The sequence below is a fragment of the Novosphingobium sp. PhB55 genome, assembly GCF_004368805.1.
GTDB lineage: Bacteria > Pseudomonadota > Alphaproteobacteria > Sphingomonadales > Sphingomonadaceae > Novosphingobium.
In genome coordinates, this window is sequence record NZ_SODQ01000007.1 from 1 (window position 1) to 446,085 (window position 446,085).

Annotated in this window: 436 protein-coding genes, 9 tRNA genes and 1 riboswitch (1 of these 446 only partly in view); of the genes, 253 read left to right on the plus strand and 192 right to left on the minus strand. The window is 65.7% G+C overall.

Annotated features, from left to right (window positions below; translation table 11 throughout):
* The coding region (mobQ, locus tag EDF57_RS17435; protein WP_166675308.1) for a MobQ family relaxase at positions 1–1,337 on the minus strand (1,337 nt) is incomplete at its 3' end.
* Positions 1,338–1,508: 171 nt separating this feature from the next.
* Here mobQ and EDF57_RS17440 point away from each other — a divergent pair.
* From EDF57_RS17440 to EDF57_RS17455, 4 genes are all read left to right on the plus strand, one after another.
* Positions 1,509–1,847 (plus strand): conjugal transfer protein TraD, encoded by a 339-nt coding sequence (locus tag EDF57_RS17440; protein WP_134095201.1) that lies wholly within the window; start codon positions 1,509–1,511, stop codon positions 1,845–1,847.
* A gap of 16 nt (positions 1,848–1,863) precedes the next feature.
* The gene (locus EDF57_RS17445) at positions 1,864–2,088 is read left to right on the plus strand and encodes a conjugal transfer protein TraD (protein ID WP_134095202.1); all 225 of its coding nucleotides are present in this window, start codon (positions 1,864–1,866) and stop codon (positions 2,086–2,088) included.
* 653 nt (positions 2,089–2,741) lie between these two features.
* On the plus strand, positions 2,742–3,329 hold the full coding sequence (locus tag EDF57_RS17450; RefSeq protein WP_243841129.1) for a hypothetical protein: 588 nt from the start codon (positions 2,742–2,744) through the stop codon (positions 3,327–3,329).
* Positions 3,330–3,660: 331 nt separating this feature from the next.
* Entirely contained in the window at positions 3,661–3,879 is a 219-nt protein-coding gene (locus tag EDF57_RS17455; RefSeq protein ID WP_134095203.1) for an AlpA family transcriptional regulator, read from the plus strand.
* Between the two features lie 63 nt (positions 3,880–3,942).
* Here the strand turns inward: EDF57_RS17455 and EDF57_RS17460 are convergent, their stop codons facing one another.
* The 7 genes from EDF57_RS17460 to EDF57_RS17490 all read right to left on the minus strand — a co-directional run bounded on the left by EDF57_RS17460 (position 3,943) and on the right by EDF57_RS17490 (position 11,216).
* Positions 3,943–4,227 (minus strand): sigma factor-like helix-turn-helix DNA-binding protein, encoded by a 285-nt coding sequence (locus EDF57_RS17460; RefSeq protein WP_134095204.1) that lies wholly within the window; start codon positions 4,225–4,227, stop codon positions 3,943–3,945.
* The gene (locus tag EDF57_RS17465) at positions 4,224–5,111 is read right to left on the minus strand and encodes a zincin-like metallopeptidase domain-containing protein (RefSeq protein ID WP_134095205.1); all 888 of its coding nucleotides are present in this window, start codon (positions 5,109–5,111) and stop codon (positions 4,224–4,226) included. The genes EDF57_RS17460 and EDF57_RS17465 overlap by 4 nt, the downstream gene beginning before the upstream one ends.
* A gap of 373 nt (positions 5,112–5,484) precedes the next feature.
* Positions 5,485–6,750 (minus strand): integrase arm-type DNA-binding domain-containing protein, encoded by a 1,266-nt coding sequence (locus tag EDF57_RS17470; protein WP_134095206.1) that lies wholly within the window; start codon positions 6,748–6,750, stop codon positions 5,485–5,487.
* Between the two features lie 212 nt (positions 6,751–6,962).
* Positions 6,963–7,038: transfer RNA gene (locus EDF57_RS17475), tRNA-Thr, on the minus strand.
* Between the two features lie 93 nt (positions 7,039–7,131).
* Positions 7,132–8,892 carry a DUF885 domain-containing protein gene (locus tag EDF57_RS17480; protein WP_134095207.1) on the minus strand — a complete coding sequence of 587 codons (1,761 nt, stop codon included), beginning with the start codon at positions 8,890–8,892 and terminating at the stop codon, positions 7,132–7,134.
* A 69-nt stretch (positions 8,893–8,961) separates the two neighbouring features.
* Positions 8,962–9,825 carry a hypothetical protein gene (locus EDF57_RS17485; RefSeq protein WP_134095430.1) on the minus strand — a complete coding sequence of 288 codons (864 nt, stop codon included), beginning with the start codon at positions 9,823–9,825 and terminating at the stop codon, positions 8,962–8,964.
* A 65-nt stretch (positions 9,826–9,890) separates the two neighbouring features.
* A complete protein-coding gene (locus EDF57_RS17490) occupies positions 9,891–11,216 on the minus strand; it encodes a replication-associated recombination protein A (protein ID WP_134095208.1) in 1,326 nt (441 codons plus the stop codon).
* A 90-nt stretch (positions 11,217–11,306) separates the two neighbouring features.
* On the opposite strand from EDF57_RS17490, the gene EDF57_RS17495 reads away from it, so the two are divergent.
* Positions 11,307–11,744: a hypothetical protein gene (locus EDF57_RS17495; protein ID WP_134095209.1), complete on the plus strand. Its 438-nt coding sequence runs from the start codon at positions 11,307–11,309 to the stop codon at positions 11,742–11,744.
* Between the two features lie 64 nt (positions 11,745–11,808).
* Here the strand turns inward: EDF57_RS17495 and EDF57_RS17500 are convergent, their stop codons facing one another.
* From EDF57_RS17500 to EDF57_RS17510, 3 genes are all read right to left on the minus strand, one after another.
* Positions 11,809–12,960, minus strand: a complete 1,152-nt coding sequence (locus tag EDF57_RS17500; RefSeq protein WP_132264966.1) for a glycosyltransferase family 1 protein — start codon at positions 12,958–12,960, stop codon at positions 11,809–11,811.
* A gap of 212 nt (positions 12,961–13,172) precedes the next feature.
* Positions 13,173–13,688 carry a hypothetical protein gene (locus tag EDF57_RS17505; RefSeq protein WP_134095210.1) on the minus strand — a complete coding sequence of 172 codons (516 nt, stop codon included), beginning with the start codon at positions 13,686–13,688 and terminating at the stop codon, positions 13,173–13,175.
* Positions 13,689–13,951: 263 nt separating this feature from the next.
* Complete coding sequence (locus EDF57_RS17510; RefSeq protein WP_132264970.1) at positions 13,952–14,335, minus strand: hypothetical protein; 384 nt, start codon at positions 14,333–14,335, stop codon at positions 13,952–13,954.
* Between the two features lie 276 nt (positions 14,336–14,611).
* Here EDF57_RS17510 and EDF57_RS17515 point away from each other — a divergent pair, with 276 nt between their 5' ends.
* Positions 14,612–15,487 carry a porin family protein gene (locus EDF57_RS17515; RefSeq protein WP_132264972.1) on the plus strand — a complete coding sequence of 292 codons (876 nt, stop codon included), beginning with the start codon at positions 14,612–14,614 and terminating at the stop codon, positions 15,485–15,487.
* A 142-nt stretch (positions 15,488–15,629) separates the two neighbouring features.
* On the opposite strand, the gene typA is transcribed toward EDF57_RS17515, so the two are convergent.
* On the minus strand, positions 15,630–17,459 hold the full coding sequence (gene typA / locus EDF57_RS17520) for a translational GTPase TypA (protein WP_134095211.1): 1,830 nt from the start codon (positions 17,457–17,459) through the stop codon (positions 15,630–15,632).
* Between the two features lie 566 nt (positions 17,460–18,025).
* On the opposite strand from typA, the gene EDF57_RS17525 reads away from it, so the two are divergent.
* Entirely contained in the window at positions 18,026–18,490 is a 465-nt protein-coding gene (locus EDF57_RS17525; RefSeq protein ID WP_132264976.1) for a DUF805 domain-containing protein, read from the plus strand.
* Positions 18,491–18,511: 21 nt separating this feature from the next.
* Here the strand turns inward: EDF57_RS17525 and EDF57_RS17530 are convergent, their stop codons facing one another.
* On the minus strand, positions 18,512–21,052 hold the full coding sequence (locus EDF57_RS17530) for an FtsX-like permease family protein (protein WP_134095212.1): 2,541 nt from the start codon (positions 21,050–21,052) through the stop codon (positions 18,512–18,514).
* Entirely contained in the window at positions 21,045–21,782 is a 738-nt protein-coding gene (locus tag EDF57_RS17535; RefSeq protein ID WP_132265349.1) for an ABC transporter ATP-binding protein, read from the minus strand. The genes EDF57_RS17530 and EDF57_RS17535 overlap by 8 nt, the downstream gene beginning before the upstream one ends.
* 37 nt (positions 21,783–21,819) lie before the next feature.
* Between EDF57_RS17535 and EDF57_RS17540 the strand changes: the two genes are divergently transcribed.
* Positions 21,820–22,530: an arylesterase gene (locus tag EDF57_RS17540; RefSeq protein WP_208324896.1), complete on the plus strand. Its 711-nt coding sequence runs from the start codon at positions 21,820–21,822 to the stop codon at positions 22,528–22,530.
* A 28-nt stretch (positions 22,531–22,558) separates the two neighbouring features.
* Here EDF57_RS17540 and recF read toward each other — a convergent pair whose 3' ends face one another.
* Complete coding sequence (gene recF, locus EDF57_RS17545; protein ID WP_134095213.1) at positions 22,559–23,662, minus strand: DNA replication/repair protein RecF; 1,104 nt, start codon at positions 23,660–23,662, stop codon at positions 22,559–22,561.
* A gap of 67 nt (positions 23,663–23,729) precedes the next feature.
* Positions 23,730–24,584: a queuosine precursor transporter gene (locus EDF57_RS17550; protein ID WP_134095214.1), complete on the minus strand. Its 855-nt coding sequence runs from the start codon at positions 24,582–24,584 to the stop codon at positions 23,730–23,732.
* Between the two features lie 99 nt (positions 24,585–24,683).
* Here EDF57_RS17550 and EDF57_RS17555 point away from each other — a divergent pair.
* From EDF57_RS17555 to EDF57_RS17570, 4 genes are all read left to right on the plus strand, one after another.
* Positions 24,684–24,760: transfer RNA gene (locus EDF57_RS17555), tRNA-Arg, on the plus strand.
* A gap of 129 nt (positions 24,761–24,889) precedes the next feature.
* Positions 24,890–25,882 carry a bile acid:sodium symporter family protein gene (locus EDF57_RS17560; RefSeq protein WP_134095215.1) on the plus strand — a complete coding sequence of 331 codons (993 nt, stop codon included), beginning with the start codon at positions 24,890–24,892 and terminating at the stop codon, positions 25,880–25,882.
* Between the two features lie 44 nt (positions 25,883–25,926).
* Positions 25,927–26,256, plus strand: a complete 330-nt coding sequence (locus tag EDF57_RS17565; RefSeq protein ID WP_243841130.1) for a PilZ domain-containing protein — start codon at positions 25,927–25,929, stop codon at positions 26,254–26,256.
* A gap of 188 nt (positions 26,257–26,444) precedes the next feature.
* Entirely contained in the window at positions 26,445–27,713 is a 1,269-nt protein-coding gene (locus tag EDF57_RS17570; RefSeq protein ID WP_134095216.1) for an MFS transporter, read from the plus strand.
* Between the two features lie 34 nt (positions 27,714–27,747).
* On the opposite strand, the gene EDF57_RS17575 is transcribed toward EDF57_RS17570, so the two are convergent.
* From EDF57_RS17575 to EDF57_RS17605, 8 genes are all read right to left on the minus strand, one after another.
* Complete coding sequence (locus EDF57_RS17575; protein ID WP_134095217.1) at positions 27,748–28,542, minus strand: NUDIX domain-containing protein; 795 nt, start codon at positions 28,540–28,542, stop codon at positions 27,748–27,750.
* Between the two features lie 384 nt (positions 28,543–28,926).
* The gene (grxD, locus tag EDF57_RS17580) at positions 28,927–29,256 is read right to left on the minus strand and encodes a Grx4 family monothiol glutaredoxin (protein WP_132265026.1); all 330 of its coding nucleotides are present in this window, start codon (positions 29,254–29,256) and stop codon (positions 28,927–28,929) included.
* 117 nt (positions 29,257–29,373) lie between these two features.
* Complete coding sequence (locus EDF57_RS17585) at positions 29,374–29,607, minus strand: BolA family transcriptional regulator (RefSeq protein ID WP_132265028.1); 234 nt, start codon at positions 29,605–29,607, stop codon at positions 29,374–29,376.
* Positions 29,608–29,689: 82 nt separating this feature from the next.
* The gene (locus EDF57_RS17590; RefSeq protein WP_134095218.1) at positions 29,690–30,007 is read right to left on the minus strand and encodes a DUF1476 domain-containing protein; all 318 of its coding nucleotides are present in this window, start codon (positions 30,005–30,007) and stop codon (positions 29,690–29,692) included.
* 108 nt (positions 30,008–30,115) lie between these two features.
* A complete protein-coding gene (leuD, locus tag EDF57_RS17595) occupies positions 30,116–30,715 on the minus strand; it encodes a 3-isopropylmalate dehydratase small subunit (protein WP_132265032.1) in 600 nt (199 codons plus the stop codon).
* Positions 30,715–30,879, minus strand: a complete 165-nt coding sequence (locus EDF57_RS25555; RefSeq protein ID WP_165921371.1) for a hypothetical protein — start codon at positions 30,877–30,879, stop codon at positions 30,715–30,717. The genes leuD and EDF57_RS25555 overlap by 1 nt, the downstream gene beginning before the upstream one ends.
* Before the next feature lie 7 nt (positions 30,880–30,886).
* Positions 30,887–32,320: a 3-isopropylmalate dehydratase large subunit gene (leuC, locus tag EDF57_RS17600; RefSeq protein ID WP_132265034.1), complete on the minus strand. Its 1,434-nt coding sequence runs from the start codon at positions 32,318–32,320 to the stop codon at positions 30,887–30,889.
* A gap of 126 nt (positions 32,321–32,446) precedes the next feature.
* Positions 32,447–32,821: a hypothetical protein gene (locus EDF57_RS17605; RefSeq protein ID WP_132265036.1), complete on the minus strand. Its 375-nt coding sequence runs from the start codon at positions 32,819–32,821 to the stop codon at positions 32,447–32,449.
* 335 nt (positions 32,822–33,156) lie between these two features.
* Here EDF57_RS17605 and EDF57_RS17610 point away from each other — a divergent pair, with 335 nt between their 5' ends.
* A complete protein-coding gene (locus EDF57_RS17610; protein ID WP_132265038.1) occupies positions 33,157–33,672 on the plus strand; it encodes a sterol desaturase family protein in 516 nt (171 codons plus the stop codon).
* 46 nt (positions 33,673–33,718) lie between these two features.
* Here EDF57_RS17610 and EDF57_RS17615 read toward each other — a convergent pair whose 3' ends face one another.
* Entirely contained in the window at positions 33,719–34,078 is a 360-nt protein-coding gene (locus EDF57_RS17615) for a YbaN family protein (protein ID WP_132265040.1), read from the minus strand.
* A complete protein-coding gene (locus EDF57_RS17620) occupies positions 34,075–34,506 on the minus strand; it encodes a SufE family protein (RefSeq protein ID WP_132265355.1) in 432 nt (143 codons plus the stop codon). Before EDF57_RS17620 ends, EDF57_RS17615 begins: the two co-directional genes overlap by 4 nt.
* A gap of 78 nt (positions 34,507–34,584) precedes the next feature.
* On the opposite strand from EDF57_RS17620, the gene EDF57_RS17625 reads away from it, so the two are divergent.
* Complete coding sequence (locus tag EDF57_RS17625; RefSeq protein WP_134095219.1) at positions 34,585–36,633, plus strand: NAD(+) synthase; 2,049 nt, start codon at positions 34,585–34,587, stop codon at positions 36,631–36,633.
* 41 nt (positions 36,634–36,674) lie between these two features.
* Here EDF57_RS17625 and EDF57_RS17630 read toward each other — a convergent pair whose 3' ends face one another.
* The 7 genes from EDF57_RS17630 to EDF57_RS17660 all read right to left on the minus strand — a co-directional run bounded on the left by EDF57_RS17630 (position 36,675) and on the right by EDF57_RS17660 (position 39,545).
* Positions 36,675–36,914 carry a hypothetical protein gene (locus tag EDF57_RS17630; RefSeq protein WP_134095220.1) on the minus strand — a complete coding sequence of 80 codons (240 nt, stop codon included), beginning with the start codon at positions 36,912–36,914 and terminating at the stop codon, positions 36,675–36,677.
* Positions 36,911–37,249 (minus strand): hypothetical protein, encoded by a 339-nt coding sequence (locus EDF57_RS17635; RefSeq protein WP_134095221.1) that lies wholly within the window; start codon positions 37,247–37,249, stop codon positions 36,911–36,913. Before EDF57_RS17635 ends, EDF57_RS17630 begins: the two co-directional genes overlap by 4 nt.
* Before the next feature lie 16 nt (positions 37,250–37,265).
* Complete coding sequence (locus EDF57_RS17640; RefSeq protein ID WP_132265048.1) at positions 37,266–37,550, minus strand: hypothetical protein; 285 nt, start codon at positions 37,548–37,550, stop codon at positions 37,266–37,268.
* Positions 37,547–37,831: a hypothetical protein gene (locus tag EDF57_RS17645; protein WP_132265050.1), complete on the minus strand. Its 285-nt coding sequence runs from the start codon at positions 37,829–37,831 to the stop codon at positions 37,547–37,549. The genes EDF57_RS17640 and EDF57_RS17645 overlap by 4 nt, the downstream gene beginning before the upstream one ends.
* A gap of 41 nt (positions 37,832–37,872) precedes the next feature.
* Entirely contained in the window at positions 37,873–38,283 is a 411-nt protein-coding gene (locus EDF57_RS17650) for a PspC domain-containing protein (RefSeq protein ID WP_134095222.1), read from the minus strand.
* A 156-nt stretch (positions 38,284–38,439) separates the two neighbouring features.
* The gene (pspA, locus tag EDF57_RS17655; protein WP_243841131.1) at positions 38,440–39,339 is read right to left on the minus strand and encodes a phage shock protein PspA; all 900 of its coding nucleotides are present in this window, start codon (positions 39,337–39,339) and stop codon (positions 38,440–38,442) included.
* Positions 39,336–39,545 (minus strand): hypothetical protein, encoded by a 210-nt coding sequence (locus EDF57_RS17660; protein ID WP_132265054.1) that lies wholly within the window; start codon positions 39,543–39,545, stop codon positions 39,336–39,338. The genes pspA and EDF57_RS17660 overlap by 4 nt, the downstream gene beginning before the upstream one ends.
* 159 nt (positions 39,546–39,704) lie before the next feature.
* Between EDF57_RS17660 and pspF the strand changes: the two genes are divergently transcribed.
* From pspF to EDF57_RS17710, 10 genes are all read left to right on the plus strand, one after another.
* Entirely contained in the window at positions 39,705–40,787 is a 1,083-nt protein-coding gene (pspF, locus tag EDF57_RS17665; RefSeq protein WP_134095223.1) for a phage shock protein operon transcriptional activator, read from the plus strand.
* A 93-nt stretch (positions 40,788–40,880) separates the two neighbouring features.
* Entirely contained in the window at positions 40,881–41,417 is a 537-nt protein-coding gene (locus EDF57_RS17670; protein WP_132265058.1) for a LuxR C-terminal-related transcriptional regulator, read from the plus strand.
* A gap of 113 nt (positions 41,418–41,530) precedes the next feature.
* On the plus strand, positions 41,531–41,830 hold the full coding sequence (locus EDF57_RS17675; RefSeq protein WP_132265359.1) for a hypothetical protein: 300 nt from the start codon (positions 41,531–41,533) through the stop codon (positions 41,828–41,830).
* A 30-nt stretch (positions 41,831–41,860) separates the two neighbouring features.
* Positions 41,861–42,364, plus strand: a complete 504-nt coding sequence (locus EDF57_RS17680; RefSeq protein ID WP_134095224.1) for a hypothetical protein — start codon at positions 41,861–41,863, stop codon at positions 42,362–42,364.
* 29 nt (positions 42,365–42,393) lie between these two features.
* A complete protein-coding gene (locus EDF57_RS17685; RefSeq protein WP_243654166.1) occupies positions 42,394–42,711 on the plus strand; it encodes a JAB domain-containing protein in 318 nt (105 codons plus the stop codon).
* Between the two features lie 353 nt (positions 42,712–43,064).
* Entirely contained in the window at positions 43,065–43,625 is a 561-nt protein-coding gene (rimP, locus tag EDF57_RS17690) for a ribosome maturation protein RimP (RefSeq protein WP_132265064.1), read from the plus strand.
* 3 nt (positions 43,626–43,628) lie between these two features.
* Positions 43,629–45,248, plus strand: a complete 1,620-nt coding sequence (gene nusA, locus EDF57_RS17695) for a transcription termination factor NusA (protein WP_134095225.1) — start codon at positions 43,629–43,631, stop codon at positions 45,246–45,248.
* Complete coding sequence (locus EDF57_RS17700; protein ID WP_132265068.1) at positions 45,229–45,957, plus strand: DUF448 domain-containing protein; 729 nt, start codon at positions 45,229–45,231, stop codon at positions 45,955–45,957. The genes nusA and EDF57_RS17700 overlap by 20 nt, the downstream gene beginning before the upstream one ends.
* Before the next feature lie 23 nt (positions 45,958–45,980).
* Positions 45,981–48,848, plus strand: coding sequence for a translation initiation factor IF-2 (gene infB, locus EDF57_RS17705; protein WP_134095226.1), 2,868 nt, complete (start codon positions 45,981–45,983; stop codon positions 48,846–48,848).
* Positions 48,849–49,068: 220 nt separating this feature from the next.
* Entirely contained in the window at positions 49,069–49,599 is a 531-nt protein-coding gene (locus tag EDF57_RS17710) for a DUF1697 domain-containing protein (protein WP_132265072.1), read from the plus strand.
* 68 nt (positions 49,600–49,667) lie between these two features.
* Here the strand turns inward: EDF57_RS17710 and EDF57_RS17715 are convergent, their stop codons facing one another.
* On the minus strand, positions 49,668–50,003 hold the full coding sequence (locus tag EDF57_RS17715) for an RcnB family protein (protein ID WP_132265074.1): 336 nt from the start codon (positions 50,001–50,003) through the stop codon (positions 49,668–49,670).
* Between the two features lie 109 nt (positions 50,004–50,112).
* Between EDF57_RS17715 and rbfA the strand changes: the two genes are divergently transcribed.
* On the plus strand, positions 50,113–50,505 hold the full coding sequence (gene rbfA, locus EDF57_RS17720) for a 30S ribosome-binding factor RbfA (protein WP_132265076.1): 393 nt from the start codon (positions 50,113–50,115) through the stop codon (positions 50,503–50,505).
* Between the two features lie 9 nt (positions 50,506–50,514).
* Here rbfA and EDF57_RS17725 read toward each other — a convergent pair whose 3' ends face one another.
* Positions 50,515–52,116 (minus strand): DUF1963 domain-containing protein, encoded by a 1,602-nt coding sequence (locus tag EDF57_RS17725; RefSeq protein WP_134095227.1) that lies wholly within the window; start codon positions 52,114–52,116, stop codon positions 50,515–50,517.
* 244 nt (positions 52,117–52,360) lie between these two features.
* On the opposite strand from EDF57_RS17725, the gene EDF57_RS17730 reads away from it, so the two are divergent.
* The 5 genes from EDF57_RS17730 (at position 52,361) to pnp (ending at position 57,587) form a co-directional block, all read left to right on the plus strand.
* Complete coding sequence (locus EDF57_RS17730) at positions 52,361–52,951, plus strand: thymidine kinase (RefSeq protein ID WP_132265080.1); 591 nt, start codon at positions 52,361–52,363, stop codon at positions 52,949–52,951.
* Positions 52,952–53,079: 128 nt separating this feature from the next.
* Entirely contained in the window at positions 53,080–53,766 is a 687-nt protein-coding gene (locus tag EDF57_RS17735) for a site-2 protease family protein (protein WP_132265082.1), read from the plus strand.
* Positions 53,767–53,820: 54 nt separating this feature from the next.
* Positions 53,821–54,753, plus strand: a complete 933-nt coding sequence (gene truB, locus EDF57_RS17740; protein WP_134095228.1) for a tRNA pseudouridine(55) synthase TruB — start codon at positions 53,821–53,823, stop codon at positions 54,751–54,753.
* A gap of 6 nt (positions 54,754–54,759) precedes the next feature.
* Positions 54,760–55,029, plus strand: coding sequence for a 30S ribosomal protein S15 (gene rpsO, locus EDF57_RS17745; RefSeq protein WP_132265086.1), 270 nt, complete (start codon positions 54,760–54,762; stop codon positions 55,027–55,029).
* 230 nt (positions 55,030–55,259) lie between these two features.
* Positions 55,260–57,587, plus strand: a complete 2,328-nt coding sequence (pnp, locus tag EDF57_RS17750; protein ID WP_132265088.1) for a polyribonucleotide nucleotidyltransferase — start codon at positions 55,260–55,262, stop codon at positions 57,585–57,587.
* A 254-nt stretch (positions 57,588–57,841) separates the two neighbouring features.
* Here pnp and EDF57_RS17755 read toward each other — a convergent pair whose 3' ends face one another.
* The 3 genes from EDF57_RS17755 to EDF57_RS17765 form a co-directional block, all read right to left on the minus strand.
* Complete coding sequence (locus tag EDF57_RS17755; RefSeq protein ID WP_166675309.1) at positions 57,842–59,083, minus strand: sensor domain-containing diguanylate cyclase; 1,242 nt, start codon at positions 59,081–59,083, stop codon at positions 57,842–57,844.
* Between the two features lie 283 nt (positions 59,084–59,366).
* Positions 59,367–59,440 (minus strand) — tRNA-Cys (locus tag EDF57_RS17760).
* A 72-nt stretch (positions 59,441–59,512) separates the two neighbouring features.
* A complete protein-coding gene (locus EDF57_RS17765; protein ID WP_134095230.1) occupies positions 59,513–60,928 on the minus strand; it encodes an RNB domain-containing ribonuclease in 1,416 nt (471 codons plus the stop codon).
* A gap of 148 nt (positions 60,929–61,076) precedes the next feature.
* On the opposite strand from EDF57_RS17765, the gene EDF57_RS17770 reads away from it, so the two are divergent.
* On the plus strand, positions 61,077–61,613 hold the full coding sequence (locus tag EDF57_RS17770) for a molybdenum cofactor guanylyltransferase (RefSeq protein ID WP_134095231.1): 537 nt from the start codon (positions 61,077–61,079) through the stop codon (positions 61,611–61,613).
* Between the two features lie 27 nt (positions 61,614–61,640).
* Here EDF57_RS17770 and EDF57_RS17775 read toward each other — a convergent pair whose 3' ends face one another.
* Both EDF57_RS17775 and EDF57_RS17780 read right to left on the minus strand, forming a co-directional pair.
* Positions 61,641–62,330, minus strand: a complete 690-nt coding sequence (locus tag EDF57_RS17775) for a winged helix-turn-helix domain-containing protein (RefSeq protein ID WP_243841132.1) — start codon at positions 62,328–62,330, stop codon at positions 61,641–61,643.
* A 196-nt stretch (positions 62,331–62,526) separates the two neighbouring features.
* Positions 62,527–63,726 carry an LL-diaminopimelate aminotransferase gene (locus EDF57_RS17780; RefSeq protein WP_134095232.1) on the minus strand — a complete coding sequence of 400 codons (1,200 nt, stop codon included), beginning with the start codon at positions 63,724–63,726 and terminating at the stop codon, positions 62,527–62,529.
* A gap of 228 nt (positions 63,727–63,954) precedes the next feature.
* Between EDF57_RS17780 and EDF57_RS17785 the strand changes: the two genes are divergently transcribed.
* From EDF57_RS17785 to clpS, 3 genes are all read left to right on the plus strand, one after another.
* Entirely contained in the window at positions 63,955–65,859 is a 1,905-nt protein-coding gene (locus tag EDF57_RS17785) for an alpha/beta fold hydrolase (protein ID WP_134095233.1), read from the plus strand.
* 474 nt (positions 65,860–66,333) lie between these two features.
* Complete coding sequence (locus tag EDF57_RS17790) at positions 66,334–67,431, plus strand: phasin family protein (protein ID WP_134095234.1); 1,098 nt, start codon at positions 66,334–66,336, stop codon at positions 67,429–67,431.
* Between the two features lie 206 nt (positions 67,432–67,637).
* On the plus strand, positions 67,638–68,054 hold the full coding sequence (gene clpS, locus EDF57_RS17795; protein ID WP_243841133.1) for an ATP-dependent Clp protease adapter ClpS: 417 nt from the start codon (positions 67,638–67,640) through the stop codon (positions 68,052–68,054).
* 138 nt (positions 68,055–68,192) lie between these two features.
* Here clpS and EDF57_RS17800 read toward each other — a convergent pair whose 3' ends face one another.
* Complete coding sequence (locus EDF57_RS17800; RefSeq protein WP_132265102.1) at positions 68,193–68,759, minus strand: hypothetical protein; 567 nt, start codon at positions 68,757–68,759, stop codon at positions 68,193–68,195.
* A 296-nt stretch (positions 68,760–69,055) separates the two neighbouring features.
* Here EDF57_RS17800 and lptF point away from each other — a divergent pair, with 296 nt between their 5' ends.
* Positions 69,056–70,282, plus strand: a complete 1,227-nt coding sequence (lptF, locus tag EDF57_RS17805; RefSeq protein ID WP_132265104.1) for an LPS export ABC transporter permease LptF — start codon at positions 69,056–69,058, stop codon at positions 70,280–70,282.
* Between the two features lies 1 nt (position 70,283).
* Positions 70,284–71,381 (plus strand): LPS export ABC transporter permease LptG, encoded by a 1,098-nt coding sequence (lptG, locus tag EDF57_RS17810; protein ID WP_134095235.1) that lies wholly within the window; start codon positions 70,284–70,286, stop codon positions 71,379–71,381.
* A 93-nt stretch (positions 71,382–71,474) separates the two neighbouring features.
* Here lptG and EDF57_RS17815 read toward each other — a convergent pair whose 3' ends face one another.
* Positions 71,475–72,581 (minus strand): fatty acid desaturase, encoded by a 1,107-nt coding sequence (locus EDF57_RS17815; protein ID WP_134095434.1) that lies wholly within the window; start codon positions 72,579–72,581, stop codon positions 71,475–71,477.
* 147 nt (positions 72,582–72,728) lie between these two features.
* Here EDF57_RS17815 and EDF57_RS17820 point away from each other — a divergent pair, with 147 nt between their 5' ends.
* A complete protein-coding gene (locus tag EDF57_RS17820; protein ID WP_132265107.1) occupies positions 72,729–73,895 on the plus strand; it encodes a GNAT family N-acetyltransferase in 1,167 nt (388 codons plus the stop codon).
* 101 nt (positions 73,896–73,996) lie between these two features.
* Here EDF57_RS17820 and EDF57_RS17825 read toward each other — a convergent pair whose 3' ends face one another.
* Complete coding sequence (locus tag EDF57_RS17825; protein ID WP_134095236.1) at positions 73,997–74,335, minus strand: hypothetical protein; 339 nt, start codon at positions 74,333–74,335, stop codon at positions 73,997–73,999.
* Positions 74,332–75,015: a lipoyl(octanoyl) transferase LipB gene (gene lipB / locus EDF57_RS17830; RefSeq protein WP_132265110.1), complete on the minus strand. Its 684-nt coding sequence runs from the start codon at positions 75,013–75,015 to the stop codon at positions 74,332–74,334. The genes EDF57_RS17825 and lipB overlap by 4 nt, the downstream gene beginning before the upstream one ends.
* 105 nt (positions 75,016–75,120) lie before the next feature.
* Here lipB and EDF57_RS17835 point away from each other — a divergent pair, with 105 nt between their 5' ends.
* Positions 75,121–75,933: a hypothetical protein gene (locus EDF57_RS17835; protein WP_134095237.1), complete on the plus strand. Its 813-nt coding sequence runs from the start codon at positions 75,121–75,123 to the stop codon at positions 75,931–75,933.
* 147 nt (positions 75,934–76,080) lie between these two features.
* Here the strand turns inward: EDF57_RS17835 and EDF57_RS17840 are convergent, their stop codons facing one another.
* The 5 genes from EDF57_RS17840 to EDF57_RS17860 form a co-directional block, all read right to left on the minus strand.
* Positions 76,081–76,713 carry a methyltransferase domain-containing protein gene (locus EDF57_RS17840; RefSeq protein ID WP_132265114.1) on the minus strand — a complete coding sequence of 211 codons (633 nt, stop codon included), beginning with the start codon at positions 76,711–76,713 and terminating at the stop codon, positions 76,081–76,083.
* A gap of 102 nt (positions 76,714–76,815) precedes the next feature.
* Entirely contained in the window at positions 76,816–77,160 is a 345-nt protein-coding gene (gene arsC / locus EDF57_RS17845; RefSeq protein ID WP_132265116.1) for an arsenate reductase (glutaredoxin), read from the minus strand.
* Positions 77,157–77,741, minus strand: a complete 585-nt coding sequence (locus tag EDF57_RS17850; protein WP_132265117.1) for a (2Fe-2S)-binding protein — start codon at positions 77,739–77,741, stop codon at positions 77,157–77,159. Before EDF57_RS17850 ends, arsC begins: the two co-directional genes overlap by 4 nt.
* A 111-nt stretch (positions 77,742–77,852) precedes the next feature.
* On the minus strand, positions 77,853–79,814 hold the full coding sequence (locus EDF57_RS17855; RefSeq protein ID WP_134095435.1) for a TonB-dependent receptor: 1,962 nt from the start codon (positions 79,812–79,814) through the stop codon (positions 77,853–77,855).
* A gap of 67 nt (positions 79,815–79,881) precedes the next feature.
* On the minus strand, positions 79,882–80,574 hold the full coding sequence (locus tag EDF57_RS17860; protein WP_134095238.1) for a fumarylacetoacetate hydrolase family protein: 693 nt from the start codon (positions 80,572–80,574) through the stop codon (positions 79,882–79,884).
* Positions 80,575–80,729: 155 nt separating this feature from the next.
* Here EDF57_RS17860 and EDF57_RS17865 point away from each other — a divergent pair, with 155 nt between their 5' ends.
* Positions 80,730–81,239: a YqgE/AlgH family protein gene (locus EDF57_RS17865; RefSeq protein ID WP_208324903.1), complete on the plus strand. Its 510-nt coding sequence runs from the start codon at positions 80,730–80,732 to the stop codon at positions 81,237–81,239.
* Between the two features lie 38 nt (positions 81,240–81,277).
* On the opposite strand, the gene EDF57_RS17870 is transcribed toward EDF57_RS17865, so the two are convergent.
* From EDF57_RS17870 to phaZ, 5 genes are all read right to left on the minus strand, one after another.
* Positions 81,278–81,892, minus strand: a complete 615-nt coding sequence (locus tag EDF57_RS17870) for an NTP transferase domain-containing protein (RefSeq protein WP_243841134.1) — start codon at positions 81,890–81,892, stop codon at positions 81,278–81,280.
* Entirely contained in the window at positions 81,889–82,884 is a 996-nt protein-coding gene (locus EDF57_RS17875; RefSeq protein WP_132265125.1) for an XdhC family protein, read from the minus strand. The genes EDF57_RS17870 and EDF57_RS17875 overlap by 4 nt, the downstream gene beginning before the upstream one ends.
* Before the next feature lie 18 nt (positions 82,885–82,902).
* Entirely contained in the window at positions 82,903–83,517 is a 615-nt protein-coding gene (locus tag EDF57_RS17880) for a TetR/AcrR family transcriptional regulator (protein WP_132265127.1), read from the minus strand.
* A gap of 91 nt (positions 83,518–83,608) precedes the next feature.
* Positions 83,609–84,154 (minus strand): murein L,D-transpeptidase catalytic domain-containing protein, encoded by a 546-nt coding sequence (locus tag EDF57_RS17885; protein ID WP_243654168.1) that lies wholly within the window; start codon positions 84,152–84,154, stop codon positions 83,609–83,611.
* A 384-nt stretch (positions 84,155–84,538) separates the two neighbouring features.
* A complete protein-coding gene (gene phaZ / locus EDF57_RS17890; protein WP_134095240.1) occupies positions 84,539–85,783 on the minus strand; it encodes a polyhydroxyalkanoate depolymerase in 1,245 nt (414 codons plus the stop codon).
* A 272-nt stretch (positions 85,784–86,055) separates the two neighbouring features.
* Between phaZ and EDF57_RS17895 the strand changes: the two genes are divergently transcribed.
* The 8 genes from EDF57_RS17895 to ribA all read left to right on the plus strand — a co-directional run bounded on the left by EDF57_RS17895 (position 86,056) and on the right by ribA (position 95,469).
* Entirely contained in the window at positions 86,056–87,954 is a 1,899-nt protein-coding gene (locus EDF57_RS17895; protein ID WP_132265131.1) for an ABC transporter transmembrane domain-containing protein, read from the plus strand.
* Between the two features lie 129 nt (positions 87,955–88,083).
* The gene (locus EDF57_RS17900; protein WP_134095241.1) at positions 88,084–90,231 is read left to right on the plus strand and encodes a M13 family metallopeptidase; all 2,148 of its coding nucleotides are present in this window, start codon (positions 88,084–88,086) and stop codon (positions 90,229–90,231) included.
* A 183-nt stretch (positions 90,232–90,414) separates the two neighbouring features.
* On the plus strand, positions 90,415–91,227 hold the full coding sequence (locus EDF57_RS17905) for an undecaprenyl-diphosphate phosphatase (RefSeq protein WP_132265135.1): 813 nt from the start codon (positions 90,415–90,417) through the stop codon (positions 91,225–91,227).
* A gap of 15 nt (positions 91,228–91,242) precedes the next feature.
* Positions 91,243–92,049: a polyphosphate kinase 2 gene (gene ppk2 / locus EDF57_RS17910; protein ID WP_134095242.1), complete on the plus strand. Its 807-nt coding sequence runs from the start codon at positions 91,243–91,245 to the stop codon at positions 92,047–92,049.
* Between the two features lie 144 nt (positions 92,050–92,193).
* Positions 92,194–92,361, plus strand: a complete 168-nt coding sequence (gene rpmG / locus EDF57_RS17915) for a 50S ribosomal protein L33 (protein WP_039391223.1) — start codon at positions 92,194–92,196, stop codon at positions 92,359–92,361.
* A 60-nt stretch (positions 92,362–92,421) separates the two neighbouring features.
* Complete coding sequence (locus tag EDF57_RS17920; RefSeq protein WP_134095243.1) at positions 92,422–93,093, plus strand: outer membrane lipoprotein carrier protein LolA; 672 nt, start codon at positions 92,422–92,424, stop codon at positions 93,091–93,093.
* A gap of 490 nt (positions 93,094–93,583) precedes the next feature.
* Positions 93,584–94,372, plus strand: a complete 789-nt coding sequence (xth, locus tag EDF57_RS17925; protein WP_132265141.1) for an exodeoxyribonuclease III — start codon at positions 93,584–93,586, stop codon at positions 94,370–94,372.
* Positions 94,373–94,419: 47 nt separating this feature from the next.
* Positions 94,420–95,469 carry a GTP cyclohydrolase II gene (ribA, locus tag EDF57_RS17930; protein WP_243841135.1) on the plus strand — a complete coding sequence of 350 codons (1,050 nt, stop codon included), beginning with the start codon at positions 94,420–94,422 and terminating at the stop codon, positions 95,467–95,469.
* Between the two features lie 159 nt (positions 95,470–95,628).
* Here ribA and EDF57_RS17935 read toward each other — a convergent pair whose 3' ends face one another.
* The 4 genes from EDF57_RS17935 to EDF57_RS17950 all read right to left on the minus strand — a co-directional run bounded on the left by EDF57_RS17935 (position 95,629) and on the right by EDF57_RS17950 (position 98,401).
* A complete protein-coding gene (locus EDF57_RS17935; RefSeq protein ID WP_134095244.1) occupies positions 95,629–96,585 on the minus strand; it encodes a right-handed parallel beta-helix repeat-containing protein in 957 nt (318 codons plus the stop codon).
* A 76-nt stretch (positions 96,586–96,661) separates the two neighbouring features.
* A complete protein-coding gene (locus EDF57_RS17940; protein ID WP_134095245.1) occupies positions 96,662–97,258 on the minus strand; it encodes a hypothetical protein in 597 nt (198 codons plus the stop codon).
* A complete protein-coding gene (locus tag EDF57_RS17945) occupies positions 97,255–97,476 on the minus strand; it encodes a toxin-antitoxin system HicB family antitoxin (protein WP_132265147.1) in 222 nt (73 codons plus the stop codon). The genes EDF57_RS17940 and EDF57_RS17945 overlap by 4 nt, the downstream gene beginning before the upstream one ends.
* A 13-nt stretch (positions 97,477–97,489) precedes the next feature.
* Positions 97,490–98,401, minus strand: a complete 912-nt coding sequence (locus tag EDF57_RS17950; RefSeq protein ID WP_132265149.1) for an SPFH domain-containing protein — start codon at positions 98,399–98,401, stop codon at positions 97,490–97,492.
* Positions 98,402–98,678: 277 nt separating this feature from the next.
* On the opposite strand from EDF57_RS17950, the gene EDF57_RS17955 reads away from it, so the two are divergent.
* The 5 genes from EDF57_RS17955 to EDF57_RS25560 all read left to right on the plus strand — a co-directional run bounded on the left by EDF57_RS17955 (position 98,679) and on the right by EDF57_RS25560 (position 101,228).
* Positions 98,679–98,864 carry a DUF465 domain-containing protein gene (locus EDF57_RS17955; RefSeq protein WP_132265151.1) on the plus strand — a complete coding sequence of 62 codons (186 nt, stop codon included), beginning with the start codon at positions 98,679–98,681 and terminating at the stop codon, positions 98,862–98,864.
* An 84-nt stretch (positions 98,865–98,948) separates the two neighbouring features.
* Positions 98,949–99,926, plus strand: coding sequence for a TerC family protein (locus tag EDF57_RS17960; RefSeq protein WP_134095246.1), 978 nt, complete (start codon positions 98,949–98,951; stop codon positions 99,924–99,926).
* Positions 99,927–100,046: 120 nt separating this feature from the next.
* On the plus strand, positions 100,047–100,595 hold the full coding sequence (locus EDF57_RS17965) for a pseudouridine synthase (RefSeq protein WP_134095247.1): 549 nt from the start codon (positions 100,047–100,049) through the stop codon (positions 100,593–100,595).
* A gap of 180 nt (positions 100,596–100,775) precedes the next feature.
* Positions 100,776–101,045, plus strand: a complete 270-nt coding sequence (gene infA / locus EDF57_RS17970; RefSeq protein WP_132265156.1) for a translation initiation factor IF-1 — start codon at positions 100,776–100,778, stop codon at positions 101,043–101,045.
* A gap of 33 nt (positions 101,046–101,078) precedes the next feature.
* Positions 101,079–101,228: a hypothetical protein gene (locus EDF57_RS25560; RefSeq protein WP_165921373.1), complete on the plus strand. Its 150-nt coding sequence runs from the start codon at positions 101,079–101,081 to the stop codon at positions 101,226–101,228.
* Positions 101,229–101,545: 317 nt separating this feature from the next.
* On the opposite strand, the gene EDF57_RS25565 is transcribed toward EDF57_RS25560, so the two are convergent.
* The 8 genes from EDF57_RS25565 to EDF57_RS18000 form a co-directional block, all read right to left on the minus strand.
* Positions 101,546–101,716: a hypothetical protein gene (locus tag EDF57_RS25565; RefSeq protein WP_165921374.1), complete on the minus strand. Its 171-nt coding sequence runs from the start codon at positions 101,714–101,716 to the stop codon at positions 101,546–101,548.
* 95 nt (positions 101,717–101,811) lie between these two features.
* A complete protein-coding gene (locus EDF57_RS17975) occupies positions 101,812–102,018 on the minus strand; it encodes a cold-shock protein (RefSeq protein ID WP_132265158.1) in 207 nt (68 codons plus the stop codon).
* Positions 102,019–102,087: 69 nt separating this feature from the next.
* Complete coding sequence (locus tag EDF57_RS25570) at positions 102,088–102,252, minus strand: hypothetical protein (RefSeq protein WP_166675310.1); 165 nt, start codon at positions 102,250–102,252, stop codon at positions 102,088–102,090.
* A gap of 62 nt (positions 102,253–102,314) precedes the next feature.
* Positions 102,315–103,301, minus strand: coding sequence for a quinolinate synthase NadA (gene nadA / locus EDF57_RS17980; protein WP_134095248.1), 987 nt, complete (start codon positions 103,299–103,301; stop codon positions 102,315–102,317).
* A 126-nt stretch (positions 103,302–103,427) separates the two neighbouring features.
* Positions 103,428–104,141 carry a hypothetical protein gene (locus EDF57_RS17985; protein ID WP_134095249.1) on the minus strand — a complete coding sequence of 238 codons (714 nt, stop codon included), beginning with the start codon at positions 104,139–104,141 and terminating at the stop codon, positions 103,428–103,430.
* Between the two features lie 75 nt (positions 104,142–104,216).
* Positions 104,217–105,104, minus strand: a complete 888-nt coding sequence (locus tag EDF57_RS17990) for an MBL fold metallo-hydrolase (RefSeq protein WP_134095250.1) — start codon at positions 105,102–105,104, stop codon at positions 104,217–104,219.
* Between the two features lie 77 nt (positions 105,105–105,181).
* Positions 105,182–105,676, minus strand: a complete 495-nt coding sequence (locus EDF57_RS17995; protein WP_134095251.1) for a DUF1465 family protein — start codon at positions 105,674–105,676, stop codon at positions 105,182–105,184.
* A gap of 193 nt (positions 105,677–105,869) precedes the next feature.
* Positions 105,870–106,067 (minus strand): DUF465 domain-containing protein, encoded by a 198-nt coding sequence (locus EDF57_RS18000; RefSeq protein WP_132265168.1) that lies wholly within the window; start codon positions 106,065–106,067, stop codon positions 105,870–105,872.
* Between the two features lie 224 nt (positions 106,068–106,291).
* On the opposite strand from EDF57_RS18000, the gene EDF57_RS18005 reads away from it, so the two are divergent.
* From EDF57_RS18005 to EDF57_RS18035, 7 genes are all read left to right on the plus strand, one after another.
* Entirely contained in the window at positions 106,292–106,447 is a 156-nt protein-coding gene (locus EDF57_RS18005) for a DUF465 domain-containing protein (RefSeq protein WP_132265170.1), read from the plus strand.
* A 235-nt stretch (positions 106,448–106,682) separates the two neighbouring features.
* Positions 106,683–108,959 (plus strand): phosphoenolpyruvate--protein phosphotransferase, encoded by a 2,277-nt coding sequence (gene ptsP, locus EDF57_RS18010; RefSeq protein ID WP_132265172.1) that lies wholly within the window; start codon positions 106,683–106,685, stop codon positions 108,957–108,959.
* Positions 108,960–109,162: 203 nt separating this feature from the next.
* A complete protein-coding gene (locus tag EDF57_RS18015; RefSeq protein WP_134095252.1) occupies positions 109,163–110,077 on the plus strand; it encodes a helix-turn-helix domain-containing protein in 915 nt (304 codons plus the stop codon).
* A 144-nt stretch (positions 110,078–110,221) separates the two neighbouring features.
* Complete coding sequence (locus EDF57_RS18020; RefSeq protein WP_243841136.1) at positions 110,222–111,190, plus strand: hypothetical protein; 969 nt, start codon at positions 110,222–110,224, stop codon at positions 111,188–111,190.
* A complete protein-coding gene (gene tilS / locus EDF57_RS18025) occupies positions 111,171–112,169 on the plus strand; it encodes a tRNA lysidine(34) synthetase TilS (RefSeq protein ID WP_243841137.1) in 999 nt (332 codons plus the stop codon). Before EDF57_RS18020 ends, tilS begins: the two co-directional genes overlap by 20 nt.
* Positions 112,170–112,283: 114 nt before the next feature.
* Positions 112,284–113,936, plus strand: coding sequence for an NAD(P)/FAD-dependent oxidoreductase (locus tag EDF57_RS18030; RefSeq protein WP_134095254.1), 1,653 nt, complete (start codon positions 112,284–112,286; stop codon positions 113,934–113,936).
* A gap of 88 nt (positions 113,937–114,024) precedes the next feature.
* Positions 114,025–115,215: an NAD(P)/FAD-dependent oxidoreductase gene (locus tag EDF57_RS18035; RefSeq protein ID WP_134095255.1), complete on the plus strand. Its 1,191-nt coding sequence runs from the start codon at positions 114,025–114,027 to the stop codon at positions 115,213–115,215.
* Positions 115,216–115,268: 53 nt separating this feature from the next.
* Here the strand turns inward: EDF57_RS18035 and EDF57_RS18040 are convergent, their stop codons facing one another.
* From EDF57_RS18040 to EDF57_RS18055, 4 genes are all read right to left on the minus strand, one after another.
* The gene (locus tag EDF57_RS18040; protein WP_134095256.1) at positions 115,269–116,996 is read right to left on the minus strand and encodes a hypothetical protein; all 1,728 of its coding nucleotides are present in this window, start codon (positions 116,994–116,996) and stop codon (positions 115,269–115,271) included.
* Positions 116,993–118,711, minus strand: coding sequence for a molecular chaperone HscC (locus EDF57_RS18045; protein ID WP_134095257.1), 1,719 nt, complete (start codon positions 118,709–118,711; stop codon positions 116,993–116,995). The genes EDF57_RS18040 and EDF57_RS18045 overlap by 4 nt, the downstream gene beginning before the upstream one ends.
* A 199-nt stretch (positions 118,712–118,910) precedes the next feature.
* On the minus strand, positions 118,911–120,071 hold the full coding sequence (locus EDF57_RS18050) for a LacI family DNA-binding transcriptional regulator (RefSeq protein WP_243841138.1): 1,161 nt from the start codon (positions 120,069–120,071) through the stop codon (positions 118,911–118,913).
* Positions 120,072–120,093: 22 nt separating this feature from the next.
* Positions 120,094–121,473 carry an MFS transporter gene (locus EDF57_RS18055; RefSeq protein ID WP_134095258.1) on the minus strand — a complete coding sequence of 460 codons (1,380 nt, stop codon included), beginning with the start codon at positions 121,471–121,473 and terminating at the stop codon, positions 120,094–120,096.
* Between the two features lie 220 nt (positions 121,474–121,693).
* Here EDF57_RS18055 and EDF57_RS18060 point away from each other — a divergent pair, with 220 nt between their 5' ends.
* Positions 121,694–122,818: a glycoside hydrolase family 68 protein gene (locus tag EDF57_RS18060; RefSeq protein ID WP_134095259.1), complete on the plus strand. Its 1,125-nt coding sequence runs from the start codon at positions 121,694–121,696 to the stop codon at positions 122,816–122,818.
* 286 nt (positions 122,819–123,104) lie between these two features.
* A complete protein-coding gene (locus EDF57_RS18065) occupies positions 123,105–127,835 on the plus strand; it encodes an NAD-glutamate dehydrogenase domain-containing protein (protein WP_134095260.1) in 4,731 nt (1,576 codons plus the stop codon).
* 328 nt (positions 127,836–128,163) lie between these two features.
* On the opposite strand, the gene EDF57_RS18070 is transcribed toward EDF57_RS18065, so the two are convergent.
* A complete protein-coding gene (locus tag EDF57_RS18070; RefSeq protein WP_132265189.1) occupies positions 128,164–128,625 on the minus strand; it encodes an Lrp/AsnC family transcriptional regulator in 462 nt (153 codons plus the stop codon).
* 107 nt (positions 128,626–128,732) lie between these two features.
* Between EDF57_RS18070 and phhA the strand changes: the two genes are divergently transcribed.
* From phhA to maiA, 4 genes are all read left to right on the plus strand, one after another.
* The gene (phhA, locus tag EDF57_RS18075; protein ID WP_132265191.1) at positions 128,733–129,590 is read left to right on the plus strand and encodes a phenylalanine 4-monooxygenase; all 858 of its coding nucleotides are present in this window, start codon (positions 128,733–128,735) and stop codon (positions 129,588–129,590) included.
* On the plus strand, positions 129,587–130,729 hold the full coding sequence (gene hppD / locus EDF57_RS18080; RefSeq protein ID WP_134095261.1) for a 4-hydroxyphenylpyruvate dioxygenase: 1,143 nt from the start codon (positions 129,587–129,589) through the stop codon (positions 130,727–130,729). The genes phhA and hppD overlap by 4 nt, the downstream gene beginning before the upstream one ends.
* A gap of 106 nt (positions 130,730–130,835) precedes the next feature.
* Positions 130,836–131,396 carry a VOC family protein gene (locus EDF57_RS18085; protein WP_132265373.1) on the plus strand — a complete coding sequence of 187 codons (561 nt, stop codon included), beginning with the start codon at positions 130,836–130,838 and terminating at the stop codon, positions 131,394–131,396.
* Positions 131,393–132,040 (plus strand): maleylacetoacetate isomerase, encoded by a 648-nt coding sequence (gene maiA, locus EDF57_RS18090; protein WP_134095440.1) that lies wholly within the window; start codon positions 131,393–131,395, stop codon positions 132,038–132,040. Before EDF57_RS18085 ends, maiA begins: the two co-directional genes overlap by 4 nt.
* Before the next feature lie 86 nt (positions 132,041–132,126).
* Here the strand turns inward: maiA and EDF57_RS18095 are convergent, their stop codons facing one another.
* The 6 genes from EDF57_RS18095 to EDF57_RS18120 all read right to left on the minus strand — a co-directional run bounded on the left by EDF57_RS18095 (position 132,127) and on the right by EDF57_RS18120 (position 137,884).
* Positions 132,127–132,327, minus strand: coding sequence for a hypothetical protein (locus tag EDF57_RS18095; protein ID WP_054439302.1), 201 nt, complete (start codon positions 132,325–132,327; stop codon positions 132,127–132,129).
* A gap of 71 nt (positions 132,328–132,398) precedes the next feature.
* Positions 132,399–133,100: an HAD family phosphatase gene (locus EDF57_RS18100; RefSeq protein ID WP_134095262.1), complete on the minus strand. Its 702-nt coding sequence runs from the start codon at positions 133,098–133,100 to the stop codon at positions 132,399–132,401.
* A 104-nt stretch (positions 133,101–133,204) separates the two neighbouring features.
* Complete coding sequence (locus EDF57_RS18105; protein ID WP_132265200.1) at positions 133,205–134,224, minus strand: arginine N-succinyltransferase; 1,020 nt, start codon at positions 134,222–134,224, stop codon at positions 133,205–133,207.
* Positions 134,221–135,429 carry a hydrolase gene (locus tag EDF57_RS18110; protein ID WP_134095263.1) on the minus strand — a complete coding sequence of 403 codons (1,209 nt, stop codon included), beginning with the start codon at positions 135,427–135,429 and terminating at the stop codon, positions 134,221–134,223. The genes EDF57_RS18105 and EDF57_RS18110 overlap by 4 nt, the downstream gene beginning before the upstream one ends.
* Positions 135,426–136,856 carry a succinylglutamate-semialdehyde dehydrogenase gene (astD, locus tag EDF57_RS18115; protein ID WP_134095264.1) on the minus strand — a complete coding sequence of 477 codons (1,431 nt, stop codon included), beginning with the start codon at positions 136,854–136,856 and terminating at the stop codon, positions 135,426–135,428. The genes EDF57_RS18110 and astD overlap by 4 nt, the downstream gene beginning before the upstream one ends.
* On the minus strand, positions 136,853–137,884 hold the full coding sequence (locus tag EDF57_RS18120; protein WP_134095441.1) for a DUF1338 family protein: 1,032 nt from the start codon (positions 137,882–137,884) through the stop codon (positions 136,853–136,855). Before EDF57_RS18120 ends, astD begins: the two co-directional genes overlap by 4 nt.
* 311 nt (positions 137,885–138,195) lie before the next feature.
* Here EDF57_RS18120 and EDF57_RS18125 point away from each other — a divergent pair, with 311 nt between their 5' ends.
* Positions 138,196–140,583, plus strand: coding sequence for a glycosyltransferase family 4 protein (locus tag EDF57_RS18125; RefSeq protein ID WP_243841139.1), 2,388 nt, complete (start codon positions 138,196–138,198; stop codon positions 140,581–140,583).
* The gene (locus EDF57_RS18130; protein ID WP_132265208.1) at positions 140,555–141,865 is read left to right on the plus strand and encodes a glycoside hydrolase family 130 protein; all 1,311 of its coding nucleotides are present in this window, start codon (positions 140,555–140,557) and stop codon (positions 141,863–141,865) included. Before EDF57_RS18125 ends, EDF57_RS18130 begins: the two co-directional genes overlap by 29 nt.
* Before the next feature lie 5 nt (positions 141,866–141,870).
* On the opposite strand, the gene EDF57_RS18135 is transcribed toward EDF57_RS18130, so the two are convergent.
* The 6 genes from EDF57_RS18135 to zwf form a co-directional block, all read right to left on the minus strand.
* Positions 141,871–143,007: a DUF2279 domain-containing protein gene (locus EDF57_RS18135; RefSeq protein ID WP_134095265.1), complete on the minus strand. Its 1,137-nt coding sequence runs from the start codon at positions 143,005–143,007 to the stop codon at positions 141,871–141,873.
* Between the two features lie 162 nt (positions 143,008–143,169).
* Positions 143,170–145,956, minus strand: a complete 2,787-nt coding sequence (locus tag EDF57_RS18140; RefSeq protein ID WP_134095266.1) for a phosphoenolpyruvate carboxylase — start codon at positions 145,954–145,956, stop codon at positions 143,170–143,172.
* Positions 145,953–146,579, minus strand: coding sequence for a bifunctional 4-hydroxy-2-oxoglutarate aldolase/2-dehydro-3-deoxy-phosphogluconate aldolase (eda, locus tag EDF57_RS18145; protein WP_134095267.1), 627 nt, complete (start codon positions 146,577–146,579; stop codon positions 145,953–145,955). The genes EDF57_RS18140 and eda overlap by 4 nt, the downstream gene beginning before the upstream one ends.
* Positions 146,576–147,580, minus strand: a complete 1,005-nt coding sequence (locus tag EDF57_RS18150) for a glucokinase (RefSeq protein ID WP_134095268.1) — start codon at positions 147,578–147,580, stop codon at positions 146,576–146,578. Before EDF57_RS18150 ends, eda begins: the two co-directional genes overlap by 4 nt.
* Entirely contained in the window at positions 147,577–149,391 is a 1,815-nt protein-coding gene (edd, locus tag EDF57_RS18155; protein ID WP_134095269.1) for a phosphogluconate dehydratase, read from the minus strand. Before edd ends, EDF57_RS18150 begins: the two co-directional genes overlap by 4 nt.
* Before the next feature lie 248 nt (positions 149,392–149,639).
* Positions 149,640–151,097 (minus strand): glucose-6-phosphate dehydrogenase, encoded by a 1,458-nt coding sequence (zwf, locus tag EDF57_RS18160; protein ID WP_279388319.1) that lies wholly within the window; start codon positions 151,095–151,097, stop codon positions 149,640–149,642.
* Between the two features lie 385 nt (positions 151,098–151,482).
* On the opposite strand from zwf, the gene EDF57_RS18165 reads away from it, so the two are divergent.
* Complete coding sequence (locus EDF57_RS18165) at positions 151,483–152,481, plus strand: ATP-binding protein (RefSeq protein ID WP_132265220.1); 999 nt, start codon at positions 151,483–151,485, stop codon at positions 152,479–152,481.
* A 63-nt stretch (positions 152,482–152,544) separates the two neighbouring features.
* Here the strand turns inward: EDF57_RS18165 and EDF57_RS18170 are convergent, their stop codons facing one another.
* Complete coding sequence (locus tag EDF57_RS18170; RefSeq protein ID WP_314464674.1) at positions 152,545–154,011, minus strand: porin; 1,467 nt, start codon at positions 154,009–154,011, stop codon at positions 152,545–152,547.
* A 593-nt stretch (positions 154,012–154,604) separates the two neighbouring features.
* On the opposite strand from EDF57_RS18170, the gene EDF57_RS18175 reads away from it, so the two are divergent.
* The 8 genes from EDF57_RS18175 (at position 154,605) to EDF57_RS18210 (ending at position 162,375) form a co-directional block, all read left to right on the plus strand.
* Positions 154,605–155,648 carry a substrate-binding domain-containing protein gene (locus tag EDF57_RS18175; RefSeq protein ID WP_132265222.1) on the plus strand — a complete coding sequence of 348 codons (1,044 nt, stop codon included), beginning with the start codon at positions 154,605–154,607 and terminating at the stop codon, positions 155,646–155,648.
* Positions 155,649–155,685: 37 nt separating this feature from the next.
* A complete protein-coding gene (pstC, locus tag EDF57_RS18180; protein WP_132265224.1) occupies positions 155,686–157,059 on the plus strand; it encodes a phosphate ABC transporter permease subunit PstC in 1,374 nt (457 codons plus the stop codon).
* The gene (gene pstA / locus EDF57_RS18185) at positions 157,052–157,984 is read left to right on the plus strand and encodes a phosphate ABC transporter permease PstA (RefSeq protein WP_134095270.1); all 933 of its coding nucleotides are present in this window, start codon (positions 157,052–157,054) and stop codon (positions 157,982–157,984) included. The genes pstC and pstA overlap by 8 nt, the downstream gene beginning before the upstream one ends.
* Positions 157,985–157,988: 4 nt before the next feature.
* A complete protein-coding gene (pstB, locus tag EDF57_RS18190) occupies positions 157,989–158,750 on the plus strand; it encodes a phosphate ABC transporter ATP-binding protein PstB (protein ID WP_132265227.1) in 762 nt (253 codons plus the stop codon).
* Between the two features lie 128 nt (positions 158,751–158,878).
* A complete protein-coding gene (gene phoU, locus EDF57_RS18195) occupies positions 158,879–159,574 on the plus strand; it encodes a phosphate signaling complex protein PhoU (protein ID WP_132265229.1) in 696 nt (231 codons plus the stop codon).
* A complete protein-coding gene (phoB, locus tag EDF57_RS18200) occupies positions 159,571–160,257 on the plus strand; it encodes a phosphate regulon transcriptional regulator PhoB (protein WP_086490131.1) in 687 nt (228 codons plus the stop codon). The genes phoU and phoB overlap by 4 nt, the downstream gene beginning before the upstream one ends.
* A 277-nt stretch (positions 160,258–160,534) precedes the next feature.
* Positions 160,535–161,554, plus strand: coding sequence for an LLM class flavin-dependent oxidoreductase (locus tag EDF57_RS18205; RefSeq protein ID WP_134095271.1), 1,020 nt, complete (start codon positions 160,535–160,537; stop codon positions 161,552–161,554).
* A gap of 8 nt (positions 161,555–161,562) precedes the next feature.
* Positions 161,563–162,375 carry an IclR family transcriptional regulator gene (locus EDF57_RS18210; protein ID WP_134095272.1) on the plus strand — a complete coding sequence of 271 codons (813 nt, stop codon included), beginning with the start codon at positions 161,563–161,565 and terminating at the stop codon, positions 162,373–162,375.
* Positions 162,376–162,438: 63 nt separating this feature from the next.
* Here the strand turns inward: EDF57_RS18210 and EDF57_RS18215 are convergent, their stop codons facing one another.
* A complete protein-coding gene (locus EDF57_RS18215) occupies positions 162,439–163,509 on the minus strand; it encodes a glycosyltransferase family 1 protein (protein WP_132265235.1) in 1,071 nt (356 codons plus the stop codon).
* Entirely contained in the window at positions 163,506–164,435 is a 930-nt protein-coding gene (locus EDF57_RS18220; RefSeq protein ID WP_134095273.1) for a UDP-2,3-diacylglucosamine diphosphatase, read from the minus strand. Before EDF57_RS18220 ends, EDF57_RS18215 begins: the two co-directional genes overlap by 4 nt.
* Positions 164,436–164,655: 220 nt before the next feature.
* On the opposite strand from EDF57_RS18220, the gene EDF57_RS18225 reads away from it, so the two are divergent.
* On the plus strand, positions 164,656–165,330 hold the full coding sequence (locus tag EDF57_RS18225; protein ID WP_132265239.1) for a response regulator transcription factor: 675 nt from the start codon (positions 164,656–164,658) through the stop codon (positions 165,328–165,330).
* A gap of 174 nt (positions 165,331–165,504) precedes the next feature.
* Here the strand turns inward: EDF57_RS18225 and EDF57_RS18230 are convergent, their stop codons facing one another.
* The 4 genes from EDF57_RS18230 to EDF57_RS18245 form a co-directional block, all read right to left on the minus strand.
* Positions 165,505–165,894 carry a hypothetical protein gene (locus EDF57_RS18230; protein WP_132265240.1) on the minus strand — a complete coding sequence of 130 codons (390 nt, stop codon included), beginning with the start codon at positions 165,892–165,894 and terminating at the stop codon, positions 165,505–165,507.
* 527 nt (positions 165,895–166,421) lie between these two features.
* Entirely contained in the window at positions 166,422–167,012 is a 591-nt protein-coding gene (locus EDF57_RS18235) for a TMEM165/GDT1 family protein (RefSeq protein ID WP_243654110.1), read from the minus strand.
* A gap of 36 nt (positions 167,013–167,048) precedes the next feature.
* Positions 167,049–167,232: riboswitch (yybP-ykoY riboswitch) on the minus strand.
* Between the two features lie 154 nt (positions 167,233–167,386).
* The gene (locus EDF57_RS18240) at positions 167,387–170,095 is read right to left on the minus strand and encodes a TonB-dependent receptor (protein ID WP_132263972.1); all 2,709 of its coding nucleotides are present in this window, start codon (positions 170,093–170,095) and stop codon (positions 167,387–167,389) included.
* A 98-nt stretch (positions 170,096–170,193) separates the two neighbouring features.
* Positions 170,194–171,789, minus strand: coding sequence for a hypothetical protein (locus tag EDF57_RS18245; protein ID WP_134095274.1), 1,596 nt, complete (start codon positions 171,787–171,789; stop codon positions 170,194–170,196).
* 297 nt (positions 171,790–172,086) lie between these two features.
* Here EDF57_RS18245 and EDF57_RS18250 point away from each other — a divergent pair, with 297 nt between their 5' ends.
* From EDF57_RS18250 to virB11, 8 genes are all read left to right on the plus strand, one after another.
* Positions 172,087–172,461, plus strand: coding sequence for a hypothetical protein (locus tag EDF57_RS18250; RefSeq protein ID WP_132263969.1), 375 nt, complete (start codon positions 172,087–172,089; stop codon positions 172,459–172,461).
* A gap of 252 nt (positions 172,462–172,713) precedes the next feature.
* A complete protein-coding gene (locus EDF57_RS18255; RefSeq protein WP_134095275.1) occupies positions 172,714–173,067 on the plus strand; it encodes a TrbC/VirB2 family protein in 354 nt (117 codons plus the stop codon).
* Positions 173,068–173,095: 28 nt separating this feature from the next.
* Entirely contained in the window at positions 173,096–173,377 is a 282-nt protein-coding gene (locus EDF57_RS18260; protein ID WP_021233609.1) for a VirB3 family type IV secretion system protein, read from the plus strand.
* Positions 173,378–173,408: 31 nt separating this feature from the next.
* Positions 173,409–175,838, plus strand: coding sequence for a VirB4 family type IV secretion/conjugal transfer ATPase (locus EDF57_RS18265; RefSeq protein ID WP_134095276.1), 2,430 nt, complete (start codon positions 173,409–173,411; stop codon positions 175,836–175,838).
* 5 nt (positions 175,839–175,843) lie between these two features.
* Positions 175,844–177,187 (plus strand): type IV secretion system protein, encoded by a 1,344-nt coding sequence (locus tag EDF57_RS18270; protein WP_134095277.1) that lies wholly within the window; start codon positions 175,844–175,846, stop codon positions 177,185–177,187.
* A complete protein-coding gene (locus tag EDF57_RS18275; RefSeq protein WP_132263962.1) occupies positions 177,184–178,062 on the plus strand; it encodes a TrbG/VirB9 family P-type conjugative transfer protein in 879 nt (292 codons plus the stop codon). The genes EDF57_RS18270 and EDF57_RS18275 overlap by 4 nt, the downstream gene beginning before the upstream one ends.
* Before the next feature lie 3 nt (positions 178,063–178,065).
* Positions 178,066–179,145, plus strand: a complete 1,080-nt coding sequence (locus tag EDF57_RS18280) for a TrbI/VirB10 family protein (protein WP_134095278.1) — start codon at positions 178,066–178,068, stop codon at positions 179,143–179,145.
* 18 nt (positions 179,146–179,163) lie between these two features.
* Complete coding sequence (gene virB11, locus EDF57_RS18285; protein ID WP_132263958.1) at positions 179,164–180,234, plus strand: P-type DNA transfer ATPase VirB11; 1,071 nt, start codon at positions 179,164–179,166, stop codon at positions 180,232–180,234.
* 125 nt (positions 180,235–180,359) lie between these two features.
* Here virB11 and EDF57_RS18290 read toward each other — a convergent pair whose 3' ends face one another.
* On the minus strand, positions 180,360–181,856 hold the full coding sequence (locus tag EDF57_RS18290; RefSeq protein WP_134095279.1) for a Ppx/GppA family phosphatase: 1,497 nt from the start codon (positions 181,854–181,856) through the stop codon (positions 180,360–180,362).
* Positions 181,857–181,903: 47 nt separating this feature from the next.
* Positions 181,904–184,072, minus strand: coding sequence for an RNA degradosome polyphosphate kinase (locus EDF57_RS18295; protein WP_166675312.1), 2,169 nt, complete (start codon positions 184,070–184,072; stop codon positions 181,904–181,906).
* 145 nt (positions 184,073–184,217) lie between these two features.
* On the opposite strand from EDF57_RS18295, the gene EDF57_RS18300 reads away from it, so the two are divergent.
* A complete protein-coding gene (locus tag EDF57_RS18300) occupies positions 184,218–184,499 on the plus strand; it encodes a DUF1294 domain-containing protein (protein WP_134095281.1) in 282 nt (93 codons plus the stop codon).
* A 3-nt stretch (positions 184,500–184,502) separates the two neighbouring features.
* Here the strand turns inward: EDF57_RS18300 and EDF57_RS18305 are convergent, their stop codons facing one another.
* From EDF57_RS18305 to EDF57_RS18325, 5 genes are all read right to left on the minus strand, one after another.
* Positions 184,503–186,080: a carboxylesterase family protein gene (locus EDF57_RS18305; protein ID WP_134095282.1), complete on the minus strand. Its 1,578-nt coding sequence runs from the start codon at positions 186,078–186,080 to the stop codon at positions 184,503–184,505.
* 75 nt (positions 186,081–186,155) lie between these two features.
* Positions 186,156–187,166: a sugar kinase gene (locus EDF57_RS18310; protein ID WP_134095283.1), complete on the minus strand. Its 1,011-nt coding sequence runs from the start codon at positions 187,164–187,166 to the stop codon at positions 186,156–186,158.
* Between the two features lie 14 nt (positions 187,167–187,180).
* The gene (gene kduD / locus EDF57_RS18315; RefSeq protein WP_134095284.1) at positions 187,181–187,951 is read right to left on the minus strand and encodes a 2-dehydro-3-deoxy-D-gluconate 5-dehydrogenase KduD; all 771 of its coding nucleotides are present in this window, start codon (positions 187,949–187,951) and stop codon (positions 187,181–187,183) included.
* A 211-nt stretch (positions 187,952–188,162) separates the two neighbouring features.
* On the minus strand, positions 188,163–188,999 hold the full coding sequence (gene kduI, locus EDF57_RS18320; protein ID WP_132263944.1) for a 5-dehydro-4-deoxy-D-glucuronate isomerase: 837 nt from the start codon (positions 188,997–188,999) through the stop codon (positions 188,163–188,165).
* A gap of 171 nt (positions 189,000–189,170) precedes the next feature.
* Positions 189,171–190,205 (minus strand): LacI family DNA-binding transcriptional regulator, encoded by a 1,035-nt coding sequence (locus EDF57_RS18325; RefSeq protein ID WP_132263942.1) that lies wholly within the window; start codon positions 190,203–190,205, stop codon positions 189,171–189,173.
* 280 nt (positions 190,206–190,485) lie between these two features.
* Between EDF57_RS18325 and EDF57_RS18330 the strand changes: the two genes are divergently transcribed.
* Both EDF57_RS18330 and EDF57_RS18335 read left to right on the plus strand, forming a co-directional pair.
* Positions 190,486–191,289 carry a 2-keto-4-pentenoate hydratase gene (locus EDF57_RS18330; protein WP_134095285.1) on the plus strand — a complete coding sequence of 268 codons (804 nt, stop codon included), beginning with the start codon at positions 190,486–190,488 and terminating at the stop codon, positions 191,287–191,289.
* Between the two features lie 55 nt (positions 191,290–191,344).
* Positions 191,345–192,700, plus strand: coding sequence for an MFS transporter (locus EDF57_RS18335; RefSeq protein ID WP_134095286.1), 1,356 nt, complete (start codon positions 191,345–191,347; stop codon positions 192,698–192,700).
* Between the two features lie 69 nt (positions 192,701–192,769).
* On the opposite strand, the gene EDF57_RS18340 is transcribed toward EDF57_RS18335, so the two are convergent.
* Entirely contained in the window at positions 192,770–194,077 is a 1,308-nt protein-coding gene (locus EDF57_RS18340; protein ID WP_134095287.1) for a cytochrome P450, read from the minus strand.
* A 178-nt stretch (positions 194,078–194,255) separates the two neighbouring features.
* Between EDF57_RS18340 and EDF57_RS18345 the strand changes: the two genes are divergently transcribed.
* Positions 194,256–195,524, plus strand: a complete 1,269-nt coding sequence (locus tag EDF57_RS18345; protein ID WP_132263934.1) for an amidohydrolase family protein — start codon at positions 194,256–194,258, stop codon at positions 195,522–195,524.
* A gap of 370 nt (positions 195,525–195,894) precedes the next feature.
* Here the strand turns inward: EDF57_RS18345 and EDF57_RS18350 are convergent, their stop codons facing one another.
* A complete protein-coding gene (locus EDF57_RS18350; RefSeq protein ID WP_132263930.1) occupies positions 195,895–196,617 on the minus strand; it encodes an extensin family protein in 723 nt (240 codons plus the stop codon).
* 272 nt (positions 196,618–196,889) lie between these two features.
* Between EDF57_RS18350 and EDF57_RS18355 the strand changes: the two genes are divergently transcribed.
* Together EDF57_RS18355 and serA are read left to right on the plus strand one after the other, a co-directional pair.
* A complete protein-coding gene (locus EDF57_RS18355) occupies positions 196,890–198,023 on the plus strand; it encodes a phosphoserine transaminase (protein WP_132263928.1) in 1,134 nt (377 codons plus the stop codon).
* A 130-nt stretch (positions 198,024–198,153) separates the two neighbouring features.
* The gene (gene serA / locus EDF57_RS18360; protein ID WP_132263926.1) at positions 198,154–199,740 is read left to right on the plus strand and encodes a phosphoglycerate dehydrogenase; all 1,587 of its coding nucleotides are present in this window, start codon (positions 198,154–198,156) and stop codon (positions 199,738–199,740) included.
* A 78-nt stretch (positions 199,741–199,818) separates the two neighbouring features.
* Here serA and EDF57_RS18365 read toward each other — a convergent pair whose 3' ends face one another.
* On the minus strand, positions 199,819–200,577 hold the full coding sequence (locus tag EDF57_RS18365) for an EF-hand domain-containing protein (RefSeq protein WP_132263924.1): 759 nt from the start codon (positions 200,575–200,577) through the stop codon (positions 199,819–199,821).
* A 287-nt stretch (positions 200,578–200,864) separates the two neighbouring features.
* Between EDF57_RS18365 and EDF57_RS18370 the strand changes: the two genes are divergently transcribed.
* The 4 genes from EDF57_RS18370 to EDF57_RS18385 all read left to right on the plus strand — a co-directional run bounded on the left by EDF57_RS18370 (position 200,865) and on the right by EDF57_RS18385 (position 205,219).
* The gene (locus tag EDF57_RS18370) at positions 200,865–202,016 is read left to right on the plus strand and encodes an ATP phosphoribosyltransferase regulatory subunit (protein ID WP_132263922.1); all 1,152 of its coding nucleotides are present in this window, start codon (positions 200,865–200,867) and stop codon (positions 202,014–202,016) included.
* 166 nt (positions 202,017–202,182) lie between these two features.
* A complete protein-coding gene (locus EDF57_RS18375) occupies positions 202,183–203,472 on the plus strand; it encodes an adenylosuccinate synthase (protein ID WP_132263920.1) in 1,290 nt (429 codons plus the stop codon).
* 4 nt (positions 203,473–203,476) lie between these two features.
* Positions 203,477–203,971 carry a L,D-transpeptidase family protein gene (locus EDF57_RS18380; protein ID WP_134095288.1) on the plus strand — a complete coding sequence of 165 codons (495 nt, stop codon included), beginning with the start codon at positions 203,477–203,479 and terminating at the stop codon, positions 203,969–203,971.
* Between the two features lie 264 nt (positions 203,972–204,235).
* Positions 204,236–205,219 carry a sensor domain-containing diguanylate cyclase gene (locus tag EDF57_RS18385; protein WP_134095289.1) on the plus strand — a complete coding sequence of 328 codons (984 nt, stop codon included), beginning with the start codon at positions 204,236–204,238 and terminating at the stop codon, positions 205,217–205,219.
* Positions 205,220–205,285: 66 nt separating this feature from the next.
* Here the strand turns inward: EDF57_RS18385 and EDF57_RS18390 are convergent, their stop codons facing one another.
* Positions 205,286–206,074 (minus strand): class III extradiol ring-cleavage dioxygenase, encoded by a 789-nt coding sequence (locus tag EDF57_RS18390; protein WP_132263915.1) that lies wholly within the window; start codon positions 206,072–206,074, stop codon positions 205,286–205,288.
* Positions 206,075–206,102: 28 nt separating this feature from the next.
* Positions 206,103–206,507, minus strand: a complete 405-nt coding sequence (locus tag EDF57_RS18395; RefSeq protein ID WP_134095290.1) for a DoxX family protein — start codon at positions 206,505–206,507, stop codon at positions 206,103–206,105.
* Between the two features lie 91 nt (positions 206,508–206,598).
* Between EDF57_RS18395 and EDF57_RS18400 the strand changes: the two genes are divergently transcribed.
* Positions 206,599–207,504 (plus strand): LysR family transcriptional regulator, encoded by a 906-nt coding sequence (locus tag EDF57_RS18400; protein WP_132263911.1) that lies wholly within the window; start codon positions 206,599–206,601, stop codon positions 207,502–207,504.
* A 21-nt stretch (positions 207,505–207,525) separates the two neighbouring features.
* Here the strand turns inward: EDF57_RS18400 and EDF57_RS18405 are convergent, their stop codons facing one another.
* Positions 207,526–207,717, minus strand: coding sequence for a DUF1674 domain-containing protein (locus tag EDF57_RS18405; protein ID WP_134095291.1), 192 nt, complete (start codon positions 207,715–207,717; stop codon positions 207,526–207,528).
* Positions 207,718–207,771: 54 nt separating this feature from the next.
* Between EDF57_RS18405 and EDF57_RS18410 the strand changes: the two genes are divergently transcribed.
* On the plus strand, positions 207,772–209,001 hold the full coding sequence (locus EDF57_RS18410; RefSeq protein WP_134095292.1) for an RsmB/NOP family class I SAM-dependent RNA methyltransferase: 1,230 nt from the start codon (positions 207,772–207,774) through the stop codon (positions 208,999–209,001).
* 181 nt (positions 209,002–209,182) lie between these two features.
* Here EDF57_RS18410 and EDF57_RS18415 read toward each other — a convergent pair whose 3' ends face one another.
* Both EDF57_RS18415 and msrA read right to left on the minus strand, forming a co-directional pair.
* Positions 209,183–210,259 (minus strand): choice-of-anchor A family protein, encoded by a 1,077-nt coding sequence (locus tag EDF57_RS18415; RefSeq protein WP_134095293.1) that lies wholly within the window; start codon positions 210,257–210,259, stop codon positions 209,183–209,185.
* A 291-nt stretch (positions 210,260–210,550) separates the two neighbouring features.
* Positions 210,551–211,096: a peptide-methionine (S)-S-oxide reductase MsrA gene (msrA, locus tag EDF57_RS18420; RefSeq protein ID WP_132263904.1), complete on the minus strand. Its 546-nt coding sequence runs from the start codon at positions 211,094–211,096 to the stop codon at positions 210,551–210,553.
* A 116-nt stretch (positions 211,097–211,212) separates the two neighbouring features.
* Here msrA and EDF57_RS18425 point away from each other — a divergent pair, with 116 nt between their 5' ends.
* The 4 genes from EDF57_RS18425 (at position 211,213) to EDF57_RS18440 (ending at position 213,619) form a co-directional block, all read left to right on the plus strand.
* Entirely contained in the window at positions 211,213–212,073 is an 861-nt protein-coding gene (locus EDF57_RS18425) for a class I SAM-dependent methyltransferase (RefSeq protein ID WP_132263902.1), read from the plus strand.
* A gap of 14 nt (positions 212,074–212,087) precedes the next feature.
* The gene (gene aguB / locus EDF57_RS18430; RefSeq protein WP_134095294.1) at positions 212,088–212,951 is read left to right on the plus strand and encodes an N-carbamoylputrescine amidase; all 864 of its coding nucleotides are present in this window, start codon (positions 212,088–212,090) and stop codon (positions 212,949–212,951) included.
* A gap of 41 nt (positions 212,952–212,992) precedes the next feature.
* A complete protein-coding gene (folK, locus tag EDF57_RS18435) occupies positions 212,993–213,502 on the plus strand; it encodes a 2-amino-4-hydroxy-6-hydroxymethyldihydropteridine diphosphokinase (RefSeq protein WP_134095295.1) in 510 nt (169 codons plus the stop codon).
* Positions 213,503–213,543: 41 nt separating this feature from the next.
* Positions 213,544–213,619 (plus strand) — tRNA-Lys (locus tag EDF57_RS18440).
* Between the two features lie 107 nt (positions 213,620–213,726).
* Here EDF57_RS18440 and EDF57_RS18445 read toward each other — a convergent pair.
* The 3 genes from EDF57_RS18445 to EDF57_RS18455 all read right to left on the minus strand — a co-directional run bounded on the left by EDF57_RS18445 (position 213,727) and on the right by EDF57_RS18455 (position 215,432).
* On the minus strand, positions 213,727–214,035 hold the full coding sequence (locus tag EDF57_RS18445; RefSeq protein WP_134095296.1) for a hypothetical protein: 309 nt from the start codon (positions 214,033–214,035) through the stop codon (positions 213,727–213,729).
* Positions 214,035–214,286, minus strand: a complete 252-nt coding sequence (locus EDF57_RS18450; protein ID WP_134095297.1) for a hypothetical protein — start codon at positions 214,284–214,286, stop codon at positions 214,035–214,037. Before EDF57_RS18450 ends, EDF57_RS18445 begins: the two co-directional genes overlap by 1 nt.
* 396 nt (positions 214,287–214,682) lie before the next feature.
* Complete coding sequence (locus EDF57_RS18455; protein ID WP_134095298.1) at positions 214,683–215,432, minus strand: hypothetical protein; 750 nt, start codon at positions 215,430–215,432, stop codon at positions 214,683–214,685.
* A gap of 201 nt (positions 215,433–215,633) precedes the next feature.
* Between EDF57_RS18455 and EDF57_RS18460 the strand changes: the two genes are divergently transcribed.
* Positions 215,634–216,275, plus strand: coding sequence for a ParA family protein (locus EDF57_RS18460; RefSeq protein WP_134095299.1), 642 nt, complete (start codon positions 215,634–215,636; stop codon positions 216,273–216,275).
* Between the two features lie 59 nt (positions 216,276–216,334).
* Positions 216,335–216,496 carry a hypothetical protein gene (locus EDF57_RS25575; protein ID WP_166675313.1) on the plus strand — a complete coding sequence of 54 codons (162 nt, stop codon included), beginning with the start codon at positions 216,335–216,337 and terminating at the stop codon, positions 216,494–216,496.
* Positions 216,497–216,597: 101 nt separating this feature from the next.
* Here EDF57_RS25575 and EDF57_RS26050 read toward each other — a convergent pair whose 3' ends face one another.
* The 3 genes from EDF57_RS26050 to EDF57_RS18475 form a co-directional block, all read right to left on the minus strand.
* Positions 216,598–216,948: a helix-turn-helix domain-containing protein gene (locus tag EDF57_RS26050; protein WP_243841140.1), complete on the minus strand. Its 351-nt coding sequence runs from the start codon at positions 216,946–216,948 to the stop codon at positions 216,598–216,600.
* A 101-nt stretch (positions 216,949–217,049) separates the two neighbouring features.
* Positions 217,050–218,195 (minus strand): site-specific integrase, encoded by a 1,146-nt coding sequence (locus EDF57_RS18470; RefSeq protein WP_134095300.1) that lies wholly within the window; start codon positions 218,193–218,195, stop codon positions 217,050–217,052.
* A 305-nt stretch (positions 218,196–218,500) separates the two neighbouring features.
* On the minus strand, positions 218,501–218,938 hold the full coding sequence (locus EDF57_RS18475) for a hypothetical protein (RefSeq protein WP_134095301.1): 438 nt from the start codon (positions 218,936–218,938) through the stop codon (positions 218,501–218,503).
* A gap of 512 nt (positions 218,939–219,450) precedes the next feature.
* On the opposite strand from EDF57_RS18475, the gene EDF57_RS18480 reads away from it, so the two are divergent.
* Positions 219,451–221,112 (plus strand): DUF5906 domain-containing protein, encoded by a 1,662-nt coding sequence (locus tag EDF57_RS18480; protein ID WP_134095302.1) that lies wholly within the window; start codon positions 219,451–219,453, stop codon positions 221,110–221,112.
* A gap of 119 nt (positions 221,113–221,231) precedes the next feature.
* Entirely contained in the window at positions 221,232–222,485 is a 1,254-nt protein-coding gene (locus tag EDF57_RS18485; RefSeq protein ID WP_134095303.1) for a hypothetical protein, read from the plus strand.
* A 186-nt stretch (positions 222,486–222,671) separates the two neighbouring features.
* Here EDF57_RS18485 and EDF57_RS18490 read toward each other — a convergent pair whose 3' ends face one another.
* From EDF57_RS18490 to EDF57_RS18505, 4 genes are read right to left on the minus strand one after another with little or no spacing between them, the layout of a single operon-like run.
* On the minus strand, positions 222,672–222,992 hold the full coding sequence (locus EDF57_RS18490; protein WP_134095304.1) for a hypothetical protein: 321 nt from the start codon (positions 222,990–222,992) through the stop codon (positions 222,672–222,674).
* A 3-nt stretch (positions 222,993–222,995) separates the two neighbouring features.
* Positions 222,996–224,723, minus strand: coding sequence for a restriction endonuclease subunit S (locus EDF57_RS18495; RefSeq protein WP_134095305.1), 1,728 nt, complete (start codon positions 224,721–224,723; stop codon positions 222,996–222,998).
* A complete protein-coding gene (locus tag EDF57_RS18500; RefSeq protein WP_134095306.1) occupies positions 224,720–226,177 on the minus strand; it encodes a class I SAM-dependent DNA methyltransferase in 1,458 nt (485 codons plus the stop codon). Before EDF57_RS18500 ends, EDF57_RS18495 begins: the two co-directional genes overlap by 4 nt.
* Positions 226,178–226,180: 3 nt before the next feature.
* Entirely contained in the window at positions 226,181–228,634 is a 2,454-nt protein-coding gene (locus EDF57_RS18505) for a DEAD/DEAH box helicase family protein (protein WP_134095307.1), read from the minus strand.
* A gap of 246 nt (positions 228,635–228,880) precedes the next feature.
* On the opposite strand from EDF57_RS18505, the gene EDF57_RS18510 reads away from it, so the two are divergent.
* Both EDF57_RS18510 and EDF57_RS18515 read left to right on the plus strand, forming a co-directional pair.
* Positions 228,881–229,783, plus strand: a complete 903-nt coding sequence (locus EDF57_RS18510; protein WP_166675314.1) for an SHOCT domain-containing protein — start codon at positions 228,881–228,883, stop codon at positions 229,781–229,783.
* A gap of 547 nt (positions 229,784–230,330) precedes the next feature.
* Positions 230,331–230,639 carry a hypothetical protein gene (locus EDF57_RS18515; protein WP_132263874.1) on the plus strand — a complete coding sequence of 103 codons (309 nt, stop codon included), beginning with the start codon at positions 230,331–230,333 and terminating at the stop codon, positions 230,637–230,639.
* Positions 230,640–230,987: 348 nt separating this feature from the next.
* Here the strand turns inward: EDF57_RS18515 and EDF57_RS18520 are convergent, their stop codons facing one another.
* Positions 230,988–231,287 (minus strand): YdaS family helix-turn-helix protein, encoded by a 300-nt coding sequence (locus EDF57_RS18520; protein WP_132263872.1) that lies wholly within the window; start codon positions 231,285–231,287, stop codon positions 230,988–230,990.
* Positions 231,288–231,338: 51 nt separating this feature from the next.
* Positions 231,339–232,304, minus strand: a complete 966-nt coding sequence (locus EDF57_RS18525; RefSeq protein WP_134095309.1) for an EamA family transporter — start codon at positions 232,302–232,304, stop codon at positions 231,339–231,341.
* 100 nt (positions 232,305–232,404) lie between these two features.
* Here EDF57_RS18525 and EDF57_RS18530 point away from each other — a divergent pair, with 100 nt between their 5' ends.
* Both EDF57_RS18530 and EDF57_RS18535 read left to right on the plus strand, forming a co-directional pair.
* A complete protein-coding gene (locus EDF57_RS18530; protein ID WP_132263869.1) occupies positions 232,405–232,863 on the plus strand; it encodes an Lrp/AsnC family transcriptional regulator in 459 nt (152 codons plus the stop codon).
* A gap of 120 nt (positions 232,864–232,983) precedes the next feature.
* Entirely contained in the window at positions 232,984–233,436 is a 453-nt protein-coding gene (locus EDF57_RS18535; protein WP_132263867.1) for a Rap1a/Tai family immunity protein, read from the plus strand.
* Positions 233,437–233,443: 7 nt separating this feature from the next.
* Here EDF57_RS18535 and EDF57_RS18540 read toward each other — a convergent pair whose 3' ends face one another.
* The gene (locus tag EDF57_RS18540; protein WP_134095310.1) at positions 233,444–234,613 is read right to left on the minus strand and encodes an acyltransferase; all 1,170 of its coding nucleotides are present in this window, start codon (positions 234,611–234,613) and stop codon (positions 233,444–233,446) included.
* A gap of 7 nt (positions 234,614–234,620) precedes the next feature.
* Complete coding sequence (locus tag EDF57_RS18545; RefSeq protein WP_134095311.1) at positions 234,621–235,703, minus strand: hypothetical protein; 1,083 nt, start codon at positions 235,701–235,703, stop codon at positions 234,621–234,623.
* A gap of 373 nt (positions 235,704–236,076) precedes the next feature.
* On the opposite strand from EDF57_RS18545, the gene EDF57_RS18550 reads away from it, so the two are divergent.
* Together EDF57_RS18550 and EDF57_RS18555 are read left to right on the plus strand one after the other, a co-directional pair.
* Positions 236,077–237,165 (plus strand): NAD-dependent epimerase/dehydratase family protein, encoded by a 1,089-nt coding sequence (locus tag EDF57_RS18550; RefSeq protein ID WP_134095312.1) that lies wholly within the window; start codon positions 236,077–236,079, stop codon positions 237,163–237,165.
* Complete coding sequence (locus EDF57_RS18555; protein WP_166675315.1) at positions 237,162–237,629, plus strand: GtrA family protein; 468 nt, start codon at positions 237,162–237,164, stop codon at positions 237,627–237,629. The genes EDF57_RS18550 and EDF57_RS18555 overlap by 4 nt, the downstream gene beginning before the upstream one ends.
* Here EDF57_RS18555 and EDF57_RS18560 read toward each other — a convergent pair.
* The 7 genes from EDF57_RS18560 to EDF57_RS18590 form a co-directional block, all read right to left on the minus strand.
* Positions 237,583–238,563 (minus strand): glycosyltransferase family 2 protein, encoded by a 981-nt coding sequence (locus EDF57_RS18560; RefSeq protein WP_132263859.1) that lies wholly within the window; start codon positions 238,561–238,563, stop codon positions 237,583–237,585. The two genes, EDF57_RS18555 and EDF57_RS18560, sit on opposite strands and share 47 nt — an antisense overlap.
* A 4-nt stretch (positions 238,564–238,567) precedes the next feature.
* Positions 238,568–239,524 carry an NAD(P)-dependent oxidoreductase gene (locus EDF57_RS18565; protein ID WP_134095314.1) on the minus strand — a complete coding sequence of 319 codons (957 nt, stop codon included), beginning with the start codon at positions 239,522–239,524 and terminating at the stop codon, positions 238,568–238,570.
* Between the two features lie 98 nt (positions 239,525–239,622).
* Positions 239,623–240,894, minus strand: coding sequence for a class I SAM-dependent methyltransferase (locus EDF57_RS18570; RefSeq protein WP_243654109.1), 1,272 nt, complete (start codon positions 240,892–240,894; stop codon positions 239,623–239,625).
* On the minus strand, positions 240,887–242,107 hold the full coding sequence (locus EDF57_RS18575; protein ID WP_134095315.1) for an aminotransferase class I/II-fold pyridoxal phosphate-dependent enzyme: 1,221 nt from the start codon (positions 242,105–242,107) through the stop codon (positions 240,887–240,889). The genes EDF57_RS18570 and EDF57_RS18575 overlap by 8 nt, the downstream gene beginning before the upstream one ends.
* Complete coding sequence (gene rfbG, locus EDF57_RS18580; RefSeq protein WP_208324897.1) at positions 242,098–243,255, minus strand: CDP-glucose 4,6-dehydratase; 1,158 nt, start codon at positions 243,253–243,255, stop codon at positions 242,098–242,100. The genes EDF57_RS18575 and rfbG overlap by 10 nt, the downstream gene beginning before the upstream one ends.
* Positions 243,248–244,084, minus strand: coding sequence for a glucose-1-phosphate cytidylyltransferase (rfbF, locus tag EDF57_RS18585; protein WP_132263855.1), 837 nt, complete (start codon positions 244,082–244,084; stop codon positions 243,248–243,250). The genes rfbG and rfbF overlap by 8 nt, the downstream gene beginning before the upstream one ends.
* A gap of 222 nt (positions 244,085–244,306) precedes the next feature.
* Complete coding sequence (locus EDF57_RS18590) at positions 244,307–246,076, minus strand: hypothetical protein (protein WP_134095316.1); 1,770 nt, start codon at positions 246,074–246,076, stop codon at positions 244,307–244,309.
* 385 nt (positions 246,077–246,461) lie between these two features.
* Between EDF57_RS18590 and EDF57_RS18595 the strand changes: the two genes are divergently transcribed.
* The 3 genes from EDF57_RS18595 to EDF57_RS18605 are packed head-to-tail and all read left to right on the plus strand — an operon-like array spanning position 246,462 to position 249,325.
* Positions 246,462–247,595, plus strand: coding sequence for a glycosyltransferase family 4 protein (locus tag EDF57_RS18595; protein WP_134095317.1), 1,134 nt, complete (start codon positions 246,462–246,464; stop codon positions 247,593–247,595).
* Between the two features lie 28 nt (positions 247,596–247,623).
* Positions 247,624–248,667, plus strand: a complete 1,044-nt coding sequence (locus tag EDF57_RS18600) for an ATP-grasp domain-containing protein (protein WP_134095318.1) — start codon at positions 247,624–247,626, stop codon at positions 248,665–248,667.
* Positions 248,660–249,325 carry an HAD family hydrolase gene (locus EDF57_RS18605; RefSeq protein ID WP_134095319.1) on the plus strand — a complete coding sequence of 222 codons (666 nt, stop codon included), beginning with the start codon at positions 248,660–248,662 and terminating at the stop codon, positions 249,323–249,325. Before EDF57_RS18600 ends, EDF57_RS18605 begins: the two co-directional genes overlap by 8 nt.
* 91 nt (positions 249,326–249,416) lie before the next feature.
* Here the strand turns inward: EDF57_RS18605 and EDF57_RS18610 are convergent, their stop codons facing one another.
* The 5 genes from EDF57_RS18610 to EDF57_RS18630 all read right to left on the minus strand — a co-directional run bounded on the left by EDF57_RS18610 (position 249,417) and on the right by EDF57_RS18630 (position 256,571).
* On the minus strand, positions 249,417–249,986 hold the full coding sequence (locus EDF57_RS18610; RefSeq protein ID WP_243654107.1) for a sugar transferase: 570 nt from the start codon (positions 249,984–249,986) through the stop codon (positions 249,417–249,419).
* 14 nt (positions 249,987–250,000) lie between these two features.
* Positions 250,001–252,370 (minus strand): polysaccharide biosynthesis tyrosine autokinase, encoded by a 2,370-nt coding sequence (locus tag EDF57_RS18615; protein WP_134095320.1) that lies wholly within the window; start codon positions 252,368–252,370, stop codon positions 250,001–250,003.
* A 180-nt stretch (positions 252,371–252,550) separates the two neighbouring features.
* The gene (locus EDF57_RS18620) at positions 252,551–253,738 is read right to left on the minus strand and encodes a glycosyltransferase (RefSeq protein WP_165921341.1); all 1,188 of its coding nucleotides are present in this window, start codon (positions 253,736–253,738) and stop codon (positions 252,551–252,553) included.
* The gene (locus EDF57_RS18625) at positions 253,735–255,177 is read right to left on the minus strand and encodes a lipopolysaccharide biosynthesis protein (RefSeq protein WP_132263841.1); all 1,443 of its coding nucleotides are present in this window, start codon (positions 255,175–255,177) and stop codon (positions 253,735–253,737) included. Before EDF57_RS18625 ends, EDF57_RS18620 begins: the two co-directional genes overlap by 4 nt.
* Positions 255,174–256,571: a hypothetical protein gene (locus EDF57_RS18630; protein ID WP_134095322.1), complete on the minus strand. Its 1,398-nt coding sequence runs from the start codon at positions 256,569–256,571 to the stop codon at positions 255,174–255,176. The genes EDF57_RS18625 and EDF57_RS18630 overlap by 4 nt, the downstream gene beginning before the upstream one ends.
* A 263-nt stretch (positions 256,572–256,834) precedes the next feature.
* On the opposite strand from EDF57_RS18630, the gene EDF57_RS18635 reads away from it, so the two are divergent.
* The 4 genes from EDF57_RS18635 (at position 256,835) to EDF57_RS18650 (ending at position 261,611) form a co-directional block, all read left to right on the plus strand.
* On the plus strand, positions 256,835–258,187 hold the full coding sequence (locus tag EDF57_RS18635; RefSeq protein ID WP_132263838.1) for a pectate lyase: 1,353 nt from the start codon (positions 256,835–256,837) through the stop codon (positions 258,185–258,187).
* Complete coding sequence (locus tag EDF57_RS18640) at positions 258,184–259,440, plus strand: glycosyltransferase family 4 protein (RefSeq protein ID WP_243841142.1); 1,257 nt, start codon at positions 258,184–258,186, stop codon at positions 259,438–259,440. Before EDF57_RS18635 ends, EDF57_RS18640 begins: the two co-directional genes overlap by 4 nt.
* Before the next feature lie 328 nt (positions 259,441–259,768).
* Positions 259,769–260,374, plus strand: coding sequence for a polysaccharide biosynthesis/export family protein (locus tag EDF57_RS25580; RefSeq protein ID WP_132263836.1), 606 nt, complete (start codon positions 259,769–259,771; stop codon positions 260,372–260,374).
* 4 nt (positions 260,375–260,378) lie between these two features.
* Positions 260,379–261,611, plus strand: a complete 1,233-nt coding sequence (locus tag EDF57_RS18650; protein WP_134095324.1) for an outer membrane beta-barrel protein — start codon at positions 260,379–260,381, stop codon at positions 261,609–261,611.
* 40 nt (positions 261,612–261,651) lie between these two features.
* On the opposite strand, the gene EDF57_RS18655 is transcribed toward EDF57_RS18650, so the two are convergent.
* The gene (locus EDF57_RS18655) at positions 261,652–262,278 is read right to left on the minus strand and encodes a hypothetical protein (protein ID WP_243654105.1); all 627 of its coding nucleotides are present in this window, start codon (positions 262,276–262,278) and stop codon (positions 261,652–261,654) included.
* A gap of 586 nt (positions 262,279–262,864) precedes the next feature.
* Between EDF57_RS18655 and EDF57_RS18660 the strand changes: the two genes are divergently transcribed.
* From EDF57_RS18660 to tuf, 6 genes are all read left to right on the plus strand, one after another.
* Complete coding sequence (locus tag EDF57_RS18660; RefSeq protein WP_134095325.1) at positions 262,865–263,224, plus strand: hypothetical protein; 360 nt, start codon at positions 262,865–262,867, stop codon at positions 263,222–263,224.
* Positions 263,225–263,483: 259 nt separating this feature from the next.
* Positions 263,484–263,882 (plus strand): MafI family immunity protein, encoded by a 399-nt coding sequence (locus EDF57_RS18665; protein WP_166675316.1) that lies wholly within the window; start codon positions 263,484–263,486, stop codon positions 263,880–263,882.
* A gap of 680 nt (positions 263,883–264,562) precedes the next feature.
* Positions 264,563–264,934 carry a 30S ribosomal protein S12 gene (gene rpsL / locus EDF57_RS18670; RefSeq protein ID WP_007682177.1) on the plus strand — a complete coding sequence of 124 codons (372 nt, stop codon included), beginning with the start codon at positions 264,563–264,565 and terminating at the stop codon, positions 264,932–264,934.
* 92 nt (positions 264,935–265,026) lie between these two features.
* A complete protein-coding gene (gene rpsG, locus EDF57_RS18675; protein ID WP_132263829.1) occupies positions 265,027–265,497 on the plus strand; it encodes a 30S ribosomal protein S7 in 471 nt (156 codons plus the stop codon).
* A gap of 127 nt (positions 265,498–265,624) precedes the next feature.
* Entirely contained in the window at positions 265,625–267,709 is a 2,085-nt protein-coding gene (gene fusA, locus EDF57_RS18680) for an elongation factor G (protein ID WP_134095327.1), read from the plus strand.
* 90 nt (positions 267,710–267,799) lie between these two features.
* Positions 267,800–268,990: an elongation factor Tu gene (gene tuf / locus EDF57_RS18685; RefSeq protein ID WP_132263826.1), complete on the plus strand. Its 1,191-nt coding sequence runs from the start codon at positions 267,800–267,802 to the stop codon at positions 268,988–268,990.
* A gap of 115 nt (positions 268,991–269,105) precedes the next feature.
* On the opposite strand, the gene EDF57_RS18690 is transcribed toward tuf, so the two are convergent.
* Complete coding sequence (locus EDF57_RS18690) at positions 269,106–269,606, minus strand: hypothetical protein (protein ID WP_134095328.1); 501 nt, start codon at positions 269,604–269,606, stop codon at positions 269,106–269,108.
* A 212-nt stretch (positions 269,607–269,818) separates the two neighbouring features.
* On the opposite strand from EDF57_RS18690, the gene rpsJ reads away from it, so the two are divergent.
* The 30 genes from rpsJ to EDF57_RS18840 all read left to right on the plus strand — a co-directional run bounded on the left by rpsJ (position 269,819) and on the right by EDF57_RS18840 (position 289,578).
* Positions 269,819–270,130 (plus strand): 30S ribosomal protein S10, encoded by a 312-nt coding sequence (gene rpsJ / locus EDF57_RS18695; protein WP_007011873.1) that lies wholly within the window; start codon positions 269,819–269,821, stop codon positions 270,128–270,130.
* Between the two features lie 341 nt (positions 270,131–270,471).
* Positions 270,472–271,227 carry a 50S ribosomal protein L3 gene (gene rplC / locus EDF57_RS18700; RefSeq protein ID WP_132263823.1) on the plus strand — a complete coding sequence of 252 codons (756 nt, stop codon included), beginning with the start codon at positions 270,472–270,474 and terminating at the stop codon, positions 271,225–271,227.
* A gap of 2 nt (positions 271,228–271,229) precedes the next feature.
* Positions 271,230–271,856 (plus strand): 50S ribosomal protein L4, encoded by a 627-nt coding sequence (gene rplD, locus EDF57_RS18705; RefSeq protein ID WP_132263821.1) that lies wholly within the window; start codon positions 271,230–271,232, stop codon positions 271,854–271,856.
* Complete coding sequence (locus EDF57_RS18710; protein WP_086490055.1) at positions 271,849–272,160, plus strand: 50S ribosomal protein L23; 312 nt, start codon at positions 271,849–271,851, stop codon at positions 272,158–272,160. Before rplD ends, EDF57_RS18710 begins: the two co-directional genes overlap by 8 nt.
* 4 nt (positions 272,161–272,164) lie before the next feature.
* The gene (gene rplB, locus EDF57_RS18715; protein WP_132263819.1) at positions 272,165–273,001 is read left to right on the plus strand and encodes a 50S ribosomal protein L2; all 837 of its coding nucleotides are present in this window, start codon (positions 272,165–272,167) and stop codon (positions 272,999–273,001) included.
* Between the two features lie 6 nt (positions 273,002–273,007).
* Positions 273,008–273,286, plus strand: coding sequence for a 30S ribosomal protein S19 (gene rpsS, locus EDF57_RS18720; RefSeq protein WP_054440312.1), 279 nt, complete (start codon positions 273,008–273,010; stop codon positions 273,284–273,286).
* The gene (rplV, locus tag EDF57_RS18725) at positions 273,286–273,663 is read left to right on the plus strand and encodes a 50S ribosomal protein L22 (RefSeq protein ID WP_132263817.1); all 378 of its coding nucleotides are present in this window, start codon (positions 273,286–273,288) and stop codon (positions 273,661–273,663) included. Before rpsS ends, rplV begins: the two co-directional genes overlap by 1 nt.
* Positions 273,664–273,666: 3 nt before the next feature.
* Positions 273,667–274,377, plus strand: coding sequence for a 30S ribosomal protein S3 (rpsC, locus tag EDF57_RS18730; protein ID WP_132263815.1), 711 nt, complete (start codon positions 273,667–273,669; stop codon positions 274,375–274,377).
* Between the two features lie 5 nt (positions 274,378–274,382).
* Entirely contained in the window at positions 274,383–274,817 is a 435-nt protein-coding gene (gene rplP / locus EDF57_RS18735; RefSeq protein ID WP_021233439.1) for a 50S ribosomal protein L16, read from the plus strand.
* Between the two features lie 12 nt (positions 274,818–274,829).
* Positions 274,830–275,030 carry a 50S ribosomal protein L29 gene (gene rpmC / locus EDF57_RS18740; protein WP_132263813.1) on the plus strand — a complete coding sequence of 67 codons (201 nt, stop codon included), beginning with the start codon at positions 274,830–274,832 and terminating at the stop codon, positions 275,028–275,030.
* Positions 275,031–275,042: 12 nt separating this feature from the next.
* Positions 275,043–275,312: a 30S ribosomal protein S17 gene (gene rpsQ / locus EDF57_RS18745; protein ID WP_021233437.1), complete on the plus strand. Its 270-nt coding sequence runs from the start codon at positions 275,043–275,045 to the stop codon at positions 275,310–275,312.
* A gap of 161 nt (positions 275,313–275,473) precedes the next feature.
* A complete protein-coding gene (gene rplN, locus EDF57_RS18750) occupies positions 275,474–275,842 on the plus strand; it encodes a 50S ribosomal protein L14 (protein ID WP_054440322.1) in 369 nt (122 codons plus the stop codon).
* Positions 275,842–276,159, plus strand: coding sequence for a 50S ribosomal protein L24 (rplX, locus tag EDF57_RS18755; protein WP_054440323.1), 318 nt, complete (start codon positions 275,842–275,844; stop codon positions 276,157–276,159). The genes rplN and rplX overlap by 1 nt, the downstream gene beginning before the upstream one ends.
* Complete coding sequence (gene rplE, locus EDF57_RS18760; RefSeq protein ID WP_021233434.1) at positions 276,152–276,733, plus strand: 50S ribosomal protein L5; 582 nt, start codon at positions 276,152–276,154, stop codon at positions 276,731–276,733. The genes rplX and rplE overlap by 8 nt, the downstream gene beginning before the upstream one ends.
* Before the next feature lie 29 nt (positions 276,734–276,762).
* The gene (gene rpsN, locus EDF57_RS18765; protein ID WP_134095329.1) at positions 276,763–277,068 is read left to right on the plus strand and encodes a 30S ribosomal protein S14; all 306 of its coding nucleotides are present in this window, start codon (positions 276,763–276,765) and stop codon (positions 277,066–277,068) included.
* A 12-nt stretch (positions 277,069–277,080) separates the two neighbouring features.
* Positions 277,081–277,476: a 30S ribosomal protein S8 gene (gene rpsH / locus EDF57_RS18770; RefSeq protein WP_132263809.1), complete on the plus strand. Its 396-nt coding sequence runs from the start codon at positions 277,081–277,083 to the stop codon at positions 277,474–277,476.
* Positions 277,476–278,009: a 50S ribosomal protein L6 gene (rplF, locus tag EDF57_RS18775; protein ID WP_132263808.1), complete on the plus strand. Its 534-nt coding sequence runs from the start codon at positions 277,476–277,478 to the stop codon at positions 278,007–278,009. The genes rpsH and rplF overlap by 1 nt, the downstream gene beginning before the upstream one ends.
* Positions 278,009–278,347 carry a 50S ribosomal protein L18 gene (rplR, locus tag EDF57_RS18780; protein WP_086490045.1) on the plus strand — a complete coding sequence of 113 codons (339 nt, stop codon included), beginning with the start codon at positions 278,009–278,011 and terminating at the stop codon, positions 278,345–278,347. Before rplF ends, rplR begins: the two co-directional genes overlap by 1 nt.
* A 2-nt stretch (positions 278,348–278,349) precedes the next feature.
* On the plus strand, positions 278,350–279,060 hold the full coding sequence (rpsE, locus tag EDF57_RS18785) for a 30S ribosomal protein S5 (protein WP_132263806.1): 711 nt from the start codon (positions 278,350–278,352) through the stop codon (positions 279,058–279,060).
* Positions 279,061–279,065: 5 nt separating this feature from the next.
* A complete protein-coding gene (rpmD, locus tag EDF57_RS18790; RefSeq protein ID WP_132263804.1) occupies positions 279,066–279,242 on the plus strand; it encodes a 50S ribosomal protein L30 in 177 nt (58 codons plus the stop codon).
* A gap of 309 nt (positions 279,243–279,551) precedes the next feature.
* Positions 279,552–280,820 carry a hypothetical protein gene (locus EDF57_RS18795; protein WP_166675317.1) on the plus strand — a complete coding sequence of 423 codons (1,269 nt, stop codon included), beginning with the start codon at positions 279,552–279,554 and terminating at the stop codon, positions 280,818–280,820.
* Between the two features lie 99 nt (positions 280,821–280,919).
* A complete protein-coding gene (rplO, locus tag EDF57_RS18800; protein ID WP_134095331.1) occupies positions 280,920–281,399 on the plus strand; it encodes a 50S ribosomal protein L15 in 480 nt (159 codons plus the stop codon).
* A 248-nt stretch (positions 281,400–281,647) separates the two neighbouring features.
* A complete protein-coding gene (gene secY / locus EDF57_RS18805) occupies positions 281,648–283,015 on the plus strand; it encodes a preprotein translocase subunit SecY (protein ID WP_132263799.1) in 1,368 nt (455 codons plus the stop codon).
* 32 nt (positions 283,016–283,047) lie between these two features.
* On the plus strand, positions 283,048–283,695 hold the full coding sequence (locus tag EDF57_RS18810; RefSeq protein ID WP_134095332.1) for an adenylate kinase: 648 nt from the start codon (positions 283,048–283,050) through the stop codon (positions 283,693–283,695).
* A 457-nt stretch (positions 283,696–284,152) separates the two neighbouring features.
* Complete coding sequence (rpsM, locus tag EDF57_RS18815; RefSeq protein WP_132263796.1) at positions 284,153–284,521, plus strand: 30S ribosomal protein S13; 369 nt, start codon at positions 284,153–284,155, stop codon at positions 284,519–284,521.
* A 66-nt stretch (positions 284,522–284,587) separates the two neighbouring features.
* On the plus strand, positions 284,588–284,977 hold the full coding sequence (gene rpsK / locus EDF57_RS18820; protein ID WP_132263794.1) for a 30S ribosomal protein S11: 390 nt from the start codon (positions 284,588–284,590) through the stop codon (positions 284,975–284,977).
* Positions 284,978–285,082: 105 nt separating this feature from the next.
* Entirely contained in the window at positions 285,083–286,150 is a 1,068-nt protein-coding gene (locus EDF57_RS18825; RefSeq protein ID WP_134095333.1) for a DNA-directed RNA polymerase subunit alpha, read from the plus strand.
* Between the two features lie 219 nt (positions 286,151–286,369).
* Entirely contained in the window at positions 286,370–286,792 is a 423-nt protein-coding gene (gene rplQ / locus EDF57_RS18830) for a 50S ribosomal protein L17 (RefSeq protein ID WP_132263790.1), read from the plus strand.
* Between the two features lie 160 nt (positions 286,793–286,952).
* Positions 286,953–289,076 (plus strand): prolyl oligopeptidase family serine peptidase, encoded by a 2,124-nt coding sequence (locus EDF57_RS18835; RefSeq protein WP_134095334.1) that lies wholly within the window; start codon positions 286,953–286,955, stop codon positions 289,074–289,076.
* A 163-nt stretch (positions 289,077–289,239) separates the two neighbouring features.
* Positions 289,240–289,578, plus strand: a complete 339-nt coding sequence (locus EDF57_RS18840) for a hypothetical protein (protein ID WP_134095335.1) — start codon at positions 289,240–289,242, stop codon at positions 289,576–289,578.
* A gap of 27 nt (positions 289,579–289,605) precedes the next feature.
* Here EDF57_RS18840 and EDF57_RS18845 read toward each other — a convergent pair whose 3' ends face one another.
* Positions 289,606–290,238, minus strand: coding sequence for a trimeric intracellular cation channel family protein (locus tag EDF57_RS18845; protein ID WP_134095336.1), 633 nt, complete (start codon positions 290,236–290,238; stop codon positions 289,606–289,608).
* Positions 290,239–290,365: 127 nt separating this feature from the next.
* Here EDF57_RS18845 and EDF57_RS18850 point away from each other — a divergent pair, with 127 nt between their 5' ends.
* Together EDF57_RS18850 and ligA are read left to right on the plus strand one after the other, a co-directional pair.
* Positions 290,366–291,706 carry a cytochrome P450 gene (locus tag EDF57_RS18850; RefSeq protein WP_134095337.1) on the plus strand — a complete coding sequence of 447 codons (1,341 nt, stop codon included), beginning with the start codon at positions 290,366–290,368 and terminating at the stop codon, positions 291,704–291,706.
* A gap of 48 nt (positions 291,707–291,754) precedes the next feature.
* Positions 291,755–293,890, plus strand: a complete 2,136-nt coding sequence (gene ligA / locus EDF57_RS18855) for an NAD-dependent DNA ligase LigA (RefSeq protein WP_134095338.1) — start codon at positions 291,755–291,757, stop codon at positions 293,888–293,890.
* Between the two features lie 86 nt (positions 293,891–293,976).
* Here the strand turns inward: ligA and EDF57_RS18860 are convergent, their stop codons facing one another.
* The 3 genes from EDF57_RS18860 to bla all read right to left on the minus strand — a co-directional run bounded on the left by EDF57_RS18860 (position 293,977) and on the right by bla (position 296,449).
* Entirely contained in the window at positions 293,977–294,279 is a 303-nt protein-coding gene (locus EDF57_RS18860) for a DUF1153 domain-containing protein (protein WP_132263779.1), read from the minus strand.
* 314 nt (positions 294,280–294,593) lie between these two features.
* On the minus strand, positions 294,594–295,496 hold the full coding sequence (locus EDF57_RS18865; RefSeq protein ID WP_134095339.1) for a 50S ribosomal protein L11 methyltransferase: 903 nt from the start codon (positions 295,494–295,496) through the stop codon (positions 294,594–294,596).
* The gene (gene bla, locus EDF57_RS18870; protein WP_134095340.1) at positions 295,493–296,449 is read right to left on the minus strand and encodes a subclass B3 metallo-beta-lactamase; all 957 of its coding nucleotides are present in this window, start codon (positions 296,447–296,449) and stop codon (positions 295,493–295,495) included. The genes EDF57_RS18865 and bla overlap by 4 nt, the downstream gene beginning before the upstream one ends.
* Positions 296,450–296,681: 232 nt before the next feature.
* On the opposite strand from bla, the gene sdhC reads away from it, so the two are divergent.
* From sdhC to EDF57_RS18900, 6 genes are all read left to right on the plus strand, one after another.
* Complete coding sequence (gene sdhC / locus EDF57_RS18875) at positions 296,682–297,077, plus strand: succinate dehydrogenase, cytochrome b556 subunit (protein ID WP_132263774.1); 396 nt, start codon at positions 296,682–296,684, stop codon at positions 297,075–297,077.
* Positions 297,078–297,089: 12 nt separating this feature from the next.
* Positions 297,090–297,473 carry a succinate dehydrogenase, hydrophobic membrane anchor protein gene (gene sdhD / locus EDF57_RS18880; RefSeq protein WP_132263773.1) on the plus strand — a complete coding sequence of 128 codons (384 nt, stop codon included), beginning with the start codon at positions 297,090–297,092 and terminating at the stop codon, positions 297,471–297,473.
* Positions 297,473–299,281, plus strand: coding sequence for a succinate dehydrogenase flavoprotein subunit (gene sdhA, locus EDF57_RS18885; protein WP_134095341.1), 1,809 nt, complete (start codon positions 297,473–297,475; stop codon positions 299,279–299,281). Before sdhD ends, sdhA begins: the two co-directional genes overlap by 1 nt.
* Before the next feature lie 147 nt (positions 299,282–299,428).
* A complete protein-coding gene (locus EDF57_RS18890; protein WP_134095342.1) occupies positions 299,429–300,022 on the plus strand; it encodes a DUF308 domain-containing protein in 594 nt (197 codons plus the stop codon).
* Positions 300,023–300,075: 53 nt separating this feature from the next.
* Positions 300,076–300,474 (plus strand): BlaI/MecI/CopY family transcriptional regulator, encoded by a 399-nt coding sequence (locus tag EDF57_RS18895; protein ID WP_134095343.1) that lies wholly within the window; start codon positions 300,076–300,078, stop codon positions 300,472–300,474.
* Positions 300,471–302,180 (plus strand): M56 family metallopeptidase, encoded by a 1,710-nt coding sequence (locus EDF57_RS18900; RefSeq protein WP_134095344.1) that lies wholly within the window; start codon positions 300,471–300,473, stop codon positions 302,178–302,180. The genes EDF57_RS18895 and EDF57_RS18900 overlap by 4 nt, the downstream gene beginning before the upstream one ends.
* 58 nt (positions 302,181–302,238) lie before the next feature.
* On the opposite strand, the gene EDF57_RS18905 is transcribed toward EDF57_RS18900, so the two are convergent.
* Together EDF57_RS18905 and EDF57_RS18910 are read right to left on the minus strand one after the other, a co-directional pair.
* Complete coding sequence (locus tag EDF57_RS18905) at positions 302,239–302,877, minus strand: hypothetical protein (RefSeq protein ID WP_243841143.1); 639 nt, start codon at positions 302,875–302,877, stop codon at positions 302,239–302,241.
* A 73-nt stretch (positions 302,878–302,950) separates the two neighbouring features.
* Entirely contained in the window at positions 302,951–303,814 is an 864-nt protein-coding gene (locus EDF57_RS18910) for a neutral zinc metallopeptidase (protein ID WP_134095345.1), read from the minus strand.
* A 210-nt stretch (positions 303,815–304,024) separates the two neighbouring features.
* Here EDF57_RS18910 and EDF57_RS18915 point away from each other — a divergent pair, with 210 nt between their 5' ends.
* From EDF57_RS18915 to EDF57_RS18930, 4 genes are all read left to right on the plus strand, one after another.
* A complete protein-coding gene (locus EDF57_RS18915; RefSeq protein WP_134095346.1) occupies positions 304,025–305,584 on the plus strand; it encodes a M28 family peptidase in 1,560 nt (519 codons plus the stop codon).
* Positions 305,585–305,694: 110 nt separating this feature from the next.
* Positions 305,695–307,152, plus strand: coding sequence for an IMP dehydrogenase (guaB, locus tag EDF57_RS18920; RefSeq protein ID WP_132263761.1), 1,458 nt, complete (start codon positions 305,695–305,697; stop codon positions 307,150–307,152).
* Positions 307,153–307,174: 22 nt separating this feature from the next.
* Positions 307,175–308,347, plus strand: coding sequence for an RsmB/NOP family class I SAM-dependent RNA methyltransferase (locus EDF57_RS18925; protein ID WP_134095347.1), 1,173 nt, complete (start codon positions 307,175–307,177; stop codon positions 308,345–308,347).
* Between the two features lie 13 nt (positions 308,348–308,360).
* Entirely contained in the window at positions 308,361–308,903 is a 543-nt protein-coding gene (locus EDF57_RS18930) for a tetratricopeptide repeat protein (RefSeq protein WP_132263758.1), read from the plus strand.
* Positions 308,904–308,960: 57 nt separating this feature from the next.
* On the opposite strand, the gene EDF57_RS18935 is transcribed toward EDF57_RS18930, so the two are convergent.
* Entirely contained in the window at positions 308,961–309,443 is a 483-nt protein-coding gene (locus EDF57_RS18935; protein WP_134095448.1) for an RNA pyrophosphohydrolase, read from the minus strand.
* Between the two features lie 293 nt (positions 309,444–309,736).
* Here EDF57_RS18935 and EDF57_RS18940 point away from each other — a divergent pair, with 293 nt between their 5' ends.
* The gene (locus tag EDF57_RS18940; RefSeq protein WP_134095348.1) at positions 309,737–311,719 is read left to right on the plus strand and encodes a 2-oxoacid:acceptor oxidoreductase subunit alpha; all 1,983 of its coding nucleotides are present in this window, start codon (positions 309,737–309,739) and stop codon (positions 311,717–311,719) included.
* Positions 311,720–311,742: 23 nt separating this feature from the next.
* Positions 311,743–312,756, plus strand: a complete 1,014-nt coding sequence (locus tag EDF57_RS18945) for a 2-oxoacid:ferredoxin oxidoreductase subunit beta (RefSeq protein WP_132263755.1) — start codon at positions 311,743–311,745, stop codon at positions 312,754–312,756.
* Positions 312,757–312,766: 10 nt separating this feature from the next.
* Here the strand turns inward: EDF57_RS18945 and EDF57_RS18950 are convergent, their stop codons facing one another.
* Positions 312,767–313,483: a phosphatase PAP2 family protein gene (locus EDF57_RS18950; RefSeq protein ID WP_134095349.1), complete on the minus strand. Its 717-nt coding sequence runs from the start codon at positions 313,481–313,483 to the stop codon at positions 312,767–312,769.
* Between the two features lie 41 nt (positions 313,484–313,524).
* Here EDF57_RS18950 and EDF57_RS18955 point away from each other — a divergent pair, with 41 nt between their 5' ends.
* Positions 313,525–314,901, plus strand: coding sequence for a deoxyribodipyrimidine photo-lyase (locus EDF57_RS18955; protein ID WP_134095449.1), 1,377 nt, complete (start codon positions 313,525–313,527; stop codon positions 314,899–314,901).
* Between the two features lie 53 nt (positions 314,902–314,954).
* Positions 314,955–316,259 (plus strand): cyclopropane-fatty-acyl-phospholipid synthase family protein, encoded by a 1,305-nt coding sequence (locus EDF57_RS18960; RefSeq protein ID WP_134095350.1) that lies wholly within the window; start codon positions 314,955–314,957, stop codon positions 316,257–316,259.
* 8 nt (positions 316,260–316,267) lie between these two features.
* Here EDF57_RS18960 and EDF57_RS18965 read toward each other — a convergent pair whose 3' ends face one another.
* From EDF57_RS18965 to purF, 3 genes are all read right to left on the minus strand, one after another.
* The gene (locus EDF57_RS18965; RefSeq protein WP_132263750.1) at positions 316,268–316,606 is read right to left on the minus strand and encodes a PilZ domain-containing protein; all 339 of its coding nucleotides are present in this window, start codon (positions 316,604–316,606) and stop codon (positions 316,268–316,270) included.
* Positions 316,607–316,698: 92 nt separating this feature from the next.
* Entirely contained in the window at positions 316,699–317,430 is a 732-nt protein-coding gene (locus EDF57_RS18970) for an SDR family NAD(P)-dependent oxidoreductase (protein WP_134095351.1), read from the minus strand.
* Positions 317,427–318,875 carry an amidophosphoribosyltransferase gene (purF, locus tag EDF57_RS18975; RefSeq protein WP_132263746.1) on the minus strand — a complete coding sequence of 483 codons (1,449 nt, stop codon included), beginning with the start codon at positions 318,873–318,875 and terminating at the stop codon, positions 317,427–317,429. Before purF ends, EDF57_RS18970 begins: the two co-directional genes overlap by 4 nt.
* A gap of 308 nt (positions 318,876–319,183) precedes the next feature.
* Here purF and EDF57_RS18980 point away from each other — a divergent pair, with 308 nt between their 5' ends.
* From EDF57_RS18980 to EDF57_RS18995, 4 genes are all read left to right on the plus strand, one after another.
* On the plus strand, positions 319,184–320,425 hold the full coding sequence (locus tag EDF57_RS18980; protein WP_134095352.1) for a lipoprotein-releasing ABC transporter permease subunit: 1,242 nt from the start codon (positions 319,184–319,186) through the stop codon (positions 320,423–320,425).
* On the plus strand, positions 320,418–321,116 hold the full coding sequence (locus EDF57_RS18985; protein ID WP_134095353.1) for an ABC transporter ATP-binding protein: 699 nt from the start codon (positions 320,418–320,420) through the stop codon (positions 321,114–321,116). The genes EDF57_RS18980 and EDF57_RS18985 overlap by 8 nt, the downstream gene beginning before the upstream one ends.
* 84 nt (positions 321,117–321,200) lie before the next feature.
* Positions 321,201–321,485 carry a hypothetical protein gene (locus tag EDF57_RS18990; protein WP_132263740.1) on the plus strand — a complete coding sequence of 95 codons (285 nt, stop codon included), beginning with the start codon at positions 321,201–321,203 and terminating at the stop codon, positions 321,483–321,485.
* On the plus strand, positions 321,469–321,966 hold the full coding sequence (locus tag EDF57_RS18995) for a glutathione peroxidase (RefSeq protein WP_134095354.1): 498 nt from the start codon (positions 321,469–321,471) through the stop codon (positions 321,964–321,966). Before EDF57_RS18990 ends, EDF57_RS18995 begins: the two co-directional genes overlap by 17 nt.
* 34 nt (positions 321,967–322,000) lie before the next feature.
* Here EDF57_RS18995 and EDF57_RS26235 read toward each other — a convergent pair whose 3' ends face one another.
* The gene (locus EDF57_RS26235; RefSeq protein WP_279587447.1) at positions 322,001–322,750 is read right to left on the minus strand and encodes an RcnB family protein; all 750 of its coding nucleotides are present in this window, start codon (positions 322,748–322,750) and stop codon (positions 322,001–322,003) included.
* Positions 322,751–323,059: 309 nt separating this feature from the next.
* Here EDF57_RS26235 and dnaE point away from each other — a divergent pair, with 309 nt between their 5' ends.
* Positions 323,060–326,659 carry a DNA polymerase III subunit alpha gene (dnaE, locus tag EDF57_RS19005; RefSeq protein WP_134095355.1) on the plus strand — a complete coding sequence of 1,200 codons (3,600 nt, stop codon included), beginning with the start codon at positions 323,060–323,062 and terminating at the stop codon, positions 326,657–326,659.
* Positions 326,660–326,793: 134 nt separating this feature from the next.
* Positions 326,794–328,428, plus strand: a complete 1,635-nt coding sequence (locus EDF57_RS19010; protein WP_134095356.1) for a long-chain fatty acid--CoA ligase — start codon at positions 326,794–326,796, stop codon at positions 328,426–328,428.
* A 17-nt stretch (positions 328,429–328,445) separates the two neighbouring features.
* On the opposite strand, the gene EDF57_RS19015 is transcribed toward EDF57_RS19010, so the two are convergent.
* The 3 genes from EDF57_RS19015 to EDF57_RS19025 all read right to left on the minus strand — a co-directional run bounded on the left by EDF57_RS19015 (position 328,446) and on the right by EDF57_RS19025 (position 330,456).
* Positions 328,446–328,736, minus strand: a complete 291-nt coding sequence (locus EDF57_RS19015) for a hypothetical protein (protein ID WP_132263733.1) — start codon at positions 328,734–328,736, stop codon at positions 328,446–328,448.
* Between the two features lie 69 nt (positions 328,737–328,805).
* Entirely contained in the window at positions 328,806–329,111 is a 306-nt protein-coding gene (locus EDF57_RS25585; protein WP_166675307.1) for a hypothetical protein, read from the minus strand.
* Between the two features lie 262 nt (positions 329,112–329,373).
* Positions 329,374–330,456, minus strand: a complete 1,083-nt coding sequence (locus EDF57_RS19025) for a PA0069 family radical SAM protein (RefSeq protein WP_134095358.1) — start codon at positions 330,454–330,456, stop codon at positions 329,374–329,376.
* 104 nt (positions 330,457–330,560) lie between these two features.
* On the opposite strand from EDF57_RS19025, the gene EDF57_RS19030 reads away from it, so the two are divergent.
* Positions 330,561–331,148: a TetR/AcrR family transcriptional regulator gene (locus EDF57_RS19030; protein ID WP_134095359.1), complete on the plus strand. Its 588-nt coding sequence runs from the start codon at positions 330,561–330,563 to the stop codon at positions 331,146–331,148.
* Between the two features lie 125 nt (positions 331,149–331,273).
* Positions 331,274–332,119 (plus strand): TauD/TfdA family dioxygenase, encoded by an 846-nt coding sequence (locus EDF57_RS19035; RefSeq protein ID WP_134095360.1) that lies wholly within the window; start codon positions 331,274–331,276, stop codon positions 332,117–332,119.
* Between the two features lie 118 nt (positions 332,120–332,237).
* Here the strand turns inward: EDF57_RS19035 and EDF57_RS19040 are convergent, their stop codons facing one another.
* The 3 genes from EDF57_RS19040 to EDF57_RS19050 all read right to left on the minus strand — a co-directional run bounded on the left by EDF57_RS19040 (position 332,238) and on the right by EDF57_RS19050 (position 334,284).
* Positions 332,238–333,461 carry an NADP-dependent isocitrate dehydrogenase gene (locus EDF57_RS19040; protein WP_132263724.1) on the minus strand — a complete coding sequence of 408 codons (1,224 nt, stop codon included), beginning with the start codon at positions 333,459–333,461 and terminating at the stop codon, positions 332,238–332,240.
* 237 nt (positions 333,462–333,698) lie between these two features.
* Positions 333,699–333,773: transfer RNA gene (locus EDF57_RS19045), tRNA-Val, on the minus strand.
* 136 nt (positions 333,774–333,909) lie between these two features.
* Positions 333,910–334,284 (minus strand): response regulator, encoded by a 375-nt coding sequence (locus EDF57_RS19050; RefSeq protein WP_134095451.1) that lies wholly within the window; start codon positions 334,282–334,284, stop codon positions 333,910–333,912.
* A gap of 177 nt (positions 334,285–334,461) precedes the next feature.
* Here EDF57_RS19050 and EDF57_RS19055 point away from each other — a divergent pair, with 177 nt between their 5' ends.
* Complete coding sequence (locus tag EDF57_RS19055) at positions 334,462–335,412, plus strand: N-formylglutamate amidohydrolase (RefSeq protein ID WP_134095361.1); 951 nt, start codon at positions 334,462–334,464, stop codon at positions 335,410–335,412.
* Positions 335,413–335,755: 343 nt separating this feature from the next.
* Here the strand turns inward: EDF57_RS19055 and EDF57_RS19060 are convergent, their stop codons facing one another.
* Together EDF57_RS19060 and EDF57_RS19065 are read right to left on the minus strand one after the other, a co-directional pair.
* On the minus strand, positions 335,756–336,526 hold the full coding sequence (locus EDF57_RS19060) for a SapC family protein (protein WP_132263719.1): 771 nt from the start codon (positions 336,524–336,526) through the stop codon (positions 335,756–335,758).
* A 140-nt stretch (positions 336,527–336,666) separates the two neighbouring features.
* Positions 336,667–338,088, minus strand: coding sequence for an FAD-binding oxidoreductase (locus EDF57_RS19065; RefSeq protein ID WP_134095362.1), 1,422 nt, complete (start codon positions 338,086–338,088; stop codon positions 336,667–336,669).
* Between the two features lie 167 nt (positions 338,089–338,255).
* Between EDF57_RS19065 and EDF57_RS19070 the strand changes: the two genes are divergently transcribed.
* The 3 genes from EDF57_RS19070 to EDF57_RS19080 all read left to right on the plus strand — a co-directional run bounded on the left by EDF57_RS19070 (position 338,256) and on the right by EDF57_RS19080 (position 342,163).
* Positions 338,256–338,864 carry a hypothetical protein gene (locus EDF57_RS19070; protein ID WP_132263716.1) on the plus strand — a complete coding sequence of 203 codons (609 nt, stop codon included), beginning with the start codon at positions 338,256–338,258 and terminating at the stop codon, positions 338,862–338,864.
* Between the two features lie 247 nt (positions 338,865–339,111).
* A complete protein-coding gene (locus EDF57_RS19075) occupies positions 339,112–340,548 on the plus strand; it encodes a DEAD/DEAH box helicase (RefSeq protein WP_134095363.1) in 1,437 nt (478 codons plus the stop codon).
* A 181-nt stretch (positions 340,549–340,729) separates the two neighbouring features.
* A complete protein-coding gene (locus tag EDF57_RS19080; protein ID WP_134095364.1) occupies positions 340,730–342,163 on the plus strand; it encodes a carboxylesterase family protein in 1,434 nt (477 codons plus the stop codon).
* A gap of 30 nt (positions 342,164–342,193) precedes the next feature.
* Here EDF57_RS19080 and EDF57_RS19085 read toward each other — a convergent pair whose 3' ends face one another.
* Positions 342,194–344,494 carry a UvrD-helicase domain-containing protein gene (locus EDF57_RS19085; protein ID WP_208324898.1) on the minus strand — a complete coding sequence of 767 codons (2,301 nt, stop codon included), beginning with the start codon at positions 344,492–344,494 and terminating at the stop codon, positions 342,194–342,196.
* A gap of 134 nt (positions 344,495–344,628) precedes the next feature.
* Between EDF57_RS19085 and EDF57_RS19090 the strand changes: the two genes are divergently transcribed.
* The gene (locus tag EDF57_RS19090) at positions 344,629–345,306 is read left to right on the plus strand and encodes a hypothetical protein (RefSeq protein WP_134095365.1); all 678 of its coding nucleotides are present in this window, start codon (positions 344,629–344,631) and stop codon (positions 345,304–345,306) included.
* Positions 345,307–345,351: 45 nt separating this feature from the next.
* On the opposite strand, the gene rsmD is transcribed toward EDF57_RS19090, so the two are convergent.
* Positions 345,352–345,909, minus strand: coding sequence for a 16S rRNA (guanine(966)-N(2))-methyltransferase RsmD (rsmD, locus tag EDF57_RS19095; protein ID WP_243841144.1), 558 nt, complete (start codon positions 345,907–345,909; stop codon positions 345,352–345,354).
* Positions 345,910–345,935: 26 nt separating this feature from the next.
* The gene (locus EDF57_RS19100) at positions 345,936–347,411 is read right to left on the minus strand and encodes a pseudouridine synthase (protein WP_134095366.1); all 1,476 of its coding nucleotides are present in this window, start codon (positions 347,409–347,411) and stop codon (positions 345,936–345,938) included.
* Positions 347,412–347,521: 110 nt separating this feature from the next.
* On the opposite strand from EDF57_RS19100, the gene EDF57_RS19105 reads away from it, so the two are divergent.
* Positions 347,522–349,204 (plus strand): MFS transporter, encoded by a 1,683-nt coding sequence (locus EDF57_RS19105; RefSeq protein WP_134095367.1) that lies wholly within the window; start codon positions 347,522–347,524, stop codon positions 349,202–349,204.
* Positions 349,205–349,207: 3 nt separating this feature from the next.
* Here EDF57_RS19105 and EDF57_RS19110 read toward each other — a convergent pair whose 3' ends face one another.
* The 3 genes from EDF57_RS19110 to trpB all read right to left on the minus strand — a co-directional run bounded on the left by EDF57_RS19110 (position 349,208) and on the right by trpB (position 352,630).
* Positions 349,208–350,503, minus strand: coding sequence for a folylpolyglutamate synthase/dihydrofolate synthase family protein (locus EDF57_RS19110; RefSeq protein WP_134095368.1), 1,296 nt, complete (start codon positions 350,501–350,503; stop codon positions 349,208–349,210).
* Positions 350,504–350,606: 103 nt separating this feature from the next.
* Entirely contained in the window at positions 350,607–351,386 is a 780-nt protein-coding gene (gene trpA / locus EDF57_RS19115; protein WP_134095369.1) for a tryptophan synthase subunit alpha, read from the minus strand.
* Between the two features lie 2 nt (positions 351,387–351,388).
* Positions 351,389–352,630 carry a tryptophan synthase subunit beta gene (gene trpB / locus EDF57_RS19120; RefSeq protein ID WP_134095370.1) on the minus strand — a complete coding sequence of 414 codons (1,242 nt, stop codon included), beginning with the start codon at positions 352,628–352,630 and terminating at the stop codon, positions 351,389–351,391.
* Between the two features lie 244 nt (positions 352,631–352,874).
* Between trpB and EDF57_RS19125 the strand changes: the two genes are divergently transcribed.
* The gene (locus tag EDF57_RS19125) at positions 352,875–353,342 is read left to right on the plus strand and encodes an outer membrane beta-barrel protein (RefSeq protein WP_134095371.1); all 468 of its coding nucleotides are present in this window, start codon (positions 352,875–352,877) and stop codon (positions 353,340–353,342) included.
* Between the two features lie 180 nt (positions 353,343–353,522).
* Here the strand turns inward: EDF57_RS19125 and EDF57_RS19130 are convergent, their stop codons facing one another.
* Positions 353,523–354,164, minus strand: coding sequence for a phosphoribosylanthranilate isomerase (locus EDF57_RS19130; protein WP_134095372.1), 642 nt, complete (start codon positions 354,162–354,164; stop codon positions 353,523–353,525).
* 85 nt (positions 354,165–354,249) lie between these two features.
* Between EDF57_RS19130 and EDF57_RS19135 the strand changes: the two genes are divergently transcribed.
* Positions 354,250–354,648 carry a DUF4019 domain-containing protein gene (locus tag EDF57_RS19135; protein ID WP_243841145.1) on the plus strand — a complete coding sequence of 133 codons (399 nt, stop codon included), beginning with the start codon at positions 354,250–354,252 and terminating at the stop codon, positions 354,646–354,648.
* A 22-nt stretch (positions 354,649–354,670) separates the two neighbouring features.
* Here the strand turns inward: EDF57_RS19135 and EDF57_RS19140 are convergent, their stop codons facing one another.
* The 4 genes from EDF57_RS19140 to purB all read right to left on the minus strand — a co-directional run bounded on the left by EDF57_RS19140 (position 354,671) and on the right by purB (position 358,142).
* Positions 354,671–355,429, minus strand: a complete 759-nt coding sequence (locus tag EDF57_RS19140) for an SIMPL domain-containing protein (RefSeq protein WP_134095374.1) — start codon at positions 355,427–355,429, stop codon at positions 354,671–354,673.
* Positions 355,430–355,695: 266 nt separating this feature from the next.
* Complete coding sequence (pyrF, locus tag EDF57_RS19145) at positions 355,696–356,373, minus strand: orotidine-5'-phosphate decarboxylase (RefSeq protein WP_132263693.1); 678 nt, start codon at positions 356,371–356,373, stop codon at positions 355,696–355,698.
* A 4-nt stretch (positions 356,374–356,377) separates the two neighbouring features.
* Positions 356,378–356,737, minus strand: a complete 360-nt coding sequence (locus tag EDF57_RS19150) for a LapA family protein (protein ID WP_134095375.1) — start codon at positions 356,735–356,737, stop codon at positions 356,378–356,380.
* 91 nt (positions 356,738–356,828) lie between these two features.
* Complete coding sequence (gene purB / locus EDF57_RS19155) at positions 356,829–358,142, minus strand: adenylosuccinate lyase (protein ID WP_134095376.1); 1,314 nt, start codon at positions 358,140–358,142, stop codon at positions 356,829–356,831.
* A 369-nt stretch (positions 358,143–358,511) separates the two neighbouring features.
* Here purB and EDF57_RS19160 point away from each other — a divergent pair, with 369 nt between their 5' ends.
* Positions 358,512–359,597, plus strand: coding sequence for an alpha/beta hydrolase (locus EDF57_RS19160; RefSeq protein ID WP_166675318.1), 1,086 nt, complete (start codon positions 358,512–358,514; stop codon positions 359,595–359,597).
* A 21-nt stretch (positions 359,598–359,618) separates the two neighbouring features.
* On the opposite strand, the gene EDF57_RS19165 is transcribed toward EDF57_RS19160, so the two are convergent.
* From EDF57_RS19165 to radC, 3 genes are all read right to left on the minus strand, one after another.
* Positions 359,619–360,731, minus strand: a complete 1,113-nt coding sequence (locus EDF57_RS19165) for an endonuclease/exonuclease/phosphatase family protein (protein ID WP_134095378.1) — start codon at positions 360,729–360,731, stop codon at positions 359,619–359,621.
* 150 nt (positions 360,732–360,881) lie between these two features.
* Positions 360,882–361,634, minus strand: coding sequence for an NRDE family protein (locus tag EDF57_RS19170; protein ID WP_134095379.1), 753 nt, complete (start codon positions 361,632–361,634; stop codon positions 360,882–360,884).
* A 1-nt stretch (position 361,635) separates the two neighbouring features.
* Complete coding sequence (gene radC, locus EDF57_RS19175; RefSeq protein WP_134095380.1) at positions 361,636–362,397, minus strand: DNA repair protein RadC; 762 nt, start codon at positions 362,395–362,397, stop codon at positions 361,636–361,638.
* Between the two features lie 44 nt (positions 362,398–362,441).
* Here radC and EDF57_RS19180 point away from each other — a divergent pair, with 44 nt between their 5' ends.
* The 10 genes from EDF57_RS19180 to purT all read left to right on the plus strand — a co-directional run bounded on the left by EDF57_RS19180 (position 362,442) and on the right by purT (position 372,217).
* Positions 362,442–365,672, plus strand: coding sequence for a YdbH domain-containing protein (locus tag EDF57_RS19180; RefSeq protein WP_243841146.1), 3,231 nt, complete (start codon positions 362,442–362,444; stop codon positions 365,670–365,672).
* Positions 365,669–365,956, plus strand: coding sequence for a YnbE family lipoprotein (locus EDF57_RS19185; RefSeq protein WP_134095381.1), 288 nt, complete (start codon positions 365,669–365,671; stop codon positions 365,954–365,956). The genes EDF57_RS19180 and EDF57_RS19185 overlap by 4 nt, the downstream gene beginning before the upstream one ends.
* On the plus strand, positions 365,956–366,351 hold the full coding sequence (locus tag EDF57_RS19190; protein ID WP_134095382.1) for a YdbL family protein: 396 nt from the start codon (positions 365,956–365,958) through the stop codon (positions 366,349–366,351). The genes EDF57_RS19185 and EDF57_RS19190 overlap by 1 nt, the downstream gene beginning before the upstream one ends.
* Before the next feature lie 409 nt (positions 366,352–366,760).
* Complete coding sequence (locus EDF57_RS19195) at positions 366,761–367,081, plus strand: AtpZ/AtpI family protein (protein WP_134095383.1); 321 nt, start codon at positions 366,761–366,763, stop codon at positions 367,079–367,081.
* A gap of 53 nt (positions 367,082–367,134) precedes the next feature.
* The gene (locus EDF57_RS19200; protein ID WP_021233351.1) at positions 367,135–367,920 is read left to right on the plus strand and encodes a F0F1 ATP synthase subunit A; all 786 of its coding nucleotides are present in this window, start codon (positions 367,135–367,137) and stop codon (positions 367,918–367,920) included.
* 40 nt (positions 367,921–367,960) lie between these two features.
* Positions 367,961–368,185: a F0F1 ATP synthase subunit C gene (locus EDF57_RS19205; RefSeq protein WP_007013775.1), complete on the plus strand. Its 225-nt coding sequence runs from the start codon at positions 367,961–367,963 to the stop codon at positions 368,183–368,185.
* Positions 368,186–368,283: 98 nt separating this feature from the next.
* Positions 368,284–368,778 carry an ATPase gene (locus EDF57_RS19210; RefSeq protein WP_132263664.1) on the plus strand — a complete coding sequence of 165 codons (495 nt, stop codon included), beginning with the start codon at positions 368,284–368,286 and terminating at the stop codon, positions 368,776–368,778.
* Positions 368,771–369,379: a hypothetical protein gene (locus tag EDF57_RS19215; RefSeq protein ID WP_207912823.1), complete on the plus strand. Its 609-nt coding sequence runs from the start codon at positions 368,771–368,773 to the stop codon at positions 369,377–369,379. Before EDF57_RS19210 ends, EDF57_RS19215 begins: the two co-directional genes overlap by 8 nt.
* Positions 369,380–369,660: 281 nt before the next feature.
* Positions 369,661–371,019 (plus strand): magnesium transporter, encoded by a 1,359-nt coding sequence (mgtE, locus tag EDF57_RS19220; protein WP_134095384.1) that lies wholly within the window; start codon positions 369,661–369,663, stop codon positions 371,017–371,019.
* 31 nt (positions 371,020–371,050) lie between these two features.
* On the plus strand, positions 371,051–372,217 hold the full coding sequence (gene purT, locus EDF57_RS19225; protein ID WP_134095385.1) for a formate-dependent phosphoribosylglycinamide formyltransferase: 1,167 nt from the start codon (positions 371,051–371,053) through the stop codon (positions 372,215–372,217).
* A gap of 44 nt (positions 372,218–372,261) precedes the next feature.
* Here the strand turns inward: purT and gloB are convergent, their stop codons facing one another.
* Together gloB and rpsA are read right to left on the minus strand one after the other, a co-directional pair.
* Complete coding sequence (gene gloB, locus EDF57_RS19230; protein ID WP_134095386.1) at positions 372,262–373,032, minus strand: hydroxyacylglutathione hydrolase; 771 nt, start codon at positions 373,030–373,032, stop codon at positions 372,262–372,264.
* 164 nt (positions 373,033–373,196) lie between these two features.
* Positions 373,197–374,909: a 30S ribosomal protein S1 gene (gene rpsA / locus EDF57_RS19235; protein WP_132263657.1), complete on the minus strand. Its 1,713-nt coding sequence runs from the start codon at positions 374,907–374,909 to the stop codon at positions 373,197–373,199.
* A gap of 413 nt (positions 374,910–375,322) precedes the next feature.
* On the opposite strand from rpsA, the gene EDF57_RS19240 reads away from it, so the two are divergent.
* Positions 375,323–376,066 carry an aspartyl/asparaginyl beta-hydroxylase domain-containing protein gene (locus tag EDF57_RS19240; protein ID WP_243841147.1) on the plus strand — a complete coding sequence of 248 codons (744 nt, stop codon included), beginning with the start codon at positions 375,323–375,325 and terminating at the stop codon, positions 376,064–376,066.
* A 27-nt stretch (positions 376,067–376,093) separates the two neighbouring features.
* Here EDF57_RS19240 and EDF57_RS19245 read toward each other — a convergent pair whose 3' ends face one another.
* The 3 genes from EDF57_RS19245 to aroA all read right to left on the minus strand — a co-directional run bounded on the left by EDF57_RS19245 (position 376,094) and on the right by aroA (position 378,485).
* Positions 376,094–376,729, minus strand: coding sequence for a d(CMP) kinase (locus EDF57_RS19245; RefSeq protein ID WP_132263654.1), 636 nt, complete (start codon positions 376,727–376,729; stop codon positions 376,094–376,096).
* Between the two features lie 73 nt (positions 376,730–376,802).
* On the minus strand, positions 376,803–377,096 hold the full coding sequence (locus tag EDF57_RS19250) for a permease (protein WP_134095388.1): 294 nt from the start codon (positions 377,094–377,096) through the stop codon (positions 376,803–376,805).
* 66 nt (positions 377,097–377,162) lie between these two features.
* Positions 377,163–378,485 carry a 3-phosphoshikimate 1-carboxyvinyltransferase gene (aroA, locus tag EDF57_RS19255; RefSeq protein ID WP_134095455.1) on the minus strand — a complete coding sequence of 441 codons (1,323 nt, stop codon included), beginning with the start codon at positions 378,483–378,485 and terminating at the stop codon, positions 377,163–377,165.
* Between the two features lie 204 nt (positions 378,486–378,689).
* Between aroA and EDF57_RS19260 the strand changes: the two genes are divergently transcribed.
* The 5 genes from EDF57_RS19260 (at position 378,690) to rimM (ending at position 382,088) form a co-directional block, all read left to right on the plus strand.
* Positions 378,690–379,010, plus strand: coding sequence for a TIGR02300 family protein (locus EDF57_RS19260; protein ID WP_132263650.1), 321 nt, complete (start codon positions 378,690–378,692; stop codon positions 379,008–379,010).
* Positions 379,011–379,389: 379 nt separating this feature from the next.
* Positions 379,390–379,465 (plus strand) — tRNA-Ala (locus tag EDF57_RS19265).
* Positions 379,466–379,655: 190 nt separating this feature from the next.
* Complete coding sequence (gene ffh / locus EDF57_RS19270; protein ID WP_134095389.1) at positions 379,656–381,101, plus strand: signal recognition particle protein; 1,446 nt, start codon at positions 379,656–379,658, stop codon at positions 381,099–381,101.
* Between the two features lie 30 nt (positions 381,102–381,131).
* Positions 381,132–381,560: a 30S ribosomal protein S16 gene (gene rpsP, locus EDF57_RS19275; protein ID WP_132263646.1), complete on the plus strand. Its 429-nt coding sequence runs from the start codon at positions 381,132–381,134 to the stop codon at positions 381,558–381,560.
* An 18-nt stretch (positions 381,561–381,578) separates the two neighbouring features.
* Positions 381,579–382,088, plus strand: coding sequence for a ribosome maturation factor RimM (gene rimM, locus EDF57_RS19280; RefSeq protein WP_134095390.1), 510 nt, complete (start codon positions 381,579–381,581; stop codon positions 382,086–382,088).
* Between the two features lie 63 nt (positions 382,089–382,151).
* On the opposite strand, the gene EDF57_RS19285 is transcribed toward rimM, so the two are convergent.
* Positions 382,152–382,451, minus strand: coding sequence for a hypothetical protein (locus EDF57_RS19285; protein WP_134095391.1), 300 nt, complete (start codon positions 382,449–382,451; stop codon positions 382,152–382,154).
* 68 nt (positions 382,452–382,519) lie between these two features.
* Here EDF57_RS19285 and EDF57_RS19290 point away from each other — a divergent pair, with 68 nt between their 5' ends.
* The 4 genes from EDF57_RS19290 to EDF57_RS19305 all read left to right on the plus strand — a co-directional run bounded on the left by EDF57_RS19290 (position 382,520) and on the right by EDF57_RS19305 (position 385,315).
* Entirely contained in the window at positions 382,520–383,470 is a 951-nt protein-coding gene (locus EDF57_RS19290) for a LysR substrate-binding domain-containing protein (protein ID WP_243841148.1), read from the plus strand.
* Positions 383,471–383,531: 61 nt separating this feature from the next.
* Positions 383,532–384,278, plus strand: coding sequence for a tRNA (guanosine(37)-N1)-methyltransferase TrmD (gene trmD / locus EDF57_RS19295; RefSeq protein ID WP_134095392.1), 747 nt, complete (start codon positions 383,532–383,534; stop codon positions 384,276–384,278).
* Positions 384,275–384,643 carry a 50S ribosomal protein L19 gene (gene rplS / locus EDF57_RS19300; protein WP_132263638.1) on the plus strand — a complete coding sequence of 123 codons (369 nt, stop codon included), beginning with the start codon at positions 384,275–384,277 and terminating at the stop codon, positions 384,641–384,643. Before trmD ends, rplS begins: the two co-directional genes overlap by 4 nt.
* 399 nt (positions 384,644–385,042) lie before the next feature.
* Complete coding sequence (locus tag EDF57_RS19305; protein WP_132263636.1) at positions 385,043–385,315, plus strand: HU family DNA-binding protein; 273 nt, start codon at positions 385,043–385,045, stop codon at positions 385,313–385,315.
* A 159-nt stretch (positions 385,316–385,474) separates the two neighbouring features.
* Here EDF57_RS19305 and EDF57_RS19310 read toward each other — a convergent pair whose 3' ends face one another.
* Positions 385,475–386,308 (minus strand): hypothetical protein, encoded by an 834-nt coding sequence (locus tag EDF57_RS19310; RefSeq protein ID WP_134095393.1) that lies wholly within the window; start codon positions 386,306–386,308, stop codon positions 385,475–385,477.
* Between the two features lie 28 nt (positions 386,309–386,336).
* Positions 386,337–387,161: an RNA methyltransferase gene (locus EDF57_RS19315; RefSeq protein WP_134095394.1), complete on the minus strand. Its 825-nt coding sequence runs from the start codon at positions 387,159–387,161 to the stop codon at positions 386,337–386,339.
* 163 nt (positions 387,162–387,324) lie between these two features.
* On the opposite strand from EDF57_RS19315, the gene EDF57_RS19320 reads away from it, so the two are divergent.
* The 4 genes from EDF57_RS19320 to EDF57_RS19335 all read left to right on the plus strand — a co-directional run bounded on the left by EDF57_RS19320 (position 387,325) and on the right by EDF57_RS19335 (position 390,111).
* A tRNA-Tyr gene (locus tag EDF57_RS19320) sits at positions 387,325–387,410 on the plus strand.
* A 205-nt stretch (positions 387,411–387,615) separates the two neighbouring features.
* The gene (locus EDF57_RS19325; protein ID WP_132263631.1) at positions 387,616–388,365 is read left to right on the plus strand and encodes a phosphatidylserine decarboxylase; all 750 of its coding nucleotides are present in this window, start codon (positions 387,616–387,618) and stop codon (positions 388,363–388,365) included.
* 83 nt (positions 388,366–388,448) lie between these two features.
* Positions 388,449–389,258: a phosphatidylcholine/phosphatidylserine synthase gene (locus tag EDF57_RS19330; RefSeq protein ID WP_134095457.1), complete on the plus strand. Its 810-nt coding sequence runs from the start codon at positions 388,449–388,451 to the stop codon at positions 389,256–389,258.
* A gap of 310 nt (positions 389,259–389,568) precedes the next feature.
* Positions 389,569–390,111 carry a hypothetical protein gene (locus tag EDF57_RS19335; protein WP_134095395.1) on the plus strand — a complete coding sequence of 181 codons (543 nt, stop codon included), beginning with the start codon at positions 389,569–389,571 and terminating at the stop codon, positions 390,109–390,111.
* A gap of 15 nt (positions 390,112–390,126) precedes the next feature.
* On the opposite strand, the gene EDF57_RS19340 is transcribed toward EDF57_RS19335, so the two are convergent.
* Entirely contained in the window at positions 390,127–390,396 is a 270-nt protein-coding gene (locus EDF57_RS19340; RefSeq protein WP_134095396.1) for a hypothetical protein, read from the minus strand.
* A gap of 395 nt (positions 390,397–390,791) precedes the next feature.
* On the opposite strand from EDF57_RS19340, the gene rpsB reads away from it, so the two are divergent.
* Complete coding sequence (gene rpsB / locus EDF57_RS19345) at positions 390,792–391,547, plus strand: 30S ribosomal protein S2 (RefSeq protein WP_132263625.1); 756 nt, start codon at positions 390,792–390,794, stop codon at positions 391,545–391,547.
* A gap of 201 nt (positions 391,548–391,748) precedes the next feature.
* Positions 391,749–392,672 carry a translation elongation factor Ts gene (gene tsf, locus EDF57_RS19350; RefSeq protein WP_132263623.1) on the plus strand — a complete coding sequence of 308 codons (924 nt, stop codon included), beginning with the start codon at positions 391,749–391,751 and terminating at the stop codon, positions 392,670–392,672.
* Positions 392,673–392,748: 76 nt separating this feature from the next.
* Here the strand turns inward: tsf and EDF57_RS19355 are convergent, their stop codons facing one another.
* Complete coding sequence (locus EDF57_RS19355) at positions 392,749–393,357, minus strand: NAD(P)-dependent oxidoreductase (RefSeq protein ID WP_134095397.1); 609 nt, start codon at positions 393,355–393,357, stop codon at positions 392,749–392,751.
* Between the two features lie 55 nt (positions 393,358–393,412).
* Between EDF57_RS19355 and EDF57_RS19360 the strand changes: the two genes are divergently transcribed.
* The 12 genes from EDF57_RS19360 (at position 393,413) to rpmE (ending at position 404,798) form a co-directional block, all read left to right on the plus strand.
* Positions 393,413–393,844: a helix-turn-helix domain-containing protein gene (locus EDF57_RS19360; RefSeq protein WP_134095398.1), complete on the plus strand. Its 432-nt coding sequence runs from the start codon at positions 393,413–393,415 to the stop codon at positions 393,842–393,844.
* 69 nt (positions 393,845–393,913) lie between these two features.
* Positions 393,914–395,101 (plus strand): heparan-alpha-glucosaminide N-acetyltransferase domain-containing protein, encoded by a 1,188-nt coding sequence (locus EDF57_RS19365; protein WP_134095399.1) that lies wholly within the window; start codon positions 393,914–393,916, stop codon positions 395,099–395,101.
* 117 nt (positions 395,102–395,218) lie between these two features.
* Positions 395,219–395,941, plus strand: a complete 723-nt coding sequence (pyrH, locus tag EDF57_RS19370; protein WP_132263615.1) for a UMP kinase — start codon at positions 395,219–395,221, stop codon at positions 395,939–395,941.
* 3 nt (positions 395,942–395,944) lie between these two features.
* Complete coding sequence (gene frr / locus EDF57_RS19375; protein ID WP_132263613.1) at positions 395,945–396,502, plus strand: ribosome recycling factor; 558 nt, start codon at positions 395,945–395,947, stop codon at positions 396,500–396,502.
* Positions 396,503–396,530: 28 nt separating this feature from the next.
* Positions 396,531–397,226, plus strand: a complete 696-nt coding sequence (uppS, locus tag EDF57_RS19380; RefSeq protein WP_134095400.1) for a polyprenyl diphosphate synthase — start codon at positions 396,531–396,533, stop codon at positions 397,224–397,226.
* The gene (locus EDF57_RS19385) at positions 397,213–397,986 is read left to right on the plus strand and encodes a phosphatidate cytidylyltransferase (RefSeq protein ID WP_132263609.1); all 774 of its coding nucleotides are present in this window, start codon (positions 397,213–397,215) and stop codon (positions 397,984–397,986) included. Before uppS ends, EDF57_RS19385 begins: the two co-directional genes overlap by 14 nt.
* A 5-nt stretch (positions 397,987–397,991) precedes the next feature.
* Complete coding sequence (locus EDF57_RS19390; RefSeq protein ID WP_132264193.1) at positions 397,992–399,143, plus strand: 1-deoxy-D-xylulose-5-phosphate reductoisomerase; 1,152 nt, start codon at positions 397,992–397,994, stop codon at positions 399,141–399,143.
* 30 nt (positions 399,144–399,173) lie between these two features.
* Positions 399,174–400,559, plus strand: a complete 1,386-nt coding sequence (gene rseP, locus EDF57_RS19395; RefSeq protein ID WP_134095401.1) for an RIP metalloprotease RseP — start codon at positions 399,174–399,176, stop codon at positions 400,557–400,559.
* A 172-nt stretch (positions 400,560–400,731) separates the two neighbouring features.
* Positions 400,732–403,374, plus strand: coding sequence for an outer membrane protein assembly factor BamA (bamA, locus tag EDF57_RS19400; RefSeq protein ID WP_243841149.1), 2,643 nt, complete (start codon positions 400,732–400,734; stop codon positions 403,372–403,374).
* Positions 403,374–403,979: an OmpH family outer membrane protein gene (locus EDF57_RS19405; protein WP_132263603.1), complete on the plus strand. Its 606-nt coding sequence runs from the start codon at positions 403,374–403,376 to the stop codon at positions 403,977–403,979. The genes bamA and EDF57_RS19405 overlap by 1 nt, the downstream gene beginning before the upstream one ends.
* Before the next feature lie 20 nt (positions 403,980–403,999).
* The gene (fabZ, locus tag EDF57_RS19410; protein ID WP_132263601.1) at positions 404,000–404,452 is read left to right on the plus strand and encodes a 3-hydroxyacyl-ACP dehydratase FabZ; all 453 of its coding nucleotides are present in this window, start codon (positions 404,000–404,002) and stop codon (positions 404,450–404,452) included.
* Positions 404,453–404,570: 118 nt separating this feature from the next.
* The gene (gene rpmE, locus EDF57_RS19415) at positions 404,571–404,798 is read left to right on the plus strand and encodes a 50S ribosomal protein L31 (protein ID WP_021235635.1); all 228 of its coding nucleotides are present in this window, start codon (positions 404,571–404,573) and stop codon (positions 404,796–404,798) included.
* 107 nt (positions 404,799–404,905) lie between these two features.
* On the opposite strand, the gene EDF57_RS19420 is transcribed toward rpmE, so the two are convergent.
* On the minus strand, positions 404,906–405,256 hold the full coding sequence (locus tag EDF57_RS19420) for a PilZ domain-containing protein (RefSeq protein WP_134095403.1): 351 nt from the start codon (positions 405,254–405,256) through the stop codon (positions 404,906–404,908).
* Between the two features lie 158 nt (positions 405,257–405,414).
* On the opposite strand from EDF57_RS19420, the gene EDF57_RS19425 reads away from it, so the two are divergent.
* Entirely contained in the window at positions 405,415–405,972 is a 558-nt protein-coding gene (locus tag EDF57_RS19425) for a superoxide dismutase family protein (protein WP_132263596.1), read from the plus strand.
* Between the two features lie 39 nt (positions 405,973–406,011).
* On the opposite strand, the gene EDF57_RS19430 is transcribed toward EDF57_RS19425, so the two are convergent.
* Positions 406,012–406,644, minus strand: a complete 633-nt coding sequence (locus tag EDF57_RS19430; protein WP_134095404.1) for a 2OG-Fe(II) oxygenase — start codon at positions 406,642–406,644, stop codon at positions 406,012–406,014.
* A 178-nt stretch (positions 406,645–406,822) separates the two neighbouring features.
* Between EDF57_RS19430 and EDF57_RS19435 the strand changes: the two genes are divergently transcribed.
* From EDF57_RS19435 to EDF57_RS19475, 10 genes are all read left to right on the plus strand, one after another.
* Positions 406,823–406,899 (plus strand) — tRNA-His (locus EDF57_RS19435).
* A gap of 107 nt (positions 406,900–407,006) precedes the next feature.
* Positions 407,007–407,735: a heme ABC transporter permease CcmC gene (ccmC, locus tag EDF57_RS19440; RefSeq protein WP_132263592.1), complete on the plus strand. Its 729-nt coding sequence runs from the start codon at positions 407,007–407,009 to the stop codon at positions 407,733–407,735.
* A gap of 25 nt (positions 407,736–407,760) precedes the next feature.
* Positions 407,761–407,901 (plus strand): hypothetical protein, encoded by a 141-nt coding sequence (locus EDF57_RS25590; RefSeq protein ID WP_165921337.1) that lies wholly within the window; start codon positions 407,761–407,763, stop codon positions 407,899–407,901.
* Positions 407,902–407,903: 2 nt separating this feature from the next.
* Positions 407,904–408,383, plus strand: coding sequence for a cytochrome c maturation protein CcmE (gene ccmE / locus EDF57_RS19445; protein ID WP_134095405.1), 480 nt, complete (start codon positions 407,904–407,906; stop codon positions 408,381–408,383).
* 10 nt (positions 408,384–408,393) lie between these two features.
* Positions 408,394–410,373 (plus strand): heme lyase CcmF/NrfE family subunit, encoded by a 1,980-nt coding sequence (locus EDF57_RS19450; protein WP_134095406.1) that lies wholly within the window; start codon positions 408,394–408,396, stop codon positions 410,371–410,373.
* Positions 410,370–410,924 (plus strand): DsbE family thiol:disulfide interchange protein, encoded by a 555-nt coding sequence (locus tag EDF57_RS19455; protein ID WP_134095407.1) that lies wholly within the window; start codon positions 410,370–410,372, stop codon positions 410,922–410,924. Before EDF57_RS19450 ends, EDF57_RS19455 begins: the two co-directional genes overlap by 4 nt.
* A 44-nt stretch (positions 410,925–410,968) precedes the next feature.
* Complete coding sequence (locus tag EDF57_RS19460) at positions 410,969–411,358, plus strand: cytochrome c-type biogenesis protein (protein WP_243841153.1); 390 nt, start codon at positions 410,969–410,971, stop codon at positions 411,356–411,358.
* Positions 411,355–412,146: a tetratricopeptide repeat protein gene (locus EDF57_RS19465; RefSeq protein WP_134095409.1), complete on the plus strand. Its 792-nt coding sequence runs from the start codon at positions 411,355–411,357 to the stop codon at positions 412,144–412,146. The genes EDF57_RS19460 and EDF57_RS19465 overlap by 4 nt, the downstream gene beginning before the upstream one ends.
* A 105-nt stretch (positions 412,147–412,251) precedes the next feature.
* Entirely contained in the window at positions 412,252–414,210 is a 1,959-nt protein-coding gene (locus EDF57_RS19470) for a potassium transporter Kup (protein ID WP_132263582.1), read from the plus strand.
* Between the two features lie 111 nt (positions 414,211–414,321).
* Entirely contained in the window at positions 414,322–415,167 is an 846-nt protein-coding gene (locus tag EDF57_RS19475) for a hypothetical protein (RefSeq protein WP_134095410.1), read from the plus strand.
* A gap of 42 nt (positions 415,168–415,209) precedes the next feature.
* Here EDF57_RS19475 and EDF57_RS19480 read toward each other — a convergent pair whose 3' ends face one another.
* The 6 genes from EDF57_RS19480 to EDF57_RS19505 all read right to left on the minus strand — a co-directional run bounded on the left by EDF57_RS19480 (position 415,210) and on the right by EDF57_RS19505 (position 421,710).
* A complete protein-coding gene (locus EDF57_RS19480) occupies positions 415,210–415,863 on the minus strand; it encodes an inner membrane-spanning protein YciB (RefSeq protein WP_132263578.1) in 654 nt (217 codons plus the stop codon).
* Positions 415,863–416,804, minus strand: coding sequence for a signal recognition particle-docking protein FtsY (ftsY, locus tag EDF57_RS19485; protein ID WP_132263576.1), 942 nt, complete (start codon positions 416,802–416,804; stop codon positions 415,863–415,865). The genes EDF57_RS19480 and ftsY overlap by 1 nt, the downstream gene beginning before the upstream one ends.
* Positions 416,801–418,018: a MiaB/RimO family radical SAM methylthiotransferase gene (locus EDF57_RS19490; RefSeq protein WP_132263574.1), complete on the minus strand. Its 1,218-nt coding sequence runs from the start codon at positions 418,016–418,018 to the stop codon at positions 416,801–416,803. Before EDF57_RS19490 ends, ftsY begins: the two co-directional genes overlap by 4 nt.
* Entirely contained in the window at positions 418,015–418,833 is an 819-nt protein-coding gene (dapF, locus tag EDF57_RS19495) for a diaminopimelate epimerase (protein ID WP_132263572.1), read from the minus strand. The genes EDF57_RS19490 and dapF overlap by 4 nt, the downstream gene beginning before the upstream one ends.
* Before the next feature lie 59 nt (positions 418,834–418,892).
* Entirely contained in the window at positions 418,893–420,662 is a 1,770-nt protein-coding gene (locus EDF57_RS19500) for an EAL domain-containing protein (RefSeq protein WP_243841150.1), read from the minus strand.
* 112 nt (positions 420,663–420,774) lie between these two features.
* Positions 420,775–421,710 (minus strand): 2-oxoglutarate and iron-dependent oxygenase domain-containing protein, encoded by a 936-nt coding sequence (locus tag EDF57_RS19505; protein WP_134095411.1) that lies wholly within the window; start codon positions 421,708–421,710, stop codon positions 420,775–420,777.
* 155 nt (positions 421,711–421,865) lie between these two features.
* Between EDF57_RS19505 and EDF57_RS19510 the strand changes: the two genes are divergently transcribed.
* From EDF57_RS19510 to EDF57_RS26240, 3 genes are all read left to right on the plus strand, one after another.
* Positions 421,866–422,279: an EVE domain-containing protein gene (locus tag EDF57_RS19510; protein ID WP_132263568.1), complete on the plus strand. Its 414-nt coding sequence runs from the start codon at positions 421,866–421,868 to the stop codon at positions 422,277–422,279.
* Positions 422,280–422,409: 130 nt separating this feature from the next.
* Complete coding sequence (locus EDF57_RS19515; protein WP_132263566.1) at positions 422,410–422,592, plus strand: CsbD family protein; 183 nt, start codon at positions 422,410–422,412, stop codon at positions 422,590–422,592.
* A gap of 307 nt (positions 422,593–422,899) precedes the next feature.
* Positions 422,900–423,034 (plus strand): hypothetical protein, encoded by a 135-nt coding sequence (locus tag EDF57_RS26240; protein ID WP_279587448.1) that lies wholly within the window; start codon positions 422,900–422,902, stop codon positions 423,032–423,034.
* Between the two features lie 27 nt (positions 423,035–423,061).
* Here the strand turns inward: EDF57_RS26240 and EDF57_RS19525 are convergent, their stop codons facing one another.
* Positions 423,062–424,375: an MFS transporter gene (locus EDF57_RS19525; protein WP_134095413.1), complete on the minus strand. Its 1,314-nt coding sequence runs from the start codon at positions 424,373–424,375 to the stop codon at positions 423,062–423,064.
* 255 nt (positions 424,376–424,630) lie between these two features.
* On the opposite strand from EDF57_RS19525, the gene pgsA reads away from it, so the two are divergent.
* Both pgsA and EDF57_RS19535 read left to right on the plus strand, forming a co-directional pair.
* On the plus strand, positions 424,631–425,224 hold the full coding sequence (gene pgsA / locus EDF57_RS19530; RefSeq protein WP_132263560.1) for a CDP-diacylglycerol--glycerol-3-phosphate 3-phosphatidyltransferase: 594 nt from the start codon (positions 424,631–424,633) through the stop codon (positions 425,222–425,224).
* A gap of 252 nt (positions 425,225–425,476) precedes the next feature.
* Complete coding sequence (locus tag EDF57_RS19535; protein WP_134095459.1) at positions 425,477–426,607, plus strand: MFS transporter; 1,131 nt, start codon at positions 425,477–425,479, stop codon at positions 426,605–426,607.
* A gap of 36 nt (positions 426,608–426,643) precedes the next feature.
* On the opposite strand, the gene EDF57_RS19540 is transcribed toward EDF57_RS19535, so the two are convergent.
* From EDF57_RS19540 to EDF57_RS25830, 3 genes are all read right to left on the minus strand, one after another.
* Positions 426,644–427,540, minus strand: coding sequence for a hydrogen peroxide-inducible genes activator (locus EDF57_RS19540; protein ID WP_132263558.1), 897 nt, complete (start codon positions 427,538–427,540; stop codon positions 426,644–426,646).
* Between the two features lie 126 nt (positions 427,541–427,666).
* Positions 427,667–428,890 (minus strand): ribonuclease D, encoded by a 1,224-nt coding sequence (rnd, locus tag EDF57_RS19545; RefSeq protein ID WP_134095414.1) that lies wholly within the window; start codon positions 428,888–428,890, stop codon positions 427,667–427,669.
* An 81-nt stretch (positions 428,891–428,971) separates the two neighbouring features.
* The gene (locus tag EDF57_RS25830) at positions 428,972–429,928 is read right to left on the minus strand and encodes a hypothetical protein (RefSeq protein ID WP_208324899.1); all 957 of its coding nucleotides are present in this window, start codon (positions 429,926–429,928) and stop codon (positions 428,972–428,974) included.
* Positions 429,929–430,161: 233 nt separating this feature from the next.
* Here EDF57_RS25830 and aspS point away from each other — a divergent pair, with 233 nt between their 5' ends.
* The 4 genes from aspS (at position 430,162) to mltG (ending at position 434,856) form a co-directional block, all read left to right on the plus strand.
* Positions 430,162–431,946, plus strand: coding sequence for an aspartate--tRNA ligase (aspS, locus tag EDF57_RS19555; RefSeq protein ID WP_134095460.1), 1,785 nt, complete (start codon positions 430,162–430,164; stop codon positions 431,944–431,946).
* 233 nt (positions 431,947–432,179) lie between these two features.
* Positions 432,180–432,416, plus strand: coding sequence for an acyl carrier protein (locus EDF57_RS19560; protein WP_007013838.1), 237 nt, complete (start codon positions 432,180–432,182; stop codon positions 432,414–432,416).
* A 186-nt stretch (positions 432,417–432,602) separates the two neighbouring features.
* The gene (gene fabF, locus EDF57_RS19565; RefSeq protein ID WP_132263552.1) at positions 432,603–433,862 is read left to right on the plus strand and encodes a beta-ketoacyl-ACP synthase II; all 1,260 of its coding nucleotides are present in this window, start codon (positions 432,603–432,605) and stop codon (positions 433,860–433,862) included.
* A gap of 19 nt (positions 433,863–433,881) precedes the next feature.
* Positions 433,882–434,856 (plus strand): endolytic transglycosylase MltG, encoded by a 975-nt coding sequence (gene mltG, locus EDF57_RS19570; protein WP_134095415.1) that lies wholly within the window; start codon positions 433,882–433,884, stop codon positions 434,854–434,856.
* An 11-nt stretch (positions 434,857–434,867) separates the two neighbouring features.
* On the opposite strand, the gene EDF57_RS19575 is transcribed toward mltG, so the two are convergent.
* On the minus strand, positions 434,868–435,278 hold the full coding sequence (locus EDF57_RS19575) for a sugar transporter (RefSeq protein ID WP_132263548.1): 411 nt from the start codon (positions 435,276–435,278) through the stop codon (positions 434,868–434,870).
* Between the two features lie 107 nt (positions 435,279–435,385).
* Here EDF57_RS19575 and EDF57_RS19580 point away from each other — a divergent pair, with 107 nt between their 5' ends.
* The 5 genes from EDF57_RS19580 (at position 435,386) to EDF57_RS19600 (ending at position 440,025) form a co-directional block, all read left to right on the plus strand.
* On the plus strand, positions 435,386–435,928 hold the full coding sequence (locus EDF57_RS19580) for a 2'-5' RNA ligase family protein (protein WP_134095416.1): 543 nt from the start codon (positions 435,386–435,388) through the stop codon (positions 435,926–435,928).
* A 108-nt stretch (positions 435,929–436,036) separates the two neighbouring features.
* Positions 436,037–436,113: transfer RNA gene (locus tag EDF57_RS19585), tRNA-Met, on the plus strand.
* A gap of 201 nt (positions 436,114–436,314) precedes the next feature.
* Positions 436,315–437,688 (plus strand): integrase arm-type DNA-binding domain-containing protein, encoded by a 1,374-nt coding sequence (locus EDF57_RS19590; protein WP_134095417.1) that lies wholly within the window; start codon positions 436,315–436,317, stop codon positions 437,686–437,688.
* 298 nt (positions 437,689–437,986) lie between these two features.
* Entirely contained in the window at positions 437,987–438,988 is a 1,002-nt protein-coding gene (locus tag EDF57_RS19595) for a LacI family DNA-binding transcriptional regulator (protein WP_134095418.1), read from the plus strand.
* Positions 438,989–439,020: 32 nt separating this feature from the next.
* Positions 439,021–440,025 carry a LacI family DNA-binding transcriptional regulator gene (locus EDF57_RS19600; protein WP_166675320.1) on the plus strand — a complete coding sequence of 335 codons (1,005 nt, stop codon included), beginning with the start codon at positions 439,021–439,023 and terminating at the stop codon, positions 440,023–440,025.
* A 6-nt stretch (positions 440,026–440,031) separates the two neighbouring features.
* On the opposite strand, the gene EDF57_RS19605 is transcribed toward EDF57_RS19600, so the two are convergent.
* Both EDF57_RS19605 and EDF57_RS19610 read right to left on the minus strand, forming a co-directional pair.
* Positions 440,032–441,048, minus strand: coding sequence for an MBL fold metallo-hydrolase (locus EDF57_RS19605; protein WP_134095420.1), 1,017 nt, complete (start codon positions 441,046–441,048; stop codon positions 440,032–440,034).
* The gene (locus EDF57_RS19610) at positions 441,041–441,661 is read right to left on the minus strand and encodes a hypothetical protein (protein ID WP_134095421.1); all 621 of its coding nucleotides are present in this window, start codon (positions 441,659–441,661) and stop codon (positions 441,041–441,043) included. Before EDF57_RS19610 ends, EDF57_RS19605 begins: the two co-directional genes overlap by 8 nt.
* Before the next feature lie 200 nt (positions 441,662–441,861).
* On the opposite strand from EDF57_RS19610, the gene EDF57_RS19615 reads away from it, so the two are divergent.
* The 3 genes from EDF57_RS19615 to EDF57_RS19625 all read left to right on the plus strand — a co-directional run.
* Complete coding sequence (locus EDF57_RS19615) at positions 441,862–444,231, plus strand: TonB-dependent receptor (protein WP_134095422.1); 2,370 nt, start codon at positions 441,862–441,864, stop codon at positions 444,229–444,231.
* Between the two features lie 199 nt (positions 444,232–444,430).
* A complete protein-coding gene (locus tag EDF57_RS19620) occupies positions 444,431–445,291 on the plus strand; it encodes an MBL fold metallo-hydrolase (protein ID WP_166675321.1) in 861 nt (286 codons plus the stop codon).
* A 66-nt stretch (positions 445,292–445,357) separates the two neighbouring features.
* On the plus strand, positions 445,358–446,085 hold the beginning of the coding sequence (locus EDF57_RS19625) for a sulfatase (protein ID WP_279587449.1). 766 nt of this gene lie beyond the right edge of the window; only the first 728 of its 1,494 coding nucleotides appear in the window; the start codon lies at positions 445,358–445,360; the stop codon falls past the right edge of the window.

Here is a 446,085-nt window from a genome sequence, read left to right on the forward strand (position 1 = left end):
CCGACCATCCCGGCCTCGTCGATCACCAGCACCGAACGATCGGTCAGCAGCTCGCGATCCTGCGCCCATTGGCGTTCCATACTGGCGATGGTGCGGCTGCCAATGCCCGAACCGCTTTCGAGGTTCTCGGCGGCAATCCCGGAGAGCGCCGCACCGCGAACTTCATACCCTGCCGAGCGCCAGGCATCATGGGCAACACCCAGCATCGCGCTCTTACCGGTGCCGGCATAGCCGATCACCGAAGAGAGGCCCCGGCTATGGGTCACATGCTCAAGCGCCCCGTACTGCTCGGCCGAGAGCACTAGCCCCCTCGCCTCGGCACGGGCCAATGCCTTTTCCTGCACGGCACGGCTGACACCATGGCGGCGTTCGGCATCGAGCTTGATGGTGGCCTTCTCGAGCCGCTTCTCGGTCTCGATCATCGAGCGCGACGTGAAGCGATCCTCGCCGCGTCCATCCTTGCCCAGCGCGATCAGTTCCGGCGAGGCGCGCACCGCGCCGAGCACCTGATCGAACTGCTCCTTGCCGTCGCTGTGCCGGTGCACGAACCTGGCGAGGTCGCGGGTGGTGAACGTCGCTTGGCTGTGGGCGATGGCATCGAGCGCGATTGCCGGGTTGGCGAGGATCCTCTCGCCATTGGCCCGGGCAATCGCATGATGCTCTTCGAGCCGCTCGCTTTCGAGCCCCTGCCCCACCATCCGCGAGGCGGCCGGACCGATCTTGTGCTGGGGCTCCAGCTCGATGCCCTGGGCTTCCAGGGAACGGTGATCGATCCGCGCGTCGATATCGAGTTCGGCAAGCCGCTGGTTGACGTGATCGGCCCAGGCTTCACGCCAATGGGTGAGAAGTTCGGTGCGGTTCCAATCGCGCACCTTGGGGCCGAAACCTTCTTCGGTCACTTCGCGCATGCCGAGCATCACATGGGCATGGGGCTTGGGCTGTCCGTCCTCGCCGATATCCCAGTGCACATTGAGATCGGCGACCATGCCCCGCGACACGAACTCTTGGGTAACGAAGTCACGGGTCAAACGAATGCCTTCGGCCTGGTCGAGCTCACGGGGAATGGCGAACTCGACCTCGCGGCACAGCTGGGCGTCCTTGCGCTTCTCGGCCGCCTCGACATCGTTCCACAGACGCTCGCGGTCGAGCCATTGTTCCGGCGCGTTCTCGGGGAGCAGAATCTCCGAGTGGACGACGCCCGCCTTGTTCGAAAAGTCATGATCGCGCCCGAGCCGCTCATCGTGCAGCCGCGAAGCGGAACGATAGGCGGCGGCGGCCACCGCCGAGGAGCCGGTGGCGCGGGAAATGACTTTGGCCGAGAAATGGTAGATCGCCATGACGGCGATCCATTTACACTTCAAGCAGCACGTCGGCACGACGTATAAGCGCGCCCTCGAACGATTTTATCGCACTCGGGAACGCGAAATCCCAGAAGATTTCACGCTATTGTTTGGGCCTGAGACTCCCGATAGCTGAACCGTCCGCCTCGATCAACGAAAGGACGGACAATGCGTAAGCCCCGTGACTATGACGCCGAACTCAAGGCACTCACCGACAAGGCGCGGCAACTCAAAACGCGTAAAGTAAGCCAGCTTGGAGAACTGGTGAACGCGACAGGCGCCGATGCCCTATCCGCCGAAGTCCTGGCCGGCGCCTTGCTCGATGCCGCCACCACCACCGACGCGGCCAGAAAGGAGGCATGGCGGGGGCGAGGCGCCGCGTTCTTTTCAGGGCAAGGCAAAGGCGCTCGCACAGGAACTGGCAGCGAGGATCGCAGCAACTTGGGCAGCGCTGCGGCGGAACCAGGCAGCGCGCAATTGCCACTTGGCGAGCCGGGCGCGGCATGATGCCCGCACTTGGCAAGTGACGCGGCGCGAACGCACCCGCCAGCTCATCGAGCTCGGCGGGCTTGTCGCGAGAGCCGAGCTGGTCGAGCTGACCGGGGATGACCGCGCGGTGATCCTCGGTCTGCTGGTCGAAGCGGCGGCCAGGCTGCGCGGCAACGATCGCGAGCAAGCGCTGACGCTGTGGCGGCAGCGCGGCGTGCGGGCGTTCGCTCAAGAACCAGCTGGCGTGGATCGAGATTGAGCTAGCGATAGTCAAAAATCGGCAGGGACGGTTTTGTTGTTCTGCGTCCACCACGGACGGATGAAATGGACGAGACTGGCCTCGCAAAATTGTGCTATACAGTCGGTGCGCGGACGACTCCGTGGCGAAGAGTGGAACCCCGGCGGCGAGTTCCATCAGGCCGCCTTTTCACAGTCCTGCCGGGTTGGAGCGTCCGCGCACCTTTGGCCTTGTCTCCCACTGCACGGCGGATTGCTCGTACGCCTGCTCCGCATGGCGGGCGGTGTCCATTTCGTGATCGCATAACGCCTTGACGTTGTGGACGTGGGCAGCGCCGGGCTTGTTGCCTCTCCTCTACGGCTTTCCAGCCTTGATCTCCAATCGCTCCGCGCAGCCTTGGCGTAAGGATTCCCGTCTGTTATCCTGCCAAGGCGCTGCGCAAAGGGCAGCGCCGGGACTGGTAATCCCGCTGACCAACGCAAACTCGGAAAACACAGTTTTCCGGGGTGCCGTCGCGTATGTCCAAACCTTCGGGTGAAAGGCGGCGGCGCATGCGGTCAGCATGTTACCAGCTCCGGCGGCTCCCGCGCGTTAGCGTGCGGGAGTTCGGGACTGGTCCGCAAGTTGTCCTGAGCCTTCCGCCAACCCGCCTTGATGCGGACCCGGAGGTGCCAATGGACGTTCAAGTTCCTGCTGCTTCACCCGATCAGATCGCCGCTGTGTCTGCGGCGCTGAAATCCTTGCCCAACGACAATTCCGCGCTCGCTGCGCTCTGGAAAATCTACGGCGCCGAGCCGGTGCGATTGCTGCGCACCCAGCAGGGCCGCAGCCTCAGCCGCGAACGGGTCAAACGGGCGGAAGGCTTCATGGGCGGGCTCGCCCCTGACGCGCCGTTCGACTGGCACTATTTCCTCTACACGTCGGGGATCGTCGTGCAGCTGGCGCTGTCCTCGCACCTGCTCGATGTCGGGTTTCCGGATAGCTGGTGTGCGCGCCACATCAGCCTCAATATCGACCGGTCGCTGGCCTACGCCAATGTCACCGGCTTCGGCTACGATTGCCCCGAGACCGCGCGACTGGTGCAGGTGCTCTCGCCGTACTGGAAATGGAACCGCCACCGCCCCGGCGACAGCAATCTGCTCGACGATGGCGGCTTCACGCCCGACGAGGTTCGCGCGCTCTTAACCGCGCTGGTCGATCACGTCCGCCATGTGACCGGCCATGCCCGGCCCCGACCCCGGCAGCGAGCGGTGCAAGACTGATCGGGCGCCCGCAGCAGCCATGCTGCGGGACCGCCGAGCGGCCATAGTCCGCCAGCTTAGCGGGCGATTCGCTCGCCGATGATGGCAGTGCTCCCTGTCAGCCGTCTGCATTGAGACGGCGTGAGACCGATCCGCGGGCCGCAAGCTCCCGGCGGCCATATTTTTTTGGTGTCCGTAGAGTGCCGCCAATGTCCGCTACGGTGCACCGAGCGGAATCTCGCGCGTTCTTGGCCGTTTAGCGCCGTTTGATGCCCTTGCGTCGGGCTCGGTTTAGCCCAATCTTGCTCATGGCCGGCCAGTCCACCTCACGAATAGGAAAGGACAACGCCAGATGGATATGAAGCCCCTCGATCGTTTTCTGCGCCTCAATACCGTGCTCGAACGCACGGGCCTGTCCCGTGCAACCCTCTACCGCAAGATCCAGACTGGAACCTTCCCGAAGCAGGTCCGGATAGCCGAACGCTGCTGCGGGTGGCGCGAAAGCGCCGTGACCGAATGGATGAAAAATCCCATCTCGTACCTCGTCGAAGATTACCCGCCGCAGGCCTGAACAGTCGTCGCGCCGGAAGGCAAGGCCGGGGCGCGCCCGCTTTGGCGGGCGCGCCCCGATCCCTTACCAGCCCTTGCGTTCCTGCCGGCCCCGCGACCGCACGATCAAGCCGATGGCTCGCCCGAATTCGATCTCCACCCGGCGAACGCTGATGCCAAGTTGCGCGGCGATCTCTTCGTAGCTCATGTCCTCGAACCGGATCAGATGGAACACGGCACGCGGGAGCCAAGGAAGCGAGCGTAGCGCCCGGGCCAGCCGGCGCAGTTCCGGCTGCTCGTACTCGGGGAAGGCATCACGCAGGAAGGCTTCGCGGATGCGCTGCTCCAGCAGGTAGATGTGCCAGATCATGCCGCGCCCTCCCCGAATGCGAGGAGGAAATCGGCGCCCTTGCTGGCAGCACTGGCCGCCCGGAAAATCGCCTTCTCATCGGCGCGCATGGCCTCGATCCACGAGCCAATGTAATCGCTATGCCGCACGGTGGGCTGGATGCCGAGCGATGCGCAGGCGAAAGCCGAGGTCAATTCGGCAATAAGCTCTTCTTTTGCGTACGAAACTGAGCCGTACTTGCCGGTCTGGTCGCGGTCCAATCGGCCCTTGCCGCCGACCCAATGACCCAGTTCGTGCAGGACCGTCCGGAACCAATTTATCGGCTCGTGGAAAGCGGCCTGCGGGGGCACCTGCACATAGTCCTGCCTGGGGGCATAGAACGCCTCGTCGCCGCCGATCCGGAAGTCCGCACCCGTGGCCGCGATGATCCGATCCACCTCGGCAATCGCCAAGACCGGATCGGGCACGCCCGGTTCTTCGGCATAGCGCTCGGGCAGACCTTCGATCTGATCGAGGTTGAAGACGACGAACCGCTTCAGGAAGGCAATCGTCCGAACCTCACGATCCTCGCACCGCGCCTGCTCCGCCTCGTTCCTCGGCGTGAAGCGATCCGCGTAGCAGATGACCGTGCCCTTCTCACCCCGCCGGACATGCCCACCTGCGGCCAAGGCCTGCTTGTACGTGAGCCAGCGCTGCGACGCGAACCGGCGTTCCACCGCCTCGCACCACAGGATGAGAATATTAATTCCAGAGTAAACCCGTCCGGAAACGGCGTTGTGCGGCATCAGACACGGACACCGCGCACTGTCCCAGGGCTGCACCCAGGGAAGCCTGCCCTCCTCCAGCTCGGCAATGATCCGGGAAGTGACCTCCCCATAGAGGCTCTGACGATCGGTCCTGTTCATTTCTCCTGTTCCTTTCCTCAACCGCCATTGACCGGCGCCGGGGTGGCGGGGGGCGGCAGGAGCGGACCAAAAGCCTCGCCTGAAATGGCGGGGTGCACCCGAAGGGCCGAAATGGAATGGAGGACCTGGGCCCCGCCCAGGTTGCGGCTCGCCATGGCGGGGCTAGGGGGCCGTGACGCCCCCCGTCACCCTGGAGCCGAGGCACACGCCGACGCGCCGCAGGCGCGGCGACCGCTGACGGGATGCGGACAGCGTCCCGCCCGGGCCGCTCAAGGCGGGACGGAACGCGTCATGCGATCGTGACGGCTATGCCGACGAGACGCCGAAGGTGGCTCGGCCGAAGCGTCAGCGGAGGTAGAGCGCGGTCAGGCCCTCAGGCCTGGGATGCCTCCTCCAGTTCGCCTGTCTCAGCGGCCAGTCGAAAGTCCAAGTTCGGGGCAACGTTACCACCCCTGGCCTTTTCCCGAAGCGCGTCGAGATGATCGCTCCACCATTGATGCATGGCTGTTCGCTCCTCCCAGTAGCGCCCCCGATTATAGATGCCGCGAACAGCATTGGCATCCATATGCGCTAACGAACGCTCGATGGCGTCTGGGCTCCAATGTCCGCTTTCATTCAGCAATGTCGACGCGGTGGTTCTGAGTCCATGGGCGGTAAGCTCGCGGGTACCGTAACCCATACGCCGAAACGCCGCATTGATGGTGTTTTCGCTCATCGTCTTGCGCGAAGTGTGCCGCGCGGGAAAAGCATATCCTTCGGGCCCCGTCAGCTCATACAGTTGGAGCAAATAGGCAATCACCTGCCGCGACAGCGGCACTTGATGCGGACGCCTCATCTTCATGCGCTCGGCCGGGATGGTCCAGACAGCCGTCTCAAGATTGAACTCGGACCAATTGGCCTTTCGAAGCTCGCCAGGCCGAGCCATGACATGTGGAGCAATCTGCATGGCAAGACGCGTGACAATGCCGCCGCGATAGCCGTCGATGTCACGAAGCAGCTTGCCGACCTGATCTGGTTCGAGCAGCGCCGCGTGATGCTTCACTTTGGGCGTAAGGAGAGCGCCCCTCAGTATGAACGTCGGGTCATTCTCGCCGCGCCCCGTCGCGACTGCATATCTGAAAACCCGGCTGGCGAAGGAACGGCAACGCTGCGCTGTCTCCCGCTTGCCCTTGGCCTCGATCGCTTTGAACACGGCGAGCAATTCGAGCGGTTTGATTTCCGTGATCGGCCGCGAGCCAATCGGCTTCATATGCGACAGAAGCCAATTCGTCTTGACCGTCGTCGCTTCGGCCCGCTCCTCCGCCACCATCTTGTCGATGAATTCCTTGGCGATGTCATCGAAGGTATTGGCCGACTTGTAAGCGGCAACCAGCTTATTGATCTTGCGCGCCGCAAGCGGATCTTCGCCGGCTTCGAGCAGCGCACGCGCGTCATCGACCTTCCTCCGTGCGCCAGCCAGACCAACGTCGGGATAACGCCCTAAGGCAAGCCTCTTCTGCTTGCCCGCAAAGCGGTATTTGAAGCGCCACAGCTTCGAGCCATTCGGGTGGATTTCCAGGTAAAGCCCCCGGCTATCCGAGCACTGATAGATTTTCTCCGCAGGCAGCAACTGGCGAACTTGAACATCGGTGAGCGACACGGGCGATTCTCCTCGACAAGTCGAAGCGCGACGTTGCGGTTCCAATGGGCCACCTGTTTGGTTCCTGCCGACGAGGCCATCATTGCACCTCGTGGCACCATTTCGTTCAGGATGCCCTGGAATTGCCTGACACACTCCGAGACCAACGATGCCGAAAAATGGCAGAAATCAGGGATTTTGTCGAGGATTTGGGATGTCTTGGGAGGAGTAAATGGTGCCGGCTACAGGATTCGAACCCGTGGCCCCCTGATTACAAATCAGGTGCTCTACCAACTGAGCTAAGCCGGCCCGGCGCATCGGCATGAGTGATGCGCGCGACAAGTCCGGCGCCCTTACCGCGAGGGAGGGGCGCCGGTCCAGTTGCTTTTATGAAATATCCGCTCAGAAAATCGCGTGGGGCGCATCTTCCTGCATCATCGCCTGGCGCACGAGGGGGATCGGCGGGCCGCCGTGGCTCAGGAACTGGTCGTGGAACGGCTTCCAGGCCGCGCGGCCACCGCGCGAGGCGGTCCAGTCGTCGCGCAGCTTGCGGATCATCAGCTTGCCCAGCGTATAGTTGAGATAGGCCGGATCGTAAGTGCCGCGCGCGGCCTGCTGCTCGGCGGTGCCTTCGTCCTGATAGCACTCGTCCATGAACATGCGCTTGGACTGTTCCTGCGTCATGCCGCGCGCGTGGAGACCGATGGCCGAGAGGTAGCGGCAGTTGCGCAGCAGCGCGTTCGACAGCTGGCCGACGTGAACGCCGGCATCGCCCTTGCCCAGGCCCGCGTCCCACATCATTTCCTCGGCATAGTGCGCCCAGCCTTCGGCATAGGCGTAGCCCACCCAGAGGCGGCCCACCCAGGAGGGCGAGCGGTTCGAGTGGAGGAATTGCAGGAAGTGGCCGGGCATGACTTCGTGCACCGAAGTGAACAGCAGGTCATTCTTGCCGGGGATATAGTCCTGTTGCATCTGCTGCGACCAGGAAGGGTCCGGCGGCGAGATATAGTAAACCGAGGAGATGCCCTTCTCCAGCGGCCCGGCGGGATCGATATAGGCCGAGTTCTGGCGGTTGTAGGGCGGGCTTTCCTCCACCAGCGCCTGTTCGGTGCCGGGGATCGTGGCGATATCGTGCTGGCGCACGAAAGCGGTCAGTTCCGGGATCTGCAGGCGCGCGGCGGCGACGGGGCCGCCTTCCGGCTTGTCGGCGCGCATCTTGTCAAAGCAGGCCTGGATGTCCTTGCCGGGGGCATATTCGGCGCAGGCGGCCTTGAGCAGGTCCTGGTTGCGCTTGAGATCGGCGCGGCCCACGGCTTCCAACTCGCTGAGCGGGGCATCGACGGCCTCGGTGGCGGCGAGCATGCGCGAGAAGCGTTCGGCGCCCATCGCGAAGTCCTGGGTGGGCGTGGCCTTGCCGAGCCAGTCGGAAAGGTCCTGCATGGCCTTGGCCGCGCTTTCCGAGCTGGCCTTGAACTCGGCCTGGAGCGCGGCGTCCTTCACATCGGCAAAAGCGGTGCGGGCGTCGCCGCGGTAATATTCCGCAAAGCCCGAGAAGCCCGCAGTGCCGAGCTTGATGAAGCTGGCGGGCATCGCCGTCTTCAGGTTGCCGCGGATCTGCGCGGCGGCGGTGGGCACGGCCTTGAAGAAGGCGATCATGGCCTTCATGCGCGTCGGCTTGTCGGCATAGGCGCGGCTGACGTAGACGTTCGGGTCGAGGCCGTTCTCGATGTAGAAGCCGGGATTGTTGTGCGGCTTGTCGGCGTCTTCCAGCCAGAACAGCTGGCCCTTGGCGACTTGCACCAGGTAGTCGCGTTCGAAGCGGTCTTCGGCGGAAAGGCTGGCGAAGGCGCCGGCATCGGCGATCACCTTCTTCAGGAATGCCCCGCGCGCCTTGAGCCCGGCGGGGCTCCAGTCGGGCAGCTTGCCGTCGAACTGGTGCGCGCCCTGATAGACCGCGAAGGAGGGATCCTGCGCCATCCAGCTCTCTATCGTCCGGTTCACGAAGCTCTTCCACGGCGTGGCCGGCTTGCCGAGCGCGACTGATACCGGGGTGGCGGCGGGAGCGGATGGGGGAGCGGATTTGGGCGCGGGGGCCGCATTCGAGACGTGTGCTCCCAGACCGAGAGCAAGGCAGGCGATCCCCGCCAGCAGTGCATGTTTCATAGCCGAACTGTCCCTGTCAGTCATGTTGGAGGCCGGTTGTTCACGGCCCCGATGGGGACAGGTTCTGGGCTAAGGCGCGCCGAAGGTCCAGCCCTCGGTCCTGGCCAGTTCCGGTGTGAGATCAAGGGGTTTCCACAGGTCTTCGCGCGGGGCCGCCGTGCGCAGCCAGGCCGCGGTGAGGAGGGCATCCGCGCTGTGATCGTCGATCGGGCCGGTTCCCCCTGTCGGCGGCGAACCCAGTGCGGCGAGCGCGGTATCGAGCGCGGCATGGTCGGTCATTTTCGCCCGCCCGGCAGAGCGGCCCGCCGCGACGGCGGCAAGCGTGGTGTAGATCTCGGTCACGACCGAGCCGGATACGGGGAGGGGATCGATCGGCCAGACCGGAACCGCGCCGCGCAGGCGGTGCAGCAGGCGCATGCCGGTGAGGCTGGACTTGCCGACTTGCGCGGCGCCCACGAGGTTGAAGTTGGAATAGGGTCTGCACCCGGCGCGGGCCTGCGCCTGTTCGGTCACGCGCAGGCGTCCGCGGCGGTGGCCCGCGCCGGGAAGGTGGAAGCGCAGGCCTTCCCGGCCTCCGTGACGCCGGAAGTAGGCACTGATTTCGGGATGGTCGACGAAGCTGGCCGCGGCCAGATGGGCGTCTTCGGTGCAGACCCTATCGATCAGTGCCCAGAGCGCGCGGGCGTCCTTTGGACTGGCCGGCCAATCGGGGAAGAAAGCCCCGGCATCGGCGAAAGGCAGCGAGATGCCGAGGTCCAGCCCCACCAGCGTGTCCTGCGGCAAGTCGTCCCGCAGCAGGTGCAGCACCGCCTCACGCGACCAGTGGCGATGATCCGCAGGGTGCAACAGCCGCGGCGCGCCCTCCAGCCCGCAGAGGGCGACGGCGATGCCCTTCTGGCGCGGGCCGAGGGCGCCGGACCAGTCGATGGCCATGAAGTGCCGGAAACGCGCCGGGGCGCCGGACAAGTGACGGGGCAAGGCCTAGACCCGTTCGTCCATCAGGTCTGCCCCTGCCGCTCGGCCCGCTTGCGGTCCCACCATTCGAGGCGCTTGCGAATCTCGCGTTCGAAGCCGCGCTCGACCGGCTCGTAGAAGCGTTGCGGCTCCATGTCCTCGGGCCAGTAGTCGTCGCCGGAGAAGCCGTCCGGCGCATTGTGGTCGTAGGCGTAGTCCTTGCCGTAGCCGATGTCCTTCATCAGCTTGGTCGGCGCATTGAGGATATTGGCCGGCGGCATCAGCGAACCTGTCTCGCGCGCGGACCGGGCCGCGGCCTTCCAGGCCACATAGGCGGCATTCGATTTCGGCGCGGTGGCGACATAGAGGCAGGCCTGCGCGATCGCCAGTTCGCCTTCGGGCGAGCCGAGGAACTCATAAGCCTGCTTGGCGGCCAGGCACTGCGCGAGGGCCTGCGGATCCGCCAGGCCGATATCCTCGCTGGCCATGCGGACGAGGCGGCGCAGCAGGAACAGCGGCTCCTCGCCGGCGGTCATCATGCGCGCCAGATAGTAGAGCGCGGCCTGAGGGTCCGATCCGCGCACCGCCTTGTGAAGCGCCGAAATCAGGTTGTAGTGCCCGTCGCGGTCCTTGTCGTAGACGGCCACGCGCCGCTGCAGGAACTGGCCGAGCCCGGCCGGATCGAGCGGCTCCGGGATCTGCGCGGCGTAGAGTGTCTCGGCCTGGTTGAGCAGGAAACGCCCGTCGCCGTCGGCAGAGGCGACCAGGGCCGCGCGGGCGTCGTCATCGAGGGGCAGCGGGCCTTCCAGCGCCTCGGCCTTGTCGAGCAGCGTGTTCAGCGGCTCCGGCCCGAGGCGGTGCAGGATCAGCACCTGGGCGCGGCTGAGCAGGGCGGCGTTGAGCGCGAAGCTGGGATTCTCCGTCGTCGCGCCGACCAGGGTGACGGTGCCGCGCTCCACGAAGGGCAGGAAGCCGTCCTGCTGGGCGCGGTTGAACCGGTGGATCTCGTCCACGAACAACAAGGTCCGCTGGCCGGCGCGGGCGGCCAGGTCGGCCTCGGCGAAAGCCTTCTTGAGGTCGGCCACGCCCGAAAACACCGCCGAGACCGCCGTGAAGCGCATACCCACCGCATCGGCCAGCAGCCGCGCGGTGCTGGTCTTGCCCGTGCCGGGGGGACCCCAGAGGATCATCGAGGAAAGCCGCCCCGCCGCCACCATGCGGCCGATCGGGCCTTCCGGCCCGGTGAGGTGCTCCTGTCCGACCACGTCCTCCAGCGTGCGCGGGCGGAGACGATCGGCAAGCGGGGCATCCTCCCGCGGGGTGTCGGGCGTGGGGGACGGGGGAAGGTCGTCGGCAAAAAGGTCGGCCATGGGACCTATCTAGCCATTGTCCCGCAGAATTGCATCGTCTGGCCGAGGCGCGTATCCTTGCGGGCTTGAAGCAGGCAGGGAGGCACAGCGATGATCGGAACCTTGCGCGTCAGGGCCCCGCGCCACCTGTGGATCGTCGGCGTGCTGACGCTGGTGTGGAACGCCTTCGGTTGCACCGATTTTTCCATGACGGTGACGCGTAATCCCGCATGGATGGCGCCGCTTTCCCCCGAGATGATCGACTGGCTGGACGCTGCGCCGAGCTGGACCGTGGCGACCTGGGCGCTGGGGGTCTGGGGCGGACTGGCGGGATCGCTGCTGCTGCTCCTGCGCTCGCGCTGGGCGGTGGCGGCGTTCACGATTTCGCTGCTGGGGCTGGCGGTGAACCAGATCTATCCCTTCGTCTCCCGGACGCCCGCCATGCTGACCAGCCCTGCCAGCATCGGCATTACCCTGGCGATCTGGGCGATCGCGGTGTTCCTGCTCTGGTACGCGATCCGGCTGCGCCGGAGCGGCGTGCTGCGCTGATGGGCGAGCGGGAAGAGGCTGAGCGGAAAGAGGCCGAGCGGGAAGAGGCTGGCCGGGGACGCGCTCAGCGGCGCAGGCGCTGGCGCACGAGGCGCAAGTAGGTATCGGCCACGTCCTGGTTGATGCGGTCCCAGCTGAAATCGAGCGCCCGGTTTTCGCCTGCCAGGCCGTTGCTGGCGCGCAGGGCCGGGTCTTCGATATAGGCCTTCAGCGCTTCGGCGAACTGGTGGATGGCGCCCGGCGGGATCAGCCTGCCCGAGACATGGTCGTCGACCAGACTCTGGCTGCCGGTGGCCGCGGCCGCCACCACCGGGAGGCGGCAGGCCATGGCCTCCAGCGTGACATTGCCGAACGTCTCGGTGACGGAGGGGTTGAACAGCACGTCCATGCTCGCGACCGCGCGGGCGAGGCCCTCGCCTTGCTGGAAGCCGACGAAGGCCGCCTGCGGCAGGCGGGCCTGGAACCATTCGCGCGCTGGACCCTCGCCCACGACGAGGACCCGGTGAGCGACATTGCGGCGGCGCAGGTCGTCCAGCGTGTCGGAGAAGACGTCGAGGCCCTTTTCCATGACCAGGCGCCCCAGGAAGCCGACGACCACTTCATGGTCCGCGATGCCCTGTGCGCGGCGCCAGGCCAGGTCCCGGCGTTCGGGATGGAAGATGTCGCGGTCGACGCCGCGCGACCAGATCGAGACGTCGTAGTTCATGCGCTGTTCGCGCAGGAGCTGGGCCATCGATTCCGAAGGGGCGACCAGGGCGTCGCAGCGGCGATAGAAGCGGCGGAGCATCGCCTCCACCACCGGTTCGCCCCAGGCCATGTTGTAATAGCGCAAGTAGGTTTCGAACCGGGTGTGGACCGAGGCGAGTACCGGCAGGTTGCGCGCACGCGCCCAGGACACGGCCTGATGGCCCACGGGGTCGGGCGAGGATACGTGGACGACATTCGGCGCGAAGGCCTTCAGGTCGCGCCGCGCCTTGAACGAGATGGCCAGCGGAACGCGGTATTCGGGGCGGTTGGGGATCGGCAGCGAATGAATGCCGATCAGGTCTCCGGTCGGCTCGAACGCGGGCTTCTTCACCACTGGCGCATAGACGCGCACTTGGGCGCCCTGGCGCAGCAGATAGCCGACGAGGCGGTTCAACGCCTGGTTGGCGCCGTCTCGGACATAGTTGTAGTTGCCCGAAAACAGGGCAATGCGCAGGTCGGCGGTTTCCATGGTGGGCAGCCCCATAGCGTTCCCCGCCGAGATTGGCGAGTGGGCTTCACAGATGCCGCGCCGTTCCTGAGGAAAACCGCTGCTTCGGCGCGCCGGATAAGCGCAGATGGCCGACAAACGGTCTTCTGCGCCGAAGGCTGGATGCCGCCGGACTGCGGTTGGGCAGTCCGGCGGCATCCCCTGGTGGATGGTCCCGTCTTCGGGGTCAGCCCTTAGCGACGCCAGTCACGGCGGTGGTCGTCGCGCCGGTGGTCGTCGCGGCGGTAATCGTCATGGCGGCGATCGCCGCGCCAGCCGTCACGGCCGCGGTCCCACCGGTTGCGGTCGTCGCGCCAGCCACGGCGGTCGTCGCGCCACGCATGGCGGCCATCGCGCCAGCGGTCACGGCCGCCCCAGCGCTCGCGATAGTAGGGCGCATAGTACCGGTCATAGTAGCGATCGCGGTAGTAGCGGTTCGGCGCGCCCTGGTAATAGTAGTAGTAACCGGGCCGGTCGCGCACGGTGACGTAGCGGCGGGAGCCGTAATAACCGCGATCGTAGTAGCGGCCGTCGTCGCGGTCTGCGAGCGCGGCGCCGAGCGCCAGGCCGATCACGCCTGCACCGATGGCGATGGCGGCATCGTTACCGCCCCGGTCGTAGTAGTCCCGCGCCATGGCAGGCGCGGATGCCGTGAGGGCCGATGCGGCCAGAGCCGTCGCCAGCCCCAGGGACTTCCAGTTCAGTTTCATCTTATCGCACTCCTATCCGGGCCAACCAAGTTACGGCGGAATCGGCGGGCATGTCGGACCCCGAGATTTCGCCCTGGCCAGTGAACTTCGCGTGAACTTGACGTCACATGCGACGAGCCGCGCGGCGCCGTCGCCATGATGCTGCCGCCGAAACAAGGACGCCCGGCCGTAGGGGTGGCCGGGCGTCTCGGTTTCCCGATTTCCCGGGGCCAGGCGGAGAGGGGTTTATCCGCGAGGCCCCGATCGTCGGGGGCTTTCAGCGATCAGTAGCCGCGGCGGTAGTCGCCGCGATCGTGGTCGTAGCCGCGGCGATAGTCGCCGCGCTGGTAACGGTCGTAGTCGTCGCGGCTGTGGCGGCCGCCATTGCCGTCCCAGTACCAGCCGTCGCGGTACTGCCAGTTGCTGCTATAGGCCGGACCGTAAGAGTAGCCGCTGTTGTAGTAGCGATCGTCGTTGCGATAGCGGTCGTTGTTGCTGCTGGAAGCGATGATCGCGCCCAGGGCCACGCCGATAACGCCGGCGCCGATGGCGACTGCGGCGGTATTGTCATTGTGGCGATAGTGGTCGCGGGCCATGGCCGGGGTTGCCGTGGCGAAGGCGGTGGCAGCGAGGGCAGTGGCAAGCGTGGCGTTGCGGAAGAATGTCATTGTACGAAACTCCTTGCTGGGCAGGGGCTCCGGTGGGGCCGGGGTCTCGTCCCTTGTTGAGTTTCTTCTACGCCTGCCTGGCTGAACCGCATCGAAGCGACATCGGCAGATTCCGTTCAGGTTTGTACGACTTTGTATGAATCGATCGGAACGCCTCCGCGCCATTTGCTCGGCCCATCGGAAAGCGCTCCTCACTTCATCGCAGAAAAGGAAACAAAAACGGCAGCTTGGACTTCGGGGAGGGCCAAGTACGAAATTTGACAGGGAAATTACCAAATGAACACTGCCCGCCTCCTCTCGTCGGCGATCGGCCTCGCGGTCGCCGTCGCGGCCTTCCCGGCCATGGCGCAGGACAGCGATGCTCCCATCGCCACCGACACCCCCGCTCGCGACAGCCACTTCGACGGCCCCTATGTTCAGGCCTTCGGCGGCCTTTCCACCCGCGGCAACGATGGCGGCGACAGCCTGCGCTTCGATACGGACGGAGACGGCCGCTACGACAACACCGTGAACACCGCAGCCGGCGCCAATGCCTTCAGCCCCGGCTTCTGCAACGGCCGCGCCCTGGGCGCCACGCCGGACGGTGGCTGCCGCAGCGACAAGGACGGCGCCGAATACGGCGTGCGCTTCGGCTACGACAAGCGCATGGGCAATAACTTCGTGCTCGGCGGTCTCGTCGAAGGCGTGAAGAGCGACGCCAAGGACGCGACCTCGGGCTACAGCACCACGCCTGCCAGCTACACGATCCAGCGCAAGCTGGACTACGGCCTTTCGGCCCGCGTCCGCGCCGGCTATACCCCGGGCGGCGGCGCGCTGTTCTATGTGACCGGCGGCGGCGGCGTGGCCAAGCTGGACCACAGCTTCCTCACCACCAACACCGCCAATTCCTTCGACCCCCAGCGCAACAACAAGCTGGTCTGGGGCTGGCAGGCCGGCGGCGGCGGCGAGATCATGGTGGCCCGCAACGTCAGCCTCGGCCTCGAGTATCTCTACAACCGCTACAACGACAACAAGTACAACGTGGAAGTCGGACCCGGCACTGCGCCGGCGACCAACCCGTTCCTGATCGATTCGGGTTCGACCAACATCAAGGGTTCGAACAAGGACTTCTCGTATCACTCGCTGCGCGCGACGGTGGGCTTCCAGTTCTGACCGCGCATCCTTGAGATTGCCCGAGATTGGGAGAGGGCCGGCACAAGGCCCCACATAAAGAAAGGGCGGCAACCGCGAGGTTGCCGCCCTTTCCATGTTCGTCTCAAGAGAGCCTGAACTGCGGCGCCGAGGCGCCGAGGGATCAGGAATCCTTCTTGCGGCTCTGCTTCTTGCGCTCGTTCGGGTCGAGGAAGGCCTTGCGCAGACGGATCGACTGCGGGGTCACTTCGACCATTTCGTCGTCGTCGATGTAGGCGATCGCCTGCTCCAGCGTCATCACGCGGGGCGGGGTGAGGCGGATGGCGTCGTCCTTGCCGGTCGAACGGAAGTTCGTCAGCTGCTTCGACTTCATCGGGTTCACTTCGAGATCGTCGGGCTTGGCGTTTTCGCCGATGATCATGCCCTCGTAGATCTTTTCCTGCGGCTTCACGAACAGGATGCCGCGATCTTCAAGGCTGTTCAGCGCGTAGCCGACGGCTTCACCGGTGCCGTTCGAGATCAGCACGCCGTTCTGGCGGCCTTCGATCGGACCCTTGTGGCTGTCGTACTTCTCGAACAGGCGGTTCATGATGCCGGTGCCGCGGGTGTCCGAAAGGAACTCGCCGTGGTAGCCGATCAGGCCGCGCGAAGGGGCCGAGAAGGTGATGCGGGTCTTGCCGGCGCCCGAAGGACGCATGTCGGTAAGCTCGGCCTTGCGGCGCTGCATCTTCTCCACGACGGTGCCCGAGAACTCGTCGTCCACGTCGATCACGACGGTTTCGTACGGTTCGGTGCGGCCACCCTTCTCGTCCTTGCCGAACAGCACGCGCGGGCGGCTGATGCCCAGCTCGAAGCCTTCGCGGCGCATCGTTTCGATCACGACGCCCAGCTGAAGTTCGCCGCGACCGGCGACTTCGAAGCTGTCGCGGTCTGCCGATTCGGTGACGCGGATGGCAACGTTGGTTTCCGCTTCGCGCATCAGGCGGTCGCGGATCATGCGGCTGGTGACCTTGTCGCCTTCACGGCCCGCGAGCGGCGAGTCGTTGACGGCAAAGCGCATCGCCAGGGTCGGCGGATCGATCGGCTGGGCCTGGATCGCCTCGGTGACCGAAGGATCGGCGATGGTGTTCGACACGGTGGCCTTTTCGAGGCCGGCCAGCGCGATGATGTCACCGGCGCGGGCTTCTTCCACGGGCACGCGGTCGAGGCCGCGGAACGACAGCACCTTGGTGGCGCGGCCGACTTCGATGACCTTGCCGTCCATGTCGATGGCGCGGATCGGGTCGTTGACCTTCAGCTTGCCGGACTGGACGCGGCCGGTGAGGACGCGGCCCATGAAGTTGTCACGGTCGAGCAGGGTGGCGAGGAACGAGAACGGCGCGTCCTGGTCGAGGTCGGGCGCGGGAACGTGCTCGACGATCTTTTCGAACAGCGGCGTCAGGTCGCCTTCGCGGGCGTCCGGATCGTAGCCGGCGTAGCCGTTACGGCCCGACGCGTAGAGGGTCGGGAAGTCGAGTTGCTCGTCATTGGCGTCGAGGCTGACGAAGAGGTCGAACACTTCGTCCAGCACTTCGGCGTGACGGCCATCGGGACGGTCGATCTTGTTGACGACCACGATCGGCTTCAGGCCGAGGCCCAAAGCCTTGCCGGTGACGAACTTGGTCTGCGGCATGGCGCCTTCAGAGCTGTCCACCAGCAGGACGACGCCGTCGACCATCGAGAGGATGCGTTCGACTTCGGCGCCGAAGTCGGCGTGGCCGGGGGTGTCGACGATGTTGATGCGGTAGCCGTTCCACTCGATCGAAGTCGGCTTCGCGAGAATCGTGATCCCGCGCTCCTTTTCGAGGTCGTTCGAGTCCATGGCGCGCTCTTCGATGCGCTGGTTGTCGCGGAAGGTACCGGACTGGCGGAAGAGCTGGTCGACAAGAGTGGTCTTGCCGTGGTCGACGTGCGCGATAATCGCGATATTGCGCAAGGGAAGCGGGGCGGACATGCAGTGCCTATCGGTTCGAGGAGTTGGCCAGCGGCGCATGCTGCACCGCAAAATTGGCGCGCCATTAGCCGATCTATGCAAATCCGGCAAGCACGGAGCGGCCCTGCGCAATTGTTGCGCCTGTGTCACAATCGAACGGGAAGCGGAGGATCAGCCGCATGAGTGATTGTTTTGCCCGCTTTATCCTTTTAGGGTCGGCTTCGTAATCAGGGTGAGACGGTGACCGAAAAGAGCACCGCCGCCGGGAGAGGAATGCCGAAGGCTCCCCAGCAAGGGCGGCTTCGCCAGACCGACGATAAGGAATCCAGCTGCGCCTCTACGGGCGCGGCGGCGCGTTACCGGCACACAGCCGGAGCGTGACAAGGCGAACCCGCGCGGCAGGGAGGAGACGCAAGGGAACGCAAACTCAGCCAGGGGCGCCGGGTCTTGCCCGAGCGCCCCTTTTCCTTTGGCGTTCCTTGACCGCAGCGGCTGTTCGCAGGGCCTGCCATGCGCGGCTTGCCGTCCCGAAGCGGGCGTCTATAGTGCAAGTCCTTGAACACGCTGTCGAACCTGAGGGGGAAAACATGTTCGAATACATGATCATGCCATTCAAGCGTTATGCCGACTTTTCGGGCCGTTCGCTTCGCATCGAATACTGGGGCTTCGCCTTGCTCAATTTCATCGTCTTCGCGGTGATTTTCGGCATCTCGATGGGGCTCGGCCTGTCCTTGGGCGCTTTCCAGCAGATCGAGCAGGGCGGCGATCCCTCGTTGCTGTTCGGCACCGGATTTTTCGTCCTGATCGGCCTGGCCGGTCTCTACAGCCTTGCGGTCTTCATTCCGAGCATCGCCGTTGCCGTGCGCCGATTCCACGACCGTGACATGAGCGGCTGGTGGTATCTCGGCTTCATCGTGCTGGGGCTGATTCCCTTTGTGGGCTGGATCGCGACCATCGCTTCTTTCGTAATCACCTGCCTGCCCGGCACGCCCGGTCCCAACCGTTTCGGCATGGATCCCCGCGATCCCACCGGCGCTGAAGTCTTCGCCTGAGGCGGCGCCGGTCGTCCGGCGCTAAAGCTCCCTCAGGGCCCGTGCCGGTTTCGCTCGCAACAGCGGCAGCGAGCCGGCCAGGGCGAAAGTCAGGATCACGATCAGGCCGGCGCCCAGCACCATCAGGATGCGCGGCCAGTCCGGCAGCCAGTCGAACTCGAAGAGCTTGACGATCACTGCCCAGGCCATGGCGCTGCCCGCGGCCAGTGCCACAAGCGCCAGCACGGCGGCGATCAGGCCGTATTCGGCAAGCTGGAGCAGCAGGAGCTGGCCCCGGCTGGCGCCCAGCACGCGCAGGATCACGTTGTCATAGGTCCGGCTGGCGCGCGCCGCGGCGATGGCGCCGAACAGCACGGCCAGCCCGGCCAGCACCGCCACCGAAGCGGCCGCGAGGATGGCCAGGGTCATCTGGTCCAGCAGTCCGCGCGCATCGCGCAGCAGGGTGCCGGTTTCGATCACCGAGCTGGACGGGAACGCACGGGCCAGCCGTGGCAGCAGCCCGCGCGTGGAATGGCCCGGCGGCACTTCGATCGTCGCGGCCAGGTTGTGCGGCGCCCCCGCCAGAGTGTTGGGCGAGAAGACCAGCACGAAATTGAAGCCCAGGGTGTCCCAGTCGATCCGGCGCAGTGCGGCCACCCGCGCGGTCCGCTCGACACCGAGCACGCCCACCGTCACATAGTCCCCCACCTTCAGCCCCACGGTCTGGGCAAATTTCTCGTCGAGCGACACGAGCGGCTCGCCGCGGTGGATCTCGGGCCACCACCGGCCGGACGTGACGGTGCTGCCTTCAGGCACGCCGACCGAATAGGTCAGGCCCCGCTCGCCCTTCAGCGCCCAGGCGTCCTCGGGGATTTCCTTCAGGTCGGACACGCGCGTCATGTGGTCCCGCGGTCCATAGGCGAGGATCCGGCCGCGCAAGTTTGGAACCATCTTCACAACCGCGCCGGGAACCTGCTGCGCGACGATGTCCTGGAATGCTCCGGCTTTGTCTTTGGGCACGTCGAGCACGAAGAAGTCTGGCGCGCGGGCGGGCACGGTCTTGCGGATATTGGCGTCGAGGCTGGTCTGGACGGCGGCGATCAGAACGAATGCGGAGAGGCCGAAGCCGAGGGCGGTCACCAGGGCGCCGGTCTGGGCGCCGGGGCGATAGAGGTTGGCGAGACCGGCGCGCAGCATCGGGTCGCGCGGCCTGGGCAGGTGCGCGGCGGCCCGGCGAATGCCCAGGCCGATCAGTGCGAGCAGGCCGAGCATGAGCGCGGCGCCGCCGAGGAAGCCCAGCGTCACCAGCGGCTGCGCGGCATTGAGCAGGGCGAGGGCGACGATGGCGGCGAGTCCCAGTCCGACGGGGAGCAACCAGGTCCGGCGCGGAGCCATGAGCGGCGAGACTTGCGCGCGCATCAGCGCCATGGCGGGGAAGCTGCGTGCACGGGCCAGCGGCGGCGCGGCGAAGACGAGCGCGACCAGCAGGCCGTAGCCTGTCGCTGTCAGCAGGGCCGCAGGAGAGACGGTGAAGCCCGTGTCGACAGGCAGGAGCGCGCCGAGAGAGCGCGCCAGCAACGGGGTTACCAGCACGCCTGCCAGCAATCCGGCCAGGCTGCCGACCAGCGCCGCCGCGCCGACTTGCAGGAGGTAGATGCGGGCAATGTCGCGGCTCGTCGCGCCCAGCACCTTGAGCGTGGCGATCGAGGCGCGCCGCGCTTCGAGATAGGATGACACGCCGCCGCCGATGCCGATGCCGGCGATGACGAGCGCGGCCAGACCGACAAGCGCGAGGAACTGGCCCATGCGGCTGACGAAACGCTGGGTGGAAGGCGAAGCGGCCTTGCGGGTGCGGGTGTCGAAGGCATCGTCGCCGAAACGCTTCTTCAGTGCATCGACCACGGCGTCCGGGTCGCGCATCGCATCCGCGAACCGGACGCGCGTGGCGCTGCGGTACATGGCGCCGGGGTCGGTCAGCCCGGCGCGCGAGGGCAGGTCGAGCGCGGAGATCGCGGTGTCGCCCAGCGCGAAGCCTTCCGAAAGCTTCTCCGGGTCGCTGGCGATCACGCCGCCCACCCGCTGCTCCACGCCGCCGATCGAGACGCTGTCGCCCCGGCTTACGCCCAGGCGCGCGGCGGTTCCTTCCGAAAGCCAGACCGATCCGGCAGGCGGTGCGCCGACCTTGCGGCCGTCCTGGAGTTCGAGCCGCCCATAGAGCGGCCATTTTGCGTCGACGGCCTTCAGCGCGACCGGGGCCGTGAGATCGCCCTTGCGGGCTATGGCCTGAAGGCGAAAGCCCGGCGAGACCTGGCCGTAGCGGGAAAGCGCATTCAGTTCCTTGTCCGAAAGGCTGCGCTGCCAGGTCTTCAGCTCGATATCGCCGCCCAGCACTTCGCGGCCGCGCGTCGTCAGTTCGCGCTCGATCGAGCCGGTGAGAGTGCCGATCGCCGCGATCGCGCCGACCCCCAGGAACAGGCAGACGAGCAGCAGCCGCAGGCCCTTGAACCGCGCCGAAAGGTCGCGGCGGGCGAGGGTCCAGGCGGTGCGCCAGGGCAGGGTCGGCGCGGAGGCGGGGTCAGGCAAGACCAGCGCTCGCGCCTTGCGCCCGGAACCGGTCGCTGGCGATCCGGCCGTCCGCCAGCGTCACCACGCGTTCGCAATGGTCGGCAAGGCTTTCGTCATGAGTGATGATGAGCAGGGTGGCGCCTGCTTCCGCGCGGCGGGCGAAGAGCAGGTCGACGATGGTGGCGCCGGTGGCGGCATCGAGATTGCCGGTCGGCTCATCCGCGAAGACGAGCGAAGGGCGCGGCGCCAGCGCGCGGGCAATGGCCACGCGCTGCTGCTCGCCGCCGGAAAGCTGGGCCGGATAGTGTGACAGGCGGTGCCCCAGCCCGACCGCGGCAAGTTCCGCTTCGGCGCGTTCGCGGGCATTGTCCATCCCGGCGAGTTCCAGCGGCGTCGCCACGTTTTCAAGCGCCGTCATCGTCGGCAGGAGATGGAAGGCCTGGAGCACGACGCCGATCCGGCCGCGCCGGGCGCGGGCGAGGGCGTCCTCATCCATGGCCGAAAAGTCCTGCCCCGCCACGCTCAGCGCACCGCTGCTGGCACGCTCCAGCCCGGAAAGCACCGACATCAGCGAAGACTTGCCCGAACCGGACGGGCCAAGCAGCGCCAGGGTCTGTCCTTGCGGCACGGAAAGGTCGATGCCCTTCAGGATTTCGACGGCGCTGTCGCCGCTGCCGAGGGTCAGGCGCAGGTCCTGCGCAAGAATTGAGGGGGCGGGGGGCTGGGAAGGATTGCTCACCGGTCCCATATGGGTGGGCAAAGCCCCGTAGTTCAAGGAGAAAGCCTTGCGCGTTCACGCGAAAGCCCTGCTCGTCCCTTCGCTCTTGCTGCCATTCCTGCTCGGCGCCTGCGACAAGGCCGCGCCGCCCGCGCCTGACCGGACGCAGAGCGCCGTCGATGCGCCGCCGCCGATTCCGGCCATGGGCCCGGAGCGGCCGATCCTCGCCTTCGGGGATTCGCTGCTGGCAGGCTATGGCCTGGACGACGGCGAAAGCTACCCGGACCGGCTGGAACAGGCGCTGCGCGTGCGGGGCGTCAACGCGAAGATCGCCAATGCCGGGGTTTCCGGCGATACCACCGCGGCGGGTCTGGAACGGCTCAATTTCACGCTGGAAAGCCAGTCTCCCAAGCCGGAGCTGGCCATCGTCAGCCTGGGCGGCAACGACATGCTGCGCTCGCTGCCCCCGGCGGAGACGCGCAGGAACCTCGAGGAAATCCTGAAGCGCCTGAAGGGCGACAATATCCGCGTGGTGCTGCTTGGCATGATGGCGGCGCCCAATCTGGGCAAGGACTATGCCGCGACCTTCAACCCGATCTATCCGCAACTAGCGCAGAAATACGGGGCGACGCTGGTGCCGTTCTTTCTCCAGCCGGTGATCGACAAGCCGGACCTGATGCAGAAGGACCACGTCCATCCCACTGCGCTGGGCATCGATGCCATCGTCAGCGCGACGGTGGACGACGTGGTGGATGCCTTGCCGAAGCAGGGCGGCTGACGATACCCGCAGCGCAAGGGGCGGGGGGCTATCCCAGCCGGTGCACCGCGCCCGAACGCACTTCCCAGACGGCGGCCTCGCCGGCGATGGCGTCGAAGGGGGCGAGTTCGGTACCGGTCAGCCAGACTTGCGCCGAGCCCGCGCGCAGGCGGTCGAACAGGGCTTCGCGGCGCACGGGATCGAGATGGGCGGCGACTTCGTCCAGCAGCAGCAGACGGGGACGCTGTTCGGCCCCGGTTTCCAGCAGCTGCGAATGGGCCAGCGTAATCGCGATCAGCATCGCTTTCTGCTCACCGGTCGAGCATTCGGCGGCGGCCTGGCCCTTGCCCGGCCCTTTGCCGGCCATGGTCACCAGGATCTCGTCGCGATGCGGGCCGGTCAGAGTGCGCTGCGCGGCGCGTTCGCGGGCGCGGCCTTCGCGCAGGGCACGGGCGAGGCCCTCGGAAGAGATCGGTCCACCCGGCTGATAGGCCAGCGAAGGACGCGCGAAAGGCGAATCGGGCAGGGCGGCAAGAGTCTGCTCCAGTCGCTCGACCAGTTCGGCGCGGGCGGCGGCGACCATCGATCCGGATTCCGCCAGTTGCAGCTCGATTGCGTCCAGCCAGCGCGGATCGGGCGGCATGTCGTCCGAGAGCAGGCGATTGCGTTCGCGCAGCGCGTTTTCCAGCCGGGTGGCATGGCTGGCGTGGTCCGGCCGCACGGCGAGCACCAGCCGGTCGAGGAAACGCCGCCGGGCGCCGGCCCCTTCCACGAAAAGCCGGTCCATGGCCGGGGTCAGCCAGCCGATCGACATCCATTCCGCCAGGCGCACGGCCGGGGCTTCGGCGCCGTTGATCTGGACCAGGCGGCGGCCGGGACGCTCAGGCAGGACGCCGGTTCCCAGCTGCACCGGCTCCTCGTCCGCCACGAGCAGGGCCGCGCTCACCGCGAAGCCGCCGTCGAAATCCTGCCCCGGCATGTCGGCAAGCCCGGCACGGCGCAGACCGCGGCCAGGCGAAAGCAGCGAGATCGCCTCCAGCACATTGGTCTTGCCTGCGCCGTTCTCCCCCACCAGCAGGTTGAACTGCGCCGTGCCTTCCACCGCGGTCTCGCGGTGGTTGCGGAAACGGGACAGGAGGATGCGATCGAGCATGGTCGCCGGCGGGCCTACCGGCGCGGGCCGGTCATGCCAAGCGGGAGGCGCGGTTTATTCGGAGCCTTTATTCGGCGTGTCCCGCCGCCCTGCGGGTCTTGGCGAAAGGAGAGAAGTCCACGTTGCTGTCGAACACATCCACGCCTTCGCGCCGTTTCAGCCAGCCGACGACCAGGTACGTCACCGGGGTGAGCACCACTTCCCAGCCGGTCTTGATCAGCCACTGGGTCAGCGCGAGCAAGGCGATCGAGTGCGGGGTGAAGCCGGCCACGCCGAGGAAGGCGAGGGGGTAGAACAGCGCGCTGTCCACGCCTTCGCCGAAGATCGTCGAGCCGATCGTGCGGGTCCAGAGATGCTTGCCCTGGGTCATGACCTTCATGCGCGCCAGGACGAAGGAATTCACGAACTCCCCGGCCCAGAAGGCGCAGACGGAGGCGAAGACGATGCGCGGGGTCTGGCCGAAGATCGCGTAGTAGGCCGCCTGGTTCGGTGCGGTCACCTGCTTGCCGGCGACGGTGTAAGTTGCAGAGGCGAGCGCCCAATCCGGGCTGGCAGGAATTTCCACCACGACCACGCTCATCACCACCATGAACAGCAGCGCGAAAAAGCCCGCCCAGATGCAGCGGCGGGCATTGGCATAGCCGTAGACCTCCGTCAGCACGTCGCCGATGATGTAGGAGACCGGGAAGAACAGCACGCCCGCGCCGAACGTGACCGGGCCGATGACGGGGAAGGAGACTTCCGCCTGCTTGGCTGCGCCGATCAGGTTGGAGAGCAGCAGGATGACCACGAAAGCCACCAGCATATAGTCGAAATAGCGGAAATGACGCCGCGCACCGGCCATCCCGTCGATACGCGAGAGGCCCGCATCGGAAAATGCGGGGCTGGAAGAGGCTGGGCTGGAAAGGTCTGCTTCGCTCATCGGCTGTGCGTAACCTGCCGCCGCAACGGGGCAAAGCACAAGTTGCGTCCATAGCGCGGTTTGCCTCTGCGGCGAACCGCGCTATGGGGAGCGCGACGCGCGCCCGTAGCTCAGCTGGATAGAGCACGAGCCTTCTAAGCTTGGGGTCACAGGTTCGAACCCTGTCGGGCGCGCCAATTCCTCCCTCTTCACGCATGCCTTGCCGGGGTCACGCCGGTGCCAGGGGAGCGTTCTCAAGTTTTTGTGCGTCCACGGCGCACTCCGGGGGCTTTTGCCGCGCGGCCTGCCGCCCTAGAGAGGGCGGCATGAACCGCCTTCTCGCCCGCCTGAACCTCGACCCCTATCTTCTCATGCTGCTTGCGACCGTGGGCCTGGCCTCGGTACTGCCGGCGCGCGGCATCTGGGCGGGCATTGCCGGCGGCGTTGCCGACGCGGCCATCGCGCTGCTGTTCTTCCTGCACGGCGCCAAGCTTTCGCGGGAAGCGATCCTCGACGGCGCGCGGGCGTGGAAGCTGCACCTGACCGTGGCGAGCCTGACGTTCGTGATCTTCCCGCTGCTGGGTCTGGGCATCCGGGCCATTCCCGGCCTGGAGCCTTCCCTGGCGACCGGCGTGCTGTTCCTGACGTTGCTGCCCTCCACCGTGCAGTCCTCGATCGCCTTCACGGCCATTGCGGGCGGGAATGTGGCGGCGGCCGTGTGCAGCGCCTCGTTCTCGAACCTGGCGGGCATCTTCATCACGCCGGTGCTGACGGCGCTGCTTATCACCGGCAAGGCGCAAGGTTTCTCCACCGACCCGATCGTCTCGATCTCGCTGCAGCTCCTTCTTCCCTTCGTGGCAGGACACTTGCTGCGGCCGTGGATCGGCGGCTTCGTGCAGCGGCACAAGAAGATGCTGGGCTACACCGATCGCGGCTCGATCCTGCTGGTGGTCTATACCGCTTTCGGCGCCGCGGTGCTCGACGGGCTGTGGCAGAAGGTGACGCTGGGCGAACTGGCCCTGATCGCGCTGCTGTCGCTGGCCCTGCTCGCCGCGATCATGGTGATCGGCAACCTGCTGGGCCGGATGCTGGGCTTTTCGCACGAGGACCGGGTGGTGATCCTGTTCTGCGGCTCCAAGAAGAGCCTGGCCACCGGCGTTCCGCTTGCGGGCGTGCTGTTCCCGGCCGCCCAGGTCGGCGCGATCATCCTGCCGCTGATGTTCTTCCACCAGATCCAGCTCATGGTCTGCGCCGTGCTCGCCCGGAGACTGGCGGCGCAAGGGCAGGAAGAAAAGCGCGGCGTCGAGGCTCCGGCCTGAGGCGATTTAAGGGTTGATCAACCGGTTTGCGTCATAACCGGATGATGAACCGCCCCTTCCTGCAGCGCCGATCCACACGACAGCCGATCTCGCTGGCAGCACAATGCCGCACTGCCAATGGCTTGCGTGACGAAGGCGAGATTTCGGACATCACGGCAGAGGGCTGCTGCGTGGCGACGACGGGGCTGCTTTTCCGCGTGGGCATGCGCGTGGTGATTCGTCCGCAGGCGCTGGAAGGGCTGACCGGCATCATCCGCTGGATCAGCGGAGACTGCGCCGGCGTCGAGTTCGACCGGCCGCTCCACGGGCCGGTGGTGGACCATCTGGTGCGCCTGCACGCCACTTTCACGCCGGAGTGGCGCGCCGTCGGCTAGCCGCCCCTCTTACCCTCGCCGCCCCTTTCCGACTGTCTCCCTTCAAACGGGCAGGCCATCACCTTTTCGCCGGGGCGGTATTTCCCGGCGGCGCGGCCAATCTCCTCGCCAGCGTCCCGCACCCACGTATCCTCCCGGCAAAGACATGCGCGGCGAAAAGCCGGCACTTCGCCATCCGGGAGAGAACCATGGCCCATGCAGCCGGCAACACGCCGGATATTCCCAACCACCCCAAGGCCGTCCGAATGGGCGTGATCGCGGGGGTTTCGCATAATCTGGTGATCGGCACCGTGATGGGGTCCTTCGGCATCCTGCTGGCGTCGGTCGAGCAGCGCCTGGGCGTCAGCGCAGAGGCGGCGGCGGCGGGGATTCCGCTGGTCCTGGTCGGCTCGTCGATACTGGCGCCTTTCGTGGGCGTGCTGATCGCGAAAGTCTCGCTGCGGCTGCTCCTGCTGGTGGGCGCCCTGCTGACGGTGGGCGGCTATCTGCTGCTGGCCTTCACGCAGAGCTATGCGCTCTACCTCGTCGCCTACGGTCTGTTCTTCGGCCCCGCCCTGAGCCTGGCCGGATCGGTGGGCCCGGCCACCCTGGTGACGCGCTGGTTCCATCGCAATCGCGGACTGGCGCTGGGCGTGGTGCACTTGCCGGTGGTGATCGCGATCATGCCCTGGCTGCTCCACGAGACGCTCGACGGCGTGTCGCCCACCACCATCTACCTTGCGATCGGACTGGTGGCCGCAGCGGTCATGATCCCGCTCAGCCTGATGACCATCGACCATCCTCCCAGCGGGGAGACCGCCGCGCCCGCGGCCGGCAGCCGGCGCACGTCGGACGGCTCGCTCAGCGTGGCGCAGCTCCTTGCCAGGCCGCGCTTCTGGGCGCTGTGCCTCGCGGGAATCGCCAGCATGACGAGTTCGGTGATGCTGGGTTCGCTGCTGGTGCCCATGGGCGAATCCTGGGGCTTCACCCGGGCCGAGTCCGCGCAGCTCCAGTCGATCATGTCGCTGGCCGGGATCGCCGGATCGGTGATGTTCGGCTGGATTGCCGACAAGCTGGGCGGCGGTCGCTCTCTGGCGCTGATCGGCTTCGATTGCGCCCTGCTGTGGCTGGTCCTGCTGCTGCACCCGCCCTTTGCCATGACCGCGGTGGTGGTGGCGCTGATCGGCATGCACGGCGTGGGCGCGATCCCGACGCTGGGCCGCGGCTTGTCAGACAGCTTCGGCCAGGCCAGCTACAGCCGGGGCTTCGGGCTCAACACGCTGATCGGGCTGCCGTTCATCGCTTCGGCGGTGATCGGTTCGGCCAAGGCCTTCACGCTTACCGGCAGCTACGATGCCGCGATCAAGGGCATGGTGGTGTTCTTCGCACTCGCGGTCGCTTTCGGGCTCTACGGAGCGACCGGCCCGAAAGTCGAAGGCCCGCGCGCCTCGCTGGAACCCGAGCCGGAGCTGGCCTGAGCCTGCCTGAACCCGGCCTCTGGCCGATCGCGGATCAGCCGCGGTCGGCAGCGGCCTTGAGTTGCCCGCGCACCGGATAGCCGTGGCCGTCGGGGATCATCAGCCATTCCTCGCCCTCGATCGTCTCGATCCGGGGGTGGATGCGCTCCACGGGATGGCGCCGGATATCGGCCAGCGCGTCCGCGTGACTGGCAAAGCGGGCAAGGCGCTCCAGGTTGCGGCGGGTGGGAAAGATCACCGCGATCTCGCCCCGCGCAGTCATGTCCAGCGCCTGCGCCGCGCTCGTCCAGAACAGGCGGGTATTCTCCGTGGCATCGACCGTGACGTCCACCGCGCCGGTGCCGAGGTCGGTGACGAAGAAGCGCGTGTCGAAGCCCTTGTCCCACGGCGGACACCAGTGCGCGTAGAGCACGAGGCGTTCGGGGGCGAGGTCCCAGCCGAAATGTTCCAGCACCGGCGCCAGCGTGCCGCGTTCCAGCAGGAGCAGGCGGCCCTGAGCGGCTTCCTCGGCACTGACGGGCCGGTGCGTGGCGACCATCAACCCGGTCTCCTCCAGGGTTTCGCGAATGGCGGCGATGCGGGCGGAGGCGAGTTCGATGGGTTCTGAGGGCAGGAGCGCGGCGGCCAGTTCGCGGTCGGCCGGGTCGACGCGGCCGCCGGGAAACACCGCGGCACCTCCGGCGAAGCGCATTTCGCGGGCGCGCTGGACCATCAGCAGTTCCGGTGGGCCGCCGTCGGCCGCGTTGCGGAAGATCACCAGGGTCGCTGCCGGCACCACTTTGGGGCCATCCGCCGGCATCGGATCGTTGCTGGGAGCATAGAGAGTCATGCCCGCGAGTTTGCGTGCCCTAGGCGGGGAGGCAAGCGGAATTGTCATGCCAGCCTTGCGCGACGATCCGGCTGCAAACTGTCGGGCGGCTTTACACTTGCAGGGTTCCTGGAAGGCGCGGGTGCATGGCCATTGGCGGAAAACCGGGAGATTTGCCATTTGGCACGGCTCATGCTTATAGGATAACGTACCCTCGAGTAGTCTCGAACGAGACGGGGCCGAATGTCTCCCGGCCCCGTCTCCCCGAGCCCTCCACCCCCCGAAATCGCCCCTCCGAAGTTTGCACGCCCCAGGCGGGGTGCATCTGCATCTGCGAAGGGAGGGCGCGCACGAAAAAGCGCCCGGAGTTGCCCCCGGGCGCCTTGGCATTCGATCGATCCGGGATCAGCCCTGGGTGGCGAGGCCGGTATCGATGAAGAGCTGGTGCAGTTCGCCAGCCTCGTACATTTCCATCATGATGTCGCTGCCGCCGACGAATTCGCCCTTTACGTAGAGCTGCGGGATCGTCGGCCATTCCGAATAGGCCTTGATGCCCTGGCGGATGTCCATGTCCTGCAGCACGTCGACGCTCTCGTAAGGCGCGCCGAGCTGTTCGAGGATGGCGATCGCGCGGCTGGAAAAGCCGCACTGCGGGAACAGCGGGGTGCCCTTCATGAACAGGACGATGTCGTTGTTCTTTACAATCTCGTCGATGCGCGCGTTGACGTCGGACATTTCAATAAACCTTCAGACTAGACCATGAACGTATCATGTTCTGCGTTTCTTTTGTTCGCCGCATTTTCCGGGCCGTCGGGTGATTTCACCTGACTTGAAAATGCTCCGATGCCGGCTTCAGTTGGGGACGGCGGTGGTGAGTTGCAAGGCGTGGAGCACGCCGCCCATGCGGCCGCCAAGGGCTTCGTAGACCATCTTGTGCTGGGCCACGCGGGGCTTGCCCGCGAAAGCGGCGCTGGTGACGCGCGCGGCATAATGGTCGCCGTCACCGGCAAGATCCGTGATCTCGACCGATGCGTCGGGCAGGGCGGTGCGGATCATGGCTTCGATTTCGCTGGCGGACATGGCCATGGCCTGGTTCCTTTCGTTCGGCTCTTGGCCGGGGCATCTTCAGGCCGGACCGGAATGTCCGGCGCGGCCCGAAAACGACTGTTCAGCCCAGGAAGGCGCGGCGCGCCTCGACCTGCTTGGCTTCGAGTGCGGTGCGGATTTCGTTTTCGGACGCGTCCACACCGGCAGCAATGAGATCGCCCAGCAGCTTGCGGACCACGTCCTCGTCGCCGGCTTCCTCGAAGTCGGCCTGGACGACGGCCTTGGCGTAAGCCTCGGTCTCGGCGGAAGAAAGCCCCATGCGCACGGCGGCCCATTCGCCCAGCAGGCGGTTGCGGCGCGCCTGGATGCGGAACTGGGTGTCTGCGTCATGCACGAACTTGGCCTCTTCGGCGCGTTCGCGGTCCTGGAAACTCGTCATCGGATAACCTCGATCTAGGGCTTATCCTGCCGATAGGGCGCGAAGCGGGTCGGGGCAATGGCGATTTGCGATGCGTCGTCCCGGACCGGGTCCGGGACGACAGCCGGTTCAGGCGCTCGCCGGAGTCTTCGCCAGGAACGGCAGGTCGCTGCGCGCCCTGGCCTCGTGGGCCGAGATGGCATCGCCCTGCGCCATGGTCAGGCCGACTTCGTCGAGCCCGCCCAGCAGGCAGTGCTTGCGGAACGGGTCGATCTCGAAACCGTAGCGATCCTGGAAGCGCGTGGTTACGGTCTGGGTTTCCAGGTCGATGTCGATCGGATCGGTCTGCGCCACTTCCATCAGCCGGTCGATCGCCGCCTGCGGCAGCGCCACGGTGAGGATGCCGTTCTTGAAGGCATTGCCCGAGAAGATGTCCGAGAAGCTCGGCGCGATCACGCAGGTCACGCCCATGTCGAGCAGCGCCCAGGCGGCATGTTCGCGGCTGGAGCCGCAACCGAAGTTGTCGCCCGCGATCAGGATCGGCGCGCCTGCGAACTCGGGGTCCGCAAAGACGTTGTCCGGTTCCTTCTTCACCGCCTCGAACGCGCCCTTGCCAAGGCCTTCGCGGGTGATGGTCTTGAGCCAGTGGGCCGGGATGATGACGTCGGTGTCGACGTTCTTGCGGCCGAACGGGATGGCCCGTCCGGCGACGTGGGAAATGGCCTGCATCAGTCGGTCTCGGGCGCCTGTTCGGGGTGCAGCGGCTTTTCGTTCGCGCGGGCCTTGCGGCGCTTCACGAAGAGCAGGGCCGCGGCGATCGCGGCCGAGCCGATGGCGGCACCGGCTGCCAGAGCGGCGCGGCCGGCGAGGTTGTTTTCGGAATCGTTGGACATGTCGTTCTTATCCTACCAGTTCGCGCACGTCGGTGAGCTTGCCGGTCACCGCGGCGGCGGCGGCCATGGCCGGGCTCATCAGGTGGGTACGGCTGCCGGGGCCCTGGCGGCCGGTGAAGTTGCGGTTGCTGGTCGAGGCGCAGCGTTCGCCTGCCGGCACCTTGTCGGGGTTCATGGCGAGGCAGGCCGAGCAGCCCGGTTCGCGCCATTCCAGGCCCGCTTCGATGATGATCCTGTCGAGCCCTTCGGCCTCGGCCTGGGCCTTCACCAGGCCCGAGCCGGGGACGACGATCGCCCACTTCACGTTGTCTGCCTTGTGGCGGCCCTTGAGCACGGCGGCGGCGGCGCGGATATCCTCGATGCGGCTGTTGGTGCACGAGCCGATGAAGACGTTCTGCACTTCCACTTCGGTGAGGCGGGTGCCGGGGGTGAGGCCCATGTAGTCGAGGCTGACCTTCACCGCGTCACGCTTGGAGGCGTCGGCGAAGTCTTCCGGCGCGGGAACGACGCCGCCGATGGCCGACGTGTCCTCGGGGCTGGTGCCCCAGGTGACGGTCGGCTGGATATCCTCGGCGCGGATCGAGACGGTCTTGTCGAACGTCGCGCCTTCGTCGGTCGCCAGGTTCTTCCACCAGGCCAGGGCCTTGTCCCAGTCATCGCCCTGCGGGGCGTAGGGGCGGCCTTCGACATAAGCGAACGTGGTCTCGTCCGGAGCGATCAGGCCGGCGCGGGCGCCGCCCTCGATCGCCATGTTGCAGACGGTCAGGCGGCCTTCGACGGACATTTCCTCAAAGACGTTGCCGCGGAATTCGATCACGTAGCCGGTGCCGCCGGCCGTGCCGATCACGCCGATGATGTGGAGCACCACGTCCTTGGGGGTGATGCCCGCGCCCAGCTTGCCGTCGACGCGGACTTCGAAGCTCTTCGACTGCTTGAGCAGCAGGGTCTGCGTGGCGAGGACATGTTCGACCTCGCTGGTGCCGATGCCGAAGGCCAGCGCGCCGATGCCGCCGTGGCAGGCCGTGTGGCTGTCACCGCAGACGATGGTGGCGCCGGGGAGCGAGAAGCCCTGCTCGGGTCCGACGACGTGGACGATGCCCTGTTCGGCATCGGTGGCGTCGATATAGCGAATGCCGAATTCCGGCGCATTTCTCTTGAGCGCGGCCAGCTGCTGCGCGCTTTCGGGGTCGGCGATGGGCAACACATGCCCCTGCGCATCCTTGCGCGCGGTGGTCGGCAGGTTGTGGTCGGGAACCGCAAGGGTAAGATCGGGGCGCCGCACCGGGCGGCCGGCCACGCGTAGGCTTTCGAAGGCCTGCGGGCTCGTCACTTCGTGGACGAGGTGCCGGTCGATATAGATGAGGCTGGTTCCGTCGTCTCGCGTGTCGACGACGTGGGCGTCCCAGATCTTCTGGTAGAGGGTGCGCGGTTTCGTGGTCATGGTGAAAGCGCGATTAGGCCCGCCCGCCCCGCAATTCAAGGGGAACGGGCGTGCCTTTTCGCGCAACATTATTCGCTAAGCGGTCAACCGGGGCTTCTCGCCCCGGCTGCCTGTGCGTCGCGGTCCTCAGCGGCGGTGGCCGTTGCGGTCGTTGCGTTCGGCATGGAGCGCAGCGTGGACGCGGTCGATCCGGCCCTGCAGGGTCTGCATCTCGCGCGGGCTCAGGCCGCCGCGGGCGTAAGTCGAATGGAGGCGCTGGATCTGGACCGCGTCGTTGCGCAGGCCGGTGGCTTCACGCTGGCTGATCGTGCGGCGGGCGGCAGCGCGGTCGATCTCGCCGCGCAGTCCGGCGATGTCCGAGCGGATCTTGGCTTCGCGATTGGGCGTGATGCGCGCGGCTTCGCGGTGCGGCGCGGCCGCTTCGGCAATGCCCGGCGCGACGGCCGAGAAACCCAGGGCCGCGACAAGGGCGGGAGCGATGAAACGGGTGATCTTGCGCATGGGACTTTCCTTCTTTTTCCGGGATTTGTTCCGTGCATTCAGATTTAAAAGTCTCAACATGAACGGCAGAAGACTCACCGGTCACAGTCCTGTCGGCATTTGTAACTAAGTGTCGCAGCCACGAGACTGTAGACGGCCTCTGCGACCCGACGGGAGAGGCCGCCTGAAAGATAAGGAATGCAGGGCAGCCGTACCGGCCCCGCGCCGCTGCGGCTGCATCTGCATTCCAAACTTTTCTCTCCTGGCTGCCCGCCGCGCGGCACATTCCGCCGAAACCGTCATTTGACCATCCTCGGCACCTGACAACGCGCAGCCAAGCGACTAGAACGGGGATCATGTCGTTTCTCTCCGCAGCCCTGATCGTGCTCGCTTCTGCCGCAGCGATGGAATTCGTCGCCTGGGCGAGCCATAAGTACATCATGCATGGGTTCGGCTGGGCCTGGCACCGCGACCATCACGAGCCGCACGACAACCTCCTCGAAAGGAACGATCTCTACGCGCTGGTCGGCGCGGCGATCAGCATTTCGATGTTTGCGCTGGGTTCGCCGCTGGTCATGGGTGCCGGGGCATGGGCGCCGGGAACCTGGATCGGGCTGGGCGTACTGCTCTATGGCGTGATCTATACGCTGATCCACGACGGCCTCGTCCATCAGCGCTATTTCCGATGGGTGCCCAAGCGGGGCTATGCCAAGCGGCTGGTCCAGGCGCACAAGCTGCACCATGCGACCATCGGCAAAGAGGGCGGGGTGAGCTTCGGCTTCGTGATCGCGCGCGATCCGGCCGTGCTGAAGCAGGAACTGCGCCGCCAGCGCCAGCAGGGAATCGCCGTGCTGCGGGACGCGGTGGAGTAGCGCTGCGAGCCCTTCTTCCCGGATCAAGTCCGGGGCGACGTCGTGGCTATTCCGCGCGCGTCCAGATCCAGGGGCCGATCACCAGCAGCACTCCGGCCGGGATCAGCACCCAGGGCCAGCCCACCGTGAACCAGGTGAAGGGAATCGAAGCGCTCATCGCCAGGATCGCGGAGACCTTGCCCTTGCGGCTGATCGCGCGCCGGTCGCGCCAATCGCGCAAGTGGCGACCGTGGGTAGGGTGGTTGTAGAGCCGCTCGGCCCATTCGGGATGGCTCTTGCCGAAGCACCAGGCCGCCAGCAGGTAGAACACCACCGTAGGCATGACCGGGAGGAAGATGCCGATCGTTCCGAGCGCGACGAAGAACAGCCCCGCTGCCATCCAGAGCGGGCGGCTGGCCTTCTTCAAGTCGTGCTGCCTGCGTTCTGTCCGGAGGCGTAGCGGGCGGCCGTCTCGCGGATCAGCGCGATCATGTTCGGCACGCCCTGCGTCCGGTTGGACGAGAGCTGGTTCTTGAGGTCGAACGGCGCCAGGGCGGCCGCGATGTCGGTTTCGGCGACTTCGGCGGCGGGGCGGTCCTGCACGGCGGCGATCACCAGCGAGACGATGCCCTTGGTGATTGCCGCATTGCTGTCCGCCAGGAAGTGCAGCGTGCCGTCCTCCCGCGCCATCGGATAGACCCAGACGCTGGCCGAGCAGCCGCGCACCTTGGTGGCGTCCGTCTTCAGCGCGTCGGGCATGGGATCGAGTTCGGCGCCAAGGCCGATCAGCAGGCGATAGCGTTCATCGCCTTCGGAAAACTCGTATTCTTCGCGGATGTCGTCGAGGCTGCGCATCTCTCGCCATTTAAGCGCGGCACGGGGGAGGGCAAGGGGAAGTTGCCTCACGTCGCGGTTCCTGTCAGGGATTTGCCCATGAGTGCACATCCTTTCTACGCCATGCACGAACACGGCTTCGTGCGCGTCGCCGCCTCCACGCCCAAGGTCCGCACTGCCGATGTCGCCTTCAATCGCGATGCCGTGCTGGCGGAGGCGCAGCGCGCGCATGAGGCGCATGTCGACCTGGTGGTCTTCCCGGAACTTTGCATCTCCTCCTACGCGATCGACGACCTGCACTTGCAGGGCGCGATGATCGAGGCGGTGGAAGCGGCCGTGGCGGAGATCGTGCGGGCAAGCGCCGATCTCTCCCCTGTGCTGCTGGTCGGCGCGGCGCTGTCCCACAAGGGGCGGCTTTATAACTGCGCGCTCGCCATCGCGCATGGGCGGCTGCTGGGCGTGGTGCCCAAGTCCTACCTGCCCAATTACCGCGAGTTCTACGAAAAGCGCTGGTTCGCCAGCGGCAAGACGATCAAGGGCCAGACCATCCGCGTGAACGGGCAGGACGTGCCCTTCGGCGTCGATCTCGTCTTCGCGTCCGAAGTGCTGCCGAACTTCCGCTTCGCCGTGGAGATCTGCGAGGATATCTGGGCCGCCACCCCGCCAAGCTCGCTGGGTGCGCTCGCCGGAGCGACGATCCTGTGCAACCTCTCCGCCTCCAACATCGTGATCGGCAAGTCGGACGAACGGCATCTGCTCTGCCGCTCGCAGTCCGCCCGCGCGACGGCGGCCTACATCTATTCCGCTGCCGGGCATGGCGAGAGCACGACCGACCTGGCGTGGGACGGGCAGGGCATCGTCTACGAACTGGGCGACCTGCTGGCAGAGAGCGAGCGCTTCTCGCTGGAAGCGGAACTCTGCATCGCCGATGTCGATGTCGACCGCATCATGATGGACCGCATCCGCGTCCCCACGTTCAACGACGCGGGTGAAGTGGCAGGCCGGCCGGACGAGACCTTCCGCACCGTGCCGTTCCGCCATGCCCCGGCGGGCGGCGATATCGGCCTGATCCGTCCGGTCTCGCGCTTCCCCTTCGTGCCCTCGCGCGCCGACAAGCTCGATGCCGACTGCTACGAGGCGTTCAACATCCAGGTGGGCGGGTTGATGCGCCGCATCGAGGCGACGGGCGCCAGGTCGATGGTCATCGGCATCTCTGGCGGGCTCGATTCGACTCACGCGCTGATCGTTGCCGCGCGCGCCTGCGACCGGCTGGGCCTGCCGCGCACGTTCATTCGCGGCTACACGATGCCCGGTTTCGCCACCAGCGAGGGCACCAAGTCCAATGCCTGGACGCTGATGAAGGCCGTGGGCATCCACGCCGAAGAGATCGACATCCGCCCGGCCGCCACGACGATGCTCAAGGATATCGGCCATGCCTTCTCGAATGGCGAGCCGGTCTACGATGTGACGTTCGAGAACGTGCAGGCGGGCCTGCGCACCGATTACCTGTTCCGCCTGGCCAATCAGAACGACGGCTTCGTGATCGGCACCGGCGACCTCTCCGAACTGGCGCTGGGCTGGTGCACGTACGGCGTCGGCGACCAGATGAGCCATTACACGGTCAACGCCGGCGTGCCCAAGACGCTGATCCAATACCTGATCCGCTGGTGCGCCACCACCGACCAGTTCGGCGCAGAGACCGAAGAGGTGCTACTGGCGATTCTCGGCACCGAAATTTCGCCCGAACTCGTGCCTGCCGGGGCGGACGGCGCGATCCAGAGCACCGAGGCGAAGATCGGGCCTTACGAACTCAACGACTTCTTCCTGCACCACATCGTCCGCTTCGGGCAGAAGCCGTCGAAAGTGGCGTTCCTGGCGCTCCACGCCTGGCGTGAAGCGGCGGCGGGCACCTGGCCTGCGGGCTTCCCGGACGATCGCAAGAACGCGTACGACCTTGCCACGATCCGTTCCTGGCTGGAGAAGTTCCTGCGCCGCTTCTTCGCGTTCAGCCAGTTCAAGCGCTCCGCCGTGCCGAACGGGCCGAAGGTGTCCTCCGGCGGTGCGCTGTCTCCGCGCGGAGACTGGCGCGCGCCGTCCGATGCCAGCGCGGCGGTGTGGCTGGCGGAACTGGATGCGAAGGTGCCGTAATAGAAGGCGTCGTCCCGGCCTTGATCCGGGACGACGTCATCTCAATCCCGCAGCGACTCGATTTCGCGTGCGAGATCCTTTTCGCGGCGCTCGTCGGTGGCGATGCGTTCGAGCACGGCGATGCGCTTGCGCAATTTCTCGACTTCGGCTTCCAGTTCGTGTTCGCGCTCGCCATGGCCGTCCAGTCGGAAGCCCGGCTTTTCTCCGCGCAGTTTCTGGGCACGGAGCCAGGTTACCGCGGCGATCGCGAAGATGACGACTACGGCAGTCCAGAAGCTCATTGGGTCACCTCGCGGCGGGCATCGTGGCGAGCCTCTCGCAGGCTCTCGATCTGACGGGCTACATCATAACCCTGATCCGTGACAATCCGCTCGACGCTGGCGAGGCGGTCCTTGATCGCGCCGATCTCTGCGCGAAGCTGGGCGTTTTCCTGGGTGATCAACTGGACGCGGGCCTGGGCCTCGCCATTGTCCCGGGGATAGACGGCCTTGCCCCAGGAATTCTCCAGCGGATAGCCGTGGCGCATGCGCAGCCAGTTGTTGAAGATCCAGCCGCCGATGCCCAGCGCCGTGGCGGCGACCAGCAGGGGCGAGAGCATTTCGAGAATGTGGTCCATGTTCGTCGGCCCCCCGTCAGTTCGCGCGCGGCTCGCCATCCGGCGCGCGCAGCGATTCGATCTGGCGCGCGGTGTCCCAGGCGCCGTCGGTGATGATGGTTTCCAGCACGCGCAGGCGGTTCTCGATCGCGGCATTGGGGGCGGCGTGGCGGGCGGCCTTTTCGGCCGTTTGCCCCGCCGCGATCTCCAGCTTGCGTTCGAGGAAGGCGAGGCGGCGTTTGTAGGCCCCGGCCAGGATCGCCGCTATCGCGACCATCCCGCCCATGAAGGTGGCCAGCCCGACGAAGTCCCCGAAGCTCATTGCCGGGTCGCCTTGTCAGTGGGGGCCTTTTCGGTTTCGCGCACGTCGCGCAGGGCCTCGATCTGGAGCGCGGTATCGTAGCCGCCGTCAGTGATGATGCGTTCCAGCACCCGCACGCGCTCTTCCAGCTCGCGGGAGTGGGAGGCGTATTGCGCGGCCTTTTCGGCGGTGGCCGTCACCTGCAGTTCGGCCATGCGGCGCTGGTGCCGGGTCCAGATCGCGAAGCCCGCAATCATGAACGGGGCCAGCGGGATGAGGAGGGCGAGAGTGTGAGAATCCATCTTGGGCTAATCCCTGTTACCCGGTGTTGGCAGCCTGCGTATCAGCGCAGGCTGTCGATTTCGGCGGCGAGGCGCGAATTGCTGCTGGTGTAGTGCGCTTCCATCTCGGCGACGCGGCGGTCGATGTCCGAAAGTTCGCTGCGCAGGCGACCAGAACGGTTCGGTGCCGAGCGCATCAGGTTGTGTCCGAAGCCCTGGCGATTTCGGCGGCGTTCCATGCGGCGCAGCAGGCGCTCTTCCTCGTCTTCGCTGTAAAGGCTCATCGGCCGCTTGTCCGCCATGAGGGCGACGGCGATGTAGATCGGGATCGTCACGAAGGAGACGAAGAAGGTCAGCAGCACGGCTGCGATGCGAATCCAGAGCGTGTCGACGCCGGTATAGTCCGCAATGCCGGAGCAGACGCCGGCCAGCTTGGCGTTCGACTTGTCGAGATAGAATTGTCCGCGTGACACTGGTTGTTCCCTTTCCCTCGGGCTGCCCGGCGTGGATCCGGGCTTGCCCGTTATGACAGTGGTCGGGTCGGCAGACCCGGGTTCCCGGTCATGGCCCTTCGCGGGCGGCATGTACGTTTCGGCAAGACACCTGCCGGGATGTCAGGTGTGCCGCTGTCATTCCGGCGTCGACAGGCCTGCGGTCGGCTGGCCTGCGGTCGATTGGCCATTCCCCATCGCGCGCTTCATCTCGGCGAGTTCGGCGTCGATCGTATCGCCGTCCTGCAAGGCGGCGATTTCCTCGGCGAGCGTCGGCTGGCGGCTGTCGCCCAGGCTCATCGCCTCGGCACGGCCTTCGGCATAATCGACGCGCCGCTCGAGCTGGTCGAAGCGCACCAGGGCCTCGTCCACGCGCTCGCTCGACAGCAAGGTCCGCAGTTTGACGCGATTCTCGGCGCTCTGCAAGCGAGCGGCGATCGAGGATTGGCGGCTGCGGGCCTCGCGCAGGCGGTTCTGCAGCTTTTCGATGTCCTCCTCGTAGGCGCGCAGGGCATCGTCGAGCACGGCGATCTCGGCACGAAGCTGCTCGGCCATGTCGCCGGCCTTCTTCTTTTCGAGCAGGGCGGCGCGGGCCAGGTCCTCGCGGTCCTTGCTGAGCGCGAGCTGGGCCTTGTCGCCCCAGTCGTGCTGAAGCTGGTCCAGCTTGCCGACATGGCGGCGCAGTTCCTTCTGGTCGGCAATGGTGCGCGCGCTGCTGGTACGCACTTCGACGAGGGTTTCCTCCATCTCCAGGATGATGAGGCGGATCATCTTCCCGGGGTCTTCGGCCTTGTCCAACATGTCGTTGAAGTTGGCGGCGATGATGTCGCGGGTGCGGGAGAAGATACCCATCCTGGCGGTTCCTTTGATCGAGGTGGGATTGAACTTGCGGGCCTGGCTGAAGCGCGGCTCCCGGAAGAAGGAGCCTTCGCCCGAACCGGAGGCGGTGTCGAACGGGCGGGCGCGCCTTTCCTGAAAGCGAGGAGCGTCCTGCTCCGATGCTTGCAGGATTTCGATTTCCGCGTCGAGCCTGCTCACTGCAGCGGTGCTCCGCAAACGGGAGCGGCATGGGCCGGCGGGGCGATGCGGTCGCTCATGGCGAAGAGGTTCAGCGTGCCCATGGCGAGCACGGCAGCGATGATCGCCCAGTCGAGCTTGCTGCGTTCCCGCCCATTGGCCTGGAAGCCGGCCGGCTGCTTGCTCGGGTGGCTGCTGGCAACGATGCTGGCGTTCTGGAAGGACATCCTGGTGTTCCTCTGTCGGATCTCGTGAATTTGCCCATGTCACTGCAAGGGGCGTGCCAAACTCGAAAACATGCGGTTTTCTGTGATTTCAGACGCTTGGTGGGGGAGGGTGCAAAAGATGAATTGCCAATGAATGGTGAAATTCGCTAAGAGTTGGGAATGGAGCGAGACGTTCAGTTCATCGGTCAATCCACCGCCTTCCTCGACGCGGTGGAGCGCGCTAGTCGGGCTGCGGCGGTGCGGCGTCCGGTGCTGGTCATCGGCGAGCGCGGGACCGGCAAGGAGCTGATCGCCCAGCGGCTCCATCACCTCTCGCCGCGCTGGGGCGAGCCGCTGATCACCATGAACTGCGCCGCCTTGCCGGAAACACTGATCGAAGCGGAGCTGTTCGGGCACGAGGCCGGGGCTTTCACCGGCGCGGTGCGGGCAAGGGCCGGCCGGTTCGAGGAAGCGGATCGGGGGACGCTGTTCCTCGACGAGCTGGGCACTCTGTCGATGGCTGCGCAGGAGCGGCTGCTTCGGGCCATCGAATATGGCGAGATCGCGCGAATCGGTGCCTCGCGCCCGGTGCAGGTCGACGTGCGCGTGGTTGCCGCCACCAATGCCGACCTGCCGCGCATGGCCGAGCAAGGCACGTTCCGCGCCGACCTGCTCGATCGCCTGAGTTTCGAGGTCATCAACCTGCCGCCGCTGCGGGCGCGGGAAGGCGATGTCTACGAACTGGCCGACTACTACGGGCGGCGCATGGCGAGCGAGCTGGAGTGGGATACCTGGCCCGGTTTCTCGCCGCGGGCCATGGCGGTGCTGGAGGCGCATGACTGGCCGGGCAATGTGCGCGAGCTGCGGAACGTGACGGAGCGCGCAGTCTACCGCTGGGCGAACGAGCACGCGCCGATCGCCGAAATCGTCTTCGATCCTTTCGAGAACCCCTGGATGCCCGCCGCCGCTGCCGAGCCTTCCCCCGCGCCGATTCCGGTGGCCGCCGTCCCGGCAAGGCCGGCGCCGGCTGCGCCCGTGGAAGCGGGCGCCGGGCTGCGGGCTTCGGTCGAGGCTTACGAACGCGGGCTATTGGTCGAGGCGCTCGACCGGCATCGCTGGAACCAGCGCCGCGCGGCGTCGGCTATGGGATTGTCCTATGACCAGTTGCGCCATTGCATGAAGAAGCACCGTCTGTCGGAAGGCGGACAGGCGCCCTCCGCGCCGCCATCGGCCCAGTCACGGCCGCGAAATCTCGGTGAATAACAAGCATTAAGCGGCCGTTTAGGAAAGTCTGTCTGCCGTTTTGCTTTAATTTTCCCTAGTGGGATTTGCCGTTATAGTGCACGGAAGGCGCGAATGAGGGCCGATGTGCAAGAGATAACCGACATTTCCGAAGCAACAGGGTTGTTGGAAAACTTGACGTCCAAGCAGGTCGAAGTTCTCGACCTGCTGCTGATGCACCGTACCACCAAGGAAATCGCCCGCGAAATCGGCATCGCGCCGAACACGGTGGACCAGCGCATCAATGCCGTGCGCGATAAGTGGGGAACCCTCAACCGCAAGGATACGGCGCGCCTTTATGGGCAGCTCGTGGAGCTATGTGGCAAATCCACATATGGCTTTTCCCGTATCGACGCGGGGTCGGGAGAGGGGGATGAGAGCGATCAGGATCTGACGGCGGATCCGGTCTTCGTCCTCTCCGATGCACGGCCCATGGCACGGCATCCCGATTGGTTCGATGCCCGGGTTGCCGAGCCGGCAGGCCTGGAGGCATTCGATGCAAGGTTCGGAAGGGCGGGGCGCGTAGGGGCGGTTTTCTTGCTGGCGTTGATCATGGCGGTGACCCTTGCGGCCACCCTGGCGATCGCCGAAGCTCTGGAAAAACTGCTTTAGCGGCGCGCTGGTCCACCGATCCGGCCCACCGATCCGGTGGTCTTCTTGCCGGATGCCTTCGATCTCGGAATTCCCCGTGGGAGGCGACGAATATGACACCGGATATTGTCGGAATGCGGATCACCCGGAGCATCCAGTCGGTCGAGAACGACATGGATGAGCTTCTCGCCAAGGCCAGCGAACTCATGGCGGAAATCGCTCGCGGCCGCCTTGCGATCGTCGATAACGCCCATAGCACCCAGCGCCCGATGGCGCGCGTTGCAGCCATGCAGCGCAGCCTGATCGAGGCCCGCTCCGAACTGGTGCGTGCGCATAGCGACTTGTCGAAGCTGGCAGAGACGATGGATATTCCGGTCCGCTGCCCGGACAAGGCCGAAGGCGAGCATCAGCCGCTCGCCGAAATCGCGGCCTGATCGGGGACTCGTTCGAAATGGGGAGTGTCCTTGGGAAACTCTGAACAGCTTGCTTTCTTCCTGCTGCTGGTCGTCGCCGTGGCGCTGGCCTTCTGGCAGGGCGGCGCGCCCGAACGGTGGGGCGCCGCGATCATCCTGGCGATGGTCCTGCTGCAAGTCGGCGGAGAAAGCCTGCTGCCCAGTCGTTTCAGGAGCGTGGATCCCACGTCGCTGCTGACGGATGCCGTGGGAACGGCCGGTTTCGGCTATCTCGCGCTCCAGGCCCGAAGGATTTGGCCGCTATGGGCAACCTCGTTGCAGTTGTTGAGCCTCAGCGCGCATTTCGCACGATGGGCGGACATCGGAATTCCGCCAACGGTCTACGCCGTGATGCGGGGGACGCCCACGTTCCTGGCGCTTTCGGCGATAGCGATCGGTACGATCCTGCATGTCTGGCGCAAGCAGCGGCTTGGCAACGATCCCTCGTGGCAGGACTGGTCCCGGGTTGCAGTCGCATCCGGCCGCTCTCGCGAAGTCTCCTCGAAACGCTGGTAACCCACCTGGGCTGCCTTCGCCGCGAGGTGATGCTTGAACTGCCTTTCGATGCCGAAGGGCGGCTGGTGGGACAAGTGGCCTGCACGACAGGCTGCGAGGCCACGATCAGGGCCGGCTCCCGGTCGCTTTTGCAACGTGTGCTGGAGCATCGGGCCGTCGGCCTGGTGCTGGTGCACAACCACCCTTCCGGCGATCCGCTGCCCAGCCGGGCGGACGTGATCGCCACGCGCCGGCTCTCCGCCTTGTGCGAGACCGCGCGAATCGAGCTCCACGACCACCTCGTGGTCGGAGGACGCAGCGCGGTCTCCATGCGACGGGCCGGGCTGATGAGTCGCGCCGTGACGTGACTCCCAACTTACCGGCGGGCGGCCCTCCCCCCGCTGGACGCAGGCCGGGCGAGCCCCCCCCACCCGAACACTCGCCCGGCCTGCACTTTTTAATCGACCTTCCGATCGGCAAGAACGGGCGTCCGTCCGTTTTCAAGCGGCACCGGCCCACGCCCCGGCAATGCCTTGGCCCGATGCCCCGGACATCGGTTTCGCCCGACCGGCAGGCCGGAATCCTCTCTCTTGCTTTTTACCGGCGATGCGCTTATCTGCGCCTCATCCCGACATTGGTGACACAAGGTTCGGGCTGGCGCCGGAAGGGGCCGGCGCGAAACTGCGTTGCCGAACAGCACGATTTTTACCGGAGATACGGCTTGGCCGACATTGCACGCATTACCGAAGTCATCGAGCCTGAGGTCAACGCCCTCGGTTTCGACCTGGTGCGCGTGCGAATCTTCGGCAAGAGCGAAGTGGGCGACGATGAGATCGCCCTGCAGATCATGGCCGAGAACCCGGCCACCGGCCAGCTCGTGCTGGATGACTGCGTGAAGCTTTCGCACCGCATCTCCGATCGCATGGACGCGCTGGAAGAAGCCGGCGAAACGCTGATCGAGGAAGCCTATCGCCTCGAAGTCAGCTCGCCCGGCATCGATCGTCCGCTGACCCGCCCGAAGGATTACGCCAACTGGGCCGGGCACGAAGTGAAGGTAAGCCTGACCGCACCCGTGGAAGGCAACCGCAAGGGGCTGACCGGTGACCTGGTCGGCATCGACGGCGATCAGATCACGATCGACGACAAGAAGTCCGGCCGGGTGACTTTCCCACTCGGCGACATTCATTCCGCAAGGCTGGTCCTCACGGACAAGCTGATCGCAGCAACCCGCCCGCTGGATGACAGCGGGGCCGACGAGATTGTCGAGGAACAGGAAGACTAAGCCATGGCCAGTGCGATTTCCGCCAACCGCGCCGAGCTGCTCGCGATCGCGAACTCCGTCGCTTCGGAGAAGATGATCGACAAGTCGATCGTCATCGAGGCGATGGAAGAAGCCATCCAGAAGTCAGCCCGCAACCGTTACGGTGCGGAAAACGACATTCGCGCGAAGCTCGATCCGCGCACCGGCGACCTGCGTCTGTGGCGCGTCGTCGAAGTGGTCGAAGAAGTCGAGGACTACTTCAAGCAGGTGGACCTCAAGCAGGCCGACAAGCTTCAGAAGGGCGCGGCCCTGGGTGACTTCATCGTCGACCCGCTGCCCCCGGTGGACCTCGGCCGCATCGACGCGCAGTCGGCCAAGCAGGTGATCTTCCAGAAGGTCCGCGATGCCGAGCGTGACCGCCAGTACGAAGAATTCAAGGACCGCGCCGGCGAAGTCATCACCGGCGTGATCAAGTCGGTCGAATTCGGCCACGTCATCGTCAATCTCGGCCGCGCCGAAGGCGTGATCCGCCGCGACCAGCAGATCCCCCGCGAAGCCGCCCGCGTCGGCGAGCGCGTTCGCGCGCTGGTCATGCGTGTCGAGCGCCAGAACCGTGGGCCGCAGATCTTCCTTTCCCGCGCGCACCCGGACTTCATGAAGAAGCTCTTCGCGCAGGAAGTGCCCGAAATCTACGACGGCGTGATCGAGATCAAGGCCGCCGCCCGTGACCCGGGTTCGCGCGCCAAGATCGGCGTGATCAGCCACGATCACTCGATCGACCCGGTCGGCGCCTGCGTCGGCATGAAGGGCAGCCGCGTTCAGGCCGTCGTGCAGGAACTGCAGGGCGAAAAGATCGACATCATCCCCTGGAGCGAAGACACCGCGACTTTCGTGGTCAACGCCCTCCAGCCTGCGACCGTCAGCCGCGTCGTCATCGACGAGGAAGAAAGCCGCATCGAAGTCGTCGTGCCCGATGACCAGCTTTCGCTGGCGATCGGCCGCCGCGGCCAGAACGTGCGCCTTGCCTCGCAGCTGACTGCCTCGCAGATCGACATCATGACCGAGGCCGAGGCTTCGGAGAAGCGCCAGAAGGAATTCACCGAGCGCTCGAAGATGTTCGAGGAAGAGCTCGACGTGGACGAGACCCTTTCGCAGCTGCTGGTGGCCGAAGGCTTCAGCGAGCTTGAGGAAGTCGCCTACATCGACCTCAACGAACTGGCCGCCATCGAAGGCTTCGACGAAGAGCTCGGCCAGGAACTTCAGAGCCGTGCCCAGGAAGCGCTCGAGCGCCGCGAAGAAGCCTCGCGCGAGGAACGCCGCGGTCTCGGTGTCGAGGACGCCCTGGCCGAACTGCCGCACCTCACCGAGGCGATGCTGGTGGTTCTCGGCAAGGCCGGCATCAAGACGCTCGACGACCTGGCGGATCTCGCCACCGACGAGCTGATCGCCAAGAAGCGCTCCGAGCAGCGCCGCCGCGACGGTTCGGTGAACCGCCGTGCGCGTGACGAAGACAAGGGCGGCGTGCTCGGCGAGTACGGCCTGAACGAAGAACAGGGTAACGAAATCATCATGGCAGCCCGCGCTCACTGGTTCGACGAAGAACCGCAACCCGAGGAGGCCGCCGATGCGGAATCCTCGCAATGAGCGCGTAAGCTCCGACATCGACGGCGCCGGGCCGGAGAGGAAATGCATCCTCTCCGGGGAGGTCGGTGCGCGTGAAGACTACATCCGTCTGGCGATCTCGCCGGACGGACTCGTTCTTCCCGACATCCACGCGCGTGCCCCCGGGCGCGGCGCGTGGATCGGCGTTTCTCGTGACACTCTTGAAAATTCGCTCGAGAAGGGCAAATTAAAGGGAGCGATGGCGCGCGCCTATAAAGGTGCCGCGCTCACGATCCCGGAAGACCTCGCCGAACGGATAGAACAGGCGCTGATCCGCGCACTGACTCACCGGCTGGGCCTCGAACTGAAATCGGGCAAGTTACTTATGGGCTCCGACCGTATCGCGCAGAACGCGCGAGAGGGCCGGGTCACATGGCTTGCCCATGCCGCCGATGCGAGCGAAGACGGCTCGCGCAAGCTCGACCAGGCCTGGAGAGTCGGGAGCGAGGCGGAAGGAAGCGGTCTCAAGGGCACACGCTTGCCTCTGGACCGAGAGACGCTGTCTGTGGCATTGGGCCGCGACAACGTCGTTCACTTGGCGCTGAATGATCGTGGCGCGGCTCAACGAGTCGCTTCGCTGCTGCAGCGCCTTCTGCATTTCCAGGGGCAGCCCCGCACCGAGACGGACGGGGACGGTATGGATGGTAGCAACGGGCCGGCACGCAGCGCCGCGCCCGAGGCGACGAATTGAGACTGAAGGGCACGACGAGAGATATGAGCGAGACCGACAACAAACCGACCCTGGGCCGCAAGCCATTGGGGCTTAAGCGTTCCGTGGAAGCGGGTGAGGTCAAGCAGACCTTCAGCCACGGCCGCACCAACAAGGTGGTGGTCGAGGTGAAGCGCCGCAAGGTGCTCGGCAAGCCGGGCTCCGAAGGCGCTGTCGAGGCCGCTCCCGCGCCCCAGGCTCCCGCCCCGGCTCCGCAGGCCGCTGCCCCGGCCCCGTCGGCTCCCCAGCCCGCACCGCAGCGGGCTGCGCCGCCGCCGGCCGCGCCCCGCAAGCCGATTCCGTCGAACGAGACGCCGCAGGAGCGCGTCGCCCGTCTTCAGCGTGAGGCCGAGGAAGCCCGACTCGCCTCGCTTGAGGAATCGAACCGCCGCGAGCACGAGGAAAAGGTGCGCGCGATGGAAGAAGAAAAGCGCCGCGCCGAAGAAAACCGCGCCCAGGAAAGCAAGCGCGCCGAAGAGGAAGCTGCCAAGGCTCGCGAAGCCGAGGCTGTCCAGAACGCTCCGGCCCAGAACGCTCCGGCCCAGGATACTGTGGCTCCCGTGCAGGAAGCGCCTGCCGAGACGCCTGCCGCTGCCGAACCGGCTGCGCCTGCCGCCGAAGCGTCGGCTCCAGAAGCTGCCGCGCCTGCCGCCAAGGCGCCTGAAGCTGCTGCGAAGCCGGCTGCTGCCGCGCCCGTGGCCGCTCCGGCTCCCGCGCCGCGCCGCTTCACCCCGGTTGCACGTCCTCAGCCCCGCAAGCCCGAGGCTCCGGCCGCCGCCGCCGGCAACGCTGCCGCAGGCAACGCCGCCGCTGGCAATGCCGGTAATGCAGCTGCCGCAACCACCGGCAATGCCGGCCCCGCCAGCAGCGGCACTGCCGCCGCACCGAAGGGTCCGGCCGCGGCCAAGAAGGGCGCTCCGCCGCCGCCGCCGCGCAGCACGCCGGATCGCGACCGCAAGGGCGGCGACCGTCGCCAGTCGGGCAAGCTCACGGTCAACCGTGCGCTCAACGACGACGAGGGCGCCCGCGCCCGTTCGCTCGCCGCGCTCAAGCGCGCCCGCGAGAAGGAACGTCGTGCCCACTTCGGCGGCCAGTCGCAGCAGCGCGAGAAGCAGGTCCGCGACGTGATCGTCCCCGAGGCGATCACCGTTCAGGAACTCGCCAACCGCATGGCCGAAAAGGGCGCCGACCTGGTGAAGGCGATGTTCAAGATGGGCATGATGGTCACCGTCAACCAGACGATCGACCAGGATACCGCTGAACTGCTCGTCACCGAATTCGGCCACAACATCCAGCGCGTGTCCGAAAGCGATGTCGACATCGACACCTCCATCGACGTCGATGCCGAAGAGACGCTGAAGCCGCGTCCCCCGGTCGTCGCCATCATGGGCCACGTCGACCACGGCAAGACCTCGCTGCTCGACGCGCTTCGCGGCACCGACGTGGTGCGCGGCGAAGCCGGCGGCATCACGCAGCACATGGGCGCGTACCAGATCAAGACCAAGGGCGGTGACCTCGTCACCTTCCTCGACACGCCTGGTCACGCCGCCTTCACCCAGATGCGTATGCGCGGTGCGAACGTCACCGACATCGTGATCCTGGTGGTCGCTGCCGACGACGGCATCATGCCGCAGACGATCGAGGCCATCAATCACACCAAGGCCGCGGGCGTGCCGATGATCGTGGCCATCAACAAGATGGACAAGCACGAGGCCAATCCGCAGAAGGTGCGCGAGCGCCTGCTGGAGCACGAAGTCATCGTCGAGGCCATGTCGGGCGATGTCCAGGACGTGGAAGTCTCGGCCAAGACCGGCGCGGGTCTCGACGATCTGATCGAGAAGATCCTGCTCCAGGCCGAACTGATGGAACTGAAGGCCAACCCCGACCGCGAGGCCGAGGCGACCGTGATCGAAGCCAAGCTCGACAAGGGCAAGGGTCCGCTCGCGACCGTGCTGGTCAACCGCGGCACCCTGAAGGTCGGCGACATCTTCGTCGTCGGCACCGAGAGCGGCCGCGTGCGCGCCATGCTCGACGACAAGGGACGCCAGGTGAAGGTCGCTCCGCCTTCGATGCCGGTGGAAGTCCTCGGTATCGGCGGCGTGCCGATGGCCGGTGACCTGCTCAGCGTCGTGGACAGCGAACAGCGTGCCCGCGAGGTTTCGGCCTACCGTCAGGAACAGGCGACTGCCAAGCGCACCGCCATGGCGCCGGCCAGCATCGACACGATGTTCTCGGCGCTTGCCGCCAAGCAGAACGTCATCGAGTACCCGGTCGTGGTCAAGGCGGACGTGCAGGGTTCGGTCGAGGCGATCAACGCCGCGCTCCATGCCCTCTCGAACGACGAGATCAAGGTGCGCATCCTGCACTCGGGCGTCGGTGCCATCACCGAGACCGACGTGGCCCTGGCTTCGGCCTCGGGCGCGCCGATCGTGGGCTTCAACGTCCGCCCGAACGCCAAGGCGCGCGAGCAGATCGAGAAGACCAAGACCCCGATGATGTACTACGACGTCATCTACGAACTGACCGCCGAGGTCGCGAAGCAGATGGCCGGCATCTGGGGTCCGGAGCGCATCGAAACCGTGGTCGGCCGCGCCGAAGTCAAGCAGGTCTTCCCGGCCGGCAAGCGCGACAAGGCCGCCGGTCTGCTGGTCGTCGAAGGCTTCATCCGCAAGGGTCTCAGCGCGCGTCTTACCCGCAACGATGTCATCGTTTCGGCAACGACGATCTCCTCGCTGCGCCGCTTCAAGGACGACGTGGACGAAGTCCGCGCCGGTCTGGAGTGCGGTGTGGTCCTGGCCGACACCAACGACATCAAGGCGGGCGACCACCTCGAAGTCTTCGAAGTCAGCCACCGCGAACGTACCGTCGGCTGATATCTGCCGGTTTCGGTTGAAAGACCATGAAACGGCCATCGTCGGGGAAACCCGGCGGTGGCCGTTGCCGTTTGTGCCGCCTGGCCGGACGACGGCGCCCTGCGGCGACGGATGGCCGCTCGCGGGATGACTTGCAGCCTCTCCGCGGCTCGTGCAGGTGAGGAAGCGCCGGGCAGACATGCCCCGCAGCCATTCAGCTTATGGAATCGATGACCCTGCCATGACCCGCTATTGCGCCTTTTTCGAGTCCCTGATCGTGGGCGGCGATCGTCTGTCGATGGCGGACTTGCGCTACGCCTTCGCGCGCGAGGAACTGGAGAATGCCGAAACGGTGATCTCCAGCGGCAATGTCCTGTTCGATTACGAGGACCGTCCGACCGAGGGTCTGGAAGACCTCCTGGCCTACCTGATGCGCGATCGCTTCGACATGGGCGCCTTCGTCGCGGTGCGCAGTCGCGCGGAGATCCGCGCGGCCGTGGAGGAAAACCCGTTCGTGGGCAGCGAGGACACCTTCGTCCATAGCGTGCTGCTGGAGCGGCAACCGACCAAGCAGCAGTTCGGCCGCCTCGTGGGCGACCACGGCAGCATCGGCGCCGAGCGACTGGCGCTGGGCGATCGCTGCCTTTTCGTGGATTTCGGCGGGCCGATGAGCGAAAGTCCGCTGACGATGGCCTTCATCGAAAAGCGCCTCGGCAGCCGGGGTGCGGCGCGCAATGTGCGAACGCTGGCGCGGATCGTCGCGAAGATGTGATGCGCAAAGGGCGCCGCGCTCCGCCAAGCGTGACGCCCCATTGGCCGGTTTCTTCTATCCGGGAGGGATCAGCGGAACATGCCGCTCGTCACGGCGGCAACGATGCCGCTGGTGATGCCGACGAGCAGCAGGTCATTGCCCGAACGCACGTAGTGATAGCCGCGCGGCGGGGCCTTCACATTGCGGTACTTGCGGTAGTCCACGGCCTGGTAGTGCGTGGCGCGGCTCTGGTCGAACTTCTCGCCCTTGCGGAACTGGTGCGGGCTCTTGTCGGCATGGCCGTTACCCGAATGAGAAGTGTCCGCATGCGAAGAGGTGTGGCGGTCCGGCGCAGCCATGGCCGGTGCGGCGACGGTGGGGGCGACGAGCGCCGCAGCAAGCAGGGTGGCGGTGAACTTGTGCATTTCCGGTTCCTCGAAATGGTGGTTTCACAGGGCTAAACCACACAAATGAGCCTTGGAGCCGTAATCAATTGTTGCAAATTGTCGTCGTCCGCCCACATGGAACAAAGCCATGGTACGCCAGCAAGTCACATCCGAACAGCACTCCGTCCGCCTCCTCAAGGTGGGTGAGCAGGTGCGCCACGTCCTTTCCGAGATCCTCACGCGCCAGCAGGTTCACGACGATACGCTGAGCACGCATTCGGTCTCCGTCACCGAAGTGCGCATGACGCCGGACCTGCGCATCGCCACCGTCTTCGTGAAGCCCCTGCTCGGCGAACATGAGGAAATCGTGCTGAAGGCGCTGCAGACGCATACCGCGTTCTTCCAGCGCGAAGTGGCGCAGCGGCTGAAGCTGAAGTTTGCCGCCAAGATCCGTTTCCGCACCGATGATACTTTCGAAGAGGCGAGCCGGATCGACGCGTTGCTCAACGATCCGCGGGTCAAGCGCGACCTCGAGGACTGATCCGCCCGGTCAGCCGGGTTCGAACGTCAGCGAAACCCGGTCCCATCGGCGCCGCGCCAGATCGGGCGGGCTGATCCAGAACTGGTAGAGCCCCGAGGCTCTCGCCGTATCGCCTCCCGACTCTCCTCCCGATTCTCGCCAATGCCATCCCATCATGTCGTCGCTGGCGAGCTGCAGCAGCAGGATCTCGCCCCGATGGTCGTCGCGCGCCGCACGGTGGCAGCCGCCGGGGCCGAAGACTTCGTGCTGGTGGGCATTGGCGAGCCGGTAGCCGGCATTGATCCGCGCGAGTTCCGCATCGGACACTTGCGCCAGAGCTTCCGGCGGCCCTGAAACCATCGCCCGCAGCGAGAATGCGGAGAGTTCCGCCATCGTCGCCGGCGCGCGGTTCCGCACGAGGTCGGCGCAATCACGAGCCACATGGGCCAGGACATCCTGAAGCACGGCGAATTCGTCGTGGGTCAGCGGCGTCCAGGGATCCCGCTCGCTGGTGAAGCCGTCCATGGCCTGCGTGACTTGCGCGAGCGCGGCCTGCTGCTCACATGTGGCGTGGAGTTTCGCGTCCTCCCGGTCGAAGGCGCGCTGGGCGGCTTCCAGGCGCAGCGACGTCGTGCCCGGATCGGCGCCCAGCAGTTCGACATCCTCGCGCGCGTCGGCGGTCCTGTCGGTACGTCTGTCCACCAGACGCGAGGCTTCGTTCAGGGCGGCATGGAAACGCGCGGCCAGGTGGATCGCGCCATGCCACCAGACCCGCTCCACCGGCTCGCGCACGGTCAGCGGCCCGTCGCGCAAGGGATAGCGCATGGCGAGCCACTCGGTCATCGCCTGCTCGACGGCTTGCTCGTTGCCGAGTTCGTGCCGGTCGCGCAGCTCTTCGGGCAGCGGGACGGCAACGGCTTCCACCGGCCAGAAGGGGTAGAACGCGTCATCCGGGGCCTGGTCCGCCGCGGCCAGTGACAGGCCGCCCTCGCTGCCTGCGGGAGGATCGGTGAACTCGTGCGCTCCGGCCGGGACCGGCACGACGGCGCCGGTCCCAACGAAGAAAGCCAGGGAGCCGGACTTCGGCAGCGGCGTCTCCGGGCAGGCGGCGGCGATCTCGGCCAGGTCGATCTGCGCGGCGAAAGGCAGCGCCGCACCGCCGCTGCCGCGCGGCCAGGGAATGCCGGCCAGCTTCGGCAGGCCGCCGAACCAGCTGGCATCGCCGAACCAGTCCCGCGATCGCGACCGGGCCTTGCGGATCAGCACGACCGGGCGGGGCAGGGGCGTTTCGGGGGCGAACATGTCGGGTTCGCCCGTCGCCTGTTCGACGCTCAACGGGTCCGCGGTCAACGGCTCGGGCCGCCAGACCGGGCCGGGGAGCGCCTTGAGCGCCGGCGTTCGGGGCCAGAGCAGCAGAATCGGCGCGCAGAGCAGGGCGCCCAGCACCAGCGGGGCAGCGATGGCGCCGCCGCGTCCCAAAGCGGCGACCAGCGCCGCGGCGGCGCTATCGAACAGGGCGGCGGTCTGTCGGGAGGAGGCGGCGACGTGCGGGGCGAAGGGGGCATCGACGACATATCCGGCCGCCGCTCCGGCCAGCGCGATGATCACGACCAAGGCGATCCATCTCTTCATGCCCAACTCCCTGCCTAGAACTTCGGGCCTCTCGAACTTCGGGGCCTCTCTGACTTCGGGGCCTGTCTAACTTCGGGGCTGTCTAACTCCAGCTCAGCCTGTTTCCGGCCCTGCCGAGACTCCAGATGCCCGGACGCCGGTTTCGGCTGATGGGATTAGATAACGGCAGGGGCTTTCATTCAAGCGGGGACAATCGCGAGGGACGCCGTGCGGGCGGCCGAGGGGCATGTTATCCCCAACTCCGATGGCTAAACTCTATTTCTACTATGCCAGCATGAATGCCGGCAAATCGGCGACTTTGCTTCAGGCCAACTTCAACTATCACGAGCGCGGCATGCGCACGATGTTGTGGACTGCGGCGATAGACGACCGCAGCGAGTCCCGCGGCGGTGACCATGCGATCGAAAGCCGCATCGGCCTGCACGCATCGGCGCACCGTTTCCTGCCCGATACCGACCTCGTCTCGCAAGTGAGAGCGGCCCATTCGGTGGAGCCGCTGTCCTGCGTTCTGGTAGACGAAGCGCAGTTCCTCACCCCGGCGCAGGCCTGGCAATGCGCCCATGTTGCCGACCGGGAAAACATCCCCGTGCTCTGCTACGGCTTGCGCACCGATTTTCGTGGGGAGCTGTTTCCCGGGTCCGCTGTCCTGCTGGGCATTGCCGATGCCCTGATCGAGCTGAAGGCGGTGTGCCACTGCGGCCGCAAGGCGACGATGAACTTGCGTGTCGATGCCGCCGGAGCGGCGGTGCATGAAGGGGCGCAGACGGAAATCGGCGGGAACGATCGCTATGTCGCGCTCTGCCGCAAGCATTTCGGCGAAGCCATGGCCCGGTGATGCCGGGGCCCCGAATTGGCCGGGCGAGATGGCCTGCACAATGCCCTTGGGTGGATTTTCGTAGCGGCATCCGCCTCGCCCGGTCCTGATCCATTGCAGGCGGGGGCGCTCGCCCCTAGATCAGCGCCATGAACCAGACCCTGCTGCAGGCCGCGGCGCTCATCATCCCCCTCATCATCGCCATCGTCTTCCACGAGGTGGCGCACGGATGGACTGCTCTCGCGCTCGGCGATCCGACCGCGCAGGAGCAACGGCGGCTGTCGCTCAACCCGCTGCGGCACGTCGACCCCATGGGTACGATCGCGCTGCCGGGGTTTCTGGCGCTGACCGGGCTGCCGATCTTCGGTTGGGCCAAGCCGGTGCCGGTCAACCGCTGGCGGCTCAACGATCCGCGCCGGGGCATGATGGTGGTCGCCGCCGCCGGACCGGGCACCAACCTGGTGCTCGCCGCTGTCGGCGCTTTGCTGCTGGGGCTGCTGGTGCGCTTTGCCGGGAACGCCGAAGGCGCCGGACTGACCTTTGCGGCGATGAACCTCAACAACTTCATCACCATCAACGTCTTCCTGGCCCTGTTCAACTTGCTGCCGATCCCGCCGTTCGACGGATCGCACATCGTCGAGGGCCTGTTGCCGCGCGCCGCAGCGGCGCAATACGAGCGGTTCCGGCCTTACGGTTTCCCGCTGCTGATCGTGCTCCTGCTGGTGGTGCCCTACTTCTTCCCGCAATGGGGCGTGGTGCGGCGCCTGGTCCTGCCGCCGGTGATCTGGGCGACCGATCACTATTACGCGCTGGCGCAGTTCGTGGCCGGGGCCTGAGCACCCGGCCGTCCGGGCGTTGACAAACCGGCCTCGCGGGCCTTGGGGGATGCGATGAATTCCACCGTTCCTCCCCGCCCGGCCCCTCATGGCTGGATCGTCCTCGACAAGCCGCTCGGCCTTGGCTCCACCCAGGCCGTCGCCGCCGTGAAGCGCAACTTGCGCGAGGCGGGTTACGGCAAGAAAGTGAAGGTCGGGCATGGCGGCACGCTGGACCCACTGGCTACCGGTGTGCTGCCGATAGCGCTGGGCGAGGCGACCAAGCTGGCCGGACGCATGCTCGATGCCAGCAAGAGCTACCTCTTCACCGTGCGCTTCGGCTCGGAAACGGACACGCTCGACCTCGAAGGCAAAGTGATCGCGACCAGCGACGTGCGCCCGGACCAAGCCGAAGTCGAAGGCGTGCTGGCGCAGTTCACCGGCCCCATCGAGCAGGTGCCGCCGATCTATTCCGCCCTGAAAGTGGATGGCGAGCGCGCCTACGACCTCGCCCGCGCCGGGCAGGAGGTGGAGATGAAGACGCGCGCGGTCACCGTGTTCGAGCTGCGCCTGGACCGATTCGATGCGGAGGAAGGGGCAACCCTGCTCGCCCACGTCTCCAAGGGCACCTACATCCGTTCCCTGGCGCGGGACATCGCCAGGGCCCTTGGAACCTGCGGAACCGTGACCCTTTTGCGCCGCGTGAAGGCCGGCCCGTTCGACCTGTCCCAAGCGATTTCGCTGGACAAATTGAACGAAATCGGCAAGGGCGCGACGCTTGAACAGATACTCTTGCCACTGGAGGTGGGGCTGGACGACATCCCGGCCATCGACCTCGGTTCGGAGCAGGCAAGGGCGGTCCGACAGGGCCGCGTTCTGACCGAACTGCCCCACGATGACGGGCTCTACTGGGCGCGGGAGGGAACCATTCCCGTCGCGCTCGTGGAGCTTTTGAGCGGAGAAGTCCGCGTTGTCAGGGGGTTCAACCTATCGGATGTCGCGGAGTAAAGTACTATGTCGGTTACCGCTGAAAAGAAGCAGGACATCATTTCGGACAACGCACGCGTCGCTGGCGACACGGGCAGCCCGGAAGTTCAGGTCGCGATCCTCACCGAGCGTATCCGCAACCTGACCGAGCACTTCAAGGCTCACCACAAGGACAACCACTCGCGTCGCGGTCTGCTGGCCATGGTCAACAAGCGCCGCTCGCTGCTCGACTACCTTAAGAAGAAGGATGTCGCGCGGTACAACTCGCTGATCCAGAAGCTGGGTCTGCGTAAGTAAGAACTAACGGGAAGCGGCCCCTAGCGGGCCGCTTCTTGCATTAGAGCGTCTTCCAATCGGGTGGGATCACCTGATGACCCGGAAAACGCGGTAAAACAAAACCAAGGGTCCGTCCGCAATTCGGCGGCAGACCCAGGAGCCCCGAAACGGCTCCACACCGGACCGGGACGGCATACCCGGCAGTAAACCCCGCTGTTGCAATAGGGCCGGCGGGCTGAGGAAAACCTCTTATGTTCGACGTCAAAACCGTAAGCATGGAGTGGGGCGGCAAGACGCTCACTCTCGAAACCGGCCGCGTGGCCCGTCAGGCCGACGGCGCCGTCCTTGCCACCTACGGCGAAACGGTCGTGCTCTGCGCGGTGACCGCCGCCAAGTCGGTGAAGGAAGGCCAGGACTTCTTCCCGCTGACCGTACACTACCAGGAAAAGTTTTCGTCCGCAGGACGCATCCCGGGTGGCTTCTTCAAGCGTGAACGCGGCGCCACCGAAAAGGAAACGCTGACCAGCCGCCTGATCGATCGCCCGGTCCGCCCGCTGTTCCCCGAAGGTTTCTACAACGAAATCAACGTCATCTGCCAGGTCCTGAGCTATGACGGCGAAACCGAGGCCGACATCGTTGCGATGATCGCCGCTTCGGCCGCGCTCACCATCTCGGGCGTGCCCTTCATGGGCCCGATCGGCGCCTGCCGCGTCGGCTTCGTCGACGGCGAATACACGCTGAACCCGAAGCAGAACGCTGCTCTCGAAGACGGCCGCCTCGATCTCGTCGTCGCCGCCACCGGCAACGCCGTGATGATGGTGGAATCGGAAGCCAAGGAACTGACCGAGGAAGAGATGCTCGGCGCCGTCATGTTCGCGCATGACGAATGCCGCAAGGTCGTCAACCTCGTGATCGACCTGGCCGAGCAGGCCGCCAAGGAACCTTGGGAAATCGACCTGTCGGACAACACGGCCGACATCAAGGCGAAGCTCAAGAAGGCCGTCGGCAAGGACGTGACCGCTGCCTACAAGCTGACCGACAAGTCGGCCCGCTCGAACGCGCTGAACGCCGCCCGCGCCAAGGCCAAGGAAGCTTTCTCCGGCGAGACCCCGCAGCTTCAGATGGTCGCCATCAAGACCATGAAGAAGCTGGAAGCGGAAATCGTGCGCGGCGCCATCCTCAAGGACGGCAAGCGTATCGACGGCCGCAAGCTCGACCAGGTCCGCCCGATCGAATCGATGGTCGGCTTCCTGCCCCGTACCCACGGTTCGGCGCTGTTCACCCGCGGTGAAACGCAGGCGATCTGCACCACCACGCTGGGCACCAAGGACGCCGAACAGATGATCGACGGCCTCGAAGGCCTGTCGTACTCGTCGTTCATGCTGCACTACAACTTCCCGCCCTACTCGGTCGGCGAAGTGGGCCGCTTCGGCGCTCCGGGCCGCCGCGAGATCGGCCACGGCAAGCTGGCATGGCGCGCGCTGCACCCCGTGCTGCCCGCCAAGGAAGACTTCCCCTACACCATCCGCATCCTGTCGGACATCACCGAGTCGAACGGCTCGTCCTCGATGGCGACGATCTGCGGTGGCTGCCTTTCCATGATGGACGCGGGCGTTCCCGTGATCCGTCCGGTTTCGGGCATCGCCATGGGCCTGATCCTGGAAGGCGAAGACTTCGCCGTTCTCTCGGACATCCTGGGCGACGAGGATCACCTCGGCGACATGGACTTCAAGGTGGCTGGCACCGAACTCGGCATCACCACGATGCAGATGGACATCAAGATCGCCGGCATCACCAAGGAAATCATGGGCAAGGCGCTCGAGCAGGCCAAGGCCGGCCGCGCGCACATCCTGGGTGAAATGACCAAGGCCCTCGGTTCGGCTCGCACCGAACTCTCGGCCCACGCTCCGCGCATCGAGACGATCCAGATCGACAAGTCGAAGATCCGTGACGTCATCGGCACCGGCGGCAAGGTCATCCGCGAGATCGTCGCTGAAACCGGCGCCAAGGTCGACATCGACGATGAAGGCGTGATCAAGATCTCGTCGTCCGACATCGCCCAGATCGAGGCCGCCAAGAAGTGGATCCTCGGCATCGTCGAGGAAGCGGAAGTCGGCAAGATCTACGACGGCAAGGTCGTCAACATCGTGGACTTCGGCGCTTTCGTGAACTTCATGGGCGGCAAGGACGGTCTCGTCCACGTCTCCGAAATGAAGAACGAGCGTGTCGAAAAGCCGACCGACGTCGTCAAGGAAGGCCAGCTCGTCAAGGTCAAGGTCCTCGAGATCGACCCGCGCGGCAAGGTTCGCCTGTCGATGCGCGTCGTCGACCAGGAAACCGGCGCCGAGCTGGAAGACACCCGTCCGGCCCGCGAACCGCGCGAACCGCGCGGCGATCGTGGTCCCCGTGACGATCGTGGCGGCGACCGTCGCGGCCCGCGCCGTGATGGCGGCCGTGGCGGCAACGATCGTGGTCCGCGCGGCGAAGGCCGTGGCGATCGCGGTCCCCGCGGTCCGCGTGACGGCGGCAACGGCGGCGGCGATCCCGACCACCTGCCGGCCTTCCTCAAGGAAGACTGATCGGCTCGGGTCTCGCGACCTGAACGAAAAGAAGAAGGGGCCGCAGCGATGCGGCCCCTTTTTTCGTGCGGTCTATGATCCGGTGCGGGGGTGAGACGGCGGGCTGCCATGGATCGGCATGGCGCCTTCCTCGTTCTTGTAGGGCCTCGTTCCCGTCAGGCCTCGCCATGTGCAGGCGCGACGAAACCATCCCGCGCGGCCAGACGCGACGTCGGATGGCAATGACCGGAAGCTGGAAGGCTGTCCCGCTCGTCCTAGCGTCCGGCAGCGGTGAGCAGCGGCATGGCCTTGTCGTCGCTGCGGGCACGGCGCGGGGCGGTGACCACGCGGTTCTTGCCGGACTGTTTCGCGGCATAGAGCGCGCTGTCCGCCATCGCCACCACGTCGCCCGCGCCGGTCGCGGTCTCGGGCACCGTGGCGATGCCGAAGGAGGCGCTGACCGGGGTGCCGTGCGCAGCCGAGAGCGCTTCGATCCGCTGGCGCAGCAGTTCGGCCTTGGCCGCGGCATGGTCGAGGCTGCACTTGGGCATGATGACCAGAAGCTCCTCGCCGCCATAGCGCGCGATCACGTCGGAAGGGCGCAGGGTTTCCACCAGCTGGCCTGCCACATCGCACAGCACGGCATCGCCCTTGGCGTGGCCGTGATCGTCGTTGAGGCGCTTGAAGTTGTCGAGGTCGATCATCAGCACCGAGATCGGCGTGCCGGTGCGCTGGGCCAGATTGATGTAGCGCTCCAGCGCGTCTTCCATGTAGCGCCGGTTGTAGAGCCCGGTCAGCGGATCGCGCAGGGACTGGGTGCGCAGCTTCTCGCGCAGGGCGATGTTGGACAGGGCCAGCGACATCGAATCCGCCAGGGCGCGGACCACCCGGGTCACGTCCAGCAGTCTTGCCGAGGCATCTTCCGCCTCGCTGGCGATGACGAGCAAGCCGAACACCTGCCCGCGCGCCATCATCGGGACTTCGATGGTGGAAGCGCCGCCGATCGCGTGCTGGCAGCAGAGCGATCCTCCCAGCCTGTCGTTGACATGGGGCTTGCCGCGCTTGAGCGCCCAGCAGCTCCCCGGGAACAGCGTGGCGGGCGGCGCGAAACCATCCTTCCGGCTCCATGACCGCGCGAGGTCGAGCCGGTCGCGCGAATTGTTGAAGACATAGAGTGCACCGTCGAATTCCGGCAGCAGGCGTTCCGCGCTGGCCATCAGCACGGCACCGGCGTCCTCGTGGTCGTCTGCGGCCTGAAGCATGTCCGCCATGGCGAAGAGTTCTTCGACTTGCGCGCGGGCGGCGCCCGTCTGGGCAACCAGTGTGAGATGCCCGTCGAGTTCGGCCACCGCGCGGCGTCCGTAACGGATGCCGACGCCCAGCGTGAACAGCGCCGTTGCCGCTGCCATCCCCGCCAGGATGCGGGCGGTCGTGCCCTCTGCCAGAACGCTGGACACCGCGCAGACGGCGCAGCAGGCCTGAACGGCATGGACCGACAGACGCCGTGCTGCTGTCATCGCCTTGTTCGGCGAAAGTATACTATCGCGCTTCTGCATCCGCACCCTGCTTCGTCGAAACGCGCAAGCTAACGCGTGACGACTAAGGAAGCGTAACAAACACCATTAAGATGGCGTTATTGCCCATTAACTTGAAGTAATTACGTGGAAAAACCGGCAATGCGATCCGGTACGCCCCGGCAGCGTTCCCGCAACATGCGCAAGGACGCCCGCCTTGCCGCAGCAAGTGGTGAAAAGTGCGGGATCTGGGAAGATGCTGCGCCTGGATAACCAGGGAGCAAGATGGAGGCCCGAGCCGGAATCGAACCGGCGTGCAAGGATTTGCAGTCCTCTGCGTCACCACTCCGCCATCGGGCCATCCGTGTGGAGAACCGCGCCCCTAACAACGGATCGGGACTAGCGCAACGCCCATTTTCCGATCCGGCGAATTTAATCGACAAGTTCGAATGACAAGGCGCCCTCGGCCGGGTCGGCGCGGACGAGACGCAGGGTGACCGGGCTTCCGGGAAGCACATCGGTGGCGGGGGCAGGGGGGATGGAGATCGAGGCGATCACCGGCAGTTCGCAAAGCTGCACTTGCGCCTTCTTGTCCCGCACATCGGTGATCACGGCCGGGAAAGCGGTGCCTTCCTGGCCATGAAGCATGGTCGCTTCGGCCAGATCGATCACCGAGCGGTCGACCTGGGCATCGCGGGAAGCGGCCCGGGCCATGACGCGGGGGATCTCCGGGAAGGCGGAAAGCACCGCTTCGGGCACGGCCTCGCCCTGTGCAAGGGCCAGCACGGTGCGCAGGACGTAGCGGTCGGCCAGGCGGCGCAGCGGGGCCGTGGCATGGGCGTAGGGCGCGGCCACGGCGGCGTGCCATGGCAGTTCCGCCTGATCGGCCCTGGATGGGTCGTAAGGGCGATAGCTCGCGCCGGAGCCCGAGCGGCGGATCGCCAGCATGAATGCCGCTTCGGCGGGCCTGCGCGGATCGAGCCGCCGCTGGAACTGCGCGAGCGGCATGGTGGCCGGCCATTCCAGCCGCAGGGCCAGGGCCGTCGCCCGCAGGCGTTCCTCGGCCCTGGCATCGGGCATGGCCATGACGCGGAACAGCCCGGTCTGCGCGTTGAGCATGGTTTGCGCCACCGCGAGATTGGCGGCGAGCGACAGGGCGGCATTACGGCGTTCGGAGGGGAGCTGCGGACGGAAGCCGAGCGAGAAACGACCTGCCGCGTCCCGTTCCACGACCTGCTCGGGCGGATCGACGCGCTGGGCGCCGCGGCGGTCCTCGGCCCGCTCGATCCGGCGGGCGATCTCCAGGAAGCCGTCCGGAAGATCCTCGTCCCTGACCGTCTCGTAGGCGAGCTTGGCCTGGCTGCGGATCACGGCGCGCTCCACGCCGTCGAGGCGCGAGAGGCCCGCCGGGTCGATGCGGACACTGAGAACGACCGCGGGGCGATCGACGTTCGGCAGCAGGCTGGCGCCGCCTTCCGACAGGACGGGCGGATAGAGGCTGGCCTTGCCGCCTGGCAGATAGCTCGTCGTCCCCCGGCGCCAGGCTTCCTTGTCCAGCGGATCGTCGTCGGCCACGAACCAGGCGACATCGGCAATGGCATAGTGCAGCAGCCAGTCCGCTCCGCTCGCCTCGATGGTGAACGCCTGGTCGAGATCGGTCGAGCTTGCGGGGTCGAGCGTCAGGAAGGGCAAGGCAGTGCGGTCGGCATGGCGCTCCGGCGGGCGCCTGACGGCCTTCTCGGCGGCATCGAGCACTTCGGGCGGAAAGGCTTCGGGGATGGCGAAGCGGGTGCGCAGACGGGCGAGGCCCTGGTCCAGCAGGCGATCGGGATCGACAAGCGTCTTCATCGGGCGGATTGGAGGGCAGGTCGCCGCGAATTGCAAGCGGCGCGGCCCTCCGCCATCATCCCCGCGAAACGACCGCTTGCCTGAGGGTAGCGGAACGCGTCCAGGCGAGGATCGTTAGTCATTCCCGATTGTTCGAAAAGGTCACAGCATGATTCTCGGAGCCGTTCTTGCCGGTGGACTGTCCAGCCGGTTCGGAAGCGACAAGGCCCTGGCCGAATTCGGCGGGCATACGTTGATTTCGCTGGCGGTGGACGCGCTCTCGGGCTGGTCCGAGAAAGTTGTGGTGGTCGGGCGGGAAACCGCGCCGGCGCCCACCCTTCCCGACTGGCCGCGGCCGGGCATGGGGCCGCTGGGCGGATTGGCGGCCGCGCTGCATGCCGCCCTCGACGAAGGCTATGACACGGTGCTGACTTGCGGCGTCGATGCGGTGCTGCTGCCGGATGACCTGCCGGGCCTGCTGGGACCGGCACCGGCCTGTCTGGCGCAGCAGCCGGTGATCGGTATCTGGCCCAGTTCGGCCGCGACGGCGCTGGAGGCGCTCCTCCACAGCGATGAGAGCCATTCGGTGCGCCGCTTCGCCGAAAGCCTGGGCGCGCGTCTGGTGGAGATCCCGGCGCTGGTCGCCAATGTGAACACCCCCGGCGATCTGGCCGCGCTCGCGGGCAGGCACCCGGCCCGCGACTAGCGGAACCGGGGCCGGTTCGGGGAGGGGCTAGTGCGCCAGAGAGGCGTTACGGCCATCCCCCGGGCGGGGGGCCGAGGAGTCGGCGGTGAGCAGGGTACGGTCCGCCAGCGGCACGTCGTCCGGCATGTGGAGGCGATAGCCGCCGGTGGGCGAGGTCTCGATGATCCCGGCAAGCCCCACGAAGGCCAGCTTGCGGCGCAGGCGCGACATATGAACAGCCACGCTGTTGGTTTCGGGCACAAAGCCCATCCGCCAGACATCGTAGATGAGCGCCTGCTTGCTGACGAACTGATCGATGGAATCCGCCAGGCGCCAGATCAGCGCGAATTCGCGCGGATTGAGATTGAGCGGCTTGCCATCGCCGAACGCCTCGCGCGAAAGCAGGTCCAGCGTCAGGCGTCCGACGCGGCGGGTGCGGGGCAGCCAGTCGGTGAACTGCGCGAGGCGACTGGCGCGTGCACCGAGTTCCTCGATCCCGATCCGCTCGGTAACGACGTCTCCGAATCCGATCTGCAGCAGCGACGTGCGATCCTGCGCCTCGCCCACGCCGGCCACCAGGACGCAGCGCCGCGCTTCTGACGGCAGGAAGGACAGGACCTGCATCCACCCCACGCTGTCGAGATCGGCAGCGTCGATCAGGCCGACGCAGTTCGTGGCCGGCACGCCTTCCGGATCGAGGATCCAGCCGCAGCGTTGCAGGTCAAGCCGTTCGGACATCTTCTCGGGTGCCAGCCATCGAAACCGTGGTGCGTGGCACTCGCTCTTTCCCAGATAGGTCATTCCCCCCCCAATCTGTTTCGCCAGTGGTGAAAACATGGCCTATATACTGGGACATCCCCCCTAGGGGACAACACCTAAATTCTTACACCCCGGCTATGAAATGTCTGTAATAGCCCGCCTGCAAGCCTGAATTTTACCCCGCAGGCGTATTCACGCCCTTGGAAACGAGGAAGCGCTTGATGTTACGGGCGGCCTGACGAAGGCGCTGTTCGTTCTCCACCATGGCGATGCGCACGTAGCCTTCGCCGTCCTCGCCGTAGCCCACGCCCGGTGCCACCGCGACTTCGGCTTCGGTCAGCAGCTGCTTCGAGAATTCCAGGCTGCCCATTTCCTTCAGCGCCGGCGGCAGAGGCGCCCAGGCGAACATCGAGGCCTTGGGGCTGGGAATGTCCCAACCGGCGCGGCCGAAGGCTTCCACCATCACGTCGCGGCGCTTCTGATAGAGCGCGCGGTTCTTCTCGACGATGTCCTGCGGGCCGTTGAGCGCAGCACAGGCCGCGGCCTGGATCGGCGTGAAGGCGCCGTAGTCGAGGTAGGACTTCACGCGCTTCAGCGCCGCGATCAGCTTGGCATTGCCCACCGCGAAGCCGACGCGCCAGCCGGCCATCGAGAACGTCTTCGACATCGAGGTGAATTCCACCGCCACATCCTTGGCGCCCGGCACTTCGAGGATCGAGCGCGTGGGGTTGCCGTCGAAATAGAGTTCCGAATAGGCCAGGTCGGACAGGATCCAGACCTTGTTCTCCTTCGCCCAGGCGACGAGGCGCTCGTAGAAGGCCAGGTCCACCGTCTCGGCCGTGGGGTTCGAGGGGTAGTTGACGATCAGGATCGAGGGGCGCGGCACCGTGAAGGCCATCGCGCGGTCCAGCGATTCCCAATAGCGTTCGTCCGGCGTGGTCGGCACCGAGCGGATCGTCGCGCCGGCGATGATGAAGCCGAAGGTGTGGATCGGGTAGCTGGGGTTGGGCGCCAGCACCACATCGCCCGGCGCGGTGATCGCGGTGGCGAGGCTGGCAAGCCCTTCCTTCGAACCCATGGTCATCACCACTTCGGTCTCGGGATCGAGATCGACGTTGAAGCGGCGGCCGTAGTAGTTGGCCTGGGCGCGGCGGATGCCGGGAATGCCGGAGGAGGCCGAATAGCCGTGGGCGTCTTCCTTGCGGGCCACTTCGCACAGCTTGTCGATGACGTGTGCGGGCGGCGGCAGGTCGGGATTGCCCATACCGAGGTCGATGATGTCCCTACCCGCCTGGCGTGCCGCATGACGCATCGCGTTGACTTCGGCGATAACGTAGGGCGGCAGTCGCTTGATGCGGTAGAACTCGTCTTCCATGACCTCTGTGAATCCATAAAACACGCGGCGAAAGTGCCGCGCGGGTTCCTGTAGGGGAATAAAGCCCGAGCGCAAATGGCCGATGCGCAATTGTGAGAGGCGCGCGCGGTGGAATGCGCAACTTTTGTCTGGTTGGCGATTGCCCGGGCAGTCGATAGGAACGAGGCATTAGGAAAAGGGAGCGGGGATTCGTCCGGCTCCTCTACACGCAGCGGAGTTGCACTGCCCATGGCGACCGATGCCACCGAACTGTTCACCGAAATGTTCCGCAACCAGTCCCAGCAGGCCATGGGCCAGACCATGGAGCGGATCACGGGCCTGTTCGGCCAGTTCGTTCCCGGGAAAGGGTCTCCCGAGGCGGAAAGCGCGGTGCAATGGGCGCAGATCGCCAGCCGGATGCACACGATCTGGACCGAGTATCAGGTCGAGCAACTCGGCAAGACCCAGGAGAGCCCGCCGCACTATGCCGATCCGATGAAATGGATCGCCACGGGCGAAGGGGTCATGCGGCAATTGCCTTTCGCCAGTCCCGAAGTGCAGCAGCGGCTGTGGAACGGGATTTCCGCCCTGATCAACACGGTGCTGGGGCAGTATGGCCTGGGCCCCCAGGCCGGCCTGCAGGCCGCTGCCGGCGATCCTTCCGAGGCCGGACCGCAGCTGCCGCTGCGCGACCGCCGCTTCGCCGATCCCGAGTGGCGCCGTCAGCCGTTCTTCGCGGTGCTGCATCAGGTCTATCTGCTGCTCTCGGCCGAGATCATGGGCCTGGCCGAAGCGACCGAGGGGCTGGAACCCGCGAAGAAAGCGCAGCTTCTGTTCGCCACGCGCGCCATCGTCGATGCGCTAAGTCCGGCGAATTTCCCGCTCACCAACCCGGTGGCGCTGGAAGCGGCGAACCGCACCCGCGGGGAAAGCCTGGTCCGCGGCTTCGAGAACCTGCTCGACGACATGCGCAAGGGCCAGCTCACGCACACCCGCCCCGGCGCCTTCGTGCTGGGCGAGAACATCGCCGTGACGCCGGGCAAGGTGGTGTTCGAAACGCCGCTCTATCAGCTCATCCAGTACACGCCGACCACCGACAAGGTGCTGGCCACGCCGCTGCTCATCTTCCCGCCCTGGATCAACCGTTTCTACATCCTCGACCTCAACGCCAAGAAGAGCTTCGTGCGCTGGGCCGTGGAGCAGGGGCTGACGGTGTTCATGGTCTCGTGGAAGTCCGCCGATGCCTCCATGGCCGACATCGTGTGGGACGATTACATCGCCGCGCAGATCGAGGCGATCGACGCGGTTCGTGCGCGGCTGAACGTGCCTTCCGTGCATACCATCGGCTACTGCGTCGCGGGAACGACGCTGGCGGCCACGCTCGCCGTGCTCGCGCGCAAGGGCGAGGCGGACAAAGTCGCCAGCTCCACCTTCTTCACGGCCCAGGTCGATTTCGAGGAAGCCGGAGACCTCAAGAACTTCGTCGACGACCAGCAGATCGAGACGCTCGGCAAGCTCTCTCCCGAGGGTTATCTCGACGGGCGCTACCTCGCGGCGACGTTCAACGTCCTGCGCGGCAACGACCTGATCTGGAGCTACGTCGAGAAGAACTACCTCAAGGGCGAGGACTATCCGGCCTTCGACCTGCTCCACTGGAACGGCGACGTCACCAACCTGCCTGCGCACTGGCATCGCGCCTACTTGCGCGATCTCTACCGCGACAACCGGCTGGTCGTGGCGGATTCCATGCACGCTTGCGGCGTGCCGATCGACCTGCACCGGATCGCCACGCCGGTCTACATCCAGGCCGGGCGCGAAGATCACATCGCGCCGCCGCAGAGTGTGTGGAAGCTCACGCATTATCTGGCCGGGCCATGGACGTTCCTGCTGGCCGGTTCCGGGCACATTGCCGGCGTCGTCAACCCGCCCAGCTCGAACAAGTATCAGTACTGGGTCAACGACGCCCGGCCCGACAGTCTCGATGCTTTCGTGGACGGTGCCCAGGAGCATGCGGGAAGCTGGTGGCCGCATTGGGCGGAATGGATCCGCAAGCTCGACGCTGCCGAAGTGGCGGCGCGGGGCAAGCGGCGGCCCGGCGGCCGCGGCGACAAGGTGATCGAGGACGCCCCCGGCCGCTACGTCGCCATGCGTTGAACCCGGCAATACTTGCGCCGAAAATCTGTCTCCGGATCGGTGGTTTCCAAACGGCCGATCCGGACATGACGCCGGCCATGGAGGGCCTGTGTCCGCAGCCGGTGCGAGGCGCCGGTGATTTCGCGACTGCCGCAAGAAGGGCAGGCGCCTTCAGGTTTTTCCGTATTTTCCGGAACTTCCGCAAGCGCTAAGGCGTTGGGGGAAATGGGCGCTACCTCTTTCGGGAAGGATGGCCGTCACGGCGCGCAAGCCTTGGTTTGCGGCAGGAGGAGCGCTTGCTCGCTTATGTTGCAGTGCAACATAAGCCCGTTGACTTCGCTTTTGCAAACCCATATTGTGCATCGCAGCAAAGACGAATTCCGAATCGCAGACGGGTGGGGATGAACTGAACGCGGAACGACAACGTCCGCTCGTCCCCCTGCCCAGCCTGCGATCCGCCCGAGACACGATTGCCAGCAGAAAGCAGGAAGTCACATGGCCGGCCAGGAAGAAACGAAGGACGAAGCGCTCGCTGAAAAGGCCTATGAGGCTGCAGCGGCGAAAACCCCGGTTGCACCCCTCAAGGCTGCCGACGCGAAGGCGGACGACGCGGCTGAAAAGGCCTCCGATTCCAAGCCCGCCGTCGCTGCGGCCAAGCCGCTTCCCGGCCTGCCGCAGCCTGTGAAGGCTTCGGCGCCGGCTGCCCCGGCTCCCCTATCCAAGCCGGCCCCGATTTCCACGCCGACGGCCAAGCCGGCTGCCGGCAAGTCGATCAAGCCCAAGGTCGCTCAGTCGGCGATCAAGCCGGCGATCAAGTCAGCTCCGGCCGCCAAGGCTCCGGAGGTCAAGGCGCCCGTGGTCAAGACCGCCGCGCCCAAGGCCGCCGCACCGAAGGCCAGCGTAGCCAAGGCGCCTGTCCCGGCCGCCAAGCCGCCGGTGATGGCCAAGCCCGCTCCGGCTGCGAAGGCAGCCAAGCCGGTGCCGGCCAAGAAAGTTGTTCCAGCTTCTTCCGTCTCGGCCAAGGCTGCCACGGCGAAGCCGGTCATCGATGTTGCCACGCCTGCCGCGGCAGCCATGAAGGCGGCAGAAAAGATCGCCGACCCGAAGACGAATACGTTTGCAGGACTGTTTAATCCCTTCATCCTCGAGGAAAAAACGATGGACATTAGCGCTAACTTCGCCGGTTTCCAGGGTGCCGTGACCGAAGCCCAGGCCAAGGCCAAGGCCGCTTTCGAAAAGAGCTCGGTTGCATTCGGCGAAGCCGGCGATTTCGCCAAGGGCAACGTGGAAGCGGTTCTCGAATCGGGCAAGATCCTTGCCGAGGGCCTTCAGGGCTTCGGTTCGGAAATGGTGACCGAAGGCCGTACCGCCTTCGAAACCTTCACCGGTGACATCAAGGAACTCGCAGCGGCCAAGTCGCCGACCGACTTCTTCAAGCTCCAGGGCGACATCATGCGCAAGAACTTCGACAGCGCTGTCGCTTACGGTTCGAAGAACAGCGAAGCCGCTCTCAAGCTCTTCAGCGACACGATGGCGCCGATTTCCGGCCGCGTCAGCGTTGCTGTCGAGAAGGCCCGTCACGTCGCGGCCTGAGCCGCACCGGACGGTCCTGACGGACTTTCCTGACGTCTAGCAGACGGCCGGGTGGATCTCCCACCCGGCCGTTTTGCCGTGGCCGGGACCTGTTGCGTCCTCAAAACTACCCCCGATCTGGACAGGGCATCTTGTTTCCAGGCGCTGCAATACGATATTCTGTCATCATGCTATCTCTCGCTGCCGATTCCAGACTGCCCCGTCCCATGCTCGCTCGAAGCGCATATCCGTGCCTGTCGCAGGCTCCGGATGCTTCCATCCGTGCGGCTGACGACCAGGATTCCGACGATGGGGGCAATAATGGCAACGACGGCGGAACCGATGGCGACGACCAGCTCGGGGTCGCCACCAAGACCCGTGCCAAGCCCAAGAAGCCCAGCCAGTTCAAGGTGCTGATGCTCAACGACGACTATACGCCGATGGAGTTCGTCGTTCTCGTGCTCAAGCGCTTCTTCCATATGGATCTGGAGCAGGCGACGCGCGTGATGCTGCACGTCCACCAGAAGGGCGTCGGCGTCTGCGGGATTTTCCCTTATGAAATCGCGGAAACCAAGGTGAACCAGGTGATGGACTTCGCCCGGCAGAACCAGCACCCGCTGCAGTGCACGCTCGAAAAGGCCTGAACGCTAGCAGATGATCGAGGCTGCCATCGCGGCCCGCACTGCCAAAGGCCTGGACCCGAGCCTCGGCCAATGCGCGATCTCCAGATCGCACCAGGCCCATAGGGTCGAACTCGATGGCAGCGGCCGTGAATTCGCGCCTCAGCGCTGAATTTCAGGCTCTTTCGCCCGCTCGTCTTTCCCGTTCACGGCCTCGCCAAGCCGGATGGCTTGCGCGATGGCTTGCAGCTGTGCGGAAACCAGCGCCGCGGCGATGGAATGGGCGGTCGCTTCGGTCCTGATGCCCAGTTGAGGCACCGTCACACTTGCCCAGTCATGCAAGGGGCTGAGAGTCTCGACCTCATAAGTGACGCCGCGCGGCAGCAGAGTGACCGCGGCGCGTCCGCAAATCCCGTCGTTCAGCAATTGCGTGGCCCGCTCTTCGCGCGCCTGCCAGCAGCAGGCATCGATCGCGCGACCCCAGCGGCCAAGGACCAGCAGTGCCTCGCGCACGATCCTGGGGGCTTCGCCGCGCGTGGCGGCGCGGGCGCGACGGGCGAAGCTCAGCAATTCCCGTTCGAGCAGCGGATCTGCGAAATCGGCGATATTCCGGCAGGCAGCCAGCAGCGCCTGCGCATCAGGTTCTTCCAAGAGGGCAATCTTCTTCGAGGGAGCCAGGGTTTTCGGGGGGCCGAGGCTTCTTTCGGGGGGAGGGTCCGGCGCCCGCATTCGGTGTTCGCGCCATGTGACCGTCTTTCGCCATGCAGGACGCGGCGCCGGGAAGGCAATGGGTGCACGGCGCATGTAACTGTGACATAGGGTGAAACGGCGGCGGTCCCTCAGCCTGGGCCTCCGGTCATTCCCGCACCTTTCGGCGCGGCCCGGCTCCGGCTGGTCGTTTTGCCGGGGATGACTTTCGCGCAAGGTGGAACCCGGCAAGACAATTCGCTTTGCCCCTAGGCGCCAAGCCGTTAAGGGCTTGTGGAGCACGGTTTTATGACGACGCCCCCGGTGAACCTTTCAGCGTGAAATTCCTCAGCGCCATCGATCGCTACATCTTTCGCCTCGTGCTGATGCCGATGCTCGGCATCTTCGTGCTCGCGGCATCCCTGCTCGTGCTCGACAAGATGCTGCGGCTCTTCGACTTCGTGGCTACGGAGGGCGGGCCGATCGGCGTCGTCTTCAAGATGCTGGCCAATCTCCTGCCGGAATACGCCAGCCTGGCGATTCCGCTGGGCCTGATGCTGGGAATCCTGCTCGCCTTCCGCAAGCTGGCCACCTCCAGCGAGCTGGACGTCATGCGCGCCGTGGGGCTCAGCTACACGCGGCTCCTGCGCGTGCCTTATATCCTGGCGATCCTGCTGGCGGGGCTGAATTTCGCGATCGTCGGCTATCTCCAGCCGCTGGCGCGCTACTATTACGAGGAACTCAACTACGAGCTGAAATCGGGTGCGCTCGGCGCCTCGATCAAGGTCGGGGAGTTCACCTCGCTCAAGGACCGCATCGCCCTGCGCGTGGACGAAAGCCGCGACAACGGCCGCAGTCTGATCGGCATTTTCGCGCGCGTCGCAAACGAGAAGGGGCAGGTGCTGTCCATTTCCGCGCGGCAGGGGCAGTTCCTTGCGCTCAAGGGCGCGCCGGACACGATCATCCTGCGACTCGACCAGGGCCAGATCATCCAGGACATGCCGGGCAAGCAGCCCCGCGTGTTGTCCTTCACGCGGCATGACCTGCCCATCGAGCTTCCGCAGATCGAGAAGTTCCGCAAGCGCGGCGGCACCGAGCGCGAATATCTGCTGCCCGAACTCGCGAACCTGGGCTGGAACAAGAACCTGCCCAAGGAAGAGCGCATTTCGAGCCAGGCGAATTTCAATTACCGCATGGTCGAAGTCATCATGATGCTGCTGCTGCCGCTGATGGCGGTGGCGCTGGCGATCCCGCCCAAGCGGTCGACTTCGGCGCTGGGCCTGTTCGTCTCGATCGTCATGGTCGTCGCCTATCACAAGGTGAACCAGTACGCGGCCGACGTGGCCTCGCTCGGCAAGATGAACCCGATTCTCGGCCTGTGGGGACCTTTCTTCGTCTTCGCCGCGCTGATTCTCTGGATGTACTGGCGCGTCGCCTACGTTCCGGGCGGTCAGGCAATCGGCTGGCTGGAGAAGGGCGCAGAGATCGTCGTGAAGCGTTTCAAGTCGCTGCTCAAGCGCAGCAAGCGCGGGCCGCTCCTGCCCGAACCGGCGGACCCTTCCTGAGATGCAGTTCGAATTCTTCCCTTCGCGCACGCTGACCTGGTATCTCGCGCGGCTGTTCATCACGCGCATCCTGGCGGTGTTGCTGATGCTGGTCCTCGTGCTCCAGATGCTCGATCTGCTGGGCGAAAGCGGCGACATCCTCGCCTATTCCGGCAATGGCCAGGAGCAGCTGCTCTACTACGTGACCTTGCGCGTGCCGCAGCTGATCGCGCGGTTCCTGCCCTATTCGGTGCTGCTGGCGACGATCATCACTCTCGCCACGCTGAACCAGAACAGCGAAGTCATCTCGATGAAGGCCGCGGGGCTTTCGGCGCATCAGGTGCTGGCGCCGCTGATCCTGACGGCGCTGGCGATCTCGCTGGCCAGCCTGGCCTTCAACGAGCGTGTCGTCACCCGGTCCACCGCCACCCTCAATGCCTGGCAGGCGGTGAAATACGGGCCGATCCCCAAGGACCCCGGCGTCAAGGCCAACCTCTACCTGGCGGACGGTCGGGACCTGCTGTTGGCCTCCAGCCTGGAGGGCCAGAACGACCGCATGGTGCTACGCGGGGTGACCTATTACCGCCGCGATGCCAACGGGATCATCGTCGAGCAACTGCGGACCGACCGCGCGGCCTTCGCCAATCCGGGCTGGCGCTTCGAGAATGCCACCCGATTCGACGTGGCGACCACGAGCACCACCAAGCTGGTATCCGCCACGGTCGCTCCCGGGATCACGCCGGCGAAGATCATGATCTCGAACGTCGATGCCGATTCGGAGAACCTGTTCCAGCTTTCATCCTCGATCGAGGCGATGAAAGTGGCTGGGCGGCGTACCAGCGAACTGGAGGCGGCATGGTGGCACAAGCTCTCCGGGCCGTTCTCCTCGATGCTGATGCCGCTGCTGGGCGCGGTTGCGGCCTTCGGCCTGGCGCGTTCAGGCCAGCTTCTGATTCGCGCCGTGATCGGCATGGCGCTGGGCTTCGCCTACTTCGTGCTCGACAATGCGGCGCTGGCGATGGGCAATTTCGGCGGTTATCCGCCGCTGGTCGCGGCCTGGGCGCCTTTCGTGCTCTTCGCCCTCATCGGCGAGACGGTGCTGATCCGCACCGAGGAATAGACCTCGGGATCCGCGATCCGCTCTTCCGGACAAACGAAAAAGGGCCCGCGTTTCCGCGGGCCCTTTTTCGTTGTCGAATTGTCGTGGGCGCCGTCAGCGGCTCCGCATGGTGCTTTCGATCAGGCGGCCGACCAGCGGCAGGAGGCCGGGGTAGTTGGCCTTGGCATATGTCGAATCGGTGCCGAGATGCCGGGCAAGGCGGCGGTGAGCCTCTGCCAGCGAGTGATAGGGCACTGAGGGCAGCAGGTGGTGCAGCGCGTGGTAGCGCAGGCCCACGGGGGCCCAAAGCTCCGAGAAGCGGGCCGGCGGGGGCACGTTCACCGAATCGAGGTACTGCGCCGTCACCGTCATGGCGTCGCCGTCGTTCTCCCAGAGGTGAGCGACGAGGGTGCGGACCTGGTTGAGGAAGGCGGTGAGCGAAACCACGCAGAGCGCGATCAGCAGGGGCCGCCAGCCATAGGCATAGCTCGCCGCGAGCACCGAGATCGCCCAGACCGAGCAGCCCAGTTCCTGCCAGAACACCATGCGGGCGAAAGCGCCTTCGGGCGGACGGCGGCTGAACTGGGGGTTGATGGCCAGCGCCGAGGCGCGGCCCCATACGAGCTTGCGCAGCGGCGGGATCACGGCGCCGAGCGGTATCAGCACGGCCGAGCGAATCAGCAGGGCCACCGGCAGCAGGATCGCGGTGAGCGCGAAGACCGGCAGGCTCCATGGCTTCATGAGCGCCAGGGGCAGGTATTCCGGGTCTTCCACCGTGCCGTAGCGGGTGCGGGTGTGGTGGATCGTGTGAACCCCCTCATACATCAGCGAAGGGATCAGCATGGGAATGCCGACCAGCACGTTCCAGGCGAAGCGGAAGCCGGGCAGGGCGTCGCGGTGGATATGGGTCAGTTCGTGGATGAACAGCAGCGCGCGATAGAGCGCCAGGGCCGAAAGCAGGCCGAAAGCCACGCTGGCCCAGACGCCGTCGACGAGAATCGCGGCCGCCAGCGCGGCATAGCCGACCGCGGCCGAGGCCAGCATGTCCGGCCAATAGATTTCCGGACGGGCGTGCGAGATGTCGCGCGTCAGTTCCACCGCGGCGCGCAGCATCGCCTTGTCGTCGGGAATGTCCGACGAACGCGGGCGAGCCGCTTCTCTGGCGAAAGCGGCCGGACGGGTCGCCGAGGGCGACAGATCGATGGCTTCCTGGGCAGTCATACTCTTCAAGTCCAAAGTCCCCGGGCATAAACGGCCCGCTGCGTGTGTTGTGGGCGGCCCTGCCACGCGGTCCGGCTTGACAAGGTGCCGGGACCGACCGCAGGTCGCGATCCAGCAATTCCCATAAAGCGGAACAAAGGCAGGATCGTGGCCAAAGCCGAACTAGTCATCACACCCGTGTCCAGCAAGGCCGACAGGAGCGCCTTTGTCGATTACGCTTATCGGCACAATGCGTCAGATCAAAACTGGGTGCCGAACTTGCGCTCGGAAGAGATCTCCAAGTTCACCCCGGGCAAGAATCCCTTCTGGGACCATGCCCGCGGCCAGCTTTTCCTCGCCAAGCGGGGCGATCTCATCGTCGGGCGCATATCGGCCCACATCGATGAACTGGCGCTGAAACAGCCGGCGGAGCAGGGCATGGGTCCCGGCACCGGCAACTGGGGCGCGATCGAGGCCGAGGACGAAGACGTCGCCAGGGCCCTTATCGCCGCGGCCGAACAGTGGCTTCGCGAAGAAGGCATGACCCGCGTCCTGGCGCCGATGAACCTTTCGGTCTGGGAAGAGCCGGGCCTGCAGGTCAGCGGATTCGACCATGCGCCGATGGTGATGATGGCGCACCACGATTCGGCCTATCAGCCGTGGATCGAGGGTGCCGGATACGACCGGGTGAAGACGCTCTACACCTACGATATCGACGTGCGGAAGGAATATCCGCCGCTGATCCAGCGCATCATTTCCTCGGGCGAGAAGAACGCCAAGATCCGCATCCGCGAGGTCGATCCCAAGCGGTTCGACGAGGAAGCGGCGCTGATCTGCGACATCCTCAACGATGCCTGGTCGGACAACTGGGGCTTCGTGCCCTTCACCGACCGCGAGATCGAATATACCGGCAAGGCCCTGAAGCCGCTGGTCCATCCCGAACTGATCCGCATCGCCGAATATGAAGGTGAGCCGGTGGCCTTCATGATGACCTGGCCGGACCTCAACCAGGCGCAGAAGCGTTTCAACGGACCGAAGGGCAAGCCGTCGATCCTGGGACTGATTCGCCTGCTGCTCTGGCTGCGCAAGCCCAAACCGGCCGACATGCGCGTGCCGCTGATGGGCGTGCGCAAGAAGCTGCAGTCCTCGCGTCTCGCCAGCCAGCTGGCTTTCATGATGATCGAATATATCCGCCGTGCGGCCGTCAGCAAGTTCGGCGCCAGGCGCGGCGAGATCGGCTGGGTGCTGGAGGACAACCAGGGCATGGTGGCCATTGCCGGCGCCATCGACAGCAAGATGAACCGCGAATACGCGATCTACGAAAAGGCGCTCTGAGCGGCGCGAGCGGCGCGAGCGGCGCGAGCGGCCCCGGGGGGGGGTGTTCGGGCGGGAGCGATCCGGGCCGCGACTTCGGTCGCGCCCGGATCCTGCCCCGGTCAGGGTTGCGGGGAAGGCTGCGCGGCTGCGGCCTCGACATCCGCTGCGGCCGCCGCGGCGGCATCGGCAGCGGTGTCTTCCGGCAGTGCCGCCTCGCTGGCACTGCTGCTGGTCGCGGACCGGCCGCTGCGCGTTTCGGCCACCGGCGCTGCCATCGGCGATTGCGAGCGGACCGTATCGTACGGCAGCATGTCGTCACTCACCGAGCGCGGCAGGATCTTCGCGCCGGTAGCCGCATTCTGGGCCGGAGCCTCTTCCTTCTTGCAGGCGCCGAGCGACAGGCAGGCGGAAGCGGCGAGCAGCAGGGTCAGCCTGGTGGCGTGGCGGGCCGGGGTCATGCGGGCTTCTCCGGGGGGCAGGGGCGGTCGAGCGCCGCAAGAAAGGCAGGGGCGCGGGCGATCAGCGCCTCGTCCCAGGTTTCGAATTCGACCTGGCGGCCAAGGCGGGCGAGGCTGGTGACGCCGAATTCCTCGATCCCGCAAGGTACGATGCCGGTGAAATGCGCGAGGTCCGGCCGGATGTTCACGGCGAATCCGTGCATCGTCACCCATTTGCGGATGCGCACGCCGATGGCGCCGATCTTCGCTTCGCGGCCGTCGACATCCTGGGTCCAGATGCCGATGCGGCCTTCGCTGCGGAAGCTGTCGACACCGAAATCCTGGAGCGTGTCGATCACCCAGCCTTCGAGGCCATGGACGAAGCCGCGCGCATCGCGTGCCCGCTTGCGCAAGTCCAGCAGGACATAGGCAACGCGCTGGCCCGGCCCATGGTACGTGTAGCGCCCGCCGCGTCCGGCCTCCACCACTTCGAAGCGGGGATCCAGCAATTCGCCGGCCACCGCGCTGGTGCCGGCGGTATAGACGGGGGGATGTTCGAGGAGCCAGATCAGTTCGCGCGCCTCTCCGGCGGCGATGGCAGCATTGCGCTCGGTCATTTCCTCGAGCGCGGCGCGGTAGGGCACCGGTTCGGCGCTGACGCGCAGTTCGATATCACCCGGAAGCGTGGAGGGAACAGTCATGCCGCGTTGCGTGGCGTCATTCCCTGCGGTTATCAAGTCACTTTGAGGGTCGTCTTTCACTTCGGCTCTCACTTGGCCCCTCATTTGGCGGCATCAGGAGCAGTTATGAAGTTCGACAGCAACAGGGCCTGGAGCCAGGCGTCCCAGGCGGTCTCCGCGAACAGGGAGGTTGTCCTGGCGCTGGCGGGGGTGTTCTTCCTGCTGCCGCAGCTGGTTTTTGCGATCTTCTTTCCGCAGCCGGACATGGGCACCGGCATGAACGAGCAGCAGGTCATGGCGGCGGTGAAAAGCTATTACAGCTCGATCCTGCCGATCATGATTCCCATCGCCCTGCTTCAGGCGCTGGGCACATTGTCGCTGCTCTGCCTGCTGGACACCGACCGGCGGCCCACCGTGGGGGAAGCCATCCGGGCGGGCGTGAAGGGGCTGGTGCCCTATCTGGTCGCGCAGATCGTGATCGGCCTGGCGCTGGGGCTGTTCGCCCTGGTCGTCGCCGGAGGCCTCGGCGCGGCGGGCGGCGCGATCGGCGCCACCATCGGCCTCTTCCTCGCGCTGGTGCTGGGTCTCGTCATCTTCGTGCGCTTTTCGGTGACGGCGCCGGTCGTGGCCGTGGAGAAGACGCTCAACCCGATCTTTGCCCTGGGCCGGTCGTGGACTCTCACCAAGGGCAATACGGCGCGGCTCCTGGGCTTCTATGCGTTGCTGATGCTGGCGATGATCGTGCTGATGATCTTCGGCAATATCCTGACCCTGCCGGTCACGCTGCTGGCCCCCGGAGAAGTGGTGCGGGTGGTTGCGGCCATTGTCGAATCGATCATGGCGACGATCATGGCGCTCTATTTCGTGGCGGTTGTGGCGCAGGTCCATCGCCAGCTGGCGGGCAGGGGCGAGGAAAGCCCGGCGCGGCCTTTCGAATAGGATCGCCAAGCGAATCGCGCCGGGTCTGGGGCCATCCGGCCCTGGCGCGTTCGGACTCCCGGCGGATCGGGGTGCACAACGAAAAAGGCCGGCGCTGGGCGCCGGCCTTTTTCATACAGGGAGACGTGAGAAGGCGTCAGCGCCTGCTCAATCCTCGTCCTTCCAGCCCCAGAACAGGAAGCAGGGCGGAACGTTGATCGGCTCCATGCCGTTGTCGATCCGCTTGAAGTGGCGCGCCATGAATTCGCGCGCCTTGGGCGTGAACTGGTAGACCAGGAACGCGCCGCCCTTGCGAATGACGCGGTAGGTGGCGGAAGCGATCGCCGGGCCGACGCCGTCGGGCAGCGTCGAGAACGGGAGGCCGGACAGGACATAGTCCGCCTTGTCGTGGCCATGGGCACGCACGATGTCCTCGACATCGGCCGCCGAGCCGAGCACCGCGATGAAGCGGCTGTCGGTGATGGTGCGGCGCAGATAGTCGATGAACAGCGGGTTGGTGTCGATCACGATCAGCTGGCCGTCGCGACCCAGGCGGTCGAGCACCGGGCGGCAGAACGTGCCGACTCCGGGGCCGTATTCGACGAAGAGCTTGCAATTGGCCCAGTCCACCGGGCCAAGCATGCGATTGATCGTGAAGCGCGAGGACGGAACGATCGAACCGACCATCACGGGATTGCGCAGGAAGCCTTCGATGAACACGCCCCAGGGTCCAAGGCTATGTTTGATCTTCCGCTTGATCCGCTGGGGCAGCGCCTCTCGGGCAAGCTCGGTACTGGTCATGCTGGAGGAAGCTCTCGCTTTTGTTGTCGTCCGGCGAAGGGCGATTCGGTGACAGATCGAGGCCGACAATGCAAGCGAGCGTCGGCCAATGTTACGTGGGGATTACAGAATCTCGTGGACCTTTTCCTGAGGACGACAAAGCCTGGCGCCTCTTTCGGTTTCCACGAGGGGACGTTCGATCAGCGCCGGCTCGGCGGCCATGGCCGCCAGGACGGTGGCATCGTCGGCATCGGGAAGGCCGCGCTCGGCCGCATCGGTGCCGCGCAGGCGCAGGCCCTGCTGCGGCGTGATGCCGGCATCGCGGTAGAGTTGCGCCAGCTTTTCCGCCGAGGGCGGGGTCTTGAGATATTCGATCACCGCGACCTCGACGCCCGGCGTTTCCTCAAGGACGGCCAGGGTCTTGCGCGAAGTGCCGCATTTCGGGTTGTGCCAGATGGTTGCCTTCACGGGCGCTTCTCCTGTTGTGCCTGGGATGTCGGTGTGGACGCCGGTTTCAGGGGCGCCATGGCCGGAACCGCCCGCGCGGCATCCCGCGGGGCGATGCCCGGAGCCGGGGCGGCGCTGATGGTTTCCTCGCGCCGCATGACCCGGCCGGCGCGCTGGACGGCGGCGACCAGGCGCGGATAGACGCCGCACCGGCAGAGATTGGGGAGCGCCTCGCGAATCTCCGTCTCGCTGGGATTGGCATTGCGGGCGAGCAGCGCGGCGCCGCCGATGACGATGCCGGGCGTGCAGAACCCGCACTGGATCGCCTGTTCGGCGACCATGGCCTGCTGCATCGGGTGCGAGCGGTCGGCCGAAAGCCCTTCGATGGTGGTGACGAAGCGCCCCTCGCACTCGCCCAGTGTCACCAGGCAGGCGCGCAAGGCGCCGCCATCGACCAGGACCGTGCAGGCGCCGCAGTCGCCCACGCCGCAGCCATATTTCGTGCCGGTCAGATTCGCTCCGTCGCGCAGCGCCCAAAGAAGCGGGGTCTGCGGGTCCATGGCGATTTCGACCGGGTGATCGTTGACGGTCAGGCGCGGCATCCGGCCTCCTTATGCGTGCAGGCGCCGCTGCGCCAGTGCGCGCCGTGCGACGGGCCGGTGCTCATGCACGGCCTGTCGTGCCGATTGCGAATCGCGCCGCACCGATCGCCCTCAACGAAGCGCCACGCGCAGACCGGCCCAGAACGTGCGCGGGGTGCCAAGATCGATCGAGCCGTCCTGGTTGCGGGTGACGATGGTCTCGTCCGTCAGGTTCTCGGCGCGCAGGACGACGGAGACGGGACCGGCCACAGGCAATTGCACATAGCCGTCCAGCGTGGTCGCGGCCGGAAGCACGTATGTTTCCAAATCGTCCTCGTACTGGGCGCCGACATGGCGCAGCGTCGCCGCCAGGCGCCAGCCCTCGCGCGGGAGCCAGGCGAGCGTGGCGCTGGCGGCGAATTTCGGGGTCTGGGCGGGCCGCAGGCCGTCGAGATCGGGATCGTCCGCCCTGACCTTGGCGTCGGTCCAGGCCAGCGAACCGTCGAAACGCACCGTGCCGAGGTCCAGCGCCGCGCTGGCTTCCAGCCCGCGTGCCTGGACCGCGTTCACGTTCTGCCGCTCGCGCGTGTTGGTGGCCACGGTGACGTTGGCGACGGCGTCCTTCACCTTGTTGTCGAAGGCGGTGAGCGACAGGGTCAGCGCCGCAAGCGGCTGGATGTCGATCCCCGCTTCATAACCGCGCAGGCGTTCGGGCTTGAGAGCCGCATTGGCCTCGGTGGTGACCGGGAAGACCACGAACGGGCGGTAGAGTTCGTTGAGCGTGGGCAGGCGCATGCCGGTATAGGCCGCGGCGCGCAGGCTCACGGCCTTGCCGGCGTGCCAGACCAGACCGGCGCGGCCGTTGCCCATCCAGCCGGAGCGATCCGCATAGGAATCGTTCTCGGTCACGGCGCCGGTGGGGCTGACCGAGCGGTAGAACCCGTTGCGGATCGTCCAGCGGTCGGCGCGGCCACCCGCGGTGAGCACGAGCTTGCCCAGGGTCCAGTCGTCCTCCGCATAGAAGCCGAGGTCGGACTGGTTGCCGCCGGCGCGGCGCACCGCCGTGAAGGCGCCGCTGGCGTTATAAGGCAGTTCCAGCAGCTTGCCCTCGGTCAGGCGCAAGTCGCTGCCGATTCGCAGGACGTGATTCTCGCCCACCGGCGGGCGCAGTTCGGCCTTGCCGCCGATGGCCGTGGTGGGGGTGCGATGTTGGTCGAGCGTCTTGCGATAGGTGCTCGAACTGATGACCACGTTCGAGAAGTCCTGCGCCTGAACGTAGCCGATCACGTCGAACTGCCACGCGCCCCGGCCGACCAGCCGCAGCGAGGCCTGCTGGCCGTCCGAGGTGGAATCCGCCCCCTTGAAGCGGAGCGTACGCGCATCGCCATAGGCCAGCGCGGCGGCCTGCAGTTCCACCGTATCGCTCATCGGCGCGACGGCGCGGAGCGAGGCGGACCAGCTATCATAGGCGGCGCGGGCGGAAGCGGGGACGCGCTGGTCCCGGGGTGTGGTCCAGAAGCCTTCGCCCCGGTCCCACTGCACGCTGGCGACGAGGAAGCCTGCGCCCAGTTTCGGTGCGACCGTGGCCGAAGCCTGGGTCTCGCCGCGATCGTTGACGAGCGCCGAGCCCTGGAACATGCCGATCTGGTCGGGACCCGCACTGGTCATCTCGATGGTGCCCGCCACCGCGCCCGATCCGAAGGCGCCCGATCCGCCGCCGCGCGTCACCCGGATCGCGGAGAGCCGCTCGGGTGCGATGGCGCTGAAGGGAATATAGCCGAAGAACGGGTTCGCGATCGGTACGCCGTCCAGCAGCACGAGCGTGCGGCTGGAGGCATTGCCGCCCAGCGCGCGCAGCGTGGCGCCTTGCGAGGAGGGATTGGCTGAGCGGCTGTCCGAGCGGCGGAACTGCGCGAAACCGGCGACCGCGTTCAGCACGTCCTCGATCCGGCCCGACGCGCTGGAAATCACCGCGTCGCGCTCGATCGTCTCGACATCGTAGGCCGGGGTGGCCGGCCCCGATTCGAGGCCGTGTCCGGTGACGACGATCGGTGTGCCGGGCGTCTGGCCGGCGTCGGCGGCCTCTTCGGCCATGGCGGGGGCGGTGAACAGGACGGCGCAGCCCGCCAGCCATGCGGCGCGGTGGTGAGGACGGGTCACGTCAGGCGGGATCGATCGCGAGCACGACCGGCTCCAGTCCCTCGACGCGGCCTTCCAGCCGGTCGCCCGGCGCGACGGGGCCGACGCCGGCAGGGGTGCCGGTGTAGATGAGGTCGCCGGGGGCGAGGTGATAGAGGCGGGAGAGGTCGGCGATCAGCTCGGGCAGGCTCCAGATCATCTCGGAGAGCGGGGCTTCCTGCTTCGTCTCGCCGTTCTTCGCGAGCGAGATGCGCTGCTCGCCCGGCTGGCCGAAGGCTTCGGCGCGGGTGATCGGGCCGATGACGGCGCCGTTCTCGAAGTCCTTGCCGGTGTCCCAGGGATAGCCCTTGGCCTTGGCGGCGTTCTGGAGGTCGCGCCGGGTCATGTCGAGGCCGCAGGCATAGCCGTAGACCAGGTCCATGGCCTGTTCGGCCGCCAGTTCGAAGCCATGGCCGCCGATGGCGACGACGAGTTCCATCTCGTAATGGCAGTCCTGCGTGCCGGGCGGATAGGCGATGGCCGTGCCGGAATGGCAAAGCGCGGCCGGGGTCTTGGTGAACCAGATCGGCGCCTCGCGGTCCACGGCATTGCCGAGTTCGCGCGCATGGGCGGCGTAGTTGCGGCCGACGCAGAAGATGCGGCGCACCGGGTAGCGGGCTTCTTCCCCGAGAACGGGGACGGCGGGGACTTCGGGCAGTTCGAACAGCAGGCTCACTCGCGATTTCCTCCCTTGCTTGGCGGCGAGGCATAAAGCGCGATTCCCGCCGGGAAAAGTGCAAGCGGCTTGCCGTCCCCTGCGAAGGGCTTACATTTGCCCCCGTGACCGAGAAACAATTCCTTGCCGGGCGACTCCTTCTGGCGATGCCGGGCATGTTCGATCCCCGCTTCGACCACAGCGTGAGCGTACTTTGCGTGCATGACGAGAACGGCGCACTGGGCATCGGCATCGGCCGGCTGCGCGAAGGCGTCCGCTTCCACGAAATCCTCGACGAGCTGGGCATCGACCCTGGCGTCGCGCCGGATTGCGAAGTGCACGAGGGCGGGCCGGTGGAGCCGGGGCGCGGGTTCATTCTTCATTCCACCGAATGGGGCGGCAGCGATACGATCGAGGTGCATCCGCTCTGCGCCTTGTCGGCCTCGATGGATGTGCTGCGCGCGATCGCCGAGGGGCGGGGGCCGGAGCGCTGGCTGATGTCCCTGGGCTATGCCGGCTGGGCGCCGGGCCAGCTCGAAGGCGAGATGCGGCAGCACGGCTGGTATGCGGCCGATCCGCATCCGGAGATCCTGTTCGATACCGCGGTGGATCACCGCTGGACCGCGACCTGGCGGGCCGAGGGTATCGATCCCGCGCTGCTGTCGAGCCAGACCGGCAGCGCCTGAGCATGGGATGGCGCGGCCTGATCCGCGCCGTTCCCGTGTCAGGTGCCGGGTGAGGGCTTGACCGGCCGGCTCGTCAGCGCCGAAAGATCTTCCGGGCGATCGATGTCGAGATGGATCGCGGCATCGTCGCTCTCCACGAACACCACATCGTCGAGTCCAAGCCGCAACCGGTCCCGCAGCAACCGGCCAGCGCCCTGATCGCCCGTAAGCGCGGCGATTTTGGGAAACAGGCGGGAAGACAGCAGCGCCGGATGACCGGGCCGACCGCCGTGACGGGGCAGGGCGGCAATGCCTCCTCCGATCGCCGATGCCAGCTGCGATGCCGTGCCGTGAGGCACGCGCGGCATGTCGCCCAGGAACACGAAGACCTGCTCGGCCTCGTCCAGCGCGGCGATTCCCGCCTTCAGCGATTCGGACAGCGCGTGGCTGTCGATCCGCAGCACTTCCACCGGCGGTCCTTCCGGCCAGGCGCCGCAGTCCAGCCCCGGCCGCGCCACGACGAGGACGCGGGCCACCGGCGCGGCGCGGGCGGCGCGGATGGCGTGGAACAGCAGCGGCTCGCCATCGAGCGGGGCCGAGAGTTTGTCGCCGCCGAACCGGCGCGAGGCCCCGGCGGCCAGCACCAGTGCCGCCAAAGTGTCGGGGCGCTTCACGCGCGTTCGTGGGCGGGGTTCAGCGCCTGCATGATTTCCGCGACGATCCCGGTGGCCACTTCCCAGGGCGATTTGCCGAGCCCGGCGACGCCTGGCGAAAGGTTCAGCCTTGCCAGTTCCCCGGGCGTTGCGCCTGCCGCTTCCAGCGCGGCCAGACGCGCCCCGGCGCGGGACCTGGCGCCGATCATGCCCACATAGCCGGCCCCGCCCCGGAGCGCAGCAAGGCAGCCGCCGAGGTCGTGATGATCCTCGTGCGTGGCGCCGAGATAAGCGGTCCAGCGGTCCACCCCAAGCTCGGCCAGTGCCGCTGCCGGCTCGGTGCGCAGATAGCGGGAGACCGCGAAGGGCGGCGGTTCGTGCGGGCCGTCCGGGCGCAGAAGGATCGTCTCGAACTGGGAAAGCGCGGCCAGTTGCGCCGCGGCCAGGGCGCCGGGGTCGCCGCCGGAGACGATCAGCCGGCGCGGCGGATCGTAGCGGCGCGCCAGCGAGAACGGGGCCTCGTGCAAATCGAGCAGGGGGCCGCGGTCCGGCGTGACCTGCTGCGTCTTGCCGTCGCTGTGCCAGCGGCAGGCGCTGCGCGCTTCGGCATGGTGCAGCACATCGCCGGCCGCGGCCGAGTCCGGCGCGAGCCGCTCGACCAGGACGTGGAGTGCGCCGCCGCAGCGCAGGCGAATGTCGATCCAGGGGCTGCCCGCTCCGTAGTGGAGGTGCCGGGGCATGCCGTCCGCCAGCACATGCGCGGCATGGCTGGCGACATCGCCTTCGATGCAGTCTCCCGAGAAATAGCCGCTGGCGGCGATCGCCTCTTCCGGTCCGCCCGGCTCAACGAACAGCATCTGCGCGCCGGGACCGCGCGGGGCGCTGCCTTCAACTTTGTAAAGCGTGGCGAGGGCGGCCGGGCGGCCGCGGCGGCGGGCTTCCGCCAGCGGCGCGCGGATATCGTCCACCCAGCCGAAGAGCGGCCAGTCCGCGCCTTCGATCTCGCCGCTCATGGGATCATCCCAATATCGTCATTCTGCTGCCGCCGCCGGGCGCGCCCGTGTTTCGACATGGTCGCCGACCAGCGGGGCGATGACCAGCCTGTGCAGGATGCGGCCGACATCCGCGGCGCTCTGGTCCTGGCCCTTGGTGAGCCACCAGGCGAGAATGTCTATGGTGGAGCCGGTGCCGTGCACCACGCCCAGGTCCTGCGGCAGCCAGTCGGCCGGGCGGGCCACGCCTTCGATCAGGCCGCGCGCCTGGCGAATGAATTCGTCGCGCACGATGGCCGCCGCGCCGCCGCCCAGGAGGGCAGACCACAGCGCCTTGTGCTCGCCGACGTAAGTGCAGAGCGCCAAGGTGGATTCGTAGCTGTTGGCATTGTGAAGGAGCGGGATGGAGAGCGCCAGCAGACCGGCGATCTCCTCGGAGGCGACATCGCCCAGCAGCGCTTCCTTGGTGGGGTAGTGCCGGAAGAAAGTGGCGTAACCGGTTCCCGCCCGCGCCGAAATCTCGCGGATGGTGATCTGGTCGAAGGCCTTTTCCTCCAGCAGGCACAGCATGGCTGCGTTGAGCGCCTTGCGTGAGCGCACCTGCCGCGCATCGGTGGGCGCGTCTTTCCTGAATCCCGCGAGATTTCCGTCCATGAACGACCCGTAACACCCTGCCTCAAGGGTGTCTAATCCACCGCACCCGACTTCGGTATGGCGGATTTCGGCATGCCGTGATGAACGGGATTCAGTATTCGCCGATTCGGTCCGCGAAGAGCAGGCGGCCGCCCGAAAGGTGCCAGAGCGCCTCATTGAAGTCGGTATTGCTCATGGCGAAGCAGCCCTCGCTGCGGCCGAGCTTGCCCCATTTCTCGATCATGGCGGCATCGACGTACCAGGCCGGATGCATCACGATCGCGCGTTCCAGCGCCATCGAGTTGTCGTTGTCCAGCCCCTTGAGGCGGATCGAGGTGCCGTACTTGCCCGAATACCACTCGCAAGTGAGGAAGGCCCCGCGCGAGGTGGCTTCGGAGCCGGGCATGTTGGAAAAGCTCTGCAGCCAGCCGCTGTGCATCGGGTCCGACCCGCGGCCATGGGCAAGCAGGAACGAGCGCACGGTGCCCGCCTCGATATTGGCGAAATGAAGACGCGGCTTCCAGGAGGGCTGGGCGAAATCGGCGATGCCGACCAGGTCATGGCGCCAGATCTGCGTGCCAAGGCGCTGCACCTGGCGGGATGCCACGTCCAGCACGCGGCGCTGGTAGGGCGTAAGGGCGCTCGGCACCGCGCCCATGCCGATCGGAGCTGCTCCTGCAGGGCCGATTTGCACTCCGGCAGGACCGATCTGTCCTGTCGCTGTTCCTACCAGATTTTCTGCTGCCAGCACACGCGATGGCAATGCAAGGCTTGCGCCTGCCACCAACCCGCCCATGAGGACAGCACGCCGACCCAACGTCTGTTCCATACCGGTAAGTTAACCTAATCGCGGGGAACTTTCCAGCGCGATTGTCGGATCGGTTCCCGCCAGGGGTGCGGGTTGCCGCAAGCGCCAACCGCCTTGTCGTTAAGGACGATTCGCGCTGTGGATAGGGCGGGGAACCGAAGTCGCCCGCCCTTCAAACGTTTTGAACGGGTTCGCGAACCAGCCCTGAAAGCGGGCCCGCGAACCCGCGATTCGTCAGGCTGCGGTCTTGGCCGGCTTGCGCGCGTGCTGGCGCATCCAGTCTTCCAGCACCGGGGCGATGCGGGTGCGCCACTTGCTGCCGTTGAAGATGCCGTAGTGGCCGACATTCTCGGCCAGCAGGTACTTCTTGCTGTCATCGGGCAGGTGCGTCGCCAGCTTGAGCGCGGCCTTGGTCTGGCCGATGCCGGAAATGTCGTCGCGCTCACCCTCGACGGCCAGCAGCGCCGTGTCGCGGATCGCCGAAGGATCGATCCGCTCGCCGCGATGGACGAATTCGCCCTTCGGCAGCGAGTGCTTCTGGAAGACGTGCTCGATGGTCTGGAGGTAGTAGTCGGCGGTCATGTCGCAGACCGAGCGATATTCGTCGTAGAAGGCCTTGGTGGATGCCGCGCCTTCGCCGTCGCCGGAAACCAGGTGCTTGAACATGCCGTAATGGCTCATCATGTGGTTGCCGAGGTTCATGGCCATGAACCCGGCGAGTTGCAGGAAGCCCGGATAGACCCGGCGCCCGGCGCCCGGATAGTTCAGCGGGACGGTGGCGATGACGTTGTTCTCGAACCACGAGAGCGGCTGCTGCATCGCCACGTCGTTGACGCTGGTGGGCGCCTCGCGGGTGTCGACCGGGCCGCCCATCATGGTGAGCGTGGCGGGGCGGCAGGGATGCTCCTGCTTGCCCATGATCGCCGCGGCCGCGAAAGCCGGGACGGAGGGCTGGCATACGGCGAGCATGTGCGCGCCGGGGCCGATGTGTTCGAGGAAGCCGATCACATAGTCGATATAGTCGTCCAGATCGAAGCGGCCGGCATCGGCCGGCACCAGCTTCGCGTCGGCCCAATCGGTGATGTAGACCTCGCAGCTTTCCAGCATGCGGGCGACGGTGCCGCGCAGCAGGGTGGCGAAGTGGCCGCTCATCGGCGCGACCACCAGCAGCTTCGGCGCGTCCTTGGCCAGTCCGGGGTGCGTGAAGCGGATCAGGTCGCCGAAGGGGCGGCGCAGCACGATCGATTCGGTGACGGGGTAGGACTTGCCGCCCGTGGTCACGTTCTCGATGTCGAAGGCCGGCTTTCCGCGCGGGGCGGCGGCATGGGCGAAGACGTCCAGCGCCGAGGCCATGACCGGGCCGAATCCGAAATAGCCCATCGGCAGGGCGGGGTTCGAGAGAAGTTCGGCACCTACCGAAGCCCAGGCGGCGGCCCCGCTCAGCATGGTGCGCTGCAATTCGTAGGCGTTGTAAAGCAAAGTGCGTCTCCCGGACGGCGAAGCGACCCCGGCCATCCTGCGTGGTTATCAACGCCATTTGATACCGAATCGTTGCTTGTGCAATGCGGCATAAACGAAATCGCGCGCAGCCAGGTGGCCCAGCGCGGCGATCATGCTGATCGTAAAGGCGCATTTCATACACCTTTTCCTCAAGCCGGGGACGCGATAAGAGCCCGTTCGACCATTCCGGCACCTGCCGGTCCGAAAACGCTCCGGTGGGGACGTTTTCCAAGGAAAAGTTAAGGGCGCGCATGGATGCCAATGCGGGGCAGGCACGGCCGCCCGAGAACGAGAACGCTGCAACGGGCCAGGCGACCCCCGCCGCAGGGGCCGGCAGCGCCGAAGCGCGCGGTCCGGAAGCAGGCAAGCGCCCGCGCAGCCTGGGCGCATTGCGCATGGTCTGGCGCGAACTGTTCCACTACCCCGGCCGCATGGCCGTGGCCGGGCTTTCGCTGCTGACCACGGCCACTTCGACTCTCGCGATCCCTTACGGTTTCCGCCAGATCGTCGACCAGGGTTTCGCGGAAGGCGCGGATCCGGCGGCGATCCGCTGGTGGTTCATCATGCTGCTGGGCGTGGTGATCGTGCTTTCCGTGGCGACGGCGGTGCGCTTCTACAGCGTCTCCTGGCTAGGCGAGCGCGTCGTGGCCGACGTGCGCCTGCGCGTGCAGCGCCATCTGCTGACGCTCTCGCCCAGTTTCTTCGAGGAAAACAGCCCCAAGGAAATCGCCTCCCGCATGACGGCCGATACCGCCATCGTCGAGACGGTGGTGAGCACCACGGTCTCGGTGGCGCTGCGCAATGCGATCATGGCAGCAGGCGGAGTGGCCTATCTCTTCGTACTGGCCCCGCACCTGACGCTGGGCCTGGTCGTCGCGATCCCGGTGGTGATCCTGCCGATTGCCGCCTTCGGCCGCCGCCTTCGCGCCGTTGCCCGGCAGAGCCAGGACCGCGTGGCCGATATCGGCGCCACCACCAGCGAAGTCTTCGGCGCCTTGCGCGTGGTCCAGGCCTTCAACCAGGAAGGGCGCGAGATGGAGCGCTTTTCCGGCGCGGTCGAACGCACGTTCGAAACCGGCAAGCGCCGCATCGCCTTGCGCGCGGTGATGACGGCGGTGATCATGTTCCTGATCTTCGGTTCGATCACCGTCATCATGTGGCGGGGCGCGATCGGCGTGGCCGAGGGGTCGATCACCGGCGGCACGATCGCCGCCTTCGTGGTGACGGCGGGCATCGTCGCCGGCGCTTTCGGCTCGCTCACCGAAGTCTACGGAGACCTCGTGCGCGGGGCCGGGGCGGCCAGCCGCCTGGCCGAGCTGCTGAGCGAACATCCCACGATCTCGGCGCCCGCGCGTCCGCTGACGCTGCCTTCGCCCGGCCGCGGCAAGCTCGCCTTCGAGCGCGTGACTTTCCGCTACCCCTCGCGCCCGGAAATGGCGGCGCTGCACGATTTCACCCTGTCGATCGAGCCGGGCGAGACCGTGGCCATCGTCGGCCCTTCGGGCGCCGGCAAGTCGACGCTGTTCCAGTTGGCCGAGCGGTTCTATGATCCTCAGAGCGGGGCCATCAAGATCGACGGCGTGCCGCTGACTTCGGCCGATCCCTCGGAGATCCGCCAGCGGATCGCGCTGGTGCCGCAGGAAGGCGTGCTCTTCGCGGCCTCCGCGCGGGACAACTTGCGCTATGGCAACTGGCAGGCCGACGATGCGGCCATCTGGCAGGCGGCCGGCGCCGCCAATGCGGAAGGCTTCCTGCGCGAGCTGCCGCAAGGGCTGGACACTTTCCTGGGAGAAGACGGCGCGCGCCTCTCCGGCGGGCAGCGCCAGCGCATCGCCATTGCCCGCGCGCTCCTGCGCGATGCGCCGATCCTGCTGCTGGACGAGGCGACCAGCGCGCTCGATGCCGAAAGCGAGCGGCTGGTGCAGGATGCGCTCGAACGCCTGATGGAGCACCGCACCACCCTGGTGATCGCGCATCGCCTGGCCACGGTGCGCAAGGCCGACCGGATCGTGGTGATGGACGGCGGGCGCATTGCCGAGCAGGGCACGCACGAGAGCCTCAGCCAGGCCGGCGGGCTCTATGCCCGGCTGGCGTCGCTCCAGTTCGATTCCGACGCAGTGGCCGCTTTCTCCCGTTCGACGAACGGCTGACTCACCCCGACGAACTGCATTTCAGGGCTGGCATTGCCGAATATGGCAATTATGTTGCGCCATCATCGGTGGGCCGTTCCGGCCTGTCGCCAGACCGTTCGTGTCATGCAATTCAGAAAGGGTGGGACCATGACCCGCATTCTCGGCCGGGTGCTCGCTTCGACGGCGCTCGCTACCGCACTCAGCTTTTCCGCCATGCCGGCCCTGGCCGATGCACCGGCCTCCTCGGATCCGATGCAGATCGATCCGGCGAAGATGGACTGGGGCAAGTCCGGCATCCAGACCCAGTGGCAGGACCCTGCCGCCAAGGCCGGCGCGGACTTCGACAAGTTCGTGAACGGCAAGTGGGAAGCCGCCGTCGTGCTGCCGGCAGACCGCACCAACTGGGGCTCGTTCACGGCGCTGCGCGACCTTTCGGAACAGCGCGTGCACGGCATCATGGACGGCCTGATCGCCTCGAAGCCCGCCGCCGGCACCGATGCCGCCCGTGTCGAGGCAGCCTATGCCGCCTTCATGGACGTGGATGCCATCAACAAGGCCGGCCTCGCCCCCGCGCAGCCTTATCTTGAGCGCATCTTCGCCGCCAAGACGCCTGACGACCTGATGAAGATCTTCGCGGCGCCCGGCTATGCCTCGCCGCTCGGCGCCTATGTGACCGCCGATGCCAAGCAGAGCGACGTCAATGCCTTCGAAGTCGGTGTCGGCAGCCTCGGCCTGCCCGACCGCGACTACTACCTGAAGAACGACGCCCGCTCGCAGGACTTGCGCGCGAAGTACCTTGATTACCTGACCTTCGTGCTCGGCAAGGCCGGTTATGCCGACGCCGGATCGGCCGCGAAATCGGTGCTCGCGCTCGAAACCCGCCTGGCGAAGGCCCAGTGGGACCGCGCTGCCAGCCGCGACCCGGACCTCACTTACAACAAGCTGACGGTCGCCGAGTTCGAAGCGCTCGCCGCGCCTGGCCTGATGCGCACTTTCGTCGAGACCATGGGCGCCGGCAAGGCTGCCTATATCATCGTCGACCAGATGCCGCCGACGGCCGAAGAGCTGAAGGCCGCCCGCATCGATCCCGCCAAGGCGCAGACGCTGTTCGGCGGCGGCGTGCCGGAAGTGGGCAAGCTGATCTCCGAAGTGCCGGTGGCCACCTGGCAGGCCTGGCTCGCCGCGCATTTCCTGCGCAGCAATGCCTCGGTCCTGCCCACCGACATCGATGACGCCACTTTCGCCTTCTACGGCAAGACCATGAGCGGCCAGCCCGAGCAGCGGGCTCGCTGGAAGCGCGGCGTTGCGGCGGTGGAAGGCATGGCCGGCGAACTGGTCGGCAAGATCTACGCCGAAAAGTACTATCCGCCCGAAGCGCAGGCGGCGATGACCGACCTCGTCTCCAACTTGCGCAAGGCCATGGCGGTGAACCTCCAGAGCCTCGCGTGGATGGGCCCGGAAACGCGCAAGGAGGCCGAAGCCAAGCTCAACGCCTTCACGCCCAAGATCGGCGCCCCGGCGAAGTTCAAGGAATACGAAGGCCTGACCTTCTCGGCCACCGATCCGCTCGGCAACGCCATCGCTGCGGGTTCGTGGGAGAACGACGACCAGATGAAGCGCATCGGCCAGCCGGTCGACAAGACCGAATGGTTCATGCTGCCCGAGACGGTCAACGCCTACTACAACCCGCCCTATAACGAGATCGTGTTCCCGGCCGCCATTCTCCAGCCGCCGTTCTTCAACGTCTCGGCCGACCCTGCGGTCAACTATGGCGGCATCGGCGCGGTGATCGGCCACGAAATGGGCCACGGCTTCGACGACCAGGGCGCCAAGTCCGACGGCACCGGCAACCTTCGCGACTGGTGGACCCCGGCCGACAAGGCCAACTTCCAGAAGCTGCAGGACAAGCTGGAAGCCCAGTACAACAGCTTCTGCCCGTTCGACGAGGGCAAGACCTGCGTCAACGGCAAGCTGACCATGGGCGAGAACATCGGCGATCTCGGCGGCCTCAGCCTCGCCTACCGCGCCTACAAGCTTTCGCTGAACGGCAAGGAAGCCCCGGTGATCGACGGCCTGACCGGCGACCAGCGCTTCTTCATGGCCTGGGCGCAGGTATGGCGCAGCAAGTACCGCGAGGAATCGGTACGCCAGCAGCTCATCACCGACCCGCATTCGCCCGCCCATTACCGCATCAACGGCATCGTTCGTAACTTCGACGAATGGTACAAGGCCTTCGGCGTGAAGCCCGGCGACGCTCTTTACCTCCCGCCCGCCGAGCGCGTGCGCATCTGGTAAGGAAACTGTAAGAAAACAGGGCTCGGTCGGATAGCGACCGGGCCCTGAATTCTTCTGGCGAACTTCGCCGTGCGCTGCATTTGGTCCAAAACGCGCCAAACCGTATTTTCTGAACGACTATAGGTACTAGAGAGCCGCGCAGCGGGTTGACTTGGCCGGTGCGTCCGGCATGACCTGCGGCCCATGAGCCTCACCCTTACCGCGATCCTCCTCGGCATTGTCGAGGGCCTCACCGAGTTCCTGCCCGTCTCCTCGACCGGCCATCTCATCCTCGCCACCCGCCTGTTCGGCTATGACGCCTCGCAGTGGGCGACGTTCAACATCGTCATCCAGCTCGGCGCGATCCTGGCGGTCATCGTCCAGTTCTGGCGCACGTTCTGGGCCGTGGGCATGGGCCTGCTCAAGCTCAATCCCAACTCGATCCGTTTCGTGCGCAACGTGCTGCTGGCGTTCATTCCCTCGGCCGTGCTGGGCCTGCTGCTCAATAATTACATCGAGGGACTGCTGGGCGAACCTGCCGTGGTCGCCTGGGCGCTTATCATCGGCGGCATCGCCATCCTGGGGATCGAGAAAGTGGCCAAGCCCGGTCCGCTGACCGGCGTTTCCGAGCTTCCCGCCATCAAGTGCATCGGCGTAGGCTTTGCGCAGTGCCTGGCGATGGTTCCGGGCGTCAGCCGTTCGGGCGCGACGATCATGGGCGCGCTGTCGATGGGTATCGAGCGCCGCACGGCGGCCGAATTCAGCTTCTTCCTTGCCGTGCCCACGATGGTCGGCGCGACGACGCTGGAACTGCTCAAGCACCACGAGGAGCTGATGGCCGGCACCGGCCCGGTGGGCTGGGGAGAGATCGGCGTCGGCTTCGTCGTCTCGTTCGTGGTGGCCCTGGTGGTCATCAAGGCCTTCATGGCTTTCGTGAGCCGCTCGGGCTTTGCACCGTTCGCCTGGTATCGTATCGTGGCGGGCGCACTCGCACTCTTCCTGCTTTCGCGGGTCTGATCAGGGATTTACGCCATGGCCGAGGACGATCACAAGAAACTCGGCCAGAAACTGGGGCGCAAGGACTACGAAAGGCAGCTTGAGCCGATGCTGGAGGAGCTGGTGGGCATGGCCCGCTGGGCCTCCGCCACCGGCGCCCGCATCGTCGTCCTGTTCGAGGGACGCGATACGGCGGGCAAGGGCGGGGCGATCAAGGCCGTCGGTGGCCAGCTCAATCCGCGCCAGTGCCGCACCGTGGCGCTCACCGCGCCCAGCGAGCGCGAACAGGGCCAGTGGTACTTCCAGCGCTATGTCGAGCATCTGCCCACCCGCGGCGAGATCGTGCTGTTCGACCGCAGCTGGTACAACCGCGCCGGCGTGGAAAAGGTCATGGGCTTCGCCACCGGCTCCGAAGTGAAGCGCTTCCTCAAGCAGGTCCCGGTGTTCGAGCGCATGCTCGTCGACGATGGCATCCTGTTGTTCAAGTACTGGCTGTCCTGCGACCAGGAGAAGCAGGAGGAGCGACTCCACGAACGTCTCGACGACCCGCTGAAGCGCTGGAAGCTCTCGCCGATCGACGTCGCCGCGCGCGAAAAGTACGAGGAATACACCAAGGCGCGCGAGGCGATGCTCAAGGCCACGCACAAGAAGCACGCGCCGTGGACGGTGGTGGACTTCAACGACCAGCGAATCGGCCGCCTCACCCTCGTGCGCGACCTGCTGGACCGGCTGCCGGACACCAAGGTCGAGCCGCAGACGATCAAGATGCCGAAACTGAATCACGCGCCGTACAACGAGAAATTCGGCGTTCTGAAGCCGATCGAGCCGTTCGACACGGAGTGAATCAAGCCTCTTCCGCTTGACTTTTGCCTGTCACTATCGCATGGGCCGCAACCTTGAGGGGCGGCGCTCGATTGCCGCCCTGAAATTTTTCAACGGAACGCCGGCCGGCCAGGGCGGCTGAAACGAGAGATACAGGAAACCGCCATGGCGAAGCCCGCAACCGTCAAGATCCGTCTTGTCTCGACCGCCGACACCGGCTTCTTCTACGTCACGAAGAAGAACCCGCGCAACACGACCGAGAAGATGAACTTCCGCAAGTACGATCCCGTCGTGCGCAAGCACGTCGAGTTCAAGGAAGCCAAGATCAAGTAAGGTTCTTCGGAACCTTACAATTCAGGGGCGGTTCAAGCCTGCAAACCCAATGGGAGCATTATGAACCGCACCTTCAAGATCTTTCGCTCTTGCGTAGGCGCGGCCAGCCAGGTTTTTCTTGGCGCGGCCGCGTTTTCCGTTCCTGCCCTCCTTCCGGCGACGCCCGCGCTCGCGGCCCCGTCCGCCGATGCGGCGCAGTTGAGCCAGGCCGTCGAAGCGCTGCGCGCGATCTCGACGATGAAGGCCAACTTCGTCCAGACCGACCGTAACGGCCAGAGCTTGACCGGCGAACTGACGCTCATGCGTCCCGGCAAGATCCGCTTCCAGTACGAGAAAAGCGCCCAGATGCTGATCGTCAGCGATGGCAAGGCGCTGACCATGATCGACTACTCGGTGAAGCAGGTGCAGCGCTGGCCGATCAGCAACAGCCCGCTCGGCGCGCTGCTCGATCCCAAGCGCGATGTCGCCAAGTACGGTTCGGTCAAGCAGACCGGCAATCCCAATGTCGTCAGCATCGAGGTCCGCGATCGTTCGCATCCCGAATATGGCGTGATCACCCTGATCTTCACCCGCAAGGCGTCCGCGCCCGGCGGGCTTGAGCTGACCTATTGGGTCTCGCTCGATTCGCAGAACAAGCGCACCACGATCTCGCTGTCGAATCAGCGCTACGGCGTTCCGGTCTCCGACAACGATTTCCGCTGGAACGATCCGCGTCCCCGCAACCGCCGATAGTTCTCGTCGATAAGGGGGAACGCTTGGTCGCGAGTTGCCCGCTGGCTGCGACGGAATGCGACACTTTTCTGAATTCCGTTCACTTGGCAGCAAGCCAACAGCGCCTAGATTGAAATGGTCAGAGCGGCTCGAGGCGGGTTTCCCCCCTGTTGCCCACGCCTCCACAAGGGTCCTCTGATTTAGCGTGACGAACGCTTACATGAACCCTCGGTCCTCTGCCCCCGGACCGAGGGTTTTTGTTTTTCGGGCTGCCTTTTCCGCCCGGCGGGGCTGCGCCAAGAATTACTGGGCGCCACCGCTCTGCGCTTCCGGTGCTCACGGCCATTAAGGCCGCTGCGCTCCGGTTCTCGATCGGCAGCATTCTCGCTCCCGCCGGACGAAAAAATCAGCCCGAAAAAGCGACGCAATTTTCTCTTTCGATGGAAGGCGGCAGCAGTGTTTTCGCTGGCGCCTCTGGCAATTGCGGGGCGCCATGCCTAAAGCCTGCGGCATGAAGATTGCCACCTGGAACATCAATTCGGTCCGCCTTCGCATCGATCAGGTCGAGCGGTTTCTGACCGAACAGTCGCCCGACGTGCTCTGCCTTCAGGAGATCAAGGTCGCCGAGCATCTCTTCCCGCACGATATGTTCGAGCGACTCGGCTATACCCACCGCGCGATCCACGGGCAGAAGGGCTACCACGGCGTGGCCACCGTCAGCCGCGTGCCGTTCACCGAGTTCAGCCGCTACGACTGGCAGGACAACGGAGAGGCGCGCCATGTGGGCGTGGAGCTTCAGGGCGCCGGGCAGGGCATGATCCTGGAGAACGTCTACATCCCCGCCGGCGGCGACATCGCCGACCGCGAGGTGAACCTGAAGTTCGGCCAGAAGCTGGACTTCCTCGAACGCATGACGCGCTGGGCCGACAAAGTGGACCGGCCGACGCTGATCGTGGGCGACTTCAACATCGCCCCGCTCGAATCGGACGTCTACAACCACAAGGCGCTGCTCAAGGTCGTCAGCCACACGCCGATCGAGGTGGAGACACTGGCGCGCTTCCGCGATGCCCATGGCTGGGTCGACCTCGGCCGTGAATTCATTCCCGCGCCCGAGCGCAACTATTCCTGGTGGTCCTACCGCAGCTACTGGCGCCAGAAGGACCAGGGCCGCCGGCTCGATCACATGTGGGCCTCACCCGACCTGGCGAAGCAGGCCCGCGCGCACAGCTTCGTCGAGGAAACGCGCCGCTGGGAGCAGCCGAGCGACCACGTCCCGCTGATCACCGAGTTCGAACTCTGAGCGCCGACGCACCCGGGAAGGCGCTGCCTTCCGCAGGTGCCCGCCGCGTGGCGCTGGCGCTCGATGCGCTGCGCCATGGCTGGCCGGTGCGGATGGGGCCGGAAGGCGAGGGAAGCGGCGCCGTCCTGCTTCCCGCCGAGACCGGCTTCGCGCCGGGTTTCACGGCGCCGCGCATGCTGATCTCCGCTGCCCGCGCTGTCACGCTCAAACTGGCCAACCAGCGCGAAGCGGCCGTGCCCGAGGCGCCGGTGCTGATCCGCGCGGCAGAGCCCTTCGATCTCGAGACCGCCCGCGCCGTGGCCGACCCCGCGCTTGACCTTGCGCATCCCATGAAGGGGCCGTTCGCGGCCGAGCACATCGGCGACATGGACATGGCGCGAACCGCCATGGAGCTGGCGCGACTCGCCGGCATCCTGCCCGCCTTCCTCGTGGCGCCCGACATCGGGGGGGAAGCGCAGACGGTTGCTCCCGCCGACCTGGCCGAGTGGAAGGACACCAGCCGCCTGGTGGTGGCCTCGCGCGCGCGCCTGCCGGTGGCGGCCTGCGAAGAGGCGGAGATCGTCGCATTCCGCGCGCTGGATGACCTGCGCGAGCATGTCGCCTTGGTGATCGGTACCCAGGACGGCGACCGGGCACCGCTGGTGCGGCTCCACTCGGAATGCCTGACCGGCGACATTCTCGGTAGCCTCAAGTGCGATTGCGGCCCGCAGCTGGACGCCGCGCTGCGCGCCATGGCCGAGGAAACGAAGCAGGGTGGTTGGGGCGTGCTGCTCTATCTGCGGCAGGAAGGCCGCGGCATCGGCCTCGTCAACAAGCTGCGGGCCTATAGCCTGCAGGACCTCGGCTACGACACGGTGGACGCCAACAACCGCCTGGGCCTGCCCACGGAGGCGCGCGATTTCCCGGTGGCGGCCCGGATGCTCGAACTGCTGGGCGTCTCGGCGATCCGGCTCATGACCAACAACCCGGCCAAAGTCGCGGCGCTGGAAGGTGTGGGCGTTGAGGTGGTGGAGCGCGTACCGCACCAGCTGCCGCCGAACCCGCACAATGCCCGCTACCTCGACACCAAGCGGGACCGGACCGGGCATATATTGTAAGCGTCCGGAGCGCGCGCTCGGTTACCTGACATGGCCCCGGCCTGACTTCCGGTCAGCAAACGGAACCCGGGCCAGCGGCCCGCACCACCCGACACGCTCGTAATTACGGATCGAGGCGCGCGCTTGTCCCCCCGGTCGCCGGTCCAGCGCAAATGGCGTTCAGCGCTTCTCGAACCCGGCGATTCCCGTGCCCAGGGTGTTGCGGCCGATCTTCAGCGGCTCGCCGGACCAGTCCGCCACGAAGGCGCTGTTGCGGTCGATGCCGGGCGCGAAACGGGCATTGTTTCCTTCCACCGCCAGCCCCGCCGAAGGGTGGCTGCGGTGCTCCGCGGCTACGGCGATGAAGGCGGAGTAGTTCTCCTTGTCGCGCCCCTGCACGAACCAGTTGCCGGCAATGCGCCCGGTGGCGCCTTCGGGAAGGTCGATCATGTAATTGGTCGCGCGGCCGGCGGAATCGTCGAAGCTGGAATCCGTGATCTCGACGTGCGCCGCGCGGCTCTTGACATAGTGGCCGCCGGTTCCCGCCTCGAAGCGGCTGCGGGTGATCGTGAGCGCGCCGTAATTGCCGATATAGACCGCGTGCGCGCAGCCTGAGCCTTCGCAGGTCCCGAGGCGGGTGAACGTCGACTTGTCGATACGGATCGAACCCTGGGGATCCTCGCCGCTGAGCAGGCCCTGTTCGCTGTCGCGGAACCAGGCCTGCGACACCGAGAGGTCGCCGTGTTCGAGCCGCACGCCCGCGCCGTTCTTGTCGGGCACGCGGATATTGGCGAAGACCATGCCCTCGATCCGGGCAGCGCGCCCGCGCAGCACCAGCGCCGCCTTGTCTTCGCAGGCCTTGCCGTCGAGCACGGACTGGCCGGGGACCTGGGCCTGGTACGTGATCTCGCCCTTGCTCTGCACCGCGCAGTCGGAAAAGCGCAGCGAGGCGAAGCGGATCGTGCCGCTGCCGTCGCCGATGGCATCGACCGCGTCCTGCAGGCGGGTGAAGCCGCGCCCGGTTTCCGCCACCGTATAAGGCGCATTGTCGGCAGCCTGCCCGAACGAGACGGCGGCGGGAGCGGCCGCGAGCAAGGGGATGCCAAAGGCGAGGGCGAGTCGGGCGGAACGGTTCATGCGGGAGGTCTAGCGTCTTCGCGGGGCAACGCAGGCGCCCGTTTCGCTGCGTCCCACAGCGGGACAAGCCCCGGTGCTATCGTTGCCCCGGTCCGCGCTTGCCCCGGCGGGGTGGTTTCGGCAGCGCCTTCAGGTCGATCATCTCGCTGCGACTGAGGATCCAGAACACCATGACCGCCGACCAGAACAGCACGATCAGCGAAAAGCCGATCCCGATCGGCAGGACGCTTTCCGGAAAGCGCAGGAGCAGCCAGGCCAGGCAGAGGCTCATCGGCAGGAGGGGAATCGTCCAGGCGGCGAGTGCGAACCATCCGGCCCGGCCGCGCGGCTGGCAGGTGAATTTCAAGCCGCTTCGATAACACAGGAACAGCGTGTCCTGGTCGGATGTCCTCGCCGCCTCCGCCAGGCTGGCCTCGGCCGTGGCTGCAGCCGCCCTGCGGCGCGTATGCCGGTGCGACACGACCAGAAAGACGGCAGTGGCCGCCAGAAACAGCGCGAAGGCCAGAGGCCGGCTGCCAGCCGAACCGGAATGCATGAGCACTTTCGTCCCCGCCAGCGCCCCGAAATAGGCGGCCAGCAACAGCCAGCCCTGCCAGGCGATTGGCAGGCCGACTCCGATACCGAAGCGCTTGGGTGCGAACCAGGCGCCGTCGTCGAGCGATTCGTGCATCATGCCTCGTCCTCCGTTTCTTCCGTCGCCGTGGGCGGGCGTCCCCGGCGTGCGGGCTCGCTGACATCCACTTTGAGACCGCGCCGGGAAAGCGCCTCGCGCAGGAGTACTTCGACCTGGGCGTTGACCGAGCGGAAATCGGCCGCGGCGCAGCGTTCCAGCGCTTCGTGAAGCGCTGGATCCAGCCGCAGGGCGAACGCTTTCTTGCCGGGACTCGCCATCCGCCCGGTCGCCTTACTGGTAGAGCGTGCCGGTATTGACGACCGGCTGGGTGTCGCGCTCGCCGCAGAGCACGACCATCAGGTTCGAGACCATGGCGGCGCGGCGCTCGTCGTCGAGTTCGACCACGTTCTTTTCCGAGAGCTGCGAAAGCGCCATCTCGACCATCGAGACCGCGCCTTCCACCAGCTTGCGCCGCGCGCCGATCACGGCTTCGGCCTGCTGGCGGCGCAGCATGGCGCCGGCGATCTCGGGCGCGTAGGCCAGGTGGGTGAGGCCGCATTCGTCCACCGTGATGCCGGCCACGCGCAGGCGTTCGATCAGTTCGGCGCGCAGTTCCGCGTTCACTTCGGCATGGCTGCCGCGCAGGGTGATCTCGGCATCCTCGACATCGTCATAGGCATAGCGCGAGCCGATCGAACGCACGGCGGCCTCGATCTGCACGTTCACGAAGGCCTTGTAGTCGTCCACGTCGTAAAGCGCCTGGGCCGTGTCGGCGACGCGCCAGACCACATTGGTGGCGATCTCGATCGGATTGCCGCGCAAGTCGTTAACCTTGAGCTTTTCGGACACGACATTGTTGGCGCGCACGGAGATCTTGCGCTTGGCCATCCACGGCCAGACCCAGCGCAGCCCCGCAACCCGGTCCGTGCCGCGATAGGAGCCGAACAGGGTGATGGCCGCCGCCTGATTCGGCTGGATCATGTAGAAGCCCGCGGCGATCAGCACTTCGGCGGCGATGGCCGGGACGATGAAGGCGAAGATACCCAGGACTCCGCCCGGTGACGGGTCGATGCCGGCCAGCGAGAACAGCGCCAGCAGGATCGCGGCCATGATCCCCAGGAAGATCAGCAGCATGAAGTAGCCGTTCATGCTGGAGCCTGTGGATTCCCTGGAGGAATTCATCGGAAGGTGCGACTCGGCCATCGGGCGTGTCCTTGTTTAAAGTGATATCACATTAATATCAAAGGCGCACAATTGGTCAAGCAGGGTTGAAAATCGCACGGGCGGCGTCTATGTCGGGATTGCGGGCCGGGCCCCTCTGGCGCGGCGTTCTTGTCCTGGAACGCCTCGTGATGTCGGACCGCATCGGGTGAAACCGATGCAGGTTCCAGGGGCTCAATCCAGCCCGTACAGCTCAGGCAACAGGATACCTGTCAGGCTCACCCGATCGAACCCATTTCCGTTCGATAGGGATTTTACGATGACCGACATTATGTTCCGTATGCTCGAGCGACACCAGAAGCTCGACGCCCTGCTGCGCCTCGCGCAGGGCAGACGCTCTCCCGATCCTTTCGAGATCGCGAAGCTGAAGAGACTGAAACAGGAGTTCAGGGGCAGACTCGCGCGGTTGCTACTCCCCCCAGCAACCGTTGCAGGCAGTCTGTAACCCTCGCGCCGGCGCGTTTCCCCCCATTTTCGCGCCGGCGCTTCCTGTTTTGCCCAGGTTTGGGCCGCGTTTCGGGAGTGTCCCGTGGATTTTCTCTTCTATGACCTGCTGGGTACGCCGGCGTGGTTCTGGCTGGCATTCGCCGGCCTCGTTTTCGTATTGACCGCCTTCGACCTCGGCTTCCTGCACAAGGAGGACCGGGAAATGGGCATTGGCGAATCGCTGAGGCTCTCGGTGTTCTACATCGCCATCGCCATGGCTTTCGGCGGCTGGGTGTGGTGGGCCAAGGGTTCCGAGGACGGCATCGCCTACTTCACCGGCTATTTCATCGAGAAGGCGCTTTCGATCGACAACGTCTTCGTGATCTCGATGATCTTCGGTTTCTTCGCGATCGCGCCCAAGTACCAGTACCGTGCCTTGCTCTGGGGCATCATGGCGGTGATCGTGCTGCGCGGCCTGATGATCGCGGGCGGCGTGGCGCTCGTTTCCCAGGCGCACTGGGTGATGTATATCTTCGCGGCTTTCCTGGTCTTCACCGGCGTGAAGATGCTCTTTGCCAAGGAGCAGGACCCGGATATCGGCAACAACCCGGCGATCCGCTGGATCTCGCGCCACATGCGCGTGACCAAGGCGCATCACGGCGAGCACTTCTTCGTCCGCGAGCACAATGCGGCGGGCAGGCTCGTCTGGGCCGCGACGCCGCTGTTCCTGGCGCTGGTGGTGATCAACCTGGCGGACCTGGTGTTCGCGGTGGATTCGGTGCCGGCGATCTTCTCGATCACCACCGATACCTTCATCGTCTACACGTCCAACATCATGGCGATCCTGGGCCTGCGCGCGCTCTATTTTGCGCTGGCGGCGATGGTGCACCGCTTCCACTACCTGAAGTATGCGCTGGCCCTGGTGCTGGTGTTCATCGGGGCGAAGATCCTGGTTGCCGACTTCGTGCTGGGCGGGGCCAAGTTCCCGCCGCTCATCAGCCTGGGCGTGACACTGGCGCTGATCGCGGGCGGCGTGGGCTGGTCCTTGTGGAAGACACGCGGCGAACTGCCGAGCGCCTAGTCCGGATGGTCGGATTCCCGCCGGCCGCCGTCGGCCGCATGGTCGGCGGGGCCGGTTGGGGGGCGGGGCAGGGTGCCTTTTGCGAAGGACTCCGGTCCCGCTCGCTGCTAGAGCGCCGCGATGGCCCGCCTCATTCTCTTCAACAAGCCTTATGATGTCTTGTCGCAGTTCACCGATGCCCGATCGCCCACGCCGCGCGCGACGCTGTCGGACTTCATCGACGTGCCGGGCGTCTATCCCGCCGGGCGGCTCGACCGCGACAGCGAGGGGCTGATGCTGCTGACCGACGACGGCCGGCTCCAGTCGCGAATCTCCGATCCGCGCTTCAAGATCACCAAGACGTACCTGGCGCAAGTCGAAGGCGAGCCCGATGAGGCCGCGATCGCGGCGCTGTGCAAGGGCGTGATCCTGAACGACGGTCCGACTCGGCCCGCGCGGGCGCGCCGTATCGACGCGCCGCAGCTCTGGCCGCGCAATCCGCCGGTCCGGTTCCGCAAGACGGTGCCGGACTGCTGGATCGAACTGACCATCGCGGAAGGCCGCAACCGCCAGGTTCGGCGCATGACCGCCGCGATCGGCCATCCCACGCTGCGCCTCGTGCGGGACAGGGTGGGGGACTGGGCGCTTGACGGCCTGGCGCCGGGCGAGTGGCGCGAAGTCACCATTTGACGGTTGGTGTTGCAATTTCGCCGATATAGTCTATATCGGCCGAGCTACGTCGCCTGCGACGGGAACTTGCGGCTGCATTCCGGCAGCCACTCCTCCCCTTTACAGCTGCCTGGCCCTCAAGGCCGAAGCGTGCTTCGCGCGCGGCAGACTTGGGGCAACCCTTTTTTCGGACAGGATGCATTGGCCAAGGAAGAACTGCTGACCATGGAGGGTTTCATCGAAGAAATCCTTCCCGACGGACGTTTCGCTGTGGTGCTCGACAATGAGCATCGCATTATCGCTTACACCGCGGGCAAGATGCGCAAGTTTCGCATCCGCTCGGTCGTGGGCGATCGCGTGCACGTTGAAATGACGCCCTACGATCTGACCAAGGGTCGGATCGTGTTCCGCGAACGTACGCCTGGTCAGACCGGCGGCCCGCCGAAACGGCGCAGCAATTTCAAAAGATGACAGATGCGGCAGTGAGCCGCGAACAAGGAATACATGAACTACCATAAAGCGGACGCATTTGATCGCGTCCAATCCGTACCCCACCGCTTCTCGCTTCCTACCGTCGGTTTCCGGCGTGACGTGGAACCGGGAGCGCTCTCCAGGCAGGACCTGCGGCGCCTCGTCGCCGCCATGGTGGACTGACACCGCCCGACCTGGAACACAGGAAAAAACCCCCGCAGGCCGAAGCCTTCGGGGGTTTTTCATGTCTGGGGGGGATTCATGTCTGGGGCAGGCTTGCGGGCAGGGGAGAGAACCGGCTCCGCGGTTGCAGGCCGAGGCAAGGCTGTTGGATTCGTTTGTGCGGGTTTCCGCGCGAATCCTGCAGAGAGGCGGACGCGCAAGGGCGCGAACCGATATTGCCTGCCGCTTTCGAAGTGCGTTCGCTTCGAAGCGTGTCCAATCGACAGAGCTGGCACCGCCTGCCGAACCTAGCGCGATGGCGCTGTCAGGTCGGCCGGTCAGAACGCGGGTTTGCGCCCTTCCTCTATGCGTCGGATCTGGTCGGACATGGCGCGCCAGGCGGCTTCGGAGCGAAGCTCGCGATCGCGCACATTGGCGAGTTTCGCGATGGAGGCGGCCTCGGCCGCTTCCTGGGCGCGCGATTCGCAGAAGTCACGGGTAAATGCCATCTGCTTGCTCGCTATGTATCGGCGCCTTGGGGCAAGGCGCCGGGAAGAAGCGCGCGGCGGCGGACCGAAGCCCGGCCGCCGCGCACCTCTGAAAATCAGGCCGACTTCAGGTTGACAGCCGATGCCTTGCCATTGCGGCCGACTTCGACGTCATACGAGAGGCGCTGTTCCTTCTCGAGGGTGTGCATGCCGGCGTTCTGAACGGCCGAGATGTGGACGAAGCTGTCCTGGCCGCCGTCTTCCGGAGCGATGAAACCGTAGCCCTTGTCGGTATTGAAGAATTTCACGGTGCCGATCGGCATATTAGGTTCCTTTCAAGAAACGAATTTTGGATCCTGCGAAATTGCGGGATCCGGTCGTGCGTCAGTTCGTCAATTGAAAGGAAATCGTCCCAACCCGTTCTTGCGCGGAAAAATTTCCGAACCAGAACGAAGATTGGCGACACCCGTCGCAAATTCGACATCAGCCACGCCGATATAACACGCTCCGTTGCGAATACCTAACGGCAACGGGATGGAGGCGCGAAACGGCGGCATTGCGCCATTGCCGGGGCTATGGCGGCAGTGTGCAATCGTGAACAGTCGGGGGTCGGGCGCGCTCAGCGCGTGCCCAGATCACCCTTGCCCACGGTTCCGCTCGCCATGTCCAGCATGCGGTCGAGGCTCTTCTTGGCATCGAGGCGCAGCTGCTCCTCGATCTCGATCCGCGGCTCCAGGTCGCGCAGGGCGACGTAGAGCTTCTCCATGGTGTTGAGCGCCATGTAAGGGCAGATGTTGCAGTTGCAGTTCCCGTCCGCCCCCGGCGCGCCGATGAAGGTCTTGTTCGGGATCGCCAACTGCATCTGGTGGATGATGTGCGGCTCGGTGGCGACGATCAGCGTGTCGGCATCCGTGGTCTTGGCATATTGCAGGATGCCGCTGGTCGAACCGACATAGTCCGCATGATCGACGATATGCGGCGGGCATTCCGGGTGCGCGGCGATCGGCGCGGCGGGATGCTGGGCCTTGAGCTTCAGCAGCTCGGTTTCCGAGAACGCCTCGTGCACGATGCAGACGCCGGGCCAGAGCAGCATCTCGCGGCCGAACTTGCGGCTGAGATAGCCGCCCAGGTGGCGGTCCGGGCCGAAGATGATCTTCTGGTCGGCAGGGATTTGCTGGAGGATCGTCTCGGCGCTGGAACTGGTGACGATGATGTCGGACAGTGCCTTCACCTCGGTCGAGCAGTTGATGTAAGTGAGCGCGATGTGATCGGGATGCGCCTCGCGGAAAGCCTTGAACTTTTCGGGCGGGCAGGAATCTTCCAGGCTGCAGCCGGCTTCGACGTCGGGCAGGACCACGATCTTGTTGGGCGAGAGGATCTTGGCGGTTTCCGCCATGAACTTCACACCGCAGAAGGCGATCACTTCGGCGTCGGTCTCGGCGGCCTTGCGGCTGAGTTCCAGGCTGTCGCCCACGAAGTCGGCAATGTCCTGGAGTTCCGGGCGCTGGTAATAATGCGCGAGGATGACCGCATTGCGTTCCTTGCGCAGCCGCTCGATTTCGGCGCGCACGTCGATACCGGAAAGGTCGGCGGGCATTACGGTCATGGTGTCCCTCTGTCTGGTCGCTCCGGCGTTTTACCGGCCTTCCCCGTCTGGGGTTGGCCGGCTGCCGGGATTTGGGGCCTATCTAGGGACGCTTGCGGCAATGCCCAAGGAAAATATGCGCCGGGTTCAGGCGGCCGAGGCCCTTGTCGCCAGATCGATCCACCAGGGCGTGATCGCCAGCAATTCGGTCAGGGCATGGGTGAGCAGCAGGGCGATCGTCGCGGCGATGGTGGCGGGGTGGGCATGGCCGATGGTGCGCCGGTCATGGCGCAGGATCAGCGCGGCGAAGCCCAGCTGAACCACCAGCGACACCCATTCGCCCCAGGGCATGATCAGCGGCATCGGCAGCACCCGGCCCAGCGCCGGGTCGGTCAGCAGGATCGTCGAGCCCAGCATCAGCCGGCGGTGCCAGTCCGGTTGGCGGCGGTGGGACACCGCCAGCGCCACCAGCAGCGCGAAGAACGCCGCGCCGATGTGCACGGTGGCCAGGAAGTAGGCGGGCGTGAAGAACGGCGGCTGGGCGTGGGCGCGCAGGGCGGTGATGCAGAGCGCGCTCACCGAGACGACCATGAGCGGCACCATGACCGCGCTCGCCCAGCCGAGCCGGCGGTGGATCGCCAGTCCGCCCCGTCCGGCCAGCAAGGACTGGGTCACCAGCAGCCCCAGCCATGTCAGCATGATCAGGCCGTGCAGGTGCATGACGAGCGGCGCGCCGCGATAGTCGACGAAGCCCCGCATTGCGAATTGTCCGAAAGCGAAGACGATGAACAGCGAAAGGCCGATCGCCATCTTCTGCCAGAACGATAGCGCGCCAAGGCGGGCCAAAGGCAATGTTGCCATGAAAAATCCCCTCACCCCATGAGTGGGGCGGGGTATACTCTTCATCGCCAAGTAGAGATACAGTAATTCGGTAAATTACTGTTCCGTAAGGGCCAGTGACCAATCGTCATCATGCCGCGTTACCAGGCTTCTTCTTTCCAGATCAAGAAGATGAGCCAATACCGATCGGCCCGCGGCGGGCCAGAGCCGATTGTCCACGCCTTTGTACATTTGCGGCACCATAGCGGCCACGGTGCCATGGCCTGCCTCGATCTGCTTCAGGATCTGGCGTTCGCGCTGGCGGCGGTGGCCGATCATGCCGCGCACCAGCTGGCGCGGTTTCTCGACCGCGGGGCCGTGGGCCGGGAAATAGACGCTGTCCTGTTCGCGCTCGTAGAGTTTCTGCAGGCTGGCGAGATAGTCCGTCATGTCGCCGTCCGGCGGGGAGACGACGCTGGTGGACCAGCCCATGACGTGGTCGCCGGTGAACATCGCCCCGGTTTCGGGCAAGGCGAAGCAGACGTGGTTGGAGGTGTGGCCGGGCGTGGCGACGGCTTCGAGCGTCCAGCCGTCTCCGCCGATCGTCTCGCCGTCTTGCAGCACGCGGTCGGGGCGGTAGTCGGGATCGAAGGCGGCATCCGCGCGGGGGCCGTCGTCCTCCAGCGTCAGTGCCGCGCAGCCGACCACCGGCGCGCCGGTCAGGGCCTGCAGAGGGGCCGCGGCGGGCGAATGGTCGCGGTGGGTATGAGTGCAGCAGATCGCGGCGATTCGCGCTTTGCCGACCGCGCTCAGGATCGCGGCGATATGCTCGTCCTCGGCCGGGCCAGGATCGATCACCGCCACGTCCGCGCCGTCTCCGACGATGTAGGTCTGCGTGCCGGTATACGTGAACGGCGAGGGGTTGCGGGCCAGCACCCGGCGGACGAGCGGCGCGATCCGCTCGGCTTCGGCATAAGGCTTGTCGATGTCTTTCAGCGCATCCATTCGGCCGATATGGGCATTCGCGAGGGGCCTGTCGAGCACGGCCTTCCAGGCAGGCGCGCGCGCGGAGCCTCTGTGCTTCAGCTCGCCAGTCGCCGCTCGATCCGTTCGCGCAGGCGTTCGATCGCGCTTGGCTGCACGTCGTCGCGCAGGCGCCAGCGGCCGTCGATCCGGAGCAGGCGGTCGTAGAAGCGCTGCGTCGTTTCCACCAGGTCGACGATCTCCGGTTGCAGGCGGGCGAGCTGCGCGACTTCCGAATGGCGCAGGAGCGGCGAAAGACGGCCATTGCGGCGAAGCTGGAACTGGCTGATCTCGCCCATGATAAAGGCGCGCTGGTTCAGCAGCCAGGCGATCGCATGCATCATGCGCGTGGTCGTGCGCAGGCCCTCGCTCGACAGGGCGATACGCTCCGGCTCGTCACTCGTTTCCAGCGCCTCGCTCAAACCTGCTTCCGCTGCTGCTTCCCGCGGCGGGCCGGGCAGGGCGAACGCCTCGCGCACCTCGTCCGCGAGCAGAAGCGCCTCGCAATAGAGCGCCTCGACGATGCGCGGGTTTATGGTCGCGGAGTTGGGCATGCGCTGCCCATATTTCTTACCGGCGAGTCCGCGGCAACTGCCCTTAAGGCATTTTCCGAAACGAATCCGGTGCTTGTCCCCTATCGGTACGTTTTACGCGGACGTGCGGTCAGGCAAAAGCGGGGGTGCCGCAAGCTCGCCGCGGATGTGACGAGCGCACCCGGCACCGTGAAGCACCATCCTGCGCAAGAAATCAGGCGATGATATCGGGGATCAGGAAGTCCTGGATCACCGCGATCTGATCCTTGAGTTTCAATTTGCGCTTTTTCAGGCGCGCGATCTGCAGCTGGTCGCCGGCGCCGGGCACGGTGAGCGCATCGATAGCCGCATCGAGATCGCGGTGCTCGATCTTGAGGATTTCGAGGCGCTTGCGCATTTCCTCTTCGGTCACGCCAGGATTTCCTACTCTCGAATGACAGTCTGCGGATGCGAAATTCACATGCCCCGCTCGACGCAGCAGGCACGCGATTCACCGATATGAACCATTCGCGGTCTTCGCAAGATGGGCAGGATGTGGTTCCATCCGTTTTGCGCCGGATTGCCCATGCCGAGTCGCCAAGAGAGGTCGCAGGCAAAGGGGCCGGCCCACCCCCCGAACAAAGAGGAGAACCGTCCATGGATAGTTCGCACGTCAGCGCTTTGCAGCTCAAGCATGCCGGAATTGAAAGGCAGATTCATGACGAATTGTGCCGTCCGATACCTGACGCAGCCATGATCCAGGCCCTCAAGAAGCGGAAGCTCAGGATCAAGGAAGAAATCTCTCGTCACTGACCTGTCGCTGACTGGGTCAGTACCAGAGCAGCCATCCCCCGTGGCGATCCCTCGGTCTCCCTTGCATCGAGGCCGATTTCCCGGGCGGTGAAGCCGCTCCCTCAGGCGCCCTCGGTGCGGTAACGTGCCGGGGGCCGCCTTGGAGGTATCCGCATTTCGCGCGGACGTTTTTCCCGACACATCTTTTCACAACGGCCGCGTTTCCAAAGCGCTCGCTTTGGGTTACTCGGGTTTCATGACCAGCGGAGCCGTAGAAGCAGCACGAACCATCCTCACCCGCCTCCACGAGGTCATGGCGTCGCGAAATCACGCCCAGGCCAAGTTGAATACGGTGGTCGAAGTGATCGGCGAATGCCTCGATAGCGAGGTCTGCTCGATCTATCTCCTGCGCGAAGGCATGCTGGAACTGTTCGCGACGCGCGGGCTGGCGCAGGAAGCCGTCCACGTCACCCGCATGGCGGTGGGCGAGGGCCTTGTCGGCAGCATCGCCGACCGGATCGAGACGCTGAACCTGGCCGAAGCGGCCGCCCATCCTGACTTCTCCTATCGCCCGGAAACCGGCGAAGACCGCTTCCACTCCTTTGCGGGCGTGCCGATCGTGCGCCGGGAGCGGGCCGCCGGCGTGCTCTGCGTCCAGCATGTCGAGCCGCGCCGCTATGAGGAAGTGGAGATCGAGGCGCTGCAGACGGTGGCCATGGTCCTGTCCGAACTCATCACCAATGCCGACCTGATCGACGAAGTGGACGTCCATGCCCTGGGCGCCGCGCAGACCGGGCCGGAGCAGCTTCGCGGTCTGACGCTGGTGAAGGGCCTGGCCTCGGGCCAGGCGGTCTATCACCAGCCGCGCGTCAATATCGAGCATATCGTCGCGGAAGACACCGAGGCCGAGCGCCAGCGCGTGATCCATGCCTTCGACAAGATGCGCGAGCAGATCGACCGCATGGCCAGCCAGGCCGAATTCGGCATGGGCGGAGAGCACGAGGAAGTGCTCGAAACCTACCGCATGTTCGCTTACGACGAAGGCTGGACCCGCCGCATCAACGAGGCGATCGATTCCGGCCTCACCGCCGAAGCCGCCATCGAACGCGTGCAGCAGCGCACCCGCATGCGCATGCGCCAGATCGACGATCCCCTGCTGGCGGATCGCATGCACGACCTGGAGGATCTGGCCAACCGGCTGCTCAGGATCGTCTCCGGCCAGATGGGCACGGCGGCCTCGCTGGGGCTGCGCAACGATGCGATCCTGATCGCCCGCAACCTCGGCCCGGCGGAATTGCTGGAATACGACAAGCGCCGCCTCAAGGGCGTGATCCTGGAGGAAGGCTCGCTCACCAGCCATGTCGTCATCGTGGCGCGGGCGATGGGCATTCCGGTGCTCGGGCGCGTGCGCGGTCTGCGCGGCGTGGTGCGCGAAGGCGACCAGCTCCTGCTCGATGCCGACCAGGCCACGGCGATGGTGCGCCCGCCGGCCGGCGTGATCGAGGCTTTCGAAGCGCGTTTCGCCAAGAGCCGTCAGCGCCAGGCCGCCTATGCCGCCCTGCGCGAAGTGCAGCCGACCACGCTGGACGGCACCCGCATCCAGGTCATGATCAATGCCGGCCTGCGCGACGACATCGCCAACCTCAGCATGACCGGGGCGGACGGCATCGGCTTGTTCCGCACCGAATTCCAGTTCCTGGTCTCCGCCACGCTCCCTTCGCGCGAACGCCAGACCCGCCTCTACCGCGACATCATGGAAGCCGCGGGCGACAAGCCGGTGAAGTTCCGCACGGTCGACATCGGCGGCGACAAGACCTTGCCCTACTTGCGTCACGACGACGGCGAGGGTGAGGAAAACCCGGCGATGGGCTGGCGCGCCCTGCGCGTCGCTCTCGAGCGCGAGGGCCTGCTCAAGGTGCAGGCGCGCGCGCTGCTGGAAGCGGCGGGCGGGCGCACGCTTCACGTCATGTTCCCGCTGGTGGCCGAGCCCTGGGAGTTCGACCAGGCCAAGGCGGTCTTCGAAAAGCAGTTCGCATTCCTGCGCAGCCAGAAGAAGCTTCTTCCAGAAGCGATCCACTACGGGATCATGCTGGAAGTCCCGGCCTTGGCCGAGCAGCTCGACCTGCTGGCGCCGAAGATCTCGTTCCTGTCGATCGGCACAAACGACCTGACCCAGTTCCTCTTCGCGGCGGACCGGGCCAATCCCAAGCTGGCCGAGCGCTACGACTGGGTGAGCCCGGCGATCCTGCGCTTCCTGCGCCGGGTCATCCGCAGCGTCGATGGCCACAATGTCGAGATCGCCGTCTGCGGCGAGATGGGCGGGCGCCGGCTGGAGGCGCTGGCGCTGCTCGGCCTGGGTATTCGCCGCCTGTCGATCACGCCCGCCTCGGTGGGGCCGACCAAGGATCTGGTCGGCCAGGTCGACTTGCGCGAAATCGGTGCCGCCATGGACCAGTGGCTGGCCCATCCGCCTGCGGACATGCGCGCCGCGCTGACCGCCTGGGCGGCCGAACGCGACATTGCAGTGGATTGATCCCCGTGTTTTCGGGGATCGGGCGTTTCAGCCCCGGCGCCCCGATTGACATAAAGCAGACTTGCGCGGATGTTACTCGCCGTGCACGGGGTCGCATCCGCCGCAAAGTATTCGAGTTATCTGCCTTGTCGTGATTGACTTTGGATTCTCGCGCGGTTTGGTGGATTCCCGTCAGGTTCAGTTACCATCCCTTCGGGAGCGGAATGGAAAACGTTGAAAATCAGGGGCCGTCCGAAGGTTTGGCCAATGCTGCGGCCGGAAGTTCTTCGTCCACGGTCGGTGCGACCTTGCGCCGGGCGCGTGAAGCTGCAGGGCTGAGCCTCGCGCAGATCGCCGTCCAGACGAGAATTGCCGAGCGCCATCTCTCCGCCATCGAGGAAGACCGACTGGGTGACCTTGCCGCGCGCACCTATGCGGTGGGCTTCTCGCGGACTTATGCCCGGGCATTGGGGCTGGACGAAAAGGCGATCGCCGAACAAGTGCGCCGCCAGCTCGATGCCGAGGGTGCGCGCGAACCGGTGGTGGTCCCGCATTTCGAGCCGGGCGATCCCGCCCGCGTTCCGTCGCTGCGCCTTGCCTGGGTTGCCGCGGCCGGCGCGATCGTGGTGATCGCGGTGCTGCTGGTGTTCTGGAGCAACTACCTCTCGCCGGAGGGCAAGCTGCCCGATCTCACGTCCGATACGCCCAGCGCCGCGCCCAGTGCCGCGGCGCCGCAGGCTCCGGCGCCCGCGCCGCAGCCGACGAACGGCCCGGTCGTGTTGACGGCCACGGTCGACGGCGTCTGGCTGCGCGTCACGGATACCACCGGCAAGCTGGTGGAAAAGACCCTGAAGCAGAACGAGAGCTGGACGGTGCCCCAGGGCGCGCAGGCGCCGCAGCTTCGGCTCGGCAGGCCGGACGGTCTGGCGATCACGGTCGGCGGCAAGGCCATCGCGCCGCTCGCCACCAAGCCGATGGTCATGTCCGGCGTTTCGCTGGTTCCGGCGGACCTGCTGGCGCGGGGCCAATCGGGGGCAGGCGCGTCTGCGCCCTCGGGAGCACCCGCTCCGGCAGCGCCCGCGACGGTCCCCACGGCCGGGGCTTCGGCTCCGGCGCCGCTTTCCACCACTTCCAACTGAGCCTGCCTCGACAAGGAGGCAGCGTTTGCGGCAATTCCGCCCGCAAGGCATTTCTGGTTAACACGCGGTTCCGTTTCTCCTGTCCATGGCGTCCCGGAACCCGAGAGGGCGCACGGCGCGCCCTGGCACGGAGTAGACTTGGCGATGAACCGTTTTTCCATGGAAGTGCGCCGGATGCGGCTGGCCGCAACGGCTGTCGTGGCCCTGGCGCTGGTCGGTGCGAGCATGCCGGCCCAGGCGCAGGACAATACCGGTGCCCGCCTGAACAAGGTGGAATCCGAAGTGCGCGCGCTGCAGCGCAAGGTTTTCCCGGGCGGTGACGGCAAGTTTTTCGAGCCCGAAATCAAGCCGGCCACGCCGACGCCCACGCCGGTTCCCGGCCAGCCCGCCTCGACGCCGATCAGCGATATGCTGCTGCGCATCGATGCCGTGGAAGGCCAGCTTCGCCAGCTGACCTCGCAAGTCGAGCAGAACACCAACCGCATCAACCAGCTTGAGGCCCGCCTGGCGGCGAGCGCTCCGGCGGCGCCGATGCCCGGTGCCATGGCGCCGGAGCAGGGCCAGCAACCCGGATCGTTCTCGCCGTCTCCCGGCAAGGCACCGACGCCCGGCGCGACCCCGGCGCCCACGGCAACGCCCGTCGCCGCCACGCCCGCGCGGCCGGCCGGACCGTCGAATTCGCGGATCGAGGCCGTTCGCGCCATCGTCAAGCCGCAGACCGCCGATGCCGCGGATGACGAATACAGCTATGGCTACCGCCTGTGGGAAGCGAAGTTCTACCCCGAGGCGCAGCAGCAGCTGAAGCTCTACCTAGAGAAGTATCCCAAGCACGCCCGTTCGAGCTGGGGCCGCAACTTGCTTGGCCGCGCTTATCTGGACGATGGCAATCCGCTGGAGGCGGCCAAGTGGTTCGTCCAGAACTACCAGACCGACAAGCGCGGCGATCGCGCGCCGGACAGCCTGCTGTACCTCGCGGTGTCGATGAAGCAGCTCAAGGACAACAAGCGGGCCTGCATCGCGCTGGCCGAATTCAGCGAAACTTATGCCAGCGAGGCCGCCGGCCGCCTCAAGGGCACTTACGATTCCACGCGCAGTGGACTGGGCTGCGCCTGATCCCGAGCTGACGCCCGCGCCCGAAGCCGTCGAACGGTTCCGGGCAGGGCTGTCGGCGCTCTGGCCCGAAGGCGTCGACGCGCCGGAGGCCCGGCTCGCCGTGGCGGTGTCGGGCGGGCCTGACAGCACGGCGCTGCTCCTGCTGGCCCAGGCGGCCCTGCCGGGGCGGGTGGAGGCAGCCACCGTCGATCATGGCCTTCGCCCCGAAAGCGGGCAGGAGGCGGACGATGTCGCCGCGCTCTGCCTCCGCCTGGGTGTCCCGCATGAAACGCTGAAGGTGTCGCTGGCGCCCGGCAATGTCCAGGCCGAGGCCCGCGCGGCGCGCTATGCGGCGCTGGCGGAGTGGATCGAGCGGCGCGGCCTTGCGGCCCTCTCTACCGCCCACCATGCCGACGACCAGGCCGAAACCCTGCTCATGCGCCTCAACCGCGCCAGCGGCGTGGCCGGGCTGGCCGGCGCGCGCAGCCGCGGCCATGTGCCGCTGACGGCGATACCACTGCTGCGCCCGGTGCTGGACTGGCGGCGCAGCGCGCTTGCCGAAGTCGTCGCGGGGATCGGTACGGTGCAGGACCCGAGCAATGCCAACGACCGTTTCGACCGCGTGCGGATCCGCAAGGCGCTGGCCGGGGCCGACTGGCTGGACGTGGCTGCGATCGCGCGCAGCGCCGAACATCTCGCCGAAGCCGATGCCGCGCTGGACTGGATGGCGGCGCTCGAATGGCGCTCCTGCGTGAGCAAGGAGCCGATGGGCCTGCGCTATCGTCCCCAGGCTCCGCGTGCCGTTGCGCTGCGGGTGCTGGCGCGCTGCATCACCGAACTCGGCGGCGAGGAACCGCGCGGCAGCGCCGTGGCGCGCCTGCTGGAAAGCCTGCGCGAGGGACGCCCTGCCTCGATCGGCGATCTCGTGGTTCGCCCCAATGCCGGGGGCTGGAGTTTCGCCCGCGCGCCGGTTCGCGCGGCCCGCAAGACCAGGCCCTAGCCTCCCGGCCCTTGCGCCGCCCCAGGGCCGCGAGGGCATGTCCGGGCGGCGCTCTCGCTCCGCCGCTCCGCAAACCCGTGGCGTCGCGGCGCGAACGGGTATAAGGGCGCGCGGATGCTACGCTTGTCCGACCTTGCCCTGCCGCTCGACCATGCTCCCGAGGATCTCGATGCCGCCGTCTGCGCGCGGCTGGGTCTGGAGCCCGGCGAACTCGAGCGCGTCACCGTGGTGCGCCGCGGCAACGACGCGCGGCGCAAGAACGCGATCAAGCTGGTCTATACCCTCGACGTGGCGGTCAGGGACGAGGCGAAAGTCCTGGCCGCACACCACGGCGACCAGCACGTCCGCCTGACGCCGGACACCTCCTACAAGTTCGTCACGCATGCGCCGGCAGGCTTCGACGGCCCGCGCCCGGTGGTGATCGGGGCCGGGCCCTGCGGCCTGCTCGCGGCGCTGGTCCTGGCGCAGATGGGCTTCCGGCCGATCATCGTCGAACGCGGCAAGGCCGTGCGCGAGCGGACCAAGGACACGTTCGGCCTCTGGCGCCGCTCGGTGCTGGATACCGAGAGCAACGTGCAGTTCGGCGAGGGCGGCGCGGGCACGTTCTCGGACGGCAAGCTCTACAGCCGCATCAAGGACAGCCGCCACCTCGGCCGCAAGGTCCTGACCGAATTCGTGAAGGCCGGCGCACCGGACGACATCCTCACCGAGGCCCATCCGCATATCGGCACGTTCCGCCTGGTGACGATGGTGATGTCCATGCGCGAGACCATCGAGCAGCTCGGCGGCGAATATCGCTTCGGCACCCGTGTCGACGACTTCGAAGTCGAGGAGGGCGCGGACGGGGAACGCCGCATCACCGGCCTGCATCTCTCCACCGGCGAACTGCTGCCTGCAAGTCACGTCATCATGGCGGTGGGCCATTCGGCGCGCGACACTTTCGAAGTGCTGCACAAGTGCGGGGTCTATATCGAGGCCAAGCCCTTCGCGATCGGCGTTCGCATCGAGCACCCGCAAAGCTGGATCGACACCGCGCGCTACGGCGACAATGCGGGCAATAAGATCCTGGGGGCGGCGGCCTATTCGATCGCGCACAAGGCCTCGAACGGCCGCACGGTCTACAGCTTCTGCATGTGCCCGGGCGGGCGCGTGGTGGCGGCGGCCAGCGAGCCGGGCCGCGTCGTCACCAATGGCATGAGCCAGTATTCGCGCGCGGAATTCAATGCCAATTCCGGCCTCGTCGTCGATATCGATCCCGACAAGGACTATCCCGGAGACCCGCTGGCCGGCATCGCCTTCCAGCGCAAGTTCGAGGAGCTGGCCTACAAGGCGGGCGGCGAGAACTACAAGGCGCCGGGGCAGAAGCTGGGAGATTTCCTTGCAGACCGGCCTTCCACCGAATTCGGCGAAGTGATCCCAAGCTATCAGCCGGGCGTTCACCTCACCGAGTTGAAGACCTGCCTGCCGGACTTCGTCGTCGATGCCATCCGCGAGGCGCTGCCCGTCTTCGGACGGCAGGTGCCGGGTTACGACCATCCCGACGTGGTGATGACGGGCGTGGAGACGCGCACGTCCTCGCCGGTGCGAATCACCCGCGGCCGGGACCTGCAGAGCCTCAACACGCGCGGGCTCTATCCCGCGGGCGAGGGCGCGGGCTATGCCGGCGGCATCCTCTCGGCAGCGGTGGACGGCATCCGCGTCGCGGAGGCGCTCGCGCTGGAGCTGGCTCCGGTTGCGGCAGGGGATGGGGGCAAGGCCGGCCAGTGATCCTTCAGCACCCGGCGCAGGAGCGGGATTTCTCCAAGGCTCCCGCGATCCCCACTGCGCGTCCGCTGTCAGCCGAAAGGCCCATGCCTTGAAAGACGCCTACGACGCCATCGTCCTTGGCGCAGGGGCCGCCGGGCTGTTCTGTGCGGCCTCCGCCGGGCAGCGGGGCAAGCGCGTGCTGCTGCTCGACCATGCCAACCAGCCGGGCAAGAAGATCCTGATTTCAGGGGGCGGGCGGTGCAATTTCACCAATCGCGACACGGCGCCCGATCGCTATCTTTCCAGCAATCCGCACTTCGCCAAGTCGGCGCTGAGCCGCTACACACCGGCCGATTTCCTCGAAATGGTGGAGGCCTACGGCATCGCCTGGCACGAGAAGACGCTGGGCCAGCTGTTTTGCGACGGATCGGCGCGGCAGATCGTCGACATGTTGCTGGAGGAATGCGCCAGGGGCGGGGTCGAGGTAAGCTGCGGCGATGCCCTGGGTGAGATCGCCCATGCCGACGGCCTCTACCGCGTGGCCTTCGGCGGCCGCGTCGCCCAGGCTCCGGCGCTGGTGATCGCCACCGGCGGGCCATCGATCCCAAAGATGGGCGCCACCGGCTTCGCCTACGATCTTGCACGGCAGTTCGGCCTCAAGGTCGTGCAGCCGCGCCCGGCCCTGGTCCCGCTGACGCTGGCCGGGGACGAGGCGCTGTTTCGAGAGCTTTCGGGCGTTTCGACGGAAGTGATCGCGCGGGTCAGCGGCAAGGAGGCGGGGAAGGCGGCCTTCCGGGAAGCGGCGCTGTTCACCCATCGCGGGCTGTCCGGTCCGGCGATCCTCCAGATTTCGAGCTACTGGCAGCGCGGCCAGACGGTGACCACGCAGTTCATGCCCGGTCGGGCGGAAGGCTGGCTCAAGGACGCCAAGCGTGAACGCCCGCGCACCAGCTTGCGCAAGGTTCTGGCCGAGGCCTTGCCGGACCGCCTGGCGGAAGCGCTCTGCGAACGGTTGGCCCTCCCCGGCGAACTCGGCGCCATGTCCGACAAGGCGCTGGGCGCCGCCGAAGCAAAGCTGGCGCGCTGGCCATTCGTGCCGGACGGTTCGGAAGGGTTCGCCAAGGCCGAAGTGACGGCGGGCGGGATCGATACCGGCGCGCTTTCGTCCAAGACCATGGAAGCGCGCAAGGTGCCGGGGCTCTACGTCATCGGCGAGGCGGCCGACGTGACGGGCTGGCTGGGCGGCTACAACTTCCAATGGGCCTGGGCGAGTGCTCGCGCCGCCGGACTGGCGCTCTAGCGGCCTCGGGTGTCTCTGGCGCGGGCCCGGCGAAATTCTGCCTGGGCACCGCGTCACAGCGTCATCAGGATCTCGCGGCGGTTCGCGCCCTTCCAGGCCAGGGTGCGGTCCAGCAGGGCGATCGTGACGGCGCAGCCGGTGGCATCGTCGCCCTTGCCCGACATGGCCTCGCGCACTTTGTCATGGCTCAGGCGAGTCGTGCCGACCACTTCGTCGATCAGTTCGCCGGGCACCATGGCGGTCCGCTCGCCGTGGTCCTGCGGGCGACCGAGCTTGCCGGTTTCCGCGAGGTGCGCCGCGAATTCACGCTCTTTCCCGCGCAGTTCGGGCGGGACCGGGGTGATCCCGTCGAGCACGCCGGAATTGCGCAAGTGGATGCAGGCCGCATCGCTCTGCGCCCGGGCCGCGCGCAATTGGGCAAGGCGCAGGGTCATGGCGGTGTCGAGGTCCGCGCCCGGCAATTCGCGTCCATTGAGGAAGCTGCGGCCGCGCACGATCTCCACGGACTTGCGCACGACGGCGGACTGGTCCTGCCCGTTCTCCAGCAAGTCGCGCGCCTGCGCATTGAGCAGCCCGGCCAGTTCCGGCTGACGGTCCCATAGCCAGGATGGGTCGTGGCCTTCTCCGAAGGTTTCCTCGACGGCGGCCTGCATGGCGGCCCAGCTATCGTGCTCCAGCGTGGAGCGACGGCCCGAAGGGCTGTCCGCCAGTGCCAGTACGACCCCGAGGGCGATCACGCCCAGCAGCACCAGGAGACCGGCGGCGAAAGGATTGCCGCCTTCCCACGAGGCGACGCGTTCCGGCGCGAAATGGGTTTCCAGCTCGGGGAAGTTCTTGCGCACGCCGCGCAGCAGGCCGTCCACGTCGCCTTGCGCGGGCTTGCGGAGCATGCGGAACAGGCCGGCCTTGCCGGGTCGGGCCAACTCGTTCCACGCCTTGTGATAGCGATGGCCGGGCTGGAGCACGTTCTGCTGGAAACGATAGCCCCGCAGGCGCGCGCCAAGGAAGGCGACGCCGGGGCGCGCGTCGTGAGCGGCCCATTCCCGTTCCCAGCCGAAGGCGGCATTGGCATCCTCCAGCAACGGCGCCGAGCGGGGCCATCCGCGGGCGAGGACTTCGGCCAGCCAGTCCTCGATCTGCTGGGCGCGGGTGATATGGGCCTGCGCGGCATCGTCCAGGATCTTGCGCAGGGCGCGCGTGGCTTGCCGTGCCTCGGTTTCGGAGAGCGGCTCGCTGGCTGCCGCGCTCTCGGGATCGAGCAGGATCGCCAGTCGCTCGGCAGGGCTTTCGCCGGGGCGCAGGCCCAGCGCATCGTCGGCGGCGTGGTTGCCCGGCAGGAAGGGCGCGGTGAACGGATCGATGGTGGTGAGCGGAATGCCCGCGCCGCTCACGCCCTCGCGCGCGGCGGCGGCGGCCCAGGCCATGCGGCCGAGCATGGTGGTGTCGTCCGGCTCGCCCGGGCGGGCGGCCAGCGGCTGGGCGCCGCTCCATTCGCCCGGCAGTTCCGGCGCGGCGTAAGTCCAGCGCGCGGGCGCTTCGGGAGAAGGTCCGAACTCCGGCTCGAACTCCGTATCCTCGTCGATCGGTTCCGGCTCTTCGCTCGCGGCGGCGGCCATGCCCCGCGCCAGGCGCAGCGCATGGTCGCGGGCCTCGCGAAGCTGCGCGAATCCTTCGACGTCCCGGTCCACGTCCATGGCCTTCAGCCGCGCGGCATAGGCCTTGCGGATGGCGGCGGTGTCGGCCGTCATGCCGATGCCGAGGATCGACCAGGGGGCGCTCATAAGGGGCTGCTCCCTTCGACTTCGTCCAGCCGGGCGGCGAGCACCGCGCGGGCATCGGCGATGCTTCGCGGGTCCTGGGTATCCAGCGCACCGGCGAACAGCGTGATCCAGTGCCCGATCGCCTGGCGGACGTCGCCGATGTGATCCTCGTAGCAGCGTTCGGCGCGGGCCATCAGCGCGACGTGAGCGGCATCCTCGCGGGGATGGAACTTGAGCCTGGCCAGGGCCGCGCGGCGCTCGTCCAGTTCCTTGCGGCCGGGCCGGTCCTCCTCGTCGACGATGACGAGGTTGCGCTCGGTGCCGTTGACCGGGATGTGGACGTCGATCTCCAGCAGCCCGGAACTGTCGTAGGAGAAGCGCACTTCCGCCGAGACTTCGCCGGCCGGGCGCGGCGGCACGGGGATGGCGATGTGGCCCAGCTTGACGTTGCCGCGCACTTCGCGGGCTTCGCCCTGGTAGATGCCGAATTCCAGCGTCTTCTGGTTGTTGCCCAGAGTGGAATAGGTATTCACTCGCGAGACCGGCACCGGCGTATTGCGCTCTATCACCGGCGAGAACAGCCCGCGCTGCAAGCCGCCGTGGCCGTCCTGCTCCGCCACTTCGACGCCGAGCGTGAAGGGGCACACGTCAGTGATGCGGATCTCGTCCAGCGCGGCATCGCGGCCCAGCAGCGCGGCCTGCATCGCCGCCCCCAGCGCGACGGCGTGGTCGGGATGGACCGAGGCATTGGGGAACCGGCCGAACAGGCGGGTGATCGCCCGGCGTATCACCGGCATGCGTGTGGCCCCGCCGACCAGCACGATCTCGGAGAGTTCCGAAGCGTCGATCGCGCAATCGCGCAAGGCCCGGACGACGGGTTCGCGCAGCCGGCGCAGCAGCGGTTCGCAGGCGCTTTCGAACTCGGCCTCGGTAATCGTGCCGGCGAGGCGTTCCTCGCCCAGAACTACCGCGAATTCCGCTTCGGGCGCTGTGGTCAGGGCGCGGCGGCAGCTCTCGGCCGCGCGTTTGAGCAGCGCCTCGCGCCGGTCGGCGGGCAAGGCGTCCAGCCTGGCTTCCGGATCGATGCGCGGCTTGGCGAAGGCTGCCAGGGCATGGTCGAAATCGTCCCCGCCCAGCCGGTTGTCCCCGGCCGAGGCGCGCACTTCGACGATGCCGTCGAACATCTCGACCACCGAGACATCGAACGTCCCGCCGCCGAGGTCGAAGACGAGGAACGGCTCGCGGTCGCCCTTGTTCTGAAGGCCGAAGGCAAGAGCGGCGGCGGTCGGTTCGTTGATGAGGCGGCGCACGGCAAGCCCGGCAAGTTCGCCCGCACGGCGCGTCGCCTTGCGCTGGCGGTCGTTGAAGTAGGCGGGGACGGTGATGACGGCCTCGGTCGGGCGTTCGCCGGTCAGCGCCTCGACATCGGCGGCGAGCGCGCTCAGCACCAGCGCCGAGAGGTCCTCGGCAGCGTAGTCCTTGCCGCCGAGCCGGCTTCCCAGCCGGGCCGTGGCGGCCGTGCCCATCAGGCGCTTGAAGCTGGTGGCGGTATCCTGCGGATGCGCGGCAAGGCGGTCCAGCGCGGAACGGCCGATCCATGCCTGGCCGCCGGCTGCGACGGAGACGGCGGAAGGGGTCAGCAATTCGCCCAGGGCATTGGGCACGAGCACGGCTTCGCCGCCCTGCCAGATCGCCACGGCACTGTTCGTCGTCCCCAGATCGATCCCGATCAGCATCCCGCCGTGCCGCTCACTTCCCGGACCACCGAAAAAACCCCCTCATCTTCGCACTTTGTCCCGCCGGGCGTGATTCCACCGGCGAGGCAATCGTTGCCTAGAGCATTTTCGGCGCAGGTGGAATCACCAGAAGGCCGGGAAATGCCCAGGCAGGAAAAAGAGCGGGAAACGGGCGGATGGAGACGAAAGCCGGCGGCGATCAGCTCTGCGTGGTCTGGCGCACGACGAGGCGGGGCGGCATGACCAGGCTCTGCGTGGGCAGCCCTTCGATCCGGGCCCTGAGCTTTTCGACCAGCGCCCGCGCGCCCTCGGCGATTTCCTGACGGATGGTGGTGAGCGGCGGCGTGGTCTGTGCGGCCAGCGGCAGGTCGTCGAAACCGACGATCCGCACCTGTCCGGGAACCGCGCGGCCCATGTCGTGCAGGATGCGCAGGGCCGACATGGCAATGAGGTCCGACGCGGCGACAATACCGTCTATCGGGCCATCGATCGCGCGACCGGCCGTGGCGAGCGCCTGTTCGATCTGCGGTCCCATCGATTCGTCCGCCAGTTCGACCGGGAGATGGACGAAGGGCGCGCCGGCCGCCTCGGCCGCCATGGCGGCGCCGCGATAGCGGGTGGCGATCTCGATCCCGCCGGTCTGGCCCAGGAAGGCGAGATTGCGGGCGCCCGCAGCCAGCAGATGCTCCACGGCGATGCGGCCGCCCAGTTCGTTGTCGGTGCCGACCACGCAGTGGCTCTGGCCGCTGCGATAGTGGCCCCAGACGACCATGGGGCGGTAGGTCTGCGACACCCGTTCGATCACCGGGAACTGGTCCGACTGGCCGATGACGATGATCCCGTCGACCATGCCCGACCCGCTGAGACGCTCCAGCCAGTCCGTTGAGCCGTCCGGCATCGCGCGGCTGAGCATGACGTCGTAGCCGCTCTCGGTCAGCTCGTCCGCCAGATGGCCCAGCAGCGTCAGGAAGAACGGGTCGGAGATGTGCTGGCGCTTTTCATGGCCGAGCGGAATGACCACGCCGATCACCCCGGTACGCCCGGTGCGCAGCTTGCTGGCCATCTGGTTCGGCTTGAATCCGTGCTGGCGGGCCAGCGCCTGGATGCGATCGCGCGTCTCGGCATTGACCAGGGCCTTGCCGGCCAGGGCGCGCGAGACGGTTCCTGCCGAAACGCCGGCGATGCGGGCGAGATCGGCCAGGGTGCGGACATGGGGGCGGTCGTCATGCCCAGCCCCGCCATGCCCAGCTCCAGCATGCAGGCCCCCTTCGCGCAGGCCACCCTCATTCGGCGCGGCTTCGGTCCCTTCAAGCGGGCCGGGCGCCGGCATGTCCATCAGCTGATCGTCGTTCCCCGCCATCCATCTTCCTTTTTCCGGCCGGCTAACTGTTCGAATCCCGCGGCGGAAACGGGTGGTCCGTTTGATATCTGTCTGTTCCACGCTGCGGCCGGCGCGGGGCGACTGCCAGAAGCGTCGCGCCTGCACCGGCCAGCATCAGGAACCCGGCCAGGACCAGCGCATTGCGCGGATCCGAAGCCAGCAGCGATTTATAGATCAATGGCATCGTCACCGTCTCGATCAACATGGGCGCCACGATTAAAATATTGAAAAGACCAACGTAGAGCCCGGTCCGTTCGGGAGGGATCGCGCTGGCGAGAATGATGTAGGGATTTGCCATCATTCCGGCCCAGCCGAGGCCAAGCCCGATCATCAGCGGCGCCAGGGCGGCCATTGAATTGGCCTGGGGTATCAAGCACATGGCCAGTCCCGAAGCGGCGAGGCAGGCCATGTGGATCCATGCCGCGCCGAATCGCCGCACGAGGGGGATGAGCGCCAGCGCCGCGGCGAAGGCGATGGCGTTGTAGAGTGCGCCGAGTTGCTGGGTCTCCAGGATCGCCGCGCGATAGGCGGGCGTGGCGGGGTCGGACGTGCCGTGGATCGAACGGGCCAGCGCGTCGGTTATGAACTGCCAGTAGACGAACATCGCATACCATTGGCAGAGCATCGAAGGCGCCAGCCGCCGCATCGGTGCCGGCATTTCCCGCAAGGCCGCGCCAAGCTCGCGCAGCAGCGCGCGCGGGGCCAGGGAGGTCGCGGTTGCGCCGCCGGTTTGCAGCGCGCGATCCGCTTCCGCAAGCGGCAGTTCCGGCACGCGCAGGAGCGACCACACCACGGTGGAAAGCGAGAGCACGGCGCCGATCGCGAAGGCCACGCGGACGATGGCGGGAATGCCGTTGGCGTCCAGCAGGTCGCGGTCGATCGTGGCGGCCAGCAGCGAAGGCGCAAGGTAGGACAGTGTCTGGGCAAGGCCGGTGAAGGCGCTTTGCGTGAGAAAGCCGGTGGCCCGCTGCGCGGGACGCAGCCGGTCGGCCACATAGGCGCGGTAGGGCTCCATGGTCACGTTGTTGCCCGCGTCCAGCAACCAGAGCAGGGCCGCGGCCGCCCAGAGCGAGGGCGAATAGGGCATGGCGAGCAGGCACAGCGAGCAGATCACCGCGCCGATCAGGAAGTAGGGCGTGCGCCGCCCGAAGCGGGACCGGGTACGATCGCTCATCGCGCCGACCAGGGGTTGCACGATCAGCCCCGTCATCGGCCCAGCCAGCCAGAGCAGCGGCAGGATCGCCTCGGTAGCGCCGAGCGTGCGGTAGATCGGGCTCATGTTGGCCTGTTGCAGGCCGAAGCTGAACTGGAGACCGAGGAAACCGAGGTTCATTTCGCAGATGCGCAGCAGCGAGAGTTCGGGCTTTGCGCCTGGATTCATGGGCTCCTCCGAACTTGCGGCCGTGCCTTGTTCTATCGCGAAACCGGTGCGCTTCAAATCCGTCGATCTACCGCCCTGGCATGGGGCCGGGGTTTTAGCGGCGATTTCCTAGGTTTAATTGCGGAATTGACGAAAAGTCACGGATACCCTGCAATCCATTGCTCGCTGCCGAGCCGTGAAGCTCCGAGTCTAAAGTCCTCGATTGCAGGGATATTCGCGCATGTCCGAAACCGAACTGGCCCTCTCGCCGCTGCCGTGGACGGCCCGCGATCTCGCGCGGCTGGAAGCAGGCGCCTTCGACCGGGCGCCGCGGCTGGAGGACGCGGACGTCCGCCGCATTTCGCGCGATCTGGACGTCTGGGACGCCTGGCCGCTGGCCGATATCGATGGCACGCCGCGGCGTTGGCGCAGCGGCGAATTGTGGTTCGCACTCGCCGCTCCGGCCTTTGCCGACCCCGAGATGCGCCATGCCCACGCGCGCATCCACCACTTCCATCGCAAGGACGGACGCTTCCGCCACCTCGGCGCGACGTTCCCGGACGGGTTCACGCCCGGCAGCCGCGAATGGTCCGGTTCCGCCACGATAGAGGACGGGATGGTGACACAGCGCTTCACCGCGGCGGGGATGCGGGGGGAGCGCGATCTCTCGTTCCGTCAGCGCCTCTTTGCCAGCAGGGCGCGGCTGCCGGAGAGCGGAGAGGCCTTTGGAGACTGGTCCGAGCCGGAGGAAATCGTCGCGCCGGCGGACCTCCACTACATGACCCGGCACGAGGGCGGCGGCCGGGCCGGGGCGATCAAGGCGTTTCGCGATCCCAGCCTGTTCCGCGCGGCGGACGGTACGCGTTACGTGCTGTTCACGGCCTCTTCGGCCGTGCGGCGCGGCGCCCATAACGGGGTGATCGGTCTGGCGCGGCAAAAGTCGGACGGCATGTTCGCCAAACTGCCGCCGCTGGTCGACGCGGCAGGCGTGAACAACGAGCTGGAGCGGCCGCATATCGTGAGCCATGGGGGGCTCTGCTATCTCTTCTGGTCGACCCAGGCAGGTGTCTTCGCGCCGGGGATCGCCGCGCCCACGGGGCTTTACGGGGCGGTTTCCACCGGGATCGGCGCGCCGTGGCGTCTGCTCAACGGGCACGGGCTGGTTTTCGCCAATCCCAAGGACGCGCCGTGGCAGGCCTATAGCTGGTGGGTGCTGCCAGACCTGCAAGTCGCCAGCTTCGTCGATTACCGGGGGCCGGGGGAAGGGCCGAAGCGGGGCAAACCTCGCGGGAGAGCGCACTTCGGGGGCACTTTCGCGCCCTTCCTCCAGCTTCGGCTGGACGGTGCCAGGGCCGGGCTCGGTTAGGCGGCAATTCCCTCCGCCACCGAAGTGCAAATAAATCAATTTCGCACCGTTAAACGAATGTTGCGTGACAGGGAAATCACGTTACAACCTCGCCATGCCGACGAGACCGGCCGGTCGCTTCGGGTCGCCGCATCGTCATGTGTGTGGTTGAAAAGGCCCTGCCGTCATCTTTCGCCCGAGGCGGAAAAGCGGAAGGATGCCGGATCGCTGGACCGGCCCTATATTCGTCGTCTGGCAGCAGGCGCACTGCGACGCCTCGCCTGCCGTTGATATGCGGGAGAATGCAATGAGCGCAGACGATCTGACCGCCGCCCCCAAGACCCGAACCAAGCCGAGTCGCAAGGCCTCCGCGCTGCAGCCTGCCATCGTGGCGCGCATCCGCGATTCGCTGCTGCCCGGCGACGCGCCCGATGAAGGCGCCTGGGTCGAGGAAGCCGCGCACGTCCTGCTCGAACTGGCCGCGCACCGCGCGCCCGAGACTCCGGTGATCGAGATCGCTTCGGAGAACGACGAGCGCCGCTATCTGCGCATCGCCATCGTCAACGACGACATGCCCTTCCTGGTCGACTCGGTCGCCGCGGTCATTGCCGAGGCGGGCCTCGTGATCGACCGCCTGGCTCACCCGGTCGTTCGCGTGGAGCGCGATGCCAAGGGCGACCTCGTCGCCCTTCCGGAAGAGGCCGGCGAAGGCGCGCGCCGCGAATCGATGATCTACATCGAGACCGCCCGTGCCGATGCGCGCCAGCGCCGCGATATCCAGGCCGCTCTGGAAACCACGCTGGCCGACGTGCGGATCGCCGTGGCCGACTGGCCGAAGATGGTCGAGGCGATGGACGCCGATGCCGACCGCGTCGACGATGCCGAAGGCGCCGAGCTTCTGCGCTGGTTCGCCGGCGGCATGCTCACCCAGCTGGGCCATGTCACCCGCCGCCGCGACGGCAGCCATGCCGACCAGCTCGGCGTGTGCAAGCGCGAGGCCCGCGACCTCCTGTCCGACGCCAGCTACGACCGAGCCTTCGAGACTTTCGATGCCCAGCTTGCCGCGGGCGAGGTGCGTGCGCCGATGGTCATCAAGGCCAATGTCATTTCCACCGTCCATCGCCGCGTACCGCTGGACCTGTTCCTGGTGCCGGTCATCGAGGGCGGCAAGATCGCCGCGCTTTCGGTCCATGCGGGCATGTGGACGAGCGCCGCGCTGGCCGTTGCGCCGGACCGGGTTCCCCGTCTGCGCCGTCTCCTGGCCGGGCTTGGCAGCAAGCTGGGCTTCGACCCGGGCGGCCACACCGGCAAGGCCCTGGCCCATGCCATGACCAGCCTGCCGCACGACCTGGTGCTGGGCTTTGGTGAAGCTGACGTCGAGCGCCTGGCCACGACGATGACCGCGCTGGTCGACCGTCCGCGCCCGCGCCTGGTGGTCACTGCCTCGCCGCTGTCGCGCCACCTTTTCGCATTCGTGTGGATCGCCCGCGACACGCTCTCCACCCAGATGCGCAAGCGCATCCAGGCGATGATCGAGGAAGCCGCGCAGGCCCCCACGCTGGACTGGGCGCTCAGTGTCGAGGCGGGCAACCTGGCCATGCTGCGCTATACGCTCGACATTCGCGAGGGCACTCAGGTGCTTGACGAGGAAGCGCTCGACCACCGTTTGCAGGTCATGCTGCGCGGCTGGGGTGAGGCGGTGGAAGCCGCGCTGGCCCAGTCGCTCGAACCTGGCCGGGCCGCCGCCATCGCCACCCGCTATGCCGAAGGCTTCCCGATGGCCTATCGCAGCGACTACGGTCCGGGCGAGGCCGCCATCGACATCGGCCACATGCGCGGACTGGTGGTCGGCGATGCCGGTACCGAAGCGCGCGGCAGCCGCGGGGTGCGCCTCTACCAGCACGATTCGGGCGAAGCGCCGCAGCTTCGCCTCAAGATCTACCAGGCCGAGGGCAGCCTGCCCCTCTCCGACGCGGTGCCCGCGCTGGAGAACTTCGGCTTCCGGGTGCTGGCGGAAATGCCGACCCCGCTCGACCGCGGCCGGATCGGCACGATCCACGATTTCACGCTCGCCCTGCCGACCGGCAGCGATGCGCGCGAAGTGCTCAAGCTGGCGCCGATGATCGAGGACGCCCTGGCCGGCGTGCTCAACAACCAGGCCGAGAACGATCCCTTCAACCGCCTGGTCCCCGGCCTCGGCCTCTCCAAGCGCGAGGCCGACTGGCTGCGCGCCTGGTATCGCTACTTGCGCCAGGCGGGCATGCACTTCGGTATCGGCACCGTGGTCGATGCGCTGCTCGGCGCTCCGGCCGTGACGCTGGGCATCATCGACTTGTTCCGCGGCATTCACGATCCCGCCTTCAAGGGCGACCGCGCCCAGGCCAAGGCCCAGGCGCAGGAAGCCATCCGCGCCGGCCTGGCCGAGGTCAACGCCATCAACGACGACCGCGTCCTGCGGGCCTTCCGCGATGTCGTGGCCGCCATGCTGCGTACCAATGCCTTCGCGCCCGCCGGTGAGACCGCGCTGGCCTTCAAGTTCGATTCCGCGCTGGTCCCCGGCCTTCCCAAGCCGCTGCCCTGGCGCGAGATCTTCGTCTATTCACGCCGCGTGGAAGGCATCCACTTGCGCGCAGGCCCCGTCGCGCGCGGCGGACTGCGCTGGTCCGACCGCCGCGACGACTATCGCACCGAAATCCTGGGCCTGATGAAGGCGCAGCGCGTGAAGAACGCGGTGATCGTGCCGACCGGCGCCAAGGGCGGCTTCTATCCCAAGCAGCTTCCCGATCCCGCGCTCGACCGCGCCGGATGGGCGGCCGAGGGGCAGGCGAGCTACGAGATCTTCATCGGCACCTTGCTCTCGATCACGGACAATATCGTGGCGGACAAGGTCGTCCACCCCAAGGGCGTGGTGATCCTCGACGGCGAGGACCCCTATTTCGTGGTCGCGGCGGACAAGGGCACTGCCAAGTTCTCCGACGTCGCCAACGGCATCGCCGAATCGCGCGACTTCTGGCTGGACGACGCCTTCGCCAGCGGCGGCTCCAACGGCTACGACCACAAGGCCATGGGCATCACCGCGCGCGGCGCCTGGCTTTCGGTGCAGCGCCACTTCCTGGAAATGGGCGTCGACGTGCAGAACGACCCGGTCCGCGTGATCGGCTGCGGCGACATGTCGGGCGACGTGTTCGGCAACGGCATGTTGCTTTCCCGCTCGCTCAAGGTCGTGGCCGCTTTCGACCACCGCCACATCTTCCTCGACCCGGACCCCGATGCCGCGAAAAGCTGGGCCGAGCGTCGGCGCATGTTCGACCTGCCGCATTCGAGCTGGGAAGACTATGACAAGGCGCTGATCTCCAAGGGCGGCGGCGTGTTCTCGCGCAAGTCCAAGTCGATCGCACTGACGGACGAAGTGCGCGCCGCCCTGAGCATCGAGGCGAGCGAGCTGGACCCCGAATCGCTGATCTCGGCGATCCTCTGGGCGCCGGTCGACCTGCTGTGGTTCGGCGGTATCGGCACTTACGTGAAGTCCTCCGGCGAGAACAACGCCACTGTGGGCGACCCGGCCAACGATGCCTTGCGCGTCAGCGCCAACGAACTGCGCGTGCGCGTGATCGGTGAAGGCGCCAACCTGGGCGTCACCCAGGCCGCGCGCATCGAGTTCGCCTCCAGGGGCGGGCGCATCAACACCGACTTCATCGATAACTCGGCGGGCGTCGACTGCTCGGACAACGAGGTCAATATCAAGATCGCGCTGGCCGCCGCCAAGCGGGCCGACAAGCTCACCGAGGAAGAGCGTGTCGAACTGCTGCGCGAGATGACCGACGAAGTGGCCGAGCTGGTGCTGGAGGACAACCGCCTCCAGGCCCTGGCGCTTTCCATCGCCGAGCGCGGCGGGGCGACGGCCATGCCTTCGCATATCCGCCTGATCGAGACGCTGGAGGAAGGCGGCAATCTCGACCGCAAGACCGAGGGGCTGGCCGACAACGAAACGCTCGGCCGCCGCGCGCAGGACGGGCGCGGGCTGACCCGCCCCGAATTGGCGGTGCTGCTGTCCAGCGGCAAGCTGGTGCTTCAGGCGGCGATCGAGAACTCGGCCCTGGCGACGGATGCAACGCTCCAGCCCATGCTGCTGGCGGCCTTCCCGCAGCCGATGCAGGCCAGGTTCGCCCGCTTCATCGAAGGCCACCGCCTGGCCGGCGAGATCATCGCCACCAAGCTGGCCAACCGCATCGTCAATCGCCTGGGCATCGTCCATCCCTTCGAACTGGCCGAGGAGGAGGGCGCGGACCTTGCGCAAGTCGCCGCCGCCTTCGCGCTGGCGGAGCAGCTCTTCAATCTCGACGCCCTCTGGGAACGCCTCGAAGTGGCGCCGATGAGCGAAGACGCCCGCATCGCGTTGTTCGACCGCACGGCCGGCGTGGTGCGCGGGCACATGGCGGACCTGCTGCGGGCGGGCGCGGGACAGGCCGCGCCGTCCGAAGTCATGGCCCGGATCGGCAAGCCGGTGGCCACGCTCTCGGTCGATACGCACGAGCTGCTGGGCGAACGCATCGTCGCGCATTCGAAGAAGCTGCGCAGCGGCCTGCTCGAACTCGGCGCGCCCGAGGACGAGGCGGGCATGGTGGCCAACCTCTACGACCTCGACGGGGCCGTAGGCATCGCCGCGCTGGCGGCCGATGCCGGGATCGATCCGCGTCAGCTGGTGGGGGCCTTCACCCGCATCGGCGCGGGACTGGGGCTGGACTGGGCGCAGGCCAGTGCCTCGATCATGAACCCTTCGGACCCGTGGGAGCGCCTGCTCGTCGCCGGTCTTGCCCGCGACTTCCAGCAGATGCGCCTCGACTTCCTGAAGCGCCTGGCCGGAACCAAGGCGGGCAAGTCCGACCCGGCGGCGGCCGCCGAGGAATGGGGCCGCGCGCATATCGCCGCGATCCAGACCTTCCGCGCGATGGTGCAGCGTGCGGAAAACACCGTGCCGCTGAGCCCCGCCATGCTGGCGCAGATCGCCAGCCAGGCAAGGAACCTGCTCGGGCGGTAAGTGGAGACGGGGCAGGGGTTTTCTCCTGCCCCGTCTCCATTCCTTTCGTCATTGCGAGCGGAGCGAAGCAATCCAGAGTCGCGCAGAGCCGCCCTGGATTGCTTCGTCGGCTTCGCCTCCTCGCAATGACGAAGGTGGGGGGCAGGGGCGTAGGAGTGTGGGAGCGTGAGGACGACGGGCGTAGGGGCGAGTTGATGGCCGGACACGGCCCATCATCAGCGCGCAGGTCGGCCGAAATCTCACTCGTCATCCTGAAACAGGTTCAGGATGACTAGCATAGCTCGAGTGCCTTGCCGCACCTCCATCCCCGCCACACCCAAACCACCCCTCACTCCAGCGGCAGAGTGCGCGGTTCCTTGATCGCCTCCAGCACGATGCTCGACTTCACGTCGCGCACGCCGGGAATGCGCACGAGCGTTTTCAGCGTGATCTGCGACAAGTGCTCCACGTCGCGGGCGATGATGTGGATGATGTAGTCCATGTCGCCGGTCACGGCGTGGCAGGCGATGACATAGGGATTGTCGCGGATCGCCTGTTCGAAGCGCGTGATGTTCTCGTCGATATGGGCGTTCAGGTTTATCAGCACATAGGCTTCCAGTTCGAAGCCGAGCTTGCGCGGGTCGAGCACCGGCGCGTAGCCCAGGATCACCCCGTCGTCCTCCAGCCGCTTGATGCGGCGGCTGACCGGCGTGGCGGAAAGCGCGGTGCGTTCGGCCACTTGCGCCACCGGCATGCGCGCGTCTTCCTGCAAGGACGCGATGATTTTGCGGTCGAATAAATCCAGCTGCATGAATCCCCTGCCTTGAGCCAACTTCCTGGTGGAATCCCCTTTTACAGGCCGCCAGCGCGCGCGCAATCGCACGAATCTGCCATGAGACTTGTGGTATTCTCTAGGGAATGAAGAAGCCCTCCACCGAGACATCGACGAGCGAGCTTCGGGGAGAGTATGAAGGCGCTGCCGCGGACTACACGGTCGGGCAGGACTGGCATGCCTACACCCCCGAAATGCACGAACGCTGGCGCCGCCTTCATGCGCGGCAGTCGGCGCTTGTCGAGACATATGCCTGCCGCGCTTTCCGCGAGGGCTTGGCGCGGCTGGACTGCGCGGACGGCATCCCGCGCTTCGAGGATGCCAACGCGATTCTCGGCGCTGCCACGGGCTGGGAGCTGGTGGGTGTTCCGGGCTTCATTCCCGATGCCGTGTTCTTCGACCACCTTGCCCATCGCCGCTTCCCGGTAACCCGCTGGCTGCGCGAGGAGCATGAGCTGGACTATCTGGTCGAGCCGGACGTGTTCCACGATTTCTTCGGCCATGTGCCGATGCTGCTCGATCCCACCATCGCCGATTTCCTGGAGCTTTACGGCAAGGCCGGGGCGCGGGCCATGGCGATGGATGCGCTGGGGATGCTGGCGCGGATCTACTGGTACACCATCGAATTCGGCCTGGTCCGCGAGGACGGCGCGTTGAAGGTCTTCGGCGCCGGCATCATCTCCTCGGCCAGCGAAACCCGCTTTTCCATCGAGGATCGCGCGGTCCTGCGGCTGCCCTTCGATGCCGTGCGCGTCATGCGCACCGGTTACATGATCGATGCTTTCCAGAAGACCTACTTCGTCCTGGAGAGCCTGCCGCAGCTGATCGAGGATCTGGTCGGGCTGGATTTCGGCCCCGTCTACGAAACCTGGCGCGCGGCGCCGCCCATTCCTGCCGGAGAGACGCTTTCCGGCGAAATTCCTTTCGGAGAAACGCTTCCATGACCGACCTTCTCGAAACCTCCATCGAGCCAAATCCCATCGGACTGGACGGCTTCGAGTTCGTCGAGTTCTCGGCGCCGGAAAAGGGCGTGCTGGAGCCGGTCTTCGAGGCGATGGGCTTCACGAAGATCGCCCGTCACCGCTCGAAGGACGTGGAACTCTGGCGCCAGGGCGGCATCAATTTCATCACCAATTACGAGCCGCACAGCCCGGCCTGGTTCTTCAGCCGCGAGCATGGCCCTTCGGCCTGCGGCATGGGGTTCCGCGTTCGCGACGCCCGCGCCGCCTATGCCGAACTGCTGGCCCGCTCGGCCGAGCCGGTTTCGGTCGAGACCGGACCGATGGAACTGCACCTGCCGGGCATCCGCGGCATCGGCAACTCGATCATCTATCTGATCGACCGCTACGAGCGCGCCGATGAAACCGGCGAAAGCGACGGCGCCCTGTCGATCTACGACATCGACTTCGACTATCTGCCCGGCGTCGATCGCCACCCGGTCGGCGCCGGCTTCGACGTGATCGACCACCTGACCCACAACGTCTACGGCGGCCGCATGGCCTATTGGGCGGATTACTACGAGAAGCTCTTCAACTTCCGCGAGATCCGCTATTTCGACATCAAGGGCGAATATACCGGCCTCACCTCCAAGGCGCTCACCGCGCCGGACGGCAAGATCCGCATCCCGCTCAACGAAGAGGCCGAGGGCGGGAAGGGCCAGATCGACGAGTTCCTGCGCGCCTTCAACGGCGAGGGCATCCAGCACATCGCGCTGATCTGCGACGATCTCGTCGGCGCCTGGGACAAGCTCAAGGCGCTGGGCGTGCCGTTCATGACCGCGCCGCCGGAAACCTACTACGAGATGCTCGAAGAGCGGCTGCCCGGCCATGGCGAGCCTGCCGACCAGCTCAAGATGCGCGGCATCCTGCTCGACGGCACTACCGATGAAGTCGGCGCGGGCGGCCAGCCGCGCCTGCTGCTCCAGATCTTTGCCGAGGCCCGCGTCGGGCCGGTGTTCTTCGAATTCATCCAGCGCAAGGGCGACGACGGTTTCGGAAACGGCAATTTCAAGGCACTGTTCGAAAGCATGGAGCGCGACCAGATCCGCCGCGGCGTGTTGAAGGTGGAAGAGCCCGCCGGATAAGCGGCGCGGCGCACACGAAATTGGGAGAGACGGGCGGGCCCACGCAGGCTCGCCCGCAATTCCCGGGAGACCGAAGATGACTGACGAGAGCCCGATGCCAGCCCCGATGCCCGACGCGACTTTGGCGCCGAAACTTGGTGGGATCCACCATGTCGCCTACCGTTGCCACGACGCGAAGGAGACCGTCGCGTTCTACCGCGAGGTGATGGGCATGGATTTCATGCTGGCCATCGCCGAAGACAAGGTGCCCTCGACCGGCGCCCCCGATCCCTACATGCACGTCTTCCTCGACTGCGGCGGCGGCAATGTGCTGGCCTTCTTCGAGCTTCCGAATTCACCCGAGATGGGGCGCGACGAGGCGACCCCCGCCTGGGTCCAGCACATCGCCTTCAAGGTGGAGGGCGAGCAGGACCTCCTTTCGGCCAAGCAGCGGGCCGAGGCGCGGGGCATTTCGGTGGTCGGCCCGGTCCATCACGGCGTCTTCAAGTCGATCTACCTGTTCGATCCCAACGGCCACCGCCTCGAACTCGCCTGGCAGTTCGGCAGCTCCGGCCAGATGGCCCAGCTCAAGGCCGTGGCCGACGACATGCTGGAGGAATGGGCGCGCACCAAGAAGGCCCCGCGTCACGCGGCCTGGCTGCACGAGAAGATCGCGGCGGAGACGTGAGGCTCCACGGCTACTGGCGCAGCTCCTCCAGCTACCGCCTGCGCATCGCGCTGGGTCTCAAGGGGCTTGAATACGAGCAGGTTGCGGTCAACCTGCTCGACGGGGAGCAGCGCTCCCGGGAGTACCGCCGCCTCAACCCCTACGGCGGTGTTCCGGCGCTGGAGATCGATGGGCGCATCTATGCGCAGTCGATGGCGATACTGGAATGGCTCGACGAGAGCTTTCCCGACCGTCCGTTGCTCCCCCGCGATATCGAGGACCGCTTCGCGTCGCGCGAACTGTCGTTGGCGATCGCCACCGAGCTTCATGCGCCGCTCAACCTGCCGGTGCTCAAATACCTGAAAAACGACCTCGGCCATGCGCAGGATGAAGTGGACGACTGGTATCGCCACTGGATCGCCCGCACATTCGAAAGCGTCGAGACGCGGCTGGCGCAGCGTCTGGAGGCGTCACGCGGGGCGGGGGATTTCCTGTTCGATGCGCCGGGGCTGTTCGAATGCGTCCTGGTGCCGCAGCTCTACAATGCGCGGCGGTTTTCCTGCGATCTATCGGCCTATCCGCACCTGACGCGGATAGATGCGGCCTGCCGGGAGCATCCGGCCTTCATCGCCGCGCATCCCGACCGCCAGCCGGACCGAAACTGAGCGCGTAAGGCTCCCGTCGGCGGAAACGCAGAGAATCCGGCGCTTTCCCTGCGTCCCGATGGGAAAAGACTACCTGGCAGGCGCCCTCAGGCCTTCGGCGTGACCCAGACCTCTACGGGCGCGGCGAACTTGCCCGGCGCAGGCTTGCCCACATGGACGCGGTCGGCGGTGACGAGTTCGCCGCTGGCGAGGTTGAAGCTCGCCCAGGGCTTGGGCATGCGGCCGAACGTCATCTTCTGGATGGGTTGGCCGGTGGTCGAATTCATGATGGTGGCGATAATGCTCATCCGCCCGCCCGTAGCGAGATCGTGGCGGGGCGGTCCAGCGGGCGGGGCAAGCTATGCACCGCCCAATTCGCTCAGCTTTCGGCAGGCGCCAGCAACAAGTCGCGCAAGGCGTGGAGGCTGGGCAGCACTTGCGCGCAGAGCAGCGTCTGTTCCTCGGTGGCGGGCAGCAGGTCGGGCACCATCACCGTGGCAATCCCGGCCGAAGTCGCCGAGCGGACGCCCGCGGGGCTGTCCTCGATCGCGACGCAATGCGCCGGATCGACACCGAGGCGGCTGGCGGCCAGCAGGTAGGGTTCGGGATGGGGCTTGGCCTCGGTCACGTCGTTGCGGGTGACCACGAGATCGAAATAGCGCAGCAGGCCCGCCTTTTCGAGGCGTTGCTGCGCATAAGGCGCTTCCGAGGACGTGGCGATGGCCATGGGAATGCCCGCCTTGGCGAAGTGCTCCAGGATCACTTCGGCGCCGGGGCGCAGCGGTATTCCGGCATCGAGCATGGCTGCGAAGGCCCGGTCGCTCTCCTCGAAGAAGCGGTCCAGCGGGAAGTCCGGGCCCATGTGGTCGGCCACCAGGCGGCGCGAACCGTCGCGGTGGATGCCGACCATCGAATTCTGCAGTTCCGCTGCGAGCGGATAGCCCATCGCCTTGCCGGTCTGCGCGAAAGCGCGGCCGTGGGCGGCTTCGGTATCGAGCAGCGTCCCGTCCATGTCGAAGATCGCCGCGCGGATCGGGTCGGGCAGCACGGGGGAGCGAAGCGTTTCGGGCAGGGAAGTCATCGGCTCAATATGCGCCCTGACAGTGTCGGGACCATTGCAAAGGGCGAATGTGCGGTTGCGAAAAGCGCCCGTCGTCCCGGATCGTGTCCGGGGCGACGGGGACATCATGCGTTGGCGTAAGTCACCGTATCGCCCACCTCGACACCGAGCAGTGCCGCCGCTGCGGCGTCCAGCGTCACGCCGCCGTCGGCAGCGTCCACTTTGCCGAGGCAGGCCCGGAACCGTGCGAGGCGGCCGGTCGCCACGAGGTGGCTGGCTTCCGTATCGTCCGCCTTGGTCAGGGCGGTAATCATGCCGGTGCGGGCGTCCTGCACGGTGCGGATCTGGTCGGTCCGGGCGAGCATGGTCGGGCCGCCGTCGAAGATGTCGACGTAGTTCTGGAAGGCGAAGTTCTCGTTCTCCAGCATCCGCATCGCCGGGCGGCCGGAGTAGTGCGGCTGGCCCATCACCTGCCGCGCCGCCTCGGAGAGCAGGGCGCAGTAGATCGGGTGCTTGGGCATCAGGTCGGCGATGAACTGGTTGCCGTGCTTGGCGTTGAATTCGTCGGCATCGCGGAAGCTCATGTCGAAGAAGCGGCCTGCAAGACCGTCCCAGAACGGCGAGTTGCCGGCATCGTCGATGGCACCGCGCAGTTCGGCCAGGGTGGTATCGCCAAAGCGCGCGCGGTGCGTCTTGATGAAGAGGTAGCGGCTGCGGGCCAGCAGCTTGCCCACGCCGGCCGAGCGTTCGGTGGCGTCCAGATAGAGCCCGCCCACTTCGCTGGCGCCGTCGAGATCGGTGCAGAGCGTCAGCATTTCGGCGCGGAAGGTGCGTCCCAGTTCCTGCGAGTGCTGCGTGATCCGGCCGATCCGATAGGAATAGAAGGGAAATTCCGTGCCCACTTGCGAGAAGGCCTGGCAGGTGCCGCGGACTTTGCCCGTGGCGGTATCTTCCAGGATGAACACGAAGAGATCGTTGGCGATGTCCTCGCTTTCGCGCGCGAAGCTCTTGGCCGTGCGCTTTAGCTTGGCGCCCAGCGTGGGCTTGTCCGGCGGCAGGTTGGTGAAGCCGCCGCCCGTGCCCTTCGCCATGCGATAGAGCGCGTCGAGGTCCTTTTCCTGTGCGGTGCGCAGGAGAAACGTCATGCGGGCAAAACTCCGTGGCGGTCGATCCGGTGAAGGACGAGAGCGGTGAGGCGGGCGCGGGCATCGAGGGAGTCGGCCAGCAGGAATTCGTCCGGCGAATGGATCGACCCGCCCAGCGCGCCCATGGTGTCGAGCACCGGAACGCCGCAGGCGGCGATGTTGTTGCCATCGCAGACGCCGCCGGTGTCCTTCCAGCTCATCGGCTGGCCAAGATCGGCGGCGGCCTTGCTGACGGTGCCGTAGAGCGCCTCGGTCTCGGCCGAGATCGCCTTGGGCGGGCGCGAGACGTGGCCGTGGACGTGCATGTGCACGTCATGCGCGGCGGAGACCTCGGCCACGGCGGCCTTGACCAGCGCCTGCGCCTCTGCCGCCAGCTCGGGGGTGGCGGGGCGCATGTTGAAGTGAAGGATCGCCAGGTCCGGCACGGTGTTGTTGGGCGCGCCGCCTTCGATCCTGGCCGGATTCACCGAGAGTCCGGGACGGCGCATCGCGGCGAGGCGCAGGGCGAGATCGCCCGCTGCCACCACGGCATTGCGGCCCTCTTCGGGATTGCGGCCCGCGTGCGCGGAGCGGCCGTGGATCACCACGGCATAGTTCCCGGATCCCGGCCGCGCGCGGGCCATCTGCCCGCCGGGAAGCGCCGGTTCGTACGTGAGCGCTGCCAGTTTGCCGCGCGCCAGGTCGGCGATCAGAGCGGCCGAGGACAGCGAGCCGGTTTCCTCGTCGCTGTTGATGAGGACGTCGTAACCGAGGGTCGGGCCGGAGCGCTCGTAAGCGGCAAGCCCGGCCAGCATCAGCGCGAGGCCGCCCTTCATGTCGGCCGTGCCGGGCCCGTGCAGCCTGTTCTCGTCCAGCCAGTTGCAGGTCTGGAAGGGGTGTTCGCGCGGGTAGACGGTGTCCATGTGCCCGGTCAGGATGACCCGGCGGGCCGCCTCCGGCCGCACCGAAAGCACCAGGTGGCGGCCGTGGGCCACGGCGCGGGTCTGGCCCTGGCTGTCGACTTTCTCCACCGGGGCGGGATCGACCAGCCGCACTTCCCCCGGCAGCGCCGAGAAAGCCTGGGCGAGCTGCCCGGCCATCGCGGCCAGCCCCTCGACATGAGCGGTGCCGCTGTTGATCGCCGCCCATTCGAGCGTGTGGGCGAGGATCGGCGCCCGCTCGATCGGGGCCAGGAGGTCCTGTTCCTCGGCGGTTAGAGCGCTCATCCGCCCAGCTTGCCGAGAAGTTTGCCGTTCAGGGCGGCGCTGTTGCCCTGCGCGTCTGCCGCCTCGAAGCTGGCTACCGGATAGGCGCAGTAATCGGCGGCATAATAGGCGCTGGGGCGGTGGTTTCCGCTGTCGCCAAGGCCGCCGAAAGGCATTGATCCGGCCGCGCCGGTGGTCGGGCGGTTGCGATTGACCACGCCCGCGCGGCTCTCCAGCACGAAGCGGTCCCACAAGCCGTCGTCGGCGCTGACGAGGCCGGCGGAAAGGCCGAAGCGCGTGGCGTTGGCAGCGGCGATCGCGGCGTCGAAGTCCGGAACCCGCGTGACCTGGACGATGGGGGCGAACACTTCCTCGTCAGGCACGTCCACGCCGGTCACGTCGAGAATGCCCGGCGTCACGAAGGCGCTGCTGCGGCCCTCGATCCCGCCGAAAGGCCGCACGACCCGCGCGCCGCGCGCGACCAGTTCGTCGTAACGCTCCGCAGCGGCCTCGGCCGCGCGCTCGGAGATCAGCGGGCCGATCCACGGTTCGGGGGTCTCGTTCCAGGCGCCCACGGTGATCCGGTCCGCCAGCGCGGCCACGGCATCGACCAGGGCCGCGCCGAAATCGTCGTCCGGCACGATCAGGCGGCGCGCGCAGGAACAGCGCTGGCCGGTGGTAATGAAGCTGGACTGGACGACGACCGAGGCGACCTCGTCGAGATCGCCGTCCCATACCACCAGCGGGTTGTTGCCGCCGAGTTCGAGCGCGAGGATCACGTCCGGCCGATCCGCGAAGATCCGCCGGAAATGCGCGCCGGCGCCGGCCGAGCCGGTGAACAGCAAGCCGTCGATATGGCCTGCCACCAGCGCCTCGCCGGTGGCGCGGGCGCCGTGAACGATCTGGAACACGCCTTCGGGAAGGCCGGCTTCGAACCAGGCGTCGGCCATGGCCTGCCCGGTCGCGGGGGTCATCTCGGAGGGCTTGAACACCACCGTGTTGCCCGCCAGCAGGGCCGGGACGATGTGGCCGTTGGGCAAGTGGCCGGGGAAGTTGAAAGGCCCGAGCACGGCCATGACGCCGTGTGGGCGGTGGCGCAGAACGGCCTGTCCGAACGGCATGTCGCTGCGTTTCTCGCCCGCGCGCTCGGCTTGTCCGGCGATGGAGATGCCGATCTTGCCGATCATCGAGGCGAGTTCGGCGCGCGTCTCCCAGAGCGGCTTGCCGGTCTCGCGCGCGATGACCTCGGCCACGGCGTCCTTGCGGGCTTCGAGCACGGCCTTGTAGCGCTGCACCGCCTCGACCCGGGCCGCCACGGGCAGCGCCGCCCAGCCGGGGAAGGCCGCATGGGCGCGTTCCAGCGCGGCGTCCACGGCCGCGGCGTCCGCGATCGGGCCTTCCCAGACGAGGGCGCCGCTGGCGGGATCGTAGGACCTCAGCTGGTTCATGCGTTCCTCGTGACGGCGAAGATGCCGGTGGCATTGCCCGAATCGAACGTGAGATCGAGCTTGCCGGTCTCGGGATCGATGTCGCGGGTGATGAATTCGTAGAAGGAGCCCGGTACCGGCAGCGGCACTTCGCTGCCGTCGGCCTCGCGGAAGGGGCGCACGACCTTGTCCGCCAGGATCGCCGTCTGGCGGACGCGGCCGTTTTGCGAGATTTCCACCGACGGCTTCATCGGATAGCCGTCTTCCTTCAGTTCCTCGGCCAGGATCATGACATTGGCCGTCCGGGTGGTGGCGTGGTTGAAGGCATTGCCCTCGGTGGCGATCCAGGCGCCTTCGCGGGTTTCCGGCAGGAGCACTTCGTAATCCGCCAGCGCCGGGGGCTGATGCTGCCGCTCGAAACAGGCGAGCGCGCCCTTGAGCGCGGTGACGCCCTGCTCGAAGGGGCAGGCGCCCTCGGCGGAAAGCGCGTCCAGCGCCGCCCATTCCGCTTCGCCGAGCGGATCGACGGAAGTGCCGAAGACACTGGCGCAGGCCGCCCGGGCCGCTTCGGCCAGCTGCTCGACATGGAGTTCGGAGACGAAGAACTGCGGGATCGTCTCGGGCAGGTCGCGCTGGACATAGGCGCGCCCGGTCATCTTCAGCTTGGGCAGCGGATAGAGCCCGCCCACTTCATAGCCGAGCGGGATCAGAAAGCGGCCGAAAGCCTCGTGGCCGGCAGGCAGGTCGCCGGTCTCTCCGTCGATGGTGCGCAGGGCGCCGTGGTCGAAGACGATCGTCTCGCCCGCCTCGCGCACGGTCTGGACGTAACGCGCCGCGGTGGGCACGCGGACCAGCAGGTCTGCGAACAGCGCAGCGTTGAGCGCCATCGCGACTTGCGCGCGGGACACGGTGTCTCCCGAGCCGGCAAGGGCGGGGTCTATGGTCAGAACGGTCAGGGCCGAAGTCGCGGCATCGTCGCCCACGGCGGCTGACAGCAGCCGGTAGAGCGTCTGGTCCCGATTCGCGAAAGGGGTGGAGGCGGAGGGCATGGTGTTCCCGTCGTTTCTCAGTGTGCGCGTTCGACGGACATAGGAAAGCCCCGGAGCCAAGTCCATGCCGGGCAGGGGTGGGCTCATGCTTTTTTGTCTATACTAAATCGCGACCTGCTAGCGCCTCCGTCGTGCCGACGGCTCCCGATTCGCAACTGCACAAATGTGAACTTAACGCGTTTCCGGCCTCTGCACGGCCTTCGCGGCGGGCGCTTTGCCGCGACATGTCAGTTTTTTTGCAGTGCAGCGGGAAACTCATGGCACTCTTGGGCTTTCATTGAGCATTCTCCTCCACCTTCTGCGGGGTGCGCATGAACCTGATGCCTCGTGACGAAGAACCCGGCCGGAAATCGGGTTCGGACAAAGTCCGTTCGATCTTCGACGTGATCCCCTCCAGCGGCGACGCCGAGGCGGGGCCTCTCGAAGCGAACAGGCCCGAAGCGGATCGGCCGGCACCGCGGCCCCTGCACATCGCGCTTGTCGGCAACTTTGCGCCGCGCAAGTGCGGCATCGCCACTTTCACCACCGACATCTTCGAGAAGCTGCGGGAATTCCATCCCGAGATCACGCTCGACGTGCACGCGCTGGACGATCCCGACCATCGGCTGGACTACCGGGACGTCACCGGGACGATCGCTTGCAACGATCCCGAGGACTACGCCCGCGCCGCACGCCAGATCAACGAAGCCGGTGTCGATGCGGTCTGGGTCCAGCATGAATACGGCATCTTCGGCGGCGAGGATGGCGAGATGGTGCTGGACTTCGTGGACCGTCTGGCCGCGCCGCTGGTGCTCACGCTGCACACCGTGCTGTCCGATCCTTCCGAGCGCCAGCGCAAGATCCTGCGCCACCTGATCGCGCGCGCCTCGCGTATCATGGTCATGTCGCATCATTCGCGAAACCTGCTGGAGAGCGAATACGACGCTCCGCCGCGCATCCTCGAAGTGATCGAGCACGGCGCGCCGGACCGTCCCTTCGGCCGCCAGGACGAATTCAAGGAGCAGCTGGGTCTCGACGGCCGCAAGGTGCTCATGACGTTCGGCCTGCTCAGCCGCGGCAAGGGCCTGGAACACGCGATCCGGGCGCTGCCGGCCATCGTCGCGCGCCATCCCGAGGTGATTTACCGCATCGTCGGCGCCACGCATCCCAATCTCGTCGCTTACGAGGGCGAGGCCTATCGCGAGGAATTGCAGGCCCTGGCTGATCGGCTGGGCGTTCTCTCGCACATCGCCTGGGAAAATCGCTTCCTCGAAACCGACGAACTGCTCGACCAGCTCGAAGCCTGCGACATCTACCTGACGCCCTATCTGGGGATGCAGCAATCGACGTCCGGGACGCTCAGCTATGCCGTGGCGGTGGGCAAGGCGGTGGTGTCCACGCCTTATGTCCATGCCCGCGAACTGCTGGGCGAGGGGATCGGCCGCCTGATCGAGCCGGGCTCCAGCGAGGCGATCGCCGAGGCGGTCAACGCCCTGCTCGATCGTCCGGCAGACCTCACCGCCATGCAGCGCCGCGCCTGGGCGCGGGGCCGCGAGATGATCTGGCCGCGCTTCGCCGACGCCAGCCTGCGCCTGGTAGACCGGGCCCGCGCGCCCGAGCCGGCCATGCCGCCGATTACCGCGACGCCGGGCCTCGCCGCCGTGCTGGCGATGAGCGACGCCACCGGCATGCTCCAGCACTCGGTGGGTGTCGTGCCGGACCGCCGCCACGGGTATTGCCTGGACGACAACGCCCGCGCGCTCATGCTGATGAACGTCGCACGCGGCCTGCCGGTGGCCGAGCGGATGAAGTGGAGCCTTGCCTACGCGGCCTTCGTGCAGTCGGCATGGAACCCGGACCTCGCGCGCTTCCGCAACTTCATGCGCTTCGACCGGGGCTGGTGCGAAGACGAGGGTTCGGAAGATTCCAACGGTCGCGCCATCTGGTCACTGGGGCACACATACGAACGGGCGCCGGACCAGAGCCTTTCGGAATGGGCGCTCCAGCTGTTCGAGGACGTGCTCCCCCGGCTGGCCACGATCGAGGCGCCACGCGCCCGCGCTTTCGCCATGCTCGGCGCCTGCGCGGTGCTGCGGCGCGATCCCCGCAATGCGGCGGCGCTGGAGTGCGCGCGGGACGGGGGCGATTTTCTCATGCGCCTGCTCGGCCATGGGCGCCGTCCCGACTGGGCCTGGTTCGAGGCCGTGCTCGGCTATGACAACCCCCGGCTGCCGCAGGCCCTGATCGAAGCGGGCCGCGCGCTGGACCGGGAAGCCTGGATCGGGGCCGGCCTGGAAACGCTGGAATGGATTTGCCGCCAGCAGGTCTCCGCGCGCGGCCAGTTCCGCCCGATCGGCTCGGAAAGCTTCGGCAAGCCGCATGGCTACCTGCCGTTCGACCAGCAGCCACTGGAAGCCCAGGCCGCCATCGAGGCAGCCTGCTCCGCCTGGACCGCCACGCATGGTGCCTTCTGGGTGGAACATGCGCTGACGGCATGGCGCTGGTTCTTCGGCGGCAATGATCGCGGCGTCATTCTGGCGGACATTGCGACGGGCCGTTGCCGGGATGGGGTCACACCGAGGGGAGTCAACGCCAATTGCGGTGCGGAATCCATTCTCGCCTTCCAACTTTCGCACTATGCTCTGGCCGAGCTTGCCGTGTCGGCACCGCTCGGACGTGGAGGAGGATTGCTTGAATCGGCCCGAGAACGTCTGGTCTGAACCGCTCCATGTTTTTGAGACTCGCCTTTACGCCGATCCGGCGCGAGTCGTGCTGCGCCCGTTCCACCTGGGCTGGCAGGGCAAGAACGCGCCCGGCGGCCGTGCGAACAAACTCGTGGAGGATATCGCCGGCCTGAGCGAAGAGCAGGTCGCCTCCGAATACGAGCGCGTGCTGCGCGACTTCAAGGAGCGGCACTGGCAGACCGAGAACATATTCGCCGACCGCTTCCTGGAAGTTGCGTCGAATCTGGATCTTGATCCCACCCAGTTTTCCGAGACGCGCCAGCGGCTGATCGGGGCCTATTTCTGCCACGAATATACGTTCGCGGCTGCGGCCCTGATGAACCCTTCCATCGTGCCTGCGCCTGACCAGTCTGGAATGCAGGACGGCGCGGTGCGCTTCATCATGTCGCTGCGGGCCGTGGGCGAAGGGCACATCAGCTCCATCGCCTTTCGCGAAGGCATAGCCGAGGCCGACGGCACGTTCTGCCTCTGGCCGCAGGCCTCCTTCGCCACGTCCGTGGAACTGGACGAGGAAGGCGAAGTCGATGCCGACGGCGCCGTCTCGGTCCACCGCCATCCCGAATCGAGCCTGTCCAACACCGTGATCTTCCCGATCACGGAACAGCAGCGCGGCGGGCTGGAAGACTTGCGCCTCGTGCGGTTCGACCATGGCGGCGGCGACTTCGAATGGGTGGGCACTTACACGGCCTATTCGGGCAGCTCGATCCGCTCCGAACTGCTGCGCACGCGCGATTTCCGGGCGTTCGAGCTGGAGCCTATCCGCGGCCGTGCCGGTCGCAACAAGGGCATGGCGCTGTTTCCCGAGAAGATCGACGGCCAGTTCGCCATGGTCGGGCGGCAGGACGGCAAGAACCTGTTCCTGCTCCGCTCCGATTCGCTCGACATGTGGGACGACGATGGCGTGCTGCTGATGGAGCCGAAATATCCCTGGGAGTTCATCCAGATCGGCAATTGCGGCAGCCCGATCCCGACCGAGCACGGCTGGCTGCTGTTCACGCACGGTGTGGGCGCCATGCGCAAATATGCGCTCGGCTGCGCCTTGCTGGACCTGAAGGACCCCTCGAAAGTCCTTGCCCGCACGGTCGAGCCGGTGCTGACGGCGGAAAATGCCGACCGCTCGGGCTATGTGCCGAACGTGGTCTATACCTGCGGCGCCCTGAAAGTGGGCGAGCGGCTGCTCCTGCCCTACGGCATTTCCGATAGCACCGTGGGCTTCGCCACTTGCGAGATCGACGGGCTGCTCAAGCTCATGGCCTGATCGCCTCAGGTCCCCAGGTGCCCGGTCGTGTCGTAGCGGATGGAGGTATAGGGCACCTGGAAGTAGTCCAGCACCGTGTAGCCCGCCTTGCCCAGCCTTGAGCGGGAGCGGCCGAACAGCAGTTCGCCGAGGTTGAGGCCCAGGCCCACGAACAGGTGCCGCTTGGGTTCCTTACCGGCCAGGCGGTCGTCGATCATGAAATCGCTGCCGTAGTAGCCCACCTGCAGGTCCACGAAGCGCAGCGGCGTGCGCTTCAGCCCTTCGAAGCCCGCCCCCTTGAACGAGAGCATGTAGCGTTGCTGGGCATAATGGGCCTGGCCGCGGTAGCTGTAGATATTGTCGTCCGGGATGATCTCGATCTTGAAGGCGACTTTCTCGCGCATGCCGGGCACGGTGTTGCGCAGGATCGAAAAACCCGCGCCGACCAGGTTCATCGTGATGTCCTGCATCGAATAGCCGCTGTCCGTCTCGATCCCGTCCGAAATCTCGTTGAGCGCCATGAAAGTCGAGGCGAGGATCGCCGCCGTCACCGCGTCGCCTTGCGAGGCATGAGTCTTGTCGTGGAGCCGCATGTGCAGGATTTCGGCGATCAGGTAGGTGTCGAAGGCATGAGTGAGCTTGTCGATGCCGAGGTTTGTGGTGTCCTTCCCGAACCAGCCCTCATTGTGGAAGTGGAAGCTGGTGGTTTCGCGGAACAGCTTCTTGCCGCTCTGGAGGCTGAAATAGCCGAGCAGGATCAGCGTCTCCCACTTGATCGTGCCGAGCTGGCTGAAGAAGTCGGGATTGGCGGCGTAAGCGCGCGGCACATGGTCCGACCAGCGGCGCGGCTGCAGATCGGCAGGGAGCATGGGCGGCAGGCGATCCCCCGGACCGGCGCCGGGTTCGCCGCTGGGCCGGACGAGCGGCGCATCACCCGGGTCCTCCAGCGCAACCTGGCCGGTTTCCGCGCCGGACAGCGGCGTGTCGAACGGGCTGCGCGGGCGTTCCCGAGCCTCGGCCAGATCGGCCAGATCCCACTGCGCCAGGCTGGCGTCTGCCTCGGCCTCAGGGGCGAGATCGGGCCATTCGCCGAAGCCATGGGCCCGGGCGGGCGCGGCGAGGAAAGCGGTCAGGACCAAGGAACCGAGAAGCAAGTTGCGCATGCATCATCCCCGGCCCCCCGGAGCAGACGTGATGTGCGACCAACCGGGTGCGAGTAGGCGCCCGAAAAACCGGAAATTCAACTAGGACTTTCATGGATATGCCGGGCGGGGCGAGAGAGCATCGCCGCTCTCCCCCCCGGCCCGGCGGAACCCTGGGCCGGATCAGCCGTGCGCGCCGAACTCGTTCGCCAGCGCCGTGGTGATCCGCAAGGACAGGGCATAGGAGCGGGCGATCGGGTCGATGTAGTCGCTGTGGATGCGGGTATAGCCGGTTGCGCTCGAGTCCGGGTAGTCGCTGGGGCAATCCACCTTGAAGTCGTCGATCGAGGGGAAGCTGGTGGGGAAGGCGCGGCGCAGCTGGGCCAGGCCGTCCTCGACGCGCAAGGTGAAGAACATCTCCAGCACGTCGTCGCGGCTGATGTCGTTGGCGCGGCTGAAGGGCGGGACCATGACCGCGCGCAGGAACATGTGCTTGAACAAGGCGATGCGCAGGGACTGGAGCACGCCCAGGCTGCGGCGGGTGTGCTCGCGGTCCGGCAGCGGGGCTTCGTCCGGCAGCAGGTCGAGCAGGAAGTGCAGCTTCATCGCGTCGACGCGCAGGCGCGAGGCGAGGCGGCGGAACACGCCGGTGCGATCGTCCTTGGTCAGGTATTCGGCCAGCTTAAGGCAGGCCTCGGCGATATACTGTTCGTCGCCGCGATAGGGGCGGCTGGCCCAGTAGGCGGAATTGAACAGCTCGCCATAAGCCGCCACGGTCTTGATCGAGGCCAGCGCATTGGCACTGCGCGCCAGCCGCATGAGTTGCTGGCCGCGCTCGCTTTCGCGCAGGAGCACGGCAATTTCCTCGCGGTTGCCGTCGGAGGCGGTGCCGATCCCGGCGATCACGTTCACCGGGTAGCCGAGCTGCTGGAGGATGGCGTTGTGCGGGATCGCGCGGATCTGCCGCAGGCTCATCGAACGGTCGGAAGCGAGGTCCGACTGGCGGCGCGACTTGCGGCTGCCGGTATCGTTGAGCAGGCCCAGCCCGAAAGCGGTGATCGCGCGGCTATAAGTCGCGCTTTCGAGATGCTCGTGCTGGACGCCGCGGATCGCCCGGTAGAAATCGAGGCTGAGATCGGTGCGGCGGTAGAACAGATCGGTGGGCGCATCGGCATCGGCGCCCCAGAGCGGCATTTCGGCCATGCGCGTGAGCGTGGCGAGGGCCAGTTCGTCCGAGCCGAACCAGAGGTAGCCGTCTCCGCCCTGGAACGAGACTTCCGGTTCCAGCCGGATGCCGGCGCGCAGGAAGCGGCGGCGCGCCCAGGGCGACATCGGCCACTGGAAGCGGTCCTTGATGCTGGAAGGATGAGCGCCGCGGCCCATCGATTCGCCGTGGGTGTTGAAGATCAGCGCCGAAACGTCGGTCAGCCCGTTGGCGACCATCGCTTCGGACAAGCGGCCCTGAAGACGCTCGATGGCGAGCGCGGCGGGCACCTGGCCGACGAAACGGCCCGCGTCCGAGAAGCCGGTCTGGATCGAGACGCGGCCGCGCTTGCGCGCATAGTCGCGGTAGGCAGGCTCTGCCAGCACGGCATCGACGAAGCGGCCGCCATGTTCCAGCGCGCTTTCGGTCTCGAACAGCGGCGAGACGTCCACCTTGTCGTCGATCCCGAACATGCGCGCGAAATAGAGCGCGGCCAGGATCGTCGTCGGTTCCTCGCACTCGGCCACGAGCATGCGGATCGGTGCATCGGCGTCGATATGGGCCAGGATCTGGGCCATGGCCAGGAACTGGCGCACGGCGGTGGAATTCTCGATGGCGAGCGCGGCGAAGTTGGACTTGAGCGGCACGACTTCGGCCAGCAGCTCGCGCATGCGGACCAGCGCGGCCTGGCTGGCGAGCGAAAGCTTGCCTTCCGGGTCGATGCGCAGGCGGATCGCGTTCTGGAGCTGGGAGGCGTTCACCCGGAAGTGGATCCAGCCCATGCCCAGGCCGTCCGCCCGCATGGCGGCGGCGGTCACGAGCAGGGTGCGCGCGATTTCCTGATCGGCATGGCGCGCTTCGTTTTCCAGCGCGGTGATGACCCCTTCCAGGCTGACCAGCCGGTCGGCATGATCCGCGGTCAGCGCGTTGGCGGCTTCCGAAAGCGCCTCCGGCGAGGAAAGATCGGCGGCGAAGCGGGCGACCATGTCCTCGGTCAGCTTGCCGGCGCGGGCCAGCTTCTGCGCGATGTCCGGCGCGGCCTGCATGAGGCTTTCCGCATAGCCGGCGAGGCGCAGCGCCTTTTCCTGAAGGCGGTAGCGGATCGAGGTGGACCAGCCGATATCGGTGCGGCCGTCCATGTCGTAGCCGACCCAGGAGGCGAAGCGCGCCGGCATCGGGTTCAGCCCGCGCCAGCGCTTCGGCCAGCGGGCGGCGGCAATGTCGAAGAGGCGGGCGTTGATGCGGTCGCGGGCCTTCTGGCCGCGCGCGATCGCTTCCATCGCCTTGTCATGCTCGTAATCGAGCGTGATCTGGTCGCGCTCGGAAGATGCCGCACAGACCGTGGCGTCGCTGAAATCGCCGTTCGAGGCCGAGACGGCCACGGCCTCGGTCTGCGCGGTGGAGAGCAGGAACGTGGGGTGCGCGGTGAAGACCACATGGGCGGCCGGGCGCTGCCAGCGGACGGCGAAGGCGGTGAAGTCGTCCTCCTCGGCCGCCGCGTCGATCCGCGCGTCGTTCTCGGCAAGGCCGACGGGGGCGAGCAGCCGGTCGAGACGGGCGGCACGGGCGCGCAGGCCTTCGCACTCCATCTCGGCGACGAGAGCCTCGATATGATCGAGGCTCATCTCGCCGGTCTCCAGCCGCCGCGACAGTTCGAGGCCGAGCTGGAAGACCGGGTTGTAGAGCGGCGTCTGGGCCGTGAGGACGTGCAGTTCCTGGAGCCGCTTGTCGAGGTCCTCGACGGTGGTCAGCGCCGCCCCGTTCATTGGCCGAGCCCCGCTGCGGCGCGGGCGGCCGCCTCGATCGCGGCGACGTCCGGCTTGCCCTTGGGGACCATCCAGCTGCCGCCGACGCAGAGCACGGCATCGAGGGCGAGCCATTCCGGCGCGTTCTGGGGCGTCACGCCGCCGGTGGGGCAGAACTTCGCCTTGAACAGCGGGGCCGCGATCGCCTTTAGCGCCGAAGGTCCGCCCGCCGCCATGGCGGGGAAGAACTTCAGCCGGTCGAACCCGCATTCCAGCGCGAACATCACGTCGCTGGCATTGGCGGTGCCGGGCAGGAACGGGATCTGCGACTTGTAGGCGGCTTCGGCCAGCATCGGCGTGAGGCCGGGCGAGACGATGAACTCGGCGCCCGCGTCGATCGAGCGCTTGAGGTCGTCGGGCGAAAGCACGGTGCCCGCGCCGACCACGGCGCCGGGAACCTGCTTCATGATCTTGATCGCCTCGATCGCGCATTCGGTGCGCAGCGTCACCTCAAGCGCGGGCAGGCCGCCGGCGACGAGGGCTTCGGCGATCGGCAGGGCGTGTTCGATATCCTCGATCACCAGCACCGGGATCACCGGGGCAAGACGCATGACCTTTTCGACGGCTTCGGACGGGCTGCTCATTGGACGTGCTCCCTGACATAGGCGGCAGCCGCACCGTAGAGGCCGGGCTGCGGGTGAGTGATGAGCTTGACGGGGATCTGCGCCATCATCGAGGCAAAGCGCCCCTTGGCGCGGAAGCGCTCCGAAAAGCCCGAGGACAGAATGGTTTCGCGGATACGGTAGCCGAGGCCCCCGGCGATGACGACGCCGCCCGCGCCATGCGCCAGCGCATAGTCGCCCGCCGCGCTGCCCAGCGAGAGGCAGAAACGGTCCACGGCGGCGGCGGCCAGCGGGTCTTCGTAGTTGGTGCCGGCGGTCCAGATCTCCACGTCGGTCAGGTCGTGGACGGCGCGGTTCTCCATGGCGGCGAGCGTCTGGTAGATGTCGACGATGGCCGGGCCGGAGACGACGCGCTCCACCGAGACGCGGTTGTGGCGCTTGCGCAGGCGCGCGAGCACGGCATCCTCGATCAGGTCGAGCGGGGCATAGTCGACATGGCCGCCTTCGGTGGCCTGCACATGGTAGAATCCGCCCTGGCCGTGCGGCAGCCCGTTGCGCCACAAGTGCGCGACGCCGAGCCCGGTGCCCGGCCCGAGCACGCTGAGCGTGCCGGTGGCGGGCAGCGGCCCTTCCGGTCCGGCCAGGTGCAGGAACTGGTCCTCCGGCGCCAGCGCCACGGCATAGGCGACCGCCGCGAAGTCATTGACGACGGTATAGTGTTCGACGCCCATCTTCTCGGGGATCATCGCGGGGCGAATGATCCAGGGGTTGTTGGTGAAGCGGATCACCTCGCCGCCGACCGGGCCGGCTATCGCGATCGAGATGGCATTGGGCAGATGCCCGCCATTGCGCTCGCGGAAAGCCTGCCAGGCCAGCTGGAAGCTGCCGTGTTCGCTGGTGTGCAGGGTGACGGGTTCGCCCAGCGTGATCCGGCCCTGGCCGTCTACCGAGGCCAGCGCGAAGCGGGCGTGCGTGCCGCCGATATCGACGGCAACGAGTTCGGTTGTTCCAGCCGCACTCACAGGCCCGCGACCTCCAGCATCGAGGAGCCGCCCTGTTCGGCGCCGCCCGCATTGATGCGGAACATCGCGAAGAGTTCGCGGCCCATGCCTTCGGCAGGCGCGGGCAGCGGCGCGGGGGTGCGGCCCGAGAGGTCGGCCGTGGTGGAAAGCGTGCCGTCCTCGGCCGAGAGGCGCACGATATCGCCGTCCTGGAGATAGGCGATGGGGCCGTCCGCCAGGGCTTCCGGGGTGACGTGGATCGCGGCAGGAACCTTGCCCGAAGCGCCCGACATGCGGCCGTCCGTGACCAGTGCCACCTTGAAGCCGCGGTCCTGCAGCACGCCCAGCGGCGGCGTCAGCTTGTGCAGTTCGGGCATGCCGTTGGCGCGCGGGCCCTGGTGGCGCACGACCACCACGACGTCGCGGTCAAGCTCGCCCGCCTTGAAGGCGTTGATGACGGCTTCCTGCGTCTCGAACACGCGGCAAGGCGCCTCGATGGTCCAGCGCTCCTGATCGACGGCGCTCGTCTTGAACGTGGCGCGCCCGACATTGCCGGAGACGAGGCGCATGCCGCCGTCGGGCAGGAAGGGCTTTGCCACCGTGCTCAGCATGGCATCGTCGCCGCTGACGGTGGGGGCCGGCTTCCACTTGAGTTCGCCGTCGTCGAGCGTCGGCTCGGTGGCATAGGCGCGCATGCCGTCCTTCGAGACGGTGAGGATGTCCTCATGCGCGAGCCCTGCGTCGAGCAGTTCGCGCACCACCCAGCCCATGCCGCCGGCGGCGTGGAAGTGGTTCACGTCGCCCGAACCGTTGGGGTAGACGCGGGTGATGAGCGGGACGGCGGCGGAAAGCTCGTCGAAGTCCTGCCAGTCGATCTGGATGCCGGCGCAGCGGGCCATGGCGGGCAGGTGGATCGCGTGGTTGGTCGATCCGCCGGTGGCCAGCAGGCCGACGATGGCGTTGACGATCGCCTTCTCATCGACGAGGTGGCCCATCGGCCGGAAGTCGTCGCCCTTGCGGGTCATCTCGGTCACGCGGTGGACGGCGGCGCGGGTGACGGCCTGGCGCAGCGAGGTGCCGGGCGGCACGAAGGCGGCGCCGGGCATGTGCAGGCCCATCATCTCCATCATCATCTGGTTGGAGTTGGCCGTGCCGTAGAACGTGCAGGTACCCGCCGAGTGATAGGAGGCGCTTTCGCTGGCCAGCAGCTCCTCACGCCCGACCTTGCCCTCTGCATAGAGCTGGCGGACCTTCTGCTTTTCCTTGTTGGAAATGCCGCTGGGCATCGGGCCGGAGGGGATGAACACGGCGGGCAGGTGGCCGAAGCGCAAAGCGCCCATGACCAGGCCCGGCACGATCTTGTCGCAGATGCCCAGCAGGGTCATGCCGTCGTACATCGCGTGGCTGAGCGAGACGGCAGTGGACAGGGCGATGGTGTCGCGGCTGAACAGCGAGAGTTCCATGCCGTCGAAGCCCTGGGTCACGCCGTCGCACATGGCGGGCACGCCGCCCGCGACTTGCGCGGTTGCGCCCACTTCGCGGGCGTAGAGCTTCATCTGCTCCGGATAGCGGCCATAAGGCTGATGGGCCGAGAGCATGTCGTTGTAGGCGGTGACGATGCCGACGTTGATCGCCTTGCCGGTGGCGATGGCGGGCTTGTCTTCGCCGCTGGCGGCAAATCCGTGCGCGAGGTTCGAGCACGAAAGGAACGATCGGTCCGAATGACGGCCGGCTTCGCGCTCGACCAGGGCGAGGTAGCGGGCGCGGCTGGGCTTCGATCGTTCGATGATGCGATCGGTCACGCGGGCGACCACCGGGCTGAGGTTGCTCATGGGGTTACTCCTGCACTTTCCGTCTGTCTTTTTTGTCTCAGCCTCCCGAAGCCGCCGCTTGCGGGATCTCCCGAGCGGGGCTTGAAGGCATTCAGGTAACCGGTGTCAACACATATCTTCCACCGGTTTGCGGGGGAATTTCACGCGGCCGGGCATGGAGGACCGTTCACGCACCCGGTCATATAGGGTGCGTGCCGGGTTCATGCCCGCGCCGGCTGCCTTGCTGGAGCCCGATCACGCATGCGCGATCACTCGTGCCAAGTGACGCCGTCGCGCTCGGCGAGGGCGATGGCGGCGGAGGGACCCCAGCTTCCGGCGGTATAAGTCTTCGGCTCCTGGCCCTGGTCTTCCCACTCGGCGCGGATGGCGTCGATCCACTCCCACTGCGCTTCCACCTCGTCACGGCGGACGAACAGCGTCTGCTCGCCCTCGATCAGGTCGAGCAGCAGGCGCTCGTAAGCGATGCGGCGCTGCGGGCCGGCGAAAGCGTCGGGCATGGTGATGGCGAGCGGGATGGAGCGCAGGCCGAAGCCATTGCGGTCCAGCCCCGGCACCTTGGCCATGAGCGAGAGCGTGATGTTCTCGCTCGGCTGGATGCCGATCACCAGGCGGTTGGGCACCGTGCGGGCGCCGCGACCATGGAAGATCGAGTGCGGCACATCGCGGAACTGCACGACGATCTCGGTCGTGCGCTTGGGCAGGCGCTTGCCGGTGCGCAGATAGAAGGGCACGCCCTGCCAGCGCCAGTTGTCGATATGCGCCTTGATCGCGACAAAAGTCTCGGTGTTCGAATCCTTGCCGAGTTCGTCGTCATAGCCCGGCACGGCCTGGCCGCCGATGGCGCCGGCGCGGTACTGGCCGGTGACGGTCTCGTTGGCGGCAACCTTGCGCAAGGACCGCAGGATCTTCACCTTCTCGTCGCGCACGCTGGTGGCGTCGTAGCTGACCGGCGGCTCCATCGCGACGAGCGCGAGCAGCTGGAGCATGTGGTTCTGCACCATGTCGCGCAGTGCGCCCGAATCGTCGTAATAGGCCACGCGCGATTCAAGGCCGACGGTCTCGGCCACGGTGATCTGCACATGGTCGATATGCGCCGCGTTCCACAGCGGTTCGAACATCAGGTTCGCGAAGCGCAGCGCCAGCAGGTTCTGGACGGTTTCCTTGCCCAGGTAGTGATCGATGCGGAAGATGCGGTCTTCCGGGAAAGCGCGGGCGACGGCGTCGTTGATGACCTTGCTGGAGGCGAGATCGATGCCGAGCGGCTTTTCCAGGCCGATGCGCACGTTTTCGCCGGCCAGGCCGCTGGCCTGAAGGCCGCGAATGGTCGGCTCGAACAGGCTGGGCGCCGTGGAGAGGAAGATCGAGAGGCCGTCCTGCGGCTGGCCGACTTTGGCGGCCAGGGCGTTGAAGCCTTCCATCTGGTTGGCGTCCAGCGTCTGGTACGACAACCGGTTGAGGAAGCGCGCCATGCCGCCGCGCCGTTCGGCGGGCAGGAACTGTTCGAGCGAGGCCCGCGCGAAATTGCGGAACTCGGCGTCGTCATGCTCGGACCGGGCCGTGCCGATGATCTCGACCTTGGGGTCCAGCAGGCCCTCCGCATCGAGGGCGCAGAGCGAGGGAAGCAGCATGCGGCGGGAGAGATCGCCCGTCGCGCCGAACAGGAGCAGTCGGTCTGACGTGAATGGAGCGGAAATGGAATTGGTCACTTGGCGCTGTCCACCTTCTGGGGGTTTATCCACCTATAGGGTCATTTTCCGCCGGGGATCGACGGGCTCCTCCTCCTGCGTTCCCTGTCATACCTTCCCGCGAGGAAGAGTTGCCTCTCTTCGCGGTTGCAGCATGACACGGACTGCGTGCGACGTGCTAGGCGAGAGCGCGCAAAACCTCAACCTCGTTTGCACGGATTGAACAGGAGAAGTGGCCGCAAGCGCATTTGGCATCGGGTGATCCCGGTATTTTCCGCAAGTTCGTTGCGATGGCGTCTTTGTCCTGTCGTCAGGTAAGGGCATGGAGAACGATCAGCAGCCGCGCTAACGGCCTCGACAGTCCGCATCGGAGAGGCAATCCGGGCGAAGAACAGGAAGCACGATCATGGCCGGTGACGGCACCCACCTCCTCGAACACCTCCAGACCCCGGCGATGATGGTTTCGCGCGGGCAGGTCCGCTTCGCCAACAGCGCCGCCCGGGCGCTTCTGGGAGCGCATATCGTGGGGCAGGACGTGCGTATCGCCATTCGCGAACCGCGGGCCGTGGGCGCGATTCTCAGCGAGGAGGGCGGTATCGCCCGCGTCTCCGGGCTTTCCACCGGCGGCAGCGTCTGGGAAGTGGATTGCCGCGTGGTTTCGGCGACGGACCGCCTGGTCAGCCTCTACGACCTGTCGGAACGCGTCAGCGTCGCCAAGTCGCACGCCGATTTCGTCGCCAATGCCAGCCATGAACTGCGCACCCCGCTCGCCAACGTGCTCGGCTATGTGGAGACGCTGCACAATCCCAAGGCCGGCGGCGACGAGAGCGTGCGCACGCGCTTCCTCGATACCATCCGCCACGAGGCGCAGCGCATGCAGGCGCTGATCTCGGACCTGATGTCGCTCTCGCGGATCGAGGCGGTGAAGCACGAGGTTCCCTCGGAGCGGGTGGAGATGGTGGCGCTGGCGAAGGAAATCGCGGGCGAGGCGCGGGGCGATGCGCAGATCACCGTCCATTCGAACGGGGACAACGCCGTCGTCACCGGCGATCGCGGGCAACTGGCGCAAGTGCTGCGCAACCTCATCGACAACTCGCTCAAGTACGGCAAGCAGGGCGGTCCGGTGGACGTCGGCCTCGAATCGACGCCGACCGGCTGGCTGCTCGTCACTGTCAGCGACCACGGCGACGGCATCTCGCCCGAGCACCTGCCCCGCGTGACCGAGCGCTTCTATCGGGCGGACACCAGCCGCAGCCGCATGGTCGGTGGGACCGGGCTGGGGCTGTCGATCGTCAAGCACATCGTCGAGCGCCATCGCGGCCGCTTCGATATCGACAGTCGCCCGGGCATGGGCACGACCGCCTCGCTGATGCTGCCGCTGCGCAAGGAAGAGGCCGGCGCCTGAGGCGTCTGGCCGGCTGGTCTTCTGGCTGGCCGCCTGGCTGGCCAGGCCAGGCAAGTTCGGCCCCTAGAAGTCCAGTTCGAACCGCGTGCCCACGACCTGTGCGTCGTAGTCGGTCTTGCCCGAAGTGGTGGGCGTGGCGCCGGTATAGGCCAGGAGCGCGTAGTTCACGTTGAAGCGCAGGTTCTGGATCGGCTCCCAGACGAGCGCGGCGATATAGCCGTTCTGGGTGCCGCCGCGAATGTCGCGGTCGTTGAGGTCCAGCCAGTCGTAGCGCACCGTGAGCAGGACCGAGCCGAAGCCGTCCTGGCCCAGCGGGTGGGCAGGCTTCTCGACGCGGAAGATGCCTTCCTTGAAGCCCCGGTGGTCGCCCTTGGTAAGGAAGATGCCGGTCTCGGCATAAGCGCCCTGGAAAGTGACGGTGGAAGCGTCGAGGCGGTCGGCGGTGAGCACGTGATACTCGGCCGCCGCATGCCAGCGGCCCCGGATCGCGGCGAATTCCAAACCGTAGTGATCTTCTTCCGAGACGTTCATCGCCGGCGTGCCGATCAGGCGGGTATTGGTGGAATGCACATAGGGCCGCTGGCGGTAGCGCGTGTCGCTGTCCGCCAGGCGGCCGAGCCGGCGCCAGTGGGCCGAGCCGCCGAAGTGGAGCTGGAAGTCACCCACCTTGGGCGAAAACGCCAGGCGCCCGTCGAGGCCGAAGCTGTTGTTCTCGTCGCCGCCGTTCTCGCCGTCGTTGCTGTTGGAGAGTGCGCCGATATCGTCAGTGAACACGCCCGCCTGCGCCAGCCAGGGGCCCTTGTTGTACTGGAACGCCATGCCCAGGCGGCGCTCGAAGTTGAAGGCGTCGGTGAAGGCGGCGCGTTCCATCACGCTGCCGCTGGTGTCGCCGGTCAGTTCGTCCAGCGACTGGAACGAGTTCTGGTTGCCCAGCCGGATCTGCCAGGGGCCGGTGTGGTAGCCGACATATGTGTCGACGAGGTCGACGGCGTTGTCGGAAAGTTCGAGTTCCAGCTTGTAGTCGAAGCCCGCGCCGATGGCGCCTTCCGCGCCGAGGCGGATGCGGCGCATCTCGCTGGAGAAGCCGAGGCCCTTGTCGTGGAGGCCCTTCGGCGCGCCCACGTAGTTGGCGTCCGCCTGGATGCGGCCCTTGACCTTGAAGAGGTTGTCGCCCTTGGCGAACTGGGGGCTGCCCTTCCACTCGATGGCGGTGTCGTCCTTGGCCTTGGCCGCGCCGGCGGATCCTGCAGTTCCGGCAGCGAGCGCCGCGGCAGGGGCCGGCTGCGATCCTGGACCGGCGGGGGATCCGGCATCGGTGGCTGCGTCGGGGGCTGCACCGGGGGCGCCGCCGCCGGGCGCGGCGGCGTTGAGCCGCGCTTCCATGGCTTCCATCTGCGCCTTCATCGTGCGGATCTGCGCCCGCAGTTCCTCGGCCTCCTGCGCCGAGATGGCCTGGGCATGGGCGCCCGGTGCGGAAAGAACGACGGCGACCGCGGTCGCGCTGGCCATGATGAGACGCATATCAGGCATTCTCCTAAGCGCTGCACCGATGTGCCGGGCGCGACGAGGCCGATTATTGCCGTTCAATGACAGTTTGATGACTAATGTGACGGTGAATGTGACGAATATGACGATCAGTATCAGCGCTTCGTCCGGGCGATTCGACCGCCCGTTACAGGTTAGTGTGCCCAAGCCCCCTGACCCGGTGAATTCCGCAAGTCCGAATCGAGACAGGCGCAAGCCAGTCCCCGAAACGACCGGCATCCGCAGGGGCGGCGCCGGGGCGATCCGAGTCGCGGCAAAGTTTCTCATCGACATGGCCGGGAAACAATCCCGACACACCGCGCATGGAGGGCGCCGGGTCGCAACGCGACTCCATGAAGCGGGAAGGTGGGGCCGTCCGCGGACGCTTTCATGACATTACCCGGTCGGGCGGCATGGCCAGGCCCGACAGGAGTGACCTGGGCGCAAATGGGGTTTGGCCAAGCTCGTCCGAAAGAGGTATGGAGCAGCGAACCGCCCGGATTTGCGTGACTTGGCGAGTTATGTCACTTCATTGTCATGGAAGTGTCATCCTACCCCAATAGGGGCGTCGGAGAATGAAAGCCCAAGGGGTTAAAACCATGCGTTCGACCAAGACCATCATCTTCGCCGCTGCCTCCGTCCTGGCTCTGAGCGCCTGCGGCGGATCGGGCGGCTCGACTGCGGGCTCGCGCGATTTCGTGCGGGCCGTGGGTTCCTCCACCGTCTATCCTTTCGCCACCGCCGTGGCCGAGCAGTTCGCCAAGGCCGGCGGCAAGTCGCCGGTCATCGAATCGACCGGCACCGGTGCGGGCATGAAGCTGTTCTGCGCCGGCGTCGGCGCCCAGCACCCTGACATCGAAGACGCCTCGCGCCGCATGAAGAAGTCGGAATACGACGAATGCGTCAAGAACGGCGTGACCGAGATCGTCGAGATCCAGGTCGGCATCGACGGCATCGCCTTTGCAGAAGGCAAGAGCGGCCCGAACATGAAGCTGACGCCTGCCGACATCTACAAGGCGCTGGCGGCCAATCCCTTCGGCAAGCCGAACACCGCCAAGACCTGGAAGGACGTGAACCCCTCGCTTCCGGCCGAACCGATCCTCGTCTACGGCCCGCCGTCGACCTCGGGCACGCGCGATGCGCTCAAGGAACTGATCCTTGAAGCAGGCTGCAAGACCGATGCCGCCACCGCCGCGCTGAAGGACAGCGACAAGGACAAGTACGAGGCGACCTGCCACGACATCCGCGAGGATGGCCCCTATGTCGACGCCGGCGAGAACGACAACCTGATCGTCCAGAAGATCTCGCAGAATCCCAAGGCGATCGGCATCTTCGGCTTCTCCTTCCTCGAAGAGAACGCGGGCACCATCAAGGGCATCCCGATGTCCGGCATCGTGCCGACTTACGCCTCGATCTCCGACTTCTCGTACCCCGGCGCGCGTCCGCTCTACATCTACGTGAAGAAGCAGCACCTCGCCCCGATCAAGGGACTGCAGGGCTACGTGGCCGAATGGGCCAAGTCCTGGGGTCCCGATGGTGCCCTGAAGGCCAAGGGCATGGTGATCTCGCCTGACGACGTTCGCGCCAAGAGCGCCGACATCGTCGCCAAGATGACTCCGCTCGATCCCTCGGTTCTGAAGTAATCCCCTTAGCGGGCAGGGACGCGAAGGGCGGCCATACATGATTCTTACCGGAGTACTTCTGGCCGTCCTCGGCCTCGGTCTCGTCGGCTGGTTTGCCGCACGGGGCCGGGCCCGGCTGCTCCATACCGGCCGCGGCACGATGCATTCGATGCCCGGCTATCACGCATGGCACGTCGCCCTGTGGATCGTCGTCCCGGCGCTGATCGCCTGGGGCGCGTGGCAGGCGATCATGCCGGGTCTTGTCGACGGGGCGGTCATGGCCGACCCCGCGGCAGCCCAGCTTCCCGCAGACCCGATGAGTCGCGCGGCGATCCTCGCCGAAGCCAAGGCCATTGCCGACAATCCCGACACGGTGGCGTTCAACCCGCTGTCGAACGCGATGTCCGTGCCCGTGCGCGACGCCCATTCGCGCTTCGGCCTGATCGGCGCGCTCCTGGTGGCGATCGTCGCCCTGGCCGGCGGCGGCTGGGCCTTCACCCGCATCCGGGCGAACTTCCCGGCGCGCACCCAGGTGGAGCGCGGCATTCTGGCGCTGCTGCTGATCGCCTCGCTGATGGCGATCCTCACCACGTTCGGCATCGTCGGCTCGCTGCTGTTCGAGGCCGGACTGTTCTTCCGCGACGTCTCGCCGATCGACTTCCTCACCGGCATCCACTGGTCGCCGGGCAATGCGCGCAGCGATAACCTTGCCGACAGCTTCGGTGCGGTGCCGCTGTTCTGGGGCACGATCTACATCGGCGCGATCATCGCCATGATCGTGGCGATCCCGCTCGGCCTGATGAGCGCGGTCTACCTCACGCAATATGCCTCCAGCACCGTGCGCAAGTGGCTCAAGCCCATGCTCGAGATCCTGGCCGGCATCCCCACCGTGGTCTACGGCTACTTCGCCGCGCTGACGGTGGCGCCGATCTTCCGCGACTTCGCGGGTTCGCTCGGCATGGCCAACCCCTCGACCGAGAGCGCGCTGGCGGCCGGCGTGGTGATGGGGGTGATGATCATCCCCTTCGTTTCCTCGATGGCCGACGATGCGCTCGCCGCCGTGCCCCGCGCCATGAGCGACGGGTCGCTGGCGATGGGCGCCACCCGGTCCGAGACCATCAAGAAGGTGCTGCTCCCCGCCGCGCTGCCCGGCATCGTCGCCGGCGTGATGCTGGCGGTCAGCCGCGCCATCGGCGAGACCATGATCGTGGTTATGGCCGCGGGCGCCGCCGCGCGGCTCTCGCTGAACCCCTTCGATTCGATGACCACGGTCACCTATCAGATCGTCCAGATGCTGACCGGCGACCAGGAGTTCAACAGCCCCAAGACGCTCTCCGCCTTCGCGCTGGGCCTGGTGCTGTTCATCGTCACGCTGATCCTCAACATCATCGCGCTCCGCGTCGTGAAGCGCTTCCGGGAAGCTTATGAGTAACGCAGGTCTCAGTAACGCGCGCTCGGGCATCGAGCCCCTCGGCAACGCGCGGTGGCAAACGCCGGAGGCCAAGCGGCGGATCGCCCGTCGCAACGCCGCCGAACGCCGCTTCAAGCTGATCGGCCTCGGCGCGATCGCCCTCAGCCTCGCCTTCCTGGCGCTGCTGCTGGTGATCATGCTGAAGAACGGCCTCGGCGGTCTCGACTGGAATTTCCTGTCCGGCTCCGACTCGACCGATCCCGACATCGCCGGCGTCTGGGGCGCGGCCAAGGGCTCGCTGCTGACGATGCTCGTCACTTTGCTGCTCTCGTTCCCGATGGGCGTGCTGGCGGCGATCTACCTCGAGGAATTCGCCCCGCGCAGCCGGTGGATCGAATGGATCGAAGTGTCGATCAACAACCTGGCGGCCGTGCCCTCGATCATCTTCGGCCTGCTCGGCCTGGCGGTGTTCATCAACACCCTGGGCATGCCGCGCAGTTCGCCGCTGGTCGGCGGCCTGACCCTGGCGCTGATGACGATGCCGGTCATCGTCATTTCCGGCCGCAACGCGATCAAGGCGGTTCCGCCCTCGATCCGCGACGCGGCCCTCGCGATCGGCGCCAGCAAGATGCAGACCGTGTTCCACCACGTCCTGCCGCTCGCGCTGCCCGGCATCCTCACCGGCACGATCATCGGCATGGCCCGCGCCCTGGGCGAGACGGCGCCGCTGCTGATGATCGGCATGCGCGCCTTCGTCGTGACGCCGCCGGGCGGGATCACCGATCCCTCCAGCGTGCTGCCGATGCAGATCTTCCTGTGGTCTGACGAGATCAATTCCGGTTTCGTCCAGAACACATCCGCGGCCATCATCGTCCTGCTGATCTTCCTGCTGGCGATGAACGGTCTGGCCATTTACCTTCGAAACAAGTTCGAAGTCCGCTGGTAGGGACATGACAAAAGCCAAACTCACCGCCCGCAACGTCGACGTCTTCTATGGCCCCAAGAAGGCCATCAACGACGTCTCGATCGAAATCGACAACGGGCTCGTCACTGCCTTCATCGGGCCTTCGGGCTGCGGCAAGTCGACCTTCCTGCGTTCGCTCAACCGCATGAACGACACCATCGCCGACGCCCGCGTCACCGGTGAGATCCTGCTCGACGGCGAGGATATCTACGCCGCCGCGATGGACCCCGTTGCCCTGCGCGCCCGCGTGGGCATGGTGTTCCAGAAGCCGAACCCGTTCCCCAAGTCGATCTACGAGAACGTCGCTTACGGTCCGCGCATCCACGGCCTGGCGCCGTCCAAGGCGGACATGGACGGGATCATCGAGAACGCCCTGACCAAGGCCGGCCTGTGGGACGAAGTGAAGGACCGCCTGCATGATGCCGGCACCGCCCTTTCCGGCGGCCAGCAGCAGCGCCTCTGCATCGCGCGCGCCATTGCCGTCAGCCCCGAAGTCATCCTGATGGACGAGCCGTGCTCCGCGCTCGATCCGATCGCCACCGCGCGTATCGAGGAACTGATCGACGAGCTGAAGGACACTTACGCCATCGTCATCGTCACGCACTCGATGCAGCAGGCGGCCCGCGTGTCGCAGCGCACTGCGTTCTTCCACTTGGGCAACCTGGTGGAATACGGCGACACCAGCCAGATATTCACCACCCCGCGCGAGGAAAAGACCAAGGACTACATCACCGGCCGCTACGGCTGAGGTCGGTTCGAAATTCGCCGCAAGGCGCGTTTCGCGGCCGGCGCCGGGACGAAAAGGCCCAGCGGGCATTTTCCGAACAGACTGCGAAGCCGGTGCTATAAGTCAGGGACACTCAGGGAAGACACCAAATGGTCGATCATACAGTCAAGGCCTTCGACAGCGAGATCGGGCAGCTTCGCGGCCTGGTCGCCGAGATGGGCGGCCTCGCCGAAGTCGCCATCCGCGACGCCATCATCGCACTGTCGCATCATGACGAGGAACTGGCCGCGCAAGTCGTTGCCGCCGACGCCCGCCTCGATGCGCTGGAGGCCGAAGTGGACCGCCTGGCCGTCCGCACGATCGCCCTGCGCGCACCCATGGCCGACGATCTGCGCGACGTGATCGCCGCGCTGAAGATCTCGGGCGTGATCGAGCGCATCGGCGATTATGCCAAGAACATCGCCAAGCGCGTCAATGCGCTGGAAAACCGCGGCAAGATCGAACCGCTCGAACTCGTGCCGATGATGGCCGAGATAGCCGAGGGCATGGTCCGCGACGTGCTCAATGCCTATGGCTCGCGCGATGCCGCGCTGGCGCAGGAAGTGATCCGCCGCGACGAGAAGCTGGACCAGTTCTACAACACGCTGTTCCGCTCGCTGCTGACTCATATGATGGAGAACCCGGCGACGATCTCCAGCGCCGCGCAGCTTCTCTTCATCGCCCGCAACCTCGAACGCATCGGCGATCACGCGACCAACGTCGCCGAAATGGTCTATTATGCCGCGACTGGCGAATACCACGCCGAGCGCGACAGCCAGACCGACGATACAAGGGACCTGCCGTGAACCCCTCCGTTCTCGTCGTCGAAGACGACCGTGCGCTCTGCGAACTGCTCACCTGGAACCTCAGCGCCGAAGGCTATCAGGTGCGCAGCACCAGCGATGGCGAGGAAGCGCTGCTGATGGTGCAGGAACAGGCGCCTGACGCGATCATCCTCGACTGGATGATCGAGCATGTGCCCGGCATCGAAGTCTGCCGCCAGCTCCGCAAGGACAAGGACACGGCGCAGATCCCGATCCTGATGCTGACCGCCCGCGGCGAGGAAGAGGACCGCATCCGCGGCCTTAAGACCGGCGCCGACGATTACGTCACCAAGCCGTTCTCCCCGCGCGAACTGCTTGCCCGCATCGAGGCGCTGCTGCGCCGCGCACGGCCCTCGCTGGCCGGCAACGTGCTCCAGTGGGGCGATATCGAGCTGGACGCCACCAGCCACCGCGTCCGCCGCTCGGGCGAGGCGCTGCACCTCGGCCCCACCGAGTTCCGCCTGCTGCGCTACTTCATGGAACGTCCGAACCGGGTGGTCTCGCGCCAGCAGATCCTCGACGGTGTCTGGGGCATGGATTCCGACATCGACGAGCGCACCGTGGACGTCCACATCCGCCGCCTGCGCAAGGCGATCAACCGCGACGGTGACACCGATCCCATCCGCACCGTCCGCGCCGCCGGCTACGCGATGGACGTGACCTGATCGGGCGGGGCAGGGCGGCTATCGACAGCCGCTCTGCCCGCCGCCTGGTCCCGCTGTTCCTGCCAGGGCGGGCGGCTTCGCGGATCGCCGCGGAAATGCCCGGGCATCTGCGTCCGCGAGCAATCGGGACGCTGTCTTCGGCGATGGACGGACTTGGCCCGAGCCGATAAGCTGCTCCCCATAAACCGCGCGCGGCCTGCGGACTCATCGCCCCCGCGCCTTGCCGCTGCGCTGCCCCTCGCTAGGCTTGTGCCCGGAACGGACGGGACAGGACGCGATGGGCGAGCTAGGCTTCGGCTACTTATACGACTTCCGCAATCCGGCGCCCTGGCGCCGCGCGCCCGAGGCGCTTTACGCCGAGACGCTGGACGTCATTGCCGAGACTGAAGCGCTCGGTTTCGATGGCGCCTGGGTGCCCGAGCATCACCTTGCCGAAGACGGTTACATGACCTCGCCGCTCGTCGTGCTCGGGGCCATAGCGGCGCGCACCAGGCGGATGCGGATCGGCGGCGGCATCGCGCTCGGCCCGCTCTACGAGCCGCTGCGCTTTGCCGAAGACTGCGCGGTGCTTGACACGCTCTCCGGCGGGCGGTTGGCGATGGGACTGGCGATCGGCTACCGCGCCCGGGAATATGCGGCGCACGGCCTGGACTTCACCCGGCGCGGCGCGCGGTTTGACGAATTCCTGCAAGTGGTGCGCCGGCTCTGGGCCGGCGAGACGGTGGATTTCGAAGGCCGTCATTTCCGGCTGGAGGGGGCCCGCGTGGCGGCGCTGTCCAGCCGCGGGCAAGTGCCGCTCTACATCGGCGGTTTCGCGCCCAAGGCCGTGGAACGGGTGGCCCGCTATGGCGATGGCTACTTCGGCAACCCCGATATCTGGCCGCTGTACCGCGCCAAGCTGGAAGAGCAGGGCAAGGATCCGGCGGGGGCCAGGATCTGGCTGCAGGAACTGATGCTCGTCGTCGCGCATGACAAGGCGGCGGCGATGGAGGAACTGGCGCCCTACTACCACCATGTGAGCAATAGCTACGCGGCCTGGATGGCTGAGGACAGGGCCCTCGGTATCGGGGGCAGCGCCGAGGATGCGGTGATGAAGCCGATGGACCTCGATACCTTCAAGCGCAGCGGCGCACTGCAGATCCTCACCCCGGCCGAAGCGGTGGAGCGCTTCCGGGCGATACGGGCGAAGGCGCCGGTCGAGCATTTCACCATGATGATGCCGCCCGGGCTTCCGGCGGAGCGCTTCCTTGCCTATGCCCGGACCTTCGCGGATGAAGTGATCCCGGCATTTCGGTGAGGGCAGGCTTGAACACGGTTACGCATCAGGACGCAGCAGTTCCCGAAGGCGCGGCGCGCGCTGCTTCTCCCCAGTCGGTCACGCGCGTGGTCCGGCTGCTGGAGGCGCTCTGCGCCAGCAGCGAGCCGGTTTCGCTGGCCGACCTCAGCCGCCGCCTCGCCACGCCGAAAAGCAGCCTGGCAGCGCTGCTGCGCGGATTGGCCGACGAGGATTTCGTGATCGCCGCCGAAGGCTCCTGGCGGCTTGGCCCCGGCGCCTTCGGACTGGGCAGCGCGCTCACCGAGGCGCGGCGGCGCCTGCAAAGCTCGGACCTGATTCGCGACGGCATGCGCCGCCTTTGCGCGGAAACCGGGGAGACCGTGCTGTTCGCCGTCGGCGACGCCCAAGGCGACCAGCTGACTTATGTGGACATGATCGAAAGCCGCAATGTGGTGCGCTATTCGGTCAGCGTGGGCGACCGGCGGCCGCTCTACGCCACGGCCGGGGGCCGCGCGCTGCTGGCGACATGCTCGCCGGAAGCGGTGGAGAGCTACTTGCGCCGCCTCGAAGCGGAGGCTTTCACGCCGGCTACGCTGGTCGACCCGCTGGCTCTGGGCGAGGCGGTGGCGACGGCCCGCGATCAGGGCGTGGCCCAGACGGTCGACCAGGCGGCGGAAGGGGTGACCGGCACTGCGGCCGCCATCCGCGATGCCGCCGGGCTGGTGCTGGGCGCACTGGTGGTCGCAGCGCCCACGCCCCGCGCGCAGCACAGGCTGGAAGACCTCGCCGTGCGCGTGCGCAAGGAAGCTGCCGACATATCGCGCAGCCTGGGGTTTCGCTGAACGGGCCGTCCGGGCCGAAGCGGATTCGCCGGGGAAGGCGGTCTTCCCGGAACTGTCGCGCTGTCAGGCCGCGGCGCGAGTCGGGCGTTCCGAGGCTTCGAGCGCGCCCTGGATGGTCGTGAGGAACTGGTCGGTCGCGCGCTGCCAGGAGAAGCGCGCGCCCAGCCGGGCGGCATCTTCGCGGCGCACTGCCAGTGCGGTTGCTATGGCGCGTTCCAGCACGGTGTCCACCGCGCCGGCCGGCGCTTCCAGCCCCTCGTCCACGCCGCAGCCGTCGCGGCCCAGTATGTCGACCGGACCCGTCACCGGGAAGGCCGCAACCGGGGTGCCGCAGGCCAGCGCCTCGATGACGACGAGGCCGAAAGTATCGGTAAGGCTGGGGAACACGAAGCAATCGGCGGCGCGATAGGCGCTTGCCAGTTCCTCTCCGGACAGCGCGCCGAGGAACAGCACGTCGGGATGGCGGCGCTTCAGGCTTTCGAGCGCGGGGCCATCGCCCACCACGACCTTGCTGCCCGGCACATCGGCGTCGAGGAAGGCGTCGAGGTTCTTTTCCGGGGCCACGCGGCCGACGTTCAGCAGCACCGGGCCGGGCAGGGCGGCCATGGCCGGGTGCCGCGCGCCTTCGGGCTTGAACTGCGCCTGGTCGATGCCGCGGCTCCAGCGGCGGGTATGGCCGATGCCGCGTCCCGCCAGCTCCTCGGCCAGGCTGTCGGTAGACACGAGCACGGCCTGGCTGGGTGCGTGGAAGCGCTGCATGATCGGCCAGAAACGCTCGGCGCTGAGGCCGGTGCGCACGGCGGCATACTCGGGAAAGCGCGTATGGAATGCCGAAGTGAACGGCACCCCGCGCGAAAGGCACCAGCCGCGCGCCGCCCAGCCGATCGGACCTTCCGTGGCGATATGGACGATCTCCGGCTGCGCCTTGTCGAGCATGCGGCGCACCCCGAAGCGCGGTGCCATGGCCAGCCGGATCGAGGCGTAACCCGGCATCGGTACGGTGAAGAAGCGGTCCGGCGTGAGCGTTTCCACCTCGTGGCCGCGCCGGGTCAGCTCGTCGAGCGTGGCCGAAAGCGAGCGGACGACGCCGTTGACTTGGGGAAGCCAGGCGTCGGTCGCCAGGGTCAGCTTCACTCGGCGGCCTCGTGATGGGCGGCTTCGTGGTGGATCGCCTCGACGCCTTCCGCGGTGTGGCCGCCGGTTTCCGCAATCCAGTCGATGATCGCGATGTGGCCCTGAAGATCCTCGACCAGCGCGGTGCAGCTTTCCACCCAGTCGCCGTCGTTGTAGTAAGTGATGCCGCCGAACTGGCGGATTTCCGCGCAGTGGATATGGCCGCAGACCACGCCGTCGAACCCGCGCGAAATCGCCTCGCCAGCGACCGCTTCCTCGTAGCTGCAGACGTATTGGACGGCGTTCTTGACCTTTTTCTTCATGTAGGCCGAGAGCGACCAGTACGGCATCTTCAGCTTGCGGCGCACCGCGTTGAAGATGATGTTGGCCCGAAGCAGCGCGCCGTAGGCCTTGTCGCCCAGGAAGGCGAGCCACTTGGCATAGAGCACCACGCCGTCGAAGGCGTCGCCGTGCGTGACCAGCAGGCGGCGGCCGTCGAGCGTTTCGTGCACCGCTTCCAGCACCAGTTCCACGCCGCCGAAAGTGAGCCCGGCATAGTCGCGCAGCATTTCGTCGTGGTTGCCCGCGACGAAGACCACGCGGGTGCCGCGATGCGCCATCTTGAGGATGCGGCGGATCACTTCGTTATGGGCGTCGGGCCAGTACCAGCCCTTGCGCAGCCGCCAGCCATCGACGATGTCGCCGACGAGGTAGAGCGTCTTGCATTCCACCGAGCGCAGGAAATCCACCAGCATCTCGGCATTGCAGCCGCGCGTGCCCAGGTGCACGTCCGAGATCCAGATGGTCTCGTACTTGCGCTTGGGGCGGAAGCCCTTGGGATCCGGCAAGTCGAGCCAGGCCGGGATGTTCGTTCCGGCAAAGCCCGTATTGTTTCCGCCATTTCCGGCAGTGGCGTGTTCGAGAAGGGTGTCCACGTCTTTCCGCATCGTTGCGCCCCCGTTCCAGTTGCCCGGATAATGGCATTTTCCCGTTGCGCGCCCGTGACGGTTGCGGGTCACTTCCGTGACAGGTGCCGAAGGGGCCGGCGCGATGTTTTCGCTGCTCGATCTTTTCCGCCGCAAGTCATCGATATGTCACTTGTTCGTCACACTGGCGCGGCAATTAGCCGCGCGTAGTCCCGGTTTGGGGGTAATCAGGCAGGGGGCCATGCGGCGGATCGACATATTGCTGGCGAGTGAACTTTCGGGTGGTCTCGCGGCGTTCCGGCACGACGATTTCGATGTCGTCCTTCATCGCTGGACCGACTTTGCCGAATTGCCGCTGATCGAAGGGGCGCTCTGGGTCTTCATCGACTGGGTGCTGCCCGAGATGTCGGGGCTGGAACTCTGCCGCCGCCTGCGCGCGGATAGCCTGACCAGCCACGCCCACGTCACGATCGTGCTGGAAGAGGACAATGTCGACGACCGCAAGCGCGCGCTGCGCATGGGTGCGGACGACTACATGGTCGGCCCGCTGACCCGCTCGGCGCTGCTCGACCGCGTGTTGGGCGCGAATATCAGCGAACAGGACACCGCCAACGGCCGCGTGCTGGCGCAAGGCGAGCTTTCCGTGGATGTCGCCGCGTTCCAGGCCCGCTGGCAGGGCAAGCCGATCTCGCTGATGCCCAACGAACTGCGCCTGCTGCGCTATTTCATCGAGCATCCCGGCCGCGTCTTCACCCGCACGCAGCTGATCGCGGCACTGGGCAAGCAGGAACCCGCCGTCGACGAACGCACGGTGGACGTCTGGATCGGCCGCCTGCGCCGCGCGCTCAAGGGCGTGGGCGCCGGCAATCCCCTGCGCACCGTGCGCTCGCTGGGGTATGTGTTCGACGCGATCTGAGGGTTCGGCCAGGCCACCTGACGCGCCGCTTTCGGCTATTCCGTTCGCTCCGAACTTGCCCCCCCGGGTGGGGCCATCGCGCTGGGTTCAGCGGGCGTCCGACCCCCTCACGCCAAAGGGTGAGAGGGCCGCTTTGGGTGGGAAGCTGACATCAGCGTTTGGCTGTTCGCAGCATCACATCGGGGTGGGGCTGGCCGATGTAGGATCGCCCGATGTTTCCCACCGAATGTTCTCGATTGACTGCGCGCGAAGCCAGTCATCGACCTGCCATGCAAGACCCTGAGCGGCTATCGTCCATCGTAAGTAGGCCACAATCCTCCCTTGCCCCGCATCGGCGAAGCGCACGAGGTGAAAGCGGTTCCGAAACCACGACACCCATACGGATCGCTTTCCGAGCAGAGCAGGAAGGACCTTGTTACCCTTGGCGCGCATATCGTCGCGAAAAGCGGCAGCGACCTGATCGGCGTTTGTGAGCCTAGCGCCATCCGGCATTTCAAAGATCGCTTGATCTCGCAGGCGAACCGACACGCTCGTCGCGTTGCCGTGGTCTGCTTGACTGGTCATTCCTGCCCGCGCTAGCCGTTCAAGAATGGTCGCATCGCGACCGCCGTACCGGACACAATCGACTTCACTCGACCACATTGCGCGTATCGTTCTATCGACCTCGTTCCTCGAACAGGGTTGCCGGACAATGAAACAGTGATGCTCCCCAGTGTGGAATATTTCCGGCGCGATGTCCTCGGGTACTCCGCACAGTAGGCAGCAGTCGGGTTCGACATAGAAGTCGCCCTGACCACGGACGGCCTCATTCGCAGATAGCGGCGGCATTTCCATTCCGTGTCGATACCCTCCGTTTCTGTATAAGGCCACCATTGGCTGTATTGACGTTGCCCCAGCAATGTCGGCTTTGGGGCGATTCCAGCCAGTCCGCTTCCCAAATTCCTGCCTGGCAGGCGGGGCGAACTCTATCCTTCCATCGCTCCCATCACTGTCGTTTCCAGCAGCGCTATGGGCTGGGTGCCGCGCGCAAGGTGACGCTCTTCTTGCCTGATCGTGGCAAACACGGCGTCACCTTGCGCTGAGGCAGGGTCTTAGCCCAGCAGGCCTGCGGTCTGGGCGAGCAGCCAGAGGCCGATTACCAGGAACAGCAGCGCGGCGATCGTGCGGACCACGTTCAGGGGGACGCGCTTGATGATCTCGTTGCCCAGGAACACTGCCGGCACGTTGGCCAGCATCATGCCGATGGTGGTGCCGGCCATGACCGGAAGCACGCTCTGGAAGCGGGCGCCGAGGGCGATCGTGGCGAGCTGGGTCTTGTCGCCCATCTCGACCAGGAAGAAGGCGATCGCGGTGGCCACGAAGGGGCCGAAGCGGCTGGGCTTGGGCTCGTCGTCTTCGTCGAACTTGTCGGGAATCAGGGTCCAGCCGGCCATCACGATGAAGCTGACGGCGACGAGATAGCGGAACCACTGGCCGTCGAGGAAGGCCGAGGCCTGTTCGCCCACAAGAGCGGCAAGGAAGTGGTTGGCGAGTGTCGCCACGAAGATCCCGCCGACGATGGGCCAGGGGCGCTTGAAGCGGGTGGCGAGGACGATGGCGAGGAGCTGGGTCTTGTCGCCGATTTCGGCAAGCGCCACCACCGCCGTGGAGGTGAGCAGGGCCGACGAGAACAGGATTGGCAAGTTGAATTCTCCGGGCCGGGCGACAGACAAGACAATAGCGCGGCAGAACCCGCCCGGCCGGACGGAGCTGCAACGCCATTGGTCTCGCCCGAGCGGTTTCCCGCGCTCCTGTGCGCCATGGTCTCTCGACCAAGTGTGTTGACGACAGGTCCTGCTGATCTTGCCGGGAACAGTCCCGAGGCAAGGGGGCGCAGGCGGCTACTCCCCAGATGACCCGGCGCCCTTAGCGCGTGCGGCCGCCGCTGGCAAAGAAAAAACGGCCGGTGACAAAGCGGCTGCGAAACGGGCGGTCGGCGAAAAAAAGGCCGGCCGCATTGCTGCGACCGGCCCTTGAGTTGCCGTCGGGAGGGCAGGAAGCCTCCCTGGTGAGTGGGTTAGAACTTCGCCGAAGCCGAGAGCGAGAAGGTGCGGCCGACGTCGTAAGTGTTGTAGTTGACGCGGCCATCGACCATCTGCTGGTACTCCTGATGGCTCCGTCCGGTCAGGTTGCGGCCTTCGAACTTCAGTTCCAGTTCCTTGCCGGCGACCACGAAGCCCTGGCGAACCACCAGGTCGATCGTCAGGCCGGGGTACTCGAACAGGTCGGGCTGGCCGGAGTTCGCAAGACCGCGGCTGACCGCGCGCTTGCTGGCGTAGTTGAACAGGATCGTCTGCTGCGACAGGTTGGCCGTGTCCTCCAGGCCGATCTGCACGTTGGCGATGTGCTCCGACTGGCCCGTGAGCGGCGCGCCGTCGCGGAAGTAGTCGGTGGCCAGCGAGGTGCCCGTGCCGGCGCCGTAGATGCGCACGGTGTCGCCGTCCTGCACCTTCAGCTTCGACTTGGTGAAGGTGTAGTTGCCGAGCAGCAGCAGGCGGCGGGTTTCGAAGAACTTGCCCATGTTTTCCAGGGGCACGTACTTCTGCACTTCGAATTCGGCGCCGTAGAGGTCTGCCTTCGGCGCGTTCGCATAGGACGTGACGAAGGTTTCGGTGCCGGTCAGGAACGATTCGATCGGGTTGTCGATCCGCTTGAAGAAGGCGCCCAGGGCCACGCGCTGGTCACGATCGAAGTACCACTCGTAGCGGGCTTCGGCGTTGTAGAGCTGGCTGTCGATCAGGAACGGGTTGCCCTGATAGGTGCGGTTGGTGTCCGGATCGAAGTAGGGTTGATAGAGCAGCTCGCGGAACTGCGGGCGCGCGATCGTCTTCGAACCGTTCAGGCGAACCTGCATGCCGGGCTCGATCTCGTAAGTGAGGGTGAGCGCAGGCAGGAAGTATTCGTTCTTGAGGTCGGTCGCCTTGGTCGCCGGCTGGCCGATCGGGCGCAGGATCGTCGATTCCTTGGCATATTCCCAGCGCACGCCGAGATCGAAGGAAAGCGCGTCGGTCAGGCTGCCGTCGAGCTTGCCGTAGAAGGCGTGGTTGAGCAGGCGCGAGTCGAACTGGGCCGTGCTGGCATCCGGTTCGCGCAGTTCGAGGCCGTAGTTGACGCCGTTGTCCTGCAGGTACCAGGTACCCGGCTGGAGCAGCACGTCGAGACGCAGCAGTCCGAAGTTCGAGATCTGCGTCTGGTCGCCATTCGCGTAGATCGAGAACGAGCGGCGCGTGTTGGTGCGGGTGTTGATCTGGTAGGCATAGCCCACCGTACCCGTCCAGCCCGGCGAGAACTGATGCGAAACGTCGGCACCGGCCGACCAGACATCCTCGTTCAGGCGCGAGAAGGTGATCGTGGTCGGGTCCTGGTTGCCGTTGCCGAGACGGTTGACGAAGTCGTTGCCGTAATCGTCGGTCGCGGTGTTGGTGCGCAGGTACTCGGCGTTGATTTCGAAGGGCGCGAGGCGCTTCGAGTTCGCGTAACCGGCGCGCAGGTCGATCTCGGTGTTGTCGGCGGGGTGGAATTCACCGACGAACTGGGTGTCGATCAGCTGGCGTTCGTACCAGGCCGTCGTCTGCTCCATGTAATCGGCATTCGGGTTGTTCTCCCGCTTGCCGAGACGGAGGCTGGCGTGCTTGTCGGTGTCGTGGATGTAGACGTTGGTCCAGCGGACCGAGTTCTCGCCCCATTCGAGACCGAGGCCGAGCAGGCCGTTGGCGACCACGCGGTTGTCGGTGTTCACCGCCTGGAAGTTTTCGAACAGCTGGTTCGGGTCGGCGGTCAGGCCCTGGGCGCGCTGCTGCGTGATCGCCTTGGTCTGGGTCTTGTTGGAATATCCGCCCGCGGCGATCACGCCGAGCGTGAATTCACCGAGTTCCCACTTGGTGCCTGCCGAGACATCCACCGAGAAGTTCGGCTGGACGTGGTCGTCGCGCTGAACGACGGCGTTGCGGCCGTTGACCAGGAGACCGCCAAGCTGCTGGGCCAGGTCCGAAGTCGGGTTGATGACCGTGTCGCTGTTGAAATAGTCCTTCAGCGCCGAAGGCACCGAGCGGTTGCCGTTGTCCCAGCCCGTCCAGTCGGTCTTGCTGCCGTAGTAGGTGTAGCCCATCTGGTTGGTGGTTTCGGTATCCCAACCGATGCCGCCGCCGATGGTGAGGAAGCTTTCCGTCGGGATCGCCTTGGTCGTCAGGTTGATGACGCCGCCGCCGAATTCACCCGGGAAGTTCGCCGAATAGCTCTTCTGCACGAGCGAAGAGGCGACGATGCTGGTGGGGAACAGGTCGAGCGGAACCACGCGCTTGAGCGGTTCGGGGCTGGGCAGCGGCGAGCCGTTGAGCAGGGCCAGCGAGTAACGGTCGCCAAGGCCGCGCACGTAGACGTAGCCGTTGCCGACCACCGAAAGGCCGGTGACGCGGCCCAGGGCGCCGGCGATGTCGCCCTCGCCGGTGCGCGCGATTTCCTCGCTCGACAGGATCGAGATGACCTGGGGGGTTGTCCGCATGATGTTGCGGTTGCGCTGGCCGGTGACGACGATCGCGCCGCCGGGCAGCGAGACGTCCGGTGCTTCCGCTTCGTCGGCCGGCTGCGCGACGTCGTTCGTCGGCGTGGACGGTGCCGCGGAGCCCTGATCGGTAGTAGGCGAAGTGCTGTCCTGCGCCCACGCCATCGCCGGCGTGAGAATCGTCGTGGAGAGCAGCAGCAGCGATGCGAGCCGCGGCTTGGTCATGGTTGGTCCCCCTGGAACACGGATTTCGTTACGAAGCATCGGATGTGACAAAGGGGGCGGCCGCTAAGGACCGCCCCCCGGTGTCACGGGCGGTCCGCTCAGGTCGTCGGCAGCGCGGTGCAGGCTGCGTTCGAACCGAAGTTCGCGGTCGCGTTGTCGCAGGTCCAGCCCTTGTACCAGGTGTCGCTGGCACCCGAGACGGCGCCGATGTAGGTCACCTTGTCGAAGAAGCTCGACAGGGTGGTCACGTCGTAGGCCGCAACGCCGCTTTCGTTGGCGCCGTTGATGAAGGTGCTGGTCAGCGTCGAGGTATAGGCGTCGCTGTTGTTGTTGGTGCCGGTGGCGAACTGGGTCTGGGTGTTGGCAGCCGTGTAGGTGCCCGAACCCAGGTACTTGGTCGCGTTGCAGCTCATGACCACCGAGAAGGCCTTGAGCGTGGCAGGAACGGTGCCCGAGCCGTTGAGGCGAAGGCATTCGTTGGCCGGCGAAACGATGATGCCGTTGGCCAGCGTCACGTCGGCGTTGCCGCGGATGAGCAGCGAGGCCAGGTCGTTGGCTTCGTTGTTCGAGCTGGCGGCAGGCTGGACCATCGTGAAGTTCGCGATGTTGGTGACCTGACGCGGCGTATCGGTTTCGGCACCGTTCGAGTCGGCTTCGACCAGGGCGTCGCCGCCGCCGCTGCGCTGCAGCAGCATGACGTACTGGAAGTTGCCCTGGAGACCGGTGTCGATGTCGAGGCTGTCATCGTCGGCGTTGACCGAGATGTAGTGCTTGAAGTTCACGGCGCCGCCGAAGAATTCAGCGCCGTCGTCCGAGCTGTTGACCGACTGGAAGTAATCCAGGGTCGTGCCGGTGCCGGTGCCTTCGGTGGTGAGCGACTGCAGTTCCTTGCCGTTGCTCAGGATGTAGCCCGAGTAGCGGATCTGCACGTACTTCATGGTGCCGGCGTTGTAGGTGTTGTCGGCGCCGCCGAAGACGGCCTTGTTGACCGCACCTTCGGTGTCGCGCTCGCAGGTGCCGGCAGCGGTCGAACCGTAGTTGCAGTCCGTGACCTTGCCGCGGCCGAGCAGCACGACGCCGCCCCACTGGCCCATCGAGCTGTCGTTGTTGGTGCCGACGACGTTTTCGCGGCTGGTGAAGATGATCGGCTTCGCGGCAGTGCCGGTCGCGTTGATCTTGTTGCCGCGGTTGACGGCGAGCCAGGCGGCTTCGGCGCCGTTTTCACCGTAGATGATCACGCCTGGATCGATCGTCAGCGTGACGTTGGTGTCGGCCGAGAGGACGCGGCCGTTGCAGCTGGCGGTGGTGGTGGTGAACGTCGCGGCCGAGGTCGGCGCGGCGAAACCGCCATCGCAACCTACGTCCACGCGGCCGGCGATGCGATAGAGAACGCCGGCAACCTTGGGGAGGCTGGCGTTGACGTCGACGAGCGCGGGCAGCGTGCAGACGCGCCACGAGCCTTCGGGACCGGAAACGGTGCCGCTGTCGGTCAGGCCGCCGGTGGCGTTGAAGGTCGGGCAGCTGGCTGCCGCGACGACCGTGCCCGAGGTCGGGGCGGGGGTCGGAGCGGGAGTCGGCGTCGGGTTGTTGATGACGATGCTGCCGGCACCCGGCGAGGAGATGTCGTCGGCGCCGCAGCCGGCGAGAGCGAGAGCACTGCAACCGATCAGCAGCGCGCCATGAATGGTCTTCACGTGAATTCCCCCGTTTGTCAGGTCGAGCCGAGGCGGCGAGTCCGCCTTCGCTGAGCGCGGGGTCTAGGAGGGGGGGGTGACAGTTTGTTGGCGCTAACGTGACACTAATCTGCAGTTATGCGACGGTGATGTGACAAATGACCGGCATTACCTCGAAAGAGGTAGGGGCGACTCGCGTTTTTGCCCGGATTCACACGTCGATTGCAGTTTTATGACAGTTGCGTCATTTTCTTGTGAGACACGGTTTTTGCGCGGATGTTGCATTTCATCAACAGATCGAAAAACCGGGAGATTGCCATGTCCTTCACTGCCCTCGCCGCCACTCTCCTGCTCAGCCAGGCCGCCGTTTCGGCCGCACCCGCAACGCCGCTGAACGACAGGATCGACGTGGCCTACACCGAATTGTCGAGCGGACAGGCCGGGGCCGCCGTCAGCAAGCTGGAAGCCTCCGGAGCCACGAAGTCCGAAGATCCGGCAACGCTGATCAACCTGGGGTCGGCCTATGCCGCCAATGGCCAGACCGAAAAGGCGCTGGCGACCTATCGCGCCGCCGTCGCCAGTTCCGATCGCTACGACCTGCAACTGGCGGACGGATCGTGGGTCGATTCGCGCGCCGCGGCCCGTCTTGCGTTGAATAACCTGCTGCGTACGACGGCCCGCGCATCGCGCTGAACGCCGTTTGTACGATCAAGTCTCTGTAATGCGGGGAGGGATCGTTCCCTCCCCGATGAATCAGGCGGCGCTGGCCTTTCGGGACGCACCTGAATTATAAGACGCCCACACAAAAAAGGGTGTGGTGGGTTGCGGCGCCCCTTCTGAGTTGACCTGAATTTCTGTGACGCGTGCAACAGGACTGCCAGATTGGCCGTCTCGTCGTCACATTGCTGTCATCCAGATGGAGCACTGCGCCCTCATACGGAGGGCATGGTGATTCGGTACGCACAGCTTCAAACCCGCAAGGTACGGGGATATTTCTCGATTTTCGCGACCCTGGTTGGCGCGTCGCTGGGCTTCGCGCCCATGGCGGCGCAGGCCCAGCAGGTGACGCGTGCCGATCCGGCCGGATCCGGCCCGATCGTGGCCGCGCTCGGATGGCTGCAGGGCACGCTGCTCGGCAATGTCGCCACGGCCGTGGCCGTCATGGCGGTGGCCGCAGTAGGCTTCATGATGCTGACCGGCCGCATGAACTGGCGCTTCGGCGCCACCGTCATCATTGGTTGCTTCGTGCTCTTCGGCGCCGGCGCGATCGTGACGGGCATCCAGTCGGCCGCCGGTTGATGCCGGCCCCCGGGTCCAGGAGCTGTCCATGAGCCTCGCACGCTATCCCGTGCACCGCGCGCTCACGCGCCCGCAGATGTTTGCGGGCGTGACGTACAGCTTCTTCATCATCAATGCCGCGGTGACGACGGAGATCTTCCTCATCACCAAGAGCTTCTGGGCGCTGCCAGCAGCGCTCGCGATCCACGGCGCCGGATACCTCGCATGTCTTCGCGAACCCCGGGTGTTCGACTTGTGGATCGCCAAGGTCAGCAAATGCCCCCGCGTGCCGAACTGGCAGCGATGGGGCTGCAACAGCTACGCGCCCTGATCGAATAACAAGGGACGCGGGGGAAATGACGATGGCGAAGAACAGGAAATCGGTCCTCAAGAGTGCGCTCGGGGGTTGGGGCGCCAAGGAAACGCTGGTCGGCGACCGGCTGCCCTATCAGGCACTGGTGGACGAAAACGTCGTGCTGCTGCGCGACGGTTCGGTGATGCTCTCGCTGATGGTGCCGGGCTTCGCTTTCGAAACCGCCGACAGCGAGGAACTCAACGCCCACGTCGCCACCCGCGAAGTGCTGCTGCGTTCCGCGCTCGATGCGCGCTTCGTGCTCTATCATCACGTCATCCGCCGCCGCGTCGAGATCGCGATGGAGGGCCAGTTCGAGGACGCGCTGGCCGCGCATATCGATGCACGCTGGCGTGCGCGCACCGGATCGGGCGCGCTCTTCGTCAACGACCAGTTCGTCACCCTGGTGCGCCGCCCGGCGCGCGGCAAGGCGGGCTGGCCCGACAAGCTTTCGCGCATGCTCCGCAACAAGGGCAATGCCCCGGCCGAGGCCGATCCCGCCGACGTGCGCGCGCTTCGCGCCGCTGCTTCGGCCATGGTCGCGTCGCTGGGCGCCTATGGCGCGCGCCTCCTGGGCGACTACGAGGGCCAGGCGGGCCAGTGCTCGGAAGTGCTGGAACTGCTTTCGGCGCTCTATAACGGCGAGATGCGCCCGGTGCGCCGTCCGGTGGATGGCACGGACATCGGCCATATGCTGCCTTATCGCCGCATCAACTTCGGCATGGACGCGCTCGAACTGCGCGGCGCCGCCAGCGCTTCGTTCGGCTCGCTCGTCAGCCTCAAGGACTATCCCGACAGCACGGCGCCGGGCCTGACGGACGCGCTGCTGCGCCTGCCCTGCGAACTGGTGCTGACCGAGACGTATGCGCCTTCGGACCGCCAGATCGCCCGCGAACGCATCGACCTTGCCATCCGCCGCCTGCGCTCGGCCGACGAGGAAGCGATGGCGGAACGCCGCGAGATGTCTTCCGCGCGCGATTCGCTCGGCACCGGCGCGGTCGGTTTCGGGGACCATCATCTCTCGGTTCTCGTGCGCGCCGATTCGCTCGACGCCCTCGATGAAGTCACGGCGCTCTGCGCGGCCTCGCTTGCCGATGCCGGTGCGGTCGCCGTGCGCGAAGACGTCAACATGGAGCCGGCGTTCTGGGGCCAGCTCCCCGGCAACGAGGCCTTCATCGTCCGCCGCGCGCTGATTTCCAGCGCCAACATGGCCTGCTTCGGTTCGCTTCACGGCTTCGCGATGGGCCAGGCGAGCGGCAACCACTGGGGCGATGCAGTGACCCTGCTGGCAACGACCAGCTCGACGCCGTTCTTCTTCAATTTCCACCAGGGCGACCTTGGCAACTTCACCGTCATCGGTCCGTCGGGTTCCGGTAAGACCGTGGTCATGAACTTCCTTGCCGCCCAGGCGCAGAAATTCAATCCGCGCACCGTGCTGTTCGACAAGGACCGCGGCGCCGAAGTGTTCCTGCGCGGCATCGGCGGCACCTACAGCCGGGTCGCTGCCGGACATCCGACCGGCTTCAACCCGCTTTCCCTGCCGGACACCGCCGCCAACCGCGCCTTCCTGCGCGACTGGCTGGGCGTGCTGCTCGATACCAAGGGGCCTGAGGAACTGGCAACGGTCGCGGGCGCAGTGGATGCCGCCTATCACAACGACCCGTCGCTGCGCCGCCTCTCGCACTTCCGAGAGCTGCTGGCGGGCGCGCGCCGCCCCGAACCCGGCGATCTCGCATCGCGGCTCGATGCCTGGATCCAGGGCGGCGAGCATGGCTGGCTGTTCGACAACCAGTACGACAAGCTCGACCTTTCGGCCCGCGTGCTGGGCTTCGACATGACCGCGCTGCTCGAAAGCCCGCGCCTGCGCACGCCGGTCATGATGTACTTGTTCCACCGCATCGACGAGCGCCTCGACGGCGAGCCGACGATGATCCTCATCGACGAGGGCTGGAAGGCGCTCGACGACGAGGTCTTCGCCGCCCGCATCCGCGACTGGCTCAAGACGCTGCGCAAGCGCAACGCGCTGGTGGGCTTCGCCACCCAGTCGGCGCGTGACGCGCTGGACAGCAAGATCGCCACGGCCCTGGTCGAACAGACAGCCACGATGGTGTTCATGCCCAACGCCCGCGCCCGCTATGAGGACTACTGCGAGGGCTTCGGCCTTTCGCAGCACGAACTGGACGTCATCAAGACGCTGCCCGCGCAGTCGCGCTGCTTCCTGATCCGTCAGTCGGACGCGTCGGTCGTGGTGCGCCTCGACCTTTCGGGCATGCCCGAGGTGCTCACCGTGCTTTCGGGCCGCGAGAGCACCGTGCGCAAGCTTGACCAGCTGCGCGAGCGCTACGGCGATGATCCGGCCGCCTGGTATCCGGTGCTGACCGGCTTCCAGTGGCCCGGTGAAAGCGATGACGACGCCGCCTGGATCGAGGCGGCGGAGTAAGGGCGATGAGCACCGCCTGCGAACAGCTTACGGAAGTCGGCAGCGGCGGTGTCGCCCCGGCGCTCCGCGCGGTCGACTGCGTGGCCAATGAGATGGCTTCGGCCGCCTTCGGCCGCCTGTTCGGCGCCGAAGGGGCCATGGCCCCGGTGCTGACCATCCTGCTCACGCTCTACATAGCCTTCTTCGCGATCTCGTTGCTGACGGGCCGTTCCAGCCTCGGCATTTCGGCGCTTACGCCGCGCATGCTGACGCTGGGCCTCGTCCTTACGTTCGCGACGAGCTGGATCGCCTATCAGGGCGTCGTCTGGAACCTTGCCGTGGGCGGGCCGGACTGGATCGCCTCGCTGCTGATGGGTGCCAAGGGTTCGGCAACCCAGCTGTTCGGAGACCGCATCGACGTGGTCTTCAACGCCATTGCCGAGGCTTCGCAGAACGCGGGGCAGGGCAGTGGTGGCGGCGGTGAAGTGGCCCAGGGCGCTGCCCAGGGCGCTGCGCAGACGGCCGGTGCGGCCAAGTCGGTTGCCGCCAGCGGCGGCGCGGCGGGTCTGTTTTCGCCCGACAGCGTGATGTGGATGGGCGCGCTCATGCTGCTGCTCGGCACTGTCGGCGTCCTGCTGACGGCGCGCATCGCCCTTGCCATCCTGCTGGCGCTCGGCCCGATCTTCGTGGTCATGGCGCTGTTCGGCGGCACGCGGGGGCTTACCGCGGGCTGGCTGCGCGGTGTCGTGCTGACGGCGACCACCCCGCTCTTCGTCGTGCTTGGCGGGGGGATCACGCTGGAACTGCTGGTGCCGATCGTCTCGGCGCTGGTGCAGGGCGCGCAGCTCGGCCAGATCGACGGACGCGCCGCCATGGCGCTGTTCGTGGTGGCGGCGGTGCATCTGGCGCTGATGGGCATGGTTCTTAAAGTTGCGGGAACGCTGGTGTCCGGCTGGCAGGTCTTCGGCCTGGCCAATGCCGAGCGCGGGCGCGGCGGACGCGGCGCCGCGGCGCCGGTCGCTTCGGCCCCGGCTTCCGGCGGGCAGGTCCAGCCTTTCGTCAACACCGCCACCCAGTCGCGCACCGCGGCGGTTTCGGCTGCCAGTGCGGCCGCCATGGCGCCCGTTCCCGGTCACGATCAGGCTGGCGGCGCGTCTTCGGGCGACCGGCGCACCGTCATCACCCAGGTCTCGGGCGGCGGGATCGAACCCCTGGGCGCGAGTCAGGCCTCGCGCACACGCGGCATCGGCAGCCGCTTCCGCGCATCCAACGACACCGCGGCAATTCATAACGGCCAAAGTCAAAACGGGCCCGGAAAAGGCGCGTCCGGCAATACGGGCCGCGCTCCGGCCAAGGAGAAGTTCACATGATTCGGCTTCAGGCCCCGGCCCGCGCCTACGCCCGCGCCTACGCCCGTGCCTACGCTTGCGCCCTGGCCGCGACCGCCGTCCCGGCGCTTGCACTTCTGGCCGCGCCGGCGCAGGCGGATGAGCGACTGGTGCAGCACGCCTATTCCGACAACGAAGTCGTGCGGATCGACGGCCGCACCGGCGTCCAGGCGACCATCGCCTTCGGCAAGAACGAAGCGATCGAGAACGTGGCGGTCGGCGATTCGCAGACCTGGCAGATCACGCCCAACAAGCGCGCCGATCTGCTGTTCGTGAAGCCGCTCGACGCCAGTGGCCGCACGAACATGACGGTGGTGACCAACCGCCATACCTATTTCTTCGACCTCGTCGCCTCGCCCAAGGCGCGTCCGCTCTACATGCTGCGTTTCACTTACAAGGACGAGCCGGCAGAGACCGTGCCCGGTGCCCCCGGTGCTGCGCGGACGGCTGCGCTCGACCCTGCCGAACAGGCGCTGGCGGCGGGCGATCCGGCGGCCACGCCGGTCGACGCCTCGGCCCTGAACTTTGCATGGAAGCGCGCCGGCATCGCCAAGCTGCAACCCGCGCGCGTCTATGACGACGGGATCTCCACCTACCTGCTCTGGCCGGACAACACGGCCGTGCCCGCCATTCTCGTGCAGAACGAGAAGGGCGACGAAGGCCCGGTGAACTACGCGGTGCGCGGCCAGACGATCGTGCTGGGCGAAGTGCCCAAGCTCATCATCCTGCGCTCCGGCAAGGCCAGCGCCACGCTGGAAAACCAGCGGCCCGACGCGCCCGCCCCCGCCGGCTCGGGTGCGAGCGCCGCGGCTCCGGTGGCGACTGCCGCAAACCTCGCTTCATCGAACGGGAACTGACACATGGCGCCCAATTCCACACTGCGTGAGAAGTTCGAAAGCACGGCCGGCGCCGATCCGCGTGACGGCGAGGGCGCTCAGGTCATCGACCTGGCCACGCGCAACGTCATGCCGCAGGTCAGCCAGCGCAAGAAGGCCGATGGCCTGGGCTTGGCCGCCGGCGTCCTGATCGTGGCCGCCCTGGGCGGCTTGACGCTCTGGTCGATGGACTCGGTCCGCAATGGACCGGCGGCCCAGCCCCAGCCCTCCGCGCCGCAGCCGATCGCGCCGCCCGTTCCTGCGCCGGTCGCCGCTGCGCCGCAGCCCGAAGCGACGCCCGCCCCGCTGCCGGCGCCTGCGCCCGCTCCGGTCCTGGCGGCCGCTCCCGGCGCCGCGCCCGCGCCCGAGGCCAATCCCTTCGCCAACCCCACCGTGGTGTTCGATGCCGGCGGCAATGCCGTGACGATCCCCGCCGTGGGCGCAGCCGGAGAAGGCAAGGCGGCCAATCCCAACGACGATTTCGCCGCGCGCATCGGCGGCACCGGCACCACGGCCGCTGCGGCCCATACTTTCGATCCCGCCACCACGGTCACCCAGGGCACCCTGATCCCGGCCGTGCTGGAAACGGCGATCGACACGGACGTGCCCGGCTACGTCCGCGCCATCGTCTCGGCCGACGTCCGCAGCTTCGACGGCAAGCGCACGCTGGTCCCGCGCTCCTCGCGCCTGATCGGCCAGTACAAGAGCGGCCTCACCGCGGGCCAGAAGCGCGCCTACGTGATCTGGAGCCGCCTGATCCGTCCGGACGGCGTCTCGGTCAACCTCGGCTCGCCGGCCATTGCCTTCGGCGGCGAGACGGGCCTTCCGGGCAAGGTCAATAGCCACTTCTTCGAACGCTTCGGTTCGGCCATGCTGCTTTCGGTCGTCGGCGGCCTGTCCACGCTCGCCACCAGCGGCTCCAGCGTGGTGGTCGGCGGCGGACAGTCCGCGGCGGCAGCCGCCGTCCAGCAGAGCGGCAGCGTCGGTCCGACGATCCGCGTCCGCCAGGGCGAACCGATCCGCGTCTTCACCGCCAAGGACCTGGATTTCAGCCAGGTCCAGTGATCCAGGTCTCGTTGCAACATGGTCGCCGACGTCTTCTCCCTTCAGCCCGAGCGCTCCGCGATCGGCAAGCCCGTGACTGACCCCGAAGCCGGGGCCGGCCTTTCCGCGGCGCGATCGGTCTATCTCGACGCCTATCTGGCGCCGCTGCGCCCGTGGCTCGACCGCGAGACGGTGACCGAGATCCTCGTCAACCGCCCCGGCGAGATCTGGGTGGAGGACGCGGCGCATCCGGGGATGCAGCATATCCGGTTGCCGGAGATGGACAATCGCCTGCTCCAGCGCCTGGCGGAACAGGTGGCGCGGATCAGCCACCAGGGCATCAACCGCGAACATCCGCTGCTTTCCGCCACTTTGCCCGGCTACGGCAGCCACTCCGGCCAGAGCGGCGGCGGCGCGCGTATCCAGCTCGTCGGGCCGCCGGCGACGCGCTCCAATTGGGCCATGGCGATCCGTCGCCATCGTCTGCTCGAATTGCCGCTGGACGCTTACGACCGCGGGCCGATCGCCCCGCTGGTGGAAGAGCCGACGCCCGACCCCATGGCCGAGCCGATCGCCTTCCTGCGCGATGCCATCCGCCGCCGCCGCACCATCCTGATCTCGGGCGGCACCTCGACCGGCAAGACCACTTTCCTCAACGCCATGCTTTCGGAAATCCCGCAGCACGAGCGCGTGGTGGTGGTGGAAGATACCGCCGAACTGCGACTGCCGGGCGCCAATGGCGTCGGCCTGATCGCGGTGAAGGGCGAACTCGGCGAGGCCAAGGTTTCGGCCAACGACTTGCTCCAGGCCGCCTTGCGCCTGCGCCCCGACCGCATCGTGCTGGGGGAACTGCGCGGCAGCGAGACCGTCTCGTTCCTGCGCGCCATCAACACCGGCCATCCCGGCTCCTTCTCCACCGTCCACGCGAACACGCCGCGCGGCGCGCTGGAGCAGATCGCGCTGATGTCCATGCAGACCGGCATCGGCCTCACGCGTGCGGAGACGCTGGAGTATGCGGCGTCCGTGATCGACATCGTCGTGCAGTTGGACCGCCAGGGCGGCAAGCGCGGCATCAGCCAGATCGCCGAAAGCGCGACCCTGGTGGGATAGGACGGAGCGCTCGACCTTCGAGCGCTCCCCAAAGCGAGCCCGCGATCGTCCAGAGGCGCGTTCGTGACCGCAGAGTGGCCCGTTCGGCGACCGGCTGCACCTATCGGGTCAGCTTCCGGCGGCGTTCAATCCACCAGGGCCAGCCCGCTGGAATCGCGAACCTCGCAGGCCAGGCCCAGCCAATCGGCCAGCGCCTTGTGGTCCTTGGCGACGCCGGGGCTGTAGAGCGGGCGCATGGCGGGAGCGAGGGTGAGCACCAGCTTGCCGTCCTCGCTGCGGACGGCGCTCTGGGCAAGGCCCTGCGCCGAGCAGCCGGTGAGGCGGCGGCACAGGCGCACGGCCAGGCCCCAGCCGATCGCCCGGTCCAGGTCTTCCTGCACGGCGAGGCGGGTGAACTGTTCGGGAACTTCGGTCTGGCCGGAATTGGCGAAGACGGTCATGGCCATCATGCCGCGTCCGTGCATGTCGAGGCCGATCCAGCGCTTGCGCAGGGCCCAGGTCATGGCTTCCTCGGTACGCAGGTTCGGTTCGGTGCGCATCGCGGCCAGGGCGAGCAGGCCGGAGGCCTGGCGAAGCTGGCGGTCCTGCGGTTCCTCACGGCAGACCGGCGCGGTCCAGCGGGCGAGGGCCATGGCGTCGTCCGCAGTGACCCGGGCCGAGGCGGAGAAACCGGCGACGCTGGCGAGCATCGGGTCCTGCGCCTGGATTTCGGCGGGGAGCTGCGCATGAAGCAGGCCTTCGCGCAGGCCCCACGAGGAGAACACCAGCTTCGAAGGCTTGAGCCGCGCGATCACTTCCACCATCAGCGCGGCGGCATCGGGCAGGGTGGCGAGGCGGCTGGCAGAAATGCGCGGATCCACGTTATTGAGCTTGCCCTTGGCAAAGATCCGCGCGAGGCGCAGCGCTTCGGAGGCGGGAAGCTCGAAGCCGTGGGGATCGTCCACCGGGAAGTCGAGCGCGCGCATTGCCTGAAGCGCCAGCGCGCGCCAGGATCCACCAACGATGTAGAGCGGCTGGCCGCGGCCCTTGGCGTCATGGGGATCGCCCCAACCGGCCTTGTCGAGGGCCTTGTGCACGGTTTCGGAGAACCTGCTCTCGCCCGCGGCGCGCAAGTCGGGCAGCAGCAGGGTGCCGAACGGCAGGGTGATGCCGCCGGTGCTGCGGCCTTCCGCGATTTCCACGAGTTCCAGGCTGCCGCCGCCAAGGTCCGCGGCCACGCCGTGCGCGCCGGGGAAGGCGGCGATCACGCCGGTGGCACTGGCGCGGGCCTCTTCCTCGCCTGAAAGCAGGCGCGGCGAAAGGCCGAACTGGCGCACGGCGTCGAGGAAGATCTTGCCGTTGGAAGCGTCCCGCGCGGCGGCGGTGGCCACGCACTCCACGTCCTTGACGTCGAGCAGGCGCAGAAGGCCCGAGAACCGGGCCAGTGCCACCAGCGCGGTCTTCATCGACTTGTCGTTGATCGCGCCGGTCTTGCCCAGATCGCGGCCGAGCCGGGCATTGACCTTCTCGTTCAGGATGACGACCGGCGCGCGCGGCGGCCCGTTGTAGACGACCATGCGCACGGTGTTCGAACCAATGTCGATAATCGCGCGCTTTTCGCTGCTGTGGCTAATGCCGATCATTCCGTTCAGACGAATCGCCCGGGAGCGGGCTGCCTGCGCTCCCTATGTCAGATATTGCCGCGCCTTAGCGAGAGCTTTGGCACCTTTCGTCCACTGGCAAGCGATGCACCGCGCCCGGAGAGCGACGGGTTGGTCATGAAATAGCGGTGGAGATTGAACGGGTTGTCGCTCTCTCCCACGCGCTCGGAAGTGCCGTCCGGATGGAGAATCCAGGACTGTTCGGTGTCCAGCAGGTTGGCCAGCATGACCTGGTCCAGCACCTGGTCGTGCACGGTCTTGTTGGTGATCGGCACCATGACCTCGACCCGGCGGTCGAGATTGCGGCTCATCGCGTCGGCCGAGGTGATGTAGACCTTGGCCTTGCGGTTGGGCAGTTCCGCGCCATTGGCGAAGGCCCAGATGCGGCAGTGTTCGAGGAAGCGGCCGATGATGGACTTGACCGCGATATTCTCGGACAGGCCCTCGATCCCGGGGCGCAGGCAGCAGATGCCGCGCACCACCAGGTCGATGTCCACCCCCGCCCGGCTGGCGGCGTAGAGGCGGTCGATCAGGTCGGGATCGGTCAGCGAATTGAGCTTGGCCCAGATCGCCGCCGGCTTGCCGTTGCGGGCATTCTCGATCTCGCCGTCGATCCCGGCGTAGATCGTCGAGCGCAGCGAGATCGGTGAGATCGACAGGCACTCCGTCACCTTGGGCTCGACATAGCCGGTGATGAAGTTGAACAGCCGGCCCACGTCGCGGCCGATCGCGGGATCGGCGGTGAAGTAGGACAAGTCGGTATAGATGCGTGCCGTGATCGGGTGATAGTTGCCGGTGCCGAAGTGGCAGTAGGTGCGGTAACCCTCACCCTCGCGGCGCACGATCATCGAGGTCTTGGCGTGGGTTTTCCAGTCCACGAAGCCGTAGATCACCTGGACGCCGGCCCGTTCGAGCTGGCTGGCCCAGAGCAGGTTCTGCTCCTCGTCGAAGCGGGCCTTCAGCTCGACCACCGCCGTCACCGACTTGCCTTGTTCGGCGGCGTAGATCAGCGCGGAGATGATCGCGGACTGCTTGCCGGCGCGGTAGAGCGTCTGCTTGATGGCGATCACGTCCGGGTCCCGCGCGGCCTGGCGCAGGAAGTCGATCACCACCTCGAAGCTTTCGTAAGGGTGCTGGACGACGATGTCCTTCTCGCGGATGGCGGCGAAGATGTCGCCGTCATGTTCGAGAATGCGTTCGGGATAGCGGGGGGAATAAGGCTCGAACTTCAGCTCGGGCCGGTCCTCGTCGCAGATCGCGGAAAGGCCGGAGAAGCCGATCAGGCCTCCCGTCTTCATGATCAGCGCCTTGTCGAGGCCGAGCTGGTTGCGCAGCAGTTCCTCTGCGGAAGGATCGAAGGCGCCCTGAAGCTGGAGCACGATCACCAAGCCGCGGCGGCGGCGCTGGATCGCGGTGCGGTAGTAGCGCACCAGATCCTCGGCATCTTCCTCGATCTCGATGTCGCTGTCGCGCAGGATGCGGAACACGCCGTGGCCGTTCACGCCGAAGCCGGGGAACAGCTCGTCCGCGTTGCGGCAGATCAGGTCCTCGATGGAAATCCAGGCCGCGTCCTCACCCGGGATCCGCACGAAGCGCGGCAGCGGGGCGGGGATCAGGACCATTTCCATGACCGGCGCATCGTCGGCCAGGCGGGTCAGCGCGAAGAGCACGCCGATGCCCTGGTTGGCCACGAAGGGGAAGGGGTGCGCGGGATCGATCGCCTGCGGGGTGATCACCGGCATGACGTGTTCGAGGAAGTAGCTGCGCAGCCAGGCCTCGCGGTCGCCGTCGAGGCGGGCGTTGCCCACCACGCGGATGCCGCAATCGGCCAGCTGGAGCTTGAGGTTCTTCCAGGTTTCCTGCTGGATCTGCTCCAGCTCGATCACTTTCTCGTGCGTGGAGGTCAGCGCCTGCGAGGGGGTGAGGCCGTCGATCGAGATTTCCTCGATCTGGCGGCGGACCTGCCCGGCGAGACCGGCGACGCGCACCATCAGGAATTCGTCGATGTTGCTGCCGGAAATCGACAGGAACCGCAGGCGTTCGAGCACCGGATAGTTCGGATTGGTGGCTTCGGCGAGGACGCGCTCGTTGAAGGCGAGCCAACTCAGCTCGCGGTTGAAGAACCGCGCGGGCTGGGTGGAAATATCGTCGACCTCGACGATTTCCGGGGCTTCGGTGGTCTCGGTAATTTCGAGCATGTCCTGGCTCTTCACATCTGCTCCGTGTCAGTCACTGCACTTGCATGCCACGATGACAGTTTGCGGGCAGTCTGGCCAGTCTTACGGGCGGTTTGCCGGTTCTTTCGGCTGGACGGAGCCGCGCTCTGCTGGAATGGCGGCGGGGATGGACATTCCCACCCTTGTTGCCGCCTATCTCGCCCTGGCCAACCTCATCGCCTTTTTCGCTTTCGCCTTCGACAAGGGCCGGGCGATCGCGGGCGGACGGCGCGTGCCGGAGCGGCGCCTGCTGGCTTTCGCCGCGCTCGGCGGCTCGCCCGGCGCCCTGCTGGCGCGCCGCGTGCTGCGGCACAAGACGCGCAAGCAGCCGTTCGTGGACCGGCTGCGCTGGATCGTGACGATTCAGGTGGGCATGGTGGCGGGCCTGATCTGGGCCGCCTGGGCCTGACGATCAGGTGCCGGGCTGGACGTAAGGCGCGGTAGCCCAGAGCTTGCGCTGCCAGCCGCGGGGGTCGTCCTCCATCCGCGTCTCCTCGCCGAACACCATCGTCGCCCGCGTGGGGACGGTGTAAGGGCGCCAGTCCGCCGCCCGATCGCCGGAGCCGGGACGCCCGGTTTTCGCAAGGCCCGTGAAGGCCGCCATCATCGTCTTGCTCAGCGCCCGGGCCTTGTCATCGGTGCCGGAGAAACTGCCCGGAGCGTCGAGCGTGCCGAAGACATAGGGAATGTCGTCGGTATGCGCCGCGCCGCGCAGGGGATCGACGGGCGAGGGGCGTTCGAGCTGGTAGACCCAGGTGGCCTCGGCCCCGGCTCTGGCGCGCGCGTCCGCCTCGATCACCTGGCCCGGCCATGAGCGGCCCGCGGTGGTGGCGGCATAGTAGATCTGCTCGGCGGTCCAGTCCGGCTGGCGGGCGCGGTACTGGTCGATCATCCACTGCGGATCGAGGTCGATCTTGACCTCGCGGCCGACGCGCTCGGCGAGGTTGCTCCAGTCGAGGCCCTTGAGCCTGGGGCCGCGCGGGTCGAGGAAGGCGCGCGTCTCCTCGCGGGTATTGCCCAGGATCATCGGCACCGACACGGACTGCGGCGCGGCGTCCGGCCAGAAGGGATGGCGCGGCAGATTGGTCATGTCCAGCACCGGGCCGAAGTAGAGCGGGCCGCTGCCCATGACCGGATCGGTGGCGGCAAGGCCGTCCACCAGCCGTTCGATCGGCAGGTTGCGCAGGCCCTCGACATCGCCGGGCGCGAGCTTGACGGCGGCCATCAGCGCCTGCGTGCGCGCCCAGGCATGCATCGGGCCGCTGGCCTGGACTTGCTGGCCGCTCATGGTCGCGGCGCTGTGGAACAGTCCCCGTGCGGCGGGCATGGCCATGAGCGTGGCGATCTTGGCACCGCCGCCGGACTGGCCGAACACCATGACGCGCGCCGGGTCGCCGCCGAACCGGGCGATGTGATCGCGGACCCATTGCAGCGCGAGGATGAGGTCGAGCTGGCCCAGGTTGCCGCTATCGGCATACGTCGCGCCGAAGGGCTTGAGCCAGGCATAGCCGAGGGCATTGAGGCGGTGATTCACCGAAACGACCACCACGTCGCCGCTGCCCGCCAGCCGGGCGCCGTGGGTGAGGGGGTCGGTGACCGAGCCGGTGGTATAGGCGCCGCCGTGGAAATAGACCATGACCGCGCGCCTGGCGGCCGGGTTCGCCTCGGGCGTCCAGAGGTTGAGGAAGCGGCAGTCCTCGGCCTGACGCTCGCTGTCGAGGCCGCGCTGGGGGCAGATCGGGGCGAAGGCCTGGGCCTTGACCGGCGGCCCGGCCCAGGGTTCGGCCACTGCCCGCGCGAACCGCGCGGCGCGGCCGTAGCGGATGCCCTTGAAGGCGAGCACGCCCTGTTCGGCAAGGCCGGTGTAGCGGCCGACGACCGGCGCGGCGGCCGAGCCCGGCGAGGGCCGTGCCAGAAGCGGCGCGGGGGCTGCGGCAAGGGCCGCTGCCGATGCCACCAGGGTGCGGCGAGTGATGCGCGGTGCCGTCATATGCTCCCTCTCCCCCAAGTCGTGCCGGATCGGGTCCGGGGCGACGATCCGGCCGGCCTCAGCTTGCGCCCAGGCTCACCGCCTGACATCGCCTCCGGAAATCGAGAAGGCGTCCAGTTCGGCGCGGCCGATGAGGCTCATGTCGCCGTGCAGCGAGTGCTTGAGCACCGTATAGGCCAGCCCCGCATGGGCCATGGCGGACAAGTCGCCCGCCTCCAGCCACTGGTGCAGCACGCCGGCCGCGAAAGCGTCTCCGGTGCCGATGCGGTCGACGATGCCGGTCACGTCGGCTTCGGCGGTCTGGACGGCATCGTCCCGGCCGTCGACGCGGGCGGCGATGCGGTGGTGGCCGGCATTGACGACATGGCGCGCGGTCGAGGCGATCACCTGCAGGTTCGGGAAGGCCGCGAAGGCCGCCTCGGCCGCTTCGCGGCGGCGGTCAGCGCCGTCGCCGGAGAAGGTCTCACCCAGCAGCAGCGAGATGTCGCGGTGGTTGCCGATCATCACCGTGGCGGCCGAAACCATCTCGGTAAGGATCTCGCGCGGGTTGCTGTCCCAGCTTTCCCAGAGGAGGGCGCGGTAGTTGCCGTCGAAGCAGATCGGCACGCCGGCTTCCTGCGCGGCGCGCACTGCGGCCTTGGCCAGCGAGACGCCGCCCGGCCCGAGCGCCGGGGTGATGCCGGACAAGTGCAGCAGACGCGCGCCGTCCAGCGCGGCGGCAAAGTCGAAATCGTCCACGGCGGACTGCGCGAAAGCGCTGCCGGCGCGGTCGTAAGTGATCGCCGAAGGGCGCAGGCCCGCGCCGGTCTCCAGGAAATAGAGCCCCATGCGGCCCGGCCCGGAGGTCACGCCGGCAAGGCCCACGCCTGCTGCGCCCAGCGCCGCGCGGCACTTGTCGCCCAGCGGGTTGGCGGGCAGGCGGGACACCATGCGCACTTCGTGGCCGAGCGAGGCAAGACCCGAGGCGACATTGGCTTCGGCCCCGCCCACGACCATGTCGAGCGCATCGGACTGGACCACCAGCCGCGCGTCATGGGTGGCGAAACGGATCAGCACTTCGCCGAAGCAGGTAACGTGGCCAGTCATAGTCTAGAAATTCCTCAGCGCGCGAGCCAACCGCCGTCTACGGCGAGGACGTGTCCTGTCACATAGTCCGAAGCCGGGGAAGCCAGGAACACGGCGGCGCCGGCAATATCCTTGGGATCTCCCCAGCGGCCGGTGGGAATGCGTTCCAGAATCTGGCGGTTGCGCGTCTCGTCGCCCTGCAGCGCGGCGGTGTTGTTGGTGGCAATGTAGCCCGGTGCGATGGCATTGACCTGCACGCCCTTTGGCGCCAGTTCGTTGGCCATGGCCTTGGTCACGCCGCCCACGCCGGACTTCGCCGCCGCATAGCTGGGCACGCGGATGCCGCCCTGGAACGTCAGCAGCGAGGCGATGTTGACGATCTTTCCGGCGCTGTTGCCTTCCCGGGCGCGCTCCACCATGCCCCTGGCCGCCGCCTGGCTGAGGAAGAACAGCGTCTTGAGATTGGTGTCCATCACCGCGTCCCAGTCCTCCTCGGAGAACTGGAGCAAGTCGTCGCGGCGGATGATGCCGGCATTGTTGACGAGAATGTCGAGCTTGCCCAGCCCGGCCACCGCCTCGTCGATCACGCGGCCCACGGGCTCGATCGAGGAGAGGTCGGCCTTGATGTTCACGCACTTGCGCCCGGTCGCTTCGATCAGCGCGATGGTCTCGGCCGGTTCGCTGCGGCCGGCCAGGGCAACGTCCGCGCCCGCTTCCGCAAGCGCCACGGCTATGGCCTGCCCGATCCCGGTGTTGGCGCCGGTCACCAGCGCGGCCTTGCCTTCGAGGCTGAAGGAAATCGCCATAAGTTAAGTCCTGTCCCAATCTCGTTCGTGGCCCGGAAATCCCCCGAACCCATCTTCGGCCCCCACTCCTCTTCGGCCCCACTTCGTCATTGCGAGCGTAGCGAAGCAATCCAGAGCGGTGGTCCACGACGCCCTGGATTGCTTCGTCGCTCCGCTCCTCGCAAAGACGAGGGCAGGGGAGCGACGAGGCAAGTTCCGAAAGGCTGCTGCCTTACTGAAGCTGGCAGATATCCAGCACGTTCATGTCGGTATAGTCGAGGTTTTCCCCGCCCATGGCCCAGATGAACGCGTACTTCTTGGTGCCCGAGCCCATGTGGATCGACCAGGGCGGGCTGATGACCGCCTCTTCGTTGGCGATCACGATGTGGCGCATCTGGTCGGGTTCGCCCATGTAGTGGAAGATGCGGTCGTTCTCTTCCGGCAGCTCGAAGTAGAGGTAGATTTCCGAGCGGCGGTCGTGGAGGTGCGGCGGCATCGTGTTCCAGACCGAGCCTTCTTCCAGCACGGTGAGGCCCAGCAGCAGCTGCGCGCTCTCGCAGACGCCGGGGATCACCAGCTGGTAGATCGTGCGCTGGTTCGAATTGGCAAGATCGCCGCGCGCCAGCGGGTTGGCCTGGTCAAGCGTGATGTGCTTGATCGGCAGCGTCTTGTGGGCGGGAACCGAGGCGATGTAGAAGCGGGCGGTCTCGCCCTCGAAAGTGACCTCGGTCGAGCCCATGGGCACGTAGAGGCATTCCTTATTCTGCATTTCGAAGCGCTGGCCATCGACCGTGATCGCGCCCGGACCGCCGATGTTGACGATGCCGGCTTCGCGGCGCTCAAGGAAGGGGTGGCCTTCCGCGCTTTTCGGCACGGTCTGGGCGGGCAGCTTGAGCGGCCCCTGCGAGGGCACCGCGCCGCCGATCACGAAACGCTCGTTGTGCGAATAGTTGAGGCTGACCTTGCCGTCTTCGAACATGCCGGTGACGAGGTAGCGATCGCGCAGTTCCTCGTTGGAGACGCACTCCATCATGTCGGGATGGGTGGCGTGGTAGGTCTTGCAGAACACGGGGGCTCTCCCTTGTGGAATTCAGTTCCGTATGGTGGGACGTTATTACGCTTCAGGTCAAGTCTTATCCGGTCTTGGTAACCGGTGTCAATGTTCCGCCGGGCGTGTTTCTCCCCGGTTCCGGCGCGTCCGTTTTCGGCCGCGGCAGCGGGCCGGGTGTCCGGTCGGCGCTCAGGCCGTGCGTTCGGGCGCGGCCACCGAGGCGCGGCGCACCAGGTCGGAAAGGAACAGCGAAGGCTGGTCGGCCGCGCCGCCCGGGTCGATCAGCTTGTGCGCGGCGGCCGTGGCCATCGGCACGATCGGCCAGCGCACGGTGGTGAGCGGCGGCCAGATATGGGCGGCGATGGCGGTATCGTCGAAGCCGATGATGGAGAGCTGCTCGGGCACGGAAATGCCCTTGGCCCGCGCCGCATGGAGGACGCCGGCGGCCATCTCGTCATTGCTGCAGAAGATCGCGGTGGGGCGCGGATCGGCGGAGAGCAGGCGCTCCCCCGCGGCCAGGCCCGATTCGAAGCGGTAGTCCCCGCGCGCGCCGATCTTCGGATCGAGCTTGAGCCCGGCCGAGGCCAGCCCGTCGATGAAGCCCAGTTCGCGCTCGTGCGCCGAGCGGAAGCCCTCCGGTCCGGCGATGAAGCCGATGCGGCGATGGCCCAGGCTGGTCAGCCACGACACCGCTTCGCGCACGGCATGACGGTCGTTCGAGGCGACGAGGTGGCTGTCGTCGTCCAGCCGGGCCGAACCCATGCGCACCAGCGTGCAGCCCAGTTCGCGGCAGACCGCCGCCAGTCCGTCGTTCTCGGAAATCGGCGGCAGCAGCAGCACGCCGTAGAGCCGCTGCTGTTCGATGAAGCGGCGGATGTCCTCCAGCATCGTCGGCGAGTGGCGGTCCACCGGGCGCACGACGAGGGCGAACTCGGTGTCGCGGATGGCTTCGAGAATGCCTTCCTGCACGCCCAGCACCATCTGCGCGTTCGGGTTGTCGTGGATCAGGCCGATGAGGAAATTGCGGCGCAGCGCCAGTGCGCGCGCCTGCGGATTGGGCACGTAGCCGATCTCCGCGATCACAGCTTCCACTTTCTCGCGCGTGGCCTGGCCCAGGAGCGGGGACTTGTTGATGACGCGGCTGACGGTTTTCTTGGAGACGCCGGAAAGGCGCGCGACGTCGTTGATGGTCGGCTTGGTGTCGCGTCTGAATTCGTCCGGCATCCTAGCCCCTTTGGCGGCACCGCTTGCGGCTTCGCCCGATATGTTGTGAGCCGCTTGCCTTCTTGCGCGCGGAAAGGCAAGATGACACCGGTTTCCATATCTTGGAAGCCCTCAATTTCGCGTTACCGCCACCTGCGGCGTACACGCCCTCCGCTCCACCCGCTGCCCCGGCAATGCAACCCTTTGACAAGGCCACGGGATCGAGAGGCATCGCGCTTTTGATTTGCCTATGACACCGGTTTCCTTTAACGACGGCAACCAGAACAACGAAGGGTTTGGGATGAGTTCCAACGAGCAGGCCAGAACGATTGCGGGGGCATTCGTATCGGCGCGGCGCGAGATGCGGGCGCTGGCCGAATACCCCGGAGAGGCACCTTCCGATCTTGCCGCCGCCTATGCGATCCAGGACCTTGCCATCGGGCTGGACGGCCGCACGGTCGCGGGCTGGAAAGTGGGCAGGATCAACGTCCCCGAAGACACGCGCCTGGGCGCCGACCGGCTGACCGGGCCGATCTTCACGGACAGCGTCGTCACCGCCGCTGCGGCGGAGGCGCCGGAAATGCCGGTCTTCGCCCGGGGCTTCGCCGCGGCGGAAGCGGAATTCCTGCTGCATGTCGCGCCGGGCTGGGACGGTGTCGTGCCTGCCGATGACGAGGCCACCCGCAAGGTGCTGGACGCCGTGCACATCGGCATCGAAGTGGCCAGCTCTCCTTACCCCGGCATCAACGCCGATGGGCCGCCGGTCACCGTTTCCGATTTCGGCAACAACGCCGGCATGGTGATCGGTCCGGTGCTGGAAGGCTGGGAAACCGCCACTTTCGAGGCGATCACAGTGCGCTTCGAGATCGACGGGCAGGAGATCGCCTCGGCAACCACCGCGACCATGCTGGACGGCCCGCTGGGCGCGGTGCGGTTCCTGCTTGCGAACCTTGCCTCGCGCGGTATCGACTGCAGCGGCGGGACCTGGGTTTCGACCGGCGCGGTCACGGGGGTCCATCCGGTGGTGCCGGGGCAGAAGGTTCTGGCGCATTTCGAGGGACATGGCAGCATAGGCTGCAAGATCGCGGCGGCGGTGCCCGCATAGGAAGAATGCATCGGCAGGCCCGAAAACGGTGCCGCCGAAGAGGGAGCAGGATCAGATGAACGCAGGCATTCCCGAAAGCCATCTCACGGATGGTTCCGGAGCCGCCAAATCCGCAACGGGGGTTCCCGGAGCAGACGGTTCCGGGGCCGACCGCCAGGGAATCCATCCCACCGCGGGGCGCTATCGCTGGGTGATCGTCGCGCTGCTCTTCGCGGCGACGGCGATCAACTATATCGACCGGCAGATGATCGGCGTGCTCAAGCCCACGCTCGAGGCTGAATTCCACTGGACCGAGTCCGACTTCGCGGGAATCGTCTTCTGGTTCCAGCTCGCCTACGCGATCGGCTACCTCTCCTTCGGCAAAGTGGTGGACGTACTGGGCGCGCGGATAGGCTATGCCATCGCCCTGGTCATCTGGACCATCAGCCACATGGCGCACGGCTTCGCCAGCGGCGTGACCTCCTTCGCGATGGCGCGCTTCGGCCTCGGCATCGGCGAATCGGGCAATTTCCCCGCCGGCATCCGCGCCGTCACCGACTGGTTCCCGCAGAAGGAGCGCGCCTTCGCGATCGGCCTGTTCAATGCCGGCGCCAATGTCGGCGCGATCCTGACGCCGCTGATCGTGCCGCTGCTGGTGCTCTGGTTCGACTGGCGCGTGGCCTTCTTCGTCACCGGCATCTTCGGCATTCTCTGGCTGATCGCCTGGTGGGCGATGTACCGCCATCCCAACGAGCATGCCCGCGTCACGCGCGGCGAACTCGCGTGGATCCAGCAGGACCCGGCCGACCCGGTCGAGAAGATCGGCTGGTCGAAGCTGCTGACCGTGCGCGAGACCTGGGCCTTCGCCCTCGGCAAGTTCCTGATCGACCCGATCTGGTGGTTCTTCCTGTTCTGGCTGCCGGGCTACCTGTTCGAGCGCTACAACCTCGACCTCAAGACCTTCGGCCTGCCGCTTGCGGCGATCTACCTGATTTCCGACCTTGGCAGCGTGGGCGGCGGCTGGCTTTCCTCCAGGCTCATCAAGGCGGGGAAGACGCCGAACTTCGCGCGCAAGATCACGATGCTGATTTGCGCCTTCTGCGTGCTGCCGATCTGGTTCGCGCAGTCGCTGGACAGCGTCTGGGCCGCCGTGCTGGTGATCGGTATCGCCACGGCCGCACACCAGGCCTTCTCGGCCAATCTCTACACTTTCCCGTCCGACGTCTTCCCGCGCGGTGCGGTGGGATCGGTGGTGGGCATCGGCGGCACCGTCGGCGCTTTCGGCGGCATGGGCATGGCGCTCTTCGCGGGCTACATCCTCGACACGACGCACAGCTACGAGGTGCTCTTCGGGATCTGCGCAGGGGCCTATCTGCTGGCGCTGGCGGTGGTTCACCTGCTCAGCCCGAGGCTGGCACCGGCGAAAGTCTGAGAGCGCCGGACTTGACGGCCAGGTTCCGGGGGCGATGCCCCCGGAACCTGCGGCCACCTGCCGCTTCGGCTACGACGCTGGCGGTGACGTCACGTCCCAGACGATCGGCAGGTTGCGGATTGACAGCAGCCCCGGGAACACGGCCGTGTCCGCGCCCGGCTTCACCCGGAATTCGGGAATGCGCGCGAACCATTCCTCCAGCAGCAGCCGCAGCTCGCGCCGCGCCAGGTGCGCGCCGAGACAGATGTGCACCCCGCCCACGAACGTGAAGTGACGGTTGGCCTTGCGCTCGGGATCGAAGGTGCGCGGGTTCTCGAAATGGGCAGGGTCGAAATTGCCCGAGGGGTTGAGGCAGGAGAACGAATCGCCCTGGCGCACCTGGATCCCGTGCCACTCGAAGTCCCGGGTGGCGGTGCGGGCGGACGAGAGGATCGGCTGCGTGCGCAGGAATTCCTCGACCGCCGAGTTGATCAGCGCCGGATTCTCGCGGATGCGCCGCTGCAGGTCGGGCTGGAGCGCGAGACGGCGGAACATCTGGGCGATGGTGGCCGCCACGGTATCGAGGCCGCCCAGCCAGAGGAACCACACCATGCCGATCTTCTCGTCCTCGGTTGGCGGGCGGCCTTCGGCCTGGCCGCCGATCCTGCCGTGGACGATGGCGGAGACGAGGTGCTCGTCGGGTTCCGCTTCCTTCTCGGCAATGAAGCCGCGGAGGAATTCGAGCACGCCGCGCAGTGCGGCCTGCATCTTTTCGAGGCTGCCGGAATGGAGGATGTCCCATTCCCAGTCGAGGAACTGTTCGAACTTCTCGTCGGGAAAGCCCATCAGGCCCATGAATATCCGCACCGGATAGACCCGTGCGAAGTCCCAGGCCATGTCGACCTCGCCCTTGCCCGCCACGGCGTCGATCATCTCGGTCACTACGTCGCGGATGCGCGGTTCCAGCTCGCGCGTGATCCGGGCGGGCGAGAAATAGGGCATCAGGTAGAGCCGGTACTTCTGGTGGTCGGGCGGATCGATGGCGAGGGGGATCGACTTGAAGGTCTCGCCGATCAGCCGCTGGAATTCGGCCGTGCCCGCGTTCGAGAAATGCGCATTGTCGGTATAGACGCGCTCGATGTCCTCATAGTGGCTGACCACCCAGTTGCCCTGCTGCCGCCCGCTGATCGCGCCCAGGCCGTGCCGGGCCGGCGGCGCGTAGAGCAGGCGCGGGATCTCCGGGCCGGAAAGCCAGCCGCAGGGCTCATAGGGATCCAGGAGGTCGTTGGGCTCGGTGCCCATGGCAAAGCCCAGGTCGACGATGCGATCCTTCGGAACGTTGTCCGGGGCGGCATCGAAATCGACGCGGATGTCGTCGAGCGTTCGGATTTGTGGCATGATGTTCTCTCCCGAGGCCATGGATGCCCGGGCATCCCCCGCGCGGCAAGGCGCAGCGCAGCGCGCGCGCGGTTCCCGGCAGGGGTTGCGGCCATTCATCGTCTCGGCGTTGGGCTCTCGATTGACCCGCAGCCCCCGAGGTTGCGACATGAGCCCCAATTGTTTTGGGAGACAGGCCATGGCTGATGGCGACACGAAGGAAATGCAGGAATCTGCGCGCAAGTACTGGTCGGCGGAAGGCTACACCAAGGGCGGAGTGATCCGCGAGGTTGACTACGCAACCCAGTCCGGCGGCCTCGATCCGACGCTGGAAGGCATCAAGATCGTCGATACGGACACGCACCTCAGCGAACCGCCAACGCTGTTCACGGACCGCGCGCCAGTGGGCCTGAAAGCCAAGATGCCGTTCGTGAAGCGCGATGCCGACGGGGTGGACCGCTGGTACATCGGTGACCGCAACTGCGGCTCGCTCGGCGGCAACGTGATCCGCAAGGACAACAACAAGCTGCTCGGCCGCCTGGCCTTCCCCACCCTGGAGGAAGCCCATCCGGGTGGTCACGAGATCGCCCCGCGCCTGAAGGCGATGGACGACATGGGCGTCTATGCGCAGATCTGCTTCCAGAACTCGGGCATCACCCAGGCGGGCATGCTGATGACGCTGGGCGACGACGATCTCGCCGTCACGATCATGAAAGTGTTTAACGATTTCAACGCCGAATATCAGCGCGACTCGGGCGAGCGCCTGTTCCCGATGGCGCACCTGCCGTTCTGGAACAAGGCGGAGATGGAGAAGGAAGCCCGCCGCTGCATCGACATGGGCCTGCGCGGCTTCGTGCTGCCCGATACGCCCGAGCGCGTCGGCGTGCCCAGCTTCAACCATGAATACTGGACGCCGTTCCTCGAAATGATCGACGCGGAAGGCATTTCGCTCAACTTCCACCTCAACGCCGCGATCGACCCGAACACCCTGACCTGGGAAGGCTTCGCTTTCGAACAGACCCTGTCGGTGGTCGCGACGATGTTCTCCATCGGCAATGCCGCGACGCTGGGCAACTGGATGGTCTCGGGCCGACTCGACCGTCACCCGAACCTCAAGATCGGTCTGATCGAGAGCGGCATGGGCTGGGTGCCTTTCGCCGTGGAAGCGCTGGAACACCAGTTCCAGGAAATGCTCCCCAGCAAGCGCAACGTGCTGAAGAAGCAGCCCTGGGACTACTTCCGCGACCACTTCAAGTGCACCTTCTGGTTCGAGAAGATCGCGCCCAAGCTGCTGCTGGAAACCATCGGCGTCGACAACGTGATGTTCGAAACCGACTTCCCGCACCCGACCTCGCTCTATCCGGGCGTGCAGGCACATATCAAGGACGTGCTGGGCGGCTACGATTACGCGGTGAAGAAGAAGGTCCTCCAGGACAACGCGGTCAATTTCTACAAACTGCCGTTCTGAGTAGATCGAAAGCCTGAAGCCGTGCCGGGGCGAGCAGTCGCTCCGGCACTGTTCACTCCGGTTCGGTTGTTTCTCATGCGGCGATCGCGCAAAGGCGCGTTACGAAGCCTTGATAATCTTGTATTTTACTACATGCTAATGAGTAATCGCTGGATCGTGCCCCGTTCCGGTCCTCGTTCCATCCTCGCCCCTGGAGGAGCTCGTGATGCTCATTCTACCGCGTCATGCGGAGAACCAGCCCTTCGCCGGTGCGATCTAGAGCGCGTAAAACGCTCATAACCGCACAAGTCACGAACACGCGGCTCAACCTGAAGGCCGGCCTGCCGAAACTGATGACGATGGACCTGACCTCCAAAATGAACGCCAAGCCTTAGCGGCAGAAGTTCGCGCCGTCCGCTTCGAGGTGGAAGTGGTTCTTGTGGGCTTCGTTGTAATCGGGGCCGAGCGTGGTGCCGAAGCGTTTGCAGGCGCTGTCGTGGACGACGCGCAGGAAGCGGCGTTCGGCGGGGGTGCCGTTGCTCCAGTCGCCCAGCACGGTGATGCGGCGGCCGTCGGCCAGGACGAAGCCGGACACATCGATGGCATTGGCGGTGGCATGGCCTGAGCGGCGCGCAGTGCCGGCGACGTTGCGGCAGTTGTAGCTGCCATAAGTCTCGATGCTCAGGATGCGGCTGCCGAGGATCTGCTGCGCCGCCCGGTCGACGCCGTAGCGCGCCCAGGCCGCGAAGGGCGTGGCCGTGGTGCAGGTCACGGGGCCGAGGTTGGTCACCGATACGGTCGCCCGGTCGGTGTTCAGGGCCGAGAGTTTCACCGTGCCCAGGGTGGAGCAGCCGTTCCCATAGTACCGGTCCGTCACGGGCGTGAAGACGGCGTTCTGCGCGCCGAGCGTTGCCATGCACTGGCGCAGTTCGCGGGAAGGCGGCGGCGCGGCGGGGCGCGACTGGGCCGAGGGGCGGGCGCCTCGTCCGCGCGGCTGTTCCGCGCGATCGATGCAGCCGCTCAGAACCGCCGCCAGCGGCAGCAGCAGCGAGAGGCCCAGCGAAGACCGTGAAGGCAGCAATCGGTGCGGCGGCGTCGTAATCCGGGGCGTCATCATCGCGTCCAAGCATCCGGGACTGGCGTGAACGGGAGCTTACCCGGCCAGCCATGAGGCGGGAAACGCGCGGCGCGTGGTTTTCCACCGAATAGCGAATGCGCGGAATTCCGCTGGTTTTGCGCATGGAAGCACTGCGAAAGATCGAAAACGGGAAACGATCTGGCGCAAGCGGCCGGAGAATCGTTTGACAAATTTCCCGGCCTCTTTAGACGCAGCGCCGGGCCACGCGGTCCCAACGCCGCGCGTGCTCTCTGTAAGGAGAGTCAGAAATGACTGATATTATTAGCGTACCCGCGCGCAAACCTGCGCGTCCGCACTTCTCTTCCGGTCCCTGCGCCAAGCCGCCCGGATATGCCCCCGAAAAACTGAACACCGAAGCACTCGGTCGCTCGCACCGCGCCAAGATCGGTAAGACGCGCCTTGCGTATTGCATCGATCTGATGCGCGAAGTTCTGCAGCTGCCCGACACGCATCGCATCGGTATCGTCCCCGGCTCCGACACCGGCGCCTTCGAGATGGCCATGTGGACCATGCTCGGCGCCCGCGGTGTGACCGCGCTGGCCTGGGAAAGCTTCGGTGAGGGCTGGGTTACCGACGCCGTCAAGCAGCTCAAGCTGGAACCCACCGTGTTCCGCGCCGATTACGGCCAGCTGCCCGACCTCGACAAGATCGACTGGTCCGACGACGTGCTCTTCACCTGGAACGGCACCACTTCGGGCGTGCGCGTTCCGGACGCCAACTGGATCCCGGCCGACCGCGAGGGCCTGTCCTTCGCAGACGCCACTTCGGCAGTCTTCGCCTACGATATCGACTGGTCCAAGATCGACGTTGCCACCTTCTCCTGGCAGAAGGTCCTGGGCGGCGAAGGCGGCCACGGCGTGCTGATCCTCGGCCCCCGTGCCGTTGAACGCCTTGAAAACTATACCCCGGCCTGGCCGCTTCCCAAGGTGTTCCGCCTTGTCTCGAAGGGCAAGCTGGCAGAGGGCGTGTTCAAGGGCGAAACCATCAACACCCCCTCGATGCTCGCCGTCGAGGACGCGATCTTCGCTCTGGAATGGGCCAAGGGTCTGGGCGGTCTCGAAGGGCTGAAGGCCCGTTCGAACGCCAATGCCCACGCGCTGGACAAGATCGTCGCCGAGCGTGACTGGCTGAGCCATCTGGCAGTCGACAGCGGCACCCGCTCCAAGACCTCGGTCTGCCTCTCCGTCGAAGGCGCCGATGCCGACTTCATCAAGAAGTTTGCGGCCCTCCTCGAAAAGGAAGGCGCGGCCTATGACGTCGCCGGATACCGCGATGCCCCTCCGGGCCTGCGCATCTGGTGCGGCGCGACCGTGGACACGGCCGACGTCGAGGCTCTGGGACCGTGGCTCGACTGGGCCTACGCGACCGTCAAGGCCGGCTAAACCATTCCACGTCGTCCCGGACTTGATCCGGGACCGCTGACGGAGCCGAAGCCAAACCACCGGCGAAGCTCCGTCAACACTTCCACCGATCCCGGATCAGGTCCGGGATGACGAGTGAAGGAATAATTCCATGACCAAGCCCCGCGTCCTCATTTCGGACAAGATGGACCCCAATGCCGCCCGTATCTTCGAGATCCGCGGCTGCGACGTAGACGTCATCACCGGCGAGACCCCCGAGCAGCTGATCGCCCGCATCGGCGATTATGACGGCCTTGCCATCCGCTCGTCGACCAAGGTCACCAAGGAAATCCTCGCTGCCGCGAAGAACCTGAAGGTGATCGGCCGCGCCGGTATCGGCGTAGACAACGTCGACATTCCGGCCGCTTCGGCCCAGGGCGTCGTGGTGATGAACACGCCGTTCGGCAACTCGATCACCACCGCCGAACACGCCATCGCCATGATCTTCGCACTGGCCCGCCAGATCCCGGAAGCCAACGCGCAGACCCAGCAGGGCCTGTGGCCGAAGAACGGCTTCATGGGCGTTGAAGTCACCGGCAAGACGCTGGGCCTGATCGGCGCGGGCAATATTGGCTCGATCGTCGCCAGCCGCGCGCTCGGCCTGAAGATGAAGGTCGCCGCCTTCGATCCGTTCCTGACGCCAGAGCGCGCCGTGGAAATGGGCGTGGAGAAGGTCGATCTCGACACCCTGCTCGAACGGGCTGACTTCATCACCCTGCACACGCCGCTGACCGACCAGACCCGCAACATCCTCTCGGCCGAGAACCTGGCCAAGACCAAGAAGGGCGTGCGCATCGTCAACTGCGCCCGCGGCGGCCTGATCGACGAAGCCGCGCTGAAGACCATGCTCGACAACGGCCACGTCGCCGGTGCCGCGCTCGACGTGTTCCAGACCGAGCCCGCCAAGGACTCGCCGCTGTTCGGCACGCCGAACTTCATCTGCACCCCGCACCTCGGCGCCTCGACCACCGAAGCCCAGGTCAACGTGGCGCTCCAGGTTGCCGAGCAGCTGGCCGACTTCCTGGTCAATGGCGGCGTCACCAACGCGCTCAACATGCCGTCGCTCTCGGCCGAGGAAGCGCCGAAGCTGAAGCCTTACATGAAGCTGGCCGAAATGCTGGGTTCGATGGTCGGCCAGCTGACCCGCGACTCGGTTCCCCGCATCTCGATCCACGTCGAGGGGGCCGCTGCCGAACTGAACCAGAAGCCGATCACCGCCGCCGTGCTGGCCGGTTTCCTGCGCGTCCAGTCGGACACGGTGAACATGGTCAACGCCCCGTTCCTCGCCAAGGAGCGCGGCCTTGAAGTGCGCGAAGTGAAGACCGAGCGCGAGGGCGACTATCACACGCTGATTCGCGTTTCGGTGAAGACCGAAGCCGGCGAGCGTTCGGTGGCCGGCACGCTGTTCAACAACGTCGAGCCGCGCCTCGTCGAAATGTTCGGCATCAAGGTCGAGGCCGAGCTGGCCGGCGACATGATGTACATCGTCAATGAAGACGCGCCCGGCTTCATCGGCCGCATCGGCACCCTGCTGGGCGAGAACGCGATCAACATCGGCACGTTCAACCTGGGTCGCCGTGACACCGGCGGCGAAGCCGTGCTGCTGCTCTCGGTCGACAGCGCCGTGTCGGAGGACGTCCTCAAGGCGGCCACCGCGCTCCCCGGCGTGAAGACGGTCAAGGCGCTCAAGTTCGCCTGATCGTTCAGTTCAAGGCTCTTGACGCAAAAAGGGGCCGGCATCTTCGGATGTCGGCCCCTTTTCTGTGTCCCGGGTGCTTTACTGGCCCGACGGGGGCGGGCCCATCGGCGGCATTCCGCCGCGCGGCCCCATACCGCCGGGGCCATCGCGGCCGCTGCCCCTGGGGCGCAGTTCCTGCATCGAGAGATAGCCGTCCTTGTCCGTATCGGCGGCCTCGAACTTCGCGCCTTCGTAAGCCAGGAGTTCCTCCAGCGAGACGCCCGCGTCGTAATTCGTGTTGGCCCTGGCGATCAGCGTGCCGGAGATCGGCTCGATCAGGTTGCCGAGCAGGGCATCTTCATCGTCCCTGCCGGAGCCCAGGTCGGGGGCGATCACTTCCAGGACCTGGCCGGCGCGATCGCCCACTGCGCCGCGTTCGTCAGTGGCGAGCGAGCCCATCTGCTGCTGCCAGGCGGTGAACTCCGCCATCGAGATCGTGCCGTCGCCATTGGCATCGACTTTGGCGAAGCGGCCCCTGATCGCGGCGTCGCGCCGGGCGTTTACCAGGGCGTGGAATTCCTCCAGCGTGGCCAGTCCATCGCGGTTGGTATCGGCTTCGCGGAACATGGCGGTGACGATCTTGTCATAGCGCGCGCGGGAGATCGGCTTCGGAGCGCGGGGCTTTCCGCCGCCGCCGGATCCGCCGGGAGGGCCGCCCCCCGGACCACCGCCGCCGCCCATTCCGCCGCCTCCACCCATTCCGCCCATTCCCCCCATGTCGTCGCCGCCTCCCATCTGGGCATGGGCAGGCGTCTGGATGAGCAGCAGGGGCAGGAGAAGCAGGGAAATCTTGCGCATGGACCTCGACCGTTGTTCGCAGGGCAGGGCAGGACGCAGCGGGCAGGACAGCCGGGCTCGGTCGCGAGCTGGGCGCATGCCTGGCGGTCCGGCCCATGCAGGGATGGGCTGTGACTGGATGTGTCGTCCCGCCAGACGATGCCGGCGGGATAGCGTCATGACCGGCGTTTGTTGACAGGAAATTTCACGCAAATTGTCGCAGGCTTTCGCTTTCTGGCGACAGATGCATCGCAGGGGGCAGGTGTCATTCGACATTTCCCGCCCACCCCGCTAAGGGCGCCACCATCATGCAGGACAACGACCGCGATCTCTTGCCCGAAGGACTGGGCGACCGTCTTCCGCAGCAGGCCTGGGCCTCCCAGCAAGTGCGCCGAATGGCGCATGACGTGCTCCAGGGCCATGGCTACGAGCGTGTCGAAACGCCGCTGATCGAATTCGAAAAGGCGCTGGCCAGCCGCATGGCCGGCGTGCAGGTGCGGCGCATGTTCCGCTTCGTCGATTCGGTGTCGATGCGGATGCTGGCGCTGCGTTCGGACATGACCGCGCAGATCGCCCGCATTGCCGCCACGGGGCTGGCGGAAGCGCCGCGCCCGCTGCGGCTGTCCTATTCGGGACAAGTCTGCACCATCAAGGGCGACGGCCTCGATCCGCGCCGCGAGCATCTCCAGCTCGGCGCCGAGCTGATCGGCACCGATTCGGTCGCTGCCGCCGGGGAAGTGGTGGAACTGGCGATCGAAGCGCTGCGCGCGGCCGGGGCTACCGGGATCTCGGTGGACTTCACGCTGCCCGATATTGTCGACACCCTTTCCGCAGAAGCGCTGCCGCTGCCGGAAGCGCGGATCGGCGCGGTGCGCCAGATGCTCGACGCCAAGGATGCCGGCGGCCTCGTCGACGTGGGCGGCGAGGCTTATCTGCCGCTGCTCTACGCGGTCGGTCCTTTCGCCAGCGCGATCGAGCGTCTTGCCGCCTTCGACACGCCTGGTGAAGCCGGCGTCGTCGGCAGTGCCGGGGCGCTCGCCAGCCGCATCGCCGGCCTGCGCGAGATCGCCGCGCGCGTGGGCGACAAGGCCCGCATCACGCTCGACCCTTCGGAGCGGCACGGCTTCGAATATCAGTCGTGGTTCGGCTTCACGATCTATGCCGAGGGCATCTCCGGCAGCCTCGGCCGGGGCGGCACTTACCGGATCCTCGGCCAGACCGGGCATCACCCGGAAGCGGCGACCGGCTTCTCGCTCTATCCCGATCCGCTGGTGGACCTGCTGGCTGCCGAGCCGCAGGCGCAGCGCAAGCTGTTCCTGCCGCTGGGCCACGACCCGCGCGTGGCCGGGCAGCAGCGTGCCATCGGCTGGACCACCGTGGCGGCGCTGGCCGAAAGCGACGATCCCGTCGCGCTCGGCTGCTCGCACCGGCTGGACGGCGCAGAGGCTGTCGCGCTCTGATATCGGCCGATCGGGTCCGGGATCACGGCCCTTGACTAGCCATGCGCCTTGCCACTAGGGCGCGGACGAAAAGCCGGGGCGCTTCCGCCCCAATGAAAATCCATATCGCCGAGACCTGTCGAAGGGCGTTATAGGATCCACCGTGGCAGGGTGGAGGAGTATATCCATGGCCAACGTAACCGTGATCGGCGCCCAGTGGGGCGATGAGGGCAAGGGCAAGATCGTCGACTGGCTGGCAAGCCGCGCCGACGCCGTCGTCCGTTTCCAGGGCGGCCACAATGCCGGCCATACGCTCGTCGTGGGCGAGCAGGTCTACAAGCTCAGCCTGCTGCCCTCGGGCATCGTCACCGGCACGCTGTCGATCATCGGCAATGGCGTGGTGCTCGATCCCTGGCACCTCAAGTCCGAAGTCGAGAAGCTTCGCGGCCAGGGCGTGGAGATCAATCCGGACAACTTCGCGATCGCGGACAATTGCCCGCTGATCCTGCCGCTTCACCGCGACCTCGACGGCCTGCGCGAAACCGCTGCCGGTTCGGGCAAGATCGGCACCACCGGCCGCGGCATCGGCCCCGCTTACGAGGACAAGGTCGGCCGCCGCGCCATCCGCGTCTGCGACCTTGCGCACCTCGATGCGCTGGAGCCGCAGCTCGACCGCCTTTGCGCGCATCACGACGCGCTGCGCGCCGGCTTCAACCAGCCGCCGGTCGATCGCGAGGCTCTCATCAACGAACTGCGCGAGATCGCGCCGTTCGTGCTCCAGTTCGCGCAGCCCGTGTGGAAGCGCCTGAACAAGGTGCGCAAGGCCGGCGCCCGTATCCTGTTCGAAGGCGCGCAGGGCGTGCTGCTCGACGTCGATCACGGCACGTATCCCTTCGTCACCAGCTCGAACACGGTTTCGGGCACGGCGGCTTCGGGTTCGGGCCTCGGCCCGTCCGCCACCGGCTTCGTGCTGGGCATCGTCAAGGCCTATACCACCCGCGTCGGCTCGGGCCCGTTCCCGACCGAGCTGGAGGACGAGACCGGCCAGCGCCTGGGCGAGCGCGGCCATGAATTCGGCACCGTCACCGGCCGCAAGCGCCGCTGCGGCTGGTTCGACGCCGTGCTCACCCGCCAGTCCTGCGCGATCTCCGGCGTCACCGGCATCGCGCTGACCAAGCTCGACGTGCTGGACGGCTTCGAGAAGGTGCGGATCTGCACCGGCTACCGCCTGAACGGCAAAGTGCTGGACTACTTCCCCAGCCACGCCGCCGACCAGGCCAACGTGGAGCCGATCTACGAGGAAATGGACGGCTGGCAGGGCACCACTGCCGGCGCCCGTTCCTGGGCCGATCTGCCCGCACAGGCGATCAAGTACATCCAGCGCGTGCAGGAACTGATCGAGACCCCGGTGGCGCTGGTCTCCACCAGCCCCGAGCGCGAGGACACCATCCTCGTGCGCGATCCCTTCCTGGATTGATGCGGTGCGGCGCGGGTTCAGACTCGCGCCGCTCCTGCTTTTGCTGGGCGCTGCGGAAGCCGAGCCTGCTCTCCAGCTCCCCCAAATCGACCTGATCCGCGTGCGCAAGGCGGCGCGGACCATGGAGCTCTGGTCCGGCGACCGGCTCGTCCATGTGATCGAGCACATCCAGCTCGGCGACGCGCCCATCGGCCCCAAGCGCTTCGAAGGTGACGAGCGCACCCCTGAGGGCCGCTACGAGATCGACTGGGGCAATCCGCAAAGCGCCTATCATCTCTCGCTCCACATCTCCTACCCCAATGCCGGGGACCGGGCCTATGCCCAGGCTCGCGGCCGTTCGGCAGGGGGAATGATCATGATCCACGGCCAGCCCAACGACCTTGAGACCGGCCGGGTGCGCGGCGACTGGACGGACGGCTGCATTGCCGTCTCCAACCCGGAGATCGAGGCGCTCTACGAAACGGTGCCCGATGGCACGCCGATCGAGATAAACCCCTGATATTGCGATCACACCTGCCGCCCGCTCCCGAAAATTGATGTAGATTGCATTCCACGGACGACGACGGGCGTTTTTAGGAATTCAATCCTGCTCTAGGGATGTCTACGTGGATAGGGAGCCGCCGCCGGGATTCGGCACGAATGCCTTGCGCGTGGCTCAAGCGCCCTTTCGAGATCGGGTGCCGGCAGGTCGAACCGCCGGTTTTCGGTCAGTGGATCAACATCGCCAGGGCCCTTGCGGCCATGGCGCGGTCGGAACGCCTCTATGCTCCCCCAAACCATCCTCAACGACGAGCAGGGCCGCCTCGCGGCGCTGCGCAATCTCGACGTGCTGGACACCGAACCGGAAGAAGCGTTCGAACATGTCGTCTCGCTGGTGCGGGCCGTGCTGGGCGTGCCGATGGCGGCCGTCACCCTGGTCGATGCGGATCGGCAGTGGTTCAAGGCGAGCAGCGGGCTGGATGTGGCCGAGACGCCGCGCAATGTCTCGTTCTGCACCCATGCGATCCAGCAGACCGCGCCGTTCCTGATTTCCGACGCCAGGCTCGATGCGCGCTTCGCCAACAATCCCTTCGTCGCCACCGACCCCGGCGTGCGCAGCTACGCGGGCATCCCGCTCCTGACGCCGGAAGGCTACAATATCGGCGTGCTCTGCGCGATCGACGACAAAGTGCGCGATTTCAACGAGGCGGAAGTCGCCATCCTCGGCAACTTCGCGCGCATCGTCATGAACGAGCTGGAATTGCGCCGCATCGCCGAGCGCGACCAGCTGACCGGCGCGCTCACGCGCCGCGGCTTCGTGGACAAGGCGAAGCAGGAGATCGCGCGCTTCCGCCGCTATGGGCGGCCCTGCTGCCTGGTGCTGATCGATCTCGACCACTTCAAGCAGGTCAACGACACGCACGGCCATCCGGCGGGCGATGCGGTGCTGCGGGAAATGGCGGCCACGGTGGTCGGCTCCACGCGCCCCGTCGATTTTCTCGGCAGGCTGGGCGGCGAGGAGTTCGCCGTGCTCCTTCCGGAAACCGGCCCCGGCGAAGCGCTCGCGGCGGTGGAGCGATTCCGCGAGACTTTGGCGGAGCACGACATTCCGCTGCCCGGCGGCATGAGCATCCGCGTCACCGCCAGTTTCGGCATCGCGCCCCTGAGCGAGGCGATCGGCAGCGTCGAGGACTGGCTCGCCGCGGCGGACGGCCCGCTCTATGCCGCCAAGCGCGGCGGGCGGAACCGCTGCGAATTGCTGCATTGAGGAAAGAGCGAGGATCCGGGGCCCGGACGCTGGGAATGCGCCCGGACCCCCGCGACTTCCCTTGTCTCAGTCGAACCGGAACGCCGAGATCGCGGTCTTGAGCACGAGGTCCGAATAGACCTTCTCGCCCGCACCTTCGGCCGCGCCAGCGGCGACCATCAGCGGCAGGAGGTGTTCCTCGCGCGGGTGGGAGAAGCGCCCGCCGGGTGCTTCGGCCCAGTGCGACAGCGCTTCGGCGCGGTTTTCGGCGCCGGATCCGGCGGCCCGGGTCAACCATTGGTCGAAGGCCTGGGAGGGCTCGGTGGAGGCTGGATTGCCGTAGCCGCGCATGTTGTGGAAGCTCATGCCCGATCCCAGGATCAGCACGCCTTCATCGCGCAGCGGGGCGAGCGCGCGTCCGGCGGCAAGATGCAGGGCCGGGTCGAGCGAGCGGTCGAGCGACATCTCGACGACGGGCACGTCGGCCTCGGGCCAGGCCACCTTGAGCGGAACGAACACCCCGTGGTCATAGCCGCGCTGCGGGTCCGGGGCGGCCGCGAAGCCTGCCTCGCGCAGGAGCTGGCTGGCGCGGGCGGCCAGGGCAGGCGATCCGGGCGCGTCGAAGCGCAGTTCGTAGGTGTGCTGGGGGAAGCCGTAGTAGTCGAACAGCAGCGGCGGCTGCTCGGCGCCGGTGAAGGCGAAGCCCTCGGTTTCCCAATGTCCCGAGACGACCAGGATCGCCTTGGGCGCCTCTGGCAAGCGCGCGGGAAGGCCTTGCAGGAACGCGGCCATGGAGGCCCAGTTGCCCTGCGGGTCGGGCATGAAGAAGCAGGGGCCGCCGCCGTGAGGGATGAAGAAGGTGGGTTGGCGGGTCATGGATCGCGTTCCTTTCAGAGCGGAAGCCTCAGCGCCGGGTCGGCACGAGCGCGTGGGCGCCGTCGCCGATCAGGGCCAGGACGAGGAGGGCAATGGACCAGAAGGCGGGATATTCCCAGCCGCCGCCCTTGCCATCGAAGAAGAAGCCGTTGGCTCCATGCACCATGACGATGGTGCCGAGCAGGAGCGGGATCAAGGCCAGCGCCACGGCGCGGGCGTAGATGCCCAGGATCAGTGCCAGGCCGCCGAGCAGTTCCGCCGCCATGGTCACATAGGCAAGCGCCGGCGGCAGGCCCAGGCTGCCGAAGAAGCCGGCCGCGCCGGCCGGGGTGAAGACGAACATCTTGAGCGAGAAGTGCGCCAGGAACAGCACGCCGAGCGCGACGCGCAGGATGCACGCGCCGTAGGGGCTGGTGGAAGGGGTAGATGTCATGGGGGGCTTCCTTTCGAAGACTCCTCTAGACCTTCGCCCCGCTGGTGATAATCATGCCATGCGTTGAATGACTTTCTACCAGGGGTGTTGAATGGACCGGCTGAAAGGCATCGAGGTCTTCGTGAAGGCGATCCGGCTCGGCGGCCTCTCGGCGGCGGCGCGGGACCTTTCGATGTCGCCGGCGATGGCGGCCAAGCACCTCAATGCGCTGGAGCAGCGCCTGGGTGCGACCTTGGTGAACCGCACCACGCGGCGGCTGGCGCTGACCGAAGTGGGCGCGGCCTATCTCGACAAGGCGGAGCGCGTCCTGGCCGAACTGGAGGATGCCGATGCCGAGGCGATGGCCCAGTCCGCCGCAGTGGAGGGCCTGCTGCGCGTCTCCGGCCCGGCGGCTTTCGGCAGCGCCTACCTGGCGCGCCTCGTCACGGAATTTCACGCGCTCTACCCGGCCGTCACGGTCGAGCTTGGCCTCAACGACCGGGTGGTGGACCTGCTCGAAGAGCGCTGGGACGTTGCCGTGCGCATCGGCCGACTGGCGGACAGCAACCTGGTGGCGCGCAAGCTGGCGCCGGTGCGCATGGCGATCTGCGCCGCGCCCGCCTACCTCGCACGGCACGGCAGGCCGCAGTCCGTCGAGGATCTCGCAGGGCATGAATGCCTCGGCTACACCCTGGGCAACGAGACCGGCGCCACGCGCTGGGGCTTCGGCCGCGACGGCAGCCGCGCGGTCGCGGTGCGCGGCAGTCTGCATGCCAACAACGGGCAGGTTCTGGCCCAGGCGGCGGAGGCGGGCATGGGACTCGTCTACGGCCCGCGCTTCTTCGTGGACCGTGCCATCGCCGCAGGGAGGCTGGTGGAACTGGACCTGGGCGCCGAACTGCTCGACCTCGGCGCGGTCCACGCCGTCACGCACCGCACTCGGCGGCCGGCGGCGAAGACGAGGGCCTGGATCGACTTCCTGGTCGAGCGCCTGCCGCCGATGGCGCGGGACTGGTAGGCCGTCCCCGGTAGCGGGGAATCAGAAGTCGATGGCGATGCCGTTGCGCACCCAGTCGCCGTAGCGGGTGGGCGAAATCCCGTCGGGGTCCTGCTCCTCCTGCGCGGCCCCTGCCGTTTCTGCGGCCGGCGGGGAGGGCTGGGGCGCGGGGTCGTTCGTCCAGTGGGTGGGCTTGGTGAAGCCTTCGGGACGTTGGGTGGCGCGCTGTGTCATTCAGCCCATGTGGTGGAGGTAGCGTCAAAACGCAATCCGCTATAGGGGCAGGCGATGGACATTCCCGGCCTTCCGGCGCGCCGTGCCGCGCTCAACCTTATCGATGCCGTGCTGCGGCGGGGCGAAACGCTCGACCAGGCGGGCGGCTCCGCGCTGGCCCGTGTCGGCGGCGATGCCGACCGGGCGCTCGCCCGCGCCATTGCCGGCGAAGTGCTGCGCTGGCGCACCGACCTCGACGAACTGATCGACAGCGCCACGCGTCTGCCGCTCGCCCCCGATGCCAAGGCGCGCGCGGTGCTGCAGATCATGCTGGCGCAAGTCCTGCGGCTGGAAACGCCCGCTCACGCGGTGATCGCCACCGGCCTGCCGCTGCTGATGGGCGGCCCGCGCCGCCTTGCGCACGGTGTGTTCTCCACCCTGACCAAGAACGGCGTCACGCTTCCCGACGTGCCGACCCTGCCCGAGGATGTGGCCGGGCGCTGGGGCGTGCGCGCCGAGGCGATTGCTGCCGGTCTGGCCGAGCCGCCGCCGCTCGATCTGGCGCTGCGCTATCCCGGGCAGACCGCCGAATGGGCCGAGCGCCTTGGCGGCACTTCCCTGATGGCCGGCCATGTTCGCCTGGCACGCGGCACCGCGGTCGAGCATCTCGAAGGCTTCCGCGACGGCGCCTGGTGGGTGCAGGACCTTGCCGCCAGCCTGCCCGCACGGCTGCTGGGCGCGGGTGAGGGGCGCAAGGCGCTCGATCTCTGCGCCGCGCCGGGCGGCAAGACGCTGCAACTGGCGGCGGCGGGCTGGCAGGTCACCGCGATCGACAATTCCAAGCGCCGCCTGGAACGCCTGCGCGACAACCTCAAGCGCATCGGCCTGGAGGCCGAAGTCGTGCAGGCCGATGTCCTGACCTGGGAGCCGGAGGAAAAATTCGACGCGATCCTGCTCGACGCCCCTTGCACCGCCACCGGCACGGCCCGCCGCCATCCCGACGTGCTCCACCGCATCGCCGGGCGCCAGATCGAGGACATGACCGCGATCCAGGAAAAGATGCTGGAACGCGCTGCGGGCTGGCTCAAGCCGGGCGGGCGGCTGGTCTATGCGGTCTGCTCGATGGAACCGGAAGAGGGCGAGGAACAGGCGGACAAGGTCTCGCTGACGCCGGTTCCGGTCACGGCATCGGAACTGCCGGAAGGGCTTGCGCCCACGGCCGAGGGCTGGGTGCGGACCGATCCGGGGATGCTGGCCGATGTCGGCGGGCTGGACGGGTTCTTTGTCGGAAGGTGGCAGAAGTAAGGGGAAGTTCTGGGGGCTGATCCCCCAGACCCCTGGAAATGTCGGCGTGGCGCGCTGCCTGGCGATCGAGCGCTCCTGCCGGCGCAGCCATTAAGCCTCCCGACGCGGCCATGGGCGCACGACGAATACGTGGCGCCTGACCTCGACATTATTGGGATGCAGGGGCGATGGCCCCTGCTTCTCAGGCCGCGACGGCGCGCCGACGACGCCAGAACACCAACGCACCGAGGCCCAGCGCGAAGAGGCCGATCATGCCCGGCTCCGGCACATCGGTGCTGCCGCCCGAGCTGCTGCCGCCACCCGAGGTGGTCGAGCTGCCCGGATCGCCCGGCGTGTAGCCGCCGGTATAAGTGCCGACATGCATCTCGCCGTTCTGGACGAGATTGCCGAACACGGCCGAACCCTGGATGTAGTTCGACGTGGTGGCATTGGCGCCCGGCGCCAGCACGGAGCCGCCCCAGGCGGTGGTGAGCGCGAGGTTTTCCGCCTCGTAGAAGTTCCAGACGACGTGCTCGCCCAGGTTGGCGGTACCGCCGAGGAAGTTGTCGTCCAGCTTGATCGAGGTGCCCGAGACGTTGACGATCGCGGTGTCCGCGCCGTTCAGGTTGAACTTGATCTCTCCGATCTTGTCGAGGTCGGCGGCGGAGATGTTGAACACGGCCACGCCGCCCGCACCCGGCTGGGCATTGAAAGTGCCGGTGTTGCCGCTGATCGAGAGCTGGCTGTTGGCCGTCTCGGTGCTCATCGAATGGCTCAGGCCCTCCATCGAGGTGCCGATGAGGCTCTTCTGCTGCGTGAGGTTCTGGGCGAACTGCGGATCGCTGGAGGCCAGGCCCGAAGTGACGGTGTTGTTGTTGACGTTGGTGTTGCTGATCGTGCCGCCCACCAGCACCGTCTGCGCCGCGCCGTTGAGGTTGAGGCCGCTGTTGACGTTGCCGCCGACGATCGCGCCCGAACCGTTGTTGAGGTTCTTGTAGCCGCCATTGACGTCGCCCACCACGGTCAGCCCCGGCGTTCCGGTGCTGGAGGCAGGGAGGGCGGTGATCTGGTAGTTCGAGGCATTGCCTTCGAGATTGCCGCCGACGAACGTGCGACCCTCGACTTCGGAGGACGAGGTGAGGTCGCCCAGTACCACCAGGTTCCAGGTCTTCAGCACGTCGATCCCGGCGATCATGCCCGAGGATGCGAGCACGGGGCTGGCCGCGAAGGCGACGGCGGCAACAGCGACGGAAAGCGACAGCTTGCGAAGACGGGACATGTTGGGACTCGCCAGAAACGGATGAACTGGCGAGCTAAGTACTTGTCCGGGAAGGTTTGGATATGGTTCGTTTCGCCGTGTCTCATGGTGAGACACGGCGAAAGCGAATGCCTTACGCGAAGTGGGTAGAGCCACCCAGTTCGTCATTGCGAGGAGGCGAAGCCGACGAAGCAATCCAGAGCGGCACGGAACTGCCCCTGGATTGCTTCGCTACGCGCGCAATGATGAAGGACGGGATGGCTTCCGCCACGTCCGTCGCCGCACAGTCCGAAGCCCCGAAGAGCAGGCGCTTCAGCCCTTGACCTTGTTCTGGAAGCTCTTGCGCAGCTTCATCAGCTTGGGCGGGATGATCGCGAGGCAATAGGGATTCCGCTGGCCTTCGCCGTCCCAGTATTCCTGGTGATAGTCCTCTGCGGGATACCACGCCTCGTTCTGCCTGCCCTCGGCAAAGCCCTCGATCGTGGTGACGACCTTGCCGGCGTTGTCCTGGTTCGACCGGGCGAGCGCGGCCTCGGCCTCGGCGGCCTGGGCATCGTCGAGCGGGAAGATCGCCGAACGGTACTGCGTGCCCACATCGTTGCCCTGGCGGTTGAGCTGCGTCGGGTCATGGGTGCCCATGAACACGTCGAGCAGGTCGCCATAGGACAGCACGGAGGGGTCGTAGTTCACCTTGATCGCCTCGGCATGGCCGGTGTCGCCGCCGCAGACCTGCTTGTAGGTCGGGTTGGCCACGGTGCCGCCGATATAACCGCTTTCCACGGAGTCCACGCCGATGACGTCGCGGAACACCGCTTCGGTGCACCAGAAGCACCCGCCTGCAACGATTGCCGTTTCCATTGTCTTGAATGTCCTCATGAGGGGGAATTTGTCGCTAGATAGGTACACTGGGACGGCTTGTCATTGGGGCGTCGGAAACTAGGTTCAGGACTGACCAGCTTCCACGGGAGAATCGCATGCGCCGCGCCCTCATCGCCCTTTCGTCCCTTCTCGGCGTCATCGCCATGCCCGGCGCCGCCACCGCTGCCGACGAAACCACCGAGGCGGAATCCTGCAAGGGCTGCGAGGCGCTGCTCGAACTCGCCGCCTCCAATCCTTCGCGCAAGGAAGACCGCGCGCGCGACAAGTATCGTCACCCGGTGGAAACGCTCAGCTTCTTCCGCGTCGCGCCGACCATGAAAGTGGGCGAATATGCACCGGGCGGCGAGTGGTACTCGCGCCTGCTCGGGCTCTACCTCGGCCAGCAGGGCCATCTGGTGGGCCTCTACTTCAACCCCGAGGCGCCGGCCTTCAAGCCCGAGACCCGGGAGGGCATCCGCAAGGGCGCCGCGAACTACCCGGCAGACGTGGCCAAGTTCACCGGCATGCCGGCCGACAAGTTCGCCGCCTACACGCTCGGCGCGATCCCGGAAGGCGAGAAGGGCACTTTCGACGTCATCGTCGTCCCGCGCATGATGCACAACCTGCTGCGCTGGAACATCGCCGGCAGCGAATTCGCGGCCATGCGCGACCTGCTCAAGCCCGGCGGCCTGATCGGCATCGAGCAGCACCGCGCCCGCCCGGACGCCCCGGCCGACTATGCCGACGGTTCCAAGGGCTACTTGCGCGAGGCGGACGTGATCCGCTTCATGAAGGACAACGGCTTCGATCTCGTCGCCCAGTCCGAGATCAGCGCCAATCCCAAGGACACCGCGAACTGGCCGGACGGCGTCTGGACCCTGCCGCCCAGCCTGGCGCTGAAGGACAAGGACCGCGACAAGTACCTCGCCATCGGCGAGAGCGACCGGATGACCCTTCTGTTCCGCAAGCGGGACTGATAGAGGCCCCCTCCATGACCGAAATCACCGTTGCCGCGCTTCAGCTCGCGCTCAATTCCGCGGACGAGGGCGAGAATATCGCCGCCGTCTCCGCGCTCGTCGAGGAAGCCGCCGCCAGCGGCGCGCAGATCGTGCTGCCGCCCGAGCTGTTCTCCGGCCCCTACTTCTGCAAGGTCGAGGAAGAGGAACTCTTCGCGCTCGCCCGCCCGACCGCCGAGCATCCTTCGGTGATCGCGATGAAGGCACTGGCGGCGAAGCTGAAAGTGGTGATCCCCACCAGCTATTTCGAACGCGACGGCCATCACTACTACAACACCCTGGCGATGATCGGTGCCGATGGCGAGATCATCGGCACTTACCGGAAAAGCCACATTCCCGACGGCCCCGGCTACGAGGAAAAGTACTACTTCCGCCCCGGTAACGACGGTTTCAAGGTGTGGGACGTACTCGGCACCAAGGTCGGCGTCGGCGTCTGCTGGGACCAGTGGTATCCCGAATGCGCGCGGGTGATGGCGCTGATGGGCGCGGAACTGCTGTTCTACCCCACCGCGATCGGCTCGGAGCCTTATGACGCGACGCTGGACACCAGCCGCATGTGGCGCCGGGCGATGGTGGGCCACTCGGTGTCCAACTGCATGCCGGTGATCGCCGCCAACCGCATCGGCGTCGAAACCGAATGCGGCACAGAGCAGACCTTCTACGGCCACTCGTTCATCACGGACGAATGGGGCGATTACGTCGCGGAATTCGGCAAGGAGGAAAGCGGCGTGCTGGTCTCCACGATCGACCTTGCCCGCGCCGCAAAGCACCGTGCCGGCATGGGCTTCTTCCGCGATCGCCGCCCGCAACTCTACACGCGCATTGCGCAGGATATCTGATACACCCTCGACAGTTACGACATCATCGGGGGACATCGGCCTTGGCCAAGCACCAGTATCTCGTCGCGCTCGGCTCGAACATGCGCCATCCGCGCCACGGCGGCCCCCGGCAGGTGCTCGCCGCGGCGCTGGCCGCGCTCGATAGCGGCAAGTATGAGGTGCTGGCTGCCTCGCCCATCATCGAGAGCGCGCCGCTCGGTCCCTCGCGCCGCCGCTATGCCAATGGCGTGGCGCTGGTGCGCAGCAAGCGCGAACCCGACGAGATGCTGCACAAGCTGCACAAGCTGGAAAACAAGTTCGGCCGCCGCCGCATGGGCCAGGCCTGGGGTTCGCGGGTGCTGGACCTCGACCTCGTGCTGTGGAGCGGCGGTCCCTGGGCGGCCGGCGAGGGCGAAAAAAGCCTGATTCTGCCGCACCCTGCCTTCCGCAGCCGCGATTTCGTGCTCGGCCCGGCGCGGCGGATTGCGGGGCCCTGGCGTGATCCTTTGACGGGTCTCACCATTAATCAGCTTCATGCCCGCTTGACCAAGCCTCGCCCTGCCCTTAGGTGACCCCTTCCGCAGCCGCTTCGCCGGCCTGCGCCCGGCAACGGGGGCCCTTAGCTCAGTCGGTAGAGCAACTGACTTTTAATCAGTAGGTCGCTGGTTCGAACCCAGCAGGGCTCACCACCTTTTCCAACAGTTTTGGCAGAGGTGAGCGGGAAGCGCGGAACGCTTCCCACCGTATTCCCCTTTTTGTGCAGGAAGGAACGCTTCTTCTTGCCACGTTTTTCAGGCTAGGCAGTCGGCTCGTTTCTGCGTGGATGGATCAATCGGGCATTTTGGCTCCGAACGGCATCGACTTGGGCGGCTTCGGAGAAAGTCATCAGTGAGAGGTCAAGCGGAAGTGGGAACTCATCATGGTCAATCGCCCGGCGCAAATTGTCCGCCTGCTCGTTGCTGTGGCAAAGAATCAGGAGATCGATATCAAACGCAATCGGGGCATTTCGTTCTACTGAGCCGAAGAGATACCATTCGCTGCCGGACTGGATTGGGCCAAGTTGCTCTGCAACAGTACAGAGCAACTCTTCGACAGCCTTCCGCATTACCTTGCGAGGTTCTGCAATAGTCCTTTGAAGGTGACTACGTTGGCGCCCATCGATGCGGCCGCTTCTTCAGCAGCGTCGGTTATCGAGCCATAGCTGGTCTTTTTGACCGCGATGTCGAACTTTCCGAACCGGTCACGTGCATTTCGGATATCCTCGGCACTTACGTGATAGCCGTCCACTAGCGCGATTCTGCGTGTGGTCCCGTTTAGCAGGCGCGCATCGAACACTTCGTCATAGATGCGGGTCACGGCGTGCACCTTCGAGTGCTGCCTGATCCCTCGTTCGAAGAAATCCCAATTCTTATTGCGAAAACTCTGAACGTCGCCAGTGCTTGCGGCCCTTCGAACATCTCCTAGCGTTCCGAAAGCTGCTGGGGAAGCGTGTATCAGTGAGATTGCGTCGCCACTCCAGAGGGTTTTGGAGGGCACATTCGCTACGAATTGCGGTTTCGTAACATGCGAAAATAACGGTTGTACGTGGTCGACTAGAATTACGTCTTGTACGCCAAGGATTGCGACCGGAAACGGGAGGCCATCCCTGTATTTCATGATGAGGAAGTCTTCGGGTGTCCGCCCAACGACAGACAAGCCCTCTCTGGGATCTATTTTGCTCGCTGCCCAATCCGTAATGCTTCCGGCCATCGTTCAATTCTCCAAAATCGAGGCCATCGCGTCTGGAAAGCGCGTTGCATCGTTCTTTAGGTTCTCGATATGAAAGGCTTCTAGATCGTCTACGTGTTGTCGAAAAAGTTCTAAAGTGTTGCGCTCATCATTCTGCAAAAGCTTCCGGTTTTCATCCAAGAGAGCCAGCACTCTTTTGTTGTTTGGGAGGATGCGGGTGAGCATCTTGCGCTTCCATCGCTCAGCCGCTCCGCTTTCGGGATTTTCGGCGGCTTCGATGTGCGGTCCGTATTGCTCGAAAATTGCTCGGTTCTGGGCCAGAATGGGCTCGACCGTCTCCCGAGCAGCTTGGCGGCTATCGAAAGCGATAACGCCAAACAGCCCCTTGAGCTTTTCCGCATGATCGCGTTTCCAACCCAGCATCTTATCATCCGGGTAGGCGTCCGGTGCCTTGTCAACAATTGTGTGACAATTGGCGCAAAGCATTACGAGGTTTTCGAAGGCTCCCCGTGCGGCCTTGGAGAGCCCACCAGTGCCACGGGGGCCTTTCTCGCTCGCGGCAAAGACGTGGGCCATTTCAGCGACATGGACGGACTTGCCATCTGCGTCGACAAATAGCTCGCGCTCACATTCCGGATTTTGACAGTAGCCGGCCGATGCGGCGAAAAGCCGGCGCTGGGTATGCAAATCGGGCGAAGCGGCACCGCGGGGACAGGCCAAATCGATTCTCCATCTATACCCGCAATCTAGCCGCGGTCGTTCATCTTCGGTCACGTAAGTGCCGCCGTGCGATATTTCAACGCTATTTCAAAGTCTCGAGGCTCACCATTCAACGCGACTGCTAGTGCGCTCCTGCCACTCTGGTCGGTGACAAACCGTACTAGCAATCCATCTACCGGGCATCTCTCGCGAACACTCGATTGAGCATCTGCGCGCGGTTCGCGCGGATGCGCAACCGAGCGCGGAGTTCCCGACATGAAGATAATCAGCCTTGCCGCCCACAAGGGCGGCGTGGGCAAGACGTTGATGACCGCCTCGCTGGCGGTGCTGGCGCAGCAGGACTGCGAGGCGGAGGAGGGCGAGGCCGGCAAGGGCAAGGTCGCGATGTTCGACCTAGACCCGCAGGGCAGCCTGACGGCGTGGTACAACATGCGCCAACGCGACGGCCCGATCCTTGTAGCTCCCATGCTGCGCACGCTGTCCCTCAGGCTCTACGCCCTCAACCGCAAGGGCGTGCGATACGTCTTCATCGATACGCCGCCGGGCCACAGCGAGTACATCGCCAAGGCCATAAACGCCGCCGATCTCGTCATCGTGCCGGTCCGCCCCGGCGAACTCGACTACGCGGCCGTCCAGCGGACTATGCGGACGGTGCTTTTCTGGGAGGAGCCGTATCTGGCCTTGCCCAACGCAGGCCTGTTTCGCAGCCGGGCGATGGGTGAACTGGTCCGCCGGCTGGATGCCCATGGTCAGGATAGGCTGCCGCCGGTTCATCACCGCGTAGATCTGCCGCTTCGGAGCGGCCTGACCCTGACGGAAACGCAGCCCAATTCGGCCGGAGCACAGGAACTCCGGAACGTCTGGGCTTGCATCCGCGAACGACTTGGAGATGCATGATGGAAGGTGGATTGAAACCATACCCGTCGCGCGGGCTGGCGCGCCCGATTTCGGAACCATTGGCGCCACCGCGACGCACTTTCGGCGGGCCACGGCACCGCATCAGCGCGACCCTGGACCAGCCGCGGTACGTCGCCTTGCGCACGCTTGCGGCGACCCATGGACTGAGCGGTGATGACCTGACCGTGATCGCGCTCGACAGGCTACTGGCTGGCGCCTGATCGCTGAGCGGCAATCTTGCTGGAAGGAAGCAGAGGTATGTCCCGATCACCCTTGGCGGTGATCGGGACATACTTTTGCCTCCAGCCGGCGGCGCGGTGGCCTACTGCAGCGTGTTGCTCTTGATGCGCTCGGCAACGAATGCGTTCAGGTCTGCGGCCCTGTAGCGCACCGTGCCCGGAGACAGCTTCACGAAGCGGGGCCCGTCGCCCGTCGAGCGCCAGCGTTCGAGGGTTTTGGTTCCGACGCCCAGGACCTCGGCGGTTTGCGCGGGCGTGAGCATGGTGGGGACGGTCACGTTGGCATCCGCGATGATCGGGGCGAGGGCGGCGTCGATGGCATCCGGCGGGAGGATCAGCGTGTCGTAGGCCACTTGGGGCGGTTCCGAGGGCGGGGTCTCGACCGCGGGTTGTGCGGGACGGAGCGAGTGGCGGAGTTTGGTCTTGTTCAGCATCGTGGTTCCTCGGGTGCTGCGGGAAAAAAGAAAACGACCCCGGGACAAGTCCGCAGGGCCGCAGGTTTCGTAATGGATGGGGCGGCTTTGCCTCGACTGGCTCACATCAGGACGGGCAACGCTTCGTTGGCGGCCTCGATGAGCCTTGCGGGCGCGAGGTGGGCATAGCGCATGGTCATGCTGATCTGGCTGTGTCCGAGGAGCGTTCCGACCTCGTGAAGGCTGCGGCCCTTGCCGACGAGCGTGGAAGCGAAGGTGTGGCGTAGGTCATGGATGCGCAGGTCTGCGTCGAGCCCGGCCAGTTTCTTCGCACGGCGCCACGCCTTGCTGGGGTCCGCGAGCGGCTTGTCCGGATGGGACCCGGGAAAGATGAATGTCCCCGGCGCCCATGGGCGCTGCCGTTCGAGGATGGCAAGCGCCGCATCGGACAGCGGGATGTGACGCCGCCGCCCGCTCTTGGAGATCGGCACCGTCCACAGGCGCCGCTCGTAGTCGATGTGCTCCCACTTGGCGCCCAGCGCTTCACCCCGACGGGCGCCGGTGGCGGCCAGGAGTGCGAGGGCATGGGCGGCCGATTTGTTGGATTCGTCCCGCAGCGCCATGAAAAGCGCCCGGAGTTCGGTTTCGGTCAGGAAGCGTTCGCGATTGTGCTCGCGGCGCATTTCGGCGTGCTGGGCGGGGTTGCGGCCCTCGTAGGCCTCCCAGCGCAGGGCGAGGTTGAACACCCGCCGCACGAAGGCAACGTAGCGGTTGACGGTGGCATTGGTCAGGCCAGCGCGGCGCAGGTGGTCCTGGAGGCCCGCCACGTCCTGAGGGCGGATTTCGTCCAGGGGCCGGCTCCCCCACAGTGCCTTGAGGCGCAGCCGGAAAAAGCCGACGTGATCGGCGTAGGATCGCAGCCGCTCCTTGGCGAAGGGCAGGTAACGGTTCTCGACAAAGTCGGCGAAGGTGGGGACCGCGCGCAGGCGGTCACGGTCCCCGGCAGGATCACCGCCGAGCGAGGCCTCGGCGCGCAGTTCCTGTGCCCGGCGGCGGGCTTGCTCCACGGTGATGTCGCCCAGCTTGCCGAGGCGGACCTCGCGCTGGCGGTTGCGGGCATCGCGATAACGGACATAGAAGGTGATGTTGCCGGTTCGACGGACTTCCATGATGAAGCCGGTGAGCTTGTCGTCGAACAGACGCAGCTTGTCCCTCCCGTCCGGCACGGCCGGCGGGTCCAGGGCAAGCCCGCGCGTGATTGCGGGCATTTGGGGTCTCCGATGTAGGATTGTCGGCGGCCGGCGACGATCGCGGGCCACATAGGACTGTTGTGGGCGTGGACTTTTTTTTGCCTAAGTTGCTGGTGGCTAGAACAGTACGCGCGGGTGCGCAGGCGCGAGATTCTAGCGCCGGTTCACGTTCACCACTATCTTCACGAGGTTGATGTCGGGCGAAGCCGATCTGCTCGGCATCGGGACAGCAATCTCGGTAGACGAGCGGCCGGTTTGCGCGGAGCCGCTCGACGGCACGAATGCCTCTGCCAGGAAGGAGCTAACGCCCATAGCGAAGGGGTTCATTGCTGGCCTCCCACGCTGGTGTTCGCGGCAGCTTCTTCAGCCTGTTTCATCTGGATGCTGACTGCGACATAGGGCGCCTGCGCGGCGATGTGTGCAGGGATGTAGAATTGCGGGCCGCCGTTGGTGGTCTCGACGACGCCCATCACGGCGAAATCGCCGCCTTCGGTCCAGTATGCGAAATCGAAAGCAGCCGATGGGGCCGTCAGTACGGAAAGCGGTTCGCCGTCGCGTTCTTCATAGGGCTGGACGTGAGAAAGTTCCTCGACTGCCTCGATGAGGAAGATCGGGCTGTCGAGGACCTGCGAAAAGCTGACCTGCTCGATGTCCGTGTGGTCCCACCATTCGGGGAAGTTCGCGAGGATCGCCCGCATCGGGGCGCAGGCCGCCTCGGGGAAATGGTTGGCCATTCCGGCCAGGGTGTCGAAGGATTTCATGAAGTTCTCCGCAAGTGAATGCGGACGAATGATGTTAGACTGAAGAGAAGGGCAGCGACGCTGCTGGGTCGCTGAAAAAATCGAGGATTCTGCTTGTGCATTGAGAAGTTGGAATTTATGAGGCCTTCATTCCGGATTCGTCTTCCGGTGCGCCTTGCTGCCAGGCACAGAGGTAGCTGCTTCGGCCATCATTCAATGAATGGCCTGCGCGCAATTTTTTGCGCTACGGGTTTTAAAACCCAGGCGCGTTTGGTCGTGGAAAGCCAAACGCAGAGCTTGGTCGTAGGCCAACGCACTCATCCATCCCACATACCCCCGCTTGGGGCATGTTCGCGTTGTCATAGCGCATGCGAACCATTCGGTTCATGGTGTCCAAAGCCATGACATTGCGTAATCGGGATTGCCCGATCACGCATCAGCTCGATTAGGGTGCGTCCACACGCCCACTGCAATCACAACCTCGACTTAAATCAATTCGGCGCGTCCGCGCGCCCGAAATCGGAGAAGTGTGCATGGAAAACGTGAACAGCGGTCGTGACGGTGCTGTAACGGCAACGAGTGTGGGTGAGTTTTTCGAGCACATTTGCATGCTGCCGCTCCCGTATCAGATTGCCGATGTGCAGAAAGTCTTCCTGGATGCTGTGCGAGTGCTTTCCACCGCGGAAATCTGTCAGTTGGAGTTCGATGTTTCCAAGGCCACTAAAATCGCTCCGCGCGCTTTGCGCGAGGCGACGAAAATTGCCGAGAACTCCCACGAAGAATACGGCCTGCTTCGCCGCTCGTCTGATTTTGCTGCGGCAATGGTAAAGGAAATCAAGGATACTTTCACCGTCTCGGCTTGGGTTGGTGGGAGTCTCTACGGGTATGTGGGCGGGGAAAGCCTGGACGATGTGGAATCTCCTGACGTTGGTTCTTTTGTTCGGTTCTCGTCGGACGAACTGGATAGCAACGTGCTGGAAAAGTTCCGCGGTTATGACCTCGTGCAGAGGAAGCATTCGCGCGCAGAAATCGTCAGTCAGGTCGCCTCGGAACTGAGGAATGACGATTTCTTCCAGGACGCGATGCCTGGTGTCTGCGTGTCCAACGGTTTCGTGAGCTGGTCCTTGGACGGCGGCTTGCAACTGGAGGAACACAGCAGCGAGCACAAGGCGCGGGTCAAGCTTCAGTGCGACTTCGACCCTGACGCTTCTTTTTCGTGGTTCGAGGATCGTCTGCTCGCGACGCTGAATGATCTTTCCAAGGTCAAGTCATTGCAGGAATTTGCGGGTTCCATCCTGTTCGATGTCCAACCGGAAAAAGATGAGGCACGGCGCATGTGCCTGTTGGTAGGGCCGCAAAACTCGGGGAAGTCGACCCTGCTTTCGATCATGCAGGGGCTTCTGCCGCCCCAGAGCATCGACTCGATTCCGCCCGATGAATGGGGGCAGGAGAAATACAGGGCTAAGCTCGAAGGGGTGGCGCTTAACGTGGTGCCGGAACTGGGCGGCAACATGCTGGTCCCGGCGGTGCATCTCAAGAAGTTGGGATCGCTCGAACCGATTACGGCTCGCCGCCTGTACGGCAATCCCTTCACCTTCCGGCCGATCGCGCGGCATTTGTTCGCGACCAACGAACTGCCGCGAATTCCGGACAAGTCGAACGCATCGGGTCGGCGCCTTTTGTGCGTCGTCTTCCAGCGCTCACTCCGTCCGGATGAAGTCGACCCGGACTTTGTCTCGAAGGTATTGCACGAGCCCAGCGCCTTCATCAACTGGGCGGCGGAAGGAGCGAAGCGTTTGGCGCAGAGCAAGTGCTTCACGATTCCGGCTGGGCACGAGCAGGCTGCAGCGATCATGCAGCATGGGGACGACGTTGCAGCCATTCTGGCGCACACCAAAATCGAGGCTGCGCGCGGCGAAAGGTTGACTTCGGACGAACTCCAGACGGCGCTTAGGCGTTTGTCGACCGAACTCGATCTCAACCCTGAGCGGGTCAATGATGGAACCATGCGGCGCCTTTCCGGACTGCTTCAGAATGCTTACGGGTGCGAGCGTAAGCAGAACTCCGGAAAGCCCTTCTATCTCGGCGTCCGTTTTCGCGCCGGTGCGGAGAGTCTTGCTGGTGAGCAGGTCGTAGCTGGAACAGGCGAGGCGAGAGGGGATAGCGGCGTCCATGCCGACCTCGCCGATATGTGACGTTGCGAAGTCGCGTGTCCAAGAGCAGCAGCGCGGTGATCGCGGTTGCTTGGGTGCGATGAGCATGCGCCTTGCCTTCTTGGCAAGGCGTCGCTTCCCGTCAGATTAGGAAAACGACCATGAACGATTCGCATGCAGCCCAGTCCGGGTTGCCCAACGTCATGCTCGACGCTCTCACAATTGGCTTGTGTGGAGAGGTGGTGTCCAAGGTGCCGATTTCGCCCGCCGATTTGCGCGATCGGTTCGCAAAGATGGAGCCTTGGGCCAAGGTGACGACGCCGAAGTCGAAGAAAACGCATCACGACTACATGCAGGTGACGCTCTTCCTCGAAAGCGAAAGTGGCCCAAGTCTTGGCACCGCTACGCTCGACTTGTTCTTCTCGAAGCACGACCGCGGCCTGCGCGTCACGCAGCGCTCTTCGCTCTCTCTGAATCCGCAACGGTGGATTCGTGCCCTGCTCGGCGGAGAAACTGCCTGTGGTCCCATCGGCCTGGATGGCAACAACAACGTTCTTGGCGCCAGGCGCGATTTGCCCCGCCTCTTAGGACAAGCGATTGCTTTGGTGCAGGAGGTGTTCGAGCACGCCATCGAAGTATTCGACCGCTCAGTGCCGGAGGGGGCCGACTGGTGGTGGCAGCGGGTCTGGCTCAAGTCGGCAGAAGCGTGTCGGGACATTCTGGTCGGCGATGCCGTTGCAGCGGTGCGCCGTGCGCAGCACGCGGCCATCGTGGGTTCGGTTGGCACAGTTCGACGCGGGTACGAACCCCGTGCAAGGGAAGGCAAGCGGGTTACGGCACTCGGTTGGTTGTGTGGCAAGAGCAGGCCCGAATACAAGGTATACGCCAAGCGAAGGGATCTCCTGCGTCTCGAATTCGTGTGTCGAGATCGCGGGGCGGTCGTTTGGTTTGCCGGGAAGTCGACGGGTGCGACGGACCTCGCAAGAGTGCGGCGCTTTCTTGCAAAATTTGCCATTGCCGCGGCTGCGGAGGTGGATCGTCTCGAAAGCCACGTCCGGGATACGCTGGAAAGCACCCCCGATCTTCCAGGCTTGCTGGTTGCGTTGGCACCGTTGTCGGCGATGGCAGCGGGGATCAACACTGGCCGCGGCCCCGTCCCGAAGGAGGCATCCAGAAGGGCAGCGAACGATGCGCTTGGGGGAATTATGATGGTCGGGCAGTATGATGCGAGCCATCTTCCTTCCGGTCTCGCCATCCGCGGCGTTCTCGATGCTCTCGGCGGCGAGGGTGGTCCGCTTCTGAAGCGGATGAAGCGTTCGGTGTACTCCCTCGATCCAGCCTTCGCGGCGAGTGCCGAGACGGTGATGGGGATGGCCGCAGCGAGGAGTTCTGGGAAAGAAGATGGGGGAGGGTAGGTTGGATGACAGGTGAGGTTGGCAAAACCCTCTCGCTTTTTAGGCCCTGTAGGAGAGACCGCAGCAAAACGGCCTTGGGGCCTGTGCTCGCGATCCGTCACGCCTGAAGGCTCTATTCCCTCCCAGCGCTGTCAGATAGGCGCGGCCTGACAATGGGGAGGCGTTGTTCGTCGGCGACGGCGGCGTTCAGGCGGGTGAGGTGTGCGAGGCTGATGGGCCGCTGGCCGTTGCTTTGTGTGGCGCGGGCGGCGGTCCTGCGACGGTGCGGCCTTGGGTGAACTTGATCTCCACGCGGCGGCCGGCGGGGCACAGGGCGTCGTGCACCATGGTCGACGCGGGATCCAGGGGGAGGTCGAACATGTAGGCGGCGATGACTTCGCCGATGCTGCACACGAGGTGTCCGTCGAGCGTGAACTTGCGGCCGGGGAACAGGGCCTCAAGGCGCTCGGCGGAGCCGTAGAGGGAGTCGAGCAGGGTGCGCACCTCTGCCCAGTCGACTTCAGCCATCGGTCACGCGGGTTCCAGTTCCCGCGCTTCCGCCGGTTCGAGGGCTTCGTGCAAGACGGCTTCGAGTAGGCGCTGGCGGGTTTCGTCGCCGATAGCGAGGCTCGCTTCTAGTTGGTTGCACAGGACCATAAGCTCGTCGACCTTTGCGACGATGCGGTACTGTTCCGGAATGGGAGGCACGGGGATTTGAACGGCCCTCAACTTGTCCTGTGAGATGTTCATTTGCATGACAGCCATTCCGGACTTGGCATCCTCAACCTGCTGCAAAGTTGTACCGGCGTTGAGTGTTAGAGCAAGATACCGAGGGGACAGTTCACCTAAGCCATGAAATCGTATCAGTTTGTCGGAAATCATTAGTCGGGGGCATGGCTTATCGACGACACACGAAATTCCGACCCGGTTCCTAGGGCCTGCGCGTGTTACCAAAATGTCGCCGATTTCCGCTTGATATTGCGGGCGGGGCGCAAGTTTCGAAGGCAGTTCTTTGTGTTGCGCGTCATCGAATGCCAATGCTTGCACCGCGGTGGTTTTCAGGACTCCCCATTGGGAAATATCGGTCCTCGGATGATTTTCGCATTGTGGGCTCCAACCCGCGTCCATTCCTGCAACTAGACCACCAAGGGCTATCCAATCCCAACTTGTCGGCAATGTTGGTAAATTTTCGTCGGCCGAAACCGGCGTTAGCATTTTTCGCGTCTTTGCCGGTATTTCGGGCAGCCGCAGTAATGAGAGGCGGGCAGGCTCATCGGCCGCATCCTGCTCCACCAGCTTCCCCCGCACGGCGAAATTCAAGATCGTCTGACGCAGTTGCTTGATCTGGTCGGCGCGGGTGGTGAGGGCGGGGAGGTTGTCGAGCGCGAAGCGGGCGTGGGTGGTGAAGGTGGCCGGATCGGGATCGGGCGCGTTCAGGCGGGCGAGGCTGGCCGCTGTCAGGCGGTCGCGGGCGGCTTCCCGCTCCTTGCGCGCCTCTTCCAGCCGGTCGCACAGCGCCATGAGTTCGTCGACCTTGGCGACGATGCGATGCTGCTCGGCGAGTGGGGGCAGCGGGACCGGGATTCGGTCCATCTTGTTCTTGGGCAGCCCGCCACGCCCGGCGCCGGTCTGTTCGCCGAACACAAACCCTTGGAAGTAGGGCGAGAGGACTACAATGTGGAGAAAAGCTGACATGTCGGCGAGCGCTGGTCGAATTATCGCCACATGCTGGCTCACATTCGCCTCGTGAAAATCGGCTTCCACGCGGCAGCATCGCCCCATCGAACCGCCGGTAATGTTGAGGAGCAAATCGGATGGGCGAACTGCAGTTCCCGCCATTCGAGTATGTGTCTCGGGGGCGATGTAGGCAACGTCATCTAGTGAGAGCCCGTCATCGTGGACGTTTTGGGACCGCAGGAACGGGATTCCGCTAGCTTGGTATGCATCCTTACCCCCTCGGGGCGTGCTGCCAGATCCAGTTTTTGTGCAAATTTCGCCTACTGTCGACCAAAGCCAACCTAGAGGGCAAGGAAAGGGCTCCTCCGCCGTAGGTAGCGCCTCGACGTGTGCAGAACGGCCGAAATTGGCTTTCTGGGTGGCAATGGCTTTGATGAGTTGGGTGGTCGGCTCATCCGAAACTTCTTGCTCGACCAGCTTCCCGCGCACAGCCAAATCCAGCACGAAACGCTGCAGACGTGCGATCGTGTCCGGCGCCTCGGCCATGCGCTCGTAGTGGGCCAGCAATTTTTCCGAATTCATCGGGCCAGCGCCTCGGCGAGAATGGTCTTCAACTGGTCGCGCAGGTTGGCCGCTTCTGCCTCTACCTTGCCGAGTTCCCGGAGTAGCTCCTCGGGATCGCCATGATCCTCGACCTCGCTGTGTGGGTTCTTGATGTCGAGATTGTAGCCGCGGGCCTTAATGTACTCGATGCTGACCTTCCACGCCTGCGAGCCTTCGACGCGCCCTTCGCGGTTGGCGCCACCCCACCAGTCCATGCAGGACTGGAAATGTTCCAACCGGATGGGCTTGGTCATGGAGTAGGCCTTCTGGCCAGCGGGCACCTGATGCTGGTAGTACCAGACCTCGTTGGTCGGCTCGCCCTTCTCGAAGAAGAGCAGGTTTGTGCCGATGGAGGCATAGGGCCTGAAGACGCTGTTGGGCAGGCGGACGATGGTGTGCAGGTTGCACTCTTCCAGCAGGTGCTCCTTGAGGCGCGTCTTCACGCCTTCGCCGAAGAGCGAGCCGTCAGGAAGGACCACGGCACCGACACCGCCCTTGCGCAGCAGACGGATGATAAGAGCCAAGAACAGGTCGGCCGTCTCGCGTGTGCGGAACTGCGGCGGGAAGTTGGACTCGATGCCATCCTCCTCCCTGCCGCCAAAGGGCGGGTTGGAAAGGACCACGTCGACACGGTCCTTCTGCTCCCAGCTGATGTAGGGGCGGGCCAGCGTGTTGTCGTGCCGGACGAAGCTCGCATCCTCCACCCCGTGCAGCAGCATGTTGGTGACGCAGAGCATGTGCGGCAGCGGCTTCTTTTCGACAGCGCGCAGGCCGGACTGCATGAGCGCCTCGTCCTCGGGGCGCTTCACATGCTTATCGCGCATGTGGCGGATCGAGCAGGTGAGGAAGCCGCCGGTGCCGCAGGCGGGGTCGAACAGGACCTCGCCGGGCTTTGGATCGATTCGATCTACCATGAAGGCGGTGACGGCGCGGGGGGTGTAGTACTCGCCCGAGTTGCCGGCCGATTGCAGGTCATTCAAGAGCTGCTCATAGACGTCCCCGAAATGCTGGCGCTCGGACAGGTCGTTGAAATCGACGTCGTTGATCTTGTTGACCACCTGCCGCAGCAGTTGGCCGGACTTCATGTAGTTGAAGGCGTCCTCAAACACGTCGCGCACGACGACACGGCGGTCACCCTTCTGGCCGGTGGGCTGTAGGCCCTTCATAGCCGGGAAGAGCTCGTCGTTGATGAAGGCGAGTAGGTCTTCGCCGGTCAGGCCCTCGGGATCGGCAGCCCATGTGCGCCACTGGAACTTCCCCGGCACAGGCGACTGGTAGCCCGGCCGCATGAGCTCCAGCTCTTGGTCCTGATCGTCGATGATCTTCAGGAAGAACAGCCAGCAAAGCTGACTGATGCGCTGGGCGTCGCCGTCGACGCCGCTGTCCTTGCGCATGATGTCCTGGATGGATTTGACGAGAGTGCGGACGGACATGGACTAGGCAGTTTCCTGATAGAGTTCGGCTTGGAGCTCATGCACCGCATGCTCGAAACCTTCGCGGCCGCCAAACGCCTTGATGAGTTGGAGCGGCGTTCCGAGGTTGGTAAAGGGCGAGATGCGTAGCACGTTGGTGTCGTCGAGGTTGATGACGCCCTCGTCCTGATACTTCGCCAGCAAGGCATCAAGGACCGATCGGGCCTGATCCCCATATTTTCCGAACACGTCGCGGCGGCGCACGTTGTCGACACGCTGGCGGCGGGTGAGGGGTTTGGCGTCGAAGGCGACGTGGCAGATGAGGTCGAAGGGGTCGAGGTCCTTGCCGAGCTCTTCAGCGATTATTTCGAGCGACAGGCCCTCGGCTTCCAACTCGTCCAGGATGGCTTGCTTGCGCTCGGCGCCTTGCCAGCGGCGCAGGAAATCGTCGAGGCTGGCGAAATGGCGGCGCAGCGCCTTCTTGGTGAAGTCGCGCAGGGATTCCGTGACCAGCTTGCCGTTCTCGTCGAGGTACTCGACACGCTCGGCGACAATGGTGGCGCCGATGCCGTCGACGTAGACCTTCTTGGACTTCTTCTTGATGTCGTCCGGATCGAAAGTGACGTCCGGCCTGTCGACTATCACCTCGTCTTCGCCGGGCTCGTCCGGCAGCGGGTTGCCCTCGTCGTCGACAGGCGGCTCGTCATCCGGGGGCACGATGGGGTCTTTGTCGCCGGGCTCATAGATCTGGACGGGCTCGCCGTCGAAGTCGGGATCGGCGAAGTGATTGGTCGCTCCGCGGAAATCCATGAGGGTGAAATAGTACTTGTGGGTGTCCTCGTGGACACGGGTGCCGCGACCGACGATCTGCTTGAACTCGGTCATGGACCCAACCTCGCGGTCGAGCACGATCAGGCGGCAGGTCTGGGCATCCACGCCGGTGGAAAGCAAACGCGAGGTCGTGACGAGAACGGGGTAGGCGACTTCGGGATCGATGAAGTTGCCAAGCTCGGCCTGTCCCTCTGGATCGTTGCCGGTGATGCGCATGACGTAGCGGTGGTTCTGCGCGACGAGGTCCTGATTCTCGTTGATGAGAGCTTGGCGCATCCGCGCCGCGTGCTCCTGATCGACGCAGAACATGATCGTCTTCTGCAGGCGGTCGCCGCTTTCCTTCAGGAATTCGGTGACCTTCTTGGCCACGATCCGGGTGCGGTCGTCGATGACCAGACTTCGGTCGAAGTCCTTGGTGTTGTAGAGGCGATCCTCTACCTCTTCACCGTCCCGGTCGAGTTGCCCCTTCTCGGGCCGGTAGCCGGACACGTCGTGGTCGACGTGGACCTTGATGACCTTGTAGGGCGCGAGGAAGCCGTCGCGGATGCCCTGCTTCAGGGAGTAGGTGTACACCGGGCTGCCGAAGTAGCCGATGTTGGATTCGTACTTGGTTTCCTTGGGCGTGGCCGTGAGGCCGATTTGGGTGGCGTCCGAGAAGTAGTCGAGGATTTCCCGCCAAGCCGAGTCCTCGGCGGCGCTGCCGCGGTGGCATTCGTCGATGACGATGAGGTCGAAGAAGTCCGGCGAGAATTCGCGGTAGAGCTTCTGCCGGTCGTCCGGGCCGGTGATGGCTTGGTACAGGCCGAGGTAGATTTCGTAGGCGGTGTCGACGCGGCGCTTCTTGTCGACGGCCAGCGCGACATCGGTGGTGCTTCCATCGACTCGCTCGATCGTCTTGGATTTGGAAGACAGCTTCGCCATCGCGGCACCGAAGGGCCGGAAATCGTTCACCATGGTCTGGTCGACGAGGATGTTGCGGTCGGCAAGGAACAGGATGCGCTTCTTGCGCTTCGCTTTCCACAGGCGCCAGATGATCTGGAAGGCGGTGTAGGTCTTGCCGGTGCCGGTCGCCATGACCAGCAGTACACGCTTCTCCCCCTTCGCAATGGCCTCAATGGCGGCATTGACCGCATTGACCTGGTAGTAACGGGGCGTCTTGCCGCTCCCATCGTCGTAGTAGTCCTGGAGGACTACCTCCTCGGCCTCCGGGGAAAGACCCTTCCACGTGAGGTAGCGTTGCCAAAGGTCGCTGGGGGAGGGGAACTCGTCCAAGCCGAGGGTGAACTCACCTGCACCGGTGGATGAACTGCGGTCGTGGAAGACGAAGCCTTCGCCGTTGGACGAGAACACGAAGGGAATGTCCAGGGTCTCGGCGTAGTCGAGCGCCTGCTGCATGCCGTCGCCAACGCTGTGCGTCTTGTCTTTGGCCTCGATGATGGCGATGGGCATGTTGGGCTTGTGGTACAGAATGTAGTCGGCGCGCTTGCCTTGGCCCCGAGAAACAAGCTTGCCGCGCACGATGATCCGGCCCTTGGTGAAGCTAACCTCCTCACGGATCTGCAGCATCTCGTCCCAACCAGCATTGCGCAGGGCAGGTGTGATGAACTTGGTGCAGACGTCTCGTTCGGTCAGAGTGCGCTTGCTCATTGTTTCCGAAAACCCCCAGTCATGCCAACGGGGTAGAGGCACATGGAAGCAATTTCCAGCCGTTCCTGACTTGGAAACTGTGCGAGTGGAAAGACCCTGTAGGAGGATGCTCGTCGAGGAAGTCGAGGCAAGTCGGCTGGTTGCGACATTCGGAAGTAGTTTTGCCCAAAACTTCATGCGCTGTTAGGTGATTATCCCTATAATGCAGAAGGTTGTGACCTTCAGGCTGAATCAGGCGGGGACTGGGTGAGTAAGATCGAACAATTTGAGCGGCTGCACCAGTTGCGAGAAAATGGTGTGCTGACTGAGGCTGAATTCCAGGCAGAGAAGCAGAAGCTGATTTCGGGGGAGAAGGAAACCGGTTCTGGGCGCTGGCGGTTGTTCGCGGCTGCAGCCGGCGTTGGCGTGGTAGTGATTGGCGGCGCTGTTGTCGCCATGGGCTATGGTTCGCCAAGCGCGACTTCCACTTCCGCGCCAACGGCATCGGCAAGCGCGGTGGCGGGTGATCCGGGCGATGGCAGTTTGGCAGAACCTCTGAAGACAGATGAGACGGGAGGCGACAGTGCTGCGGCAACATTGCAGTTTGCCGTTTCACCTGAAGCCATTGGAGCCAATCCGGGGTACTTGGAGCAACGTCTTGGCGTCCCCAAAGTGAAAACGAAGTACCAGCTTGTTTTCGACGTTAGCGGTTGCCGCGTGGAATACGGGGTCGAGGGCAATGCCGTCAGCAGCATCGACGCGGACGTCACGGCGAGTTGCCAGCCAACCGTTCAGGGCGTGAAAATCACCCCATCGACAACCTATGGCCAGATCCACAGGAAGCAGCCTTCGGGAACCTACATTGCCAGCTGTCTCTCAGGGTGTGGCAATGCAGCAGACCCTACGGTGGACTTGTCCTACCCGGGGTCACGTTCAAACCAATTCCTCGGCCTCCACTACTCCGCAGGCTACGACCAAGTCACCAGCGCTCTGGAGCGTTGGGACAAGGCTGTGCGAGCCGAGCGTGGGCTGGGGGAATTCGACACGCCGGATGACTATGAGGCATTCTCATGCGTCGCTGGGCCTCCTGACGATGTTTCGGCGCAGCTGGAAAAGGTCCGGGTGCGGCACATTCAGATTCGCGAAGAGGTCGACGTCGCATCATGCTGATCGGCGGATGAGGGTTTGGCGCGCGCGTTGACTGGTGCGCGCCATGGTCCTTCAATGCACTCGAACATTGCCTTTGGCTCACTTCCCTCACCGGCGAGGCTACCGGCAGGCGACTTGGAATGAATGTCGCCGCGAGCACATCGCGTTGGCAATTCTTCCGCTTTACGCCCACAGGTTTCCCACCGAGCTCCCCTCGTATGCCCCCGGGGTTGATGCGGGTGTCTGCGCGTCAGTGAGGCGCCGAGGGGCGCATTTTGGACAGGCGACTGAGCCGAAAGTCCGCAGATTGGGCGGCCTTAGGGCATCTGCGGGCGCCTGCAAAAGACTGTGAGCCGGGCTTTTAATCAGTAGGTCGCTGGTTCGAACCCAGCAGGGCTCACCACCGTTTTTGCCGCTTTCCGGACATTCCGGCGGCTTTCCAGGTCGCTGCTCTTCGCCTCGGTGCTGCGTTGCGGCGCCCCTGCGATCGAGCGCGATATATCGTTCTTTTTCGGAACTCTCCGGCATTTGTGCGTTAGATTTATAACGGCCAGAAAAGGAGAGAGCGATGTCGATCGGCGTGGAACAGAAGAGGCTGCATCAGGACCTTAAGAACGTGGGGCTTCGTGCGCAGGCGACGGCGGCGGGGCTGGTGCAGCTTTGCAAGGAGCTGCAGGCCGTGGGCGTGCTGGGCGATGCCGCCGTCAGCCGCGTCAAGGAAGCGATCGCCAACGAAATCGCTCTCACCGCGCCGCGGCCGATCCTGCGAGAGGATTTTCGCCGGGATGTCTGCGCGCGTCTGGACGCGATCTTCTCCGGCGCGGAGAAGCTCGGTCCCGCCGAGGAAATGCCCTTCGCGCAGCAGCGGATGGAGTAACGGCCCGGTCTGGGTGGCCCAGACGGGCAGCGGTCTCCGGCGCATTCAGGGAGACTTTGCGGCAGTGCGATCTCGCAACTGCGAGATTTATTTTTGCGCGCAGGAACAAAGACATCGCCAATGACTTAAGTCACTGCCGGGCGCAGTTGCGAACCCTATCCCGCACCCACGGGATGCGCGCGCGGCAATTTAGGAACGCTTCCCGTCGGTCGCCATCGTGCACTTTCGGAATGCATTTCGGACTGGACCCAATCCTTCGGGCCCCGCGGATTTTCCGTGGGGCCTTTCTTTTTGCCCGAGGGCATCGGGATCAGAGCGCCGGGATCAGAGCGCCCGGGAGCGCCGGGATCAGAGCGCGGTGGGGCGCTTGCCTTCGGGATTGCCGAGGTGTTCGATCTGCGCTTCGGTCAGGTTTTCGCTGAAGGCGGGCGAGAGCTTGCGCTCCAGGCGGCGGCACATGTCCGAATGGGCGATCAATGCGCGTGCCGTCTCGCGCAGGGTGGCATAGTCCAGCGGCGCTTCGCCGGAGATCCATTCGCGCACGTCGCGTTCGGCGATGCCGAGGTGCCGGGCCAGCGCGCGCTGGCCGCCAAGGGCGTCGACGGCCTGTGAGAAGATGGCGAGTTGGATATCGGAGGCTTGCGGCATGTGGGGAGGCATGGGCGTAATCGGCGCCGTGCGCAAGCGGCGCCGGGCCGGTCAGGCCTCGCTACCGACAGGTTTCGTACCGGCCCCGGAATTCCCTGGCTCTCCGGAGGCTGCGCCGGTGCCCGCGGTGAGCGTGGTGCCGATCGTGGCGCCGACGATCGCGGCAATGCCCAGCCACTTGGCCAGGGGCAGCACTTCGCCCAGCAGCAGGGCGCCGGTCAGCGCGCCCACGGCCGGTTCGCCGCTGGTGAGGATGCCGAAGCTCTTGGTCGGCAGGCGGCGCAGCGCGAACATCTCCAGGGAATAGGGGATGGCGCTGGAGAAGATCGCCACGACCAGCGCTATGGCCAGGACATGCGGCTGGATCATGGCCATGCCGGCCTGGGCGATGCCGAAAGGCAGGGCGACGAGCGCGGCCACGGTCATGCCGTAAGCCGGCGCGGCGGCGCCCAGGGTCTCGCCCGCGCGCTTGCCCATGAGGATGTAGGCGCCCCAGAACACCCCGGCGGCCAGAGCGAGCAGCACGCCTGCAGGGTCGAGGGCATGGTCGATGGCCCGGGGGGGGGCGGCGGCGGCCTCCGGCGAGGCGGAGATCGGCACCAGCAGCGCCAGGCCCGCGATGGCCAGCCCGATCCAGGCGAGGTCGATGCGGCGGCGCGACGAGAACGTCGCCACGGCCAGCGGGCCGGTGAACTCGGTGGCGAGGGCGATGCCGAGCGGGATGCGCTGGATCGCGAAGTAGAACAGCATGTTCATGCAGCCCAGCGCCAATCCATAAGGCAGGGCGGCGCGGAGCATCTGCCGGTCCAGCGGCTTTCGCCAGACACGGAACACGCCGCAGAGGATGGCCGCCGCCAGCGCCAGGCGCAGCGCCGTCGTGCCGGCCGGGCCGGTCACCGGGAAGAGCGACTTGGCCACCGAGGCGCCCCAGCAGATCGAGACCATGGCCGTCGCCACCGCGGCAAGCGGCGCGAAGTCATTGGAGGAGGAACGCGTTGCTATGCGGCGAATGACCATGGAACCCTCGGCTGGAATCGGCGATGCTTTTATCCGGGGACGGCGATAAAAGCGGTCTATGATTGCCGCGCGGCGATAATATTTATCGGAGATCAGCCCCATGCCCGATGCGTTCGACTTGCGCATCCTTACCGAGCTTCAGCGCGACGCGCGGATTTCCATGCCGGACCTCTCCGAGGCGGTCGGGCTTTCCGCTCCCGCCTGCTATCGCCGCGTCAGGACGCTGCGCGAGCAAGGCGCGATCGAGCGGGAAATGGCGCTGGTCTCGCCCCGGACGATGGGCTGGCTGGTGACGATGATCGTGCTGGTCTCTCTGGAGACCGACAAGGGCCGCGTGGTGGACGACCTGGTCGCCCGGCTTCGGCAGACCCGCGAGGTGATCGATGTCTGGTACGTCACCGGCGACCACGACCTGGTGCTGCAGGTGGCGGCGCAGGACATGGCGCATTACGATGCCTTCTCGCGCCGGGTGCTTCACGGCGAGGAACACGTCCGCGCATTCAAGACGCTGGTGGTGATGCAGCATGCGAAACGCGCGGCGGCATTGCCGGCGGCCTAGGTCGGAACCGGCCGGCGACGCATGAGGGTCGCTGTCCGCTTTCGATGCAGGCGGCCGGCAGCGATTGACGCGCCGGGGATTTGTCCCAAGGGTTCGCGAATTGGTTGGAGAGACTCGAGAATGAAATCCGTAAAGCTGGCCTGCGTCTTCCTGATCGCTCCGCTTGGCCTGTTCCCCGTTGCCGCGAACGCCAGTTTCTACACCGGCGACGACCTCTATGCGGCCTGCATGACCGAGCGCGGCAGCAATACCTATGTCGAGAAGAGCTACGAATGCATCGCCTATATCACTGGCGCCGTCGATGCCTTCAACACCACGCGCAAGACCAACAAGCTCGACAGCTGCCTGCCGGCGGACGTGACGATCGGCCAGCTGAAGGAAGTCACCATGGACTACCTGGCGCGCAATCCGAACGACCGGAAGGGCTCGGCCTCGGAGCAGGTCTTCAAGGCCACCCGCAAGGCCTGGCCCTGCGCCTCGTCAACGAAAAGCGCGCCCCAGAAGAGCACTGGAAAGAAGAGCACGGGCAAGAAGAGCACGGGCAAGAAGACGACTACGAAGAAGAACCGCTAGAAGGCTTCTACTGCGACTCCAGCCGCTCGCGGTTGCGGCGGTGGAAGATGCGTTCGTGGAAATACCACTGGTAGGGGTAGCGTTCGAGCAGGCGGTAGACGATCTCGGTGAAGACCAGCGTCACCGGGATCACCACGGAGAGGAACAGGGCCAGCGACAGTGCCCAGTGGGCGCTGAACAGGCCGAGGCGCACGAAGATCAGGCGCGTCGTCAGGTACGTGTAGGGGTGAGCCAGGTAGAGGCTGTAGCTGACGGTGCCGAGGTAGAACGCCGAGGGCCGGTCGAGCAGGCGGCCGGTCACGCTGCCCGGGGCGATGGCCATGTAGAAATAGGCCGAAGTGAAGAACAGCATCGCGTAGTTACGCGGGTCGCCCATGTTCTTCAGCATGAAGTCGTAGTGCTGGATCGAACCGAAATAGAGGCACCCGGCGAACGCCAGGGCCTCCAGCGCCGGGCGCCAGGCGGGGGGCGGGCGCAGGCCGCGCTCGTCGAGCAGTCTCGCGCCCATTCCGGTGAGGAAGAAGGCCATGGCCGGGAAACGGTAGACGAGGCCGGCCGCGGTCAGGGCCAGGAGCACGGTCAGCACACGGTCCCCGCGGCGCAGCGCGGTGTGCACCGTCAGGCAGGCCATCGCGTAGAACAGCACTTCGTAGCTGAGGCTCCAGGCATTGGGCGTGAGCTGCTCGGTATGGGTGAGCAGGTTGACCAGCAGCAGCGCCGGCACGATCGATTCCAGCGTGTTCAGTTCGGGCATGGTGCCCGTCGCCGCGTTCACCGCGATGAACAGCAGCGAGAAGGCCAGGAACAGCGGATAGAGGCGGAAGAATCGCCGCAGCGCGAATTCGCGCGCGGAATAGCGCATGACGCTGGGCAGGATCACGTAGCCGCTGATGACGAAGAACAGCCAGACGCCCCAGCGGCCGAAGTTCCACGGTGCCTCGGTAACGGCCAGGTAGGCGGCGTCGTGCGGGTAGATGTTCTCGCCCAGGCCGCCCAGGACATGGGCAAGGAAGACCATCATCGCCGCGACGCCGCGCAGGCCATGGACGGTGGGGTTGAAGCCTGCGCCGGATCGGGACGCCCTGCCGCCACCCGTCCTTGCGGCATCGGCCGCAGGCGCGGGCGACCCGCTCGGCTCGCGCTCGAGCGGGAGGGCAGTGGCGCAGCTCCGGGTCACAAGGATGTCATGCCGTGCGCGACCCGCCTGTGTGATTGTGCGCCTGGCCGTGAGCGTGGAGGGCGGCGCGCGAGCGCTTGGTCTTGCGCGGGACGCCGGCGGCCGTCGCGCCCCTGATACCGAGTTCCAGCATCGGCGCGGCCGGACTGGGCAGGCTGTAGCCGAAGCGGCGCAAGTCGTAGCCGGTCATGCGCTGGAGCTGCTGGTTGCTTTCCGCATAGCGCTCTCCGACCGACTGCTCGATCTGGCGCATCAGGCGGCGGCGGAGCGGCTTGTCGAACATGGCGGTGAAGGCGAAGATCGGGCGGAGCTTGCGGTAGTAGCGGTCGAACGGGGGGAACACCACCGGCGCCTGGGGCGAAAGCTGGTTCCGGTTGAACAGGGCGTTGAGCGGACGGCGCAGGGCCTGCATGAGGATCGGCATGCCCTCGTTGGCGGGGGCGCCGAAGATGTCGTGCGGGATCAGCGAGGCGTCGTGCTCGCAGAACTGCGAGATCTCGCGCGCGACGCGCGACGCGTCGTTGCGCAGGGCCTCGTAAGGCAGCACCAGCACGTTTTCGGGGCCGAAAAGCTGGCGGTAATATTCGATGCACTGGACATAGGCGAAGGAGCGGAAGTCGAAGTCCGGCTTGCGCGAGAGGGTCCATTGCAGCGGGGTGGTCAGCCGGCGGAACGAGAGCGAGCCGCCGTCGCTGATATATTGCAGGTAGTACGAGAAGATCATCGAGCGCTGCTCGCGCACGAAGACCAGGATCCGGGCGTTCGGCAGGCAGTTCTTGATGCGGTCGGCGATCAGCTTGGCGTCGTATCCGCCCGAGGCGGGATAGCCGGACAGCCGCTCGTGCGAGACCACCAGGGTATTGCCCCGCGCCTGCGCCTCGCGGCTGCGGCGGCGATAGCTCTCGATCCGGTGGGGAGAGAGGTCGTCGAAGGCGCCCTGTTTCACGAAGTCCAGCTGGATGTGATAGCGATCGTTCTCCAGCCGCTCGAAGCCGAGTTCGCGCCGCGAGAACAGGGCGTTCTGGAGCAGCGTTGAAGCAGTCTTGTGGAATCCGATATGGACAAGTGGTCTTGTACCCGGCTCCTTCACGTCGCGCTCCCTGGCTCCTCCGCGCGTGCATGCCGGGGAAGGTCAGGCCGCGAGGACATCGTTTGTCACGTTCAGGACAACACCTTGAACACAAACGAGAGACCATGCCGGGGCGGGTCGGGTCAATTGCCATGAATCGCCCGGATGGTCCTCCGAAAGTCTAGGGTGGATCGATATATACAGCCGGTTCCGGCGCGTTTCCGCGCCCGAGCCGCGCCCCTGCGATGCGGGATCGCCGGTTTCCTGCGAGGGGCTAATCCCTTGGGTCGCGGTGCGGCCCCAATGACCGGGCGCGCTATGCTTCCGGGTGATTGTCGGCCCGCCCGGCGATGCCCAACCTTGCGGCGGAACCCGTCGCAACAGGAAGCCGCTCTTGAACCCAACAGATCCCGCACTCGCTGCCGCCAACGTCACCGGACCCGTCCTCGTCACGGGCGTGGCCGGCTTCATCGGCCATGCCGTGGCGCACCGCCTGCTCGACCGGGGCGAGCAGGTGATCGGGCTCGACGTGGTCAACGATTACTACGACCCCGCGCTCAAGCATGCGCGCCTCGCCACCTTCGAGGGCCTGCCCGAGTTCGAGTTCCACCGCCTGGACGTGGCCGATGCCGCCGCCGTGGCCGCGCTGGTCCGCAGCCGGGGCGTGCGACGGGTGGTCCATCTCGCCGCGCAGGCCGGGGTGCGCTACAGCATCGAGAACCCCTTCGCCTATGAGCGCTCCAACCTGGCCGGCCATCTCGCCGTGCTGGAGGCCTGCCGCCATGCGGAAGGCTTCGAGCATCTGGTCTATGCCTCCTCCAGCTCGGTCTACGGCGAGCGGCCGCTGGCCGGGCCGGACGGCCGGGCCTGTCAGGAAGGGGGCGCGGGCGGCTTCTCCGAGGACGATCCGGCTACGGAGCCGGTCTCGCTCTATGCCGCCACCAAGCGGTCCTGCGAGCTGATGAGCCAGTCCTACGCCAGCCTCTACGGGCTGCCGCAGACCGGGCTGCGTTTCTTCACGGTCTATGGACCCTGGGGCCGCCCCGACATGGCCTACTTCGGCTTCACGCGGAAGATCTTCGCCGGAGAGCCGATCGAGGTCTATGGCGAGGGGCGGATGGCGCGGGACTTCACGTATATCGACGACATCGTCGACGGTGTGCTGGGCGCGCTCGACAATGTGCCGGGCGCCGGCGGCGTGAAAGCGCGGGCGCACCGGGTGCTCAACATTGGCGACAGTCGCCCGGTGGGGCTGATGGACATGATCGAGGCGCTGGAAGCGGCGCTCGGCCGCAAGGCGCAGAAGATCATGCGGCCGATGCAGCCGGGGGACGTCACCGCCACATATGCCGACGTGAGCAAGCTGCAGGCGATCTGCGGCTACCACCCGCGCGTTATGCTGGAAGAAGGGCTGCAACGCTTCGCCGACTGGTATCGCCAGTTCTACGACGTGGAATCGCTGCAGTCTCAGGAGGCGGAGTGACCGATATTCCGCGCAAACGCCGGCCCGAGGACAGGCCCCCACTGGACAGGTCGGCGCTGGCGCGCGAGGCGGCGACGCTGGCGCGCTTCGTGCTGGTGGGGCTGGCCAATACGGCGATCGGCTACGGCCTGATCCTGGGCTGGCTGCGGGCGGGGCTGGGCGACTATGCGGCCAATCTGGCGGGCTTCGCCATGGGCCTGCCGATCTCCTACGCCCTTCACCGGCACCTCACCTTCCGCGCCCGCCACCGCGCCTCCACGGCCGAGGCCCTGCGCTACGGCGCGGCGTTTCTGGTGTCCTATGCCGCGAACCTGGGCGTGATAGCGCTGGGCCGTGCGGCGGGCTTCGAGCGCAGCGCCCTGGTGCAGGGCCTGGCGATCTGCACTTATGCCGGTGTGCTCTTCGTGCTCACCCGCATCACTGTCTTTCGCGCGCAACCAGCGAGATCACTTCGGGAAAGTTGATCTTCTGCTCGACGATCGGCCGGGTGCCCGGCTTGGCCTGGAGGAACAGGCGGCCGACATATTCGCCCAGGATGCCCATGAAGACCGCGTTGATCGAGATCGACATGAGCAGCAGGATCGTGGTCGTGGCGAAACCGGCGGGCCAGGCCTGGCCCAGGAACACCCGCCCGACGAGGTAGATGAAGGTCAGCACCATGCTGAGCACGCCGATCACGATCCCCGAGATCGAGGCGATCCGCAGCGGCATCAGCGAGTGGTTGAGCACCCCGTCCACCGCCAGCGAGATCATCGACTTGAGCGGGAACTTGCTCTCTCCGGCGATACGGTCGCCGCGGTCGTATTCGAGGCCCACCTGGGAGAAGCCCATCGCGCTGATCAACCCGCGCAGATAGGGCGAGGCGTCCTCCACCTTGTTCAGTTCCACCAGGATGCGGCGGTCGACCAGGCGGAATTCCCCGGCGTTGACGGGAAGGTCGTCGTCGCTGGTCCAGGAAATGAAGCGGTAGAAGGCGCGGCGCAGCGTCGCGATGACGAAGCCGTCCTTGAGCGAGCGGCGGATGCCGTAGACCACCTGGTGGCCCACCCGCCACAGCCCCAGCATCTCGGGGATCAGTTCGGGCGGATCCTGGAGGTCGCAATCGAGCTGGATCGAACAGGCGCCGGTGGCGGCCTTGTAGGCGCAGAGCAGCGAGCGCTGGTAGCCGTAGTTGCGCGAGAAGCGGATGACCTTCAGCGCCGGGTCCTTGCGGGCAAGGTCTTCCAGCAGCTCGAAAGTGCGGTCGGTGGAATGGTTGTCCGTGACGATGATCTCGTAGGCGTATTCGGGCAGCTTCTCGAAGACGCGCACGATCGCCTCGTAGCAGCGCACGACGTTGAGTTCCTCGTTGAAGGCGGGAACGAGGATGGAAACCAGGGTCTTCGGCTCGGCGTTCACGGATCTATCCTGCTTTCGTGCACATGAGTTGCTCGCCCGCGATGGTACGGGCGAGGCCTTCGTCGAGTTCGATGCGGCGGCGCCAGCCGAGCACGCCGGCGGCAAGGTCGGGGCTGGAGCAAAGCTCCACGGGCGCGTCCTCGGGCTCGGCCCGCGGCAGGAAGTTCTCCGGGCAGCCGGTCATGGCCTCGATCCGGCAGGCGACCTCCTCCATCGTCGGCGCGTCGCCCGAGCAGATGTTCACGCAGTCCGGGACATCCCGCCGCGTCGCTTGCCGGGCGATCTGCAGCAGCGCGTCGACCGCATCGTCGACGTGGATCAGGTCGCGCCGGTCGGCCGGGCGGCGGATCGTCATCGGCTGGCGCGAGAGGCAGGCGTCGATCAGCGCGGGTATCAGGAAGCTGGGGGCCTGGCCCGGGCCGTAGCAGAGCGCCAGGCGCGCGGTGACGACCGGGAAGGGCAGGCGCGGGGCCAGCATGGCGATGGCCTCGGTGGTCGCCAGCATGCCCGCGCCATAAGGCGTGGAGGGCACCGCGCGGGCGTCTTCCCGGTAGGGCAGCGCGGCCCGGCCATATTCGGCGATGGTCCCTGCGCGCACCACCGCTTCCGGGGGCCGGGGCAGCTCGGCCAGCGGCTGGAGCAAGTTGAGCGCGGGCTGGAGGTAGATGGCGTGGGAGGCGCGGGCCGCCGCGAAATCGGGCTGGGGCGGCAGGCGGGTCTCGGCCGCCAGGTGGAACACGCGCCGGGGCGCGATGCCGCGGATGCAGCGGCGGATCTCCAGCCGGTCCGACAGGTCGATGCGGTGGATCGTCAGGCGTTCGGCAAAGGGCGAGAGCCGCCCCAGCTCGGTGGAGGGGCGCACGATGGCATGGACGTCCCCGCCTTCATCGAGAAGGCGGCGGACGAGATGCGCGCCGATGAAGCCGCCGGCACCTGTGAGCAGCGTTACGCCTTCGGCCACTTGGCGACCCTTCTACAAGAATTGCGGCCTTCCACGACAATCCGGCCTTCCGCAAAAGATCCGGGCCGGAAATTACGCTCCGGCCCGGCTTGATCGGTTCAGCAGACGATCCTCGGCACGGGCAGGGGCACGAGGAAGCGGCCGCCGCGCTCGCGGAAGGCGGCCTGCTGCTCGAAGATCTCGTCGAAGAAATTCCAGGCGAGCACGAAGAGCACGTCCGGTTTCTCTTCCTCGATCGCCTCGACCGGGCGGATCGGAATGCGCGTGTTCGGCGAATAGAGGCCGTGCTTCAGCGGATTCCGGTCGACCAGGAAGTCGAGGTAATCGGTGTCGATCCCGAAATGGGTGATGAGGGTGTTGCCGCGGGCCGAGGCGCCGTAGCCGGCGATCTTCAGGCCCTGGGCCTTCATCTCGTCGAGCATGGCGCGGATGTCCCGGCCCATGTCCTCCACTTCGAGCGCGAGCGCGTCATAAGTCTCCTGGACCAGCATGCCGCCGGCCAGTTCGTCGCGCAGCATCGTGCCGACCGACTGCGAGGGGCCGATCCCGGCCGCCTTGCGGTTCAGGAACACCCGCATCGAGCCGCCGTGAATGTCGGGCAGGGAGAGCGCGTCGGTCACTTCGAGGTCGAAGAAGGCGGCGAGCTTGACGATCGAGAGCAGGCTGAACTCGGAGACGTGCTCGTGGTAGATATTGTCGAATTCGGTGTGGTCGATGTACTCCTTGGCGCGGGGCACTTCGATCACGAAAGTGCCGTCGTCCGCCAGCAGGATGCTGATGGCCGCCATGAAAGTGTGCAGGTCGCCGATGTGGTTGAAGGTGTTCGTGGTGACGATCACTTTCGCCGGGCCGCGCTGCGAGCGGACCAGTTCGGCGGAGGCGGGCGTGAAGTAGTCGATATATGTCTCGACCCCGCGCTCGGCGGCCATGGCGGCGATGTTCTCGGCCGGGTCGAAGCCCAGCGTCCGGCAGCCCAGCGCATTGCAAGCGGCCAGGAGCAGGCCGTCGTTGCTGCCGATGTCGACGATCAGCCCGTCACCCGCGCGCGCGGCCAGCACTTCGGCGAAGTCCGAGAAGTGCGTGTGCATGCGCGCAGCCCCCGAGGGGACATAGAGGTAGTGGCGGAAGAAATCGGCCGGGATCTGGTCGGCGATCTCCACCAGCCCGCATTCCAGGCAGACCTGGGTGTTGAGCGGGAAGGCCGGCTGCTCCGCGCCCAGGTCTTCCGGGCGGATCAGCATCTGGCCGGGGGCATGGTCGCCCAGCGGCAGGAAGAGATAGGGCGAAGGCGCCTTGCACGCGCGGCATTCGCTGAGCTTCGAGGCGGAATCGGCGGCATCGGCCGGCTTGGGAATGGACATTTCAAGCATTCGCCGCCTCCCGCGAGGACGTTGTCGTCAGGGAGCGGACGAAGCCTTCGAACGTCTCGTGCATGAAGTCGATATGCGCTTCCGTCAGGCCGTGGTGGCAGGCAAGCAGGATGCCGCCCTTCATCACCGCATCGGCAACCGGGCAGCCTTCGGGCGGGGCCTTGAGCGTCACGTCCTTCATGGCCGGCTGGCGCAGGATGTTGCCGGTGAAGACCGGGCGAGTCTGGATGTCGCGCTCTTCCAGCCAGATCTGCATCTGGGTGCGGGTGAAGGGCGCGTCCTCGCGAATGGTCAGCGGGAAGGCGAGCCAGCCCGTGCGCGATTCCGGCAGCTGTTCGGGCAGGACGAACCAGTCCTCGTACTGCTTGAAGAACTGGTACTGCCGCTCGAAGTTGTGCTCACGCGCGGCGATGTTGTTGTCGAGCTTCTTGAGCTGGACGAGGCCGAAGGCGGCGCCCATTTCCGAAGGCTCGACATTGAAGCCCAGCTCGTCGAACAGGAACTTGGCGTCATAGTCGATACCGTCGAGCGCGACGTTGAAACGCTTCTCGATGCTTTCGGAATCGACGTAGAGCGAGCTGGTGCGGCCCCAGGAACGCAGCAGCAGCGCGCGGCGGGCGAGGTCCTCGTCCGAGACGCAGAGCATGCCGCCGTTACCCGCCGCATTGATGACGTGCGAGCCGTAGAAGCTGGTGGTGGAGATGTGCGAACGGGTGCCGGTGCTGGTGCCGCGCAGGGTGGCGCCCAGGGTGTCGGCGCTGTCTTCCACGACCATCAGGCCGTGCTTGTCGGCGATCTCGCGGATGCGGTCCCAGTCGGGCAGGTTGCCGATCAGCGAAGGGATCATCATCGCCTTGGTGTTCGGCCCGATCATCGCCTCGATCTTCTCGACGTCGATGTTGTAAGTGCCGACCGCCGAGTCCACGAAGGCCGGGACCAGGCGCGAGCGCACGATCGGCGCCACGGTGGTGGCGAACGTCAGCGCCGGGGTGATGACCTCGCTGCCTTCGGGCAGGTTCAGCAGCTCGATCGCGAGGTAGTTCGCCGAGGAGCCGGAATTGACCATGATGCCGTGGTCCTTGGCGAAGAGCGCCGAGACCTGCTCCTGCATGGCGCGCACTTTCGGACCCATCTGGGTGGAGGTGCGCAGCACTTCGAGGACGGCGGCGATTTCTTCCTCGCCGTGGACGGTCTGACCATAATTCACGCGCATATTGCTGTTTCCCCCTGGAGAGTTTCAGTGATCCCGGTCTCCGAGCCGGAGAGCTGATCGGAGTACCGGGCGATCTGCGCCTCGCTGAAGGCGCGCATGTCGGCGTTGCCGCGCGCGTAGGCGCGGTACCATTCGGCGCTCATCGTCACCGCTTCCTCGGTCGAGAGGCGCGGGCGCCAGCCGAGCCGGGCATGGGCCTTGCTGGAATCGAGCGTGAGCAGCCCCGCCTCGTGCGGGTCGTCGGGACGGCGCCCGAAGGCGATCTGCGCCACGCCCGGGCCCCAGGCCCGCTGGAAGTGGCGCGCGATTTCCTCGACGTCGATGAAGCCATCGGCGCTGGGGCCAAAGTTCCAGGCCTCGGCAAAGCGCGGCGCATCCTCTCCAAGAAGCCGCGCACCCAGCATCAGGTATCCCGCCAGCGGCTCCAGAACATGCTGCCAGGGGCGCACGCTGGCCGGGTTGCGGATGGTCACGGCGGTGCCGGCCATGGTGGCGCGCACGACGTCGGGCAGCAGGCGGTCGAGCGAGTTGTCGCCCCCGCCGATCACGTTGCCCGCACGCACGGTGGCCAGCTGGCAGCCGTCGGGACTGGAAAAGTACGACCGCCGGAACGCCGCGGCGACCAGCTCGGTGCAGCCTTTCGAGGCGCTGTAGGGATCCGCCCCGCCCAGCGCGTCGGTCTCGCGGTAGGGCCATTCCCATTCGCGGTTTTCGTAGCACTTGTCGCTGGTGACCACGACCACGCCGCGCGCCGAAGGCATGCGCCGCACCGCGTCGAGGACGACGGCGGTGCCGGTGACGTTGGTGGCGAAAGTCTCGACCGGATCGTCGTAGGACGGGCGCACCAGCGCCTGCGCGGCGAGGTGGAACACCAGGTCCGGCCGCAGGTCAGCGCAGGCCGCATCGAAGGCGGCGGCGTCGCGGATGTCGGCAATGCGGTGGTCGACCAGCCCCCCCAGGTCGACCGAATGAAACATGTCAGGGCCTTGCGGGGGGCGGTGCAAGGCGACCCCGGTGACCTCTGCGCCCAGTTGCCTGAGCCAGAGGCATAACCAGCCACCCTTGAAGCCGGTGTGGCCGGTCACCAGAATCCGCTTGCCCCGATATGCCGAAACAAGCGCCTGATTCAGTGTGCCTTGTTCAGGCATGTTGCAACTTCGCGGGCAGGTCGGTGCTGAGCACCGGCTGGCCGTTTTCGAAATCCATCCAGGGCGGCATCGCCGAGGTACCCAGCTTGTCCAGCGTGTCGCGGTCGCGCACGGTGTCCATCGGGTGCCAGAAGCCCTTGTGCTTGTAGGCCATGAGCTGCCCGTCATGGGCCAGGCGCGTCAGGGGCGCCTGCTCCAGGGGTTCCTCGTCGCCGCTGAGATAGTCCAGCACGCCCGGTTCGAAGACGAAGAAGCCGCCGTTGATCCAGGTCTCGTACTTGACGACCTTCTCGGTGAATTCGACCACCTGGCCGCCGTTGCCGTCGCACTCGCCCAGCTCCAGGTTGCCGAAGCGGGCGGGCGGCTGGACCGCGGTGACCGTGGCGAGCTTGCCGTGCGAGCGGTGGAACGCCAGCAGCGCGTCCAGGTCGACATTGCCGACGCCGTCCGAATAGGTGACCATGAAGGTCTCGTCGTCGAGCCAGGAGCGCAGGCGCTTCAGGCGTCCGCCGGTCATCGTGGCCAGGCCGGTGTCCACCACCGAAACGCGCCAGTCGACCTTGGAAGTGGGGCGCAGGGCCATCTCACCATTGCCGATGCCGACCGTGAAGTCGTTCGACATGAGGTGGAGGTCCTGGAAGAAGCTCTTGATCGCCATGGCCTTGTAACCGCAGGCGACGATGAAGTCGTTGTGGCCCCAGCGGTCGTAGATATCCATGACGTGAAGCATGATCGGGCGGCCCGCCACTTCCACCATGGGTTTGGGGACGCGGACCGTTTCTTCGGCAAGGCGGGACCCAAGGCCCCCGGCGAGCAGGACGACTTTCATAACCGCACCTCCGGTGTCGGAATTTTCTGGAGAATTTCTCCGGTCGATGGGGGAAGGTTAAGGGCAGAGCGGTCCGGCGGAGAAGTGTTCATCGGGGTTAGGCAGCTTTAGCCAGCAGGGGTGCCAAAGGGTTAACCCGTGCTCTGCAAATGGCCGAAGGAACCATTCGGGTAGGCTCCGCAGAGGGATCGGCCACGCCTTCTGCGCCGGGTTTCCGCGCGATCACTGCGAAGCCTCGTCCGGGTCCAGCGGGCGGCGGTAGAGCACCGGGCCGGTGCCGTTGCGGCGGCTGGCGAATTCCAGGTAGCCGTGGCTGCGCGCATAGTCCGCGAAAGCCTGCTCCAGCGGTTCTTCCCCGCCGATCAGGATGGCCGAGGGGTGATTGGCATCGAGCCAGGACACCAGCCGGGTGGGTGAGGTTGTCGTCCAGTAAGTGCGGTCCTGCGGCGGCATGTAGTCCGCCACGCGGTAGACGAACTGGCCGGCGGCGAACTCGCCCGGCAGCGAGAAGCCGCCCTCCAGCGCCAGCACCGGAGAGAGCGTGGCCACGCTGTCGCCCGAGGAGGCCCCGGCGCTGCGGGCGAGAGCGCGCATCTCGCGGTGGATCTTCACGCCTTCCCACGACGTCGGCCGGGCGAGGGAGATCAGGCCCGGCCCCAGCCTGGACCCTGCGCAGAGCAGCGCCACGAAAGCCAGAGAGAGCAGCACGGCGTCGGCCGCCAGCCGGTTTTCGCTGAGCGTGCGGGCGCGCAGCAGCACCACCAACAGGATCAGGAAGGGGATCGGCGGCGCGAAATATTGCGGGAAGGACGGGCTGGGCACGAAGGCCACGACCACGCCCATCAGCGCCAGAACCGCGGCCAGCACCACCGGCCAGGACCAGACCGCCAGGACCCCGTCCCGCCAGCCGCGCCGCCGCAGGGGGAGGGCGACCAGGGCCACCGCGCCGACGAGGGCGAGGAGCGTGGCGTTCGAGGTCCAGATGTCTTCCGCCAGCAGGATCTTCTGGGCCACGCCGATCACTTTGGGCTCGGTGGAGTGCATCCAGTAGACCGGCTGGAGCTGGGTGAAGTAGCGGATCGTATGCGCGAAGAAGGCGTCGGGGTCGGAGGCGATGGCGATCAGCGCGGGGATGCCGCCGGTCAGCCCGCCCAGCGCCAGCGGCACGGTGCCGCAGGTCAGGCGCTGGCGCAGCGGATGGGCCAGCGGCGCCAGCAGCGTGGTCACGGCCAGGAACGGCGCGATGAAGATGTAGTTGGCCTTGAGCCCCACCGCCACCGAGACCAGCACGCCCGCCACGAAGCAGCACATCCAGGAGGGCCGCTCGCGGTCCAGCCCGCAGAGCAGGAAGTGGATCGCCATGAGCGCGAAGGGAATGGGCAGGAAGTTGTTGCTCACCATCATGCCCGGGGGGCCGATCAGGAGGACATTGCCCATCAGCAGCATGGCGGCGGTGAAGAAGGCCGGAAAGCCGGTTCGCTGGCGGCGGGCGATCAGCCAGAGCGCCCCGATCGCCATGGCCCAGGCGGCCACGATCAGCATGCGGCCCAGCAGCAGGACGTGCCCGGTGCCGGTCAGCCAGTAGAACCCGCCCAGGATATAGGGCAGGTAAGGCAAGTGGTTATAGCCGAAATCGCGGTAGATATCGCCGGTGCCCCAGAGGCGGGAGACGGTGATGAACAGGTTCTCGTCCCGTCCGATCGGGAAGGCCAGGATCCGTCCGGCCAGCCCCAGGAACAGCACGGCCAGCAGGCCGAGCGCGGCGACGATGGCCGGGCTGGGGGCGGTTCGCGCGGTATTGCCCGGGCCGTCGCTCAGGCCTTGCGGCAAGGCGGCCGAGAGCCCCGCGGGTTCGGCGCCGAGGTCCGGCGCGGATTGCGGCGCGGCGTAGTCCCGGCCCTGACCAGCGGCCTGGCCCACGTTCTGGCCTGCGTTCTGGCCCAAACCCTGCCCCGCGGCTTGCCCCGCGTTCTGCGGCCTGTCGCGTTCCATCATCGGGATCCCCTGTTGCCTGCGGCGCCAGCAGCCTGGCCTCACCCTTGACACGGGAGTGTGGCCGATGCCGCCAGCGACCGTGAGCGCGATTAGGGCGTACCCACTCAGGATGACGGCGGACCGCCGGGTGGGGGTGCCGGGGCCTGCCGGAGGCTCATCGTGATGTTTCGGCGGGCGCCCGGTCCGTCATGGTCCCGATCCTGCCGGGTCGCCCTCCCGCATTGCTCCCAAATCGCCCGCTCCAATAAAGGGTTAGACCGCATGAACGCCTGCCTGCGCGGCAGGCTTTCGCTAGGTTCTGGGGCAATTGACGAAGCGGTTTTCACGCAGGCAGGTTTTCACGCAGGCGGAAGAGGGGGCCTTGGTACTTCCAACCAGCACGATGCGCATCGCGATCCTCGCTTCCGGCCTTGGCGCCGGCGGGGCGGAGCAGGTGATCGCCCAGCTCGCGCACCATTGGTGCGCGGCGGGACATACGGTGGACGTGATCGCCTTCGACAGGCCGGAGGATCCCGTGTTCCACCGCCTGCCGCAGCCGGTCACGCTGCACCGCCTCGGCGGGGGCAGCGGCTTTGCCGGCATGGCGGGGCGGGTCGCGGCGCTGCGGCGGGTGTTGCAGGCGCGGCAGCCGCAAGTGATCGTCTCGTTCCTGACCAAGAACAACCTGATCGCCGCGCTGGCCACGCTCGGCACGCCGACGCGCCTGGTCTGTGCCGAGCGCAACAATCCCGAGCGGCAGGGCACGCATCCCTTGTGGAACCTGCTGCTGCGCCTGCTCTATCGCCGCGCCGACGCCATCGTCTGCCAGACGGCGGCGGTAAGGCGCTGTTTTCCCGCCGCCGTGCAGGCCAAGCTGGTCACCATCGCCAACCCGGTGCCCGCGCCTGACGTGATGCGGGCCGAGGGCGAGGTGAAGCGCCTCTGCGCGGTCGGCCGGCTGACGCACCAGAAGGGGTTCGACCTGCTGGTGCAGGCTTTCGCCGCCGTGGCGCCGCTCTGGCCGGACTGGCGGCTCGACATCTGGGGCGAAGGCCCGGAACGCGCCGCGCTGGAGGCGCAAGTGAGCGCTCTCGGCCTGGAGGGCCGGGTCCTGCTGCGCGGGCTCAGCCCCCGGCCGCGCGCCTGGGTGGAGGAGGCCGGGATCTTCGTTCTGTCCTCCCGCTACGAAGGCTTTCCCAATGTGCTGGGCGAAGCCATGGCCGCGGGACTGCCCGCGATCGCTGCCGACTGCGACTTCGGCCCGGCCGACATGGTGGAGCATGGCCGCAGCGGGCTGCTGGTCGCGAGCGAGGACACGGCCGCGCTGTCGCAGGCGATGGCGGGCCTGATCGCGGACCCCCTGGCGCGCAGCCGCATGGGCGCCGAGGCCGCAGAGGCCATGGCGCGGTTCCAGCCGGCGCGGATACTCCAGCAATGGGACCAGGTCCTGGCGCAAGTCGTCTCGCCGCGGCATCGTGGCGCGCGGTCGGTCACGGTGTCCGGTCCGGCCGGGCGCAGGGCCGGGGCGGAAGGTTGAGGGGCGCCGGAGCCATGGGGCGGAAGGCATGAACGGGGGAAACAGGGTGGTACGGATACTCTTCACGTCGGCCGGGCGCCGGGTGGAACTGACGCGGTGCTTCCGCCGCGCGGCCGAGAAACTGGGACTGCGCGCGGAAATTCACGCCTGCGACCTGCAGCCCGAACTGAGCGCCGCCTGCCTGGAGGCGGAAGTGGCCTTCGCGGTGCCGCGCTGCACGGCGCCCGACTATGTCGAACACCTGCTGGAGCACTGCGCGCGCGAGAAGATCGCCTTGCTGGTGCCGACCATCGATACCGAGCTGGACCTGCTCTCGCGGGCGCGGGACCGCTTTGCGCAAGTCGGCACCCTGGTCCACGTCAGCGCGCCCGAAGTGATCGACGTCGTGCGCGACAAGGAACGCACGATCGCCGTGCTGGCAGAGGCGGGCGTGCCCGTGCCGCGCACCGCGCGGATCGAGGATGTGCGCGCCGATCCCTCGGGCTGGGCCTTCCCGCTTTTTGCCAAGCCCGTGGGCGGCAGTGCCAGCCGCGGCATCGGCGTGCTGCACGCGGCGGCCGACATCCGCGCGGACTATCCCGAGCCGATGCTGGTGCAGGAACTGCTGCGCGGCCCGGAATACACGATCAACATGTACCTCGATGCGCGCGGCCGGATGCGATCGGCGATCCCGCACTTGCGCATCTCGACCCGGGCCGGCGAAGTGGAGAAGGGGCGCACCGTGCGCGACCCGCGCATGATCGCCATCGCCGCAGACATCGCCGCTGCCCTCAATGCGCGTGGCCTGAACGCGCGTGACCCGAACGCCGGAGATCTCGCTGCCCCTGCTCCGAGCGGGCCGGGCGCCGAGGGCGTGCTCTGCTTCCAGCTCATCGACGATCCCGATCGCGGTCCCCGCGTCTTCGAGATCAACGCCCGCTTCGGCGGCGGCTATCCCCTGGCCGACCAGGCCGGGGGCCGCTTTGCCGAAAGCCTGCTCGCCCGCGTCTCCGGGCTGCCCGAATGCGCCAGCGAGCACTGGCGCGAGGGCGTGACCATGGTGCGCTACGACAGCGCCGTGTTCCGTGGTTGATATTCCGCATCCGGTCGTGGTGCTGGATCTCGACGACACGCTCTATCTCGAACGGGACTTCGCGCGCAGCGGCTTTGCGGCCGTGGGGCGCCACCTGGAGGAGAGCCACGGCCTGACCGGCTATGCCGAGCACTGCGCGCGGCTGCTGGACGAAGGGCACCGCGGCACCGTGTTCGACGCGGCGCTGGCGGCCATGGGGCTTGCCGCGATCGAGGTCGCGCCGCTGGTGGCGCTCTACCGTGGCCACGCGCCCGAGATCGCGCTGGCCGAAGACGCCGGACGCCTGCTCGACCGGCTTGGCGCGCGGGCCAGCGCGATCATCACGGATGGCCCGGCGCAGACCCAGGGCAACAAAGTGGCGGCGCTGGGCCTCCACGACCGGATCGGCAAAGTGATCCTCACCGGCCTGCTGCCCGAAGGCTGCGGCAAGCCCCATGCCATGGCTTACGAGATGGTCGAGCAATGGTCCGGCCGTCCTGCGGCGGACCACGTCTATATTGCCGACAATGCCGCCAAGGATTTCGTGACGCCCCGCGCCCGAGGGTGGACGACCGTGCAGATCCTGCGCGAGCGGCGCATCCACGCCTGCACCGCGCCGACGCCCGACCATGCGGCGCACCATGTGGTGGTTTCGCTGGACGAACTGAGGCTGGCCTGATCGGGCGCCTGATCGGGCGCCTGATCGGGTTCCGGGTTTTCACAAGAGTCACGCGCAGGAAGAGCAGGCGCCCGCGGCGCCGCGCGCTCCCTCAATCCGCGAGAACCACCGCCTGCGAGCGGCGTTCGCCGCCGACCATGACCCAGAGGGTCAGCGCCACGATCCGCAAGTCCAGCAGCGGCGAGGCATTGTCCACGTACCACAAGTCCAGCGCGATCTTCTCGTCGAGCGAGAGCAGGGTATTGCCGTTGACTTGCGACCAGCCGGTCAGCCCCGGCCGGACCCGACCCCGCGCCGCGCCGCGTGGTCCGAGACCGGCGATGGTCTCGGGCAGCAGCGGGCGCGGGCCGACGAAAGTCATGTCCCCGGCAGCGACGTTCCACAGGCCCGGCAGTTCGTCCAGCCGGCTGCGGCGCAGGAAGCGGCCGAAGGCGGTGACGCGGGCTTCGTCCGGCAGCGGCTGCCCATCCGGCCCCGTCGCCTCGCGCATGGAGCGCAGCTTGAGCAGGGTGAAATCCCGCCCCTCGCGGCCCGCCCGGCGCTGTCGGAACAGCACCGGGCGACCCATCGAGAGCAGGACGCCGAGCCCCAGCAGCAGGAGCAGCGGCAGAAGGGTGAGCAGGAGCAGCGAGGCGAGCAATCGAAGGGAAGCGAAGGCCACTCGCGCGCTCCTGCTCACGCTTCCACGGGGCGCCAGGAGTGGCCCCGGAACAAGCGACGGATCTTGGCGGCCCATTCGTCGCGGGCCGGGACCGGCGACGAGTAGTAGCTGGCCGAGTCTGCGTAGTACTGGACCGAGTCGCCATAGCGGCGACGGGCGTGCTCGACGTAGTCGACCTGGTCGAAGATCACGCCGCTGACGCTGTCGTCCAGCATTTCCAGGGCGGCGCGCATCTGGTCCCCGGTGGTGTGGCCCCAGCGGGCGACCAGCACGGTCTGGTCCGCGAAGTGGCACATGGCCCGGGCATCGCGCACGGCAAGGGCTGCCGGGGCGTTGATGATGACCAGTTCGAAGCGCTCCCGCAGCTGTTCGAGCAGGGTCTTCAGGCGATTGGACGAGAGCAGCAGCGCGGGTTCGGCCACCGGATCCTTGGCGCTGAGCAGCACGATCTGGTTCGCGCCTTCCGGCTCGATGATCTGGCTGCCGTCGGGCCCGGTGACGATCGTGCCGGCATTGGGCGAACCGTCATAGGGATGGGCCGAGCGCGGGCCCACCAGGCTGTCGAGATCGGCCCGGCCGCAGACGATGTCCACGAGGTCGGGCATGTGCATCTCGTTCTGGAGGCGCTGGAGCGCGCCGCGCTTGCGCAAGTCGAGGTCGAGGATCACCGTGCGGTCGCCCATGGCGATGCCGGCGGCGGCGAGCGTCAGCGAGACGGTGGACTTGCCGTCGCCGGGCAGCGGGGAGGTGACCAGCACCACTTGCGAATTCCCGCGGGCGGCGGCGGGCCGCCGGTCCAGTGCCCGCACTTCGGTATAAGTCGAGCGGGCGACTTCGGCGAAGAGCGATTGCGGCTCCTTGATGACCGGGCTGTCCTTGGGGTCTTCCGACAGGCTGTTGTTCAGCAGCGGCAGCATGCCCAGGGTCGGCAGCCCGAAGAGGCGGCGGATCTGCGCGGTGGTGCGCAGGCGGTCGTCCAGGAAGTCGCGGGCGAAGGCGATCAGGAAGGCCAGGACGCTCGATCCCAGCAGGGCGGTGATGGCCATCTTGACCGGCGCCGGGGCAACCGGGTCGTAGTCCGGCACGGCGGGCGAGACGACCGAGGAGGACACGCCCTCCATCTGCATCTGCGCGCGAACCTGCTCCACGCGGCCGGCGATCGCCTTGTAGGCATCGTCGGCCAAGGTCGATTCGCGCACCAGCTTGTCGAGCTGCACCGCATTGGCGGTGTTGCGATAGGCGGTCGAGCTGAGCCCGGCGACGATGCCTTCCAGGCGGTTGGCCTGGGCGCTGTCGCCGGCGGCTTCGCTGCGGGCGATCTCGGTCATCTGCGAGGCCTTGGCCGAAGCGTCGGCCTGGGCGGCGCCCTGGACGCGGGCCTGTTCCTTGGTGATGCCCTCGTTGACGGTGGCAAGCTGGGAATTCAGGCGCTTCACGTCGGGGTGGTTCGGCCCGAGGCTGGTGGAGAGCTTCGAGGTTTCGGCGATGAGTTCGCCGCGGGTGCGCTCAAGCTGGTCGAGCACGCCGGAACTGGCGAGCGCGGTGCTCTGCATCCGGCTGGCGCGGGCGATGCCGGCGCTGCGGGCGGCGGCAGCGTCACGCGCGGCCATGGCCGATGCGCTCTGCACGGCGATGCGGTTGATCTGGGCCAGGTCCTCTTCGCCGCCGGCGCCGGTCAGCATCTGGTGCTGGCCGCGGAAGTCGGCGACGCGCTGGGCGGTCTCCTCGGCTTCGGTGGCGCGCGACTGCTGTTCCTGCTCCAGCGAGGCCAGCAGCTCGGAGCGGCGCTCGTTGGTCTTCATCGTGCGCAGCGAGCGGACCGAGATCGGGATCTGGTTGGCGATTTCGGCGGCGACGACCGGCGAACGGGCGGTGACGGCGATCTCGACAAGGTCGGAACCGGCCTCGGAATTGATCGTCACCATCGACAGGACCTTGTTGGTCGCCGCCTGCTGCAGCGCCCGGCGGTCGTCCGGAACCTTGCCGAGTTCCTTGAGGAAGTCGTTGTCACGGGTGAGGTGAAGGTCGTTGACGACCTGCTCGGCCGCGGAGCGCGAGCGATGCAGGCGCACGGCATTGGCCACGCGCTCGGCATTGCGGGAGTTCACGTCCGCCTGGTTGGTGCCGACCTCGTCGATCAGCTCGACCTGCACGGTCGAGGAGGCCCGGTACTGGGTGGGGGAGAGCAACTGCTGCACCAGCACACCCAGGGTGATGACCCCCACGACCAGCGCCATCATCGTTCGGTGACGGTAGATGACGCGAAGAAGGTCGCGTGGCCCGACTTGTTGTTCGGATGGTGATGAAGCATCCCGCGACAGCGCCGGTCCGCGATAATGCGCCGGCGCGCCGCCGATCGGGCTTGGCGCGATTGCAGTTGACATGTGTGCCCCTCCAGCGAGGTGAAGTTCGCCGCCACAGGGCGGCCCTGTAATACCTGCCGCCCCCCCTCGGGACGGGCCTGGTGCGGGACCGCCCACGCGGGGCGATCTTCAGTCTGGACTATGCGATCAAAGCCGGGACGCGCAAAAAGGGCATCCGGGACGGGCGCGCCCTAATAGAGACTAGTCCTTTTGGGGAGCGCGCAGCCGCAGCAGCGACGCGTAGAGTTCGAGGTGCCGGGCGGCGGCATTCTCGATGGTATATTCGCGGCTCGTGGCCAGCGCGCCCGCGGAAAACTGCCGGTAAAGCGAATTGTCCTGCATCAGCCGCATGATAGCCGCCGCCAGGGCCTGGGGTTTGTCCGGCGCGCAGAGCAGTCCGTTCTGCGCAGGACGCACGAGCCCGCGGTTGCCGGCAACGTCAGTGGCGACGACGGGCATGGCCATGGCCATCGCCTCCAGGATTGCGACCGAGAAACCCTCGTAGTGCGAGGTATTGAGGAACAAGTCGCTGCGGGCGATGAGGTCCGGCACGTCGCGCCGCTCCCCGAGGAATTCGACCACCCCTTCCAGGCCCAGCGTCCGCACTTGCGCGCGCAGGTCCTCCAGCCCCTCGCCGCCGCCCGCCACGCGCAGGACCGGCGGCGGCATCGCCTCGGTGGCGCGGTCACGCAGGATGCGGGCGGTCTCGATGAGCAGGGGATAGTTCTTCTGGTCGGACACGGCGCCCACGCTCAGCACGTTGCCGGGCCGCCGCGCGGCCACGCGCGGGGCCTTGGCCTTGTAGCGGGCCGAGGGCGCGTTCTGGATCAGGGTATAGGGCCGCCGGGACAGCCGGCGATACATGGCCGCGGTGTCGTTGCTGATCGCGACATAGTGATGCACCACCCGGTCGACCGCGGCGAACAGGCCGGGCGGGAAGCTCAGGCGGCTGTTGTGGTAAGTGAAGACCACCGGGCCGGCGAAACCGGTGAAGGCCATCATGGCCACCGCGCGCACGGTATGGACGTGGACGACGTCCGGCCGGGCGGCGGCCAGGTGGCGGCGCAGCGCGAGCGCGCCGCGCAGCAGGCCACGTCGGCGGGTGAGCTGCATCGATTCGAAACGGCAGCCGCTCTCGGCGATCTGCCCGGCGAGTTCGGCCTCCATCTCGGGCGAATTGCCGAGCGTGGGGGCGTCGCAGAAGGCGACGACGGTGCCGGCCGCGCCCCGTGCGGCGAAAGCGCCGTTGAGGTTGGTGACGAGTATCTCGGCCCCGCCGGAGGTCAGGCTGGTGATGACCGAACTGACCCGCAGCGGCCTCGGCGCCCCGTCGCCGCCCGGGAATTCGCCGTCGCGGGCGAAGTCTCCGGCGGGGGCGTGGGCCGTCACGCCTCGGACTCCAGGGCGAAGGCGGCCTTGGGCGATGCCGCAGGGCCCTTGGGCGCCGCTTCCGGCCCCGTTTCGCGCGGGTTGTGATCGGCGCTGCGGAGGCCGCGCCAGAACGCGATGTCGAGCAGGATCACCGTGACCACGCCGAAGGCAATATGCGCGTAGTTGGCGCCCAGCGCGCCGTAGCGGGGGATCAGCACGAAGGCGACGGCGAAGAACGAGGCGGTGGAGGTGAAGCTGGCGGCCAGCACGTAGGTCGGCCGGTTCATCGCCAGCAGCGCCGCGCGGGCCGGTGTCGCATGGAGCGTCAGCAGCACCGCGAAGAGCTGCACCAGCAGGAGCTGGTAGCTGTCCGCGAAGCCCGGCCCGAACACGATCTCGATCGCCTGGCGCCCCATCAGCCAGCAGGCGCCCACCGCCGTCAGCGCGATGGCCGCCAGCGAGGCCTGGAGCACCGAGACCAGCTGCCCCATCGCCGCCGGGCCGACCTTGCGCCACAGCCGGGCGAGGTCGGGGTAGATCACCGTCTGGATCATGTCCCCGGCGGTCTGCGCCACTTTGGCGATGCGGCGGGAGAGGTAATAGAGCCCCGCCGCGCTGGCGCCCGCGAAAGTGCTGACCAGCAGCGTGTCCATCTCATGCGTCATGGTGCGCAGGGTGGAGGACAGGTTGGTCGATATGGCGAAGCGCATGAAGCCGGGGAAGCGACCGGGCAGGTCGCGCCAGTCGGCCTTGAGCGGGCTGGGGATGCCGGTCTCCGCCAGGGCGCGGAAGCCGAGGTAGTTGAACAGGGCCGAGTCGAAGATCTGGCTCACCGTCCAGACCAGCACGAACCAGATCAGTCCGCCGCCCAGTCCGTAAAGCAGCGCCGAGAGGGCGAAGCGGGCCACGAAGGAGGCAAGCTGCACATAGGCCAGCACCCGGAACCTGCCCGCCAGGCGCAGCGCCGCGCTGGCCATGCCGCGCGGGTTGCAGGCGATGGCGCAGGCGTAGATCGCCACGAGGTGCACGTTGTCATGGCCGATGCCGATCAGCCCGCCGGCCGTCCATGCCACGATCACGCTCAGGACCGCGGCCACCAGAGCGCTGCCGACATCGAGGAACAGCCCGTAGGCATAGAGCGAGGACATCCGCGAGACGTCTCCGTTCTCCTCCTCCACCGCCACGAAGCGCACCAGCGGTTGCCAGGATTCGAAGCGGATCAGGCGTTCGCAGACGCGCCCGATCGACAGGACCACGGCGAGAATGCCGAACTGCTCCTGTCCAAGCGCGCGGGTGGCGATGGCGAGGCTCGCCATCATGATCATCACGCCGCCGAAATTGCCCGAGAGCAAGTGGCCGATGCTGACCAGATGGGGCTTCAGCATCTCGCTGCCGCGCCAACGGGAAAGCAGGCGCGGAAGGAACGAGGCCTTGCTGGCGCTGTCGATGGGAGTCATCCTGCTTCCGAAGTCCGTTCTGTGTCAGCCGCCGGTTCTGCATCCCGGTGGCCGGCCTGATTGTACCACTGCGGGCGCCGCGTGGCGGTGAGGGTGGCGACTCCGGCTCCGGCCGTGGACAGCGCGAACATCAGCATCACCGGCCCGTTCCACATCCGCGCGAACATGTGCGGCAGCGACATCGCGTACATGAAGAAGACCCCCAGGATCGCGAGCGCGCAGACCCCGTCGGTGCGACTTCGCCCGGCGATGAAGAGGCCCTGCACGAACATGGCGGCGAACATCACGCTGAGCCCGATGAAGGAGACCAGCCCGCCTTCGTTGAGCACCAGGAGATAGAGCTGGTGCACCGGCATGCCGTAGACGCTGGCCTTGCGGTATCCGTCGCTGCCCAGGCCGATCAGCAGGTTGTCGCCCGACATCTGCCAGGCCTCCTGGATCAGCACCGAGCGGCCGACGAACGTGCCGGCCTTGGTCGGATCGCCGGAGACGACCGCGTCGCCCACCCGCTGTTCGAACACGGCCGGAACCGGTCCGCCCAGGCCGACGTAGGCGCCCACCGCCAGGGCCACCGGCAGCGCGATGGTGACGACCGTGCGCATGCGCGAGAGCGCCAGGATGAAGCCGATCGCCAGGATGGTGGCGGTGAAGGCGGTGAAGCTGGCGGAATAGACCAGGCCCGCGACGATCACGAGCGCCAGCGGCACGGCGATCACCGGACGCAGGCGCTTCTCGATCACCGCATGGAGCAGGAAGATCAGGGCGAAGACGCAGACCGCGCCGTTCGAATTGGGCTCGCCGGTGAAGGCGCCCAGCCGGCCATTGCCGGTGACCACGTACTTGTTCACGTACTGGTTGATCATGTCGCGACTGAACAGGTTCACCAGGGCGACGCCCACCGCCTGCGATACCGCCACGCCCCAGACATAGGCCAGGCCGCTGCGGCGCAGCGCCGTCAGCGAGCAATTGGCCAGGACCATCGGGATCAGCACCAGGGCGAAGGCATATTGCCCGGCCACCACCGGCCAGCGCGTGAAATCGCCGTGGACGGTCGAGCCCACCAGCATGCCGCCCAGCAGCATGACGATCCCGCCCACCCACAGCACCGACATGCGCCCCATCATCCGCGCGTTCAGCCCGCGCGAGACGAGCATCAGCAATGTGCAGACGATCAGGATCATGTCCGACATGGTCAGGTTGAAGGCGGGAATGCGCCCTACCTGCCACCAGCTGAGGAAGAAGGCGGCCGCCGGAAGCAGGAAGCCGATGGCGCGGTCGTAGGGGGATTCCGGTGCGCGGGCAGGCCGATAGCCCCCCGCCATCCGGAACGGGCCCCGCAGGATTGCCGGTTGCTGCACCCCGTCGTCGGGAAGCTGGGTTAGGATAGCGGCCATGGACCGGGATCATGGGCAGGGGATCGGCTCAAGGCAAAGGCCAGTCCGGGCAATAGGCAAGCGCATAGATGTTAGCGCAAAAGGGGGAGGGCGCGGGCCGCGCTAAGTCCAATTGGTAACTTGTGCGCGTTCGGCCGAAGGATCACGTTTCGCCGCGCGCATGTTTCCCGGGCCCATTTCCGATGCTTGGCCCGGTCCTCGGCTGGAGAATCGGCATGGTTGCGGCAAAGCTTTCCAAGACAGCGCGTTCCCGAACGACCCGTTTGCGCGCGCTGATAGTGCTGGCGGCGATGGGTCTGGCGGTGCTGGCCCTGGTGCTGGGCCTGGCCGGCACGGTCAGCGAGCGCGTCATGGCCGCGGCGCCGGTGGTTCGCATTCCCACGGGCAAGAAGTCCTTCCCCGCCGCGATCGGCTACGGCGCCACCAGCGTCGGCGGACGGGGCGGGCGGATCATCTATGTCACCACCCTGGCCGATTCCGGCACCGGATCCTACCGCGCCTGCGTTACCGCCAGCGGCCCGCGCGTCTGCGTGTTCCGGGTCAGCGGCGTGATCCGCTTCACCCAGCGCCCGCCGTGGATCATGACGCCTTACCTGACCATCGCCGGGCAGACCGCGCCGGGCGGCGGCATCACCCTGGCCCATTCGGGCGGCAAGAACGGGCTGACCCCGCTGGTCATCAAGAACACCCATGACGTCGTGGTGCGCGGCATCCGCGTGCGCAACGACCGCGTGGGCGGCAACCGCGAGGCCGAGGACAGCATCACCATAGAAAAGAGCAGCCGCGTGGTGATCGACCATGTCAGCGCCTCCTGGGCGCGCGACGAGCTGATCAACGGCTATGACGACAACGACGAGATCACCATCAGCAATTCGATCTTCGCCTGGGGCGTGCCCAAGCATGACAAGTGCGCGCTGCTCGCCAGCGATCCGGTGGACAAGCAGAAGCTGAGCTTCATCGGCAACCTTTGCGCCCATAACGGAGACCGCAACCCGGACATCAACTTCCCCAAGGGATCCTGCGTGGAAGTGATCAACAACGTGCTCTACAACGCCATGTCGGAATTCGCGGAAGTCTGGGAAAGCTACGGTGGCAGCCCGGTTTCGATCGTGGGCAACAGCTTCATCGCCGGCACCAATACCAATGCCCAGAGCCGCGGCGTCGCCCGTGAGACCCAGGGATCGACCGGCACGGCCTCGATCTACCTCTGGGACAACGCCTTCGACGGCAATTTCAAGCATGTCAGCCCCGAAGTGGTGCCGGCCCAGATCCAGCAGGCGCCGTGCCCGCTGACCGTCCAGCCGATGGCCGCCGCGGCCGCCTATACCTCTGTCCTCGCCCGCGCCGGGGCCTTCCCGCGCGATGCCCTCGACAAGGAAGTGGTGGCCGACGTCAAGAACCGCACCGGCCGCATCGGCGAACCGGTTCCGGCACTGCCGGCCCAGGCATCGGGCACGCCTTATGTCGATGACGACAAGGACGGCATGGACGATGCCTGGGAACGCGCCAATGGCCTGGACCCCACGCGCAACGACGCCTGGGGCGACAAGAACGGCAACGGCATCGAGAATATCGAGGAATTCCTGAGCTACCGAGAGAAAGGGTTCGGTCTTTGAACAGTCTGGCAGGGCCGCTTGGGGCCAAGTTCGAGAGGGCCGAATTCGAAAGCGCCGAATTCGAGAGGGCCGAGCTGGACAGGATCGAAGGAGGGCCCGCCCGCGTGGCCGCCGGGTCCGCGCCGCTGCGGATCTGCTATCCCTTCGCCGGTGACGAGCTGGGCGGCAGCCACGTTTCCGCACGCGGGCTGATGGAGCAGCTCGATCCCGCCGACTATCGCCTTCTGGTGGTTCCCGAAGTGCCGGGCGGCACGATCGCGCAGTTCTTCTCCGCTTTTGCCCAGGTGCCCGACCCGGCCCGGCCGCGCCGCTCCTTCGTGCCCGGCGCGCGCTTCGGCTTCGGCAAGGTTCTGCGCGCGATGGCCGGCGTGCCGCGCCGGGTGCGGTTCCTGCGCGAGAATGCCATCGATGTCGTGCACAGCAACGACGGGCGCAGCCATGCGAGCTGGGCACTGGCGGCACGGCTGGCCGGCGTCCGGCTGATCTGGCACCACCGCGGCGATCCCGACGCGCGGGGCCTGCGCTATGTGGCGCCGTTTCTGGCGCACCGCATCTTCACGGTGTCGCGCTTTTCGCTCCCGCAGGGCAGCCGCGGGGCGGCGCGGGCCGCGCAAGTGGTCTACAGCCCCTTCGACACCAGCGTCACGGCCGACTGGGCCGCCATGCGCCGTACCCTCGTGGAGGAACTCGGCTGCTCCCCGGACGCCGTGCTCTGCGGCTGGTTCGGCAACTTCGTACAGCGCAAGCGGCCGCTCGAATTCGTCGATGCGGTGGAGCGGCTCGGGGCCTTGCTGGACAAGCCGGTGGTCGGCCTGATGTTCGGCGATCCCCGCAATACCGAAGTGGGCGATGCCCTGCCGGAGCGGATCGCGCGGGTCTCGGGCAATGCCGCCGTCCACATGATGGGCTTCCGCACGCCCGGCCACGAATGGCTGGCCGGCTGCGACCTCCTGCTGGTTCCCGCCGCGCGCGAGCCCCTGGGACGGACGCTGGTGGAGGCCATGCTGGTCGGCACGCCGGTGGTGGCCACCGATTCGGGCGGCAATCCGGAAGCGCTGGAGGGCGGCTGCGGCGTGCTCTGCCCGCTCGACGATGCCGAGGCCATGGCCCGCGCCGCCGCGGGCCTGCTCGCCGACCCCGAACGCCTCGACGCCATCCGCACCCGCGCCCGAGGCGAAGCCCGCCGCCGCTTCTCGCGCGAAAACCACGTCCGCCAGGTCACCGCCGCTTATGAGGAACTGGCGCGAGGGTAGGGCGCCCGCGCCGGACCGGGGCTGGTGCCGCAAGCCTTCGACATCCGTCGAAGGCGCTCCAACCAAATCCTCCCCCCGTTTTTGCCTGACGATATCGGACAGGAAACCCATCCTCCCCCCACGAGGATTAGCTCTCATCGCCCGAGTATTCCCCCGGATAACCCTTAATAACCAAGGCATTCCGCCGATCTTTGCGTCAACGTGTCGGACGACGGTTTCGCTGGGGCCGCGCTGCTTCGAGGGGCCGCGCGGGGGGCGGGCCGGGCTCGATTTCGCAAGGGCCTCAATTTTCGCAAGGGCCTTAATTTCCGCAAGGGAGGGCAACCCAATGTCACATGGTCTCGCAAGCCTGTTCCGGTTCCGGCCGCTTCTGGCGGTCCCACTGGCCGTTTCGCTCATTTCCACTTCGATGCTTGGCGGATGTTCGTCGCCCACCGCATCGTTGCCCACGCTCGCATCCACCCCGGCGGGAGCCTACAAGGTGGGTGCGGGCGACAAGCTCCACATCGTGGTGCAGGACCTGCAAAGCGCCAACGGCGACTACATCGTCGAGGACAGCGGCGCGATCTCGCTGCCCTATATCAAGCAGGTGGACGTCGCCGGCCTGACCTATCGCGAGATCGAGCAGGGCATCGCCGCGTCGCTGCTGCGCCAGGGCATCATGACCGGCGATCCGGTGGTCAATGTCGGCCCGGTCGAACTCCGCCCGTTCTACGTGGTGGGAGAGGTGAACAAGCCCGGCCAGTTCGAATATCGCCAGGGGATGACGGTGCTCGCGGCGATCTCGGCCGCGGGGGGCTATACCTACCGCGCGCAGACCGGCAAGGTCGCCGTGACCCGCGTGGTCAGCGGCAAGGACGTCACCGCCAGCGCCGACGAGATGGCGACCATCCAGCCCGGCGACCGGATCCGCGTCTACGAGCGGTGGTTCTGAGGCCATGCGGGGGGCAATCGTACTGGCCGCGCCGGTCCCGTTCCTGCTCGCGATGCCGCAGCAGGCACTGGCCCAGGCCCGCGACATCGGCTCGACCGCCTCGGCGGTCTATCCCAACGACAAGGACTATCGCGAGCTGCCGATGCACCTCGGCTCGCTCAACGTCAGCCTCGGCGGCGAGGCGCGGGTGGAATACGACACCAACGTCTACGCCCAGGAGAACAACGCGCAGGACGACGTCCACCTGGAACTGACGCCGGAACTGCAGATCAACACCGGCCCCGGCACGCTCAGCGGCCAGGCGCATGCTTCGGCCACGGTCCGCCGTTTCGCCAATCTCAAGACCGAGAACACCGAGGCCTGGTCGCTGGACGGCACCCTGCGCTGGTCTCCGGAGGCGACGACCTCGCTGGTCGGGCGCGCCTTCTGGCAGCGCACGGTCGAAGAGCGCGGCAGCCCGGAATCGCGGCAGGACCCCAATGCCGGACCGCGCGAGATCGACAGCCTCGGCACCGACTTGCGCTTCCGGCACATGACCCGCCGCCTGCTGTTCGATCTCCAGGGCAACTTCACCAAGTACGATGCCGTCTCCACCGTGGACGACAACCGCGACTTCAACAGCATGAACGGCGTGGCCACCGTGGGCTGGCGCGTGACCGGCATCACTTTCGTGACCGCCAGCGCCTTCGTCGCGCGGCGCGACTTCCGCATCGAATATACCCCCGCGGGAGACAAGCGTAACACCACCACCTGGGGCGGCCGCCTGGGCGTGGAGTTCGAACCCGGCGGTGTGCTGCAAGGCAACCTTTCCGCCGGCTTCTTCCGCTTCACGCCGGACGACAAGGCCGTGCCCGATCGCACCGGCCTCTCGGTCTCGGGCAGCCTGACCTACCGGCCTCGCGAGCGCACGGCGATCATGCTGGACGCCTTCAACGGCGATGTCGCCACTTTCCGCAGCGGCGCCCAGTCGCGAACCGACACCACGGTCAAGCTCTCGCTCCAGCAGGAGATCCGCCACAATCTCTTCGCTTCGGTGGGCGCGGGTTACCGAAGCACGCGCTACATCGGCTCGGGGGTGAAGGAACAGACGCCCACGGTCTCGGGCGAAGTGGAATACCTGTTCTCGCGGAACATGTCGGTCGCGGGCTACGCCAACTTCGGCAAGCGCAACAGCGACGACGCGACTCAGGAATTCGACCGCCTCAAGGTCGGCGTCTCCTTCCGCCTGCGGTTCTGATCGGAACCGGGAAGCGGGCGGCAAGGGAAGGCGAAGGGCGCTACTCCTCGAGGGCGCCATTCCCCGTCGCCGCGCGCGCTTCGACTTGCGCGCGAAGTCCGGCGACTTTGGCCCGGATCGAGGCGCGGACTTCCTCCAGAGAGGGATATTCCGCCTCGATCTCGGCCCGGATACGTTCGTAGAGCGGATCGCCCGGCCGGGGATCGCGGCGGCTGTCGCCATAGCGATGGGGCAGGCGCTGGCGCAGCAGGAACAGCATGAGCTGCGTGTCGTGGCGCGTCCAGGAGGCCACCACTTCGCCGCGGCTTACCACCGGACGCTCCTCGCCCCGGATCGCGCGTTCGAGCGCGCAGTCCTCCAGCCGCATCATTCCCCGGCCGATCGCCATGTCCCATGCCGCCGCGAACCCCTCCGCGCCGGGCAGGTGGCGCAGCTTGTAGAGCGCTTCCATCGAGGCGCCGATGCTGCGCGCGGCCTGCGTGACGATGCCGCTGGCCGCGAGCGCAGCGATGAAGGCCCGCTGCCGCTCCGGCGTGATCGAGTTGGCGCGCGGCGCCTTGTGCCGATAAGGCGCGAAGCCCAGCAGGGGATCTTCGGGGTCGATGGCATCCTCGAAGAAGGCCGTCCGCGAAGTCCGCCGTCCCGGCCGCACGGAAGCGCAGCGCACCGCCGTTTCCGCGGCAACCCGCGCAGAGGAACTGGCACAAGCCGTTTCGCAGCGAGCCTCCGGAGCCGAGGATTCCACGCCGGCCGCCGGAGACGCGAAGGATCCTCGCGCCCGCTCATCCCGCGCCTGTCGAGGAAGCCGCTCACCGCGACGCCGTTTCGAAGAACCTGGATTTGAAGATTTTCTGCCGGAAGACATAAGGCAACCTCGCTCGCGCTGATGGACCTGTGTTCCCAATGGCAGGCCGGTCTAACGCGAGCGGGGGCGTGTAGGAAAATGGTTTGTCACGCGCACGGAAGGCATGGGGCAGACCGGCCGCTTTGCGCCGCATTTAGCCACTCAGCAAGCCAGGACGCGCGCTTCATAGCTGACGGTCCGCTGCCTGCCGCCTAGGGCGAAAACCGGCCTTACCTAAAACGCCCCAAGTCCGCCATCCAACTCGTGAAAAATGAACGGCCGCTTTCAAGCCATCCCAGCTTCGGGCGCTATGGCATCAATGTCGGGGGAAGCGGACAATCTGGGGGAAAATTTGCCGGGCTAACTTGCATTCGAGCCTATACAGTCATGGTGGAATCGCGAGGAGTTTATGAACGCAGTCATCGGAACCAATGATTATCCGGTCGCCGAGCGACATCAAATAGACAATAGCAGAATGTTGATCCTATTCCGATCACACTTAGAGGATGGATCAATAGAATCTGAAATTCTCGGGAAAGAAATTTGCCTCTTCGATGTGGATGGAAGATTTTTGTGGAAAATAAATCCCGCCCCGGGATCAACTGTAGGATATGATAGGGTTTACAATCCAAACAGCACTGAACTTTTTGATTTTGTGCACTTATTTTGTAATGACGGAAATTATTTCGCCGAAAGATACAACGGGGATGTCTTCGAAATCGACCTGAAAGACGGAACCGCGAATTACGTCTTCTGGAAAAAGTCCTGAGATTAATCGTCGGCTATGTTGGCGTGTCCGGAAAGATAGCTTTGGAACCAAAAATCTCGAATTGCAGACCTTCGCTCCCGATTACGACTATGACAGCTTCCCACCCATGATAGCCGTTAAAGCTGTGAATTTGTACTGCTTGGTTACGGTCGGGCAGCTTTACGCGGGCAGACGATGCCATAGGGGATCCGGAACGGCGAGCATGGGTGGACTCTGGTCATTGCTGCAATTGGGAACGAAGGCCTGAAATCCGAGATTTTTGGTTCCAAAGCTGCCTTTCCGGAGCCGCCAACAAAGCGGTCATACAGTGAAGGGCGACGTATCACGAAAATTGGGCTTTGCCGCAAACGCCGGATTGTCGCAGTGCTGCGGGGCGAATATGAAATTGACCATGGATGACATTATCAAGCGAGTTCGGGCTCTCGGATTGGGCTTTCTTGGACGAATTGATTCTCGGCGCATTGATTTTGCCCTCGGCTATATTGATCACAATGAGCTACCGCTGGCATTCGACACCTTGTGCGATTACATCTGCGATTATTCTAATTCGATTACGAGAATCGAATACGATGAAATCAGAAGTCTCGAAATTCATTTCGGCACACCGGTAAATTCGAGGATCTCGTCAATAATGGCTGGCATGGTTTTCGGTACCTAACACCTCGAAGGTGTCGACCTCGTTTAAGCAGCCCGTCAGCTTTCCCAACATTGATGCCATAGCGCCCGAAGCTGGGATGGCTTGAAAGCGGCCGTTCATTTTTCACGAGTTGAATGGCGGACTTGGGGCGTCAGCGGAATGGCGAGTTTCCTCAAGGCCGTGCCTTAAGTGTGCAGGCGGGGGCGTTCAGTCGCGGTTGTTTCGCTTTCCTTGACCCACCGCCCCAAATCTCCTAAGGGCGCCCATCTCCTGTGAGTGTTCTCGCGGGAAACGACATAGAGCTGAACATTGTCATGTCAGCATTTCCGGGACTTTCCCGCAGCCTGGCTGCCGGAAAAGCCGCTTTGGGAACGCCTTTCGCGAGTCGCGGGGTGGTTCTTGCCGGAAGGGCGCATGGCAAAGTAATCCGGTGCATTTGCCTGGGTGGAGTGTTTTTCGGCTCACGTTCGACGGTTGCCATGGGCGAACCGCCAGTAACTCCGGATCGGGGTGAAAGGGCTGGTTCCGATATCCGGCTCGTCTCGCGTGAACTCTCGAAAATATTCCGTCCCTTTCAGATGCTCCGGGCTCCGATGTCGATCGGTCCCTTGGGGTGCGAAGGGTTCGCGCCGGTGCGCCTGCTGCTGCAGGCATCGCTCCGGCCCGGATCCATCGCACTCCCATTTGAAAGAAGAGTATAGATGCCCACTATCAACCAGCTGATCCGCAAGGGTCGCGAGCCGCAGAAGGCCAAGTCGAAGGTTCCTGCGATGGAGCAGAACCCGCAGAAGCGCGGCGTTTGCACCCGCGTTTACACCACGACCCCGAAGAAGCCGAACTCGGCTCTCCGCAAGGTCGCCAAGGTGCGCCTGACCAACAGCCGCGAAGTCATTTCGTACATCCCGGGTGAAGGCCACAACCTGCAGGAGCACTCGGTCGTGCTCATCCGCGGCGGCCGCGTCCGCGATCTTCCCGGCGTTCGCTACCACATCCTGCGCGGCGTGCTCGACACCCAGGGCGTCAAGGATCGCAAGCAGAGCCGTTCGAAGTACGGCGCCAAGCGTCCGAAGTAAGCCGGCCCGCGGGGCTTCGCGCCTCGCACGGTACAAGATTTACCGGCCGGTGATGCTCACGCTCCCGCCCGAAAGAACAAGGAATATCAACGATGTCACGTCGTCGTCGTCCCGAGAAGCGGATTATCCTGCCCGATCCCAAGTTCGGGGATCTCATCCTGTCGAAGTTCATGAACAACCTCATGTACGACGGCAAGAAGTCGGTCGCTGAAGCGATCGTCTACGGTGCCATGGAAACCATGGAAACCCGCGCCAAGGCCAACCCGGTCCAGCTGTTCCACGACGCCCTGAACAACGTCGCGCCGCAGATCGAAGTCCGCAGCCGCCGCGTCGGTGGTGCGACCTACCAGGTCCCGGTCGAAGTCCGTCCGGAGCGCGCCCAGGCTCTCGCCATCCGCTGGCTCATCACCGCAGCCCGCAACCGTCCCGAGACCACCATGTCGGCGCGTCTCTCGGGCGAGCTGCTCGATGCTGCCAACAACCGCGGCAATGCCGTGAAGAAGCGCGAAGACACGCACCGCATGGCGGACGCGAACCGCGCCTTCTCGCACTACCGCTGGTAATGTGCGTGGTGTCGCCCGGATCGATTGCCTCTCGGCGGTCATCCGGGCGTCACACTTTTATTTCAGGGGGCGAGGTCTTATCTGAAGGCCGCTCCGCTCCCAAACACTCCTGCTAAGGATTTTCACCATGGCACGCAGCCATCCGCTCAATATGTACCGTAACATCGGTATTATGGCGCACATCGACGCCGGTAAGACCACCACGACCGAGCGAATCCTCTACTACACCGGCAAGTCCTACAAGATCGGCGAAGTCCACGACGGCGCTGCGACCATGGACTGGATGGAGCAGGAGCAGGAACGCGGCATCACCATCACCTCGGCTGCGACCACCTGCTTCTGGACGTCCGAGGGCCAGGAATACCGCATCAACATCATCGACACCCCCGGGCACGTCGACTTCACCATCGAAGTCGAACGCTCGCTGCGCGTGCTCGACGGTGCGGTCGCGTGCTTCGACGGCGTTGCCGGCGTTGAGCCGCAGTCGGAAACCGTGTGGCGCCAGGCCGACAAGTACGGCGTTCCGCGCATGTGCTTCATCAACAAGCTCGACCGTACCGGCGCGAACTTCAAGTACTGCGTGCAGTCGATCATCGACCGCCTCGGTGCGACGCCTGCCGTGCTCTACATTCCGATCGGCCTCGAAGCCGACCTGAAGGGCCTGGTCGATCTGGTTCACAACCGCGCCATCGTCTGGAAGGACGAATCGCTCGGCGCCGAATTCTTCTACGAAGAAATCCCGGCTGAACTGGCTGACGAAGCTGCCGAATACCGTGAAAAGCTGCTCGAACTCGCTGTCGAGCAGGACGATGCGGTCATGGAAGCCTACCTCGAAGGCACCGAGCCCGACGTCGCCACGCTGAAGGCGCTGATCCGCAAGGGCACGCTGAACCACAAGTTCGTTCCGGTCGTCTGCGGTTCGGCGTTCAAGAACAAGGGCGTGCAGCCCCTGCTCGACGCCGTCGTCGACTACCTGCCTTCGCCGCTCGACATCGAAGACGTCCAGGGCGTTAAGGTTGACAGCGACGAAGCCGACAGCCGTCCGCCGGAAGACAGCGCACCGTTCTCGGCGCTGGCCTTCAAGGTCATGAACGATCCCTTCGTGGGCTCGCTCACCTTCATCCGCATCTATTCGGGTACGCTCGCCAAGGGCACTTACCTGAACTCGGTGAAGGGCAAGAAGGAAAAGGTTGGCCGTATCCTCGAGATGCACGCCAACGACCGTAAGGACATCGACGAGGCCTTCGCGGGCGACATCGTCGCGCTGGCCGGCATGAAGGAAACCACCACGGGCGACACGCTCTGCGCGGAAAAGGCGCCGATCGTTCTCGAACGCATGGAATTCCCCGAGCCGGTTATCGAACTCTCGGTCGAACCGAAGACCAAGGCCGACCAGGAGAAGATGGGCGTTGCGCTCAACCGTCTCTCGGCTGAGGATCCCTCGTTCCGCGTCACCACCGACCACGAGTCGGGCCAGACGATCATCAAGGGCATGGGCGAACTTCACCTGGACATCATCGTCGACCGTATGCGTCGCGAGTTCAAGGTCGAAGCCAACGTCGGCGCTCCGCAGGTCGCCTATCGCGAATACCTCGCCAAGCCTGTCGATGTGGACTACACCCACAAGAAGCAGTCGGGCGGTACCGGTCAGTTCGGTCGCGTGAAGATCAAGGTCACGCCGGGCGAGCGCGGTGCGGGCATCACCTTCAAGGACGAGATCAAGGGCGGTAACATTCCGAAGGAATATATCCCCGCGATCGAAAAGGGCATGCGCGAAACCGCTGCCTCGGGCTCGCTGGTCGGCTTCCCGATCATCGACTTCGACATCGTCCTCTACGACGGTGCCTACCACGACGTCGACTCGTCGGCCCTGGCCTTCGAAATCGCCGGTCGCGGTGCCATGCGTGAAGTCGCGCAGAAGTCCGGCATCAAGCTGCTCGAGCCGATCATGAAGGTTGAAGTCGTCACCCCCGAGGAATATCTCGGCGACGTCATCGGCGACATGAACAGCCGTCGTGGTCAGATCCAGGGAACCGACAGCCGCGGCAATGCCCAGGTCGTCGAATCCATGGTCCCGCTGGCCAACATGTTCGGCTACGTGAACCAGCTCCGCTCGTTCACCCAGGGCCGTGCAAACTACTCGATGTTCTTCTCCCACTATGACGAGGTCCCGGCGAACGTCGCGGCCGAGGTCAAGGAGAAGCTTGCTTAAAAGGCAAGATCAGACTACGGGCGGCGCCTGTTTCAGCGGGCGCCGTCCATTCCCGCAGATTCGATTTCAAGCGAAAAGAAGGTTTGAACAATGGCGAAGGCAAAATTCGAGCGGAACAAGCCGCACTGCAACATTGGCACCATCGGTCACGTCGACCACGGCAAGACGACCCTGACGGCCGCCATCACCAAGGTCATGTCGGAAGCTTTCGGCGGTGAAGCCGTTGACTTCGCCAACATCGACAAGGCTCCGGAAGAGCGCGAGCGCGGCATCACCATCTCGACCGCTCACGTTGAGTACGAGACGGAAGCCCGTCACTACGCACACGTCGACTGCCCGGGTCACGCTGACTACGTGAAGAACATGATCACCGGTGCCGCCCAGATGGACGGCGCGATCCTGGTCGTGAACGCTGCTGACGGCCCGATGCCGCAGACCCGCGAGCACATCCTGCTTGCCCGCCAGGTCGGCGTGCCGCAGCTTGTCGTGTTCATGAACAAGGTCGACCAGGTCGACGATCCGGAACTCCTCGAGCTCGTCGAGCTGGAAGTTCGTGAACTGCTCTCGTCGTACGATTTCGACGGCGACAACATTCCGATCGTCATGGGTTCGGCTCTGGCCGCTCTTGAAGGCCGCGACGACAACATCGGCAAGGAAAAGATCCTTGAGCTGATGAAGGCAGTCGACGACTTCATCCCGCAGCCCCCGCGTCCCACCGACAAGGCATTCCTGATGCCCGTCGAAGACGTGTTCTCGATCTCGGGTCGTGGTACGGTTGTTACCGGCCGCGTCGAAACCGGCATCGTCAAGGTTGGTGAAGAAGTCGAAGTCGTTGGTATCCGCGACACGCAGAAGACCACCGTCACCGGCGTCGAAATGTTCCGCAAGCTGCTCGACCAGGGTGAAGCCGGCGACAACATCGGTGCACTGGTTCGTGGCCTGAAGCGCGACGACGTTGAGCGTGGCCAGGTTCTCGCCAAGCCGGGCACCGTGACCCCGCACACCGAGTTCTCGGCTGAAGTCTACGTTCTGTCGAAGGACGAAGGCGGCCGTCACACGCCGTTCTTCGCCAACTACCGTCCGCAGTTCTACTTCCGCACCACCGACGTGACCGGCGAAGTGATCCTTCCCGAGGGCACCGAGATGGTCATGCCGGGCGACAACGTTTCGCTGACCGTGAAGCTGATCGCTCCGATCGCCATGGACGAAGGTCTCCGCTTCGCAATCCGCGAAGGCGGCCGCACCGTCGGTTCGGGCGTCGTTGCCACGATCACGAAGTAATTCGCTGATCGGCTTCGGCTAACGTGATTGGCCCGGCGTCTCGAGAGAGACGCCGGGCTTTTCGCGTTTGTGGAGCTGAATGGATTTAAAGGGTGCTAAGCCCCGGCATGCAGTTTTATCGGGCCCGCAAATCGCCCTGTGCGATCTTCCATGCATCCGAGCCCTTGGGTGCTTCGGGAATGGACGCGAGGTCGATGTAGTAGACGGGTGCCGGCACGCGGCCGAACGGTATGGTGATGCAGGGGCCTAAGCAGCCGGGCAGGTCCCAGAGGTCCGGCGGGTAGGCTGCGCCCGTGCGGGTGCTTTCGTCGACGGATTTCGACGCCGGGACGCGCTGGTTCGTGCCGTCGCCGTTATGGGAGCAGACAACGATGGTGCCGTCATTGCCGCCATTGCTGGCGCGGGCGGCCTCACGGCATGCGTTGTCCACGGGGCCACTCCCGGCATCGGGCATGGCGGCGTGAGCGGTGAGCACGTCGGTATTGTCGAGGTCGATCGGAACTCCCGTCTGGCTGCGGCCGTAGGGGGAATTGCCGGCTGCGGCGGGCTCGGGTGTCAGACATGCAAGTGTTAGCGCGGCAAGTGCGCGGGAAATTATCGTGGTAGTGGAGGGCATTGAAAGCGCCTTCTGTTAGGCGTCGCCATGCCAAGGTAGGATGCTGATCGGGGGCAGGAAAGAGGGGATGCGATGAACTGCATTGGCGGCCCCCGGGAACCTGCCGGACTTGATGAAATCAGGGCTTGCCCGACTCGGCGTCAACGTGTAGTGGCGCGGTTCGAATTTGACGGGGCTTCGGCCCTTTGGCTCTTTCTCATCGGTAGTAGGTAATGGAAGCTCAGAACATCCGTATCCGCCTCAAGGCGTTTGACCATCGCGTGCTCGACCAGGCCACTGGCGAAATCGCTGACACGGCTCGCCGCACCGGCGCTCTGATTCGTGGGCCCATTCCCCTGCCGACGAAGATCGAGAAGTTCACGGTCAACCGTGGTCCGCACATCGACAAGAAGTCGCGTGAGCAGTTCGAAGTCCGCACCTACAAGCGTCTGCTTGATATCGTGCAGCCGAACGCAGCTACCGTCGACGCTCTGATGAAGCTGGACCTTGCTGCCGGCGTGAACGTCGAGATCAAGCTGGCCTAAGCCGGTTTGCGGGGTAACCGAAAGGTTGCCCCGAAAGTCCTTTCCGATCGGACTTTAAACGATCGAGGCGAAATTCGGATCTTCGGATCCAAATTGTCCTTGTCGGCCGAGAGGCCGGCTTTGCGGGGAGAAACCCGCAGAGACAGCGCCCCGGAAGGGGACACAAGGGATACCTCCGCCGCCGCCTTCGGGCAGTGTCGGGAATGCGTCCCCCGTCTCGTTTCCGCTGTCCTTGATGGGCATGCAGGGAACACCTGACCCGGACGGGGTTCGTATCACAAATAGGGTTGGACACGCGCACGAGGGATGGTCCTGCGTGCGCCTCTGTAAGGAGAAAGGTCATGCGTACAGGCGTGATCGCCAAGAAAGTCGGGATGACCCGCCTGTTCCAGGAGGACGGTCGCCACGTGCCCGTCACTGTCCTGGCACTTGAAGACTGTCAGGTGGTTTCGGTCCGTACTGCTGATCGTGACGGCTACGTCGCGGTTCAGCTCGGTGCGGGCGAAGCAAAGCAGAAGAACGTTGCCAAGCCGCAGCGCGAACATTTCGCCAAGGCTCAGGTTCCCCTCAAGATGCGCGTCGCGGAATTCCGCGTCGCCGACGACGCCCTTCTGGAAGTCGGTGCCACGATCGCAGCCTCGCACTTCGTGCCCGGCCAGCTGGTCGACGTAGGCGGCCACACCCAGGGCAAGGGCTTCCAGGGTGCCATGAAGCGCTGGGGCTTCGGCGGTATGCGCGCCACCCACGGTGTGTCGATCTCGCACCGTGCCCACGGTTCGACGGGTAACCGTCAGGATCCGGGCAAGGTGTTCAAGAACAAGAAGATGGCCGGCCACATGGGCGACCGTCAGCGCACCCAGCAGAACCTCGAAGTCGTCCGCGTGGACGACGAGCGTGGCCTGATCTTCGTCAAGGGCTCGGTTCCGGGTTCGAAGAACGCCTGGCTCACCGTTTCGGACGCCGTCAAGGTCGACCGTCACGCCGAGGCTCCGTACCCCGCCGGCATCAAGTCGGCCAGCAACACCAATGATACGGCCGCTGCCGTGACCCCGGCTGAAGCCGCGGCTCCCGAAGCGACCGAAGGCCAGGAGGGCTAATCATGAAGGTTCAGGTCCTCAATATCGACGGTTCGGCCGCTAACGCCGACATCGAGCTTTCGGACGACGTGTTCGGCCTCGAGCCGCGCGCTGACATCCTGCACCGGGTCGTCACCTGGCAGCTCGAAAATCGCCGCGGCATCGCCCGTGCGACCCGCGAGCGCTCGGAAGTCGCGCGCACCGGCAAGAAGTTCGGTCGCCAGAAGGGCGGCGGTACTGCCCGTCACGGCGACCGTGCGGCTCCGGTGTTCATCGGCGGTGGTAAGGCTCACGGTGCTCGTCGCCGCGAGTTCAACATCTCGCTGAACAAGAAGATCCGTGCACTCGGTCTGAAGATGGCCCTTTCGGCCAAGGCTCAGAACGGCCTCGTGATCGTCGACTCGCTCGACGTGGCTGATGCCAAGACCAAGGTGCTTGCCGGTCAGCTCGCCAAGGCGAACTTCGGCAAGAAGGTTCTCGTCATGGACGGTGAGCAGGTCAACGAGGGCTTCGCCCTGGCTGCCCGCAACATCATCGGCGTCAATGTGCTTCCGGCTGTCGGCGCCAATGTCTACGACATCCTGAAGCATGATACGCTGGTGTTGACGCGCGCCGCGGTCGAGAAGCTGGAGGCGCGTTTCAATGGCTAAGAGCAACGTGGACATCCGTCATTACGACGTGATCCTCTCGCCGCACATCACCGAGAAGTCGACCCTGCTTTCCGAGCAGAACGCGGTCGTTTTCAAGGTGGCTGACAAGGCGACCAAGCCCGAGATCAAGGCTGCCGTCGAAGCTCTGTTCGACGTCAAGGTCACCGGCGTGAACACGCTGGTCGTCAAGGGCAAGACCAAGCGCTGGCGCGGTAAGGCTTACCGTCGCAGCGACGTGAAGAAGGCGATCGTCACGCTGGCCGAAGGCCAGTCGATTGACATCACCGAAGGCGTGCGGGGCTGATCCGATGGCACTTAAGAAGTACAACCCGACCAGCCCCGCCCGCCGCGGCCTGGTCCTCGTCGACAAGTCGTCGCTCTGGAAGGGCAAGCCCCTCAAGGCGCTGACCGAAGGCAAGAGCAAGACCGGCGGCCGCAACAACAAGGGTCATGTCACCTCGCGTGGCATCGCCGGTGGTCACAAGCAGAAGTACCGCTTCATCGACTTCAAGCGTCGTAAGTGGGACATGGAAGCGACCGTGGAGCGGATCGAGTACGATCCCAACCGCACCGCCTTCATCGCCCTCGTGAAGTACACCGACGGTGAGCTGACCTACATCATCGCGCCGCAGCGCCTCGCCGTAGGCGATGTCGTTGTTGCCGGCGAAAAGACCGACGTGAAGCCTGGCAACGCCATGCTCCTGTCGCAGATGCCGGTCGGCACGATCTGCCACAACGTCGAGATGAAGCCCGGCAAGGGCGGCCAGATCGCTCGTTCGGCAGGCACGTACGTTCAGGTCGTCGGTCGTGACCGCGGCATGGTCATCGTTCGTCTGAACTCGGGCGAGCAGCGCTACCTGCGTGGCGATTGCATGGGCACCGTTGGCGCCGTGTCGAACCCCGACAACGCCAACCAGACCCTCGCCAAGGCCGGTCGCGGTCGTTGGCTGGGCCGTCGTCCGCTGACCCGCGGTGTTGCCAAGAACCCGGTCGACCACCCGCACGGCGGTGGTGAAGGCCGTACCTCGGGCGGCCGTCACCCGGTCACTCCGTGGGGCAAGCCGACCAAGGGTGCTCGCACTCGCAACAACAAGCAGACGGACAAGATGATCATCCGTTCGCGCCACGCCAAGAAGAAGAGGTAAGACACGATGGCACGTTCCGTCTGGAAAGGCCCCTTCGTCGACCTGTACCTTCTCAAGAAGGCCGAGGTCGCGCAGGATGCCGGCAACCGCGCTGGTCCGATCAAGACCTGGTCGCGTCGCTCCACCATTCTCCCGCAGTTCGTTGGTCTGACCTTCTCGGTCTACAACGGTCACAAGTTCATCCCGGTTTCGGTGAACGAGGACATGGTCGGTCACAAGCTCGGTGAATTCGCGCCCACGCGCACGTTCCCCGGCCACGCCGCCGACAAGAAGGGCAAGCGCTAATGAGCAAGCAGGCAGCACCCCGCCGCGTTGGCGAGAAGGAAGCTCTTGCGGTCGGCACCACCATCCGTGGTTCCGCCCAGAAGCTCAATCTCGTCGCCGCCCTGATCCGTGGCCGCAAGGCCGAGGACGCGATGAACATCCTGACCTTCTCCAAGAAGGCGATGGCTCAGGACGCTCGCAAGATCCTCGCTTCGGCAATCGCGAACGCGGAGAACAACCACAACCTCGACGTCGACGCTCTGGTCGTCGCCGAGGCGTCGGTCGGCAAGTCGATCACCATGAAGCGCTTCCACGCTCGTGGTCGCGGCAAGTCCACCCGCATCCTCAAGCCGTTTTCGCGCCTGCGGATCGTCGTTCGCGAAGTCGAGGAGGCCTGATCCATGGGTCATAAGAGCAATCCGATCGGTCTGCGTCTGCAGATCAACCGTACCTGGGACAGCCGCTGGTTTGCGGAAGGCCGGGACTACGGCAAGCTGCTTGAGGAAGACCTCAAGATCCGCAAGTTCATCATTGACACCGTGCCCCAGGCTGCGGTTTCGAAGGTGGTCATCGAGCGTCCGGCCAAGCTGTGCCGCATCTCGATCTACGCAGCCCGTCCCGGTGTGATCATCGGCAAGAAGGGTGCGGACATCGAGAAGCTGCGCAAGCAGCTTGCGAAGATGACTTCGAGCGAAGTGAAGCTGAACATCGTCGAAATCCGCAAGCCGGAAATCGATTCGAAGCTCGTCGCTCAGGGCATTGCCGATCAGCTGATCCGCCGTGTTGCCTTCCGCCGTGCGATGAAGCGCGCCGTTCAGTCGGCCCTTCGTCTTGGCGCCGAAGGCATCAAGATCACCTGTGGTGGTCGTCTTGGCGGTGCGGAAATCGCGCGTACCGAATGGTACCGTGAAGGCCGCGTGCCGCTTCACACCCTGCGTGCCAACATCGACTATGCCGAAGCCGAGGCGCTGACCGCCTATGGCATCATCGGCATCAAGGTCTGGATCTTCAAGGGCGAAATCCTTGGCCACGACCCGATGGCGCAGGACCGCCTGATGATGGAGGCGCAGACCTCCGGCGTGCGTCCGGCACGCGATGACCGCAGGAACTAAGAGTCATGCTGCAACCGAAGAAGACCAAGTTCCGCAAGGCCTTCAAGGGCCGGATCAAGGGTGATGCCAAGGGTGGCACCGACCTGAACTTCGGCTCGTACGGCCTCAAGGCCCTCGAGCCGGAGCGGATCACCGCCCGCCAGATCGAAGCGGCTCGCCGCGCGATCACGCGTCACATCAAGCGCCAGGGTCGTCTCTGGATCCGCGTCTTCCCCGACGTGCCGGTTTCGAAGAAGCCTGCTGAAGTCCGTCAGGGTAAGGGCAAGGGTTCGGTCGAATACTGGGCGGCCCGCGTCAAGCCCGGCCGTATCCTGTTCGAACTGGACGGCGTCGCTGGCCCGCTCGCAGCCGAGGCTTTCAGCCGCGCTGCGATGAAGCTGCCGATCAAGACCAAGGTCGTGGCTCGCCTCGGCGACACCTCGCACCTTGGCGGCGAGTAAGGAAGTCGAATCATGGCAAACAAGATCGAAGACTTTCGTGCCAAGACCGACGATCAGCTGACTGCTGACCTCGCCGACTTGAAGCGCGAACAGTTCAACCTGCGGTTCCAGGCCGCGACCAGCCAGCTTGAAGCGCCCGCGCGTATCAAGCAGGTGCGTCGTGACATCGCCCGCATCAAGACGCTCCAGGCCGAGCGTTCGGCGCAGGCCTAAGGAGGAAACACGATGCCCAAGCGTATTCTGATCGGGACCGTCGTTTCCGACAAGACCGACAAGACCGTGACCGTACTGGTCGAGCGCAAGGTGAAGCACCCCCTCTACGGGAAGATCATCCGTCGCTCGAAGAAGTACCACGCTCACGACGAAGATAACGCCTTCAAGACCGGCGAACGCGTCCGGATCGAGGAGACGAAGCCCTTCTCGAAGACCAAGACCTGGAAGGTTCTTGATCGTCTTCAGGCGAGCAAGGGTACGGCACTCGAAGCCGAGGTCTAAGGACCTCGGCCTCAAGGCCGGACAAGAGTGTTGACCTTCGCGGGTGAATGCGGCAAATGGCCGCACTTCGCCCGTCGGGGCGACTCGGGCCCCTCGTGGGCCTGTCTTTTTAGGAACTGCCGGACTTGTTCCGGCAAGCCAGTTGAGAAGGACTCGGATCGATGATCCAGATGCAATCCAATCTCGACGTCGCGGACAACAGCGGCGCAAAGCGCGTCCAGTGCATCAAGGTACTGGGTGGCTCCAAGCGTCGTTTCGCAGGCGTCGGCGACATCATCGTGGTGTCGGTGAAGGAGGCGCAGCCCCGCGCTCGCGTCAAGAAGGGCGACGTTCACCGTGCGGTGATCGTGCGTACCCGTAAGGACGTCCGTCGTGCAGACGGTAGCGTTATCCGCTTCGACAGCAACGCGGCGGTGCTCATCAACAAGAACGAGGAGCCGATCGGCACTCGTATCTTTGGCCCCGTCGTTCGCGAGCTGCGCGGCAAGGGCTTCATGAAGATCATCTCGCTCGCTCCGGAGGTGCTGTAATGGCTGCTTCGAAGATCAAGAAGGGTGACGCCGTCGTCGTCCTGTCCGGCAAGGACAAGGGCCGCACCGGCACCGTGCTTCAGGTTCTCCCGAAGGACGGCAAGGTCGTGGTTGAAGGCGTGAACGTCGCAACCCGTCACCGCAAGCCGACCCAGCAGAACCCGCAGGGCGGCATCGAGCGCATTCCGGCCCCGATGGCTATCAGCAAGATTGCTGTTGCCGACAAGGACGGCAAGCCGACGCGCGTTCGCTTCGAAACCAAGGACGGCAAGAAGGTCCGCGTGGCCGTGAAGTCCGGGGAGACCATCGATGGCTGAGAAGTATACTCCGCGTCTGCGCTCGAAGTACGACGCTGAAATCGCGAAGGCGATGACCGAGAAGTTCGGTTACAAGAACGTGATGGAAGTGCCGAAGATCGAGAAGATCACGCTCAACATGGGCGTCGGTGAGGCCAGCCAGGACAAGAAGAAGGTCCAGACTGCCGCTGCCGAGATGGAAGCCATCGCCGGTCAGAAGCCCGTCGTTACCAAGGCCCGCAAGTCGATCGCGCAGTTCAAGCTGCGTGAAGGCATGCCGATCGGCTGCAAGGTGACGCTGCGTCGTGAACGCATGTACGAGTTTCTCGATCGTCTCGTCACCATCGCAATGCCCCGCATTCGCGACTTCCGTGGTCTGAACCCGAAGTCGTTCGACGGCCGCGGCAACTACGCGATGGGTCTCAAGGAGCAGATCATCTTCCCGGAGATCAGCTACGACAAGATCGAGAAGGTGCGTGGCATGGACATCATCGTCACCACCACCGCGAAGACCGACGAGGAAGCGCGCGAGCTGCTTCGTCTGTTCGGTTTCCCGTTCCCGGCTGAAGAGTCGGAACAGAAGGAAGCGGCGTGAGCCGCCGCTGAGGAAGAGAGCTTAAGTCCATGGCGAAACTGAGTTCCGTGAACAAGAACGAGCGCCGCAAGCAGCTCGTTAAGAAGTATGCAGGCAAGTACGCGCGCCTGAAGGCAGTGGCCGATGACGAATCGCTCGACGAAACCGAGCGCCTCATCGCCCGCCTGAGGCTGGCCGAGATCCCGCGCAACGGTAACCCCACCCGGGTTCGTAACCGTTGTGCGACCACCGGTCGTCCGCGCGGTTACTACCGCAAGTTCGGTCTGTGCCGCGTCGAGCTGCGCGATCTTGCCAACAAGGGCATGATCCCCGGCGTGACCAAGTCGAGCTGGTAAGGGTACGAAGCAATGGCTATGACCGATCCCCTGGGTGATATGCTCACCCGCATCCGCAACGGACAGCAGGCAAAGAAGGACACCGTCCTCTCGCCGGCTTCCAAGCTTCGTGCCCGTGTGCTCGAAGTGCTTCAGCGCGAAGGCTACATCCGTGGCTTCAGCGACGACGCAACCGGCGCACACCCGCAGCTTCGCATCGAGTTGAAGTACTTCGAAGGCGAGCCCGCCATCAAGCACATCGCTCGCGTCTCCAAGCCTGGCCGCCGCGTCTACTCGGGTTCCAAGGAACTCCCTGTGGTGCGCAACGGTCTCGGCATCACCATCGTCTCGACGCCCAAGGGCGTGCTCTCGGATGCCGAAGCACGTTCGCAGAACGTCGGCGGCGAAGTGCTGGCGGAGGTGTTCTAATGAGCCGCATCGGCAAGAAGCCGGTTGTGATCCCTGGCGGGGTCACTGCCGCCATCGATAACGGTGTCCTCACGGTGAAGGGGCCCAAGGGCGTTCTCACCATGGGTCTGTCCGACCTCGTGACCTACGCGGTCGAGGACGGTTCGATTGCCGTTCAGCCCGCCAACCAGACCAAGGCTGCCCGCAGCCACTGGGGCATGCAGCGCACCCTCGTCTCGAACCTGGTGGAAGGCGTTACCAACGGCTTCTCCAAGGTCCTCGAGATCAAGGGCGTCGGCTACCGTGCAGCAGCTCAGGGCAAGAACCTGAAGCTGCAGCTCGGCTACTCGCACGACGTTGACATCGCTGTGCCGGAAGGCATCGAGGTCAAGACCCCGGACAACACCACGGTCGAGATCTCTGGCGTCGACAAGCAGAAGGTCGGCCAACTCGCGGCCGAAATCCGTCGCTGGCGCAAGCCCGAGCCGTACAAGGGCAAGGGCATCAAGTACCGCGGCGAATTCATCTTCCGCAAGGAAGGGAAGAAGAAGTAATGGCCAAGCTTTCCCTTTTCGAGCGCCGTCGCCGGCGCGTCCGCACCGCCCTCAAGGCCCGTGCGGGTGGTCGTCCCCGTCTGTCGGTGCACCGCACCGGCCGTCACATCTATGCGCAGATCATCGACGACGCGCAGGGTCACACCGTGGCTGCAGCCAACACGCTTGGCGCCAAGGGCACCGATACGGATGCCGCAGTCCGCGTGGGCAAGGAACTCGCCGAGGCCGCCAAGAAGGCGGGCATCACCTCGGTCGTGTTCGATCGTGGCGGTTTCCTCTTCCATGGCCGCGTCAAGGCGCTGGCCGAAGCCGCCCGTGAAGGCGGGCTGGAGTTCTGATCATGGCTGACGAAAACATCAACGAAGCACCGATCGCGGCCGAGCACCCCCAGGGTGGCGACGCGCAGGAGACTCGTGAAGGTCGTGGCCGTGGCCGTGGCCGTGGCGAACGCGGTGAGCGTGGCGGCCGTGGCCGTCGCGACGACCGCCGTGGCGGCCGGAACGAGGAAGAGCAGGGCGAAGAGCTGATTGAAAAGCTCGTCCACATCAACCGCGTTTCGAAGACGGTCAAGGGCGGCAAGCGCTTCGGCTTCGCAGCACTGGTCGTCGTGGGTGACGGCAAGGGCCGCGTAGGCTTTGGCCATGCCAAGGCTCGCGAAGTTCCCGAGGCAATCACGAAGGCCACTGCTTCTGCAAAGAAGAAGATGGTCCGCGTGGCACTGAAGGAAGGCCGCACGCTTCACCATGACGGTCGGGGCCACTTCGGCGCCGGCAAGGTGAATGTGCGTTCGGCTCCGGCCGGTACCGGCATCATCGCCGGTGGCCCGATGCGCGCCGTGTTCGAGAGCCTCGGCGTCCACGACGTCGTGACCAAGTCGGTCGGTACCTCGAACCCGTACAACATGATCCGCGCTACCTTCGACGCGCTCGTCAACCAGACTTCGCCGAAGTCGGTTGCACAGCGTCGCGGCAAGAAGGTCGCTGACCTGCTTGGTCGCGGTGGTGCCACCGAGGCAGAGGCTGAAGCCGCTGCCGAAGCCATCGTGGAGTAAGTCTCATGGCGAAGATCAAGATCAAGCAGATCGGTTCGCCGATCCGTCGCCCCGAGAGCCAGAAGAAGATCCTCATCGGTCTTGGCCTCGGCAAGATGCACAAGGTCGTCGAACGCGAAGACACCCCGGAAGTCCGTGGTGCGATCGCAAAGCTGCCGCACATGGTTGCGGTGGTCGACTGATCGACCTGCCTCAGGCACGATATTCGGAAAGGCCTCGGTGGAAACACCGGGGCCTTTCTGGTTTTGGCGAAGGGCAGGGCGCTAGGGGCTATGGAAAGGGCGAGGCTAGACGCGCTCGCGCGAAATCTGTGTGTGGCTGCGTGTCCGGCTCCCCAATCGGGCATGACTTGTGCTAAGCGCGGCGGGATTTGGATTTCCCCGGGGGATACATTGCTTCGCAGGACCATCGCGGCCTCATCCTTGTGCCTGGCCGCTCTCGCCGTTTCCGGATGCGAGGGCAGCGAACCGAGCGACAACGGCGAAACCTATGTGCAGGAAAGCCCGGCTGCCGAACCGGCCTGTAACGATCCGCTCGCGGATCCGGCGACGCTCGAGCGTGACCGGCTTGCGGATAAGGCGTTGAAGGCGTTGCTCGCCACTGGACAGGCCGATCCCGTTGCAGAGGCGCACAAGGCGGCCGCTTCCGGGGATTATCGTCTTGTCGCTGCGGTCACGCTGGACGGCATCGACACGACTGAGTTTGGGGCCCAATGCGTGCTTCGCGGCGGTCTTTCGCCCCGCATGGCGCGCGTCGTGACGTATTTCGGCGATGATGCGCTGCCCACGCCGGCTCCCATCCCGATCGCCACGGGCACTGAGGGTGCCGGCGAAGAGGGGGAGGATCCCCTTGGAGACTTCGCACGTACCTTCAACGAGACGCTAATCGCCGATGATGCCTATCCCTATCGTGACGTCTGTCGCGTGGTTCCGGCGGTTGAGGGCGAAGGCAAGTCGGACCAGGCCGACAAAGACGCCAAGCCGGTAAAGGCCGACAAGAAGGGCGCAAGTGCAAAGCCCGCGGATGCCGCAGCTTCGGGCAAGACGGCGGAGAGGAAGGGCGTGAAGCGTCACGGGCGCGACTATGGCTATGCGAACCTCGGGCCCTTGTCGGAAAGCTCGACACTTGCCGACGCTGCTCGCCGGGGGAATGTCGCTGTGCTTCGCAAGCTGCTGGAGGCGCCCACTGCTGATGCAACGGGCGACGCGCTGGACGGACTGACGACGATCGATTCGCCCGATCTCTTCGGCATGACTCCGCTCGCCTGGGCCATCGCCTATCGCCGCGAGGCGGCCGCAGGGTTCTTGCTGTCGCAGCATGCCAGTCCGTCGGGTGCCCAGTGCCAGGCCCTGGTCGACCGCGATTCGCCGATGCAGATCGCGCGGGCGCTGTCCTGGACTGCCTTGGTTCTTCGGATGAAGTCGCTGGTAACGGAGCAGGAATATAACGCGCTTGCGGAAGAGCCGGCGCTTCCGGACGGCAACAAGGCGGCCTTCAACGCCGAACTGGCCAAGCTGGGCGACACTTACGGTACCGTGTTCAACAAGGACACGATGACGCGGCACGAGTTGAAGTTCGCCATCGATGCCAAGGGCAAGATCAAATCTTGCAGTTTTGAGCCCAAAACCGTTTCGACGGCGTTCGACGCCGACATTTGCCGGCTTGGCCGGGAGCAACTGCATTGGAAGCCCGCACGCAACGCCGAAGGGCGAACAGTGCCGGGCGATGCGAAGCTGGTGATTCGCATGCGGGGCAGCTGAAGCCGCGACATCGCGGATTCAGGGGTGACAAGGCCGGCCGGTTCGCCTATTGGGCCGCCTTCCCATTAGCGCGACCAAAAGCGAAAGCGAGTGCAGACTATGAAGTTGAACGAAATCCGCGACAACGATGGCGCCCGTCATCGTCGTATCCGCGTCGGCCGTGGCATCGGTTCGGGCAAGGGCAAGACTGCTGGCCGCGGCCAGAAGGGTGCCAAGGCGCGTTCGGGCGTCTCGATCAACGGCTTTGAAGGCGGCCAGATGCCGCTTCACATGCGTCTCCCGAAGCGCGGCTTCAGCAACAAGAAGTTCGCCAAGGACTACGCTGAAGTGAACCTCGGCATGATCCAGAAGGCGATCGAAGCCGGCAAGCTCGACATCTCGGGCGTCGTCGACCACGCTGTTCTCCAGGCCGCCGGCCTGGCCCGTGGCGGCAAGGACGGCGTGCGCCTCCTCGCCAAGGGTGAACTGACCGAGAAGGTCGAGTTCAACGTTGCCGGTGCTTCGAAGAGCGCTGTTGCCGCAGTCGAGAAGGCTGGTGGTTCGGTGATGCTTCCTGCCAAGGAAGCCGCTGAGGCCTGAGGCATCGCAACCGCGATATGCTCATAAAGGGAGGGCGGGCGCCATGCGCTTCGCCCTCTCTTCATTCCAACGGGTGCCTTGACTTGGATCGGCCTTAGAACATGGCGGATTCGATGGGGCGCGGGGCGACAGGGCTTCCAGACCCGGTACGAATGTCTATATGAGCGGACCAGAACCGGTGTTCGACAAGCCTTCTTGCAGTCGCTAAGGCTGGACCCGAACCGACTATCGAGGCTTTACAAAACGTCATGGCTTCACGCGCCGACAATATCGCCAGCACTCTGAGCCTGGCCAATTTCTCGAAGGCGACCGAGCTCAAGAACCGCATCTGGTTCACGATCGGCGCCCTGATCGTTTTCCGCTTCCTGAGCTTCGTTCCGCTGCCCGGCGTCAATCCGCTGATTCTCTCGCAGCTTTACAGCAAGACCCAGGGCGGCATTCTCGACCTCTTCAACACTTTCTCGGGCGGTTCGCTTTCGCGAATGAGCCTGATTGCGCTCGGCGTGATGCCTTACATCACCAGCTCGATCGTGGTGCAGTTGGCTGCTTCGCTTCACCCGGCGCTGGTGGCGCTGAAGAAGGAAGGCGAAGCCGGGCGCAAGAAGCTGAACCAGTACACCCGCTATGGCGCTGTGCTGCTCTGCGCCATCCAGGGCTGGTTCCTGGCCGTCAGCCTCGAAGCTTACGGCGCGTCGAGCGGCCTGCAGGCCGTCGTCGATCCGGGCCTTCTGTTCCGCGTCGGCGCCGTCATCTCGCTGGTCGGCGGCACCATGTTCCTGCTGTGGCTGGGTGAACAGATCACTTCGCGCGGTATCGGTAACGGCGTTTCGCTGATCATCATGGCCGGTATCGTCGCGCAGATGCCGACTTTCGCGAGCAACGTGGGGCAGGCCTACAGCGCCGGTGACACGGGCTCGTTCCTGATCATCGCGCTGATCGTGCTGATCGTGGCGATGATCCTGATGATCTGCTTCGCAGAACGCGCACAGCGCCGCTTGCTGATCCAGTATCCCAAGCGCGCCACGCAGCGCGGCATGATGCAGGCGGATCGCAGCCATCTGCCGCTGAAGATCAATACCGCGGGCGTCATCCCGCCGATCTTCGCAAGTTCGCTGCTGCTGCTGCCGCTCACCATCACCCAGTTCGCGGGCAAGTCGCTGAACCCCGAATCGACCTGGGGCAAGATCGTTGTCGCGCTCAACCAGTACCTGGGCCACGGCAAGCCGCTCTACATGCTGCTTTACGCATCGGGTATCATCTTCTTCTCGTTCTTCTACACCGCCGTCGTCTTCAATCCCGAGGAAACGGCCGAGAACCTGAAGAAGAACGGTGGCTTCATTCCCGGCATCCGTCCGGGCAAGAACACCGCGAACTATCTCGATTATGTGCTGACGCGCGTGACCGTGATCGGCGCGATCTACCTGACCATCGTCTGCACCGTTCCCGAGTATTTCCTCTCGATGACCGGTCTGCCGTTGCTGTTCATGGGTGGGACCAGCCTGCTGATCGTCGTCAACGTCACCGTCGACACGATTACTCAGATTCAGTCGCACCTGCTGGCGCACCAGTACGGCGATCTGATCAAGAAGGCGAAACTGAAGGGCCGTATGCGCTGATAGCGCATTCAGGGACAGATGAGGGGTAAGGCGTGAATATCATCCTGTTGGGCCCGCCGGGGGCGGGCAAGGGCACCCAGGCGCAGCGTCTGGTCGAACGGCATGGCATGCGCCAGCTCTCGACTGGCGACATGCTGCGCGCCGCCGTAAAGGCGGGCACGCCCACGGGACTTGAAGCCAAGGCCGTAATGGAACGCGGCGAGCTGGTTTCGGACGCCATCGTTTCGGCGCTGATCGGCGATGAACTGGACGCGATGGGCGCCGATACCGGCGCGATCTTCGACGGCTATCCGCGTACCGCCGCGCAGGCGGAATCGCTCGACGCGATTCTTTCCTCTCGCGGCCGCAAGCTCGATCATGTGGTCGAGCTTGAGGTCGACGAAGAGGCGCTGGTCGAGCGGATCACCGGGCGCTTTACTTGCGCGACTTGCGGCAAGGGCTATCACGACACGTTCGAGCGGCCCAAGGTCGACGGCGTCTGCGACAAGTGCGGAGGGACGGAATTCAAGCGTCGCCCGGACGACAATGCAGAAACCGTGCGCACCCGCCTGGCCGAGTATCGTGCCAAGACAGCGCCGATCCTGCCTATCTACGAGGCGCGCGGCATCGTGGCCAAGGTGGATGGCATGGCGGACATGGATCATGTTACCGCTGCCATCGAGGGCGCGCTGAGGACCTGAACCAGGGGGGGCATCGCCCCCTCGACCGACAGAGCTTATCCGACAGCCCCGATCCTTTGCCGGTGCGAGCCGCAGAGGGTCGGGGCTTCGTCTTTCCGGCCGAGGGACAGTATGGAAAAGGCGGCTTGTCGGCGAGCGGCCCTTCTATGCCGGCGCATCCGCCTGGAACCCGGTCGTTTCTTTGACTAACGCCCTTAGATGCGATACACAGATCGCGAAGTCACTCTCCCCGCTCCGACATGCGACGGGGATCGAGCGGCAACAGGTTCGCGGGCGTTGACAGCCCTTGCGAATCGTTCTATGCGCGCCCTTCACTCAAAAGGTTTCGGCAAGTCCGGGTGGCGATGGCACCAAGCGTGCCGCCGACCGGGCGCTGTTGTCATTTCACCTTTCGGGTGAGTAAGCGTTGAGATAGGGGTCGTCCCTAGGGCGCTCCCTGTGGAGCATGGAGATTTAAGTGGCTCGTATTGCCGGGGTAAACATCCCCACCAACAAGCGCGTTATCATCGCGCTCACCTACATCCATGGTATCGGTCGTACCAAGGCTCTCGAGATCGCCGACAAGCTCGGCATCGATCACAGCCGTCGCGTACAGGACCTGTCGGACGCCGAAGTCCTGCAGATCCGCGAAACGATCGACGCCGACCTCACGGTCGAGGGTGATCTTCGTCGCGAAACCGCGATGAACATCAAGCGCCTGATGGACCTCGCCTGCTACCGTGGCCTGCGTCACCGCAAGGGTCTGCCGGTTCGTGGCCAGCGCACGCATACCAATGCGCGCACCCGCAAGGGCAAGGCCAAGCCGATCGCCGGCAAGAAGAAGTAAGCTGATTGGGTCGAGCAATCGACCCAACCGGTTTCCCCCAGCGATTTTTCGACAGGATACACGAACATGGCACGCGAACCTCAGCGCGTTAAGCGCCGCGAGCGCAAGAACATCACCAGCGGCATTGCGCATGTGAATGCCAGCTTCAACAACACCATGGTGACCATCACCGACGCCCAGGGCAACGCGATTTCGTGGTCCTCGGCCGGCATGATGGGCTTCAAGGGCAGCCGCAAGTCGACCCCGTACGCTGCACAGGTTGCAGCTGACGATGCCGGCAAGAAGGCCGCCGAGCACGGCGTCCGCACCCTCGAAGTCGAAGTCAAGGGCCCGGGTTCGGGCCGTGAGAGCGCCCTGCGCGCCCTCCAGGCGGTCGGCTTCACCATTACCTCGATCCGCGATGTGACGCCGATCCCGCACAACGGTGTGCGTCCTTCCAAGCGTCGCCGCGTCTGATCGAGCTAATCCGGACGGCGAACCGGTCGCTGTCCGGCTTCGGAACGTCCCGAGCCTTTCCACCAGGCTTCGGGGCGTAACCGCCATCACTCCCAGGGGAAGTCCATGACTGTCAACATCAAGAACTGGCAGGAACTCAAGAAGCCGAACAGCCTTGAGATCAAGCCGGGACCCGACCCCAAGCTGAAGGCGACCTTCGTCGCCGAACCTCTCGAGCGCGGTTTTGGCCTGACGCTCGGCAACGCGCTGCGTCGCGTGCTGCTCTCCTCGCTGCAGGGCGCCGCGATCACCTCGATCAAGATCGAGAACGTGCTGCACGAATTCTCGTCGCTTGCCGGTGTGCGCGAGGACGTCACGGACATCGTCCTGAACGTCAAGCAGATCGCTCTCAAGATGCAGGGCGAAGGCCCGAAGCGTCTTCAGCTCTCGGCCACTGGCCCGGGTGAAGTGAAGGCGGGCGACATCGCCGTTTCGGGCGATATCGAGGTCATGAACAAGGACCTCGTGATCTGTCACCTCGACGAGGGTGCGGTCCTGAACATGGAACTCACCGCCGACACCGGCAAGGGCTACGTCCCCGCCGTGTCGAACCGTCCTGTTGACGCGCCGATCGGTCTTATCCCGGTCGACTCGCTCTACTCGCCGGTCCGTCAGGTCAGCTACAAGGTCGACAATGCCCGTATCGGTCAGGAACTCGACTACGACAAGCTGAGCCTCGCGGTCGAAACCGACGGCACCGTCACCCCTGAAGACGCCGTGGCTTATGCCGCGCGCATTCTCCAGGACCAGCTGGCGCTGTTCGTCCACTTCGAGGACATCGCTCCGGTTGGCCAGTCGCCGATGATCGGCATGGCTGCTGGCGGCGCTGCTGCTTCGGAGGAGAGCGACACCAACCAGCTCAACCGTTACCTTCTCAAGAAGGTCGACGAACTGGAGCTGTCGGTGCGTTCGGCCAACTGCCTCAAGAACGACAACATCATCTATATCGGCGACTTGGTTCAGAAGACCGAAGCCGAGATGCTGCGCACGCCGAACTTCGGCCGCAAGTCGCTCAACGAGATCAAGGAAGTTCTTTCCTCGATGGGTCTGCGCCTCGGCATGGACATCCCAGGCTGGCCGCCCGAGAACATCGAAGAAATGGCCAAGAAGCTCGAGCAGGAACTGCTCGGCTGATCGGTCTTTCCGATATGCAAAGAAGAAGGGCTTCGCAGCGATGCGGGGCCCTTCTTCTTTTAATGAGGGCGGAATTCCGCCCTTCGCGCTTGACTCTTTAAGTCAGATCGTCTTGAGGGCAGCGCTTCACGATACGTGAGCCGGTTTTGGGCGGTGGCCGCACCACATCGCCCGGCAGGCAGTACCTGAGACGGCTGCCTGACGAACGGAGAAGAAATCATGCGTCACAAAATGGGCGGCCGCAAGCTGCAGCGCAAGTCCGGCCACCGTACTGCGCTGCTGCGCAACATGGCCGCTGCGCTCATCAAGCACGAGCAGATCAAGACCACCACGCCAAAGGCGAAGGAACTGCGTCCCTACATCGAGAAGCTGATCACGCTGGCGAAGCATGGCGGCCTTTCGAACCGTCGTCTCGCGCACGCGCGCCTTCTCGACGAAACGCAGGAAGCCAAGCTCTTCGAAGTGCTCGCAGAGCGCTACAAGAACCGTGAAGGCGGTTACACCCGCATCATCAAGGCCGGCATCCGCGCATCGGACGCCGCTCCGATCGCGATCATCGAACTGGTTGATCGCGACGTGGAAGCCAAGGGCCAGGATTCGGGTCCGGTTGCTGCCGAAACCGAAGAATACGCAGAAGCCTGATAGCTTCTGAAGGCCCGCTTTCCACAAGGAGGCGGACCAGACATTGCAAGAGCGGTCGCGAGTGCTAGGCTCGCGGCCGCTTTTTGTTTTTTGAAATCAGGGGAATGGAATGCCTTGGAAGGGCGGGCTCGGCGGGGCTCATATTGCGACGGCTTGTGCGATGACTTTCAGCCTGCTGCTTGCAGCCATGCCGGTTTCGGCGCAGACGGTGGCCACGATGAACTATCCAGAAACGCGCCGAGACGATGTGGTCGAAACCCTGTTTGGGGAAAAGATCGCGGATCCCTATCGATGGCTGGAGGCGGACGTCCGCCACGACGCCAAAGTGGCCGACTGGGTGGATCGCGAATCGCACTACACCGAGAATTACCTAGAGACTCTGCCGCAGCGAGCGTGGTTCAAGCAGCGCATCAGTGCGCTCATGAACTTCGAGCGCTTCGGGCTGCCGACGAAGGCTGGCACCCGGTATTTCTATACGCGCAACACCGGCTTGCAGAACCAGTCGCAGCTTTTCGTGCGCGACGGCCTGCACGGCAAGGCGCGGCTTCTGCTCGATCCCAATGCCTGGGCCAAGGATGGCGCGACCGCGCTGGACGCCTGGGAGCCGTCGCAGCAGGGCCGCTATCTGCTGTACAGCGTACAGGACGGCGGCAGCGACTGGCGCATTCTCCATGTGATGGACACCGCCAGCGGCAAAGTCCTTGAAGATGAGCTGCGCTGGGTGAAATTCAGCGCACTGGCTTGGATCGGGGAGGAAGGCTTCCTTTATTCCCGTTTCCCCGCACCGGAGGATGGCGCGGCTTTCCAGAGCCGGAACTACAATCAGGGCGTCTACTACCACCGTCTGGGCACGCCCCAGGCCGCGGACGAGCTCGTCTACTCCACACCCGAGCATCCTGACTACGGCCATACCGCCGAGGTTACGCAGGACGGCCGCCTGGCGGTCATCACGTCGCACATCGGCACGGATTCCCGCTACGACGTGCGGGTGGTCGATCTTTCTAAGCGCGGCAAGACCGGATGGCACGCGCGCTCGATCGTCACCGGCTTCAAGGATGACTGGCGCCTTGTGGAAGGGGCCGGGCAGAAGCTCTGGCTCGTGACCAACGAGAGTGCTCCGCGCTACCGCCTCGTCAGCATCGATCTGGCCGCGAGCGATCCTGTGTTCACGCAAGTCGTGGCCGAACGCGAGGATATCCTCGAAAAAGCAGGCATCGTCGGCCGCCAGCTGGTTCTCAACTATATGCGCGATGCCGCCAGCCATGCGGAGATCGTTGGGTTGGACGGCAAGCCGGGCAGGGCGCTTGCTCTCAACGGCATCGGCACCGCTTCCGGCTTCCGGGGTAAACCGGGCGATCCAGAGACGTTCTACTCGTTCACCAGCTTCAACCGTCCCGCGTCGATCTTCCGCATGAATCTCGATACCGGCGCTTCTGAGCCCTTCGCGGAACCGGCGATGGACTTCGATCCCGCGCAAATCGCAGTCGAGCAGCGTTTCTACGTTTCGAAGGATGGCACGCGCGTGCCGATGTTCCTGGTACGCCGCAAAGACGTAGCGCAGGCAGGCAAGCCGGTGCCGACGCTGCTCTACGGCTACGGCGGGTTTGATATTTCGCTGACGCCGGGCTTCTCGGCGAGCCGTATGGCCTGGGTGCAGGCGGGCGGCGCCTTCGCGATGGCGAATTTGCGCGGTGGCGGCGAGTACGGCCGCGCTTGGCATGACGCCGGGCGCCGGGCCAACAAGCAGAACGTCTTCGACGATTTCATCGCTGCGGGAGAATACCTCAAGGCAGAGGGCATCGCCGCCAAGGATGGATTGGCGATTCAGGGCGGATCGAACGGCGGCCTATTGGTCGGTGCGGTACTGAACCAGCGGCCCGACCTGTTTGCTGCCGGCGTGCCGCAAGTCGGGGTGATGGATATGCTTCGCTTCGACCGATTCACGGCCGGGCGCTATTGGGTCGACGATTACGGCTATCCTGACCGTGAGGCGGACTTCCGCGTGCTGCGCGCGTATTCGCCTTACCACAATATTAAGGCGGGCACGGATTATCCTGCCATTCTGGTCACCACGGCCGATACAGACGATCGCGTGGTGCCGGGGCATTCCTTCAAGTATGCGGCGGCCCTCCAGGCGGCGCCGCTGGGCGACAAGCCGCACCTCATTCGTATCGAGACGCGCGCCGGGCACGGTTCGGGCAAGCCTACGGACAAGGTGATCGAGGAGAGTGCGGATGTGCTGTCTTTCGTGGCGCAGTGGACCGGGCTGTCGGTTCCGAAGTGAGGTTCCGCGCCAAGCGGGCATGAGAGTGGGTTGCGTTCGGCGCTGAAAGCCGGACTATGGCATGGTTCGCGGGCCGCTTGGGCGGCCGACCGCAAGGGAGCGACGAACCATGCCGAACCTTTTCAGGACACTGTCTCGCTGCGCACTTCTTGCAGGAGCCGTGATGGCGGCTCCGGTACTGGCTCAGACCGATCGCTTCGCGGCGGATCCCAGGCTGGACAACAAGCCCGATGCTTATGGCGTCAGTTCGCGGCAGGCGGGCCACAAGTGCGTGGCCGCCGCCGAGGACGCGGCGAAGACAGCGAAATTCACCGGTGTCGACGTCATCGGGCTCAAGAGCTTCGAGCGAAAGCCGGAAGGTTATGAGATCGAAGGGTGGGTCCGCGTAGGCGGAGGCGGACCGGCCTGGCGCGACAATACCCCTGCGCGCGGCTCTTTCGAATGCAAGATCGTTCGCGGAAGGATCGTGGATCTCGGCTTCGACGACGTTCCCGGGCTTTAGCGGTCCGGACGCGGCCTTGCCTGCCGCTCAGTCCGCCCCCTCGTGCGCAGGGAGGCCGAGCGACCAATGTATTGCGGCGCCGCGCAAGGCAAAGCCGGCGCTTGCGGCGATAGCCCAGGTGAGCACGGGCGCAAAGCCCAGGGCCAGTCCGGTCGCCGCGACGGCTGCTGCAAGTGCACCTGCCGTCACGTAAAGCTCCGGCCGCATCAGGATCGACGGCTGTCCCGCCACGACGTCGCGCACGATCCCGCCGACGCAGCCGGTGACGACGCCCATCACCATGGCCGGCACCGGCGGTACGCCCCAGGCCATGGCCTTGATCGTGCCGAATCCGGAATAGACCGCCAGGCCCATCGCGTCTGCCCACTCCAGCAAGAGACCCTGCCACCACCGCACGGGCGTGAACCAGGCAAGGATCGCCACGGCGAGGCACACCGGGACCACGAAAGGATCGCGCACCCAGAAGACCGGCGCGCCGATCAGAAGGTCGCGCAAGGTGCCGCCGCCGACGCCGGTCATCAGCGCGAAAAACGCGACCGTGACGAAAGTCTGCCGCATCTGCGCCGCGGAAAGCGCTCCGGTCAGCGCGAAAACCGCGATGCCCAGAATGTCGAAAGCAGCAGGCAAGGCAGGGGCATCGGGCGGAATGATCGTCGGCATCGCCGGTTCATAGCCGTGCCTCTGGAAAAACGGGAGCGAAAGCTGTCGCCGGTCGGGTCTCGCCTTCGATTGACCGCTTTCGAATTTGTGATACACAAAGGATCATAAGAATCGGGAGATCAAGTCCGTGTCCAGTCCAGCACTTCATCCGGCGCCCTCGGCCTACGAGACGGCCGACTGGTACACCGACGTCTCGCTGGTCGACGATCCGCACGCCTATTTCGACTTTCTCCGCGCGAAGGGGTCGGTCGTGCGCCTGCCCTATCGCAATGCCTTCGCCGTGACGGGCTACGAGGAGACCATTCAGGTCATGCTCGATACCGAGCACTTTTCCTCGATCAACGCGGTGACGGGCCCGGTGGCCTCGCTCCCGTTCGAGCCGACTGGAGACGACATCTCCGCCGAGCTGGAGTCCCATCGCGGGCAGATCGCTTTCGGTGACCAGATCGTCACTGAGGGCGGGGCGCGCCATGCCGACTTGCGTTCGATCATTGCCCGGCTCTTCACGCCCAGCCGCCTGAAGGAACTTCAGCCCAAGCTGCTGGCGACGGCGGAAGGGCTGATCGACGAGTTCGCCGCGGACGGCCATGTGGACCTCGTTCGCCAATATGGCGGTCCTTACGGCGCTCTGGTGATTTCCGACTTGCTGGGGCTGTCGGAGCGGACCCGGAACAAGTTCCGCGTCCTGCTGGAGGGCGCGATTCCAGTGCCCATGGACGCCAGCGAAGAGGAGATGCTGAAGAACCCGCTCGTGGGCGTGGGGAAGGACCTGTTCAAGCTGATCGCCCAGCGGCGCATGTCGGCCCACCCGCTGATGCGCCCCTTGCGCGGTTTGCTAGCCCACGAGGACATTCTCAATGAACTGGCCCAGGCGAGTTATCCCGATGGCAGGAAGCCTTCGTTGGTCGATCTTACCAGCCTGGCCGCGTTTCTGTTCGGGGCCGGGCAGGATACGACGAATCGCCTGCTCGCCAATGCCTTCCGCATCATCGCCACCAGGCCGGACATCCAGCAACTGCTGCGGGACGATCCCGGCCGCATCCCCGCTTTTGTCGAGGAAGTGCTGCGCTTCGATGGCTCGGTGAAGAGTGGCGGACGGCTATGCCAGAAGACGACCACGCTCGGCGGTGTCGAGATCAAGGCCGGGACGGCGATCCTCCTCTCGCACATGGCCGCCAACCGAGATCCCACGCGCTTCGCCCAGCCCGATCGGTTCGACATGGATCGTCCCAGGATCAAGGAGCACCTGGCTTTTGGGCGCGGCGCCCATACCTGTATCGGGGCTCCGCTCGCCCGCCGGGAGGTCGTGACCAGTATTGAGCGGTTGCTGGCCCGCATGGGCAACATTCGCCTGGCTCCCGCCCATCAGCGGCCCGACGGCGGTTTGAGCTTCAGCTACGAGCCGACCTATATCCTGCGTGCGCTCGCCAGCCTCCATCTGGAGTTCGATCCGATCGAGGGGGATTAAGCGGGGAGGGGAATTCCAACCCGCGCCGGTCTGTCCTATCACACGGGCATGACCCAGTCCGAGACCAGTGAAGCCGAAGCCGCCAACGAATTGATGCGCCTGGCGCGCCAGATCAGCCGTGCCAACCGGCTCTATCATGCCGAGGACGCGCCCGAAATCTCGGACGCGGAGTACGACGCGCTGGTCCGCCGCAATGCCGAACTCGAAGCGGCGTTCCCGCATCTCGCGCGTCCGGACAGTCCGAGCAACAAGGTCGGTCACGAAGTGGCTGCCTCGCCGCTCTCGAAAGTAACGCACGAGGTTCGCATGATGAGCCTCGACAATGCCTTTACCGACGAGGAAGTGGCCGACTTCGTCAGCCGCGTGCGGCGGTTCCTGTCGCTGCCCGCCGAGGAGCCGGTGCTGCTGACGGCGGAAGACAAGATCGACGGCCTGTCCTGCTCGCTGCGCTACGAGCATGGCAAGCTCGTGCGCGCAGCGACGCGCGGCGATGGACAAGTGGGCGAGGATGTGACCCCCAATGTCGCGCATATCGCGGATATCGTGCAGGAACTGCGGGGCGACGACGTGCCGGAGGTCTTTGAAGTTCGCGGCGAAGTCTACATGGAGAAGGCGGCTTTCCGGACGCTCAACGAGACGCTGATGTCCGAGGCCCGCGCTTTGGCGGAAACCAAGGGCGAAGCCTTCGACGAGAGCAAGGTCCGCCAGTTCGCCAATCCGCGCAATGCCGCTGCCGGCTCGCTCCGACAGAAGGATGCCGGTGTCACTGCCAAGCGGCCCTTGCGATTCTGGGCCCATGGCTGGGGGGCGGCGAGTCAGGTTCCCGGCGCCAGCCAGCACGAGGTTATCCGCAAGATCGAATCCTGGGGCCTGCCGGTCTCGCCGCAATTCCGCCTCTGCCATTCGGTGGAGGAGATGTTGACGGCCTATCGCGCCATTCGTGACGGCCGCGCGGCCTTGCCGTTCGAGATTGACGGCGTGGTCTACAAGGTCGACCGGCTCGACTGGCAGCAGCGCCTCGGCTTCGTGGCCAAGGCGCCGCGCTGGGGACTGGCGCACAAGTTCCCGGCCGAGCGAGCCGAGACACTGCTGGAATCGATCGATATCCAGGTCGGTCGCACCGGCAAGCTCACCCCGGTCGGCCGCCTAAAGCCGGTGTTGGTCGGCGGGGTCACCGTAACCAACGTGACCTTGCACAACCGCGACGAGATTGCCCGGCTTGGCGTTCGCCCCGGCGACCGTATCGTGCTGCAGCGTGCCGGCGACGTCATTCCCCAGGTGGTCGACAACGCGACCCGCGATGAGGAACGCCCTGCGTTCCGGTTCCCCGATCACTGCCCGCAGTGCGGCAGCGAAGCGGTGGCCGAAGAAGGCGAAGTCGACGTGCGCTGCACGGGCGGGCTCATCTGCCCGGCCCAGCGGACGGAGCGCCTCAAGCATTTCGTCAGCCGCGGGGCGCTCGACATCGAGGGTCTGGGCGAAAAGACGATCGATGAGTTCTTCTCCAAGGGTTGGCTGGAAAGCCCGGCCGATATCTTCCGCCTGCGCAAGCGCCGCGAGGATATTCTCGCGCTCGACGGGTGGAAGGACAAGTCTGTGGACAACCTGTTGGCGGCCGTGGAAAGCAAGCGGCGCCCCGATGCAGCGCGGCTCCTTTTCGGCCTGGGCGTACGCCATATCGGCGCCGTGACGGCGCGCGACCTGATGAAGCGGTTCGAGACCCTGCCGGACCTTCGGATCGTTGCCGAGGCGATCCAGGTGCGGGACGGGGAGGAGGCGGCGGCCGCCGGGAGCGATGCCTATTCGGAACTGGTCTCGATCGACGGTATCGGCCCTGCCGTGGTCGAAGCGCTGGGAGACTTCTTCCACGAGGAGCATAACCGCGCGGTCTGGGAGGACTTGCTCTCGGAAGTTTCTCCGCCGCCTTATGTGGTCGAGACGGTGAACAGCGAAGTGGCCGGCAAGACGGTGGTGTTCACCGGCAAGCTGGAAACCATGAGCCGTGATGAAGCCAAGTCCCAGGCCGAAAGGCTCGGGGCCAAGGCCGCTGGCTCGATTTCCGCCAAGACCGACCTGCTGGTGGCGGGGCCGGGGGCCGGGTCGAAGCTGAAGAAGGCCGCGGACCTGGGGATCCAGGTGATCGACGAAGCCGAATGGGCGCGGATCGTGCAGGCGGCCGGCTAGCTAATGAATCGCCGCGGACCGGGGCGCAAACCGGGCAGAATCGAAAAGGGAACCGGTGGACAGAAGCCGCCGGTTCCCCTTTCTGATCAGATGCGGCGAGCCTGCTGTTCGTGCAGGTGCCGATAGTGTTGTACCCGGGTGGCGCGCAGCCCCGCCATGCCCTCGCGTTCGACCGCTCGCTGCCAGGACGCCAGTTCCTCAAGCGTGAGGTCGTAGCGGTCGCAGGCTTCCGCGATCGTGAGCAGTCCGCCGTTCACCGCCGCAACGACTTCCGCCTTGCGGCGAACGACCCATCGTGACGTACTGCGCGGCGGCAAGCTGCCCCTGTCGAGAGCTTCCCCCAGGGGTCCCACGACGGCCTTGGGCCGATCGAGTTCAGATTGAAGCATGTTGGCCTCTTGAGCTGTTGTTACCAGCCCCCCTTGGTCTTAATTCTTGGTGCAAACCCTTAATTCGACGTAACCAGGCATGGTTAACGCGAAATTACGCGCATGTACGTAATTTTATGAAATTACACAATAAACCGAAAAACCAATTCTTACTGCACTATCCATAGCCGGTTTACCCATATTAACTTTCAGGGGTAGCTTTTGGCTCTTTCGGATGAGTGGGGTTCGCGCGGCGGATCCAGGAATGCTCTGAAGGGGACGCAGTTCCCTGCGCGGCAGAGGGCATTTTGCCGCGCATTCGGGTCAGCTGCGCGTCACCTGCGGCGCGCGCGCATCCAGAGAATCGACCAGTCGCCGTTCACCAAGCGCCCGGCCAGCCGAAGTCCCGCGCGGCGGCAGGCCCGCCGCACCGCGTCTTCCTGGGTCTCGAGCAGCCCTGCCAGGACCAGGCTGCCGCCCGGCGCCAGCGACTGCGCAAAGTCCGGGGCCAGTGAAACCAGAGGTCCCGCCAGGATGTTGGCCATGATCAGGTCGTAAGGGCCGCGCGCGGCGATCAGTGGATGATCCATGCCGTCGGCGATGGTCATGACCAGTTCGCCTCCGCGGGGGCCCATCTTCACACCATTGGCCGCAGCATTGTCTTCCACCACGCCCACGCAGACCTGGTCGATGTCGCTGGCCGTGGCGCGGGCGCGGGGCCAGAGCGCCACGGCCGCGAAGGCCAGCAGACCGGTGCCGGTGCCGATGTCGGCGTGATTCCGGAAGATAAGGCCCTGCGCCTTCATGTGCGTGAGCATGGCCAGGCATCCGGCCGTGGTCGCATGCTGGCCCGTGCCGAAAGCCTGGCTGGCGGGGATCGTGAAATCGATTACGCCGGGCTCGTCGAGGGCAGGGTGATCGGGCGTATGGACATGAAAACGGCCGGCGCGGATCGGCTCCAGCCCTTGCTGGCTGGTTACCAGCCAGTCGGTGTCCGGCAGTTCCTCGACGATGAATTCCGGCACTTCGCCCTGGAACAACGCCGCGATCGCCGCGCGGTCCGCCTCGCCGGGTTCATGGCCGAGCCAGGCTTCGAGTTGCCAGTCGTCCGGCCTGTCTTCCGCGATTTCGCTTCCCGAAAGCACGATGTCCGGATCCCAGTCGAATGCGTCCTCATGCGCGACAAGAGCGCCTTCAACGACGGTGCGCGGGGCGTAGGCAGTGATTTTCCAACTCACGAACGGGTCTCCTTCGCTTCGTCCGCGGCCTCTTGCGAGAGGCGCTGATCGAAGCGGGCAGTGGCGCCGGCCGCATAGCGCTGGCAGGCGGTGGGATCGACAAGCGGGGATGTGCCGGCAAAGCGCGCAAGCAGGTCGCTCGCGCCGGGATGCGGGGTGACCAGCAAGTCGCAGGGAAGGTCGGCTACCCGCGCGAGGCCCTGACGGACCCCGGCGATGCGCTCGGGATGGTCGCTGAAGCGATAGCCTTTGAAGGAAATCGCACTGACGCTGTCGGCATAGGCGATCGTCAGGCACTGGCGGTTGTCATCGCAGGTGCGCCAGGTCCAGCTGGTCGAGCCGGCGGAATGGGCCGGCGTGGCGTGGGCGACCAGAGTGATGTCGCCGAGCGTCACGCGCTCCCCGTCGGCCAGGCGGCGGTCGACGTGGACGCGAGGAAATGCATCGAGCTGACCGAATTGCGGATCGGCGGCAGGGGGTTTGCCGGTTTCCAGAACCTCGGCGGCCGCGGGCAGGGCCGCGACGCGCGCCCCGGTAGCGCGCTGGAGAGCCGCCAAAGCGCCGGCATGATCGAAGTGCTCGTGGCTGGAGAGGATCCAGCGCACGTCCTTCGCCTTGAAGCCGGCCGCGGCGATATTGGCGAGCACCAGGGGGGCGGCTTCCGGAATTCCGCCGTCGATCAGGACATGGCCTTCACGGCCCGTGACGAGAATGGCCGAAATTCCGCATGTACCCACATACCAGCTGTTGCCGAACAGATGCGCAGGCGGCGCGGGATCGCCCCAGCCTTCCTTCCCCTTGCAGGCCGCGGCGAGCCGGGCGCCGCCGGCGGCTTGCGGCGCGCCTGGCGCTTCCCGGCGATCCGAGGTCGCCGGGGCGTCCGCGCTGCCAGGGGAGGAGGTGCATGCCATCAGCGAAAGCGCGGCGGCGAGGATGATTGGCAGGCGGGTCATGGTCTTGCGCTTTAATCCCGAGATGCGCGCAAGGCCAGTGGCAGGCGCGGCCCGCGGTTCGACCACACGACGAGCCGAGCGCGCGGCGAGCGAGAGGGGTAGCAGGCTGTTGTGTGCGATGCATCCGCGATGTGCTTCGCAGAACTTGCGCCAAGCGGTGATTTGTCTAAGGGGACTTTCGACAGGGGCAGCCTCGGGCTGCTGCACAAGGCAAAAGGGATTCGAAAGAGCCATGGCCAAAGACGGCACCAGGAACCGTCCGCTTTCGCCCCATCTCCAGATCTGGCGTTGGGGCCCTCACATGTTCGTCTCGATTCTGCACCGCGTGACCGGTGACGGAATGGCGTTCGCCGGACTCGGCGTTCTGCTGTGGTGGCTCGGCGCTCTCGCGGGCGGCCCGGCCTCCTATGAGACTTTCAGCAAGGTCATGACGACGCCGATCGGCTATATCGTCCTCGTCGGCATCTCCTGGGCGTTCTTCACCCACATGATGAGCGGCCTGCGCCACTTCGTGCTCGACGTGGGCGGCGGCTTCGAACTCAAGACGAACAAGACCTGGTCGATCGTCTGCCCGATCCTGGGCGTGCTCGCCACCGTCGCCTTCTGGGCGATCCTGCTGCTTCGCTGAGGAACGGGAAACATGGGTAACGGAACTTCCATCGGCCGCGTTCGCGGCCTCGGCTCGGCGAAGACCGGCGTTCATCACTGGCTGATGCAACGCTTCACCGCCATCGGCAACCTGCTTTCGGTGCTGTTTCTGGCCGTCTCGATCCTTCTCCTTCCTGACCTGACCTATGCGTCGGTCGCGGAATGGATGGCGCGCCCGGTACCGGCCGTGATGATGATCCTGCTCGTCGTCACGACGTTCTGGCACGCGCGCATCGGTCTCCAGGTTCTTGTCGAGGACTATGTCCACGATCACGCCAACAAGTTCGCCTGCATTGCCGCGCTGAACCTTGCTGCCTGCGGCGGCATCGCCTTCGGCGCGTTCTGCGTCATCCGCCTCGCGCTGGGAGCCCATTGATGTCCGCCCCTGCCTACAAGATCATCGACCACATCTATGACACCGTCGTCGTCGGCGCCGGTGGCTCGGGTCTGCGCGCCACGATGGGCTCGGCCGAAGCCGGCCTGAAGACCGCGTGCATCACCAAGGTGTTCCCCACCCGCTCGCACACCGTTGCGGCGCAGGGCGGCATCGCCGCCTCGCTGCAGAACAACACGCCGGACCACTGGACCTGGCACATGTACGATACCGTCAAGGGATCGGACTGGCTGGGCGACCAGGACGCCATCGAATACATGGTGCGCGAAGCTCCGGCTGCGGTCTACGAACTCGAGCACGCCGGCGTGCCCTTCAGCCGCAATGCCGACGGTACGATCTACCAGCGCCCGTTCGGCGGCCACATGCAGAACATGGGCGAAGGCCCGCCGGTGCAGCGCACTTGCGCCGCGGCGGACCGTACCGGCCACGCCATGCTGCACGCGCTCTACCAGCAGTCGCTGAAGTACGACGCGGACTTCTTCATCGAATACTTCGCCATCGACCTGATCATGGACGGCGGCAAGTGCGTTGGCGTGATCGCGCTCTGCATGGATGACGGCTCGATCCACCGCTTCCGCTCGCAGGCCGTCGTGCTTGCCACCGGCGGCTACGGGCGCAGCTACTTCACCGCCACTTCGGCCCATACCTGTACCGGCGACGGCGGCGGCATGGTGCTGCGCGCCGGCCTGCCGCTGCAGGACATGGAATTCGTGCAGTTCCACCCCACCGGCATCTATGGCGCGGGCGTGCTGATCACCGAAGGTGCGCGCGGCGAGGGCGGCTACCTCACCAACTCCGAAGGCGAGCGCTTCATGGAGCGTTATGCACCTTCCGCGAAGGACCTCGCCTCGCGCGACGTCGTGTCGCGTTCGATGGCGCTGGAAATCCGCGAAGGCCGCGGTGTCGGCCCGCACAAGGACCACATCTACCTGCACCTCGATCACATCGATCCCAAGGTGCTGGCGGAGCGTCTGCCGGGCATCACCGAAAGCGGCAAGATCTTCGCAGGCGTGGACCTTACCCGCCAGCCGCTGCCGGTCGTCCCGACCGTGCACTACAACATGGGCGGCATTCCCTGTAACTATCACGGCGAAGTCGTCACCATCGGTCCGGACGGCAATCCGGACACCGTGGTGCCCGGTCTCTTCGCGGTGGGCGAGGCTGCCTGCGTCTCGGTCCACGGCGCCAACCGCCTGGGCTCGAACTCGCTGATCGACCTCGTGGTCTTCGGCCGCGCCACCGGCCATCGCCTCAAGGAAATCGTCAAGGCGGGCGCCGCCCAGCAGGAACTGCCGAAGGATTCGGCCGATCTCGCGCTCACCCGCCTCGACCACTTCCGCAATGCCAACGGCGGTTCGTCGACGGCGGAAGTGCGCACCGAGATGCAGCGCACGATGTCCGGCCATGCCGCCGTGTTCCGCACTGACGAACTCATGGTCGAAGGCAAGAACCAGCTCGCCAAGACCTATGACCGCATGCAGGACATCAAGGTCACCGACCGCGGCCTGATCTGGAACTCGGACCTGGTGGAAACGCTGGAGCTGGACAACTTGATCTCGCAGGCTTCGGTCACGCTGCATGGCGCGCAGGCGCGCAAGGAAAGCCGCGGCGCTCACGCGCACGAGGACTTCCCGAACCGCGACGACGCGAACTGGATGAAGCACACCGTGGGCTGGTTCAACGGTTGGGGCGGCAAGGGCGGTGAAGTCCGTCTCGATTACCGTCCCGTCCATGAATATACGCTCACTGACGACATCGAGTACATCAAGCCCAAGGCTCGCGTGTACTGATCCGCTTCGTCGGAATGACTTGCAAAGGGCGGCGTACCGGAAGGTGCGCCGCCCTTTTTGCGTTCACAATTACACCTTGGTGCCGAAACCGAACCGGGTTTCGTGCATTGTCCAGCGGGAATACCTGACAACGCTGGAGGCAGGGGCATGACTCGCACCGAAATGGATCCGCTACTCGAACCGCACGTCGAGAACGATCCCTTGGTCAATACTCTGGCCCAGGCCAGCGGGAAAGCATGGGGCTGGGTGTTAGCCTACGGCCTGCTTCTGCTGCTGATCGCGCTGATCGTCATTGCCAATCCGCTCGTTGCGGGCGTGGCGACCGGACTGCTCATCGGCGTAGTCCTGGTGATCTACGGGATTGCGGCGATTGCCTCCGGTTGGACCTCCCTGTCGCAGCGCGCCCGCTGGGTGGAAGTCCTGCTCGGCCTTCTGGCGCTGATCGCGGGCATCTTCGCCATTCTCAACCCCGTCGCCGGCGCCCTTTCGCTGGTCTGGGCGATCGGCGCCTGGTTGGTGATTTCAGGCGGATTCCAGATCGCCTTCGCGCTGAAGGCGCGGATGGATCGCGGTTGGCGGCTGTTCCTTGGCGTGCTCGACGTGGTGCTCGGCCTGATCCTGCTGTTCTCCAACCCGGCGACCGGGCTGGCGTTTCTGGCGGTGATCATCATGATCAGCCTGGTGGTTCGCGGCGTCTTCCTGATCATGCTGGCGATGTCGCTCCGCAAGCTGTCCCGCTGACGCGTTCACCTGGCGTTCATGTTTACAGACGTAGTCGATTACGTGTGTAAACGATGGAGGCCGCGGTGTCCGAGTCCCCTGAGCAGCCCGAGCGTATCTCGGATGCCGAACATGCGGTGATGGAGGTGCTGTGGCAGCGCAGTCCCCTTACCGCCGCCGAAGTATGCGAACAGGTCTGCACCCCGCGCGGCTGGAGCCTGGCCACCGTCAAGACGCTGCTGTCCCGCCTCGTGGCGAAGCAGGCTCTAGCCACCGAGCCTGACGGCAAGCGCTTTCTTTACTCCCCCCGCGTCGCCCGCGAATCCTACGTCGGCAGCGAAAGCCGCCGCCTTGTCGACCGCCTGTTCGGCGGCCGCGCCGCACCGCTTTTCGCGCATCTTGCCGAATCCGACGCGCTGACCGAAGATGACATTGCCGAGATCGAAGCCCTGTTGAAGGAGCTGAAGTCATGATCGAATGGCTTACCGATACGCTTGTGATGACCGGCGCGCTGATGGCACTGGTCCTGCTGGTTCGCCGCCCGGTTTCGCGTTGGTTCGGCCCCGCGGCCGCTTATGCACTCTGGGCATTGCCGGTGCTGCGACTGGTCTTGCCGCCGCTAGCCCTCCCGCGCAGCATATTCGCGCGGCCGGAGGTTTCCATCGAGACCGTGACGGCGGCAGCCCAACCGATGATGCCGGCACCGGTGATCGATCCGGCTGCCACGATGCTGGACATACCCGTTTCCGATGCGACAACCGGCTCCGTCGATCCCGGCCTGCTCACGCAAATCCCTTGGGTTTCGCTGCTACTGACGATCTGGCTGACAGGCGCAGCGATCTTCCTGGTGCAGCGGTTTCGCAACTATCGGCTGATGCGCGCAGAACTGCTGATCGATGCGCGCCAGGTGGCCCACGCCGGGGATATTCGCATCGTCGAGACCCCGGCCGCCGCCGCGCCGCTGGCGTTCGGAGTGCGGGACCGGATCGTGGCCCTCCCGGAGGGTTTCCTGGCGACGGTCGATTCGGAAAGCTCCGATTTCGCCATTGCCCATGAACTTGAGCATCACGCCGGCAACGACCTTCTGGCGCTCATGGTGCTGCAACCGCTCTTCGCGCTGCACTGGTTCAATCCGCTGGGCTGGGCCGCCTGGCGCGCGCTGCGCGCCGACCAGGAAGCGGCCTGCGATGCGCGTGTCATGGCCGGGTGCGACCGTGAAGTTCGCGCGCGCTATGGCCGCGTGATTGCATCGTTCACCGCAGGTACGCGCCTGACACTGGCCGCGCCGATCGCCGGGGCTCTGGCAGGTGAGAAGCCGATCATCCAGCGTCTTAAGGCGCTAAGCACCATGGACGTCTCGCCGACCCGGCGCGTGATGGCGCGAAGCCTGTTCGCTTTTGCGGTGGTCGCGGTGCCTTGCACGGCAACCGTCACTTATGCGGCCATGGATGACCAGGACGTGCCGGTAGTACCGGAAGCGCCCACGGAAGCGCTCTACGTTCCGGGAGACGCGCCTGCGCCCGCGGTCCCCGCCGCGCCGGCTGTGCCGTCATCCCACGAGGCCGAGGCTTGGCCGGTCCCCCCCGAGCCGCCGCAGCCGCCCGCTCCGCAGACCATGAGCGTTCCGGAGGCCCCTCCGGTCCCCTGGTCCGCTGCAACGGCGCCCCAGCAGTTCGGCGGCCTGGACGTGCCGCCTGCGCCGCCCGCCCCGCCTCCGACGCCCGTTCCTCCAGCCCCGCCCGCCCCGCCTTCGCACGAGAGCATGGACGCGGTTCGCCGGGCCGCGACGCGCGACTACCGGGCGGCGATGGCCGAACGCATGCGCAACGTCCCGGTGGTGGAGCAGACCACCAGCGCCGACGGCAGGATCCAGACCATTCGCATCCTGCACAAGACAGAGGGCGGTCGCCGCCAGGTGCAGAAGACGATCACGATCGACAGCACCTGCCCTGCCGATCGTAAGCCGGCATCGGGGGGAAATCCGGAAGGGACGAGCAAGCACCTCTGCACCGGCGCGCCGCGCCAGGCGATGAATGCCGCGATCCAGGCCATGTCCTCGGCGCGTGCCTCGGTGGCGTCGAACCGCGCGCTCGACGCCATGGTGCGCGATCAGATCGTTGCAGAACTCGACAAGGAGATGGCCGCGACCCGGGTCGGGATGATCGGCGAGGCGGATTGAACACGCCCGGCGGCGGAGGCTTCACGGGCCATCCGCCGCCGCTGCGCCGTTTCCGGGTTCACGGAACCTTCTGGACCACCGGCTGCGCCGTGTAGGCGACACCGTCCTTTGCGGTCGTCTTGTCGTCAGCCGCCGCTTCTTTCTTGTCGCCATTCCTGGCGTCTTCCTGATGCTGCTTGAGTTCCTTGGCCTGGATGACCGCGGCCGTGGCAGGTGAGGCTGGATATTTGCAGCCGCGCTCGGCGCCTACGCCCTTGAGGAAACCGCGACGGGCAACGCCGGCCTGGACGGCGGCCAGCACCGCGCGCTCCTGCGCGTTGGCGCCGGAGATTTCGCGGATCAGACCGCGGAAGGGGATGAAGGAGCTGACGACCCATTTCGCCATGCGGCCGGTGCTGACACGGTCGCGTGCGTCCTGCGGCAGGTCGATGTCGTCGCCAAGGATGCCGTCCAGTTCGGTCACCGCCGCGCCGATCTGCTTGCAGCTGCGCATGGCGCTGAGATCGTAAGGCTTCTTGATGGCGGTGATGAGGACCGGGGGAATGTCGGTCTTTTCCAGATTCAGGTCGGTCACCGGCGTCTTGGCGATATCCACCGCGCTGGGTTCGTTGCTGGTGATCGGCTTGTCCTGACGCGCCTCGGCGGCGCCGGCCGCCAGCGTTCCGGCCATGGCGGCCATGATCAGAATGGGGCGCATAGTTTCCTCCTGTTACCCCGGGCGGCGCGGTCGCACCCACGGGGAAGGAGGGAAACGCCAGCCTCGGTTCGTCTTACTTCTGGTTGAACGTGTCGCAGGCGTCCTCGTTCCCTGTCTCCAGACCGCGCCGCAGCCACTGCATACGCTGGGCGCTGGAGCCGTGAGTGAAGCTCTCGGGGCTTACGCGCTGCCCGGCGTTCTTCATCAAGGTATCGTCGCCAATGGCGCTGGCAGCGGTGAGGCCTTCCTCCATGTCGCCGGGCTCGATGCGGTCCTTGTTTCGGCCTGCCCAGACGCCCGCATAGCAATCGGCCTGAAGCTCCATGCCTACCTGCAAGGCGTTGGCCTGCTGCGGGTTCTGGCGCTGGGCGCGGCGGACCTGGGCATCGAGGCCGAGGAGGTGCTGAATATGGTGGCCGTACTCATGGGCGACCACGTAGTACCGAGCGAAATCGCCCTTGGCGCCCAGCTTGCGGTCGAGTTCGTCATAGAAGCTGGTGTCTATGTAGATGCCCTGGTCTGCGGGGCAGTAGAACGGGCCCATCGCACTTTGCGCCGCGCCGCAGCCCGATTGGTCGGAGCCGTTGTAGAAGTGCAGGTTTGGCTGGTCGAAGGCGATGTTGGCCTTCTGGAACAAGGGCTGCCAGGTGCTGTTCAGCGAGGACAGGGCGTTGCAGGATTCCAGGGAATAGGCGTTTTCCCGGCAGATGGAGGACGTATCCTTCGGCTGGCTGGGCTCGATCTGGCTGGGCGCCTGCTGCTGCTGGACGCTGTCCAAAGTGCCGAGCATCTGTCCGGGATCGACCCCGAAGACCAGTGCGCCGATCAGCACGATGACCAGCGAGCCGCAGCCCATCTTGCCGCCGCGTCCTCCTGGAAAGCTGCGACCACCCTGGCTGACCCGGATATTGTCAGGGTCGAACTCGTCGAGCCGCATCGTATGTGATCCTTTCCGAACAGGCCTGCCGCCTTGCACGCAGATCCGGAGCAGGGCGCTCCAGACTAGCCACAGGCCTAAGGCCTGTTCAATCGAATTTCGGGCAAGTTGTTCCGGCGTTGCCTTGCGGCCACAAAAGTGTCTTCCTGTTCGGACACTTGCGAGAAAATGTAACAGCCGGCCGAATTCCATCGTATAGGCAGCGACGCGATGAACAGGGGACACGACAGGGGATATCGGGCGGCACTGGCCCGTGCGGCCGGCGCGGTGGCGCTCGGCGCCCTGCTGTTGAGCAGCAATCCTCTGCTTTCCGCGATCTCCCGCGCCGACCAGGAACTGGCCTCGCGCCTACGCGCCCATATCGAGGTTCTGGCCAGCGACGATTTCGACGGCCGCGAGCCCGGCACGGACGGCGAGGCCAAAACCTTGCGCTATCTCGGCAAGCAGTGGTTCGACATTGGCCTGGTTTCGGGCACCAACGACCCGGGTCACGAATGGTTCGCCCCGGTCACCCTTGTCGCGCGGGAGCCTTCCTCTTCGATGGCGCGCTTCCTGCGCAAGGGCGCGCGCAGCACCGTTTCGCCCGAGGGTGTGCTGGTGCTGACTTCGGGCAAGCGGAGCCTCGTGCGCAATGTGCCGATGCTGTTCCTGGGCGAGGGGCGGGGCCGGGACTATACGCGCAACGAACTGGCGGGCCGCGTCGCCGTCGTGCTCGATGGCGACACGCCCGACGGAGAGCGGCAGAACGACCTGTTGGCGCTCGGCGCCTCGGCGGTGCTGACCGTGCTCGACGGGGACCGCAGCCTCGAGCAGGTCGCGGCGCGGCGCAAGCGGACGGGTTATGCCCTGTCCGACGATGCGCTGGGCGGCGATCTGGAAGCCTTCATCACGCGCGAGGCCATGGCGGCGTTGCTCAAGGGTACCTCCCGTTCGCTCGCCAGTCTCGAAGCGGCTGCCGCGAAGGAGGACTTCGTGCCGCTGACGCTGGACCTCACCGCCTCGCTGGAAGCGACCACCCGCGAAACCACGATCCACACCCACAACCTGATCGGCAAGCTGCCCGGCAGAAGACCGGATTCGGGTGCCGTGCTGTTCCTGGCGCATTGGGATCACTTCGGCGAATGCGGCGAGGCACCCGCCGAGGACGTGATCTGCAACGGCGCGATCGACAATGCCAGCGGCGTGGCCGCGCTTACCGAAGTGGCACGCCGCCTGTCGCGCGGGCCGCAGCTCGATCGCGACGTCTATTTCCTGGCGACCACGGCCGAGGAACTCGGTCTGCTCGGCGCCCATGCCTTTGCGGAAAATCCGCCGCTGCCGCCCGAGCGCATCGTCGCCGCCTTCAATATAGACTCGATCGCCATTGCCCCGCGCGGCACGCCCTTCGCCATCGTCGGGCGGGGCATGACGGCACTGGACGGGGAGATTGCCAAGGTCGCCAAGGCAGAGCGCTTGAAGCTGCGCGCGGGCGACGATGCCAACGAATACCTCAAGCGGCAGGACGGCTGGGCCCTGATCCAGCACGACATTCCAGCGGTCATGGTGACGACGGCCTATGGCGACATCGCCCGCATGCGCGCCTTTTTCGATGGCGACTACCACCGCCCCAGCGACGACCTGGCGCATATGGATCATCCGCTCGAACTGGGCGGGGCAGTGGATGACGTGAAGATGCTGACGGCGCTCGGCAGGTGGTTCGGCGATTTGCGCCGCGTGGCGGTCAATCCGGTAGGGCCTCCCGTCGCGGGCGGGGAGAAGAAGCGCAAGTGAGCCGTTTCGTCCCGGCCCGAAGCCCCGTTTGAAAAGGCTCTAGCCCTGACGCCCCCCTTTGATTACATGGGCCGCCACGATTCTCCCCGGTAAAGGTTATGGTGGCGCTCATGGATATCCAGCTCGGACTTACTTTCGACGACGTACTGCTTCGTCCCGCGAAGTCCGACATCGTCCCGACGCAGGCCGATACCCGCAGCCGCCTCACGCGCGACATCGCGCTCAACATCCCCGTCATCTCGTCTGCGATGGACACCGTGACCGAGGCCGACATGGCCATCGTCATGGCGCAGCTGGGCGGCATCGGGGTGCTGCACCGCAATCTTACGATCGAGGAACAGTGCGCGGCGGTCCGTGCCGTGAAACGTTTCGAGAGCGGCATGGTCGTCAACCCGATCACGATTTCGCCCGATGCCACGCTTGGGGAAGCGCAGGCCATCATGCTCGCAAACCGGATCAGCGGCATCCCGGTGGTGGAGAATTCGGGCAAGCTGGTCGGTATCCTGACCAACCGCGACGTGCGCTTCGCCGCCAACCCGGCACAGCCGGTGCGTGAGCTGATGACGCATGAGAATCTCGCCACGGTGAAGCTGGGCGTCGATCAGGACGAGGCGCGCCGCCTGCTGCACGCCCGCCGGATCGAGAAGCTGCTGGTGGTCGACAACGACTTCCGCTGCGTCGGCCTCATCACCGTGAAGGACATCGAAAAGGCCGTCACCTACCCGGACGCCACCAAGGACGCCGCCGGCCGCCTGCGCGTCGCCGCCGCCACCACGGTGGGCGACAAGGGCTTCGCCCGCACCGAGGCGCTGCTGGCCGCCGAGTGCGACGTCGTGGTGATCGACACCGCCCACGGCCATAACAAGGACGTGGCGCTCGCGGTCGAGCGCGTGAAGAAGCTGTCGAACTCGGCCCAGGTCATCGCCGGTAACATCGCCACCGCCGAAGCGGCGCGTGCGCTGATCGACGCGGGCGCGGACTGCGTGAAGGTGGGCATCGGGCCGGGCTCGATCTGCACCACGCGCATCGTCGCCGGTGTCGGCGTGCCGCAGCTCACCGCGATCATGGATGCCGCCGAAGAGGCCGACAAGTCGGGCGTTCCCGTGATTGCCGACGGCGGCCTGCGCACTTCGGGCGACGCGGCCAAGGCGCTCGCCGCCGGGGCATCGACGATCATGGTCGGCTCAATGCTGGCCGGCACCGAGGAAGCGCCGGGCGAGACGTTCCTCTACCAGGGCCGCGCCTATAAGTCGTACCGCGGCATGGGTTCGGTGGGCGCGATGGGCCGGGGTTCGGCCGACCGCTATTTCCAGGGCGACATCAAGGACCAGATGAAGCTGGTTCCCGAAGGCATCGAAGGCCAGGTTGCCTACAAGGGTCCCGCCAAGGACGTCATTCACCAGCTCGTCGGCGGCGTGAAGGCGGCCATGGGCTACACCGGCTCGGCCACGATCGAGGATCTGCGCAAGGGCGCGCAGTTCGTGCGCATCACCAATGCCGGCCTGCGCGAGAGCCACGTCCACGACGTGACGATCACGCGTGAGGCGCCGAACTACCCGTCGCGCTGATCGCGCAGGGCGGCACAAGGGCATGACACCGGGCGCGCGCGTTCAGGCGGCGATCGAGATCCTCGATCTCGTGATCGACGCCGCGCGTGCCGGCGGAGCGCCAGCCGACCGACTGATCGCAGACTGGTTTCGCGCGCGCCGCTTTGCCGGCAGCAAGGATCGCCGTGCCGTGCGCGAACTGGCCTACCGGGCGATACGCGTATGCGGTGAGATTCCGGAGTCCGGGCGCGCGGCCATGCTTCGCGTCGCGGCCGAAGATCCGGAACTGGCCGCGCTGTTCGATGGCGAGGGACATGCGCCCGCCGCTATCGCTGCAGACGAGCCGGTGGCCGAAGCCGGGCTCGCCCCGCGCTGGCTGGTCGATCGCTTTGCCGGCAGCGGCGTCTCCGAACGCGACGCGGCAGCCTTACTGGGCCGCGCTTCGCTGGACATCCGCGTGAATACGCTCCGCCAGGGTGACCTGGATATTCCCGAGGGCGGGGAACGCTCCGAAGCGGCCCACGGCTGGCGCTATCCTCCCGAAACCCGCATCGAGCAGACCGAGGCCTATCTTCAGGGCGCCATCGAAGTTCAGGACACCGGCTCGCAGCTGACCTGCGAAGTCGTGGCCGCAAGGCCCGGCGAAACGGTGATCGATCTTTGCGCCGGGGCAGGGGGCAAGACCCTGGCTCTGGCAGCGGCCATGGAAAACCGCGGCGTTCTGATCGCCTGCGATGCCGACCGGACCCGCCTCTCGCGCCTGCCCCCGCGAGCTGAGCGCGCCGGGGCGACCGGGATCGAAACCGTTCTCCTCGATCCCAACAAGGAAATGCAGGCTCTCCAGCGCTTCGCGGAATCGGCGGATGCGGTCATGGTCGACGCGCCCTGCTCGGGCACCGGCACCTGGCGCCGGAATCCCGAGGCGCGCTGGCGATTCACCGAAGCGCAATTGGCCCGCTACACGGCAGTGCAGGCCCGTCTGCTCGACGTGGCCGCGCAACTGGTGCGGCCGGGAGGAAGGCTGGTCTTCGTCACTTGTTCGCTGCTGGACGAGGAAGGCGCGAACCAGGCCGATGGCTTCCTGAAGCGCAATCCCGGATGGCAGGCGGCAGCGCCCGTCCTGCCAGTCGGCACCCGGCGCGGCGCCGGGCTGAGGCTCTCGCCGTGGCACGACGGGACCGATGGCTTTTTCGTCGCGCGCTTCGAACGGCTGTGATAGCGTCGGCGTCATGATGAGGACGAAGCCCTCGGCCAAGGACATTTTGATGCGTTACACGCCTGCCGCGATTGCTCTATCCCTTGTTGTTGCCATCTCTTCCAGCGCCATCCTGTCCGAGCCCGCCGCGGCGCTCGATCCCCGCGCTGCGACCCTGATGGCCGAAGGGCGCGCTGCTGTCGACGCGGGCAACGTCAATGGCGCCATCGATGCCTATGAAGCCGCTCTCACCGTGGAACCCGGCAGCGTTCCCGTCCTGCTGGCCCTGGCCGATGCCACGCGCAAGCAGGGGCTTCAGGGCAAGGCGCTGCATTACTACCGCGTCGCGCTGACCAGCGATCCGCGCAATGTCGCGGCTCTGGCGGGCGAAGGCATGGCGTTGGCGGAAAAGGGCGCGACCGACAAGGCGAGCCGCAACCTGGCGCGGCTCCAGACGCTTTGCGGCAAGGATTGCGCGGAGACCGAAAAGCTCGCCGCTGCCATCGCCAAAGTTCCCGCGACTCGGGTCATGACTGCCGAAGCGACGGCGCCCAAGCCGGTCGTTTCCGAAAACTGATTTCTCGGCAGGAGCAGGTTCGATCGGGCCGGTCAGCCCGATCGATCGACGCGCGAATCAGATCAGCGCGCGGAATTCTTCCAGAACGGCGCGATAGACGCGCTTCTTGAACGGCACGATCAGGTCGGGCAGCAGTTCCGGCTCGATCCATTTCCAGTCGGCGAATTCTGCCGGCGTATGGGCTTCAAGATCGATGTCGGCGTCCTTGCCGTCGAATCGGGCGAGGAACCAGGTCTGGCGCTGGCCGCGGTATTTGCCCTTCCACAGCTTGCCGATGAGTTCGTCCGGCAAGTCGTAGAACAGCTCTTCGCGGGTCTGGGACAGCATGGTGACGTGCTGTTCGGTCGCGCCGGTTTCCTCCCAAAGCTCGCGCAGGGCGGCGGCCTTGAGGTCTTCGCCATTGTCGACGCCGCCCTGGGGCATCTGCCACCAGTCGCCTTCCTTGGTGTCGATCCGCTTGCCGACGAAGACCTTGCCGTCGGAATTGACGAGCATGACGCCGACGCAGGGGCGGTAGGGCAGGGACGCGAAGTCTTTCATCGGTGAACGGTATTCCATGATCGTTGGGAGAAGCGAGGTTCGGAAATCGGCGGCGGGATTACCGGAGCGCATGGCCGTAGAATGGCCCAAGCGCTCACGCAATGCCAGCGCGATCTATGGTTCCCAGTCCGCTAACCGATGATCGGCTCCCGATCCGGGATCTGATCCGCCGCCGCGCGCGGTCTGCCGCGCCGGGCATTTTTCCGGTTTGCACCGATAGTAAGCCAGCATAGTCTGGTGAACGGGAAACAAATGCTGCCGGCGTCAGACCGGCCTTCCCGGGAGAGACGATGATGGCGACGATCTCATCGGTTGGCGATTCGGCGCGGCAACGCGCGCCGCTGGAAGGGGGCGATCCTGAGGCCGAGGCTTCGCCGGTGGAAGCCGTGGTCGTGCGGTTCGCCGGCGACTCGGGCGATGGCATGCAGTTGACGGGAGGTCAGTTCACCCTCTCCACCGCCCTGGCCGGAAACGACCTGGCGACTTTCCCGGACTTCCCGGCCGAAATCCGCGCCCCGCAAGGCACGTTGTTCGGAGTTTCGGCCTTTCAGATCAATTTCGGCTCCAGTGAGATCACCACGGCGGGCGATGCGCCGGATGTGCTCGTCGCCATGAACCCCGCCGCGCTCAAGACCAATATCCATGCGCTCAAGCCCGGCGGCATGGTCGTCGTAGACACTGGGGAATTCGGCAAGCGCAACCTCGAGAAGGCGAAATACGCGGCCAATCCACTGGAGGATGGCAGCCTCGCGCGATGGGACGTGCTGGCCTTCGACATTTCCGCGCTGACGCTGGAGGCGGTGAAGCCCTTCGGCCTCGGCAACAAGGAAGCGCTGCGCTGCAAGAACATGTGGACGCTCGGCCTGGCGCTCTGGATGTTCGACCGCGACCGGCAGCCGCTGATCGACTGGCTGAACGCCAAGTTCGCGAAAAACCCGGTCCTGGCGCAGGCCAACGTAGCCGCGCTCAATGCCGGGCATGCTTACGGAGAGACGGCTGAACTGGCCGGGCCGCTGAAGCGCCAGCACATCGACCCGGTGCCGAGCGCGCCGGGGCTCTACCGGACGATTACCGGCGCGGAGGCGATCTCCCTCGGCCTTGTCGCGGGATGCCAGCTTGCCGGGTTGCCGATGTTCTTCGGCGGCTATCCGATCACACCGGCCTCCGCGATCCTGCACCATCTGGTCAAGATGAAGGAGTTCGGGGTCACCACCTTCCAGGCCGAAGACGAGATCGCCGCGATCTGCTCCGCCATCGGCGCGAGTTACGCCGGGCAATTGGGGGTGACGTCCTCGTCCGGGCCCGGAATCGCATTGAAAGGAGAGGCCATGGGGCTGGCGGTGATGACCGAACTGCCGTTGGTCATCGTCAACTCGCAGCGCGGCGGGCCTTCGACGGGCTTGCCGACCAAGACCGAGCAGTCCGATCTCTACCAGGCGGTCTACGGGCGCAACGGCGATGCGCCGCTGCCAGTGATCGCGGCCTGCTCCCCGGCCGACGCCTTCGAATGCGCCATCGAGGCCTGCCGCATTGCCACCGGCTACATGACGCCGGTCATCCTGCTGACGGACGGCTATATCGGCAATGCCTCCGAACCCTGGAAAGTCCCCGATCCGGCTGGCTTTGCGCCTTTCCCCGTGGCGTTTCTGGAAGAGCCCAACGGCGAGTCGCGGGTGCTGCCCTACAAGCGCGACGAGCGCGGCGTGCGGCCGTGGATCAGGCCGGGCACGCCCGGTCTCATGCACCGCATCGGCGGCATCGAGAAGGCCGTCGATACCGGCAATATCGATTACGCTCCCGATGTCCATCAGGCCCAGACCGATGCGCGAAAGGCCCGGATCGACGGCATTGCGGCGGGCATTCCCCCTCAGGAAATCTGCCTGGGCGAAACGGAGGGCACGCTGCTCGTCATCGGCTGGGGCTCCACGTTCGGGCCGATCCATCAGGCCGTGCGCCGTGCGCGGAAGAAAGGGTACGCCGTCAGCCATGCCCAGGTTCGCCATATCTGGCCGCTGCCCGGGAATCTCGGCGAACTGCTAGCGGGCTTCGACCATGTGCTCGTGCCGGAAATGAACACGGGTCAGTTCAAGACCTTGCTGCGGGACCGGTTTCTGGTCGACGCCGTGCCGCTGAACAAGACCAGCGGCCAGCCTTTTGCCATCGCCGAACTGGAGTCGGCCATTGCGCGGTTCTTCGACGGCATCGCCGGCAACGAGGGCGGCGAAGTGGAGGTCAACGAGACCCAGCTTCCCGCTCCCGAGATTGAGCAGCCCTGAGACTTTCGAACGGAGATGCCCTCATGAACGACATGACCCCGATCGAGACCACGCTCAAGGACTGGGAGACTGACCAGGAAGTGCGCTGGTGCCCCGGCTGCGGCGACTATGCCATCCTAAAAGCCGTGCAACGGACCTTGCCGATGCTGGGAGCAGACCCGAAGAACACGGTCTTCGTCTCGGGCATCGGCTGTTCCAGTCGCTTTCCCTACTACGTCGAGAGCTATGGCTTCCATTCGATCCACGGCCGCGCACCTGCGGTGGCGACCGGCATAAAGCTGGCCAATCCTCAGCTCGACGTCTGGCTGGTCACCGGCGACGGCGACGGCATGTCGATAGGGGGCAATCACACCATGCATGTGCTGCGCCGTAATCTCGATTGCCAGATCATGCTGTTCAACAACGAGATCTACGGCCTGACGAAAGGGCAATATTCCCCAACCAGTCGTCCCGGCACACCTTCGCCGACCTCGCCGGCCGGATCGGTGGATCGGCCCGCCAGCCCCTGCGCCTTCGCGCTGGGTTCGGGTGCGCGTTTCGTGGCGCGCAGCTACGATGTCTCCAAGGATCTCTCCGAGGTGCTCATGGCCGCCTATCGCCACAAGGGTGCGGCCTTCATGGAGATTTTCCAGAACTGCATCGTCTACAACAAGGACCGTTTCGACGACTTCACCGACAAGGCCGTAGCCGCGGATATGCAGGTACAGTGCCGGGATGGAGAGCCCTTGCTCTATGCAAAGGAGACCCGCGGCCTTGCGCTCGATCCCGAGACGCTGTCGCTGCAAGCTGTCGACGTGGTTGACGGCGATTGGCAGGGCGCCGGAGTCTTGCGGCATAATGTGCGCAACCGCACGCTGGCCCACATGCTGGTGGAAATGCCCTTCGGTCCGTTCCCGATGGCGCTGGGCGTGATTCTCGACGATCCCGCGCCCACGTTCGAAAGCGCTGTCGTGGCCGAAAGGCAGGGGCTGATCGCGGGCAAGACGGCGGATCTCGGCAAATTGCTGGCCCGCGGGCAGACCTGGACCGTGCCTTGAAGCCAGGGACTCAGCTCTTGGCGTCAGCGAGATCGTCGGCGGCATGGATCACGGTGACGGCCGGTCGATAGAGGAGCGCGCTGGCCAGGAAGGCCCAGCCTGCGCCGCCCAGCCACCCGGCCATGACGTCGCTTGGCCAGTGGACGCCCAGCCATACCCGGCTCCAGGCGATCGCAAGGCTCAGGATCATGGCGCAGGCGATGAGCGTGTGGCGCAGCGAGGCTCGCGGACTCAGTGCGGCAAAAGCCAGGGCAAACGCGATATACGAAGAAGCGGCATTGAAGCTGTGCCCGCTGGGAAAGCTAGCCCCGCCGGCCGAGGTCAGGTGCGGCACGATCTCGGGGCGAGGCCGGCCGAACAGCGCCTTGAACCCCAGATTGACCAGGCTGGCGCTGATGACGGTCAATGCCAAGAGAACGCCTTCGCGCCGGCAGCGGAGCCAGAACAGCGCCACGACCGCCATGATCGTGTAGAGCTTCAGTTGCAGGAATCCGCCCATTGCGGTGAGATCCCGCACCCATTCCAGCAGCCAGGTCGGGCCGAGCGGCCGTAAATCCTGCGCGCGCCAGAACATCACACCGATCCTGTCGAAATGCGTCGTACGTCCGGCCGGCACCGCCCATGCGAAGAAGGCGAAAGCCGTCCAGCAGGTCGCGGCGGCGATGAGGGATTTGCGCGGATCGATGCGATGCCGCAGCAGGTTCGGTCTTTCGGAGGAGGCAGTCATTGGCTTAGGGAACGCCCATGGCAGACAAGCGTTCCGGCAGCATGAATCCCCCCATCATCGTGTGGCTGCGGCGCGACTTGCGCCTGTCCGACCAGCCTGCCATCGCCGAAGCGGCCAGCCAAGGCCCCGTCGTCCCGGTCTACGTCCTGGATGACGAGACGCCCAGGCATCGCAGCATGGGCGGTGCATCGCGTTGGTGGCTGCATCATTCGCTGAAAAGCCTGGACGCCGCGCTGCGGGACAAGGGCTCGCGTCTGATCCTGCGCAAGGGGCGGTGCGAGAACGTGCTGAAGGAAGTGGCCGACGAAGTGGGGGCCACGTCGGTCCACGCGCTGCACCACTACGAGCCCTGGTGGCGCAATGCCGAAAAGGCCGTGGGACAAGTGCTCGATCTGCACCTTCATCATGGCAATTACCTGGCGCCGGCCGGGTCGGTGATCAATGGTTCGGGACGGCCCTATAAGATCTACACGCCGTTCTGGCGGGCGCTGCACGAACGCCTGCCGCCGGTCGAACCGCATCCCCGGCCCGCAAGGATCGAGGCACCGGCGCACTGGCCCAAGTCCGATCGGCTCGCCGACTGGAAGCTGCTTCCGGCAAAGCCCGATTGGGCGGGCGGCATGCGCGAGATGTGGGAACCGGGCGAGGATGGGGCGAAGAAGCGGCTCCATGCTTTCGTAGAGGAAGCCTCCGCCTATGAAGCGCAGCGGAACCTGCCATCGGTCGACGGCACTTCCTTCCTTTCGCCGCATCTTCACTTCGGCGAAATCTCCCCGGCGCAAGTCTGGCATGCCGTGGCCGATGCCGGCGGCTCGGTGGAGACCTTCCTCGGCGAACTGGGCTGGCGCGATTATGCGCAGAACGTGATCCTGCAGTTCCCCGAATATGGCAGCCGTTCCGCGAAGGAGGATTTTTCGCACTTGCACTGGCGGACCGGGAAGCAGGCCGAATCGGATCTTGTTGCCTGGCAGCGGGGCAGGACCGGCTATCCGATCGTCGATGCCGGCATGCGCCAGCTCTGGCACACCGGTTGGATGCACAATCGGGTGCGGATGATCGTCGCCAGTTTCCTGATCAAGCATCTCCTGCTCGATTGGCGCGAAGGCGAGAAATGGTTCTGGGATACCCTGGTCGATGCGGACTACGGTTCCAACGCGGTGAACTGGCAGTGGGCCGCCGGTTCGGGCGTGGATGCGCAGATGTTCGTGCGGATCATGGCCCCGCTCAGCCAATCGGAGAAGTTCGACGCGGGCGCCTATATTCGCGAGTGGGTGCCCGAGCTTGCGGACCTGGACGACGCGGATATCCATGATCCCGCGTCGGACAATCGCCCTCGCGGCTATCCTGCCAAGCTCGTCGAGCACCGGGCGGGACGCGAGCGGGCCCTGGCCGCCTGGGCGAAGGCGAAAGACCGATGAGAGCGGGTTTCTAAGCAATTGCCCGCGGCCAATTTCCGGATAATATCCCGGATATGAATGCACAGGCGCCAGGCAGGGGTGAGGAACTGGTCGACGGCGGCCGCTCCATTGGCGTCGGCCCGCAGTGGCTGGCAAAACTCTGGTCTGGCGGTGTGTCGAGGGTTCTCGACAAGATCGATCAGGGTCTCCAGCGCGGATCGATAGAGGCGACCCTTCCCGGCGGCGAGACTCGCCTTCTCGGCGGAAGGGCGCCGGGATTCGAAGCCGTGGTTCAGATCAATAGCTGGCGCGCGCTGCTGCGCCTCGCCACGGCAGGCTCGGTCGGCTGGTATCAGGCCTGGGACGAAGGGGAATGGGAAAGCCCCGATCCGGTGCCGATCTTCGCGCTGTTCATGGACAATGCCGCGGGCCTGGGAAATGTCGGCCGCGCGCGCGGACCCTGGCGGATCGCGGCCAAGGCCTTGCATTGGCTGAACCGCAATACGCGATCCGGCTCGCTGCGGAACATCCACGTCCACTACGACCTCGGCAACGACTTCTACGAGCAATGGCTGGGCGAGACGATGCTCTATTCCAGCGGGATCTATCCGCGCGCCGGGGGCGGCCCCAATGCGCTCAGCCAGTTCGTCACCGAGCTTGACCTCGCGCAGTCGAACAAGATCGGCGCCATCGCCCACCGGCTTGCCATTCCCGAGGACGGTCGTGTTCTGGAAATCGGCTGCGGCTGGGGCACGCTCTCCGCCTTCCTCGCTGAAACCGAGGGCGCGCATGTCGATGCCATCAGCCTTTCGGACGCGCAGCTCGCCTATGCGCGGGATCGCTGGACCGGGCGAGTGGAGGGCGCGGGCGGGCGCGTGGATTTCCTGAAGCAGGACTACCGCGATGTCGAAGGCGCCTATGACGCCATTGCCTCGGTTGAGATGGTGGAGGCGGTGGGGCGGCAGTTCTGGCCCGATTTCCTCGACTGTGTGGCGCGGAACCTCAAGCCCGGCGGCCGCGCTGCGATCCAGTACATCGCGATTCGCGACGACATCTTCGAATCCTATGCCCGCAGCGCGGACTTCATCCAGACTTTCATCTTCCCCGGCGGCATGTTGATTCACGAACCGGAATTCCGCCGCCTGGCCGAGGAGCGCGGACTTTCGTGGGAGGACCGGCAGGGATTCGGGCTGGATTATGCCCGGACGCTCCACGAATGGCGCCGGAACTTCGAGGCCGCCGTTGCGGAAGGGAGGCTCCCCGCCGGCTTCGACGAGCGTTTCGTGCGCTTATGGCGCTTCTACCTGATGTATTGCGAGGGCGGCTTCATGGGCGGCGGAATCGACGTCGCCCAAGTTACCTTGGTCAAGCCGGGCTGAAGAATCGCTCAGCTTCCCTGGCCGCGCCACCGCGCAAGCACGTTTTCCAGAATGATCGGGTTCAGCAGCTGCTCGAACGCGCAGCCGACCAGCCCGTCTTCCCACCAGATGACTCGCGCGGGCAGGGCTTCCATTCCGGGCAGCGTCAGCCAGCAGTACGTGCCGGGGTGAATGCGGCTGATTGCCGTGGCCGAGAAGCCGGAAAGCGAGAGATCGCGCACGGCCGTCTGGAAACCCTTGGTGCCCGATGCCCGGAAACCGGCCGGAATCGAGATTCGCAGGCGAATCGCGCTGCGGTCTTCCTGGGCAGCGAGTTCGTAGATGTCTTGCGGGGATTTTGTCGTCATTGTCCCGAGACCCGTACATTGGAGCGGCGTGCATGATACGTCGTCAATGGGAAGAAATCAGGAAAGAGTTACCACCGCATTAAATCATGTGGTTAAAAATCGGCGGGAATGGTCTCGCGGTGGCCGCTTTCGAAGGGTTCCGCCAGCAGCGAGACAAGCCTTTCGGCCACGGCTTCGGGCGGTTTCACCGATGCCGGCGCTTCGCCCGGATAGGCACGGGCACGCATCGCCGTGCGGGTGGCGCCGGGGTTGACGATGGCCACGCGCAGCTTCGCGATGTTGCGGCTTTCCTGCGCATAGCAATCCAGCAGAACCTCGAACGCGGCCTTGGTGGCGGCATAGGCGCCCCAGAACGCGCGGGGTGCGGTGGCGACGGTGGAGGTCATGCCGATCAGGCGCGCATCGTCGCTCTTGCGCAGCAGCGGATCGAAATTGGCGATCAGCGCCTGCGTGGCGAGGACATTCGTGGTGAGTGCCTTGTTGAAGGCGCGCTGGTCGATATCGGCCACGCTCGTCAGTTCCGGCAGGACCGCGGCATTGGCGACGAGAATGTCGAGCTTGCCCCAGCGCTGCGACACGGCGGTCGCCAGGCGGGCGATGCCGTCCGATTCGACGAGGTCGACCGGCGCGATCGTCGCCGCGCCGCCGGCCTGGTAGATCCGGTCCTCGATCGCTTCCAGTGCCTTGGTGTCGCGCCCCGTCAGCAGGACGTGTGCGCCCGCCGAAGCGAGTGCGAGCGCGGTGGCCGCACCGATCCCCCGGCTGGAGCCGGTGACGAGCGCGACCTGACCTTCGAACGGCTTGCCGCCAATACTTTCGCTCACGCTGCGTTGAGCTCCCCGGAGAAGCGCTCGGCGAAGTCCGTCAGCTTGGTGGGATATTCGCCCGAGAAGCAGGCATCGCAGAACTGCGGGCGCTTCTTGTTGCGCTTTTCCTCGCCGACCGCACGGTAGAGACCGTCGATCGAGACGAAGGCGAGGCTGTCAGCCTTGATGAAGTCCGCCATGGCCTGGATGTCCATGTTGGCGGCCAGCAGCTTCGAACGTTCCGGCGTGTCGACGCCGTAGAAGCACGAATGCTCGGTCGGCGGGCTGGCGATACGCATGTGCACTTCGGCAGCGCCCGCGTCGCGCATCATCTCGACGATCTTCATCGAGGTGGTGCCGCGCACGATCGAATCGTCGATCAGGATGATGCGCTTGCCTTCGACGATGGCGCGGTTGGCATTGTGCTTGCGCTTCACGTCCGCGTGGCGGGCCGCGTCACCCGGCTGGATGAAGGTACGGCCGACATAGTGCGAGCGGATGATGCCGAGCTCGAAGGGAATGCCCGATTGCTGGGCATAACCGATGGCGGCAGGCACGCCGCTGTCGGGAACCGGGATCACCACATCGGCGGCGGCCGGCGCTTCTTTGGCCAGTTCCATGCCGATTTGCTTGCGCACCTGGTAGACCGAGCGGCCGTCCATCACCGAATCGGGTCGGCTGAAGTAGACGTGCTCGAAAATGCAGGGGCGCGGGGCCGGATTGCCGAAGGGGCGGTGGCTGGAGATCGTGCCCTTGTGATCGACCTGGACCAGTTCGCCCGGCTCGATCGAGCGGATGAACTCGGCGCCGATCACGTCGAAGGCCACGGTTTCCGAGGCGAACACGGTGGCGTCACCGATGCGGCCCATGACCAGCGGGCGGATGCCCAACGGATCGCGGCAGGCGATCATGCCCTCTGCCGTCATGCAGATGAGCGAATAGGCGCCTTCCACCATGCGCAGCGCGTCTACGAACCGGTCGAGCAGCGTGGGATAGCGGCTGGTGGCGACGAGGTGGATGATCACCTCGGTGTCGGAGGTCGACTGGAAGATCGAGCCTTTCGACACGAGATCGCGCTTCAGCGTCATCGCGTTGGAAATGTTGCCGTTATGGGCGATCGCGAAACCGCCCGCGGCCAGATCGGCGAAGAGCGGCTGCACGTTGCGCAGCCCGGATCCGCCGGTCGTGGCATAGCGGACATGGCCGGAAGCCATGGTGCCGGGCAGGGTATCCAGCTCGCGCTGGGAGAACACCTGCGCCACGTGGCCGAGGCCGCGGTGGGAGTGGAACTCCTCGCCGCTGAAACTGGTAATGCCCACGGCCTCCTGGCCGCGGTGCTGCAAGGAGTGAAGCCCGGCCGCGGCGATGTTCGCCGCGTCCTTGGAGCCGATTACGCCGAAAACGCCGCACTCTTCGCGCAGCTTGTCCCCGTCGGCGTCTCGAAAGGGATGTGTCATGTTCATGGATGTCGTCCGGGCTGCTGGCGCGCCAAAATCGCCCGCGCATTTGGAGCGTGTTGCCCGTAAATGCAAGGGGGTCGAACGCCTCCGGTTCGGCAAGGGCGTCTGCGCCAGCTTCGTGACGGCATAATGACAGCCCCGATCCGCGGGAACCGGGGCCTCTCAGAAGCATTGTGATCGACCGTTGGGGCTCTCTGGACTTTTGCCTGTGCGTTCAGCACCGCGTCACCTCGGGCAGGCGATCAGCTTGCCAGTCTTCCTACTTCTGCTTAATGCCGGGCCATCTGCCCGATCACAGACGGACCCGTCGCTTGATCCTATCCCCTTTCGAATGGACCATCGCCAAGCGCTACATGCTGCCCGGAAAGGGCGAGCGCTTCATTGCCCTGGTTGCCGGCATCAGCCTGGTGGCCGTGATGCTGGGCGTCGCCGCGCTGGTCATCGTCATGAGCGTCATGAACGGCTTCCGCGCGGAACTGTTCGACAAGATCGTGGGGCTGAACGGCCATGCGATCATCCAGGCCTATGGCGGCCGGCTGGACGACTGGCAAAGCGTGCTGAAGGATGTCCGCGCGACTCCGGGCGTGGTCAAGGCCTCGCCGCTGATCGACCAGCCCTTGATGACCACCTTCAACGGCCGCGTGGAAGGCATCCTCGTGCGCGGCAACACCCAGGAGGATCTCGCGCGGCTCAAGGACAAGGTCCAGTCGGGCAACCTCGGCGAACTGGCGCCCGGCAGCGACAACGTGGCAATCGGCTCGCAGCTTGCGCAGAATCTCGGGGCGCAAGTGGGCGACACTATCACGGTGATCAATCCTTTGGGCCGCTCCACGCCGTTCGGCACGGTGCCGCGCCAGATCGCCTATCGCGTGGCGGCGATCTTCGAGATCGGCATCTACGATTACGACAAAGCCTATGTGGTCATGCCGATCAAGGATGCGCAGACGCTCATGCTGACGGGCGACACCATTGGCATGATTGAGGTGACCACCACCGATCCTGACCGGGTCGGCGAAATCCTTGCCCCGCTCGAACGCCAACTGAAGGGCCGGGCGATCGTAACCGACTGGAGGACTATTAACGCCTCCCTGTTCGAGGCGCTGGCGGTGGAGCGCGTGGCGATGTTCGTCGTGCTCTCGATCATCGTGCTGGTGGCCGTGTTCAACATCCTGTCGTCGTTGATCATGCTGGTGCGCGCCAAGACGCGCGACATCGCGATCCTGCGGACGATGGGAGCGACCCGGCGTTCGCTGCTCAAGGTTTTCGTGACGACCGGCTTCTGCATCGGCGTGCTGGGAACGCTGGCGGGCGTGCTGCTGGGCATCGTGTTCCTCTACTTCCGCCAACCGATCGTTCATTTCGTGGAGATCGTGACCGGCCAGAACCTCTGGGATCCCTCGATCCGGTTCCTGACCGAGCTGCCCTCGCGCCCGGACCCCGTGGAAATCGCGGTGATCTGCGTGATGGCCCTGATCTTCAGTTTTCTCGCCACGCTCTATCCCGCCTTCAAGGCGGCGAGCACCGATCCCGTGCAGGTGCTGCGCTATGAATGATACCGTCCATGCTTCCGCCAATGGAGCGGTCGTCCGCCTCGACAAGCTGACGCGCAGCTTCGAGCAGGGCGGCGTGACCATCGATGTCCTGCGCGGCGTTGACCTCGACGTTCGCCCCGGAGAGATCGTTGCCCTGCTCGGGCCTTCGGGTTCGGGCAAGTCGACCATGCTCCAGGCCATCGGCCTTCTCGAAGGCGGTTTCGGCGGGCGAATCGAGATCGCCGGCATCGATGCGTCGAAGCTCGGCAAGGACCGCCGCGCGGCGGTTCGGCGCGACCATATCGGCTTCGTCTACCAGTTCCACCACCTCCTGCCGGACTTCAACGCGATCGAGAACGTGGTCCTGCCGCAGCTCATCACCGGCAAGCCGCGCGAGGAGTGCGAGGAGCGCGCGCGCGAATTGCTGAGCGCGCTTGGGTTGGGGCAGCGCCTCGAACACCGGCCGAGCAAGCTCTCGGGCGGCGAGCAGCAGCGCGTCGCCGTGGCCCGTGCCCTGGCCAACAAGCCGCGCCTCGTGCTGGCCGACGAACCGACCGGCAATCTCGACGAGACCACCGCCGACACCGTGTTCGCGCAGTTCCTCGAACTGGTGCGCGGACAGGGCAGCGCGGCGCTTGTGGCTACCCACAACGAGCGGCTGGCTGCAGCCATGGACCGGGTGGTAAGACTCCACGAAGGGGTGCTGGCCTGACCCGGCCGGGATAAAGCTCAGGGAACATTGCGCGATTCCTGCGCGTTTCATGGGCCGAGGCAAGACGCGCGAAAGGAGCAACATATGAGCGACTTTCCCACCACCATCCAAGGCATTCCGGCTGGCGACAGCCCCGGATGGAACGACGGTGCGGAACTGCACAAGGCCACTGATGGCAGTGGTCTGTTCAACGTATTCAAGGCGATACGCCGAGATACGGTGGCCAATCTGATTCGCTACGTGATGCACCTCCCAGAGGCGGATCAGGTGAATTATTCCGTTCAGAAGGACGGTGACAGGCTGCTGGAAATCGGGGACATACGCCGTCTTTATCGAAGGACGGACTTCCCCCATGGCGTCACCAGCTGATCTCCGAACGATTGCGGATTTCGAAGTGGCCTTGCCCGGCGGTGAGACGGTAAGTCTCGCCGACAGGCTCGGCCAAGTGCTGCTTGTGGTCAACACGGCCAGCAAGTGCGGTTTCACGCCGCAATATGCCGGACTGGAAGCGCTCTGGCAGAAATATCGGGACCGCGGCTTCGAGGTCATCGCCTTTCCGTGCAATCAGTTCGGCGGGCAGGAACCGGGCTCGGCCGAGGACATCGCCTCGTTCTGCGAAGTGAACTTCGGCCTCTCGTTCCCGCTCATGGGCAAAGTGGACGTCAATGGAGACGATGCCGCGCCTATCTGGACATGGTTGAAGCGCGAAGCGCCGGGTCTGCTCGGCAGCAAGTCCGTGAAATGGAACTTCACCAAGTTCCTGATCGGCCGCGACGGCAAGGTCGTGCGTCGCTACGCTCCCACCGATAAGCCAGAGAGCCTGGAAAAGGACATCGAGGCGCTGCTCTGAGCGAGCAGCGCCTTCTTTCGTCCTGCCATCCGGCTCAATAGTAGAAGGCGTTGTAGATCACATCGACCACGCGGCGCGTGGTGCGGTTCACCAGCAGCAGGTCGGGGCCGTAGCGCACCCAGTAATAGCCCGGGGGCGGCGGGCCGACGCCGACCATCGAATAGTCCTGGAACAGATAGGCCGAGGACAGGAAGATGGCCGGCAGGACCATCCGCACCGTCCATCGCCGATAGCTGTAGCCCCGCGGATAGCGGTACGGCGGCGCGCGCATCGGGCGGAACGTGCTCGGCCTTCCTGCGCCTGGACGATGGGGCTGGGAGACGACGGGCGGACGCGGATAGCCCGGTTGGCCGGGGCGGTTGCCGCTGCCCGGCTGACCCGGGCGATAGCTGCTGCCCGGCTGGCCCGGGCGATAGTTGCCACCCGGCTGTCCCGGGCGATTGCCATTGCCGGGCTGGCCGGGGCGATGGTCTCCACCGGGTTGCCCCGGTCGATTGCCGCCGCCCGGTTGTCCCGGCCGATTGTCGTTGCCGCCACCGGGCCGACTCGGCTGCGTCTGGTTGCCGCCGGGGCGGGTAGGCTGCGGTTGAGGCTGCGGGCGGCTTCCTCCTGCGCCGGGCTGGCCGGGTCCAGAGGGGCGATTCGAACCACCCGACGGTGGCCGCGCGCCCTGGCCCTGCGATCCGCCGGGACGATTCTGCTGTGCCATGGCTGCGAACTCCAGAGGCAGCAGGCCTTCCGGTGCGAGCAGCAGGGGAACGAAAGCGAGATAGGCGAACTTCATTCACACGTCTCCAGAACAGCCGATCCGGCATAAGACGAAAACGCCGAAAACGGCGTGGGTTGTGCATGAATCAATGGTTCTTGAAGACACCGGGTCGGGACTTCCGGCAAGGACAGGAACGGGCCGAACATGACGCGATTCCGCCCGACTTTCAAGGCGCTCCGACAGCAGCAGGGCCTGTACCCGCTCGTCGGAATCCAGCCATCCGGCGCGAGACCGGACCGTTTCGGAGCCATCGCGATCCCTTTCCCCCGGCTTATCCCCAGACGCGCCTTGATCGGGGCATAGGGCAATGCCTAAATTCCCCGGATGGCCCATGCATCCTTCGTACCTCTGCGCATCTTCTCAAGTTTCACGATGCTGGACGGCGCGATCGATCCCAAGGCCGCGGCGAAGCTGGCCAAGGAACGCAAGTTTCCGGCCGCCGCCATCTGCGATCGTAACGGTCTCTACGGTGCCCCCACTTACGCGCAGGCCTGCAAGGGAGCCGGCGTCCAGCCCATCGTCGGCACCTTCCTCGCCGTCGCGCGGCCGGGGGTGGTGGCACAGGGGCAGGACCTGCCGATCGACTGGCTCGCGCTCTTCGCCCAGAGCGAGGCCGGCTGGCTGAACTTGTGCGATCTCGTCAGCCGCGCGCACCTGGAGCGTCCGCTGGAGCTCGACCCGCATGTCACGCTGGAATCGCTGCGCGGCCACACCGATGGCCTGATCTGTCTGACCGGAGGCAGCGAAGGCGCGCTGACCCGGCTCTATGCGGCGGGCAAGTTCGAAGCCGCGGAAAGCTATTGCGACAGCCTGCAAGCCCTGTTCGGCGACCGGCTCTATATCGAGATCACCCGCACCGGCGAGCAAGTCGAGGACGAGAGCGAGGAAGACCTGATCGCGCTGGCCTATGCGCGCGATATTCCCCTCGTCGGCACTAACCCCGCGCAATATGCCGAAGCGCAGTTCCACGCCGCGCACGATGCGATGCTCTGCATCGCCAATTCCACGCAAGTCGACGCGCCGGAGCGTCCCCGGTCCTCGTCCGAACGCTGGGTCAAGCCTGCGGAGACGATGCAGGAACTGTTCGCGGACCTGCCGGAGGCGCTGGCCAATACGCTCGTCGTCGCGCAGCGCTGCGCCTACATGCCGCCGCGCCGCAAGCCGCTGCTGCCCAGCCTTGCCGGCGACCTTGAGGGCGAGGCGCGGATGCTGGCGGACAATTCCCGCGCCGGCCTTGCCAGCCGTCTCGCGCCCTATTGGCCGGACGTTACCGAGGAAGAACTCGATGCCGCCATGGCCCTTCAGGGCGAAGAGCGCGAAGCTGCCTATCGCGAACTGGCCGAGCGCGGCGTCACCGAGGATTTCCTCGACTATGCCAAGCGCCTCGATTTCGAAGTGCAGATCATCGTCGGCATGGGCTTCCCCGGCTACTTCCTGATCGTTGCCGACTTCATCAAGTGGGCCAAGGACAACGACATTCCGGTGGGACCGGGCCGTGGTTCGGGCGCGGGCTCGCTGGTCGCCTGGGCGCTGACCGTCACTGACCTCGATCCCCTGAAGCTGGGCCTGCTGTTCGAACGCTTCCTGAACCCGGAACGCGTCTCGATGCCGGACTTCGACATCGACTTCTGCGAAACCCGCCGCGGCGAGGTGATCCGCTACGTCCAGCGCAAGTACGGGCACGATCACGTCGCCCAGATCATCACTTTCGGCAAGATGAAGGCCCGCGCCGTGCTGCGCGACTGCGGCCGTATCCTTCAGATGGGCTACGGCCGCGTCGACAGTCTCTGCAAGATGGTGCCGAACCATCCGACCGACCCGTGGACGCTCACCGATGCGCTGCATGGCCGCAAGCAGCATGGCGTCACCAAGGATCCGCCGGTCGCGGAATTCCGCCGCGAATACGATGTCGACCGCGAGGTGAAGCGCCTGGTCGACCTGGCGGTTCAGTTGGAGGGTCTGCCCCGCAACTCGTCGACTCACGCGGCGGGCGTCGTCATCGGCGACCGTCCGCTGGCGCAACTGGTGCCGCTCTACCGCGACCCGCGCTCGGACATGCCGGTGACGCAGTTCGACATGAAGTCGGTGGAGGATACTGGCCTCGTCAAGTTCGACTTCCTCGGCCTGAAGACGCTTTCAGTGCTGAAGAAGGCCTGCGACCTGCTGGAACGGCGCGGCATCACGATCAACCTCTCGACGCTCGCCTGGGACGATGCGGCCGTTTACGAACTGCTGAAGCGCGGCGACACCGTGGGCGTGTTCCAGCTGGAATCGGAAGGGATGCGCCGCACGCTGGCGGCCGTGAAGCCCACCAATTTCGGTGACATCATCGCGCTCGTCTCGCTCTACCGTCCCGGCCCGATGGACAACATTCCGCTGTTCGGCAGGCGCAAGAACGGGCTCGAATCGATCGAGTATCCGCACGACAAGCTGGCCGGTATCCTGGGCGAGACTTACGGGATCTTCGTCTATCAGGAACAGGTCATGCAGGCCGCGCAGATCCTGGCAGGTTATTCGCTCGGCGATGCCGACCTTCTGCGCCGCGCCATGGGCAAGAAAGTCCAGGCGGAGATGGACAAGCAGCGCCAGCGCTTCGTCGATGGCTGCAAGGAGGTTTCCGGGATCGAGGCGGGCAAGGCCAACGAACTGTTCGACTTGATCGACAAGTTTGCCGGCTACGGCTTCAACAAGTCGCACGCCGCCGCCTACGCGCTGCTCGCCTATCACACCGCCTGGTTCAAGGCGCATTACCCGCACGAATTCTACGCCGCCTCGATGTGCTTCGACATGCACCAGTCGGAAAAGCTCGCGATCTTCGTCGATGACGCCCGGCGCAACGGCATTCAGCTCGCAGCGCCCGACATCAACATGTCGGAAGCCGAATTCTGCGTGGAGGAAACGCCGGACAGCCACGCGGTGCGCTATGCCCTCGCGGGTATTCGCAATGTCGGCGAGAAGGCGATGGACGCCATCGTTGCCGAGCGCGAGGCGAACGGCAAGTTCGTCAGCCTCGACGACGTGTTCAGGCGGGCACCTGCCGGCTCGATGAATCGCCGCCAGCTCGAAAGCCTGGCCGCTGCCGGCGCTTTCGACGCCCTGGAGCCGAATCGCGCCAAAGTCCTGGCCAATGCCGATACCCTGCTGGCGGAAGCGGATCGCTCCTCGCGAGAGCGGAACAGCGCCCAGCATGGCCTGTTCGGCGGGGACGATCATGTCGAGCAGGGCTTGCGCTTCGTGGATGCGGACCCTTGGAACCGCATGGACCAGATGGCCAAGGAGCGGGAGACTTTCGGCTTCTACTTCGCCGCTCATCCGGTGGAGCAGTTCCGCGCCGTGGCCTCGGCCAACGGGGCGCGGACCTATTCCAGCCTCATGAACGGCGGCGGGGCAGGGCGCACGGATGCGGTCATGGCGGCCATGGTCGAGAACGTGCAGAAACGGAAGACGCGCCGTGGCAAGGACTTCGTCATGGCCGACTTCTCGGACCAGTCGGGCAATTTCTCTGCCTCCTGCTTCGAGGAAAGCCTGGTCGAGAACTTCGTCAGATGGTCGAAAGAGGGCGCATGCGTGCTGCTCAATGTCGAACTCGACAGCCCCAGCCCGGACGAACCGCCGCGTGTGACGGTGCGGGGCGCGCGGCCGCTCAACGAAGTGAAGGCGGGGGCCCGCATGCTGCTCACGCTCGACATAGACCGGGTGGAAGCCGTGCAGGAACTGGCGATGCTCATGCGGCCGGGAGCGCCGGGCTGCGGTGAAGTGGTGGCAGTGCTGGATCTGGGCGAGGGGCGCCGGCAGAAAGTCCGGCTGGGACGGGATTTCGCGCTCGACGGCGAATTCGCCGAGCACCTTGCCAGTGTGGCAGGGATCTCCAACGTGTCGCTGATCGCACGAAGGGGGCCGGAAGGCCTTCGCCGCGCGGCCTGACCGCATACCCCCTCGATCCGTCCGTCTGCCGCGCGGCCGGTCGCGGCAGCTTGCTATCAGGGGCAAACTGCACCTACCTTTTGCCTTGGCGGGCCTTCCTCCAGGGGGCAGCCGCAGGAAGAGGGGGGCACCTGATGCTTGGGGCGATGCAGGAATGGGACCTTCGCGTTACGGGGCTGCTCGATCACGCCGCGCGCGAGCACGGCACGCGCGAGATCGTCACGCACTGGGTCGACGGCAGCGAAACCCGAACGGACTGGGCCGGTATCAGGCACGATGCCCTGAAGATGGTGCAGGCGCTGCGGCGGCTGGACATCTATCCCGGAGACCGCGTGGCGACGCTGGCGATGAACCACGGGCGGCACCTTGCGGCCTGGTTCGGGGTGACCGGCGCGGGCTGTGTGCTCCATACCCTCAACCCTCGGCTTTTCGAGGAACAGCTCGCCTGGATCGTCAACGACGCATCCGACCGCGTCTTGATCTACGACGCGGCGTTCCAGTCCATCGTCGAACGCCTGCTGCCGCGGTGCCCCTCCATCGCCCATGCCATCTGCTTCGATTCGGCGGCATTCGGGCCCTGTTTCGATGACTGGATCGGGCTGGAGGACGGCCGGGCGCTCTGGACGCCGGGAGCCGAGCGCGATGCCTGCATGCTGTGCTATACCAGCGGCACGACCGGGCATCCCAAAGGGGTGCTCTATTCCCACCGCTCCAACGTGCTCCACACCCTGGCGATCATTGCACCGTCCTGCCTGGCCCTGGAGCCGCGATCCTGCGTCCTGCCGGTGGTGCCGATGTTTCATGCGAACGATTGGGGGCTGCCCTGGGCCTGTGCTGCGGTCGGCGCGAAGATGGTCTGGTGCCAGACCAGCGAGGCTGAGACGCTCTGCGACCTCCTGCGAAACGAAGCGGTCACCCATGTGGCCGGGGTACCGACGGTCTGGTTCTCGATGTTCGCGCACCTCGACAGCACGGGCAGGGACATGCCGCCTATCCGCCAGGCCCTTTCGGGCGGCGCCGCCGTACCACCGAGCGTGGTCGAGCGGCTGATGCGTGCCGGCGTGCGCGTGGTCCAGGCTTGGGGCATGACGGAAACCTCGCCGATCGCAACGGTCACTTACGAACCGGCCGGATGGGACGAGATGACCTTCGAGGAGCAGGTCCTGGTCAAGAGCTTCCAGGGCCGCCCGCTCTACGGCAGCGAAGTCCGCATCGTCCCTCTCGCCGGAGAGGAGGAGGCAGGCGGCGAGGCAGACGGCATCGAGGTAGGGGGCATCGGAGCGGAGGGCAGGGCATCGTCCGGCGCCCTGCAAGTGCGCGGTGCCTGGACCGTACGCCGCTATTTCGGTGCCGAGGAGGACTGCGTAGACAGCGATCAGTGGTTCGATACCGGCGACGTGGCCGCGATCCAGCCCGACGGCGCCTTGCGGATCACGGACCGCACCAAAGATCTCATAAAATCCGGCGGCGAGTGGATCAGTTCGGTCGAACTCGAAAATGCCGCCGTGGCGCATCCCGATGTCATGGAAGCGGCGGCCATCGGCATTTCGCATCCAAAATGGGACGAGCGGCCGCTGCTGGTCGTCATCCGCAGACCGGAAAGCGCGATCGACGAGCGTCAGCTATTGGCATTCCTGGCGGGCCGGGTGGCCAGGTGGTGGTTGCCGGACGCGATCGAATTCGTGTCCGACATACCCCACACCGGCAGCGGGAAGATCAGCAAGAAAGACCTGCGCGAACGCTTCCGGGGGTATCGCCTGCCGGATTGACCGTTCAGCAGGATCCCTCAGTTACCGTCGTTCTTCTGGACGTTGTCGGCAGCGTTCTCTGCCGCGTTGCCGACCTTGTTTGCGGCCGAGCCGACATTGTTGGCCGCTTCGGTGATGGCATCGTCCTTGGCGGTTTCGCTCTGCGTGCCCTTGCTGAAGAGGTAGATGCCGCCGACAACCGCGATTAGCAGGATCAGCGCCATCACGATGCCCGTCGCTCCTCCCGATGATCCGCGTTCGCGGATGATCGTCGTGGTGGTGGTCGGAGCTTCGGGCGCGCGTTCGGTCGTTACGGTTTCATCGGCCATGACAGCCTCCTGTCCATTTTTATCGTTGGGCAGGGAACGCGCGAGGATGGTTTTCGGTTGCGGAGCGCCTCAGACGGTCACGCGCACCTGGCTCGCTTCACCGACGCGGACATGGACCTGGTAATAGTACTTGCCGGAGGGCCTGCCGTCGGAGGAAAAGTTGATCCGCACCTGCTGGGCAACTCCGCGCACCACGATCCGGCGCTTCTGAAGCCGCTTGCGGACCTGGTCGAGATCGACCGTGCCGATGAAGGCCTGCATAGCCGCAGGCGTCATGGCCACGGTCAGGCAATTGCGGTCGCGGTAGTCGTCTTCGGAGTTGAGGTAGAACAGTCCGTTCTGCTGCCCGACTTCGACGACGGGCATTTCGAACATGCCGGCCACCCCGGCTTTTTCGCCGAGATAGGAGGCATACGTTACCGCCTCGATAGCGGAAAGGCATCCCCGGGCGCAGGAAAGTGCGCGGAAGGCCGTTGGTGCGGCTGCGGTGCGAGTTGTCTCGACAGGGGTGGCTGGGGCAGAGGAAGAGGCAGGCGGAGCGGCTGGGGTGGAAGCCGCCGGCGCGACGGTGGTGGCAAAAAGAGCGAGAGTTGCCAGCAACATGGAATCAGCCTCCACCTGTATTTCGAAACGAAGGCTATAGCAGCGAAAGTTGACCGTCCAGCGACGGCCGGCGGAAGGACGTGCTGTCCAGCAGGATCGCCGGTTTCGCGAATCCCATGCGGGTCATCGCCACCTTGAATCGCCTGCGGAACAGATCGGCCCAGACGCCGGTGGGGCGCATGCGGGTGAAGAAATCCGGATCGTTGTCGCGGCCGCCGCGCAGAGATTGGATCGTGGCCATGACTTTGCCCGCCCGATCCGGAAAATGCACATCCAGCCATTCGCGGAACAGGGGCGCCACTTCGTGGGGCAGGCGGACCATGATCCATGTCGCGCGGTCGATACCCTTATCCTTCGCGGCATGAAGTATGTCTTCGAGGAACTGATCGGTAATCGAGGGAATGACCGGCGCAATCGAAACGTGGGCGGGCACGCCCGCATCCGCCAGACGCCCCAGCGCGGCGATGCGCTTGGCAGGCGCAGCCGCTCGCGGTTCCAGCAGGCGCGAAAGCTTCGGATCCATGCTCGTCACCGATATGCCCACTTCCACCAGCTTCAGCCTGGCCAATTCCGCGATCAGGTCGAGATCCTGCAGAACCCGGTCCGATTTGGTGGTGATCGTTACCGGATGCCGCGTTTCCAGGCAGACTTCGAGCACACTGCGGGTGATCCGATAGCGGCTTTCGATCGGCTGGTAAGGGTCGGTATTGGTGCCCATGGCGATGGGAGCGGGGCGATAGCCAGGCTTCGCCAAAGTCTGGCGCAGCAACCGTGCCGCATCCGGCTTGGCGAAGAGCTTCGTTTCGAAATCGAGGCCGGGGGAAAGGTCGTGATAAGCGTGGGTCGGCCGCGCGAAGCAGTAGATGCAGCCATGCTCGCATCCCCGGTAAGCGTTGATCGAGCGGTCGAAAGGGATGTCCGGAGACTTGTTGAACGACAGGATCGAGCGAGGATGCTCCTCGGTAACTGTCGTGGCCGGGTGCCGCGCCGGACCGTCGATCTCTTCCGCGGCATCCATCCAGTCTCCGTCGCTCTCCCGCTGCGGCAGGTTGAAACGCCGGCTGGCCTGGCCGCTGACGGCACCTCTTCCTTTTTGGATTGGCCCAGGAACTCGCATGTGATTCGTATGAACAAAAAGAGAACAAAATGCAACCCGAAGCCGTTCGGTTGATATTGCTCCGGCCAGCCCCTAGGCAGGCCCGACAAGCAAAGGGAAATCCGATGGCAGGCGCAGCGCGCAGGATAGGGGCCGAGACATCCGCGACGCGAGCGCGCATCGTCACGGCGACCGTGGAATTGATCCGGGACGAAGGCTATGCCGCCGCCAGCACGCGGCGCGTGGCCGCGCGCGCAGGGCTCAAGCCGTCGCTGGTGCATTATTATTTCCCCACCACGGACGATCTGCTTCTGGAAGTGTGCCGCCAGGGCGCGGCGGACAGCGACCAGATGATCGAGGAAGCCCTGGCCTCCGCCGATCCCGTTCGGGCGCTCTGGGGGTTCTTCGTGGATACCAGCCGGACGGCCATGTCCGTCGAATTCATGGCCCTGGCCAACCATCGTCCGGCCGTGCGCGAAAAGATGGCCGAGCACAGCATCGCCATGCGCCGCCGCCAGGTCGAGATCCTGGAGCGCCTGCTGGGCGATCGGCTGAAGGCCGTGGAGGGTTTCGACCCGGCCGGGCTCACCGTGATCCTTGCCGGTATCGGCCGTTGCATCGTGATGGAGGAAGGGCTGGGCGCCGAGATGGGCCACGAACAGGCGCGCCGCATCGTCGAATCCTGGCTTGACCGCCTGCAGGGCGCGGGCTGACTTTCGCAAGGGCGATCCATCGCCGCTACGCGCTCGCGCCGATTTGAACAGGCGTTCAGGCCGTGATATTGGAACTCTCGTGAGCCGCTGATTCAGCGGGCCCAATATGACGGGAGAATTCCAGGATGTCGGTCGAGACCCAGACCAGGCTGAAGGCCGAAGAGATCAAGCCGAAGATCGGTAGCCGCGTGCTCAACAGCAGGGAAGACCTGCTCGCCGGAACGGTGGCCACCGAAATCCGCGAGCTGCTGGAAGCGCGCGGCGTGCTCGTGTTCCCGCAAGTGAATTTCACCGACGAGGAACAGGTCGCCTTCACCAAGACGCTCGGCACGTTCGCGCCCGAGCGGAAGGGCGGCGAGGAGGTGATTTCGAAGATCACCCTCGACGCCAAGGAAAACCCGATGAGCGCCGAGTACCTCAAGGGCTCGCTTTATTGGCACATCGACGGCACCCGCAACGATGTGCCCATCCTGGCCTCGCTGCTGTCTTGCCGCGTGCCCAGCCCCCGCGGCACGGGCAACACCGGCTTCGCGAACACTTACGCCGCTTTCGAGGAACTGCCGGCGGACAAGCAGGCCGAATACGAGCAGTACCGCATGATCCACGGCCCCTGGGCCAGCCTCTTCTATTACGAGCCCGAGCCTAGCCTCGCCAAGTTGCAGGGCTATGCGCAGATCGGTGAGCAGGAACTGCCGCTCGTCTGGAAGCACAAGTCTGGCCGCAAGAGCCTGGTGATCGGCTGCACTTCGGCGCAAGTGGTGGGCAAGTCCGCGCTGGAGAGCGCGATGATCATCCATGGTCTGCGCGAATGGGCGACGGGGCCGGAGTTCACTTATAGCCACGAGTGGGAAGTGGGCGATCTCGTCATGTGGGACAACACCGGCACCATGCACCGGGCCGAGGCCTATGACCCCACTTGCGGCCGCATGATGCATCGCACCAAGCTCGAAGGCGAAGAACCCTTCGAATAAGCGACAGCCCGCAAGGCGGCGTCGCCGCTCGAAGGGACAAGAAAAAACCCTCCACCTGCGAAGGCGGAGGGTTTTTTGTACCCCAGGTCCGAAGACCCGGGGCTTGGATGCGAAAGGCTCAGGCCCAGGCAGCCATCTTGGTTTCGAGGTTCTGCACGATGGCCTCGAAGAACTGCTCGGTGGTCATCCAGTTCTGGTCCGGACCGATCAGCAGCGCGAGGTCCTTGGTCATCTTGCCGCTTTCGACGGTTTCGATGCAGACCTGTTCCAGCGTCTCGGCGAACTTCACGACTTCCGGGGTCTCGTCGAACTTGCCGCGATAGGCGATGCCGCGCGTCCAGGCGAAGATCGAGGCGATCGGGTTGGTCGAGGTGGCCTTGCCCTGCTGGTGCTGGCGGTAGTGACGGGTCACGGTGCCGTGGGCGGCTTCCGCTTCCACGGTCTTGCCGTCGGGCGAGAGGAGGACCGAGGTCATCAGGCCGAGCGAGCCGAAGCCCTGTGCAACGGTGTCCGACTGGACGTCGCCGTCGTAGTTCTTGCAGGCCCAGACGAACTTGCCCGACCACTTGAGCGCCGAGGCGACCATGTCGTCGATCAGGCGGTGCTCGTAGGTGATGCCGGCGTCCTTGAACTTGGCGGCAAAGCCTTCGTTGTCGAAGACTTCCTGGAACAGGTCCTTGAAGCGGCCGTCATAGGCCTTGAGGATCGTGTTCTTGGTCGAGAGGTAGACCGGCCAGCCCAGGTTGAGGCCGTAGTTGAACGAGGCGCGTGCGAAGTCGCGGATCGATTCGTCGAGGTTGTACATCGCCATGGCGACACCCGGAGCCGGGAAATCGAACACGTCGAGGTCGATCTTCTCGCCGTTTTCGCCGTCCCACACGAGGCGCAGCTTGCCGGCGCCCGGGATCAGGGTGTCGGTGGCCTTGTACTGGTCGCCGAAAGCGTGACGGCCGACGACGATCGGGTCGGTCCAGCCCGGAACCAGGCGGGGCACGTTCGAGATCACGATCGGTTCGCGGAAGACGACGCCGCCCAGGATGTTGCGGATCGTGCCGTTGGGCGACTTCCACATCTTCTTGAGGCTGAATTCGGTGACGCGGGCTTCATCGGGGGTGATGGTCGCGCACTTCACGGCAACGCCATGTTCCTTGGTGGCGTTCGCGGCGTCGACGGTGATCTGGTCGTCGGTCTCGTCGCGCTTTTCGACCGAGAGGTCGTAGTACTTGAGGTCGACGTCGAGGTAGGGGAGGATCAGTCGTTCACGGATCCATTCCCAAATGATCCGCGTCATTTCATCGCCGTCCATCTCGACGATGGGATTCTTGACCTTGATTTTTGCCATTCCGGAAAACTCCCCTGGAGGTGAGAAATTGGGGGTCTCTTAGGCAGGCGGGGCACGGCTGGCAAGGCGCTGTCGGGCAGGGCACCCGCTTTGCGCGGGGGCGGAGTTGCGTGCCGCGCATTACGCGCTGGCGATCGTCCGGGGCGAACCGGACTGGCCGCTGCCGCGGTAATCCGCGTTCCGTCAAATTGTAGAGATTTGGGGAAGGTCGGCCCTAGTTCTGGCCGACTGTCCGAATGGTGGGCGTAGCAAGGATTGAACTTGCGACCCCTACGATGTCAACATAGTGCTCTACCACTGAGCTATACGCCCACACCATTCGGTCGGTCCGTTGCGGCATTGTGTGCCGCTCGGTGGAGTGGCCCTCTAACGGTGGTCCCGAGGGTTGGCAACCGGTTTTTTCAAAAAACTTCTTTGGGCCTGTCGATAGCCCTGTGGATAGTTTCGATCAGAGCCGCGCGTGCTCCGAAAGGCCGAATACGCGCTGAACTTCCATAACGATATCACGCAGATGGAAAGGCTTGGACAGGACCTTGGCGTGCGGCGCCTCACGGCTGGCGCGCAGGGACACGGCGGCGAAGCCGGTGATGAACATCACCTTGGTCATCGGAGAAACTTCGGCGCAACGCTGCGCCAGTTCGATTCCGTCCATTTCGGGCATGACGATGTCCGAAAGCAGAAGGTCGAAGTGTTCTCTTTCCAAATAAGGCAGGGCCTCGGTGCCGCGATCGACGGCCAGCACATCATAACCGGCGTTTTCCAGCGCGCGGGCAAGATAAGTGCGCATGGCCTGGTCGTCTTCGGCAAGCAGGATGCGGATCATCGCGTTTTCATATCCAGATTCGGGGCCAAACCACGGCCAGATTCGTCGGGTGGCGCGTCGCACGCTCTTATGCTCCAAGCCATAACCCCTGTCTGGTTAAAATTCTCGCTAGGATTACGAAGTGATCGGGATCGGGACGCTTTGACAGCGGGACTGGAAAGGGCCAGCGTAGTGGGCATGATCGATCCATTGGGCGCGAATGATTCGCAACAAGGTGCCGGAGGCCGCATTCCCGGCGCTCCCGGCATTCCCGCTTTCGTCCTATCGGCGCCCGAACCTTCGGCCATTCCCGTCCTGATCGCGGCGCCTCATGCGGGGCGGGCCTATCCTTCGTCGCTTCTCAAGGACATGCGGCAGCCGGAAACCGTCTCGATCAGGCTGGAGGATCGCCTTGTCGACCGCATCGCCAAGGGCGTGGCGCGGGCGACGGGTGCTTCGCTGCTGTTCGCGCAGGCGCCGCGCGCGATGATCGATCTCAACCGCGCACCCGACGATGTCGACTGGGACATGTTTTCGCGCGCGTCGCGCCCTGCTGGGCATCGCGGATTGCCGAGTCGGCGGGTGCGAAGCGGACTGGGGCTGATACCCCGCCGTCTTCCCGGTGTCGGAGAGATCTGGCGCGGCCGCCTCGAGGAGAGCGATCTCAGGGCTCGGATCGACGGGGTGCATGAACCTTACCATGCGGCCCTGGCGAGCGCCCTGAGCGGCCTGCGTGAGCGCTGGGGGGCGGCGTTGCTGCTCGACCTCCATTCCATGCCCCCGCTGGCGGCGCGGCTTGGCTCCGAGCCGGTGCGTTTCGTGGTGGGGGACAAGTTTGGTGCCAGTTGCCACGGCAGCCTCGTGGGAGCCTGTTTCTCGCACTTTGCGCATCATGGGTGGGAGGCGTCGCACAATCGTCCCTACGCGGGCGGATATGTGCTGGAGCGACATGGGCGGCCTGCCGAGGCGATCCATGCCATGCAGCTGGAGATCGACCGTAGCTGCTACCTCGATTCGCGTCTGCTGGAGCCGGGTCCGGGCATGGAGGCGATGATAGAACTGCTGTCAGCGCTGGTACGCCAACTGGCTGCGACCGTCTGCGAGCTGGCGCAGGATTCGGGCAGGGGTATGGCGCAGGCAGCCGAATAGCCTAAACGACGCCCGAAACCGCATATATCTGGGATCTGGAAAATGCCCGCAGGCGATGCGGTCTTCAGAACCGCTTGAGCCCATAAAAAACCACCTCGCGCAATGCGCGAGGTGGCCAAGGTTCAGGGAGGAGGTGCACGATGTGCACCAGCCTGACCGGGCCATGAGGGTAGCGCCGATCAGGTAAGCCTAACATAGCAAGCCTGATCGCACATTCAACCCCTAGAATGGGGTACGCAACATATGTTTTGCAAGAGCGCGTTTGGATAGCGTCGCATAATGGAGCGGAGGTGTGACAAATTTGTCATAAACCTCCGCTCCGAGCGGGTTTAGCCGCTGGTTCTCAGGCGCTCGGCAGGATCTGCGGGCCCTTGCCCTGCGAAACCTGGCGGCCGAAGATCTCGCGTACGAGGTCGAGTGAGAAGAGGTGGGCGTAGATCAGCGGCAGCATGCCGTTCTGGTTCCACTGGCGCAGAACGTCACCGCGCATTTCGCGCAGCTTGTTCTCGTCGACCATCTGGAAGCCGCGATACGTGAAGGGCTGGCCGGTGCCGATATCGATGTTCAGCTCGCCGTCCATCAACAGGTTGTGCTTGGCCAGTTCCGCCATGAAGTTGGCGGTCTTAGTGCCGGCGATCTCGAAGTTCTCGCAGAACTTGAGCATGTTGGTGGTGGCTTCGGTCGGCTCGGTGCCGTTGAACAGGGCTTCGCCCTCGTCGCCTTCACCCACCAGGTCGCTGGTCGGGTCGATGCAGAGCGACAGTTCCTCGGCGTCGGGACGCAGGCGTGCCAGCATGAAGGGATAGCGGCGCGCGTAGGCCGGGATGTAGACCGGGGTGTTCACGGTGCCGTCTTCGTCGACGTAGACGTTCACGCCTTCGTTCATGCCCATCAGCACCAGCGGGACCGGATTTTCGCCTGCCGTGAAGATGATCGGGAAGTTGCGCTGCGCCTGCGGGAATTCCTCGACGGTCAGCGGAATCGAATTCACGCCGACGAGCCAGGTCGCCTTGTCGGTCGAGCGGGTCTTCCAGGTGGTGTGCTGCTGCGAATTGAGCGGCACGAGGTCCTTGTAGAACAGGGGCAGGGCAGGATTCTGCGGCGCGGTGGCCATTGCGATACTCTCCGCAAGACAGGGAAATTTTGAAGGCGTCGCTTTAGGGGCTGCGCGGGGCGGGCGCAAGCGCCGGCCCCGCCGGAACGGGGATATTGCGCGAGTCGGCTTTCGGCGGCGTGTTCGGCGATATTATCCTGTCAGATCAGCTTGCCGGGATTGAGCAGCCCTTGCGGGTCGAGTGCCTGCTTCACCGCGCGCAGGATGGACAGGGCCACCGGATCGCCAAGGCGCGCCAGTTCGTCGCGCTTGAGCTGGCCGATCCCGTGCTCGGCCGAGATCGAGCCGCCCCATTCGGTGACGAGGTCGTGGACGTAGCGGCTGATCGCCTTGCCCTCGCCGGCCTGCCAGGCGGGGCCTTCGGTCACGCTGGGGGCGATGACGTGGTAATGCACGTTGCCGTCTCCGAGATGTCCAAAAGCGATGGCTTCGGTGCCGGGCCATTTCGCCTCGATCATCGGGATGGTCGTTTCCACGAAGTCGGGCATCTTCTCGACCGGCACCGAAATGTCGTGCTGGACCGCCGGACCGCGGGCCCGCTCGGCGGGCGAGATCGATTCGCGCAGGAGCCACATGGCCTCGGCCTGGGCTTCGCTGGCGGACATGGCGGCGTCCTCCACCAGTTCGGCCTCGAAGGCATCGGCCATCATCGCCTCGCAGCGGTCCCGCAGGGTCGCGGCTGCCGAACGGTCCGCCACCACTTCGATCAGGACGTGCCAGGCATGCGCGTCTGCAAGCGGCGCGCGCGCATCGGGCAAGTGGTCGAGGACGGCTTCGAGGCAGGCCTGCGGCAGCACTTCGAAGCCTTCGAGCGCCTCTCCGGCCGCCGCCTCGCAGTGGAGCAGGAGCTTTCGCGCTGCGCCCAGCGAGGGAACACCTGCCCAGATGACCACGCGTTCGGCGACGGCCGGGAGCAGGGCGAGCGTCGCGGCGGTGACCACGCCCATCGTCCCTTCGGACCCGATCAGCAATTGCTTGAGGTCGAAACCGCGGTTGTCCTTCTTGAGCGGTGTCAGCATCGAAAAGATCCGGCCATCGGCCATGACGGCTTCCAACCCCAGCACCAAGGCCCGCATCGAACCATGGCGCAGCACCTGGGTGCCGCCGGCATTGGTCGAGATCAGGCCGCCGACCGTAGCGGAGCCCTTGCCGCCGAGCGAGAGAGGAAAGCGCAAGTCCTGCGCTTCGGCGGCTTCGTGAAGCGTCTGGAGAACGACCCCCGCCTCGCAGGTCACTTGCCGGGCTTCGGCGTCGAGCGCGCGAATCGCATTCATCCGGCGCAGCGACAGAAGCAGCGCCGAACCGGTAGCGTCCGGGGTCGCGCCACCGGACATACCGCTGTTGCCGCCCTGCGGTACGATCGGCACGCCGTGCTTCGAGCAGAGCCGCAGAAGCGCGGAGACTTCCTCGGCATCGGCCGGTGAGGCGAGCGCCACGGCCGCGCCGGTGTAACGGCCGCGCCAGTCGGTCAGCCAGGGCGTGACGAGTTCCGCATCGGTGGTGAATCCACGCGGACCGAGCAGGTCGGCGGCTTCGGCGAGAAAGCTGTCGGTATGGGTCATGGGGGCGATATGGCACAGGCGCGAACAGGTTTCACCAGCACTCTTCGCAAGATAGGCAGCACTCTTCGCGGGATAGGAAGGCGGTTGGCGTTGCGCCAAGTTAAGCGCTGGTTCAAGCTCCTGCGCTATGGCGACGGTTAAAGCGCGCCCGGGGACCGTTCCTTTTCATGAATCTCGCTTCCGTCCTGCTCTATCCGTTTGCGCTGCTGCTTCCCGCAGTCGGCCTGGGCGGAGGTGGGCGCGCGAAGCACGAAGATCGTCCGGAAACGCCCGCTGCCACGGCCGCGCCGGCTGAGCAGGGCTACGTCTGGCCGGAAGAACTGCCCGATTCGCCCAGCGCCTGGCGCTTCGCCGCCGAGGCTTTCGAGCATGTCGAGCCGGACAGTGCCTGGCAGGTGCGAATCGAGCAGCGCATGACCATCCGAATCAGCCCGCGCGCGCAGATGCCCGCTCCGCCGGAAATGCTTATGGGCATGCCGGGGCGCGAGGACGATCGGCCGCGTTATTCGGAACGCAAGATCGGCAAGTGCCTGCCGATGTCCGGGATCGCGGGGGTCCAGCCCGATGGTCAGAGCCGCCTGCTGCTGTTCATGCGCGATCGCCGCGTGGTCGGCGCGGACCTGGAGCGCGGGTGCCGGGCAGGCGCATTCTACTCGGGTTTCCTGCTTTCCCGCACGTCCGACGGCCAGCTTTGCATCGATCGGGACGAGTTGCTTTCGCGCAGCGGCACGACCTGCAAGCTGTCGCGCATCCGTCAGCTGGTGGTGGCGCGATAGGCTGTCACGGAACACGCGCGGGGCGGCAGATGCGTTTCGCGCGGCTTTTGCGAAGGCGAATCTTGCGGCCTGAAGCGGGCAGGGCGTGGATTTCCTTGACTTCTGCGGTATTTCCCGCCTAGGCGGCGCGCAGGTGTACGATTGGCATGCGCGTGAATCATATGATTCGGGTCTCGCTGCCGCGCCGCGACATAATCGAAGTACCCTGCATTCTCGCAAGACTCCTGCCTATGAGACCTGTCTGTCTATGAACTTTGCCGATCTCGGCCTGTCTGACGAACTGCTGCAAGCGGTTGAAACCGCTGGCTATAGCGAGCCGACTCCCATTCAGGCGCAAGCCATCCCGCCGGTCCTGATGATGAAGGACCTTATCGGCATCGCCCAGACCGGGACCGGCAAGACGGCCAGCTTCGTGCTGCCGATGATCGACATTCTCGCGCATGGCCGACGCCGCGCGCTGATGCCGCGCTCGCTGATTCTCGAGCCGACGCGCGAGCTCGCGGCCCAGGTTGCCGAAAACTTCGAGAAGTACGGCAAGAACCACGATCTCAAGATGGCCCTGCTGATCGGCGGCGTGCAGATGGGTGATCAGCTCAAGGCGCTGTCAAGCGGCGTCGACGTGCTGATCGCGACTCCGGGCCGCCTGATGGACCTGTTCGAGCGCGGCAAGATCATGCTCACGGGTTGCGAACTGCTCGTCATCGACGAGGCGGACCGCATGCTCGACATGGGCTTCATCCCCGACATCGAGACGATCTGCTCCAAGCTGCCCACCACCCGGCAAACGCTGCTGTTCTCGGCAACGATGCCGCCGGTGATCAAGAAGCTGGCAGACCGCTTCCTGACCAACCCGAAATATATCGAAGTCGCCCGCCCGGCGACGGCAAACACCAATATCGTCCAGCACAAGGTGGCGGTGCAGTCGCGCAAGAAGCGCGAAGTGCTGCGCGACCTGCTGCGCACTGACAACGTCTCCACCGCGATCGTCTTCGCCAACCGCAAGACTACCGTTCGCGAACTGGCCAAGAGCCTCAAACAGCACGGTTTTGCGGCCGGCGAGATCCATGGCGACATGGACCAGCCCGCCCGTCTGGCAGAGCTGCAGCGGTTCAAGGATGGTGCGGTGAACATCCTCGTCGCGTCCGACGTCGCTGCCCGCGGCCTGGACGTGAAGGGCGTAAGCCACGTCTTCAACTTCGATACGCCCTGGCACCCGGACGACTATGTGCACCGCATCGGCCGCACGGGCCGTGGCGGCGCATCGGGCCGTGCTTTCACGTTCGTGACCCCGGAAGATGCCGAGGCGATCGACAATGTCGAAAAGCTCACTGGCGGGAAGATCCCGGTCTATCAGATGGCGGCCGAGGAGGCCCCTGAGGCTCCGACCCGTGAAGAGAAGCCCCGCCGTGAAAAGCGTGAGCGGTCTTCGGCCCGCGAAGAGCGCCCGGTCCGTGAGGAGCGCCCGGTGCGCGAAGAGCGAGTCGCTAGTGAAGAGCGCGCGCCGGTTCGCGAAGAGCGCCCGGCCCGCGAAGAGCGTGCGCCGCGCCGCGAAAGCCGCGGGGAAGAGCAGCGCCGCGAGCGCCGTTCGGATGGCAACCGGTCGCGCCGCCGCGATCAGGAGCCGGCTGACGACGGCTGGAACGGCCCGATCCCGGAATTCCTCCACGTTTCGGCGCTCGCCTGAGCGCACGATCGGGAAAATGCCCTGAAGGGTGTTTTTCCAGCTAATTCAAAAACGCCCCGCTTTTTCTTCGGAGGAAGCGGGGCGTTTTTGCGTTGCGCCTGAGCGCGGGTGATCTCGCTTGCGTGGCTGCACAGCCGCATGCCAGACTGCTTTCGAAGAGGCTGTCTGCTGCGGGGATCCGATGAAATACAGGTACATGCTGGCGTTCGTAGGCGTGTTTGCGGCTTCCTGCGGCGCGCAGGCCGGTCCCCGGCCGGAAGCGGTCGTCGAGGGCGGCAAGCTGGCTGGCCGCGTTGAGAACGGCGTGGCCAGCTGGAAGGGCATTCCTTTCGCCGCGCCGCCGGTCGGTCCCTTGCGCTGGCGCGCGCCGCAACCCGCCGCCGCCTGGCAGGGAACCCGCGAGGCCACGACTTATGGCCATGACTGCATGCAGAAGCCCTTCGACGGCGACGCGGCGCCGCTCGGCACGCCGCCTGCCGAGGATTGCCTTTACGCCAATGTCTGGCGTCCTGCCGCAGCCAAGGGCAAGCTGCCGGTGGTCGTGTGGATCTACGGCGGCGGCTTCGTGAACGGGGGCGCTTCGCCGCCGACCTATTCCGGCGCGGAACTGGCGCGGCAGGGCGTCCTGTTCTTCAGCTTCAACTACCGCATCGGTCGCTTCGGGACTTTCGCGCATCCGGCGCTTACTCGGGCGGCGGAGGACGGCGGCATGGTGGGCAACTACGGCTACATGGACCAACTGGCCGCGCTGCGCTGGGTTCAGCGCAACATCGCGGCTTTCGGGGGCGATCCGGCCAATGTCACCATCATCGGCGAGAGCGCCGGCGGCATGTCGGTGAACAATCTCGTGACCTCGCCCGAGGCCGATGGCCTGTTTCACAAAGCGGTCGTGATGTCGGGCGGGAACGGCACGAGCCTGGCCAATCCGGATCTTGCCGCGGCGGAAGAGATCGGTGGCCGCTTCGGGCAGTCCAAGGACATCGCTCCGGGCGACCCGGAGGCCCTGGCGAAATTGCGCGGATTGACGGCCGAGCAAGTGATCGACGGCCTCAATCTCGCGGCGCTGTTCACGCCGCCCGGGGGCTTGCGGACCTTCGCCAGTCCCTTCTCCGATGGCCGCATAGCGGTGGACCAGCGCAAGGCTTATGAAACCAACCGCTTCCACCGCGTTCCGATGATGATCGGCGCGACCAGCGACGACATCGGCGGCGTCAGTGGCGGCATGGTAGCCGGCGCGCGGCAGATCTCCGACCTTGTCGCCAAGGCGGGCGTTCCGGTCTACGAGTACCGCTTCTCCTACGTTGCGTCCTCGCTGGAGGGCGGCGGCAAGGGCGCCGGCCACGCTACCGACATCCCGTTCTTCCTCGATACCCAGGCGGTGAAATATGGAGACCGGACCAGTGCCCGCGACAAGGCGATGGGCGGGATCGTCAGCGCCTATCTCGTGAATTTCGCGCGGACCGGCGATCCCAACGGCGCCTCCTTGCCGAAGTGGTCGCCGCGCGCCGGGGAGGGCGGGAATCTTCTCGACTTTGCAGCCGATGGCACGGCGCGCTTCGAGCGCGATCCGTGGATCGAGCAGATTCACGCGGCGCCGGTAAAGACCGGCCTCTGAAATGGCATCAAGCTGGCAGGCTGGGCCGCGTCAGCCTGCCGGTTTGACGAAACTGTCGAGCACGCGCTTGAGTCCGGCCTGTTCGAATTCGATCTCCAGCTTGTTGCCTTCCTGGGAGATCACCGCGCCGTAGCCGAACTTCTCATGGAACACGCGGCTGCCGATTTCGATGTCGGTACGCGGTTTGGCGGCGAAGCTGGCCGCACTGCGCGTCGATTCGGCGATCTTGCGCGGCGTGGTATCGAATTCCCGGGCTGCGGCGCGCTGCCACCCCGGGCCACGCGTTACCGTGCGGGCGGGCTGGGCGCGGGCCACTTCGGCAAAGGGATCCGCCATTTCGGACCATTGCGCCCGCCAGAGCGAAGCGCCGCCGGTCAGCGTGGTTTCGCTCTCGACGTGATCGTCCGGAAGTTCGGCAATGAAGCGCGAGGGGATCGAACTGGTCCACTGGCCGTAGATCCGCCGATTGGCCGCGTGCAGGATCGTGCACTTGCGCCGCGCGCGGGTGATCGCGACGTAGGCGAGCCGGCGCTCTTCCTCCAGGCTGGCCAATCCGCCTTCGTCCATCGCCCGCTGCGAGGGGAACACGCCTTCCTCCCAGCCGGGCAGGAACACATGCTCGAACTCGAGTCCCTTGGCCGCATGCATGGTCATGATCGTGACCTTTTCCTCGTCGGAGGCAGCGTCGTTGTCCATCACGAGGCTGACGTGCTCGAGGAAATCGCCGAGCGTTTCGTATTCCTCCATGGCCCGCGCCAGTTCGACGAGGTTTTCGAGGCGCCCGCTGGCTTCGGGCGTCTTCTCTGCCTGGAGCGCGTCCGTATAGCCGCTCTCATCCAAGACGGTGCGCATGAGATCGGCTGGGTTCTCGGTGCCGGAAAGGTCCCGCCACCGCGCGAAGTCGCGCATCAGCGACAGGAACGTGTTGCGCGGGCGGGCCGGCAATTCGTCGCTGTCGGCGATCTCGATCGCGGCCATGGCAAGCGGGATGTTCCGGCGCCGAGCGAGCGTGTGCAGCGCCTCCAGCGCCTTGGCGCCCAGGCCGCGCTTGGGGGCATTGTAGATGCGCTCGAAGGCAAGGTCGTCCGCCGGCTGCGCGATCACGCGCAGATAGGCGAGGGCATCGCGGATCTCGGCGCGTTCGTAGAAGCGGAAGCCGCCGACGATGCGATACTTCATGCCGATTGAGATGAACCGGTCTTCGAATTCGCGGGTCTGGTACTGTGCGCGCACGAGGATGGCCACCTGGTCGAGCGGGGCGCCTTCGCGCTCCAGCCGCTCGATCTCGTCGCCCACGCGGCGCGCTTCCTCGGGGGCATCCCAGACGCCGATCACCCGGACCTTGTCGCCGGGATGGCGCTCGGTCCACAGCGTCTTGCCGAGGCGCTGGGTATTCTCGCCGATCAGGCCCGAAGCGGCGGCGAGGATCTGCGGGGTGGAGCGATAGTTCTGCTCCAGCCGGATCACCTTGGCGCCCGGAAAATCCTTTTCGAACTTGAGGATATTCGCCACTTCGGCGCCGCGCCAGGAATAGATCGACTGGTCGTCGTCTCCCACCACGCAAATGTTCTTGCGCTCCTGCGCGATGAGCCGGAGCCACAGGTACTGGACCTGGTTGGTGTCCTGATACTCGTCCACCATCACGTATTTGAACCGCTGCTGATACTGTTCCAGCACCTCGCGGTGAGTGCGCAGGATGTTGAGCATGTGCAGCAGGAGGTCGCCGAAATCGCAGGCGTTCACGGCCTTCAGGCGGTCCTGATAGAGCTGGTAGAACTTCTGCCCGCGGCCATTGGCATAGGCTTCGTTCTCGCCTGCATCGAGGTCGGCCGGGTTTAGGCCGCGATTCTTCCAGCGATCGATGCAACCCGCAAGCTGGCGGGCGGGCCAGCGCTTTTCGTCCAGCCCTTCGGCCTGGATGAGCTGCTTGAGCAGGCGCAACTGATCGTCGGTATCGATGATCGTGTAGTTGGGTTGCAGCCCCACCAGCTCCGCATGGCGGCGCAGCATCTTGGCGGCGATGGCGTGGAACGTGCCCAGCCAGGGCATGCCTTCCACGGCCGGGCCGATCAGGTGCCCCACGCGCTCGCGCATTTCGCGGGCGGCCTTGTTGGTGAACGTGACGCAGAGAATCTCGCTCGGCCAGGCGAGGCGGCTGCGCACCAGATGCGCCAGGCGGCGGGTGAGCGCCGCCGTCTTGCCCGTGCCGGCCCCGGCCAGCATCAGCACCGCGCCTTCGGTGGTCAGCACGGCCTCTCGCTGCGGCGGATTGAGCCCTTCCAGCAGGGGGTCCGAGGAGGCTTCGGGCAGAGAGGATTGCAGATCGTTCACCCGTGAACATCTAGGGAACGGGATGTCGTGGCGCAAGGCCGGTTCGTCGCAGCCCCGGAACAATCCCCCGGCGCCGGGAGTCGCCTAGTCACGGAAAAGAATAACCAGAAACACGAGCAGATGGAGAGTGAGTCATGCACAAATATCTCCTTTCGGGCGCGGCAGCCCTGGCCATCCTGGGCATGTCCGGCGCCGTCCAGGCCCAAGACACCGCTGGGGCTTCCGGCACCACGGACACTGCCGGCGAGATGCCCCCTGTGCCGGAAGCCCCGCCGCCGCCCGCAACTCCTTCCGATTCGAGCATGCCCTCGGGCATGGCCGGGGCCAAGCCCATCACCTCCTCGACCATGACACCGGACCAGAAGTCCATGTACGACGCCTGGCCGGCCGCCCAGCGCGCAGACTACGACTCGTGGACGCCGGAGTATCAAGCCTATTATTGGAGCCTCACGGCGCCGCAGCAGAAGGGCTACTGGGCGCTCACCCCGGACCAGCGCGGGCAAATCTACAAGATGACCCCGGAGCAGCAGGCGATCGCTTGGAACTCGATCTCGCAGCAGATGGCCGGCAAGACACCGACGACGCCCCCGGCACAAGCGAACCCTCCGGGTGAAGGCATGCCGACGACCGGCGTTCCCGATCCGCAATATGCCGACCAGACGGTGCGCCCGGCCATGCCGGCCGACCAGACCTATCAGGGCGGTCCCTACAAGGGCGCAATGACCCCGCCGCCTGCGACCGCGATGAACAAGGATTATCCGGTCTGCAGCAAGACCGTGAAGGACGGCTGCCGCAATCGCGGCGGCAAGTAAGCCGGGCGAGACCGTCCCGAACCTTGTCCGGGACGGTGCTGCCTTTTAGCCGACGGGCCGCAGCAGATGGATGCGGGCCTTGCCGACATCGCGCGAGCTTTCGAGTTCGAAGCCCTTGATGGAAACGGCTTCCGTCTTGGCGGTCTCCAGGCTGACCCAGGTCTGTTCGCCAATCCAGCCGAGCCGCGCGAGCTTGTCGATCGCGACTGCGCCGGCGCCCGTCTCGTAAGGCGGGTCGAGCAGAACGAGGTCGAGTGTTCCCTTGGCGGGGCCGAGTGCCATGACGGATCCGGCGCGGACGTCGCTCCGGCCTTGGGCCTGAAGATTGGCGATATTGGCGCGAATCGCGCGAACCGCTGCCGGGTCCTGATCGACGAAGAGGCAATGGGCCGCACCGCGCGACAGCGCCTCAAGGCCCAGCGCACCCGATCCCGCGAAGAGATCCGCGACTTTCAGACCCTCGAATGTGCCGAGCCGGCTGGCCAGCATCGAGAACAGCGTCTCTCGCGTGCGGTCCGCCGTCGGCCGGGTGGTATCGCCTTCGGGCGCTGCCAGCTTGCGGCCACGCCATTCGCCCGCGACGATGCGCAGGCCCGTCTTCACGGCTGTGCCCCTGGCCGCGGGCCCCTTCACGACTTGATGCTCGGCAGGGTCTTGCGGAAGTTTTCGAGATCGCGCTGAGTGACCTCGAAGGCCATGCCCTTGGGCAGGTCGAGCAGGCGGAAAGGTCCGTAAGACGTGCGAATCAGGCGGCTGACCTGCAGGCCGAGGTGTTCGAGAACACGGCGGACTTCGCGGTTCTTGCCTTCCGTCAGAGTCATCTCGATCCACTGGTTGCGCCCGGTGCGGCGCTCCATGTTGGCGTCGATCTTGCCGTAGACCACGCCTTCGATCTCGATGCCTTCGATCAGGTCTTCGAGCTGTCCCTGGCTGATGTCGCCGAAAGTACGGGCGCGATAAGTGCGGGGAACGCCGGTGGCGGGCAGTTCCAGCTCGCGCTTGAACTCGCCGTCATTGGTCAGCAACAGCAGGCCCTCGGTACTGAGATCGAGACGGCCTATCGGCATCACCCTGCCGCTGCCTTCGGGCAGGGCATTGCGCAAGGCGGTGTAGATCGTCGGTCGGCCGGCGGGATCACGCTCGGCGGTGAGCAGGCCGGCGGGCTTGTGGAAGGCGAAGAGGCGGGTTTCCTCGGCCTCGCGGACCGGGTTGCCGTCCACGGTGACGCCCTTGAGGTTAGCGAGCACGGTCGAGGGGGTCTCGATCACGTCTTCACCCAGCTTCACGCGGCCTTCGATGATAAGGCGTTCGGCTTCGCGGCGGCTGGCGATGCCGGCACGGGCCAGCAGCTTGGCGATGCGTTCGCCCTCGCGCACGGGCAACCCGGCAGACTTGGGCGTGGGCGCTGCCGCCTGGGGCGCCGAGCGGGGGGGCTTGCGACGCGGGCGTTCATTGTCGAAGCGGCCGGAATCCGACGGACGGGGACCGCGCGGCGCATAAGCGCTGCCGCGCGATTCCTGCTCGCCGAAACGAGCGCCGGGGCCGCGGCGCGGCGCAGCGTCACGCGCCGGAGCGGTGGTGCGGGCAGAGCGCTCGCCGCGTGCCGGGGCGCCATCGCGCGACGGCCGATCCTCGCGGAAAGGCCGATCCTCGCGGAAGGGACGGTCACCGCGTACGGGACGGTCGCCACGATCAGGGCGTTCGGTGCGGGCCGGACGATCATCGCGCGAACGACGTTCATCGCGCACGGGGCGTTCGTTACGGCCGAAGAGCTTTTCGTCACGGCCGGCGCGGCCTGAGCGGCCGCCGCGGGCGGGGCGTTCGTCGCGCGTCGATCGCGTATCGCGGAGGTTGCGGCCGTCCCGCGAATCCCGGGCGCTGCGCGTGTCGCGCGCATCCCGTGCGGGGCCATCGCGAAATGCGCGTCCCCGGCCGCCTTCTTCCCGTCCCGCATCGCTCCGGGTCGCGCCGTCGCGTGCCGTCCGGTCGGCGCCGCGCCGGCCCGAGGTGCCTGAAGTGGTGCGCGAGGGGCCACGCGAGGAGCCGCCATCGCGGGAAGAGCCGCCACGCTTCGGGCCGCCGGATTTGAAAGGAGGTTTGGACATTCGCCCGCCCATACCTGTTGATCGCCGCTTCATCCAGCCTTCCCTTCGGGAAACCACGCGTTACGGTCGCGCAGGGCCCGTCCCCGGAGTTTGCCAACGGAGAATACTGGATGTCTGAAGCCTCTGCTGCCCCGAAGCCCGGCTTGGGGACGGTGATTCGCGCTTTGGGCAATCGGAAGACCGGGTTCATGGCGGTCTTCGGGTTTGCGGCCGGTCTGCCGTACTCGCTCCTGCTCGGCACGCTCTATGCCTGGCTGTCCGATGCCCATGTCGATCTGGAGACGATGGGCGTATTTTCGCTGATCGGGCTGGCTTACGCGTTCAAGTTCCTCTGGTCGCCCGCGCTCGACCGCATCGACCTGCCCGGCCTTCGCCGCCTTGGCCGCCGCAAGCAGTGGATCGTGACGGCGCAGGTCCTGCTCGGCATCATTCTGGTGACGCTGTCGCAGCTCGATCCAGTCGCGGCGCTGGGCCTGTTCTCGCTGCTGGCGGGCATCGGCGCCTTCGCCTCGGCCACGCAGGACATCGCCATCGACGCCTGGCGCGTCGACGTGGCAGACGACGTGGCGACCATCGACATGCTTTCCACGGTATTCCAGATGGGCTATCGCATCGCCGCGCTCGTCGGCGGGGCATTGGCCCTGATCCTCGCCGAGCGGATCGGCTGGACTTCGGTGTTCCTGGTCATGGGGCTGATTCTCGTGGCTGCGGGCGTGATCTGCCTCTTCGCGCCCGATGCGGATGCTGCCGCGCCGAGCGCCGAAGACCGGGACGAACTGCTGGAACTGCGCGAGGCCGGGCAGTTGAGCCCGCGCGTGCGCACGATTGCGCTGGCGCTGGTGGGCCTGCTGTGGGGCTGGGCGCTGGTCACCGTGGGAATCTTCATGGTCCGCTCGCTGGGCAGCGATCCGGGTGCGCGGCCCGATGCCGTCGATTTCGTGTCGACCACCGGCCCGCTCATCGTCATCGCCACCATCATCCTGCCTGCCTCCATCGCGGCGGTGCTGGTCTATCTGCAGCGCAGTGGACGTCATCTCCTGACGCAGGCCGTGCCGCACGACGGGACCGGTTCGCGCGTGGCGGACCACCTCTACCGCGCCCTGATCCTGCCGCTGACCGAACTGGTGGGGCGCATGGGCTGGGGCCTGGTGCTCGCCCTGGCGCTGGTGCTGACGTATCGCATCTGCGATTCGATCTGGGGCACTTTCGCTTATCCCTTCTACCTGGGCGAACTGAAGTACACGAAGGACGAAGTGGCCATCGCCTCCAAGTTCTTCGGCGTGGGCGCCATCGTTCTGGGCCTCGCGCTCGGGGGTACGCTGCTGACGGTGATCGGCCGCATGGCCACGCTGACGCTCGGCGCGATCCTCGCTGCGGTCACCAACCTGCTCTATGCGGACCTCGCCCTCGGCGGCGCGCGCATGGCGATGGTGAGCGACATGCTCGGCGTGACCTGGCTGGTCGAGCAGCTTGGCGGAGAGCCGCGCCTGGGCACGCTGATGGTCACGATCGGCACGGAGAACCTGGCGACGGGCATTGCCGGCGCGGCCTATATCGCCTGGCTCTCGTCCATCGTCTCCAAGGGTTACAGCGCGGTGCAATATGCGCTGCTCTCCTCGCTGACCTTGCTGGTGGGAACACTGGGGCGCGGCGCGCTGGGACAGCTCATCCAGCAGCAGGGCTATTACCGGATGTTCGTGCTCGTCACCTGGATCGGCACGATCGCCATCGTCCTGTGCCTGCTGGAATGGTGGCGCGTGGCCCGGCAGGCGCGGCGCGCGCGCCTGGCCTGATGCCTAGTCTGGCACTTCGTCGTTGGCCTTGAGCACCACGCCGGACAGATAGAGCGATCCGGCGATCAATACCGGCAGGCCATCGTCCGGCAGCGCGGCAAGCGCATCGGCCACGCTTTCGGCGCCGAGCGCGCCCGGGCCGAAGCTCGCGGCACCGTGGCAATCGTGGCCGGGCACCGGCACCGCGCGAATGCTGGCGATGCTTTCGGCCAGCGGCTGGGTGAGCGCGCGCGGGTCCTTGTTGGCCAACATCCCGATCACGAGATGCAGCCGCTGCCCGGCGAAATGACGGGCGATGGCGCGCCCGGCGTCGGGGTTGTGGCCACCGTCCAGCCAGACGGCGCGCCCTCCGGCATGACGGGTAAGCGGACCTTGGGAGAGCCGTTGCAGGCGCGCGGGCCAGTGTGCGGCGCGAATCCCCTCCGCCATGGCCTCTGGCGCGACGCTCACCCGGTCCTGATGGCGCAGCATGGCGACGGCCAGTGCGGCGTTCTCCGCCTGGTGCAGGCCGGGCAGGCTCGGCAGCGGCAGGGTGAGTTCGCCGTGCCGGTCCGAATATTCGATCACGTCGCCCACGCCCGCGTCCCAGTCGCGCCCGCGCATGTGCAGCGGGGCGCCGGCGGTCATGGCGGCGCGCTCGATCTCCAGCGCTGCGCTTTCGGGATAGGCCAGGGTGGCGACCGGGGCAGGGCTGCGGACGATGCCGGCCTTTTCGAAGGCGATGCGGGCGAGCGGGTCCTCGGGCGCGCCGGGCTCCGGGCGGAGCAGGAACGCCTCGTGGTCGATGCCCAGCGTCACGATACCGCAGGCGGCCGGGTGTTCCAGCACGTTGGTGGCATCGAGCCGCCCGCCGAGGCCGACCTCGACCACGCAGGCATCCGCAGGTTCCCGCGCGAAAGCGAGGAAGATCGCGGCCGTCGTCACCTCGAAGAAGCTGGGCTGGAGATCCTCGCCCGCATCGAGAACTTCGGCGAGCAGGTCGGCCAGCATCCCGTCGGAAATCAGCTTGCCGCCAAGGCGGATACGCTCATTGTAGCGCACGAGGTGCGGTTTGGTGGCCGAGTGGACCTTCAGGCCCTGCGCTTCCAGCATGAAGCGAAGGTAAGTGCAGGTCGAACCTTTGCCGTTCGTGCCGGCCACATGAAAGGTCGGCGGCAGGCGCTTTTGCGGGTTACCGACTCGCTCGAGCAGGGTCAGGATGGTCTCCAGCCCGAAGCGCCCCTGGGGCAGCGACAGCGCCTCCAGCCGGTTGAGCTGGGCTTGGACGCGGGGGTCTTCGGAAACGGCGAAGTCTTTCATGGCACCCGTCCGGAAAAGCACATCGCGGCAACCTGCAAGAGGCTGCCGCGATGCTGGAATTGCGTTGTCGTCATGCAATTGGCAATGACGAAAAACAGAAGGGTCAGCGCGCGGTGTGGACCGCTTCGGCCAGCGAGGCCGTCAGGGCGCGCAGATGGGCAGGAGCGTCGGTGCCGTGCTGCTTGACCAGGTCGACCAGCGCAGAGCCGACGACCACGCCGTCCGCCACTCTGGCAATGGCGCTGGCCTGTTCGGGGGTGCGCACGCCGAAACCGACGGCCACGGGGATGGTGCTGGCGGCCTTGAGCTTGGCCACGGCATCCTCGATCGAGCCTTGTGCCGCCTGCTGCATGCCGGTGACGCCTGCGACCGAGACGTAATAGAGGAAGCCCGAGGAGCCTTCGAGCACGGCAGGAAGCCGTGCCGCATCGGTGGTGGGCGTGGCGAGGCGGATGAGCGAGACGCTCTTGTCGCGCAGGGCAGGGCCGAGTTCGGCGTCTTCCTCAGGCGGGATGTCCACGCAGATCACGCCGTCCACACCGGCTTTCGCGCATTCACCGGCGAACCAGTCCGCGCCGCGCGCGATCATCGGGTTGGCGTAGCCCATCAGCACCAGCGGCACCTGGCTGTGGCGCGCACGGAATTCGCTGGCGATGCGGAACACGTCGGCGGTCCTGGTGCCGGCATCGAGGCTGCGGATGTTCGCTTCCTGGATCGCCGGGCCGTCGGCCATGGGATCGGTGAAGGGCATGCCGAGTTCGATCACGTCGGCGCCGCCTTCGACAAGCGCGTCGAGATTGGCGGCGGTGTCGCCGTCACCCCCGGTGATGAAGCAGACGAGCGCCGGGCCCTTGGCGAATGCGGTTTCGAAGCGCGTGGTCATGTTCAGAGTTCCACGCCCAGCGCTTCGGCGACGGTGAAGATGTCCTTGTCACCGCGGCCGGAGACGTTGACGACGAGCAGCTTGTCCTCGTCCATCTCGGCGGTCAGCTGCGGCAGCGCGGCGAGGGCGTGCGCGCTTTCGAGCGCCGGGATGATGCCTTCCAGTTCGCAGCAGAGCTGGAACGCTTCCAGCGCCTGCGTATCCGTGATCGGCACGTAGTTCACACGGCCGCTCTCATGCAGCCAGGAATGCTCCGGCCCGAGGCCCGGATAGTCGAGACCGGCCGAGATCGAGTGGGCCTCGGTGATCTGGCCGTCCTCGTCCTGGAGCAGGTAGGTCTTGTTGCCGTGCAGGATGCCGGGCTTGCCGCCGGTAAGCGAGGCGGCGTGCTTGTCGGTCTCGATGCCGTGGCCCGCGGCTTCGATGCCGGTCATCGCCACTTCGGGATCGTCGAGGAAGGGGTGGAACAGGCCGATCGCGTTCGATCCGCCGCCCACGGCCGCCACCAGCATGTCGGGCAGGCGGCCTTCCTTCTCCAGCATCTGCTCGCGCGCTTCCTTGCCGATGATCGACTGGAAATCGCGCACCAGCTCGGGATAGGGGTGCGGGCCGGCGGCGGTGCCGATGATGTAGAAGGTGTCGTGGACGTTCGCGACCCAGTAGCGCAGCGCGTCGTTCATCGAGTCCTTGAGGGACTGCGATCCGCTTTCGCAGGAGACGATTTCGGCGCCCAGCAGCTTCATGCGGAACACGTTGGGCTTCTGGCGCTCGATATCCTTGGCGCCCATGAAGATCTTGCAGGGCAGGCCGAAGCGCGCGGCGACGGTGGCCGTGGCGACTCCGTGCTGGCCGGCGCCGGTCTCGGCGATGATCTTCTTCTTGCCCATGCGGATGGCCAGAAGGATCTGGCCGATGCAGTTGTTGATCTTGTGCGCGCCGGTGTGGTTCAGCTCTTCGCGCTTGAAGTAGATCTTCGGGCCTTTTCCGGCCGGCGCGAGGCCGCGGAAATGCTCGGTCATGCGCGGGGCATAGTAGAGCGGGCTGGGGCGGCCGACGAAGTCCTTCATCAGCGCATCGAATTCGGCCCAGAACGCCGGATCCTGCTGTGCCTTGCGGTATTCCTTCTCGAGATCGAGGATCAGCGGCATCAGCGTTTCTGCAACGTAGCGACCGCCGAACTGGCCGAAATGGCCGGTTTCGTCGGGCAGGGAGCGGAAACTGTTCACGGGCGTCGGTGCGGTCATGAAACGGGCGATTGGCAGAGCGCGACCTGCAAGTCCAGCGCCTTGCTTCCTTGGGGTGCGCCAACCCGTTTTCAATTGCAAATCATGCAACAGACGCACCTGCAATGGCAAGATAATGTCTGTAAGTGGCAGTTTCGTGACGTTTCGGGGTAATTATGAATTATTTCGTTCATCTGGGTGAAAGGTTGGGGGGAGCAGCGGGGCGGCTCCCGGTGAGGGCCGGGACATTCTGGAGTTTAAAAATATGCGTATTGCACTCGTTTCGCTCGCTGCGGTTGCTTCCGTGGCCGCCGCCACCCCCGCTCTCGCCAACGAAGCGCGCGTCGAAGCCCGCACCGGCATCATCTGGGACGACAGCGACAGCGAAGCAGTTGCAGGCGTCGCAGTCGGCTACGACTACGACCTGGGCAACAAGTTCTTCGTGGGCGTCGAAGGTTCGGCTGACAAGATCCTGACCGACGACACCCGCGTTTCGTGGGGCGTTGGCGGCCGCGCCGGCTTCAAGGTCACCCCGACCACCAAGCTCTACGCCAACTCGACCTGGCAGTCGAAGTTCGCCAAGTACGGCAACAGCGCTGTTGCCGTTGGCGGTGGTCTTGAGCAGTCGCTCAACGACCGCTTCTACGGCAAGGTCGAATACAAGCACCTGCTGGTTGGCGACAACACCCCCGACGCAGACGTCGGCCTGGTTGGCGTTGGCGTAAAGTTCTGATCGGATTTCCGGCCTGACGCAGCTACCGAGTTCGTCAGGCCGGAGCCGGCACAGGGAATTCGCTCTGCAAGGAGCGTAAGCCAGGGAAGGGCGGTCTATGAGGGGCCGCCCTTTCTATTTGCATGCCCTCCGCGCGTGATCGCGCCGCGCCAGGCCGCGCCGCGATCCGGCAGGTTGCGGTCAGGACGCCTGCAGGGCGCGCGCGAAAGCGGCGATCCGGTCGAGGTCCTTGACGCCCGGTGCGCTCTCGACGCCCGAAGAGGTGTCCACCAGCGGAGCGCCGGTCAGCCGAACGGCCTCGGCGACGTTTTCCGGGTTCAGGCCTCCCGCCAGGCCCCAGGGGATGGGGCTCTTCCAGTTCGCCACGAGATTCCAGTCGAAGCTCAGGCCCATGCCGCCGGGCAGGCTGCCTTTGGGTGTCTTGGCATCGAACAGCACGAGATCCACGGCTCCGGCATAAGTGGCGGCCCTGGCCGCATCTTCCGCCGTGGCGACCGAAAGCGCTTTCCACACCGCAATCCCGAACTGCGCGCGAAGCTGCGCTGCGCGGGCGGGACTCTCGCTGCCGTGAAGCTGAAGGGCATCGAGCCGTGCGCTGGCGACGGCTTCGCCGATCGTTGCATCGTCGGCATCGACGAACAGGCCCACCCGGCCGATCCGCCCTTCCGCGCGCTCCGACAGGAGCGCTGCCTGCGCCGGCGTGACGTTGCGCGGACTCCTGGGAAAGAACACGAAGCCGGCATGGGCGGCGCGCGCGCGGATCGCCGCGTCGAGTGCGTCGGGCGTGCTTATCCCGCAGATCTTGATCGCGGCAGTTGGCATGTCGTTTTTCCGGCCTAGATTGCGTCCCGGAACCAAGGGGGACAGGATGAACCGCCAAATGTCGAGACGGGTCGGCCGCTATCTAGTGCCATTTATCGCCGCCGCAATGCTGGCGGGCTGCGGCGTGAAGGAGTCGTTCAAGGACGCCGAAGCCGAAGTGGCGAAATTCCACCAGGCGATGGACGCCGGAAACCTGCAGCCGATCTGGCGTCAGGCCGATCCGGCGCTGCGCAAGGGTCCGGAGCACGACCAGCTCGCCAAGGCGCTGGAAGCCGTGCAGCGCAAGCTCGGCAAAGTGAAGGGGACCAAGCAGGTGGGCTGGAACGCCAATGCCACCACTGGCGGCACCTTCGTCACCCTGACGTACGAGACGCAGTTCGAACGCGGGTCGGGCGTCGAACAGTTCGTCTATCGCAAGAGTGACGAAGGCCAGGTGGCGCTGACCGGCTACAACATCCAGTCGCAGGACATGATGCTCAACTGAGCCGGGCAGGCGCCTCTGCGAATCAGGGCGCCAGTTCGAACTGTACGGTGACGTTGACGTTGGTTTCCAGCTCTCCGGCTGCGACGGGGGGCGCGGAGGCCAGCGAGTCCATCGCCGCCTTTGCGCGGTACATCACCGGGGCGGGCGAATAGCCGCCGCTCTCGCTGATCGAGACGATGCGGGTGACATGCATGCCCGCAGCACCGGCATAGAGTTCGGCGCGGGCACGGGCTTCCTTGATGGCCGCGACGCGCGCCTCGTTCTGCGCGGCATCGGGCTGCGACAGCGAGAAGTTGGGGCCGTTGACCTGGTTGGCGCCGGCCTTGACGAGCGCATCGATCACTTTGCCCATGTCGTCGAGCTTGCGCTGGCGGACGCCCACGGTGTTGCTGGCCTCATAGCCGACGATCTCGCGCGGGACGTCGACATAGCTGCCGTCGGGCTGGCGCTTGGGCTGGGCGTAGACCGGATTGACGCTGAGATTGCTGGTCTGGATGTCCTTGTCCGCCACGCCCGCGCGCTTCAGCGAGGCGATGACCTGGTTCATCCGCGTGGAATTGCCATTGAGCGCCTCGCTGGCCGTGGCGCCTTGCGTGGTCACCCCGGCCGAGAAGCCGGCCATGTCGGGCGTGCGGGTGGAGGAACCCTGTGCGTTGACGGTCAGCAGGGTATGGCCCGCGGCAATGGTAGGCACCAGGCCCGTGTCCTGGGCCATGGCGGGCACAGCCACGGCCGAGGCCAGCGCGGCAGTCGTTACGGCAAGCAGGTTCAGGGATTTCATGAGGTCGCACTCTCCGTCCAATTGATCGGTTCAACGATCTGGAGGGAGGGAGGTTGCCCGGCGCTGAACCGTGCATTTTGCGCCGTAAAAGGTTTTGAGCAGGAGGTGTGCCGCTGCGCCGGTGGCTTGCGATCCCGGTGTGCAACGGACACGGCCTTGTCTTTCCGTACTTCCGCAGAAGCGGGCTGACGGGCCAAGTCAGTTCTTGTCGATGTCCGGCTGGGTCAGGTGCGGTGCGGCATACGACGGGCCGCACCGTTCCTGCATCAGAGCGTCGCTTCGATCGCGATCGCGGCGGCGAGGGGATCTTCGGCGCGGCTGATCGGTCGGCCGATGACGAGCACGCTGGCGCCCGCATCGCGCGCCGCCCGCGGGGTCATGATGCGCTTCTGGTCGCCGTTGCGCCCATCGTCGGGACGAAGGCCGGGGACGACGAAGAAGCCGTCCTTCCACTGCTGGTGGACCGCGCCCACTTCATGGCCCGAGCAGACGATGCCGTCGAGCCCTGCCGAATGGGCCAGGTCCGCCAGGCGAAGCGCCTGCTCGTGCGGTTCCGCGTTCACGCCGATGGCATTGAGGTCGCCGCCGTCCAGGCTGGTCAGTACGGTGACGGCCACGACCTTGCAGTTCTCGCCCGCGGCGGCCTTGGCGTCTTCCATCATGGCACGGCCGCCGGCGGCGTGGATGGTGACGATGGAAGGCTCCAGGACGTGGATCGCCTGCATGGCGCCGGCCACGGTGTTGGGGATGTCATGCAGCTTGAGGTCGAGGAAGATCGGCAGGCCGAGCTTGTGCAGCTCGTGAACGCCATGATGACCGTGCGCACAGAAGAATTCGAGACCCAGCTTGATCCCGCCGATATGCCCGGCGACCTTTCGCGCCAGCGCCTCGGCGGCGTCGAGGCGGGGCAGGTCGAGGGCGAGGTAGACGGGATTGCTGTTCATGATCTCAGAGTTCCGGAGAGGATTTGGAAGGTGAGGTGGGCTCGGGCGTGAAAAGATGCGCGCCCTGTGCCGATTCCGGGACGGCCGGAACCGTGGAAGGCACGCTGTTGGCCCGAAGGGAGTTTTCGAGGCTGGCGATGCGGCGCTGGAGGCGCCAGCGCACGGCGCGCAGGTACAGCCAGACGGGGGCCATCCCCAGCACGAAGAAGACGAGTGCGACAACGCCGACCGGCCATTCGAAATGGACGTAGTTGGCATCGTCCAGCGGCCAGAAGTTCACCGGCACCCTGGTCCAGTTCATGGCGATGAAAGCGACCAGGATCGCGGTGATCGCGATCCACAGCACCGTGCGGACTATGTTCATGTTCCCTCCGGCAATTCGTGCACCAAGACCTTTCGCAATCGCGCTGGATGCTAAGCGCGATTGCGAGGCATGGGAAGTGTCGGCTGGAAGCTTAGTTCCCGAAAACGCGCGCGAAGATCGTGTCTACGTGCTTGAAGTGATAGTCGAGGTTGAACTTGTCCTCGATCACTTCGACCGGAAGCGCGGCGGTGACTTCGTCATCGGCCTTGAGCAGTTCGAGCAGCGAGAGCTGGCCGTCCGATTCCCACACCTTCATCGCGTTGCGCTGCACCAGGCGGTACGACTGGTCGCGGCTGAGGCCGGCCTGGGTAAGGGCGAGAAGCACGCGCTGCGAGTGGACGAGGCCGCCCATGCGGTCGAGGTTCTTCTGCATGCGCTCGGGATAGACGAGCAGCTTGTCGATCACGCCGGTGAGGCGCGCCAGTGCGAAGTCGAGGGTGATCGTCGCGTCGGGGCCGATGAAGCGCTCGACCGAAGAGTGCGAAATGTCGCGCTCGTGCCAGAGCGCCACGTTTTCCATGGCCGGAACCACGGCCGAACGCACGACGCGGGACAGGCCGGTGAGGTTCTCGGTCAGCACCGGGTTGCGCTTGTGCGGCATGGCCGACGAGCCCTTCTGGCCGGGCGAGAAGTATTCCTCGGCTTCCAGAACTTCGGTGCGCTGAAGGTGGCGCACTTCGATGGAAAGGCGTTCGATCGAGCTGGCGATCACGCCCAGCACCGCGAAGAACATGGCGTGGCGGTCGCGCGGGATGACCTGGGTGGAGACCGGCTCGACCGCGAGGCCGAGCTTATCGGCAACATAGTCTTCGACGGCGGGATCGACATTGGCGAACGTACCGACGGCGCCCGAGATCGCGCAAGTGGCGACTTCCTCGCGGGCGGCGATCAGGCGCGTCTTGCAGCGCGCGAATTCGGCATAGGCTTCGGCCATCTTGAGGCCGAACGTCACCGGCTCGGCGTGGATGCCGTGGCTGCGGCCGATGGTGGGGGTATACTTGTGCTCTTCGGCGCGGCGCTTGATCGCGGCGAGCAGGGCGTCGAGGTCCGCCAGCAGGATGTCGGCAGCCTTGACCAGCTGCACGTTCAGCGTGGTGTCGAGCACGTCGGAGCTGGTCATGCCCTGGTGCATGAAGCGGGCTTCAGGGCCAACCTGCTGGGCAACCCAGTCGAGGAAGGCGATGACGTCGTGCTTGGTCACGGCCTCGATGGCGTCGATGGCGGCAACGTCGATCACGGGATTGGTGGCCCACCAGTCCCACAGCGCCTTGCCGGCGCTTTCCGGCACGGTGCCCATCTCGCCCATTTTCACGGCGGCGTGGGCCTCGATCTCGAACCAGATGCGATAGCGGGCTTCGGGTTCCCAGATCGCGGTCATTGCGGGGCGGGCGTAACGGGGGACCATGTTCGACTCCTTGAGTGACCTGACTCGACCCGGCGCTGACCCGGCCTCATGGCGGTGCCGCTACGGCGGGCTTGCGACAAAGGCAAGGGTGCGCGGCCGGGAAAGGCCGAAAGAATCCGCCGGGCCGGACGGCGAAGCTGGCGGAATTCGGGGCGTTGCGGGAACCGGGGAGGCAATACTGCGCACGGTACCGCCGCTTGCACGAATCGAAAGCCGGCAAGGCGAAGCGGCATCCCGGAGACGATAAGTTTGGCGGCGGAGCGATTGTAGAACCACGGTTTTCCGATTTCTCAGGAGCCATCCGATCCGTCAGGCGCTATGGTCGCATCGGTTTCATGCGGCACCCTGTCGATCACGAAAGGACCAGCGATGCCTCGCGCGCTCTCGACGATTCTTGCCGCTGCCTGTTTCTTCGGCGCCGGCATCGGCGCGAGCCATGCCCAGGACGCCGCCGACCCGAAAGCCGTGCCCTCGGCGCTGGCCGCGCCGGTCCTGAGCACTCAGGACATCAAGCTGGAGGAATTCGGCGCCAATCTCGAACGCTTTCCCTATCCCTGGAAAGTCGAGACCATGGAGCTGAATCTGGGCGCCGAAGAAGCCGCCATGGCCTATATGGACGTGCAGCCCGACAAGCCCAACGGCCACGCCGTGGTCCTCCTGCACGGCAAGAATTTCTGCGGCGCGACCTGGGAAGACACCGCGCGAACGCTGCTGGCCGCGGGGTACCGGGTGCTGATCCCCGACCAGCTCGGTTTCTGCAAGTCCTCCAAGCCGGCCTCCGCGCAATACAGTTTCGCGATGATGGCGAACACCACGCACCGGCTCATGGAGAAAGTGGGCCTGGAAAAGGCCATCGTGCTGGGGCACTCGACCGGCGGCATGCTGGGGATGCGCTTTGCCCTGATGTACCCGCAGGCGGTGGAGCGGCTGGTGCTGGTCAATCCGCTGGGCCTTGTCGACCGCATGACGGAAGGCGTGCCTTACGCACCGCTGGACAAGCTCTTGGCCAGCGAGCGCGCCAAGGGCTATGCCGAAATGCGCCAGTATCAGCTCGACACTTATTATCATGGCGACTGGAACCCGCGCTACGATCGCTGGGTGAAGATGCTGGCGGGGCAATATGCCACGCCGGACCAGGATGCGGCGGAACTGGCGCAGGCCAAGACCTCCGAGATGATCCTGACCCAGCCGGTGAGCCACGAGTTCGGCCGTCTCGGCGTTCCCGTGACGCTGATGATCGGCATGCGCGACACGACGGTCTTCGGCAAGGGTCAGGCCCCGGCCGAGATCAAGGCCAAGCTGAAGCCCATCCCGCAGATCGCGGCACAAGCGGCGGCGGCCATGCCTTCGGCGCGGATCGTCGAATTCCCCGACTACGGGCATTCTCCGCAGGTGGAAGCGCCGGACGTGTTCGGGGCCAGGCTGCTGGAGATCCTGTCCTCGCCGGCACCCTGAAGAAGAGCTGGCGCGAAGGTCCTATCGGGGATTCGGAGCCAGCGCGCCGGGGATCGTCCGGCAGCCCGGCGCGCGGGTCTCGGAAGCCTTCCAGCGCAGTTCGTAAGTGACGAGGAAGCCGTCATGGTCGGACAGCTGCGGGCTGTCCGGACGCCCGTCGAACAGGGCCTGCACCCGGATGGGCCGGATCTCCACGGCTTGTCCGTTCCAGTAGAACTGCAGGTCCTGCGTATCCATCCAGGGTTCGTCCCCGTCCCACGACATCTGCACGTCGCAGCCCGAGCCAGGGTGCGAGCAGGTGCGGTGCACGAGGTTCAGCGACTGATAGCGTGAGAAATTCTCCCAGCGCGGCTCGGAGTGGCGCATGTTGAAGTCGCCGCCGAAGATCACCGGCGTCGCATCGTCATGGGTGCGGTCGATGAATTCCGAGGCTTCCAGGGCCTGCCGGTCGTGCGCGGCCAGGTTGCGGGCAGCGGGCGCGCCGGAAGCGCCGCGCGAATTCATGTGCGTGTCGTAGACGTCGATCAGGGTGGGCACGCCCGGCACGTCGATCCTTGCGAGCGCGATGCCCTTGTTCGACAAGCAGTCGAACCCGGCGCAGGACTTGCGGCCATAGGCCCGGCGCTTGGTATCGACGATCGCGTAGCGCGAGGCGATGGCAAGGCCGCTGCCGAAGACGTGGATGCCGATCTCGCCGCGCTTGAGGCTGGAATTGCCGGGCAGCCGTTCCTTGGTGGAACCGCGTGCGCGGGTGGTCCGGCGCGGGCCGGAATCGAGCGCGGGATAGCCGGCAGAGGCCACTGCGCGCTTGGCGGCGTCGCTGAACATCTCCTGGAACAGCACCACGTCGGGCGCGGTGCCGGCGGCGCGCATTCTGGCCAGATGCCTGCCGATCTCCTCAAGCGAAGGCTTGCGCCCGCTGCGCGCGGGCCAGGACAGCCCTTCGATATTGAAAGTGAGCACCGAGAGCGTGGTGGTGGCGCTCCGTCCATCGGCGGACAGGGCGACGCGGGGCTGCTGCGTGGCCGTGCAAGCCACTTGCGCCACGGGGGGTGCCATCGTGTTGCAGCCGCTCGCCAGCAGCGCCGCGCAGAAGGGCAGGGCGCGCAGCAGAACCGAACCTTGAAGCGTCATGCGGTTGGATAATCCCTGTCGCAATCGATCGCCGAACCGCCGGAGACCGGCCCAACTTATGCAAAAGGCGCCGGTAAGTCCATGATGCGGCGAAGATCCGCAGGCCCGGCGCTCGCGAAGAGCGGGCGCGGGATTGCCCGGGGCCCTTGCCTAGTTCGGGCCTTGCGAGAGCACCGGCGACCAGTCGAAATCGATACGGACTTCGCCCGAGGCCGAACCGTCCGGGTGGAAGCTGCGCTCCACGATCATGCCGGCGCCGGTGCGGTTCACGGCGATGACCGTGGAGCAGCGGGTGCCGTAGAGCGGATCGCGGATGAAAACCGGGGCGAAGCGCGGCTCGGGGCCGTTTTCGACATGGCCGGGGGCCATGCCCGGGGTTTCCGCCTGCAAGGCGCCGAGCAGGGGGGACGGATCGGCTTGCCCGTTTGCCAGCCATGCGGAAACCGCCTGCGCCACTTGCAGCGTCTTGGGCCAGGGCCGGTCGAAGCCGCCATTGGAGAGACCATGGATACCGGGGGCGAGAGGCCGCGATTCGCGCTGCGGATAATTGGTCAGGAACCGGGCGCTGGTGCCGTTCACTTCGACGAGATTGAACGGATTCATCGTCTCGACGGGTTCCGGCTCACGGCCTTCCAGCAGGTCGGTGACGAGCTTGCCGCGCGAAGGACGGCCCGGAACCGAGCCTTCCGGCACGCGGTAATTGGTGACGAGCACCATGCGCGCCGATGGCGTCACGCCCAGCCATGTCCCGCCGCCCAGCAAGTCGGCACCGGCCAGGATTCCGCTGCCGTCCTGCCAGGGCGAAAGCGGCGCCGAGGGGCGTGCGTGGAATTCGTCGCGATTGCCGGCGACCACGAGCGGCCAGTCCGGGTGGGCCTGCCAGGCGACGGCGGCGACGCACATTTCAGATCAGGCCCTTGGCGCGCAGGCTGACATGGCCTTCGCGGCCGATGATGACATGATCGTGCACCGAGACCCCCAGCAGCCTTCCGGCTTCGGCGATGCGGTTGGTGACTTCGATGTCCGCGCGGCTGGGCTGGGGGGAACCCGAGGGATGATTATGCACGAGGATGAGGGCGGTGGCGCCGATGTCCAGCGCGCGGCGAATCACTTCGCGGGGGTGAATCGCCGCTTCGTCGATCGAGCCGTCGCCCACCAGGTCGTCGAGGATCAGCATGTTCTTGGCATTGAGATAAAGCACGCGAACGCGTTCCAGCGTCAGGTGCGCCATGTCGATCGTCAGATAGTCGATCAGCGCCTGCCACGAGCCGATCACCGGCTTCTCGCGCACTGTCTGCCGCGCGAGGCGCGTGGCCGCCACGGTCACCACGCGCAGCGCGGCTACGGTCGCCTCGCCCATGCCCGGATGGCCGCCCAACGTGCGCGGATCGGCCTGAAGCACGGCCGCGAGCGAGCCGAAGCGATGGATCAGGCTGCGGGCCAGAGGCTTCATGTCGCGGCGGGGAACGGCCTGCATCAGCAGGAGTTCTATCACCTCGTGATCGCCCAAAGCTTCCGCCCCGCCTTCGACCAACCGCTTCCTCAGCCTTGCGCGGTGACCGCTGGGATCGTTCCCGGCATCGGGGCCGACCGCCGCGACGACGGACGCGGAATCGCAGCCCGCCGGGGCTACAGGTTCATCGAAGAGACGGTCTTGCTCGGGCATAACGCGTACAGACAATTGCCTTTCCCGGAAGGCAAGCGCAAGTGATGGACCGGATGTCGCAGCAGCAGGATCAACCTACCGTACCGGCGGATTTGCCGCAGCCGGCCCGTCGCCTCGGGCGGCGCGTGGCGGCGCTGGGCATGCTGGCCGTGGTGGGGGCAGGACTTGCGGGCGCCTGGGCCTGGCGCAAGGACATCGCCGACGACATCATTGCCGACCAGCTGCACAAGCTCGGCCTGCCGGCCACTTACCGGATCGTTCGCATTGGCCCCTCGGAGCAGGTGATTCGCAATCTCGTGATCGGCGATCCGAAGCATCCGGACCTCACGATCGAGGAACTGCGCGTCGCCACCCGGCTGACCTGGGGCTGGCCGGGCATCGGCCGGATCACCGTCGTTCGCCCGCGTCTGTTCGGTGCGCTCCATCAGGGCAAGCTGAGCCTGGGCGCGCTCGACAAGGCGCTGGCAAGCGGCGGCGGTGACAAGGACCACCCTTTGCCCGACCTCGACGTGGCCGTGGTGGACGGGCGCGCGCTGATCGAAAGCGATTATGGCCGCCTGGCCGCGAAATTGACCGGCGCGGGCGGACTGCGCGGCGGTTTCGGCGGCGAATTGGCGGTGGTGTCCCCCCGCCTCGCGGTCGAGGGCTGCGAGACCGGGCGCGCCACGCTTTACGGCAAGCTGTCCATCTCCGGCGAGCGTCCGCGCTTCAAGGGGCCGCTGCGAACCGGCAGCGTGACCTGCCGCGCGCGCGACTTGCAACTCGCCGCCAGCGGGATGCAGCTCGATGTCGTGCTCGACCGGCGGCTGGACGGTGGGGAGGGCCGCCTCGGCCTTGAAGGCGGCGCCCTGCGGATGGCGGGAAATCGCCTCGCCGCGCTCACCGGATCGGGCCGCTTCACGTATCGGGGCGAGGCGCTCAACGCGAATTTCAAGGCCGCCGCGCGCGATGTCGCCACTGCGCAGGCCCGAATCGGGGAGCTGGGCTTCGATGGCCGGATGCGTTCCAGCCACGGCCTCGCCCGCTTCGATCTGGAGGGCGACGTTGGCGGCAAGCGGCTGGCGATCGGCGAATCGGTCGATTCGCTGCTCGCCAAGGCAGTCCAGTCCGGGGAGGGCACGCTGGCCGCGCCGCTGGCCCGGCAATTCCGCACCGCCCTGGCACGGGAAACCCGCGCCAGCACGCTCTCCGCCAACCTGGTGCTGCGCCGCGGGCAGGATGGCCTGACCCTGGTGGTGCCGCGCGGCAACCTGCACGGCACCAGCGGCGCCTCGCTGCTGACGCTCTCGCGCGTGCAGGCGCAGTTCGGCGCCGAGACCGACAGCGGCCGCCGCCCGGTCGTGACCGGCAATTTCGCGAGCGGCGGGCAGGGCCTGCCGCAGATCTCCGGGCGCATGGAAAGCGATGCGCGCGGACGCCTCGCGCTGCAGGTGGCCATGCCCGAATATGCCGCCGGCGATTCGCGCCTGGCCGTGCCGCACCTCGCGCTCACTCAATCGCCCGACGGCGCCATGCGCTTTGCCGGCGAGGCGCGGCTCTCCGGCGCCCTGCCGGGCGGCGCCGCGAAAGGTCTCGTCCTGCCGGTCGACGGGCGCTGGGGCGCCGACGGCGCGCTGGCGGTCTGGAACGCCTGCACGAAAATCGGTTTCGACAGCCTTGCCTTTGCGAACCTGACGCTGGAGCGGCGCAGCCTGCAAGTCTGCCCCGCACCCGGCGGCGCGATCCTGCGCAGCCGGGGCAGCGGGCTCGACATTGCGCTGGGCGTCCCGAATCTCGACGTGTCGGGCCGGCTCGGCCAGACGCCGATCCGGATCGCCAGCGGGCCGCTGGGCTATGCGCAGCTGGCGGGTCGGCCCGGCGCGCTGACCGCCAAGGCCATCGATGTCGCTCTCGGTCCTGCAGATGCGCCGTCGCGTTTCAAGCTCGCCCGCCTCGATGCGCAAGTGGGCAAGGATATCGGCGGCACCTTCGACGAAGCGGACATCGGGCTCGCGGCCGTCCCGCTCGATCTGCGGCAGACCGCGGGCAACTGGCGCTATGCCGGGGGTATCCTCACGATCGACCAGGCACGCTTCACTCTGGTGGACCGGCAGGCGGTGCCGCGCTTCCAGCCGCTGATCGCCCGTGACGGCAGCCTGCGGCTGGAAAACAATGTCATCACCGCGCAGGCCGTCATGCGTGAGCCCAGCAGCGACCGCGAGGTGGTTCGCGCCGACATTGTCCACGACCTCGGCAAGACCAGCGGCCATGCCGATCTGAGCGTGGCTGGCATCACTTTCGACAAGGACCTTCAGGCCGAAGCGCTCTCTCCACTGCTGCTCGGCATCGTTTCGGACTTGCGCGGTTCGCTTCATGGCACGGGTCGGATCGACTGGAACGAGCGCGGCGTCACCAGCACTGGTCGGTTCTCCTCGGACGGCCTGGACTTCGCCGCCGCCTTCGGCCCGGTGAAGGGCCTCAGCGGCGACGTGGTCTTCACCGACCTGCTCGGTTTCGTCACCGCGCCGGACCAGCAGCTCAGGATCGCCTCGGTCAACCCGGGCATCGAAGTCAATGACGGTGTCGTCGGCTTCCAGATGGAGCCGGGCTATCTGCTGCGGATCAACGGCGCGAAGTGGCCTTTCATGTCGGGCACGCTCACGCTCGATCCGGCGACGATGCGAATCGGTGCCTCCGAGACGCGGCACTACAAGCTCAACGTCCGCGGCCTCGACGCCGCGACGTTCGTGCAGCATCTCGAACTGACGAATATCAACGCCACCGGCGTCTTCGACGGCGAAGTGCCGATCGTCTTCGACGAGCAGGGCGGCCGCATCGTCGACGGCTACCTGGCCTCGCGGGATCCGGGCGGCAATGTCAGCTATCTCGGCGCGCTGACCTACAAGGACCTGTCGGCCATGGGCAACTTCGCCTTCGGCGCGCTCAAGTCGGTCGACTACAAGCACATGGAGATCGGTCTGAACGGCTCGATCTCGGGTGACATCCTGACGCGCATCGCTTTCGACGGGCTCAGCCAGGGCTCGTCCGCAGACAAGAATTTCCTCACGCGGCAGGTGGCGAAGCTGCCGATCCGGTTCATCGTCAAGATCAAGGCGCCGTTCTTCAGCCTCTTCGGCTCGATGCGCTCGCTCTACGATCCGACCTACCTGACCGATCCACGCACCCTGGGGATCCCCAACCAGCTTCCGGCGCAGGGCCAGCTCTCGAACGACCCGAACTCGATTCATCCCGCGCCAGCCACCATTCAGCCTCCAGTCAGCGAGAATAATCCATGAAGGCCCTGGAATTGACCGGAAGCACTCCGGCTGCGACAAGCCCGGCGATGATGAGTCCGGTACGATATTTCGCGCAGCAGCTTGCTTCCCGGCCCGGCCGGCGCGCCGCATGCGCCGTGATGATGATGACGGGCCTGGGATCGGCCCTTGCCGGCTGCGTCAACGTGACGGCGCCCGACAAGCCGATCGTGATAGAGCTCAACATCAACATCAGGCAGGAAGTGATCTATCGTCTCTCCCAGGATGCGGAGAACACGATCAAGGAAAACGAAGGCGTATTCTGATGAGCAAGACCGTTTTCAGCAGACCCGTCGGCCTGATCGGCGCAATGGCCCTGGCTCTTGGCGGCGGCAGCATGGCGCTGGCACAGGAAGGCCGCGATCCCGCATATGCGGCGGCGCGCTCTGCGGGCCAGGTCGGTGAGCAGAAGGACGGCTATCTGGGCGTCATCGGCGGCCAGTCCGCCGCGGTCCAGGCGATGGTACGCGACCTGAACAACAAGCGCCGCGCCATCTACACGGAAAAGGCCGCCGGCAAGAGCACCATCGAGGAATATGCCTTCGCCACCGCGTGCCGTCTGATCTCGCAGACCCAGCCTGGTGAGAAGTACCAGGCGCCCGACGGATCGTGGAAAACCCGCGGCACCGGAGCGCCCGAGCGCGACGCCCGCTGCCCGTGATCGGCGGCGCCTGCGCAGCCTCCGAATGGCGCCAGGCGAAAGCGAGCATGGCCGAAGGCCCAAAAGCAGAACCCGACAGGGCGGTTGGACATCCAGCCGCCCTTTTTCGCGTGTCTCTTTCACGACGGCGCTGCGACGCTGAACCGACAAGTCGCCGCGCCGCTTGACCGGGGCGGGACGCGGCTGTGGTTTTTGCGAGGAATTTCTTCGGTATCGTCCTTGCGGTATTGCCGGCCCAGCCCCATTTTCCAGCCCTGTTCGGCACTTGGGCATACGGGTATCCGTGTGAACAACTGTTGCCGTGCGCGTCCCGCCATGGTTGACTCGGGAATAGCCCCACCCTAAGGGGTCGGCGCCCTCGGCGGGCAGCCGTTGAACGCGTCATCCTTTCCTGGAGGAGGAACCTGACATGAACGACGAGCCGTCCGCACGGGAACCTGTTGGCGAAGATGCGCGCCTCGATACGCTGGACGATCGGCTGAAAGCCCTTCGTGAGCGCGAGGTGAAGCGTCAAAAGCCGGTCGCGGGTGCGGAAACGGACGATGCCTATCGTGCCGGAAACCGCGTCCTGGCCGACTTGCTCGGCGGGGTTGCCGGTGGTCTGTTCCTTGGTTGGGTGATCGATCACTTCGCCGGAACATCGCCCTGGGGTCTGATGGTGATGATGTTCGCAGGAATATTCGTCGCCTTCAGGAATATTATCAGGAATTCGAACCGGCGCCCGGATTGACCCAAGGGGGGTGAGTAAGGGCGCTGTCGTTCATTGGCGACAGGGATATTCGCGTGGCAGCCGAAGCGAAGGTCGATCCGATGCACCAGTTCAGCATCCAGCCGTTGTTCGGCTCGGAAGGCTGGAGCATCGCCGGTTACAACATCGCCTTCACCAACAGCACGCTGTGGATGGCGATCGCCGCTGTGACGCTGGCGTTCTTCGTCGCTGGCGGCATGAAGCGCCAGCTCGTCCCCGGCCGCTGGCAGATGGCAGTCGAAAGCTTCACCGGCTTCATCGACGGCATGCTGGCTGCCAACGTCGGCCCCGGCGGCAAGAAGTACGTTCCGTACATCTTCTCGCTCTTCATGTTCATTCTTTTCGCGAACTTCCTCGGCCTGCTGCCGCTGGGCGTGATCGGCCTCCATGCCTTCACGTTCACCAGCCACTTCTCGGCCACGGGCGTTCTCGCGGTGCTTTCCTTCGCAATCGTCCTGATCGTCGGTTTCGCGAAGCACAAGCTGCACTTCTTCTCGCTGTTCGTGCCGCACGGCACTCCGGTCATCATGATCCCGCTGATCTTCTGCGTGGAACTGATCTCCTTCCTGGTGCGCCCGTTCAGCCTCGGCCTGCGTCTCTTCGTTGCGATGATGGCCGGCCACGTCCTTCTTGAGGTTCTTTCGAGCTTCGTCATCAGCTCGGGCAATGCCGGCATCGGCCTCTTCGCCATCGCCGGGCTGCCCAGCTTCATCCTGATGGTCGGCATCTGCGCTCTCGAGCTGCTCGTCGCCGGCATCCAGGCCTACGTTTTCGCTCTTCTCACTTGCGTCTATCTGAACGACGCAGAGAACCTTCACTGATTTTCAGTCTCACTCGAGTTTTCCAAAGGGAGTTTTTGAAATGGACGCAGAAGCTGCAAAGCTGCTTGGTGCCGGTCTCGCTGCTATCGGTTGCGGCCTCGCCTCGATCGGCGTGGGTAGCGTTTTCGCCAAGTTCCTCGAAGGCGCACTGCGCAATCCGGGTGCCGCGGACGCCCAGCAGGGCCGCCTCTTCATCGGCTTCGCCGGCGCCGAACTTCTCGGCCTGCTGTCGTTCGTCGTTGCCGCGCTGCTGATCTTCGCCTGATCGCGCGCACTGATCCCCTCCGGCTGCCCGAACCCTTTGGTACGGCGGCCGGAGAGGACGCAAGAATTCTACCGGCCACTTCGAGACAGGGCTGACCCATGCCTCAGATCGCACAGCTAGCCGCGACCTATTCCAGCCAGATCTTCTGGATGCTGATCTTCTTCGGCTTCACGTTCTTCGTCGTCGGACGGGGAATGGTTCCCAAGGTCATGGATACGGTTGCGCAGCGCGACAAGCAGATTGCCGACGACCTCGCCGCCGCCGAACGCGCTCGCGCTCAGGCCGATGCGGAGGAGGAAGCCTGGCGCACGCGTGAGAACGCCAACCGCGCCGAGGCGCAGACCCTTATCGCGGAAGCCCGCGCCAAGGCTGCTGCCGTCACGACGGAGCGTCTCGCGACCGCACAGGTTGCAATCGACGCCACGCTCGCCGAAGCCGAAACCCGCATTTCCCAGGCTCGCCGTTCGGCTGCCGCGGAGATCGAGGACGTCGCCGCCGACGCCACGCGCGAGATCGTCAGCCGCATCGCCGGCCTGACTCTCGACGATGGCGCGGTTCGTTCCGCCGTGAAGGAGAACCTGGTCCATGGCTGACAACACGCAGCTGTCCACCACGGACACCGTCGTTGCCGAAGGCACCTCGCACGAGGCTGCCGAGATGGCCGGAACCCAGGGTGCCGAGACCCACGAGGGCGTCGAGCATCATGCCGAACCGCTGCTGCTGGGCGTCGCCCCGCCGGTCGCGGTCGTCAGCGCCTCGATGCTGGTGCTCCTGGCGATCATGGTCTGGAAGGGCCTGCCCAAGATGATTTCGGGCGGTCTCGACGGCAAGATCGCCGAGATCAAGGCGCAGCTCGAAGAGGCCAAGACCCTTCGCGCCGAGGCGGAAGCCCTGCGCAAGGAATATGCCGACAAGATCGCCGGTGCCGAAAAGGACGCCGCGGCTCTGCTCGAGCATGCCCGTCATGAGGCGGAAACGATCGTCGCCAAGGCCCAGGCCGACACGACGGACGTGATCGCCCGCCGCGAAAAGATGGCGCAGGACAAGATCGGCGCCGTCGAACGCGCGGCCGTTACCGAACTGCGCCAGCAGGCTGCTGCTGCTGCGGCGGCTGCCGCCAGCGGGCTGATCCGCGCCAACCACTCGGTCGATGCCGACAAGGCGCTGGTCGACCAGGCGATCGCCGGTATCTGATACCGCCGGTTCGCTATCGAACAAAAAAGCCTCCGCGCGCTGCGCGGGGGCTTTTTTGTGTCCCGATTGCGGTCACGTTAGGGGCGGCATAGCGCCGATCGGCAGTTGACGCCCCGCGCATTTGGGATCAGAGCGACGACCGCGCAGCCAGTGTTGCTGCGGTGTTTCAGGAAGCGAGGACATGTCAAGCGACAGTTCCAGTAGGACCGCACGCCCGGAGGTCGTCCGCTAGTTCTCGCTGGCCGTCGTTCGCCCGGGTCGTGCGGACGAAAGGTGTGATGATGGTGAACGACCTCCTCGCCGGCGTGACTGCCGGTGCCCGTCCCGCCAAGCGCGGGCTCTATATTGCCGATATCGTCGAGATGCTTCAGGCGCTGCCGCCCGAGGCGGCCGCCGCCAAGCTTGGCCGCATGGCCGACGTGCGCGCCGTGGCGACGCTCGACCGCCCCGAATTCACCGGCGCTGCCGAAGCTCTGGCCTTGCTGCCGCTGCCGCGTGCGGTTCATCTGGTGGCGCAAATGGCCGAGGACCGCGCGGCGGACGTCCTGGCCGAGATGGACGAGGGCGTGGCCGCACAGATCCTGGCGGCACTGGCCCCGGAAGTGCGCTCGTCGCTGCGCAGCCTCCTGGCATGGCCCGAGGACAGCGCAGGCGGCATGATGACGACGGAGTTCGTCGCGGCGCGGGCTTCGGCCAGCGTGGCCGATGTGCTCGATCTCATCCGCACGGTCGAACGCAGCCGCGAGACCGTCTACTCGGTGTTCCTCATGGACGAGGCCGGCCGCCTCGAAGCCACGATCTCGCTGCGCCGCCTGATCGCCGCGGCGCCTGATTCGCCCGCGATCGACCTTGCCCGCGACCGCGAGCCGGTCACCGTCACGCCCGACACCGACCGCGAGGTCGTGGCCGATCTGATCCGCCGTCATGACCTGCTGGCGCTGCCGGTGGTCGACGATGCCGGACGACCTCTGGGCATCGTCACCGTGGACGACGTGCTTGACGCACTCGTCGCCGAACATACCGAGGATGTGCAGAAATTCGGCGGCGTCGAGGCGCTGGACCGGGCCTATCTGGAGACCGGGTTCTTCGAGATGATCCGCAAGCGGGCAGGGTGGCTCAGTGTGCTGTTCCTTTCGGAAATGCTCACGGCCAGCGCGATGCAGCATTTCGAGGACGAACTGGCGCGCGCGGTCGTGCTCACGCTGTTCATTCCGCTCATCATGAGTTCGGGCGGTAACAGCGGCAGCCAGGCGACGTCGCTTATCATCCGGGCGCTCGCCATGGGGCAGGTCCGCCTGCGCGACTGGTGGCGCGTCGCCTTGCGCGAACTCCCTGCAGGGCTGGTGCTGGGCGCGATCCTCGGCGCGGTCGGCTTCGCCCGGATCGCGGCCTGGCAGGCCCTCGGTTTCTACGATTACGGCAGCCACTGGATGCTGATCGCCACGACCGTTTCGGCGGGGCTGGTGGGGATCGTCACTTTCGGCTCCCTGGCTGGATCCATGCTGCCGTTCCTGTTGCAAAGGCTCGGTTTCGATCCGGCCAGCGCCTCCGCACCGTTCGTCGCGACGCTGGTCGATGTCACGGGGCTGGTGATCTATTTCACCATCGCTCTTGCGATTCTCTCCGGGACGCTGCTCTAGGGCGCAAAGCCAAACGAAAGGACCGGCCGCCATGCCATTCACCGCGAAGATCCTGCTGCTCGGTTCGGGCGAATTGGGGCGCGAATTCGTGATCTCGGCCAAGCGGCTCGGCTGCGAGGTCGTGGCCTGCGATGCTTACGAGGGTGCGCCGGCGATGCAGGTGGCCGATGCTTTCGAAGTCTTCTCGATGCTTGACGGGGAGCGGCTGCGCGCCGCCATCGAGAAGCACCGGCCGGACTTCATCGTGCCCGAAGTCGAAGCCATCCGCACCGAAGTGCTGGCGGAAGTGGAGGCGGAAGGCTTCTGCGTGGTGCCATCGGCGCGGGCGACGCAGATGACCATGAACCGCGACCGCATCCGCGAAGTGGCCGCGACCGAACTCGGATTGCGCACCTCGCGCTATCGCTATGCCGAGAACCTGGGCGAAGTCTTGTCCGGCGCCGAGCACACGGGGCTGCCTTGCGTGATCAAGCCGGTCATGTCCTCTTCGGGCAAGGGCCAGAGCACCGTGCGCGATGCGGCCGATCTGGAGAAGGCCTGGGACTATGCCGTCGCCAACATGCGCGGCGACCGGGCCCGGGTGATCGTCGAGGAGTTCGTCGATTTCGATTACGAAATCACCCTGCTGACCGTGCGCAGCCGCGAGGGCGTGTCGTTCTGCCCGCCGATCGGCCACCGGCAGGAACGCGGCGACTACCAGGAATCCTGGCAGCCGACGCCCATGGCGCCCGCGGCGATCGCCGCGGCACAGGACATGGCGCGCAAGGTCGTGGACGATCTTGGCGGCTACGGCATCTTCGGCGTGGAGTTCTTCGTGAAAGGCGAAGACGTGATCTTCTCCGAACTCTCGCCGCGCCCACACGACACCGGCATGGTCACGCTGATCTCGCAAAACCTTTCGGAGTTCGATCTGCATGCGCGGGCCATCCTGGGCCTTCCGGTCCCCGAAGTCACCCTTCGCGGTCCGAGCGCCTCGGCCGTGATCCTGGCCGACCGCGAGGCCGAGGTTTTCGCCTACGAAGGGCTGGCGGATGTCCTGGCGACGCCGGGCGGCGAGGTGGACCTGCGGGTCTTCGCCAAGCCCACGACGCGTCCCTATCGCCGCATGGGTGTCGCCCTGGCGCTGGCAAGCGACACCGATGAAGCGCGGCGGATCGCTGCAGAAGCCGCCGCGAAACTGCGGATCGTCTACGAATAGCACTATGCGGGGCAGGGGAAATCCCTGCCTCCGCAAAACAGCCGCTAGAAAGTGTTCTTGGCCTCGCGCAGAGCGGCAAAGGTCGCCACGGCATCCCCGGCCTCGCCCTCCGGCGCCCACCGCGCCTGGATAGCGGGGTCGTCCGCGCGCAGGAACGGGTTCGTCAGCAGCTCGCGGCCGAGCTTGGTGGGGACCGTGGGCAGGCCCGCAGCGCGCGCACGCGCGATGTCTTCGGCATAAGCGGCCAACTCGGCATTGTCCGGATCGGCATGGAGCGCGAAGCGGGCATTCGCCGCGGTATATTCGTGGGCACAGTAGAGCATCGTGTCGACCGGCAGCGCCTTGATGCGCTGGAGGCTCGCCCAGAACTGCGCGGGCTGACCTTCGAACATGCGCCCGCAGCCCAGCGCAAAGACCGAATCGCCGACGAAAGCGATCTGCGCCTCGGGTAGGTAGTAGGCGCAATGGCCCATGGTATGGCCGCCTACGTCGATGACATGGGCCTTCCAGTTGCCCAGCATGACGACCTCTCCCTGAGACACGGTCCGGTCGACGCCCTCGATCTTCCCGGCATCGTCCAGCGGAGCGGTGATCGTGCAATTGGTGCAGGCCTTGATCGCCGCATTGCCGCCGGCGTGGTCGGGATGCCAGTGCGTGTTCCAGATCTGCGTGATCTGCCAGCCCTTGTGCCCGGCCTGGCGGAGGTACTCATCGGCATCGGGCGTATCGATGCAGGCGGTTTCCCCGCTGACGGGATCGTGCAGCAGATAGCCGTAATTGTCGCTGAGGCAGGGGAACTGGTGAACTTCGAGCATCGGGCGTCTCCTTGCCGGGCGATGTAAGCCTTCGGAGCGGTGCGCGAAAGAGCCTGGAAGCAAAGGGTGCGCGCGATGGCGACCGCCGGAAAAGCAAAAGCCCGCCCGGATTGCTCCGGACGGGCCTTTGATGGTTCACCTTGCGGTGAAGCCCGGAAGCGTTCTTACGAACGGTTCTTGAGGGCTTCGCCGAGGATGTCGCCGAGCGAAGCGCCCGAGTCCGACGAACCGTACTGTTCCACGGCTTCCTTCTCTTCGGCCAGCTGGCGGGCCTTGACCGAGAAGTTCGGCTTCTTCGAACGATCGAAGCCGGTAACCATGGCGTCGAGCTTCTGGCCGACCTGGAAGCGGTCGGGGCGCTGCTCGTCGCGGTCGCGGCCGAGGTCCGAACGCTTGATGAAGCCGGTGGCGCCATCGTCGCCAGCCTGGACTTCCAGGCCGCCGTCGCGAACTTCGAGAACGGTGACGGTGACGACTTCGCTACGACGCAGCGAGCTGCCGCCGGTTGCGGCAACGCCGCCAGCGGCCGGAGCGCCACGCTCAAGCTGCTTCATGCCGAGGCTAATGCGTTCCTTCTCGACATCGACGTCGAGAACAACGGCCGAAACCTGCTCGCCCTTGCGGTGCAGAGCCAGCGCGTCTTCGCCCGAGATGCCCCAGGCGATGTCCGACATGTGGACCATGCCGTCGACGTCGCCGTCGAGACCGATGAACAGGCCGAATTCAGTGGCGTTCTTGACTTCGCCTTCAACCTGCGAACCGACGGGGTGCTTCTCGGCGAAGGCTTCCCAGGGGTTCTGCTGAGCCTGCTTGAGGCCGAGCGAGATGCGGCGCTTGTCCGAATCGACTTCGAGAACGACCACTTCGACTTCCTGCGAGGTCGAGACGATCTTGCCGGGGTGGACGTTCTTCTTGGTCCAGGACATTTCCGAAACGTGGACAAGGCCCTCGATGCCGGCTTCCAGTTCCACGAAGGCACCGTATTCGGTGATGTTCGTGACGGTGCCGGTGAGCTTGGCGCCCACGGGGTACTTGACGGCTGCGCCTTCCCACGGATCGCTTTCCAGCTGCTTCATGCCGAGGCTGATGCGCTGGGTGTCCTGGTTGATGCGGATGATCTGCACCTTCACGGTGTCGCCGATGGCGATCACTTCGCTCGGGTGGTTGACGCGCTTGTAGCTCATGTCGGTGACATGGAGCAGGCCGTCGATGCCGCCGAGGTCAACGAACGCACCGTAGTCGGTGATGTTCTTGACGACGCCTTCGATAACCTGGCCTTCGCTCAGCTTGTCGATCAGCTCGCTGCGCTGTTCGGCGCGCGTTTCTTCGAGGACGGCGCGACGCGACACGACGATATTGCCGCGGCGACGGTCCATCTTCAGGATCTGGAAGGGCTGCGGCACGTCCATCAGCGGGGTGACGTCGCGCACGGGGCGGATGTCGACCTGCGAGCCAGGGAGGAAGGCAACGGCGCCGTCGAGGTCGACGGTGAAGCCGCCCTTAACGCGGCCGAAGATCACGCCTTCGACGCGCTTGCCTTCACCGAATTCGTTTTCGAGCTTGTCCCACGCGGCTTCGCGGCGGGCGCGGTCGCGCGACAGCATCGCTTCGCCGTCGGCGTTCTCGACGCGGTCGACATAGACTTCGACTTCGTCACCGACCTTCAGGCCATGCTCGCCTTCACCGCGCGCGAATTCGCGCAGCGGCACGCGGCCTTCGCTCTTGAGGCCAACGTCGATGACGGCCTTGTCGTTTTCGATGGCGGTGATGGTGCCCTTGACCACGCGGCCTTCAAAGCCGTCGTCGGCGACGCCGCCGAGCTGGTCGTCGAGCATTTTCGCGAAATCGTCGCGAGTCGGATTGGCAGAACTAGCCATTAAAGGTCTTTCCTGTTCACGTATTTCCGGCCAGGCGGTTGAATCCGCCGGTCTTTCCTCCGCGCGTCCGCACCATGCGGGCGGCGGGCCAAAAGGGCCGTACTGCCACGGGGGCCGGATGCCTTCCGCAGCGTCCTTTCAGCGCAAGGGCTTTCCAGACCGGCGGCCCCTACGCGCCGGAGCGCCAAAATGCAAGGAAAATGCCGGCCTGCCCGGTTCGCCGACGGATCGCGGCGGTCCGTCGGAACCGGGCAGGGCGGCCGTCTTGTGGCCGCCTCGGAAAAGCGCCATTGTCCCTCCCTGTCCTGATCTTCGGCCTGATGAGATATGGGGGGAGCGCGGGACACTTCGTTCGAGGAGCCTTCATGGCCGAGCACGCTACGTCACCCATCCCAGACAGACTCGATGCAACGATGGCCCCCAGCAAGGCGCTGGTCCCGAAGCCGAACTGGATCCTGCGTTTCGGGAAATGGATGCAGCCCAGGACGAACCGCTGGATTGCCCGCAGTTCACGCGTACCGGACGTGCCGGTTCACGATCCGGCGAATTTCCGCTGGACCCGCCTGCTGGAAGACAACTGGGAGGCCATCCGTGAGGAAGCCGCGGCCGTGCTCCAGGACCTGGAGGAAGTTCCGCCACTGGCGACGATTTCACCCGACCATCGGCGCATCGCTCCGGCCGGGCGCTGGCGGTCTTACTTCCTGGTCGGCTATCGCTACCGGGACGAGCCCAATTGCCGGGCCTGTCCGCGCACGGCCGAGTTGATTTCGCGCATACCCGGCCTGAATTCGGCGTTCTTTTCCGTGCTCGTTCCAGGGACGCATCTGCCGGCCCACACCGGCGTCTCGAAAGCGTTCCTGACGTGCCACCTCGGCATCCAGGTGCCGCGCGAATCCGGGGAGTGCCGGATGCGCGTGGTCGACGATTGGCTGGAGTGGCAGGAAGGCAAGTGTCTGGTTTTCGACGATGTCTTCAACCACGAAGTGAGGAACGACAGCGAAGAGACGCGCATCGTCCTGCTCGTGCAGTTCAAGCGCCCGGTCGGTCCCGTGGGGTGGATCGTGGGCAACCTGTTCCTGGAAGGCGTGCGGCGTTCGCGCTTCGTGCAGGACGCCCGGGCCGGGGTCGAGCGCTGGCGCAACCGCCCGCGGGATTGAAGGCCCGCCTTCCAGAGGGCCTCGATGTCAAAGAGCTGGCGATCGGCGCGCGCGCGCTTCGACCGCGGCGATGGCCGCGGCGATTGCTGCGTCGCGGCCGAGGTCGGACGTATCGAGCAGCACGGCGTCGTCTGCCGCCACGAGCGGAGCGTCCTTGCGGCCGCGGTCGCGGGCGTCGCGGGCGGACAAGTCGGCGGCGATCTCATCCAGCGAGACATCGCGGCCCTGCGCTTCCATTTCGAGATGGCGGCGCTGGGCGCGGGCTTCCACCGAAGCGGTCACGAAGAGTTTGGCCTCCGCCTCGGGCGCGATCACCGTGCCGATGTCTCGCCCGTCGAGCACGGCACCGCCGGCCTGCGTGGCGAAGCTGCGCTGGCGTTCGAACAGGGCCTGCCGCACCGCGGGGTGGATCGAGACGCGGCTTGCAAGGCCGCCGCTCGCTTCCGAACGGAGTTCCGGGTCGCTCAGGAATGCGTCCGGAAAGGCACATGCGGCAAGGGCGGCCACCGGATCGTCGGGATTGCCGCCGTCGAGGAAGCACTGGCGGCCGACGGCGCGGTAAAGCAATCCGGTATCGAGGTGGGGCAGGCCGTAATGCTCTGCGAGGGCCTTGGCGATAGTGCCTTTGCCCGATGCGGTGGGTCCGTCGACGGCGATGATCATCGCGGGCTCTTGGCGGCTTGGCGCGGCCAAGGCAAGGGGCTGGTCGAGCCGGCGCCGTAAGTTTGGGCGAAGGTCAAGGCAGGCGGGCTTCGTCGGATGGCCGGTCCGCGCTGCGCCTTGATCGCAGCGCCTTCAGCAGGCCCCAGCCGGCGATGACCGCCCAAAGCCCCTCCATCGCGATGGAGGGCAGGTTGACGTTCACCATCAACGAAATGAGCAGGAGCACGGCCCCGACGAAGTTCAGTCCGTGCTGAAGATAGCGGTTCGGATTGTTCTCGTAGGTCACATAGGCATAGGCGATCACGCAGCACACGGTGCCCACGAAGCCGAGGATGTTGCTGAGCCACTGCGGCAGGTCGAGGATCATGCACACTCCTGTCAGGCAGGGCGCCCGCGTGGAAGAACGCGGCGCCGCCAGCCTGCAAGAATGCCCTTATCCGGCGAGCGTGGCCAGCAGGTCCTCGAAATTGGGGAAGCTGGTGGCGATCGGGCGCGTGTCGTCCACTTCCACGCCGCCGCTGCTGACGAGGCCGGCAATCGCCATCGACATGGCGATACGGTGGTCGAGGTGGGTGACGATTTGCGCGTCGCCGGCCGTGCCGGGCAGGGGCTTGCCGCCGGTGCCGGTGATGACGAGGCCGTCTTCGCGTTCCTCGATCTGGGCGCCGGCCAGCGTCAGCGCGACGGCCATGGCGGTGAGGCGATCCGATTCCTTCACGCGCAGTTCGTCGAGACCGCTGGTGACGGTGACGCCCTCGGCAAGCGAGGCCGCCACGAAGAGCACGGGGAATTCATCGATCATGGCAGGCGCGATGGCGGGATCGACTTCGATGCCCTTGAGCTGCGAATGCTTGACCAGAAGGTCCGCCACCGGCTCTCCGCCGACTTCGCGCGCGTTCAGGAATTCGATCTGGCCGCCCATCTGGCGCAGCACTTCGACAAGGCCCGCGCGCGTCGGGTTGAGGCCGACGTTCTCGATCACGACTTCGCTGCCCGGCGTGACGAGGGCGGCGACGATGAAGAAAGCGGCGGAGGAGGGGTCACCCGGCACGTCGATCACTTGCGGCTTCAGTTCCGCCTCACCCTTGATGGTGATGACGCGGGTGCCGTCGGCTTCCACGGTCACATCGAGGTCGGCGCCGAAGCCCTTGAGCATCCGTTCGGAGTGGTCGCGCGTCGGCACCGGCTCGATCACGGTGGTGGTGCCGGGTGTGTTGAGGCCGGCGAGCAGGATCGCGCTCTTCACTTGTGCAGAGGCGACGGGCAGGCGGTAAGTGATCGGCACGGCCGGCGATGCGCCGCGCACGATCAGCGGGAGGCGGCCTCCTTCGCTGGCTTCGAAACTCGCGCCCATTTCGGAGAGCGGATCGATCACGCGGCCCATCGGGCGCTTGGAGAGCGAGCCGTCGCCCGTGAAGCTGACAGTGATGGGGTGGCTGGCGACCAGGCCCATGAGCAGGCGGGTCGAGGTGCCGGAGTTGCCCATGTCGAGCGGGCCTTCGGGCTGGAGCAGGGCGCCCACGCCCACGCCGCTCACCCGCCATTCGCCGTCTCCCACGCGTTCCACCGTGGCGCCCATGGCGCGCATGGCGGCAGCGGTGGCCAGCACGTCCTCGCCTTCCAGCAGGCCTGTCACGCGCGTTTCGCCCACGGCCAGCGCGCCCAGCATGATCGAGCGGTGGCTGATCGACTTGTCACCCGGCACGCGGATCTTGCCCTTGAGCGGTCCTGCGGGCAGGAAACGGCGGGGGCGCATGGGGGTGGTGTCGTCGTGGCTCACGGGCGTGCTTCTCTCGATACTGGAGGGGCGCAAAATCGCCGGGCTTTTGACAGCGGGTGCGGCCTATGGCAAGGCGCGCGCCCTGATGGTGCCGGGACGCTTGATTTTGCGCGCCGGCCCTCCCATCAAGATACGAAATTCACGCCCGTTCCTTTCGAGCGGGCAATATGAGGACATTTCATGGCAAAGCCTGAGTGGGGCGCCAAGCACGGCTGCCCGAAATGCGGCACCCGCTTCTACGACCTGGGCAAGGACGACCCGGTCACCTGCATCGAGTGCGGCCATTCGTGGCACCCGGAGCCGGTGCTGAAGTCCAAGCAGCCGATTCCCTATGAGGAAATCCAGAAGAAGGAAGTGGTCGAGACCGAAGATTCGGATCTGGCCGAAGAAGATCTGGATATCGACGACGACGGCGATTCGCCGGACAACGACGTCGACCTCGGCGGTGACGACGATCTCGGCATCGGTGCCGGCGACGACGACGGCGACCGCGACGAGTAAGCCGCGATACGCATCTATTAAGGGAAAGGGCGCGGCGCTTCGGCGGCCGCGCCCTTTCTCGTTTTGGTCCGCCAGATTCGATTCCATCCTTCGTCATTGCGAGCATAGCGAAGCAATCCAGAGGCGCCTTACACCGCTCTGGATTGCTGCGTCGGCTCCACCTCCGCGCAATGACGAAGGGCAAAGGCCGCAAAGCGAAGGATACTGCAGATGGGCGGGGCTGCGCTTTCGGGCCGCTTTCCGGAAAATGACAGGCCCGTGAAAATTTCCTCTTGCCAGTCCGGTGAACCCAATCTAGAGGGCGGCCTCCCAAGCGGAGGCGCAAGTCGCCGTCACGGAAACGGATCGGACCTCCCAGGATCGATCCGATGAAATGATTGGGGCCTTAGCTCAGCTGGGAGAGCGCCTGCATGGCATGCAGGAGGTCAGCGGTTCGATCCCGCTAGGCTCCACCATTTCAACATTGCAGTTTCGCGGGAACGCGACACGCTGGCTGACGAGGTTTCGTCCGCCGGCGTTTTTCGCATAACGTCCCGTCACGCCGGTCAGCGAGGTTTCGCCCACCGGCGTTTTTGGCGTTCTGGCGGTTCGACCCGTCGATGAGGAATTTTGGCATGTTCGCCGCGAGTGACGTTAGGAGCGAGAATGTTTGACTCCCTTTCGGATCGTCTTGGTGGCGTTTTCGACAAGCTGCGCGGTCGCGGCGCGCTCAAGGAGCAGGACGTTCGCGATGCCATGCGCGAAGTGCGCATCGCGCTGCTCGAAGCCGATGTCGCGCTTCCCGTCGTGCGCCGCTTCATCGACCAGGTTACCGAGAAGGCCGTGGGCCACTCGGTGCTGCGCTCGGTTACGCCCGGCCAGCAGGTCGTCAAGATCGTCAACGACGCCCTGATCGAGATGCTTGGCGGCGAAGAGACCGCCGAACTCGACCTCAATGCCGCGCCCCCGGTCGTCATCATGATGGTCGGCCTCCAGGGCTCGGGCAAGACCACCAGCACGGCCAAGATCGCCCGCCTCCTTCGTGAGAAGCAGGGCAAGAAGGTCCTGATGGCCTCGCTGGACGTCAACCGTCCGGCCGCGCAGGAACAGCTTCGCGTCCTGGGCGAGCAGGTCGGCGTCGCCACGCTGCCGATCATCGCCGGCCAGCAGCCGACCGAGATCGCCACCCGCGCGATGCAGTCGGCCAAGCTCCAGGCCGTCGACGTGCTGATGCTCGACACGGCCGGTCGCCTCCACGTCGACCAGCAGCTCATGGACGAGATGAAGGCGGTTGCCGCCATCGCGACTCCGCGTGAAACGCTGCTCGTGGTCGACTCGCTGACGGGTCAGGACGCGGTCAACGTCGCGCAGTCGTTCTCCGGCGAAGTCGATCTCACCGGCGTCGTGCTCACCCGTATGGACGGTGATGCGCGCGGCGGTGCGGCGCTGTCGATGCGCGCCGTCACCGGCAAGCCGATCAAGTTCGCAGGCACCGGCGAGAAGATGGAGGCCCTCGAGGTCTTCCACCCCAGCCGCGTCGCCAACCGCATTCTCGGCATGGGCGACATCGTCTCCATCGTCGAGAAGGCCGCCGAAGCGGTCAAGGTCGAGGACGCCGAAGCGCTGGCCAAGCGCATGGAGCAGGGCAAGTTCGACATGAACGACTTGCGCATGCAGCTGGGCCAGATGCAGAAGATGGGCGGCCTAGGCGCGCTGGCCGGCATGATGCCTGGCATGAAGAAAGCCAAGGCGGCGATGCAGGCTTCGGGCATGGATGACCGCGTGCTGCTGCGCATGGATGCGATCATCGGCTCGATGACGCAGAAGGAGCGCGTCAATCCCGCGCTGCTCAACGCCAAGCGCAAGATTCGCGTCGCCAACGGCTCGGGCACCCAGGTGCAGGACGTCAACAAGCTCCTGAAAATGCACCAGGAGATGTCCAAGGCCATGAAGCAGATCAAGAAGATGGGCGGCCTCAAGGGCCTTGCCGCGATGTTCGGAAAGGGCGGCCTCGATGCTGCCATGCCCGGGCTTGGTGGCGGCATGGGTGGGGGCGCCGGCGGCATGCCGGGCCTCGGTGGTCCCGATCTCAGCAAGTTTCTGAAAAAGTAATTCTCGAAGATTTGAAGGAAAGGTAGAGCAATGTCCGTTTCGATCCGTCTGTCGCGCGGTGGCGCGAAGAAGCGTCCTTATTACAAGATCGTCGTCTCCAACTCGCGCGCTCCGCGCGATGGCAAGTATCTTGAGCAGGTCGGCACCTACAACCCGGTCCTCCCCAAGGAAGACGAGAACCGCGTGCGCCTGGTCGAAGACCGCGTGCGTTACTGGCTCGGCGTTGGCGCCCAGCCGACCGACCGCGTTGCCCGTCTGCTCGACAAGGCCGGCATCAAGGAACGCGCCGCAACCGTGAACGCCCAGAAGGGTGAGCCGGGCCAGAAGGCCAAGGACCGCGCCGAGGAAAAGGCCGAGAAGCTGCGTGAAGCTGAAGAAGCTGCCGCTGCTGCTGCAGCCGCTCCGGCCGCTGAAGAAGCGCCTGCCGAAGCAGCTGCTGAGGAATCGACCGAAGCCTAAGCTTCAGGTTGAATCCAGATGGCTGGTCAAGACCGCCCCGTCACGCTTGCTGCCGTAACCGGCGCGCACGGCGTGACGGGCGAGGTTCGCCTCAAGCTGTTCGGTGAAGGCGTGGCGGCGCTCAAGCGCTACCGCGCCTTCACCGATTCCACGCTCACGCTCACCAAACTGCGCGATGACGGCAAGGGCGGCGCGATCGCCCGCTTCGAGGAAGTGCTGGATCGGAACGCGGCGGAAAAGCTGCGCGGTACCGCGCTCACCGTTCCGCGCTCGCAGATGCCGGAACTGGTGGAAGGCGAGTATTACCACGCCGATCTGCTGGGCCTGCGCGCCGTTTCCGACGCGGGTGACGAACTGGGCACTTGCATAGCGGTCGAAAACTTCGGCGCCGGCGACGTGATCGAGATCGAGCGTCCGGCAGGCGAGGACGGCAAGCGGCGCCGCTTCATGGTGCCGATGAGCCCGGCCGCCGTGCCCGAATGGGATCACGAACGGGTGGTGGTCAACGCCGCCTTTGCGGAAGAATAAGGAAAGGCCGCCTCCGGGCGGCCTTTCTGCGTCAGGGGCCTTTGTTTCTCAGGCGAGGGTTCCTCAGGCGAGCGCGGGGTCGGTGCAGGGCTGTGCGGCTTGCCGCGGGGCCTGACTGCCATCAGTCGGGGCGATCAGCGGCGTTACGGCCGCCAGACTGGAGCCGGCCAATACGCCTGCTAGAATGGCGATGGTCGTCAGCCTCGCCTTCCGTGCCAGCGCAGTTTCCAGCCGCGCCTTGCGCCCGATCCAGCCGGGCAGGCGCTTGGCCTTGGCGGCGAGCGTTACGAGGCCGCGATCCGCATCTTCGGAAAACCGGGCATGGCCGGCGTTCCATTGGCGCATGAAATGTTCGTCCTGCATTGTCCGGTTCCTCCTTCGGATATCCGGAATCTGCGCGTTGCAGCGCCTCTTTGCCAACAAACCCTCTGGTGGCAGCCATAAGGCTGCCTTATCGTCGGGCCATGGACCGCCTGCCGCCCCTGACCGCCGTTCGCGCATTCGAAGCCGCGGGCCGGCACGAGAATTTCTCCCGTGCCGCCGAGGAACTGGGCATGAGTCAGGCGGCCATTTCCTATCAGATCAAGCAGTTGGAAGACCGGGTCGGCAAGCCGCTGTTCGTGCGGGAGAAGGGCCGGGCGCGGCTATCGGATGTCGGGCGCAGGCTGCTGCCCGCGCTGTCCGGCGCGTTTGCCGCGATGACGGATGCTTTCGCCGCCGTTCGCAGTGAAGAAGAGGACGTGCTGGCGATCAATGCTTCGGTATCGCTTGGCGCAAGCTGGCTGAGCACGCGCATCGGCCGCTTTCAGCTCCGCCATCCCGACATTGCCGTCCGCATGTCGCTTTCGAACGAAGTGATCGATTTCGCGATTTCGAACTACGATGCCGCAATCCGGGGCGGCGCGGGACGTTGGGAGGGGCTGCGCAGCGAATTCCTGTTCCGGCAGCACTATTCGCCGATCTGCGCACCGGATTTCCTGGAGCGCCACAGGATCACGCGGCCGGAAGACTTGCTGGCGGTGGAGCGCTTCGCCCCTAACGATCCCTGGTGGGCGGCCTGGTTCGCAGCCGCCGGCGTGGGAACGCCGCCGCCGCCGTCCCGGCGCGGCTTCATGTTCGACAACCAGCTCCAGGAAGGCAGCGCGGCCCGCGAAGGCTTCGGCATAGCCCTGATGACACCGCTGATCTGGCGCGAGGACCTGGCGGCGGGGCGTCTGGTCCAGCCGTTCGCGACGATGTTCCTGCCGGGCACCGGCCATTGGCTGGTTCACCCGGAGCAGCGCGTGGGCGTCCGCAAGCTGGAACGCTTTCGGGAATGGCTGCGAGACGAAGTGATGCGCGACCGGGATTTCCTGCCGCCAGAAGTATGGGAACCCTTCTGAGCGGCACAAAATCCCGCCCGGCCTCTTGTCGCCGCCGCCGAATTGGGCTTTGCGCGACAGCATGACTTTCAACGCCACCGTTCTCACCCTCTATCCGGAGATGTTTCCTGGCTCGCTCGGCGTCAGCCTGGCGGGCAGGGCGCTTGCCGAGGGCAAATGGGCCATGAACCCCGTGCATGTCCGCGATTTCGCGGCCGACAAGCATCGCACCGTGGACGACACCCCCGCAGGCGGCGGTGCGGGAATGGTGCTCAAGGTGGATGTGCTGGCGGCGGCCATCGACCATGCCCGCAGCATCAATCCGGCCGCGCCGGTCATCGCCATGACCCCGCGCGGCAAGCCGATCTCGCAGGCCCGCGTGCGCGAATTGGCGGAGGGCTCCGGCGTCACCATCCTGTGCGGCCGGTTCGAAGGTTTCGACGAGCGCATTTTCGGGGGCCGCGACGTCGAGGAGATGTCGGTCGGCGATGCGGTGCTTTCCGGCGGCGAACCCGCGGCGATCCTGCTTCTCGACGCTTGCATTCGCCTGCTTCCCGGCGTAATGGGCGCGGCTTCCAGCGGGACCGAGGAATCGTTTGAGGACGGTCTTCTCGAATACCCGCAATATACCCGACCCACCGAGTGGGAAGGGCGCACGATCCCTGAAGTGCTGCGATCGGGGGATCATGCGAAGATCGCCGCCTGGCGGAAACAACAGGCGGAGGAAGATACACGGTCACGCAGGCCGGACCTTTGGGAACGTCGCAGTGACGTTCGGGGCCAGTCTGCCTCTGGTGCGCGGCGCAAAAACGAGGACTTAGGTTCATGAACCTGATTCAGCAGATCGAGGCCGAGGAAATTGCCAAGGCCGCCAAGGAAATCCCGACCTTCCGTCCGGGCGACACCGTCCGCGTCGGCGTGAAGGTTGTCGAAGGTACCCGTACCCGCGTCCAGGCTTACGAGGGCGTGTGCATCGCGCGCTCGAACCGTGGCATGGGTTCGAACTTCACCGTTCGCAAGATGAGCTTCGGCGAAGGCGTCGAGCGCGTATTCCCGCTCTACTCGCCGAACATCGACTCGATCACCGTGGTTCGCCGCGGCGTCGTGCGTCGTGCCAAGCTGTACTACCTGCGCGGTCGTACCGGCAAGCGCGCTCGCATCGCCGAGCGTCGCATCAACGACGTCCAGGGCTAAGCTCCGGCATCGTGTCCGCCTCTTGCAGGCTGGACAACTTGAAAGGCGGTTCGGTTTCGAACCGCCTTTTTTGTGTCTCCGCTTGGATGACAATTACGGTTATCGACTTGATTCCGCGAAGCGAATCAGTCCACGCCGGCAAAATGAACCCGCGCGGCCCTTCTGTTGCTCGACGCAACGCCTTTCGGAAAGAGGGCAGGCGTCGCACGGTCGATCATGCTGCGTTGCACAATTCAGGAATCGTCATCTGAATGGCGGAAAAACGCGATAAAGTGCCAGTTTTGGCTTTGTTTAGCCTTTGACACCGCGCGCAAAAACCGCTCAATTCCGTCGCGTTTAGAGGCGAGTCCGAATATCCCGACACATCCGATTCAACAGAAAGGTTAGGGGGTACCCATAATGAACAAGAACGATCTTATCAGCGCCGTAGCAGACTCGAGCGGTCTTACCCGTACCGATGCCACCAAGGCCGTCGAAAGCGTGTTCGACGCCATCTCCGGCGCGCTGAAGTCCGGCGACGAAGTTCGCCTCGTTGGCTTCGGCACTTTCTCGGTTGCCAAGCGCAAGGCCTCGACCGGCCGCAACCCGCGCACCGGCGAACCGATGGAAATCAAGGCTTCGGCTCAGCCGAAGTTCAAGGCCGGCAAGGGCCTCAAGGACGCTGTCAACTAAGCATCCTTGTAGCCTGCTACGCCTCGCGGGCTGAAAAGATTACGCCGCGCCAACTTTGGGTTGGCGCGGCGTTTTTCGTTGTAGCGGTCTGTTTCCCGGAGGATGCCGCCGGGACCCAGGCCAGGCAGGACCTGCGCCGAGGCGCCGGCCCTCTCCGGTTCAGGGCATCAGTTTGACCAGAGCCGTCGGTGCGGCGGGCGTCCGGGGGTCTATCTTCCACATGAGCGCCTTGCCATTGGCAGCCGCCTGAGGGCCTTCGTCGGTGTTGTTGGCCAGGATCTCGCCATCGGTCGTCACGGTGAAGGTGCCGTCGGCCTCGGTTGTGCCGGGCATGGCATCGCCCTCCTTTTCATTGGCCAGGCCACTCATCATGGCGCCCATGCCCGTCGCGCCGCCCTGGGGGCCGAACGAGGGGGCGTCCACGCGCACCGAGCCGTCCCGGCGCAGCGAGAGCTGGACGAACCGATTGCTCATCGCAAAGCCCTCGATGGTCGGGAATGCGAAATCATGGTCGAGCCGGCCGGTCATCGCGAAATCGACATCGAACTTGCCGTCTCCCATGTAGACGGCCTTGTTCCAACCGACCTGGCGGCGGAGCTTCTCGGCCACTTGCTCCCCGGCTTTTGGATCGCTGGGATCCAGCCCGCCCAGCAGCATTTGCGCGGCCTGAGCATCGCTCTTCTTCTTTTCCTCGTTGGACTTCTCCCAATCGGTCTTCTGCTGGGCGAGTTCCTCCTCGGTGCAGGGGTGCTCGTTGTAGTCTTCGTCGTGGCACGCTTCCGGCGCGAAGACCTTGGGCTTGGATGCCTGGAGAGGCACCATCACGATTTCGCCGGCATAGCGGAAGGTGAACGTGCGGTTCTTGCGCAAGTCCAGCGTCGAGGTGAATTTGCCGGGTGCGAAGATGCACGCTGCCGCCAGCAGGGCGAGGGCGGTGACGCCCAGCCCTGCCAGCAAGCGGCGCCCCAGGGGGCGCCGTTCGACTTGGTTCATGATGTGTGCCCCTCTTGCGTTCGGATCGTCAGCCGCGGGTCGCCGCGGCGTAAAGCGCGATGGCAGCGGCATTGCTGACATTCAGGCTTTCCATCGCATCGCTGATCGGCAGCTTGGCGACGGAATCGCAATGCTGGGCGATGTTGTGGCGCATGCCGTCACCTTCGGCGCCGAGCACGAGCGCGACCGGTCCGGCAGGAAGCGCTTCGCCGAGAGTCGACTGCGCGGCGCCGTCGAGGCCGATGCGCCAGTAGCCGGCTTCCGCGATTTCCTCGAGCGCGCGGGCCAGGTTGACCACGCGGACCCAGGGAAGGACTTCCAGCGCACCGGAAGCGCTCTTGGCCAGGGTACCCGATTCGGGCGGTGCGTGACGGTCCTGCGTGACGATGGCGCAGGCATTGAAGGCCGCCGCCGAACGCATGATCGCGCCGACGTTGTGCGGATCGGTTACCTGGTCGAGCACGACGACCGGGCGCGAGGGATCGCCATCCAGCACATCGTCGATGAAGATATCATCGAGCGGTGCGCATTCGAGCACGAGGCCCTGGTGCGGAGCGTCGCGTGCAACGAGACGGGCGAGATCGGCGGGCTGGGCCCATTCGACGGGGAAGTCGGCCGGCAATTCGCCGTCGAGCGATTCCACGCCCTCGCGAGTCGCCCAGAGCTTGCGATGGCTGCGATTCGGATTCTTGAGCGCGGCCTCCACGGCGTGGCGACCCCAGAGCCGAACCATGCCGGTGCTCGCTCTGCCGCTGCCACGGCCGTTCTTCATCCGGCCTGCGCGGCCGCGCAGCGCCTTCCCGGAGCGTCCGCCTTCGCGGTCGCCTTCTTGCCGGTCGCTACGATTGGTCATGAAAACTGTCCTTTTTGGAAAAACTATGCCGCTCCTGCCATTACCCCCATTGACAGGCAAGGCCGCGTTCTACATAGGCGCGCTCCTCGGCAGCGAGGCTCTGGTTTCGGAGCTTCAACACAACGGGTTTTTCGAAAGAAGAACCCCCGCCAGCAACTGGTGTGGACAGGTGGCCGAGTGGTTAAAGGCAGCAGACTGTAAATCTGCCCGTGCAAGCGTACGCTGGTTCGAATCCAGCCCTGTCCACCACCGGTTTCCCTAACAGGACATTCCCTTCGGGGTTCCCCTCCAGCTACAGCATCGGACACGATAACCGTGCCGTGCCGCGTATCGCGGCGGAAACGGTGCTGGGCCGCGTATCGCGCTGGAAACTATCCCCGACCGTCGGCGTGGATGGGAACATGCCCTTCTTCCCGGCATTGCGGGAGGGGTGGACACTGACTAGAGGATGGTGATGCCCGGAGAAATTCTCGATAATCAGGGACGCGGCGAAGCGTCCTGGAGCTGGCCTTCCATCCACCCGGAAGGCCGCAAGTTCGGCGCCATCGCCGGCGTCGTGGCGCTGATCGGCTGGATCGTGTTCGGTCCGCTGGTCGGTTGGCCGCTGGCGCTGCTCACGGTCTGCGTGCTGGCCTTCTTCCGCGACCCCGTGCGCGTGACGCCGCAGGACGACCGTTATATCGTCGCACCGGCCGATGGACTGGTGACGCTTATCGGCAAAGTCTCCCCGCCGCGCGAACTGACGGTAGAGGATGGCAGCGGCTCGCAGCCTATGTCGACCGAACCGGTTACCCGCATCTCGATCTTCATGAGCGTCTTCGACGTCCACATCAATCGCAGCCCCATCGGCGGCACGGTGCGCCGGGTGATCTACATCCCCGGCAAGTTCCTCAATGCCGACCTCGACAAGGCCAGTGAAGAGAACGAGCGCCAGCACATCCTGGTCGAGCGCGGCGATGGACTGCGCGTCTGCTTTACGCAGATCGCCGGTCTGGTCGCGCGCCGTATCGTTCCGTTCGTGAAGCCGGGCGACATGATCGCCTCCGGCCAGCGGATCGGCCTGATCCGCTTCGGCAGCCGCGTCGACGTCTATCTTCCCGCAGGAACGGAGCCCAAGGTGCTCATGGGCCAGCGGATCGTCGCCGGTGAAACCGTGCTGGCGGAACTCGGTTCGGCGCCGGTGATCGAGGGTATCTCGCAGTGACCGGCGAGCCCGACGGAATCCCGGGCGGCGAGTTCGAGGGCGATGGCCTTCGCGTGCGCCGCCGCCTTGCCGGCGGGCTGCCGATGCGCGTTTTCGTTCCCAATGCCATCACGGCCGCCGCGCTCTGCTCCGGCCTTACCGGTATCCGTTTTGCGATCGGCGGCGATTATGAACGCGCCGTGCAGGCCATCATCCTTGCGGGCCTGCTTGACGGTATCGACGGCCGCGCGGCGCGCCTGCTCAAGGCGCAGACGCGTTTCGGCGCTGAGCTGGACAGTCTGGCCGATTCGATTTCGTTCGGTGTCGCGCCGGCGCTGATCGTCTATCTCTGGACGCTTCACCAGCTGCCCAGCCTGGGATGGATTGCCGCCCTGGCTTTCGCGATCTGCTGCGTACTGCGTCTGGCGCGCTTCAATTCCCGCCTCGACGAGATCGATCAGCCGCATAAGGACGCCGGTTTCCTGACCGGTGTTCCGGCGCCGATCGGTGCGGGGCTGGCGTTCCTGCCGATGTATCTGTGGATCGCGAGCGGGGTGCCGGAATTCGCCAATCCCATCGCGGTCAGCGTCTGGATGGTGGTGATCGCCTTCCTGATGATCTCCAGCCTGCCGACGCTCAGCTGGTCCCGCATGAGTCCGCCGCCAAGCCTTCGCGTCGGACTGATCGCGCTGGTCGGCCTGACCGTGGCGGCGCTGCTGACCGAGCCCTGGTTCACGCTGGCCGTGATTACCATTGCCTATCTGGCGCTGATTCCCATCGGCATCGTCACTTACATGAAGATCAGGCGGCGAGGTCCGTCGCCGGCAGTTCCATCCCCGGCCATTCCAGTCCCGGGCGTTCCGCCGCAGTCCACTGCGACTGACGGCGAGGACGGACCGAACGGTCCTTTCTGAGCGTGGCGAGCGCGGGCAGGGGCACGCGTTCGATCGCTTTCCAGACCAGAAGAGTGCTGTCCGGGCACCCACGCAGCTGCGCCGGCAAGGACCGCGCCGCATCCGCGTGGCGCAGCCAGCTCGTGGCGATGACATGGGCCGAAACAATCGCGGCCACAGCGAAGATACAGGCAGCAAAAGCAGTCATGACCGTTCCTTTCGAACCATCATCCATGGTGTCCCCGGCCTGCCGAAGAGCGGCGCCTGTGGACACCTTGTGGAAAATCCAGAATCGTTCTATTAATGTTCCTGTGATCTCGTTGTTCTCAATTTGTTCTCCGGCTGTCAAGCAGGAATCGTCCAGGCCTTCGCTGAGCGTAAAGCGCGCGTTGCGGGGGGTGGCATGAGCGGAGAAGCCGTCGATCGTCTGGCCGAGCTGGAGGGCTTGCGCGACTGGTGCGAGAGCAATCAGTTCGATCTGGAGGAAATTGATTCGAGCGAACTCGTCCTGACCGATCGGGAGGCGGGAAGCGTCTGGTCGGTATTCGGCGTCGACGACTGGATCCAGATCAAGGGTCTGGTTCTGGATGAAGTCGAACCGGGATCGGCCTTATGCCTGACCCTCGCGCGCTTGCATGACCGGTTGCTGGGCTGCCGATTCTCAGTCGACGCGCAGCAGGGCCTCATCATCATCGTCGATCTCATGCCTTCCTGCCGAACCGCTGCGGCAATCGGTGAGGCGGTCATGCAGATGCAGGCGATCATCGATCATACGAGCGAACTGCTGGAGGATGTCATCGAGCGCGAGATGGAGGCCGATGACCGGACCATCGACCAGGCGTTCGGATTGGAAGGCTCGCGGCGCCTGCACTGATTCGCTAATGCCAGGTCAGGCGGCCCGATGATGGGTCAGGCGGCGCGGAACATGCGGCGCGGCCTTTGGCGCGAGCAGGCGGCGGCGCCCTGCAGGGGGGCGGCGCGGAGCACGATCTCCCGGCAATACGGCACCCCGTCTCCAGCGCACGGCGTCTCCGGCTTCAAGGTCGATCTGGCGTTTCAGGTTGCGCAGTGCGGGCAGGGCAGCGCGGTAGCTCTTCCAGATCGTCATGAGCGCCAGAGCGGCGCCGATTCCGAACAGGATGGATGAAACGACGGTCATCGATTGCGTCCTTGAATTCGCGACCCCCTCAGGCGCTGTCCTTGAAAGATCCCTTCTGCTGTGCCGATCGCTGGCGCCGGATGGAACTGCGCCAGAAGCGCCGGCAGCTTGGGGATTACCCTGTGGAAAAGCAGTGGAAGCCCTGTAGTTTCCGGCCTTGGCCGCCAAGTCTCGCGCTCTGCGACGAAATGCCTTGTCGGGACGCCGGATTGGGGCTGGTGTTTTCCGGCAAACGGCGCTAAGGGCGGCCCCGCTCGGCGAAAGGTGTCGAATTCGCGTCACCCGCGACTCGGGCAATCCACATGGAAAGCGCACATACCGGTGCTAGGCGGCCAGGGATCGATATCCCCGCTTGGTTCCTGCTTTCCAGAGGTTCAACCGGAAGGAATTACATTATGGCGGCTCCCGTCGTCACCATGCAGCAGCTCATCGAAGCCGGCGCGCACTTCGGCCACCAGACCCACCGCTGGAACCCGCGCATGAAGCCGTACATCTTCGGCGCGCGCAACGGCATCCACATCATCGACCTTTCGCAGACCGTGCCCCTGATGGCCCGCGCTCTCGAGTTCGTTTCGGCCACCGTCCAGGCCGGCGGCAAGGTGCTCTTCGTTGGCACCAAGCGCCAGGCTCAGGAGCCGATCGCCCAGGCCGCCCGCGCTTGCGGTCAGCACTTCGTCAACCATCGCTGGCTGGGCGGCATGCTCACCAACTGGAAGACCATCTCGGGTTCGATCAAGCGCTTCAAGGCTCTTGAAGAGCAGCTTGCCGGCGACACCACCGGTCTGACCAAGAAGGAAGTCCTTCAGCTCACCCGCGAGCGCGACAAGCTTGAGCTCTCGCTCGGCGGTATCCGCGACATGGGCGGCATCCCGGACGTGATGTTCGTGATCGACGCCAACAAGGAAGAGCTGGCCATCAAGGAAGCCAACGTCCTTGGCATTCCGGTCGTTGCCGTGCTCGACACCAACGTGAACCCGCAGGGCATCTCGTTCCCGATCCCGGGCAACGACGACGCCAGCCGCGCCGTTCGTCTGTACTGCGAAGCCGTTGCTCAGGCCGCCACCAAGGGTGGCCGTGACGCGCTCGTGAACAGCGGTGCCGATCTCGGCGCCATGGACGTGCCGGTTGCCGAAGAGACCGTCGAGGCCTGATAGGTCCGGCGACGACTTTTTCGTCATGGAATTGTCGCGCGCCGGGTCCAATGGGCCTGGCGCGCGTTAATTTTATGGGCCGCTGTGCGACCCGGGCATTTCATGGGCCGCAACGCGACCTGGGCATTTTCGGGTCGCATCGCGATCCGAGGATTTTAAAGGCCGTGCTACACGGTCCCACCAAGCAAGAGGATTTGAGCGATGGCTTACACCGCCGCTGACGTGAAGAACCTGCGCGAGCGCACTGGCGCCGGCATGATGGACTGCAAGAAGGCCCTGGACGAAACCGGTGGCGATCTCGAAGCCGCTGTCGACGCGCTGCGCGCTCGCGGTCTGGCCGCTGCAGCCAAGAAGTCCAGCCGTACGGCTGCCGAGGGTCTGGTCGGCGTTGCCGTCACCGGCACCAAGGGCGTCGCCGTCGAAGTGAACTCGGAAACGGACTTCGTTGCGAAGAACGACCAGTTCCAGGACTTCGTCCGCAACACCACCGAAGTCGCCCTCGGCGTTGCCGGTGACGACGTGGAAGCGCTCAAGGCCGCTGCCTACCCGACCGGCGGCACCGTTGGCGACGCGCTGACCAACAATGTTGCGACCATCGGCGAGAACCAGCAGGTTCGCCGTCTGAAGACCGTCGAAGTCGCTCAGGGCCTCGTCATCCCCTACATGCACAACGCTGCCGCGCCGAACCTCGGCAAGATCGGCGTTCTCGTCGCGCTCGAATCGGAAGCTTCGGCTGACGTTCTCGAAGCCCTCGGCAAGCAGATCGCGATGCACATCGCCGCTGCCTTCCCGCTGGCCCTCAACGCCGACGACCTCGACGCCGAGCTGATCGAGCGCGAGCGCAAGATCGCCCAGGAAAAGGCCGCCGAATCGGGCAAGCCCGAAGCCGTGCAGGCCAAGATGGTCGAAGGCGCGATCGCCAAGTACGCCAAGGAAAACGCTCTGCTCTCGCAGGTCTTTGTCATGGACAACAAGACCCCGATCCAGCAGGTTGTCGACCAGGCCGGCAAGGAAGCCGGTGCCAAGATCGTGCTGAAGGACTACGTCCGCTTCCAGCTCGGCGAAGGCATCGAGAAGGAAGTCACCGACTTCGCAGCCGAAGTGGCTGCTGCTGTCGCCGGCTGATCCTTCGCGGATACCGAAACAAGAAAAGGGCCGGGGAGCTTAGGCTTCCCGGCCCTTTTTCTTTGCGCGGCGCAGGTCAGTAGGCGGCGGTGAACCTCGCCCGGCTGTGCCGGTGTGCTTCCAGTTCGTCGACCATGGCGATGGCGTAGTCGGCAAAGCTGATCTTGCTCTCGCCGGCTTCGTCCGTGAGGAGCAGGTCGCCCCCCGTGCGGTAGGCTCCCGTGCGCGGGCCTTCGAAGATCAGCGCGGCGGGGGAGAAGAAGGTCCAGTCCACGTCGTCGACCTGCCTGAGCGCGTCGAGGAAAGTGATGCCGCCGGTTGCAAAGGGCTTCCACTCCTCCGGGAAATCCGGCGAATCGATGAGCCGCTTGCCGGGCGCGACTTCGAGACTGGCGGCACCGCCGGTGACGAGGAGGCGGTGGACGCCCGCCTTGCGGAGCGCGCCAAGCAGTGTGTCGGCCGAGACATCGAAGTGGAGCGCGCTGATCACTGCATCGCTGCCGGCGATGAGCGGGGTGAGCGCCTCGGGGTCGGACGCGTCACCGGCCGTGGCGGCCACGCCTTCCGCCGACGGAATCTTCGCAGGATTGCGCGCGATGGCGAGAACCTGATGGCCGCGCGCGGCGGCTTCCCTGGCGATTTCCGATCCGGCGCGGCCGCTGGCGCCGAGGACTGCAATCTTCATTTCCGGATGCTCCACTGGTTTCCAATAGTGACCAAGTGTGTCATGGAGCGTGCCCATGCAAGAAGGCACTTTCAGCGCACCGGGTTACCCCGAGGGAACCGGTGACCGTCTCCCGGACGTCTACGCGGCGAACTGTCCGACCCGGCAATTGCTGGATCGCATTGCCGACAAATGGAGCGTGCTGATCCTGACCACCCTGGGTTCTCGGGAGATGCGTTTCAACGCTCTGAAACGGCGGATCGACGGGATTTCCCAGAAGATGCTGAGCCAGACCCTCCGCTCGCTGGAGCGTGACGGACTGGTCGTGCGCGCGGTCGTGCCGACGGTGCCGGTGACGGTCAGCTACGCCATCACGCCGCTGGGACGTGAATTGCTCGCCGCGCTTCAGGCCATGATCGACTGGGCCGAACGGCGCTTGGCCGACGTAAGGCTGGCGCAGCTTGCTTACGACGTTCGCGAAGAGGAACTGGCGGGCCTGGCTCTGTAAGAAGCCAGGATCGCATGCCATCTGCAGTGTAGGGTTGAAATGATATAACATTACTGTACTGCGCGAGGCATGAGCCGAGCCGATCTCCTATCCTTGCCGCAGAACGAAGCCGTGCGTCCCGTTTCGGGTCCGCGGATCATGGCTATCGATGCCCTGAGGGGGCTCGTCATGCTGTTGATGCTCGTCGATCATACCCGCGAGTTCTTCTACCTCGATCGGCAGGTCACCGATCCGATGAACCTCGATGTCACCGATCCCGCGCTGTTCCTTACGCGACTGGCGGCGCATCTCTGCGCGCCGGTTTTCGTCGTACTGACCGGCGTATCGGCCTGGCTCCATGCGCGCGGCGATGCGGCGCGGGCCGGGGCTTTCCTGGCCAAGCGCGGGTTGTTCCTCATCGTGCTGGAAGTGACCCTCGTGAACTTCGCCTGGACTTTCGACCCGGCGCCGGAAACCTATTTTCTCCAGGTCATCTGGGCGATCGGCCTGTCGATGCTGGCCTTGGCCGCGCTCGTCCATCTGCCGCGCGCCTGGGTCGCGGGCCTGGGCGGGGCGCTCATATTGGGACACAACCTCCTCGACAGCATCACGCTGGCGCCGGACGCGCCCGGGCATGCCCTCTGGGCGATTCTCCACCAGCGCGACCTGATCGCGCTGCCCTGGGGCGCGGCGGCACGCACCTCCTATCCGGTTCTGCCCTGGATCGGGGCGATGGCGATCGGCTATGCCGCCGGACCGTGGTTCGGCCGCGAGGCGAACCCGAAGATGCGGGGCAGGGCGCTCCTTCTGTTTTCGGCCGGAAGTCTGGCCCTCTTCGCCCTGCTGCGCGCAGCGGCGGGATACGGTGACACCCAGGCCTGGACCGTCAGCGGAAACATGCCGCGCGATGCCATGGCCTTCGTGAACCTCACCAAGTATCCGGCCTCCGCCTGCTTCCTGCTGCTGACCCTTGGGATAGGTGCCTCGCTGCTCAACCTGTTCGAACGCGCGGAACACCGCGGCGCCGGTGCGGCGATCCGGTGGCTGGCCGTGCTGGGCGGGGCGCCGCTGTTCTTCTACCTCGTCCATCTCTATCTGCTCCACGCGGCCAACCGGGCGGCCGGTGCGGTGATGGGCGCGCAGGGCCTGACGAGCGTGCCTTCGGTGGCCTGGATCTGGGCGCTGGCAGCGCTCACCGCGGTCCCTTGCTGGTTCGCCACGCGCTGGTTTGCCGGGGTCAAGCGCGCCAATTCCGCCTGGTGGATGCGCTACCTATGAAGGGGTAGGGAGGGCCGTCGCGCAGACCGGGCGCGGTCATCCACAAGCTCGCCCCTTGGCAATCGGCCCGCGCGCTCCTAAAGCCGGGCGGTCCTGCCCAGAGGAGATTGTGCGGCCATGAGTTCTTCCCCTTACAAGCGCGTCCTGCTGAAACTGTCGGGCGAGGTCTTGATGGGAAGCCAGCAGTTCGGAATCGATCCCGAATTCGTCGCCGAACTTGCCAAGGAAGTGAAGGCGGCCAAGGAAACCGGCCTGGAGGTCTGCCTCGTCATCGGCGGCGGCAACATCTTCCGCGGCATGGCCGGCGCCGCGCGCGGCATGGACCGTGCGCAGGCCGATTACATGGGCATGCTGGCCACCGTCATGAACGCCCTGGCGATGCAGAATGCGCTCGAGCAGCTTGGCGTCGAGACCCGCGTGCAGTCCGCCGTGCAGATGGACCAGGTCTGCGAGCCGGTGATCCGCCGCCGTGCCGAGCGTCACCTTGAAAAGGGCCGCGTGGTGATCTTCGCCGCCGGCGTTGGCGCACCTTATTTTACCACCGATTCGGGCGCTGCCCTGCGCGCCGCCGAAATGCGCTGTGACGCTCTCTTGAAGGGCACCAGCGTCGACGGCGTCTATGACAGCGACCCCAAGACCAATCCGGATGCCAAGCGCTACGATTCGGTCGATTACGACACCGTCCTCGCCGACAACCTGAAGGTGATGGACGCCTCCGCCGTGGCCCTGTGCCGCGACAATTCCATTCCGATCGTCGTGTTCTCGATCCGCGAGAAGGGCAATCTCGCCACCGTTCTTGCCGGTGGCGGCACCAAGACGATCGTCCAGAAGGGAGCCTGAACAATGGCCAAGTACGACAAGGCGGATCTCGAACGCCGCATGACCGGCGCGATCGAAGCGCTGAAGCACGACCTTTCGGGCCTGCGCACCGGCCGCGCCAACACCGCGCTGCTGGAGCCGATCATGGTCACCGTCTACGGTGCCAACACGCCGATCACGCAAGTCGCCACGATCTCGGCGCCTGAACCGCGCATGCTTTCGGTGCAGGTCTGGGACAAGACCAACATCGGTCCCGTCGAAAAGGCGATCCGTTCGGCCGGTCTCGGCCTCAATCCGATTAATGACGGCAACACCCTGCGCCTGCCGATTCCCGACCTGACCGAGGAACGCCGCAAGGAACTGGCCAAGCTCGCCGGCTCCTACGCCGAAAAGGCCCGCGTCGCCGTGCGCAACGTGCGCCGCGATGGTATCGAGAACCTCAAGGCGGACGAGAAGAAGAAGGAAATCTCGGAAGACGAGCGCAAGCGCGGCGAAACCGAAGTCCAGAAGCTGACCGACGACATGATCAAGTTGCTCGACGAGGAATTCGGCCGCAAGGAGAAGGAAATCCTCGGCAAGTGAGGCTTAGCCTCGCCGCGAGGGAGACCTGATGGCCAAGGAAGAACCTGCGAAAGTCGTGGCGCGCCACGTTGCCATCATCATGGATGGCAACGGGCGCTGGGCGAAGAAGCGCCACTTGCCGCGTGCGCTGGGTCACCAGCGCGGCGTCGAATCGGTTCGCCGCGTGGTGCGCGGCGCCCGGGAGATGGGGCTGGAAGCGCTGACGCTCTACGCCTTCTCCACGGAGAACTGGCGGCGGCCGGAGGAAGAAGTCTCCGACCTCATGAGCCTGATGAAGCGCTTCATCCTCTCCGATCTGGACGAGTTTGCAGCGGCGGGTGTCCGGCTGAAGATCATCGGCGATTACAAGGCCTTCAAGCCCGATGTGGTCGAATTGGTCGAAGGCGCCGTCGCGCGGACGGCCGGCAACACCGGCACCACGCTGGCCGTGGCGCTCAATTACGGTTCGCAGGACGAGATCGCCCGCGCTGCCAGCAAGGCAGCCGCGAAGGGCCCGATCACGCCCGACACCATCGCTGCCGAACTCGATACGGCGGACATGCCCCCGCTCGATCTGCTGATCCGCACTTCGGGCGAAGTTCGGCTGTCGAATTTCCTGCTCTGGCAGGCGGCTTATGCGGAAATGATGTTCACCGAAGTGCTCTGGCCGGACTTCACCGCCGAGCACTTGCGCCAGGCCCTGGAAGATTTCACCTCCCGCGAGCGACGCTATGGCGGACGCTGACCCCGGCAGGAAGAAGTCCGACCTCGGCGTGCGGACGGCCTCGGCCGTGGTCATGCTGGTCGTGGCCGGCGGCGCGCTGTGGCTGGGCGGGGTGGTCTGGACCGCCTTCGTCTGTGCCGTGGCGCTCGGCGTGCTCTGGGAATGGGTCAAGCTGGCCCGCGGCGGCACGCAACATCCCGGCGAGCGCGCGGCCTTCAACTTCGGCGGCATGCTCTATGTGGGCATCGGCGCGGCGATGTTGCTGTTCCTGCGCAACCCGGCCTTCAGCCTTGCGCCGCTGCTGACGATCCTGCTGGCCGTGATCGGCGTCGATGTCGGCGCCTATTTCACGGGACGCTCGCTGGGCGGCCCGAAGATCGCACCTTCCATCAGCCCGTCCAAGACCTGGTCGGGCCTGCTCGGCGGCGTCCTTGGCGCCACGCTGGTCCTGTTCGGCGCCGCGCGCTTCTGGCAGGAGGGGCTGATCTCGGTCCATCCGCAGGGCAATGCGGCGGACGGCCCCGCCTGCTTCGGGATGCAGCCCTGCTGGTACCTGACGGCCAATGCGGTTCCACTTTTCGCGACCTGCCTGATGACCGGCATCCTGCTGGCCGTCTGCGCGCAAGCGGGCGATTTCTTCGAAAGCTGGATGAAGCGCCGCGCCGGGGTCAAGGACTCGGGCCACTTCATTCCGGGCCATGGCGGTTTCTTCGACCGTCTCGACGGCTTGCTGGCCGTGCTTTTCGTGCTAGGGCTGATGATCCTTTTCCAGCCGCGATGACCATGATGCGCACCATTTCCGTTCTCGGAGCCACCGGCTCCATCGGCGCCTCGACGCTGGACCTCGTTCGCCGCCATCCGGCGGACTGGCGCGTCGTGGCCCTGACCGCCAACGGCAACGTGCCGGAACTGGCCAGGCTTTCGATCGAGCTGTCCGCGCAAGTCGCGGTCGTCGCCGATGAGACGTGCCTGCCCGCCTTGCGGGAGGCCCTGGCCGGAACCGGGATCGAAGCCGCCGGCGGCCCTGCCGCGCTGGTGGAAGCCGCCTCGCGCGGCGCCGACGTCACCGTGGCCGCCATCGTCGGCTGTGCCGGCCTCGCGCCCACCATGGCCGCGATCGAGCAGGGCGGGGTGATCGCGCTCGCCAACAAGGAGGCGCTCGTCTCGGCGGGCGAAGTGATGACCGCAGCGGTGGAGCGTCACGGCGCAACCCTGCTGCCCATCGATTCCGAGCACAACGCGATCTTCCAGTGCCTGCAGGGCAACAGCCTCGATCACGTTCGCTGGATCACGCTGACGGCCAGTGGCGGTCCGTTCCGCGACTGGTCGCTAGACCGGCTGACGCTGGCGACCCCGGCACAGGCGGTAAAGCATCCGAATTGGGACATGGGCGCGAAGATCAGCGTCGATTCGGCGACGATGTTCAACAAGGGCCTCGAACTGATCGAGGCGCACTACCTCTTCCCGGTCGGGCTGGACCGGCTGCGTATCATCGTCCACCCGCAGTCCGTCGTTCATTCGATGGTGGAGTATCGGGACGGATCGACTCTGGCGCAGCTCGGGCCTTCCGACATGCGTGTGCCAATCGCTTCCGCGCTCGCCTGGCCGGAACGGATGGACACGCCCTGCGCACCGCTGGACCTGGCTGAAATCGGCGAACTGACGTTCCGCCGTCCTGACGAAGTGCGGTTTCCCGCCACGCGTCTGGCCAGGGAAGCGGCCGAGGCGGGCGGCGCCATTCCGGCCGTGCTCAACGCTGCAAACGAAGTGGCCGTGGCCGCTTTCCTTGGCGGTCAGATTCCGTTCACGCGCATCGCCGCACAAGTCGAGGACGTGCTCGGGGCCTATGCGCCGCCCGCGCCCTCCAGCCTGTCGGATGTTCTGGCGGTTGACGGCGAGGCAAGAGCAAGGGCAAGCATGCTGGCCGGGACTGCGTGACGGCACGCGGTCCGAAAAGGATTCCCTGAATTGACCGGATCGCCCAACCTGCTGACGACGATCTTTGCATTCCTGTTGGTGCTGGGGCCGCTCGTGCTGATCCATGAGCTTGGCCACTATCTGGTGGGACGGCTGTTCGGCGTAAAGGCGGATGCCTTCTCGATCGGTTTCGGCAAGGAGATCGCGGGCTGGACCGACCGGCGCGGCACCCGCTGGAAGCTCTCGGCCCTGCCGCTGGGCGGCTACGTTCAGTTCGCTGGCGACATGAACCCGGCCTCGGCGCCCCGCGCCGGGGAGGACGGCCTCACGGCCGAGGAACGCGCCAGGACCTTCCATGTGAAGCCGCTGTGGCAGCGTGCGCTTATCGTCTTTGCGGGCCCGCTGACCAATTTCGTCCTCTGCGTGCTGATCCTGGCCGGCTTCGTCTATGCCCACGGCCGTCTGATCGCGGATCCCGAGGTCGTCGGCTTCTCGGAAACTTCCGCGGCCAAGGTGGCGGGCGTGCAGATCGGTGATCGCATCGTCGCCATCGACGGCAACCGCATCGGCAGCGTCACCGATATTCCCGAACACACCGTCTATTTCCCGGGCAAGAACGTGGAACTGGTCGTGGACCGGGAAGGGCGCTCGGTTGTTCTGCCGGTGACCCTGGCCGGCGACGAAGTGAGCGACGATTTCGGCAACAAGGCCCGGATCGGCGACCTCGGCCTCGATTTCGCGGTCCCGGTCGTGAGCGGCTTCATGGGCGATTCCCCGGCCGAGCAGGCAGGCATGAAAGTGGGTGACCGGATCGTTGCCGTCGGCGAGACTCCGATCAGCAGCTTCCGCGAAGTGCCGCCGCTGATCATGCCCATGCCGGGCGCCAGAACGACCATAACCGTCATGCGCGAGGGCCAGGCGCATGTCCTGCCCATGACGATCGGCAGCGCCATCCAGAAGGACGCGCAAGGCCGCCAGGAAACCGTCGGGCGTATCGGTGTCCAGTCCGGTTTCGGCCGGCTTGAGCCTGTTGGGCCGGTCGCCGCGCTGGGTATCGGCGTCGATCGCAGCTTCGCGCTGATGGGCACGATAGTCACCGGGATCCGGCAGATCGTGACCGGAGACCGGTCCGTCCGAGAACTGGGCGGCCCGATCAAGATCGCCAAGTATTCCGGCGAGCAATTCTCGCTGGGATGGGAGCCTTTCGTGGGCTTCGTGGCGATGATCTCGATTAACTTGGCATTCATCAATCTCCTGCCAATTCCTGGCCTCGACGGTGGGCACCTGGCTTTCTATGCGGCCGAACTGGTCCGTCGCAAGCCGCTGGGACTGCGCAGTCAGGAATGGGCGATCCGCACCGGGGTGGCACTCGTGCTTGCCCTGATGGTGTTCGTCACGGTCAACGATCTGGCATCGCTCCCGATTTTCGGGGGATAGCCTGGAGAATTCATCAGCCATCACATTTCCGCCGGGATTGGCTGCTTGATTGGACGTCGTCCATCGGGCAGATGGGCGCGATTACCCGTCGTCATGACGGGCAGCCTGGCGGGTCGGTCGAAGTCCTCGCGAAAGCGAATACAGGAATTTGCGTAGAATGATCGGATTGGAAATGGGTCGCAGCACTGAAGCTCGCCGTGCGCCGCAGCTTGCCGTAGTGCTCATGGGGACCACGATCCTCGCGGGCGCCCCCGGCATTGCCCTTGCGCAGAATGCACCTGCCCCCGCCGCTCCCGTCTCGGCTCCCGCTCAGGCCCCCGCCGAAGTCGGCGAAACGATCCAGACGATTCAGGTCACCGGCGCCGAACGCCTCGAAGCGCAGACCGTGCTTTCGTACATCCAGCTGCGCGTCGGCCAGCAATATACCAAGTCCGCCGGCGACGCCGCGCTCAAGGATCTCTACGGAACCGAGCTGTTTTCGGACGTGCAGGTCAACAACGACAAGGGCGTCGTGACCATCACGGTCAAGGAAAACCCGGTCATCAACCGCATCATCCTTGAAGGCAACAAGCGCATCAAGGACGACAAGATCCTGCCCGAGATCAAGGTCTCCCCGCGCCAGATCTTCACCCGTTCCAAGATCCGCGCCGACGTGGCCCGCATCATCGAACTCTACAAGCGCCAGGGCCGTTACGCCGCGACTGTCGAGCCGAAGATGGTCATGCTCGACCAGAACCGCGTCGACATCGTCTTCGAGATCACCGAAGGCGACAAGTCCAAGGTGCGCCAGATCAACATCCTGGGCAACGAGCAGTTCTCCGACGGCGAACTGCGCAGCCAGATGGTGACCAAGCAGGCCCGCTTCACGCGCCTGTTCAGCTCGGGCACCAGCTACGATCCCGATCGCATGGCCTTCGACCAGCAGAAGCTGCGCCAGTTCTACCTGACGCAGGGCTATGCCGATTTCCGCGTCGTCTCGGCCGTGGCCGAACTGACGCCGGACAAGAAGGACTTCATCATCACGTACGTGGTGGAGGAAGGTAAGCGTTACAAGTTCGGCGACGTGAAGGTCGAGAGCCAGCTGCGCGATTTCGATGGCGACAAGCTGGCCAAGAACCTCGCGCTCCACAAGGGCGACTGGTACAACGCCAAGCTGGTCGAAGACACGATCGAGGGCCTGAACGACACCGCCGGTGCCTTTGGCTATGCCTTTGCCGACGTGCGCCCGCAGTATGATCGCGACAAGGAAAACCTCACCATGGGGCTGACCTTCGTGATCCAGGAGGCGCCGCGCGTCTATGTCGAGAAGATCGACATCAACGGCAACACCCTGACTCAGGACAAGGTGATCCGCCGCGAATTCCGCCTTGCGGAAGGCGACGCCTTCAACTCGCTGCAGGTCAAGCGTTCGACCAACCGCATCAAGTCGCTCGGCTACTTCCAGGAGAAGTTCGAAGTCGAGCAGAAGCCTGGTACGGCCGAGGATCGCATTATCCTCGAAGCCAACGTCGAGGAAAAGCCGACTGGTGAACTCCAGCTCTCGGCCGGTTTCTCCAGCCTTGAGCGCTTCATCTTCCAGGCTTCGATCCGCCAGCGCAACTTCCGCGGCCGCGGTCAGACGGTGGGCCTGTCGGGCAGCTATTCGTCCTACTCGAAGTCGGTCGAAGCCAGCTTCGTAGAGCCGTACCTGTTCGACAAGAACGTGTCGCTGGGCGTCGATATCTATCGCCGCGATTACAACAGCTTCAATTACACGAACTCGGACCGCAACACGACTTACCAGCAGTCGACCACGGGCTTCCAGGTTCGTGCCGGTGTGCCGCTGACCGAATACCTGACCGCCATCGGCCGCTACACGCTCAACTACGATGATGTGTCGCTGGACAAGGGCACGTACTACTCGGTCAATTCCGAGGGGGATTACGCATGCGACCCGCTGCGTGCCGGCCGTTATCTCTGCGATGCGATCGGCAAGCGTCTCAGCTCGATCCTCGGCATGTCGGTGGTTTACGACAATCTCGACAACCGCCAGCGTCCGACCCGCGGTGAAACCATCTCGGCCAACGTCGACGTGGCGGGCCTCGGCGGCGACGTGAAGTACTATCGCCTGCGTGCCAATGCGGCGAAGTACTGGCCGCTCGGCAAGGGCTTCATCTTCTCGATCCAGAGCGAAGGCGGCCTGATCAAGGGCTGGGGCGGAGACGATGTCCGCCTGACCGACCGTTTCTATCTGGGTGAGCCCCAGATCCGCGGCTTCGGCATTCGCGGCGTGGGACCGCGCGTCGTGCGCCAGTATCTTACGGCGGACAGCGACGGGAACTACACCGTCAAGGGCGAGGATTCGGACGACGCTCTCGGCGGCAAGTATTACTACATGAACCGCGCCGAACTCGAGATTCCTCTGGGCTCGGGTGCGCGTGAAATGGGTCTGCGCCCGTCCATCTTCGTGGATGCCGGCGCGGTCTGGGCCATCAAGTCGCCAGTTCTGAACCAGTGCCCGAGCGGCTGCTTCATCGGTTCGCGCGACTCCAGCGGTAACCAGCTCTATACCGAGACGGCGACCGACGGCACGACCTCGACGACCACGAGCGCGACCAACTCGGTCACCGGTGCAGCGAATGCCGCCATCGGTACCACCAGCTACTTCACCGAAACCTTCGAGGGTAATACCTGGAAGCCGCGCGTTGCGATCGGTTTCGGCGTGAACTGGAACTCGCCCTTCGGGCCGTTCCGTATCGATATCTCCAAGGCGCTGCTCAAGTATGACGGCGACAATACCAAGACCTTCACTTTCAACGTGGGAACTCAATTCTGATGAACATGCTTCTCAAGTCCGCCGCTCTGGCCTCGGGCCTGGCGTTTGTCGCTCTGGCCCAGCCCGCGCTCGCGCAGGCTGTGCCCGCGTCGAAGGTGGCCGTGGTCGATCTCGACCGCGTTGCGCGTGAGTGCAACGCCTGCAAGACTGCCAACCAGTCGCTGCAGCAGCAGATCCAGGCTTTCGAGGCACGCCGCAACCAGCTGCAGACCTCGCTTCAGCCTGAAGCCCAGGGCCTCGAAACCGCCGTCAAGGCGCTGAACGGCAAGCAGCCCGACGCCGCGCTGCAGACCCGCATCCAGGCCTACCAGCAGAAGGAACAGCAGGCCGGCCAGGAACTGCAGGGCCAGCAGCAGCAGATCCAGCGCAACCAGGCCTATGTCGGCCAGCAGATCCAGGCGCAGCTGCAGAACCTCTACAAGCCCGCCATGCAGAAGCGCGGCGCCAACATGCTGGTCGAAATGGGCCAGACGCTGGCCTACGATCCCGGCCTGGACGTGACCACCGACGTGCTGACCGCGCTTAACGGCGCGCTCACCTCGATCAACACCACGGCTCCGGCGCAGCAGCAGCAGCAGCCTGCTCCCGCGGCCTCGGGCCGCTAAGGGCAGCGGCGGGTAAGGCGATGAGCGAGCCGACCGAGTTCGTCTATGACACCGCGAAGATCCTCGCGGCTCTGCCGCATCGCTACCCGATGCTGCTGGTCGACCGCGTGGTCTCGTTCGACGAGAACGAGATCCATGCGGTCAAGGCCGTGAGCTTCAACGAGGACTTCTTCCAGGGCCACTTCCCCGGCCGTCCGATCATGCCCGGCGTGCTTCAGATCGAAGCGCTGGCGCAGGCGGCCGGCATCCTCGCGATCGAAGCACTCGGGCTCGCCGGAACCGGCAAGCTGGTCTACTTCATGGCGATCGAGGAAGCGAAGTTCCGCAATCCCGTGACGCCGGGCAACCTGCTCGACCTGCGGGCCGGCTTCGTGCAGAAGCGCTCGCGCGTCTGCAAGTTCTGGGGCAAGGCCTCGATCGGCGAGAAGGTGACCTGCGAAGTGAACTTCACCGCCATGATCGCCGACGCCTGACGGGCAGGGGAGGGCCAGCCTTCCCCTTGACCCTTGCATTTTCGGGGGCGTCCGTGTAAGGGCGCCGCTTTCCGAAGCAGGCCGGTCGGAACCGGCCATATGCGAAGAGAGATACGACATGAAGGCCGATACGCATCCCGACTACCACATGATCACCGTCCAGATGACCGACGGCAGCACTTTCCAGACCCGCTCGACCTGGGGCTCGGAAGGCGACACGCTGGTCCTCGACATCGATCCCACGTCGCACCCGGCCTGGACCGGCGGCAAGGCCCAGCTGCAGGACGGCGGCCGTGTTGCCCAGTTCAACAAGCGTTTCGGCGGTCTTTCGCTCAAGAAAAACTGAGCGCAGACAGCTTCGAACACAAAGAAGGCGGTCCTTTCGGGCCGCCTTTTTTGTTGTCTGGTTCAGGTTTATCCGATTCGCGCGGCAGCGTGTCGGAGGCGTCCTGGTCAGGTCTCGAAGCCGAAGTCCATGAGATCGAGCCAGTCCAGCCGCTCGGCGGGGACGGGGCGGAGGAACTCCATCCCGGCGGCATCCCCGCGCACCCAGCGCACGATTGCCTGCAGCGCGGGCGCGCCGGTTTCCAGTCGGATCGAAACGAATGCGCCTGGGCGCAGCCAGTCCGCGTCGCCCCGAACGCTGCAACCATGGGACGAGACGTCGGCGAGTTGGACCGATGCGGGGCCGCCGCGGGCCGATTCCAGCGTGGCATCGTAGCAAGTGACGTGCCGGTGTTCGCGGCGCCGGTCGTCGCGGGCCCGCGCGGGGCTGGGCATGAGCCTTGCGAGCGATGCGTTCACTGTGCGATGTCCTTGGCGTACCGTTGAAAATTCGGAGCCAATTTCCGTCAATACCGTTAATGGACAGTCACCGTGGGGCGATCGGAACCAAAATCTCCGGCCGGTCCTGATGGAATGAGGCAGATGCCGGTTTGCCGGCTTGCAGATGGAGAAGCGCAATGAACCGTAACTTCCGTATCCTGACCGCCTGTGGCGCCGCACTCGTGGCCAGCGCCGCTCTCGCCGGACAGGTGCAGGCTCAGGACACCGCAGCGGCCGCGCCGATGGTTCACGCCGATGTCATCGGCCTGGACGGCAAGCCGATGGGGACCGTCATGCTTCAGGACACGGCGGGCGGCGTGCTCGTCACCACCGATCTCAAGGGGATTCCTGCCGGCGACCATGGCTTCCACTTCCACGAGAAGGGCGTGTGCGAACCGGCGCAAAAGTTCACCACGGCCGGTGGTCACTTCACGGGCGGCGACCACAAGCACGGCCTGATGGTCATGGGCGGGCCGCACGGCGGTGACATGCCGAACCAGCACGTCGGCGCGGACGGCGTGCTGAAGGCGCAGGTTCTGAATACCGGGGTGACGCTGGCCGCAGGCGCCAAGTCACTGGCCGATGCGGATGGTTCGGCGCTGGTCATCCACGCCGATCCCGACGACTATACCAGCCAGCCTGCCGGCAACGCCGGTGGCCGCATTGCCTGCGCGGTGATCAGCGCTCCGAAGTGATCCTGGCGAGCGGGGCGCGCTTCCTGGGCTGCTCCCCGCTCACCCCCAAGGCTTTTCCCGGTACCACTGGGTGATGACGTACTTGAAGCCCTTGCGCACTTTCATCGCGTGATGGAGCGTGGCGGCATTGAGCGTACCGTCGGCGCGGCGGTTGTTCCAGGCGATCAGCTTCCCGCGCTCGGGCTGGATGAGCTTGTCGATCACCTTGAACCGCGTGGCGCCGCCGGCCTCAACATCGTTGAGATAGACCATGAAGGTCCAGGTCCGCTGGCCCGCGACCGAACAATATTTGTCGTAGTCGCTGTTGTTGGGCTCGAAGTAGTCGGTGTGTGCCTTGAATTCCTGGCCCACCTCGTAGCGCTGGCCCTGGAGCGGCTCCGCGTGGGCGATGTCGATGCCCGACAACTGCGCCAGCTTGTCCGCCAGAGCCGCCACGGCGGGATCCTCGGGTGAAAGATCACAGGTTGAACTGGTGCGGAAGGCATCGTCACCGTTGTAGTTGGCGATCGTCGAGGGCCGATGCTGCGCCTCGATCATGGCAAGCAGAGCGTCGCATTCCTCCCCGGAAAGAAACGCGCGCAGGACGAAGAGGTCCAGCCGCGATGAGGGGAAGCGCTGCACGCCATGGCGCGAGAGCAGGATGTCAGCAGATGATTCGCCGGGAGACTTCATGCTGCACCCTTAGCGGGCCGCTCCGGGCGAGAAAATTGCATGAGTTTCGGCCTGATCCAATTTTTTGCTTTGCAAGAGGGCAAACCTTGTGCAAAGGGCGCCCTCCGCAACGGTCGCTGCAAAGCGAAACGGAGCGGACTTCGGAAGACGCGTCGTTTCAAACCGCGTTTGCCGTGTGGCGATTGTAGCTCAGTTGGTTAGAGCGCCGGTTTGTGGTACCGGAGGTCGTGGGTTCGAACCCCATCAATCGCCCCATTTCTCCTTCTTCTATCGCCATATGGATCAAATGCCGGGTGAAATTCCCGATGCTTTGACGTAGGCCACTTGCTCCTTTCCCTGCGGACGATAGAACGCCTTCGACCATGCACGGCCTTGCCAATCCCGCCCGGTTCCTGCGCATCGCCCGATGGCTGATGCCGCTTTGCATGGGCATCGGATTCGCCGTGGCTTTCGGGGCCCTGGGGTGGGGGCTGTTCTTCGGCCCGGCAGAGCGTCTGCAAGGCGAAACCGTTCGCATCGTCTATCTCCATGTCCCGGCCGCTTGGCTGGGCATGGCGGGATGGATGGGTATCGCGGCCGCCAGCTTTACCGAACTCGTCTGGCGCCACCCGCTCGCGGGCATAGCCGCGCGTGCCTGCGCAGTGCCCGGGGCGGTGTTTACCGCGGTCTGCCTGATTACCGGATCGCTCTGGGGACGGCCGGCCTGGGGCACCTGGTGGGTCTGGGATGGCCGGTTGACCAGCATGCTGGTGCTGCTTTTCCTCTACTTCGGCTGGATGGCGCTTTCGCAGGCGAGCGAGGCTGCCGACGGCAGCCAGAACCGCGCTCCCGCGATCTTCGGCCTGGTGGGCGCCGTGAACATTCCGATCATTCACTACTCGGTCATCTGGTGGAACAGCCAGCACCAGGCACCCAGCATCAGCCTGGGCAAGTCGGCGATGGCCGGCGATTTCCTCTGGCCGCTGCTTCTGGCGATGCTGGGTTTCACATTGCTTTTCGCAGGCTGCGTCCTGGCGCGGATGCGCGCGATCCTGGCAAACCAGCAAGCCGAAGCCCGCTTGCGGCGCAAGGCCCTGAGCGAGGCCTGGTGACAGTCATGCCGGATAAGAGGAACTGATGCGCGAGGCGATGGACCCCTGGATCTTCGTGGCCGCGGCCTATGTGGTCGGGATCGGTGCGACCGTGACGATGGCGGCATGGTCGCTGCTGTCGATGCGTCGTGCAGAGAAGCGCCGTGACGATGCGAGGAAGCGCTGAGCATGGCGCAGACGGCCCATGTCCGCCCCGGCGGGATCAAAGCGAAGCACCAGAGGCTGGTCCTCCTGGCCGTGGCGCTGGTCGTTCTCGTGAGCGCTGCCTTGCTGGCGGCCTGGGCCTTGCGCAACCAGGCCAGCTATTTCTACGTACCGGCCGAGATCGTGGCCAAACCGCCCGAGCCCGGCCGCGCCGTGCGGCTGGGCGGGATGGTCGCGCAAGGCTCTCTGAAAACCGAGGCTGACGGCGTGACGATCGCCTTTGCCGTGGAAGACGGGAAAGCACGCGTTCCGGTGCGCTTCAAAGGGATCATCCCCTCGCTCTTCGTGGAAGGCTCCGGCGTCGTGGCCGAAGGGCATCTGGATCCCGGCGGCACGTTCCAGGCGGACAATCTCCTAGCCAAGCATGATGAGAACTATGTGCCGCGCGAAATGAAGGACATGAGCAGGGAACAGGCCGAGCAAGTGATGCGCGAGACGAAATGAGCGACGCGCGATGATAGCCGAACTCGGACTTGCCGCCCTCTGGATGGCTGCGGCGCTGGCCGGCCTGCAATTGTTGGCAGGTATATTGGCATTGACCGGGCGCGGCTCCTCGCTGGGCGGGATCGTGCGGCCGGTGGCGGCGGTGCAGGGCGTCCTGGCGCTGATCGCCTTCCTCTGCCTGATCGCCGTCTTCGCGACGACGGATCTTTCCGTGAAGCTGGTGGCGATGAACTCGCACTCGCTGAAGCCGCTGATCTTCAAGGTGGCTGGAACCTGGGGCAATCACGAAGGCTCGATGCTGCTCTGGGTCACGGTGATGAGCTTGGCCGGTGGCTTCGTCGCGCTCGTGGAACGGCGCCTGCCGGAGCCGACGATGCTGGCGACCCTGGCCGGACAGGCCTTCGTCAGCCTGGGCTTCTATGCCTTCCTGCTGATCGCCTCCAACCCGTTCGAGCGCCTTTCCCCGGTCCCGGAGGAAGGTAATGGGCTCAATCCCCTGCTGCAGGATCTTGGGCTCGCGTTCCATCCGCCCACGCTCTACCTCGGTTATGTCGGACTTTCGGTGGCCTTCAGTTTCGCCATCGGCGCGCTGGTCACGCGGCAGGTCGGCCCGGCTTTCGCCCGTGCCATGCGGCCCTGGGTGCTGGGAGCCTGGATTTTCCTGACGCTGGGCATCACGGCCGGCTCCTACTGGGCTTATTACGAGCTGGGCTGGGGCGGCTGGTGGTTCTGGGACCCGGTGGAAAATGCTTCCCTGATGCCTTGGCTGGCGGCGACGGCGCTGCTCCATTCGGTAAGCGTGCTGGCATCCCGCGATGCGCTGAGGGCCTGGACGGTGATGCTGGGCGTGGTGGCCTTCTCGATGTCGATGATCGGCACGTTCCTCGTGCGCTCCGGCATTCTCACCAGCGTGCACGCTTTCGCCGTGGACCCGCAGCGCGGTTCGTTCATTCTCGCGCTGCTGGCGATCAATATCGGCGGCGCCCTGACGCTCTTCGCGCTGCGGGCCGGGACCGTCACCGAAGGCGAGCGTTTCGCTCTCGTCAGCCGCGAGGGCGCGCTGGTGTTCAACAACGTCATGCTCTCGGCAATCCTGGGCATCGTCCTGTTCGGTACGCTCTACCCGCTGGTGGCTGAGACGATGGGCGCGAAAGTCTCCGTCGGACCGCCCTATTTCAATCCGATGGGCGCGCTTTTCGCGGTGCCGATGCTGGTGATCCTGGCCGTCGGCCCCATGCTGCGCTGGCGGCGCGATTCGTTCGCCCGGGTCGGCCGGTCGCTGGTCATTCCGGCGATGCTGGTGGCGGCGGGCATCATCGCCATGGTGGTGGTCGGCGGCGTCGGTCTTCTGCCCACGCTCGGCTTTGCGTTGGCGCTGGGGCTTGGCTGGGCGAGCGTGCTGCCGCTCAAGGGCCGCAACTTGCGCCGCACGCCTTTGCCGATCTGGGGCATGGTTCTCGCGCACTTCGGGATTGCCGTCTCGCTGTTCGGGATGAGCTGCGAGAGCGCATTTTCGGTCGAGAAGCTGGTTGCGGTGAAAGCCGGCGACGCGACGGCCGTGGGGCCGTGGCAGATCAAGCTGGACGCGGTGGAGCCCATGGCAGGTCCGAACTGGACCGCTCTCGAAGCCCGGCTGCTGGTGCGTTATGGCGACTACGGGAGGGTTACGCAGCTCGACCCGCAGTCGCGCAGCTTCTGGGCGCCGCCGCAGCAGACCAGCGAATCGGCGCTGCTCACCCGCTGGAACGGCCAGCTTTACGCCGTGCTTGGCGGCGAGGCGGATGACGGCCGCTGGCAGCTGCGCCTGTGGTGGAAGCCCTTCGTGCCGCTGATCTGGCTGGGCGGGGTGCTCATCGCTCTGGGCGGCTTGCTGGCTCTGTTCGGCCGCGTCGCCAGCGACTTGCGCCGCATTTTCGCGCGCGAGAAGATCGCCTATCGCCGCGGCCGCATGGCCGATCTGCAACGCGCGCAGGAGGGCGAGGAGCCATGAGCGCGCCTGTGCGCACCAAGGCGCCTGCCTGGGCGATCTGGTTGCCGCTGGGGCTGTTCCTGGCTTTCGCGGTGCTGGTCACGATCGGCCTCTTCCGGCCGGCGGACCGGACGGTCGCCAGCACCCTGATCGGCAAGCCGATGCCGGCGTTCGCGCTGCCGCCCGCACTGCCTGACCGACCAGGCCTGGGCAGCGCCGACATCGCCACCGGCAAGCCGCATCTCGTCAATATCTTCGCCTCGTGGTGCATTCCCTGCCGGGTCGAGGCACCGCAATTGCGCGCTCTGGCCGGAGCGGGGGTGCCGATAGTGGGGATTTCGGTGCGCGACAGCACTGAGGCGCTGACCGGTTTTCTCAAGGAAAACGGCGATCCCTATCAACGGATCGGTGCGGACGACGATGGCAAGGTGCAATTGGCGCTGGGCTCGTCCGGCGTGCCCGAAACCTATGTGATCGATGGGCGGGGCGTCATCCGCTACCAGCACATCGGTGAGATCCGCCCCGAGCATGTCGCGATGATTCTGGCGAAGCTGCAAGAGGCGTCGCAGTGATGCGGCGCCCGGCAGCCTTGTCCCTGGCGACTTTGTCCCTGGCGATGGCGCTCTGGCTGACCGTGCCCGCGGCCGCGCAGGAAGAGCAATCCACGGCGCCATTCGCTTATCGCCAGCTGGATGACCCCGCCAAGGAACAGCAGGCGCAGGCGCTGATGGAAACGCTGCGCTGCCTGCAATGCCAGGGCCAGTCGATTGCTGATTCGGATGCGCCCATCGCCGGGTCCATGCGCTCGCTGGTGCGCGAGCGAATCGCTGCCGGTGAACAGCCCGAGGCGATTCGCGGCTGGCTGATCGAGCGCTATGGCGACTACGTCAGTTATGCGCCGCAGCTTACCTCGCTGACCTGGCCCCTGTTCGCCTTGCCGGTCGTGCTGATCGGACTGGCCGCGCTGCTCCTGCGCAAGCGTTTTCGCCGGGGAGAGGCGCGATGACCTGGGTTTTTGTCGCCTTGCTGGCCATCCTGTCGTTCCTGGCCATCGTCTTCCTGTTCAAGGCGCCGAAAGGCGGCCGAGAGGCGGTGGCGGCGGCACTGATGCTGGGGGCGGCAGGCTATGCCGCTCAGGGGCGGCCCGGCGAAGCCGGAGCGCCCAAGGAAGCCACGGACGCGCAGAATCCGGAAGCTGGTCAATTCTTCGTGGAGGCCCGTGCCCGCTTGCGCGACCAGGGCATCCCCACCAGCAACCATTGGGTCATCATTTCCGACGGGCTGGCCCGCAATGGCCATTATGCCGACGCCGCGCAGCTCCTGCGCGGGGCTATCGAGGACGATCCCAAGGATTCCGAAGCCTGGCTGGCGCTCGGCAACGTCCTTGTCGCCCATTCGGAAGGCGTGCTGACGCCGCCCGCGCTCTATGCCTACCGGCGGGCCGTCAAGGCCGATCCGAAGGCGCCGGGGCCGCCTTATTTCCTGGGGCTGGCCATGGCTCAGTCCGGTCAATTGACGCAGGCGCGGGCATTATGGGCCGATCTGCTGAAGACGGCGCCGAAGAATGCGGACTGGCGGGTGTCAGTGGCGCAGCAGCTTCAGCGGCTCGATGTCTTCATCGCCAGCCAATCGCCCTCGGCCGTACAGGCGGAGGAGCAGACCCGGCAGGCACCGGATGCCAAAGGTCAAGATGCTCAGGCTCAAGAACCTCAGGCTCAAGAATCCGGGCCTGAGCCCATGAAAGAGCGGACACCGCCATCGCGGAATCCCCAGCCCATGCCGCCGCGTCGATGAACCTTCAACTAACGGTCGTTGCTAGGCTCCGATCATGCTGCTAACGGCGGGCGCTTGTTGCGGGGGTGAAATGCCGACGCGGCAAAGCCATTACGGGGCGCTGGAATGAGTGATGCAAGTTCGGACACGGCTGTCGTTCCGACGGTGATCGATCCGGCGACGGGGCATAAAGCCCCCGCCGCGGGTGGACATGGTTCCGGCAACATAACCAAGCTCGCGCTCGGTGCCGTGGGCGTCGTCTTCGGCGACATCGGCACCAGCCCGCTTTACGCCTTCCGGGAAACCTTCGTCGGCCCGCACCCGCTGGCGATCGACGAACTGCACGTTCTCGGCGTGGTCAGCCTGATCTTCTGGTCGATGACGCTGGTCGTGTCGGTCCAGTACGTGGGCATCCTGATGCGGGCGGACAACAAGGGGCAGGGCGGCAGCCTGGCGCTCGTGGCGCTGATCTCGGGCGCGATCCGCAAGTCGCGCTACGGTTCGCTGGTGGTCCTGCTGGGCGTCTTCGCGACCTCGCTTTTCTACGGCGACTCGATGATTACCCCCGCCGTTTCGGTGCTGTCCGCGGTCGAGGGCCTCACTGTCGTCGAATCGCGACTGGCGCCGCTGGTGCTGCCGATCGCGCTGGTGCTGCTGATCGCACTGTTCGTGATCCAGAAGAGCGGAACCGCCAAAGTCGGCGCGCTCTTCGCGCCGGTGATGATCGTCTATTTCGCCGTGCTCGCCATTCTCGGCATCTACCATCTCGTGCAGATGCCGTCAGTGCTGGTGGCGCTGAACCCGTGGTACGCCATCCAGTTCTTCATGACCGACAAGGTCCTGGGCTTCCTGGCGCTGGGCTCGGTCGTGCTGGCCGTGACCGGCGCGGAAGCGCTCTATTCCGACATGGGCCATTTCGGCCGCGGCCCGCTGCGCCTCTCGTGGTTCGGGGTCGTCATGCCCTGCCTGCTGATCAACTACTTCGGCCAGGCGGCGATGATCCTCGGGCTAGACGATTCGGCCGCGGCAGAGGCGATGAAGAACCCGTTCTTCAACCTCGCACCCGAAAACCTGCGCCTGCCGCTGGTGATCCTGGCCACTTGCGCCACCTTCATCGCCAGCCAGGCGGTGATTTCGGGCGCCTTCTCGATCACTCACCAGGCGATGCAGCTCGGCTTCATCCCGCGTCTCTCCACTCGCCACACCAGCGAGCACGAGGTGGGCCAGATCTACATTCCCTTCGTCAACTGGGCGTTGATGACCGGCGTGATCGTGCTGGTCCTGGTGTTCCAGAACTCGTCGAACCTCGCCTCGGCCTATGGCATCGCGGTGACGGGCGCGATGCTGATCGACACCTGCCTCATGGCGGTGCTGCTGATCGTGCTCTGGCGCTGGAAGCTGTGGATGGCGATCCCGGTGATCGTCACCTTCTTCGTCGTCGACGGCGCCTATTTCGCGGCGAATGCCACCAAAGTGCCGGACGGCGGCTGGTTCCCCCTGCTGATCGGCGGCATCGCCTTCACCCTGCTGACGACCTGGAACAAGGGTCGCCGCCTCATGCGCGTTCGCATGACCGAGGCCGCCTTGCCGCTCAATGTCTTCGCCAAGAGTGCGCATGGCTCGGCGGCGCGGGTGCCGGGCACGGCGATCTTCATGGCATCGAGCAATGCCGGGGTGCCTTCGGCCCTGCTGCACAACATCAAGCACAACAAGGTGCTGCACGAGCGCGTGGTGGTGCTGACGGTCGAAGTTCAGGACGTGCCCTATGTCGAGCCGGCCGAACGCTATTCGGTCACCGACCTGGGGCAGGGCTTCTATCGCATGACGCTGCGTTACGGCTTCATGGAAGAGACCGACATTCCGGCCGCGCTCGCGCATTCCGAGATGTGCGGCGGCCCGTTCGAGATGATGAAGACCAGCTTCTTCCTCTCGCGCCAGACCCTGGTTCCCTCGGCCAAGCCCGGCATGGCGATCTGGCGCGAAAAGCTGTTTGCCTGGATGATGCGCAATGCGGCCAGCGCGATGGAGTTCTTTCGCTTGCCCACCAACCGCGTGGTTGAACTGGGCAGCCAGCTGGAAATCTGAGCCATGCGGGCAGGGGCGGCATCCTTGCCGCCCTGTTGACGGTATTTGTCATCAGTTTCAAACACAACGGTCTGATAGGACGCAACTTTACTTCTCCAACATGGGGGTGAGATGCGTTCCTGTTACCTCTCGGCCGGTGCGGCCCTGATCCTTCCGGCGCTGGCGCTGTCCTCTGGCGCGAAAGCGGCGACTTGCGACGAGACGTTCACCAAGGCCGGCTCCATTCTCAGCGGCATGCGCTTCACGGCCACGGTGACCGTTCCCGACCTGACACCGGCCAGCGCCATCGGCCAGATGCGGGGAATCGTCGCGGCCAAGGGCTACGACGTGATCGTCGCCGAGCCGGATGATGGATCCATGCTGATCGAGCAGCCGCAGACCGGCAAGGCGCGCGCTTTCCCGATCACGATCACTGCCACCAATGCCGGCGGGCAGGGCACCGTGCAGATGGAAGCGAAGCTGCGCGGAGGGCAGACGGTGCCGGCAGAGGCGGCCAAGACCGAGATGTGCGAGATGCTCGGCGGCCTCAAGGGCGGCAAGGCCGGTCTGGCGGCGGCCAGCAGCGGCATGAAGGCCGTCAGCACCGCGCCGCCGCTCGAAATGGACGCGCTCTCGCTGTCGCAGCAGATCTCGAAGGATACCGAGCGCAATGCCGCGGCCATTCCGCTGCGCTATGAAAACAAGAGCTTCATCATCAAGGGCATGGTGGGCGAGATCGCCAAGGATCGCGGCGACTATATCGTCACCTACAAGATCCCCCAGCCTTACGAGCAGGCCATCCGCCTGCCGGGCCAGGCGGCGTTCAAGACCGATATTGCCTGTGTCATGGCCAAAGGGCAGGCCGCGTTCACCCTGCAGCTGAAGCCCGGCAAGACCATTCGCATGAGCGGGGTCTACGACAATTTCAGCCCCACCGACCACATCCTCCTGTTGAAGGACTGTCGCTCGGTCGGCTGACGAGGCGGGCGGCGGCCGTGCCGCTGCCCGCCCCCGCTTCGCTCAGTCGTGCGGCGGGTTCTCGATCACTTCTTCCTTCGCAGCCTCGCCCATGCCGTGCTTGAGCACCATGGGCAGCTGCGAGAACGTGAAGACGAACGACAGCACGGTGAAGCCCCAGAGCTTGGCCTGGAGCCAGGTGTCGAAGCTGACGGTGAAGACCAGCGCGGTGTTGAGCACGGCCAGGAGCAGGAAGAACCAGGCCCAGTTGCGCGACAGCTTCATCCAGCCTTCCTCGTTCAATCCCTCGAACGCGGATTGCAGGAGGTATTTCAGCATGGGCTTGCCGCGCATGAGGCCGAAGAACAGCACGCCCGCGAACATCAGGTAGACGGCGGTGGGCTTGATCTGGATCCAGAAGGCGTCGTGGAACACCACGGTGAGCGCGCCGAAGCCGACGATCAGCACAGTCGTCAGCCAGAGCATCGGCGAGATGTGGCCGAGGCGCCATTTCGAAATGCCCAGCGCAATCACGGTGGCGACCATGAAGGCCACGGTGCCCTTGATCACGGCGGAAACCGTGCCGATGGTGTCTCCCTCGCCGGTCGGCGAGAAATGGCGATAGGCCAGGAAGAAGACGAGCAGCGGGCCGAAATCGACGACGAGATTGACCCAGGAACTCTTGGGTTTCTCGGCAGGCGTGGTCTGGCTGTTCATCAGGCGATCCCGGCGATGACCCGCGCGAGCAGATCCGGGTTGAAGGGGCGCAAGTCGTCGATCTTCTCGCCGACGCCGATGGCGTGGATGGGCAGGCCATATTGCTCGGCCGCCGCGACGAGGACGCCCCCGCGGGCCGTGCCGTCCAGCTTGGTCATGATGAGGCCGGAGACGCCCGCCACTTCCTTGAAGATCTCGATCTGCGAAAGCGCGTTCTGGCCGTTGGTGGCGTCGAGCACGAGCACCACGTCGTGCGGCGCCTCGGGGTTGAGGCGGCCCAGCACGCGACGGATCTTGGACAGTTCGTCCATCAGTTCACGCTTGTTCTGCAGGCGGCCGGCGGTGTCGACGATGAGGGCGTCGATGCCCTGGTCGGTCGCGGCCTTCACCGCATCGAAGACGATGGAGGCCGGGTCGCCGCCCTCGGGGCCCTTGATGAGCGGAACGCCCAGACGGTCGGCCCAGACGCCGAGCTGGCCGATCGCGGCGGCGCGGAACGTATCGCCCGCCGCCAGCATGACCGAGTAGTCCTGCTCCTGGAACAAGTGCGCCAGCTTGGCGATCGTGGTGGTCTTGCCCGAGCCGTTGACGCCGATCACCAGGATCACCTGCGGGCGGGGGAAGGCCACGACGTCGAGCGGCTTGGCGACCGGGCGCAGAATTTCCGCGATCTCGCGGGCGACCACTTCCATGATCGCGCGTTCGTCCGCGTCCCGCTCGAAGCGTTCCTCGGCCAGGCGGGCGCGGATGCGGGCGGCGGCGCGGGGGCCGAGGTCCGACATGATCAGCGCGTCTTCGAGAGCGTCGAGTTGGGCATCGTCCAGCTTAGACTTGCCGACGATGCCGGACAGGTTCTCGCTCAGGCGTTCCGAGGTCTTGCGGAAGCCGCCGAACAGGCGGTCGGACCAGTCGCGGTCAGCCTGCTGGCCATCGGTACTCATGATTCCAGTATTCCTTCGACTACCCTTGCGGGCGTAACGCGGATCAGCGTGCCGGGCTGCACATGGTCGGGCAGGCGCCCAGGGAGACGTACCGGCGCGAAGTTTTCCGCATGGCCTTTCGCGCCTCTTTCGGCAAGCACGGATAGCGGCTGGCCGATGAGCCCCGTGAGCCAGTTCGCCCTGGTTCCGGCGATCTTCTCGCGCAGTTCGCCTGCGCGGGACCGGATCGTGGCGGCCTCCACTTGCGGCATGCGCGCCGCCGGGGTGCCGGGCCGCTGCGAATAGGGGAAGACGTGGCCGTGGACGACCTGCAGTTCCTCGATGATCGAGAGATTGGCGGCATGGGCTTCCTCGTCCTCGGTCGGGAAGCCGGCGATGAGATCGGCGCCGATGGCGATTTCGGGGCGGCGCGCGCGCAGGCCAGAGACCAGTTCCAGCGCATCGGCGCGGCTGTGGCGACGCTTCATGCGCTTCAGGATCAGGTCGTGGCCGTGCTGGAGCGAGAGATGGACATGCGGCATGACCCGCGGTTCGCTGGCCAGCAGCGCGAACAGTGTCTCGTCCACTTCGGCGCCGTCGATCGAGGACAGGCGCAGGCGGGGCAGGCCGGGGAAGCGGGCGAGGATCGCTTCGCAGAGCGTGCCGAGGCGCGGCGATCCGGGAAGATCGCCGCCCCAGGAGGTGAGGTCCACGCCGGTCAGCACGATCTCGTTGACGCCTGCGTCGGTGTGGACGGCCAGGTCGTGGAGGACTTCGGCCACGGTGCGTGAGCGGCTGGGCCCGCGGCCTTGCGGGATCACGCAGAAAGTGCAGGCATGGTCGCAGCCGTTCTGGACCTGCACGAAACCGCGCGTATAGGCGCGCCGCGCGGTCAGGCCGGGGGAAGGCGCAATGGGCGCTGGCGGGACGTTCCAGGCGCGCGGATCGAGCTTGGCGGTGTTGGCGACGATGCCGTCGACTTCGGGCATGGCGGCCAGCATGGCGCGTTCCACTTCAGCCGCGCAGCCGGTGACGATCAGGCGCGCGTCCGGGTGGGCCTTGCGGGCGCGGCGGATCGCCTGACGCGTCTGGCGCACGGCTTCCGCCGTCACGGCGCAGGAATTGACGACCACCAGGCCTTCGGGCTGATCCTCGGCCCCGCGCAGCAAGCCGCGCAGCGTTTCGCTCTCGGAAATGTTGAGGCGGCAGCCGAGCGAATGGACTTCGACAGTCAATCTGGGATTCCGTAGTCCGCCGTTTCGAACGAGCCGCGGAACGATTCGGTGGCCGGGCCGGTCATGACGATTTCGTCGTCCGCCCGCCATTCGATGGCCAGCGGGCCGCCGGGAAGGGTGACGGTGACCTTGCGGTCGACCAGGCCGCGCCGCATGGCGCCGATGGCAGTGGCGCAGGCGCCCGTGCCGCAAGCGCGTGTCAGTCCGGCGCCGCGCTCCCAGACGCGCAGAGTGATGGCGTCGCGCGCCGTCACGGCTGCGACGTTCACGTTGATGCGCTCGGGAAAGAGCGGATCGTTTTCGATCAGGGGGCCGAGCCGGGCCATGTCGATGCCGTAGGGATCGTCGACGAAGAAGATCACGTGCGGATTGCCGACATTGACGGCGATGGGATTGACGAGTTCCTCCCAGGCCACCGGCAGGCTGCGCGTGTCCATCGGATAGCCAAGCGGGATCGCGTTCCAGTCGAAGCGGGGCTTGCCCATCTCGACGCTGATGCCGCTGCCCCTGGGCGTGGTGGAGACGATGCCGCCCAGCGTTTCCACGGTGGCCGGCCGACCGTGCAGCAGGCCCACCGCGCGGGTGGCATTGCCGCAGGCTTCCACTTCGCTGCCGTCGCCATTGAAGATGCGCATGCGGAAGTCGCCGCGATCGGAAGGCGTGAGGACAATGAGCTGGTCACAGCCGATGCCGGTATGGCGATCGGCGAGCGCGGCGGCGAGCGCAGCGTTCACGACCGGCAGCGCGGCGGTGCGTCCATCGAGCACGACGAAGTCGTTGCCCAGTCCATGCATCTTGGTGAAGTCGATCCGCATGGCGGGCGATTTATGCGCTGCGGGGCGCGAGGTCCAGAAAAAGCCGCGAGGCGCTCGCTTCAGGCCAGACGGGCCTGCGGATCCGGCGCGGCGCCGGAGGCCCGCTGCTCGTCTATGCGCGCGGCTTCGATGCGGCGGCGCAAGGCGGCAAGATCGCTGACGGCTTCGGCATCGGCCACGATCTCCATGCCTTCCAGCCACTCGGCCAGATGCTCGGCGGGACGCGGCTTGCCGTAGAGATAGCCCTGGCCCTTGATGCGATCGTATTGCTGGAGGTGGGACAGGACTTCGCTGGTCTCGATCCCCTCGGCCGTGACCGGCAGGTCGAGACCCTTGCCGAGCAGGGCGATGGCGTGGACGATGGCCATGCTGTCCTTGTTCTCGGCCAGGCCCGATATGAAGCTGCGATCGATCTTGATGCGGTCGAACGGCAGGCTGCGCAGCATTGCCAGCGAATTGAACCCCGTGCCGAAATCGTCGAGGCTCACCTTGATCCCCTGGTTCTTCAGGCTGGCAATCAGCGTGCGGACCTGGGTGAGGTTCTGGTGAAGGCACGATTCGGTGATCTCTATCTCCAGCCGATGGGGCGGGAAACTGGCCTCCACCAAAAGCTTCAGCAGCTTCTGGGCGAACCAGGGGTCGCGCATCTGCAGGGGCGAGATATTGACCGAAAGCGTCAGCCGCGCGTCCCAGCCCCGCGCATCGTCCAGGGCGCGGGCGATGAGCTGTTCGGAGAGTTCGGCAATTGCGCCGATGTCCTCGGCCACGGGAATGAAGATGTCCGGCGCGACGATCCCGAACAGCGGCGAGTTCCAGCGCGCCAGCATCTCGAAGCCGGTCAGCTCGCCGGTCTGGAGATCGATCTGCTGCTCGTAGAAGGGCACGAATTCGCCATTGGCGATGCCCTGGCGAATGCCGAACTCCAGATCGCTGCGGAAGCGCATCTCTTCGGCCATGGCCGTTTCGAACCAGTAGAAGCTGTTCCGACCCTGGCGCTTGGCGTGATACATGGCGATATCCGCCATCTCGAGCAGAGCCTGCGCATCGGGCCCCGGCGCCCGCTCGCCGGAAGGGGCGGAGCGGGGAGCATCCGAACGGGGAATATCCGAACGGGCCAGGCCGATCGAGGCCGTCACGTCGATCGGGGTGGAATTGACCGAGACGCTCTGGCCGATGGCCTCGACCAGCGAGGCGGCGATGCGGTCGATTCGCTCGACCCGGCTCCGGTCGAATTCCACGGCAACCGCGAATTCGTCTCCGCCGATGCGGCTGATCAGGGCGCGATCCGGCAGGCACCCGGAAATGCGGCGCGCGCATTCCTGGAGCAGGCGGTCGCCGGTGTTGTGGCCGTTGTAGTCGTTGACCTGCTTGAAATTGTCGAGGTCGATCATCGCCAGCATCACTGCCCGGTCGCGCAGCGCGGCCTCGCGGATCAGGGCGTCCACCGCGCGGTGGAAGCTGCGGCGATTGAGGAAGCCGGTGAGGGGATCGGTTTCCGCCAGGTGGCGGGCGTGCCGCTCGGCGCGCTTGCGCTGCTGGATTTCCTCGCAGAGCTGGCGATAGCGGCTCCATCCGAAGATGATGATGGCGACGTTGAGGAGGAAGGCGTTGACCAGGAACCGGTCGGGCGCTGGGCCTTGTCCGGTCAGCGACTTCACGACCGAAGGACCGATCGCCGCGCCGGTGGCGAGGAACAACAAGATCGCGGCCGTGACGATACCCAGCGCGACGATGTCCACCGGGCGATCGGCCTCGTTATCCGGGCCTTCGCTCGCCGCTTCGGTCGCCTCGCCAACCACGGCGTATCGTGTGGCCTCCGTTTCCGTCACTCCAGTTACCCCCTGCTTGAACCCCGGTGAGTTCCTTAGCGCAGTGGACTGAAATATTGGTTAAATCGCAGAGACAGCGGTGCTCCCGGGATCGCCTGGGAGCACCGATCGATCACATCTTGAGGCCGATTTCGCGCAGGCGCTCCTGCAGGTAGTCGTCCGCCGTGATGCTCAGCGGGTAGCGGTCGGGGTTCTCTTGCGTGATGCACTGGTCGAGCGTCTTGAACGGGAAGTCGCTGCGCAAGTGCAGGAAGAAGGGCATCGAATAGCGGCTGTGCGCGGCGCGGTCGCCCTCGGGATTGCGCACGCGGTGCGTGGTCGAGGGGAGGACGTGGTTGGTCAGGCGCTGGAGCATGTCGCCGATGTTGATGACGACCGCGCCTTCGGGCGGGGCGACCGACAGCCACTCGCCATTCTTGCCCAGCAGTTCCAGGCCGGCTTCCTGCGCGCCGAGAAGAAGGGTGATGAGGTTGATGTCCTCATGCGCGCCCGCGCGGATGGCGCCGCCCGCGCCTTGCGCCACGGGGGGATAGTGCAGCAGGCGCAGCACCGAGTTGCCGTCCTCGATCGCAGGATCGAACCAGCGGGCGTCGAGGCCGAGGTAGACGGCGATTGCCGAGAGGATTTCCGCGCCGGCCTTGTCGAACTGGGCATAGAGTTCGGTGAAGGTCTCCTGGAAGCCTTCGACTTCGCCGGGCCAGATATTGGGCGGCATCGAGGCGGCGAGGGGCGAGCCGGCCGGCAGGTCGCGGCCGATGTGCCAGAACTCCTTGAGGTCCTTTTCGGTCGCACCTTTGGCCACTTCGGTGCGGAACGGCGTATAGCCGCGCGCGCCGCCCTGGCCGGGGATGAAGTGGCTGCGCTTCACGTCGTCGGGCAGGGCGAAGAAAGCGGCGGTCATCTCCCAGGCGCGGTCGATCAGGGCCTGGTCGATGCCGTGGTCGCGGACCATGGCGAAACCGAAAGTGCGAAAGCTCTCGCCGATGCGCTGCGAGAATTCGGCGCGGTCGTCTGCGAGGCTGAGGACGGGAATCTGGGCAAGGTTCATCATGGTCTTCCAACAGGATCGGCGGCCCGTGGTAAGCGGGCGGTGACCGGCGCCTCCAGCGGAAGGCCGAATCACCGATGTTGTTTCCGTCGATTGAATCGCTATGCCGCCCCCATAGAAGCTTCCGTCCCAAATCGAAAATCGAAAGGCGATTCATGGCAAAGCGCTACTGGCTGATGAAGTCCGAACCGGATGCCTACGGCTGGGACGATCTGGTCGCGGAAGGTGAGGGCACCTGGGACGGCGTGCGCAACCACCGCGCCGCGGGCAACTTGCGCGCCATGGAAGTGGGGGACGAGGCTTTCTTCTACCATTCGAACATCGGCAAGGAGATCGTGGGCATCGTCACGATCAGCCAGTCCGGCCTCACCGATCCGTCCGATCCCGAGGGCAAATGGGCGGCGGTGAAAGTGAAGCCGGTGCGCAAGGTGGCGCGTCCGGTCACGCTCAAGCAGATCAAGGCCGATCCCAGGCTGGCCGACATGGAAATGATCCGGCTGTCGCGCCTTTCGGTGGCGGAAGTGACGCCGGAAGACTGGAAATACATCCTGACCCTGGCTGGCGGATAAGGCAGGCGAAAAGATTCGTCGCCGCTGCGGAACGCTTCGGCGCAGCGGCCTGCAACTTCCAGCGCCCTGGTCCGGTTTCTTGTTCGTGTAGACGGCGGATTTCTGCCGAAACCGAAAAGGAGTACCGATCATGGGCGAACTGAAGGACACCATCAAGGGTCTGGGCAACGAGATTGCCGGCAACGCCAAGCAGGCCGCGGGCAAGGCTCGCAACGACCCGGCCCAGCAGGCTGAAGGCAAGGCCCAGGAAACCAAGGGCGAGCTTCAGCAGGGCGTTGGCAAGGTCAAGGGCGCCCTCGGCGACCGGATCTGACCACGCGCCGCGGCTCCATGCCGAAGCGTTCGAAAAGGGTCGCCCGAGGGCGGCCCTTTTTCGTTTGGGCCTCGATCGCGGCGATGGCAGAAAACCGAGGAATTTTCGCCTGTTAAAGGTCGTTCATGGCCTGCCTGGCAGCCGTACCGTCCCGGATCGGGATGTCTCTTTCGGGCGAGTGGTCAAAGGTAAACAATGTCTTAAGGTGCGTCCCATGTGGAGCATGTCAAGACGCGCACTCGTCCTCACTCATGAGCGGGCCGGCCATCCCTTCCGGCGCTCTCTGCCTCGTCATGTCTTCCGGGGCATGCGGCCCCCTGCCGTGGAAGCCGCGGAAAATGCCGAGGCCCGGATTGCCTGGGAAATGACCGGCGGAGACTGGCGCAGTTTCCTCTCGGCCTATTGCGTGAGCCTGGCCGCCGTGGTCGCCTTCATCGCCTGAAGGGCCTGGCCCCGATCGGGCTGTAGATCAGGGACGTCTGGCGGTGCGCTCGGCCCTATACAGCAGGTATCCCAGCCAGGCCGAAGCGACGCAGCACAGCGCCACGACCATAAGCTGGGTGACCACGGGCAGGCCCAGCAGCGACATCAGCCCGGTGGCGATGGCACCGACCACCATGGCGCCCGAATTCACGATATTGTTGGCCGCGATGGTGCGGGCGGTCTGCGACTTGTCGACGAAAGTCGTCAGGAAGGCGTAGAGCGGCACCACGAACATGCCCCCGCTCACGGCGATGCCGAGCAGGGTGAGCAGCAGCGGCACGGCCAGCGGCTGGACCACGAACGTGCCGACGTTCATCAGCACTTCCGGCCCTTCGTGCGGTGGCCAGATCGCGCAGACTTCCTGAAATGCCAGCAGGAACAGGCCCATGCCGATCACCGATAGCGGCGACCAGCGCGCGGAAACGGTACCCTTGAGCAGGGCATTGATCGCTACCGAACCGATGGCGACGCCCACCGAGAAGATCACCAGGAACAGGCTGGCCACTTCCTTGCTGGCATGCAGCATGTTCTTGGCAAGGGGCGGGAACTGGATGAACAGCACGGTGCCGATCGCCCAGAAGAAGCTGATGGAGCAGATCGCCAGGTAGACCCGGCGGTCCTTCATCGTCGTGCGGACGAGGTGGATGGAGGAGCGGATGACGTGGTAGTCGATCGGCTCCGGCTTGCCCTGCGGCGGTGCGGGCGGCACCTGGCGGCCCGCGAAATAGCCCAGGCCGGCGATGATCACCACGGTGATGGCAGCGGTATCCACGCTGATCCAGCCCGCCACGATCGTGCCGGCCAGCACGGCGATATAAGTCCCGGCTTCCACCAGCCCGGTGCCTGACAGCACTTCGTCATCGCGCAAGTGCTGGGGGAGGATCGCGTACTTGATCGGGCCGAAGAACGTCGAATGGATGCCCATGGCGAACAGCGCCAGCAGCATCAGCGGGATGGCCACCGTGTGCAGCGCGATACCCTGCCAGGCGAGCGCAAGCCCGGTCCCGCCGACCACCATGATGATGATCTCGCAGAACTTGACGATGCGGATGATTCGCGACTTGTCCCGCATGTCGGCCATCTGGCCGGCGAGGGCGGAGAGCAGGAAGAAGGGGATCACGAAGATGCCGGAAGCGAGCGCGCTGAACCGGGCCTCGGCGGTTTCCGAATTGTAGACGCCGTAGACGACGAAAAGCACCATCGCGTTCTTGAACAGGTTGTCGTTGAACGCGCCAAGCAACTGGGTGACGAAGAGGGGCAGGAATCGTCTTGCCCGGATGAGTTGGGAGGTCGTGGTCATGTCGGAAAAATTCGGCGGCCTCGCTTCATCGTTGCGGCGACACTTAATGCGGTAGGGCGAGGGCACAACCCCTGTAGGCGCCGACCCGGCCTTTTTTGCCGGGGTGCGGCCGCCTGCGGGCCCTGTGGAAATGCCCCGGCAACAAACACCGCCACGCCGATCGAGGCAAGGCCGAGGTGGTCGGGCGGAAATGACGCGGCACCCGATCACAAGCCAATTCTCAAACGCGAGAATCGACGCTATGGGCTAGAGAACATGCTGACCTTGCCGAATATCCTCACGCTCTCGCGGATCGTCACGCTCCCCCTGCTGGGCTTCCTGCTGTGGTGGCCCCGATGGGAATTCGGCTATGGCCTTGCCTTCGGCATCTACTGCCTGATGGGCATAACCGACTATTTCGACGGTTATCTCGCCCGGTCGAGCGGCACGGTGTCGAAACTGGGCGTGTTCCTCGATCCGATCGCGGACAAGATCATGGTCGCCACGGTGATCCTGGTGCTGACGGCGCAGGGGATTCTCACCGGGCCTTACGTCGGCGACATGCATGTGATCGCCGGTCTCATCATCCTGGTGCGTGAGATTGCCGTATCCGGCCTGCGAGAGTTCCTGGGCGGGCTGCAGGTTTCCGTGCCTGTAAGCCGCCTTGCCAAGTGGAAGACCACGTTCCAGCTGGTTTCGCTCGGCGCCCTCATCCTGGGCGCGGCGATGCCATGGTGGAACGTCGACCTGGGCGCGGTGGAGGTCAATATCCCGCATACCGTCGGGCTGACCACGCTCTGGGCCGCGGCCGCGTTGACGCTCATCACCGGCTGGGACTATCTGCGCGTCGGCCTGAAGCACATGGACTGAAGGCCCGCGCCGACCTCGTTTTCGGCGGCGCTCTATTGCAAAATTGGCTATTGGGCTTGAACTCGTTGCGTTTGGCACAAGCGCGCTGACCCGGCAGGGCGCTCCGGTTCGGGGGGACTCTTCATGAAGGATAATCCCATCTCCGCGTCGCCTCGTTCCAACCCCGCCTCATTTCGCAAGCTGCCGTCCGGTGAGGAACAGGGCGGAGCACCGGGCGGCGGATCTGGCCGCGAGCGTGCGTTCGGCCCCTCCATGGTCTTTGCCCTGGCCGTTTCCGCCGGGCTGACCGTGGCCAATATCTATTATGGCCAGCCCATGCTCGGGTTGATGGAGCGCGATTTTTCCGGCGCTGCGATCACCTACGTCCCCACCGCGACTCAGCTCGGCTACGCGGGTGGATTGCTGCTGCTGGTGCCTCTGGGCGACCTGCTGGAGCGAAGGCGGCTCATCGTGCTGCAGTGCCTGGCGCTCTCGGTCGCGCTGGCGCTGGTCGCGCTCGCGCCCACGGGTGGCACGGTGCTGGCGGCCTCGCTGGTCGTCGGCCTGCTTGCCTCGGTGGCGCAGCAGATCGTTCCGCTCGCCGCCAATCTCGCGCCTGAAGACAAGCGTGGTGCCGTGGTCGGCTCGGTCATGGCCGGGTTGCTCTGCGGCATTTTGCTGAGCCGAACCCTGGCCGGCTTCGTCGGCGCGGCTTTCGGCTGGCGCGCGATGTTCTGGCTGGCAGTGCCTCTGGCGCTGCTGACCGCCGGGCTGATGGCCTGGCAGCTTCCACGCAGCCGTCCGCAATCGGGCGGGCTCGGCTACCTGGGGCTGATCGCCTCGCTGCGAGATCTCTGGCGCGAATTTCCCGCCCTGCGCCTGGCGACATTCACCCAGTGCACCCAGTTCGGCGTGTTCAGCGTGTTCTGGACGATCCTGGCGCTGCACTTGCAGGAGCCGCGTTTCGGCCTCGGTTCGGAAGTGGCGGGACTGTTCGGCGTGCTCGGGGCTGCCGGCGTCCTGGCCGCGCCCGTCGCGGGACGGATCGCCGACCGACGCGGCCCTCATCCGGTGATCGTCGCAGCCAGCGCCCTCACGCTGGTGTCCTGGCTCGTGTTCGGTTTCTGGACCTCGATCATCGGCCTGGTGGTCGGCGTGCTGCTTCTGGACTTCGCGATCCAGGCGAGCCAGATCTCCAACCAGAGCATCATCTACGCCCTGCGCCCCGAGGCGCGCTCGCGGATCAACACCGTCTACATGGCTTCGATGTTCTTCGCCGGCTCGGCCAGTTCCGGCGCGGCGACCGTGGCGTGGCACAATTGGGGCTGGACCGGCGTTGTCGTGCTCGGCACCGGAATCGCGGCGCTGGGGCTGGGTCTTCAGACCTTGCGGCGCAAGGCCTGATTTCCCGGATCGCGCGCCCGGGAGCGGGGGCGCGGCTTATCCGGCGCGCAACTCATCCGCGAGCAAACGGAATTCCTCGGCCCGGGGCGAGTTCTTGCGCCAGACCAGCGCGATCTCCCGGTTGGCATTGGGGGAGAGCAGCGGGCGGGCCACGACGTTGGTGCCGTTCAGAATGCCGGCATCGATCGCCATTTCCGGCAGCATCGTCAGCCCCAGGCCGTTGTCGACCATCTGCACCAGCGTATGGAGCGAGGTGCCGATCATCGTTGCCGAAGCGCGCAGTTCCGGGCGGTTGCAGGCCGCAAGTGCATGGTCCTTGAGGCAATGGCCGTCTTCCAGCAGCAGCAGGCGGTGCTCGTCGATCACCTCGGGGCCGACTTCGGCCGGCGGATTGCGCGGGTCGTCGTTGGGGAAGGCGACGAAGAAAGCGTCGAGTTCGATGGTCTCCTTCTCGACCTCACCGGTGGCATAGGGCAGCGCCAGGAGCACGCAGTCGGCGCGGCCGTGGTGCAGCGATTCGATGGCGGCCTGACTGGGCTCCTCGCGCAGGAACAGCTTGAGGTTCGGGCGCTCGCGGCGCAGGCGCGGGAGCATGCGGGGCAGCAGGAACGGCGCGATCGTGGGGATCACGCTCATGCGCACTTCGCCGGAGAGCGGCTTGCCGCTGGACTGGACGAGGTCGGAGAGTTCTTCGGTCTCACGCAGGATGCGGTGCGCCTTGGCCACCACGGCATTGCCGAGCGGCGTGAAGCGTACCGCGCGCTTGGTGCGCTCCACCAGAGTGACCCCCAGCAGCGCTTCGAGATCGCGCAGGCCGGCGGACAGGGTCGATTGCGAGACGAAGCAGGCATCGGCGGCACGGCCGAAATGCCCGTGTTCGTGCAGGGCGACGAGGTACTGGAGCTGCTTGAGCGTGGGCTGGTATACGGTCACGCGCCGGCTATCGCATGAACGCGGCAGGTTCGCCAAGCGTTTGCTTTTGTTGAACGCGCTTCCGGAAGAAGGCGGAAAGGCGCATCGTCCCGGATCGGGTCCGGGACGATGGACTTTTGCCGTGCCTTACTCTTCCGTTGCGGCGGCGTCCGAAGGCTCGTCGGAGGCCTCGTCCGTCGGTTCGTCCTCGACGCGGGTCATCTTGAGCTTGCCGTTCTCGACCGCGAACGCGAGCTTGCCTTCTACGAGGTCCAGCGCATCGCGGCCGAACACGCCGTAGCGCCAGCCTTCGAGAATCGGCAGCTTCTTGCGCACGCCGGCGGCCAGCAGTTCGAGATCCTCGCTGCGGGCCAGCAAGCGGGCGGCAACGTCGATCTCGCGCGCGCGGATCTTGAGCAGCAGCTTGAGCAGGTCAGCGACGAGCGCGCCTTCCTTGCCGAGCGGCGCGCCCTTGGGCGTGCGCGGGGGCAATTCGTCGTCGGGCAGCGGCTCGGCCTTGGCGATGGTGTTCATCAGGCGCTTGCCGATGTCGTTGTCCTTCCAGCCCTGCGAAAGGCCGCGCACTTTGGCGAGGTCGGACTGCTGCTTGGGCGGGTGGCTGGCGATGTCGGCCAGCGTTTCGTCACGGGCGATACGGCCGCGCGGGATGTTCTTGCCCTGCGCTTCATGCTCGCGCCACTCGGCAATGGCCTTGAGGCGGCCGAGCATCGTCGGGTTGCGGCCGGCGGCCTTGATCCGCTTCCACGCCTGGGCGGGATCGTTGCGGTAGTGCTCCGGATCGGCGAGCTTTTCCATTTCCTGGTCGAGCCATTCGCCGCGCCCGGTCTTCATCAGGCGCTTGAGGATCTTGGGGAAGATCTTGGAGAGGTGGGTAACGTCGCCGATCGCATATTCGATCTGCCGCTCGGTCAGCGGGCGGCGCGACCAGTCGGTGAAGCGGGCGCCCTTGTCGATGGTGAGGCCCATCCACGATTCGACCAGGTTCGAATAGCCGATCTGCTCGGACTGGCTGATCGCCATCATCGCGATCTGCGTATCGAAGATCGGATGCGGGGTGCGGCCGGTGGCGTTGTAGATGATTTCCACGTCCTGCCCGCCGGCATGGAAGACCTTCAGGACCTCCTCGTTGTCGGTCAGCAGGTCGAGCAGGGGCGTCATGTCGAGCCCAACTGCCATCGGATCGATCGCGGCCGCTTCCTCGGTATTGGCGATCTGCACGAGGCAGAGTTCCGGCCAATAGGTGTTCTCGCGCATGAACTCGGTGTCGACCGCCACGAAATCGGATTTCGCAAGGCGTTCGCACAGCGCGGCGAGGTCTTCGGTCTTCGTTATCAGAGGGTGGATTTTCATTTCGACCGTGGCGGTAACGCGAACAGGGCGGGGGATCAATGTTTCCAGCCCGTCAAATTCTCCGACAAATGACGAAATTGCCTATTTCTTGCGCCGCAGGCCTCCGAAAACCCTGTTCAGGAGGCTCGGACTCGTCTCTGCGTCGAGTTCGGCGATGCTTTCCTGGGTCACCAGCCGGCGGCGAAGCTGCGTGCCGGTGACGTGCAGGCCCGGCGGCGGCAGGTGCCAGGCTTCGGGCCAGGCTTCGGAATTGTCGCCGGGAATCGCCGCGGCCTGTTCGGCGGGGCGGTGGGCGTCTTTCGCCGGCTCGGACGGCGCCGCGGGAGGCGCGTTGCGGGGCGGTCCTTCGGCGGCGGCGAGCGCCGCTGCCTCGAAGCCCGGATAGCCGCCGTCGCTGCCGACGAGGAGGGCCATGGGCCGCGGCAGGCCCTCGGCCATGGCCGCGTCACGGATGGCCTGATGAGTCAGCACCGCGAGATGGCAGGCCCCGACGATGCAGGCACGCTGCTCCTCGATGGTGGCCATGCCGCTTTCGCAGAGTTTGCCTATCGCGGCGATCACGGCGTGGAGGTCCTCCAGGCCGGTGACGTTCAGCGTATCGCCATTGTCTTCCGCAGCGCCCTGCCACGCCGGGCTGTCGGCCCCGCAGGCCGCTGCCAGGTCGAGTCGGCCGGCGCGAGAGAAGGGCCAGGCGCGGTCGGTATAGAAAGCGGTTTCGTAGAAGGGCCGCCCGGTCTCGGTCGGTCCCTGGCAGATGTCGATGCCGATCGCGGTGATCGGGTCTCCGGGCCGGTCGAGTTCGCCGATCCGCTCGATCAGGCGCGGCCAGCCGCTGACGGAAACGTCCTGCGCAGCGATGAACCGGAAGCGCGCGGGCAGGGGGAGGCCTTCGCCGCAGAGAAAGACGAGTTCGTCCTTGAGGCGGCGCGCGGCTTCGTCGGCCCGGCCCTCGCGGAGCATGGCCTCGATCGCGGTGCGGAACTGATTCTCCGGAATACCGTCGATCGTGACGGTGCCCGAAGCCTGCGCATTGTCCATGTGATCCATCGGCAAGACCCGTTTTGCCGATGGGTATGGACCCGCAATGGTTTATTTCAGGTTAGCGCCCGCGCGCCTGGTCGAGAGATAGGAACGGGAATCCACGAGGATTCCACAAGCCACCTGGCGCTGGACGCGCATGACGGTCCGATCTCTTCTGGAAATCGCCGCGCCACTCGACTAGGGGCCTCGGCTTGCAACTCAATTCCGATCAGAAGAAGCGCGAGCCCGCCATGACTCATCCCTATCGCTCCCACACCTGCGGCGCCCTGACCGCTGCCGAGGTCGGCCAGACCGTTCGCCTCTCGGGCTGGGTGCATCGCAAGCGCGATCACGGCGGCGTTCTCTTCGTCGACCTGCGCGATCACTACGGCATGACCCAGGTGGTGGCCGATACCGACAGCGCGGCGCTGGAACTGCTCGATTCGCTGCGCGTCGAATCGGTCGTGACGATCGAGGGCGTGGTGAAGGCCCGCACCGAATCCACGGTGAACGCCAACCTCGCGACCGGCGCGATCGAGGTCTACGCCCGTTCCGCCACGGTGATCAGCCGCGCCGAGGAGCTGCCGATGCCGGTGGCCGGCGAGCAGGAATATCCCGAGGATATCCGCCTGCGCTATCGCTTCCTCGACCTGCGCCGCGACACGCTGCACGCCAACATCGTTAAGCGCACCAAGGTCATCTCGGACATGCGCCGCAAGATGGAAGGCATCGGCTTCACCGAATATTCGACGCCGATCCTCACCGCTTCCAGCCCCGAAGGCGCGCGCGACTTCCTGGTGCCGAGCCGCATCCACCCCGGCAAGTTCTACGCGCTGCCGCAGGCGCCGCAGCAGTACAAGCAGCTGCTGATGGTCGCCGGTTTCGACCGCTACTTCCAGATCGCACCCTGCTTCCGCGACGAGGACCCGCGCGCAGACCGCCTGCCGGGCGAGTTCTACCAGCTCGATCTCGAAATGAGCTTCGTGACCCAGGAAGAAGTCTGGGAAACCATGGAGCCGGTGCTCCAGAGCGTCTTCGCCGACTTCGCCGAGGGCAAGCCGGTGACGCCCGCCGGTGAATTCCGCCGCATTCCGCATGCCCAGTCGATGCTGGACTACGGATCGGACAAGCCTGACCTGCGCAACCCGCTGATCATCAAGGACGTGACCGAACACTTCGTCGAATCGGGCTTCGGCATCTTCGCCGGCATCGTCGCGAACGGCGGCGTGATCCGCGCGATCCCGGCTCCGGGCGCTGGTGCCGGCAGCCGCAAGTTCTTCGACGAGATGAACGTCTGGGCGCGCGGCGAGGGCTATTCTGGCCTTGGCTACATCAACATCAAGGACGGCGTCCCCGGCGGCCCGATCGCCAAGAACCACGGCGAGGAAAAGACCGCCGCGCTGATCGCAGCGCTGGATCTCGGCCCGAACGACGGCGTGTTCTTCGCCGCCGGCAAGGAAGAGCAGGCCGCCAAGCTGGCCGGTCTCGCCCGCATCCGCACCGGCGAGCAGCTCGACCTGATCGACAAGGACCGCTTCGAGCTGTGCTGGATCGTCGACTTCCCGTTCTTCGAATGGGACGAGGACAACAAGAAGGTCGATTTCGCGCACAACCCGTTCTCGATGCCGCAAGGCGGCATGGAAGCGCTGGAGGGCCAGGACCCGCTGACGATCAAGGCGTTCCAGTACGATCTCGTCTGCAACGGCTACGAAATCGCATCGGGCTCGATCCGCAACCAGTCGCCCGAACTGATGGTCAAGGCCTTCGAAATGGTGGGCCTGACCAAGCAGGACGTGGAAGATCGCTTCGGCGGCCTCTACCGCGCCTTCCAGTACGGCGCGCCGCCGCACGGCGGCATGGCGGCCGGCGTGGACCGCATCGTGATGCTGCTCTGCGGGGCGCAGAACTTGCGCGAAATCACGCTGTTCCCGATGAACCAGCGCGCCGAAGACCTGCTGATGGGCGCGCCGAGCCCGGCCGAGTCCAGGCAGCTGCGCGAACTGCACATGCGTGTGGTGGAACCGCAGAAGAGCTGAGTTCGTTCGAATTTTTGCATGGCAGCGGGGCTTGTTCCGCCGCCTCAACCGCCACGATGCAGCCCCGTTTTCGGGAAACAATCTGGAAACAGGGACGCGTCGTGGATAAATCGGGCCATGACGCTTGTACGTCGTGATCCTAACTTGCGTGCGAGGCTTGCCAGCGCGGCCCCCAGTCATTAGGGCGGCAGGCGAGATTTCACACCTCGCGAATTTTTGAAGGGGTTTATTCAATGAGCGATACCGCCGATCGGGTTAAGAAGATCGTCGTCGAACACCTGGGCGTCGAAGCCGACAAGGTGACGGAAGAAGCAAGCTTCATCGACGATCTGGGCGCTGACTCGCTCGACATCGTCGAGCTGGTCATGGCGTTCGAAGAAGAATTCGGCGTCGAAATCCCCGACGATGCTGCCGAGAAGATCAGCACCGTCTCGGATGCCATCAAGTACATCGAAGAGAACAAGGGCTGAGCCCGGCTTTTCGGCTACTCTCGCGCAGGCCGGCCAGGTGTCGGCGCGCGGGCGGCTGTGATCCCGGTTCATAACCGGATTGAACTCGACAGGCTCGACCTCTAAGGGGGCGGGCCTGTTGCCGTTTCTGCAGGCTGGTTTGCACCGGCCGCATTTTCGGCCAAATTGCTTTTTCGGAGAGCATGAATGCGTCGTGTTGTCGTCACTGGACTTGGTCTTGTCACCCCGCTCGGGGCCGACGTGGAGACCGCCTGGGCCAACATCCTTGCGAGCAAGAGCGGGGCAGGGCCGATCACCCGCTTCGATGCCTCGGACCAGAAGTGCCAGATCGCCTGCGAGGTGAAGCCGGCCGACCACGAATATGGTTTCGACGCCAACAAGCGGGTCGACCACAAGGTCCAGCGCCAGGTCGATCCTTTCATCGTCTACGGCATCGACGCCGCGGGCCAGGCGCTGGAAGACGCCGGCCTCACCGACATGAGCGAGGAAGACAAGCTCATGGCCGGCTGCTCGATCGGTTCGGGCATCGGCGGGCTTCCGGGCATCGAAAGCGAATCGCTGGTGCTGGCCGAAAAGGGCCCGGGCCGCGTATCGCCGCACTTCGTGCACGGGCGCCTCATCAACCTGATCTCGGGCCAGGTCTCGATCAAGTACGGCCTCAAGGGCCCGAACCACGCGGTCGTCACCGCCTGCTCCACCGGCGCCCACTCGATCGGCGACGCCGCGCGCATGATCAAGGACGGCGATGCCGACATCATGCTGGCGGGCGGCGCCGAATCCACCGTCTGCCCGATCGGCATTGCCGGTTTCGCGCAGGCCCGTGCGCTCAACAGCAGCTACAACGACCGCCCCGAACAGGCGAGCCGCCCTTACGACAAGGATCGTGACGGCTTCGTCATGGGCGAGGGCGCGGGCGTTCTCGTGCTGGAAGAGTACGAGCATGCCAAGGCGCGCGGCGCCAAGATCTACTGCGAAGTGATCGGCTACGGCCTTTCGGGCGATGCCTTCCACGTCACCGCGCCGGAGCCCACTGGCGACGGTGCCTATCGCTCGATGGCGATGGCGCTGAAGAAGGCGGGCATGACCCCGGCCGACATCGACTACATCAACGCCCACGGCACTTCGACGATGGCCGACACCATCGAACTCGGCGCCGTGCGCCGCCTGTTCGGCGATGACATCGGCGGCGTTTCGATGAGCTCGACCAAGTCGGCCATCGGCCACTTGCTCGGCGGTGCCGGTGCGGTGGAATCGATCTTCTGCATCCTGGCGCTGCGCGACCAGATCGTGCCGCCCACGCTCAATCTCGACAATCCGGACGAGGGCTGCGAAGGCGTCGACCTGGTGCCGCACGTCGCCAAGAAGCGCGAAGTGCGTGCCGTGCTGAACAATTCGTTCGGCTTCGGCGGTACCAATGCCAGCCTGGTGATGCGCAAGATCGACTGATCGAGAAGGACTGAAGGCGATGATGTCGCGGCGCAACTGGATACTCGTCGCGGCCATCGGCCTGGTGGCGGCGATTGCCCTGTGGTCCTTCGTGGGAGGCTGGTACGGATCCGGACCGCTCAAGAAGGACCAGCATTTCCTCGTTCCGGCCGGGGCCAGCCTCTCGGCCGTGGCGGAACGGATGGAAAAGCAGGGCGTGATCCGCAGCGCGCGCGGCTTCACGCTGCGTGCCCGCGTCTTCGGCGGCGGCAGCGGCATCAAGGCGGGCGAATTCGCCATTCCCGCCCATGCCAGTGCTTCGCGCGTGCTGGCGATCATCTCCAGCGACGACATGGTCCGCCGCTTCGTGATGGTGCCCGAGGGCATGCCCTCGATCATGGTCTACGAGCGCCTGAACGCGCAGGAGCACCTCAGTGGCGACGTTTCGACGCCGAAAGAGGGGTCCGTCCTGCCCGACAGTTATGCCTACGAAAATGGCGAACCGCGCGCGGCCCTGCTGCGGCGCATGCAAGGGGCCATGACGAAGACCCTGGCAGAGCTTTGGGCCAAGCGCGCGTCCGGTCTGGTCGTCAAGACGCCGGAACAGGCGCTGATCCTAGCCTCCATCGTTGAGAAGGAAACCGGCAAGCCGTCTGAACGCGGCATGGTGGCGGGGCTCTACTCCAACCGCCTGCGCATCGGCATGCCGCTCCAGGCCGACCCGACGATCATCTATCCGATCACCAAGGGCAAGCCGCTAGGCCGCCGCATCCGCCAGTCGGAAATCCGCGCCGTCAACGATTACAACACCTACACGATGGCCGGTCTGCCCAAGCATCCCATCACCAATCCCGGCCGCGAATCGATTGCCGCCGTGCTCAATCCGGCGAAGACCGACGCGCTCTACATGGTGGCGGACGGTACCGGCGGGCACGTTTTCGCTGCGACCCTTTCGGAGCACAACGAGAACGTGAAGAAGTGGTTCGCGATCCGCCGCGCGCGCGGCGAGATCTGACGGCGCGGGCGCTACTTCAGCGTCCCGTCCGCGCGCTTGCGGCGGGCGTAGACCGTCGAAGCGAGGGCGACCGCCACGATCAGCAGTGGAAACACGGCGGAGGAAGGTCCCTTCGCACCGAGCAGGTGGAAGCCGAGGAAGGTCCAGCCGAACTGGATCACCACGGCGACAAGCGACAGCGCAAACAGGGCCCAGGCCCAGCCGCGCCGCATCAGCAGGACGATCGCGCCGATGGTGCCGCTCGACACGGCAACGGCGTAAGCCGCCCAGACCCAGCCGGGCATTGCGCGAAAGGCTTGCGCCTGCACCGGATCGCGCAGCGCAATCTCGTCGAGGTTGGCGGTCGCCTGCATGAGATAGGCGGCATCGCCCAGAAGATTCCACAAGAGTATGAGAACGGCGATGACCCGGAACTTTCTCATGCCCGCTTCCTTTCGCGCAGGACGGTGAATGGGCGATTTTGCCTTGGCGCCAAGGCCCTGACAACCGTTACGGCGGGGGAGGGCGCGGCAATGAAGGAGCAGACTGCATGAACCGCGAGGGTGAGATCCTGCCGCCGGAGCGCAAGCCGAATGCGCCGCTGCTCGTCACGGCGGAACTGCCTGCCGATGTTCTGGACTGGGCGGACGGCCTGCGCCGCGCGCACTATCCTGCCGAACGGAACCGCCTTCGCGCCCACGTCACTCTGTTCCATGCCCTTCCGCCGCGCGTGGAGGCCGAATTGCTGCAGGTTCTAGGGACGCTCGCCCGCGCAAGCAGACCGCAAGCGCAGATCGCCGGCGTGATGAAGCTGGGCGGCGGCACGGCGATCGCCATCGAATCGCCTGAGATGGCCGAATTGCATGCCCAGATCGCAGAGCGCATGTACGGGCTGCTCACCGATCAGGACAGTCGGCCCCTGCGGCTTCACATAACGATCCAGAACAAGGTGGAACCAGCCGCCGCCCGCGCGCTCCAGGCCGATCTGGAGCCGCGCTTGCGCCCGGTAACCTTCCGTTTCCGCGGCTTCGGCCTCCATGCCTGGGAGGACGGATTGTGGCGCCCGATCCGCTCGATAGCTTTTCGCGGCTAAAAGCATTTTTGGGTGTTGACCGATGGAAACCTTACCCCTAGAGGACGCGGCCTGCCCAGCAGCAATGCGAGGCACCGGATCTGGTCCCCCACGCGGCGGCCCTGGTTTGGCGGAGTAGCTCAGCTGGTTAGAGCAGCGGAATCATAATCCGCGTGTCGGGGGTTCGAGTCCCTCCTCCGCTACCAATCCCGCTTTTGGGCGGTAGTCCAGCTTTGTCTGCAGACATCCGGAAACGTCTTTTTTCAAAATAAAATCAGCCACTTATAGCGTTCACATTGGTACGCCGGCGTCCGCTCGCGTCCATGCGGGGCCGCCTACGTCGATTTGAATTGGGGGTGGAATTGGGGGTATTTTTGGCCGGCACCCCCAACAGGCGATACCCCCAGATGGCTCTCAAGGAACTCGAAGCTAAATATGCGGCCATTAGAAGCCGCGCGTACAAGCTGACGGACGGCGGCGGATTGCATCTGTTCGTGCAGCCAAACGGCTCAAAGCTGTGGCGCATGAAGTACCGATTCGGCGGCAAGGAGAAGCTCCTGAGCTTCGGGAAATATCCCGACGTTCCGCTCGCCGCGGCGCGGACGAAGCGCGACGATGCGAGGGTCTGCCTTGCCGAGGGCCGGGATCCAGGGGTGGTGCAAGCCGAGGAGCAGGAGGTTGCTGAACGCACCTTTGAGAAGGCGGCCCGCGCGTGGCACGCCAATCGTTCGGACAGTTTAAATGCCGCTCATGCCAAACGGGTACTGAGCCGGATGGAAAGTGATGTCTTTCCTGTGATCGGACACCGTCCCCTTACCGAGGTAGCCGTGACAGAGATTCTGGCCATGATCAGAAAGATTGAGGCGAGGGGGGCTCTCGATATCAGCCGGCGCGCCAACCAGTGCGTGAGCCAAGTCTATCGGTTCGCGATCGCAAACGGCTGGGCGCGCGAGAATCCGACCGTCCACCTCCTAGGTGCCCTCAAGCCCCGGCCGCGAGTAAAGCACATGGCGCGGGTGCTGCTCCATGAAGTGCCTGACCTCGTTCGTGCCATCGCGGGCTACGACGGAGAAGATGGAAGCCGAAGGCGTGATCGAACCCGCGACGCCATGATGTTCACCCTGCTGACCTGGGCCCGCACTGGTGAAGTTCGCTTTGCGGTCTGGAGCGAGATCGAGGATCTCTATGGCAGGCACCCGGTGTGGAGAGTGCCCGCCGAGCGCATGAAGAAGAGGCGCGAGCATTTGGTGCCCCTGTCATCTCAGGCGGTTCTGATCCTCAGGCGGCGAAAGGAGCTGGCGAAGGCGACACCTGGCGGGTTCATCTTCCCTGGAGACCGAGCCGGGATCGCAATGTCCGAGAACACGATGCTCTACGGGTGCTATCGAATGGGATATCGCAGCAAGCAAACCATCCACGGTTTCCGGGCCTTGGGCTCGACCTGGGCGAACGAATCCCAGAACTATCGATCGGACTGGATCGAGTTGGCTCTGGCTCACGCGGAGGATGACACCGTTCGGGCCGCCTACAACAGCGCGCAGCATCTCACTCAAAGAAGCCGGATGCTTCAGGACTGGGGCAACTATGTCGATAATTGCGGTCGGCCGGAGAACGGGAGCCCAACCTCTTCCGGCGTGGACCGGAATGACATTTCCGACGTCCATGAGCGACGGCCACGTAGCCAAGAACGGCAAGGCGATTTGCGGCTCGTCCAGCAGGACGTGGAAAACCGGGACAACATCATCAAGTTCCCCGCACGTGCATGTTCCGGCGAGAATTGAGCTTCATATGAAAACGCTCATACTCGAACGAGAACTGTGAATCGCTCGGCTTGAGGAACAAATTCGTTGTTTGCGGGGCATACTTGGGAGCAGCAAGTTTCGACCACTCTCGGACATTCCGACGTCACGGCCTGAAAGTCCGGTTGTTGGAAAAGCAACCGTATGATCACGGGCGAGAGAGCTGCTACTTTTCGCTGCGGGCAAGGATGAAGGCTGCTCGACGTTGCGGGGAAAAAAATCAAAATGAGTGCTTTATTACGGTGTCCCCTCTAGTAGCTAGGCGCCGGAGGCTAAGTGCGTGACGACGATTAAGGATGTGGCTGCCCTCGCAGGGGTTTCAATCAAGACCGTGTCGCGCGTAATCAATCGCGACGCCCGGGTCCGGCCAAAATCCCGGATGACGGTTGAGGATGCGATAGCGCAGCTCGACTATCGTCCGAATGTCGCGGCGAGGCAATTGAGAGCTGGACGTTCCTTTTTGATAGGATTGATGGTTCCGCGCGCCGGTGTTGGTTTCATGCCTCGCTTGATTGTGGCGCTGTCCTGGGCGTTCCGGGAACACGGATACCAACTCGTTACCGAAGCTGTCGATCAGGGAACGAGGCTGCAGGCATTCGCGCAAATGCCACTTGCCCCAGACATTATCGTCACCGCGCCGCGTTTCAGCAACGACCTCGAGGTTCTTGGCAGATTTGAAGCACTAGGAATACCGGTCGTACGGATCGCCGGGGAAGAGAACGGTTATGGCCGGGCAATAAATGCCTCCGATCAGGTCATTGCGCGCCAGATGGTCGAGCACCTCCTGGCTCAGGGCCACCGACGGATCGGCTACATAGGGATGCCGCTGGAAAACCCAATGGCCCGCCAGCGCCTGAACGGTTATCGGCAAGCAATGTTGGAAGCTGGTTTCGAGCCTGACGCGACGTGGGTAGCCACCCGAAGCTATAGTTCGCGCGACGGCGCGGAGGCCCTCGCGGCGATGCTGGCCGAGCGTTCGCGGCCAACCGCCGTCTTCGCAGGAAGTGACACTTTGGCAGTAGGCGTCCAGGCGATGGCACAAAAGTTGGGCTATCGCGTGCCCGACCACCTCGCGGTCGCAGGTTTCGAGGACACGCCAGTGGCCCGCGCCGTTTATCCGCCGCTGACGTCAGTCAACTATGCCGTTGAGGATTTTGCCCGCGCAATCGTTCAGGTGGCCATATTAGGGGAGGAGCCCGATATGGCGTTCCGGCACAATCTCATAATACGCGGTTCGACTTCGGATGACCGCGACCTCGGACCCAATCTCTACGATGAATGATGCGCGTTGGTCAGAAGCAAGGAGTGCAGCCATTGGGCACTGCAGATGATGTTGCACGGCTGGCAGGTGTTTCCACGAAAACTGTCTCTCGGGTAATCAACGGCGTTGCCAGCGTCGCGCCGGAACTTCGCGACAGGGTGCAGTCAGCGATCAACCAGCTCGGTTATAGGCCCAGTCTCGCGGCACGCCAGCTTGCAAGCCATCGTAATTACTTGATCGCGCTGGTCGTACCGCGGCAGGCGCTGGGTTTCGTGACGAGCTTGATGATCGAGATCGCTGCCCACTGTCGCGAGGCGGGTTACCACCTCGTGATGGAAGTTCTTGAGCCGCAAGACTGGCAGGCGCCCGAGGGGGTGCGGCTCGAATTCCTGGCCAAGCCCGATAGCGTGATCCTAGTGCCGCCATTTCCGGACGACTCGCGGATTCTGGCGTTTCTGGAGGAAGAAGGCATTCCCGCCGTCCGCATTGGTGCGGGGACAGACGGCTATGGCAGCCGGATTCGGATGCTGGACCGCGACGCAGCCCGTTCCATGGTCGAGCACCTCATAGACAGGGGACATCGTCGAATTGGGATGATCGGGCCACCGAACCCGAGTAAGCCTGCTGAGGCGCGCGTGGAAGGGTGGCGCGACGCACTCGCTCAAGCCGGGATTCCACACGACAGCAATTTGCTCATGCGTGGTGGTTTCGATTTTGCCTCCGGCGTCAAAGCAGCGACGCAAATCTTTGCGCTGCCGGAGCGGCCATCTGCGATCTTTGCCGCCAACGACCGAATGGCGTTGGCGGCAATGGCCGTCGCGTCAAAGCTGGGCTTCTCCGTCCCCAGCGATGTGGCGATTGCCGGATTTGACGATTCACCGGAAAGTCGGATGACCTTCCCTCCGCTCAGCACTGTTCGGCAACCGATTAAGGAGATAGCGCGCGCTGCCGTGGAAGCGGCAATCGCGCGCGAGGATCGTGATATTGTGTTTCGTCAGGAACTGCGCCTGAGGGGATCGACGACGGGCATCCGAGAGTTCTGCGCCGACGTCGACTGAAGTCTTTTAGAACCGGTCCAGATCGCCAGCCATTATCACCCTACCCTTGAAGCGCGCGGAGATTGGCCGGGTGTAGGCGCCGCGATCCGCAGCTTCCTCGGGTGAGGGGACGAAGTGCGTCAGAACAACTTCGCCGACGCCCGCGCTTTCCGCCAACTTGCCGACTTCCTCCGGTGTCAGGTGGTTGCGGGTCATGCCCGCAATAATGGCTTCGCGCACGGGGGCAGGCGTGTCCGGTGCGCTCGCTCGAATGCGAGCTGCGATGGCCAACGGCTCTACAATTTCGCTGACAAGCACGTCAGCACCTTTCGCCAAGACACCTAACCGCGACGACGGGCCGCTGTCGCCTGTAAACGCGAACGTTCTTCCGCCAGCCTCGACCCGGTAGGCGACGCAGTCCGGCATGTGGTCGAGTGTGATCGAAGGTGGGGATTGAAAATGATCCACGCCGATCGCCCAGACTTTGATGTTCGCGTCTTCGAACACAAGGGTCGGTTGGGAAAGATGCTCAGGCAGATCACGGGCCTTGAGCATGCCTGCCAGGGGTGGTTTGGCCGGCCCTGCCGTAGGATAGCTTGCCAGCACGCTCGGCGCGTTTGCGTCGGCCAGCCCTTCCACAAGATGAATTGTGCCCGCAGGGCCGATCACGGGGAGGTCTCCGGGGTGAAATGTCCAGTGGGTCATCATCAGCGACCCGAGACTGGCATTGTGATCTGGATGGTGGTGGCTGATAAATATCGCACGGATTTGGCTCTCGGGGATACCAGCCTTCGCCATCTGCCTCTGGGTCCCGTCGCCCACGTCGAACAGGTAGACTGCTCCGTTGACGACCAATGCATTGGCAATTTGCGAGCGTTCCGCCTGGATTGCCGGGCCGCCGCTGGTGCCCAGCGTCACCCATTGCGCGCCGGAAGCCGGAGCTGCTTGGCCCGCACAGGGTAATCCTGCAAACAATGTGAAAACGGCTGCGAACGCTATGCGGCGACGGCGCGCAGGTGCGCGGCTAGCTTCTTTATCAAGCATCTGAACTATTCCTCAGGCAGAGTGAGCATATGGCGACTAAGTCGGAGAGATCTTTGCGATCAGGGCGAGCCGCAAGCGCTTCGATCAGGATATGGGAGAGGAGGTTCATGTACCTCCGACCGAGATAATTCGGCGGACTGAGACAGCGCTGGACTAGAAGTGTCTCGAGCCCTTTCGCAGCGGCATCCAGAACTGAAGCGCGTAGGTGTGCAGAAGCCTCATCGTTGAAAAGCACGCGATAATTCGCAAATACGGCGCTCACATCTGCAAGCGCGCCCTCCAAGGCTTTTTCCAACGGTCCGCATTCCTTGATGGCATCGAAAATCCGCGCGATTTGGCGGGTTGTCTTTTCCTCTAGGGACGTCAGAGCAAATCCGATCAGGTTCGCGCGGTTTCCGAATCGGAAGGTGATCGCGCCTACCGAGATGCCACTTGCAGCGCTGACTTGGGCGAACGTGAGCTGCTGTAGGGGGATGGAGCCCAGCAGTTGCTCCACCGCAGCCAACGCTTGGTGCCGTGTATGCAAGCTGCGTTCCTGACGCGTTGCACGAATCCTCAGTTCCGCGCCTGCGACCATCGGAATTTCGCTAGATTTGGGCGCCTTGTTAGGCACTTATCACCGCATTTCCTCCGCAATTTGCCGCTCGCGATTCTCTTGAATTAGGTCATGTCCGAATGACAACGTTGGTCTTTAGATGAGGGATCAACCGGCTTAAGGCAAGAAAATGCTAGAACTAGAATTAGCATTCGGATAACCGTTGGCACGTTGATGCGCCACGAGGCGTACATAAACGACCTTGGGGAGGATTTTGAATGAAATTTCATTGCGCATTGTTGCTTTCGGTCAGCGCTGTCTCATTTTCCTCCGCCGCTTTCGCGCAGGATGACGGGACGGCGGGAGATCGGGCGGGTTCGGAACCGGTGTCCGCCGACATCCTTGTCACCGCGCAGCGCCGGGCGGAGAGCGTTCAGGATGTGCCCATCCCGGTTACGGTGGTGGGAGCGAGCCAGCTTCAAGCTCAAGGCATTCAGGAAATCAGCGACCTCGGTCGAACTGCATCTTCGCTTAAGCTGGCGGAGCAGCCTGGCGGGTCCGGGGGCGGCGGCTATATTCGCGGCATTGGGACCTTCTCGCGCTCGCGCGCGGCCGAACCTTCCGTGGGCATCGTTGTCGACGGAGTCGTTCAGGGTCTCACAAACGTGCGCAACCTCTCCGACATCGCGCGGGTGGAAGTGCTGCGTGGTCCTCAGGGCACGTTGTTCGGTCAATCGGTCTCGGCGGGCGTCATCAACATGACGACGGTCGCGCCGGATCCCTCACGCTTTTCAGGACGCGTCTCGGTCGATCTCACCGCGGATGATTTCGCCGGTTCGAATTTCGGCAAGCAGGTCCTGCGTGGCGCCGTGAATCTGCCGGTGACGGACAATTCGGCGCTGCGTGTGACCGGTTACGGTGCTTGGACACAAGGGGTCACCGAAAACATCTACAAGGGCAACGACGACTACCGCAAGGAATGGGGTTTCCGGGGGCGATACAAGCTGGAAACGGGGGATTTCACGCTCAACCTTTCGGCGGAGTACAATGACGAGACGCGGGGTAACGGTTATTTCCTGACGGTGCGCGATACGGGTTACGTTCCGCTGACCTATGACGCGTCTACCGGCTATTACGTGCCGGGCGCGTTCGTGAAACAGAGAGCCGGACAAGGCTCCTACGACCGGGTTACAGCTTGCGGGCTCAAGCCGAGCATCAACAACTACGAAACTTGCAGCGATGCCGTCGATCTGCAACGGTACAAAACCCAGGGGTATTCGGGGCAGTTCGATGTCGCGCTCAACGATCTACTGACTTTCACGTCTATTACAGCGTGGCGCAAACTTACCAGCACAACCAACAACGACATCGACAACATTCCTGAGGCACTCGCGCTCACCAGCGTGCAATCAGGTGTCTCTGCAGACTATAACCAGCTGACGCAGGAAGTGCGCTTGTCTTCGGATGCGAAGCGGCCATTTTCCTTCACGGTAGGCGGGTTCTGGTATCGGAACAACGTCTCCAGCATTGCCGGACCAGCTGCTGGGGCCTCTACCAAGATTTACACCCGGAAGGGATCGCTTCCGATCGCGAGCTGCTTTCCGGACTCGACCAGCGCGTTGTGCAATGTCTACATCACCCCCGGCGCATTCAACAATTTCCAGGAATGGCGCACCGAGAACTTTTCCGGATTTGGCGAGGCGCGGTACAACGCGGGCGCCTTCAGCGTTTTTGCCGGTGGCCGCCTCAACTATTCGGATGTGAGCCATCGTGGCCTGGTGGTCAATCTGTCGGCTGGCGGAACCGAGAGAAGCGCCTCTCTGAAGTCCACCGACACCGATTTCTCCTGGCGCAGCGGAGTGGAGTACAAGCCAAATCGGGATCTGCTCCTCTACGGGACCGTCTCGCGCGGATACAAGAACGCTCAGATTGCGCCCATTCAGAACAATGACAATCCCGCCATTGTTTTGCCTGAAATTCCGACCTCTTACGAGGCCGGCGTCAAGTCGACCTGGTTGGGTGGTCGGCTTTTGGCGAACCTCAGCGGATTCTATACGCGCGTGAAGGATTATCAGGGCTCGAAGTGCGCAATCGACGTCAGCCAAGCCACGACCTGCACGCCCTTCAACATTCCCAAGGTCATATCCAAGGGCATCGAAGGCGACCTGTTCGGCCGCATCGGGGATAACCTGCGGATAAACGCGAACTTCATCTACAATGTCGTCAAATATCCTGACGGTTTCTTGGCGCAGGACGGATCGAACCTGGGCGGTATGCAGCTTGCCAACGCCCCCAGATTTTCGGCGTCGGTCTATTCGGACTACAGCTTTGCTCTGACGGATAGCGCCGATGGCTTCGTCGGCTTCGATGTGTCGTACAAGACCAAGGAGCGCCTCTCGGATCTCAGCGCGTCCAGTTATTTTGTTTACGGCGGATATGCGACCGTTGGCGCCCGAATTGGCGCGAAGGTCGACGACCGCTGGCGCGTGGCGCTCTACGTACAGAACCTTTTCAATCACACCGCGCCGCAGCAGTTCTCCGCGCTGGTCAATCAGGATGGCTCGCGTGCGCCGGCCAACGTGTACGGCGTTTTCAATACCTTGGCCGGGCTTCGCCAGGTCGGCCTCCAGGCTTCGATGGACTTCTGAAATGAGCGTGATCGGAGGGTGTTCCCTCCGATCACGCCAAAGCCGGAGATTGAAAATGAGAGGAAAGCTTGCAGCCGCAGCATTGGCGCTTGCGTTGCCTATGGTCACCATGGGGACGGCAGCTGCATCGTCTCCAGGAGAAGCGTCCGAGCGGCCGGTCTGGATTACCCTTGGGACAGGAGGCGGCCCTGTCGTTCGCATGCAGCGGTCTGAACCGGCCAATGTCCTTATCGTGAACGGCACCGCCTATCTCTTCGATGCGGGAGAGGGCGTGGTTCACCGCCTCGCCAATGCTGGAATAGGGCTGGAACAGGTGCGTGCGACATTCATCTCGCACCATCATGTCGATCATGATGCTGGGCTGGCGCCGATGCTTATGCACCGATGGATAAGCGGGCGGGGAGACAGAATGGACCTGATCGGACCGCCAGGCACATCCGCCATGGTTGCCAGCATCGCGTCAGCCAACCGGCCTGCGGAACTCAGCCCGGTCGTTCAGGACGGCCGTCGCCAACCACCGCTTTCTACCATAGTGCAGGCGACCGACTTGCCGCTCGATACACCGCAACCTGTGGAAGTCTATCGCGATGCAAATCTGAAGGTGCTCGCGGCCGTCAATTGCCATTACAATTTTCCTGCCGGTTCAGAAGCGTCATTGAAATCTCGCTCCTATGCATACCGGATCGAAACTGCCGAACGTTCCTATGCTTACACAGGCGATACCGGGCCGTGTCCGGCTATCGAACGTCTGGCGATGGGCGTTGACGTACTCATATCCGAGGTCATGGACCCGATAGCCATGCGCAAGATTGCGGCGCGGCGTGAGGGCGGCAAGGGCCTAATCGCCGATCCGGATGCCTTTATGCGGCACATGGAGGAAGATCACCTGACCCCCGACGAGGTCGGCCAACTGGCTGCCCGTGCAGGTGCGGGCAGCGTTGTCCTGACCCATCTCGTACCCGGCTTTGATGGTGAGCCTTCGAACGACGCATACGAGGCTGGAGTACGAGCGCATTTTTCGGGGAGCGTCACCACAGCTCGTGATCTTGACCGTTTTTGAAGGTGAAAGTCTATGACGTGGTTGCGCTCTAAGCCTCTGATGAAGTCGACATTGCTTGGTGCTGCAGTGTCGCTGCTTGCTGGGCCTGCCGACGCCCAAGCCCCTCTCACCACACAGGCTCCTCCCAGGGCATCTGCGTCGCAACAGGTAGCCCACCGCAACGTACTGTTGCTCATCATGGACGACCAAAATACCGATCTCGGCATTTACGGTGCCCCGGTAAGCACACCCAATGTTGACCACCTCGCCCGCGAGGGCGTGAGGTTCCAACCTGCCTACACGCAGTTTCCGATCTGCGGTCCCACGCGCGCTTCGTTTCTGACCGGCCTGCGTCCCAACACAATCGGGCCGGGCGCAGCGTTCGAGCGTTTTCGCTGCACGCTCCCAGACGTCGTGACCCTTCCGCAGTACTTCCGCCAGAATGGCTTCTTCACCGCTCGAGTCGGTAAGGTGTTCCATCAGGGAGTACCGAAGGATATCGGCACCTCTGGTGATGACGATGCGCAGTCGTGGGATCAGGTGGTAAATCCGCGCGGCGTCGACAAGGATCTTGAAGGGCAAGTCCACAATCTGACACCGGGCATACCAGGGCTCGGGCGCGCCAACTCATGGCTGGCCCACAACGCGCCGGACACCGATTTCACAGATGGCAAGGTTGCCGATGGAGCCATCGCGATGCTTCAGGCGAACAAGAGCCGACCGTTTTTCCTGGCTGTGGGCTTCTACCGTCCCCACGTCCCGGAAATCGCTCCTGCAAAGTACTTCGCACAATACCCGCCGAAAGCCATGACGCT

Bases quoted from the DNA above. Each gene is read 5' to 3' on its own strand.
- EDF57_RS17440 (WP_134095201.1), top strand. From the start codon at position 1,509: ATGCGTAAGCCCCGTGACTATGACGCCGAACTCAAGGCACTCACCGAC.
- EDF57_RS17450 (WP_243841129.1), top strand. From the start codon at position 2,742: ATGGACGTTCAAGTTCCTGCTGCTTCACCCGATCAGATCGCCGCTGTG.
- EDF57_RS17455 (WP_134095203.1), top strand. From the start codon at position 3,661: ATGGATATGAAGCCCCTCGATCGTTTTCTGCGCCTCAATACCGTGCTC.
- EDF57_RS17460 (WP_134095204.1), bottom strand. From the start codon at position 4,227: ATGATCTGGCACATCTACCTGCTGGAGCAGCGCATCCGCGAAGCCTTC.
- EDF57_RS17465 (WP_134095205.1), bottom strand. From the start codon at position 5,111: ATGAACAGGACCGATCGTCAGAGCCTCTATGGGGAGGTCACTTCCCGG.
- EDF57_RS17480 (WP_134095207.1), bottom strand. From the start codon at position 8,892: ATGAAACATGCACTGCTGGCGGGGATCGCCTGCCTTGCTCTCGGTCTG.
- EDF57_RS17485 (WP_134095430.1), bottom strand. From the start codon at position 9,825: ATGGCCATCGACTGGTCCGGCGCCCTCGGCCCGCGCCAGAAGGGCATC.
- EDF57_RS17490 (WP_134095208.1), bottom strand. From the start codon at position 11,216: ATGGCCGACCTTTTTGCCGACGACCTTCCCCCGTCCCCCACGCCCGAC.
- EDF57_RS17495 (WP_134095209.1), top strand. From the start codon at position 11,307: ATGATCGGAACCTTGCGCGTCAGGGCCCCGCGCCACCTGTGGATCGTC.
- EDF57_RS17500 (WP_132264966.1), bottom strand. From the start codon at position 12,960: ATGGAAACCGCCGACCTGCGCATTGCCCTGTTTTCGGGCAACTACAAC.
- EDF57_RS17505 (WP_134095210.1), bottom strand. From the start codon at position 13,688: ATGAAACTGAACTGGAAGTCCCTGGGGCTGGCGACGGCTCTGGCCGCA.
- EDF57_RS17510 (WP_132264970.1), bottom strand. From the start codon at position 14,335: ATGACATTCTTCCGCAACGCCACGCTTGCCACTGCCCTCGCTGCCACC.
- EDF57_RS17515 (WP_132264972.1), top strand. From the start codon at position 14,612: ATGAACACTGCCCGCCTCCTCTCGTCGGCGATCGGCCTCGCGGTCGCC.
- typA (WP_134095211.1), bottom strand. From the start codon at position 17,459: ATGTCCGCCCCGCTTCCCTTGCGCAATATCGCGATTATCGCGCACGTC.
- EDF57_RS17525 (WP_132264976.1), top strand. From the start codon at position 18,026: ATGTTCGAATACATGATCATGCCATTCAAGCGTTATGCCGACTTTTCG.
- EDF57_RS17535 (WP_132265349.1), bottom strand. From the start codon at position 21,782: ATGGGACCGGTGAGCAATCCTTCCCAGCCCCCCGCCCCCTCAATTCTT.
- recF (WP_134095213.1), bottom strand. From the start codon at position 23,662: ATGCTCGATCGCATCCTCCTGTCCCGTTTCCGCAACCACCGCGAGACC.
- EDF57_RS17550 (WP_134095214.1), bottom strand. From the start codon at position 24,584: ATGAGCGAAGCAGACCTTTCCAGCCCAGCCTCTTCCAGCCCCGCATTT.
- EDF57_RS17560 (WP_134095215.1), top strand. From the start codon at position 24,890: ATGAACCGCCTTCTCGCCCGCCTGAACCTCGACCCCTATCTTCTCATG.
- EDF57_RS17565 (WP_243841130.1), top strand. From the start codon at position 25,927: ATGAACCGCCCCTTCCTGCAGCGCCGATCCACACGACAGCCGATCTCG.
- EDF57_RS17570 (WP_134095216.1), top strand. From the start codon at position 26,445: ATGGCCCATGCAGCCGGCAACACGCCGGATATTCCCAACCACCCCAAG.
- EDF57_RS17575 (WP_134095217.1), bottom strand. From the start codon at position 28,542: ATGACTCTCTATGCTCCCAGCAACGATCCGATGCCGGCGGATGGCCCC.
- grxD (WP_132265026.1), bottom strand. From the start codon at position 29,256: ATGTCCGACGTCAACGCGCGCATCGACGAGATTGTAAAGAACAACGAC.
- EDF57_RS17585 (WP_132265028.1), bottom strand. From the start codon at position 29,607: ATGGCCATGTCCGCCAGCGAAATCGAAGCCATGATCCGCACCGCCCTG.
- EDF57_RS17590 (WP_134095218.1), bottom strand. From the start codon at position 30,007: ATGACGAGTTTCCAGGACCGCGAACGCGCCGAAGAGGCCAAGTTCGTG.
- leuD (WP_132265032.1), bottom strand. From the start codon at position 30,715: ATGCAGGCCATTTCCCACGTCGCCGGACGGGCCATCCCGTTCGGCCGC.
- EDF57_RS25555 (WP_165921371.1), bottom strand. From the start codon at position 30,879: ATGTCCAACGATTCCGAAAACAACCTCGCCGGCCGCGCCGCTCTGGCA.
- leuC (WP_132265034.1), bottom strand. From the start codon at position 32,320: ATGACCACGAAACCGCGCACCCTCTACCAGAAGATCTGGGACGCCCAC.
- EDF57_RS17605 (WP_132265036.1), bottom strand. From the start codon at position 32,821: ATGCGCAAGATCACCCGTTTCATCGCTCCCGCCCTTGTCGCGGCCCTG.
- EDF57_RS17610 (WP_132265038.1), top strand. From the start codon at position 33,157: ATGTCGTTTCTCTCCGCAGCCCTGATCGTGCTCGCTTCTGCCGCAGCG.
- EDF57_RS17620 (WP_132265355.1), bottom strand. From the start codon at position 34,506: ATGCGCAGCCTCGACGACATCCGCGAAGAATACGAGTTTTCCGAAGGC.
- EDF57_RS17625 (WP_134095219.1), top strand. From the start codon at position 34,585: ATGAGTGCACATCCTTTCTACGCCATGCACGAACACGGCTTCGTGCGC.
- EDF57_RS17630 (WP_134095220.1), bottom strand. From the start codon at position 36,914: ATGAGCTTCTGGACTGCCGTAGTCGTCATCTTCGCGATCGCCGCGGTA.
- EDF57_RS17635 (WP_134095221.1), bottom strand. From the start codon at position 37,249: ATGGACCACATTCTCGAAATGCTCTCGCCCCTGCTGGTCGCCGCCACG.
- EDF57_RS17640 (WP_132265048.1), bottom strand. From the start codon at position 37,550: ATGAGCTTCGGGGACTTCGTCGGGCTGGCCACCTTCATGGGCGGGATG.
- EDF57_RS17645 (WP_132265050.1), bottom strand. From the start codon at position 37,831: ATGGATTCTCACACTCTCGCCCTCCTCATCCCGCTGGCCCCGTTCATG.
- EDF57_RS17660 (WP_132265054.1), bottom strand. From the start codon at position 39,545: ATGTCCTTCCAGAACGCCAGCATCGTTGCCAGCAGCCACCCGAGCAAG.
- pspF (WP_134095223.1), top strand. From the start codon at position 39,705: ATGGAGCGAGACGTTCAGTTCATCGGTCAATCCACCGCCTTCCTCGAC.
- EDF57_RS17670 (WP_132265058.1), top strand. From the start codon at position 40,881: ATGAGGGCCGATGTGCAAGAGATAACCGACATTTCCGAAGCAACAGGG.
- EDF57_RS17675 (WP_132265359.1), top strand. From the start codon at position 41,531: ATGCGGATCACCCGGAGCATCCAGTCGGTCGAGAACGACATGGATGAG.
- EDF57_RS17685 (WP_243654166.1), top strand. From the start codon at position 42,394: ATGCTTGAACTGCCTTTCGATGCCGAAGGGCGGCTGGTGGGACAAGTG.
- nusA (WP_134095225.1), top strand. From the start codon at position 43,629: ATGGCCAGTGCGATTTCCGCCAACCGCGCCGAGCTGCTCGCGATCGCG.
- EDF57_RS17700 (WP_132265068.1), top strand. From the start codon at position 45,229: ATGCGGAATCCTCGCAATGAGCGCGTAAGCTCCGACATCGACGGCGCC.
- infB (WP_134095226.1), top strand. From the start codon at position 45,981: ATGAGCGAGACCGACAACAAACCGACCCTGGGCCGCAAGCCATTGGGG.
- EDF57_RS17710 (WP_132265072.1), top strand. From the start codon at position 49,069: ATGACCCGCTATTGCGCCTTTTTCGAGTCCCTGATCGTGGGCGGCGAT.
- EDF57_RS17715 (WP_132265074.1), bottom strand. From the start codon at position 50,003: ATGCACAAGTTCACCGCCACCCTGCTTGCTGCGGCGCTCGTCGCCCCC.
- rbfA (WP_132265076.1), top strand. From the start codon at position 50,113: ATGGTACGCCAGCAAGTCACATCCGAACAGCACTCCGTCCGCCTCCTC.
- EDF57_RS17725 (WP_134095227.1), bottom strand. From the start codon at position 52,116: ATGAAGAGATGGATCGCCTTGGTCGTGATCATCGCGCTGGCCGGAGCG.
- EDF57_RS17730 (WP_132265080.1), top strand. From the start codon at position 52,361: ATGGCTAAACTCTATTTCTACTATGCCAGCATGAATGCCGGCAAATCG.
- EDF57_RS17735 (WP_132265082.1), top strand. From the start codon at position 53,080: ATGAACCAGACCCTGCTGCAGGCCGCGGCGCTCATCATCCCCCTCATC.
- truB (WP_134095228.1), top strand. From the start codon at position 53,821: ATGAATTCCACCGTTCCTCCCCGCCCGGCCCCTCATGGCTGGATCGTC.
- rpsO (WP_132265086.1), top strand. From the start codon at position 54,760: ATGTCGGTTACCGCTGAAAAGAAGCAGGACATCATTTCGGACAACGCA.
- pnp (WP_132265088.1), top strand. From the start codon at position 55,260: ATGTTCGACGTCAAAACCGTAAGCATGGAGTGGGGCGGCAAGACGCTC.
- EDF57_RS17755 (WP_166675309.1), bottom strand. From the start codon at position 59,083: ATGACAGCAGCACGGCGTCTGTCGGTCCATGCCGTTCAGGCCTGCTGC.
- EDF57_RS17765 (WP_134095230.1), bottom strand. From the start codon at position 60,928: ATGAAGACGCTTGTCGATCCCGATCGCCTGCTGGACCAGGGCCTCGCC.
- EDF57_RS17770 (WP_134095231.1), top strand. From the start codon at position 61,077: ATGATTCTCGGAGCCGTTCTTGCCGGTGGACTGTCCAGCCGGTTCGGA.
- EDF57_RS17775 (WP_243841132.1), bottom strand. From the start codon at position 62,330: ATGTCCGAACGGCTTGACCTGCAACGCTGCGGCTGGATCCTCGATCCG.
- EDF57_RS17780 (WP_134095232.1), bottom strand. From the start codon at position 63,726: ATGGAAGACGAGTTCTACCGCATCAAGCGACTGCCGCCCTACGTTATC.
- EDF57_RS17785 (WP_134095233.1), top strand. From the start codon at position 63,955: ATGGCGACCGATGCCACCGAACTGTTCACCGAAATGTTCCGCAACCAG.
- EDF57_RS17790 (WP_134095234.1), top strand. From the start codon at position 66,334: ATGGCCGGCCAGGAAGAAACGAAGGACGAAGCGCTCGCTGAAAAGGCC.
- clpS (WP_243841133.1), top strand. From the start codon at position 67,638: ATGCTCGCTCGAAGCGCATATCCGTGCCTGTCGCAGGCTCCGGATGCT.
- EDF57_RS17800 (WP_132265102.1), bottom strand. From the start codon at position 68,759: ATGCGGGCGCCGGACCCTCCCCCCGAAAGAAGCCTCGGCCCCCCGAAA.
- lptG (WP_134095235.1), top strand. From the start codon at position 70,284: ATGCAGTTCGAATTCTTCCCTTCGCGCACGCTGACCTGGTATCTCGCG.
- EDF57_RS17815 (WP_134095434.1), bottom strand. From the start codon at position 72,581: ATGACTGCCCAGGAAGCCATCGATCTGTCGCCCTCGGCGACCCGTCCG.
- EDF57_RS17825 (WP_134095236.1), bottom strand. From the start codon at position 74,335: ATGACCCCGGCCCGCCACGCCACCAGGCTGACCCTGCTGCTCGCCGCT.
- lipB (WP_132265110.1), bottom strand. From the start codon at position 75,015: ATGACTGTTCCCTCCACGCTTCCGGGTGATATCGAACTGCGCGTCAGC.
- EDF57_RS17835 (WP_134095237.1), top strand. From the start codon at position 75,121: ATGAAGTTCGACAGCAACAGGGCCTGGAGCCAGGCGTCCCAGGCGGTC.
- EDF57_RS17840 (WP_132265114.1), bottom strand. From the start codon at position 76,713: ATGACCAGTACCGAGCTTGCCCGAGAGGCGCTGCCCCAGCGGATCAAG.
- EDF57_RS17850 (WP_132265117.1), bottom strand. From the start codon at position 77,741: ATGCCGCGCCTGACCGTCAACGATCACCCGGTCGAAATCGCCATGGAC.
- EDF57_RS17855 (WP_134095435.1), bottom strand. From the start codon at position 79,814: ATGGCCGAAGAGGCCGCCGACGCCGGCCAGACGCCCGGCACACCGATC.
- EDF57_RS17865 (WP_208324903.1), top strand. From the start codon at position 80,730: ATGTTCGATCCCCGCTTCGACCACAGCGTGAGCGTACTTTGCGTGCAT.
- EDF57_RS17875 (WP_132265125.1), bottom strand. From the start codon at position 82,884: ATGAGCGGCGAGATCGAAGGCGCGGACTGGCCGCTCTTCGGCTGGGTG.
- EDF57_RS17880 (WP_132265127.1), bottom strand. From the start codon at position 83,517: ATGGACGGAAATCTCGCGGGATTCAGGAAAGACGCGCCCACCGATGCG.
- EDF57_RS17885 (WP_243654168.1), bottom strand. From the start codon at position 84,154: ATGGGCGCGGTGCCGAGCGCCCTTACGCCCTACCAGCGCCGCGTGCTG.
- EDF57_RS17895 (WP_132265131.1), top strand. From the start codon at position 86,056: ATGGATGCCAATGCGGGGCAGGCACGGCCGCCCGAGAACGAGAACGCT.
- EDF57_RS17900 (WP_134095241.1), top strand. From the start codon at position 88,084: ATGACCCGCATTCTCGGCCGGGTGCTCGCTTCGACGGCGCTCGCTACC.
- EDF57_RS17905 (WP_132265135.1), top strand. From the start codon at position 90,415: ATGAGCCTCACCCTTACCGCGATCCTCCTCGGCATTGTCGAGGGCCTC.
- ppk2 (WP_134095242.1), top strand. From the start codon at position 91,243: ATGGCCGAGGACGATCACAAGAAACTCGGCCAGAAACTGGGGCGCAAG.
- rpmG (WP_039391223.1), top strand. From the start codon at position 92,194: ATGGCGAAGCCCGCAACCGTCAAGATCCGTCTTGTCTCGACCGCCGAC.
- EDF57_RS17920 (WP_134095243.1), top strand. From the start codon at position 92,422: ATGAACCGCACCTTCAAGATCTTTCGCTCTTGCGTAGGCGCGGCCAGC.
- xth (WP_132265141.1), top strand. From the start codon at position 93,584: ATGAAGATTGCCACCTGGAACATCAATTCGGTCCGCCTTCGCATCGAT.
- EDF57_RS17935 (WP_134095244.1), bottom strand. From the start codon at position 96,585: ATGAACCGTTCCGCCCGACTCGCCCTCGCCTTTGGCATCCCCTTGCTC.
- EDF57_RS17940 (WP_134095245.1), bottom strand. From the start codon at position 97,258: ATGATGCACGAATCGCTCGACGACGGCGCCTGGTTCGCACCCAAGCGC.
- EDF57_RS17945 (WP_132265147.1), bottom strand. From the start codon at position 97,476: ATGGCGAGTCCCGGCAAGAAAGCGTTCGCCCTGCGGCTGGATCCAGCG.
- EDF57_RS17950 (WP_132265149.1), bottom strand. From the start codon at position 98,401: ATGGCCGAGTCGCACCTTCCGATGAATTCCTCCAGGGAATCCACAGGC.
- EDF57_RS17955 (WP_132265151.1), top strand. From the start codon at position 98,679: ATGACCGACATTATGTTCCGTATGCTCGAGCGACACCAGAAGCTCGAC.
- EDF57_RS17965 (WP_134095247.1), top strand. From the start codon at position 100,047: ATGGCCCGCCTCATTCTCTTCAACAAGCCTTATGATGTCTTGTCGCAG.
- EDF57_RS25560 (WP_165921373.1), top strand. From the start codon at position 101,079: ATGAACTACCATAAAGCGGACGCATTTGATCGCGTCCAATCCGTACCC.
- EDF57_RS25565 (WP_165921374.1), bottom strand. From the start codon at position 101,716: ATGGCATTTACCCGTGACTTCTGCGAATCGCGCGCCCAGGAAGCGGCC.
- EDF57_RS17975 (WP_132265158.1), bottom strand. From the start codon at position 102,018: ATGCCGATCGGCACCGTGAAATTCTTCAATACCGACAAGGGCTACGGT.
- EDF57_RS25570 (WP_166675310.1), bottom strand. From the start codon at position 102,252: ATGCCGCCGTTTCGCGCCTCCATCCCGTTGCCGTTAGGTATTCGCAAC.
- nadA (WP_134095248.1), bottom strand. From the start codon at position 103,301: ATGACCGTAATGCCCGCCGACCTTTCCGGTATCGACGTGCGCGCCGAA.
- EDF57_RS17985 (WP_134095249.1), bottom strand. From the start codon at position 104,141: ATGGCAACATTGCCTTTGGCCCGCCTTGGCGCGCTATCGTTCTGGCAG.
- EDF57_RS17990 (WP_134095250.1), bottom strand. From the start codon at position 105,104: ATGGATGCGCTGAAAGACATCGACAAGCCTTATGCCGAAGCCGAGCGG.
- EDF57_RS17995 (WP_134095251.1), bottom strand. From the start codon at position 105,676: ATGCCCAACTCCGCGACCATAAACCCGCGCATCGTCGAGGCGCTCTAT.
- EDF57_RS18005 (WP_132265170.1), top strand. From the start codon at position 106,292: ATGGATAGTTCGCACGTCAGCGCTTTGCAGCTCAAGCATGCCGGAATT.
- ptsP (WP_132265172.1), top strand. From the start codon at position 106,683: ATGACCAGCGGAGCCGTAGAAGCAGCACGAACCATCCTCACCCGCCTC.
- EDF57_RS18015 (WP_134095252.1), top strand. From the start codon at position 109,163: ATGGAAAACGTTGAAAATCAGGGGCCGTCCGAAGGTTTGGCCAATGCT.
- EDF57_RS18020 (WP_243841136.1), top strand. From the start codon at position 110,222: ATGAACCGTTTTTCCATGGAAGTGCGCCGGATGCGGCTGGCCGCAACG.
- EDF57_RS18030 (WP_134095254.1), top strand. From the start codon at position 112,284: ATGCTACGCTTGTCCGACCTTGCCCTGCCGCTCGACCATGCTCCCGAG.
- EDF57_RS18040 (WP_134095256.1), bottom strand. From the start codon at position 116,996: ATGAGCGCCCCCTGGTCGATCCTCGGCATCGGCATGACGGCCGACACC.
- EDF57_RS18045 (WP_134095257.1), bottom strand. From the start codon at position 118,711: ATGCTGATCGGGATCGATCTGGGGACGACGAACAGTGCCGTGGCGATC.
- EDF57_RS18050 (WP_243841138.1), bottom strand. From the start codon at position 120,071: ATGGCGGGGAACGACGATCAGCTGATGGACATGCCGGCGCCCGGCCCG.
- EDF57_RS18055 (WP_134095258.1), bottom strand. From the start codon at position 121,473: ATGAATCCAGGCGCAAAGCCCGAACTCTCGCTGCTGCGCATCTGCGAA.
- EDF57_RS18060 (WP_134095259.1), top strand. From the start codon at position 121,694: ATGTCCGAAACCGAACTGGCCCTCTCGCCGCTGCCGTGGACGGCCCGC.
- EDF57_RS18065 (WP_134095260.1), top strand. From the start codon at position 123,105: ATGAGCGCAGACGATCTGACCGCCGCCCCCAAGACCCGAACCAAGCCG.
- EDF57_RS18070 (WP_132265189.1), bottom strand. From the start codon at position 128,625: ATGCAGCTGGATTTATTCGACCGCAAAATCATCGCGTCCTTGCAGGAA.
- phhA (WP_132265191.1), top strand. From the start codon at position 128,733: ATGAAGAAGCCCTCCACCGAGACATCGACGAGCGAGCTTCGGGGAGAG.
- hppD (WP_134095261.1), top strand. From the start codon at position 129,587: ATGACCGACCTTCTCGAAACCTCCATCGAGCCAAATCCCATCGGACTG.
- EDF57_RS18085 (WP_132265373.1), top strand. From the start codon at position 130,836: ATGCCCGACGCGACTTTGGCGCCGAAACTTGGTGGGATCCACCATGTC.
- EDF57_RS18095 (WP_054439302.1), bottom strand. From the start codon at position 132,327: ATGAGCATTATCGCCACCATCATGAATTCGACCACCGGCCAACCCATC.
- EDF57_RS18100 (WP_134095262.1), bottom strand. From the start codon at position 133,100: ATGACTTCCCTGCCCGAAACGCTTCGCTCCCCCGTGCTGCCCGACCCG.
- EDF57_RS18105 (WP_132265200.1), bottom strand. From the start codon at position 134,224: ATGACGTTTCTCCTGCGCACCGCACAGGAAAAGGACCTCGACGCGCTC.
- EDF57_RS18110 (WP_134095263.1), bottom strand. From the start codon at position 135,429: ATGAGCGCTCTAACCGCCGAGGAACAGGACCTCCTGGCCCCGATCGAG.
- astD (WP_134095264.1), bottom strand. From the start codon at position 136,856: ATGAACCAGCTGAGGTCCTACGATCCCGCCAGCGGCGCCCTCGTCTGG.
- EDF57_RS18120 (WP_134095441.1), bottom strand. From the start codon at position 137,884: ATGCCCTCCGCCTCCACCCCTTTCGCGAATCGGGACCAGACGCTCTAC.
- EDF57_RS18125 (WP_243841139.1), top strand. From the start codon at position 138,196: ATGAACCTGATGCCTCGTGACGAAGAACCCGGCCGGAAATCGGGTTCG.
- EDF57_RS18135 (WP_134095265.1), bottom strand. From the start codon at position 143,007: ATGCGCAACTTGCTTCTCGGTTCCTTGGTCCTGACCGCTTTCCTCGCC.
- EDF57_RS18140 (WP_134095266.1), bottom strand. From the start codon at position 145,956: ATGAACGGGGCGGCGCTGACCACCGTCGAGGACCTCGACAAGCGGCTC.
- eda (WP_134095267.1), bottom strand. From the start codon at position 146,579: ATGAGCAGCCCGTCCGAAGCCGTCGAAAAGGTCATGCGTCTTGCCCCG.
- edd (WP_134095269.1), bottom strand. From the start codon at position 149,391: ATGAGCAACCTCAGCCCGGTGGTCGCCCGCGTGACCGATCGCATCATC.
- EDF57_RS18165 (WP_132265220.1), top strand. From the start codon at position 151,483: ATGGCCGGTGACGGCACCCACCTCCTCGAACACCTCCAGACCCCGGCG.
- EDF57_RS18170 (WP_314464674.1), bottom strand. From the start codon at position 154,011: ATGCCTGATATGCGTCTCATCATGGCCAGCGCGACCGCGGTCGCCGTC.
- EDF57_RS18175 (WP_132265222.1), top strand. From the start codon at position 154,605: ATGCGTTCGACCAAGACCATCATCTTCGCCGCTGCCTCCGTCCTGGCT.
- pstC (WP_132265224.1), top strand. From the start codon at position 155,686: ATGATTCTTACCGGAGTACTTCTGGCCGTCCTCGGCCTCGGTCTCGTC.
- pstA (WP_134095270.1), top strand. From the start codon at position 157,052: ATGAGTAACGCAGGTCTCAGTAACGCGCGCTCGGGCATCGAGCCCCTC.
- pstB (WP_132265227.1), top strand. From the start codon at position 157,989: ATGACAAAAGCCAAACTCACCGCCCGCAACGTCGACGTCTTCTATGGC.
- phoU (WP_132265229.1), top strand. From the start codon at position 158,879: ATGGTCGATCATACAGTCAAGGCCTTCGACAGCGAGATCGGGCAGCTT.
- EDF57_RS18205 (WP_134095271.1), top strand. From the start codon at position 160,535: ATGGGCGAGCTAGGCTTCGGCTACTTATACGACTTCCGCAATCCGGCG.
- EDF57_RS18220 (WP_134095273.1), bottom strand. From the start codon at position 164,435: ATGCGGAAAGACGTGGACACCCTTCTCGAACACGCCACTGCCGGAAAT.
- EDF57_RS18225 (WP_132265239.1), top strand. From the start codon at position 164,656: ATGCGGCGGATCGACATATTGCTGGCGAGTGAACTTTCGGGTGGTCTC.
- EDF57_RS18230 (WP_132265240.1), bottom strand. From the start codon at position 165,894: ATGACCAGTCAAGCAGACCACGGCAACGCGACGAGCGTGTCGGTTCGC.
- EDF57_RS18240 (WP_132263972.1), bottom strand. From the start codon at position 170,095: ATGACCAAGCCGCGGCTCGCATCGCTGCTGCTGCTCTCCACGACGATT.
- EDF57_RS18250 (WP_132263969.1), top strand. From the start codon at position 172,087: ATGTCCTTCACTGCCCTCGCCGCCACTCTCCTGCTCAGCCAGGCCGCC.
- EDF57_RS18255 (WP_134095275.1), top strand. From the start codon at position 172,714: ATGGTGATTCGGTACGCACAGCTTCAAACCCGCAAGGTACGGGGATAT.
- EDF57_RS18260 (WP_021233609.1), top strand. From the start codon at position 173,096: ATGAGCCTCGCACGCTATCCCGTGCACCGCGCGCTCACGCGCCCGCAG.
- EDF57_RS18265 (WP_134095276.1), top strand. From the start codon at position 173,409: ATGGCGAAGAACAGGAAATCGGTCCTCAAGAGTGCGCTCGGGGGTTGG.
- EDF57_RS18270 (WP_134095277.1), top strand. From the start codon at position 175,844: ATGAGCACCGCCTGCGAACAGCTTACGGAAGTCGGCAGCGGCGGTGTC.
- EDF57_RS18275 (WP_132263962.1), top strand. From the start codon at position 177,184: ATGATTCGGCTTCAGGCCCCGGCCCGCGCCTACGCCCGCGCCTACGCC.
- EDF57_RS18280 (WP_134095278.1), top strand. From the start codon at position 178,066: ATGGCGCCCAATTCCACACTGCGTGAGAAGTTCGAAAGCACGGCCGGC.
- virB11 (WP_132263958.1), top strand. From the start codon at position 179,164: ATGGTCGCCGACGTCTTCTCCCTTCAGCCCGAGCGCTCCGCGATCGGC.
- EDF57_RS18290 (WP_134095279.1), bottom strand. From the start codon at position 181,856: ATGATCGGCATTAGCCACAGCAGCGAAAAGCGCGCGATTATCGACATT.
- EDF57_RS18295 (WP_166675312.1), bottom strand. From the start codon at position 184,072: ATGCTCGAAATTACCGAGACCACCGAAGCCCCGGAAATCGTCGAGGTC.
- EDF57_RS18300 (WP_134095281.1), top strand. From the start codon at position 184,218: ATGGACATTCCCACCCTTGTTGCCGCCTATCTCGCCCTGGCCAACCTC.
- EDF57_RS18305 (WP_134095282.1), bottom strand. From the start codon at position 186,080: ATGACGGCACCGCGCATCACTCGCCGCACCCTGGTGGCATCGGCAGCG.
- EDF57_RS18310 (WP_134095283.1), bottom strand. From the start codon at position 187,166: ATGACTGGCCACGTTACCTGCTTCGGCGAAGTGCTGATCCGTTTCGCC.
- kduD (WP_134095284.1), bottom strand. From the start codon at position 187,951: ATGGCGATTTCCTTCAGCCTCGAAGGCAAGGCCGCGCTGGTGACCGGC.
- EDF57_RS18325 (WP_132263942.1), bottom strand. From the start codon at position 190,205: ATGCCGGACGAATTCAGACGCGACACCAAGCCGACCATCAACGACGTC.
- EDF57_RS18330 (WP_134095285.1), top strand. From the start codon at position 190,486: ATGAGTTCCAACGAGCAGGCCAGAACGATTGCGGGGGCATTCGTATCG.
- EDF57_RS18335 (WP_134095286.1), top strand. From the start codon at position 191,345: ATGAACGCAGGCATTCCCGAAAGCCATCTCACGGATGGTTCCGGAGCC.
- EDF57_RS18340 (WP_134095287.1), bottom strand. From the start codon at position 194,077: ATGCCACAAATCCGAACGCTCGACGACATCCGCGTCGATTTCGATGCC.
- EDF57_RS18345 (WP_132263934.1), top strand. From the start codon at position 194,256: ATGGCTGATGGCGACACGAAGGAAATGCAGGAATCTGCGCGCAAGTAC.
- EDF57_RS18350 (WP_132263930.1), bottom strand. From the start codon at position 196,617: ATGACGCCCCGGATTACGACGCCGCCGCACCGATTGCTGCCTTCACGG.
- EDF57_RS18355 (WP_132263928.1), top strand. From the start codon at position 196,890: ATGACTGATATTATTAGCGTACCCGCGCGCAAACCTGCGCGTCCGCAC.
- serA (WP_132263926.1), top strand. From the start codon at position 198,154: ATGACCAAGCCCCGCGTCCTCATTTCGGACAAGATGGACCCCAATGCC.
- EDF57_RS18365 (WP_132263924.1), bottom strand. From the start codon at position 200,577: ATGCGCAAGATTTCCCTGCTTCTCCTGCCCCTGCTGCTCATCCAGACG.
- EDF57_RS18370 (WP_132263922.1), top strand. From the start codon at position 200,865: ATGCAGGACAACGACCGCGATCTCTTGCCCGAAGGACTGGGCGACCGT.
- EDF57_RS18375 (WP_132263920.1), top strand. From the start codon at position 202,183: ATGGCCAACGTAACCGTGATCGGCGCCCAGTGGGGCGATGAGGGCAAG.
- EDF57_RS18385 (WP_134095289.1), top strand. From the start codon at position 204,236: ATGCTCCCCCAAACCATCCTCAACGACGAGCAGGGCCGCCTCGCGGCG.
- EDF57_RS18390 (WP_132263915.1), bottom strand. From the start codon at position 206,074: ATGACCCGCCAACCCACCTTCTTCATCCCTCACGGCGGCGGCCCCTGC.
- EDF57_RS18395 (WP_134095290.1), bottom strand. From the start codon at position 206,507: ATGACATCTACCCCTTCCACCAGCCCCTACGGCGCGTGCATCCTGCGC.
- EDF57_RS18400 (WP_132263911.1), top strand. From the start codon at position 206,599: ATGGACCGGCTGAAAGGCATCGAGGTCTTCGTGAAGGCGATCCGGCTC.
- EDF57_RS18405 (WP_134095291.1), bottom strand. From the start codon at position 207,717: ATGACACAGCGCGCCACCCAACGTCCCGAAGGCTTCACCAAGCCCACC.
- EDF57_RS18410 (WP_134095292.1), top strand. From the start codon at position 207,772: ATGGACATTCCCGGCCTTCCGGCGCGCCGTGCCGCGCTCAACCTTATC.
- EDF57_RS18415 (WP_134095293.1), bottom strand. From the start codon at position 210,259: ATGTCCCGTCTTCGCAAGCTGTCGCTTTCCGTCGCTGTTGCCGCCGTC.
- msrA (WP_132263904.1), bottom strand. From the start codon at position 211,096: ATGGAAACGGCAATCGTTGCAGGCGGGTGCTTCTGGTGCACCGAAGCG.
- EDF57_RS18425 (WP_132263902.1), top strand. From the start codon at position 211,213: ATGCGCCGCGCCCTCATCGCCCTTTCGTCCCTTCTCGGCGTCATCGCC.
- aguB (WP_134095294.1), top strand. From the start codon at position 212,088: ATGACCGAAATCACCGTTGCCGCGCTTCAGCTCGCGCTCAATTCCGCG.
- EDF57_RS18445 (WP_134095296.1), bottom strand. From the start codon at position 214,035: ATGCGGAAGGCTGTCGAAGAGTTGCTCTGTACTGTTGCAGAGCAACTT.
- EDF57_RS18460 (WP_134095299.1), top strand. From the start codon at position 215,634: ATGAAGATAATCAGCCTTGCCGCCCACAAGGGCGGCGTGGGCAAGACG.
- EDF57_RS26050 (WP_243841140.1), bottom strand. From the start codon at position 216,948: ATGCTGAACAAGACCAAACTCCGCCACTCGCTCCGTCCCGCACAACCC.
- EDF57_RS18470 (WP_134095300.1), bottom strand. From the start codon at position 218,195: ATGCCCGCAATCACGCGCGGGCTTGCCCTGGACCCGCCGGCCGTGCCG.
- EDF57_RS18475 (WP_134095301.1), bottom strand. From the start codon at position 218,938: ATGAAATCCTTCGACACCCTGGCCGGAATGGCCAACCATTTCCCCGAG.
- EDF57_RS18480 (WP_134095302.1), top strand. From the start codon at position 219,451: ATGGAAAACGTGAACAGCGGTCGTGACGGTGCTGTAACGGCAACGAGT.
- EDF57_RS18485 (WP_134095303.1), top strand. From the start codon at position 221,232: ATGAACGATTCGCATGCAGCCCAGTCCGGGTTGCCCAACGTCATGCTC.
- EDF57_RS18490 (WP_134095304.1), bottom strand. From the start codon at position 222,992: ATGGCTGAAGTCGACTGGGCAGAGGTGCGCACCCTGCTCGACTCCCTC.
- EDF57_RS18495 (WP_134095305.1), bottom strand. From the start codon at position 224,723: ATGAATTCGGAAAAATTGCTGGCCCACTACGAGCGCATGGCCGAGGCG.
- EDF57_RS18500 (WP_134095306.1), bottom strand. From the start codon at position 226,177: ATGTCCGTCCGCACTCTCGTCAAATCCATCCAGGACATCATGCGCAAG.
- EDF57_RS18505 (WP_134095307.1), bottom strand. From the start codon at position 228,634: ATGAGCAAGCGCACTCTGACCGAACGAGACGTCTGCACCAAGTTCATC.
- EDF57_RS18515 (WP_132263874.1), top strand. From the start codon at position 230,331: ATGTCGATCGGCGTGGAACAGAAGAGGCTGCATCAGGACCTTAAGAAC.
- EDF57_RS18520 (WP_132263872.1), bottom strand. From the start codon at position 231,287: ATGCCGCAAGCCTCCGATATCCAACTCGCCATCTTCTCACAGGCCGTC.
- EDF57_RS18525 (WP_134095309.1), bottom strand. From the start codon at position 232,304: ATGGTCATTCGCCGCATAGCAACGCGTTCCTCCTCCAATGACTTCGCG.
- EDF57_RS18530 (WP_132263869.1), top strand. From the start codon at position 232,405: ATGCCCGATGCGTTCGACTTGCGCATCCTTACCGAGCTTCAGCGCGAC.
- EDF57_RS18535 (WP_132263867.1), top strand. From the start codon at position 232,984: ATGAAATCCGTAAAGCTGGCCTGCGTCTTCCTGATCGCTCCGCTTGGC.
- EDF57_RS18570 (WP_243654109.1), bottom strand. From the start codon at position 240,894: ATGCTTGAAATGTCCATTCCCAAGCCGGCCGATGCCGCCGATTCCGCC.
- EDF57_RS18575 (WP_134095315.1), bottom strand. From the start codon at position 242,107: ATGCGCGTGAATTATGGTCAGACCGTCCACGGCGAGGAAGAAATCGCC.
- rfbG (WP_208324897.1), bottom strand. From the start codon at position 243,255: ATGCCTGAACAAGGCACACTGAATCAGGCGCTTGTTTCGGCATATCGG.
- rfbF (WP_132263855.1), bottom strand. From the start codon at position 244,084: ATGAAAGTCGTCCTGCTCGCCGGGGGCCTTGGGTCCCGCCTTGCCGAA.
- EDF57_RS18590 (WP_134095316.1), bottom strand. From the start codon at position 246,076: ATGGAACGCGACAGGCCGCAGAACGCGGGGCAAGCCGCGGGGCAGGGT.
- EDF57_RS18595 (WP_134095317.1), top strand. From the start codon at position 246,462: ATGCGCATCGCGATCCTCGCTTCCGGCCTTGGCGCCGGCGGGGCGGAG.
- EDF57_RS18600 (WP_134095318.1), top strand. From the start codon at position 247,624: ATGAACGGGGGAAACAGGGTGGTACGGATACTCTTCACGTCGGCCGGG.
- EDF57_RS18615 (WP_134095320.1), bottom strand. From the start codon at position 252,370: ATGTCAACTGCAATCGCGCCAAGCCCGATCGGCGGCGCGCCGGCGCAT.
- EDF57_RS18625 (WP_132263841.1), bottom strand. From the start codon at position 255,177: ATGACTCCCATCGACAGCGCCAGCAAGGCCTCGTTCCTTCCGCGCCTG.
- EDF57_RS18630 (WP_134095322.1), bottom strand. From the start codon at position 256,571: ATGGCCGCTATCCTAACCCAGCTTCCCGACGACGGGGTGCAGCAACCG.
- EDF57_RS25580 (WP_132263836.1), top strand. From the start codon at position 259,769: ATGTCACATGGTCTCGCAAGCCTGTTCCGGTTCCGGCCGCTTCTGGCG.
- EDF57_RS18650 (WP_134095324.1), top strand. From the start codon at position 260,379: ATGCGGGGGGCAATCGTACTGGCCGCGCCGGTCCCGTTCCTGCTCGCG.
- EDF57_RS18660 (WP_134095325.1), top strand. From the start codon at position 262,865: ATGAACGCAGTCATCGGAACCAATGATTATCCGGTCGCCGAGCGACAT.
- rpsL (WP_007682177.1), top strand. From the start codon at position 264,563: ATGCCCACTATCAACCAGCTGATCCGCAAGGGTCGCGAGCCGCAGAAG.
- rpsG (WP_132263829.1), top strand. From the start codon at position 265,027: ATGTCACGTCGTCGTCGTCCCGAGAAGCGGATTATCCTGCCCGATCCC.
- fusA (WP_134095327.1), top strand. From the start codon at position 265,625: ATGGCACGCAGCCATCCGCTCAATATGTACCGTAACATCGGTATTATG.
- tuf (WP_132263826.1), top strand. From the start codon at position 267,800: ATGGCGAAGGCAAAATTCGAGCGGAACAAGCCGCACTGCAACATTGGC.
- EDF57_RS18690 (WP_134095328.1), bottom strand. From the start codon at position 269,606: ATGCCCTCCACTACCACGATAATTTCCCGCGCACTTGCCGCGCTAACA.
- rpsJ (WP_007011873.1), top strand. From the start codon at position 269,819: ATGGAAGCTCAGAACATCCGTATCCGCCTCAAGGCGTTTGACCATCGC.
- rplC (WP_132263823.1), top strand. From the start codon at position 270,472: ATGCGTACAGGCGTGATCGCCAAGAAAGTCGGGATGACCCGCCTGTTC.
- rplD (WP_132263821.1), top strand. From the start codon at position 271,230: ATGAAGGTTCAGGTCCTCAATATCGACGGTTCGGCCGCTAACGCCGAC.
- EDF57_RS18710 (WP_086490055.1), top strand. From the start codon at position 271,849: ATGGCTAAGAGCAACGTGGACATCCGTCATTACGACGTGATCCTCTCG.
- rplB (WP_132263819.1), top strand. From the start codon at position 272,165: ATGGCACTTAAGAAGTACAACCCGACCAGCCCCGCCCGCCGCGGCCTG.
- rpsS (WP_054440312.1), top strand. From the start codon at position 273,008: ATGGCACGTTCCGTCTGGAAAGGCCCCTTCGTCGACCTGTACCTTCTC.
- rplV (WP_132263817.1), top strand. From the start codon at position 273,286: ATGAGCAAGCAGGCAGCACCCCGCCGCGTTGGCGAGAAGGAAGCTCTT.
- rpsC (WP_132263815.1), top strand. From the start codon at position 273,667: ATGGGTCATAAGAGCAATCCGATCGGTCTGCGTCTGCAGATCAACCGT.
- rplP (WP_021233439.1), top strand. From the start codon at position 274,383: ATGCTGCAACCGAAGAAGACCAAGTTCCGCAAGGCCTTCAAGGGCCGG.
- rpmC (WP_132263813.1), top strand. From the start codon at position 274,830: ATGGCAAACAAGATCGAAGACTTTCGTGCCAAGACCGACGATCAGCTG.
- rpsQ (WP_021233437.1), top strand. From the start codon at position 275,043: ATGCCCAAGCGTATTCTGATCGGGACCGTCGTTTCCGACAAGACCGAC.
- rplN (WP_054440322.1), top strand. From the start codon at position 275,474: ATGATCCAGATGCAATCCAATCTCGACGTCGCGGACAACAGCGGCGCA.
- rplX (WP_054440323.1), top strand. From the start codon at position 275,842: ATGGCTGCTTCGAAGATCAAGAAGGGTGACGCCGTCGTCGTCCTGTCC.
- rplE (WP_021233434.1), top strand. From the start codon at position 276,152: ATGGCTGAGAAGTATACTCCGCGTCTGCGCTCGAAGTACGACGCTGAA.
- rpsN (WP_134095329.1), top strand. From the start codon at position 276,763: ATGGCGAAACTGAGTTCCGTGAACAAGAACGAGCGCCGCAAGCAGCTC.
- rpsH (WP_132263809.1), top strand. From the start codon at position 277,081: ATGGCTATGACCGATCCCCTGGGTGATATGCTCACCCGCATCCGCAAC.
- rplF (WP_132263808.1), top strand. From the start codon at position 277,476: ATGAGCCGCATCGGCAAGAAGCCGGTTGTGATCCCTGGCGGGGTCACT.
- rplR (WP_086490045.1), top strand. From the start codon at position 278,009: ATGGCCAAGCTTTCCCTTTTCGAGCGCCGTCGCCGGCGCGTCCGCACC.
- rpsE (WP_132263806.1), top strand. From the start codon at position 278,350: ATGGCTGACGAAAACATCAACGAAGCACCGATCGCGGCCGAGCACCCC.
- rpmD (WP_132263804.1), top strand. From the start codon at position 279,066: ATGGCGAAGATCAAGATCAAGCAGATCGGTTCGCCGATCCGTCGCCCC.
- rplO (WP_134095331.1), top strand. From the start codon at position 280,920: ATGAAGTTGAACGAAATCCGCGACAACGATGGCGCCCGTCATCGTCGT.
- secY (WP_132263799.1), top strand. From the start codon at position 281,648: ATGGCTTCACGCGCCGACAATATCGCCAGCACTCTGAGCCTGGCCAAT.
- rpsK (WP_132263794.1), top strand. From the start codon at position 284,588: ATGGCACGCGAACCTCAGCGCGTTAAGCGCCGCGAGCGCAAGAACATC.
- EDF57_RS18825 (WP_134095333.1), top strand. From the start codon at position 285,083: ATGACTGTCAACATCAAGAACTGGCAGGAACTCAAGAAGCCGAACAGC.
- rplQ (WP_132263790.1), top strand. From the start codon at position 286,370: ATGCGTCACAAAATGGGCGGCCGCAAGCTGCAGCGCAAGTCCGGCCAC.
- EDF57_RS18835 (WP_134095334.1), top strand. From the start codon at position 286,953: ATGACTTTCAGCCTGCTGCTTGCAGCCATGCCGGTTTCGGCGCAGACG.
- EDF57_RS18840 (WP_134095335.1), top strand. From the start codon at position 289,240: ATGGCGGCTCCGGTACTGGCTCAGACCGATCGCTTCGCGGCGGATCCC.
- EDF57_RS18845 (WP_134095336.1), bottom strand. From the start codon at position 290,238: ATGCCGACGATCATTCCGCCCGATGCCCCTGCCTTGCCTGCTGCTTTC.
- ligA (WP_134095338.1), top strand. From the start codon at position 291,755: ATGACCCAGTCCGAGACCAGTGAAGCCGAAGCCGCCAACGAATTGATG.
- EDF57_RS18860 (WP_132263779.1), bottom strand. From the start codon at position 294,279: ATGCTTCAATCTGAACTCGATCGGCCCAAGGCCGTCGTGGGACCCCTG.
- bla (WP_134095340.1), bottom strand. From the start codon at position 296,449: ATGACCCGCCTGCCAATCATCCTCGCCGCCGCGCTTTCGCTGATGGCA.
- sdhC (WP_132263774.1), top strand. From the start codon at position 296,682: ATGGCCAAAGACGGCACCAGGAACCGTCCGCTTTCGCCCCATCTCCAG.
- sdhD (WP_132263773.1), top strand. From the start codon at position 297,090: ATGGGTAACGGAACTTCCATCGGCCGCGTTCGCGGCCTCGGCTCGGCG.
- sdhA (WP_134095341.1), top strand. From the start codon at position 297,473: ATGTCCGCCCCTGCCTACAAGATCATCGACCACATCTATGACACCGTC.
- EDF57_RS18890 (WP_134095342.1), top strand. From the start codon at position 299,429: ATGACTCGCACCGAAATGGATCCGCTACTCGAACCGCACGTCGAGAAC.
- EDF57_RS18895 (WP_134095343.1), top strand. From the start codon at position 300,076: ATGGAGGCCGCGGTGTCCGAGTCCCCTGAGCAGCCCGAGCGTATCTCG.
- EDF57_RS18900 (WP_134095344.1), top strand. From the start codon at position 300,471: ATGATCGAATGGCTTACCGATACGCTTGTGATGACCGGCGCGCTGATG.
- EDF57_RS18905 (WP_243841143.1), bottom strand. From the start codon at position 302,877: ATGCGCCCCATTCTGATCATGGCCGCCATGGCCGGAACGCTGGCGGCC.
- EDF57_RS18910 (WP_134095345.1), bottom strand. From the start codon at position 303,814: ATGCGGCTCGACGAGTTCGACCCTGACAATATCCGGGTCAGCCAGGGT.
- EDF57_RS18915 (WP_134095346.1), top strand. From the start codon at position 304,025: ATGAACAGGGGACACGACAGGGGATATCGGGCGGCACTGGCCCGTGCG.
- guaB (WP_132263761.1), top strand. From the start codon at position 305,695: ATGGATATCCAGCTCGGACTTACTTTCGACGACGTACTGCTTCGTCCC.
- EDF57_RS18925 (WP_134095347.1), top strand. From the start codon at position 307,175: ATGACACCGGGCGCGCGCGTTCAGGCGGCGATCGAGATCCTCGATCTC.
- EDF57_RS18930 (WP_132263758.1), top strand. From the start codon at position 308,361: ATGATGAGGACGAAGCCCTCGGCCAAGGACATTTTGATGCGTTACACG.
- EDF57_RS18935 (WP_134095448.1), bottom strand. From the start codon at position 309,443: ATGAAAGACTTCGCGTCCCTGCCCTACCGCCCCTGCGTCGGCGTCATG.
- EDF57_RS18940 (WP_134095348.1), top strand. From the start codon at position 309,737: ATGGCGACGATCTCATCGGTTGGCGATTCGGCGCGGCAACGCGCGCCG.
- EDF57_RS18945 (WP_132263755.1), top strand. From the start codon at position 311,743: ATGAACGACATGACCCCGATCGAGACCACGCTCAAGGACTGGGAGACT.
- EDF57_RS18950 (WP_134095349.1), bottom strand. From the start codon at position 313,483: ATGACTGCCTCCTCCGAAAGACCGAACCTGCTGCGGCATCGCATCGAT.
- EDF57_RS18955 (WP_134095449.1), top strand. From the start codon at position 313,525: ATGAATCCCCCCATCATCGTGTGGCTGCGGCGCGACTTGCGCCTGTCC.
- EDF57_RS18960 (WP_134095350.1), top strand. From the start codon at position 314,955: ATGAATGCACAGGCGCCAGGCAGGGGTGAGGAACTGGTCGACGGCGGC.
- EDF57_RS18965 (WP_132263750.1), bottom strand. From the start codon at position 316,606: ATGACGACAAAATCCCCGCAAGACATCTACGAACTCGCTGCCCAGGAA.
- purF (WP_132263746.1), bottom strand. From the start codon at position 318,875: ATGAACATGACACATCCCTTTCGAGACGCCGACGGGGACAAGCTGCGC.
- EDF57_RS18985 (WP_134095353.1), top strand. From the start codon at position 320,418: ATGAATGATACCGTCCATGCTTCCGCCAATGGAGCGGTCGTCCGCCTC.
- EDF57_RS18990 (WP_132263740.1), top strand. From the start codon at position 321,201: ATGAGCGACTTTCCCACCACCATCCAAGGCATTCCGGCTGGCGACAGC.
- EDF57_RS18995 (WP_134095354.1), top strand. From the start codon at position 321,469: ATGGCGTCACCAGCTGATCTCCGAACGATTGCGGATTTCGAAGTGGCC.
- EDF57_RS26235 (WP_279587447.1), bottom strand. From the start codon at position 322,750: ATGAAGTTCGCCTATCTCGCTTTCGTTCCCCTGCTGCTCGCACCGGAA.
- dnaE (WP_134095355.1), top strand. From the start codon at position 323,060: ATGGCCCATGCATCCTTCGTACCTCTGCGCATCTTCTCAAGTTTCACG.
- EDF57_RS19010 (WP_134095356.1), top strand. From the start codon at position 326,794: ATGCTTGGGGCGATGCAGGAATGGGACCTTCGCGTTACGGGGCTGCTC.
- EDF57_RS19015 (WP_132263733.1), bottom strand. From the start codon at position 328,736: ATGGCCGATGAAACCGTAACGACCGAACGCGCGCCCGAAGCTCCGACC.
- EDF57_RS25585 (WP_166675307.1), bottom strand. From the start codon at position 329,111: ATGTTCGAAATGCCCGTCGTCGAAGTCGGGCAGCAGAACGGACTGTTC.
- EDF57_RS19025 (WP_134095358.1), bottom strand. From the start codon at position 330,456: ATGCGAGTTCCTGGGCCAATCCAAAAAGGAAGAGGTGCCGTCAGCGGC.
- EDF57_RS19030 (WP_134095359.1), top strand. From the start codon at position 330,561: ATGGCAGGCGCAGCGCGCAGGATAGGGGCCGAGACATCCGCGACGCGA.
- EDF57_RS19035 (WP_134095360.1), top strand. From the start codon at position 331,274: ATGTCGGTCGAGACCCAGACCAGGCTGAAGGCCGAAGAGATCAAGCCG.
- EDF57_RS19040 (WP_132263724.1), bottom strand. From the start codon at position 333,461: ATGGCAAAAATCAAGGTCAAGAATCCCATCGTCGAGATGGACGGCGAT.
- EDF57_RS19050 (WP_134095451.1), bottom strand. From the start codon at position 334,284: ATGATCCGCATCCTGCTTGCCGAAGACGACCAGGCCATGCGCACTTAT.
- EDF57_RS19055 (WP_134095361.1), top strand. From the start codon at position 334,462: ATGATCGATCCATTGGGCGCGAATGATTCGCAACAAGGTGCCGGAGGC.
- EDF57_RS19060 (WP_132263719.1), bottom strand. From the start codon at position 336,526: ATGGCCACCGCGCCGCAGAATCCTGCCCTGCCCCTGTTCTACAAGGAC.
- EDF57_RS19065 (WP_134095362.1), bottom strand. From the start codon at position 338,088: ATGACCCATACCGACAGCTTTCTCGCCGAAGCCGCCGACCTGCTCGGT.
- EDF57_RS19070 (WP_132263716.1), top strand. From the start codon at position 338,256: ATGAATCTCGCTTCCGTCCTGCTCTATCCGTTTGCGCTGCTGCTTCCC.
- EDF57_RS19075 (WP_134095363.1), top strand. From the start codon at position 339,112: ATGAACTTTGCCGATCTCGGCCTGTCTGACGAACTGCTGCAAGCGGTT.
- EDF57_RS19080 (WP_134095364.1), top strand. From the start codon at position 340,730: ATGAAATACAGGTACATGCTGGCGTTCGTAGGCGTGTTTGCGGCTTCC.
- EDF57_RS19090 (WP_134095365.1), top strand. From the start codon at position 344,629: ATGCACAAATATCTCCTTTCGGGCGCGGCAGCCCTGGCCATCCTGGGC.
- EDF57_RS19100 (WP_134095366.1), bottom strand. From the start codon at position 347,411: ATGTCCAAACCTCCTTTCAAATCCGGCGGCCCGAAGCGTGGCGGCTCT.
- EDF57_RS19105 (WP_134095367.1), top strand. From the start codon at position 347,522: ATGTCTGAAGCCTCTGCTGCCCCGAAGCCCGGCTTGGGGACGGTGATT.
- EDF57_RS19110 (WP_134095368.1), bottom strand. From the start codon at position 350,503: ATGAAAGACTTCGCCGTTTCCGAAGACCCCCGCGTCCAAGCCCAGCTC.
- trpA (WP_134095369.1), bottom strand. From the start codon at position 351,386: ATGACCACGCGCTTCGAAACCGCATTCGCCAAGGGCCCGGCGCTCGTC.
- trpB (WP_134095370.1), bottom strand. From the start codon at position 352,630: ATGACCGCACCGACGCCCGTGAACAGTTTCCGCTCCCTGCCCGACGAA.
- EDF57_RS19125 (WP_134095371.1), top strand. From the start codon at position 352,875: ATGCGTATTGCACTCGTTTCGCTCGCTGCGGTTGCTTCCGTGGCCGCC.
- EDF57_RS19130 (WP_134095372.1), bottom strand. From the start codon at position 354,164: ATGCCAACTGCCGCGATCAAGATCTGCGGGATAAGCACGCCCGACGCA.
- EDF57_RS19140 (WP_134095374.1), bottom strand. From the start codon at position 355,429: ATGAAATCCCTGAACCTGCTTGCCGTAACGACTGCCGCGCTGGCCTCG.
- pyrF (WP_132263693.1), bottom strand. From the start codon at position 356,373: ATGAACAGCAATCCCGTCTACCTCGCCCTCGACCTGCCCCGCCTCGAC.
- EDF57_RS19150 (WP_134095375.1), bottom strand. From the start codon at position 356,737: ATGAACATAGTCCGCACGGTGCTGTGGATCGCGATCACCGCGATCCTG.
- purB (WP_134095376.1), bottom strand. From the start codon at position 358,142: ATGGTCCCCCGTTACGCCCGCCCCGCAATGACCGCGATCTGGGAACCC.
- EDF57_RS19160 (WP_166675318.1), top strand. From the start codon at position 358,512: ATGCCTCGCGCGCTCTCGACGATTCTTGCCGCTGCCTGTTTCTTCGGC.
- EDF57_RS19165 (WP_134095378.1), bottom strand. From the start codon at position 360,731: ATGACGCTTCAAGGTTCGGTTCTGCTGCGCGCCCTGCCCTTCTGCGCG.
- EDF57_RS19170 (WP_134095379.1), bottom strand. From the start codon at position 361,634: ATGTGCGTCGCCGCCGTCGCCTGGCAGGCCCACCCGGACTGGCCGCTC.
- radC (WP_134095380.1), bottom strand. From the start codon at position 362,397: ATGCCCGAGCAAGACCGTCTCTTCGATGAACCTGTAGCCCCGGCGGGC.
- EDF57_RS19180 (WP_243841146.1), top strand. From the start codon at position 362,442: ATGGACCGGATGTCGCAGCAGCAGGATCAACCTACCGTACCGGCGGAT.
- EDF57_RS19185 (WP_134095381.1), top strand. From the start codon at position 365,669: ATGAAGGCCCTGGAATTGACCGGAAGCACTCCGGCTGCGACAAGCCCG.
- EDF57_RS19190 (WP_134095382.1), top strand. From the start codon at position 365,956: ATGAGCAAGACCGTTTTCAGCAGACCCGTCGGCCTGATCGGCGCAATG.
- EDF57_RS19195 (WP_134095383.1), top strand. From the start codon at position 366,761: ATGAACGACGAGCCGTCCGCACGGGAACCTGTTGGCGAAGATGCGCGC.
- EDF57_RS19205 (WP_007013775.1), top strand. From the start codon at position 367,961: ATGGACGCAGAAGCTGCAAAGCTGCTTGGTGCCGGTCTCGCTGCTATC.
- EDF57_RS19210 (WP_132263664.1), top strand. From the start codon at position 368,284: ATGCCTCAGATCGCACAGCTAGCCGCGACCTATTCCAGCCAGATCTTC.
- EDF57_RS19215 (WP_207912823.1), top strand. From the start codon at position 368,771: ATGGCTGACAACACGCAGCTGTCCACCACGGACACCGTCGTTGCCGAA.
- mgtE (WP_134095384.1), top strand. From the start codon at position 369,661: ATGGTGAACGACCTCCTCGCCGGCGTGACTGCCGGTGCCCGTCCCGCC.
- purT (WP_134095385.1), top strand. From the start codon at position 371,051: ATGCCATTCACCGCGAAGATCCTGCTGCTCGGTTCGGGCGAATTGGGG.
- gloB (WP_134095386.1), bottom strand. From the start codon at position 373,032: ATGCTCGAAGTTCACCAGTTCCCCTGCCTCAGCGACAATTACGGCTAT.
- rpsA (WP_132263657.1), bottom strand. From the start codon at position 374,909: ATGGCTAGTTCTGCCAATCCGACTCGCGACGATTTCGCGAAAATGCTC.
- EDF57_RS19240 (WP_243841147.1), top strand. From the start codon at position 375,323: ATGGCCCCCAGCAAGGCGCTGGTCCCGAAGCCGAACTGGATCCTGCGT.
- EDF57_RS19245 (WP_132263654.1), bottom strand. From the start codon at position 376,729: ATGATCATCGCCGTCGACGGACCCACCGCATCGGGCAAAGGCACTATC.
- EDF57_RS19250 (WP_134095388.1), bottom strand. From the start codon at position 377,096: ATGATCCTCGACCTGCCGCAGTGGCTCAGCAACATCCTCGGCTTCGTG.
- aroA (WP_134095455.1), bottom strand. From the start codon at position 378,485: ATGCGCCCCCGCCGTTTCCTGCCCGCAGGACCGCTCAAGGGCAAGATC.
- EDF57_RS19260 (WP_132263650.1), top strand. From the start codon at position 378,690: ATGGCAAAGCCTGAGTGGGGCGCCAAGCACGGCTGCCCGAAATGCGGC.
- ffh (WP_134095389.1), top strand. From the start codon at position 379,656: ATGTTTGACTCCCTTTCGGATCGTCTTGGTGGCGTTTTCGACAAGCTG.
- rpsP (WP_132263646.1), top strand. From the start codon at position 381,132: ATGTCCGTTTCGATCCGTCTGTCGCGCGGTGGCGCGAAGAAGCGTCCT.
- rimM (WP_134095390.1), top strand. From the start codon at position 381,579: ATGGCTGGTCAAGACCGCCCCGTCACGCTTGCTGCCGTAACCGGCGCG.
- EDF57_RS19285 (WP_134095391.1), bottom strand. From the start codon at position 382,451: ATGCAGGACGAACATTTCATGCGCCAATGGAACGCCGGCCATGCCCGG.
- trmD (WP_134095392.1), top strand. From the start codon at position 383,532: ATGACTTTCAACGCCACCGTTCTCACCCTCTATCCGGAGATGTTTCCT.
- rplS (WP_132263638.1), top strand. From the start codon at position 384,275: ATGAACCTGATTCAGCAGATCGAGGCCGAGGAAATTGCCAAGGCCGCC.
- EDF57_RS19305 (WP_132263636.1), top strand. From the start codon at position 385,043: ATGAACAAGAACGATCTTATCAGCGCCGTAGCAGACTCGAGCGGTCTT.
- EDF57_RS19310 (WP_134095393.1), bottom strand. From the start codon at position 386,308: ATGAACCAAGTCGAACGGCGCCCCCTGGGGCGCCGCTTGCTGGCAGGG.
- EDF57_RS19315 (WP_134095394.1), bottom strand. From the start codon at position 387,161: ATGACCAATCGTAGCGACCGGCAAGAAGGCGACCGCGAAGGCGGACGC.
- EDF57_RS19325 (WP_132263631.1), top strand. From the start codon at position 387,616: ATGCCCGGAGAAATTCTCGATAATCAGGGACGCGGCGAAGCGTCCTGG.
- EDF57_RS19330 (WP_134095457.1), top strand. From the start codon at position 388,449: ATGCGCGTTTTCGTTCCCAATGCCATCACGGCCGCCGCGCTCTGCTCC.
- EDF57_RS19340 (WP_134095396.1), bottom strand. From the start codon at position 390,396: ATGACCGTCGTTTCATCCATCCTGTTCGGAATCGGCGCCGCTCTGGCG.
- rpsB (WP_132263625.1), top strand. From the start codon at position 390,792: ATGGCGGCTCCCGTCGTCACCATGCAGCAGCTCATCGAAGCCGGCGCG.
- tsf (WP_132263623.1), top strand. From the start codon at position 391,749: ATGGCTTACACCGCCGCTGACGTGAAGAACCTGCGCGAGCGCACTGGC.
- EDF57_RS19355 (WP_134095397.1), bottom strand. From the start codon at position 393,357: ATGAAGATTGCAGTCCTCGGCGCCAGCGGCCGCGCCGGATCGGAAATC.
- EDF57_RS19360 (WP_134095398.1), top strand. From the start codon at position 393,413: ATGCAAGAAGGCACTTTCAGCGCACCGGGTTACCCCGAGGGAACCGGT.
- EDF57_RS19365 (WP_134095399.1), top strand. From the start codon at position 393,914: ATGAGCCGAGCCGATCTCCTATCCTTGCCGCAGAACGAAGCCGTGCGT.
- pyrH (WP_132263615.1), top strand. From the start codon at position 395,219: ATGAGTTCTTCCCCTTACAAGCGCGTCCTGCTGAAACTGTCGGGCGAG.
- frr (WP_132263613.1), top strand. From the start codon at position 395,945: ATGGCCAAGTACGACAAGGCGGATCTCGAACGCCGCATGACCGGCGCG.
- uppS (WP_134095400.1), top strand. From the start codon at position 396,531: ATGGCCAAGGAAGAACCTGCGAAAGTCGTGGCGCGCCACGTTGCCATC.
- EDF57_RS19385 (WP_132263609.1), top strand. From the start codon at position 397,213: ATGGCGGACGCTGACCCCGGCAGGAAGAAGTCCGACCTCGGCGTGCGG.
- EDF57_RS19390 (WP_132264193.1), top strand. From the start codon at position 397,992: ATGCGCACCATTTCCGTTCTCGGAGCCACCGGCTCCATCGGCGCCTCG.
- bamA (WP_243841149.1), top strand. From the start codon at position 400,732: ATGGGTCGCAGCACTGAAGCTCGCCGTGCGCCGCAGCTTGCCGTAGTG.
- EDF57_RS19405 (WP_132263603.1), top strand. From the start codon at position 403,374: ATGAACATGCTTCTCAAGTCCGCCGCTCTGGCCTCGGGCCTGGCGTTT.
- fabZ (WP_132263601.1), top strand. From the start codon at position 404,000: ATGAGCGAGCCGACCGAGTTCGTCTATGACACCGCGAAGATCCTCGCG.
- rpmE (WP_021235635.1), top strand. From the start codon at position 404,571: ATGAAGGCCGATACGCATCCCGACTACCACATGATCACCGTCCAGATG.
- EDF57_RS19425 (WP_132263596.1), top strand. From the start codon at position 405,415: ATGAACCGTAACTTCCGTATCCTGACCGCCTGTGGCGCCGCACTCGTG.
- EDF57_RS19430 (WP_134095404.1), bottom strand. From the start codon at position 406,644: ATGAAGTCTCCCGGCGAATCATCTGCTGACATCCTGCTCTCGCGCCAT.
- ccmC (WP_132263592.1), top strand. From the start codon at position 407,007: ATGCACGGCCTTGCCAATCCCGCCCGGTTCCTGCGCATCGCCCGATGG.
- EDF57_RS25590 (WP_165921337.1), top strand. From the start codon at position 407,761: ATGCGCGAGGCGATGGACCCCTGGATCTTCGTGGCCGCGGCCTATGTG.
- ccmE (WP_134095405.1), top strand. From the start codon at position 407,904: ATGGCGCAGACGGCCCATGTCCGCCCCGGCGGGATCAAAGCGAAGCAC.
- EDF57_RS19450 (WP_134095406.1), top strand. From the start codon at position 408,394: ATGATAGCCGAACTCGGACTTGCCGCCCTCTGGATGGCTGCGGCGCTG.
- EDF57_RS19455 (WP_134095407.1), top strand. From the start codon at position 410,370: ATGAGCGCGCCTGTGCGCACCAAGGCGCCTGCCTGGGCGATCTGGTTG.
- EDF57_RS19460 (WP_243841153.1), top strand. From the start codon at position 410,969: ATGGCGCTCTGGCTGACCGTGCCCGCGGCCGCGCAGGAAGAGCAATCC.
- EDF57_RS19465 (WP_134095409.1), top strand. From the start codon at position 411,355: ATGACCTGGGTTTTTGTCGCCTTGCTGGCCATCCTGTCGTTCCTGGCC.
- EDF57_RS19470 (WP_132263582.1), top strand. From the start codon at position 412,252: ATGAGTGATGCAAGTTCGGACACGGCTGTCGTTCCGACGGTGATCGAT.
- EDF57_RS19475 (WP_134095410.1), top strand. From the start codon at position 414,322: ATGCGTTCCTGTTACCTCTCGGCCGGTGCGGCCCTGATCCTTCCGGCG.
- EDF57_RS19480 (WP_132263578.1), bottom strand. From the start codon at position 415,863: ATGAACAGCCAGACCACGCCTGCCGAGAAACCCAAGAGTTCCTGGGTC.
- ftsY (WP_132263576.1), bottom strand. From the start codon at position 416,804: ATGAGTACCGATGGCCAGCAGGCTGACCGCGACTGGTCCGACCGCCTG.
- dapF (WP_132263572.1), bottom strand. From the start codon at position 418,833: ATGCGGATCGACTTCACCAAGATGCATGGACTGGGCAACGACTTCGTC.
- EDF57_RS19505 (WP_134095411.1), bottom strand. From the start codon at position 421,710: ATGAACCTTGCCCAGATTCCCGTCCTCAGCCTCGCAGACGACCGCGCC.
- EDF57_RS19510 (WP_132263568.1), top strand. From the start codon at position 421,866: ATGGCAAAGCGCTACTGGCTGATGAAGTCCGAACCGGATGCCTACGGC.
- EDF57_RS19515 (WP_132263566.1), top strand. From the start codon at position 422,410: ATGGGCGAACTGAAGGACACCATCAAGGGTCTGGGCAACGAGATTGCC.
- EDF57_RS26240 (WP_279587448.1), top strand. From the start codon at position 422,900: ATGCGGCCCCCTGCCGTGGAAGCCGCGGAAAATGCCGAGGCCCGGATT.
- EDF57_RS19525 (WP_134095413.1), bottom strand. From the start codon at position 424,375: ATGACCACGACCTCCCAACTCATCCGGGCAAGACGATTCCTGCCCCTC.
- pgsA (WP_132263560.1), top strand. From the start codon at position 424,631: ATGCTGACCTTGCCGAATATCCTCACGCTCTCGCGGATCGTCACGCTC.
- EDF57_RS19535 (WP_134095459.1), top strand. From the start codon at position 425,477: ATGGTCTTTGCCCTGGCCGTTTCCGCCGGGCTGACCGTGGCCAATATC.
- rnd (WP_134095414.1), bottom strand. From the start codon at position 428,890: ATGAAAATCCACCCTCTGATAACGAAGACCGAAGACCTCGCCGCGCTG.
- EDF57_RS25830 (WP_208324899.1), bottom strand. From the start codon at position 429,928: ATGGACAATGCGCAGGCTTCGGGCACCGTCACGATCGACGGTATTCCG.
- aspS (WP_134095460.1), top strand. From the start codon at position 430,162: ATGACTCATCCCTATCGCTCCCACACCTGCGGCGCCCTGACCGCTGCC.
- EDF57_RS19560 (WP_007013838.1), top strand. From the start codon at position 432,180: ATGAGCGATACCGCCGATCGGGTTAAGAAGATCGTCGTCGAACACCTG.
- fabF (WP_132263552.1), top strand. From the start codon at position 432,603: ATGCGTCGTGTTGTCGTCACTGGACTTGGTCTTGTCACCCCGCTCGGG.
- mltG (WP_134095415.1), top strand. From the start codon at position 433,882: ATGATGTCGCGGCGCAACTGGATACTCGTCGCGGCCATCGGCCTGGTG.
- EDF57_RS19575 (WP_132263548.1), bottom strand. From the start codon at position 435,278: ATGAGAAAGTTCCGGGTCATCGCCGTTCTCATACTCTTGTGGAATCTT.
- EDF57_RS19580 (WP_134095416.1), top strand. From the start codon at position 435,386: ATGAACCGCGAGGGTGAGATCCTGCCGCCGGAGCGCAAGCCGAATGCG.
- EDF57_RS19590 (WP_134095417.1), top strand. From the start codon at position 436,315: ATGGCTCTCAAGGAACTCGAAGCTAAATATGCGGCCATTAGAAGCCGC.
- EDF57_RS19605 (WP_134095420.1), bottom strand. From the start codon at position 441,048: ATGCTTGATAAAGAAGCTAGCCGCGCACCTGCGCGCCGTCGCCGCATA.
- EDF57_RS19615 (WP_134095422.1), top strand. From the start codon at position 441,862: ATGAAATTTCATTGCGCATTGTTGCTTTCGGTCAGCGCTGTCTCATTT.
- EDF57_RS19620 (WP_166675321.1), top strand. From the start codon at position 444,431: ATGCAGCGGTCTGAACCGGCCAATGTCCTTATCGTGAACGGCACCGCC.